We start from the raw sequence: 336,740 nt of genomic DNA, 5'->3' as shown, positions 1-336,740 counted from the left end.
GCAGCGCAATCGCCCTGCCGGACAAGCGCTTCACCATCGGCGGCAATATCGCCACCCATGGCGGTGAGCAGGGCTATACCGCAAGCTTCACCGGTCGTGTCAGCGACAGTTTCGCCATCGGCGCCGGGATCGCAGGCAACACCGGCGATGACCGCGTCACCGCACAAATCGGCTTCGCAATCGGGTTCTGAGGAGGATTCTGGTTGCCTGCATGGCGTGCGTTCTCCAAGGCTTCCTCCGGCTTGGTCTTGAGGGAGAGAAGCGATCGTGCGCGTCGTCAAATGGCTTGGGGTCACTATCTTGGTTCTCGCTGCTTTGTTCCTTGGTTTTGCCGCCTACCAGCTTACTCCGAAGGATGAACCACGCCCGCTTCCGCCCTCCTTGGTGTCTGCCGAAACTTCCGAAGGACAGGCTTTGCTTGCAGGCGCAGAGGCGCTCGATGACCACGAGGAGCTGTCCGCCAATTTCGAACAACAACGCCTAATAAGCTTCTGCGGCCCCGCGAGCAGCGTAGCCGTGCTCAATTCTTTGGGTCGAAATGTTACGCAGACCAGCCTTTTCACCGATCGTGCATCGGAAGTCCGACCGCTTTGGCGCGCCGCCGCCATGGGCATGACAATCGATATGCTGGCGGCCATTCTCGAAGCGCATGATTTGGAAGTGTCCATGAGCCGCGCGAATCTAAGCGGCGTTGATGATTTGCGCGCCGCTATCAAGCGCAATCTTGCGACGGATGACGACTACCTGCTGGTCAACTACCAGCGCGAGGTACTCGGCCAAGATCGCGTGGGACATATTTCCCCATTGGCAGCCTATGACGCGGATACGGACCGAGTGCTGATAATGGATACTGCATCATACAAGTATCCCCATACATGGGTCCCGGTTACCGAACTGCATGCGGCTATGGCCACAATCGACGGTGAGACCGGAAAGTCGCGCGGCTGGATTGAAGTACGCGAGAGGTAGAGATTAGCCTTCCAGCGGTACGCCCGGTTCGTGCTTGGCTGTACGGATCGTCAACGAAGTCTTGACGCTGGCGACGTTGGGCGCCGGGGTCAGCTTGCTCGTGAGGAACTCTTGGAAGCTCTGCAGGTCCTGGCTTACAATCTTGAGGATGAAATCGATCTCGCCATTGAGCATGTGAACTTCACGCACCTCGGGCAATCCACGCATCGCAGCTTCGAACTCGCGCAGCGCGTCTTCGGCCTGGCTCTTGAGGCTGACCATCGCGAATACTGTTATGGCAAATCCCAGTTTCGACGCGTCCAACTCGGCGTGATAGCCCTGGATCACGCCGCTTTCTTCGAGCGCGCGCACACGGCGCAAGCACGGAGGCGCGGTCAATCCGACCCGCTGGGCCAGCTCCACATTGGTCACCCGCCCCTCTGCCTGTAGTTCGGCCAAGAGCTTGCGATCGATCGAATCCAGACTGGCCATCATGCCCCCTTTTATGGAGCCTCGCGCGTGACGAGGCATTACGCCTCACAGGCCTACTCGATTACATTCGGGTAACGAACGCTGCCTGTCTGACGCCAAGATTATAAGAATATTGTTTCTGCCAGCAATTGTCCCGCTTTGCAACGCGTGGATAACTTCCCCAGCTAACCGCGCGGTAGCGTGTTAGGTGGCGTCTGCGGAGCTATATCCTTCGTATAGGGTAATGGTGCCCGAATTGGAGATGGAATGCATTTCGACGACCGCCTCGCAACTGTGCTGCGCCACCGCGCTGCCGGCGAAGCGGCTGCGCGCACGCAGTTCCGGCAGCTGCTGGACCTGCTTGGCGCGCGTAGGGAAGGCAAGGACGAAAGCCTGCGTGCCGCGGCATGGTTAAGACTGGGTGCATTGGGCGAATTAATTCCTGCAAAAGAACGCGCGTCAATGATCGCTGAACGTGGCTGGCGTTTCGAGAATCCCGACATGGCAATGCATCTTGCGGAAGACGAGCCCGAGGTGGCCGCCGCCGCACTTGCTCGCGCCCATCTCACCAGCGAGGAATGGGTCGCCCTCATTCCCACCCTCCCCATCCGTGCGCGCGGCTTCCTCCGCCTGCGCGATGGACTGCCGCCGGACGCCCTGCGGGTACTGGAACAGCTGGGTGTGCAGGATCGCGGCCTGCCCATGCCGCGCATCGACGATCCGCAGACTGACGAGGATCACTCTCCGGATACGGTTGAAGAACCCTTCGAACTCACCGCCGAAAACGAGATCGAAGACGAAACAAGCGAGACCAGCGTTCCGCGTGGCGGCGAGATCAGCGCCCTAGTCAAGCGTATCGAGGCTTTCCAGCGCGCGCGCAGCGAAACGCCCACTGTTAGCGCTCCTCGGCTGCCATTGGGCGAAATCGCCAGCGAACCAGCACGCGCACCGCTGCTTGGCTTCACCTTCTCGACCGACGCGAGCGGCAAGATCGATTGGGCCGAACCGCGCGTCGCCCCGATGGTGATCGGCATGGATGTCACGCAATTCGCAGTGCCGGACAGTGCGACGGCGAAGGCAGGATTTGCGGGCGCATTCCAGAGCCGCCAACCCTTGCGCAATGCGAAAATAACGCTTGAGGGTGCGGACGCAATCACCGGCGAGTGGGTGCTAGACGCGGTTCCCCGCTTCACCCGGCCACCCGGGCGCTTCTATGGCTATGCAGGTAAGCTACGCCGTTTCAGCAAGGCAGAGCAACCAAGCCCGACATCGCGCCAGCAACGCGACGCCGACCGTATTCGCCAACTGCTGCACGAGTTGCGCACGCCGGTAAATGCGATCCAGGGTTTTGCCGAAGTGATCCAGCAGCAACTCTTCGGTGCGACTCCTCACGAGTATCGCGCCCTTGCCGCATCGATTGCGGGCGACAGCGCAAGGATGCTCGCCGGTTTCGACGAGCTGGATCGGCTCGCCAAACTGGAAGCAGGAATAATCGCACTTGAGGACGGGGAAACCGATTTTGGCGATCTCGTCCGCCGTCAGGTCAACCAACTCCAGGCCGTGCTCAAGCCGCGCGTTGCCGGGTTTGAGGCGCGCCTGTCCGATGTGCCGTGCGAAGTATCGATTGCCGAAAGCGATAGCGAGCAGCTCTCCTGGCGGATTCTGGCGTCGATCGCTGGGCTTGTGAGGGGCGGCGAGAGGCTGGGGCTCGAACTGTCATGCGACCGCGAGGAAGTTGTGCTTGCTTGCGAGCTTCCTGCAGCGCTCGTGCCGAAGGATGATCTGTTTGCAACCGACCTGCGCGCGGGAAGCGATTCGGTCAGTTCGGGGATCTTCGGCGCTGGATTTTCGCTGCGGCTGGCCCGTGCCGAAGCCAAGGCGGCGGGCGGTAACCTCGTGCGGATCAAGGACCACCTGGTGCTGACCTTGCCGCTCAAGGGTCGTGATCGTACTCAAGTCGATACCGAAACACCGAGAAATCGCGCAACATCGCGCTGAACCTGCGCTCTTTGCTTGCAAGCAGTGCGCGTGACGGCTAGCGAGCGCGCGTTGTACGACACCGCTAACCCCGGGGGCCTGTAGCTCAGTTGGTTAGAGCTGGCCGCTCATAACGGCTAGGTCGCGGGTTCGAGTCCTGCCGGGCCCACCACCGGGGGCGTGCGACAATGAAATCGGTCGGGGAGTGGCGCAGCCTGGTAGCGCACCTGTTTTGGGTACAGGGGGTCGCTGGTTCGAATCCAGTCTCCCCGACCAGATTTCTCTAGACAATTCCTCCATCGCGAAGCCATTGCGCCCTAACCTCTGGGAGCGCAATTGATCCGCGAGAACACCACTTTCGAATACTCAATCCCGGTCGTTGTGGCGGGCGGCGGCGCGTGCGGCTGCGTTGCGGCCTTAGCGGCTCGCAAGAGAGGAGCCGAAGTACTGTTGATCGAACAGGACGCTCACCCTTACGGTACCACCTCCATGTCACAAGGCCTGATCGCCGCCGCCGGCACCAGGAGCCAGGTGGCAAACGGCATCGAAGACAGCGCCGATACTTTCTTCAATGACATGATGACCAAAACCGATGGTCAGGCGGATCCCGTGATCGCCCGTGCGCTTGCCGATCACTCTGGTCCAACGGTCGATTGGCTGGCTGACGAATGCGATATCCCGATGGAGCTCGATCTCGGCTTTCACCCGTCCTACGGCAACAGCACATATCGCGTTCATGGTTGGCCCGGCCATGGCGGTGAAGACTTGCTGGGACTGTTGCACCGGCGCCTCGTCGACGAGGGTGTGGATGTTATGCTGGGCACCACTCTGCGCGATATTCATACCGACGCAGATGGCTCGATCTCGGGCCTCGCAACCTCCGGTCCAGATGGCAGTGAAGAACAATTGGGATGCGGCGCACTGGTGCTTGCCTGTGGGGGATTTGCCGGCAACCCGGACCTCGTACGCCGCTTCATCCCCGAACTTGCCGAGGTCCGCTACAATGGCCACGAGGGCAGCCATGGTGACGGTATAATGTTGGGGGCACAGATCGGCGGAGCGCTGGCCGATATGGGTTCGTACCAGGGATATGCCATGCTGACCGATCCACAAGGAATCACCGTTCCTCCCGGCCTGCTCGTCGAAGGCGGCATCTTGCTCAATCGCGATGGTGAGCGCTTCGTCGATGAAAGCCGCGACATCGCCGGAATGATGCACCAGGTGATCGAGCAGCCGGAGGGCTTTGTCTGGGTCATTTACGATGCCGAAATCGAAAAACGCTGCCTTTATATCGGCGAGGTCGCTGAGTTGTCGCGGCTGAATGCGCCGCGCTCTGGCGCAACGACCGAAGAACTGGGCGCGAAATTGGGAATCATTCCCGCCATCCTGGATGAGCGAATCGGCGAATTGTTTAATGCCAGAACAAGTGGTGTGTCGGATTCCGTGGGGCGGATGTGGGAAAACGCCCGCGTGCCTTCGCCCAATTACCGCGCGCTCAAAGTAACCGGCGCGCTCTATCACACACAAGGCGGCCTCCAGATCGACGGTGAGGCTCGCGTGGTGCGCGAGGATGGCGATTCCATTCCCAACCTATTTGCAGGCGGCGGCAATGCGCGCAGCGTTTCCGGACCATCGCACTGGGGCTATATCCCCGCCATGGGCCTGTGCACCGCCGTTACACTTGGACGGCTAGCGGGCCAGAACGCGGCTGCGGTGGTGCAATCATAGCCGCAACTTCGCCAACCCTCGATAATCGCGCGATCTGGGCGATTGCGATCCCCGCGATGCTCACCAATGTCGCCACTGCGCTGATCGGCATCGGCGACATGTGGATCGTCGGCCAGCTCGGCAGCGCTCCGACACAGGGTGCGGTCGATGTCGGAGCGCGCGTCTTCGCTTTGCTATTCACCGCAATGAACTTTCTCAAGACTGGCACCACGGGGCTGGTCGCGCAATCAGGCACACGTTCCGGCGCGGGCGAGCAGGCCGCGACGCTGCTGCGCGGGCTGGCGATCGGCATGGCCATTGCCCTCGCGCTGCTGGCATTCAAACCGATCCTGCTTCCCTTCCTGCTCGATGCACTGGGCGCCGAGAATGCGGTGTTGCGCGAAGCGAGGACCTACGCCACGATCCGATACTGGAGCGCGCCGGGCGTCATGCTCAACCTTGCGCTGATCGGCTTCCTGATCGGGCAGCGCCGGATGACGGCGGTGCTGGTGATCGAAGTCGCCTACAACATGCTCAATGTCGGGCTCGGTCTGTGGTTCGTGCTCGGCCTCGGCTGGGGCATCGAGGGCGTCGCCTGGTCGAGCGTGATCGCCGAATTCGCCAAGCTGGCGGTGCTTGCCGTGCTGGTGTTTGCGGGGGAGACCGCGCGCAACCTTTCCAACACGATCCGGCAGGGCGGCCAGCTCTCCTGGAGCAAGCTCGCGCCATTCCTGTCAGTCAATCGCGACCTGTTCCTGCGGACGCTGGTTCTGATGCTGACCCTCGCCGCGCTCACCCGCATCAGCGCGGAACGCGGACCCGAAGTGCTCGCCGCCAATGGCATCATGTACCAGCTCTTCGTGCTTACCGCCCTGCTGCTCGACGGGTTCGAGAATGCGGCGCAGGTGCTCAATGGGGAACGCTTCGGGGCAAAGGACCGCAAGGGTTTCACCGCTTATACGAGAGCAATCCTGTTGCGCGGTATAGGAGCAGCTGCGCTCGTGGCGCTGTTCTTCGCACTCTTCGCCGATCCGGTGCTGGCCAGTTTTGCGGCGACCCCGGGCGTCGCGGCGATAACATTCGATCTTGCGATCTGGCTGGTGATCATTCCCTTCGCAGGTGTGACAAGCTTTGTGTTCGACGGAGTCTTTGTCGGAGCAAGCTGGACCCGCGCGATGCTGCTGTCGATGGCAGGCGCGTCTGCTGTCTTCGCTGTTTCGATCTGGCTGACATGGCATCTCGGAAGCCACGGGCTGTGGCTCAGCTTCGTCATCTTCCTGCTGGTTCGCGCCGGACTGCAGATCGCCCTGCTGCCCCGGCTGATGAACCGCGACTTCGGTTAGGAAACCTGCCCGACCGCGGAGCGCGAATAGTCGGTTGCGGCGATAGTCTCGACCACCTGGTCACGAATAGACTGCGCCGCCGCTGTCGGAACGCCAATGAACCGCAACCGGCCTCCCGGCAGCCCGAATACAAGATCGACATATCCGGCCAGCTTGCCGAGCGGCCCGCGCATGATCTCGACCGACTGGATACGCTGGCGCGGCGCAATCATGACATTGCGTTTGATAACGCCGCTCCTGGCGTAAAGCTGGCGGCTGTCGATCGCGTGACGATACTGCTGCCAGTTCAGCCACTGGCGCAGGACAATCAACGGGATACCAACCGCCGCAATGCTCAGCGCCAATGTGGGCCTGCCCCAGAGATAGGCCATCGCGGCGACGTAAGACGCCACTGCACTCCACAATACCCCGCCGATCAGCCAGCGCCATGGGCTCGGCCGCTGCCAGGGCGTGTCCGCGGTCGGCAATTCCAACGCTGTCACATCGGCAATACGCTCGATCTCGTCCATCTGCGCGAATGGCGCAACATCATGGTTCGACGAACCTGCATCCTGCGCCAGGCTCACGAATTTCAGACCGTGCCAACCCCAACGTTTGCGGATGAGGCCTGTCCCGACAATCGCTGCCTGCACGCGGTGAACCGGCATGACCACGTCGGTGCGCGTGAACAGCCCGCGACGGCGACGGAAACCGCGCTCGCTGCGCGTCAAAAGGAAGCCGTATTCGCGCGCAAAAGTCTTTGCAAAACCAGTCGCCACACCAACCAGTGCGAGGCCCATCACACCAAGGACGGCCCCGAATAGCTGTGTCCATCTTCCCGCATTGGCCAGCGTCCCATATCCGTCGCCGAATTTCTGTTGCCAGTACGACGGATCGAAGAACCCTTCGGGCAACAAGAAATCGAATTGCTGAGCTGCTGCCGCCAAGACTCCGAAGACCACCAGCGAGAATTCGAAGAAGCCAAATAGGGCAATCCGGCCCGATGTCATCGCGAACAATGGCTGCTCTTCCGGCTCGTCGTCGGTCTCTTCGGCGGTTTGGGCCGCACTGACCTCGCGTCGGTCCCGCACGAGCTTTCTCAGGCGCTCGCCCTCCGCGTCGCTGACATAGGCGAGCGAGAGATCATCCTTGCCCCCTGCCCCGGTCTCGAACCGCAGTTGCACCAGCCCGAACAGCCGCGCCAGCAGCGGCTGCTCCTTGCTGACATCCTGGATACGTTCGTAGGGGACCGAGCGCGCCTGGCGGCTGATGATACCGCTTTCGACCCGGATATCCTCCGGTCCGGTAGTGTATGTTGTCCGCCACCAGCTAAGCGCCGATGCACCGGCCACCAGCGCCACTACGGCGAGCATCGCGAGCAGGGTGAAACCGAAACCAAGGTCGGCCGACTGGATCCCGAAATAGGCTGCGATAAGGCCAACCAACGCCTGCCGCACATTGGTCAGCACGAGCGGGATCAGGCCGATCGGGTCTGTCCGCCTCGGAGCATCGAGAGTGGAAATTTCTCCGTCTTCGCTCACGCCAGCTCGCGCTTGATATGGCTGCGGATCGCCTCGCGCATCGCGACCGCCTCGTCATGCTTGAGACCGGGCAGCGAAACCGAGAAATTATGCGTGCCTGCGGTGTGGAGAACCAGCGTGGCGAGGCTCCACGGCCTCTCCAGCGGTGCAGCCAGTACATCAAGGTGCTGGACGCGGCCGAACGGGACCACGGTATCGCGATGAAACAGGAAGCCAGAAACGATCCGCAAGCGGTCTTCGCCCATAGCGAAGGCCTTGCGCCTGAAGCGGCGCTGGGGAACAACCCATGCCCATACGATCGCGGCCAGCGCCAACGGCACAAGAAGCGTTCCGGGCACCCAGTCGGTCATGAATTCGCCGACAAGGCCTATGATCACGAGCAGGCAGGCAAGGACAGCTGCGCGCAAGCGCATCACCTTGAGGTAATCGGGGTGTAGTGGCTTCAGGTCGGCGTTATCCATTAGCCCGATCTAGCAGGCGCGCGCAGTTTGCCAAGCGAGCGTACACTCGCTTGGCAAACCGCACATTCCATCTCTCGCTACCAGTTGAAGCCGACTTCGACGCCCCAGATGCGCGGCTCGTTGACCATCGCCGTGAGGTTGTTGAAGTCGATCCCGCTTACAGCCGAAACATCGTTTGTGATATTCCGCACGAACGCAGCAATCTCGTAGCGATCGGTTTCATAACCGACCCGCACACCGCCTTCGAGCATACGCTTGTCTTGGAACTCCAGCGATTCGTAGAGGAAAAAATTGATCTTCGAACGATAAGCCCAGTCAGTGAACAGGTAGACATCGCCATTCCCGACCGGGAAGTCGTAGCGCGCCGTCCAATTGGCGATCCACTTCGGCGATTGCGGCAGGCTGTTGCCATCAATGCTGACGATCGCAGCGGAGAACGGCGCAGCAGCGGTGACAATCGGATCCTGGATTGTGCAGAGCGAAACATCAGGAAAAGTATCGACCCTTACGCCGCCGCAGGCAGCGCTCGTCAGATTCTCGTCTTGGATTTCGGTGTCGTTGTAACTCAGGCTGGCAGTCAGCAGCAGCTGGCGTGTCGGCGCAAATTGGGCATCCATCTCAAAGCCGTAGCCGCGCACATTGTCAGCATTGATAACACGGTTGGCATTTACGTCGCCGCCCACCGCAGTGAGCTGCGCATCGTTCAGATTGTAGTAGAAGCCCGAAAGATTGAAGCGAGCCTTCCCGTCAAGAAGTGTCGACTTGATGCCAGCCTCGTAGGAAGTGATGGTCTCCGAACCTGCCACAGATACGCCGTCTTCCAGCGGCGTAGCGGTTGCCGGCGGGAACAGGATACGGCCCTGGATGCTGGGCGCGCGGTAGCCTCGCGCGACGCGGGCATAGAGATTGAGGTCATCGCTCGCCGCATAGGTCAGGCTGGCATCCCAGGTCAGCGTGTCATCGCTCACTTCGCGGGTTACGGTACCCAGCGGGTTCTGCAGGAATGTCGGGAACTGCGTATCCTGGCTGCGGACGACTACGAAATCGCGCTTGTCGTCATTGTAGCGCAAGCCGCCGGTCACGCTGAGCTGTTCGGAAAGCTCGTAGGTGATCGAGCCGAACAAGCCAAAGGCTTCGCTTTCCTGCTCCTGCAAGACGACGATGTTCACCCCGCCCGTCGCGTTGAGCGGATCGCCCAAAGTGGAGTAGTTCTCGCTCAGGATCTCGAGCTCTTCATCGAAATAAAAGAACCCGGCCTGATAGCTGAGGGGCCCATCGCCATTGCTGGCAATACGCAGCTCCTGAGTGAACTGGCGCAGATCCGGCACCGTGTCGCGCGTTTCTGCGGTGAAGGGGATAACTCCGGGGCCCGACGGCGGGAAGTCGGCAAGCCCGAAGCCGCCATCGACATCGCCCACTGAAGTGGAATCCGCATTCCATAGGCTGGTGACGGAGATGATCGAGACCGGCCCGACATCCCATGTGATCCGGGCCGTAGCATTGGTAGCGGTTAGCGACTGGTCATTCTGGCCATCAGTGGTGACAACATCGCGATCGAAATTGGCGTTCAGGCCTTCCTCTCCGCGGGTGAAGTTGTTCGCCCGGAAGAGGCGAGCCGTGCCGGTCAGGTCACGCACCTGGCCGGTCAGCAAAACGTCGAGCGTGTCGGTGAGCTGGGCCAGTGCCTGAACACGCAGTGCGAAGTCCTCATATCCGCCGAAAGCATTTTCTTCGGTGCCCGAAGGCAGCACGTTGTCCACATAGTCGGACTGGCGTTGGAAGAGGCCCGAAACGCGTACGCTGAAGCGATCGCCCATCGGAATATTCAAAGCCGCTTCGGCGTTCACATTGTTGAACCGTCCGTAGGAGAGACGGGCATATCCCTCGGCCACATCCTGGGGTTTGACCGAATCGAACTTGACGATCCCGGCCGGCGTATTGCGCCCGAACAGCGTGCCTTGCGGCCCGCGCAGCACTTCGACCTGCTGCATGTCGAACACCGGGAAGCCCTTGAGGATCGGGTTTTCGAGTACAACGTCATCATAGACGAGGCTGACCGGCTGCGAAGCGTTGAAATCGAAGTCGGTATTGCCCAGCCCGCGAATATAGAAGCGCGGGAATGTCCTCCCGAACGAGGATTCGACGATCAGGCTGGGCACCCGGCCCGAAAGCGAACGGATATCCTGCCCGCCGCTGCCGATCGCCGCCAGTGTATCCTGGCTCACGGCAGTAACCGAGATCGGCACATCCTGGATGTTCTCTTCGCGGCGCTGCGCGGTCACGATGATCGTACCGAGGCCGCCATCTTCTTCGCTGGCCTGCGCGTCCTGCGCATGGGCCGGCGCCTGCGCCATCACAGCTGCGAGCGCAAAGCTCCCAGCCGAAACGAGAAATTTGGTTGCGATCTTCATGAATTTGGATCCCTGTCCGGAGCGCTTGCCTGCAACACATTCCTCTCGGAATGCAGGCTGCCTCGTTACCACCGTGCCTGATTGCTCAAGTCGGCTGCAGTGATTGCCGCGAATGCCCGCCACGTCAATTTGAACGCACGCTTGCTCCACAATCGCGTCCTAAGCGTTGCGCGATTACCACCACGCTTGCCCCGCGCGCCCGCACATCCTATCTGCGCGCACAGATTCTCAAAGCATTTCCAGATTCCCGAAGGACCCCTCGATGGCCGCCCAGTACGCATTCGTCATGAAAGGCATGACCAAGAGCTTCCCCGGAGCGCAAAAGCCGGTGCTCTCGAACATCAACCTGCAGTTCTACCAAGGCGCCAAGATCGGCATCGTGGGCCCGAACGGCGTGGGCAAGTCGACGTTAATGAAGATCATGGCCGGGATCGACACCGATTTTTCGGGCGAGGCGTGGCCGGGCGAGAACATCACCGTGGGCTACCTGCCGCAGGAGCCTGAGCTCGATCCGACCAAGACCGTGCTGGAAAACGTCCGCGATGGCGCGCGCGAAACCGCCGAACTGGTCGAGAAATACAATGCTATCGCCGCGCAAATGGCCGAGCCGGACGCTGACTACGAGAAGCTTGGCGACGAGATGGCCGAACTGCAGACCAAGATCGACGCGGTCGATGGTTGGACACTCGACAACCAGCTCGAAATCGCGATGGAAGCGCTGCGCTGTCCGCCGTCCGACATGGGCGTTGAAAGCCTTTCGGGCGGTGAGAAGCGCCGCGTCGCGCTCACCCGCCTGCTCATCCAGAAGCCATCGATCCTGCTGCTGGACGAGCCGACCAACCACCTCGATGCCGAAAGCGTTGAATGGCTGGAAAACCATCTCAAGGAATACGCCGGTGCGGTGCTGATGATCACCCACGATCGCTACTTCCTCGATAATGTCGTCGAATGGATCCTCGAGCTCGATCGCGGATCCTACTATCCGTATGAAGGCAATTACTCGACCTATCTCGAGAAAAAGGCCAAGCGTCTCGATCAGGAAAGCCGCGAGGAGTCGGGCCGCCAGAAAGCGCTCAGCCGCGAGCTGGAGTGGATCCGGCAGACGCCCGCGGCGCGCCAGACCAAGTCCAAGGCCCGTATCCGCAAGTTCGAACAGCTTCAGGAAAACCAGAAAGATCGCAAGCCCGGCAAGGCGCAAATCGTGATTCAGGTGCCCGAGCGGCTCGGCGGCAAGGTGATCGAGGCCAAGAACCTGACCAAGGCCTACGGCGACAAGCTGCTATTCGAGAACCTCTCCTTCATGCTGCCGCCGGGCGGCATCGTTGGCGTCATCGGACCGAACGGCGCGGGCAAGTCGACATTGTTCAAGATCATTACTGGGCAGGAAACGCCCGATAGCGGCACAATCGAAATCGGCGACACCGTGCATCTTGGCTATGTCGACCAGAGCCGCGATGATCTGACGGGCACGAACAATGTGTGGGAGGAAATCTCCGACGGGCTCGATTACATGCAGGTCAACGGCCACGACACCAGCACGCGCGCTTACGTCGGCGCGTTCAACTTCAAAGGCGCCGACCAGCAGAAGAATGTCGGCAAGCTATCGGGCGGCGAACGCAACCGCGTGCACATGGCCAAGATGCTCAAGCAAGGCGGCAATGTGCTGCTGCTGGACGAGCCGACCAACGACCTCGACGTCGAAACGCTCGGCGCGCTGGAAGACGCGATCGAGAATTTCGCCGGCTGCGCGGTTGTGATCTCGCACGATCGCTTCTTCCTCGACCGTCTGGCAACGCATATCCTCGCCTTCGAAGGCAACAGCCATGTCGAATGGTTCGAAGGCAACTTCGAAGCTTACGAGGAGGACAAGCGACGACGGCTCGGCGATGCGGCAGATCGGCCTACGCGGTTGGCGTACAAGAAGCTAACGAGGTGACAGCGCGCAGGGTCGGAAGCTGAATTTCTGCTAACGACCCAATTGCGGACGTTTACAGTGGCCGCCAATTTCCACTCCCGCTGCACCCTTTGCGAACAACGCGCAAGCAAGGTACGGGATGAGGAGATCGGGCCTGACCTGTCTGGGGTTATTGTGCATTTGGCCCCAGCGACAGCGCCGCATACCAGTCCGTGCTTGCGAAATAGAGAGATAAAGGCACAGTTGCGATGTTGAACAAGAGACCAATCCAGTTTGCACAGTGCACTCGGCCATAGCGGATCTTGTCACTTACACACATCGCGACCAGACCCATCACGAGCAGAAAGCTGAGAAACTGGCCTGGTCCGCCCAGCGGAGGGTCGGGAATCTGCCGAACAAAGCGCCCTATCGCTGTACCGACTGGAGCATAGGCGGAGTGGAACATTAGCCGCCAATGCCAGTCCATCCGCTTCCGCATCAAAACACCCGCGACGAAGAACAGTGATAGCGTCGGTAACAGTTGGAAAAGGCGGAAAGCTGCGGGAATGCGGTTTTGGCCGTCTTCGGCAACAGTCGGCCACATCCCAAACTGAACACCCACACCAGTTATGACTGCGCCAAGCACAAACACGCCAAGCACCCAGCCGATGGCCTTATGCCAGCGCCAGTTGCGCTTCAGCACCAGCCAAGGCTGCGCGATAAAAAGTCCCGCGAATGCAAAGCTGATGACAGCATGAGGGTGCATCCAGATATTGGCGGATTCAAACTCGCCGCTAACGAGCGGGATGAAATAGCTCTGCACAAACGCGCCCAGGGTGATCGCAAATAGAATCCAGCCGACGATACGCATGAATCGCGCATCATCATCGATACGAATGGGATATTCTGCCAAGCCTGCTCCCTCATCCTGACTCTGCTGAGCAAGCTAAGGAATTATGGGCGTTCTGTCCAACTAGGTGGAAACGAGCAGAGATAGCTCAAATCGCGGGTTGTCCGCTTCCCACCCACAGCCCGACATCACCACATTCGTCGCCCCGGCCCTTAGGCAGATGCAGGATGATCCGGAGCTCCCCCTACCAAGTAGTCATTCCCGCGAAAGCGGGGAAGCGCAGCTGACCGAAGGTCAATCCAGAATGGCGTCGTGCATGATTGCCGCTGGACCCCCGCCTGCGCGGGGGTGACATCGGCTAGATTAACGCATTGTCATTCCCGCGTAGGCGGGAATCCAGATAGCACAGCGCAATGCCGCGCGAGTTCAAGCCATTCGTTTACATTCTCGCCTCGAAGCGAAACGGCACTTTGCATATCGGCGTGACCTCGGACCTCATCGCTCGTATCTACCAGCACCGGAATGAAACCTTCGAAGGCTTCACCAAACAGCACAGCATCAAACGTCTCGTCTGGTTCGAAGTCCACGAAGACATGGAGGCTGCGATCATTCGCGAGAAGCAACTCAAGAAATGGAACCGTGCGTGGAAGATCAGGCTGATCGAGGAAGGCAATCCTAACTGGCGCGATCTGGCGAAGGACTTGGGATTCGAGTCTTTGGGTTGACTGGATCCCCGCGTTGGCCTTCGGCCTGCTTCGCAACCGCGGGGATGACGAGTATAGGGTGGGGCTGACGGGCGGCTGAAGTTCGTCGAACTATTTTCCTACCTGCGCTCAGGTTGCTATCTCCTTCCGCATGAGCAAGTTGTTCTTTTTGATAGGTATTATCGCAAATTTTCCGGCAATTCAGCGCCACACGTCCACCAGATTTTTCGCCCCATGGACAGTGCTCCATGTGCTCCATCCAGTAGGATTTCGCGCCGAGATCCCGGGTACATTGCGCAGCCTGCGCCTAACCCTCCTCGCCTTCGATCCTGTCCTTCGCCTCGTCTTCCTTGAACTCTTCCATCACCTCGTTCGCTTCTGCCTCGTCCTCTGCACTCGGACCTTCGGTATCCTCGTTACGGCCTTCAGCGGATGCCGGATCGAGGCACAGGCTGGCATGTACGGGCCGGTGATCGGATCCGACCGGGGCCCCCACCCTCATTTCCGAAACGAGAAATTCCTCGGTTACGAAAAGGTGATCGAGCGGCCAGCCAAGCCACACCATGTCGGCGGGGAAGGTGGCAAAGGTTCCGCGGCCGATACGCGGATCAAGGAAACTGCCGATATCTTTGAACAGCTGCGTGGTATCGGACCAGGCAACATCGTTGAAGTCACCCAGCGCAAGTACCGGAAGCTCCATATCGCGCGACTGCCGGGCCGCGACGATAATCTCCGCATCGCGCTCTTCGGTATCCTGGTTTGGCTGCGGTGGGCGCGGATGCAAACCAATCAGGCGAAACAAGCGCTTGCCGGCCGTGAGCGTCGCGAAGACCGAAGGTGTATCTTCCTGGGCAAGATCCTGGATCGAGGAGTCGGCCATCGGCAATCGCGTCGCCAGCATGATGCCGTACGTGTTGTCGAGCGGACGGCGTATCTGTCCGGGATAGTTCTCGAGCACCGGCGCGAGGGCATCGAGCCAGGCCTGGTCGGTCTCCATCAGCAGCACGACGTCGGCATCGGTCTCACGGATCAGCTCGATCGTGCGATCGTACTCGCGGTTGGATTGCAGCACATTGTGCGCCAGCACGCTGAAGCAACCATCGCGGCGGGCTTCTTGGGGCGAAGCCACGCCCACTTCCGGAGATGCCAGTGCGGTGTAGGGATAAACCCGGTAGATTTGCCAGATCGAGAGAGCTGCCAGCACCAGCGGCAACCACGGGCGCCACGGCCGGTCGAACAACCAAAGCGCAGCGGCGATCACAACCATCGCGATAAGGAGCTGGATGCGCGGGAAATCCCAAATCCTGATCCACCACTGGTTGAGATCGGTCGTGCTGAGCAACGTACCTGCCACGAGCACCAGCGCGAGCGCCCGCAGCACCCATCTTCCGACCGTCTTTCCGTTTTGCCCCGTTACTTCGGCCATCAGCATCTTCCTCCGTTAGCTCCTGCTAACCGCCTCACTCGCGCGTGGCCAGTACCTCATCGATATGCGGGCGATCGCAAGAACCATTCTCATCGCCACTTACCGGACCTAACCGGCCCGTCGCCCGTTGGTTTCGAAACTCACGGGGAAAATCATGACCAATCGCATTTGGCCGGGCCTTACCTTTCTCGCAATTTGCGCGATCGGGTCCGGCGCGCGATACGCTATCGGCAGCGTCTACAGCGCGGCAGAAGCGATCCAGTTACTCGAAGCTCTGAGCCGCGCCGGACTTTACCTGGGATCCGCCATCGCGACCGCTTCGGCAACGGTGCTGGCCCTAATGCTGACCCTCATCGGGATGCTGCGCCGGATGGACAAGGATTTCGACGAAGAAGCCTACCGTAATGTCGATCTGGTAGCGAAACTTGCCACTGCATCGCTGATGATGAGCCTCTTGGTGTTGCTCGCTTTCGTCCTCCCGGTAGGCGAGTTCGAAGAGCTCCCGGCGACCTGGTACAAGAACCTCTACGAAATCCTGTTCGCGGGCTGCGTACTGATGACTGCCCTTATCGCGGCAACAGTGGCCATGATCTATCTTACGCTCAGGCGGGTGATGGAGAAGATCACGCCAGGAGAAGATGTCTAGCGGGCAGCGCCCGCCTCTGCCGCCCGCATCACGCGCAGGAAGTTGCCGCCCCAGATCTTGGCGATGTCATCCGCCGAATAGCCGCGCTTGATCAGCTCGGCAGTGACATTGGAGGCCTCGCTCGCATCGGTGAATCCGTCAATCCCGCCGCCGTGATTGAAATCGCTGCCGATGCCAACATGGTCGATCCCGATGCGCTGGGCCACGTAGTCGACATGGTCAACCAGCAGCTCGACCGATCCGGTGCCGATAATGTCGCGCATCGCCATGAGGAACGCGCCGCGCTTTTCGAGATCGTCGATCTCCCAATAGAGCTCGTAGGGATAGGAGTACTCTTCGGGCAAGCCGGTCGCTTGACGCAGGTTGCGGATCGCGCCCAGCAATGCCTCGTCCGAATAGTCGACCAGATAGGCGGCGAAGACCGCGATATTGATCACCCCACCCTTGGCAGCGAGCGCGTCCAGTTCCTCATCGGACAGGTTGCGCGATACGTCCGAAAGGCCCCGCGCATTCGAATGTGTCGCAATCACCGGGGCAGTCGAAAGGTCGATTGCCTGCAAAGTGGTGGCCTTTGAGGACTGCGAGACGTCGATGATACCGCCGAGCGCATTGATCCGCTGGATCGCGGCGAAACCCAAGGCAGAGAGGCCGCCATGTTCTTCGTCGGGCTCATAGGTGAAGGTCTCTCCATCGAACACCGGACGCGAGCTGTCGGCGAATTCATTATGGCCGATGTGATTGAGCCCGAAGACGCGCACGCCAGAGACATAAAACCGGTCGATATTGGCAATCTCGCCTTGCAACGCGCGAGCATTCTGGAAGCCGATGATTACCGCGGTCTGGCCCGAAGCAGCGATGGATTGGACGTCGTCAGCGGTTCGGGCGATTGCCAGCGCATCACTCGAATCGGCAAGATCGAGTATCGTCGCAAGCTTGAGATCGGCTTCGGCGCGCGCGGCGGCATCACCCTCATCGGTGCGCGGTCCCGGCGGTACTGCTACCGCCATCACCACCGCATCGACCTTGCCCGCAGCCAGCTTGCTCGGGTGGATCTTCGAGAGGCCGTCGGGTCCGACATAGGGATTGGGAACACCCGGAATGACAATGTCGGCATGCGCATCGAGTACGAGCGCGCGCTCATGGACCGCTTCGACGCTCGCCGCAGGAGCAGACGCGGCTTGCGGCCTATCGGAGTAGCTGCAGCCAGCCAGCAAGGCGCCAGCTACCAGAGTTGTAATAAGTTGCCGCATATTGTCGTCCCTCTTTCGCCGGACCGCTTACGGCGCGACCCAGCGCCCTTCCCCGTCCTTCGTTATGATCGCCCGGCGATGGCCCGCTTGATCGAGCGAGAACCAGTCGGCCTGTTCTATTTCAACCAACAGTATCGCAAAGTTCTCGCGTGCGGGCTCGAGTTGCTCATCGCTGGGCTTGATACCTTCGAACTGCGGCGGCAGGCCCGAAGTCGGCTCGTCCGACGATTCTCCCGGTGCCTGGCCCAGATAGCAACGACGCGCAAAGTTGTCCGACGAGGCCCATGCCTTGTCGACTATCGGCCCATCTCGCTCAATCCGCCCTGTTCCGGTGCAGCGTATCTGGAGCTTGCCTGGCTGATCGTAAAACAACACGCCCACGGGGGAATCTGCGCCGATCGCCGAAACCTTCGGGGAACGAGAATCGGTATGGAACCGCAAGGTCCAGTTTTCGCGGTCGAAGTTGCGCAAGACCATGACGCGCAGGTTACCATCGCTAGTCGCTACCACCGGCGTATGCATGGGAGAGCGGCGATCATGCGCCGCACGCTCTAGACGCCCTTCCATATCTGCCCTGACCTGATCGAGACGTTCCAGCATCGTTCAGCACAAGCGCTGCAAAGCAAGTTCGTGTCAATCGATTCAGAAAACTTGCACCAAACATGAACGACAGGGTAACCAAGTGGTTCAGTTTCGCGTCAGACCGAATCGTTACAAAGCGATACATCGACAGCGCCGCACTGGTGGGAGCGGCATCAACACCAGGAGCTGCCTCATGCATATGAAGGCTACATTGAAATCCGGCGTCATTTCGGCGCTGGCCGCCGCCATGGCGCTGACTGCCATGCCCGGCGAGCTTGCTGCGCAAGGTCGCGACAAGAATCGGTTTGAACAACGCGAAAGCCGCCAACAAGCGCGATCGCAAAGGATGCAGCAACGCACCGAGCGCAGGGAATCGCGAAGCGAGCAGCGTCAGGAGCGCCGCGGTCAAGAGCGGCGCGCGGAGCGTCCGCAACGTTCGGAGTCTCGCCAGGCCCAAAGGAATGAACGGGTCCGCAGTGAACGGAGAGCAGAGCAGCCCCGTCGCAACACAATGGAGCAAAGCCGTCAGCGGGCTCAAGTCGCCCAGGAACGCGGAAGCCGCGAATGGAGGCGCTCTGATCGTCGCGGTCGAGATTGGAACCGTTCTGATCGCCGCGCTGAAAGGGCGCAAGAACGCAATGGTCGCGATTGGAATCGCTCCGATCGTTCCGAGAACAGGCAGGCGGGAGCACGCACACGCGACGTCCAGAATCCGTATGCCAATCGAGGTGACCGGCGTGCCGATCGCCGCGACGGCCGCAGGGCCGAGCGCGGAGATCGCAACCGCAGCTATTCCGATCGTGAACGCAATCGCACTTACCGTGATGGACGGCGCGATGGTCGCAAGGCAGAGCGCAGGCGTGATCGGCGCGAAGACCGGGTGATCAGCCGCAATGCCTACCGCGATGGATATCGTGACGGCCGGTTCCGCGATGGTCCACGCGCGCACTACCGCGACAAGAGGGATTATCGCCACCGTGACCGCCACTATCGCAGCGATCACAAGCGCTGGGATCGCAAGAGGTGGCGCAACCACCATCGGTATGATTGGCACGGGCACCGCTATTCCAACAGGCATATCTTCCGCCTTGGAAGGTATTATTCGCCCTATCGCCATCACCGCTACAGCCGGATCAGCATCGGGTTCTACCTCGATAACCTGTTCTTCGGCAGCCGGTATTGGATCAGTGATCCGTGGCGCTATCGCCTCCCCCCAGTCTACGGAGACTATCGCTGGGTGCGCTATTACGATGACGTGTTGCTGGTCGATACGTGGTCAGGCGAAGTGGTCGACGTGATCTACGACTTCTTCTGGTAAGCGAACTACAAAGACAGAAATAGGAAACCCCCGTCAGCGCGATGCTGGCGGGGGTTCTCTTTGGTTTCGAGGATTCTTGCTCAGGCCTTTGGCTGGCCGAATGGCAGCATTCGGAAAATGTTGCCGTCCTTATCGAGTAGTGTGTGCTTCAGGGTACCGAGGACATGCAGAGCCACCAGTATCAGCAAGATCATGCCGGCGGTTGCGTGGGACTCGAATATTGCCTTGCCGGCATCCGGATCTACTCCAACCGGCAAGGCAGGCAGGCTGAAAACCCCGAACACGCTTACAGGCGCACCGTATTTTGACATCGCAAACCATCCGGCCATCGGCATAACAAGCAAGAGGATGTAAAATAGTGTGTGGGTCGTCCGGGCGAGAATTCGTTCCCATGGAGCATGACTGGCGGGTCGCCCTGGAGGCGTCCCCGTAATGCGTACGACCAATCGAATGGCGACCAGCGCAAATATGATGATCCCGATCGAGAAATGGTTGGACATGATCGCGCCGCGCGCTTCGTCGGTCGCCGCATGCTCTCCCGCTTCGGCGATCCGCCATTGCACGATAACCAGCACAGCGATCAGCCAGTGAATGGCCATCGCTAGCCCCGAATATTTTTTTCCGATACGCTCGGTCATTCCCCAATTCTCCCTTTTCTCCGCCTCGGATTGTAGCATTTGTTAGCGGGGCAGCAAGCAAGTCATTGAAGCTTGCGCGCTGATTGCTAGGTTTGCGCTTATGGCAACGAAATCCGCGATTCCCGACCAGGACGCGCTGCGCCGCGTTGGTACGAGTGTGCGCAAGCGGCTCGACAAGAATCCAAACGCCTACAAGGTCCCAACCGACAAGGCTGAGATTTTTGCGATTGGCGGCTTCTTCAGCCCGGCCGAATGCTCGCAACTAATCACGATGATCGACGCGGTGGCCCAGCCCAGCGAATTGTTCGATGTCCAAGCCTACAAATCAGGTTTCCGGACAAGCTATTCGGGAAATTTTGACCCAAACGATAGCTTTGTTCGCAGCGTGTCTCGCAGGATCGACGATACTTTGGGCCTCAATCCGAAAACAGGTGAAACGATCCAGGGCCAGCGCTACCTGCCCGGTCAGGAATTCAAGCCACACAACGACTGGTTCTATACCGACCAAGAGTACTGGAAGGGCGAACGTAAGCGCGGAGGCCAACGTTCCTGGACGGCCATGGCCTTTCTCAACGAGGTGGAGGAAGGCGGTGAAACGCAATTCACCGAGGTCGGAATAAAGATCGAGCCAAAGCCGGGCGTGCTGCTGGTGTGGAATAACGCACTACCCGACGGATCACCCAATCACGATACGATGCACGCGGGAACCCCCGTCATCCGCGGGACCAAGTACGTCATCACCAAATGGTATCGCACCCGCAAGTGGATGTAAGCTGATCAGCGCGCCAGCGCTTCCGCGATGAGCTTGCGCGTATTCCCCAGACCGTAAAGGCTGATGAAACTTCCCATCCGGGGACCTTGGGCCGATCCAAGCAACGTTTCGTAAAGCGCCTTGAACCAATCCCGTAGATTCTCGAACCCAAATTCTTCGCGCTTGCCAATCTCGTAGACCATGGTCTGCAGATCTTCGGCCGCGGTACTCTCCGGCAAGCCATCGAGCTTGCTGTCGAGCGCCTTCAAAGCCGCTGCCTCCGTCTCGCTTGGTGCACGCTTACTCAACGTTGGCGCGACGAAATCGCGGTTGTAGGCCACAGCATGTCCAACGAGCGCATCAAGCTCGGGGTGATCCGCCGGATTGGCATTCTCGACATAATTTCCGAGATAAGACCAGACCTGCTCCCGGCTCGCCTCTGCCCCCAGCACACCGACAAGGTTCAGGAGAAGGCTGAAACTGACGGGCAGGCTGTCGCCCGCGCCCGGCGCGTCGCTACCCTCGCCGCCGCCATTGGCGCGCTGGAGATGCCACACCGGATTGCCCAGCTGTTTGTCGAGATCCTGTTCACCAAGCCGTTCGCGGAATTGCCAATAGTCTTCGACCGCGCGCGGGATCACGCCCACATGCAGTTGCTTGGCGCTCTTGGGATTGGGGAAGATATAGAATCCCAAGCTGTCTTCGCTGCCATAGGTCAGCCATTCCTCGATCGTCAGGCCATTACCCTTCGATTTGGAGATCTTCTCGCCGTTCTCGTCGAGGAACATTTCGTAGATTAGGCCTTCAGGCTTGCGGCCACCCAGCACCTTCACGATCCGGCCCGACTGCACGCCGCTATCGGTCAGGTCCTTCCCGTACATCTCGTAATCGACACCGAGCGCGTACCAGCGCATCGCCCAATCGACTTTCCACTGAAGTTTGGCTTGGCCGCCTAACGCCAATTGTTCGACAGCCGTCCCGTCCTCGTCTGTGAAGCGAATTGTGCCAGCCGCAGCATCGATTACTTCGACCGGCACTTGCAAGACCTTCCCAGTCGTTGGGCTGATCGGAAGAATCGGCGAATATGTCTGCCGCCGTTCTTCGCGAAGCGTCGGAAGCATAATGTCGAGGATGTCCTCATTGTGACTCAACACATTGCGCAGCGCATCGTCGAACGCGCCCGAATTGTATCGATCGGAGGCGGAGACGAACTCGTAGTTAAAGCCGAACCGGTCGAGAAATGCACGGAGACGTGCATTATTGTGATGCGCGAAGCTCTCATACTCGTTGCTGAACGGATCGGGGATGCGGCTGAGTGGCTTGTGCAGGTTCGTTTCGAGGATTTCGGAGTTTGGAATATTGTCCGGAACCTTGCGCAAACCGTCCATGTCATCGGAGAATGCCACCAGCCGGGTCTTGCCGTCTTCCGGGCGCGCGCCAATGATCGCCTCATAGGCACGGCGCACGAACGTCGTGCGCAGCACCTCCTGGAAGGTGCCGATATGCGGCAGGCCTGAGGGGCCGTACCCTGTTTCGAACAGCATTGGCGATCCATCCGGCTTCCCGTCCGGATAGCGTTTGACCAGCCGCATCGCCTCCTGGAAGGGCCAGGCCTTGGACGAACGGGCAGTATCGCTCAGAATGCTATCAGTCATAGGGAGCGGGCTTTTGCCCAAGCAGCGGAATGTTGCAAGCGCGAAGACGCATCGAGATTTGCTCAAGGCTAGGTAATTTCCACGGGTTGTCGGTTGCGATGGCGTAAGCCCAAAAACCCTAGCCAGTCGCCAAGGAGACAAGACGATGGGAATTTACCGGGCCAGCATTATCGAACATCCGCTCGATGAGACGCTGGAATCTGCGGAGCGGCGCATCCTTGCCGCGCTACGGCCAATGTATGATACCCAGCGCCAAACCACCTTGAGCGCAGTCGAAGGCGCACTGGCTGCGCCGCACCATACCAACTGGATTGCGCTGGCAAGCGAACTGCATACGTTGGCAGGCACCGCCGCCCATTTCGGTGAGACGGACCTTGGCGATTCCGCCCGCACAGCGGAGAATACAATTCGGTTCGACGAACCCCGCAATCAGCAGCTTATCGCCTTGCGTAACGTCCGCCAAGCCATCGCTCTGGCCAGCTAGAAGGCATATTCAGGGTAGATCAGTCGCTGCCTTGTTTACTTTTCGTTCCGCGATTCTCATAGATGGGCGGTGACCGCCGCGATTGAATTACCTGCCCTTCATGCCAGCCATGCGGGCACATGGCTGCGCGATGCGCGCGGCCAGACTCAAGGGTGCTCGAAGGGCGAAGCGATCATGGCCGCTGCAGACACGCCCGTGCTGCTGCTCAACGCACCATTGGTCGCGAACAGGCTTGGTTATCCCGACCTGTCGGGCCTGGATTTGCTCGAACTTTTCGCTTTCATCCACCCGGCCAAGTTCTGTGTACCGACACCAAAAGGATTGGCACATGCCCTTGATCTGGAGGAGCCAGTTGGCGGCGATGCAGTCCCCGTGTTCCTGCAAACTGCGGCCGCACGTCTCTTGAAGCAATGCGAAGATGACGCCTGGCAGGAACGTGTAGGTGCGTGGTCGGCTCTCCAGTCCCTCGCGAGGCTGCGTTGGCCATGGGCGGCTATCCTGGCGCCGCATATCCGCAAGCCCGAACAGGCGGAGAAATGGCTCTTCTCGCGCCTCCCCGAATGGGAGGAGACTCCAGATCGGCCTCAGCCCGCGCAGGTCCAACTGGAACCGGAAGCGGTTTTTCACCAGCTTGGCAGACTGACCGGAGCCGATGCCGAAAGGCGCGACGGCCAGGTAGCCTACGCGCAATCGGCTAGCTCAATCTTCGCACCAAGGTCTGAGAAGGGCCAGCCGCATTTGATGCTCGCGCAAGCGGGCACAGGAATAGGCAAGACGCTGGGCTATCTCGCACCTGCATCACTCTGGTCAGAAGCATCACGGGGCACCGTGTGGGTCTCGACCTTCACCAAGAACCTCCAGCGACAACTGCGCGATGAATCGCGTCACGCGTGGCCCGAGCGCCGCCCCGATGGCTCACGCCCAGTCGTGGTGCGCAAAGGTAGGGAGAATTATCTCTGTCTGCTCAATCTCGAGGATGCACTTCAAGGCGGATTTGGTGGGCGCGCCGCGATCCTGGCGCACCTGGTCGCCCGTTGGGCCGCATATAGCAGCGATGGCGACATGATCGGGGGTGACCTGCCGGGCTGGCTCGGGACCCTATTCCGCAAGCGCGGGATCACGGCCCTAACCGACCAGCGAGGCGAATGCGTCTATGCTGGATGCCCACACTACCGCAAATGCTTCATCGAGCGGTCTGCGCGGGCCAGCGCGCAGGCCGACCTCGTGATCGCCAACCACGCGCTGGTGATGGTCAATGCCGCGCGCGGCCGCGACCATGCGCTACGCCCGACGCGTGTCATCTTCGACGAGGGGCATCACGTATTCGAAGCAGCGGATTCGACCTTCTCAGCTTCCCTCACCGGACAAGAGGCAATCGAACTGCGCCGCTGGATCATCGGGCCCGAGCGAAATTCACGCGGTCGACGGCGCGGCCTTGCGGCGCGCCTCGCCGATGTCGCGAGCTATGACGAAGCGGGCGGCGAAGCGGTAGAGGCTGCGATAGAAGCGGCACAAGCATTGCCGTCTGAAGGGTGGCTCCAACGGCTGAGCGAGAATGAACCATCTGGTCCAATCGAGACGCTGCTCGCAGCTGTGCGCTCCCTCACTTATGCCCGCGACGAGAGCGGCGGACAGGAGGCCGGCTATGGCATTGAGACCGAGGCCGCGCAGCTGGAGGGCAATTTTGTCGAACTGGCAGGACAGGCGCAGGTAGCGCTAGCGGAGATCCGGTCGCCGCTCGTGAAGCTCGGTGTGCGGCTTGAAGCCATCGCCGCCGATCCGCCGGATTGGATCGACGGCCAAGGCCGCGCGCGGATCGAAGGCGCACGATACTCCTTGGCTTGGCGAGTCGACCTGTTGGTGGCGTGGGAAGCACTGCTCGCGCGGATGGGCGGCCCTGCCGACCCCGAATTCGTCGACTGGCTGGCGGTCGACCGCTCGGAAGCGCGCGAGTTCGATATCGGCATCCATCGGCGCTGGCTCGATCCCATGAAGCCATTCGCCAAGACGGTGCTCGAACCTGCCCACGGCGTGATGCTCACCAGTGCAACCTTGTGCGATCGCAGTCCGGATGGGACCGAGTGGGAGACGGCCATCGTGCGCAGCGGCGCGCCGCATATCGATCTCCAGCCGACTTGCGCCGACGCACAGAGCCCGTTCGACTATGCCAATCGCGCCGAAGTCCTGATTGTCACCGATCTCAAGAAGGGTGACCTCGCCGGGCTTGCAGGAGCCTATGCCCGGTTGATCGAGGCATCGGGCGGCGGACTGCTGGGCCTGTTCACGGCGATCCGCAGGCTTCGAGCAGTCTATGGCCGAATCGCAGACCGGCTTGCGCGTGACGGGTTGCCGCTCTACGCCCAGCATGTCGATCCGATTGATACCGGGACGCTGGTCGATATCTTCCGCGACGATCCTCATGCTTCGCTCCTGGGTACCGATGCGCTGCGTGACGGTGTCGATGTACCCGGAGAATCGCTGCGCTGCGTAGTGCTGGAACAAGTCCCATGGCCGCGCCCCGATATCCTTCACCGCGCCCGGCGCGCGGCAAATGGGGGAAGCGCATACGATGACCGCTTGATCCGCGCCCGTCTGGCCCAGGCGTTCGGGCGACTCATTCGCTCGAAGGAAGACAAGGGGCATTTCGTAGTCTTGTCGGCGGCGTTTCCAAGCCGCCTGCTCAGCGCCTTCCCGATAGGCACACCTGTCATCAGATTGACGCTTGAGGAAGCTTTACAACGCATCGCGGAAGGTGTTTCGCCTGACGAAATGTCGATCTCCGAAGAAAAGGACCAGCCCGCACAGTGAAAATCCTCGGTCTCCTGCGCCACGCCAAGTCCGACTGGGAGGATATGGCCAAACGCGATTTCGATCGCGGGCTGAATGACCGGGGCCGCAGGGGTGCGGAGCTGATCGGCAGTCACATCCTCGACCATGGAATCTCTTGGGACAGGATCGTTGCCAGTCCCGCCGAACGCGTAAAACAGACGCTGGCATCAGCGCTGCCCGATATCGATACGAAGTACGATTCACGGCTCTATCTTGCGAGCGCCGAAACGCTGATAGACGTGTTGCATGAAGGTGCGAGCGAGCAAAAGGCGCTCATGCTCTGTGGGCACAATCCCGGCATGCAGGAACTCCTGTTCGCACTTGTCCCGCCATCGCGAGAGAATGAGCTGTTCGACCAAGCCGCGACGAAATTTCCGACCGCAACTTATGCCGTATTCGAGCTGGATATCGATAATTGGAGCGAGCTTAAGGAAGGCTGCGGGTCGCTGGTCCATTTCGCTCGTCCGCGCGACCTCGATCCGGAGCTGGGGCCGGAACACTAGCTCCCAGGCTCAGTTCAGCACATTACGCGGGCCCGGGCCTTCCGTCCCCTTTTGGTCATCCGGATTGTAGAGGCGGCATTTCTTCAGGCTCAGACAGCCGCAGCCGATGCACCCATCCAGATTGTCGCGAGTGCGTTCGAGCTCGGCGATCCGATCTTCGATCGCGCCGCGGATCGAAACGCTGATCCTGCGCCAATCGCGTGCCGTGGGATTGCGGCCCTGTGGAAGTTTGCCGAGTTCCGCCTCGATTTCGCCCAAAGCCAAGCCAAGTCGCTGGGCGATCAGGATGAAACTGAGCCTACGAATATCGCTGCGTGGGAATCGGCGCTGGTTGCCGGACGTGCGGAAGGCTTCGATCAATCCCTTCTCTTCATAGAAGCGGATAGCCGATACGCTGAGCCCCGTTCGCCGAGCCAATTCCCCAATGCTCAATAAATCACTTGCTTTCATTACCCTTCGCTAGCGCAGAATTCTCTTGACCTCAAGTTAGCTTGAGGTTGCAGAAGTGGCAGCACTGATTCGAAATCGGCGGTGGGTAACCGGATATTCGGCCAAAGCTCCATCGCCCCTACAAGGAGTGCAATCATGCCAAAAGGCCAGATAGAACATGCGAACATCACAGTGACCAATCCTGAACGCAGCGCCAAGCTGTTCGAGGAGATGTGCGATTGGCAGGAGCGCTGGAGGGGCCCTTCGCAAATGGGCGGAGAAACCATCCATGTCGGCGATGATACGACCTACTTGGCCATCTACACCAATGAGAAGGCGAAAGGCGGCTACAGCAAAGGTGTGCCATTGAATCACATCGGACTGTTGGTGGACGATCTCGATGGTGCGGAAGCAATCGTCGTGAAACACGGTCTCGAGCCATTTGGCCATGACGATTACGAACCCGGAAGGCGGTTCTACTTCTTCGATTGGGATGGGATTGAATTTGAGGTGGTCAGCTATGCTTGAACCACTGCCCAGAGAACCAATGTTTAGGCGGCCATTCTTACCGCCTCAACCTCGCCCCGCGCGAAACCCTTCCAGAGCCCCCAGTGGGACTTCATCGAAGCTGCTGAGCCATCTCTTCGCGAGTTTCGCCAGCGGCATGGGGTTGAGATAGTGCCGCTTGCAGCGTCCATCACGCATTGATGCAACCAGTTCGGCGGATTCGAGCACGGCCAGATGCTTCGACACGGCCTGGCGAGTGATTGGCAGTTCTCGGCCGATCTCCGATACCGTCAGTCCGCCGCCATCCTTGAGCCGATCGAGGATCTGGCGGCGGGTCGGATCCGATAAGGCAGCAAAAGTATCGGTCATGCCCTCAGGCTATTCCGACCATTGCGAGTCGCTCAAGTATCGGGGCCTATAACAGCCGCTTTTGTCCACTACCGCCCGACCAGGCCTGGTCTGTTCGGTCGAGGAACAGTTCTCCCGGCCACGATCGGCACAGGCCGAGCGCCTCCTCCGGCGATCCCAGTGTCCAGGCCGAGTGGTCCGATTGCGCAAGCAGGACCGGCATGCGGGTATGCACTTCCGCTGCCGGGCCTTTTGCATCGGTCATGACCATGGAGTACACTGCGCCCCATTCATCGCTCTGCCGCCAGACACCGGCTACGGCGAAGAGATCGGAATCGGGAAGCGAGAGCCAGGTCCGGGTCTTTCCTCCCTTAGGCCCCTCGGCTTCAGCCCACGCGGTCACCGGAATCAGGCAACGCCGCTTCTCGAAACTGGAGCGCCAAAAAAAGCTGTCGAGCTTGTCAGTCCGCGCATTGTTGACGGGCTTGGGCTTCAATGGCTGGCCTTGCTTCCCCTTCATCACCAGCGGGAAGCCCCAGTTCATCTGCTGGACCTTGCCTTCGGCGACGACTACGCCCGGATAGCCGGGAAACACTTCCTCGCCGAAATTCGCACCGCCAAGCGCGTCGATAGCCTCGAACCAGCCAGCCACCTCGTCCTTGCCCTTGGTCATGCGGTAGAGATTGCACATCAGGCGTTCCCGACGATGAAACAGGCCGCGGCGACTAGAGCGCCAGCGACGCGGTTTGAGCGGAACCGCGTGAGAGGGTTATGGCCGTCTTGCGGATCGAGTGTCATGACTTGCCAAACCAGATGCAGCGCCGCGGGCACAAGCGCCAGAACAGCCAGCAAGTCTCCTCGGTATAGCCAGAACGCGAGCGCCCATAGACCGACTGCAGCGGCGTAGAACAGCGCGACGCCGGCTTTCACTTTCGTACCCATGCGCAAGGCAGAGGACCGGATGCCCACAAGTGCATCATCCTCGCGATCCTGTAGCGCGTAGATCGTGTCGAAACCGATCACCCAGCAGACTGCCCCAGCGTACATCGCTGCCAATACGTCCCAGTTGTCCCACCTGAGCTGGCTCCAGCCGACCAGCAGACCCCATGTGAACACCAGCCCAAGCCACGCTTGCGGCCACCATGTGATCCGCTTCATGAATGGATACGCGGCAACCAGCACAAGACTGGAGAGAGCGACCAGTCGTGCTTCCCATCGCAGTTGCAGCAGCACCAGTAGACCGATCGCACAGAGAGCGAAGAGCCAGAGCCACGCCGTCCGTTTGGAAACCCGTCCACTCGCCACCGGACGAAGCGCCGTCCGTTCGACCTTCCGATCAAGGTCAGCATCGACGATATCGTTGTAGACGCAGCCTGCCCCCCGCATCGCTATACTGCCCAGTAGCAGCCATCCGACCAGCACCCATTGCGGCCCGGCCCCCGCCAGCCACACGCCCCATGCGCATGGCCAGAACAGCAGCCACCAGCCGATCGGCCGGTCAAATCGCGCCAGTTGGGCAAGGTCCCGCGGCAATTGCGGCAGACGTGCAATTAATCCCCTGTGCTGGGTGTCCGGGACAATTTCCGCCTCGCTCATTCCTCGCATACCCGCCAACCATGCCAGCATAGGCCCAGCATGATGAAGTTCCCGAAAAAGTCGAGCAACATGACTTCGTTGAGCACAGGCACCACAAAATAGAACCAGTAATTGAAAACAAAGAACGGCAGCAGCGCGAAGCCGTAGGCAGCAAAGGTGCGCCGCGTGAAACGAGCTGTAAAGGCGACCAGCGCAAACAGGCACGCTTGCGCTCCGAAACAGGCCATGGCGAACGTCGCGAGGAAATCTTCGCTATGAAACTCTTGCCGCACTCCGAGATCGATGACCGATTGCGGGGCCAGTAACGCCCAACCGCCCAGTACGGCGAAAACTATGCCGATCAGATATTGTGTCGTGCGCGCGCTCATGGCTTGCTCCCTAACGAGAGGCATGCCACCTGCCTAGCCATGGCTGCAACACCCTCTTGGCCACCGCGTAGCGCGCCCCGTCTGTTTGTCGGACACACGCTTGCCGAAGGCGCCTCGGTCTCGATCAATGGACAGCAGGCGCACTACCTGGCGAAGGTTATGCGAGTGCGCGAAGGCGATGTGGTGATCCTGTGCGACGATCAGACCGGTGAATGGACCTCCACAGTCGAAAACGTCGGCAAGCGTAGCGTGGAGCTTCATGTTGCCAGTAATCTGAGACCGCGAGAAGACGTGCCCGATCTGTGGCTTTGCGCCGCTCTCCTAAAGAAAGATCGCTTCGATCTCGTTATGGAGAAAGCGACGGAACTTGGTGTCGCCAGGATCATGCCCATCGTTACTCGGCGCTGCGTTGCGGACAAACTTAACCTCGAGCGTGCGCAAAACATCGTCACAGAGGCGGCCGAACAATGCGCCCGTACAGCGCTTCCGCTGATCGAAGCACCGATAAAGCTCCAGGCGCTCTTGCACGATTGGCCGCAGGACCGTGCGCTGTACTTTGCCGACGAAATGGGCGGAGATCCGGCGCTGGATGCATTTTCAAGCGATCAGAGAGCGAGCGCGTTGCTCGTCGGCCCCGAAGGCGGATTTGACGAAGCAGAGCGGGCCATGATCCGCGCGCACCCCTCGGCTCGCCCGATCAGTCTCGGCCCGCGCATCCTTCGCGGCGAGACAGCTGCAATCGTCGCACTTGCAGTTTGGATGGCCGCCAAGGGTGATTGGTCGAATTAGCGCTTTTCACCGCAGCTTCGGTTGCCTATCGCAACTTGCATGAGCACGCGCGAGCAATCCGGGGCCGACGATCCAATCATCGAATCCCGCGACCAACTGGTTGCCCCCTTGGTGGGCGGCGAAAAGTCCATCGATGCCTGGCGGATTGGGACGGAGCATGAGAAGCTCGTCTATTGCCGCAAAAAGCTCACTGCCGTTTCTTATGATGAGCCCTGCGGCATCCGTGATATCCTGCTGAATCTAGGCAATTTTGGATGGGAGCCGGTCGAAGAAGGCGGCAAGGTCATCGCGATGCGCGGAAGCGATGGCACGGTCAGCTTGGAACCGGCCGGTCAACTCGAGCTCTCTGGCGCAGCGCTGGAAAACCTCCACGAAACCTGCGCTGAAACCGGGCGACATCTCAAGCAGGTGAAAGAGATCGGCGAAAAATGCGGTGTTGGCTTCCTTGGCATGGGAATGTGGCCCGACAAGACCCGTGAAGAGCTGCCGATCATGCCCAAAGGTCGGTACGATATTATGATGCGGCACATGCCGAGGGTCGGTAATCTCGGCCTCGACATGATGCTACGCACCTGCACCATCCAGGTAAATCTCGATTACTCGAGCGAAGCCGACATGGTGAAGAAATTCCGCGTCGGGCTGGCATTGCAGCCGCTGGCCACCGCTCTGTTCGCCAATTCGCCTTTCACCGAAGGCAAGCCCAACGGCTACCTCTCCTATCGCAGCCATATTTGGTCGGACACCGATCCGCATCGCACCGGAATGCTCCCGTTCGTATTCGAGGAGGGTTTCGGCTACGAACGCTGGGTCGATTACATGCTCGATGTGCCGATGTATTTCGTGTTTCGCGATGGCAAATACATCGATGCCGCTGGCCTGAGCTTCCGTGACTTTCTGGACGGGAACCTGTCTGTGCTCCCTGGTGAGAGACCCACACAGAGCGACTGGTGGGATCACCTTTCCACTGCATTTCCCGAAGTGCGCCTAAAGAGCTTCCTCGAAATGCGGGGTGCCGACGGGGGACCATGGAGCCGCATCTGCGCCCTACCCGCCTTCTGGGTCGGTCTTCTCTACGACCAAGGTGCACTCGACGCAGCCTGGGATCTGGTCAAGGACTGGTCGATGGAAGAGCGCGAGGCTCTGCGCAATGCAGTTCCGAAGCTTGCACTCGACGCGCCGCTGCCCGGAGGGGGAAAACTGCACGATATCGCGAAGGATGTGATGGCGATAGCGCGTCAGGGTCTGACTTCACGCGCCCGCCTCAACGCGAGCGGCGACAATGAGACAGGCTTCCTCGAAACGCTCGACGAGATCGTCGCCAGCGGCAAGGTCCCCGCCCAGCGCATGCTCGACCTCTATCACGGCGAGTGGAACGGCGACATCACCCGTATCTACGAACACAGCTTCTAGCGCTCGGAGGATTTCCAATGATTCAGATTAACGGCACCATAACACTCGCTCCAGGCACAGTCGCGAGCAAGCCGGACGTGGTCGAAGCGCTGGTCACAATGGTCAGGACTTCGCGCGCGGAAGATGGCTGCCTCGATTATACCTTTGCACAGGATTTCGCAGATCCCGATACGCTCATTGTCTTTGAACGCTGGCGCGATGCCGAGGCACTGGCCGCACATGGCAAATCAGCGCACATGGCCGAGTTCCAGAAGGTGATGGCTGCCAACCCGCCGCTTGGCCGCAACCTGCGCCGGTACGAAACCGACGAGGGCACGCCCCTTTAGTCGCAGCCTTTTTTGCTTAGCGGTAGGCGGAAATCTGGCCGCTATCGTCAAGGATATAGAGCGTGCTATTGGCAACAATCGGCGCGAGACTGACGGACTCATCCACATCGGTGAACAGTGCTGCGGAGCCTTCGCCCGTGCTCAGGCGATAAATCTCGCCTTCCGAGCTTGCGACCCATAGCTGGTTTCCAGCCAGCACCGGGCCAGTCCAGAATATCGGGCCCTTTTTATCTTCCTCGTCGCGGAAACGCTGCAACTGGGTGAGCCAGCGGACCTTTCCTGTTGCTCGCTGGATCGCAAGCAGGCGGGCATCGTCTGTCAGCGTGAATATCCACTCGCCCGAAATCGCCGGAGTGGAGATACCAGCCAGGTTGAGTTCCCAGATCCGCTGGCCAGTAGTCAGTTCATAGGCAGCCATGCGGCCGCCTTGGCCGAGCGCATAGACTCGACCATCCTGGATGATCGGATCGGCGTCGATATCGGCTAACGTGCCGACCTGCGTCGAGATCGAAGTGCGTGAAAGCGCGTCCGCCCACAAAACGCGGCCATTTTCATAGCGATAGGCTGCCAGTTCGCCAGACGAATAGCCGGCGATGACCGAACCCTGCGCAGCAGCGGGGGCCGCAACGCCGAACACGCCCGCCTGTGCTGTCGAGCCCGATTCCTGCCACTGCAATGAACCGTCATTCGCATCGAGCGCGAAAATCTGGTTGTCCTGCGTCATCACGTAGACCGAGTTGAAGGCAATCGTAGGCGAGCCGCGCAGCGGCCCAGCAGGCTGGACTTTCCACAGCTCGCTGCCTGTATCCGCATCCAGCGACAGGACTTCGCCAGCCCCGTTGGTTGCAAAGACGCGGCCGTCTGAGAACGAGACGCCCCCGCCGAAAGCGGCGGCGCGCATGTTGCCGTCGAGTTCCGCTTGGCGCGACCACAGACGTGAGCCGCTGGCAGCGTCGAAGGCGTGAACCATACCGTCTGTATCGACCGCGAAAAGCTTGCCGCCACCGACAACCGGCGATGCAGCGAGGCGGCGGCGATCGCTCGAACCGGCAATTTGGGCGGTCCAGATGCGCGTTGGATACTCACCGAGCGTAAGATGGCTCGATGCCTTGGCTGCGCTACCGCCAGCCTGACCCCAACTGTCATTGGTGGTCGGAGCAGGAAGGACAACTGGAGTGCTTACCAGATCCGGATCAACCTTCGCGCCGCTCTCAATCCGCGAGAGAACCGGGATTCGCTCGCCAATAGTGGGAGTATCCTTCTTGTCCCCGCCTCCAAAAAGGCCGCCACCGCATGCCGTGAGCGACAGTGCAAGGAGAGCGGCAATTGCATTGCGTGTGTAGCGCATCATGTGGTCCTTCTGGCCTCGGCCATATTCTTATTGTGCCGCGCTTGCGGCCGTGCTGGCGACATCCTGGTCTGCCAGCAGGTCGTCAACATTATCGACCGCGTCGACGCCGAGCAGGCCAGCCATCCGGCGGCTGCGGTCGCGCAGGGAATCGGGCAGTTCTTCGGATTTGGCGATTTCGGCAAACAAGGTACCCGCCTGCTGATCTTGCCCTTGTCCAAGATACGCCATAGCCACCAATTCACCCGCGCTGCCAAACCATGGGTTGCCCGGCACAGCAAGTGGCTTGAGGCGACTGATCACTTCGGCAGGCGGGGTCTCGTCGAATGAGAGGGCCAGCTCGCGGACCAAGGCGAGGTTGCGAAGCTGTTCGGGCGCATTCTCATCCGCAGCCACCTCGGCAAAAAGAGCCTTGGCTTGAGCGGTATTCCCGCGCTCACTCGACACGCTGGCCTGGAGCAGGCGTGCTACCGCGCTGGCTCCCGGCGAATCCACGTCAGCAACACCTTCGAGCGTCGTAACCCCGGTGTCGAAATTGCCGGCTTCGATCTGGTCGAGCGCGGCGACGATCTGTTCGGAATTGGCCTCAAGCACGGCTTCCTGCTCGCTATCCCAATACAGGTAACCTCCGAATGCCGCGAGGCCGAGCACAATTACACCTAGCAATGGCTTACCGTACTTGTCGGCAAATTCGGAATATTGCCCCTGGCGATAGGCATCATCGACTTCGCGCAGCAGCGCGTCGTCCTGTGCGGCCAGCGCCTTCGCGCGCTTGTCTTCAGGATCGGAGTTGGAGGTAGGTTTCAGAGCCACGAAGGGCAGTTTCCGCTTGTTAGAAATAGAACTGGCGCGTCTTTAGGCATCGTGCCGGATAAGGGCAATGGGCTGCAAATATTGCCCACGTTTGCTGCCGCTCGACGGGTGAACGCGGGCTGAAGAGGTTCGGGCTGAATTATCACGATCAGGCGAGCATCATGGCGCTGGCATAGAGCCGCTTGTAGGTCGCAATCATGACCTTTTCGTCGTGGGCCGCCTTGACCTGATCGCGTCCCTCTTCGGCGAGCGTTTCCCTCAAGCCCTGGTCCGCCGCCAGAGAGGTGAGCGCAATCCCAAGATTATTGCCCTGATCGAAGCGCAAGACGAACTCCTGCCCGCTATCGGGCAGCAGCGGCGCGGCAACACTTTTGGGCTCTGTAATTACGGCTGCACCTCCCGCCATCGCCCGGATCGCAGCGAGCCCGCAATCGGGTGACTCCTCCGGCAGCAAGACAATCTCGAGCAGGCCAATGGACCGTCCCGACGGATCCGGATCGGTGGCGAGATGGACCCGATGACCAATCCCGATCTCGGCAGCCATATCGCGTACAGACTCGCTGTTTTCCACCTCGCCCAAGATGACGAGTTGCCAGTTGTCGGTCAGTTCAGCGAATGCGCGCATCATCGCCGCGAGCATTCCCGCAGGCCAATTTGCAGCCATCATCCCGGCCCATTTTTCCCCGGGACGCTTGACCACCTCTCTCAGCATGTCGCCTGGTGGAGTTTTACGCCAAGGTTTGAGGTCAATCCCTTCGGGAATCAGCTTCACCCGGCCCATCGGCTGCTGCCAGGCAACTAACGCGGCCTCTTCTATACGTTCATCCGGGACGACGAGACCGGCGCATTTGCCAAGCGCCACACGGCGATAGATGTCGGCTTTCAGTCCGCGCTCGGCATCCTCCGGCTCGTGGTGGAGCAATGCCGGGAGCGCAAACGCCTGGCTAAAGGCTGTATGCGCCATGGCTGCATTGATTGCTCCATAGCCATACGTGCACACGAGATCGTAGCCAAGCATCGCCTTGGCAATCTTCTGCAGCTTGCCGAGGGTCGGAACACCCTCGATCTTGGGGAAGCTGCTGACCCGCCTGAACGGGCTACCCGGTGGCCGCCTCGAACCAAACCCTCCGACCACGTGGATCTGGTGCTGGATGCTGGTGCCAAGACCCTGAGCAACAGCGATTGATCGCCTGATGATCGGGCTGCCGTCCCAATCTGAATGGATATGAAGTAGCTTGGGCATGGGAAATCACTGCTGTTCTAGACGACCTTGGCGAGCAGGCGATCGAGCGCAGCAAGCGCTTCGGGCTCAGTTAGTGTTGGCGCATGGCCCACCTGATCGATGGTCACAAGGTCGAGATCAGGCAAGCGACGCTTCATTTCCTCCGCCGTTTTTGCCGTCAACAAGCCCGAAAGTCCGCCGCGGATCAGGACAACAGGTTTGCCCTTCAACGCCTCGAATGCCGGCCAAAGATCGGGCGGCACAGCATTGTCATCGACTTCGTTGAAGGGATCGGCGATCGCCATGTCATAGTCAAAGCCGATGCGGCCGTTCTGCCCCAACACCATCGAATTTTTGGCCATCTTGAGCCAATCCTCAAGCTCGAAAGTGGGATGCGCCACCTGCTGCGTTTCCTGGATTGCACGAGCAGCATGCATCCAGGTCGGAAAGCTGCGCTGGTGGCCGAGATAGCCGCGAATATGCTCGATACCCGCCGGATCGATTACGGGGCCGACATCGTTGAGCAGCGCTCCCGCGATCTTGTCCGGTGTGAATTGCGCCATCAGCATCGTCATCAGACCGCCCATAGATGTACCAACGGAAACGAAGCGGTCTATTTTCTCTTGTTTCAATAACATGCCGACATCGGCGAGATAGGTAGGGATGACATAGGTCATCGAATCTTTGGCGTGTTCGCTCATCCCGCGCCCGCGCATGTCCGGCACAATGACGCGCCATGCGCCTGCATAGCGCTCAGCGAGATCGGAGAAGTCCTTACCGTTGCGTGTCAGGCCGTGCAGGCACAGTAACGGTGGGCGATCGTCTGGACCGTCATAATAGCGGTAATGAAGCGATAGCCCGTCAGCGCTGTGCCACGACCGATCCTCAAAGATTTGCGTCATGAAACGAGTCGATCCTGTCGATTGCCAGTGAGAGATGCGCGGTTGCCAAGCGATCCGCGTATCCCCACTATCGCCAGATGCGCGCCGAACCGCAAGCCGCCGTTTACCGGCCCGATCCGCAAATCCTCAGCCTGTCAGACTGGTTGGGCGATGCTGTCGCGCCAGCCGATTTTCCGAAGACCGAAATCCGGTACCGCAATAGTCGCTGGGACAAGGCGGTTGGCATGGGCAATCTTTCCGACGAAGACTGGGCCAAGCACTTCAGTCGCTTCGTGCCCCTCGATGATAACCTTCCTCAGCCGCTGGCGCTACGGTATCACGGGCATCAGTTTCGGACTTACAACCCGGAAATCGGCGACGGACGGGGATTCTTGTTTGCGCAGCTGCGCGATGGTGATGGCAGATTGTTGGATCTGGGCACCAAGGGATCGGGAACCACGCCCTATAGCCGCACCGCAGATGGACGCCTGACACTCAAGGGCGGAGTGCGCGAGATCCTGGCCACCGAAATGCTCGAAGCGCTGGGTGTCTATACCAGCAAGACCTTCTCGATTGTCGAGACCGGCGAAGAGCTGTGGCGCAATGACGAGCCCTCACCGACCCGCTCGGCAGTGATGACCCGCCTCAGCCACGGGCATATCCGGATCGGCACCTTCCAGCGATTGCTGGCTCTGGAAGAGCGCGATCACATGGAGCAGCTGGTGGATTACTGCCTCACGCAGTTCCCCGGCCCTGCTGCTCCCGAAGGTGCCACTGCGGGTGACGAGCCCGCCGTGATACTGATGCACCAGGTGGTCGAGCGGCTTGCCGATCTTGCAGCCAGCTGGATGGTCGCCGGCTTTGTCCATGGCGTACTCAACACTGACAATATGAATATCACCGGCGAAAGCTTCGATTACGGGCCATGGCGCTGGCTACCGGCTTGGGATTCGGGTTTTACCGCAGCCTATTTCGACCAAACCGGTCTCTACGCTTTTGGGCGCCAACCTGAGGCCTTGCATTGGAATTGCGGCCAATTCGCGGTAGCGTTGCGGCTTCTGGCCGATGCACCGCCCCTGCTTGAAGCGATGGAGCGATTTGGCCCGCTCTACATGGCAGCCATCGGACGGCGATGGTGCTGGCGCATGGGTTTGTCGTCCCGCGGCGAAGAGAAAGATGCGCAATTGGTGTCGGCTGCCGAGAAAACGATGCGCGAAAGCAAGGCCCAGCCCGACCAATTTTTCCACCGCCATCGCTATGGCCGCGGAGCACAAGGCGAGTTCGCCGAGGCCCTCGGCGGCTACGCGCCAATCGAGGAGCCAAATCGATATTGGCAAGAAGAGGCAGTCCAATCGATGTTGGTCGATGAAGTCGAAGCTCTGTGGTCCGCGATTGACCAGCGCGATGATTGGCAACCGCTGGATGATAAGGTCAGCGCGATACGGCGTTTGGGCGCAGCCTTGGGTAATCCGCCCGCTCCCGGCGGACATCTAACCCAATCTACGTAGTATCTCCCGTATTCTAATCGCATTCCACCGACTTTGCTGCTTTGGATTTGGAAAGCGCGCGCGGCTATGGCAAGGGCCGAAACCAAGAGATAGACATGGCACAATCCGACGGCGAAACACCAACTGAAGACACGTCTGAGAATGCGCCTAATGAGGCGCGTGAGGATGTGCAGGCGAACATGATCGTCTCTCTTGAACCGGCTACCGGAGACGAGGTCTGGCGCGGCGAAGCCGGTGATGTCGATATTGCTGTCGGCACCGCACGGGAAGCCTGGTTTGCATGGGCGGCGGAACCTCTTGCCGTGCGCATGGAACTGCTGCGGCGTTTCGCCAATGTGGTACGCAAGCAGGCCGACGCATTTGCCGAACTGATCGCGCGAGAAACAGGCAAGCCACGCTGGGAAGCCTCCACCGAAGTCGAAGCGGTGATTGCCAAGGTCGAAATCTCGATCCAGGCTTATGCCGAGCGGACGGGCATGAAAAAGCTCGACAGCGCGCTCCAGGGCACCGCCGCCGTGCGCCACAAGCCACACGGTGTACTGGCTGTGCTTGGACCATATAACTTCCCTGCACACCTGCCCAACGGTCACATCGTCCCGGCGCTGATCGCGGGCAATACAGTGGTCTTCAAACCAAGCGAAAAGACTCCCGCAACAGGCGTATTCCTGGTGGCTTGCATGCACGAGGCCGGGATCCCGGAAGGAGTGGTCCAGGTCCTCGTCGGCGGCCCCGAAGAAGGCAAGGCGCTGGTCGCGCATGACGATATCGACGGCGTGCTGTTTACCGGATCTGCCCGTGCAGGAATTGCGATCAATCGCAAGCTCGCCAGCAATCCGGGCAAGATTGTTGCGCTAGAAATGGGCGGCAACAATCCGATCGTGGTGATAAAGACGCCCAAGGTCGAAGACGCCGCGATTACGATCATCCAGTCCGCTTTCACGACTGCCGGGCAACGCTGCACGGCTGCACGAAGGTTGATCATCGTCGAAGAGATGTACGACGAGATTGTCGAGGCGGTAAAGAAGCTGGCTGATCGCATCATCGTCGACGAGCCCTTCGCCGAAACGCAGCCGTTCATGGGTCCGGTGATCGATAACCAGACTGCAGAATTGCTGATGGAAAGCTTCCTTGCGCTGCTTTCCCGCGGAGGTAAGGCAATAAAGCATATGACGCGGCCGCACGATAACTTACCGTTTTTGAGCCCTGGCATCATCGACACTACCGATCTGGAAGAACGGCCCGACATCGAGCTTTTCGGCCCGCTTCTGCAGGTCATCAAAGTCCCGGATTTCGATGCCGCCATTGCTGAAGCAAACAACACACGATTCGGGCTTTCAACATCGCTGATTGGTGGCCAGCCAGAAGACTTCGAAAAGTTTTGGGCCGCCGCCCGTGCTGGTATCGTCAACTGGAACCGGCCGACCAACGGCGCTTCTTCCGCACAACCCTTCGGAGGCATCGGTCTATCTGGCAACCATCGCCCCGCGGCCTATTACGCAGCAGATTACTGCGCCTATCCGGTGGCAAGCACAGAAATGACGTCACCGCGCGCCTCGCTCGGCGTGGGCTTCAGCGAGTAATCGTCGCGCCACCTAAAGTTGAAGGCGCCCCCTACTCCAGATGAAGCAAGGGACGCCTTCCGCAGCCCGGTGGAAGCTGCGCTTACGACCACGGGTGGGCGCGGCCGAAGCTCTAGAGATTTTTCAGTTTAGCGGCAGCGTGAATTGCTGCGATCAATCGAACGACCCAGGATTGCGCCGCCTGCGGCGCCAAGTATGGCGCCAAGCGTGCGGTCACCATTGCGGCCGGCAACTTCATGACCGATCAGACCGCCAACCGCTGCACCGATGAGTAGACCGGTAGTGCCGTCTTTCCGGCGACAGTAATAGCGACCATCATCACCGCGCCACACGCGCGTGTCGCGATAGACCGGCTCATCGTAGTAGGCGCGGCGATAATTGCGGCCATCGGAGTAGCGATCATGATGACGGTGGCCGTAGGCCTTGCCGCGTTTCCAGTGCTTGCGCTTGTGATGCTGCAAGACCTGCTCGGCTCGATGTGTTGCAACCTCGGCTTGCGCTGACGCCACCGCGTGGGAAGGTACCGCCGCTTGTGCGGTGATCGGCACAGCCAATGCCAGTACCGGGGCCGCAAATGCGAAGGCTGCGCTTTTCAGAGATGGACCGGTCATTATCGAATTCCTTGATTCACAAAGCGGAGGAATGATTCGCCCGCTTCGATTTGTTCACAATTAGAGATGTTTTCCTGAACAAATCGCAACACGCTGTGCAGCAATTGAAAGTTGCGACGAACCGATGGCATGGCCGCGACGAAACGATTTCTTGCCGTCGCCAAGCACGCTTCCTAAGGCCGATCAATGAGTGAGCAATGTCCTGATTCTGCGCCATCAGGGTTGCCACACGCGCTCGGAGCCTACCTCATCTGGGGCTTCCTTCCGCTATACCTGATTCTGGTTAGCGAGGTCCCGCCTTTCGAATTCGTAGGATGGCGCATCCTGTGGACTGTACCGTTCTGTTTCCTCATCGTCGCGTTGCGCCGGCAATGGTCGGAAATCCGCTTTGCATTCACCGATGGCAAAGCGCTTGTCACTCTCGTCGCCAGCGCTTCGTTGATAGGATTGAACTGGTTCATCTATATCTGGGCAATCCAGAGCGGGCATGTCTACGCCGCCAGCATCGGTTATTATCTGAATCCGCTTCTGAATGTTTTGCTTGGCACGTGGCTGCTAGGAGAGACATTGACGCGGCGCCAATGGCTAGCGGTATCGGTGGCGGCAGCAGGGGTTGCACTTTTGCTGGGCGGTGCGCTGACTAGTCTGTGGATGAGCCTGAGTTTGGCCATCACATTCGGCCTCTACGGCCTTTTGAGAAAACAGGTTTCCGTGGGATCTCTGCCAGGACTCACCGTCGAATCGGTGCTTCTCACCCCCATATCGCTGGCTATTGTGTGGTGGTACGCGCGCCAGCCGCAAGGCTCGTCTTTCGGAAAGGATATGGAGCTGAGCTTCCTGATCGTAATCGGAGGCGTCGTCACAGCGTTTCCACTGCTTCTTTTCGCAATCGCGGCGCGGCGAATGGACTACTCGGTGATCGGTTTCATCCAGTTCCTTGCCCCGACAATCGTTTTCATCCTGGGCCTGACGGTTTTCAAACAGGAGCTTCAGCCGGCACAACTCGGTAGTTTCATCCTGATCTGGATCGCGATCGCGCTATTCATCAGCGACTTGTTTGCACGCAGCCGCGTAGCCTAACCGGCCAGCCGCCAGCCGAGCGTTTCGCCCGCATGGAAAGGTACGATGGCCGTGCCATTGGCGTCGACCTCGCCGCAAACTTCATGCTGAATTTTTTCGAGCGTGATCTTTTCCTCGTTCACGGGCAGGCCATAAAATCGCGGTCCGTTGATCGAGGCAAAGGCCTCAAACTTGTCGAGCGCGCCTTCCTCTTCAAACACGGCTGCATAGGATTCGATAGCGAAAGGTGCGTTGAAAATTCCCGCGCAGCCGCAGGCTGATTCCTTGTCCTCGCGCGCATGCGGCGCGCTGTCGGTACCGAGAAAGTACTTCGCCGAGCCAGAGGTCGCCGCATCGCGAAGAGCCAGGCGGTGCTGTTCGCGCTTGGCAACGGGGAGGCAATAAGCATGCGGCCTGATGCCGCCAACGAGCATGGCATTGCGGTTAATATGCAAGTGCTGCGGCGTGATTGTTGCAGCGACATTTTCGTTTGTGGAGTTAACGAATTCAACCGCTTGAGACGTCGTGATATGCTCGAAAACAACCTTGAGACCGGGCCGCCGCTCGACGAGTGGAGCGAGGATACGCTCGATAAACTCAGCCTCGCGATCGAACACGTCGATGTGATCTTCGGTGACTTCGCCATGCACGAGTAGCGGCATGCCGATCTCGGCCATGCGCTCGAAGATGGGCTCAAGCTTGCGAATATCGGTAACGCCATGGGCGGAATTGGTTGTCGCATTGGCAGGATAGAGTTTGGCGGCGGTCAGCACGCCTTCGGCGTGGCCGCGCACGAGATCCTCCGCATCAGTGCTGTCAGTGAGATATGCCGTCATCAGCGGCGTAAAGCCCCTCCCCTTGGGCACAGCGCCGAGAATACGCTCGCGATACTGAGCTGCCAAAGCCGTTGTCGTCACTGGCGGAGAAAGGTTGGGCATCACGATGGCGCGGGCAAATTGGCGCGCCGTGTAGCCAACCACCCCTTCCATCACCGCGCCATCGCGCAAGTGGACATGCCAGTCGTCGGGGCGGCGGATGGTTAGCACGCCAGTTTGCGGAGCAGATTTCATGCAGCGCTTCTAGCTTGCTCGCGCGGGGGATTACAGCCCCAAGGCCGCGCCTATCACGAGCTTTTCTGCCGCTGGACAAGCCACGCTTCGCCGTCGCGCGCGCCCTGCTTCCAGGTATCGTCAACATCTTCAGGATTCCTAAAGTCGATCTTGCTGGCCGCGACTTCGCTGCGTGGCTGAACATATTCGCGGTCGTCTATAGCCCTGGGAAGATTACGATAGCGGCTCGTCATCAACACCAATGTGCGCCCGCTATCCGTACTGGGAATTGGCGCCTTGTCGAACATGCCGCCATCAATCACTCGCTTGCCGTCCCAGCGCGGAACGTCGAAAATCGGTGGAATTGTTGCAGCGGCACAGATTAGGTCGATCAACTGGTTTTCACGCGCTGCCTGACGGGCATCAACTCTTATTGCTTTGAGCCCGAGCCGGCGCGTCAGGACAAGGTGTGGTGTCGAGCGGACATGCTCGTCGAGCTTGTAGAGAAAGCCAAAGATAACCGTGCTGACCCAGGCCGGAAGCCCGCTCAGGGGTATCGCCAGGCTGATTTCGTATTGCGGTCCTTCTGCAATACGTTCGAGGGAGACATTGTCGAGCGTGCTCTCAACGACCGCCCGATACAGCTCTTGATGAGGAGTAAAATTGCTGGCTTCGCGTTCTACGTTGGAGCTGTTCATTGCGAACGCGTCCTTCATCAACACCCTGAGATCGTCTTCGCAACCCCCGATCCACGCCGCAGCGCTTAAAGCACCGCCCGAGACACCGCTGACGCGGCTGGGCACCAAATCGAGCTGTTGCCCAACTTCGGCCATAAAACCTCCGTGCCAAAAGCAACGGATGCCGCCGCCAGAAAATACAAGTTGTTCGAATCCATCCGCCATCTCTTCCCAATGCGCAAAGGCACCTTATGTTTCACCTATGACCGCAACACTCCTGTTCGATCGCAAGGTTGTCCGCGTTTCACCGCGTGACAGTTCCGAGAATGCCGCCGAGTTCCTGCAGGGCCTGGTGACGAATGACGTATCGAAAGAATTGCCTACCTATGCCGCATTGTTGAGCCCACAGGGCAAGACGCTGTTCGATTTCCTCGTATGGCGCGACGGCAAGGACCTATTGCTCGATTGCGAAACCGCCGTCGCTGGTGATTTGGTGAAGCGGTTGTCGCTTTACCGCCTACGGCGACAGATCGATATCGCTTTGGATGAGAGCTTGGCTGTCCGCTGGAGCAACGATCCGATCGAAGGCGGGTCGTCCGATCCGCGCCTCGCTGCCCTCGGGTATCGCTGGATCGCACCGATATCCGATACCGACGAGCCGGCGGACAAGGCGTGGCGCGCGCATCGCCTTTCACTCGGTGTGCCAGAAGGACAGAGGGAACTGGGAGACGTCCTTTGGCTCGAAACCAATGCGCACGAGCTGAATGGCGTAAGTTTCGAAAAGGGTTGCTATATCGGGCAAGAGAACACCGCGCGGATGAACTGGCGCCAGAAGGTCAACCGGCGCCTGGTGGTCGTTCCGCTGGAACGGTCAGACGAGCAACGCCGGAAGGTCGCATACGATGAACTAGGGTTGGCGGTCGATCACTTGCGGATGGACGATATTGCGCCAGAACTGCTGCCCGTCTGGCTTCGCCTCAAGTCGACTTAGGCCTGCTCGACGCCTTCGTGGCGACCAATCAGGTCCTCAACGATGAACTTTTCGGCCACTTCGCGGGCGGTTTCCTCAGGCAGTTGGAGGGATTTCGCCAGCGGGCTGCCCATCAGAGACTGACCCAGCGCAAGGAGCACCACCGTGTGCGTCACCCGGTGCGCGGCCATTGCATCTTCGTGCCCCTCTTCCTCGGGATTGAGATCGTCGACCATTGAGTGAATCGTCTCAACAAAAGGCTCAATCGCATCCTCATGGCCCGTCGCCAGCATCCAGCTGACCAGCGCACCGCCGCCTTCACGTTCGAAGGCATCGAATGCAATGTCGACAATTTCACGCGGTGAACCGAGACCAGCCCGGCTTGCGCGCACTGCTTCTGCGACGCTCTCGCAGACGGTCTGGGCGAGGTGCGCCGCCAGAGCCCGCTGCAGCTCAGCCGCCGAACCGAAATGGTGCAGCAAATTGGCATGCGTGCGGCCGATCCGGCCTGCCACAGCTTTCAAAGTCACGGCCTGCGGCCCGGCTTCTATCAACAGTCCGCGCGCCGCTTCGAGCGCTGCCGTGCGCGATTCTTCGGGAGACAAGCGTTTGCGTGTGGCCATGGCGGCAGCGTTAACCCATTGGCGCAGCTTTGCGAAGTCATGTTGAAAACTCTTATTGACATAAATGTTAGTAATATTTACTTACACTGATGTAAGTTAAATCCCCGACCATTTCCTGGAGCCAGACGTGAACGCCCTCTCCTCACTCGACAAGACCGCCGCCCGCACCGCCCCCACTCCAGAAGATCTCACCATCACAATCCGTGACGAGCGCTTCAACCGTGACAGCACCCCCAAGCGCTGGTGGGCGGGTGAGCCATTCGGCACCGCCTGGCATAATGCCCTCTCCGCCACATTCCCGCGCGGCGAAGCCTTCTTCATCGAAGCAGTGAAGGCGCACCGTGAAGGCGCCGATCCCAAGCTCGAAGCCGAAATTCGCGCTTTCGTGAAGCAGGAAATCAACCACACACGCGAACATATCGCGTTCAATCGCCTTGCCGAAGATCATGGCTATGACATCAAGGCGATCGACCAGCGCGTTGCTGAGATGCTGGCCCTGACCAAGGATCGCCCGGCAATCGCCAATCTCGCCGTGACCATGGCGCTCGAACATTACACAGCGATGATGGCGGCAGAGTTCCTTGCGAACCCAGCACATTTCGAGAATGCCGATCCCGAGGTGCGCGCGATGTGGCGCTGGCACTCGGCCGAAGAGATCGAGCACAAGGGTGTGGCCTACGACACCTGGAACCATGCGACGCGCGACTGGTCACGATGGAAGGCCTGGAAAGTGCGCAGCCTGGTGATGATCTCGGTCACGGCTCGCTTCTTCAAGAACCGCTGGATCGATTCGCTCAACCTGCTCGAACAGGACGGCATCACCGGCTGGAAAGCAAAATGGGGCCTGTTCAAGTATCTCGCGATCAAGCCCGGGATCGTGCGCCGCATCTTCCCGGCGTGGCTGGCCTATTTCAAGCCCTGTTTCCACCCGTGGGATCACGACGATCGCGAGTTGATTGGGCTTTACGAAGGCGAATTTGAAGACGCCCTTCTCCCGGCTGAATAACCCCTCAACGAATGCGCGCCGCCCAGTTAGGCGGCGCGCTTCATTTCATAGGGCGAGAATTCCTCCGGACCGTCCGCCAGATCTATTGCATAGCGCCGCGACATGACCGTTTCTCCGCGGGCAAGTGAGAACTGCGGCCTCATCTCTCCCGTAAAGCGGAAGCCGGCTTTTTCTAGCACTCGTCCGGATGCCGGGTTATCGACGAAGTGACCGGCGTGGATGCGCGCAAAACCCATGGCCCGCGCCACTTCCAGAACCGCCTTGGCAGCCTCGGTGGCAATGCCCCTACCCCACCATTGGCGCGCGATCCAATAACCAAGCTCAACGCGGTCTTCGTCCTCGTGCAGACCGCACATGCCGACAAGCGGCCCGTCAACTTCGCCCGGCAAGGTGAGCGCAAAACGCGGCAGTTTGCTGCCATCGTCGAGGCGAGAAAGAAATTCGACCGCATTGTCCATGGTGTAGGGCCATGGGGCGCGCGCTAGATTACGTACGATCACTTCTTCGCCGATCCCTTGGGTGACGGCCTTCGCATCCTCAATCCATGCAGGCCGCATGAACAGGTTTTCGCTGCGGTGGAACATCGGTCTTCTCCTCATCTCGCCAGCGCACCGGGCTCCTACTCCGGCTACGTGACAGCTTCATGATGGCAGGCCTTGCGGCCAGCCGGCTTTTACGAGGGAGAAACGACAAGAGGGAGACGGGTCGGCCCCATCTCCCTCTAAGTAGTGCCGGTGGTTAACCCGGCTGGGACCGTCCCGCTTGGACGATCCCCTAATCGAACCGTCCGTTTATTCGGCTGCTTCCGCCATCATGTCTACCGACACGTATTTGCGGCCGAGCTTACCTTTGTGGAATCGCACAATGCCGTCAGTAAGCGCGAACAGCGTGTGATCCTTGCCCATGCCGACATTGGTTGCCGGGTAGAACTTGGTCCCGCGTTGGCGCACAATAATGTTGCCGGCGACGACTGCTTCGCTGCCGAACTTCTTCACACCGAGGCGACGACCGGCTGAATCGCGACCGTTACGCGATGAACCGCCTGCTTTCTTATGTGCCATCGTTCCGGATCCTTACTTCTTGTCAGTCTTCTTGGCCGCTGCCTTCTTGGCAGGAGCCTTCTTCGCAGCAGGCTTCTTGTCCGCTGCCTTCTTGGTAGCCGCGGCCTTCTTCGGCGCGGCCTTCTTGGCCTTGGGAGCCGCCTTCTCTTCAGAAGTGTCCTTCTTGGGAGCAGCCTTGGCTTCTTCCTTCTTCGGCGCAGCCTTCTTTTTGCCTTCGCCGACGTCGGTGATGCGCAGCAGCGTCATCTGCTGACGATGGCCGAGCTTACGGCGATAGTTATGCCGGCGGCGCTTCTTGAAGATAACCACCTTTTCGCCCTTGGCTTGGGCGATAATTTCGGCCGAAACGGTGACCTTGGATGCGTCAGCGATATTATCGCCTTCGCCTGCCAACAGGACATCGCCCAGCGTGATGGTGTCGCCGGCTTCCCCAGCGAGCTTCTCAACCGCAATCTTGTCTCCGGCGGCAACCCGGTACTGCTTGCCGCCCGTACGCACTACAGCGAACATGGTGCTATTCTCTCATTCAATTTGCTGTGCCCATTCCCCATGGAATCGGCGCGCTCAAGCCACCGCCGCGAAGCGGGCGCTTGAAAGATGGGTGCCATTAAGGGGAGCAGGCCAGCAAGTCAACGTCGGATTGCTGCATTTTCTGCCGCTGGATCAGTCTGATCATCATGCTATGGAGCGCAGCGATGTTCCCTTTGTCTCGCCACTATCTGAGTCTCTCCATTGCCGCCACCATCTTGTCTGGCTGCGCGGGCGATCCAGGCCGTTATCCCTCGCTCGATATCCGCCCCGCAGAGCGGATTCAGGGATCAGTCAATCCGGCAGCCCCCTTTCCATTTCCCGAACAGCCTGCAGTAAGCGAACAGACCCTTGCCACCATCACGGAACGAGCTCGCTCTGCTCACGCGGAATTTCTTTCCGCAGCACCGCGCGCGGCGCAATTGGCAAGCAGCGTCTCGGGCCGCGAAGCGGGCAGCAACGAGTGGGCGGCGGCGCAAGTCGCATTAGCCGATCTCGATTCGGCCCGTAGCAGCGCTGCGATTTCGCTCGGCGAACTCGATATACTCTACGTCGACGCAAGGCTATCCAATCAGGCGCTCGCCCCAATCGATTCGGCCCGAGAGGAAGTGCTTGCCATGCTCCGCGAAGAAGACCGCATCCTGGCTGATTTGCGTGCAACGGTCCGCTGAATGAGCTTGGCCTGCGAAACCTGCCCCGTGCGCGAACGTGCGGCGTGCTCCGTACTCGATCCCGAAGAGCGTGAAGCGCTCGCCTCAATAGGCAGAACACGCCTGATCAAACGCGGTGAGATGCTGTTTGCAGCCGGTGATGAGGACGCAGCCTGCGCCACTCTCGTAAGCGGAGCGCTCAAGGTTTCGTCATTCAATGAAGATGGCGATGAGCGCATTCTGGCGCTGATCCATCCAGCCGGATTTGCTGGCGAGCTTTTCCAGCCTTTCACCCACTATGATGTAGTTGCCTTATCGGATTCGCAGCTTTGCACATTCAGCCAGGTCGATATGGAAGCCGCGATCGAGCGTTACCCGGCGCTTGGACTGGCACTACTCCGACGCTCTCAGGAAGACTTGCACGCCGCGCGCGGTCTCCTTTCGATGACGGGAAAGAGCGATGCTGCATCGCGGGTCGCGTCCCTGATACTGGCGCTCGCGCAAGCTGCAAGCGATTCGGCTTGCCATCCCGCGGAAAGGTTTGAGCTTCCATTGTCGCGCGGCGAGATCGCCAACCTCGCAGGATTGACGATCGAAACGGTCAGTCGGCGTCTGACAAAGCTGGAAAAAGAAGGCGCTATCAAACGTGAAGGGGCGCGCGGGATCGCCCTCACAGATCCCGCGCGCCTCAAAGCAATTGCAGCAAAGGCCTAACCGAGTGGAGGCTCAGATCAGGGCAAGTATCACTGCAATTGCCAATCCCCAGAAGAATACCAGCACAGGAAGGATAAGCACCTGCGCCATGGCTTCCCCGGCAGTTACATGACCGGTGTGGGTCAATATGCCTTGCTGCCGGAAACGCCCCCAGCTCAGCGCTTTGCTAGTCTTCTCTGGTTCTAGTCTTGTCCAGATTGTCGGAAGCGAGAATCCGGCCACTATAAAGAAGCTGAAGATCACCATCGGAATGATGAGTTCGGAATTTCCGACTGCGGCGGTCAGGATGGCGAGGAAGCCAAGATAGCTTCCTACCGTCAACGCATAGGCAATCGGCGGGATCTCGAAAGTGCGATCAACTTCGTGTCGCGTATCGGCAGGCATTCTGGAATACACGACAGCTCTGTCGGCGACGAGCTCGCGTTCGAAATGTTTGGACATGAGGGCTTCTCCTTTGCTGAGAAACCTTGTTCCTTCTTTTCGCGAGTCGCACTTTGACCTGGGTCAAATCTGCCAGGATTATTGCGTCCAGCGGTCTCGGTCGGAGAAGTCTCGTTCGCGAGGCTCGATCCATTGCCAGCCATCAGCCCGCTTCTCCCGCTTCCAGAACCAGGCCGCGCTCTTCAAGTGGTCCATGCAGAAATCGACAGCCTCGATGGCATCGCGGCGGTGTCTTGAAGCAGCGGACACACACACGATCGGCTCGCCTGGCTGCAGCAAGCCAATGCGGTGCATAATCAAGAGGCCTTCGAGATTCCAGCGAATCGAAGCTTCATCTGCGAGCGCTTCCATCCCGGCAAGCGTCAACGGATCATAATGGAGCAGCTCAAGCGCTTCTACGCCTTCGCCTGCCCTCACTTTCCCAACAAACGTTGCTACACCCCCGGCATCAGGACAGGCGTGCGAGAGCTTTTCGATTTCCGGGTTCGGATCGAACGGCGATTCTAGCAGCGCGACGCGGCGCATCTCAGCCTCCGCTTACGGGCGGGAGCAACGCAACCTCGTCACCGTCTTGCGCGTTGAGCGCAGTCTTGTCGGCAAGCACCTTGCCGCCACATGCGACATTCACCCGATCATCGCGCAATTGCTCCGCGATTTCGGCTCCGACCGAATCGAGGAGGCCTTTCCAGTCTAGCGGAGCGAGCACCTCGCGCTGATCCTCGCCTGCAAGGTCTCGCAGCGGCCCAAGGAACACGATGGTCGCGGGCATCGCGCTAGCCGCCTGTCACAGACATATGGCGCGGCTGCGCGGGCTCCGCACCACGTTGGGAAATATCGAAAAAATGACGCTCGGGCTTAATTCGCATGGCTTCATCGAGCGCAGCGGACAAATTTTCATCCGGATCGTCAGACCGCAGTGCCGCGCGCAGATCAACCTGCTCGCCGCCGCCCAGGCAGGGGTAAAGCTGGCCAGTCGCCGTCACCCGTATGCGATTGCACCCGGCACAGAAGTTATTGGTGAGTGGCGAAATCACGCCAAGGCGGCCGCCCGTCTCGGTAATGTCAAAATAGCGTGCGGGACCGCCTGTCACATGTCCCGAAGGAGCCATGGTCCACGACTTTTCGAGTCTTTCGATTACCGCGGTCAGGGGCACGAAGTGATCCACCCGGTCGCCATCAACTTCGCCCAGCGGCATGACTTCGATGAGCGTCAGGTCGAAGCCCTCGCCGTGGGCCCATGCGATAAGGGACGCAATTTCGCCCTCGTTGAAGTCTTTCATCGCAACAGTGTTGATCTTGACCCTGAGCCCTGCGGCCTTGGCAGCCTGAAGTCCCTCGAGAACCTGCTCGAGACGGTCCCGCCGTGTCAGCTTGGCGAACTTCTGCTGATCGAGCGAATCGAGCGAAACATTGATCCGCCGGATCCCAGCAGCGGCCAAGTCATCAGCCATCTCGGAAAGCTGAGTGCCATTGGTCGTCAACGTAAGCTCTTCGAGCTCTTGTCCGATGTGACGCCCCAATGTGCGAACGAGGTCGATCACATCACGCCGCACCAGAGGTTCGCCGCCCGTGAGCCTGATCTTGGTAATCCCGCGGGCCATGAAGCCCAGCGCCATTCGGTATACTTCCTCAAGGCTCAGGATTTCTGCTTTGGGCAGAAATTGCATGCGCTCGGGCATGCAGTACTGGCACCGAAGATCGCAGCGATCCGTCACTGAAAGGCGCAAATAGCTGATGTGCCGCTGGTAGCGGTCCACAAGGCCAGTTTGGTGCTTGGCTTCTGTCATCTCAGGGGCATTATGGGCCTTTTGCGGACGGTTATCCATGGGTCTTGAGGTATTGCCCTGTCACACCGGGAGCACCTGCCAGATAGGATAGCGTAGCGGCGATCGCCGCCTCGTCGCTACCCGCGACGACATTCACCCGCTTGGGAGCGTTGGCACGAGCGAGATCCCGCGCTGCCGACCGGCGCCAGTCGTCATGATCGTAGGTTGCGTCCGACATGACGATGACGACTTCATCTGCTGCGCTGAGCGCATCCGCGATCTTGTCGATCCACTCGCTGTGAAAAACCCCCGCAGCTTCGAGAGCGCTATCGGGCAGTTCTGCGATCCGTAGCTCGGCCTGCCCCGCCATTCAGCGTCTCTCGCGACGCATGGTGATGCCGATCTTCTCATTAGCTTCGGCGATCGCCAGTTTGACGATCTTGACCATTACTGCCTGGACCCGCTTGTCCTGCACCAGCAGCGTCTCGCAGATGTGATCGGCGAGCGACTCGATCAGCTTGAAATGCACGCCTTTCGGCAGCGCGTCCGAGGCTGCGAATTTCAAGTCCATGTAATTCTTGCTCTCGGAAAGCGGCGTATCCGGGTCGTAGCGCTCGGCAATCTTCATCTCGGCGGAAACCGAGATGCGGAGCGGCTGCGGCTTGCCGGTCTCCTCGGAGTAAATCCCGGTGAGCACGTCAACTTCAAGATCGGCAACTTCGAGAGTGAGCGAATCGGCCATTGCAGTCCCTTAGCGCGGATTGGACCAGCGCGCGAAGATCGCGGTCGGAAGCAGGCGCGCGCCGTCACCATCCTCACGAACGGCCAGATCACCGTGCTCAATCTCACCGGGCATGTCGGCAAAATGTTCATTGAGCAGCCCAGCAAGCGAAAGGCTACTCATCCGCACCGCGTAGACCGTGAGGAAAAGGAAGCTGCTCTCTTCGTCCAACAGTCGGCGGCAATCGGCAACGAGATCGGGCAAGCCTGCCTCCAAGCGCCAGGTTTCATTCTTTGGTCCGCGTCCGAATTTCGGGGGATCGAGAATAATCCCGTCATAACGGTTTTCGCGCCTTACCTCGCGCGCGGTAAACTTAGACGCATCATCGACCAGCCATCGGATCGGACGATCCTCCATGCCGGACAGCGCTGCATTCTCGCGGGCCTGCGCGACCGATTTCTTGCTCGCATCGACGTGAGTAACCTTGCCGTAACGGCTCAACGCGAGCGATCCGACGCCGGTATATCCGAACAGGTTGAGCGTTTGCGCATTATCTCGTTCGCCCAATTGCGCGCCCATCCAGTCCCATACCGGAGCCATATCTGGGAAGAAGCCAAGATGCCGGAAAGGCGTACACTGTGCGTTGAAGCGGATGCCGTCGCGCCAGTCGAGCGGCCAGCCGTCTTCGGGAACAGGATTGTCGAAGATCCAGCGCCCGCCGCCATCGTCGTCCGAGCCAGGCACGAATTCGCCATCGGCGTTCCATTCGGCAAGGCGCGGCGACCACATCGCCTGTGGCTCGGGACGGATAAAGCGACGGAGCCCGTACTGCTCGAACTTGCGGCCATTGCCGCTGTCGAGCAGGCGATAGCTTTTCCAGCCCTCGCCCGCGAGCAACCGCGCCTGAGTAACCAGCGTCGCCATCAGGCAACCGGCGTGGCGTAGCTCTCGACGAACTTCGCCACCGCATCATAGTCACCGGGCAATTCAGTGTAGCTTTCTTCGCGCGAAAACAGGTCGCCCACGCGCGCAGGTAGCGAGGGACGCAGGCCTGTTGCGCGCTCGACCGCGTCGGGAAACTTGGCAGGATGCGCCGTCGCCAGCGTGATGATCGGGATCGCAGGATCGATCGCGGTACTGCGCGCCGCATGGAGACCGATAGCGGTATGCGGGTCGATAAGCTCGCCGCTCGCCTCGCACGCCCAACGCATCGCCCGTGACATCTCATCCGGATCACAGCGTGTACTGGTGAAGAGGCCCGACGCACCTTCGCGCTGCGCATTGGTGAGCTGCATTGCCTTTGTCTCTTCGAAGCCATGCATCTGCGCCGCCAAAGCCTGTCCATCTCGGCCGCCCACATCAAACAGCAAGCGCTCGAAATTCGAGCTGACCTGTATATCCATCGAAGGCGCGGCAGTGGGCGTGACGGTACCCGCCGAATAGTCACCGCTCGACAACGCGCGGTGGAGGATATCGTTGATATTTGTTGCGACGATCAGCTGTTCGATCGGCAGTCCCATTTTCGCGGCAACATATCCGGCAAAGACATCGCCAAAATTGCCCGTCGGCACGCTGAAGGCGACTTTGCGATGCGGCGCCCCGAGCTGCACCGCCGAAGCGAAGTAATAGACCACTTGCGCCACCAACCGCGCCCAATTGATCGAATTGACCGCACTGATGTGGAAACGGCTGGTCATGGCCACGTCGCGGAACATTCGCTTCACCATCGCCTGCGCATCGTCAAAGCTGCCTTCGATGGCGATGTTGTGCACATTGGGCGCGCGTACTGTGGTCATTTGACGGCGCTGGACATCGCTCACCCGCCCTTTGGGATGGAGCATGAAGATATCGATCTTCTCGCGTCCCGCGACAGCGTCGATGGCAGCCGATCCGGTATCACCACTGGTCGCGCCGACAATCGTCAGGTGATCCTCGCGCCGTGAGAGAAATTTCTCGAATAGCAGGCCGAGCAATTGCAGTGCGACATCCTTGAACGCTAGAGTCGGTCCGTGGAACAATTCCAACAGCCATTGCTGCTCGTCGAGCTGCTTGAGTGGGGTGACTGCAGCGTGCGAGAACCGGCCATAGGCCTGATCGCACAGCGCGCGGACTTCGTTTTCACTGAGGCAATCACCGACGAAAGGCGTGATGACGCGTGTGGCCAGTTCGACATAAGACAGCCCCGCCATCGCTGCGATCTCATCCGCACTGAATTGCGGCCATTCGGACGGCAGGAAAAGGCCGCCATCGGGCGCAAGACCAGCGAGCGTAGCGCCTTCGAAATCGAGCGCCGAACCATTTTCTTGGGCGCTGCCACGGGTCGAGACATATTCCATGATGGGCGGCGGTTAGCCGTGCACGGCGCAAGGAGCAAGCAAGAGCGGCTTTAGCCCTGCGAAGTCCGTCGCCTCCGCCGCAACGCCAGGACGTAGATCACCAGCGCGGTCAATGCGAAAAAGAACCACTGCCCAGCATAGGCCAAGTGGTTGTTGGGGAGGTCGCGCGGATCGGGAAGAGCAGCATCCTTTAGACCGGCGACAGGCGGGCTCGCAACAATCCGCGGGCCAGGCGCAATAATGCCCATGACTTCGCCTCCATCGTAGGAAACCGGTACGGGCCTACGTGACCAGCCAAGCACGACGGTAATCAGGTCACCATCCTTAGTAGTGCATTGTGCCGAATGAAGCCAACCAGTCTCGCCTTCGCGGCTCCGTCCACCTCTTGCATCAATCGCAGCCACACTGGCGCAGACCAGCCGCGTATGGCGATAGAGCGCGCTTTCGACCTCTGCCTCGCCTTTCGGCCACTGCACATCGGAACTCATGGCAAGCGATTGCTCGGCCCGCGCAATCAGCGCTTCCTTCTCCTCGGCCCGGCCCAGTTGCCAGATGCCAAGCGCTATCATGGTCGCCACGGCTGCGGCGACCACGATTGTCGGGATGATTGGAATGCGCGGCATGTCAGCCGACACAGCTTCCTAGATGCTGGGAGCGCCCCAGCCGCCCCAGACATAGATAGCGACGAACAGGAACAGCCACACCACGTCAACGAAGTGCCAGTACCAGGCAGCCGCTTCGAAGCCGAAGTGTTGCTTGGGCGTGAAGTGGCCCTTGTAGGTACGCACGAGGCAGACGATCAGGAAGATTGTGCCGATGAGCACGTGGAAGCCGTGGAAACCAGTCGCCATGTAGAAGGCCGAACCATAGGTATTCTGGCCGAATGGGAATGGTGCGTGGCTGTACTCATAAGCCTGGATGCAGGTGAACAATACGCCCAGCGCGATCGTCAGCCAGAGGCCCTTCTTGAGCCCCTCGCGGTCGCCATGTATCAGCGAATGGTGCGCCCAGGTCACGGTCGTGCCCGAGCACAGCAGGATCAGCGTGTTGAGCAGCGGGAGCTTGAACGCGTCGAGAACCACGATTCCTTGCTGTGGGAACTGACGGGCCGCGGCTTCGCCATCCTGTCCGAAGAGGCTTTGCGTCACCCCGTCGACCACTTCGAGTGGCGCGGGGAACAATGAGAAGTCGAAGAAGGCCCAGAACCAGCCGACGAAAAACATCACTTCCGACGCGATGAACAGGATCATGCCGTAACGCATATGAAGCTGGACAACCGGTGTGTGATCGCCGCCTTCGGCTTCCTTCACGACATTCGAGAACCAGGCAAAGAACGTTGCGATAAGACCCATGATCCCGAGGCCCAGCACGATCGGCCAGCTTGGCATTTCGTGCATCATCAGCACCATGCCGGTGGTGAAAGTCACCGCAGCGGTCGCGCCGATCAGCGGCCAGATGTCTGGTTCGAGAATATGATAATCGTGATTAACGTTGCCGGCCATGAAATCGGATCCCGTTGGTAAGTTTGCGCTGCCCTTAATAGCCCCGGCGCGCGAGGTCCAGAGGGTTACGAGGTTGGAGTATCGCTGCGGTGGAAAGTATAGCTCAGAGTGATCTGCTCCAGATCCTTGGCGTTCTCATCGTCGAGGATCGCCGGATCGACGAAATAGAGCACCGGCATGCGGATTTGCTCGCCCGGCTGCAGCATCTGTTCGGTGAAGCAGAAGCACTGGATCTTGTTGAAATAGCGCCCGGCATACTCCGGCTCGACATTGAATGTCGCGGTCCCGGTGATTGGAATCGAACTGTCGTTGCGTGCGGTATAGAATGCCATATCACGCACGCCGATCTGGACGGTGTCGGTGATTTGAGCGGGCTCGAAGGTCCACGGCACATCGCGCGCGGTGGAAGCATCAAAGCGGATCGAAATCGGACGTGTGCCCGCGCTGGCAGCTATGCTCGCGGCGAGATCCGCCTCGGCACCGCTCGCTTGCTGCGTCGTCCCGCCGAAGCCGGTCACGCGGCAGAAGAGATCGTAGAGCGGCACGGCGGCATAACCGAGCCCGAGCATCGCGAGCGCGCCAAGAAAGGCATAAATTGCGGTGCGGGTATTGCGCTGATCGAGGGTTGCCGTGCTCACCGCGTCAGTCTCCCATCCTCACGATGGTGATCGCGTAGAACAGCACAACAAAAAACAGCAGCACGCCGCCAACCACGAGGTTGCGGCTCTTCTGGCGGCGCTTGAGTTCGGTTTCTTCTTCAGGTGTCATCAGATCAATCCATACTGCGCCATTACCCGGTCGATCACCAGCAACGCAAACAGGGCGAAGAGGTAAAGTATGCTGAAGGCGAACAGCTTCTTCTCCGGTTTCATTATGTCGTCTTCGCCGGCGTCACGCATGGCGACCGGAATTGATAACGCGATGAAAGCAAGCGACAAGATCAGCGCCCCAATGCCATAGACCGCTGCGGTCCCACCGATAAGCCACGGTGCCACGGCAACGGGTGCCAGCAGGATCGCATAGATCAGGATCTGGCGGCGAGTTGAGCGTTCGCCCTTCACCACCGGCATCATCGGTATCCCCACCTTGGCATAATCAGTCTGTACGAACAGTGCGAGCGCCCAGAAATGCGGCGGGGTCCACATGAAAATAATCGCGAACAGCAGAACGGGCATCAGCGTGATTTCGCCCGTCACCGCAATCCAGCCGATCAACGGCGGGAACGCCCCTGCCCCGCCGCCAATGACGATATTCTGCGGCGTGCGCGGTTTCAGCCATATGGTGTAGATAACCGCGTAATAGACGATAGAAAGTGCGAGAATACCGGCTGCCAGCCAGTGAACCGCCAAACCCATGATACCGACCGAGGTCACCGACAAAAGTATGCCGAAATCGCGCGCGTCGGTACGCTGGAGACGGCCAGCGGGGATCGGGCGCTGAGCGGTGCGCTTCATGCCCGCATCGATATCGGCTTCGAACCACTGGTTGAGCGTCGCCGCGCCGCCTGCGCCCAATGCGATGCACAGGATTGCGGTAAAGCCGATCACGGGGTTGATGCTGCCCGGCGCCGCCAGCAATCCGCAAAGTCCGGTGAAGATCACGAGGCTCATCACGCGCGGCTTGGTCAGGGCGAAAAAATCGCGCCAATCGGCGGGAAGAGTTGCGGTGGCGGGCTGGGTCATGGCGTTGGCAGTCATATAGGCCGCTAGAGTCGCATTAGCCAGTCGATAAGCAGGCGGTTGACCTCATCGGGTCGTTCCTGCTGAATCCAGTGGCCGACGCCGTCTAGGACATGTCCTTCGACATTCGTTGCGTGCTGGCGCATCAGAGCCACTGGATCGGGCGCACCGCCAAACAGGAAAGTCGCCGGATCGCGCGAACCGCCGATGAACAGCATCGGGCGCTCGATCTTCTCGTCCTTCCAGCCTTGTAACCACTCGTAGTCGGCGACGTGATTACGATAGCGGTTGAGCGGGCCACGAAAGCCCGATTGCTTGAATTCGCCTTCGTAATAATCAAGGTCTTCTTCACTCAGCCAAGGAACGGGCTGCGGATCGGGCAAACCTTGCAGGAATGTCGCTCCATAGGGTTTCATCCAGTAATCACCTTCCGGCACGTCGCCCGAGATCGAATACATCATGCGGGCAACCCAATCGCGCGGATCGTCCTCGGCTTCGGCCTCGGCGACGCCAGGTTCCTGGAAATATTCCTGATAGAAGAATAGTCCGTTGTCGGTGAAAAGCTCCTTGAAGATGTCTGTAAACGGGCGCTCCGGCACCCCGCTATATGGCACCGACATGCCGCACACGGCCCGGAAATGCTCAGGATTGGTCAGTGTCGAGTTCCAGACAATCGGCGCGCCCCAGTCATGCCCGATCAGCATAGCCGGTTCATCGGGTGACAGCGATTTGCGCAGCCCCACCAGGTCGCCGACGATCTGCTCCATCGCATAGGCTTCGACCGGATGCGGTTTGTCCGAGCCGCCATAGCCGCGCACATCGATCGCGCAGGCGGTGAAACCCGCTTCGGCTATGGGGCCGAGCTGGTGGCGCCAGGAATACCAGCTCTCGGGAAAGCCGTGGACGAGGATGGCCAGAGGACCCTCACCTTCTATGGCGCAGCGCAGGCTGATTTCGCCAACGTCTATCCGGCGCATCTCAGGCATCGTCGACCTCCTCAAAAACAAACGGCCAGCCCTTTTCAGGACCGGCCGGATGTTTGCTTATGACCTGACCGGTCAGTGTGCGGTGGCAGTGCTGCCCGGCAGGTGGTTGTGGTAATCGTGGTGGTCCTCGATAACCGGCAGCGTTTCAAACTGGTGGAACGGCGGCGGGCTGGAAAGGCTCCATTCCAGTGTCGTTGCGCCTTCGCCCCAGTAGTTCGCCGGCGCCTTCTTGCCTGCCAGGAATGCGTAGGCGAGGTTGGCGAAGAACAGCAGCATCGATGCGGCCATGATATAGTAGCCGTAGGAGCTAATCTCGTTCCAATAGCTGTATGCCGGTGTGAAGTCCGGATAGCGTCGCGGCATGCCCTGCATCCCGAGGAAGTGCTGGGGGAAGAAGATCACGTTCACGCCGATGAAGAAGCCCCAGAAATGGAGATGCGCCAGCAGCTCGGAGTGCATCTTGCCGCTCATCTTCGGGAACCAGTAGTAGAACCCGGCGAAGAGCGAGAACACCGCGCCCATCGACAGCACGTAGTGGAAGTGTGCGACCACGTAGTATGTGTCGTGCAGAGCATCGTCGATACCGCCATTGGCCAGCACCACGCCCGTCACACCGCCAACGGTGAACAGGAAGATGAAGCCCAGCGCCCAAACCATCGGTGATTTGAACTCGAGGCTGCCGCCCCACATCGTGGCAATCCAGCTGAAGATTTTCACGCCCGTTGGCACAGCGATCACCATGGTCGCCGCCGTGAAGTACATCTTCGTATTCACGTCGAGGCCAACGGTGTACATGTGGTGCGCCCACACGATGAAGCCGACCACACCGATTGCGACCATGGCATATGCCATGCCGAGATAACCGAATACCGGCTTGCGGCTAAAGGTCGCAACGATCTGGCTGACCATGCCAAAGCCCGGCAAGATCATGATGTAGACTTCGGGGTGACCGAAGAACCAGAACAAGTGCTGGTAGAGAACAGGATCGCCGCCACCCGCAGGATCGAAGAAGGTGGTGCCGAAGTTACGGTCAGTCAGTAGCATGGTGATGGCAGCAGCCAGCACCGGAAGCGCGAGCAACAGCAGGAATGCAGTGACGAGGATCGACCAAACGAACAGCGGCATCTTGTGCAGGGTCATGCCCGGTGCGCGCATGTTGAAGATGGTCGTGATGAAGTTGGTCGCACCCAGGATCGAGCCCGCACCGGCAAGGTGGAGCGAGAAGATCGCGAAGTCGACCGCAGGGCCCGCGGAACCCGAAGTGGAAAGCGGCGCATAGACTGTCCAGCCCACGCCTGCGCCCATGCCCGTTCCGCCAGGGAAAAACATCGAGAGCATCAGCGAAACGAAACCGGCTACGGTGAGCCAGAAAGAGATGTTGTTCATTCGGGGGAACGCCATATCGGGCGCGCCGATCATCAACGGGACGAACCAGTTACCGAAACCGCCAATCATCGCTGGCATGACCATGAAGAAGACCATGATCAGGCCGTGCGCCGTGATCAGCACGTTCCACATGTGCAGGTTGGCATCGAAACTCGCCGCTCCGCCCATGAACTCGACCCAATAGCCCAGCACCTGAATACCCGGCTGAGCGAGTTCCGCGCGCATGATGCCCGAGATGACGCCGCCGATGATCCCCGCGAAAATGGCAAAGATCAGGTACAGCGTACCGATGTCCTTATGGTTGGTGGACATGAACCAGCGGGCGAAAAAGCCCGGCTTGTGATCATGATGATCGTCGTGGGCTTCGCTGTGAGCCTGGAAGTTCTCGGCGGTAGTGGCCATGGCTGTTACTCTACTGTCCTAAATTCTTATCTCAGGCGGCTTCGGCTTCGACGACGGCTTCGCCATCTTCGGTGGTTTCGGCAGCCGCATCGACTTCTGCTTCTTCACCCACTGTGCCGCCTTGCGAACGCACCCACGCTTCCCATTGGTCGATGGGCAGTGCCTCGACCGCAATCGGCATATAGCCGTGCCGTGCACCGCACAATTCTGAACACTGGCCGTAATAGACGCCCGGTTCGTTGATGGTCAGCAGCCGTTCGTTAAGCTTGCCTGGAACCGCGTCAATCTTGAACCACAGCGCCGGAACGGCAAATGCATGGATCACGTCGGCAGCAGTAACCTGCATACGAAGCGGAACACCAGCGGGGACGACCAGACGGTTATCAACCGCCAGCTGAGGCGGCTCACCATTGGCCAGCGCTTCACCTTCCGGCAGCATGTTCGATACGAATTCGCCGACGCCATTGTCGGGATATTCGTAGCCCCAATACCACTGGTAGCCGGTGATCTTGACCGTCACTGCATTGGCGGGCGGCACTTCATATTGCCGCGCCAGAAGCGTGAGCGACGGGAATGCGATCGCGGCGAGAATCAGCGCCGGAATAACGGTCCACACCACTTCGATAAGCGTATTGTGCGTGGTTTTCGAAGGCGTGGGATTCGCCTTGCGCCGGTACTTGACCACCACCCAAAGCAGCAGCGCGAGCACGAACAAGCTGATTAATGTGATGATCGGTAGCAGGATCGCATCGTGCATCCACAACGCATAGGCGCCGTCATCCGAATACTGGTCCTGGAAGCTAAGTCCACGATCGACCGGCATGCCTTTTCCAGGCGTGGGAGCCATCGGGGTGTATGCCGACTCGGTCGCGACATCTTCCACCGGTGCTGCTTCATCCTGAGCAAAAGAAGCCCGTGGCACAAGTGCCAGCATGATGGCTATGGCCAGTGTGGCGAGGAGCGCCACCGCACGGTGTCGCAGGAGGTTTCGTGTTAGACCGAAATTCATCAGATCGACGCTTTCCGCTTTTCAGTTGTCGGGGCCGTTGCATCCGTCAAAAGAACGACATGCGCCGACCGGAAACCCCCTGAGGGAGGTCAGTTTGGGCTGCCCTATAGGCGCGCTTGCCCCATGCCTCAAGCGCTTCTAGGGAGAAAAATGTGCAAGTGCTGATGCAATGCTTGCGACACAGACAAAGGTTCTCACGATTCCAACATGACTGACGATGAAATACTCTCCGAATTCCGTAACTGCGACGCCCTGCTCGAAGGACATTTCAAATTGTCCTCCGGACGACATAGCGGGCACTACCTGCAGTGTGCACGGGTGCTGATGAATCCAGAGCGCGCCGGGCGAATGGCGAGGGCAATCGTGCAGAAAATACCACGAGAGCTGCGAAACGGTATCGATATGGTGGTCTCCCCGGCAATGGGCGGACTGATTATTGGCCACGAAGTCGGCCGCGCACTCAACAAGGATGCGATCTTTCTCGAGCGGCCCGAGGGTACATTCGAGTTGCGGCGGGGATTCGCGCTGGATGAAGGCGCGAAAGTGCTGCTGGTCGAGGACGTGGTGACCACAGGTCTTTCCAGCCGCGAAGCGATGAAGGCAGTTAAAGGCGAAGGTGGCGAAGTGATTGCCATGGCTTCGTTGGTAGACCGCTCCGCAGGCGAGCATGGATTCAAAGTCCCGTTCTATCCGCTAATCGAGATCACCTTCCCGACCTATGCCGAGGACGAGCTGCCTGCTGAACTGGCTGCGATCGAAGTCACCAAGCCGGGAAGCCGCAAGAATTGACAGGGCGACTTCGTCTTGGCGTGAACATCGACCACGTTGCGACTATTCGCAATGCACGGGGGGGCGACCATCCCGATCCAGTCCGCGCGGCTGAGATTGTCGCGAGCGTCGGCGGCGATGGCATCACCGCGCACCTGCGAGAGGACCGTCGCCACATCCGCGATGATGATCTGAGGCGTATCCAAGAGGCAACCGACTTGCCGCTCAATCTTGAGATGGCAGCGACTGAAGAGATGCTGGAGATTGCGCTGCGGCATCGGCCGTACGCTGCCTGTATCGTGCCGGAGAAGCGCGAAGAACGCACGACCGAAGGAGGATTGGACGCTGCTGGATTACATAACCAGCTTGCCCCTATTGTCACCCAACTGGCCGACGAAGGCATTCGAGTCAGCCTCTTTATCGAAGCGAATGAGCGCCAGCTTGATGCCGCACTGCGTCTTGGCGCGCCGGTCGTCGAATTCCACACTGGCGAGTATGCGCACGCGCATCTCGAAGGCGATGGTGAGCGCACCGCGCGCGAATTGAAACGCATTTCGGACATGGCCGCGCTCGCTGCCAAGAACGGGATCGAGCCGCATGCAGGGCACGGCCTGACCTACGAGAATGTCCAGCCAATAGCTGCCATCCCGCAATTGGCCGAACTCAATATCGGACACTATCTGGTTGGCGAGGCGGTGTTTGTGGGACTCGAAAACGCGGTGAGGAAGATGCGCGAATTGATGGACGAGGCGAGATGATAATCGGCCTGGGGTCAGATCTTTGCAATATCGAGCGCATCCAGTCTTCGCTTGATCGCTTCGGCGAGCGCTTCGAAAATCGCGTGTTCACCGAGATCGAGCGCACCAAGGCGCAGCGTCGCCCATTCACCATTGCAGGGACCTACGCCAAACGCTTCGCCGCCAAGGAAGCATTTTCCAAGGCGGTCGGCACAGGCTTCAAGCGCGGCGTGTTCATGAGGGACATCGGTGTGGTCAACGCGAAGTCCGGTGCCCCTACGCTCGCACTGACCGGCGGCGCCGCCAAACGGCTTGCGGAAATCACGCCCGATGGCCATGAGGCCACCATTCATCTCACCCTAACCGACGACCATCCATGGGCGCAGGCTTTCGTGATCATCGAAGCTCACCCCACAGGAAACCCATGAGTAGCCAGACTTTGGTGTCCGACACACACGAAACCGAGAAAGAGAAGGTCAACTGGCTCGCTGAGATTCGCGGGCTGGCTCTGATGCTGCTTGCGGTTCTGGCGTTTCATAGCCTGGTCGCCAAGCCTTTCTACATTCCCAGCCAGTCGATGGTTCCGAACCTGCTAGTGGGCGACCGTCTGGTTGTAAGCAAATATCCTTATGGTTGGAGCTGGGTCTCGGCAAGCTTCCACCTGTTACCGCGCGGAGATTGGCGTGTGTGGGGGGATACGCCAGAATACGGCGACATCGTCATCGCCGTTCCCCCGCATATCGATGAGGATTACATCAAGCGTGTCGTAGCATTACCAGGTGACCGAATCGCGGTTCGCAATGGCCAGATCATCCTCAACGGCAAGCCGGTTCCACAGGAAGTCGAACCCGCTATCGAGATTCCGGTCGATCCGAACGCACGCTGCGAGTCCCACGAATACCCGAGCCTGAAGATCACGAAGCCTTCGGGAGAGCGCGTCTGCGAAATGCCCGCCCTGCGTGAAACCCTTCCCAATGGGGCAACATACCTGGTGGTCGATCACGCGCAGCAAGACCTCGATAACTTCGCCGAGATCACTGTTCCCGAAGGCCAAGTGTTCCTGATGGGAGACAATCGAGACCATTCCGCCGACAGCCGTGCCGAAACCTGGGAGCGCGGATTGGGCGGGCCAGTGCCGCTGGTCAACGTTGGCGGGAGGGCGGAGTTCATTACCTTCTCCCTAGATGGCACGACTTCGCTCAATCCATTAAGCTGGATCACCTCACTGCGTGGAGACCGCGCATGGACGACTTTGCGTCCGCCGATCCGCGCCCAGAGCGAAAACACCGTTGCGGCCGCCGAGTGATGGCCCGCAAGTTCCTCTATTTTATCGCCATTGCAATTATTCTTGTTCTGGCCGGCGCCTTCGCACTCAGCATCTGGACTACAGAGATTACTCGCTTGGCCATGGTCCCGAGCGCCGATTTCGAAGATCAAACACCGCTCGCCTCCAACGCATACCAAGATTCCGCGCTGTGGTATTCTCGCCCTGGAATTGGCTTTGAAGATCCCTCGCGCTGGCAGCCTGCTTATCGCGATAAGCGCGGTACCAGCCGTCTTCTACCAAAACATGCAGACCCAGTTCCGGACTTCGCCGTCTTTTTCGTCCACCCAACTAGCTATTACAATCGCTCGGCCTGGAACGCTCCGATCGGGGACGAGGATGCGGAGAAGAATGCGCGGCTTTTCCTGCGCGGTCTTGCTTCGGCCTTCAACCAGGCCAACGAAGTCTGGGCCCCGAAATACAGGCAGGCAACGGTCGGCGCATTCCTGACCGACGCTCCAGAAGCACAGATGGCATTCGATGCAGCTTACAGCGATGTCGAGCAGGCCTACGATTACTTCCTGGGCTCGATCGATGAGGAAACGCCGATTATTCTGGCCGGGCATAGCCAAGGCGCAATGCACGTAGTGCGCTTGCTAGCAGATAAGGTGGCCGACCAGCCGATCGCCGAACGGATCGCAGCCGCCTATGTAGTCGGCTGGCCTATCTCCATCACGCATGATCTGCCTTCGCTCGGTTTGCCTGCTTGCGCGACCAGCAATCAGGCCGGTTGCATAATGAGCTGGTCGACCTTCGCAGAACCTGCTGACCCGCGCGAGTTGATGAAGGCCTACTCGGGATCGACCGGGCTGGACGGAGAGCTACGCTCCACTAGCCAAATTCTGTGCACGAACCCTCTCTCCGGGACCATCGGCGGCGACGCGACAGCTGAACGGAATTTCGGTACACTTGTCCCAGAAGGTGACCTTAGCAGCGGTGAGCTTTTGGCCGGGTATGCGCCTGCTCGCTGCGACGAGCGCGGCTTGCTGCTCATCGGTCCCGCGCCCGAAATGGGCAATGCCGTGCTTCCGGGAAATAACTACCACGTTTACGATATTCCGCTGTTTTGGCGGAACGTCCAGATCGATAGTGTCGCTCGGGCAGAAGCATGGCATCAAAGCCAGCAATAGTAGAAACTCCCGGCGAGTTCCGCGGGCTTTTACCAGATGGCGGTGCCCTTCTCGCCATCGATCTTGGAACCAAGACGATCGGCATCGCCTTTTGCGACGCTGGTTGGCGGTTCGCCTCACCTGGCAAGACGCTCCAACGTGGGAAATTCAAGAAGGACAGAGAGCTGCTCGCTGGGCAGATCGCAGAGCGAAACATTGCTGCATTGGTGCTGGGTCTACCGCGCAATATGGATGGTACAGAAGGCGCTCGCGCGCAATCGGCCCGCGCCTATGCTCGCAATTTGAGCGAAGCTTTTGGTCTCCCAATCCTGTTGTGGGATGAGCGCTGGTCAAGCGCGAGCGCAGATGCGGCGATGATCGGTCAGGACATGAGCCGGGCCAGGCGTGCCGAGAAGATCGACAGCCATGCTGCCGCCGTTATTCTCCAAGGCGCGATCGATGGCTTGGCTGGAGGCATCCTCTAGGAACCTTCCTCCTTTTCAGGCTCGTTCCAGTTCTAACGCCTTGCGCTGCTGTGTAGCCGCGCGTGCAACTCGCAAGCTGCCGTTGTTTTCGGCCGCCGTCCACAAGGCATCGCGCGCTGCCGCAGTCTCAAGCATCCCCGAGCGGGCCTCGAAACAGGCAAGTCGGATTCGTTCGCTGGGGTGCGTCCTTCCGAAGCGTTCTGCCAAATCGAAAGCTTCTTGCCCGCCCAGTCCTACGGCGATCCTCAGGAATGATTCTGTGGCGTTGGGGTTAATGAGTCCGGTGATTTCACCGGTGTCGAGATCGAAACTGTACTGGTCAAACCATCCAGAGACTTCATCTGCCTGCATGACATTGATCGATACGGACAAACTCTCAGGCGGGATTTGGTCATGGATGTCGAGGTGGGCGCGATACAACTGCATCTTGCCCTCGTGAAGAGCGCTTTCCTCGATGAAGCGAAGTTCTGGCTTTTCACCAATGTTTCCGACGACGCTCGCGTAGTCATACTCATAGTAGCGACTACGATAGCCCGGTCCGAAATATCCCACTGTCAGAAAGCTGAAATTGTGATCGTGGGGAACACCGTAAACAAAGGATTGGCTTCCACTTGCAGCCAAGATGGCATCGCGCTCGGAAGGCCAGATATTGGCTCTGAGAAAATAGCCATTGCCTACACCGGACAAGACCATCGACTGGGGCCCATAGCCAACCCCGCTCTCCTTTGGCTCGGATCGTCCCGAGGCAAGTTGTTCGATCATGAGATTGCCGAGAAACTCGCGATTGTTCGCAAGGCGACGTAGCGCCACCGCAGCGTTAGCTAAGCTGGCATCGTCCCTCGGATCGAACAATTGAGTGTCAAGTTGCTCTATTGCTTCCTGCAGGCTCGCTACGCCAGTATCTCCGCATGTAATCAGACGCGGCATTCTTGGCGCTCCAGTTCGGCGAGTTGAGGATGGGTCTCCAGCAATTGTGCTCGCAGTGTTCCGGCGTGTCCGGCCAACGGATCTTCAGCTTCCGTTGCAATGTCGCAGAGCAAGGAGAAGCCCCTTGCGACATCCAAAGCCAAACACTGACGCACCGCTTCCCATCTCAGATTTTCACTACCGCCGAGTGCGATTTGCTCAATCACGGATGCTGCATCAACACGCCGCATACGGCCTAGAACGGCCATCGTGACCTCCTGACAACTCGCGTGCTTGCCCCCACTCGATTGACCGAGGATTTTTCCGTCCGCCAGTGCAACCTGTTGTATCGGACGCTGCGAAAGGCCGGTTCGAGTGAGGCGCAAAAGTAGGAGCGGGCGTGTTACCTGCTTGAACGCCTTGGCGACTAATCCGTCCATCTGTCTAAAGCTCGAACCTGGCTCCGCTGATACCTCTCTAGTCTCTATTGCAGATCCACTCGAAAACGCCGCTCTCCTCGCGACAAGGACACGCGCTTTGCCGCTGATCACGAGATCATGGGATTCAACGTCACTGAACTGGACCGAGGCGACCTTCGTGCATTGGCTGCCGCGAACATCCTGGCAAACAATTGACAGTTCAGCACGCCCTGCCTGCGCTATCCGCATTGTCGAAGCATTCGCTGATCGCTGATGCGCGTTTTGCGGCTGCGCCAAGGGCTCCTGAGCAATGTGCGCCGCTATTGCTCTGGTCCAACCTCTGCAAAACGACTTTCCTACAGGCAGATTGGAGGTAAGTATCCCCAGCCGTCGACAGGACGCAAGCGAGGCGCCATTGCCGAAGCGCTCGAGTTCTTCGAGTACTTCGGCATTGCCGGGACTGACTCGCCACACTCGCTCAACTTCGCGCGTGCCTTCACGTAGCCTGATATGCTCGGCTCTATTCAAGCGAAACGCATTGAGTTCGTCTGGTTTCAGCATTCTTCTTCATCCCCGGTTGGCATATTCATCGTGCTATCTTCCCTCGCTGTGAGTGCTGTTGTAGACGAAGACCATAACGACGATGACGGTATCGTCAGATGACCCTCCGCCACCACCGCTCATGCTGCCGTACACCCCGGTTTTGGTCGGGAGGCCAGGGATTTCGTCAAGATCGATTTCAGGAAGTTTCATGCTTTTTCTCCAGCTAGGACGAGCAAAGACGCTCGCGGTGGAGAAATTATGACTATGAAGCGAAGTGAGAAGTTAAAATATTGTAATAACAATATTGTGACAAATTACTTGATCATTATGTAAAAAGGGTTCTTAATACAGACTTCCGAGTCCTACTTGAGCCTGTTACCAAGAATTAGTTACTCGGCTTACGATTAGTCATGCTTTCCAAGCTTTTTGAACCTACAATCAACTTGGCCTTCACCTGGTATCGCGTGGCCGCACTTGCAGCCCATCTTCGCCCAGCGTGATGTCAATCGGGACACCTTCGACATCGCCGCTAATAATCACCCCGTCATTCTCAATCCGCAAAGTAGCTCTACCGTCTCCGATGGGAATCTCTCCGAGATCAGGAACATCGAGCGGCTCCACTTCGCCTCCGGGATCGCTTGTTCCGACAGGTTGCGGCCCTGGCGCGGCCACGTCGTTGCCGAGCGCCTGGACCATGAAACTGCGCCAAATGCGAGCCGGAAGCCCGCCTCCGGATATTCCGTCAAGCGGTGAGTTATCGTCATTCCCGATCCAGACCCCAACCACGAGTCCACCCGCATATCCTACAAAAAGAGCATCTCGGTTGTTCTGCGAGGTTCCGGTCTTGCCATAGTTGGGAATGCTGAGCATTGCTGCCCTTCCCGTGCCCTGGTTGACCACGGCTCGAAGCATCTCTTCGATCTGCTCGTGCCGCGCGGTAGAAAGGCTTTGGCGCGAGCTCGTGAGCCATTCAAACCATCCTTCATCCTCCTGTGCGAAGGCATGGGGTTCGACCGGGAAGCGGTTGCCAGCGACCCCGGCGTAGGCGGCAGTTAGGTTGATCAGGCTTACGCTCGCGGAACCCAGCGCGATACTCGGGTCACCCTTCGCCATCTCCGCCTCAATCCCGAAATCGCGCGCTGTTCCGATCACTTTCTCCGACCCGACTTCATTGAAAAGCCTGAGCGTCGCGACATTGCTGGAACGAGCCAAAGCGTCTCGCAGAGTTATCGTTTCGGAATAGCGACCGTTGGCATTGCGTGGACGATAGCTGCCTTCGGTAATCTCGGTGTTGCCAATCGTGTCGTCCGGATTCCACCCGTCACGAAGCGCAGCAAGGTAAACGAATGTCTTGATTGTCGAGCCCGCTTGTCGGCGCGCCTGCACCGCCCGATTGAATGGAGATTTAGCGTAATCCTTGCCGCCAACCATGGCCACGACCTCGCCATTGGGCCGCATCGCTATGAGCGCAACTTGCGCAGAACCCAGAGGTGCGCTTGAAACAACGCGCCCAGCAATCCGCTGCAGCCGCGAATCGAGAGTGGTTGTCAATGTCGTTTGCGCATAACCTGAACCGGTCAGCTTACGCGCTTCGGGAAGAGCCCAGTCTGCGAAATAGGTGCCCGTTGGCAGATTGCCTGAGGGGCGGATGTCCAGGCGGGGACTGCGCACCTGTTCAGCCTCCGTCTCGCTAAGGTATCCCGCGGCCACCATGGCGCCGACAACCAGTCGCATTCGCCGCTCTGCCCGGTCGTAGTGCTTGGCCGGATTGAGCCGCGAAGGAGCCTGGACAAGGCCTGCCAGCATCGCCGATTGCGCCAGCGTGAGGTTTTCCGGCTTCCGATAGAAGTAGTGCAGGCTGGCAGCGCGCAAGCCGTAGACATTGTCACCGAAATAAGTGTTCGAAAGATAGCGTTCGAGGATCTCATCCTTTGTCAGCCACCCCTCCAGCCAGAAGGCAATCAGCATCTCGCGCGCTTTACGCGTCAGCGTGCGTTCGGGCGTGAGGAACGTGAATTTCGCGAGTTGCTGGGTGATGGTCGAGCCACCGCCCACCCCTGTAAAGGCCGCTCTGGCAAGCCCACGCGGGTCGACGCCCAGGTGCGAATAGAAACGTCGATCCTCGATCGCGAGGAAAGCCTCCACCACATGCGGCGGAAGTTCGGCAACTTCGACCGGTTCAGCGACAACTGCTCCATTACGAGCTATAGGCGTACCATCTGCGGCCAGCAGCGTGACCTGAGGCGGGACGATCGGCTCAAGCGATTTCGAAAGCGGCGCGGTAAGTGCCAGCCAAGCGAATAGCGCGAGGGCTATGGCGAGTAGTGCCGCCACGATCCGGACAAACCACCAGCGCTTGCGCCGATTGCGCCAATCGCTGGGCTGCCACCAGCGCGTCTTCGGCCGGATGGCGGCGGCATGGCGATCCGCGCGTTCTAGCCGCCGGTCCCATTCCTCATAGTTGGGTCCATCCCCATGGATATCGTGAAGCGAAAAATATCCGGTGTGCGACTGCCAATCGCCTTCCAGGTCTGTGCCCCGTTTGTCTTTACGTCCGAATATACCCATCACTGAACTGTATTATATAAACAATACAGGAGAGCAAGTGGGTTCGCCGCACCCCGCGTAGCTCAGTTGCCAGCGAGCACACTTTCGGGAAGCTCTTCCCCAAACACGCGCTGGTAGTATTCTGCCACCAGCATTCGCTCCGCTTCGTCGCATTTATTGAGGAAAGAGAGACGGAATGCGAAACCGACATCCTTGAAGATCTCGGCATTCTGAGCCCAGGTGATCACCGTCCGCGGGCTCATGACCGTCGAGATATCGCCGTTCATGAAACCTTGGCGAGTGAGGTCAGCAACCTTGATCATATCCGCGACCACCGTCTTGTCGCTTTCAGGGTTCTTCGATGCAACGATATTCAGCTCGGTATCGGCCGGCAGGTAGTTAAGGCCTACCACGATATTCCAACGGTCCATCTGACCCTGGTTGATTGCCTGTGTGCCATGATACAGCCCACTGGTGTCGCCCAGCCCCACCGTGTTCGCGGTCGCAAACAGGCGGAAGTGCGGATCAGGGCGGATAACTCGATTCTGATCCAAGAGGGTCAGCTTGCCGGCCTGTTCGAGGACCCGCTGGATCACGAACATCACATCCGGGCGACCCGCATCATATTCGTCGAACACAAGCGCGACCGGGTGCTGTAGTGCCCACGGCAAGAGGCCTTCGCGGAATTCGGTCACTTGCAGTCCATCGCGCAGGACGATCGCGTCACGACCGATCAGATCGATACGACTGATATGCGCATCGAGATTGATCCGGATACAGGGCCATTTGAGCCGCGCCGCGACCTGCTCGATATGCGTAGATTTACCTGTTCCGTGATAGCCCTGCACCATCACGCGGCGATTGTGAGCAAAGCCGGCCAGGATCGCGAGCGTCGTTTCCGGATCGAAAACATAACTCTCATCCAGGTCGGGGACGCGCTCGTCCGCTTCGCTGAATGCTGGGACTTTCCAGTCGATATCAATGCCAAAGGTTTCGCGCACATCGACTTTAATGTCGGGCGCGGGCATCACGGTCTTGCTACTGGCTTCGAAGCTCTTGTCGGTCATATCGTTCATTTCGCCAGCACGCCTAGCCTTGCGCATTCCGTGCCGCAAGCAGAGGATGCTTTGGCTAGCACAAATGCAAGTACTCATGCAGAACCGGAAATCGTGCCCGTCGTTGTGGTCTAGCCGGGGATGGTAGTGGAACAAAGATGCCCGCTCTTTAACCAAAGAGCCGCGCCATCTAGACCGGCCTTGGCTTCTACAGAGTCGCCCGGAGGAACACGAAACCAATCCCATCTGCCCAACTCGCAACCATCGACTGCGATTGATCCTTCGAGAACGAATACCTCCGCCCCACAAGGATCCCCGATCAGGTACGATAAGCCTGACTGCCAGCGCTCGAATGAAACAACTTCATCCCCGAACTGATGCAACTGTGCACGATCGATTCCACGATCGCTCTGCTCCATATGATGCGAATAAAGATCGCAATAGATCTGTACCCGATCGGCCGGATCGAACTGCCATAGCTTGACGAATATGACGCAGCCGCGATCCGATCGCGGAACATGCCGTGTTCCGATAGGGTTGCGGACATAGGTGCCAGCCGGATAGTCGCCATGTTCGTCCTGGAACACGCCTTCGAGCACGATGAATTCTTCGCCGCCGCTATGCGTGTGTTCGGAGAATGACGATCCGGGCGCGTATCTTACCAGCGAGGTGGCACGTGCCACCTCGTCGCCGACCCGATCCAGAATTTTCCGCTCAACACCGGGGATTGGAGACGCAATCCATTGGCTCTTGGCGGAGCTCACACGTGCCCGCTCCGTAAAATCAGAATTGAAATCCATAAGCATGCTCGCGGTCCTCAAGCTATCCCACTTGGCGGAATAATTACTTATTCAGATGGATATTCATGGCCTTAAGACAGCCACCTGCCTATTGGTAGGCAACCTATGCACTTGCCATCATCGCGTCAACCTACTAGAAGGTAGAGTAATGAATAACGCCGCGACAGAGAGTACACCAGAGCTACTACTTGATCTGGGTGAATCAGCAATCCGATCCCGGGGCTATGCCGGATTTAGCTATGCCGATATTGCCCGCGAAGCTGGCATTCGCAAGGCTAGCATTCATCATCATTTCCCAACCAAGCTGGTTTTCGGACTGGCGGTACTCGATCGCTATGCAGATCGGCTGGCGCGCGCGCTGAACGATATTGAATCGCGCAATCGGACAGGGGCGATGGCACTTTCGCAGGCAATCGAATTGTACCGGAGCGCGCTCGGAGGGGGTGACCGATTGTGCCTTTGTGTTGCGCTGGCATCTGATCGAGAACTAGTTGGCGAGGAGATCCGACAAGTGCTCAATCGGGCGAATCGCATGGTGATCACATGGCTTGAGCAAATCTTGTTGAAGGGAAGGCGCGATCGTTCGATATCGGTCGGCGGCGACCCTGCCACCGATGCGATTTCGTTGCTGGCGCAGCTTCAGGGAGCGCAGTTGGTCGCGCGGGCGGCTGGCGATCCATCAGTGTTCGAGAATGCTACGACCACGATCTCCGCGCGACTCTCTCGTCACTGATTGGAAAGCTTGGCGCTTTTGCAAGGGAGGCGCTAGGTTCGAGCCATGGCGCCTCCTTCACCTGCAGAATCGATACGAGAGGCGATCGTCTCGAGGGTCCGTGCAACTTTCAACGATGTCGAGGGTGGCCAGCAGCCGGTCCCGCCGTCGGACGAGGCGCTGTTCGGAAGGGACACCCCCATCCGCATGGTTCACGCTGATGTCGTCGGCATGATGGTGGGCGGTATCCGAAGCCTATTGCTGCAAATGCTTCACCCGCACGCTCTGCAAGGCGTGCTCGACCATTCGGACTTTCGCAATGACATGCATGGCCGGCTGAGGCGGACCGCGCGGTTCATTGCGATCACAACTTTTGGACACCGAGACGAAGCGGCCAAGGTGATCGCGAGAGTAAATGCCATTCATTCGAAGGTGGCTGGGACATTGCCCGACGGTTCACCGTACTCGGCGACCGATCCCCGTACACTAGCCTGGGTCCATGTCGCCGAAGCGACCAGCTTCCTTGCAGCTTACAAGCGCTTCGCCAAGCCGATGATGTCCTATGCCGAGCAGGACGAATACTATCGCCAGTTTGCGATCATCGCACGCGGGCTTGGCGCCGATCCCGTGCCTGTGACGACGAACGAAGCCGAGTCGCTATTTCGCGAATTGCGGAGCGATCTCAGTGCCTCCACAGCGGCGAGTGAGATTGCTAGCCTGGTGCTTTCACAGCGCCCTGAAAACGCCCCGGTTGCATTGCAGAAGATGCTAGGAACAAGTGCGGTCGATATGCTCCCGCCATTTGCCCGGGCGATGCTGGGGCTGCGCAAGCCGGGCATGGAAGCGCTCGCAGCACGCGCGGCGACGTTCGGGACGGGCAAGTCTTTGCGCTGGGCATTTCGGCAGAATTGAATTTGAGAAAGGACGACTGATGGCCGAATTCACTTTCTACACCGTGGCAATGAGCCGCGGACAGATCGCGCGCTGGGCGCTTCATGAAGCGAGTGCCGATTATGAACATGTCGTCTTCGACTGGGCGACGCGGCCCGAAAGCTTCAAACAGATCAATCCGATGAACAAGGTCCCCGCACTCGTGCATCATCATGGCGGTCACGACCATGTTATCACGGAGGCGGCGGCGATTTGCCATTACCTGGCAGAAACGCACCCGACTGCCGGCCTGTTGCCCGACGAGCACGAACGCGCCGCCTATTTTCGCTGGCTGTTCTTTGCTGCTGGACCGATGGAGCAGGCGGTCCTGGCCAAGGCAATGGATTGGGATATCCCGCCCGAACGTGCCGCGACGGCAGGCTTCGGCACGCTTGAGCGCACGCTCGATGCCTGCGAAGGCTGGTTATCGGAAAACGACTTTGCCGCAGGCAGCCGCTTCACCATGGCTGATGTTTATTTCGGCAGCCAATTCATCTGGGGCTTGCGCTTCGACTCAATCGAAGAGCGTTCCCCGTTCAAGAATTATGTCGAGCGGATTACCTCTCGCGAGAAGGCAATCGAGGCCGTCGAGGTTGACCAGAAGCTGATCGAAGAGGCGGCGGCAGCAAGCTAATCGAACAGCAGCTCGCTTTTGTTGACGAAGCGCGCCGCACCCGGTTCAGTTGCGGGGATCAGCAATGCTTTTTCGCGCTCATTGCGAAGCGAAACGCTTTGCTCGTTCGATGAGAGTGATAGAGAGCTTGGCAGCGAGATACCGTCCCAGAAGCAAATCCCGGTCGTATCGTCTCGCTGGCCAGCCGGGGTCAGGAGCAATGGGCTACCATTGATCGCGATGGAGATGTCCCCACCCGAATTGTAACACTCCGTTACGACAACTTGCGTAATGGTTTCGGATTCGAGCTCGTCTGTTTGCTCGCTCCCCGACTCCTGCTGGCAGGCGGCGACTAGCAACACTACAGGCAGTCCCATCATCAAACGTAAGTTCATGCAAAAACCCTGCTTTTTCTGAGCAATTGATAGGCTTCGACGACCCGGTTGAGCCGACTTTCATATTTGCGATCACCGCCATTCCTGTCGGGATGGTAGCGGCGGACAAGTTCAGAATAGCGCCGCCGAAGCCTGCGTCGGTCGGTATCGAGACCAAGTCCCATCACTTCGAGCGCTCCCGCCTCTTCGCGGCTGAAGCGACCGTCCATCGCCATCGTAGCCTCGCGCTGTGTCCTGCTCTTGATCCCGTTGGCGCGCGCGGAAATCGCGTCGAGCGGATCGTCGAAATCGGCCCAGCGCGGCATACCATCGACGCCGGCGGTGGGACGGTAAGCTGGCTGCTCGGTCCGCCAGCCCATGCCAGGAGCCTGCGCCTCGAACATCTCCTCAGCGCTCATACCCGCGAACCAATCGTAATCCGAATTGAATTCACGCACATGATCGAGGCAGAACCAGCGCCACTCGCCCGGTCCGTCAAAGCCGTGGCCACGCGTACCGGGCGCACGGAATTCGCCCGGCTCCGAACAGGCAGGATGCTCGCAGACCTGGTCCTCAGTTTCGTATCGCCCATGGAATCGTGTCTGGCGCATTCGCATTAGGATGGGGACGCAAACCGCGTTAGGAAACCCCAAAAGGGAGATTCGCCGCATGGCCGGACCGGTCCAGCAGGAAATGGAACAATTGCTGCGCGAAGCTTTCGCGCCAAGCCGGCTCGATGTCATCAATGACAGCGCGAACCATCACGGCCACGCCGGCGACGATGGATCGGGCGAGTCGCATTTCACTGTGGTGATCGAAGCGGAAGCCTTTGCCGGACAGTCACGCCTCAGTCGCCAGCGGTTGGTCAACAAAACGCTGGGCGATATCCCGGGCGAACGTGTCCACGCGCTCGCCATTCGAGCATTTGCACCGGGAGAAAGCACATGAGCTTGAAGGACAAAACAGTTTGGATAACCGGCGCCTCGTCGGGAATTGGCGCAGCGCTGGCACGCGAATACGTCAGCCGAGGCGCAAAGCTGATCCTATCGGGACGCGACCAAGCGCGGCTTGACGAAGTTGCCGCCGATTGCGGCGAATGCCTCGTACTCCCCTTCGATGTGCGCGACGACGCTGCGCTGGCCGACGCGACCGGGAAAGCCATTGAATGGCAAGGCGATGTCGATGTCGCGATTGCCAATGCCGGGGTTTCGCAGCGGAGCCGCGCACTTAAGACCGATATCCAAGTCTATCGCGATATCATCGATATCGACCTCACTGCCCAGATCGCCTTCGCGCAGGGCCTGATCGGTCACATGGCCGAACGCGGGAGCGGTAGCCTCGCCTTCATCAGCTCCATCGCCGGGAAAGTCGGTGTCCCGATGCGCACTGCCTATTCCGCAGCCAAGTTCGGCCTCGCCGGATATGCCGACGCCTTGCGCGCCGAGCTCTCGATCAACGGCGTACAAGTCCACACCATCTTCCCGGGATCAATCGCGACGGGCGTGAGCCGCAACGCTTTGACCGCCGATGGCTCAAACCGCGGTCGCAGCGATGATGTTATCGACAATGGCATCAAGCCCGACGCGGCGGCAAAAATCATGGTTGACGCCATGGAAGCAGGCGAACGCGAGATCATCGTCGCCGAAGGGGTCGAACAGCAGATGGGCGAGATGCGTCGCACGCCTGAGCAACTACATGAGCAAATGGCCGGGATGGTTGCTGCGGGCTATATGGACAAGATGGAAGCTGAGTAAGTCACGCAGCCTGCCATTCAATCCACGCGCCGTGTGGATGAGCGACGGCGAGGCAATGTTCCTTCTCTCCGCCGGGCCAATACCGAACACGTAACTCGTGGCGATGCGTATCGCGATTGGCCTCAACCGAGACCCAGGCCAGCGGCGCCTCGGAGGTACGACCAGCACCTGCAGCTTCGATCGCACCGGCGATAGCAAGCCGCTGATCTTCTGGTACATATTGCCAGACAACAGAATGCATGATGACCGTCGTTTCGCCCGATAGCGGGGGCGCTGCGAGCACTTGATCTACAAAACTCGCTGCATCCAGTTTCGCGATTTCGGGCTTTTGCTCATGCGCGGCCACAATCGCCCCCTCCATGCGCGCGAACCGTTCAGTCGCTTCGGGCCAGATATAGCCTTTGAGACGCAAGGCCTGCTGCGGATCGGTGAGGTCGACAGGGTGAACATCGCAGCCGCGCGCTGACACGATTTCAAAATCCGCTTGCGGCGGGGCGTCCCCGCGCCACTCGGGAGCGAATGCCAGCGCCGATTTTTCAGGGCCGAAAGTCACGCCGCGAAGATCGTACGAATAGCGATCGAGCATCAGATTGATGCCGGCGCTCGATCCGATCTCGTTGAGGACAAACCGCGGGGGCAAGCCTTGATCTGCCAGCCACAGAAACGCTGCGATGAAATTCGCTGATCGCCCCGCCTCGTTCGTCTGCGGCGGGCCATCAAGCCATGGAAGAAGCCGTGCCTCATGAGCCTCCAGTACATGGGCGACAAGATTAGCGGCATTGCTGACCCGCCGACCTTGATAGATCGGCGCTAGTTCAGGAGCATCCCCAGCCAGGTACAACGTGTGCAATCCGCCCGGTATCCTAAGCGGCAGCGCGTCAGCCAGCGCCGGACCTGCCCATTCGCGGATGCGACACATCACCGCCCCTCCCCGCTCGCCCGGCAAGAGATCGAGCAGCGTCTGGCATACCAACGCAGTGATCTGCGCGCCATTGTCGCGGCAATAGGCGACCTGGTTTTCAAACGAACGAGTCACCGCTTCCGGCCCCTTCGCCTGCGGATCGACAACCCTGTACTCTGCTTTTTCTGTCGCCATTTGCGTTGCCCTTTGCCCGGGCAAGCCCTAGATGCGCCGCGCCATGAGTGCAAAGCAGCTTACCTTTGCCGTCCCCAAGGGACGGATCCTCGACGAGGCCCTCCCGGTGATGGCCCGCGCCGGCGTCGAGCCGGAAGCGGCGTTTCACGACAAGGCCAATCGTTCTCTGACTTTTGCGACCAATCGCGATGACATGCGCCTGATCCGCGTGCGCGCTTTCGACGTGGCGACCTTTGTCGCTCATGGCGCCGCGCAAGTAGGAATTGTCGGATCGGATGTGGTCGAGGAATTCGATTATTCGGATCTCTACGCTCCGGTTGATCTAGATATCGGACACTGCCGTCTGTCCATTGCCGAGCCAACGGGCGTTACCGGAACGGCGAATGGTGCGAGCCACCTGCGCGTCGCCACGAAGTATCCCAACATCACCCGCCGCCACTTTGAAGCGCAGGGTATCCAGGCCGAATGCGTCAAGCTCAACGGGGCGATGGAGATTGCGCCGAGCCTTGGCCTGTCCGGGCGGATTGTCGATTTAGTCTCGACCGGCCAAACGCTGAAAGACAATGGCCTGGTCGAAACCGCAAAGATTATCGACATCACAGCACGACTGATCGTCAATCGCGCCGCCCTCAAGACCGATCGGCGCGTCGGAGAGCTCGTCGATCGCTTCCGCGCCGATGCCGAGAAGCGGAAGGCAGGCTGATGCGCACGCTCAAGGCTAGCGACGAGGGATTTGCTAAAAGCTTCAGGAAGCTCGTCAATTCGCGCCGTGACGGTGATATCGAAGTCAGCCGCGACGTGGCCGATATCATTGCCGATGTTCGTTCGCGCGGCGATGCAGCGCTAGTCGAATATTCGATGCGCTTCGATGACCATAGGCTGGCAGTCGAGGGTGAAGATGGTTGGTCGATCTCGCTCGCAGATTGCAAGGTTGCATACGAGGCCTTGGAGCCTGACTTGCGCGACGCGCTTGATCTCGCCGCGAAGCGTATCCGGGCCTACCACGAAGGGCAGCTTCCCGAAGATCGCGACTACCGCGACGATGATGGAATCAGACTCGGCGCGCGCTGGAGCGCGGTCGATGCGGCAGGGCTCTATGTTCCGGGCGGCCGTGCAGCCTATCCTTCTTCGCTGCTGATGAACGCCATCCCGGCGAAGGTCGCGGGAGTGGAGCGGATTGCCGTGGTCACACCCACACGCAAGGGCGAAGCCAATCCGCTGGTCCTTGCAGCAGCGCACATCGCCGGAGTGGACAAGATCTGGCGTATCGGCGGGGCACAAGCGGTCGCTGCGCTCGCCTACGGTACCGACCGGATCAAGCCGGTCGACGTGGTGACCGGCCCGGGCAATGCTTGGGTCGCAGAAGCCAAGCGCCAGCTTTACGGCGTAGTCGGCATCGATATGGTCGCCGGACCGAGTGAAATTCTCGTAATTGCTGACGCCGACAACGATCCGGACTGGATTGCCGCCGACCTCTTAAGCCAGGCCGAGCATGATCCGACCTCGCAATCGATCCTGATTACCGATGATGGGCAATTCGCTGCCCTCGTAGCCGATGCGATCGACGTGCAATGTACCCAGCTTTCCACTGCGCAAACCGCTCGCGAAAGCGTCGACACGCATGGAGCCATCATTGTGGTCGAGACGCTCGACGATGCGATCCCGCTCGCCAACCGGCTGGCGGCCGAGCATGTCGAACTGGCGGTGGCTGATCCTGGGGCGCTCTTCGCCAAGCTGCGGCACGCCGGAAGCGTTTTCCTTGGACGTATGACGCCTGAAGCCGTGGGCGATTATGTTGCCGGACCTAATCATGTACTGCCAACCGGCCGCCGCGCGCGTTTCTCGAGCGGGCTCTCGGTGCTCGACTTCATGAAGCGGACAAGCTTCATCGGAGTCGACGACGACGGATTGCGGAAAATCGGCCCGGCTGCGGCTGCGCTAGCTCATGCAGAGGGGCTTCCCGCCCACGCACGCTCGATCGAGGAACGTCTCAAGTGAATTCTACTGCATCACCGCGTTCGCAGGCAAGATCTGCCGCTCGCCTGGCGGCAGTCCAGGCTTTGTACCAGCAGAGCATGGAAGGCACCGCGCTTGCCAAGCTTCTCAACGAGTTTCACCAGCATCGGCTCGGCCAAACAATCGAGGACGAACAATACCTCGAGGCCGAAACCGCATTCTTCGACGACATTGTCAGCGGCGTGGATGCGCGGCGTGACGAGTTGGACGAGCTGGTATCTGTCAAGCTCGCAGAAGGCTGGAAACTGTCACGGCTCGACAAGACGATGCTTCAAGTGCTGCGTGCCGGTGCGTTTGAACTCGTCGCGCGTGCCGACGTGCCCGTCGCTACAGTGATCGACGAATATGTCGACGTAGCCAAAGCCTTCTTCGATGATCGCGAAGCAAAATTCGTCAATGGGATACTCGACGCACTCGCCAAAGAGGTGCGCTCTTGATCTGTGGTTCCGGGCCACCCGCTCCCTCCACCCTTCCACCCGGATTATCACTCCGGAGTAGGATCCGGCTGGAAGGGTGGAGGGAGCTGGCGGCCACGGCTCAACATACGAAATGAACGAAGCCGATTTCATCGCAGCCTTGCGCACTTTGCCGCTTCACGCGGGAGCGCGCGAGCTTGAGGATGACTGCGCAGTTCTCGAGATCGGCAGCGAGACGCTAATCATCACGCATGATGCAATGGCCGAAGGCACACATTTCCTACCGGATGCCGATCCCGCCGATGTGGCGTGGAAGCTGGTCGCCGTAAACTTGTCGGATCTGTCAGCCAAGGGCGCCGAGCCGGTCGGAATTTTGCTAGGTCATATGCTGGGAAACTGGGACGAGTGCTTCCTAGAGGGTCTGCGTCAAGTCACAGAATTGCACGACGTTCCTCTGCTGGGTGGCGACACGATCCGCAGCGAGGGGCCTCGCGTACTCGGCCTGACCGCAATAGGTCGTGCGGCGCATACGCCGGTTCCGAGCCGCAGTGGGGCACAAGCAGGAGATGGTATCTATGTGACCGGCGAGCTGGGTCACGCGATGTTGGGCTTTGAGGCGCTCCGCGACGGCACCGAGGCCGATAGCTCAGCCTATCGCCGACCCACACCGCTTCTTGAAGCAGGCAAGGTATTGGCTCCGCATGTCACCGCCATGATGGACATCTCGGACGGGCTGCTGCTTGATTGCTGGCGTATGGCCAAGGCAAGTGACGCCGCGATCGAGCTGGAGAGCACCGCGATTCCCGTCGCCGTTCGTTCACGTTTGGAGGAATGCATTCGTTGGGGTGATGACTATCAACTGCTATTCACCGCTGATTTTAAAGCCGATTTGCCCGTTGAAGCCGCTCGCATCGGGCAAGTAACGGCATCGCAAGGCGGCGCATTGGTGCTCGATGGGGCTCCACTCTCGCCGGAAGATGACCTCGGTTATCAGCACTAGGCATCCCTATGGAAATTGGTGAGAGGGCGGGCACAATGCCGATTCCCCCCTTGTCACCCCGCGATCAATCCTTATAGCGGCGCGCATCTGTGGCCCCGCTCATCCGCGGGGCTATTTCCACGTTCTCAGGAGGGGTATTCCGTGGACCTTATTCTCATTTCAATCGGACTGGGGCTGCTGGCCGTCGTTTACGGCATCGTCACCAGTCGCCAAGTTCTCAGCGCAGGCGCCGGGAACGAAAAGATGCAAGAAATCGCTGGCGCGATCCAAGAAGGCGCGCAGGCCTATCTCAACCGCCAGTACACAACCATCGCGATTGTCGGCGTGGTTGCCGCAGTTGTATTGGGTCTGGCGCTCGGCTGGGTTCCGGCAGTCGGCTTCGTGATCGGTGCAGTCCTGTCGGGCGTCGCGGGCTACATCGGGATGAATATCTCGGTTCGCTCGAACGTCCGTACTGCTGCTGCCGCGCAAAGCGGACTGCAGCAGGGCCTCACTATCGCATTTCGTGCCGGCGCAATCACCGGCATGCTGGTGGCGGGCCTCGCCCTCCTCGCGATTGCGGTGTTCTTCTACATTCTCATCTTCCAGATGGGCCTTTCGCCGAGCGACCGTACCGTCATTGACGGGCTGGTGGGTTTGGCATTCGGCGCCTCGTTGATCTCGATCTTCGCGCGTCTAGGCGGCGGTATCTTCACCAAGGCTGCTGATGTGGGCGCCGATCTCGTCGGCAAGGTCGAAGCCGGTATTCCCGAAGACGATCCCCGCAACCCTGCCACGATCGCCGACAACGTTGGCGACAACGTGGGCGACTGTGCGGGCATGGCAGCCGACCTGTTTGAGACCTATGTCGTCACCGTGGGTGCGACGATGGTCCTTACCGCGCTGTTGCTCACAAGCATTGGCGATCTGCTATTGCCGCTAATGTCATTGCCGCTGTTGATCGGTGGTGCCTGCATCCTCACTAGCATTATCGGCACCTACTTCGTGCGCCTTGGCAAAGGCAGCACCAATGTGATGGGCGCGATGTACAAGGGCTTCCTCGTTTCGGCAGTCCTCGCGATTCCGCTGATCTGGCTCGTTACCGACTACGCCATCGGCATCGACACTGTCATTGGCGAAGGCGAAAGCGCGTTCTCCGGAATGGACTTGTTCTGGTGCTCGCTCCTCGGTCTCATCATTACCGGCCTGATCATCTGGATCACCGAGTACTACACTGGCACGGCTTACCGTCCGGTCCGCTCGATCGCCAAGGCCTCTGAAACCGGCCACGGCACCAATGTGATCCAGGGTCTGGCCATCAGCCTGGAATCGACTGCCCTGCCCACCATCGTCATCGCGGCGGGCATCATCATTGCCTACCAGCTCGCGGGTCTCATGGGTATTGCCTATGCGGCAACAGCCATGCTGGCGCTGGCGGGAATGGTGGTTGCGCTCGACGCATACGGTCCTGTCACCGATAACGCCGGCGGCATTGCGGAAATGGCCGGTCTCGATGAAAGCGTTCGCGAGAAGACCGATCTGCTCGATGCCGTGGGCAACACCACCAAGGCCGTGACCAAGGGCTATGCCATCGGTTCAGCCGGTCTCGGTGCGCTGGTGCTCTTTGCGGCTTATACGACCGACCTCAGGGTGTTCTTTCCGACATTCCTCGATGGCGACCTCACCAATGGTGAAGTTTCCTTCAGTCTTGAGAACCCCTATGTGATCGTCGGTCTCTTCCTCGGCGCACTGCTCCCGTACCTGTTCGGTGCGATGGGAATGACCGCTGTGGGACGTGCAGCTGGTGACGTGGTGATCGACGTGCGCGACCAGTTCGCGAACGATCCTGGCATCATGGCCGGCACCAGCCGTCCGAACTACGCCAGGACAGTCGACCTCGTCACAAAGGCGGCGATCAAAGAAATGATCATTCCGTCGCTGCTACCGGTGCTTTCGCCGATTGCGGTCTACTTCGTGATCACGGCGATCGCAGGCCAGGACAATGGCTTTGCCGCACTCGGCGCCATGCTCCTCGGCGTGATCGTCGGCGGTCTCTTCGTCGCGCTTTCCATGACTGCCGGTGGCGGCGCATGGGACAATGCGAAGAAGTACATCGAAGACGGCAATCACGGCGGCAAGGGCTCTGAAGCCCATAAGGCCGCGGTGACGGGCGACACCGTTGGTGATCCTTACAAGGATACCGCCGGTCCTGCCGTGAACCCGATGATCAAGATCACGAACATCGTGGCCCTGCTGCTGCTGGCAGCACTGGCCCACTGATCCGAGTTGCTCTTCGAGGGCAAAAAACCCCGTCCAGCTCCGGCTGGGCGGGGTTTTCTTTTCGCACGTCCGATCCCGAGATTGACGTGCGCGTAAGCCTGCCGCAAAGCCGGTTTCGATGACAGACTCAATTCCTGATGAGAAGCTGGTTGCCGGCTTCGTAAAGCTGCTCACCGTCGACAAGGCGAGCGAGGACCAGTTCGTCGGCCGGCCGCAGAAGGGCGGGATGGGTCGAATGTTCGGCGGTCAGGTGATCGCCCAGGCCCTCCAGGCCGCTCAGGCCACCGTCGCCGACGGCAAGGCCGCCCATTCACTTCACGCCTATTTTCTGCGCGGTGGTGAAGAAGGTCCGCCGGTCGATTACTCCATTGCGCGCGACTTCGACGGTCGCAGCTTTTCGAACCGCCGTGTCGTGGCGAGCCAGGAAGGCCGCCCGATCCTCAATCTCACTGCCAGCTTCCAGACCCCGGAGGACGGGCTGGAACATGTGGAAGCGCCCATGCCAGAGGTGCCGGGACCCGAAGAGCTGGTTCCCGATATGGATTTACGCCGCAAGATGGTCGAGAAGGCGGGAGACCGGATCAGCGAAGCCCAACGCGCCGCGGTGATGCGCCCTCGCCCCGTTGAATTGCGTTCGGTCGGCCCTCTCCACTGGTCGAATTCCCAGCCGAGTGAACCGCGCGCGCATAGCTGGTTCCGCACGGTTGCTCCGCTGCCGGATGATTCCGCGATCCATCGCGCCATCATTGCCTATGCCAGCGATTTCACGCTGCTTGGCACTTCTGCACTCCCCCACGGGCTATCCTGGATGCGCGGCGATTTGGTCGGCGCGAGCCTCGACCATGCGCTTTGGTTCCACCGCGAAGCCCGTGCAGACGAGTGGCTGCTCTATGCCACTGACAGTCCGTGGAGCGGTGCTGGTCGCGGCTTCAATCGGGGGCAGATATTCAACCAGAACGGAGAACTGGTTGCCAGCGTCGCGCAGGAAGGCATGATGCGCAAGCGCAGGCAAAGCAAATAGCTATGACGCAGCCCAGCGTTTCAGCGGATTCTGTTATTTGTCGAAGGACTCATGAGCCATGAAGCATCTACTCATTGCCGCAATGCCGCTTTCGCTCGCTCTCGCCTCTGTGGCTCAGGCTCAAGCACAGCCGGCGGTCGAGGAAACCGAAGCCGCCCGCCCCCTCCCCGACTTTGCTACCGACATGCAGCGCACCATCCAGGCGTTCGATTCCACGGGCATGGTTGCTGCGGTGATGGTCGATGGCGAGGTGGTGTTCCATGCGGCATCAGGTCTCGCCGAAGAAGGCACAGAGCGCGCGGTGACGCAGGACATGCTGTTTCCCATCGCCAGCATATCCAAGGCTTTCACCACCACTGCGCTCGCGATCCTCGTTGATCGCGGGGAGGTCGAATGGGATGCCCCCATCCGCACCTATGTCCCTGAATTTTCCATGTGGGATCCGTGGGTGAGCGAACGATTCACGGTGCGCGACGCGCTGACGCACCGCTCGGGATTGCCGCTGGGCGCTGGCGACCTGCTGATCTGGCCCGATGGCGATGCCGAACCGAAGGACGTGATCGCCGCCCTGCCCCATTTGCGCCCGACGACCGGATTCCGTGCGGAATACGCTTATGATAACCTGCTCTACATCGTCGCTGGCGAGATCATCGAGCGCGTGTCGGGCAAGAACTGGTCCGACTTTGTGACCAGTGAGATACTCCTTCCTGTCGGGATGGAGGATTGCGCGGCAGATATGAGCCTCATCCCGCCCGGCACTCCGGTGGTCACCGGGCATGAACGCGCTGCGGGCGCCGCAGACGGTGTCCCGATCGACGAACGCCTCAACTTCTCCCCGACATGGAGTGCCGCAGGCGGTATCTGGTGTGACACCGGCGCAATGATGAAATGGGGCCAGTTCTGGCTCGATGGCGGCGTGACAACCGATGGCACCCGGCTCCTCAGCGAAGAACAGGCGCGCGAAGTCTGGAAAGGCGTTACGCCGCAAGGCGTCAGCGGTGCTCTGCGCCGTGCGGGTTCCTCGCATATCTCGAATTACGCGCTGGGGTGGAGCGTGCAGGATTTCGAAGGCACGCTGGCTGTTAGCCACGGCGGCGGCGCGCCCGGTGTGGTCAGTCACTTCCTCATGCTGCCCGACAAGGACATCGTGATCTTTTCGGCGACCAATGACTATCGCGGCGCTGCATCGACTTTCAATTTCCATACCGCAAGCGCGCTACTGGGAGCGCCAGAGAACGACTTCATTGCCGACTGGGGCGCTGCGTTCGCCAAGGCGGAAGCCGAAGGCACGCAGCTGATCGCGGATACCGCCAGCACTGCACCCGCCGATATCGCACCGCCCAGCCTGCCGCTTTCGGCCTATGCCGGAACCTATCGCGACCCGTGGTACGGGGAAGTGCGCATTATCGAGACCGAGGCTGCGGGACTGTTCATCGACATGGGGCGCAGCGAAATCCTCGATGGCGCGCTGACACACGTCGATCGCGACCGTTTCGCCGCCTTCTGGCCCGACAGTTCGCTCAAGGCCGATGCTTTTGTCGATTTCATCACGATCGAAGGCAAGGTTGCAGGGATTCGCATGAAAGCGATCTCCGAATTGACCGACTTCTCATATGACTTCCACGACCTCCAGCTGGAACGGGTGGACGAATAGGCTTTCGCATGGCACGGTTTGGACAGGGGGAACTATGGCGCAGTTGAGTATCACGGTCGGTCGAGTTCTGCTGGGGCTGTATTTCCTGCTGCCCGGGCTGATGAAGGCGGCTGCGCCGGCCCAGACTATCGCCTATATGGAAGTCAATGGGGTCGCTTTCGCTGCTCCCCTGATGTGGTTCGCCACAATCGTGAATATCGTCGGAGGGCTACTCCTCATCACTGGTCGCCATGTGAAACTGGTCGCCTATGGCTTTGTAATTTATATCCTCCTCGTCAATTTCATGCTGCATGACTTCTGGACCATGGAAGAAGCCAGGGTCCAGCATGAGACGCAGAATTTCGTCAAGAACCTGGGTATCATGGCAGGACTGCTGGTGCTTGCTGGCTTCTCAACCGCGCGCTCGCTTTCGTCCAGCGGCTGGTGGCGTAGTGATAAGTCGCTTGCGGGCTGAGACGCTATTCGAGCGCGGCAAAAGCCTCAATTTGATCGATCCGCCCTGACACCACGAGTACATCGCCGGGCATGATGAGCGTGTCCGGCACGGTATGGATGAAGTCTTCCCCTTCGCGCTTCACACCCACGACCGTCACGTGATGCTTCTTGCGGCATTCGCTGGTAACCAGCCGGACCCCGATAATCGGTTCGGGTGCGGAGAGCCGGGCGATCGCAAAGTCGTCCCCGAAGTCGATGAAGTCCAACAAGCGTTCGTTGAGCAAATGCGCCACGCGCTCGCCCATCCGCTCTTCAGGAAATACGACGTGGCTGGCCCCGGTCCGCTCGAGGATGCGCGCATGCTTTTCGTTTGTGGCCTTCGCCCAGATGTTGCCGATACCGAGATCGCTTAGAGCCAGAACCGTCAAGACACTGGCTTCGATATTGCTGCCGATACCAACCACTGCCGCTTCGAAATCGGCGACCCCCAACTGGCGAAGGCAGGTCATATCGGTGCCATCCGCCTCCACAGCCTGAGTCAAGCTGTCGGCAAATTGCTGGACGCGCCCAGGCGAAACATCTGCGCCGAGAACTTCATGCCCCATCCGCTCCAGTGTCCGGGCCACTGACCCTCCGAACCGGCCAAGGCCAACGACTAATACGGGATTGCGATTACTAGCCGACAATAGGATTCTCCTCTGGATAGCGGAATTGTTGAGGGGTTGCTCCCAATGCCAATGCAGTCGCCACCGTGATCGTTCCGACGCGCCCGATAAACATCAACGCGATGATGACGAGCTGGCCGGAGGGTGGAAGCTTAGCCGTTATTCCGGTAGACAGGCCGACGGTCGAAAACGCCGAAATCGCTTCGAAGAGAAGGTCTTCGAAAGCGAGCGGGGTCAGCATCGACAAGAAACAGGTTGCCGAGAATACCAGCGCGCCGGCCAGCGAGACAACGGTCAGCGCCTGTCGCTCGATTGCATGGCTGAACCGCCTCCCGAAGACGCTGGCATCGCGGCGCCTCGCGATTTCCGAAAGGACGATGGCGACGAGGACTGCGAAGGTCGTGATCTTGATCCCGCCAGCAGTGCCTGCGCTACCCCCGCCGATGAACATCAGGAGATAATTCGTCATCAGCGTTTCGTCGGCAAAGGATCCGACATCGAGGCTATTGAAACCTGCTGTACGCGGCATCACCGAATGGAACCCTGCATTGAGCAGCTTAGAGCCCAGCGCCATCGGGCCCAGCGTATCCGGGTTTCCCCATTCCATGATCAGGATTGCGAGGAAGCCAATCGCCAGTAAGATGGCTGTTCCGGCGACCGTGATTTTCGAGTGCAAGCTCCAGCGCGACCAATGCAGCCGATTACTGCGCAAATCCTGCATGACCGGAAAGCCGAGGGCAGTGAGGATGACCGATAGCATGATTGGTATCAGGATGATCCCGTCATGCTGGTAGGACATCACGCTATCCGAATAGCTCGAGAATCCGGCATTGTTGAAAGCGCTAACTGAATGAAAGATGCCATGCCAAAGCGCCTCTCCCAGCGAATGGTCATGCGCAAAATAAAGCCTCGCCGTGAGAATTGATGCGACGATCGCCTCCACGATCACAGTAATGATGAGCACCAGCTTTAGCACCGAGCGCGCGTCGCCGAATTCGAGGCGGCTACGTTCCACTTGCGTTGCCATCCGCTCGCGCAGCCCGAAGCCTCGTCCAGCCATCAGTCCGAATAGCGTGGCGGCGGTCATGATGCCAAAGCCCCCGATCTGGAACAGGAGCAGGATCACCACCTGGCCGAACGGCGACCAGTAGGTCGCGGTATCGACCACGATCAGGCCGGTGACGGCAACCGCAGATGTCGAAGTGAACAGCGCGGTGAGAAACGCGGTCGATTGACCGTCAGCCGTCGCAATTGGCAGGCTCAAGAGCACGGTGCCAATGGCTATAGTTGCCAGGAAAAGCACGGGAATCAGTCGAACGGGATTGTGAAGCGCTTGCACGGCGCGCCGGTATCACGCGCTAACAGGCAAATAAATCCGAATCTTATATTGCATGCCCCTCACCCGCCCGCGTGGTAGAAATCGTAGATCGTTCGGGCCACCGCTTCGCTCACTCCGGGTGCACGCTGCAAATCTTCGAGCGAGGCAGCGCGCACTTTCCCTGCGGTGCCGAAGTGGAGCAACAGCGCGCGTTTACGCGCAGGACCGATACCCGGAATCTCGTCGAGTGGTGAAGCGGTGATCGCGCGGCTGCGCTTCGCCCGGTGTGCGCCGATGACATAGCGGTGGACTTCGTCGCGCAGGTTCTGGAGATAGAACAGCAGCGGCGAATTGGTCGGCAGCGTCTTCTCGCGCTCGTCTGGGAAGTGGAACACCTCGCGTCCTTCGCGGCCATGATCCGGCCCCTTGGCGATGGCGATCAGCGGCACCTCCTCGATTCCCATCTCGGCGAGTGTATCGCGCACGCTGGACATCTGCCCTTTTCCCCCGTCGATCAGTACGAGATCAGGCCAGATCGTCTCGTGACTGTTCTTGCGGCCCTCCTCGCCGTCAGGATTCTCGGCCAGATTGCGGAACCGCCGCTCCATCACTTCGCGCATCATGCCGAAATCATCATTCGTCTGCGCGCTCTTGATATTAAACTTGCGGTACTGGCCCTTCTCGAAGCCCTCGGGCGAGGCGACCACCATCGCGCCGACCGCTTTGGCGCCCTGAATATGGCTGTTGTCGTAGACCTCGATCCGCTGCGGCGGCTCGTCCAGCTCGAGGAATTCGGCCAGATCGCGCATGATCTTCGCCTTGGTTCCCGTTTCCGCCAGCCGCCGCTCGAGCGCTTCGACCGCGTTGCGCTGCGCCTGCTCCATCAGCTTGCGCCGCGCGCCCCGCTGGGGGACGGAGATTTCGACGCCACGATTCGCAGTGGCGGAAAATGCCTCGGAGATCAGCTCCCGCTCGGCCAATTCGCGATCAACCAGGATCGTCTTGGGCGGCGGCACCTCTTCGTAAAATTGCAACAGCACGTCCGCGAGCACTTCGGCTTCGTCGAGCTCCTTTGTGTTGCGCGGGAAGAAGGCGCGGTGGCCCCAGTTCTGCCCGCCTCGGATGAAGAAAGCCTGCACCGCCATCTGACCGCCCTTTTCGGCCAGCGCAAAGACGTCCGCATCGCCCACGCCCTGCGCATTGATAGCCTGCGAGCCCTGGATGAAGGTCGCCGCGCGCAGCCGGTCACGCAGGATCGCGGCGGTCTCGAAATCGAGCGCTTCGGCAGCCTTGGCCATCTTTTTCTCGATGCTCGCCTGCACAGCGGAGGACTTGCCTTCGAGGAACTGCTTCGCTTCGGCGACCAGCGACGCATAGCCCGCTTCGTCGATCCGCTCGACACACGGCGCAGAGCAACGCTTGATCTGGTAAAGCAGGCACGGCCGATCGCGATTGTTGAAGAAGCTGTCGGTACAGCTCCGCAGCAGGAAAAGTTTCTGCAGCGCATTCAGCGTCTTGTTGACCGATCCGGCGCTCGCAAACGGCCCGTAATAGTTTCCCTTGGCTTTCCTTGCGCCACGATGTTTCATGATCCGTGGGAAGTTGTGATCAGCGCGTAGAAGGATGAAGGGAAAGCTTTTGTCGTCACGCAAGTGAACATTGAACGGCGGGCGATAGCGCTTGACCAGCTGAGCTTCGAGCAGCAGCGCCTCGGCCTCCGAATTGGTGGTGACGATTTCCATACGGCGCGTCTGACTGATCATGCGCAGCGTCCGCTGGGTCAGCCCTTTGGTCTGGGTGTAGTTCGCCACCCGCGCTTTCAGGCTGCGAGCCTTACCCACGTAGAGCACATCGCCGCGGGCATCGAGCATGCGGTAGACACCCGGCTTGGGCTTGAGCGTCTTCACCGTCTCGCGGATCGCCGCAATCCCGGCTGCCAGATCGGGCTGGGCGCTGGCAACGGTATAGGTCGCGCGCTCCTCGTTGAAACGTTCATGGCCCCGTGGGTCGGGCGGAGATCCGGCTTTCGTGCGCGACATCGAGCGAGAGATAGGGGGCAAGTCCGGTGGACTCAATCGCAGCGGCCAATAAGACTATGCACAGCGGGCATGGCCTCCCGTCTTGCGGTTGCTTGCGCCTTGCCGCGCGCCAGTGCAAACCGCCCGCGCTAGAGGGGAATCTGCATGCAACAACAGGTCGTGCCGCCGCGCACCGTCGGTCCGGTCGGAACATCGCTGTTCCAGATTAACGGCATGATCGGCTCGGGCATCTTCGCGCTTCCTGCTGTGCTTGTGGCAGCGGTGGGAAGCTTTGCCCCGCTGATGATTGTCTTGGGCTTCCTGCTGATCCTGCCGCTCGGCTTTGTCTTTGCATGGCTGGCGACTCGGTTCGAGAGTACCGGCGGGCCGGTGCTTTATGGCAAGACTGCGTTTGGTAGCTTCGCCGGCTTCCAGGCCGGTTGGGGACGCTACGCCTCGGGCATGATTGCGCTCGCGGCCAATACGCATGTGATGGTGAGCTATTTTGCCGCACTGTTTCCGGTGCTGGATACCCCTGTGATCGCCTCGGCAACGGTGTTTGGCACGATTGTGATCATGACGCTGATCAACCTGTTCAGCATGCGCAGTTCGGTCAATACCCTAGGTATTCTCACGGCACTCAAGCTCGTGCCCCTCGCCGTGCTGGTGCTGGCCGCTGTGTTGGGGACCTATTCCACCCCCGCAATCGTTCTCCCACAATTCAGCGATGCCGAGACAGTGATCCTGCTCACATTCTATGCCTTTATAGGCTTCGAAGGTGTGACCGTCCCGGCCGGCGAGATGAAGAATCCCAAGCGCGATTTGCCCCGCGTCCTGATCGCGACGCTGGCTGGCGTAACCCTGATCTACGTACTGGTTATCTGGGCATATATGACGATCGCGGCCGAGCCGACCGGGAATACCAATGCACTCGCCGGTGCGGCCGACATCGCGCTTGGCCAGATCGGCGCGGTAATGATTGTGCTGGCTGCGGGGTTCTCGATCATGGCCAATAGCTTCAGTGGACTTGTGATCGTACCACGGATGGCCTTCGGCATGGCCGAGCAAAAGATGCTGCCGCGCTGGTTCGAGCGGATCCATCCGCGTTTCCTGACCCCTGCCAACTCGATCATGTTCTACGGCTTCGCCGCCGCAATCCTCAGCTTGACCGGCGGGTTCGCGGCATTGGCCGCAGCCAGCACGTTGACGCGAATCCTCACTTACCTGATCAGCGCTGCCGCCTTACCGATGATCGAAATGCGGGAGGGCGGGATCAATCCGCTACATGGCGTAGTCGCGCTGCTGGCATTCATGTCTTCGATCTGGATTGCCAGCCATGCCGATTCGCAAGCTTGGGCCATGTTTGGCTTGCTGATTGCGGTGGGCACAATCCTATTCATGATTGCCCGGCGCAAGCCATCGACAACGACCGGGTCATGAGTGTCTGACTCTTACGACGCCATAATCCTCGGCGGGGGCGCAGCGGGGCTGTTTTGCGCCGCCCGAGCCGGACAACGCGGCAAGCGCGTGCTGGTGCTGGAGAAGAGCGAGAAGCCGGGCAAGAAGATCCTGATTTCGGGCGGCGGACGCTGCAACTTTACCAATATCGGAGCGGGTCCGGCCAATTATCTCAGCGCCAATCCGCATTTCGCCAAGTCTGCGCTGGCCCGCTACACCCCGCGCGATTTTCTCGAGCTGGTCGAAAGCTACAGCATCGCCTGGCACGAAAAGACGCTCGGCCAATTGTTCTGCGACGGCTCGGCGGAGCAGGTGGTCGATATGCTGCTGGCTGAATGCGCAAAAGGCGATGCGATCGTAAAGTGCGCCGAGGAAATCCAATCGGTCGACAAGGCTGATAGCTTCACAGTCATCACGCAAACCGGCAGCTACTCTGCTCCCGCGCTCATCATGGCTACCGGAGGGCCATCGATCCCCAAAATGGGTGCGACCGGCTTTGCCTATGATCTGGCTCGGCAACTCGGCCTCAAAGTGGTCGAACCACGCCCAGCACTTGTGCCGCTAACCTTGGGCGGAGAAGATGTGCTCTTCCGTGAGCTATCCGGCGTGGCGGCGCCGATTGTGGCGGAAGCGAACAAAACCCGATTTGCCGAGGCGGCTCTCTTCACCCACCGCGGCCTCTCTGGCCCTGCAATCCTGCAGGTCAGCAGCTATTGGCGACACGGCGATCCGGTAGTGATCGACTTCCTGCCCGAAGCGCCGACCGACTGGCTACTCGAAGCCAAGCGCGACACCCCACAGGCTAATGCACGCTCCCTTTTGCGCGAGCACTTGCCGCAGCGACTCGCCGATACGTTGATCCACCGCCTCGCTCTAAGCGGAGATCTGGGCAACACGCCCGACAAAAACCTGAGGGCGGCACAAGACCGCCTGAAACGGTGGAGTTTTCACCCGAATGGCACCGAGGGGTTTGCCAAGGCCGAAGTGACAGCAGGCGGCATCTCCACCGCCGAACTCTCTTCCAAGTCATTGGAGGCCAAAAGAGTGCCCGGACTGTACGTTATCGGAGAAGCGGTCGACGTAACCGGATGGCTTGGCGGATACAATTTCCAATGGGCCTGGGCCAGTGCAGCGGCAGCCGCAGATGCACTTTAGTCGTCTTATCAACGGCTTAAAATCCCGATATACAAATAATTTGTGCAGTGCAGCATAAACGTGCTAGACCATTGCCAATCAGACCCGAAAACGGGCATCATCGTAGCTATCACTAAGCGGTAGGATTGCGTGAATCGCGCCTATTCAGCAACGCGGTAGCGCGAACAGGCAGGAGACGGATATTGCGCCAATTACAGGGAATGGACGCGAGTTTTGTCGCGCTAGAGACGCGAAACTCACCGATGCATATCGGTTCGATCCTGATCTATAATCCCGAAACGGCGCCCGGCGGCTTTGTCCGCTTCAAGGACATACTCAGCTTCTTCGAAAGCCGTATGCAGCTTTCCCGGACGATCCGGCAAAGACTCGTACGCGTCCCGTTCGATCTCGATTATCCTTACTGGATCGAGGATCCGGATTTTGATCTAGAATTCCACGTCCGCCACCTCGCCCTCCCCAAACCTGGCGATTGGCGGCAGCTCTGCATTCAGGCGGCGCGCATTTTCGCACGCCCGTTAGACCTTGAGCGTCCGCCGTGGGAATTCACAGTGGTCGAAGGTCTCGACAATGTAGACGGGGTTGCCAAGGGCAGCTTCGCCATGGTCACCAAAGTCCACCATGCCGCAATCGACGGGATGAGCGGGATTGACTTGATGGAGGCGATGCACACCCTAGCATCGGACGAGCCGCCGCCCTATGAACCCGATACATGGAAACCGGAGAAAGTCCCCAACCCGGTCGAATTGCTCGGCAAGAGTTATTTCAATGCGGTGACCAATCCGCTCAAGCAGCTAGAAGTTGCGGCCAAGGCTGCGCCAGGCATCGCCAACGCCATCAAAGGCTTGGTGAGCAAGGACTTCAACATCTCGGGCGAAATGGTGGCGCCGAAGACGCGCTTCAACCGCGTCATTTCCTCGCATCGCGTGGTCGAAGGCCGCAGTTTGCCGCTGGCTGACATCAAGGAAATTCGCAAGGCAGTCGACGGTGCCAAGGTCAACGACGTCTTTTTGACCATCGTCGGCGGCGCTATGCGCAAGTACTTGCTGGCCAAAGACGACCTGCCCGACAAGACCCTTACCGCGATGGCACCGATTTCGGTCCGCGCGAAAGAGGAAAAGGGCGACATGGGTAACCAAGTGGCTGCAATGATCGCCCCGTTGGGCACCCACATCGATGACCCGATCGAGCGGATGCAATATGTCCACGACCGGACGAACAATTCGAAAGCGATGACCGAAGCTTTGGGCGCGCGTAACATGACTGAGGCGAGCAAAGTGTCCCCGGCACTATGGATGTCGCTCGGCGCACAGCTCTATACACGGCTCGGCCTCGCCAACCGGGGGGTTGGCCCTCCCTTCTCGACCGTCGTCACAAACGTACCCGGCCCGCCTGTTTCAATCTATTCGTCGGGTGCGCGGCTGGAAAGCATGATGGGCCTGCTCTGTCTAAATGACGGACTTGGCCTGGGCCATGTTGTCCAGAGCTATTGTGACGAGGCAACGATCAGCTTCACCGCATGTCGCGAACTGCTGCCCGATCCGGATTTCTACATCCAGTGCATCGAGGAAAGCTTCGAGGAATTGCGCGACGCGGCCGCGAAAGCGGGCAAAAAACCGGCTAAAAAGGCTCCGGCAAAGAAGACAGCGGCAAAAAAGCCGCCTAGCAAAGCCAAGGTATCGGCGAAGAAACCCGCCGCCAAGAAGAAGACCGCCGCGAAGGCTCCCGCCAAGAAGGCCAAGAAGCCCGCGGCGAAGCCCAGAAAAGTGGCAGCAGGGAAGGGAAGCAAGAAATCATGAATGCAGCAACCGTGGATCCGTCCGAGATGAGCAGCGCACGTCCGCCGCACATGGCCTTCGCCCTAACCGAGCCGGCAAGAGCATTCGGCGAAATCGCCAGCTTTTATATGCTCAGGCCTTTTTCAGGCATGCTGCCCAAGGGGGATGGCCATGGCGTGCTCGTCTTGCCCGGATTTCTTGCTTCGGACACCTCTACGGTCCCACTTCGCGGACTACTTTCCGATCTGGGTTACAAGGTCGAAGGGTGGAAGCTGGGTCGCAATCTGACCGTTGATAATGCCCGGATCGAAGCGATGCAGGGCTGTGTCGACGAGCTGTATAAGGCCACCGGCGACAAGATCTCGATCGTCGGCTGGAGCCTTGGCGGCGTATTCGCCCGCGAATTGGCCAAGCTGGCTCCTGAGAAGGTTCGCCAAGTTATCAGCCTCGGCAGCCCGATCAGTGACGATCGCAACCATACCAATGCGCGCCGCCTGTTCGAAATGATCAACGGGGTCGAGCCCGAGCCGATGCAGGGCGGGAATTTCCGCGAGCTTGCTATCGCGCCGCCGGTCCCGACGACCTCGATCTACTCAAGATCCGACGGCGTGGTGCATTGGCGCGGTTCGCTGCAGGCGGAAGACCACCCACAGACCGAGAATATCGAAGTCTATGCCAGCCATATCGGCCTGGGCGTCAATCCCTGGGTGATCTACGCGGTCGCCGACAGGCTTGCTCAGGCAAAGGGTGAGTGGGCGGCCTTCAAGCCGAGCATGATGCACAGCATGTTTTATCCCAGGCCGCAGACGACCTGACCAAGCCGAGACGTTGGTTCTACGGCCTAGAATATCTTGCGGAAATCGATTCCCAGATAGCGGCCGGTCGGATCGATCAGTAATGGTTGGTAGCGTAGCGGCACGTCGCCGCTATCGTCGGTGGCGCGGCGTCGCCCGTCGAAGACATTGTCCGCCCTCAAGCTGACCCGGAAGCCTTTCAGCCAGCCTTCGTTCTTGGAAAGCACCCTCCCGAGATCGGCAAAGATGCGCACATCCAGCGTCGCAAGATCTCCGAATGCCAGATCGCTGCTGCCCGGCAGGCCCGATCCATCGATCCGCGCCTTGCCGGTGTAGCGACCGGACAATCGCAGCCCCATGCCATTGCGGAACATGCCAGCTTCCATGCTGGTTGCGTGCCGCGCCTGGCCGAAGTCATTGAGCGCGTCGCCTTCGAGAAGGTCAAGCAGCGGCCCGCCTTCAGCGATCAGGATCGAATTATCGAGTTCGAGCGTGTGATTGAGACTGAAGAAATACCGGCCCCGTCCATCCCGGCCGAATTGAGTGGCCAGCGGATTACCGCCGCCAGGACCCCTGCCGGCTCCGCGGCGGCCTTGCCCCTCGCCGCTCGGCGGTGCGCCGTCCCGCATTGATGGCTCGCCAAAGCTACCGCGAGTACTCAAACCGAACACCAGACGATTGGCCCGTTTCCGGGCAAAGGTGACAGGTCGTCGATCAAGCGCCAGAAGCTGGCCACTCGCGTCGCGCGTCACCCGATCTGGGAAGGCGGCTTCTATCTCAGGCGTGAGGACCGGAAATGTGCTGGTTACTTCGCTTGAACGATTACGGACATACTCGAGCGACGCGCGGGTGTTATCCCAAAAAGGCAGTTCCCAATTGGCGCTAAATCGCCAGTCCGACTGCGTCTCGGCAACGAGATCCGGGTTGCCGCCCGAAATGATCGTTGCCAGCACGGTCTCACCATTGACGAAATCGAAGATCGGCACGTTGAGGTTGACGATCTCCGGATTGCCGAGCTCACCCAGCGATGGGGCAACCTCGTTGCGCACGTAAGTCACCTGCAAGTCCAGATTGCTCCATGGAGACCAGGTGAGGCCTGTGCTCCAATCGGTGAGTGTGCCGAAGTCCGATAGATGGTTGATTCCTGCCTGCGCGTTCAGCGAGATGCTCCCGATTGCATCGAGGAACCCGTTCCTGCGACTGGTGACGGGCAGCACGAGATTGACCCCCGCTTCCCATTCGCCCCGGGTCAGCCGCGTATCGCCGTCAGAGCGCGTATCGCTGCTTTCGATGCGGTCCCAGTTGTACCCCATATCGAGCGTAGAGGTGAGCTCCCCTGCCGGAAGATCAAGCAAAGTGCCCTGAAGCGTCGTCTTGCTATCGAGCGACCAGATCCGACTTTCTGCCCTATCGAAACCGTTGTCAGCATCGCTCGGCAATGCTGCGCCGAGCGGCAGTACGCCCGCAGCAGCATCGGCCTCCAGTCCGCTGGTATCGAAACGTCGATCAATTCGTGTGTCGCTATCAGTCAGGCTGCCATCGAATGTCGCTGTCAGGCGGAAATCACCCAACGGACGGTTCCATGATCCGGACGTCGAGAAAGTGTTGCTTACCGATTCGCGTTCGAGCGGTGTCCCGCTCGCGAAGGTTCGCAAGGCCGAGGTACCGTCCGGCGCTGTGAGCAAAACCGAATTGAGCCCTGACAGGCTACGGCGGTCGGCCAGCTCGTAGTTGGCGTTCAGGCTCAGCGAGGATCCAGATTCGAGGAAGGCCTTGGCCCAGTTCGCGCTCGCCTCGAATTTGAACGACTTCGGCACCAGACTGCGGAATTGCGCGGGATCGGGGTCGCCCGCCAGATCTGGCAGCGTGCCTTCGGTCTGGATGACATCGCGCTCGGCCTCGGTGAGGAAAGATACCTGGTTCGCTTCGAGATTGAGGTTGAGCCGCCCGCCATTGCTGATGCTGACGAGCGAGAATTCCTGCTCAAGCGCAGTGTAGTCGCCGCGATCCGGACCTTCGAATTCGAACTCGATTTCCTTGCTGGCGTAATTGTCCTTGAGGATCAGGTTCACTACCCGGCGATCGGGCGGAAAGCCGAACCGCTGCGCCACTTCCTCCGGGAGAACCTCGACCCGTGCCAGGGCTTCGGGGGGATAGGATCGCAACTCGCGAAAACTGCCCAACTGTATCCCGCTGACAAGAAAGACCGGCCTGCCGCCGCCCCTCCCTCGCGCGGAGCCCGTTTGCGGGGCGATCGCCGCAATCAGGTCGGTGATCGAGGTTGCGCCAACCGCTTCGATATCGGCCTCATTCAGCTCAAGGATCGGCGCCTGTTCGACATCCAGCTGGCCGCGCAGCCGCTCTCCGAATACGACGATCTGGTCCTGCGCTTCCAACTCATCGAGCACCACAGCGTCATCTTCCACCTCCTGTCCGGAGGCAAGCGCAGCGGCCGGCGCGCAGAACGCAAAGAGGGACGTTCCAAACAATGGGAATGGGCGACCTGACATGGACTGCCCATTCCTCAAATCGGCTGGTCTGGCAACAGCCTGAAATGTATTGCTTTGCACCAGACTCGACGAACACACCTCGGGAGGCGACAAACAGCACCAGCTGCAATGCTCTCGCAAACCTTTCCTTTTCTCCAAAGCGCCGCTAAAGCGCGCGCGCAGATAAACAGATCACAGGATTAAGGACTTACATGGCCAAAGAAGAACTCCTCGAAATGCGCGGCAAGGTAGTGGAACTGCTGCCCAACGCGATGTTCCGGGTGGAGCTTGAGAACGGTCATGAGGTGCTCGGCCACACCGCAGGCAAGATGCGCAAGAACCGCATCCGCGTGCTGGTTGGCGACGAGGTGCTGTGCGAACTCACGCCCTATGACCTGACCAAGGCGCGTATCACCTACCGCTTCATGCCGGGTCGCGGCGGCCCTGGCCAGGGCCCCGGTCCCACATAGACCGGTGCGCTGAATGAGCGCGCCTCATCTCATCCTGGCTTCGGCGAGCCCGCGGCGGCGTGAATTACTCGCGCGTCTGGGGGTCAAGCCCGATCGCGTTTCTCCGGCCGATATTGATGAGGCACCCCACAATGGTGAACTCCCGCGCGACTATACCAAGCGGATGGCGCGCGAGAAGGCGCTGGCTGTCGAGGCAAACGGTCATGTGCTGGCCGGAGATACCGTCGTTGCACTCGGCCGCAGGATCCTGCCCAAAGCCGAAGACGAGACAACCGCCCGCAAGTGCCTCGAACTGATGTCTGGTCGGCGGCACCGCGTATTCTCAGCCATCGCCTTGCGCTCGCCCGATGGCACCTTCCGCGAGCGTCTCAGCGAGACCTCGGTCCGATTTAAGCGGCTCACGCCAAACGAAATCAATTCTTACCTCGCTTCCAGCGAATGGGAAGGCAAGGCAGGCGGCTATGCGATTCAGGGTGCTGCCGAGGGGCTGATCGCGTGGATCGAAGGCAGCCACTCAGGCGTGGTCGGGCTGCCGCTCTATGAAACGCGAGCGCTGCTGAAAGCGGCAGGATTTCCCATTGGCTGAGCGAGGAGCCAAGTGGCTGGTCGAAGACGGGATCGGCGAAACCCGGAGTTTGCTGATCGAGGGCGGACAGGTTCTGGCGGCAAAATTGCATTGGCCTGGCGAATTGCGCGCAGGCGACGTGGTCGAGGCGAAGCTGGTCAGCAAGGCATCCGGCAGCGTGCGTGGCAGCGCTGAAACCGCGAATGGGCAAGAGATCCTCGTAGACAAACTGCCTGCCGGAGTGAGCGAAGGAAAGTCCATCACCGTGCGAGTTACGCGCGCGGCATTGGCAGAGCGCGGTCGCTTTAAACGCGCGCAAGGTCGGATCGTGGATCTCGACGAGACAGTGGGATCGAAGCTGCCGCAAGGGCGGATCGTTCACCGTTTTCCTGCCGGTCTATGGGACGAAGTCTGGCATGCTGCTTCCAGCGGTCAGATCGAATTCGCAGGAGGAACGCTGGTGTTCAACACGACTCCGGCGATGACCGTGATCGACGTTGATGGCGATTTGCCGCCGCGCGAATTGGCGCTCGCAGCAATCCCCGCTCTTGCGCGAGGCTTGCGATGGTTCGATCTCGGCGGCTCGATCGGGATCGATTTTCCAACCCTTTCCGCCAAATCAGATCGCAAGGACGTCGATGCGGCGGTGGAAGAGGCTCTCGCTGATTGGCCCCACGAGCGCACGGCAATTAACGGTTTTGGCTTCGTCCAGATCGTCGCTCGTTTGGAGGGACCGTCCTTGCTCCACCGTTTCCACAGCTCACGAGTGGGAGCAAGTGCGCGCATGGCGCTTCGTCGGGCAGAAATCTTGGATGGCGCAGGCGCCACCTTGCTCACCGTTCACCCCGCACTCAAGGCAAAGCTCAAGCCGGAATGGCTGGAAGAACTTGCGCGCCGGACGGGCCGCGAACTGCGGATAGAGGCCGATCCGGGCCTTGCACTCGAAAGTTCCAACGCTCAAATTGTGGCTCGATGAACAAGACCAGACTCTGCCCGATCTGCAAAAGACCCCGTGTCAAAGATCATGCACCATTTTGCTCGACCCGTTGCAAGGATCGCGATCTGGCCAAGTGGTTCGGCGATGGTTACGCGGTACCGGGGCGCCCCGCCCTGCCCGACGAGATCGCGCAGGAGATCACTGGTGGCGATCACGCGGACGGCGATTGATTCCCCTCTTGCCAAGCGCGCGGCGCTTCGCCATAGGCGCGCTTCCAACCGTTCGCCGGTGCCTTGGCACCGTCGCGGAGTGAATGCCCGGGTAGCTCAGTTGGTAGAGCATACGACTGAAAATCGTAGTGTCGGTGGTTCGATCCCGCCCCCGGGCACCACTATTTCCTAGATAAGCTCGACCATCTCCCTTGCCTCATCGAGCCGTGCGAAATCGCGCGGACGGGTAAGGCGATAGACTGCAGTGGAGCCGACAATCTGGCTGACCAGCGCGGCCTGCTCGGCAGTTCGTCCCATCACGTCGAGCATTTCGGGGCGGTAGCATGTATCGTGCAGGACCGCTCGAACGGCCTCGCCGCCCGATAGCATCTCGATCGACACTTCATCTCCCCACTCCAGTAGGATTATCGCCTTCAAGGGTATAGGATCGTCGCCCGCGATGTGTCCGGCTTCAGTATGGAATTTCTCCTCTCGGAAAAGGTCCTGCGCGATCACCCGATCCTGCAATTCAAACCGGTCGATGGCCGCCTGCCAGAGTTTCAGGCGCGTAGACGATCGGTAGATACGCGCCCTTTCGTCACCACCCGGATCGATTCGTGCCAGATCGTCGCTCACCAGCTTCGCACCATGCGCGAGCATTGCCGCAGCCATGGTCGATTTCCCCTGTTCCTGCACGCCGCCGAAGAGCATGGCACACTCGTCGAGTTGAACCGCGCTGCCGTGCAGCATGGCCAGCCCGCGCTGGTAGCCAATTGCACCCCATGCACTGCCATGCGTGAAGAGTCGTATTGCGCGCGGATCGGCATTTTGTGCTGGTTCAATCGCGATTTCCTGGCCTGTGGAGATGCGCCAACGCCCAAGTCCGCCAACCGAAAATTCGACTGTATTCCGATCTCCGGTAGGAAGACTTTCCTCAATCTCCTCGCTCACGGACTGTCGCAGCTGTATCGTCACATCAGCATCGCCAACTGAGCCCTTCGCCTCAAACGCTTCCCATTCGGGCAATGCCAGTTGCGAACGCACAACGAGGCCCGAATGCCGATAGCAGTGCCATGCGGAAGCATCGTCGCTCATAGCCTTCCGTGTGGAGGACTCGGGTGTCCCGCGCAATTGCTTTCGAATGGCACTTTGGATAAAGCACCATCAAGCCCCGGCACAGCAAGGCATCCGTGCCTCGCGCCCGCCGGGGTTTAGATTTTTTGCGTCCGCTTTTTGCCAGGAAACATCGCCCATGTCGCGTCGCCGCCAGATTTACGAAGGCAAGGCCAAGATTCTCTATGAGGGTCCGGAGCCGGGTACCATCATCCAGTATTTCAAGGACGATGCGACTGCGTTCAATGCCGAGAAAAAGGGCACGATCAATGGCAAAGGCGTAATCAACAATCGCATCAGCGAGTTTGTCTTTACGCGCCTTTCCCATATCGGAATTCCGACACATTTTATCCGGCGGCTCAACATGCGCGAGCAGCTGGTGCGCCAGGTCGAGATCATCCCGATCGAGGTGGTGGTGCGCAATGTCGCAGCTGGTTCGATCTGCAAGCGGCTAGGCCTCACCGAGGGCGACCAGCTGCCGCATACGCTCATCGAATATTGCTACAAGGAAGATTCACTTGGCGATCCGCTGATCGCCGAGGAGCACATCGCGTGCTTCGGATGGGCCAATAACGAGGAAATGCAGGACATCGCCGCGATGGCGATCCGCGTGAACGATTTCCTTTGCGGAATGTTCGCCGGCATCGGCATCCGCCTGATCGACTTCAAGCTCGAGTTCGGGCGGATCTACGACGGCGACTATTCGCGGGTGATCCTGGCCGACGAAATCTCGCCCGATGGCTGCCGGTTGTGGGACATCGAAACAGGCGAGAAGCTGGACAAGGATCGCTTCCGCCGCGACCTCGGCGGCGAAGAAGAAGCGTATCAGGAAGTCGCACGGCGGCTGGGCGTACTCCAGAGCGAAGATGGCAGCCCCGGGGAAGTCTTCGACCTCTCGGCCCATCGCGGCAAATTGCGCGGCAGCAAGAGCAAGAGCTGATCGCGTAGCCAGCCGGATGAAGACAGCCACTCTCGCAGTCCTGCTAAGCCTCGCTCCTTGCGCACTTGCCGCCCAAGAAGTGGCACCGAATTCTTCGCAAACCAATGTTGAAGCGCCCGAGTGGGCCTTCGAAGGCAGCGATATCATTCCCGATCCTGCCTTTCGGTTCGGAAGGCTGGCAAATGGCATGCGCTATGTCATCGCCAGCAATGGGCGTCCCGAAGGTACGGCAATCGTGCGCATGTGGGTCGGATCCGGTTCGCTCTCGGAGCGTGAGAACGAACGCGGGCTAGCACATTTCCTTGAGCATATGGCGTTCAATGGGACGACAAATGTCCCCGAGGGTGAGATGATCCGCATTCTCGAGCGCGAGGGACTAAGATTTGGGGCGGATACCAATGCCTCGACTGGGTTCGAGGACACGACCTACAAGCTCGATTTGCCGCGCAACGATCCCGAACTGCTCGACACAGCCTTGATGCTGATGCGCGAGACGGCGAGCGAGATCCTGATCGAGCCAGATGCGGTCGAGCGCGAACGAGGCATCATTCTGTCCGAACGCCGCGATCGCCAGACTTACAGTTGGCGAAATTTCCTCGACGAGATCGAATTTCGCAATCCCGATGCGCGATATCTCGATCGCATGCCGATCGGGACGCTCGAAGTCCTCGCTAGCGCCGGCGCGCAAGAGATCCGAAACTACTACGAACGTGAATACGTCCCGGCCAACACGGTAGTCGTGGTGGTCGGCGACTTTCAGGCAGATTCAGTCGAAAGAGCGATCGAGAAGCATTTCTCAAGCTGGCAAAGCGCTCCGATGGCGGACGAGCTCGACGCCGGTCCGATTGATACCGCGCGGCAAGGCCTGACCGATATTTTCCTCGATCCCGCGCTTTCCGAACGTGTCACGCTATCGCGGCATCGCGCCTGGGATCGCCAGCCTGATTCAACTGCGACGCGCAGGCAAAATGTGCTCACCGGGATCGGCTACGATATCATCAACCGGCGCCTGCGTGCGCTCGCTCGCGGCGAGGATGCCCCGTTTCGCGGCGCTGGCTACGGAACCGGTGACGTGTTCGAGGTAGCGCAAACAACGAACTTGGTGATCGACACTGCAGATGGCGAATGGCGTGACGGATTGCTGGCTGCGGTCAGAGTGGTTCGTCAGGCGATCCAATACGGTTTCAGCGAGGCGGAAGTTGCGGAACAGGTTGCGCGCCTGCGCACGGCTCAGGAAAATTCGGTGGCCGCCGCCAGTACGCGAACCAATCAATCGCTTACCGCCAGCGCACTTCTGCTGATCGAAGACGGAATAGTGCCCTCCTCACCGCAAGCCAGTCTCGCGCGCTTCGCGAGCTTCGAGCCCTATCTGACCCCCGCCGCGGTACTGGCCGCCTTGCGACAAGATGCGGCAACGCTGGTCAACCCGCTTATCCGCTTCGAGGGTCGCAAAGCTCCCAAGGGAGGCGAAGCAGCTTTGCGCAATGCATGGAACGAGGCAATGGCGCTCCCTATCGCGCGGCCGGAAGTGCGTTCGTCGATGGAATTCGCCTACCAAAGCTTCGGTGAGCCCGGTGAAGTAATGTCGGACTTGCAAAACGAGCGCTTTGGCATGCGGCTTGTGACCTTTGCCAATGGAGTGATGCTGACGCTCAAGAAAACCGATCTTGCGGAGGATCGCATCCGCTACCGCATGTCTCTTGATGGTGGGCGTCTGATCGAAACCAAGGGCGATCCGCTCGCCACCGCCATGGTATCAAGCATTCCCGTTGGGGGCTTGGGTGCCCATTCGCAAGACGAACTGGACACGATCCTTGCCGGGCGTTCGGTGCAATGGTCGATGAGTGCTGACACCGATGCATTCGTGCTGGGCGGTACAACCACCCCGCGCGACCTCGAACTCCAGCTGCAATTGCTTGCCGCCGCGATTACCGATCCGGGTTACCGTAAAGAGGGCGAGCAGCGCTATTCCCAATCGGTCGCCGACTTCTTTGCCAATCTCGACGCGACGCCGCGCCGTGTGCTATCTAACCGGCAGGGAGCAATCCTTTCCGATGGCGACCCGCGCTTTTCGCTGCAGAGCCGCGAGGCCTATGAGGCATTGAGCTATGCGCGCCTGCGTGACGCCATAACCGACCGGTTGACCAATGGAGCAATCGAGATCGCCCTCGTTGGTGATCTGGACGAAGATCGGGCAATCGAGATGGTGGCCCGTACTCTTGGCGCGCTGAACCCACGCGAAACGTCTTTTCAGGCGCGCGAAGCCGCTCGTCTCCGCTCATTCACCAGCCAAAGACGGCGCCATATCGTCACCCACAGCGGCGAGGCAGACCAGGCACTCGTGCATCTGGTCTGGCCAACGCGCGACGACTCCGATCTGGAGGAAGCGGCCGAACTTCGCCTACTGGGCCGTATCGTCCAGATTGCCGTGCAAGAAGAATTGCGCGAGCGGCTCGGTAAGACCTATTCGCCCAATGCCTTCAGTTCTCCTTCCAGCGAATGGACCGGATTCGGCACGTTCTCGATCAGTGCTTCGGTTGACTATGCCGATGTTGAAGAAACGCTCGCGGCCACGCGGCAAACCCTGCTTGCACTGGCCGAAGCGCCAATCGATGCAGATCTGATTGATCGTGCCAGGCAGCCCTTGCTCGAAAGCTTCGACAATCGGCTGAAGTCGCTCGCCAGCTGGATCGCTGTGGCCGACCGGGCACAGAGCAAATCAGACCGGCTCGAGCGGTTTGACGCATGGCCGGCGGCTGTCGAAGCGATCGACGGCGAACGGTTGGCTGCAGCCGCAAAGCGCTGGCTGGTCGATAGCGCGCCGGTCGAAATCCTGGTGGTACCCGAAGGATCTGACCTCGCCGATTGAGCACGCCCTTGGGGATCGCGCGCCGAGAGCGATTGCGCGCGATAATTCTCGCGCTATAGGCTGCCCGCACACACCCAATCCGCAACCCCAAGAACAGGCAGCGAGAATGTCATGAAAGTCCAGGTCCAGGTTCGCTTGAAGCCCGGTGTGCTCGATCCGCAAGGCCGCGCGATCCACCATTCGCTCGAAGGATTGGGATTTTCCGGTGTTGATGATGTCCGCATGGGCAAGCTGATCGAAATAGACCTCGCCGATGAAGTAAGTGACGAGCAGATCCACGAGATGTGCCGAAAGCTCCTCACCAATATGGTCATCGAAGACTACGTGATTTGCAGGATTGCGCAGGAGGAGCCGGCCTGATGCCGTTCAGGGCCGCAGTGATAACCTTCCCTGGGTCAAACTGTGACCGGGACATGGCAGTGGCGATCGAGAAGATTGGCGGCACCTCACCACTGCGCGTGTGGCACGGCGATGCCGACCTGCCCGAAAAGCTGGATTTCATCGCGCTTCCGGGCGGCTTTTCATATGGCGATTATCTGCGCTCTGGCGCCATGGCGGCCAACAGCCCGATCATGCGCTCCGTCATCCGCGCCGCCGAGCGGGGTGTACCGGTCTTGGGAGTTTGTAATGGCTTCCAGGTCCTGACAGAGAGTCAGCTCCTGCCCGGCGCGCTGCTGCGCAACGCCCAGCAGACATTCCTGTGCCGGACCGTCGACCTCACCGTCGAAAACGCGCAATCGCTATTCACCAGTCGCTACGAGCAAGGCGAGACCATTGCTATTCCGGTCGCGCATCATGACGGCAACTATTTCGCCGATAGCGCCACGCTGGACCGACTAGAAGGCGATGGCCGAGTCGCTTTCCGCTATGCGGACGACTGCAACGGATCGCAGCGAAGGATCGCGGGCATTCTCAATGCGGCTGGAAATGTTCTGGGCATGATGCCGCATCCAGAACGGGCAATCGAGAGCGCACATGGCGGCGTGGACGGTCGCCGGTTGTTCGCGAGCGCCATCGAAGCACTCGTCGAGGCCTGACAATCTGAAGGGTCAGGCGAGGCGGCGAACCGACCGCTTGATGATCTGTCCTGCATCATCGGCCGACATTGGCCGACCGTAGTAATACCCCTGAATTTTGGTGCATCCCAGTTCGCGCAGGAGCTTCGCTTCCTGGACAGTCTCGACACCCTCTGCGGTTGTGGTCATTCCAAGGCTGTCCGCCATCGCTACAACCGCGCGGATAATCGCAAGGCTTTCCGCTGAATCCTGCGCCGCGCCCTGGACGAAAGTGCGGTCGATCTTGATTGTCGAGAACTGCAGTTTGCGAAGGTAGCCGAGCGACGAATAGCCGGTTCCGAAATCGTCCAATGCCACGCTGCACCCAAGCGCCATGACCTGTTCCAGTGCGTTGCGAGCGATGCTGGCATCGCGCAGGAATATGCTTTCGGTCACCTCGATCTCGAGCCGTTGCGGCGCCAGTCCGCTCTTGGCGAGCGCGCGGACCACGTCGGACGAGAATTCGGGCTCAAGTAGCTGCTCGGGCGAAACATTAACCGCGATCCGAAGCGCTTCCGGCCATTTATTTGCCTCGATGCAAGCTTGTTCCAGCACCCATTGGCCAATCGGCACGATGAGGCGCGTGTCCTCCGCAATCGGAACGAATTTGGCGGGACTGACGGGTCCATGTTCGCTGCTTTGCCAACGGGCCAAAGCTTCGAAACTGACCAGTTCTTCGTTGTTGGCATCGACTACAGGCTGGAAATGGAGTTCGAATTCATTGTTGGGCAATGCATCACGAAGCGAAACTTCAAGCTTCCGTCGCTCCTCTGCAACAGCGTGCAGCGACGGCATATAGGCGAAGTGGCTACCCCCGCCCTCATCCTTCGCTCGGTAAAGGGCGAGGTCGGCATTGCGCAAGATCTCTTCGACGGTTTCGCCGTCGCGCGGCCCGAGTGCCGAGCCAACGCTGGCCCCGACGTAGAGCGTCTGGTTGTTGACCCGATAAGGCTCCGACAACCGTTCAATGATCTTTTCCGCCTTCGCGGCGACCACACTTGCATCGTTAGCATCGCGCAGCACAACGCCGAATTCGTCGCCACCCAGACGGCCGCACATGTCGTCTTCATCCATCAGCGAACGCAGTCGATCAGAGACTTGCGCCAGCAGTTTGTCGCCCACGAGGTGACCGAGAGAATCGTTAATAGACTTGAACCGGTCGAGGTCGACCATCAGGAACGCGCAGCGCGAACGCCACTTGTCGGATTTGGCCAGGACTGCTCCCAGGGTCTCGTTGAGCATCAGCCGGTTCGGAAGAGATGTGAGCGTATCGTAGCGCGCCAAGTAGGCAATTTTTTCGGAAGACTCGCGCTGCGCGGTGACATCGGATCCCACCCCGCGGAAGCCCAGGAACACACCGCGCTCGTCATGGACCGGGGTACCCGAAAGCTCCCACCACTTGGCCGTGCCGTCGATGAGGACCTTGACCATGAGGTTGGAAAAACTCTCGCGAGCATCGAGATGATCGGACAATTCCCGCAGGCTGGGCGAGAAGTCACCACTTTCCCATTGCGTGCCCGAGATCAGTTCAAGGAGGGTTTTGCCAGCCACATCGTTGGTATCGCGGCCCAGCGCATAAGCGAAGCGCGGCGAGACAGCGCGCAGACGGCGACTGCGATCAATCTCCCACAACCAGTCGGCTTCGTTTTCCTCGTACTCGCGCAGTAGAAGCGAGACCACTTCGGATTTCTCGAGCGCGCGACCCTCGGCAATTCGGGCCGACAGGTAGACTCTAGCGCCATCGATAGTGCGCAGGCTGGCGATGATTGCAAAAGCGAAGATTACCCCAACCATGGGGTAGTGGCCCTGCAAGTAGAACCCTGCGATCCCTGCTACCGAAACGATCGCGGTGAATACAAGCGTTCCAAGCGGAATGGCGGCTCGGCCCAGGATCGATCCCAGCACCAGAAGGCCACACGCGATCCACACCGCCATATGATCACCGACGGTTCCATGAGCCGGGAAAATCACAAGTGCGAAAGCCCATACTAGGGCCAGTGCGATAGGCCCCGCCGTCTGGTGATAAATTGACTCCGCGCGTCGCCCCCTTCCCCGGCCTACATTAATCAGCCGATCGAGACGGATGGTATAGACCAGTGCTGCCGTCAGCGAAAAAACCCAAGCGCTCAGCAGCAGGGGATCGATCTTGTAGAGATATTGACCCACTACCAGGACAGCAGCCAAGGCGCTGAGGGTAAGGCGCACGACCGCGCGCCTTGCAACATTCACATGCTGCAAGCCTCGCAGACCTGCCCAATCGGGATTCTCGGGGCTTTTGAACCCCAGTACGACCGATGTCGGCAAGTGCGGGGTAACTCCGATCAGATCACCATTGTCCTTGCTCACAGCTGTGCGCGTAGGGGTTAAAGGTTATGAGGTAGTAAAATATTGGCGGCGAAATCGGGCGTATCTGCCCAAAATAACTCGATATTAAGCGTTAATCACCAAGCAGATCACGCGATTTCTCCCAATCGCGGCCATTGAAGGGAATATAGTTCACTTCAAGCCCGTGGCCATCGTCGAGGCAACGGAAATTGACACTGAGACAGCCGGGGTGCGATCGGGGCCAGTAGTAGCTCTTGATCCCACATTCGCGACAGAACAGATGTTCGGCAGCTCCGGTCCCGAAGCGGTAGGATGTGAGCCGATCCGCTCCAGAGCTCAACCTGAATTTTGCCTCAGGTACAATCAGGTGCAGGTGCCCAGTCGCGCTGCATATCGAACAGTTACAATCGAGTAGGTCGACTTTTTCGGCAACTTCGATCTCGAAGCGCACCGCTCGGCAATGGCAGCCGCCAGTCGCGATCATTCTACTGTCACCGACTTGGCCAGGTTGCGGGGCTGATCGACGTCCGTGCCTTTGACGCAGGCCGTGTGATAAGCCAGCAACTGCACTGGAACCGCATAGACAAGTGGCGCAATCAGCGGATGGACCTTGGGCATTTCGATCGTTGCCATACAGCCGTCGCCGGCCTCCTCCAAACCCTCTGCGTCGGATATGAGCACGATCTTGCCGCCCCGGGCCTGCACTTCCTGCATATTGGATACAGTTTTTTCGAACAGTGGTCCGGATGGAGCAATGACAATCACAGGGACATGCTCGTCGATCAATGCGATTGGGCCGTGCTTCATCTCACCTGACGCGTAACCTTCGGCATGGATGTAACTGATCTCTTTAAGCTTTAACGCACCTTCGAGCGCCAACGGAAAGTCCGGACCGCGTCCCAGATAGAGCACGTCGCGCGCCGGGGCTATCAGGTGGGCCATCGCAGCAATGTCGTCGTCGTGATCGAGCGCGGCATTGAGCGCCGCGGGTGCTTCCAGCAGGTGCGCCACGACTTCCTGCTCTTCCTCGCGGCTCATTCGACCCTTCTTGACCGCCAGATGCGCCGCCAGCGCTGCCAATACAGCCAGCTGGCAGGCGAATGCCTTGGTCGATGCGACACCGATCTCCGGACCCGCATGCGTGGGCAAAAGCAAATCTGCCTCACGCGCCATCGAACTGGTCGGAACATTCACGACTGCACCGATGATCTGCCCGTTTACTTTGCAATGGCGGAGCGCGGCGAGAGTATCCGCGGTCTCACCGCTCTGCGAGATGAAGAGCGCAAGCCCGCCCTCCTCCAATACCGGTTCACGGTATCTGAACTCGCTTGCCACATCGACGTCGACCGGCACGCGAGCAAATTGTTCGAACCAATATTTGGCGACCATTGCGGCATAAAATGAGGTGCCGCATGCTACGATAGTAATGCGGCCGACCGCAGACAGGTCGATATCGAACTGCGGCATGGCAATGCTATTATCGGACAGACGCAAGTAGGAACTGAGCGTCTGCGCGACTACGGTTGGCTGCTCGAAAATCTCCTTCTGCATGTAGTGGCGATAATTGCCCTTCTCGACCGACGCAGCGGAAGCTCCCGAAGTGGAGATGGATCGATCAACTTCGACATGCTCGGAATCGTAGATCGTCGCGCCATCACACGTAATAACGGCCCAATCGCCTTCTTCGAGATAGGCAATTTCTTGTGTCAAAGGAGCCAGCGCCAGCGCATCGGAGCCAAGGAATGTCTCGCCTTCGCCGTATCCGACTACCAAGGGCGATCCGAGACGCGCGCCGATCAGCAAGTCCGGATGGTCCCGAAAGGCAATTGCGAGAGCGAATGCACCGCGCAGGCGCGGGAGCACGGTCTTCACGGCATCCTGTGGTGATGCACCGTTCTCAATTTCGCGGGACACCAGGTGTGCGACCACCTCGCTATCGGTTTCGCTTTCAAGCCTTCGTCCGTCATCGAGCAGTTCTTTTCGTAACGGCTTGAAGTTCTCGATAATACCATTGTGAACCAGCGCAACATGCTCAGTCGCATGCGGATGGGCATTGGTTGTGGTAGGTGCGCCGTGCGTGGCCCAGCGAGTGTGCGCGATCCCGATATTTCCGCCAGCCGGATCTTGGGAAACCACGTCGACAAGATTGGCGAGTTTACCTTCTGCTCTGCGCCGCACCAGCCGACCATTTGAAATCGTACAGATTCCCGCGCTGTCATAGCCGCGATACTCCATCCGCTTCAGACCATCGATCAGACGATCCGCTACCGGCTCATCACCGACTATTCCGATAATTCCGCACATCGGCGAGGCTTTTCCTTGTTCAGCGACGCAGGCCGCGGAACGCTGCCCTGCTTTCAGTTGAGTTGTGAAGGCCTGTTTAGCTCCATTCGGTGCCAAAGGAACAGGCCAGATGTGATGATTATCGCTACGCCGAGAAATGTTAACGCATCAGGAATGTGATCGAACCACCACCAGCCGAAGAACAGCGTCACGATGATCTGGACATAGGTCATGGGCGCAACGCTCGATGCACCTGCCCGCGTAGTGCCGAGAAAGATCAGTAAATGCGCAGTACTTGCGGTAACCGCAACGAGCGCACAGCGCGCAATGACCGACCAATCGGGTACCAGGGGATCGACCACGGAGAAGTCTGTCCAGTCAAACAAGAAAGCCGCCGCGATCAGGAGCGGCGCTGCCACGGCATTCATGTAGAACTGCATCGAGATGGCACTACCTCGCTTGGCGCTGGCGCGATTGGCAATCACCATCAGGCTGAAAAACAAGGCCGCGCCGATAGGAAACATCGCCACTAGTCCGAAATTCTCGAGATTGGGGCGCAGCACGATCATCACGCCCACCATCGCCATACCCGATGCCCCCCAGACAACCGGTCGCACTCGTTCGCCCAGCAAAGGGCCGCTCAGAAGCGCGGTGAAAATCGGCGTGAGGAATGCCAGAGAGATCGCTTCGGCTAGGGGCATCAGATATACTGCAGAAAAGAAGAGCAGAGACGCAGACGCGAGGCAGAAGCCCCTGAAAAACTGCAAGGCGGGACGGCCGGGCCACAAGCGCCCCAAGCCTTCGCGCCAGGCAACAAGCACGGCGAGCAGCACTGCCCCGATGCTGAACCTGAGGGCAGCCACGGCGACCGGCGGCCATTCTCCGGCCATCGTCTTGACCACAGCATCGCCAGCCGAGAGAACGGCAAATCCTGCCACCGCATAGAGCTGTCCGCTGCGTTCGCTGTGTTGCACTGGAGTTCCTTGTTGCGGCGCGCCGTTGGCCTCTATCCGGTCACGCATCGATACGAAAGTATCATATGAAACTTCTTTGCTGGTAATCTGTGCAGGATCACAATGGCAGGCGCAGGCAGCGCCTTAGGAAAAAAATAAGGTTTCCAAATTATTCACCCCGTTTCGGAAGGCTCTATTCGCCAAGAAAGGTGATGGCGAGCCATGATTGACATCGCGACCTTTTCAGGGGGATGAGGGAATGAGCGCATTTGGACGAAAGAACGGGCCTGCGGGAATCAAGCCCGGTGCACGTCCTGCTTTCGGTGTGGCGAAGCCCATGTCCGGCGGCAGTGGCCGTATCTCGTCCGACGATGCAACCGAAGAAGGCGGCGATCAGTTTCCGCCTCTCCCTGACGGTGAAAGCGAAGTCCCGGCAGCGGCTAGTGAAGCCGGCGGCGCTAATGCCGATGCAATGTCGCGGTTGGCTGACCGGGCCAATGCCGTACACGAGCAACAAGAGGTCGGCGGCTTTGAAGCCAGCGTCCACAAGATCAAGGAACAGGTGCTCCCGCGCCTGCTCGAACGTGTCGACCCCGAAGCTGCGGCAACGCTGACCAAGGATGAATTGTCGGAAGAATTCCGCCCGATCATCATGGAAGTGCTGGCCGAGCTCAAGGTCACGCTCAATCGCCGCGAACAGTTCGCGCTCGAAAAGGTCCTGATTGACGAGCTTCTGGGCTTCGGTCCGCTCGAGGAACTGCTCAACGACCCGGATGTCTCGGACATCATGGTCAACGGGCCGCAGCAAACCTATATTGAAAAAAATGGCAAGCTTACGCTCGCCCCGATCCAGTTTCGCGACGAACAGCACCTCTTCCAGATCGCCCAGCGCATCGTGAACCAGGTCGGCCGCCGTGTCGACCAGACCACGCCGCTCGCTGACGCCCGCTTGAAGGACGGCTCACGTGTGAACGTGATTGTCCCGCCGCTATCGCTGCGCGGCACTGCGATCTCCATTCGTAAATTCTCCGAGAAGCCAATAACGCTCGACATGCTCAAAGACTTCGGTTCGATGAGCGAGAAGATGTGCACCGCGCTCAAGATCGCCGGGGCCTGCCGCATGAACGTCGTGATCTCAGGCGGTACGGGTTCGGGTAAGACGACCATGCTCAACGCCATGTCGAAAATGATCGACCCAGGAGAGCGCGTGCTGACGATCGAGGACGCCGCCGAGCTTCGCTTGCAGCAGCCGCACTGGCTGCCGCTCGAAACGCGTCCGCCGAACCTTGAAGGCCAGGGCGCCATCACCATCGGCGACCTTGTGAAGAACGCCCTGCGTATGCGTCCTGATCGCATCATCCTGGGCGAAATTCGCGGCGCGGAATGTTTCGACCTTCTCGCAGCCATGAACACCGGCCACGATGGTTCGATGTGTACGCTTCACGCCAACAGCCCGCGCGAGTGCCTGGGCCGTATGGAAAACATGATCCTCATGGGTGACATCAAGATTCCGAAGGAAGCCATTTCGCGCCAGATCGCGGAATCGGTCGACTTGATCGTGCAGGTCAAACGCCTGCGCGACGGTTCGCGCCGTACCACCAACATCACCGAAGTGATCGGGATGGAAGGCGACGTGATCGTGACGCAGGAATTATTCAAGTTCGAATATCTCGACGAGAGCGAAGACGGCAAGATCCTCGGCGAGTTCCGCGCGTCAGGTCTGCGCCCTTACACGCTGGAAAAAGCCCGCCAGTACGGCTTTGACCAGGCGTATCTGGAAGCTTGCCTCTAGCCCGCAATAATCGGCGGCAACGCCAGCGCCAGCAGCCCTCCGCCGATCACCATCGCGGCGAGGAAGATCGGCATCCACGGCACCCAGCCGATCCGGTCGATGCGCGAGTGCTTCATGCGTCGCCGCTCGGCGAAATTGGCCACCACCGCCAACGCCAGAAATCCCGCGCCCCATAACGCGAGCAGCTCGGCATCGCTGGCAAAGGTAAGGAATGTCTCAATCGAGGGCATGACGCGCGCGATATGGCCAGTCCTCCCGCCCCTTGCAATGCCCCGTTTGAGGTCAAATTCCGCTGACTACTTTGAACGAATTCGGGGAACCAAGCGGCCTCAAGTCCGTTTGGGGCCTAACGGTGGTAGAGTCCTAACGGGAAAGGAAAGAGCAATGGTTCGTAAACTTCTTCTGGCATTCGGCCTTACGGCGATGACCCTCAGCGCAGCAGCCTGCAATACGGTTCGCGGCGTGGGCGATGATCTCAATTCGGCTGCCGATGCAGTTGACGAGGAGACATAAGTCTCTCGCATCCCGAAAAAAAGCCCGTCGGAATTCCGGCGGGCTTTTTCGTTAGGGCTTGCGATAGATCAGCATAAGGTTGTTGGCAGGCATATCGTGGCGCGCCGCAAGCACAAATCCATGCTGTTCGGCCAGTGCATCTACATCTTCACGTTGCCGCAAGCCAAAACGCTCGTCCCGCTCCTTCAGCGATAACTCGAATTGCGCATTGGAGGAGGCCGTGGGCACATCAAGCTCACGATAGGGTCCATAAAGGATCAAGGGTTCACCCTGCCCAAGGCGATTGCCCGCGCCCGATAGCAATCCTTCGGTGACCTCCCAGGGGCTGATGTGGACCATATTGATGCACAGTACCGCCTGAACCTCGCCGACAGACCACTTTGGCGCGCTAGCGTCGATCACGACAGGGGCGAGCAGGTTCGCAAGACTTGCTTCCTCTCGATAAGCTGCAATCGAATCCAGAACCTCCGCACTGAGGTCGCTCGGCTGCCACGTGAGCTGAGGGAACCGCCGGGCGAAGCGCACCGCATGCTCGCCGGTCCCGCTGGCAATTTCCAGCACGATGCCCTTAGCTGGCAACTCTCTGGCGAGAACATCGCCAATCGCCTCGCCGTTGCGAGCGGTTGCTGGGGCATGACGTTTCACCCGAGAATTGCGCCTAGCTGAAACGCCCGGATTCGCGGGCCCGCTTCTCGCGAATGACCAGCCACAGGAATAGACCTACCGGTCCGGCCATGAAGGTGAAGAACAGGATCGGGGCCTGGAGGATGCGCGAAAAGCCCTTGGCATCGGCATCGCGGGCAATCCAGATCCCCACAAACAGGTCGAACGCCAGATAATGGATCCAGCCCATCGTCAGGCCCCCATCGGTGGATAAGGCCGCTTTGACTCCTTCAATCGAACTGAAGCTAGCCTCGCCGCCATTGCCGGGCCCCGGATCGATCCCTCCCGTCAGGAATCCGATGATCAAGACGGTGTATGCAAGCGAAAGCAACCCAACACCGGCGTAAAGGCAGCCCGCGAGCAAGGCCGGCCATCGCGGCAGGAAGATCAACCCAATCCAGGCGATCATTGCCATAATGTTGGCCGCCGAAAATGCTGTTTCCCAGCTCATAGTGCTTCCTCTCCCTTGTCACTCGAGCGTCGCCAGATAGCGGCGAGCAGGCTTCCTATCACGACGTGATAGACTGCCGAAATCGCGCTGGGAACCGGCGCCAGCGCGGCTTGCATTGGGTTCGCGAACTGGCCCGCGAAGCTCGGGGTCGATGCCAGGCTCGAACCCAAGCCCGAATTCTGCATTCCCACTTCGACGCTGATGGTGCGGCAGGAATCGGTCGCAAAGCCCAGCAGCCTTGTAATCGCATAACCGAGAGAAAACCCGGTTACATGGAGCGCCAAGACGGCGAGCAATAACACGCCCGCGTGTGCCTCGATCAGCGCTTTCGAATTGGCGATGATGCCGCCGACGATCAAAACGACGACTACCACCGAGACAAGCGGCGATATCTCGGCGATGCGCCGTGTCGCCTTGGGGAACAGTGTGTTGAGCGCTACCCCGGCTATCACAGGCACAAGCACGATCGTTATCATCCCGCGAAACAGCGCCCAGCGATCAATCTCGACGAACACACCCGCCAACCATCCGGTCAGCAGCGGCGTCATCATCACCGCTATCAGCGTGGATGCCAATGTCATCGTGACCGAAAGCGCGAGGTTGGCGCGCGCAAGATACGCGATCACATTGGAGGCCGTACCGCCGGGGCAACAGGATACCAGAATCAGGCCGACAGCCAGCCCGGTTTCCAGACCGCTGCCCATCGCAATTGCAAAGCCGGCGAGCGGCATGACGGTAAATTGAAACGCGACGCCTGCAGCAATCGCCTTTGGCAATGCCAGCACCCGCTTGAAGTCATCGAGCGAAAGCGTCAGCCCCATGCCCAGCATGATCACGCCCAACATGAAGCTGACAAGTGATTGGCCAAAAGGCTGAAACCGGCCATCGACGACCCACAGGAAGTGCTTTGGATTCAGCCACGCCCAAAGTGTGCCGAGCACGGTCCACAGCGCAAACAGCCGGGTAAGTTGCTGGATCATCGATTCCCCTTCGGCCGCCTGCCTAAGGCGGACACGCCGACAAGGCTAGTCTGCGTCGATGCGCGGCAAGCTCTTGGCCGCCTGCACAATCGAGTCGTACTCGTGACGGAACTTGCCACCCGCCTTGCGAATGGCGAGCGCCAGACACGCTTCGGCCACGCGCTGCGCTCGGATGGCACGATAGCGGCGCATCCCGCCATGCAGCGCCAGGTTGGCAAGTGGGCTGACAATCTGGCCGATTTGTTCGGCCGGGCGCGTGTCCAACCCGCGGAAACCGCGCAGCAGGCCCGGGCGAAGGATATCCAGTCGGTCGAACTTCATATGCATCAGCTCGCGGTCGGTTTCGCCCTTCACCTTGAGATAGAAGTTGCTCGATAGCGCATCGGCCCCGACCGAGCTGATCGTCACCAAACGCTTCACCCCTGCCCGAAGCGCGGCATGCGCGACCTTGAGCACCAGTTCCTGGTCGACCGCCCGGAACTGCTCCTGATCGCCGCCGGATTTGCGCATGGTGGTCCCCAACGCGCAGATCAGCGAAACTGGCTTCACTGCCTCAAACACTTCGCCCCATTTGTCGGGTTCGGCGACGAACATCTCCATCCGCGCTCCCTTGGGCAGCGGGGCCTCGCGGCGTGAGACCGCGGTCAGGCGCAGATCCTCGCGCCCGACGCAAGTTTCCATCACCTTGCGTCCGATCAACCCGGTCGAACCGACCAACGCGATGCGCGAAACGTCAAACATTGCTCAAACCTTCCGGCGCACTCCCGTAGATCTTCAGGCATTGCTCCATGGCAAATCGATCAGTCATCCCAGCAATGAAATCGGCTATGTGCCGTGCCCTCTCCGGTTCCGCTTCCGGCAAATTGGCCCGCCATTCGACCGGCAGATGTCCTGCATCCTGCGAATAGGCCGCATACAGCCGAGCGACAACATCGCGCGCGCGCTCGGCAGTCGCGATCTGCTCATCATGGTAATAGAGGCGATCATACATGAATCGCTTGAGCTTACGTTCTTCGAGCGCCAACCCGGCGGAGAAGTGCGCCAAGGCGCGCTCGCCCGATCTTACCTCGGCGATATCCCTGACTTTGGAGATTCTCTGTCGGGTTGCAGCAATCACGTCATTGACCATCAATCCGATCTGGCCGCGGATCAGTTCGCGTAGCTGCCGATCGCGCGGTGCGCTAGCAAAGCGTGATTCTACCGAGCGCCATTGATCGGCAATGAAATCGAGCTGCAGCAGGTCTTCGAGGCCTATGAACCCGGCTCGCAGCCCGTCATCAATATCATGATTGTCATAGGCGATATCGTCGGCAACTGCGGCCACCTGCGCTTCGAGCGATGGCCAGTCGCCCAGCGCAAGCGGGAAAGCCTGATCGATATCGGCCAGGGCCCAGTGAGGCGCGGATATCGGACCATTATGCTTGGCTAGGCCTTCAAGCACTTCCCAGCTGAGGTTTAATCCCTCGTGATCGCAGTACGGGCTTTCTAGGCGCGCGAGGGTGCGGATGGTCTGGGCATTGTGATCGAAGCCGCCATGGCGCTGCATCGCGTCTGAGAGCGCCTTCTCGCCCGCATGGCCGAAGGGTGGGTGGCCAATATCATGTGCGAGGCACAGCGCCTCGGTTAGATCCTCGTCCAAACCCAGTTCGCGTGCGATTACCCGGCCAATCTGCGCCACCTCGAGCGAATGCGTCAGCCGGGTTCGATAATGGTCGCCGTCTGGCGCGATGAACACCTGTGTTTTGGAGCGCAGCCGCCGGAAAGCAATCGAATGTATGATCCGGTCACGATCGCGCTGGAACTCGCTGCGCGGGCCGCGAGCGCCATCGCGGTTCTCGGGAAATTCCCGACCGCGAGATTGTGCGGGATCGGCGGCTAGCGGGGAACGCGGCATTATGCTGTCCGCTTAGGTCAGCGACTGCGCCGCGACAACGGGAACACTTGGCGAACTCCGGGGCTTTTGCCCCGGCGATTGAAGGACTGTTCGCGCTTATGGCAGAGCTTGACTACTCTGGTTCATCTTGCAGAAGCCATTCGACCGCAGCATCACAGTGGATCTGCGCTGCGTCGAAAATCGGCAGGACGTTAGCCTTCACGTCGACCACCAATTCCAGTTCCGTACAGGCTAGAATGACCGATTCCGCGCCCGATTGCTCGTAGCGGGTCATAATCGTCTTCAACAGCCGCTCCGCGTCCCGGGTCGCCTTGCCAAGTTTCAGCTCCTCCGAAATGGTCCGATCGAGCTTCTCGAGGTTTTCCATATCTGGGGGCAGCAGGTCGATCCCGTGGGCGACAAGCCTCCTGCGAAAGAAATTCTCGGTCATAACAAGACGCGTACCGAGCAGCGCGGCATTGCTCGCTCCAGCGGCCTGCATGCGCTCGCCTATGCAATCGGCAATATGAAGTACAGGGATGTCTACTGCCGATGCTATCTCGTCATATACGCGGTGCATCACATTCGCGGCGATCAGCAGCCCTTGCGCTCCGGCAGCTTCAAGTCGCCTGGCGGATTCGGACAGGACATTTGCGGCATTGGACCAGGACTCGTCTTCGGCCAAATCGCCCAGCGAACGATAGTCGAGACTTTCGATCAGCAACGGCGCACTTGCGCGGGGAGCTACCCTGCGCTGCACCTGCTGGTTGATCTTCTGGTAATAGGTGCGGGTGGAGATCCAACTCATCCCCCCGATAATGCCGAGCTTGCGCAAACGGAGCCTCCAAACGCTGTCGCGGGCTGGAGTTTATTCGGCCCGGGATTGCTAGTCTATAGCGACGGGAAAATTATTCGTTTTCAAGTTTTTGTTCGTCTTCTCCCAGTCCTTCGAGCCACGCACGCAGATCCGCAGCGCTTTGTTCCGCCGCCTCTTCCTGCGGAAGGTGACCGATGCCCTCATAGACCACCAACTTGCTGTTCTGCAGCCGCTCGGCGAACCAGGTCGCGGCTTCGACCGGGATCAGGGCATCTTCGTCGCCCCACATGACAAGCGTTGGCACTGCGACTTGCCTGATGTCCGCCTCGTCGAAGGGGGTCCATCCAGCAGAGAACCGCTTACGGGTTGCAGCGCGGTTGCCCGGGTATCGTGCCAGCTCCCAATAGCGGTCCACCGTCTCGTCCGTCACGACATCCTTGTTGGAGACACTTTGCGAAAGGCTGCGCTCAACCAGCGCCCGTGGCAGGATCTGGCTGAATGTCGCTCCAACACCCGGGATTCGCGCCAGCGTGAACGCCAGATTGCCGCCGCCTTCGCGCGGGATATCCGCTCCGCCCGCATCCACGAGCACCAGCCCCAAAAGCCTGTCTGGATTCTCCATCGCGTAAGCCATCGAAATGCCGCCGCCCATCGAGTTACCACCAATCACAAATCGGTCCAGTTCGAGCGCGCCAGCAACCGCATCGATGGTCGCGTTGAACTCTTCTGTACCGTACCCACCCGAGACCGATGGTCCCGTGAGCCCATGTCCTATCTGGTCGAAGCGGATAACGCGGTAATCGTCCTTGAGCGCATCGACCCATGGCTGCCAAGTATGCAGGTCGGCGTTTGAGCCATGCAACAGGATGATCGGCAGTCCATCTCGGGGCCCCTCATCGCGAAAATGCACGGTCAGCCCATCATCCATGGTCACGAATCCTGAAGGGGCTTGCCCATACTTGGCGCGCATTTCATCTGGATCTGTGTCCGGCTGACGCAGCACCAGGAACGACAGCACCAGAAATACAGCGAGGCCAAGGACAATTCTGCCAAACAGTTTCATGATCCGATCTCCCTACTCGTAGAAGCACGCGCGGCTTCGAGACCTTTCAACGACAGATATCGTCCGGGCGAGAACGCCAAGGCCTTCTGGAAAGCGCCAGCAGCCTTGGAACTACGTCCAAGCGCGAGCAATTCTTCGCCCAGCATTTCGTAACTGGGCTTTTCGATTGCCGGCGGCCCGAAAACCACAGGCATAGCTGCCTCGGCTTCGGCGGCAGCTTCGAGCAGGGCGAGCCCCACTTCTGAGTTGCCCCCTGCCAATGTCACAATCGCTTCACCCTGCGCGATAATCCGTTCGTTCCAAGATGGAATCGCTGTCTCGTCCGGCATCTCGTCAGGCAAAGCGCGCAGAATCTTGCCATGGATTGCCTTCATCCGATCGAGAGCGGTTGCGGCAGCGACGGGGTCATCGCGCGATTGCAACAACGATGCATAGGCCAAGTTAAACTGAGCTTTGAGAAAACGGTCTTCGGGCCAGCCGACCGGTTCAGCCCAGACACCGCTGGTCACTCCAGCATGGAGTGCAATTGTACCGAAACTGCTGCTGTCGGAGCGGTAGCCGCCGATCTTGCCATAATCCCGCCCGGCAGCCACTTCTGCCACTGCCTCTGCGCGGCAACCCTCAACCATTTCGCTGGCGTCCTTGCCTTGCTGGATCAGGGCATAGGCGAGCCATTCATTGTAATGGCCACAAAAGGTTGGATCGCGGCCTCGCTCGGCGAGCTGTCTGTCGACCACCGCATCGGCATTGATATTGGCAGCTTCGGAGCGCTCCCAGTCGCCCAGCGCATGGAAGATATGGCTCACCATATGCTGCGCATGGCCGGCGTTGGGCGCGACCTTGGCATATCGAGCTGCTGGCCGTTCGCCCAGCGGTGCGTGAACCGGATCGTCGTAAGAGTGGATCATGTAGTGAAGGATGCCCGGATGCATCTCATGCGCCATGAAGCCTTCCTCGAGGATACCCGCTGCTTCCATATAGAGCGGGATCTGCCGCCCGCCGTGTGAGGTGCCAAGTACCGCAAGTCCGGTGAACGCACGCGCGTCGATATCGTCGGGATCGGCCTCCAGCATGGCGCGCATCTTGGCGAGATAGGCGTGGTCGCGCTCTTCCTTCGGCCCGTCCGAATACAGCGTTTCCACCGCATCGAGCCAAAGCCTCTCACGGGAGTTGCGTACTTTGGCAGAGCGCGCTTCGGGCGTGAGCGCAAGCTTGGCGAGCGCGTCGCGCGCCCTTTCGACATCGCGGAATTCCCACAGCGGATGGTTGTACGTCATCGCCTCGCCCCAATAGGCCATGACGAAATCAGGATCGGCCTCCTGTGCCAGGCGGAAAGCTGCCGCGGCGCGCCCGTATTCGAAGTTGTGCAACAGTGCCAGACCGGTGTGGAAGTGCTCCTGCGCGACCTCGTTGGAGCTAGTTTCCATGACCATGAATTCAGCACCGACACCTTTTTCGGCTTGGAGCGGCTGCGACATCCACGCCAATGATACTCCCGCGAGCGCCGCGCTTATTCTGAAAACAGTCACGATTGATCCCCCAAGTCGTCCACCTGAAGGGACCCTAGTCTGCCGGAGGGTGCCGCGGCAAGCGCGCTCGGCCTAGTCGATCGACTTAACGATCTCCTCGACCATTTTCTTCGCATCGGAGAGCAGCATCATGGTTTGGTCCATGTAGAAAACATCATTGTCGACGCCAGCATAGCCCACGCCCCCCATCGAGCGCTTGATGAAAAAGACCTGTTTGGCCTTGTCCACGTCGAACACCGGCATGCCGTAGATCGGCGAAGTTTTGTCGGTCTTGGCCGCGGGATTCACCACATCGTTCGCACCGATGATGAATGCGACATCGGCTTGCGCGAATTCGCTATTGATATCTTCCAACTCGAAGACATTCTCGTAGGGCACCGCCGCCTCGGCCAACAGCACGTTCATATGTCCTGGCATACGGCCCGCAACGGGGTGAATCGCGTATTTGACCTCGACACCCTTCTCCTCGAGCAGATCGGCCATCTCGCGCAAAGCGTGCTGTGCTTGTGCCACCGCCATGCCGTAGCCGGGGATGATGATGACCTTTTCGGCCTGTTCGAGCATGAAAGCGGCATCGGCCGCGCTACCCTGCTTGTAGGGGCGCTGTTCGCGCGCCTCACCGCCCGCCTGCGCGCCATCCTCCGCGCCAAACCCGCCCGCAATCACCGAGATGAAGCTGCGGTTCATTGCGCGGCACATGATGTAGCTGAGGATCGCGCCGGACGAGCCGACCAGCGCGCCGGTGATAATCATCGCGGTGTTGCCAAGCGTGAAGCCCATCGCCGCTGCCGCCCAGCCCGAATAGCTGTTCAGCATTGACACCACGACCGGCATGTCCGCCCCGCCGATGGGGATAATTAGGAGGAAGCCGATCGCGAACGCTGCCACCGTGAGCGCAATGATCAGCGGCATGGTCTCCGCGGGGCCGCTTGCCATGGCAAACATCCCCGTGAGGAAAATGATAGCAGCCAGCGTGCCGAGATTGATGACATGGCGCGCCGGTAGCAGAATCGGCGCACCGCTCATCTTGCCGGAGAGCTTGGCAAAAGCGATCACCGAACCGGAGAAAGTGATGGCGCCGATAGCAATGCCGAGGCCCATCTCGATCTTGCTGACAGCTCCTATGCTGTCGCCCACCAGAAGTCCGAAAGCACCTGGATTGAGATAGGCCGCCCAGCCCACGAGGACTGCTGCTAGGCCCACCAGCGAGTGGAAGGCCGCGACCAGCTCGGGCATCTGCGTCATCGCAATCCGGCGAGCGATGAAGAATCCGATGCTGCCGCCGACGAAGATGGCGACTCCGATCTCAACGATATTGGCAATGTCATGCGTGATCAGCGTCGTCACCACGGCGATCAACATGCCCAGCATGCCGAAGCGATTGCCCATCCGGCTGCTCGAAGGACTGGATAACCCGCGCAGTGCGAGGATGAAGAGCACGCCCGCGGCGAGGTACGCAATGGCGACCCACGGGTTCACTCCTGCGCCTTCGGCACCAGCTGCAAGGAAGGAGAGCATCACTTCTTCTCCTTCTTCTTGTACATCGCCAGCATCCGCTCGGTGACGGCAAAGCCTCCGAAGATGTTCACACTCGCAAGCACCACGCCGAATAGGCCGAGCCACTTGGCAAGGTCACTACCTGCCTCCGCGCTCGCTATCAGCGCGCCGACGATGATCACGGACGAAATCGCATTGGTCACCGCCATCAAAGGCGTATGCAGCGCCGGGGTGACCGACCAAACCACATAGTAGCCGACGAAACACGCCAGCACGAAGATCGAAAGAATGCTGATGAAGTCCATCCGGTACCTTACTCATGTTTAGAATAAATTGCCCGCCCAAAGTCAGTAGAAAACGATTGAAGTGCCCTCCAGCTGACCTGTCCATCGCTTCACCCAAGCAAGCTCAAAGGTCAGGTCTCTATCCGGAAATGAAACCTGTACAAATTCTGCTTGCCCAACTGCACCCTTCGGGGGGCGTTCGACAATGATGTCAGGGTGAAGGCAGCCAAATTTGCTCGAGATGGTATCTTCAATACAATCGCTCACGAACCGCATACCATCGATGTATGTGTCCACCCTAATCCGACCCTCAGCTCTTCCTCTGAAAATAAATGTTACGGGCACGGTTCGATTAGCCGTCGCTCGTTCTGCTCGAATTGCGGCAAAAGGCTCCACAGGAAATCGCTCATTGTCTTCGATATGCTTAATCGCGTACCAAAAAGGATCTGAAAAAAAGTTGCTATGGTACGCTAAATAATAATGATCAAAGAGTCCGTCCCTGTCTTTGTCTTCGAAACAGACACGATTACTATCTGTCACTGATTGGTTCTTCGTTTTATCTTGGCTACATATCGTGGGTACAGCAGCCAGCATTTGGTAAAGCTGCGTTCCAGACTTAATGAGAATTTGGTCTTGATGGTGAATATCAAACTCGACTTCAAGAAGGTTTCTCGGAACGGCTTGGAATCGATACTCGACCTTGCCTCCCTTCGATTCGGACGCTTCTTTTTCGAGTTCACCTTGCGCAACCACCCAGTCGACTTGAATAACATCCGGCCTAGCAGCGGCAGGCGACGATAAGGCAATCAAGAACGAAGAGAATATAAAAAAATAGGCGGATTTTGTATGCTCCCAAGAACAGATCATTCTTCCCCTCCCCTCAGCCTTTCATTGACCACGGCGCCGCCCTGCGTCAGCCGCACAGCATCGCCGATTTCCTCGTCCAGCACGGGCCGGCCCGCTTCTTCATCCCAGAAGGCAGAGAGGAAATTGAACAAGTTGCGCGCGAACAGCGCGGATGCGTCGGCTGCCAAATGGCCCGGCGTATTGGCATAGCCGATGATCTTCACACCATGTTTCACGACGGTCTGATCGGGCTGCGAACCTTCGACATTGCCGCCATGCGCGACGGCCAGATCGTAAATCACGCTGCCTTCCTTCATCGTCGCGATCTGCGCGTCGGAAATGAGGCGCGGCGCGGGCTTGCCTGGGATCAGCGCTGTGGTGATGACGATATCCTGCTTGGCGATATGGCCGGACACCAGCTCGGCCTGAGCCTTCTGGTATTCCTCGCTCATTTCGGTGGCATAGCCGCCCGAACCTTCGCCTTCGATACCTTCAACCTCCTCGACGAAGATCGGCTTGGCTCCCAGCGACTGGATCTGTTCTTTCGTTGCACTCCGGACATCAGTCGCACTTACTTGCGCACCGAGCCGCTTGGCGGTCGCGATGGCCTGTAGGCCCGCAACACCCACACCCATCACGAAGACGCGTGCGGCCTGCACCGTGCCCGCCGCAGTCATCATCATCGGGAAGGCGCGGCCATATTCATCCGCGCTGGCGATCACGGCCTTGTACCCCGCAAGGTTCGACTGGCTGGACAGCACGTCCATGCTCTGCGCGCGAGTGATGCGCGGCATGAATTCCATCGACAGCGCTTCTAGACCCGCCTTGGCATAGGCCTCGACCAGCTCGCCATTGCGGAACGGATCAAATGTCGCGGCGACCCATGCACCTGGATTCCCACCCTGCAGAAGGGCCGGGTCGGGCGCTTGCACGCCGAGCACGATATCAGCGCCCTTGGCCACATCCGCGGCCGAACCGATTGTCGCCCCGGCTTCGCGATATGCTTCGTCCGTAATCGAAGCATTTGCACCTGCGCCAGCTTCGATCGCGACCTCTGCGCCAAGCCCGATGAATTTCTTGACCGTCTCGGGCGTAGCCGCAACCCGGCCCTCGCCTTCGGCGCGCTCCTTCAGTACTGATATCTGCAAGGAAACTGGCTTATTCGGAGATGATCATAATCACCACAAGTGTGATGATTGCAAGGAGTGGCACCATCCATTTGAGCTTTGCGATAAAGCTCGAATAGGTGCCGGAGTGTGCTTTCATATCGTTGCCCGAAGCCATTTATATCCCCTCGATTTTTGGCAATTTGCTATTCGACGCGCGGTCTAACGTGCAACTTTCGCGACCTCAAGCCTTCTGACAGCCTTAATAAGCTCTTTACCCAAGGCGTTTAAAGGAACCCTTCGTACCAAACCGGGACGGATGGGAGGCCATGGCCGAGATAACGCGCCTATTGATGCTGATTGATAGCGAGCCTGCGCAAAGTCGGCTGATCACAGCCGTGGCTGCACGCGAAGGCTGGCGCACGCTTGTCGTCGGCAACGCTCCTGAAGCTATCAGTGCGCTAGATGAGGCCGATGGCAGATCGGTCTCCGCGATCATTCTCGACCAGAGCGTTCCGGGCGAAAGTGCATGCGACCTAATCGCCTCGCTTAAACAAAAACGCCCCGATGCGCCGGTTTTGATGTTGACTGCAAGCGCTTCGCCGCTGCTTGCAGTGGAGGCGATGCGCTCAGGCGCAAACGATTATCTGATCAAGCCAATCGCTCCCGAGCGCCTCATGCAGGCGCTACGCGCTGCGACCGAGCGTGAAGCGCCCAAGCAGGAACTCCAGCCTCTGGCCGAAAAGCTGCAAGGCACGCTCGATTTCGATTCCATGATCGGCACCTCGCCCTCGTTTCGCTCGGCCTTGGCACAGGCTGCCAAGGCGGCGCGCGGCAATGGTTCGGTCCTCATTGAGGGTGAGAGCGGCACCGGCAAGGAAATGCTTCTGCGCGCCATGCATGGTGCAAGCCCGCGTGCCAAAGCACCGCTGCGCATCGTCAATATTGGTACATCCTCTGGCAGCGCGGTTGAATCTTTGCTCTTCGGGCATGAGCCGAACGCCTTCCCTGGAGCCTTCGATCGCCAGGTCGGTGCGATTCAGCATGCCGACACCGGCACGGTGGTGCTCGATGATGTCGACCGGCTCGAGCCGCAAGTACAGGAAAATCTGCTCGCCATGATCGAGAGCGGCATTGTCCGGCCCGTCGGCGCAGAACATGGCTTCCGCGTCGATGTCCGCTTCATGGCCACCAGCAATTTGCCGCTCGAAGACATGGTTTCCGAAGGCCACTTCCGCCCCGAATTACTCAAGGCTATCGGAGCAACGCGGATTGTCCTTCCCCCGCTGCGCGAGCGCTCAGGCGATATCGCTCCGCTCACCCGACATTTCCTTGCCCGTATCGGCGAAGAGCCGGGCCTCAGGCACCTTTCAATCACAGACAGCGCGCTTTCGCTGCTGGCGGCTTTCGACTGGCCAGGTAATGTGCGCCAGTTACAGGCCGTGCTTTTTCGCGCCGCCGTCTTCTGCGATGCCGAAGCTCTGACGCCAGAGAGCTTCCCCGACCTCAACGAGATGCTCGGCGACCGTGAAGACACCGGTGAAGCCAAGCAGTCGCATGACGGCATGGGCGTGCTGCTTTATCAGGACGACGGCAATCTGCGTCCGCTCGAAGAAATCGAGGCAGACGTGATCCGCCTTGCCATCGGCCACTATCGCGGCCGCATGACCGAAGTCGCTCGCCGCCTCGGCATTGGCCGCTCGACACTCTATCGCAAGCTCTCTGACCTCGGCATCGACAACGCCGCTTGAACTGGATCAAACCAACATGACCGATATGTCTCCCGGCGGCTTCCAACAGGCCTGCGATGTGCTGTCCGGCAAGATTGACGCCGAGCAATTCGAACGCTTCCGCTGGTCGCGCGACGAAGCGCCAAAGCTGGCCCGGATGGTCGAGCTGATCAAGAATTCAACAACTGATCGCAGCGATGTCGACATCAATGAAGAAGGCGGAGTGCAGGATAGCAAGCGCTTCCTTCTGAAGGTTCATGGCAAGCGCATCGCCGGTCTCGCCGTGGCGCTCGACAGGGGGCATGCCGTGATGTCGATCGGCCCTGCGGAACGCAGCGAGTACACCGTCTCAGGAGGCGATCCTATTCACACCGAATATGCCAACGTCGACGAGGCATGGATCGGTGAGACGCTTGCCAAACTGATGGAGCGGATTGGCCGTTAACCGCCTGCCTGGTACCGCCAGCACCCATGCTGCCATAGCGGCGAAGTATCTTGCAGACTGGACTTCCAAATCCCAATGCACTGACCGGCTTTCAGGAGAGTTCCGGTAAAGCTGCAGCTTTGATCCATTTCTGATACCGTGTCGTTCCATCGCTGCGGCTTCTGCAAGTTTACTCCCGAGGTTCACTCATGCAAAAATTGAAAGACAAGCGCTGCGTCGTCACTGGCGGCGCGCGCGGGATTGGCAGAGCCATTTGCGAAGCTTTCGCCGACGAAGGCGCGCGCGTTGTGCTTACCGATATCGATACCGAAGAAGGTAGGAAAGCTGCCGATGAGATCGGATGTGAATTCAGCGAACTTGATGTCGCAAGTGAGGCACACTGGAACAAGGTGGCTAAGCAATACCCCGCGATCGAAGTCCTGGTAAACAACGCCGGGATCACCGGTTTCGAGGATGGCCCGGCGAAGCATGACCCTGAACATGTCAGTTTGGCCGAGTGGCACCGGGTCCATGCCGTCAACACGGACGGCACATTCCTGGGTTGTCGCTATGCGATCGGCGCGATGAAAGAGTCTGGCCAAGGTTCGATCATCAACATGTCTTCGAGATCCGGCCTCGTCGGCATCCCGGGAGCTGCTGCCTATGCAGCTTCTAAGGCGGCTATCCGCAACCACTCCAAGTCTGTCGCGCTTTACTGCGCACAGCAGGGATGGGAGATCCGCTGCAATTCGGTTCATCCGGCAGCGATCTTTACACCGATCTGGGAGCCGATGCTGGGCGACGGGCCCGACCGCGATGCCAAGATGGCTGCATTGGTCGCCGACACACCGCTCAAACGTTTCGGCACCGCCAGGGAAGTCGCCGCACTCTGCGTCTACCTTTCAAGTGACGAAAGCGGGTACATGACCGGCGCCGAGCTGACTCTCGACGGCGGACTGCTCGCAGGCTCGGCGGCATCGCCGGGCTAATCCGGTAGCCCGGCAAAATCGGTCAGCGCCGCATCGCGCAATCCGCGCCACACGTTGCGCGCCTGCACAGTCTCCGCGACATCGTGGACGCGCAGCAGCTGAACGCCCGCATTCATCCCCGCAACCGCCAAGGCGATGCTCCCGCCCAGCCGCTCTTCTACCGGCGCCTCGTTCGATAAAGCGCCGATCATGCGCTTGCGGCTCGCACCCAAAAGGAGCGGTTGGCCCAGCGCATGGAACAGAGGCAGCGCGTTGATCAGCGCAAGGTTATCGGCGAGCGACTTGCCGAAGCCGATGCCGGGATCGAGCACGATGTGCTCGCGCGCCACACCCGCTTTCAGGGTCGCATCGCGCCGTTCGCGCAGCCAGTCGAACACGTCGAATACGACATTGCCGTAATTGCCGTCAGCATGCGGATCATCGTCCTTACCCGGCGCATGCATCAAGATCACGGGACAACCACGCGCCGCGACCAGTTCGATCGAGCGTGGATCGAATTGCAGTCCCGATACATCGTTCACGACATGCGCGCCCGCATCGAGCGCCGCTTCCATCACCGCCGCGCGGCGTGTGTCTACGCTGATCGCCGCGCCCATCCCGGCGCAATATTCGACTGCCGGTTTGACGCGTTCGATCTCGTCCCCTTCCCATGTCGCCGGAGCGCCGGGACGCGTGCTCTCGCCGCCAATATCGACCAGCGCCGCACCCGCTTCCAGCATCGCAGCGGCGTGCGCCCTACCCGCTTCCGGATCGTCGAGGAACTGCCCACCGTCGGAGAAACTGTCCGGCGTGACGTTGAGGATGCCCATCACCTGCGGCTGGTCGAGCCTGATCGTGCGGCTGCCCATCTCCAGCGGCGGATGCGCGAGCGTGAGGTTAGACCACTCTGCTTCGCCTTCTGCTGCGACTTCGTCCGGTAGCTGGGCCAGCACCTCGGCAATGGTATCGGGCGTCGCGCGCCAGCGCTCGATCGCCTCACCATCGCGTGCCAGCATCACGGCGAAGCGATGCGCGTAGACCATGCCGCCAGCGAGACGGATACATTCGCCCTCTTCACTCTGCGGGCTGGGTGTGAGCCCGATCGGCTGGATGTAGACGCGGTCAGTCATGAGCGGCTTTCACTGGCAGTTTCCCCTCGGCAAATCCTACTGGATGGAGCACATGGAGCACTGTCCAGGCGAAGGAAAGCGGGGGCGGAATTCTGCCTGTCATTCAACGGCGGCAGACTTCGGCACCACGCGCAATATCTTGCTCTGCGCGCCTTCCTCTTCGGTCAGCAGGTAAAGGAAACCATCTGGGCCAGATCGCACATCTCTGAATCGCACATCAAGTTCACCGAACAGCTCGAGCTGTTTGCCGAGCGAGCCATCCGCGTTCATCTCAATCTGCCTTACATGTTTGAGCGCGAGGGCAGAAACAAACAGATCTCCCTGCCAATCAGGAAATGCATCGCCCGAATATTGCGCAAAGCCTGAAGGCGCGATTGACGGTGTGAAATGGACCAGCGATTGCTCGGTACCATCCAGCGCTTCAAACGGAGAAACCCGCCCACCGGAATAATCGAGCGCGTAGGTCACGGTGGGCCAACCATAGTTGGCTCCGCGCTTGATCTCGTTCACTTCGTCTCCGCCTGCCGGACCATGTTCGTTCTCCAGCACGCGGCCATCAGCAGTGAGGATAATCCCTTGTGGGTTGCGGTGACCGTATGACCATATCTCCGGCAATGCGCCGGGTTCATCCACAAAGGGATTATCAGCCGGGACGGTGCCATCGTCGTTCAAGCGGACGATCTTGCCAAAGTGGTTGTCCAGCGTTTGCGCTTCTTCGCGGAAATGGAAGGCGTCACCCACCGGCATCATCAAGGTGCCATCAGGCAAGAATATGAGGCGCGCGCCGTAGTGATTGCCTTGTATTCTGCTCGGAGACGCAGCAAACAGCTGCTTACCATCGCTCAGTTGCGGCCCTGCATCGCTAGCGGAATAGCTGAACCGCGTGAGCAACAAGGTGTTCGTGCCATCATCCAGTTTGGCGGCGTAGGATATATAGATCTGGCTGTTATCTTCGAATTCTGGATGCAAAACCACGTCGAACAGGCCTGCCTGTATTCCACCCCCGTAGTGAACTTCGGGAAATTCTTCACCGCTGTTAAAGTCGTAGACGGTCTGCTTGGCTCCATCCGTGCCAATCAGCAGAAGCTTACCGGTCCGCTCCGTAACCAGCACCCCTCCATCAGGCAGGAATGCAATTGACCAAGGATGATCCAGCCCGTCGGCGACCGTCTCCAGATCGTAATTCACCTCTCCCGCATCAACTCGCCCGGCAAGCTGGCTGGTCTTGTCGCCGGTCTGCGATGCTCCCTGGTTGGAGCACGCCGCTACAAACAAACCAGTGGCCGCCAAAGCTAGAGTGATTGAAAAAGTCCGCATTGCAGCCCCTCGGGTTCGGAAAGAATTCTTGTTTGCCGGATGGCTATCAGCATTTCACGGCGGCATCCATAGGGCTTGATTGAGCGATGGAAGCAACTAGGCTCACGGGAGCTAGGAGAAACACATGGCCAGGTTTGCCCGCTGGATTGCTGCGCTGCTGATTGCCGCGCTGGGGACATATGTCGTTGGCGTGGTCGTCAACTCGCAGTTCGTCATGAATGCTCACAATGTTCCGATTAGCTTCGGCGATCGCTTGAACATGACCGCGTTCGATGTCTCCAATATGTGGCCCTACCTGGTCATCATCGCGGTGGCCCTGCTGCTAGGCTTTCTGATTGCAACGCTGGTCAAACGCTTCCTGCCCGGCCTATCCAGATTCGCATTTCCTGTCGCTGGCGCTGCTGCAATCGGGGCAACGCTCGGGCTGATGTTTATCATGTTTCAGACGGTACCGATCAGCGGCGCACGTTCGGCGATGGGCTTCCTCTCCCAAGTCTTGGCAGGAGGCGTTGGCGGCTGGATCTTTGCAAAACTCATTGGAGTAGGCAAATCCTCAGGAGCGAATGCGCCGAGCTAGCTTTTCTGAATCGCCATCGCATTCGGCACCATCGCATTCCGCGCTTCGCTAACTCAATCCTCTGTCGCCAGCAGGTACAGCTGTCGTGCGGCGTCGATCGGCTTCACCTCTCCGCAGTTCTCGTAGTGCCAGAAGGTCCAGCCGTTGCAGCTGGGCGCATCCTGCAGCTCCTTGCCGAGCCCGTGGATAGAACCGACTTGTTTGCCAATCGCTAGCGAGCCATCCGCGCGCACGGTTGCGATCCAGCGGCGCTTCTTGTCGAACACCTCGGTGCCCGGCTCGATATAGCCATTCTCGACCAGCGCGCCGAAGGCCACGCGCGGCGCAGACTTCTTGCTCTGCATCGTGGTGAGCGCGCTCTCATCGAGCGGCAGCGCCGCCTCGATCCGCTCCAGCGCGGCTTCGCGGTAGATGCCTTCGCGCTCGCACCCGATCCACTCGCGCCCCAGCCGCTTGGCAACAGCGCCCGTGGTGCCGGTGCCAAAGAACGGATCGAGCACCACGTCGCCTTTCTCGGTCGTCGCCAGCAGCACGCGGTAAAGCAGGCTTTCGGGTTTCTGCGTCGGATGGACTTTCGTTCCGCCCTTCTTGAGCCGCTCGCCGCCCGAACAGATCGGCAGCACCCAGTCGCTGCGCATCTGCAGCTCGTCATTAAGCGTCTTCATGGCGCGGTAGTTGAACTGGTAGCGCGACTTCTCGCCCATGCTCGCCCAGATCAGCGTCTCATGCGCATTGGTGAAGCGCGTACCCTTGAAATTGGGCATCGGATTGGACTTGCGCCAGATCACATCGTTGAGGATCCAGAAGCCCAGATCCTGCAGGATCGCGCCGACGCGAAAGATATTGTGATAGCTGCCGATGACCCATAGCGAGCCATCGGGCTTGAGCACCCGGCGCGCCTCGGTCAGCCAGTCGCGGGTGAAATCGTCATAGATCTTGAAACTGTCGAACTGATCCCAATCATCGGTGACCGCATCGACCGCGCTGCCATCGGGGCGGTTGAGATCGCCGCCCAGCTGGAGGTTGTAAGGCGGATCGGCGAACACCAGGTCTACGCTGGCATCGGGGAGCTTGCGCATCGCCTCGACGCAGTCGCCATCGAGGATCTGCCCGATGGGCAGCTCCAGCGCTGTTTGTTCAGTACTTTTTGGACGCGCCGCACGCGCCCTTACGGTCTCAAGGACCCCCATTTACATTCCCCCATCCGGCCACTCGGGCGTAGTTATCCACAGGGTGAGTCCTCGCGGACTCCGCGTCAAGGGAAACATGATCGCAGACTATGGTTAACGGCCCGCTAACCACCGCTCTCTTGGGAGAGAACATAAAGAGTCCGCAACAAGATGTTGAGTTTGGATGGATTCCGGGGACTCAAGATGATGGGGGTGTGGCGCGAAGGACTCTACCCTTGAGGAAGGTAAGTTTGTGGGTGGGAAGCGGACATCGCCGGTTACCACCATCCTGTGAATACGCGTTCCTTTACACGCCAGCCAGAGTCATTTCGCTCCAAAGCATAATGGCCAAACTCACCACCTGGATTCATGAAAGAGAGAAACGCGTAGTCACCAGAAAAAGTAGGATGGGACAGTGACATAACACAACCATCTGAATTCGGATCGCGCATTCCAATCAGATGCAAGACCTTGGTCTCGCGCTCCATCTTGACCGCTTCATCCAACGAAACAGCAATGCGGCGGGCTGCGTCAACAACTTGCGGGTCTTCAAACTGATTGACGTCCCATCCGCCGTTATTTGGGGCATTATACTCGTCAGGGAATTCCGCGACTAGTCCGCCTTCACTGGTTACTTCCAAACACCAATGGAAGGGTGCCTCGCGACTGACAACAAGGTCAACAATCGCATCCACATTGGGATCACCCGTGTTTGCCGCTGGCGCACACGCAGCAATTGCAAGAACCGCAAATATCGGACCCCCTCGAGCTACTAGCATGGTGCCAGCATACAGTCTGTCGCTACGTCCGCAAATGGGTCGTTAGCGGACGAACGCCGCCCATCCCCTCACAACAGCTCCAGCTGTGCCACCGGTGCAAAACTGCGCCGGTGTAGCGGAGTCGGACCATGTGTTCGCAGCGCCGCCATATGTTCGGCGGTGCCATAGCCCTTGTTGCGTTCCCAGCCGTAGTGCGGGTGGCGCTCGGCAGCTTCCACCATCAGCCGGTCACGATGAACCTTGGCGATGATCGAAGCGGCGGAGATGCACGGCTCGATCCCGTCGCCACCCACGATCGGGCGAGCGGGCCAATGCCAACCTTCCACCTTGCCCTGCGGCGTCATATTGCCATCGATCAGCACTTCGCCCGGATCACATTCCAGCTTCTCGCACAGGGTGGCGACCGCGCGTGTCATCGCGGTCATGGTCGCAGCGAAGATATTGATCCGGTCTATCTCTACCGGCTCGACCACGGACAACGCCCACCGGCATGTCTCGCGGATCTGTTCGTCGAGCGCTTCGCGACGTTTGGCCGAAAGTTTCTTGGAGTCGTCCAGACCTTCGGGGTAGGCCTCGCCCAGTACGACGGCGGCGGCCACTACCGGCCCTGCCAGGGGACCGCGCCCGGCCTCATCGACACCGATTATCACGGGCCCGGAAACCAAATCGCTCTGAGGGGTTTGAAACAGCATGACACAACTCGCGAAACTCGCCGCCACCCTATCCCCGCTCGCCTTTGCGCTCGCAAGCTGCGGCAACATGTCAACGGTGGATAGCGGTTCTGCCATCGCTGCCTCGACAACAGCTCCCGAAAGTTCCTCTGAACCCTTCACGATCGAAGAGACGGGCACATTTGCGCGGCCATGGGCTGCAGCATTCGAGCCCGGAACCGGCAATCTCTTCATCACCGAGAAGGAAGGGTCGATCAAATTCTTCCAGACCGCGAATGGCAAGCTGGGCTTTGTCTCAGGCGTTCCTGAAGTGGATTACGGCGGACAGGGCGGCCTCGGCGATATCGCTTTCGCACCCGATTATGCGACGAGCAAGGCTATCTACCTGAGTTGGGCCGAAGCGGGCGATGGCGACACGCGCGGCGCAGTGGTCGGCCGCGGAACCTTGGTTTGCGAAGATCATGACAGCTGCGACATTCGCGACCTAGAGGTGATTTGGCGTCAGTCTCCCAAGGTCACCGGGCGGGGACACTATTCGCACCGCCTCGAATTCAGCCCGGACGGGCGGTATCTCTATGTCGCCTCGGGCGACCGCCAGAAGCTGACCCCCGCGCAAGACATGTCCAATACGGTCGGTTCGATCGTACGGCTCAATCTCGATGGCACTGCTGCGGCTGGTAATCCCTTCGCCACCTATGACTGCACATGCGAGGAAATCTGGTCCTACGGGCACCGCAACATCCTCGGCATGGCGCATGATCTCGAAGGTCGGCTGTGGGAAGTCGAACACGGCCCTGCTGGCGGAGACGAGCTCAATCTTGTGACCGAGGGTGACAATTACGGCTGGCCCACGCGATCAAACGGTGACCACTACAATGGTGACGACATTCCCGATCACACTGCTGATGATGGCTTTACCAAGCCGCTGGTTCATTGGACCCCGGTCATTGCTCCGGGCGACATGACCTTGGTCAAGGGCGATCTGTTCAGTGCGTGGCGCGGCGATATGCTGATCGCGGGCCTCAGCTCGCAGGCGCTGGTCCATATCGATCTCGACGGTGAGAAGGCACGCGAAGTGGCGCGCTACGAGTTCGACAATCGCATCCGCGCAGTTACCGAAGGGCCGGACGGCGCACTGTGGCTGCTGGAAGACGGCAGCGAAGGCCGCCTGCTCAAACTGACCCCTGCAAACTGACCCCAAGGCGGTTTCACTTAAAACATTTGCTGCCGTTTGCGTTGCGCCCTATCGGCGCGGCGCCCATGGCGACGATCATTCCCCTTACGCAGGTCGAGCCTGCACTAATCGAGCAATTGCTCGATGAAGCCTTCGGGCCGGGGCGCCACGCGCGCACAGCCTATCGTATCCGCGAAGGTGCGGATTGGCTCGAGGCGCTCAGTTTTGCTGTGCTCGACGAGGACGACATGCTGGCGGGCACGATCCAGTGCTGGCCAATTGCCTTGATCGATCCGGAAGGCCGTGCCCATCCGCTGCTGATGGTTGGCCCGGTGGCCGTACTTCCGGGCCTGCAAGGCGAGGGATTTGGCAAGGCGCTGATGGCAGCATCGCTGGGCGCAATCGATGCCGGCTTCGAAAGCGGCGCCCCGCCCCTGCCGCAGGTGCTGATCGGCGATGAGCCCTACTATGGGCGCTGGGGTTTTTCGGCGCAGAACACTGGCAAGTGGCACTGCCCCGGCCCGTTCGACCGCGACCGCCTGCTGGCGAGGACCGGCAACCCTGCGATCTTGCCAGTGGAAGGTATGCTCGTGCCCTGGAACCGTTGATCGCGTGCTGGAAGCACCTCCGTGCTTCCCTAGCGGTACCAGCCCACTCCCCCTCCCAACCACCCGATATCATGCCGGTCACCCTATCGGGTGGTTGGGAGGGGGAGTGGGCCGGTGCCGTCCGAGCCGTTAGGCGAGTACACAGACTCACTTGGCGAGCGAGGGCTGATCTGGCATCGGTCGAGCCGACCATGCCTTACGAACCACCCCCAGAGCTCGCCGGCCTTTCCTTGGCCGAGATTGCCGAGCAGGTTGCCGCACGCAAGTTGCCGCCGGTGGAAGGTTGGGCGCCCGAGCGTTCCGGCGAAAGCCAGATGCGGATCGCCGCCGACGGGACGTGGTATCACGAAGGTTCACCGATCCAGAGGCAGGCCATGGTCCGCGCATTTTCGGGCCTCCTGCGGCGTGAGGAGGATGGTTCCTACTGGCTGGTCACCCCGTTCGAGAAGCTCTCCATCGAAGTCGAGGATGCCTGTTTCGTCGCCACCGATGTGGTCGAAAAGGACGGCGGTCTCGCCTTCCGCCTCAATACCGATGAACTCATTGTCGCAGGCCCCGACAATGCGCTGCGCGCTGCCGGGGACGCGGACAATCCAGCCGTCTACCTGCACGTCAGGCGAGGCTGCGAAGCGCGGCTCAATCGTAGCACCTGGGCGCAGCTAGCAGAGATCGCGATTGCCCAAGGCAGCGACGAGGCGAACGGCTGGGCCGTCTCAAGCCAAGGTGTACGGTTCAGCCTGGTGCCACAATGAGTGCGTTGTTCGACCATCTCACTTCGCTGTTCGAGGATGGGCACCGGGAGGAAATTCCAGATCTCTTGTCCGATGCGCGTTTCGCCAATGCCGAACGGACCGCCGATGCGGCGGTGCTGATCGCGGTCACCGAACGCCGTGAAGAGGAAGGCGGTCCGGGCGTAATCCTGACCAAGCGACCGGCCGATATGCGCGATCACCCCGGGCAAGTTGCCTTTCCTGGCGGTAAACTCGATAAGGGCGAGGACGCGATAACCGCAGCTTTGCGCGAGGCGCATGAGGAACTGGAGTTGCACCCGAGCAAGGTGCGCGTGATTGGAACCACCGACCGCTACCAGACAGGAACAGGTTTCGACGTGACACCGGTGCTGGGCGTGGTTCCGCCGAACTTGCCGCTCAAGCCGAACCCCAGCGAAGTGGAAGATTGGTTCGAAGCGCCGCTGGGCCTGCTCATGGACCACTCGAGCTGGACCGAGCACGAGGTATTCTGGCGCGGCGACATGCGCCGCTACCTCGAGATGAATTACCAGGGATTTCGAATCTGGGGCGTGACCGCAGCGATCATCGCAAATCTCTCGCGCCGCATCGCTTGGCACGGCAATATGGAGCGCCTGCCATGAGTCAGTTGCCTGCGGCACCCTGGACACAGCGCGCGGATCTTGCCGCACTGGTCGCAGCCTTGGGACACGACAAGCTGCGCTGGGTCGGCGGCGCGGTGCGCGATACACTGTTGGGCGCAGACGTGCGCGATGTTGACGCGGCTACCATGCTGACACCGCAAGAGGTTATTGCGGCCTGCACTAAGGCTGGCATCAAGACCGCGCCAACCGGGATCGACCACGGGACCATTACAGCGGTTCTCGACGATGGTCCGGTCGAAGTGACCACGCTGCGCAAGGATGTCGAAACCGATGGACGCCACGCCAAGGTCGAATATTCGACCGAGTGGCAAGAGGATGCCAGTCGCCGCGATTTCACCATCAATGCGCTGTATGCTGATCCGGTATCGCTCATAATCAGCGATTACTTTGGCGGGCTTGAAGATCTCGAAGCGGGCCGTGTTCAGTTTATCGGCGATGCAAGGCAGCGGATCCGTGAGGATTACCTGCGCATCCTACGCTACTTCCGTTTTCAGACGCGGTTTGGCTCCAAGCTTGATCCGCAAGCCGAGGAGGCCTGCTCCGAACTGGCCGAAGGATTGCGCGGTCTTTCGCGTGAGCGGGTTGCCATGGAGCTTTCTTCGCTGCTGGGGCTGCCTGACCCTGCCGAGACTGCCGCGCGCATGCGAGAGTTGGGCGTGCTGGGCGAAGTCCTGCCAGAAGCGACTCCCAAGGAAATTGGTTCTTTAGCCAAGCTTGTCGCGAACGAGCTGGCGAACGGGATCGAACCGGATCCGTTACGACGGCTCGCTGCTTTACTCCCACCAATCCGGGCTGTGGCAGAGAGTGTAGCAGTGCGTCTGCGTCTATCGCGGAAAAAACGCGAGCGACTGGCCTGCGCGTCTGAGCGGTCGCCACACGATAAGGAGAGCCCCCAGGCCCTGGCCTACCGGCATGGGCGCGCATGCGCCATTGACCGCCTTTTGTTGTCTGGCGCTTCAGTTGACACAATCAGTGGGTGGGAGATTCCGCGTTTTCCGCTGAAGGGCGGCGAGATCGTTGCTCGCGGCATTTCTGCCGGGCCCGAAGTCGCCACAATCCTGCGGCAGATCGAGGATCGCTGGGTTGCGGAAGGATTTCCCGATCGCGCGGTAGTTGACCGATTTCTCAACGATGAGATGCTGCATCGCTGATCAAGCCACTGAAACTGAACCGTTCCTTCATCTCGCCTTCATCGACTATCATTAGAAGGGAGGGCACGGGGGTTGCTTCCAGCACTGTAAAATGGAAAAGGGCCCCGGCTGCTTTCCGGCAGTGAACCACGCGCAGCGTTTCCGAAGAAATGCAACTGGCCTGCCACGGTCTGGCGCTAACATTTCCCGCACTTTCGCCTATCGCGCGTTTCGCGTGTGCGAGAGCGCATGACGATTGAAAGAATACGGAGAGATTGAATGAAGCTTGCTAAACTCGCCGCCGCGGCACTGGTTCTGACCGCCTCGCCGGCCATGGCCCAGGATGTCGGCTCGACGGTGATGGGCAATGACGATGCCCCGATCGGCCAGGTCATTGCGAATGATGGCACAACGGTTACTATCGATACCGGCATGCATCAGGTCCCGCTGCCGGCAAATGCTTTCGGCACCGGCGAAGCCGGACCGACGCTGAATATCAGCAAGACACAGCTCGACGAGATGATGACCGCTCAACTGGCGCAACAGGAAGCGGCGATGGCCGAAGCTCAGGCTGCCGCAGAAGCGGAAGCTGCTGCCAAGCTCCAGGCCGCGCTCGTGGTAGGCGCGCCGGTTATCACTGCGGACGAGCAGCCGCTCGGCATGGTTGATGAGTTCATTGGCGACAACGTTATTGTGAAGGCCGAAGACGAAACACTGGTCACACTGCCCCGCAACCTGTTCGGTGTAGACGGTGAAGGCGCGCTGATGGCTCTCGCCAATCATGCCGACATCATGGCAGCGCTGGAAGCAGTGGGCGGCTAAGCTTCTTTCCAGTATCTAGGAATTCGGGCCGGGGGAGCGATTCTTCCGGCCCTTTTTCTATGTTGTCCTAATTTCCGAACTTGTTGTCGCGCGGGAAGCCCTGTGGCGGCAAACGGCCTGCCCCGCCCCGCGCGACTTTCCACTGCCACATTTCCTGCTCGGTGCGCGTGCGGTCGCCCTTCCCGCCCATCGGCCAGCTGAGACCGTCCTCAAGCTTGAAGGTCTTGGCATCGGATAGCCCGCCATCGCGGTAGCGCTGCAAGACGACGCCCTGCCCCCGTCCCAGTTCGGGCACTTCCTCGAGGTTGAAGACAACCAGCTTGCGGTTGTCGCCTACTACCGCAACGTGGTCATGAGCCCCATCGATCGGACGCACCACAATCAGCTTGGCGTCACCTTTCAGGTTGACCACTTGCCGCCCTTTGCGTGTTTCGGCGAGCAGGTCGGCGGTATAGGTTGCAAAGCCCTTGCCATTGCTCGCGGCAAGCAGCACGCGGCTTTTCTCACGATGGAGCACCATGGCTACGATCTGCGCCGCAGCATCGATATCAACAGTATTGCGCAAGGGCTCGCCAAAGCCGCGCGCACCGGGCAGCTTGTCTGCACCTACGGTGAAGAAACGGCCGTCATCAGCAGCCACCAACAGCTTGTCGGTGGTCTGGACATGGAGCGCAAATCCCGGCCCGTCGCCTTCCTTGTATTTGAAGTCGCCGCAGCCATCCTCGCCCAGTTCGACGTGCCCCTTGGCCGCGCGGATCCAGCCCTTTTCCGAAAGGATGACCGTGACCGGCTCCTTCTCGATCATCGCGTCCATGCTGAACTCGACCGCCGGAGCAGCCTCGGCGATAGTTGTGCGCCGCGCGCCGAGCTCGGTATCGAGGCCGTATTCTTTCTGCAGCGCCTTCATATCGCGCTTCAGTCGCGTGCGTTGGCGGGCCGCCGATCCGAGCAATGTCTCGAGCTCTTCCTGCTCTTCCAGCAGCGCGGTCTTCTCATCGCGCAGCTGCATTTCCTCCAGCTTGCGCAAGCTGCGCAGCCGCATGTTGAGGATCGCTTCGGCCTGCCGGTCAGTGAGCTTGAATTCCTCCATCATCACCGGCTTGGGCTCATCCTCAGTGCGGATGATCTCGATCACCCGGTCGAGGTTGAGGAAAGCGATGATATAGCCTTCGACCAGCTCCAGCCGCTTGGCGATTTGCTCAAGCCGATGCCGGGTGCGCCGCTGAAGGATATCGATCTGGCTGCGCACCCAGTTCTCGAGCAGCTCCTTCAGACCCATCACCATCGGAGTGCGGGTTGCATCGAGGACGTTGAGGTTGAGCGAGAAGCGCGTCTCCAGATCGGTCAGCTTGTAGAGCGATTCCTTGAGCAGCTCAGGATCGACATTGCGGCTGCGTGGCACCAGCACGATGCGGACCTGCTCATCGCTTTCGTCGCGGACATCTTCGAGGATTGGCAGCTTTTTGTCGGCAATCGCCTGCGCGATTTGCTCAATCAGCTTACCCTTCTGCACCTGGTAAGGAATTTCGCTGATCACCAGTTGGTAGCCACCGCCCTTCTGGCGCTCGATCCCGGCTTCGCGATCTTCCTTTTTTTCGGCCTCTTCAGAGAAGAACCTGCCACGCACCCGGAACGATCCGCGCCCCGTTTCATAGGCCTGCGTAATACTCTCGGCGCTATCGACGATAAGCCCGCCTGTTGCGAAATCCGGACCCTGGAACAGCTCCATCAGGCGCGGATGCTCGACATGCGGATTGTCGATCAGCTCGAGCGTGGCATCGATCACTTCGCTGACATTGTGGCTCGGAATGCTGGTCGCCATGCCCACCGCGATCCCGCTTGCGCCGTTGGCCAGAAGGTTGGGAAAGAGGCCCGGCATGATGTCCGGTTCATGTTCTTCGCCATTATAGGTCGGGATGAAATCGACAGTGCCTTCATCGAGCCCAGCCATCAGCTGCATCGCGGTGCGCGTCAGCCGCGCTTCAGTGTAGCGGTAGGCCGCCGCGTTATCGCCATCGATATTGCCAAAGTTCCCCTGGCCTTCAACCAGTGGGTAACGCAGCGAAAAATCCTGCGCGAGGCGCACCATTGCGTCGTAAGCCGCCGTATCGCCATGCGGGTGATACTTGCCGATCACCTCGCCCACCACGCGCGCGGATTTTTTAAAGGTATTGGTAGGATCGAGCTTCAATTGCCGCATGGTCCACAGCAGGCGGCGATGGACTGGCTTCAGACCGTCGCGCAGGTCGGGCAGCGAGCGGGCCGTGATCGTCGAAAGCGCATAGACGAGATAGCGCTCTTCCAGCGCGGAATCGAATGGGGCATCGACGATCGCATCGAACGGATCGGATTCGGTATCTTCGGTCACACTGGACATGGCGCTCGCTTAGCAACAGCGCACCCTTATTCGGAAGGGCGCCGTCATAAAGATATTCGGCTCAGCCGCCTTTATCCGCAGGCTTGCGCAATGCGCGCACTTCTTCACGCAGCCCACGCAACTCGATGAGAATTTCCTCGCGCTCACTGTGCGCTTCCTCATCATTCGCTTCAGCCATCGCGTTGACGATCACACCGATGAAAAGGTTGAGGACGATGAAGCTGGTGAGCAGAATGAAGGGGACGAAGAACGCCCACGCATAGGGGAATACTTCCATCACCGGGCGCACGATGCCCATCGACCAGCTTTCGAGCGTCATGATCTGGAATAGCGAGTAAAGCGACTCCCCGAGCGTGCCGAACCATTGCGGGAAGGCTTCGCCGAACAGCTTGGTGGCCATCACGGCGCTGATGTAGAACAATAGCAAGAGCATCACGATTACCGTACCGATGCTCGGAATTGCGCTGAAGAGCCCGACAATAACCTTGCGCATGCTCGGCACGACCGAAACAAGACGCAGCGCTCGCAATACTCTCAGCGCGCGCAGTACTGAGAATTGCTGGCTCGCGGGAACAAGTGCGACGCTGACGATGACAAGGTCGAAAACATTCCAGCCGCTGCGAAAAAATGATCCGCGATAGGCAAACAGCTTGAGCGCCAGCTCGACCACGAAGATCCCAATTGCCAGCCGGTCCAGCGCAATGATGGTTGGGCCGTAATCAGCCATCACCGAAGGCATTGTCTCCAGTCCCAGGCCGATAGCGTTGAGCACGATAATGGCCGTGATGAAATGCTCGAACCGGCGATTTTCCACCCAGCCGGTCACGCGTTCGCGCATAGTCATCGGGGCACTCCTTGATGTGATTTCCGAGTAGCGCGCAAGCGCTCCACGTCTCGCCCTATCACCGCCACGGCTCGCCGGACAAGCCGGAACACCGCGCCTTCCCCACGCATTGAAGGGGTAACATGAAATCAAGGAGTTAGAGATGACACGCGTACTTATCGTTGCGACCGATGGATTCGAGCAGAGCGAGCTGTTCAAGCCGCAGGATAATCTTCGCGAAGCTGGAATGGAAACGGTCATTGCCAGCCTCGAAGATGGTGATATCCAGGGCTGGAATGAGAAGGAGTGGGGAGATACCGCCCCGGTCGACATCACGGTCGAGGAAGTCTCCGCAGGGGATTACGATGCGCTGTTACTCCCAGGTGGTCAGATGAATCCCGATATCCTGCGCATGAACGACACGGTGATTGAGCTGATCCGCGACTTCAACCGGCAGATGAAACCAATCGCGGCGATTTGCCATGCGCCGTGGTTGCTCGCAGAAGCTGACATCATTGGCGGAAAGACCGTGACCAGCTGGCCATCGATCCGGACCGATCTAGAAAATGCGGGCGCAAAAGTGGTAGACCAGGAAGTCGTCGAAGATGGAAACCTGATCACGAGCCGCAATCCGGATGACATTCCCGCATTCTCGCAAGCCTTGATAGCCCGGCTAGGCGTGACCGTGTCGGAAGTCCAACTGGAACCGGCCTGATCATTCCAAACTTGTCGAGAAAGAAAGCTCCGTCGTACCTATGCGACGGGGCCTTTCACACATCCCACGGTTTCTTCTTCTGCGTCAGCAAAGCCCGGTGGGCAGGAAGTTACCCTCTGAATCAAGTCAAATTGAGATTCTGCTAGACAGCGATTGGCGGTCCAAGGCTTCCTCGAATCTTAGCAGGGAGTCGTAGGCGCTCTCGCCAATTTCCCGATCAACCTCCCGAAACACAGCCTGAAGCGCTTGGACAAACTCAATCACCTGCGCTGCTTCCGTCCGGCCGGCATTCGACAGATGAATTGGCTTTCTGCGTGCGTCGCTCGGATCGATTCCGGTCTGTACGAAGCCCAACTCACTCAAAGATCGCACATTCTTCATCGCTGCTACATGCGAAACGCCCATCATCCTACCCAATTCGCTCACCCCTTTTGGTCCGCTTGTTAGGGCGACAATCGTCGACATGCATCGCGCGGGAGTGACGATTCCACTAGCAGCCGCAATTTCCGCACCTTCTTCGACGATCCGTTCAGACAGCCTGGCGGCCACCAAGGCGAAAAAACCAGGTGCAAATTGCTCAACTGGCGAGACCAGCGACTCGTTTTCGCCGTGTTGAGGAATTTTCATTTTCGACATTTCACGGCTTACTCTTGTAACTGATTACGTAACTAGTTATACAGCACTCATTCGCAATTTTAAAGGCGAGAAACAAACTGATGTGGAAATTGGCGCCTCCGAATAGCCTTCAAGATCAAACGATGCGCACAATGGCAGCAGTTGCGCTCGGCCTGACTGGCTGTACAACCGGCTCGGAGAAAGCGAATTTGTCGAACTCCATACGACAGGATCCGGCGTTGTCGGAACCGATTTCCCCCCAAGCTGCCTCAGCAGACCTGAAGGCGTGGATTACCTGGCTCACGCAAACCCACCCCGATTTGGCTTACACAACAGACCTGGCCGTTCTCGAAGAAACGGCGCAGTCGGTTAATGATGAGCTGGCGAAGGCCGAAACCTTGCGTGATGCATGGTCTTCCATGGCCCGCCTCAACCCCGTTTTCGATGATGCCCACACCGGCCTACGCTTGCCACAAAGCCACTTCGACGCCTGGATCGAAAGCGGCGGTTTTGCCTTCCCGGCCGATGTGACGGTGCACAATAGGATGCTCTATCTCGCGGCAAGCGGTGAGGAAATTGCGGCGATCAATCAAGAGGCCCCGGCAGAATTCCTTGATTGGATACTGACGCGGATCCGGGGAGAGGATGCGTCGATCAGGGAACGCGTCATTTCATTGAAGTTCCCACTCGCTTATTGGACATTTGCGGGTGGGGCTGAGGAATATCACCTAAAGCTCAAGACAAGTGAAGGCGTGTCAAGGGAGTTGAACCTGACGGCCCCGAGTCTGCCTGACGATGAGGAAACCGCTGACGAGGAATTTGCTCTAACCATTCTTGGTAATACTGCCGTTCTGCGGATCGATACCTTCGAGATCGGCAGAGCAGAGGAATTTGCCAGTTTTCTGCAACTCGGTTTTGCAAGAATTGCAGAATCAAAAAGCCAGAGACTCGTAATCGACTTACGGAGCAATGGAGGCGGCGCACGGGAGCTCTCAAATTCTCTCATGGAGTATCTGACGCATAAGACTTTCTCCGCTTTCTCTGCTGTTACCGCTCGGATAACTGCCGAGAACCAACGCCTTGTTTCAGGATCAAGCATTGGCGAAGTTGTTCGCATACCATTTACGCAGCCGGTCAAGCCGAAAGAGGAACTGCAAGACCGCTTCGAAGGTGACGTCTGGATCCTGGTAGGGCCGGATACTTACAGCCAGGCCATTGCATTTGCAGCAACGTCCCAGGACGAGAAAGTCGCGCGGATTGCGGGTCTTCCGACAAGCGGCAGGGCGAATCAGACTGGCCAGGTCCAGATGCACCGATTGAGAAACACCGGGTTCAACGTACAGTCGCCGATCTACATCTTCACAAGAAAATCAGGCCATGTTTCCTCCGCACCCCTCATGCCTGATCTCATTCTTGAGAACTCGGAAGATGCGCCGATAACTGACATTCTTGAACAACTCACGTTTGTAGGCACCAGATAGGCCGAGCCGTCTGTGCCAATCTAAAACCGCCGCATATCGTGCGCTTCGGCGGGGACCGAAACCGAAAGCCCGTCGAGATCATCGGTCAGCTCAATCTGGCAGGACAGGCGGCTTGTCCGCCGCACACCTGCCGCCAGGTCGAGCATATCCTCCTCGTCTTCGCTCGCTTCGGAAAGACGGTCGAACCATTCGGGATCGACGATCACGTGGCAGGTCGAACAGGCCATCTGCCCCTCGCAGGTGCCTTCCAGCGGCAGGCCCGCAGCTTGGCCAACTCGCAACAGGTTGTCTCCGGCTTCGCCGCTCGTTTCGATGACCTCGCCGCGCGTGGTGAGGAAACGCACTTTGACCATGGTTAGACCCCTTGCTCGGCCGCTGCGGCGAGGATCTTGCTACAACCTTGTTCGAGTTGTTCTGCGGTCGTGTAACGACCGAAGCCGATCCGGATCGAACTCTTCGCCTGCTCCTGTGTTAGCCCTATAGCCTTAAGAACGTGGCTGGTGCGGCCCGATCCCGAAGCGCAGGCGCTGCCGGCGCTGAACATCACATCGCGCGCATCGGACATCAGCCGAGCGACATCGAGGCCCTCCTTCCGGATATTGAGATTGCCGTGCCAGCGCGCGGTGTCGCTGCCATTCAATTCCCAGCCGTCGAACATACCGCGAGCCTTGTTCCAGAGCTTTTCAATATGCTCAGCATCGCGCTCCATCCGGTCCTTTGCTTCAAGCGCTGCGACACCCATGCCGGCACAAAGAGCTGGACTGAGTGTGCCGGATCGCAGACCATGCTCTTGCCCGCCACCGGTCTGGACCTCGCTGAGATCAAGCCCCTCGCGTACCCAAAGCGCGCCGACGCCCTTGGGGCCGTGAAACTTGTGCGCAGAAATGGCGATCATGTCCGCGCCGGTGACTTCAATCTTGCCATAAGCCTGGACCGCATCGCACAGGTACAGAGCATTGTTTTCCTTGGCCTTGCGATGCCACTCTACGGTGGGTTGGATCGTACCAATTTCGTTATTCACCTGCATCACTGCAATCAGGCGCGTGTCTTGCGGCACATCCTGGTTGACGTTGCATTGGCCGTCAGCCGCGACATTGAGTTCATGATGCTTGCCGAGCGCGCGAGCGGTATCGAGCACCGCTGCATGCTCGATCGCCGATACCGAGATACTGCCCACACCCGCCGTGCCGCGCATCGCCAGATTGATCGCTTCTGTCGCGCCGCTGGTGAAGATGATTTTGCCGCCGGGAGGGAACAGCGCCGCGACGCGGTCGCGGGCCAGCTCGACTGCAGCTGCCGCCTGCCGGCCCATGCGATGCGGCGAATGCGGATTGCCGAAGCCCGTCCCGTCTGGCCCGTCGAGCCAGCGCAGCAGGGCATCGCGCGCTTCGGGCGCGAGCGGAGTGGTGGCTTGGTAGTCAAGATAAATCATTGGCCTGCCAACTCTATCCACTTCTCGCAGAAGCGTTCCACCTCATCGCGCGTCGTACTCCAGCCGAAGCTTACTCGTATCGTGCGCTCGGCAATATCGGGTTCGACCAGCATTGCTTCGAGCACCCGGCTCGTTTTCATCGTGCCGCTTGAACAGGCGCTGCCCTGCGAAACGGCAATTCCTGCCATGTCAAAGCGCATGACTTGCGCGGTTGCGCTCATGCCCGGCATCGCGATCGCGCGAATATAGGGGGTGGGATCGGACAATCGATCCGACAGCCATGTCCCGCCACGCTTGCGGCATTCATCGGCCAGCGCATCAAGGGGTTCCATCACATCCGGCGATACATATGGATCAGAACAGGCCTCCAGTGCTGCCGCCATTCCCATTGCTCCAGCCAAATTCTCTGTCCCGCGCCGATAGCCGCGTTCCTGTCCGCCCGATGGCTTCAGCATCGCATAGTCTTTCACCAGCAGCGCGCCGATCCCGATTGGACCACCGAACTTGTGCGCCGAAATGATCGCCATCTCGCATTCAGGTAAAGCGAATTTCCCTGCGCTTTGTGCGCAATCGACGAACAGCAGACCATCGTTGGTATGCGCGGCTAGGGATATAGGGCCGAGTTCTTGCCGGTTGCCGGTTTCGGAATTCACATGCTGGACCGCCACCAGCGGTCGCTCGCGTTCCACCGCCTCGGCAAACTCGTCCATGCTGACCGATCCATCGGAGCGCACCGGAAGGCGCTCTGCATCGTGCCCTGCCTGCAGGATGCAATCGTGCTCGACCGTGCTGATAAGCCTCGCTCCGGCATTCGCTTGATTCAGCGCTATCTGTGCCGCTTCGCTCGCGCCGCTGGTGAAAATCAGCTCGCCATCCCACCCCAGCGCTGCCTTGATCCGCTCGCGCGCGTTTTCCAAAGCCTCGCGAGCCTTGCGCCCTTCGGCATGCGGGCTCGACGGGTTGGCCCAGATCGCCACACCTTCATCCATTGCCGCGCGCGCTTCGGGGCGCAGCGGCGATGTCGCAGCATGATCAAGGTAGATACGTTCCGGAATGGGCCAGCCCCGTTGTCTTCTTATGTGAAACAATTGCGATTTTCGCGTGGAACCCTATATAGCCCGCGACTTCGCGTGCGCCACCCGGGCCCAGTGATTTGCGAACTAATAGGTAACCGATGCCATCAGTCATTTTTCCCGGCCCAGAAGGCCGTCTTGAAGGTCGCTTCAGCCCAGGCCCGCGTCCGCGCGCGCCCGTGGCGATGATCCTCCACCCTCACCCGCAAGGCGGGGGTACGATGAATGAGCGCATCACCCAGCAGCTCTACAAGACCTTTGTCGATCGCGGCTTTGCCACCTTGCGCTTCAATTTCCGCGGCGTTGGCCGCAGCCAGGGCAGTTTCGACAACGGTATTGGCGAGCTTTCCGATGCAGCATCGGCGCTTGATTGGGTCCAGTCGATCCATGCCGAAGCGCAAACCACCTGGGTCGCCGGCGTCAGTTTTGGCTCTCTGATCGGCATGCAGTTGCTGATGCGGCGTCCGGAAGTGCGCGGCTTTATCTCGATCGCCGCTCCGGCCAATATGTACGACTTCTCGTTTCTTGCCCCCTGCCCCGCTAGCGGCATATTTATCCAGGGTGCGGCGGACACCGTGGTGCAGCCGAGCGCTGTGCAGAAGCTGGTCGACAAGCTGCGTACTCAGAAGCACATCACGATCCACCACGAAGAAATTCCGCGCGCCAACCATTTTTTCGAGAGCGAACTCGGTGACCTGATGGGATCGGTGAACAACTACCTTGACTTCCGTCTCGCACCGGATTGCCCGATCAAGTAAGTTCGGTGGAACAGGACCAGAGATCTAGGGCGGCCCAAGCGGGTCGCCCTTTCTGTTTGAGGTTCCGGCAAATACTTGGGTTGCATCGCGCAACGCGAAAGTTCTTGCAATCTCATGTAACATAATCTCATATAGGTAATGTTGTAACATACAACGAAGGGGAGTCGGTTCGTAACCACCCTTCGGGCCGGCTCCCGCCCAAAAGGAGAGGAGTCGCACATGGCATATGTAGATACAGCCGGCAGCAGGAACCGCAGCGGACCGATCGCGGCGGTCATCGCCATACACGCAGGTTTGGGTTTTGTACTGGTGAGCGGGCTCAGCACCGCCATCATCACGACGATCGAGGAGGATTTCGGCGCTGTGGAGTTTCCCGTCGCTCCGCCACCTGATGTCGATGATCCGCCCCCGCAGCCAGAGAACTCCGCTGTTAAACAGAGTTTCACCGCACCCGAGCCCATGTTCGAACTCAATCGCGAACCATCAATGGAGGTCGAGCCTGCAGTATTGCCCGACTTCGACGATGTAATCCGCGTTCCGATTGATCTGCCAAAGGTCGATTTTACTCCCACAGTCAGTTTCGATCCCATCCCCCCTCGCCCGCGTAACAGCCCCGCCAACTGGGTGACCACACGCGATTACCCCAGCTCTCCGTTGCGCCGGGGTGAAGAGGGTATCACCCGGTTCCGTCTGTCGGTCTCGGCGAATGGAACGATCGAAAGCTGCACCGTTACGCGCTCAAGCGGCGTGACACTGCTCGATCAGGCAACTTGCCGCTACGTGAGCAAGAGGGCGAAATTCCACCCGGGGCGCGATAGCTCTGACAAGCCTGTCGCCGGCCATTACGATAGTTCGGTAAGCTGGGTGATCCCGGACTGATCCTAGTCGGTGACCTGGTCGAGTGGCGCTTCGCCGCTCGCATCAGGCACCGTCCAGATCGCGACATTCGCCAGCATGATCGCTGCCAACAGGATCATCAGGAACACCTGTTTCGACGAACCGCCGCGCCTCCACAGAAAGATCGCGCCCGCGACGAGCGCTACTGCTGCCAGCATGATGATTGAGAGGATCGTATCCATAGTTCCTGCTCGCTAGCCTTCCCGGTTCCGGAATCCTCCCCAGGCTAGCGGCGCAGCATACCGGTTACGAGAGAACCCAAGATGCCTCCCAGATTAGGCTGGGTCTGCGGCTGCGATGGTGCCGCGCCGCCGCCCTGACCCTGCTTGGCCAGATAGCCCACCACTGCCATGGTGAGCAGGGGCAGCATTTTCTTGAGCAGGTTTGCATCCATCCCGCTTGCCCCTGCAGCTTCGGTCGCGACGCTCCGGCTCACATCCTTGCTGCCGAAGATCTGGCCAAGAATATCATTGCCCTGTGACACCGGCGTGGCACCCTGGCCGAGCACAAGATCGAGCAAGCCGCCTGCGCCGCCGCTGGCTCCTGCAAGCCCCCCTAGGATGCTGCCCAATCCGCCCAGTCCCGCATCCGGAGCGCGCGAAGCTGCTGCCCCCACGCTGTCACGCCCCATTCCAGCGACGATAGCAGGCAGCAGTACAGCCGCCCCCGTCTTCGCGGTCTGCGGGTCAATATTGAGTTCGCGTGCGATGCTTTCGATTGCACCAGTCTGATTGAGCATTTGGCCTAGGTTCACATGGAATTCCTTTATCCGAAGTCATTGTTTCATGGGCATTTCGATGAAACTTGCAACTCCTCTTGCATCTTCGCCAAGCCATGGCACCAATGGCAAGCCCAATTTTCTCGAAACCCTACCGTTCCCCACGCGTTAAGAACATAAAGGCGGGAGAATTCTCTCCCCCGAGAGGGAAAGGACACTCAAGATGGGTATTTTCAGCAAGATCAAAGACGCGATCTTCGGCGACAAGGCCAAGGATGCGCCGGAGCCCGCAAAACCCTTTGACCAGGCGAATCCCCGTCCCGATCCCAAGGTCGTCCCGGTTGTAGACGTGGAAAATCGTCTCGACTCGATGCCTGGCGCTGATCGCCTTAATTGGCGCACATCGATCGTCGACCTCATGAAGTTGATCAATGTCGATTCCAGCTACGAGAACCGCAAGGCGCTGGCCCAGGAATTGGGCCGCACTGACTACTCGGGTACGGCGGAAGACAATATCTGGCTGCACAAGGTGACAATGCAGCACCTCGCCCACAACGGCGGAAAGGTCCCCGACCACTTCCTCGACTGATTTAACGAGGGGTTCGTCCAGCAGCCCTTCGTGTTGGCGCAAATAGGCTGCTAGGCAAATCGCATGGAACAGTTTGGCGACGATCTCGAGACGATGCGACGCGTGCCGTTATCCAACGCGCACGTTGATTGCATCCGGGAAATCGCCGCCACTCGCGAGTACGAGGCGGGTGAAATGGTCGTCGAGGTCGGCGATCCGATGGACGCATTCATCTACGTTTTGGACGGCGAGATTGAGGTGGTTGACCCCTATTCCGGCGAGCGCCTGATGGAAAGCGCTCTAGGGCCGTCCCAGTTCATGGGAGAAAGCGGTTTTCTGAACCGCGCCAGTCATTTCTTGCCGATGAGAGCGGCCAAGCCGACGCGCACTCTGGAAGTTGACCGCGAGCCGATGCTGGAGCTTATGTCTCGCATTCCCGAGCTATCCGATCACATCATCACGGTTTTCGCCGCTCGCAGGCAGAGGCAATTCGAACTCAAGAACTCGGCAATCAAGCTGATTGGTGCTGACCGCGACCATGCGGTGCAGCGGGTTGAACAGTTTCTGAGCCGGAACCGTATTCCCTTCCAGAGCTTCGATCTTGACGGAAGCGACGACGAGACTGTCGAAATCTGCAACCTCACTGATCACACGCCCTCAGTGATCGTCGAGAAGGACGAAATCCTCGAAGATCCGACGCCAAGGAAAGTCGCACAACGTCTCAACCTCGATCTGTGTGTTGGTAAGGCCGATCAGCTTGATGTGCTGATCGTTGGTGGTGGCCCCGCCGGTGTCGCAGCTGCTGTCTACTGCGGCGCGGAAGGACTCTCTGCTCTTGTCGTCGAGGATACGGCGATCGGAGGGCAAGCCGGTACCTCCAGCCGCATCGAGAATTACATGGGCTTCCCCACCGGTATTGCGGGAACGGACCTCGTCTATCGCGGGCAGATCCAGGCTCTCAAGTTTGGCGCGCGCTTCGCCATGCCTCGCAGGGTCTCCAACTTGAAGAACAAGGACGACGGGACTTTTTGCGCCACGCTCGAGGACGGGCAGGAACTGTGCGCCCGCGCCATCTTGGTAGCGACCGGCGTGCAATATCGCCGCCTGCCGATCGATCGATTGGAAGAGTTCGAGGGAGCCGGTGTATTCTACGCTGCCACGGAAATGGAATCGCGTTTTTGCCGCAATACCGACGCGGTAATCGTGGGCGGCGGCAATTCTGCCGGACAGGCGGCGATGTATCTCTCCCGAATGGCCCGGCACGTCCACCTCGTGGTTCGTTCTGACAGCTTGTCGTCCACCATGTCCAGCTACCTATCCGAGCGCCTAGAGGCGGATGATCGCATTTCTCTGCATTACGGCACCAAAGTTATCGGATTGCACGGGGACGAACATCTCGAGAGCGTTACTTTGAGCGGTCCCGAAGGCGAGCGCGAGCAGGAGACGCGAGCACTTTTCATCATGATCGGCGCCGCGCCCAATACCGAGTGGTTGACCGGTCTGGCGCAGACGGACGACAAGGGCTTTCTCCTCACCGGCAACGAGGCGGGTCAGCATTCACCCTTCGCCACTTCCACCGATGGGATCTACGCGGTCGGTGACGTTCGCGCGGGCTCGGTGAAACGCGTGGCCAGCGCCGTCGGCGAGGGCTCGGTAGTGGTCTCGGAAATCTGGCGCCACCTCGACGAGCAGTCAGGCGCTTCCTAACGTTCGATCGTTCATTTCGGGACATCTAGGGTCTTGGCTTGCGGCTAATTCGGATGCTAGCCTTCGCCCGCGCGGGCAATCGCAGGTCGGCGCAGGGGGTTGTATCGATGCGGAAGTTCGTGATTGCGCTGCTGTTGCTGGTCTGGCCGACAATGGCTTTTGCCGAGTGGCACAAAGCAGAGAGCGATCACTTTGTGGTCTACGCGGATGACAGGGCGAGCGACGTCCAGAAATTCGCCGAAATGCTTGAAAAGTATCACTCGGCGATGGAGTTTGTGACCAGGCGCAAGGTCGAAAAGCCCAGCCCTTCCAACAGGGTCACGATATACGCTGTCGGCAGCGAGCGGAAAGTGAAGAAGCTTTACGGCGACAAGAAATCACTGGTTGCCGGCTTCTATGTGCCCCGCGCTGGCGGCTCTGTCGCTTTCGTGCCCGATATCAGTACTGGGCGAAGAAGCCTCGACTTCACCTTCATTGTGCTGTTGCACGAGTACGCCCACCACTTTCTCATCTCATCCTATCGGCAAACGATGCCGCGCTGGATGAACGAGGGAGCTGCAGAGTTTTACGCTTCTGCTCATTTCGAGAAAGATGGGTCAGTCTGGGTGGGACGCGCGGCAAATCATCGCGCGGGCGAGATTTTCTATTCGCGCGAAGTGCCGTTGGAACAGCTCTTCGATGACGAGCTTTATCGGGCGCAGAAGAAGTACAAGCACGATTCTTACTATGGCCGAAGTTGGCTTCTCTATCACTACTTGGCTTTCGAGAAATCACGCTCCGGCCAGCTGTCCGAATATCTCAAACGGATAGGGGAAGGTATTCCGTCTCCGCGAGCAGCACTGGACGTATTTGGACCGATCGAGCAACTCGAGAAGGAGTTGGAAGACTACCTGAAGGTCAAAACGATCACTTCCTTCAAACTACCACCGCGATTGTTGTCGCCAAGTGCTGTGACGGTCACCCGATTGGCCGAGGGCGAAGCAGCGATGATGCCCCTCGTGATCGAATCCAAGAGAGGTGTCACAAGAAAAGAAGCGCTTGAGCTCGTTAACGAGGCTCGCCAGCTTGCTGCGCAATATCCCGAGGATGCGGGCGTGTTGGCGGCGCTGGCGGAGGCAGAATTCGATTCCGGTAACAATGATCTTGCGATAGCAGCAGCAGACAAAGCCATCGAAATCGATCCAAGCCGCACGAACGCCTACGTTCAGAAGGGCTACGCCTTATTCGATTTGGCAGCGGACGCAGACGACACCGCGTCCGCCTATCGCGCGGCGTTCAAACCCTTCCAGGATTTGAACGGCCTCGAGAATGACCATCCTTTGCCGCTGATCTACTTGTACCGCCAGTATATTGAGCAAGGAAAAGAACCGTCAGACTTGGCCCGCCGGGCTATAGAGCGCGCGGCAATGCTGGCCCCTTTTGATAAGAGTCTTTGGATGAATGTGGGCATGATGCAAGCAGTCGAAGGCAAGATCGAACTGGCACAATGGAGTTTGCGATCGGTCGCATCCGATCCCCATGGAGGAGGAATGGCCGACATGGCCCAGGCCTATATCGACGCAATGAACAGCGCGCCCGAAGGCGAACCATTCGATCTGTCGAAGGTTCCTCCGCCGCTACCCCAGATCGAGATCCCTGACCCCGAATCCGATTAGCAGTGGAGCGATCTCCTAGGCGGCTGCGGTTTCCTTGACCGGAGCAGCATCGCGCACGCCCTGATCGACATGCTCAGCAAAAGGCGCGAAGTTGTTGATGAACAGACCGACCAGCTTTTGCGCCGTACGGTCATATTCTTCCGGATCTGCCCAAGTTGAACGCGGATCAAGGATCGCGCTGTCGACGCCCGGTACCGCAACCGGGACATCGAAACCAAAATTCTCGTCCTTGCGGAATTCAGCATCGTTGAGCGAGCCATCGAGCGCCGCATTGAGCAGAGCGCGGGTCGCCTTGATTGGCATGCGGTGTCCGACGCCGTATTTGCCGCCGGTCCAGCCGGTGTTGACCAGCCAGCAATCGACCTGTCCCTCGGCGATCCGCTTCTTGAGTAAATTGCCATAGACGCTGGGGTGGCGCGGCATGAAGGGAGCGCCGAAGCAAGTCGAGAAGGTCGCTTCGGGTTCGGTAACTCCGATCTCGGTGCCCGCAACCTTGGCCGTATAGCCCGAAAGGAAGTGATACATCGCCTGGTCCGGCGTCAGCTTCGCAATCGGAGGCAGCACGCCGAATGCATCAGCGGTTAGCATGATTACATTGGAGGGCGGCGGGCCCATATTGTCTTCCGAAGTATTCGGTATCGAGGACAGGGGGTATGCCCCGCGGGTGTTTTCGGCGAGTGAATTGTCGTCGAGATCGATATTGCCCTCGCCGTCCATCACGACGTTCTCGAGGACCGTACCTTCCATCCGCGTGGTCGCGTAGATCTCGGGCTCTGCTTCTTCGGAGAGGCGGATCATCTTGGCATAGCAGCCGCCTTCGAAGTTGAAGACCGCCGTATCCGACCAGCCATGCTCATCATCGCCGATCAGCGTGCGGCTCGCATCGGCGGAAAGCGTGGTCTTGCCGGTACCTGACAGGCCAAAGAACACAGCTGACTTTCCGTCGGGGCCGATATTGGCAGAGCAATGCATCGGCATTACGCCCTTGACCGGCAGCAGGTAGTTGAGGATGCCGAAGACGCTTTTCTTCATCTCGCCAGCATACTTCGTGCCGCCAATCAGGATCAGCTTCTCCGACAAGTTCACCGCGATCACGGTTTCGCTGCGCGTGCCATGACGCTCGGGATCGGCGCGGAAGCTCGGGAGGTCGATGATTGTGTATTCGGGCGTGAAACCCTCGAGTTCTTCGGCCTTAGGCCGCACCAGCATCGTGCGGATGAACTGATTGTGCCATGCGAATTCATTGATGACGCGCACATTGACGCGGTGGTCGGGCTGCGAACCTCCGAACAGGTCAGCGACGTAGAGCGTATCTTTCTCCGCCACGGCTGCCATGAAATCCGCCTTCAGAGCGGCGAAATGTTCGGGTGCGATCGACGCGTTGTTGTCCCACCAGACCGTGTCTTCGGTCTCGCTGTCGCGGACAATGAACTTGTCCTTTGCGCTGCGGCCCGTGTGCTTGCCAGTTTCAACGACCAGCGGGCCACCTTTGGCAAGTCGGCCTTCGCCATTGGCGAGCGCATGTTCGGTTAATTCCGAAGAAGAAAGATTGGCGTGAATCGTGGCATCGGTGGCGATGCCTTGGTCGGAAAGCGAATAGGATAGCGACGCGGTCAAAGCTCTCTCCTGAGGACCGGAAATTGGGGGTGGCTGCACAGGCTTATAGCAGGTGCAAACTTGAGCGGGCACATACTGTTACCGCACTCCTGCGTCAAATTGACCGATGGTAACGTTCTCATTTGTGAATAGCGGGCACAACTCTGACAATCTGCCTCGCGCGTTGTCTCGTGGCGGCTTCCGCGCTAACCCGAGTCGCTACCGTAAGGAACGGGAATCGGAGCTTCGGATTGGCGAGCGAACCAACAGACGAAAAAGGTGAAACTGTCATCGCGCTGGTCGACGATGATCGTAACATTTTGACGACCGTTTCAATCGCTCTGCAGGCCGAGGGATTTGCCACCCGCGTTTATTCCGACGGTGAAACCGCATTGAAGGCGCTGTTGGAAAATCCGCCGGATCTCGGTGTGTTCGATATCAAGATGCCCCGTATGGACGGTATGGAGTTGCTCCGCCGACTGCGCGCGCATTCGCCGCTTCCCGTCATCTTCCTCACCAGCAAGGATGACGAGCAGGACGAGGAAGCCGGGCTGGAAATGGGGGCGGACGATTATATCTCCAAACCCTTCAGCCTGCGCCTGTTGCTTGCACGAATTCGCGCGATTCTGCGACGCCGCGACGTTCCCATCCCGGGTGAAAGTCGCAGCGAGGAGGACAGCGCGGCAAGCGAAGAGCTGGCTCGCGGCCGGCTCATTATGGACCCGGCCCGGCACCGCGTAACCTGGGATGGAAAACCCGTTTCGCTAACGGTGACCGAGTTCCTGATCCTCGAAGCGCTTGCTAGCCGTCCTGGCGTTATCAAGAGCCGCAATCAGCTGATGGACGCGGCATATCCAGATGACGTGTTTGTGGATGATCGGACGGTCGATAGCCATATCAAGCGGATGCGCCGCAAGTTCCGCTCGGTCGCGCCAGAGTTCTCGGCGATCGAAACCCTCTACGGTGCCGGCTACAGCTTCAGCGATGTCTGACGAGATCGCTCCGGAACGCGCGGAAACCAAGCCCGAGTCCTTGAGCTGGAGGCCAAATCTTTCGCTCACTACCAGGATCCTGGCGGTCAACATTCTCCCGCTCCTGCTGCTGGGCGGGGGCACTTTTTACCTCGACACCTACCGCACGCAATTGCTCGACGAGCGCTACAAGCTCGCACGGATCGAAGCGCAAATCACGGCAGAAGCGCTCGCCGGTGCCACCAAGACACGGCAGGAAGCGCTGCTGATCCAGATCGGCAAGGAACAGAACATGCGGCTGCGCATGTACGATGCCGAGGGGAGGCTGTGGGCCGACAGCTTCGAACTGGATCAACCGGCCTTCACTCTGGACGATCCTGAAGAGCTGCCGTGGCAGGAAGATTTCGCCCGAATTCTCGACCGTGCGGTCGACACGGTAGTCGGCGCGGAGCCGATCCCCGATTATATCGAGCCGGTAAGTTTGAACGCGGATGTCTGGCCCGAACTGCGCCGCGCCCGTGAAGAGGGTATCAGCCAGATCCAGTTGCGCGATGCCCCTGACGGAACGCCCGTAATCAATGCCGCAGCACCGGTCGGCATCCTTGGAGCAACCCTGCTCACGACACGCAATGCTACCGATATCACCGACAGTGTTCGCGCCGCGCGTACGACCTTGGGCACGGCAGTCGGATTGGCATTGCTGTTTTCGATCCTGTTATCGCTGTTCATGGCGAGGACGATCGTCCAGCCGCTCCGGACACTGGCCAAGTCAGCAATCCGTGTGCGTCTTGGGCGCGACCGGCAGGTGGTCGTTCCCCGTCTTCCTGAACGCGGCGACGAGATCGGCCTGCTGGCCCGCGCGGTCGCCGATATGACCGATGCACTGCGCAACCGGATCGATGCGGTCGAGAGTTTCGCCGCCGACGTCGCCCACGAAATCAAAAATCCCCTCGCCTCGCTGCGCAGCGCGATGGAATCGCTCTCGCGCGTGGAAGACCCCGAGCTGAGGCGCCAGCTGACCGATATCGCCGCACATGACGTGCGCCGGATCGACCGCCTTGTCTCGGAAATTTCCGATGCCAGCCGGATCGATGCCGAGCTTTCACGGGCGGTCTTCGAACCGGTGAAACTGGGCCTCTTGATCAGCAACATCCTCGGCACGCGGCAGGCCCGTGCCGAAAATGCCGGCCACCCGATCGAGTTTGAGGCGCCTGACTGGTCGAGCCAGGTCCTGGGTGTGCCGGCAAGGCTCGAGCGTGTCATCGAGAATCTGCTCGACAATGCAGTATCATTTTCGCCCGATAATGCGCCCGTAACAGTCGAGCTGAGCCGGGACCAGGATTGGATCGCCGTAACCATTTGCGACCAGGGACCCGGTATTCCGAAAGAAGAGCGCGACAAGGTTTTTCGCCGCTTCCATTCGGTGCGGCCCGATAACGAGGATTTTGGCCAGCATAGCGGCCTAGGCCTCGCTATAGCCCGCACTATCGCTGAAGCGCATGACGGGACGCTTTCCGCCTATCCCCGTGCAGACGGGAAATGCGGCGCTTGCTTGCGCTTCGAACTCCCTGCCGCCCCGCCGCGCACATGAGCGGATCGGAAGTATTTGCCGCCACCGGAGTGGCCATTGGCGGGCGTACGCTCTTGCTTGGAGGACCGTCAGGGTGCGGCAAGAGCACACTGGCAGCCAAGCTGATCGATCGCGGTGCGACATTGATCGGAGACGATGCGGTGACGCTTGAGATCTGCGACGGGATCTTGATCGCCTCTCCGCCGCCGAACATTGCCGGCAAGCTAGAGCTGCGAAATGTCGGACTCGTTGAGTATCCATGCACCAGCGCTCCCATCGCTCTGTTGCTGGAACTTTCAAGCGACGCCCTACGTTTCACCGAGCATGCCGGGCACAGAGAAATTTTCGGGCGCAACATCCCCGTCCTGTCATTCGATCCCTCCATTCCTGCAGCTGCAATCCGGGCAGAAAAGGCGCTCGAGCTTTTTGGCTTGCCTGCCTGATCCCGAAGGCTCATTCATAGCCATACGCCCCGGGTCGCGCTGGGAAGACATTGGCTGACTATGCCGGGTAATAATTCGTCTGAAGTCGAGCCGGAACAACAGGCAATCCTGCTCGTGACTGGCACTTCGGGCGCCGGAAAAACCACTGCCCTGCACACTCTGGAAGATCTCGGATGGGAAGTGATCGACAACTTTCCTGTCCGGCTGCTTGAACGTTTGATCGGCAAGAGCAAGTCGGCCGGTACTCCTCTAGCAATCGGCGTCGACAGCCGCACACGCGGTTTTGACCCAGTGAAGATCAACGATCTGATCGAGCGGTTGTCTCAGCGTGACGAACTGTCGATCGGTACACTGTTCGTCGATTGTGCGAGCAGCGAGCTTGAACGACGCTACAACGAAAACCGGCGACGCCACCCGATGGCACAAGGCCGCCCGGTGCTTGATGGGATTAAGGCAGAACGCGAGCTGCTCGAGCCGCTGCGCAGCGCGGCGGAATTGGTCATCGACACCACCGATTACTCGACCAACCAGTTACAGCAGGTGGTGCGCGACCGCTTCCAGGCCTCGGCGACCGAAGAGATGGTGATCACCGTCACCAGCTTCGGCTTTGCGCGCGGGATGCCGCCGCTCGCCGACCTCGTTTTCGACATGCGTTTCCTCGACAATCCCCATTGGGACGAGGCATTGCGCGAGCAAACCGGGCAGGATGAGGCAGTCGGCGCCTATATCGAGAGAGACGAAGCCTTCGCCCCCGCGTTCGAGCGCATCCGAGACCTGCTGTTGTTCCTGATCCCGCAATACCGCGAGGAAGGGCGCAGCTATCTCAATATTGCCTTCGGCTGTACAGGCGGCAGGCACCGCTCGGTCTTCACGGCTGAGCGCATGGCTCAGGTCTTGCGCGATGAAGGATTTTCGCCCACTGTCCTGCATCGCAATCTGGCCACAAGGGCTGCCGACCAGCTTGAATTGCCGCGCAGGCAGGCAAACAGATAGAGACCCACCCCATGTTCGCAGCTACCAGAATCGCATGATCGGCCTGATTCTCGTCACCCATGGCGATCTCGCCAAGCATTTCGTAGATGCGATGGAGCACGTGGTCGGCGCGCAAGACAAAATCGCGACCATCTGCATCGGTCCCGAAGACGATATGGAGCGCCGCCGCAAGGAGATCGCCCGCGCCATTGTCGACGTCGATTCGGGGGAGGGGGTTATCATCCTCACCGACCTGTTCGGCGGGACGCCATCCAATCTCGCGATTTCGCTGCTCGAAGCGGGGCGCGTTGAGGTTATTGCCGGAATCAACCTGCCGATGCTGATCCGCCTCGGCGGTGCGCGCAAATGCATGGGCGTCACGGAAGCGGTAGAAGCCGGGCGCGATGCCGGGCAAAACTACATCACCATTGCGTCCGAGTTCCTTGGTGAGCGGCCCCGTCCGGAGCGGCGGAAGGCCGAAGCATCGTGAGCGCAGCGCGGCGCGAAGTCACCATCGTCAACCAGCGCGGCCTGCATGCGCGGGCGAGCGCCAAGTTTGTCGGAGCCGTGGCCGAGCTTGATGACAGCGTCTCGGTCAAGGTTGCCAAAGGCGGCAATGAAGCGGTCGGCGGATCGATTCTCGGACTGATGATGCTGGGCGCCGCGAAGGGCGATATAGTCGAGATCATCGTCGAAGGTGAAGACCAAGACACCATCCTCGAGGAATTGTGCAGCATGGTAGAAGACGGCTTCGGCGAAGAGAAATGACGTCGGCACCACGCCGAGAGATTACCGGCTTTTCCAACCCTACCGTCAAGTTCATTCGCAGCCTGCGCGAGAAAAAGCATCGCAAGACCTCGGCAAAATTCCTGGTTGAAGGATTACGGCTCCTGACTGACGCGCGCGAGAGCGGTTATCTTCCTGAAATACTTATTCTTTCAACCGCGCGCGAACCGCATCCACTGCTCGAAAAGCTTGAGATAGACCTAGGGCAGACGGGCGCAGATGTCATCGAGACCTCGCCAGACATCCTGGCCAAGATTACAGGTAAGTCCAATCCGCAAGCAGTTGCGGGGGTATTTGCGGAGTTCGACACTTCGCTGGATACGATCGACCGCAGCTCAGCCTATATCTGGCTGGTGGCGCAGGACTTGCGCGATCCCGGAAATCTCGGGACCATGCTGCGCACCGGCGATGCTGTCGGGGCCGGCGGACTGATCCTGATCGACGATTGTGCCGACCCTTTTTCGGTTGAAGCCGTGCGGGCGAGCATGGGCGCGATTTTCACGCAGAAACTCGCCAAGGCCCGATGGGACGAATTCCTGCCTTGGCTCCGTTCCGGAAAGAACGGTGCCCCGGGCCAACTCGTCGCGGCATCGTTGCGCGATGCGGTGCCCTATCGCGGCGCGCCCTATCAGGCGCCCTGTTTCCTCCTCGTCGGCAACGAATCGCAAGGCCTGCCGGAAGACTATGAGGCCGCCTGCGACTTGCGCGTTACCATGCCGATGAAGGGCCGCGCAGATTCGCTCAATGCGGCAATGGCTGGCGCGGTGCTGGCGTACGAAGTGCTGGCGAGTTTCGATTAGATATCTGGCACCCTAGCCAATTGCAAATTCCTGAAAAACGTACCCGCCCGGATACTCGCGGGTTTCGATGTGCGAGAGTTCCGCAGGGCTCACCGCATGCTCAAGCATTCGGGTGCCGCCTCCCAGGACAATCGGCGCACGCTTCAACCGTAGCCGGTCAATCAACCCAAAGCCGAGCAATGAGGCTGCAAACGCCCCGCCACCCACCAGATAGACCGGCCCATTCGCTTCGTCCCTGATTCTTGCCACGGCCTCGCCGTCGGCATAGCCGCGGGCTTCGACATCGCTGATACCGCCCAACTCTAATGTCTCGGAGAAGACGATGGTCCGCATATGCGGATAGGGGTTCTCGCCGGGCTTCATCCCGAAGCGATAGCCGAATTCATAAGTCGCTTTGCCCATGATTGCAGTGGAGTAACCTGCCAGCCGTTCGAGATAGTCATCGACTACCGGGCCTTCCTGAGGAAAAGAAGAGATGTCCCCATCGGGGCCGGAGATATAGCCGTCGATCGACACGGCAACGTCGTAGATAATCGGATGCATGATGCGCCTCGCAAGAATTATGTATTTGGTCTGGTCTGCGAGACTAGATGATCATCGTTCCGATCCTTCTTTGAACGGGCCATGTGGCTAGCGGCGCCTTGCGGTGACCGCAAGAGCGCGCGCAAGCAGCCGCCTACTCCGCTGCTTCTTCGCCCTTTTCGATCAGCAGGTCTTCGGAAGTGTAGCGCGGCGCGCCTTCGACCAGCGGGACATCCTCGATCTCTCGCTTGCCGATTTCGATTCCCTTCTCCGCCAGCCGCTTGCCTGACGAGAGAACGTTGCGTTCAAAACTGCCGACGAACTTGTTGTAATTGTTGACCGCGCTTTCGAGACCGCCGCCGACGCGCTTGAGGTGTTCGGCCGCAGTCGCCAGACGCTCGTACAGTTCCGCACCCATGCGGCCGATCTCCTGTGCCTCGCGCGCAAGGCCATCCTGCCGCCAGACTTGCGCCACCGTACGCGCGATGGCGACGAGGTTGGTAGGAGTGGCGAGCAATACCCGGCGTTCAAAAGCAAAGTCCCATAGCTGAGGATCGGCGTCCAAGGCGGCAGTGACAAAATGCTCGCCAGGAATGAACATGATGACGTAATCGGGCGCTTCTTCGAACTGGCTCTGGTAGCTTTTCGCGCTCAAGGTCTGGACGTGGTTGCGCATGGATTTGGCGTGCGCTTCCAGCTCGCGCTTGCGCGTGTCGTCGTCATCCGCCTCGAAGGCGGCTTGATAGGCGTTCAACGAAACCTTGGAATCGATCACGAGCTTCTTTTGGCCCGGCACGTTGATGATTGCGTCGGGACGCAATCGGCCCTCCTCGGTCTCAACCGAATGCTCCATCACGAAATCGGTGTGCTGTGCCAGACCACATTGTTCGAGCACGTTCTGCAGCGCCCGCTCGCCCCAGCGCCCGCGCGCCTTGGGCGCATTTGTAAGCGAGTTGCCCAGCCGCTGCGCTTCGCGCCGCACTTCTTCCTGTCCGTCGCGCATCGACTGGATCAGCCCGGCGAGCTGGCCGAAGGCATCGGTGCGCTTCTCTTCAAGATCAGCAACCTGCTTCTCGTATTTCGCCAGTTTCTCACCGACGGGAGTGAGCAGTGCCTTGATTTTGGCCTCGCCCGCATCTTCGGATTGCTTGAAGCGCTCTTCGGCGCGCTTGAGGAACTCTTCCTGGCTGCGCGAGAGAACTTCGCCACCGACCGCCTTGAATTGGGCGAGCATTTCCTCGCGCGCCTCGCGCATCTGCTCGATCTGCTTGTCGAAATTGGCGGCATTGGCCTTGAGCGTGGCAAGCTCGATCCGGGCATCGCCCAATTCGGCAATCGCGGTCTTGAATTCGTCCTCCTTCTCGTCAGCGAAATCTTCCGCACCGGCGAGGCGCAACTCAAGCTCACCAATTCTTCGAGCGGCGAAAAACCACGTCGCCCCTCCACCTAGGCAAAGCCCCAGGACCAGGGCGACCATTGGCAGCAACTGACTGTCCATAATCTTTCTCCGAACCGCTGTGGTGGCGGGACTACACCCGCCACCCTGCGGCTGAATCATTTGGTGGCGTACCACCATTGAAAGTTAGCCTCTGCTTCTTCGGCGGTCGGGAAACCGACCAGCGACTGGCACAAACAGGTCACGCCGTCTGAAGACAACAAGACCCAGTAGCAGAGTTCATCGATCCAGCGCAGCACGTGAGGTGGACAGAACATATCTGTCTCCATGTGCTTGCTGTTGGATTTTACGTGGCGGCCGTCAGTGAAGCTTTGAAACGAAGATCTACGGTTTCGGACCCGCTATGTCTCTGCCTTCTTTCGGGCATTCTGACAGGCAAGGCCTTACTCTCGTCGGTTCGTTCGCGCATGTGAGCGACACGCCAGCAGTTTTGAGTTTATTCGCCCTCGCGGCGTTTCAGGCAATCGTAAAGCACCTCCGACTCAGGTAGAACGGAGTAAAAACGTGCCACATCGTCACTGATTCTCCAACCGAGGCGTTCTCATCACCTTGTGGATACTGGGGATCGGGCAATGACACGCCGCCCAAGCACCCTTAGGAACAATCCCCACTCTCATACGCTGAAGTCTCCAGAAGGAGAAAAAGCCTATGTCGATCAAAGAGATGATCAAGGAACATCCCCAGGTTGGTGCGGACTATACCGTGGAACTGGGCGAAGCGATCCGCCACGCGATGTATTGCGCGGCGATCTGCAACAGCTGCGCCGATGCCTGCAGCGCCGAGCCGATGGACATGTCGGACTGCGTACGCAAATGCATGGACTGCTCAGATATCTGCACCGCCTTCACCCGCATCGCCAGCCGCCGCACCGGAGGCAATGTCACGGTAATCAAGTCGCTGCTCGAAGCCTGCATCATCGCCTGCAAGGTCTGCGCGGAAGAGTGCGCCAAGCACGACAACGCGCACTGCAAGCGCTGCGAGCAGATGTGCCGCGAGTGCTTCGAAGATTGTGTGAAGGCGCGCGATACAATGTTGGAAGCTGCTTGAGATCATGACTCGGGGGCGGCTGCGCCAATGGTCTGCCGAATTGCGGCTCGAAGCATCCGCCCTCACTTTGGCTGCGCGCGATCCGCGTACGCCGCGCGCCGCCAAATGGCTGGCGGCAGGCTCGATTGCCTATGCCCTGTCGCCGATCGACCTGATCCCGGATTTCATTCCGGTGCTGGGCCAACTTGACGACCTCATCCTTGTGCCCGCCGGACTATGGCTGGCGCGGCGGTTGATACCGGAAGACTTGATGGAAGAGTTTCGCGCCGAAGCGAGCGCCAAGCGCTAGGCCGCGCGAAGTTTCTGCAATTTCTTGAGCGCCATTTGCCGCTTAAGCCGGCTCAGGTGGTCGATAAACAGGATACCTTCGAGGTGGTCCATCTCGTGCTGGATGCAGGTGGCCATGAGGCCTTCCATGTCCTCCTCATGAGTCTCCCCATCCAGGTCTTTCCAGCGCACGCGGCAGGTCGCCGGACGATCGACATCGGCGTAGATCTCAGGGACCGACAGGCAGCCCTCCGAATAGGTCGCGAGGTCTTCTGCCGGATCGAGAATCTCCGGATTGATGAAGATGCGCGGCTCTTTCTTGAGCGGATAATGCACGTGCTCATGGCCGTCATGATCGCACGGCTCGGGCTCGGCATCCCGGTCTTCCGGCTGCAAATCGATCACCAGGATGCGCTTGGGCACACCGACCTGGATCGCGGCAAGGCCAATGCCATGCGCGGCGTACATGGTTTCGAACATGTCATCGACCAGCGTCCTCAGCTCATCGTTGAACTCGTCATCGGAAACCGGTTCGGACACGGTCTTTAGCCGGGGATCCGGCACTTCGAGAATTTCGCGTATAGCCATGGGGGGAGTAGATAGTATTCTACGCGCGACGTTTCAATCGTGAGAGTCTTTGTTTCGATGCGGAAAACGCGTCCGCGCTTCCCTCGGCTGTTCCAGCCCTCTCCCCCTCCCAACCACCCATGCCACTATACTGTTTGGGTGGTTGGGAGGGGGAGTCGGGCTGGAACCGGGCGCAGCGACTGACATCGTCAGTCGCGTACGACGCGACTAAACAGGCCGCCTTGCGCGTAACGCCTGCGCCAAAGTCCCCTCGTCGAGGTAGTCCAGCTCGCCGCCCACCGGCAGGCCGTGCGCCAGCTGGGTGATGCGCACCGGATAATCCTCCAACCGCTCAGCGATGTAATGCGCGGTGGTCTGCCCTTCGAGCGTGGCGTTCATTGCCAGCACCACTTCGTCGATCCCGCCCTCGCCCACGCGGGCAAGCAGTGAAGCGATGTTGAGGTCTTCGGGCCGCACGCCGTCGAGCGCGGAAAGCTTGCCGCCCAGCACATGATAGCGCCCGGTAAAGAGCTTGGCACGGTCGAGCGCCCACAGATCAGCGACATCCTCGACCACGCACAGCGACTTGAGATCACGCTTGGTATCGGCGCAAACACCGCAAGGATCGCGCGTATCGACATTGCCGCAGGTCTGGCACTCGACCAGCGTATCGCGCACCGTTGCGAGCGCCTCGACGAGCTGGCTGAGCGAGCTGTCGCGGCGCTTCACAAGCCAAAGCACAGCGCGCCGCGCCGAGCGCGGTCCAAGCCCGGGCAACCGCGCCAGCGCGGATGTCAGCACTTCGATCTCTTGCGATGCCATTTGCTTGCCTTAGACCGTTCGGGCTGAGCTTGTCGACGCGGAGCGGGCCAAAGGCCAACCCCTGCCCTTTCTTTTTCCCTCACTAAAAGTAAGGACGACGCTTCGACAGGCTCAGGGTGAACGGTTTTCTTCCAATGCGCATAATCTTCATGGGAACGCCCGGGTTCGCGGTGCCGACGCTCAAAGCGCTGGTCGAGGCCGCGCACGAAGTCGTGTGCGTCTATACGCAGCCGCCGCGCCCTGGCGGGCGGCGCGGTCGCGAGCTGGTCGAAACCCCAGTGCACCAGGCGGCCCAGCGGTTGGGGATCGAAGTGCGAACGCCGAAGTCGCTCAGGAACGACGAAGCGCAGGAGGAATTTGCCGCGCTGGAGGCGGACCTCGCAGTGGTCGCCGCTTATGGCTTGATCCTGCCGCAACCTATCCTCGATGCGCCGAAGTACGGCTGCCTCAATGTCCATGCTTCGCTGCTCCCGGCCTGGCGCGGTGCGGCGCCGATCCAGCGCGCGATCCTTGCGGGAGATCCCGTCACCGGCATTACCATCATGCAGATGGAAGCAGGGCTCGATACCGGGCCGATGATCGCCACTGCGCGCACGCCGATCGAGGACAAGACCGCAGGCGAGCTAACCGAGGAATTGGCCGAAATCGGCGCGCAGCTGATGGTCGGCACTCTGATCGACCTGCCCGCGCTGCAGGCGATCGAACAGGATCATGCGGGCGCGAGCTATGCGAAGAAGATCGACAAGGCCGAAGCGCGGATCGACTTTTCCAAGGACGCGGAGTTTGTCGAGCGGCAGGTGCGTGCCTTTGCCCCTGTGCCGGGCGCGTGGTTCGAACTGGGCGGCGAACGGGTAAAAGTCTTCGCAGCCGAGATCGTCTCGGGAGAAGGCGCTCCCGGAACGACGCTCGATGACCGGCTCACCATCGCCTGCGGATCAGGCGCAATCCGCCCCACCCGCGTCCAGCGCGCGGGCAAACCGGCAATGGATGTCGCAGACTTCCTGCGCGGTTCGCCGGTCGCGGAAGGGACTCAGCTCGGGTGACCCGTTTCGCACTCACGATCGAATTCGACGGCACGCCGTTCATGGGGCTGCAGCGCCAGCCGCACGGGCCGAGCGTGCAGCAATCGATCGAGGACGCGATGCGGGCGGTGACAGGCGAAGAGGCCGCGCTCTTCTCCGCCGGGCGAACCGATACCGGGGTCCATGCGCTCGCCATGCGCAGCCATGTCGATATCGAGAAAGCGATCGAGCCATTCCGCCTGATGGAAGCACTCAACGCGCATCTCCGGCCCGATCCGATTGCGGTGCTGGCTTGCGAGGTAGTCGGCGAGGATTGGCATGCACGCTTTTCCTGCACCGGACGGCGATATGTCTACAAGATCGCCAATCGCCGCGCTCCACTCACGCTGGAGAAGAACCGCTTGTGGCAAGTCGCCCCTCCCCTCGATGCGGAGGCGATGCACCGCGCCGCGCAGGCGCTGGTCGGGCGGCATGATTTTACCACTTTCCGGTCGGCCCATTGTCAGGCGAAAGACCCGGTCAAGACGCTGGACCGGCTCGATGTCGAGCTGGCCAAAAAAGAATGGGGTGACGAAATCCACATCCACGCCCAGGCGCGCAGCTTCCTGCATCACCAGGTGCGCTCAATGGTCGGTTGTCTCAAGCTGGTCGGGCAAGGGACATGGAGCGAAAAGCAGATCGGCGAAGCGCTGGAAGCGCGCGACCGACACGCGCTGGGTCTCAACGCCCCGCCCCACGGCCTCTATTTTGTCGAGGCGATTTACTAGGGGAGCACAGGCTGGTCCGATATTAAGATGCTGATGTGACGAAAACAGTGGATTTTCGTGAACCGGAGCGCAGCGACCTTCTCGGTCGTGAGCACCGGAAGCGCGGAAATTGACTGTTTGCAGGCCATCAGGGCTGAATGACGCCCAGCCTAGTCCTCCATCGGGCCGCCAAAGGTGGTGCCGAAGAAGTCACCTTTCTTCCATTTGGGCGTCTCGTCCATATTCGCGATACCCTTGACCACCTGCACATTCACCGCGGTGAAACGCGCGAGCTGCGTGTAGTCGATCCGATGCGCTTCATCGGATGGCTTGTGATAATGTTCGCGGACGAACTCCGGCACTGCGACATCGCCGCCATTGCCGAAACCCGTGTCCAGATAGACCGCCGGGATACCCTGCCTCACAAAGCTGTATTGGTCTGAGCGGGTGAAATAACCCTCTTCAGGAAGCGGATCGGGCGTGAGTGTCAGCCCTGCATCCTTCACCGCTTTCTGGACGGCCGGAAGCATTGTTGAGCGCTCTGCGCCAAATGCGACAACGTCTGAAAACTCGTAGGTCAACACAGGCATATCGAGATTGACGTTGGCGACCAGCTTCTGGCCCTCTTCGAGTACCGGATACCGCGCGAAGTAGTCCGAACCGCGTAGACCCTTCTCTTCCGCTGTCAGGGCAAGGAACAGGACGGTGCGGCGCGGTGGCTCTTCTACAAGCAGACGCGCAACTTCCATGATTGCAACCGTGCCGCTGGCATTGTCCATCGCGCCGTTGAATATCTCGTCGTCACCCTCTTCCTCGGTCGGCTGGATCCCGACATGATCGAGGTGCGCAGTGACCACCACCACTTCATGCGCCAGCTTGGGATCGCTGCCGGGCAGCACGCCGATAACATTGGGGCTACTGGTAGTTTCGATCTCGTTGGCGAAGGTGATCCGCGCACGCGCGCCCATTTCGAAACCGGGCAGCGGCAGGCTCGGGTCGGCTTCCGCGGCAACCACCTGTTCCCAGCTCACCGGCTGGCCAGCGAACAGTGCCTCCGAAACCGCAGGGCTTACAATTGCCGAAGCTTTGAGATTGGGCGCGGAGCTGTGCACTGCCCCATCGGGACCGATCCAGGCCATACTGGTCGAATGACTGGACAGGACTTCCTTGGCCGCCTCCCAGGAGAAACGCTCCTCGCGCGCCGGTGACCACAGCGAGATCGCCCCGATCGCGCCGCGTTCGGAAAGCCGCTGACCCTGCGTTGAACCGAAGTGCGCGCTTTCCTCGGTATTCAGGCCCTTTGGCGCGCCTCCCAGCGTGACCGCGATCTTGCCATCAAGATCGACACCGAGGAAGTCATCGCGTTCATAGCCGCTCCCCGCGAAACCGAACCCGACGAACACCAGCTCGCCTTCGATTGCGCCATCTGTCATCCGCGGAGTGCCGGAAGCGGAGTAATCCTCGACTGCCACCAGTCCGCCGATACCCGCAATTCCATCGATATTCAGGGTGTTGGCCTCATCTCCCGCGCTACGATAGCTCGCGAAAGGTATACTTTGGAAATAGGTGCCATTGGCCGAAGTCTGCAGACCGATTGCGGCAAAATGCCCGGCCACATAGCCCGCCGCCACGTCGTACCCTTGCGTTCCCGCTTCCCTGCCCTCCAATGAATCATGGGCAAGAACCTGCATGTCCGCTTCCAGCCGCTCGACCGAAGGCTCGGCCTCGTGAGCCGCGGTCGTCATGGGCGCGAGGAAAAAGGCGGATGCGCAAAGAAGCAAGGTACGTTTCATGGATGCAGTCTCCGATTTCCAAGGCGCGATACGTCAGCCTTCGATAAACGCAAGCCCCCTGCCCACAGACAGTCCTTGATCGCAACCCATCAATCGACCATCAGTCGATTCAACCAGTCGAACGAGGAGAATTTCAATGAGCACCACCGGCAAGCAACTTTTCACCACGCTGACTTCGGATGGGACGCTCACGGTCGAGATCGTCGACAGCGAATTTCCCGACCCCACTGGCAACCAGGTCCTCGTCAAGATGGAGGCGGCACCGATCAACCCGTCCGATCTGGCCATCCTCACTGGGGCGGCCGATTTCGAGAATGCCGAATATTCGCCGGGCAAGGTCGTCGCCAACATGCCTGAACCGTTCAATTCCGCTGCCAAGGCGCGCCATGACCAGCGGCTGCCTGCTGGTAACGAAGGTGCGGGTACAGTGGTTGCGACGGGCGATTCTGACATGGCCAAGGCGCTGATGGGCCAGCGTGTGGCCTGCGTTCCCGGCAATGCTTTCAGCCAATACGCCATTGCGGACGCGGCGATGTGCCTGCCGCTCGGCGACCATTCTTCAGAAGAAGGTGCATCAAGCTTCGTCAATCCGATGACCGCGCTGGGCTTTGCCGAGAACGCACGGATGGATGGTCAGAAGGCTATTCTCCACACCGTCGGCGCATCGAACCTGGGCCAGATGCTGGTCAAGATCTGCCAGGAAGACGATCTCGCGCTGGTCAATATCGTGCGCAAGCAGGACCAAGTCGACTTGCTCAAGGGTCTTGGCGCGGAGCATGTTGTTAACTCATCAGACGATGATTTCATGGACCAGCTCAAGAGCGCGATCGACACGACCGACGCTTTCTACGGCTTTGATCCGATCGGCGGCGGTAAGATGATAGACAGTTGCTTCAAGGCAATGGAGCAAGTCGCGGTTTCGAAGATGACAGAATATTCCCGTTACGGTTCCAACCAGGCGAAGCGCATGTTCATTTACGGCCGCCTCGACTTCGCTCCGACCACGCTGACGCCCTCATATGGCTTTGGCTGGACACTATCGGGCTGGCTGCTGACGCCGTTCCTGCAGCAGGCAGGGATGGAAACGATGATGCGGATGCGCCAGCGCGTGATCGACAACCTGACGACGACCTTTGCCAGCAGCTACAAGACCAAGGTCGACCTCGAAGCGATGCTGACGAAAGACGCGATCCTCGACTATCGCCAGATGAAAACCGGCGAGAAATATCTCGTTACGCCGTGGGGATGAGCCCGGTGGCATCTACTCGCCACTGATTGCACCAGCCGCGGCGCCCGGCACCGGCCCGAAGGACGCGGATCATGGGTCTCAATTAATCGATTGACCATTTGCGGCTGTCTGCGGATGGGATGCTTTGGGCCATGAATTTGAGGTATGTGGCCTCCGGCAGCCGGCAAGATCTGCGCAAACTTGCAAGATGTCGAACAGTAGGAGCGCCTCACAGCGACTCCGGACGAGGCTCTCTCTACCGCTGCTTCGATCCGGGCGCTTAACCTTGTGGTGGCCCCTTGGCTTTGCCCGCGGCCTTACCCTTGCCTTTACCCTTGAAACCGGATTTGGGCTTACCCGATCGGGATTTGCCACCGTCGGGCCGGGATGCGTCTTTCTTCCCACCTTTGGAAGCAAAACGAGGCTTGCCGCCGTTCCCTTTACGGAACGGCTTGGCGCGCACATCTGCTCCGCCATGCTTGCGGTTGTTGCGCGCTTCGATCCGCGGACCTTCAGGCGACTCTTTGATCTCGATCGCGTCCTGTTCGTCCTCGCTGGACGCGGTACGTAGCAGGGTTTCCGCGAACTTGGCTGCAATCGCGCGAGGGACCTGAAACCAGGATTCGTTGGGACCGACGCGAATAGCGCCGATTTCGTTGCGCGTGATATGGCCGCGGCGGCAGATGAGCGGCAAGATCCAGCGTGGTTCGGCGTTCTGGCGGCGGCCAATACCCATCTTGAACCAGACTATGTCCTCAAAACCCGGGCGGTGGCGCTCTGCTTTCGCTCTTTCGCGCGCCTCGGGCGTGTTGGCGAGCAGTTCTTCAGGTTGCGGCATCTTCGCCCGGTGCGCCTGCACAAGCGCCGCGGCTATGTCCTCCGCAGGAAGCCGCTCCATTAGCTCTGTTGCAATGGCGCGGTCATCATCTTCATAGTCGGCCGGTGCCGTGAGCTTTTCCATCAGGCGCGCATGGTCTTTCTTGCGGATCGCCTCGGGCGTCGGTGCGTCGATCCATTTGGCTTCGATCTTCGCGCCGCGCAGCATACTTTCGACGCGCTTGCGGCGATTGTAGGGGACGATAATCGCCGCAGTGCCCTTCTTGCCCGCGCGGCCGGTACGGCCAGAGCGGTGCTGCAGCGTTTCGGCGTCGCGCGGCGTTTCGACATGGATGACCAAGCTTAGCGTCGGCAAGTCGAGGCCGCGTGCGGCGACATCAGTGGCGACGCACACGCGGGCACGCCGATCACGCATGGCTTGCAAAGCCTGATTGCGTTCTTGCTGCGAGTGCTCACCGGACAGCGCGACCACGCCGAAGCCACGATTTTGCAAAGTGGCGTGGAGCCGCCGGACACTGTCGCGAGTGGCGCAGAAACAGATAGCGGATTCGGCCTCATGAAAGCGCAGCAGATTGACGACGGCGTTCTCGATTTCGGACGGACCGACGCTGATTGCCTGGTAGTCGATATCGCCGTGCCCGCGATCATTACCTGCCAGCGAGAGCCGGAGCGCGTTTGACTGGTATCGCTCTGCTAACCGAACGATTGCACGCGGCATGGTGGCAGAAAATAGCAGAGTGCGGCGGGTGTCAGGAGTTGCGTCGAGGATTTCCTCGAGATCGTCGCGAAAGCCCATGTCGAGCATTTCGTCCGCCTCATCCAGGACAACACCTATCAGCCCCGACAAGTCGAGCGCGCCGCGTTCGAGATGGTCTCTCAGCCGGCCTGGCGTGCCGACCACAATGGCCGGCCCCGAGCGCAAGGCGCGCCTTTCCTTGCTGGCATCCATCCCTCCGACGCAGGTCGCGATCTGCATCCCGGCCTTGGCGTAGAGCCAGCCGAGTTCCCGGCTGACTTGCAGGGCCAGTTCACGCGTGGGCGCGATAACGAGAGCAAGCGGTTTTTCGGTTAGCGGCGTCCCGCGGATCTCGCCGAGCAGTTGCTCCGCCAAAGCAATACCAAAGGCAACCGTTTTACCCGATCCGGTCTGCGCCGAGACGATCAGATCACGTCCGGCAGAATCAGGAGCAATTGTAGCCGCTTGAACAGGTGTGGGTTCGGTATAGCCGCGGGCGGCAAGGGCTTCTCCGATAATCGGAGGAAGAGTTTCAAAAGACATGCATTTTCGCTTGAAAAAGAGCGCAAAAAATGGCGCCGGGGAAAGAAGTATGTGAGGATGGTGCAGTTTCTGCACTCAGCTCACTTGGCGGCGAAGGCCTTGGCCGAAAGCGCCTTGACCGCGTCCCATAGCGCCAAAACCGCTGTTTGGCTTGCGTTATATTGCAGGTGCGAAAGAAATGTCGGCGAAGGTAAGAGAGTGGCCTTTGGCAGAAAAAGCGAACTGTTGGGTACGCAACGTCAGAACGGAGGAGCTTCCCGCACCCAACACAAATTTACCGCCGATCAAACTCGGCCTGGATCGCCACACGATCGGCTTTCCCGCTCGCCAGCATGAGCTGTACGAGAATTCGTGCCTTCGCGGGCCGCAATGCACGGACCGCGATAAAGCCCAGCTCGTCGTCAGAAGGGGCGCGATCAACCAGCGCCTCTTCGACGCGGCTGGCACGAACGACGATCATCCCTGCCTTGGCGAGCCCTGCCAGATAGTCGCGGACAGCTTCGGGCATATTGCCCTCTCCCACTCCCGCGACGATGACCGCGCGCGTCTTTCCGGTGATTTGCCGCGCAGCAACGTCCGCCGTAATCCCGGCATAGATGTAAATCAGAGCGACTTCAGGCCACGGATCGGGATAAGCAAAGCGCGCCTCTTCTCCGCTGCGCCAAGGAGCTCCGAACCATTCCAGTTTGCTGGGCCTGACCAGTCCAATCTCGTCGCGCGGATAGCCCGCGAACGCATCGGCGCTGGCCGTGCGCGCCTTGCGGATATCGCGCGCGGCGAAAACCTTGTCTCCCATCACCACCAATACGCCCCTGCCAGCCGCATCGCCGTCGCTCACGACCTGCACCGCATTGGCGAAATTCCGCAGTCCGTCAGATCCGACCGCATCAGCTGGCCGCATCGCGCCGACCATCACCACCGGCTTGTCTGCCGGCAGGGTTTGGTCGAACAGGAATGCGGTTTCCTCGACTGTGTCGGTGCCATGGGTGATGATCACTCCGTTACACGCCGGATCATTGATCGCCGCAAGCGCAGCGCGGTGCAGCTGTGCCCAGATTTGCTCGCCTATGTCCTCCGAACCGATATTGGCGATCTGCTGGCCGCGGAATTGCGAATCGATGCCCAGCGCGCTTACCTGGCCGAGCAATTCATCGATTCCGATCTGGCCCGGGCGATAGTCGTGCCGGGTGGCCGAACCGGCCTTTCCGGCAATGGTTCCCCCTGTGGCCAGGACAGTGATTCTCGGCTGCGTCATGCCCAGCGACCTAGCGGTCGGAAAACTTTCGCGCCATCAGCAATTGATTTTGCAGAATTGGACGCTAGATAGCCCCCACTTGCAAAGCGAGCCGTGGGGCGATTAGCTCAGTTGGTAGAGCATCTCGTTTACACCGAGAGGGTCGGCAGTTCGAGCCTGTCATCGCCCACCACTCCTCGTTTTGCCTAAGTCCCCAAAGCCTCATCGATAGCGGCGCGAGCTTCCTCGCTGCCCCAGTCATAGCCGCCGACCACGCGCCAGATTTCCTGGCCGCTGGCATCGTAGAGAACTGTGGTTGGCAGGACGACATCGCCCAGCGCGAAGCCTAGCCGCGTGTCGGGATCGAGCCACGGTTCGAGAAATTCGAATGATCGCTGGGCGAAAAATGGCTCGACCCGCTCGGCGCCTTGCAAATCCTGGCTCACCGTGACCACGCGCATCCGCCCGTCGTAATCCGCCGCCAGCTCATCCAGCAGCGGCATCTCGGCGATGCACGGCGCGCACCAGGTCGCCCACAGGTTCACAAGCACATGCTGCCCCTGCAAAGCACCGGTGTTGAGGCTCCGGCCCGCCGGATCGGTCAACGCGACCGCCGGCATCAGGTCGCCGGAAAAGCCGCGATCGATCTCGCCAGTCAATTCAGGCTTTGCCGCCCCCAATTGCGGCTGTTGTTGCGAGTCATGCGGCGCTTCCCTATCGCAGCCCGAAAGCAGCAGCATGGCGATCAGAACAGACGTGAGCGGCGAACGGGACACTGACAAGGGCTCCAATCAGATGTGGGGCGGACGCTTTGCCGAAGGGCCGAGCGCGATCATGCGCGAGATAAACGCCTCCATTCCCTTCGACAAGGCGCTGTGGCGGCAGGATATCGCCGCATCGAAGGCGCATGTCGCGATGCTGGGCGCGCAGGGGATCGTGAGCGCGGACGATTCCAAGACGATTTCCGAAGGGCTCGACAAGGTCGCCGCCGAATATGAGCGCGATGGGGTTCCGGAAGACTGGGACCTCGAAGACATTCACATGACGGTCGAGGCACGGCTGGCCGAATTGATCGGCCCGGTGGCAGGCCGTTTGCACACGGCGCGCAGCCGCAACGACCAGGTCGCGACCGATTTCCGGATGTGGGTGCGCGATGCAATGGACCGCGCCGACTACGGTCTAGGCCTAGTGATGGTTTCGCTGGTTGAGCGGGCAGGCGAACATTCTGGCAGCATCATGCCCGGCTTCACCCATTTGCAAACCGCACAGCCGGTGACGCTCGGCCATCACTTAATGGCTTATTTCGAGATGTTTCACCGGGATCGTGACCGCTTTGCAGCGGCGCGCGACAGGATGAACCTCTGCCCGCTTGGCAGCGCGGCGCTGGCCGGGACTGGCTTCCCGATCGATCGCGACGCGACGGCAAAAGAGCTTGGCTTTGCCTTTCCGACGCGCAATTCTCTCGACGCCGTATCGGACCGCGATTTTGCGCTCGATTACCTCCAGGCGGCCAGCCAATGCGCCATCCACCTATCTCGCCTGGCCGAGGAAATGGTGCTGTGGGCAAGCCAGCCATTCGGTTTTATCCGTCTGCCCGACGCACTCAGCACCGGCAGTTCGATCATGCCGCAGAAGAAGAACCCCGATGCGGCGGAACTGGTGCGCGGTCATGCCGGACGGATCATCGGCTGCGCGACCGCGCTTCAAGTAACGATGAAGGGCCTGCCGCTCGCTTATTCGAAAGACATGCAGGACGACAAGCCGCCGGTGTTCGAAGCCGCAGGGCTGCTTGACCTGTGCCTCGCCGCAATGGCCGGAATGGTAGCCGACAGCGCGTTTAACACCGAGCGGATGCGCGAAGCCGCCGAACTCGGCTATGCGACCGCAACGGACCTCGCCGACTGGCTGGTGCGCGAAGCCGACGTGCCATTCCGCGAGGCGCATCATGTTACTGGCGCCGCGGTCAAGCTGGCCGAAAGCAAGGGCGTGGCGCTCGACGCGCTATCGCTTGATGAGCTACGGAAAATCGATGGGCGGATCGACGAGCGCGTGTATGATGCGCTTTCGGTCGAGGCATCGGTCGCTGCCCGGTCATCTTTCGGGGGAACCGCACCCGACCAGGTCCGCGCGCGCGTGGCCGAAGCGAGGAAACTGATGGGAATGGACGACTAATGCGCAGCAAGCTTGCCATCCTCGCCCCTGTTTCGATCCTGGCGCTGGCCGCTTGCGGTCAAAGCCGCGATCTTGAGCCGCAGGCCGGATCGAGCCTGCCGCCCGCACCCTTCGGCGCCGGGGAACGGCCCAATGCGGAAGAGTTGCTCGAAATGGAAACCCTCGCTGCACCCGAGCGCAGCGTCGAATTGCGCCGTCGTTCGGAAGAGCGTGAAGACGATCCTTTCGACCTTCCGCCGGACTAAGCGCGATGGACCATTTCCAGATTCGAGGCGGCGTACTTAACGCCGAAGATGTTCCGCTCCCGCGCATTGCGGAAGAGGTTGGCACCCCGGTCTACGTGTATTCGCGCGCTACGCTCGAGCGGCATGCACGCGTATTTCGCGCAGGCCTCGCGCCTGTTGCCGAGCAATCGGGGCACGAGCCGCTGATCGCTTTCGCGGTGAAGTCCAACCCCAATCTTGCTGTGCTCAAAGTGTTGGCAAATGAGGGCTATGGCGCGGATGTGGTCTCGGGCGGTGAGCTGACCCGCGCACTGGCAGCAGGCATGCCGGCGGAGAAGATCGTTTTTTCTGGTGTCGGTAAGACGCGCGCCGAACTGGAACTCGGTCTTGAGAAGCAGATCGGCCAGTTCAATATCGAATCGCGCGAAGAGGGCTGCGAGCTGGCGGAGCTAGCAGCAAAACTGGGCCGGACAGCGCAGGCGACCTTGCGGATCAATCCCGATGTCGATGCCAAGACGCATGAGAAGATCTCGACCGGCAAGGCCGAGAACAAGTTCGGTATCCCGCTAGTCCACGCACTCGAAGTGTTTGATGAACTTGCGCATCTGGAAGGACTGAACCTGCGCGGCGTGGCAGTCCATATCGGTAGCCAACTGCTCGATCTCGAACCGCTTGAAAGTGCTTTCGCCAAAGTTGGTCAGCTAGTCGCGGACTTGCGCCAGGCCGGACACAAGATCACGCATGTCGATCTGGGCGGCGGCCTGGGAGTGCCTTACAAGGCGGGCGAGAACCCGCCTTCGCCTTCTGACTACGGCTCGATGGTCGCCCGCGCGACGGATGGCTGGGGTGTCCACCTCGCATTCGAACCGGGCCGCGTGATTGCGGGCAATGCCGGGGTGCTGTTGACCCGTGTTATCCGCGTGAAGCGCGGCGGCAACGGGCCACCCTTCGTGATTGTCGATGCGGCAATGAATGATCTCGCCCGCCCGGCGCTCTACGGCGCTTGGCACGATTTCGACGCGGTTGAACCTTCGGGCGAAAGCATGACCGCCAACATCGTCGGCCCGATTTGCGAGACCGGCGATACTTTCGCGCGCGACCGCGAATGCGATGCACTACAATCGGGTGACCTTGCCGTGTTCCGCACCGCCGGGGCTTACGGCGCAACCATGGCGAGTTCTTATAATTCGCGCGGTTTTGTTGCCGAAGTGATGGTGAGCGGGAGTCAATACGCGGTCGTGGCTGACCGCATCGCCGCCGCCGCAATCATGGATGCCGAACGCGTCCCCGACTTCCTGAGCTGATACCGCGATGCGAAGCCTGCCGCTCTTCCACCGGATCGCAGGCCAGCGCGTGGTGCTGGTTGGTGATGGAGCGATGGCGGAGGCCAAGCAGAGGCTGATCGAGCGCGCGGGCGGCACCCGTTGCTCGGAGGCCGAGGCGCATCATGCGAAGCTAGCATTCGTGGCACTGGAAGATGAGAGGGAGGCCCAGGCTGCCGCACGGCGACTCAAGGCGAAGGGCCTGCTGGTGAATGTCGCTGACATGCCCGATCTGTGTGACTTCACTCTCCCCAGCATCCTGGAACGCGATCCGGTGCTGGTTGCCATATCGACCAGCGGCGCTTCGGCGGGGCTCGCCAAGCACTTGCGGCTTCGGCTGGAAGCCCTCCTGCCGCAGACGATCGGCAGGCTGACGCAGGGCCTTTCGGATGCGCGCGACCGGCTGCGCGAGACGTTCACCAATGGCGATGATCGCCGACGGGCACTGGACGAAGCACTGGGGGAAGGCGGAGCGCTCGATGTGTTGGACGGCGCTTCCGCAGAACGGCTAAACGACTGGCTGAAAGGCAACCGCGAGGTTGCGCGATCGCGAACAATCGATATTGTCCTCGACAGTGACGATCCCGAAGATCTTACCCTGCGCCATGCACGCCTGCTCGGCATGGCCGATGTCGTGATGCACGATCCCGGTGTTCCCGAGCCGATCCTGATCCGTGCCCGGGCCGATGCTTTGCGCCGCCCGCTGACGGAAGAGCAGACGCCGATCGAGGGACTGGTAGTCATCCTCCGGAGATCCTAGAGTCGGGGGGCGTCAATAGCGGGAGAGGAGCGTTTCGCATGTTGCCAGGTTTTCCGGTTGCCGATCCCATCGGCGGACTGATCGGCGGTCTTCTAATCGGTCTGTCCGCTACCATAATGCTGCTTGGACTGGGGCGCATCGCCGGAATCTCCGGCATCGCTGCCCGCGCAGTCGGCCTTGCCCCGGCAGGAATGGAGCGATCCGCCGCATGGGCGTTCGTCATCGGGCTTCCGCTGGGCGCGTTGATCATTTTGCTTATCAAAGGCGGTCTTACGGCGAGCTTCGCCAATCCGGTTTTGCTGGGCATAGCCGGCATCATCGTCGGCTTTGGAACGCGCCTCGGTAGCGGATGCACCAGTGGCCACGGCGTTTGCGGAGTCAGCAGGCTGTCGCAACGCTCGCTGGTTGCGACGATCACTTTCATGGCGACTGGAATCGCTACTGTGGCGATCATGAATGCACTGGACATCGAGGTCCTGCCATGAACGCTCGGACCATAGTTTCGCTAGTGTGCGGAACGCTATTCGGTGCCGGTCTGGCTACCGGCGGGATGACCGATCCGGCGCGGGTGCGCGGTTTCCTCGACCTGTTTGGCGATTGGGACCCCACCTTGGCCTTCGTGATGGGCGGAGCGCTCATCGTCATGGCGGTTGCGTGGCAAGTCCAGCGCCGGCTCGCGGGCCCGCTTTTCGAGAGCCAGTTCGCCTTGCCAGATCGAACCGATCTGACACCCAGCCTCATCGGCGGAGCGGCGCTGTTCGGGATCGGCTGGGGGATCGCCGGGCTTTGCCCCGGCCCCGCTGTCGCGGCACTCGTGATCGAACCCATCTCCGCCGCTATTTTCGTGATCGCAATGGTCGCGGGAATGGCCGGCGCGAGAATGCTCGAACGCTAGCGCTGACCTAACCCACCTCGCCGCCAATTTCGGCGAAATAGCGCGCCATGGCATCGGCGGCCCTGTCGGTCAGACCGATGAATGCGCGCCGCTTGTCGGCATCGTCCTCGACCCGCTCGAACAAGCCGCTTTCGACCATTTGCGCGATCCAGCGAAGCGCGGTGGTCGCCGGGACACCTGAGGCAATGCAGAGCGAGGTAACCGAGACCCGGCGATGCTCGACCCGTGCAGCGGTGAGATCGAGCAGCATGTCCCACGCCGGATCGGCAAACAGAGCGCCGTCAAAATAGTCGCGGCGCTTCTGGCGCCTGGAAATTATGGCGCGCACGAGCCGTGGATCGGGCAGCGGAGGCTTGGCAGCCCGGAGCCGGCCTTCCTGCGTACCGTCCTTGCCCTTGAATCCGCTCTTGGGCGACTCGAACCGGAACACGCCATCACCGCCGCGCTCAGGGAACGTATCGAGACGCTTGGCAATCTCCTCGACCTGCTCGGTCAGCCGGATCAGCGTCACCCGCTCATCATCAGAGAACTCGCGCACCCTCATGCTTCGCGTTTTGGCCAAGGCACGCCCCAAGGCCAATACGCGTTCACCCCTAGTCGGATCGACCAGGATTTGCGCATCGGCCTGCGTGAGACAGGCAAAGACATCCTCGAGAGCATCAAACCGGGTCGACACGATCACCTGGCTGTCTGCGCGCGCCGCACGCTTATCGAGCCGTAGCAAGGCCGCCAGCGTGTCGCCGTTCACCGCCGGACAATCGATCAGGATGATTTCACCCAGGGGGCGGACATCGCCAGCCAGCAAGCATTCCAACCCGGCCATTTGCCGCGTCTCCAGGCCGGCCGAAGCCGCATCATCTGCAAGGCGCGCGCGCGCCAGTTCGTCATCGGCGAAAACAGACAGCGTTGTCAGCCCGCCCAAGCCAGCGCGGCTGCTGTCCGGATAAGCGAAATCGGCCTGGGCCATTGCTACGTTCCTTCACGACTCGTGTGGAACATAAGTAGAACAACGGATATTTTTGTCAAGCGTGGGAGAGAGTTACCGAGTCCAGCTGTTAGTCGACAAACGGATCACGCACCAGGATGGTATCCTCGCGCTCGGGGCTGGTCGAAACCAACGCAACGGGCGTTTCGATCAGCTCCTGCACGCGCTGGATATACTTGATCGCCTGCGCCGGAAGATTGGCCCAGCTGCGCGCGCCGGCGGTTGTTTCGCTCCAGCCTTCCATCTCCTCGTAGATCGGTTCGACCCGCGCCTGGTCGGCGGCATGGGCGGGCAGGTAATCGAGGATCTTCCCGTCGAGGCGATAGCCGGTGCAGATCTTCACCGTCTCGAACCCGTCGAGCACGTCCACCTTGGTCAGCGCGATCCCGGTCACCCCGCTGATCGCGCAGCTCTGGCGCACCAGCACCGCATCGAACCAGCCGCAGCGCCGCTGCCGCCCGGTGACAGTGCCGAACTCATGGCCCCGCTCGCCCAGCCGCTGCCCGTCATCATCGTCGAGCTCGGTCGGGAACGGTCCGCTGCCCACACGCGTGGTATAGGCCTTGACGATCCCCAGCACGAAACCGGTCGAGTTGGGCCCGAGGCCGCTTCCCGAAGCAGCCGTCCCGCTCACCGTGTTGGAACTGGTGACGAACGGGTACGTGCCGTGATCGATATCGAGCAGCACGCCCTGCGCGCCTTCGAACAGGATCTTGGCGCCCGCCTTGCGGACCTTGTTCAGCCGTTTCCACACTGGCTGGGCGAAGCGCAGCACGAATGGTGCAATCTCGCGCAAATCGCCCAGCAGGCGCTCCCGATCGATCGGCGGTTCGTCGAACCCGGCGCGAAGCGCGTCATGATGGGCGCAGAGGCGATCAAGCTGCGGCTCGAGCGCGTCGAGATGCGCGAGGTCGCACACACGGATCGCGCGGCGGCCGACCTTGTCTTCGTAAGCCGGGCCGATCCCGCGGCCCGTGGTCCCGATCTTGCCCGATCCGGCAGCCGCTTCGCGCAGGCCATCAAGGTCGCGGTGGATCGGCAGGATCAGCGGGCAATTGTCGGCCACCGCGAAGTTCTCTTCGCTGATGGTGACGCCCTGCCCTTCGAGCTTTTCGACTTCGGCCTTGAGCGCCCACGGATCGAGCACGACGCCATTGCCGATGATCGAGAGCGTGCCGGTGACGATCCCCGATGGCAGCAGGCTGAGCTTGTAAGTGGTGTTGCCGACGACCAGCGTATGTCCGGCATTGTGCCCGCCCTGGAAGCGCACCACAGCATCGGCACGGCTGGCAAGCCAGTCGACGATCTTGCCCTTGCCTTCATCGCCCCACTGGGCGCCGATTACGGTTACGTTGGCCATGCTTGTGCGTCCTCACCTGCCAAGGTGATCCGCGCAGTCCTTCGACAGGACTCGACTACGGGATGTGGATAGAGGGGCAACGTGAGCCCCGAATGCGGTGCGCGGGGTAGAGGGGCCTGCGGGGGTGAGTCAAGCGGCGTGCGGCGGCGTTCCCAAATCCTACTCGATGGAGCACATGGAGCACTGTCCATGGAGCGGAAAGTGGTTGGCGCGGAAACGAAAATTTTGCTTTTCTGTACAGAGTTTTGCAGCGTACTCTTAAACTTGTGCCTAATATCACATGAAATACGCAATGTAGGAAAGGAGCGAATGTCTGCTTACGACCCAATTGCGGACATTGTAGAGTTGGCAAGCTAATCACCTTTCGGATTGCGAACCCTATAACCCTTTAGAAATTTTACGGCGGTGGCCATTCCCATACCAAATCCGAGTGGAAGCCAAACCACTGCTGTGTATGCGAGTACTAGCAACACGTTTTCTTGGGAATAACCAAGTGCTGCGCCGATCAACGCCATTGGAATCCCGACCACCGATCCGGCGATGAGTGAACTGACAATCGAAAAGGCTAACGAAAGTGCGCCGATGGCCCAAAGCACCAATGGATCGCGAATATAGCTCATGGCGATATCCTAGATGGTCAGTATGTTTGTGGCAATTCGATAACAACGTCCGCTAGCGACCCAATCGCTTTCGGCCCTTCTCTCCTCCGGATGGGGGAGAGATACGAAGGCTTGGCGATCCAGAGCTTGTCGAAGGGCGCCTAGCCGAAGTTGAGAGGGGGTTTGTGTTCCAACGGCGTGGGACACCCCTCACCCAACGCTCTCCCCTCAAGGCAAGAGGGCTTTTCTCAGCTTTCCTGCCGCTCGGCTTCGCGCTTGCTCACAACATAGGCATAGGCGAGGCCAACCAGCAGGACCACGCCGCTGCCGCCCGCGACAAACGCCGAATCCGTCAGAACTGCGGCGATGATCAGCACAACCGTGGCAATCAGGATAAACAGGGTAATCTTGGACATTTTGCGCCCCTAACTTACTCAGTTGGTGGCCTCCGCGATCCAGCACTCGGCCTGCGCTGTTAACAACGCCTCACGAGGATCGGTGAATCGCCATTAAGCATGTGCCGCGGATCGGCGTGCGTCACTCCGCCACCGGGATCGTACACGAGGATGCATAACCCAGCCCGCGTTTGAGCGCGGGGAATAGCCGTCCACTGGCGGCGGCGAGCGTCAATTCGGTGCGGATGGGTCGCGAATATTGCGCTTCTAACTGCTCGCCAAGCTCTGCCGCCTGGGCGACATTTCCGCTCGCAATGGCGGAGCCGAAATCATAGGCCAGCGCGTCCACTTCGTTCTCGGGCTTGCCCATCAGCGCGTTCTGCAGGCGGTCCGGATCCATCCGGTCAGCCAGTGCGAAATTGCGCACGATCTCGACGCACGGCCCGCAGTCCTCGGCCCGAGTCGAACCCAGCCGCGCCATATGGATCATGTCCTTCGGCGCATGATAGTAGTGCCCTGAAAGCACCATGCCATGCTGAAACTTCTCGACCGCGAAGCCGCCCGCATCGGACAAGTCGTCAAAATAGGGCTCGGCATCACCCACCATCCGGTTCATCAGGCTGACGAACATGGCTTTGGGCAGCGGCACGGGCGAGACGCGCTGGCGAGCCAACTGGATCATCACGGCGACGATCACGATCAGCGGCGGGCCGAGCACGCCGGGTGCATCGCGCCAGAAGATGTCGGGGCTGCAGATGCCCGCCAGTACTTCGTAGATATGCAAGATACCGTGCGCGCCGAGCCACAAGGTGCCGACCATCGCGCTTCCCCAGCGCAGCGCCGGATTGGCCGCCGCAAATGCCAGCAGCGCGCCCGACACCAGATAGGCGATCCCGATATCGCGGATGAAATGCTGGTTGGCAGGCCCGCTCGCCTTCACCGTCCCGACGAAATCGTACCAGCCGAACGGGTCGGTGAGCATGAACATACCGTTGAACAGGGCAAAAGCCGCTGCCAATGCGATGAGGACTTGCACCAGCCGGTCGAGAGCGTCAGGTTTGCCATACATTATCGGATCTCCTATATCCGGATATTTACTATCCGTTTATTGAGACCGGCGCAATAGGGCTGACGCAGATGAAGATCAACAAAGGTGTCGAATGGGCGGGCCATGCCTGCGCGCTTTTGGTGCCGCTATGGCCGGACAAGGGCCTCTCGCTGTCTGCCCTCGCCGAGTTCCATGAGCTGCCCGAGCCTTATATGGCCAAGCAGATGCAAGCTCTTGCGCGCGCGGGTATTGTCACCGGCGGCCGTGGGAGGAGCGGGTTCTACACACTCGCCAAACCGCCGGGCGAGATCACGCTGCTCGATATATTGCTGGCGGTGGACGGAGAAGAGCCGATGTTCCGCTGCAGCGAGATCCGTCAGCAAGGACCGTGCGCGAGCAAGCCGAAAGACTGCAAAGTCCCATGCAATATTGCTGCGGGGTTCTGGCGCGCTGAAGAGGCCTATCGAGAGAGCTTGCGCCAGATCGATCTCGCCACATTGTCGGGAGCGGTTGCGGCGCAACTCGGCCCGGACAAGGTCGCAAAAGCCGGCGAATGGATGGGCGCCAACGCTCGCAGCCGCACCTAAGCGACTGCCGCGATCACATCGATCTCAACCATCAATTCGGGCAGCGCGAGCGATCGTACTTCGACAATCGTGTCCGCAGGATAAGGCGGCGTGAAATACTGCTTTCGCGCTTCGACGATCTTCGGAAAGTTCGCCATGTCGGTGAGGTAAATCGTCACCTTGACTATCCTCTCCATCTTGCTGCCGCCCGCCTCCAGCACGCGGGCGATATTGGCCATGGTCTGCGCGAGCTGGGCATCGAAATCGCGCTCCCCGACAATCGCGCCTTGCTCGTCGATCGCGGCTTGTCCTGAGAGGTAAAGCATCCCGCCCACCTTCCAACCCGGCGCAATCGCATAGGGCGCGAGCGGATCAGGATCTATCCGGATGACTTGGGGGGCATCAGCCATGCGTCAGTCTCCTCGAGTTTTACCTGCGTGGGCAAAATTGCGCTGCTGTTCGGCCATGTCGCGCGGCCTTTCGGCATAAGTCAGCGGATCCCATTCGCTGTTCTGCGCACCCAGGAAATCGCCGCCATAGATGTGGATCGCCCCGGTTAGCGCGTCGAGCGGATTATGCACCGAATGGATCACGTCCGGGCCAAACGAGCACACTTCGCCCGCCGCAAGCGACTTCGCACCGCTTGCCTCAATGGAGCCTCCTGCGCGTCTCCACAGCATATTGTTCTCACGCCCAGCATAGAGCCCGATGGTGGCCCACATCGAATGCGTGTGCGGCTCGGTAATCAAGCGCGGCGGCCACACGAGGTGCATGATGGTGAGATCTTCGCTCGCATGCATCACATCGAAGCCGCCCGCTTGTGGCTCGCCCATCCAGGGCGGCGGGCCCGACCATGCGTCCAGACACGACTTGAGCGTTTCGGCGGCGCTTTCCTGGGGCTTGGGCGCGCTCAGGCAGCCGGCAATTGCATCGATGAATTCGGCTTCGCTATCCATGTCGGCCAGCTTAGCCAAAATCCACTCACAAAGCGACGGGTTCGCCGCCTTTGAGGATATGAGTGCAACCTAGGGCCTGAGGATCGTCTGCTTCCGAAAGCGCCGCGACAGTCCGCCAGCCGCTTTCGCGCAACCGGCCAGCGGCATCGCTATCATGGCCGAGCGGGAGGAACAGCGTATCGCGCGCTTCGAGCGGGTCCAGCGCGCCTTCGGCGTCGAGTAACGGATCGAGATAGAGCGAGAAGCCTGTCGCCGGTTCATTCGCACCGCCAATGGTGTAGGTCCCGCCCCGCCCCAGCGCGCCCAGCACGCCTTCGGCATAGAGCGTGAAACCGAACCAGCTCTGGTATTCGAAGCCGTGGCGCTCGCTCGGGTCGAGCGTGACGCGGGCCTTGTCGCCAATGCTGGTGGAGATTTCGCGCAGGCCCGCAATCCGGCTGGCAAGCGCCCCGCCCGCATCGATTGCGGCGAGTTTCTCGATCGCATCATCGAATGCGCCGGTCGCGTAGAGCAGCGGAAGATATCCTTCGCCGCCAGCCGCAGCGAGACCCCCGGCATCCTTGGTATCGAGCTCGCGCCGGACAGCCTCGGCCTGCTCGGCATCGAGCGGCAGCGCCTGTTTGGACAAGGTGTCGACTAGGTCAGGCAGAGTGAAATCAACCGAAATGCCCGTCGCGCCAGCCGCCGCCAGCGCCTCAATACCCAGCAGCACGATCTCCGATGCTGCGGCAACGGTATCGCTGCCGATCAGCTCAGCACCCAGTTGCAATTTTTGGCGTGCCGGATCCAGCTGGTCCGCTTTGATCCGAGCCACTTCGCCGCCGTAGCACAGCCGCAATGGGCGCGGGCTTTCCGTCATGCTGGTCGACGCGATCCGCCCCACTTGCACGGTAATATCCGAACGCAGCGCCAAGGTGCGCAGGCTCACCGGATCGACAAAGCGGAACATGCGGCGCGGTTCGATCCCGTCCATGCGGCGAGCCATCGAGCCTTCGAATTCGACCAACGGCGGCCGCACGCGGTCATAGCCGCGCGCATCCATTGCAGCGAGAGCGCCGCGCATCGCGCGGGTCAGCAGCGCAGCATCTTCGGGCAAGCGGTCCTGCAGCCCCTCGGGCAGAAGATCTTCCGGATCGGTCATAGCGGCAGCGCCTCTGCCCCAGATTGCCTCAGAATGAAAGTGCCTTGACGACCTTCACGCCCTCAAGTTCGCACGCCTGTTTCTCTACTTCAGTCGGAATTGGCTGGTCGACCGAAAGCAGCAAAACTGCCTCGCCGCCAGCATCGCGCCGTCCCAGATGGAAGGTGCCGATATTGATCCCGTGGCCGCCCAGGAGCGTCCCGATCCGGCCAATAAAGCCAGGGGCATCTTCGTTCACGATGTAGAGCATATTTCCCGAAAGCTCGGCCTCGATCCCGACACCGAACATCTCAACCAGACGCGGCGCTTCATTGCCGAACAGCGTGCCAGCGACAGAGCGATCCCCCTGGCTGGTCGCCACTGTGACGCGGATCAGCGTGTGATACACGCCTTCGCGATCGTGCCGCACTTCGCGCACATCGAGACCTCGTTCTTTCGCCATGTAAGGTGCGTTGACCATGTTCACGCTGTCCGAATAGCGGCGCATGAACCCCGCCAGCACGGCAGCGGTGATCGGCTTGCCCTGGAGGTCTGCTGCAGCACCCTCGCGCTCGATACTAATCTGCGTGAGATTGCCATGCGCCAGCTGACCTACGAGCGACCCGAGATTTTCCGCGAGCGCCATGTAAGGTTTGAGCTTGGGTGCTTCTTCGGCGCTGAGGCTTGGCATGTTGAGCGCATTGGTCACGCCGCCATTCACGAGATAGTCGGCCATCTGCTCGGCCACCTGCAGCGCCACATTGACCTGCGCTTCGGTAGTCGATGCGCCGAGGTGCGGCGTGCAGATGAAGTTCGGCGCATCGAACAGCGGGCTTTCGGTCGCCGGTTCAGTCTGGAACACGTCAAGCGCGGCGCCGGCAATATGACCGCTCTTCAGCAGATCGGCCAGTGCCAGCTCGTCTATCAACCCGCCGCGAGCGCAATTGACGATGCGCAAACCGGGCTTGGCATTCTCGAGCCGCTCTCGGTTGAGGATGTTCCGTGTCTGGTCGGTGAGCGGCGTATGCAGCGTGAGGAAATCAGCCTTCGCAAGCACTGACTCGAGATCGGCTTTCTGCACGCCCAGCTCGATCGCGCGCTCTTCGGTCAGGAAGGGATCGTAAGCCATCACCTTCATCTTGAGGCCCAGCGCGCGGCTGGCGACGATCGATCCGATATTGCCAGCGCCGATCAGGCCGAGCGTCTTGCCGGTGACTTCGACGCCCATGAAGTCCTTCTTCGGCCATTCACCCGCCTTGGTGCGGGTATTGGCATCGGGGATCTGGCGGGCGAGCGCCATCATCATGGCAATCGCATGTTCGGCGGTGGTGATTGAATTGCCGAATGGGGTGTTCATCACCACCACACCCTTGCCGCTGGCGTAGGGAATATCGACATTGTCGACCCCGATCCCGGCCCGGCCAATCACCTTGAGATTGGTCGCCGCGTCGAGGATTTCCTTGGTCACCTTGGTCGAGCTGCGGATCGCGAGCCCGTCATAATCCCCGATACGGGCTTTCAGTTCTTCGGGTGTTTCGCCTGTGATCACGTCGACATCGCAGCCGCGCTCTTCGAAAATGCGCGCGGCGTTCGGGTCCATCTTGTCTGAGATGAGTACTTTGGGTTTGGTCATGATTCTATCCTTACGCGAGCCCCCCTAGGAAGGGGGCTCATTAGGAATACTGGGAAGGTGAGGCCTGATGTCCCCCTTGCGCGGGGAATCAGCCTAGCCTTTAACTTGTTCGTAGGCCCATTCGATCCAGGGAAGCAGGCGCTTCAGATCTTCCTGTTCGACCGTGCCGCCGCACCATATGCGTAAGCTCGGCGGAGCGTCGCGGTAGCCGTTGAAATCGTATCCGACTCCGCGCTCTTCGAGCATCGAAACGATCTTCTTGGGCACCGCGGCCTGATCGTCGGCCGAGAGGCTTTCGTACCAATCGCCTTGGAAAACCATGCACACGCCGGTGTTGGTGCGCTTGGCCGGATCGGAAACCATATTGCGCATCCATGGCGTCGCCTCGATCCAGTCGGTGACGATCTTGGCGTTGGCATCTGCTCGCTCGAACATCGCCTTGCGGCCGCCCATGGCCTGCGCCCATTCGAGCGCGTCGATATAGTCTTCGGCCGCCAGCATCGATGGCGTGTTGATCGTCGCACCTTCGAAAATGCTGCGGTTGATCTTGTCGCCCTTCTTGAGCCGGAACAGTTTCGGCAGCGGCCATTCGGGGTCGTAGCTTTCGATCCGCTCTACTGCCTTGGGCGAAAGGACCAGCATCCCGTGCTGCGCTTCGCTGCCCATCACTTTCTGCCAGCTGTAGGTCGTGGCATCGAGCTTGCCCCACTCCATCTCCATCGCGAAGACGGCGCTCGTGGCATCGTTGATCGCGACGCCTTCGCGGCCCGGTGCAAGCCAGTCCGTATTCGGGATCTTCGCGCCGGAGGTCGTTCCGTTCCAGGTAAAGACGACGTCGTTATCCTGCGGGATCGATGCCAGATCGGGAATTTCGCCGTAATCGGCGTCGAGCGTTGTCAGCTGCGGGAGCTTGAGCTGCTTGACCGCATCCTGAATCCAGACGTTGCCAAAGCTTTCCCACGCGGCGACTGTGGCTGGGCGATCTGGGCCCAGCATGTTCCACATCGCGCATTCGAGCGCGCCGGTATCGGAAGCGGGCATGATGCCGACGAGATAATCGTCGGGCACGCCGAGCATTTCCTTCGACAGGTCGATGGCATACTTCAGCCGCGACTTGCCGAGCGCGCTGCGATGCGAGCGTCCGAGCGATTCGGTTTTGAGATTGGAAGCGGACCAGCCCTTGCGTTTGGCAGTCGGTCCGGACGAAAAAAACGGGCGCTCAGGTTTGAGCGCGGGTACGTCAGTCATGTATTCTCTCCTTACAGAGAGCACGCGCGGCGTTGGGACCGCGTGGCCCGCTGGCCGCATTAGTGCTGCGCTGCAGCAAGTCAAGCAGGATAGTGGAACGATCGGGGGACCGTGCGGCGATGGCGACGAACAGTTCCCCCCTCGCCTTCTGGTCGGCAAGGCACTATTGGCTTGCGCGGTATGGACATAGCCGACCTCCGGATCGCCCTGTTCAGTGGCAACTACAACATGACAACGGACGGCGCGAACAAGGCGCTGAACCGGCTGATGGAGTATATGTTGCGCCAAGGCGCAGCAGTCCGTGTCTACTCTCCCAAAGTGGCCAATCCATCATTCGAGCCGACTGGAGACCTTGTCGGCGTGCCTTCTATAGCGATCCCGACACGCAGCGAATACCGCGTACCCACCGGGCTATCGAGCGAGAACAAGCACGACCTCGAAAGTTTTGCGCCGAACATAGTCCATGTTGCCTCGCCTGATTTTGCGGCCCGCAAGGCGACGGATTGGGCTCGCGAACGCGACATCCCTGTCATCGCTTCGGTTCACACGCGCTTCGAAACATATCCTCGTTACTACAAGATGGGCTTCTTCGAACCGCTGATCGAAAGCTGGTTGCGCAAGCTCTATCTGCGCTGCGACGCGCTCGTCACGCCGAGCCAGAGCATGGTCGATGTGTTGCGCGACCAGCAGATGAACGACGATATCTCGATCTGGTCTCGCGGCGTGGACCGGACGATCTTTTCGTCCGACCGGCGCGACATGGAGTGGCGCCGCTCCATTGGCCTGTCTGACGACGACATTGCCGTCGCCTTCCTTGGCCGGCTCGTAATGGAAAAAGGTCTCGATGCCTTTGCCGAGACTATCGCCGAACTGCGCAAGCGGGGCACAGCTCACAAGGTCCTGGTGATCGGCGATGGCCCGGCACGCGGCTGGTTCGAGCAGAACTTGCCGGACGGAATTTTCGTAGGTTTCCAGGGCGGTGCCGACCTTGGCCGCGCGACAGCAAGCGGTGATGTGTTCTTCAACCCATCTATTACCGAAACCTTCGGCAATGTGACTCTTGAGGCAATGGCTTGCGGATTGCCCGTTGTAGCCGCCGGCGCGACGGGTAGCTCGAGCCTGGTAATTGATGGAGAAACGGGACGCCTGGTGGGCAATCTCAAGCCCGCCGCGTTCGCCGATGCGATTACGCCTTACCTCATCGACAACACGCTAAGGGCCAAGCACGGAGCGGCGGGCGAAGCGCGCAGCATGGAGTTTGACTGGGATGCAATCAACCAATCGGTCGCCGATACCTACATCCGCCTGATCGAGAAGCGCCGGGGTTAGTTTGGTTTAGCGCAGCACGCCCTGTTTGCGCATTCTCATCGCATACCACAGCGTCAGCAAGGTGATGGCCCAAATCATGATTGGAATACCGATGCCCGCCATATCTGCCGGCAATTCGGTCAGGACACGCTGGTAGACGGTCGTACCGACCAGCCCTACGACCGAGACAAGCAGGGCAGTAACCGCAAAGCGTGAACGCAGAAGAAGCAGGATTGAGCCTGCGAGCGCGCCCCAAACTCCAAGTGCCCACAAACTATCAGCCCAGGCCGGGAAGCTCGTCACGTAGGCGATCGCCTCGTCAGACATGCCAAATCCATCAAGGTTGCCGGTCTGCGTGCTGGTGTAGCTCCAAATGCCAACACCATTCCAAAGCAATGTCAGAATGCCCACCACCCACAGGTGCCAGGGCGCTTTAGCCGTTTCGCTCATTTCCAATTCCCCCTCTCCAATCCGGCACACGTCCGGACCATGGGAGAGAGGCTAATAGTTTTTCGCCGCAGGCGCAATCGGGAGGCTTAGAGCCGCTCGATACGCTTGGCGACCTCATCGATAATGTCGACGATCTCGTCGATGGTGGTCTTGTCGAGCTTTCCCGCCTTGGCGCGGTTCTTGAGCACGGTGGCAAGGTTACCCATCGCGCGGAACAGGTCCGGCGAGCGGACCCGTTGGCGCTTCTCGCCCATGCCCGTCAGGCGCCGCATCAACGCGTCGACTTCATCCGCACGTCCGTCGAGTTCGGCGATCCCATCGGGTGTCGCCTCATAAGGCTTCTTGGAACCTTCGCTTTCGGCTTCCGCGATCATGCCTTCGTCTTCGAGCATCTGCAGCGTCGGATAAACGGCTCCCGGGCTTGGCGCATAGGCACCGCCGGTCAATTCTTCGATCGCCTTGATCAATTCATAGCCGTGGCGCGGCTCGTCACGAATGAGGGCTAGGAGTGCCAGGCGCAGCTCCCCCTGCCCGAATACGCGGCGCTTGCGGCGGCGCGAGCGGCCTTCCCACTCATCGTCATCGTCGTCATCCCATCCTCCGCGCCACCCGCCCTTTTGTGCAGCCATCATGGCAATGAAAGGCCATGCGTCAGAACCCTTATAGCGACGCCCGTATCCGCGCCCTTTGTTCCATGTCATCTTCGAAGCTCCCGATATAATTTGATAGGTCTACGATATATCTTATCTGTTACTTAGCAAGCCCCTTGTGGATTTATCCGACGAACGTCTTACATCAGCCGACCAATGTCAGATCTGTTCGCCGATGACCCGCTTCCCTCTGCCGCGCAGGACGAACCGCGCGCCGATGCACCGCTGGCGGACCGCCTTCGCCCGCGTGCGCTCGACGAGGTTGTCGGGCAGCAGCACCTGACCGGCCCCGAAGGCGCGATCGGGCGCATGGTCGCTTCCGGGCGCCTCTCCAGCATGGTGCTGTGGGGGCCGCCTGGCACAGGAAAGACCTCGATCGCGCGCCTTCTTGCCGATGCCGTCGGCATGCGATTCGAAGCGATCAGCGCGGTCTTCTCGGGCGTGGCCGACCTCAAGAAGGCCTTTGCCGCTGCTGATACTGCCGCCAAAGCGGGCCAGCGGACGCTTCTTTTCGTGGACGAGATCCATCGGTTCAATCGCGCGCAGCAGGACGGCTTCCTGCCTTTCGTCGAACGCGGCACCGTCACGTTGGTCGGCGCGACTACCGAAAACCCCAGCTTCGAGCTCAACGCGGCGCTACTCAGCCGCGCACAGGTGCTGATCCTGCATCGGCTCGATGCAAAAGCGCTCTCCGAACTGCTCGAAAAGGCGGAAGCCCTGGAAGGCCCCCTGCCCTTGACCGATGCTGCACGCGAAGCCCTGGTTGCGAGCGCAGACGGCGATGGACGGTTCCTGCTCAACCAGGCCGAGACGCTCTATGCCGCGCAGGTTCAGGAGCCGCTCGATCCCGAAGGTCTGGGCAAGTTCCTCCAACGCCGCGTCGCGGTCTACGACAAGGACCGCGAAGGGCATTACAACCTCATCAGCGCACTGCACAAATCGGTGCGCGGGTCCGATCCACAGGCCGCGCTGTACTACCTCGCGCGGATGCTGGTCGCGGGCGAAGAGCCACTCTACCTGCTGCGGCGGTTGGTGCGGATGGCAGTAGAGGACATCGGCCTTGCTGATCCGGGTGCGCTGACCCAATGCCTTGCGGCCAAGGATGCGTACGAGTTTCTCGGCTCGCCCGAGGGTGAACTGGCGATCGCACAAGCCTGCATCTACCTCGCCACCGCGCCCAAATCCGTCGCCGCATACAAGGCCCAGAAAGCTGCGTGGAAAAGCGCGCGGGAAACCGGCAGCCTGATGCCTCCGCAAAATATCCTCAACGCCCCGACCAAGCTGATGAAGGACGTCGGCTACGGCAAAGGCTATCAATACGACCCCGACACTGAAGACGGCTTTTCCGGCGCCAGCTATTGGCCCGAAGAGATGGAGCCGCAGACTTACTACGAGCCGGTTGAACGCGGGTTCGAGCGCGAGATCGCGAAGCGGCTCGAATACTGGGACAAGCTGCGGCGCGAGCGAGAAAACCAATGACACCGGGCCGATTTCGCCACTTCCTCGCGATCGACTGGTCGGGTGCAGCGGGCGAGCGGCATAAGGGGATCGCGCTGGCGATTGCCGACGCACAAGGCGGCCCGCCGGTATTGGTCCGGCCGCCGCCGCGCGGATGGTCACGGAGCGAGGTGCTCCACATCTTGCGAGACGAATTGCCGCCCGACACGCTGGTCGGCATGGACCTCGGCATCGCGCTCCCGCACGCCGATTGCGGCGCGTTTTTCCCACACAACGAAGTGCTACTGCCCGATGCCCCGGCATTGTGGGCACTGATCGATGATATTTGCGACAGCGACGATTTTCTCGCCGCGACCAGCTTCACCGAGCATGCGCGATACGCACCATACTTTCGCCGCCACGGCGGCAGGCAGGGCGAGCATTTTGGATGCGACGGCGCGGAGCATGGTCGCGGGCGCTTTCGAGTGACCGAGCACGCGCAAGCGGCAATGGGCTGCAAGCCTTACTCCAATTTCAATCTCGTCGGCGCGGCACAGGTGGGCAAATCCAGCCTCACGGGGATGCGCCTGCTCAATCGACTGCGCGGACATCTGCCTGTCTGGCCGATCGACCCGCTGCCCCAGCAAGGATCGGCGATCGTGGAAATCTATACCACGCTGGCCGCGATGGAAGCGGGTCGCAGCTCCGCTCGCAGCAAGATGCGCAGCGTTGCCGACCTCAACGCGGCGCTCGACGTGCTTGATTCTCCACCAATTGCTGGGGCGGGCGATATCGATGACCATTCTTCCGATGCGCTCGTCACCGCCGCATGGCTGCGACTGGTGGCCGGTGAAAGGGCGAGGTGGCATCCAACGGGTCTGACGAACGAGATTGCCCGCACAGAGGGCTGGACTTTTGGTGCGGTTTGATTGTAGCGGGCCCACGCCCCAAGCAGCGAAGCTGTTGGGCGACAAGAATGGGCCGGCTTAGCTCAGTTGGTAGAGCAGTTGATTTGTAATCATCAGGCCGCGGGTTCGACTCCTGCAGCCGGCACCATTCTCACTACGTGAGATTGGATTCCCCATGCGCTATTGCTGCGCTACTTGAGCGCCCATCCCTCCCTCGCTTCTCCCGCAACTTCTGCTAGATAGCACTCGTTCGGGGTCGATCGACTGATCGCTCCTTGGGGGAGGAAGATATCGTGAAGAAGTTGCTCGCAGTTTCGGCTGCTATGGCGATGGCGCTTACCATCGCGCCGGCGAATGCGCAGTGGACCAACCAGTATCCGAAGCTGGATAGCCATGGACACCAGATCTATCTCGAGCAGGAAAACCTGCCGATCCTTTCCTCGGGTCCGGTATATCCGGCCGCTTCTCCGGACGGCACGACGCTCGCCTTCGCACACCAAGGCTGGCTGTGGTTGCTCGATCTGGAGACGCGCGTCGCCACGCGGCTCACCAACACAAAAGACATCGATGCGCGCCCGCGCTGGTCGCCAGATGGTAGGCAGATCGCGTTCGTGCGCGACAGCGGGACCGATACCGCAATCGTGATCCGATCCATCAGCGACAGCGCCGAATGGACCATCGATACTCCAGCAATCGACATCGATCCCGAATTCACCCGTGACGGTACCGCCCTTCTCTACGCATCGGGCCGCAGCGGCAGGCTGGAGCTGTGGCGCCGCAATCTGCAAACGGGCGAAGATACGCAGCTGACCGAGAAGTCGCGCATGCGGCGCATGCCGCGTTCGCTAGCGGACGGCAGTTTCATCTACTTCCAGGGTGCCTATCCCGGCAACCAGATCCAGCACATCAGCGCCGACGGCGAGACGGACCGCAGGATCTACCAGCAAGGGTGGATCGCGCTTATCGAACCGGACACGCATCCGACGGAAAATGCGGTCGTCTACGGGATAGGCGCCGGCAATCATGTCCGGCTTGCCGTGATGGATATCGAAAAGCCCAGCCTTTCGCGTTGGCTGACACCGCGGGGCGAAAAGGCCTTGTTCGCGACATGGTCGGCTGACGGCAAGACGATCTACTATGTGAAGGGGGACGAGCAGCAGCAGTTTTCGCTCATGCAGATCGGCGCTTCAGGCGGCGAGCCTGCAGAAGTGATGATCGAACGCTGGGACTATGGGCAGGATATTGGCAATCTAACCGTTCACACGCGCGATGAGACCGGACAGGCGGCTCCGGCTCGCCTTTCCATCATACGCGCAGATGGCCATCCGGTGGTCAATCCCGATGGCCCGACATACGTCGATAGCCAGAACGGTCCGGTCTATTTCTACACCGAAGGATCGACCGGATTTTCGCTTCCCGAAGGTGATTATCGTGTCGTTGCCACACGGGGGCATTTTTCCATCCCGGTCGATTCAACTATCAGCGTGCACGCTGGCGAGACCGCACAAACAGCTCTGGTGATTGACGAAATCTGGGATGGGCGAGAGGCGGGTTATGTCTCCGCTGATCACCACATCCACCTTAATGCCAGCGGGGTTAACGACCTCGATCTAGAAGACATCCTGTTGCTGATGCAGGGCGAACAGCTCGATTTCTCCGCTCCTATGGCATGGAATCTATACAACCGATTTGTCGATGCCGGAAAGCTGGGCCAAATGGTCTCGGCGCCCGACGGAACCGCTGCGCTCCTGTCGCAGGAGGTTCGATCGGACTTCCACGGCCATATCGGCCTGATCGGTTCAAAGAACGCCTTCCATCCCTGGTTCTTCGGCCCGCGCGAGCCGGTTTACGGCAACCGCGATCTGCATAACGGACTGGTCATACCCTTCGCGAAATCCGAAAACGCACTGGCGTCTTATGTTCATCCGGTGAGCGGCGAAGCCGATCCTTTTGCCGATCTCGCCGCCAACGAATTGCCACTCGAACTCGTTATCGACGGCATCCTGACCGACGGCATCGCAATCGAATTGGTCTGCCAATGGACCAGCCCGCTTGGCACCGCCGAAGCATGGTATCGTTTTCTCAATCTCGGCAAGCCGATGCCCATCACTTCGGGCACCGACATGTTCACCAATTTCTACCGCACCCCGGCGATCGGCACTGCCAGGTCCTATGTCCCGGCAACCGGATCGGAGGATGAACTGCATGCGGTAATCGAGCAGGTCCGCGATGGCAGAGGCTTCGTCACGACAGGTCCTGCGCTTCTGTTCGAAGTAGATGGCAACGAACCGGGCGATGTGATCGCTTCTGGCTCGCGCACCTGGTCGCTGGAATTGGCCAGTGTCCGGCCGGTCGAGCGGGTCGAGATCGTAGTCAATGGCGAGGTGGTCGAGACCCGTAAAGGCTTCGCCGGCGGGGGTAGCAAAGCCTATTCCGGCATGATTGACCTGCCCGAGGGCGGCTGGATTGCCGCGCGCGCCGTAGGCGGCGAAACCGGATGGCCGATCATGTCATTCGCCCACTTCGCCCATAGCAATCCGCTCTGGATCGGCAGCAAGGGCAGCACCAATCCCGTGGCCGCCCAATCTGCCGCGCGGGATTTGATGAAAGCCCTCGACTACGCCGAGAAGGAATTCGTCGACAATTACGGCGCCAACATCCCCCAAGGCCTGGTGGCCCGGATCAGAGCGGCCCGCGCGAAGCTCGAGCCGATGCTCTGACCCGGCCAGCCTAGAACTTGAACGCCGCTTCGACGAACACTTGCCGTCCGCGATTGAGAGTCACCAGGAGATCGTCAGTTCCGGGGAAGCCGAAAGGCGGCGCGCCCGATGTGTTGACGAAGATCGTATCGAACAGGTTGGTTCCGATCAGCGAGAGCTTCCATGAGTCATCGGGAGCGCCCACCGAGACCGATGCGTCGACCAGGAAATAGCTGTCCTGGACGAAGTCGCCGATACCCGTGGCCGGATCGAGTGCAGTCGGATTGGTCGTCGTGGTGAAGTAATCGTCGGTGTAGCTGACCACCGAATTGAGACCCAGCTCGAGCGAATTGCCGAGCGGGATATCCCAATCCATGGCGACGTTGCCCGACCATTTGGGCGCACGAGCCGCATCGCGACCGTCGAGGTCGGTGCCGTTTACGGATATGAACGTGTCGCTGAATGCCGCATCAAGGTAAGCGATTGCGCCGCTCAGGTTCAGTCCGTCAACCGGCGTCACCCAGCGCCAGTCAATGTCGATCCCCTTCGTGGTGGTTTCACCAGCGTTGAAAGTGGAGAAATTGAAGATGTTGACATCGAAGTTCTGGATCTGCTGATCGTCAAACACGTAGTAGAAGACCGTGGCATTGAGCGTCACAGTCCGGTTAGCAAACTGTGACCTGACACCGATTTCGCCGCCGATCGACGTTTCGGAATCGAACCGCAGCGAATCCGCTGCAGCTTCAGCGACGGCAGGATCGGGATTGTTGAGCAACAATACCGTCCCAGTTGGCAGCGTGTTGTTGTCGACGCCGCCCGATTTGAAGCCGGTCTTGAATGCAGCATAGACATTGAGGTCTTCGTTGGGGGAATATTTCAGGACCACTTCGGGCGAGATATTGCTGTCGCTGAACTTGATCGGGCCAACAAAGAAACCGGAGGAAACCGCACCAAATACCGTGGTAATGAACGAATGGACGTAAGGGAATCCGATCGTCGTGTCCTTGTTCTCATCGGTCCAGCGCACACCGCCGGACAGGTTGAGCGTATCTGAAAGATCGAGCGATCCGCTGGCATAAATCGAAACCGCCTCGGCCGATAGCGGACGATCCGCCAACCAGTCATATGTGAAACCTGTCACAGGGTCAGGTCCAAGAAAAGCCGCTGGCAAGAACGCGTTCTGCGCAGTGATTAAACCACTCTCGCGGCTTTCATAGAAAGCACCCAATTGGAAGTTGAACGGGCCGTCAAAGTCGCTCGCCAGCCGCACCTCTTGTGTGAATTGCTGGAGTGTATTGTGAAACGGCGCCTGGAACCCGGCTGCCGATCCGTCGGGATTCTGCCCGGTTGAGTTGAAGGTGTCGTTATAGACATTATCGAGATCAACATAACCCGACAGCAAGGTAAGCGTCAGATCGTCGGTAATCCCGATGTTGGCTTCCAGGCTCGCCAAGAACAGGTCGGTATCGTTGAAAGACTGTGTCAGATCGCGATCGTCAACCGCAAGGCCAAGCCCAACCGGAGGCGAATCTATCTGCGCCAGGCCATCAGGGCCGGGGAAGCGGTTGTCGCGGATGTTGCAATCATGGGTAGGCGCGAACGCAGCCCCGAAAACGGCAAGGAATGACGGTTCAGCCATGCCGTTTCCGCCGCAGTACATGTCCGTGAACGCGTTGAGCGTTTCGGAGCGCTGGCGGTTGTAATTGAGCTTGAGTTTGGCATTGAACCGGTCGTCCGGCTCGAATGCAAGCGTCAGTCGGCCGACGAAATTCGTCAGGCCCTTATCCGGATCCAGCGCAGGGACATTGTCCTGCAGCTCGACGAACTTCTCGATGTCCTGGTATTCTGCAGCTAGGCGGATGCCCCAGGCATCGGACAGCGGCCCCGAAACATAACCGCCGATCGTGTACCCTTCTTCCTCGAACTCATAGGATGCCTTGCCGGCGATCTCCCAATCCGGCGTAGGGTCGGCACTGCGCAGCGTCAGCACGCCTGCGGATGTCGACTTGCCGAAGAACAGCGGCTGGGGCCCCTTAAGCACTTCGACCTGCGCAACATCAAAAAACGCTGTCTGCAGGATGCGCTGTGTGCTGACAGCGATCCCATCGACATTGATCGCCACCGCGGAATCGAATGCATTCGAGATGTTCGAGGAGTTGATGCCGCGAATGCCGATCTGGGCACCCGCGCCCGAACCGCCGACCTGCACGGAAAGCGCTGGAACCCGGCTCATCAGGTCGGTCGCCTCGTCGATGCGGAAATCGTTGATGGTCTCCTGGCCGACAACCGCGACCGCGACCGGCGCGTCCTGGAGCGATTCTTCCTGCTTACGCGCAGTGACGATTATCTCGTTGGATGCCGTGGAACTCGCCGCCTCCTGGCCAGTCGCGTCCTGTGCTTGGGCCGGTGCTGCCACGGCAAGAAGGGTGACAACTGTGCCAGTCGCGCAAAGTAGGCTTGTCCTGCGGGTGATCTTCCTAGTCGGTACTTGCATGTCTTCCCCTCCCATTTTGACTCAAATTAGTTGCTAACCCAGCTCCCGTGGAAGCCGGCTGGCACGCGCACAGGCAACTCGATGGTTGCCAATGGGGCATCGGCCAGATTGGCCGCATCGAGAATGACGAGGTCGCTGCGATCCTCGCTGGGATCGTAGACAAAGCTCATCAGATAGCCATCGTCTTCGCTTCCACCCTCGCCCGCAACGAAAGCGGCCTCGCTGCCTTGGCGGCCATCCGGCAGGATGTGCGAAGTCTTAGTGCCCGAAGTCATGTCGTATCTGTGAAAAGCGTCAACAGTTGGCGCATCCTGTCCGAACTGTGCAAAGTATCCGTACCGATGATGCTGGCCTACCAGCGCATCGGGCACGCGCGGAAAATCCACGCCCAGATCGTCAATCACCTCTTCGCGGACCGCGCCAGTCCTCATGTTCATCCGCCACCGATGCAGCGTGGGCAGTGGCGGCTTCACCATGTCCTTTGTCATGTAACCGACCAGACGGCAGCCTTCGAGCACGACCTCGTCGCCATCCTCGTAGGAATTGAGCGTGTGATAGACATAGCAAGGATCGATATCGAACCACTTCACATCAGCCGATGTGCCGCAACGCGGCATCACGCCAAGGCGCGCGCCGTAGTCGTCGTCGAAACGGATGCCGAGACCGCCTTGCGCGCGCATCTCGAAATCGAAAATGATCGGGAGGTCCATGAAGATCACGTTGTTCTCGGTGATCGAGAAATCGTGCATCATGGTGGCGCCCTTCACCTCGATCTCCTCGGCCTGGACGATCTCTCCGGCTGCAGAGACGCGATAGTACATCAGAAATGGAGGGCGCATCGAATAGCCGAAAAACAGCATCTCGCCTGTCTTCGGACAGATCTTGGGATGCGCGGTCATGTTGCGCTCAAGCTTGCCGTCAAAGCGGTAGGGTCCGACGGTTTCCAGATTACTATCCATTTCGATCGGCAGGCTGAGTTCCGCCAGAGCAAGGATCTTGCCGGCATGTTCGATCACATGCGTATTGGCGATCGAGTTTTCCGGCTTGGCGCGCGATTCTGCGCTCGGCATTTCTTCGTCGAGCAGGGGCGTCTGGACATAGCGGTTGCGGTACCAGAGCGCCTCGCCATTCTCGATCCTCACCCCGTGGAGCATGCCGCAGCCCAGGAACCAATCCATGCTCATGCCCGAGGGTGGGTTGGCCCCATTTCGCAGGTAAAGACCATTGAGATGGCGCGGAATTTCGCCTCGTACCTTGAGCGAAGTCTCGGTCCTCTCCTCGAAGACCGGAGCGAAATTTCCATCTAACCAGAATGGTTTGGGCCGGGTCTCTGCATCGGGGCTGTTCAAAATTACCTCCTACGAAGCGAGATCTCTGACCGAGTCCTCGCGAGCTTGCAGCCCGTAGACGATATCTTTTCGAAAGCCCGCCGGGCCATCACCACGACTTACAAGGAGGGCGTGGCTCACGGCACTGCCAAATTAGCTATTGGTGGCAATTCTAGTAAGCCGCCCGGCGCGATCCTGCCTTTGGGGTCTGTCGCTCGATCTTCGCATCAATCATTCTGCTGATGCGAAGCAGAGTTCCCTTGCTCATGCGATATGGCGGGCTAAAGTCTCTCGCTTGCGCCAATCACGAGTACGGAAGGCATGTCCCGATCTTGCGAAGTATGCTTCTCGCGTCCTGCATTGCCTTGGCAGTAATGCTGACCACTTCGTGCTCCCGCCCGCCTGATCCAATGAGCTATGCGGAGTTCCTCAAGATTCCACAGCCTTCGGCAAAACGGACAATCTCTTACGGCGGTGACGAGCTCCAGCGTATCGAGCTTTGGCTACCGCAAGGCGAAGGCCCACATCCCGTGGTCTTCATGATCCACGGCGGTTGCTGGCAAACAGCAGTGGCCAAGGCCGACATCATGGGTGCGATGGCTCAGGCATTTACTGAGCGCGGGGCAGCGGTCTGGAATATCGAATATCGCGGTATCGATGTGCCCGGGGGCGGCTATCCGGGCACGTTCCATGACGTTTCGGCTGCTGCGCGTCTGCTGGGCGAGCGGGGCCAAGCCGAGAGCCTCGACCTCGACCGCGTTGTCGCCTTCGGTCATTCAGCCGGCGGGCATCTCGGGCTGTGGCTGGCGGGTCAGCACAAGATTGATGGAACCAGTCCGCTGCAGGGCGCGAAAGCACTTGGCTTCGCGGGCGTAGTCAGTATCGGCGGACTGCCCGATCTCGAAGAAATAAGCAGCGCGAACCCCAACACATGCGGTCAAGGAACGATCGCGCGGCTGACCGGCGCGGCCGACGCTGCCCGGGTGGATGCATTTGGCGATACTTCGCCTGCAGCACTGCTGCCGCTGGGTGTGAAGCAAATACTGATCGCAAGCGCCGCAGACAACATCGCCCCGCCTGCTTACTCTCAAAGCTATGCGGACAAGGCACGGGCGGCCGGCGACACGGCGGAAGCGACCGCTGTCACCGGTCAGGGTCACTTCGAGCTGATCACGCCGGGCACGCCGGCAGGGGATGCGGTGATCGAAGCGACGCTCGATCTGCTTGGCTTCGAAGGCTCCTGAATGGTGGGTCACGTCACGCGCGAAGATGTCTTGGCGATGGACGCGAGTGACCCGCTCTCGGCCTGCCGCGAACGGTTCCACATTCCAGATGGGCTCATCTATCTCGACGGCAATTCGCTTGGGCCTTTGCCGAAACGTACTGTGAAGCACCTTCAAATGGTTGTGACAGACCATTGGGGCGAAAGCCTGATCGGCAGCTGGAACGATCATGACTGGATGACACTTCCGGCGCGTATCGGCGCGGAGATCGCCCTGCTCCTTGGTGCGGGCGCTGATGAGGTCATCGCCTGCGATTCCACATCGATCAACATCTACAAGCTGGTTCATGCAGCGCTCGCTGCGCGGGCGGATCGGAGTACACTTCTGGTCGAAGCAGCAGGATTTCCAACCGATCGCTATCTGGTCGAATCCGTTTGCGAGCAGGCTGGCGGTCAGTCGGTTCGGACCACTGAGCGCAGTAAGATTATAGACCGGATGGACGAGTCCACCGCACTGATTGTTCTGACGCACGTCGATTATCGGACCGGCCACATGCTGGATATGACCGAAGTAAATGCGGCTGCACGATCTGTCGGTGCGCTTGTCCTGTGGGACCTCAGCCATAGCGCAGGTGCGGTGCCGCTCGATCTTGGGGACTGCGGCGCGGATCTCGCCGTAGGATGCGGCTATAAATATCTCAACGGCGGACCGGGCGCGCCCGCGTTTCTGTATGTGCGCAAGGAACTCCAGAACTCGCTCCAGACACCGCTACCCGGCTGGTTCGGCCATGCGCAGCCATTCGCATTCGAGCAGAATTACGTGCCTGCCGCGGGCATCGACCGATTCCTGTGCGGCACGCCGCCAATCCTCGCCATGACCGCGCTGGAAAGCGGCGTCGAGACATTTCAATGTGTGGAACTTCCAGCGCTGTTCGCAAAGAGCCGGGCGCTTTGCGAGCTCTACATCGGGCTGATGGAGCAGCGATGCAGCAAGTTCGGTTTCGCGCTTGCCTCCCCCCGCGAAGCTTGGCAGCGCGGCAGTCAGGTATCATTCGCTCATGAGCATTCCTATGCGATTTGCCAAGCGCTGATCGAGCGCGGCGTGGTCGGCGATTTTCGCGCGCCCGATATCCTGCGGATGGGCTTCGCGCCGCTCTACACCCGCTACATTGATGTATGGGATGCGGTCGAAACGCTGCACGATGTCATGCAAACAACCTTATGGCAGGAGGAACGCTTCCAAACCCGGAAGGCGGTGACGTGACAGCCGGGCCTTCGGCGAGCAGTGGTACGGCGGTTCTTCTCACATCGATTGCTCCCAACTCGGAATCGCGTATGCTCGTGAGTTCGTGTCAAGATAAGAGCTTGGGAGAGGCTGGATGGCGTGGGATTTCGAGACCGACCCTGAGTTCCAGGACAAGCTGGACTGGATGGAAGAGTTCGTCCGCGAGAAGGTCGAGCCGCTCGGCCTGCTCGGCATCCACCCCTACGACGTCAAGAATCCCAAGCGCAATGAACTCGTCCGGCCGCTCCAGCAGGAAGTAAAAGCCAAAGGGCTATGGGCCTGCCATCTGGGCCCGGAGCTTGGCGGACAAGGCTACGGCCAGGTCAAGCTCGGCCTCATGAACGAGATCCTCGGCGGGGCGACGTTCGCTCCGATCGTGTTTGGATGCCAGGCGCCCGACACCGGCAATGCCGAAATCATCGCGCATTACGGCACACCCGAACAGAAGGAACGCTATCTCCAGCCGCTGCTCGAGAACGAGATTGTCTCCGCGTTCTCGATGACTGAGCCGCAGGGCGGCTCCGACCCCACGGCCTTTGTCACTAAGGCCGAGATCGACGGCAATCACTGGAAGATCAACGGCGAGAAATGGTTCTCTACCAATGGCAAGTGGGCCGATTTCCTGATCGTGATGGCGGTGACCGATCCCGATGCCCAGCGGCACAAGAAGATGAGCATGTTCATCGTGCCAGTCGATACGCCGGGCGTGGAGATCATCCGCAATGTCGGCGTATTCGGGCAGGAGGACGGCTCCGAAAGCTACATTCGCTATACCGACGTTCGCGTTCCAGCTGACCACCTGCTGGGCGAACAGGGCAGCGCCTTCGCGATCTCGCAAACCCGGCTCGGCGGCGGGCGCGTACACCACGCGATGCGAACCGTAGGCACTTGCAAGCGGCTGCTCGATGCGATGAGCAGACGCGCCGTCAGCCGCAAGACACGGACCGGCACCATCGCCGATTACCAGGCGGTCCAGATGCAGATTGCCGATAGCTATATCGAACTGGAGCAGTTCAAGCTGCTCGTGCTCAAGACCGCTTGGATGATCGACAAATACCAGGATTATCTCAAGGTTCGCAAAGATATAGCCGCGATCAAGGCGCTCACGCCCAAGGTCTATGGGGACATCGCGATGCGCTGCGTCCATCTCCATGGGTCGCTGGGCGTATCAAACGAGATGCCGTTTGTTGGCAGTGTCATCGGTTCGATGGTGATGGGTATCGCCGATGGGCCGACCGAAGTGCATAAGGTCACGGTCGCCAAGCAGCACCTGCGCGACTACCGCGATGTCGAGGACCCGATGTTCCCCGACTATTCGCTGCTCGAGCGACGCGCCAAGGCGCGCGCGATGTACGATCCGCTCGATGAACTGGCAGAGGCTGCGGCTGCCGCCGAATGAGCGCCACTGCAACAGCACCGGTCGATATCGTCGTTCCGCCGTTAGGGGCTGGAACCAAGGCCGCTTACGGCGCTGGCGCGATGGCCAATGGCATCAAGAGCGCGGCCTTTTCCAGCTACCTTATGCTCTATTTCAACCAGGTTGTCGGTGTTCCGGCAGCCATTGTCGGCACCGCCCTCGCCTGCACCCTGCTCGTTGACGCAATTGTCGATCCATTTCTCGGACGCTGGGCGGATGTGACGCGCTCACGCCTCGGTCGGCGTCACCCCTTCATGTACGCCGCGGCGCTGCCGACCACGGTCTTCTTCTTCCTGACGTGGTTCCCGCCGGATGGCCTGAGCCACATGCAACTGGGCTTCTGGATCTTCGCAATGGCGGCCGCGACGCGGGCCTCGATCAGCGCGTTCGAGATCAATGCCTCCGCACTCGCGCCGGAGCTGACGGAAGTCTACGCGGAGAGAACAAAGCTATTCAGTCTCAGATACTGGTTCGGCTATGCCGGAGCATACGGCTTTACAGCATTCAGCCTCGCCTTCATATTCATTGAGAGCGAAGCCTTCCCCAAGGGGCAGCTCAATCCGGCGAGCTACACCAATTTCGCCACGCTCGGCGCGGTCCTAATCTTTATCGCGATCATCGTCTGCACGCGCGGCACGCAGAACCGGATACCTTACTTGCGCCAAGCTGCAGGCTCTCCCGGTGATGAGAAGATGACGCTACGCGAGCATCTCGCCGAAATGTTCGCCGCGTTTCGCAATCGCGGCTTCCTGGCAATCTTCGGCTTCGGGGTGTTCAAATTCACCGCAATCGGTCTCTACAGTGCGACCACGCTCTACTTCGGCACCTACCTGTTCAAGCTGAACACAGGCCATCTCGCCTTGTTGACGCTGGACAGTTTCGTCGCCGCTACCATCGCTGCTCCGCTCGCACCCTATTTCTCAACGAAGCTCGGGAAGCGCGCGAGTTCGATGATCTTTGCGCTAACCGGGATATCGATTGGGCTCAGCCCGCTGTACCTTAGCTATTTCGACCTCTTCTTCGTCCCGGGCGATCCGCTTCTGGTGCCGACCCTGTTCGTAATAGGCGCAGTCTACATGGCGATGATCACCATTTCGCTCATCAATACCGCCGCTATGCTAGCAGACGTGGTCGAGGACAGCGCGGTCGAAACCGGGACGCATACCGCCGGCACGTTCTTTTCCGCTTCTAGCTTTATGCAGCAATGTTCGAATGCCCTTGGCATATTTGTCGCCGGCCTCGTGCTGTCATGGTCCGCCTTTCCCGAGCAGGCCGATCCCGCGACGATACCGGACAGCGTCATCGACAGCCTGCTGGAGCACTACATTCCGGTGATCATCACGCTTTGGTCTGTCGGCGCGATGATATTACTTTTTTATCCGATCACTCGCGAACGCCACGAACGAAATGTCGAGATCCTGCGCGCGCGGGAGGCGGAGGCACGCGAGCAGCAGATGCGCGATGCCGCGATTGGCGGCCCGGCGCGTTGACAGTGCACGCCGGTAGGCCCGCTTGCCGTAGCGGGTTTGGCGCTTGCCCCTGCGCGGGCTAAGAGAACCATCCAAAGGAGAGACTCATGGCGACTCAGCTAGAACCGGCAGCCCGTAGCGATGACGAGGCCTTCCGCGCGGAAGTCCAGCAGTTCCTCGCACAGAATTTTCCCCAAGAGCTCAAAGGCAAGGGCAATCTCCTGGCCGGAGTCGATGGCCCGACCGAAGAATCCCCCAAGCAGGAGGCATGGCGCAAAGCCGTAGGCGAGCGCGGCTGGGGCACGCCGACTTGGCCCAAGGAATATGGCGGCGGTGGGCTGACCAAGAAACAGGCGCGCATCATCGACCAGGAATTTGCCAAGGTTGGTGCCTACAATCCGATTGGCGGCATGGGCGTGATGATGTTCGGGCCGACGCTGCTCGAGTATGGCAGCGAGGAACAGAAGCACGAGCATATCCCGCCGATCTGCCGCGGGGAAATCCGCTGGTGCCAAGGCTATTCGGAGCCCAATGCCGGTTCTGACCTCGCCAACATCCAGACCTTCGCCGAGGACAAGGGCGATCACTACATCGTCAACGGCCAGAAGACCTGGACCAGCGGCGGGCAATGGGCCGACAAGTGCTTTGCCATCGTGCGCACCGACAAGTCGGACAAACACAACGGCATCAGCTTCATGTTGATGGATATGCAGGATCCCGGCGTGGAAGTCCGCCCGATCACGATGATTTCGGGCACCAGCCCATTCTGCGAGACATTTTTCACCGATGTGAAAGTGCCCAAGGAAAACCGCGTTGGCGAGGAAGGCCAGGGCTGGACCATCGGCAAGCGCCTGCTCCAGCACGAGCGGACTAATATCTCGGGCGGCGGCAGGCTCGCGAGCATGATGGGTGCAAGCCTGGGCGATATCGCCAAGAAGTACGGTGAGCTCGATGCGAAAGGACAGCTGGCCGACAAGGTGCTACGCGACAAGATCGCCGATTTCGAAATCCGCTGGAATTCCTTCCTGCTGACCGCACGGCGCGCGATGGAAGAAAGCAAGGCGCAAGGCGGCGTCTCCGAAATCAGCTCGGTGCTCAAAAAGCTCGGCACCAAGATGAGCCAGGAACGCTCCGAACTGCTGATCGAAATTCGCGGGTTCCAGGGGCTCGGTTGGGAAGGCGACGGTTTCTCCGATGGCGAGTTGCAATCGGTTCGCGCTTGGCTCTTCGGCAAGGCGACCACGATCTACGGCGGCTCGACCGAAATCCAGAACAACATCATCGCCAAGCGTGTCCTTGGCATGCTCGATCACCAGTAAGGGAGGCGCAGACAATGGCAGTTCTCAACGAAGAACAGGAAATGCTGCGCGACATGGCGCGCGAATGGGCGACCAATGAAAGCCCGGTGACCGAGTTCCGCAAGATCCGCGCGAGCGGCCAGCCCGAAGCCTTCAACCGTGATGCCTATGCCGCGATGGCGCAGATGGGCTGGGACGGAGTCATCATTCCGGAAGAACACGGAGGATCGGACTTCGGCTGGTTGTCCGCCGGTCTGGTGGTCGAGGAACTGGGCAAGACGCTCACTGCCAGCCCCCTGGTGATGAATACAGTCGCCGCTTCGGCCATAATCCTCGGCGGAAACGACGAGCAGAAAGCGAAATACCTACCCAAGCTGGCAAGCGGCGAGATCATCGCCACGCTCGCGGTCGATGAAGGCGCAAGCCATGATCCGTCGAGGATCGAAGCGACAGTATCGGACGGGAAACTTAGCGGCACCAAGACCTTCGTACCCGAAGCGCATGGCGCCGACCTGTTTGTCGTCGCGGCGCAGGACGGGCTGTACTTTGTCGAGAAGGGGGATGGCGTCTCGCTCGCAGCGCGCAAGCTCGCCGACCAGCGCAGCCACGCAGAAATCACATTCGACGGGGTTGCCGCAGACAAGCTCGCCGAAGGCGGCGAAAATCTGCTCGATGATGTGCTTGATCGCGCCCGCATCCTGTCCGCCGCCGAAATGCTCGGCATGGCGCAGCAGGTATTCGATGTGACGCTCGATTATCTCAAGCAGCGCGTGCAGTTCAACCAGGTGCTCGCGACCTTCCAGGCGCTGCAGCACCGCATGGCCGACCTCTTCGCGGACCTCGCCCAGATGCGTTCGGCGGTCGAAGGAGGGCTGCAAGCGCTCGACAGCGGTTTCGGGATCGACCGCGCGGCAACCATCGCCAAGACCGAAGCCAACCGCGTACTCCACACGATCAGCAACCAAGGCATCCAGCTCCATGGCGGTATCGGCATGACCGACGAGTACGATATCGGCTTTTACCTCAAGCGCGCGCGCGTGCTCGAGGCGAGTTTCGGTTCGTCGAGCTGGCTCAAGGATCGCTTCGCAACGATGAGTAGTTACTGACCTCTTGGATCCACTCGAGGATCCCGATGGCCTGAATGTTCCGGCGGGTGCGCAGGACCGCGCGTTCGCCGAACATGCGCGTTTCGTCGATGCGAACCTGAAGCGGAACTACCGCGCGAATTTCATCCACGGCGTGCTGGGGATGACCGGCTTTCGCCTGATCTACGCGCCCACGATCATCCCGGCATATATCCTCATGCTGACGGGCAGCGCCGCCGCCGTCGGGCTCGGCGCCGCACTGTTGCAGCTGGGTGCCACGATCAGCCCGATCGCCAGCGGCGCGCGGATCGAACACCGCAGTCATATCCTGCCCTATGCGATCAAGGTTGGTTCGATGATGCGAGTCATGATCCTTGGCCTTGCGCTCGCTGGCTGGTTCCTGACCGGCGACGTGCTGCTATTCGCCACTTTCGCCTGCTTCCTACTGCTGGGCTTCTTTTCCGGGGCGCAGCGGGTCTCGTTCCAGATGCTCATGAGCAAGCTGATACCAATCAACCAGCGCGGAAGGCTGCAGGGCTATCGCAATTTTGCGGGCGGGCTGATCGCAGCGATCCTTGCCTGGTTCGCGGGCAATTACTTCATCGCCGACGAGTGGCTTGGTAATGGCTATGCGACCACCTTCCTGCTCTCGTTCCTGCTGACCAGCGCGGGCCTTGTCGCGCTGCAATTCATGATCCGCGAGCCGCCTGCGCCGATTTCGCGCCCGCAGATGAAGTTCATGGACCGCATCCGGCAATTCCCCGAGTTGCTCGAAGATCGCGATTTCGCGCGCTTCCTCGGAGTCCAGAGCTTGTCCTCGCTGATGCGCGTCGGCGGGCCGTTCTGGACGGTTTACGCCGGATCGATCCTCGGCCTTGACGGCGCGCTCATCGGCGGCCTGAGTTTCGTATTCCTAGGTTCGGATACGATCGCCAACATCCTTTGGGGTCCGATGGGTGACCGCTACGGATTCAAGCGCGTCTTCGCGCTATCGCTGGCCTGCACGCTCGCGGGGATCGCCTTGCTGATCTTTGGCGATACCGCCCCGCCAATCTACGCCGCTTTTGTCCTGCTGGGTGCGGGAACTTCGGGCTGGATGCTCGCATCGACCACCATGGTGCTCGAGTTCGGCAAGCAGGAAGATATCCCGATGCGCCTCGCGCTGATGACCACGGTAGAAGGCGGCATTGCCGCGATTGGGCCAATTGCCATCGGAATTCTGGTCGCAATTTACGGTTTCGTTCCGCTCTTCGCGATTGTCCTGACAGGCATCGTCGCAGCGCTGGCACTGCTGGTATTCGCCGTGCGCGAGCCGCGCCAGTTCACCTAGAACAGGTCTTTCAAGTCCCGCTTGAGGATCTTGCCATTGGCATTTCGCGGCAGCGTGTCCTCGGTGAACACGATCCGCACCGGCACCTTGAATTTAGCCAGCCGCTCGGCAACCCAGGCCTGCAATTCTTCTTCGCTGGTAGACGCTCCGGGCGCGAGATGCACGACGGCAGCGGGTTCCTCGCCCAACTGCAAATGCGGCAAGCCGATGAGCGCCGCATCGGTCACGGCCGGATGATCGTAGAGCACGTTCTCGACTTCAGATGAGTATATGTTCTCCCCGCCGCGAATGATCATGTCTTTCGCCCGGTCGACAATGTAGCAGAAACCTTCCTCGTCCAGCCGCGCGAGATCGCCCGTACGTACCCAGCCATCGACAAAGGTTTCGGCACTGGCTTCGGGCTTGTTCCAATAGCCTGTGACGGTCATCGGTCCTTTGGCCCAGAGCTCACCCACTTCGCCAATTGGTAACTCGCGTTGCCCCTCTTCGTCCATGATCCTGAGATCGGCCACCGCCACAGGCGGGCCGCAGCTGTCCGGCCGATTGAGGTAATCCTCGCTCGAATGGCCGGTCACTGTTGCCATCGTTTCGGTCATACCCCAGCCGTTGCCGGGCAATGCCCCAAAAATCTCATAAATCTTCCGCACGAGTTCGGGTGCAGCGGGCGCGCCGCCATATGCAATCGCCTCGAGGCTCGAGAGATCGAAATTGTCCCGCTCTGGATGTTCGATCAATTGCCACGCAATCGTTGGCACTCCGCCTGTCACATTGACCTTCTCACGTTCGATCAGCTCCATCGCGCGCAGCGGTTCCCACTTGTGCATGAACACCAGCGTGTTTCCGGCGATGATGCTGCCCATCAAGCTGGCCGAACAGGCGGTGACATGGAACAGCGGGATGACCGTGAGGCCAACCTTGGGGACCGGATCGGGCAAGGTCTCCCCTCGCCGCAGCACCGCGCAAGCCGCGCTATAGCCGCTCGACATGATGTTGGTGCACAGGTTACGATGCGTGCCAAGCGCGCCCTTGGGCTGGCCAGTGGTTCCGCTGGTGTAGAATATCGTAGCCTCATCGTCGGGCGCGATGTCAACCTCGGGCAATTCCGCCGGGGGCAGGTCGGCAAAGTCGTTGGGAGAGCCGATCGTGTCCTCGAGGCGCTCGGCCCCGTCCGGATCGGACGTGCAGCGCGACACCATTACGGTCTCGATAGCAGGGCATTCGCCGCGATGCGTGCTAATCCGCTCCCACCGCTCCTCGTCGCACACGAGCAACTTGGTGCCCGAATTGGCGAGGCCATAGGCAAGCTCGGCTCCGGTCCACCACGCATTGAGCGGCACGCAAATCGCCCCGATCGTGGTCGCCGCAAAGAATGCGACGGGCCATTCGGGCAGGTTGCGCATCGCCAGCGCAACACGATCACCTTTCTCGACGCCGCGTGAGCGGAACTCGGCACCGAGCCTCGCAACCGCACGGAACCACGCCTCATACGTTACGCGTTCGTCCTCAAAGACCGTGAACTCGCGCTCGCCATGCATCCGGCCTACCATCGCCACCGCCCGGAGATTGGGAGGAGCGTTCTTCCAGGTCCGCGTAGGAACCCCGCGAATGTCGAGCGTTTCCATCTCGAAGCGCGCACCAGGCGCAGTCAGTATGTCCTTGCAGGCTGCGCGGGAGAGCGCGGGCCAGCCTTCCGGCTTCGTCCAGCCGATAGCGTTTGCAAGATCGTTCATCTCAATTCTTCTCCCTGTCCCGCTCGCAGTCTTGGATGGAGTTGCGACTCCGTGCAAGCCAAAGGGTGGCGCGGGCTCACGAAACGGCTATGCCTTGTGCAGCCACTCTCGGGAGAAGAGGATACCGATGGTCGACCTGACTGATGCCGCCGAACTGGGTTTTGACAAGGGCCGCCTTGGCCGGATCGACGAGCTGATAGCCGAGAGATATGTCGAGCCTGGCCGCCTGCCCTGCGCGCAAATCCTCGTGGCGCGGGACGGAAACCCGGTTCACTTCGCCCAGTTCGGCAAGATGCGCGATGACGGAACGCCCGTGCGCGAAGACACGCTTTTCCGCATTGCCAGCATGACTAAGCCGATTGTTTCGATCGCTTTTATGCAGCTGGTCGAGCGGTGCGAGGTCGCACTGGAAGAGCCCGTCACCAAGGTCATCCCCGAATTCGCCGAGCTAAAGGTCTATGGCGGCGGTGGCGGCGAGATTCCCTTCGCGCCGGGCACTCCGGCTAGGCCAATGCGGTTCGTCGACCTGATGTCGCATATGTCAGGACTTACCTACGGCCTGCAGAACCGCAACAATATCGATGCCGCCTACCGCGAGAACAAGTTTGACTTCGCGCGCGAGCACTTGGCCTCGGACGAATACATCGCCCGGCTCGCACAGCTCCCGCTGGAATTTCACCCGGGAGAGCGCTGGAATTACTCCGTTTCAACCGACGTGCTGGGCATCGCGGTCGAGCGGATATCGGGCCAGCGGCTCGGCGATTATCTCGAGGAACATATCTTCGCACCGCTCGGCATGACCGACACCGCCTTTGGCGCGAAGAACAACGGCGTAGAACGCCTTGCAGATGCCTATGCCTATACGCCGGGCAAATCGCCAAAGCTGATCGATGAAGGCGCAAAAAGCCGGCTCTTGCAATCGGGCAAGTTCGATGGCGGCGGCGGCGGCCTGGTCAGCACGATCGGCGACTATCACCGCTTCACCAAGATGCTAGTGGGCCGCGGCGCATTGGATGGTGCGCGGATCATTGCGCCCAAGACGCTCGATCTCATGACCGCGAATCATTTGCCCGGTGGTGCCGATCTCACCCAGATGAGCCAGAGCCTGTTTTCAGAAGCCAACAATGCCGGAACCGGTTTCGGGCTTGGTTTCGCCACGGTGATCGATCCGGCCCGCACTCTGATGCCCGCCAGCAAGGGCGAATTTTATTGGGGCGGCGCTTATTCGACCGCCTTTTTCGTCGATCCGGTCGAGAAGGTGACAATGGTTTTCATGACGCAGGTCTATCCCTCGTCGACCTACCCGATCCGCCGTCAGCTCAAGACGCTGATCTATTCCGCCCTTACCGACAGCTACGCCTGAAGGAGCCAAGTCCATGTCATCCCCCATTCGCACCGAACGTCACGACAATGTCCTCGTGATTATTTCCGACAACCCGCCGGTCAATGCGCTCGGCCAGGCCGTGCGCCAGGGCCTAAAGAAAGGGATTGAGGAGGCGCTCGGCGACGATGAAATCCAAGCGGTCGTTATCCGCTGCGACGGGCGCACATTCTTTGCCGGGGCCGACATCACAGAGTTCGGCAAGCCGTCACAAGGGCCGAACCTTCCGCAAGCGCTCGACGCAATGGAAGCGAGCGACAAACCGGTAGTCGCTGCGATCCATGGCACGGCACTGGGCGGCGGCTGCGAGGTTGCCCTCGCCTGCCACTACCGCGTCGCCGTGCCCAGCGCGAAGCTGGGCCTGCCGGAAGTCAAGTTAGGCCTGATACCGGGCGCTGCCGGGACGCAGCGGCTGCCGCGTCTTGTCGGCGCTGAGGCCGCGCTGCCGCTGGTTGCAATCGGCAATCCTATCCCGGCCAAGAAGGCCGAAGCTATCGGGCTAGTCGATGCCATCGTTGGCGAAGATTCGCTCGAAGCCGATGCCATTGCTTTCGCCAAATCCAAGATCGGTCAGCCCGTCCCGCGCGCGAGCGAAGGCACTGCCAACCAGGACGGGGTGAAGAACCCGGATATTTTCGACCAGTTCCGCGCCAAAAACGGCCGCAAGATGCGCGGTTTCGATGCGCCCAATGCTGCGATCGAAGCGGTCAAGGCCGCGGGCGAACTGCCCTATGCCGAAGGCGTGAAGAAAGAGCGCGAGCTGTTCATGAACCTCATGACCGGCAGCCAGTCAAAAGCGATGCGGCATTACTTCTTCGCCGAGCGCGCGGCCAACAAGATCGAGGATGTCGCTCCAGATACTCCGCTGATCTCGATCAACAAGGTCGGTATTATCGGCGCGGGCACTATGGGCGGCGGGATCGCGATGAATTTTCTCTCCGCCGGAATCCCGGTCACCATCCTCGAAATGGCGCAGGACGCGCTTGATCGCGGCACAAGCGTAATGCGCAAGAACTACGAGAACACCGCAAAGCGCGGCCGCATGACGATGGAGCAGATCGAAGGAGCGATGGGCATCCTGTCCCCTACGCTCGAATATGGCGATCTCGCCGATTGCGACCTCGTGATCGAGGCGGTCTACGAGAACATGGACGTCAAGAAAGAAGTCTTCGCAAAGCTCGACGAGGTGGTGAAGCAAGGCGCGATCCTGGCTTCGAACACCAGCTATCTCGATGTCAACGAGATCGCCACGGCCACCCAGCGCCCCGGATATGTGCTCGGCCTGCACTTCTTCTCGCCCGCCAACGTCATGAAATTGCTCGAGATCGTGCGCGGGGAGAAGACGCGCGACGACGTGTTAGCTACCTGCATGAAGCTGGCCAAGAAGATCGGTAAGGTCGCCGCCGTATCGGGCGTCTGCCCCGGCTTTATCGGCAACCGCATGCTGTCCAAGCGGCAAGAACAGGCCAACGCGCTCATAATGCAAGGCGCGAACTACTGGGATGTCGACGACGTCCTGCTCGAATTCGGCTTCCCGATGGGACCATTCCAGATGGGCGACCTCGCCGGGATCGACATCGGTTGGCATCGCGACCCTTCGAAAGTCACCACCGTGCGCGAGGCGCTGTGCGCCGCAGGCCGCTTTGGCCAGAAGAACGGCAAGGGTTTCTACGACTATGACGAAGCGCGGCAGCGCACACCTTCGGACGAAGTGAAGCAGATCATCGCCGATTTCGCAGCCAAAGAAGGCCACGAGCAGCGTGAAATCTCCAAAAACGAGATTCGCGAGCGTTTGCTTTATCCGATGGTCAATGAAGGTGCGAAAATCCTCGATGAAGGCATGGCGCAGCGCGCGAGCGACATCGATGTCGTCTGGATCAATGGCTATGGCTGGCCGCTGTATACCGGCGGGCCGATGCACTGGGCCGAGGAAGTCGGGCTCGACAAGATTGTCGACGGACTTGAACGGCACGGCCTGGAAGCCAGCGAAGCATTGAAGGGTTACGCGGCGTTGGAAGGGGGATTTAGAGCACTCAGATGAATTGGTCGGCAGGCCAGATCGCTCCCGTTTGGAGAATCTTGGTTTTGGTTTTTACCTCGGGCCTTGTCGGCCTGAACCGTTGGGGCAGAATACTGGCTGTAATTTTCTGCAGCATAGTTTTCGCGACAATTTCACAAATGTCCTTAGCGCGGCCGCTCCTGATCAAATATCTTGAGCACTTGCCACTTGCATCGGTCTGGCCGCCTGTCACATTGAACGATGGGTCGGATGTCTAAAATGAACCAAGAGACATGATGATTGGTGGCAAAGCAAAGATTGGCCGCATCGTCACACCGTTGATTGCTGGCGGCTGCTCTGCAATTGCGGGCGATCCTCCCAACCTTAGACTCGATCTCGCATCCCGGCACGAAAGTGTGCTCACAATCCGAAGCCCATTTTTCCTTACCTAGAAGAACCACGCTTATGCATTCGCGAAGTGCTTTCAGCTCAACACCAATTGATAACTATTTGGCAGAGGAGCGCTAGTCCCAAATAGTCAATCAAGGCTGCTCGCTTCGGAAAAGTTTCGGGTCGCTAGTGGAAGTCGCGGCGTAGTTTCTCCAAACTACTTGTCCGTTTCGCCTATCCGCTCGATCCAATAGCCGCTTTCATCGTGACAATCAGGCCGTGCAAATCAATGGGAATCGAATTCTCCTCAAAGTGAGGCGATTCACAAATTTGCACCAACGGTACCATTTGCTGGATGATGCCCCAGACAATGATCGTCTTGCAATGATCGCGGTTTCAGGCACAGTTCGAGGAATATGAATTGGTCCATTCTCCTCGCGATACTAAGCGCGCTGTGCTTCGTCCTCTTCGTATACCCCTACGCTATCTACGGGCCGATCCTGGCAGCTTTGCCGCGCCAGGACATTGAGCGCCGCCAACACGATGCCAGCGTATCGTTGCTGTTTTGTGCTTACAATGAAGCGCCCTCACTAGGCGCGAAAATCGAGAATTTGAGGCGACTGAAATCAAGCTATCCTGATTTGGAGATATTGGCGTACGACGACGGTTCTCAAGATGCGACTGCCGCATTGTTGGGCAAAGAAGAACGGCTGCTCACGCTGGTCAAGGGGCCGGGACGCAGAGGCAAGGCGGCAGGCATGAAAAGGCTTGCGGAACTTGCCCGTGGCACAATCCTGATCTTCACCGATGCCAACGTCCTTCTCGATCAGCATGTGATCGCCAATATCTTGCAATATTATGCTGACGAGGAAATCGGAGGGGTGTGCGGCACCCTCAAGTATTCCGACGACGCACGCAGCGAAACCGCCTCTGTCTCATCAAGCTATTGGAGTCTCGACGAGCGTCTCCGAACCCTTGAATCCGCCACGGGCAGCGTGATGGGCGCAGACGGTTCGATCTTCAGCATTCGTCGTTCGCTTTACCCATCTTTCCCTGACAATGTGCTGGACGATCTGACTGTTTCCATGAGCGTGGTCTTCGCCGGGAAAAGGCTGGTCAAGGCGGGCGACGTGATAGCCTATGAAAACAGTGTTGTAGCGCAAGATGAAGAACGCCGCCGCAAGATCCGCATCGGTGCGCGTGCCATGCGCACTCACGTCTACCTGCGTCCAAAACTGCGCAACATGTCGGCAATCGACCGGTTCAAATACACCTCTCGCAAGGTACTGCGCTGGTTCGGAGCAAGCTTCCTGGTCGGCGGCATCTCGTTCGGGACCGCAGCGCTATACCTCGCTAATCCGAGCGCGGCCTTGCTCGCAGCAGTGAGTGTGTGTGCTATCCTAATGCTCGCCCTTGCGCCTGTTAGAAGTGCACGCAAGGTCTGGCGCGCGATCGAGCTCCTTTTCGCCACCCAGTACGGCGTTTTTCAGGGAGCTCTGGGCCGAGATTATGTCACTTGGTCACCGGCCAAGACAAGATGAATCGAGTTCTCGATGAGGAAGGGGTCCAGAAGAGGCTACGCGTCGCTTATCTTTTCACCCAATTCCCCATACCGAGCCAGACCTTCGCTGTTTCGGATATCGAGGGTTTGCGAAACCTTGGGTGCGAAATCACCGTCTATACGCTCAAGCCGTCGCCGAAGAACCTGCAAGAGCTCAACAAAACAGGGGGCATCCCGGTCGATCTGCCGATCGATCGCCCTTCCATAGGCGGAGCAACAGGCTGGATTCGGCATCTTTGGACGCAAAGACGGAGCGCACTGGGGCTGTTTCTTCGTGCTGCTCGAAACCTCCCTTATGCTCCTGCGACAAGCTTGGGCGCAATCCTGTCGATCCCGCGAGTGCTGGAAGTAGCTGAGAAGATCGATCAGTCAGGTGCCGATGTGGCCCACATCTTCTGGTCTCGCCACCAATCGATGGTTCTTGCGGCCTTGGCCGACCGCGAATCAGCGACCGTTCGAAGCGTTTTTGTCGGCGCGTATGATCTGGTGGCCGCGGATTTTCTCGTCGCGACCGGGCTTGAGAACGCGGAAGCCGCATTCACCCATGCTCGCGCAAATCTCCCTTCAATCTCGACGATTCATGAGGCTGCGGAACCTGTCGTCATCCATCGCGGCATCCCGCTCCCTGATTGGCAGCACACGCCTGCGCGTGATCGTGAGCCGCTTTGGTTATCCGCAGGGAGCCTGACGCCGGACAAGAACTTCGAAGCCGTAATCCAGGCCTTTGCGAGAGCCCGCGCTACGCACTCCGGCTTGCGTCTTGAAATTTATGGCGAGGGTCCGCATCGCGCCAAACTCGAAGCACTAGCCGAAAGGCTTGGTTGTCAGGACTCAATCGATTTTTTCGGGCACATCCCGCGAGCTACGCTCATGCGGCGCATGACGCAGGCACGGGCGTTTATCCTCTTATCAACCAAGCTGTCAGAACGGCTGCCGAACGTCGTGAAGGAAGCTCTTTGGGCGGGCTGCGTGGTGATCGTGTCAAAAACACCCGGCATCGAAGAGCTTGTGTCCGGAAATTTCGGCCACATCGTAGACCTAGAAGATCCAGCTTCATTGGATCGCGCCATTGCTGGCGCACTGGACGAAGATTTCGGCGCGGCCGATGCACGGGCCATGGCGGCACGCGAGATGATCGAAAAAGATTTCGCTGCGACTCCCCAGATGAGCCGCTACGTTGATGAGTGGCGGTCGAAGATTCAGCTGCGCAATGGGAGCGGCCGATGAGTAGCTCCAAACTGACCCAACAGGCAATCTCCGGATTGGGCTGGCAAGGGTCGGTCGTCGTTTCCAATATCCTTATCAGAGCCGCCGTTTTCATCATTCTGGCAAGGACTCTGACACCGACAGAATTCGGCATCGTCGCTGCAGCCATGGTTGTCGCCCATATCGTGAAGGAGGTTAGCCAGCTGGGCGTGGCGCGTGCGCTCGTCCAGAGATTAGAACTTAGTAGGGCACACCTGCAAGGCGGCATGGCAATCGCAATCTACACCGGAATTGCCGCGACGCTTGCGGTCTACTTGTCGGCACCAGCGATAGCAGAACTCTTCGAGATCGCTGGGCTGCAGCCGTTTGTTGAGGTTCTTTCGGCAATCCTCCTGTTCAGTAGCCTGGGCGCGGTCCCGGCAGCGATGCTCCAGCGCGAGCGTCGCTTCCGTGAGCTGAGCATCTGTGACTTTGTCAGCTTTGTAATCGGGTTTGCCGGCGTCGCGTTGACCTTGGCCTTTCTGGGCATGGGGGCATGGGCATTGGCGTTAGCGAATGTCGCGCAGGCAGGCGTGCGGATGATCATGCTCTTCTGGATCTACCGGGTGCATCCTTACCTTGAACTTCGATTGCCGATTGCGCGCGATCTGCTGGGTATCGGAGCGGGATTCTCAGTCGGCCAGGCAGGAAATTTCGTCGCCACGCAGGTCGACTATGTTATCGTAGGTAGGGCTCTCGGCGCCGAGGCGCTGGGCTTCTACAATCGCGCCTATCAACTGCTGATGCTACCGGCACAACTGGTAGGCAATGCCGCATCAACCGTGCTCATACCGACTGTCGCCTCAATCCAGGATCAAAGGGACCGCGTTGGCAGAGCATTCCTGCGCGCCATGGGGCTGGTGTCACTGATTGCATGGCCCGTCAGCGGCGTATCGCTGATCGTTGCTCCCGAACTGATCCGAACGTTGCTGGGTGAACGATGGGATCCGATGATCCTGCCATTCCAGATACTGGTGGTGACGCTGCTATTCCGGACGACCCACAAGATCTGTGACGCTGTCGTACAGGCGATGGGTGCAATGTATGCGCGAGCATGGCGGCAATGGCTCTATGCAGCATTGGTTGCGTTGGGTGCATATACGGGGCTGGCTTACGGCATTGCCGGAGTGGCGGCCGGCGTCTCTGTCGCAGTGCTCGTGAACTATCTGCTCATGCTACAACTCGGGTGCAAACTGGGCGGAATCGGTTTGGGAGAGGCAATGCTGGTTCAGATCCGGCACTTGTTGCCTGGCCTTCTGATCGCCCTACCCGCCGGAGCGGCTACGATCGCCGGGCGCATTGGGGCTTGGCCTGAAATGGGAACCCTGTCGCTTGCGTTGGCAGGATCCGCGCTAGCAACGGCCGGATTGATGCGGTTTGCGGCGCCCATGTTCGGACCTGAGCTTGAGTGGCTATTCGAAAGGGCCAAGGAGCGGCTCGCAAAATCGAATGTCGAAAGCCAGTAGCTTTTATGTCGGCCGAAACGGGGAATGACGGGGTGAGCGCCTGAAGTTGTCAGCGCGGCGATCTGCTATTTGCGGGAAGTACCAGGCAAACAGGACGAACAGTGCCATCGTTCCCCCGTTGATCGCGAACTGACCAAAACCATTCTTGAACAGGGTGATCGATTGCATGAAGCCGATTGCAGCAAAGGTGCGCAGCAAGAGTGATGGCGACCGGATCGCATGTTCGGCCAGCCGAAATAGCGCAAAACCAACCAGAAACGCTGCTGGGATGGCGAAGAGCCCGAGAGAGAAATAGAGCTCGCCAAACCAGAAAGCCGAAGGATTCTCCATCAACTGGAACTGTGCTTGCAGGGTCGTATCGATGTCTTCCGGCTTGCCAGGATAGAGCGCACGCGGGATCGGGAGAGCGAGGAGGAAACCTGGCAAATGTAGCGGCTGCTCACCGAACCTCTCCACGTAATCGATGATCAGCACGAAATTGGGAAAGCCTGTTGCCGGACTGCCAAGCAGAAGATCCGGGATAGACCGAATTGCAGTCGGATCGACAGCCTGCCCTTGCGCAGATGTGTTGAAATATACGCGCGAATACCAAAGCACGGGAACAAGCAGCAGACTTGTTCCCAATAACAGCAGACCCACGATCTTGTTTCGGGAGACAGCGGCGGCAATATCTTCGCGTCTTGTCCAAGCCTGCGATACGATCGGTCGAAGGAGGAAGATGAGCGCGATCAGGAACAGCGCCATCGTCACGAAATCCCGCCGCTGACTGCGCGAAAATGCTGCCATAACCGCGATCGCGATCCAGAACAGCGCCCAGCCATTCAAGCGGCCATTCTGCCAGTAAAGCTTTGCGACGATAGCAAGCGGAATGCCGATAAACATGGTCAGCAGGTATCCCGGCTCGCGAAAATCCTCCCTCACGGGCAGGAGGAAACGTCCCAAATCCCAGCCTGACAACTGGAAAAGGAAGACCATCGATGAAAACCAGGCCAGCGCCAGGATCAAAGTAACGTTGGGGCTCGTCGAGCGGAGCGTTGCTTTGCCCAGGGGAACCTCTTTCTGGATCCACAGCGCCAAGCCCGAGCCCACGGTAAAAGCGACCCCGATAGCGACCAATAAGCCCAGAGCCTCGGGCAATCCAGCGCCGTTGGACAAGGGGCCGCCCACGTATTCAAAATTGCGCCAAGAATACGATGGAACCACGGCTGTTTCGACATAGTAGATCGCCGGCATAGCCGCGAAAATCCATGTCAAGGTAGCCACGATCGCCGCAATATTGAACGGAGAGCGGACAAGCAGCCAGATGCTGATGGCCAGCATTGCGGCTGTGGCAGCGATCGAAATTGTGATCATCCAGGGCTCCCCGGAATTCTCGGCTCGGCAATCATGGCAGGATCAGATCAATAGCCGTAATAAGATTTCTCATCATATCTGACGCCTGCCAACCGTGGATCGAACTTGGTCAGGATTCCGGCCACTTGTGGACCCTTCGGCAGCCTCGCGACAGATGCTGCGAGCTGGTCTTCCTCGACCCAGTTCGCCTCGCCAACGAAGAGCACCGCGTCAACAACCTCGGCAAGCAATGGCGCATCTGCCAGACCCAGCACCGGCGGTCCGTCGACAATCACCACGTCAGCAGATGCTTGCAATTCGGTCAGCGTCTCTCGCAACTTATCTGGATTGAGCAGCTGGACCGGATTGGCAGCAACTGCTCCTCCACCGACCACCCTGAAGTTCTCGCCTTCCAGCGTTTCCAGAGCATCGGACGGCTTCGCTTCCCCTTCCAGAACCTCTTTCAAACCGGGGGCTGAGATCCCGGCGAACATGCTCTGGAATGCGGGGCGACGTAAATCGCCATCAACCAAGACAACATTGCGACCAACCAGCGCAAGGCTTCGGGCCAAGCCATATGAAGTCGCTGTTTTACCTTCCTTGGGCACGCTGCTCGTAATTAGAATAGTGTTTGGCAGTCCGCCGAACATCTGCGGGAGAGCAACCGCAATCGAGTTAAGCGCTTCGGATTGCTGCGACGTCGGGTCGCTTAGTGCTTCGGTCATGGAGGACTTTTTTGGAAGCGCAGGAACTGCGCCCAGCGCGGGCAAGCCGGTTGTGCGCTCGAAGTCATCTATCGAGTGAATTTCCTTGCGCGACTGGTCACGCAATAGTCCGGCCATTAGCGCAACAATTGCTGCCAAAATTCCCGAAAGCGCGATATTCTGTCCGACATCGGGTGAGCTCGCTTCCACCTGCGGCTCTGCTCGATCGACCAGCGAGATGTTCGCCGAAGGAGCTCCCGATGCCGACGCGACATCGCGATAACGCTGCAACAAGCCGTCGTAGAATATCTTGTTGGTATCGACCTCCCGTTGCAACGAGTTGAAGCGAACTCCGCGTTCGCGTTCTGCCATCGCCGAGGCGCGCAATCCGGCAACCTCCTGATTTAGCTGCCGCTCCTGCCGCGCCGAGGCTGCGTAGCGCTGGTAAATCGATTGGCGGACATTTTCAGACTGCGTTTCCACGTCGCCATCGATCTGGAGCAACTGCGCCTTCAATTCTCGAACGATTGGGTGGGAATCGGTCCGTCTTTGCTGCTCCTCGGCCAAAGTCGACTGGATTTCAGCCCGGCGAGTCATGAGATCCTGGATCGCACGGTTGCCCTGGACTTCCGCCAAGTGCATCGAATCACTCCCCCGGGCTTGCTGCCACTGTTGTTCGGCAGCAACCCGTTCGGCCGTCGCTGCCGACAAGGCATCGGTAAGCCCGGCAAGGCGCCGCACGCGAAGCGATCCGCCTTGGTCCGGGTCACCGGTTCCGCTTGTTACTGTCCTGGTAAGTCCGGCATTACGCGCATAGGCGAGCATCCGGTTTTCCGAGCTTTCCAGCTTCTCCTTGGCATCGGCCAATTGCTCTTCGAGATAGCGCAGGGCACGCGTGGAGTTCTCAAGCTTGGAGTTTATGTTGAAATCAATCAGCTGGCTCGCGAAGCCATTGGCAATCTGAGCCGATACAACCGGATCGTGACTGGTAAAGGTCACTCGAGCAATCCGGGTATTGAGGCCAAGCTGGGCGTCCATGCGCTCCTGCAAGGCGAGCACGGCATTCTCAGCCAGATTTTCGGAACTTTCCGGATCTATGCCGATGGCTTCGAGCATGCGAGGGTTCCCGGCGATATCCAGTTCTGCGCTGACGATTTCTGCGAGAGCGCGGGACTTGATGAGATCGAGCTGGGTCTGAAGGAAACGGTCGGAATCCTGAATGCTGGGCTGCGGATCCAGATCATCGACTGGAAGAATCCGCGAAGCTTGTTGCTCGATCTGCACGGTCGCCACCGATGTGTATTCGCGCGGCATCAGCAATATGAAGAGCGTCCCCAATATGAAGATCGTCAGGAACACCACCAGCAGCAGCCGTTGCTGACGGTAGAAAATAGCGCGGAGCCGCTGAAAAGGTGTCGACCGCGGGGCTTCGCGGCGAGGATATGACAAATCCAACGCGTCACCGTTCGCCGTTTCCTTGACTAAGTTTCCGTTGTCCATGGTTGGAACCTTACCCCTGCCTGCCACTTAGAAAGCTCTGAAAATATTGAAGAAGGACGTATCGAGATACTCGAGCCAAGCTTCTTTGACCGCCGAGAAGCCCACCACGATACGATCTCCGGGCAAGATCACCGGATCGGGATCGAGCCCCGCCCTAATGCGAGCCAGGTCGAAACGGGCCGCGGCCCTTTGCCCATCGATTTCGCGAAATACGAGAACTTCATCCAAGTCTGCGATCCGCGTGGGGCTACGCGCCAAGGCAATCGATTCGATAAGCGAGGACTTGCCGGGAATCTGGTAGATCCCAGGCTGATTCACACTGCCTTCGACCGCCACAGTCTGTGTCGCTGAACTGACCGATACGGCGACCTTCGGGTCGACCAGGTACTCGGCAAGTTTGCGAGTGATTGTTTCGCTTAGCTGCGGCCCGCTCATTCCAGCAGCGTCAATCGCACCGATCAGAGGGACCACGAGCTGACCGGAAGGATCAACCGGACGCGCTTCAACCGAAAGCTCCGGTTCCCGGTAAATGTCGACGCTGACCAGATCACCGGTGCCGATCATATACTGGCTAGGCGGTGCCGCAGTGGCGGGTATGACAGCATAGGATTGCGCACCAGTGGGCAGGCCGCTTTTCACGCTGGTGCAATTCGCAAGCAGCAAGACTGCACAGCCCACAAGCAAGGCCCTCGTGACTGGCCTCGCACTGCGCCGCGTTTCGATCGGAAGTTCCGGCGAGTATGGAGAAGATGTCAGTCCCATTTTTCAGACCTCAGGATTGCGAAAGGTGTCCGGCAGAGGATCATCAGATCCCGCCACAATGAGAAATTGCGAGCATAATTGGTATCCACCGCGACCCGCTGCCGGTAGGAGAGATTGTTACGTCCGTTCACTTGCCATGGACCCGTGAGCCCAGGCTGCACGGACTTATAAGCCTCGATATACCTGCCAAATCTCCAAGCCTCGGTAGGCAGGATTGGGCGCGGTCCGACCAGGCTCATATCCCCGCGAATTACGTTTAGGAATTGGGGAATTTCATCGATACTGCTTCGCCTCAGGAAGCGCCCCAGTCTTGTCGCGCGAGGATCATTCCTGATCTTTTGCGTGGTGACCCACTCACGGGCGGCCGTTTCATCCTGTGCCAGCACTGCATCGAGGCGCTCTTGTGCATCGATACGCATCGTCCGAAACTTGAGGCAGTTGAACAGCTTCCCGTTCATGCCGATCCGCTCCTGCGAGAAAATGATGGGCTTGCCATCCACCATCCAGATTATGCCGGCGATAACGGCGACGAACGGGAGAAGCGCCAAGGCGAAAATCCCACCCAAGACAATGTCGATTGACCGCTTCACAGACCGCTGAATTGATGACCAATTGGAGCTTGGTTTCGAGCCTGGTCGCTCATGCCCGGCCGCTATTCCGGGGCGCGCAGGAACTCCAAGACCCGAATTCTCGTCCCACGCCTCTTTCGGTAGGATTATCGCCGTCTCGGCCTCGAGCCTTGCAGGGTCGATAGCGCCCCCGCCGTGATCGAGCAGAAAACCATGCGACTCTCCACGAACGCGGAGGCTTGTAATCCGATCTTCCGTGGCATCTTGTTCGGCTTGCTGCTGCCTCATGGCGCAGCTCCACACTGGCAAGATTCAAAGCCTAAACACCCCGCAGATGCAGGGAAAAAAACAGATCGCACGTGTGTTTCCCCCAATAGCAATGAGTTTCTTGCGACTCGGTGCGATCCCGTAGGGAGATCATCGGGGAATCACTTAACAATGCAAGTTAATAATTTTACGAAGGAAATTAACCATATTTTGTTTCAAATTGGGACAGGAAGCTCTTGCGGCCGCAGCTTTCCCAGCGATTTCGAGCGATTCATCAGCCAATGGCAATGTTAGGCTAGAGGGCACGTCGCAGAGCCGCCAAATCCAATGCGTGCGGCAGTATCAGTCCGGCCAGGCGGGTCGGTTGAACACCCGGTAATCCAACGGGTATTCCGATGGGTATTCATGATTGGCGTATTCGGCCACAACGGGTCCTGAGATGCCTCCCGAAAAATAGAGCCCGTAGTTCCAGAAACTGTCTGCTTCGCTGTGCCCAATCGACACATCTCTTTGATCGACAACTTGCTCACCGTTTAGCCAAACCCTCAGACTGCCTGCCGTGGGATCGAGCACTACCGCATAGACAATGTCATGGACCACACCAAACGGCAAAGGAGCCCGATAAATGGTTGATCCATCGAGATTATGCTCGCCGCGCGTCGTTACAACAAAATCACCATTCGCACGCCTGCGAAATGCCAGCGCGGGTGAGCCGCCGACCTTGGAACCCATATGGAGCTGTCCATAGACGCCGCCATAAAGTTGGCTCATTCCCGCCGGATCCTGCCAGGGCTCATGCACGACTGAGAACGCGCCCCAAAGTTCCACTCCATTGGGCAACCTTGTGGGATCTCCATAGAGGCTGCCGCTTATCTCGGACCTTCGCTTGCGGCTGGGGTCGTTCACAGAACGGTCGTTGTCGGTATCCCATATTTCGAAGCGCAGCCGTGTGCCTTTAGGACTGATCATGAGCGAGCGCTCCATGTATGCATTCCATGAAGAACCTGCATTGACGCGATATTGACGACCATCCCAATCGAACGGCGAAGGGGTAAATCCATCGATGAGGGATGATTGATACACCTCAGGATTGTCCTCGGTCCCACCCGAATCGTTAGAATCGTTAGAAGCCGGCTCTTCTTCATCCTGCGTCGCCTGCTTGTTGCGTCCTTTTCCGCCTTCCCAGACTTCGCCATTCTTCCCGATCTTAATGGCCCGCGGTTTCATCTCGGCCGAAGCAAGCCCCGATGCCGCAAGTAAAGCTCCGCTGACGGCGATCGACATTGCGGTTTTAGATCGTTTCATTGGGCGCACTCCTCGTTGCGCTTCCTGCCTGACCAGACTGCGGTTAATTTCACCCAACCGAACAGGCATAACCCAAAATTAGCTGTAATCGAGCTTACCGGCCCTCCAGCTAACATTCACAAATATCATGAAAACTCGACATTGCCTTCAGCGCGTTCCTATAGACATCCTGCTCGGGTGAGCATGAGGCGAGAATTGAACAAAGAAATTCCAGCGCAGAATCCCGTTCTGATCGAATTTTTCGGCCTGCCGGGCAGCGGGAAGAGTACCGCTTGCGCGCATACGAGCAGCAAATCTGCTTCAATTAGCCGGGAGGACTTATCCAATCGCTGGAGAAAGCAGTCTATCCTCCGCCAATTGGGTTGGATGCTGAAAGGTCTGCTGGACTTTCGGCTGGTTCATGCCGGGATTGGGCTGGCAGTCGCTATTGGCGGATGTAATTGGGAGACAGCAAGGCGGCTGCTTCGCCTCGTGATTTTGAGACAGCAGATGAATGCAATTCATCATCCCATCATTCTGGACCAGGGCTCGCTGCAAAACCTCTGGTCGATCTGCATTGCCAGCAATCAGCACGAGCCGAATGTTCGCATGATCTCGAGATTCCTGGCTCACCTTTGGCAAGGGAAGTTGGTTTCCATCATATTCATCCAAGTCCCCGCAGATATCGCCGCCGCGAGAATATCTGGGCGTTTCGAAGGCGACAGCCGGTTTGAGAACCTCATGACGAATGAAATCATCGCGGAGTTGTTGGAATATGAGCCTCTGCCTGCCTTGTTGCTCCAGGCAGCGATCGATGCAGGGGCTCATATCGAAACAATCGATGGCACAATGCCAGTTGAGACAGTCGCGCACGCTAGCAAAGAAGTGGTTGAGCAAATTGCGTCTTGAAGGTCCCCAGCCTGAAGCCCTTGATGTTGTGCGCAAATTGTTCGGCGAAATTGCCGCTCGCAACATCGGATTCGGAGTCTACAAGAATACAGCGCAAATCCCGCAAGCCATGCAAGCCTTGGCTGACTTTGATTTGCTCATCGATCCATCGGACTACGGACCATTCGTAGAGCTTCTGGAGGAGTTTTCCGCGATCAGGGCCCTGCCCCATCCATTGTATGACAACGCAATGGAGGGGCGCGAAGACTGGTTTGTCCCCTTGCAGCACGCGAACTACCTTCACCTTGATGTGGCGAAGGCCATTTTTGTCGGCAAGCGCTTTCGCAAACGGTTCCCGGCCTTGCTGTATTCCGATGTCGGCCAGTGGGAAGAACGCAAATTTGGCGGGATCAGCTTTCAGGTAGTGTCAGCTCGTGACCAAGCGAAGATTGCTTTTTTGCGGGCGATCTTTCGCTCGCCATCGCTCTTGATGGGCCGATCAATTGCCATGGGCAAAGAGCTTGCCGAACCATTCAGCAGAATTACGACCGCCGATGGAAACTCACTTTGTCTGGAATATCTCGTCGGCAAAGACCGCTTTCAGATTGCTGTCCGACGCGATGGGAATACCCTGCACTACGATCGAGCTCAGACCAAGCGGCTCAGGTCCCGGATTCTCCGATCCGCCGGTGCCGATCTCAGCGTACAAGCCGCTGACCAGACCATCCATTCGCTCAGACGATTTGGTTTCGCTCTTGCCAGCCGGCTCACTGCGCAATCTTCTGCGGCGGACGCATACAAGCGAAGGCTTGCGCCACAGGGCGTTATCGTCACATTGATGGGAGTAGATGGGAGCGGAAAATCGACCCAGACTGCCAAATTGGCCGAGGTGCTTGGGCGAAAGTTTCGGGTCCGGATCCTCTATTTGGGATCGAATGATGGCGGGTGGATGCGCGTGCGGCATCGATTCAGACGAAGCGGCGCCAAAAGCGTATCAGAATCAAATTCCACGGGCAGGAGCTCTGTCAAGTCGCGGCTGAAATTGTGGGGCCGATCTGCCTGGCGAATGACGATAGCAATCAGGCGATGGCTGAATGTGCACTACGCGCAGTTCCTCCGGAATAGAGGGGTGATTGTGATCTGCGATCGATGGCCGCAGTCGCTTGAAGCGGGATATCTTGATGGACCGAGCAAATTACCGGCAAGGCCAAGCTGGTTTGTCCGGCTCACTCATGCCTTCGAACTCGATCTTCATCGAAGGATGGCGGCCATCCAGCCTGATCTGACCATACACCTTTTGATCGACTTCGCGACATCGCATGCCCGCAAACCAGGTGATATCGACGAGGGCGATTTTGAGCGACGAAACGCTCTCATGACAAGGATGCGAACAGCAAATCTGAACATTGTGCTCATCGATGCGCGCAGCGAGCCGCATTCGGTTGCAACCGCGATATTCACGGCCGTGTGGAAGGCCATTTTCGATGCGCGTTGAGTGTCAAAGCGACAATCTCTATTGCGCTGCCAGCCTAAGATTTGCTCATCTTCATTTGCCGGGGTGATTCCCGATAGCGCTATCGATCCTATCGTGAAAAGAAGTCTATAAGAGCGCGAAACCTGGAACTGTCAGTCTCGCGTTAGCTCGTCCCCACTTTGCATACTCAGTTCTCCAAGCCATCCCCAAAAGCCAGTTGCTCTAAACGAGCGAGAAACAGTTCCGTGCGCTGGTAGGGGAGGAGCTGTCCCGTATTCTTGACAACCTCCATCGTAAAACGAGAGTTGATATCCTGCAGATTGTGTAAGGCGTCGTCACCTTGGGACAATGTGCTTTCAGGCACCAGCCAATGCGCAGGAAGTTTAAGGCTTGCTAGCCAGTCACTCAAATCAACGTTGGCGACCATGACCTCCTCGCCGATAAAGGCAGTCGATCCTTGGTTGAAAAGGTGGCGGCATCCTGCGCGCAGCAGTGGCTGGACTTCGGCATCGAAAATCGTCTGCCGGTCCACCGCATTCTGGCTGTAGGATTGCCTCAGGAACCAGTCCACGCCCTCGCGCTGCAACAACCGAAAGGCTAGCTCGCACATCAAGGCGAAAACATCAGGCGCTTTCATAGCAAGATCGGCGAAAATCTTGGGAACGAGGGACCTTGCTTCGTCCATTCCCCCAAGGCTCCAAGGAATGCCGACAAACAACAACCTGCTGAACATGTGCGGCTGCGAATAAGCGAGTTTCGAAAGATAATACTGCCCGCGATAAGATGCGCACGCGGGTATCCCCGACAATTCAAGATGTTCGCATAACTCGACTATCGCGTTGCATCCGTCTTCCAATTGCCCATTGCCTACCGCAGGGGCGCTGTTGCCGTTACCTGGAAGTGACGGGCAGATGAGTTTGATCCTGCGTTCGGCCAGTATTTCTCCGCACCTGTCCGACAAGAGGAAATAGGGAATACGGCTATGGAGATAGAGCACGGACCGCCCGTGTTTCGCGCCGATCCATGTGAAAGCAAGATCGCGGCCGTCCTTTCGCCGCAATATCTGCTCATTCCCGTTGGGATCCGACCACCTGAGATTTGTCGCAGGGCGCCGTCGCTCGGAGCGCGCGCACATCAGTGAGAGCAGCCGTATCAGTTGAGTGCGAGAATGGGTTTCGGTCTTGACGAGGATGCGCTTGAGCTGGGTGCGAACGGTTTCGATCTGGACCTTGCGAACGCGCGCCATCTGGGCAAGGTCCACATGCTCGAACAGCAGTTTACATATCTGGGTCTCGGCCTGCGTAAGCCCGAAGGCTTGCTCTAGGCGATCACCGATTTCAAAACCCCATTCGATTTCCAACGAACGTACGACTGTAAACGGCTTTTCATAAGGCTCGACGCTGAGCAAGTAGACCTCCGCCAGCGCTTCGCGTCCCGATGGTTGGGGTACCGCCATTATGGCGTAGTCTTGTGGACCGGAATTTCCGGCCGCGGGCAAACAGCTGAAGAGATCGGTTCGAAACCATGCAAGATCAGCCCGGCGTCCTTGGGTCACACCGAAGTACTCGGATGCTCTGTCACTCAAGGTAACGACGACGCCTTCGGGGGATAGAACCATTGTCGGTGCGCCTACCGCGGTGATCGCATTTTCGAGCGGATCATTCCGCTGCAGATCAAACGAGCCATGCGCGGCGCTTCGTATCGCTTCAAACTGACGCTGAAGCGCGGGGTCCACCAATGTCCGGTTCGGCATTTCGCTCGCCGCCTGTAGCTTCTTGCTCCAAGCAGCTACTAGGTCGCCAAAGGCAGCCGGATCAGAAAGGACCCGCCAGGAGGCTGATATCACCTCTAGGTCAATTTCTCGCTCGCTTGCTTGCGACACGTCCGGCAGCTCCATCAATATTGTTTGCCTTGTACCCCGTTTGGGGAATGACAGCAGAGTCGTTTCCGATCAATAACATAGTCACGCGACTGCTTGGGGGGCGTCAGTGCCAACTTTATTCATGATCCGAGAGATGAATGCGTGGCGCGCAAGCGAGGGAAAGCTTCAAAACGTCCCCGCGGCGGTGCGTGGCTCATCGTCCTTGGCCATGTCGGCGGCATCCTTCCGGTTGGCGGATTTTTCCTATTCGAAGACGCTCGATACAGCCATACATAGAAACTCACAGGTTTGGGATCACTTGAAACTCGAATCTTTGGTTGCGCGACACCCTATGGGTGCCCAACACAATAAAAATAAGCGGTTGCACATCTGTAGTGAGCTGATTGGGGGGTGTGGACCCAATGCCTGAAACCGCTTTTGATCGTCCTGAACTGGGACGCGTACTTCGACGCATAGTCCTCAGACCGGGAACGGCATTTTTCGTGGCTCTGGCATTGGTCCTGGGAGCCGCTGCGGGGTTGGTCGGCCTTTCCAAGGATCCATCAGTCGATGCTTTCGTACCCGATGACCACCCGGCATCGATTGCGCGCGACAAGGCGCGGGATGTGTTCGGGCTCGAAGATCCCATCATAGTTGGTCTCGCTGCACCTTCGGGTGAAAGCGCCTTTACCGTCGACGGACTCTCTGCTCTTCGGGCAATAGACCATGCGGTGCGCCAGATCGACGGCGTCAAGAAAAACGACGTGGTCTCCTTGGCCAGTGAGAATGCCATGCGCGGAGCGAATGGCGATCTGATCGTTGAAACGATCGTCGAAGACGGGCGCGTCACACCCGCGACAGCTGCGGTCGCCTGGCAAAGATTTCGGTCAATGCCGATGCTCTCCGGCCTCTTGGCATCAGAAAACGGCGATTTCCTGACATTGATTGTGCCGGTCGAAGATCCCAACCAAGCCGAAGAAGTCGTGGCGAATGTCGAACGAGCCGCTCAGGCAGCCGCACCGCCGCAAATTGACGTCCATGTTGCAGGCGTAGCCTCCATGAATGCGCGGCTGGCCGAGATAGTGAACGGCGACACGCGGATCTTCGTCCCTGCAGCTGGATTGACCGTCCTGGCAATACTCCTTCTTGCCCTCAGACGACCAAAGGCACTGCTTGGCCCTTTCTTCGTAATCGCTGGTTCTGCCGCAGCTTCCATCGGCCTAATGGGATGGTTCGACGCCAAGTACTATCTTATCACGACCGCACTCCCGGTCGTCATCATGGCAATCGCGGTTGCCGACACGCTGCACATTACGACCCACTTCCTCAAGGCGCGCGCAGAGAACCGCCATTTCACCGCGCAAGATGCTGTATTGGATGCCCTCTCGCGCGTCTGGCTACCGGTAACACTTACCAGCATCACCACAATCGCGGCATTTCTCGGTCTGTCCTTTGGGGCAGCTATGCAGCCCATCAGCGAATTCGGCTATTTCGCTGCAATCGGTTCGGCTGTTGCCTGGGCATTGAGCCTGACCGCCTTGCCAGCCATCCTTATAATGACTGATCTCAAGCCCGCCGACGGCACGAGTTCGATCGCTCACGAGGGGCCGATCGACCGCATGGTCGCGTCAATCACCGAAACTGCGTTTTCCAATCCACGACTCTCGCTTGCTGCAGTTGCCTCGATATTCGTCTTTCTCGGCTTCTTCGCTTTGCGCGCCGAATTCGACTACGAGCGGCAACGCTATTTCGCTGAAGGAGACACTGTCAAGCTTGCCGATCAGGAGATCAATGATCGCCTCGGCGGCGTCAACTTTCTCGACGTTGTCGTCACAGCTCCCGAAGAAGGCGGGCTCATGACACCGCAAGCTATGTCGGCGATTGCCGAGCTTCGCGACGAGATGCAGGACTTGCCTCTGGTCGTGAAGGTGGGCGGTATAGATGAGTACATGGCGCTCATGCACGAAGTCCTTACTGACGCTCCTGCTGGGACCCTGCCGACAGAACCGCGCGCACCAGCCCAATACATGTTTCTCTACGAAACGTCTGGCGCTCCCGAAGATTTCAAGCAGGAGATCGACTATACCTATTCGAGCGCCTTGATCCGGGCGCAAGTTTCAACCGACAGCTACGCCCGAACCCTCCCGACAGTTCACAAGCTGGAGACCATCGCGTCCGCGTGGAGCAGCAAGCACGATCTCTCGGCCGAGATAAGCGGCCGTGTCGCGGTCAACGACGGGTGGATGACCAAGCTATCCGAAAACCATTTCGTCGGGCTCGGCATGGCATTCGCTCTCGTCTTCATGACAACGCTGATGATGTTCAGGTCGTTGGTTTATGCGCTCTTCGCCATGGTGCCGGTCGCCGTGGGCGTCATCAGTGTTTACGCCGCCATGGGTCTTTCGGCGATTAGCATCGCGCCCGCCACATCCATGACTGCAGCAATTGCAACCGGGTTGGGTGTCGATTTCGGGATCCATCTTATCTCGCTCGTCAGGAACCGCCGCGCTGAAGGCGCAACTCTCGAAGAGGCTTTCAGCGGCAGGTACACGGTTGTGGCCAAGGCATGCTTCTACTCAGCAATCGCGCTTGGCTGCGCACTGATGGTCGTCTGTCTCTCATCAGCACCGCCTTTGCGCTGGTTCGGATTGTTGGTCGCTCTCGGAGCCTTCGGATCGCTGATCGGAGCTATTCTGATCGTCCCAGCGTTGTGGGCGTCCATCTTGAAATTCAAACGGAGGACAATGCCAGATGCGTTACCCACTTAAGTCACTCCTGGCCGCAGCTGCCCTCGGTTGCATCGTAGCCCCGGTAGCAGCCCAGAACGATACACCCGGATCCCTGGCTCAACTCGTCGCCAAACGTGCGGCGAATGAAGGGCGCGTCGGGACGATGCATTTCGCGCTCAAGAACAAGGCCGGAAAAACGCGTTCCAGGACCGCAATCATGGTGCATTCGGATCAAGGATCAACCGAAAAGGTGGCGATCTTTTTCACCAAGCCGACCATGATCGCGGACACGGCATTCCTGAGCTATAATCACGTCGCCAAAGACGACCAGAATTGGTTGTTCCTACCCGCTACGAAGCGAGTGCGCCGTCTTCCCGTCTCGGAGCGGGGAGACTACTTCATGGGTACCGATCTGACCTACGGCGATCTCCAGGACAATTTCAAATTCGGCCTCGACGATTGGACCTTCACCGAAGTCAGCAAAGGAAGTATCGGCGGCAAGAGCTACCCGATGCTCAAGGGCAAGGCCCGCAACGCGAAAAAGGCGGCGCAAATGGGCTATTCCAGCTTCAAGGCGCTGATCGACAAGACCACTGGCTTCCCCGTGTATATCGAATTCGCCGACAAGGATGGAGATCCGCTAAAACGCGTTCGGGTCTACGACATCGAGAAGGTCGGCGGAGTCCACACGGCCATGCGCTTCTCGGCTCACAACATTCAAACCGGACACACCACGGAAGTTCACTTCACCGGCATGCGCTATGTCCCCGGCTTGAGGCAAAGCGTTTTCGACCCGAATTCGCTCGCGGACGGGCTGCCCAAGATCAAATAGGTGATGCGCAAGTTGATTTCCGCCATGGCGCTCGTCGCAGCGCCATCTGTCGTCACGGCTCAGGATATCGAAGCCGAGCCGCGGCTTGAAGTCGTCCAGACCTCGGTGATCGGTCTTAGCGAAAAGGATGCCGATCAAACTTCGATAAGGATCTTCCCTGAAGCCCGTATCAGCCTGCCTGGCCAATGGAATGCGAACATTGGACTTCGCGTCGAAGCCATCGACGATGATGCGAGGCTGGGAACCCGCGATACCTTCGCGCCGATGTCGCGTCCTGTCACGCTCGGCTCGAATGCGCGGCTTGAGATAGACGAAGCGGTAATCACTTGGCGCGAAGGCGGTTCGCGCTTGACTTTTGGTAAGCAGGTATTTGCCTGGGGCGTGCTCGACGGCCTTCAAGTGACCGATCGGCTTGATCCTTCTCGCCGACAAGAATCCATATTCATAGAGCAGCGGCCTGATCGAATTTCGCGCTGGGGAGCACGTGCGGAGGCAGACGGGCTCGGCTTGCGCTGGGATGCCGCGCTCATCATCGACGGCACAGCCGACCAGTTGGCACAGTTCGGAGACCCCTTTGCCGTCACCGCGCCCCGATTTCGCGGCGGACTGCCTATGAACGCTCCTTTGCCGTCACTGACCATCGATGCTTCCAAGCAACCCACCTTTGGCCTGCGGATCACGCGGCCCTCTGGTGCAAGCGATCTCACCTTACTGGGTTTTCACGGGCCCGAAACAGAACCGTTGATCGCTCTCGATTCGACAGGAGCAAGACTGATCTATCCGGATCGCAGCCTCCTCGGTCTCAACTGGCAGATGAGTTCGGGTGCTCAAGTCTGGCGTGCCGAACTGGCATGGGTGCCTGATCAGCCAGTCAATTTTCAAGACGGGCTCCTGCGGATCGAACGACGTGACCGTGTACTCGGCGGCGTGGGCCTGGATTGGACACTGCGCGGGGGTATTTTCCTAAACGCACAGATCGGCGTCGATCATATCCGCGGAAGAGATCTCGTTCGCCCTAACACCGATGTGATCTCAACCCTGAGACTGCAGAAAGCCTGGATCAACGATACCCTGCGCGGTTCGGCAGAGCTCATCACATCTCTCGGCGACGGTGACGGAACTTTCCGCCCGAGCCTAACGTGGCAGATGTCGGACGCGCTGCGCGTCGAGGCCGGGCTGGACTACATCTGGGGAAGTAATCGCGGGTTGATTGGCCAATTCGACGCTAACGATCGCGTGTGGCTGCGACTACGATTCTCAGCCTAGCGCAGTGTTCGGGAAATCTGCAGCGAACCGGGCAATAGCCATAGAGATTCCGGGTTGATGCCAGTCAAACGCTAACACGCTTATTTTAGGCGTGTTCCCAAGCCTGCTCGAGCCTCATACTATGGGGTTTCGCCAATCAGCCGGAGCGGCTGACCCCGGGCTATGAGTGGAATGTGCGACACGCGCTGACTGGCTTCTTGGGGCTGGGCATGCTTTCGCCCAACCCTGCGCCACTCTACCGTCATTTAGGCGCGTCTGGTCTGACAGTGTTTCCCATAAGTGAAACCGGACCGGAATCCGGAGTTATTAGAAATCGTAGCCGAACTCGATTCCCCAGCTCACGGGCGCACCGCCAAAAGCCTGCGCGTTAAACGCAGGGCTCAGGATATCTGCGTAATGCTTGTCGAACACGTTACGAGCGAAAGCCGCGAGGCGATATTGCCCGGTTTCGTAGCGCAGGCTTACATCGACGAGCTCATACGCTTCCTGGAAGAAGATTGGCGAATTGTTGACATCGGTCGGGAACCCGCTGCGATACGATAAGCTCGGGCGGAAGGTAAATTCGCCTGGCAAGCCCCCTACCCCGAATTGGAAGTTCGCGGCGATATAGGCTGTGTAGCTGGGGACCCGGTCAAAATCGAGTTCCGCTGCTGCGGCTTCGTCCGCAGGCGAGACGACCCCATCGCCATCAAGATCGAGGCCGGTGAAGGTGTTGAACTCCGGATCGATCCAGGCGAGGCTTCCGTCAATCCAGAAGTTATCGCTGGGCTGGATCGTGAATTCCGCTTCTAGGCCCTTGATCGTCGCGCTCGCTGCATTGCGCAGTCGCTGGACCGGCTGACCGGTCGAACTGGCTTCGTTGGTCACGCGCTGGATCTCATCGTATTCGGTCCAGAATGCAGCCAGGTTCAAGCGCACTGCACCATTGGCGAGATCGCTCTTCAGACCCAATTCGAACTGATCTGCCTGCTCGGGATCTGCCGCAGCGATCGTCTCTAGCGAAGATGCGCGGGCGTTGAAGTTCCCGCTGCGATAGCCTCGTGTCCAGGTAAAATACGTTAACAGGTTGGGATTGGGTTCATACTCAATTCCGGCGCGCGGTGACCAATTGGTCCAGCTATCTTCCAAGAATAACCGCGTGGTCGAACAATTGGTGAAGCCTGGCCCGGCACAGCCCGCAAGAGGCGAAATGTCGAGCTCCTTCTTCTCCCACGAATAGCGGGCGCCGGCCGACAGTGTGATTTCGGGCGTGGGCTTAAAGTTGAAGTTGGCAAAACCGGCAACCGACTCCTGTTCCTGCGTCCAATCGGACTGGATGTAATTGAAATCGGTATGCGCACGCCTTGCCGTAAGGCCACTGAATTCGCGCCTTTCGATGACGTTCATTTCCGATTTCATGTAGAAAAAACCCACCAGAAAATCGAGGCTGTCGGAGATATCCGCTGCATAGCGAAGTTCCTGTGTGAACTGGTCGGCGCCTTCCTCGTTATCCGGGAAATGAATCAGCAGGAACGGTGTGCCGTCGACATCCAGCGAGGAGTCGAAACTAAGGTCGCGAAAAGCGGTTATCGAGGTCAGCACACCAGGGCCGACATCGATATTGCCTTCGCCAATCACGTGCCAACTCTCGGTGCGGCTATCACCGATCAGGTCGTGATTGATTTCATAGGGATCTTCCGGCGGCGTGTATCCAAACTGAGCGACGGTGGTGCCGGGCGCGCCATCGCCGAGGAACATGCGTGATGCCGTGCCGCCGCCATTATCCTTGTAATACTGGCCATAGACAGTGAAATCGAAACCGGCGCCGGAGTCGAAAGTCACGGTCGGCTTGATAAAGATGCTGTCTTGCCCGGGCTGATCAACCATCGGGTTGTCCGGCTGCGTTCCGGAAGGGTTCTGCGGCGCGACGGCAAAGAATCCACCGTTCTTGTCCTTAAAGGCGCCGTCGGAATGCTTGTATTGAACCGCCAGCTTGGCGCTCAACTGGTTGCTGAGCGGACCCTCGACTATGCCTTCGATTCTGTAGGTATCATAGCTGCCGTAGCCAGCACGAAAACTGCCGCCAAAGACATTGCTCGGCTTTCCGGTGCGAAGCAGGACCGCACCGCCTGTGGTATTGCGCCCCTGGAAAACGCCTTGCGGCCCGCGCAGCACTTCGACCGCTTCGACATCGAATAGGTCAAGCACAGCACCGATTTGTGTTGCCAAGACCATACCGTCCTGGACCACGTTGACTGAAGGGTCGAGCGTACGGATGCTGGTGCTGTTGCCGAGCCCACGAATCGAGAAGTTGGCAAAACCGGGGAATGTGCTCACTCCCTGGAGCTGCACATTGGGCGCAATAAAGCCGATGTCGGTCAGGTCGGTCGAAAAGCTGTTGGCGATCGTCTCGGCGGAGACGGCAGTAACGGATACGGGCACATCTTGCACCGATTCCGCCTTTTTCTGTGCGTAGACAATTATTTCACCGCTGCGCGCGGGAGATGCAGTATCGCTGTCGGTTTCTTGTGCCTGGACGCCTTGGACGGCGGCCACCATCGAAAGCGAAACACCTGCTAAGAGACCCGAAACATTGCTTTTCATGATAGTCATTGCTCTCTCCCGTTGTCAGATTTCACGGCGGCCTGTCGTCAAACACTAAGACTAGCCGAATATAGATCGATATCGTTATAATCGATATTGGTGTATATGGCAAAGGCGTGGGCAAGCGCGTCTCCTAATGCTAGTTGCAAAATATATCGATGTCGATATAAACGCGTTGAGGGATTGAGAAGAATGTCACCACAAAACAGCGCTACCTTGATCGAGAACGGTCTGGTTTTTGACGCTACCGGCGCCAGTGCCAGCGTACAGCCGATAGCTTTTGACGGAGAAATTGCTGCGACCGGGCAGGCCGCACTCGACTGGGCTGAGGGTCGAAACGACGTGACCCGTATTGACGTCAGCGGCTGTACTGTGATGCCTGGCCTGATCGACGCGCATTGCCACATAAGCTTTGATGAACCGCATTCGAACGACGAACTCTTCTTCCATCGGCGCGAAGGTCTCTCGGCCATCGTGGCAGCCCACAATGTGCGCAAGATTCTCAGATCCGGCGTCACCAGCCTGTTCGATGCGGACACCATCTTCAGTGTCTCGCTTGATGTGCGCGACGCGATCGAAGGTGGGGTCTGCGAGGGACCGCGCATGACTTGCGGCGGGAACGCACTATTCACCTCGGTGGGCGGGACGGCTGGCATATTGGTCCCAGACGAGGGCTCAATCGGTTATCTCAAGGTCACGCGCACCAAGGACGAAATTGTCACCGAAATCCGCAACCAGGCCAAGCGCGGGGTCGACTGGATCAAGATTCACGTCACCGGCCTGATCCCGCGTCAGCGCGGCGAAGGCGAAATTCAGGTTTGGAATTACGACGAGCTTAAGCTGGCCGTCGATACCGCGCATGAGCTGGGTCTTCCGGTTACCGGCCATTGCCGCAACGCCTCCTCCACCCGCGATGCCGCGCGCGCGGGTTTCGACATGATCCTGCATGCGACCTATATGGACGAAGAGGCGCTTGAGACCGTGATCGAGCACAAGACCCCGATAGTCCCCACGTTGACGTTCCAGGCAGTGCTGGCAGATCACGGAGACAAAATCGGATCAAGCGCTTTCCTGAAAGATCTGTTTGCCAAAGAGATCGAGGAAAGCTCGGTCCAGTTGAGGCGCGCCTATGATGCGGGAGTGCCATTCATGTGCGGTACCGAAAGCGGTTTCTCGATCACACCCTATGGGGAATGGCACTGGCGCGAGCTTCAGGTCTTTGTCGAGAACATGGGCCTGACCCCGGAACAGGCACTGATCTGCGCCACCCGCGAAGGCGCGCGCGCGCTTAAAATGGAGGATCGGCTCGGGACGCTGGAAAAAGGCCGCATTGCCGATGTGATCGTGGTCGAAGGCGACGTCACTACGGATGTAACCCTGCTCGGCCGTCCCGGTGGCATGAAGCATATCTTCAAGGAAGGCCAGAGGATCGACATCGAGACGCCGCTTCCGGAGCGCACCCCGCTCCCCTCATGGAGGGTATCGAATTACTCAACCCTCCCCGCAACCCGTGCAACCACGCTGGGCTGGAAGTGATGTCCGAACACGAAGTCACGACATATGATGGCTGCGTCCACGCATTGAAGCAGCCCGACTTGCGGCAATCGCTCTATGACGCGGCCGCGCTGATGATGAGCGATGTCCTGGTGAACCTCCATGGCAAAGAACACCGCGCGCGTCGGCTGGTTGAAGGTACGATCTTCCGCAAGGACGTGTTCCTCCATTACGAGAAGAATTTCCTGCCACGCACTCTCGATGAAACGATCCGGCCTTTCCTCGAGGCAGGGCGCGGCGACCTGGTCGATATCGGCTACCGCGTGATGATGAACCTTACGGTCGATTTCGCCGGGATCGACCGCCCCGAGCGCAGCCATGAGGAAACCGGCGAACTGCTGCGTTTGCTCAAGGAATTCAGCCTTGCACCCGCCCTCGGGCAATCGCTCGAAGACGATGTCGAGCCGAAGAAGGCACGTATTCGTAAAGCGATGGCGGAGTTCGACGAACGTTTTCTCTTGCCATCACGCCGCCGCCGCGAAGCGCTGCTCGCCGACGTCGAGGCAGGCAAGTCATCGAAGGAAGACCTGCCTGACGATGTGCTGATGGCTCTGATCCTCGGGCAGGAAAAGCTGCAGATGACCGACGAGCAATTCCTGCAAGAAGGCATCTTCTACATGCTCGCTGGCGCGCACACGACGATCCACTCGCTCGCCCATGCAATGCACGAATTGTTCGAATGGCTCGACGCACATCCAGAGGACAAAACGCTGCTCAAGGATGACCCCTTTTTCATCCAGCGCTGCGTATTCGAGAGCTTGCGCCTCCATCCTTCCAGCCCGGTCGCCAAGCGCCGCGCGCTCTGCCCAGTCACGCTGGCGGAAGGTGACGAAGTGCCTCAAGGGGATGAGGTGGTGGTCAATATGCGGCAGGCAAACCGCAATCCCGAGCTCTTCGGCGTTGATCCTGAGAGCTACAACCCGCACCGCGAAGTTTCGGGCGGCAAGACGCCTTACGGCCTTTCCATGGGCTACGGAATGCATGCTTGCATCGGCCGCAATCTTGCCATCGGAGTCGAGCCCCGACCCAATTCCACACCGGAAGGCCATCAATATGGTACGGTCCCTCTCATCGTCGAATCCCTGCTCCGCTACGGCGTGCAGCGTGATCCGGACGGCACTCCCAAAAAGGATGAGACCATAACGCGCATCACATGGTCGGAGTATCCCGTCGTTTTCAAACCCGAAGAGGCGCTGATTTGATGCAGGTCCACCGGCTGTCCGATTACAAGGATTGCGAGGCCGCGCTGCGCAATACCGGCTTGCGGCAGGCGCTCTATGATGCGGGTGAAGTCATAACCGGCGGCACGCTGCTCGTGCTGCACAGCGAAGAACATATCCGCCGGCGGGAGATCGAGATCAGGGTCTTCCGCCGCAATTTCTTCAAATATTACGAGAAAGAGGTTTTCCCTGCCACACTAGCGCAAACTATCGCGCCTTATCTGTCAGCAGGGGGAGGCGATTTGATCGAGCTTGGCTACCGGCTCACAGTCAACCTGACCGCCGATTTCGCCGGAGTCGATCGGCCGGAAAAGACGGCTGAGGAGAGCGAGCAGCTTATCCGGCTTGTCAAGAAAATGAGCGAAGGCGCCACCATGGTGCACTCAACTCGCGATAAGGATGAACTGAATCAGGAAGTACGCGAAGCGCTGTCGGAATTTGACCGCGATTTCCTGCAGGCTTCAATTGCCCGGCGGCAAACACTGATCGATGCCGTCGAATGCGGCGATGCGTCAGAGGATACGCTTCCGCGCGATGTGCTCACTGTCATCTTGCGGGCGCAGGACGAGCTGCAATTCGACGATGCTCAGCGCCTACGCGAGATTGGGTTCTATATGCAGGCGGGATCGCATTCGACCGCCAATTCGGTGGTCCATGCGCTCGACGAGATCCTCGCCTGGGCCGGTGAAAATCCCGCCCGCTGGGAGCGGTTGGAGGATCCGGTCTTCATCCAGCATTGCGTCCATGAAAGCCTGCGCCTTCACCCGGCAAGCCCCGAAGCGTGGCGCAAGACCATGTGCCCGATGCAGGTCTCCGGCGCGGGAGAATTGCCCGAAGGCGACCGGATCGAGCTTGACCTTTTCAAGGCCAATCGGAGCGAGGAAATCTTCGGCTCGGATGCAGGCAGCTTCAATCCCGATCGCGATGTCCCCACTGGCGTCATGCGCTCGGGCCTCGCGTTCGGCATCGGCGTCCACACCTGCCTCGGGCGGGAACTCGACGGTGGCCTGCTGGCCAAGCCGGGAACAGACCCGGAGAAAGCGCAATTCGGCATCGTCCCTTTGATCGTCATTAAGCTTCTCGAGTTGGGAGCCAGCAAGGTACCGGGCGATCCACCGGCCCCCGACACCAAAACCAAGCGACCCAATTGGGGACGCTACCCGATCCAGTTTGCAAAGGAACAAGCATGAGCCGCAGCGCCATAGTGACCGGCAGCGCCAACGGTATTGGTGCCAGCATAGCAGCTCGGCTTGCCGGTGCAGGCTATCGTATCGGCATCCTCGATCGCGACGAAGTAGCTGTTAAGGAGCGCTGCGCGGAGATCGCCGGAGCCACTGCGCTTCCTTGCGATGTATGCGATCCACAAGCTGTCGAAAGCACCTTCGATGCATTCGGTGACGCGCCTGATCTCCTCGTCAATAACGCTGGCATCGTGCGCTTCGGCCAACTTGCAGACCAAAGTGACGAGGACATTCGCACAACCATCGAAATAAACCTGATGGGCGTGTTCTGGGCCACTCGCTCTGCAGTTCGCCGTATGGAAAAACGCGGCAGCGGCCATGTGATTTCGCTGACATCGATCAACGCATATGGCCCGGGTCCAGGCTCGGGCGCTTATCCGGCGAGTAAGGCTGGGGTAAAACAACTAATGCGGCAGTTCTCGCTCGAATATGGCGAGGCGGGAATCCGCTTCAACTCAATCGCACCCGGATTCATCGATGGCGGGATGTCGACACCGATCTATGCCGACCCAAAAGTTCGCGCCGCGCGCAGCAACGGTGTGCCGCTGGGCCGCCTGGGCACACCGGAAGATATCGCCAATGCCGTCGCATTCCTCGATTCTCCCGAGGGCGCATACATCAACGGCCACGATCTGGTGGTGGATGGCGGCGTCACTAACGCCGTTCTCAAGAACCTGCCGCGCGAATAGTGGGCGGCAATGCCCTGATCCTGAGCGGGGGCTACTCGCATCCATTTCGCGAGAGTTCGCCGGCGCTTTGTGAACTGATTGTCGAGGCGGGCTGGGATCCCCTTATCGAGGATGATATCGACGCTGCCGTATCGGCGCTTTCTGGCCCGCCCGACTTGCTCGCTGTCAATTCGCTCCGCTGGAGCATGACCCAGCATGAGAAATACGCCACCGACCGCGCTGAGTATGCCTATCAGCTTCCCGAGAATCACATGGACACGATCGAGAACTATGTCGCAAGCGGCGGGCGGCTGTTTGTCTTGCATGTCTCGACCATCTGTTTCGACACACAGCCACGCTGGCACGATGTGATGGGTGGAGGCTGGACCTGGGGCCGTTCGCACCATCCACCGATGGGCAAGATCAAAGTGCAATTGACCGAGGCGGGCACAAGAATGTCATCGGGTCCAGAGGAGTTTGAACTGATCGATGAAACATACCACAATCTCGATCCGCGAGATGATTGCAAAGTAATCGCTACAAGCGAGATCGAAGAAGGGCCACAACCAGTCGCGTGGGTGCGGAAATTTGGCGAAGGGCGCGTTGCAGTCGATGCGCTGGGGCATGACGCGCGTTCGATAAATGCGAACGGGCACCGCGAGCTGATTGCTGCACAGCTCGAATGGCTGAAGGGGACTGACAATGCGTGAAATCGCAGAACAAGGCGTATTGATCACGGGCGGCGGCTCCGGTTTGGGCGAAGCGACTGCCCGGTATCTAACCGAGCGCGGCGCGAAGGTTACCATAACCGGCCGCCGTGCAGACCGGATCGCCGAAAAGGCCGCGGAGCTCGGCTGCAACGGCATTGCGGGCGATGTGACGGTCGCGGAAAATCGCGCGGCGATGATCGAAGCTGCACTAGATTTCGCGGGTGGTCGGCTCGATTGCCTGTTCAACAACGCCGGAAACATGGTGCGCGGGCCGGTGGAGGAGCTCGATGAGCAGGAACTGCTCGCCATCTTTCACGCCAATGTGGTCGGCGCGATGATGCTGACCGGGCTGGCCACGCCTCACCTCGCGGCGACCAAGGGTCTCGTGCTGTTCGTCGGTTCGGTCCACACCCAGCGCGCCTTTCCCGGCGCATCCCCTTATGCCGCGACAAAGGCGGCGGTGGAAACGCTAGCCAAGGTTTACGCAGCCGAGCTGGGAGATCGCGGCATCCGCGTGAATTGCGTGATCCCCGGCAGCGTGCTGACCGAAATCAATGTCCGGGCGGGACTCGTAAGCGAAGAAGAAGCGAAGGCGCGCTACGAGACACTCAATACGATCCAGACAATCGACCGGCTGGGCGAAGGCGATGACATCGCGCAGGCAGTCGCCTATTTCATGGCAAGCGATTTCACCACCGGCGCGAGCCTCACGGTCGATGGCGGCATGGGCCTCGGCGTTACGCGCGGGATCTGATCACTTCGGTTTGGTTGCCACCCCGGCGGAGGCGCCAAGCCCGATCCCGCCGTCCACTTCCAGCGCCACACCTGTGACCCATTCAGCGCGGATTAGGTACTCAATGCCTTCGGCAAGCTCGCGCGCGGTGCCGATCCGCCCGAGCACATGTTCGCGCGCGATCGCGGCATAACGCTCCTCGATATCCTCGGGCTTCATCACCCCAGCGCTGGTGTTGAGTTCGGTAATGACCGCGCCAGGCAAGATGCAATTGACGCGCACCTGACGGGGGCCAAGCTCCGCCGCCATCACCCGCGTCAGCCCCTCGACCGCAGCCTTGGTGGTGGCATAGGGGCTCGCCCCGGCAAAGGCCCGCCGCGTATGGGTAGAGCCGATAAAGGTGATCGACCCTTCGCTCTTTTCAAGATGCGGCACCGCCATGCTCGACAGCATCATCCCCGAAATGACATTGGTGTCGAAGGCCTGCCGCAAATGCTCTTCGGTGTAGCTGTCGACCGGCTGGCGGAACATTGCCCCGGCATTATTGACCAGCGCCTCCAGCCCGCCGCCATGTTCGAGGGCCGCCGCCAGCATGGCCTCGCGATCCGCCTGCTCGGTGACATCGCCTGCCACTACCCGGCAATTTGGGCCGATCTCCTCGGCCAGCATATCAAGGCGATCTTGCCGCCTCGCAGTCGCGGTCACCCTCGCCCCCTGAGACGCGAGGTAACGCGCGGTTTCTTCGCCGATGCCCGAACTTGCGCCTGTGACTAGAACCGACATTCCCTCGATCGCGCGCATCGCCTTACTCCCTCAGACCCGCTTGCTGCATGAGCGGGAGGATCTCGCTCTCGAGCTGAGCAAGGCCCGCGTCGTAATCGATCCAGCTTAGCGTCAATCCATCGAGGCCCGCGTCAGCGAACTTCACCAGCCCCTCAACAATCTGTTCCTTCGTCCCGACAAGCGGAATCGCGCCGTAACCGGCGATGAGGTTTGAGGCCATTGCTTCCCACCCGTCGCCCAGCGCGCTCTTTGAATTGGGGATCAGCACGTCGAGCAGGTTCCGCACCCCTTCCCAGTCGCCGCGCTTCTCGACCGCCTCGCGGATATAGTCTTGCGCCTCTTTCTCGGTCTCGCGGCAGACCACGTAGGCCTGGCCGAAGACCTGCATCTTGCGTCCGAACTTGTCCTTCGCCAGCGCCCGCCCGCGCGCCGCTATCTCGCCCGCCTTAGAGATATCCTGCGCGACGACGAAATTGACGTCAGTGTGCTGCGCCGCAAACTCCTGGCCCCGCGCGCTGTTACCCGCGCTCATCAGCGCCGGCCAGGGCCGCTGAACTGGCTTGGGCTGCGAATAGAGCTGCGATGATTGTAGATAAGGCCCGTCGTAATCGAACGGCTCATCGCGTGTCCAAAGCGCCTTGCACATCTCGATCCAGTCGTCGGAATAGTCGTAGCGCTCGTCATGTTCGCGCTGCTCCAGCCCGAACATCGCGATCTCCTTGTAGTTCCAGCCCGCCACGATGTTGAGACCGAAGCGGCCGCCGGAAATATGGTCGATCGTCGCAACCTCCTTCGCCGCACGGACCGGGTGGACGGTGGGGACGTGGAAGGTCGCGAAGATGGAGGAATACTCGGTCACCGCAGAAAGTCCCGCTGCCCAGGTGAAGGTCTCGAAATTGCGGTGGTTGAAGTTGACCTTGCCGCCCATCCCCTTCCACCGCGCGACCGGAATGATCGCCTCGAATCCAAGCCGGTCCGCGGTCTGCGCGATGCGCTTGCTTTCGTCCCACGTCACATCGAGAGTGGCGGGATCCTCCACCATGGAACAGCCGTTCGAGACATTGAGTCCGAACAGACCGAGCTTGAGGCGGTTGCTGCTCGACAGGATCGGGTTGCTCTTGCGATTTTCTTTCATGAACTATCCTCTCAGCAATCTCCTGGCATTGTTCGCCAGCGGTACATCCATTGTCGGTACGCGGAATGTTTCCGGTGCATCCCATCCCGCGAAATTGGTGCCGTATACGAGCCGGTCGATCCCGACCCGCTCGACCAACAGCTCAACCGCGCGGTCATCATGCATGTGAATGTCGTACCACAGCCGCCCAAGCTGTTCGGCAAAGGCACCGTCCTGCTTCAGGTGGTCAGGGCCCCAGGTCCGCTTGTGGGCGGCATGTTCGAGCCGACCCCACACTAACGCCACCGCCCCGCCGCCATGGCTGATGCAGATGTCGAGCGTGGGATGGCGATGCAGCACCCCGCCAAACAGCAGCGTCGCCACCGCAATCGATTCCTGCATCGTAAAGCCGAGCATGATGTCGAGCTCGTATTTCGAGAGCGCCGGACTGGCGGCTGGCCCATCGATCCCAGCTGGCGCAGGGTGGATGAATAAGGGCACATCGAGCTCGCACACGGTCTCGTAGAAGGCATCCAAGCACGGATCATCGAGGCCATGCGGCATGTCGGTACCGATATAAGCAGCTTTGAGCCCCAGCTCGGCCACCGCCCGGCGCAATTCGGCGATGGCGGCGGGCACGTCTTGCATTGGGAGCGCGGCCGCACCGCCAAAACGATCCGGACGCGACGCCACAAGCTCGGCCATGGTGTCGTTGTGCCTACGACAGAAATCAGTCGCCTCGGCCGGTGGAATGTAATGGAAATAGGTCAGCGGATTAGGCGAAAGCAGTTGCCAGTCGATCCCGGCACGATCCATCGCGGCGACGCGCAATTCGGGGTCCATGAAGGCACTGCCGCGATACTTCACGCCTCGTAATTTGTAGGAGCCGATGCGGAAGACCGGAACTCCCTCCTCATCGGTCAATTCGGGACCGAACTCGCCCGCTGTGCCGAATGTTTCCTCCAGCACAGCGTGGGCATGGATGTCGATAACCTTAGCGTCAGACAGGCTCATCGGCGGTTCCTCATTCAGGTCATCTGGCTGCGATACATGGCGAGATCGAAATAGTCGCGCCATTCGCGGATGAGCCCGCCTGAAACCTGGAAGATTCCCATCAGCGGCAATGCGATCCGTTTCCCCCCAACGACCATTCGGTCAACACGCTCCGTCAGCACATATTCGCCCGAGGAAGCGATGTGTCGCAACTCCCATTCGCTTTCCTCGAACGGGCCCGCTGTTCGCAAGTAGGCCTCGACCGCAGGCTTACCGGACAGCGGTTCCATCGGTATGTTGTGGTAGTGAATGTCCTCGCCAAGCAGCGCGCAAACCCGGTCGAGATCGGGACCAGTCCACGCGTCGATAAAGGCGCGAACGACAGTTTCCCGCGTCTCCTCACCCTGATGTTGTGTCACTGCCCATCCCCTTCCGGCACCTGTCCTTATTGACATCAAACGCTGCCGGGGTGAAGTATCGATTTCGATATAAAGGGATTGGCACTTGCGACCGCCTTCGAGCACACCGGACAGACAATACTTCGTTCAGAACGCCTATCACGTGGCCGATGTTGATGAGGCGATGCCGCGATTTGCCAAGCTTTTGGGTGTCGGACCATTCCTCATAAGGCGGCATATTGGTTTAACTCCAGTCACTTATCGCGGCGCTTCGACATCGCTCGACATCAGCGCTGCACATGTCCAGGCAGGGCCGATACAGATCGAACTGGTGATGCAGCATTGCGACAACCCCTCCGCCTTTCGCGACATGTATTCGCCGGAAAAAGAAGGGCTTCATCACGTTGCGATTTTCCCAAGCGATTACAATGCAATGATCGATCATTACCGCCAACAGGGCCACCAGGTCGCGACCGAGCTGGTCACCCCAGAAAAGCGCGGTGCAGCCTATATCGATACCGTCGCCACGCTCGGCCATATGGTCGAGATTTACCGTGTAAACGAATCGCTCTACGAATTTTATCAAGCAGTTACCGATGCCGCGAAGCATTGGGACGGGCAACAGCTCGCGATCGAGATCTAGGGAGATGGAGGTGAAATACCGCCAGATAACCGCCAAATTGCGCGAAGCCTGGGCAGATCGGCAGCCGATACCGGGAGAAAGCGAGTTGGCCGCATCTCCCGATGTCGATCAAGGGAAAGCGATACAACTTTCGCTACATGAAGCCTTCGTCACCGGGGGCCGCAAGCCGATCGGCTGGAAGCTTGGCCTCACATCACAGCCCGCGATGGACCTGTTCGGCGCCGACGAGCCGATGGTCGGTGTGATCTATGCCGATAGCTTGCTGTATGATTGCGCTACGCTGTCATCTCAAGATACAATCAGCCCGCGGATCGAGGGCGAAATGCTGCTTGAAATTGGCACGGTTCCACAGCCCGGTGCAAACGATGACGAACTGATCGCTTCGCTCGCTTCGGTCAGCGCGGCTTTCGAAGTGGCCGACTCCCGCTTTCATGGATGGCCGCGCGCCATCGGTGGAGCGATAGCCGACAACGCCTGCTGCGGCTGGGTGATGCGCTCGCAGCAATCTATCGCTCCAAGCGAGGCCGACTTTGAGGATACCGCGATGGTGCTGACTCGCGATGGCGAGAGTATCAGCGAGGGTCGAGCCTCCGCTTGCCTTGGCAGCGTGCTCGAAGTCTACCGATGGTTCATCGAGAGTTCGCACCGGTGCGGACGGCAGCTCAAGCCGGGCGAGATCATCCTCACCGGCGCGATGGGCCCTGCAATTCCGATGGAAACTCCGGCAACCTACCACCTCTCCTGTCCAGGCCTTGGCGAAGCAACGCTTCGTTTCGGTGATACTCCTTGAGTAGTGCGGCAGGCTGGCAGGAACTACGCGGCGGCTGGCGGCTGTTGGTCGCTTGCGCCGTGGGCGTTGGCCTTAGCGCTATTGCCCTGCCGTTCTATACTATCGGCCCGCTCACTCGCCCGATCGAGGCTGATCTGGGGTGGAGCCGGGCCGACATCCAGTTGGCGATCCTGTTCAGTTCGGGTCTCGGCGCACTCACAGCGCCTATAACCGGTTGGATGATCGATCGATGGGGCGCGCGAATTGTCGCGATTCCCTCGATTTTCGGTGTCTCGCTGGGACTTTTCATCGCCTCTACGGCACACACGGTTGAGGTTTTCTATGCCGGCTATGCTTTGAGCGCGATACTTGGAGCGGGGACCAATCCCGTGCTCTGGTCACGAGTGGTTTCCGGCAATTTCGAGAAGGCACGAGGCGCGGCGCTTGGGCTTGCTCTGGTCGGCACAGCACTGGTTGCGCTACTCCTTCCCAGCTTCATCGTCGCGCTGGTCGAGATCGGCGATTGGAGACTGGCCCTGCGCGCTGCTGCGCTCCTGCCCATTATTATTGCCCTGCCGCTGGTATATCTTTGGCTTCATCCGGATCCGTCTAGGTCCGCTGGCGGCAGCGGCGCCTCAAACCTTTACGGTTCGACCGTCGGGGAAGCTCTCCGCAACTTCAGGTTCTGGGTGCTGGCCCTGTCCATCCTGTTGGGATACCTGGCGATTTCGGGAACTTTGACCAACCTTGTTCCGGCCCTGATCGATCGCGGGATCGAGGCCCAGGCAGCTGCGGCCTTCGCCGGCGCGATCGGGATCACCATGATTCCCGGCAGGGTGCTTGTGGGATTCATCGTCGACCGCATCTGGGCTCCCGGTGTAGCAATGGTTGTCCTCCTGCTGCCCGCGCTCGCATGTCTTGTCTTGCGGGACGCGACAGATCCGGTGGTGATCATTGTCACCTGCGCGCTGCTTGGTCTGGCAGCTGGTGCCGAACTGGACTTGCTCGCATTTCTCACGGCGCGCTATTTCGGGCTGGCGCATTATTCCAAGATATACGCCCTCGCCTATGCAGCGCTGGCAACGGGCAGCGCGACAGCGCCATTTCTTTTTGCTTCGGTTTACGACCGTACCGGCAGTTACGATGCGAGCTTTATGGTCGCAGCGGTATTCTTCGCTGTTGCAGCGTTGCTAATGCCACTATTGGGTCGCTATCCGGATTTGGGCAAAATTGAGAATAACAGGGCAGGATAACTTGATGACCGAAACCGATGCCAGAATCGCATTGCCGCCGCTGATGGATCGCATTTCCTTCCTGACCCATCGGTTGAACGCGCAGATGGCGCGGGTCTGCAATCCCTATTTCCAGACCTGGGGTGTTGATCTTATCATGTCGCGCATGATGGTGGTTGTGCTGGAGCATGGCCCGATGCCGGCAGGGGAGATCGTAAAGCTGATGGCGCTGCCGCAATCGACCATTTCGCACCAGATCAAGCGGCTCGAGAAGCTGGGCTATGTCGAGCGCGAACAAGGCAGGCAGGATTCACGTGTGCGCATGGTTTCCCTGTCCAACGCAGGACGCGAGGTCGCATTGCAGGCCAATAAGCTCAGCGAACAGGTCGTGGCGTTGCTAGTGGATTCGATTGGTGACGAGAATATTGAAACCGTCCGCGCCGCGCTCAAACGCGCAGACCGAGCGCTGCAGAGCTTCAAGCTCTCTGTCGACTGAACTGCGCTCCGATCTCGGCGTTGTAGCTGTCAACAACCTCCACCAGCGCCGAAAGCGCGAGCGTTTCGGGATCGCGAGAAGAGGGGATCAGCCCTATCGGCGCGGCAATCCGGGCAATTGCGCTCTCCGAAACGCCCACAGTGCGCAATAACTCCATGCGCTTCTCATGCGTAGCAAGGCTTCCCATTGCGCCGACATAGAAACAGGGGGAAGCGAGTGCTTCTGCCATCAGGTCCGTCTCCCAATCATGGTCATGGAAGAAGAATGCCGCCGCCATCCACGCGTCGCATTCTATGCCGAGAGGCTCGCCCAACCGCGAAAGCAGGCGGGCCTGCGCATTGGTCGGCTCCAGCGCGGCGATGATATCCGGATCGGGCGAAACGACTTGGCAGGCAATGCCGAGGGCGCCGGCTTGCCGCACCAATGCCTCCACCGTTCCCCCATGCCCGGCGACAAGTAACCGCAAAGGCGGGTGATGACGCACCATAAAGTTTTCGTCCTCCCAACCCGTTTCGCCGCTTTCGCGCAATTGCGGCGCAGCCGCGTTGCTCGGCAATGCGAGAACAGCGAGTTGACGGCTTTCGAGCCGCTCAAATAGAGCGTCGATGATTTGCGCTTCGGTGAGCGGCGTAAACAACAGATCGACCCGCCCGCCACAGGGTAGCCTTATGTCGATGATGGGCGTTCCAGCGCCATAGGCGATCCGGTGGGGCGCGCCCGCTGCGATGGCCTTGAGCGCTTCTCCCACTACTGCCTTCTCGATACATCCGCCCGATAGCGATCCGCACGATATGCCGTCTTCGCTGACGCCCATGTGCGCCCCGGGATTGCGCACCGATGCGCCGGTGACGTCGGTGACCGTGACGAGGCAAGCGCGCCGTCCCCGCTTCAGAGAGTCCTGCAGGAAGGAAAGGATGCGCAGTGTGTCGAACACGGGCGCGCTTGTGTCACGCCAGCCAGTAGATGGCCAGCACCACGATAAGCAGCGCAACCAGTATAAGCCAGACGCGCTTTGTGTTTGCCTCGGTCACTGGCGTCGCTTGCGCGTTACCGGCCGCAAGTTCTTCGGGTGCGGGCATTGCACTCGCAGCTTCGCCGCCCTGTTCCGCACCAAGTGCAGCAGAAAACTTGCCGAAGAAATCTTCCGCCATCGAACGCGCGGTCCCTTCGACCAGGCGCGCGCCCATCTGCGCCAGTTTACCCCCGATCTTGGCATCGGCAACGTAGGACAGCTGCGTCCCGCCATCAGCGTCATCCAGCTTTACATCGGCCGAACCCTTGGCAAATCCCGCGACACCACCCTGCCCTTCGAACACCATGGTGCATCGATTGGGCGCTTCGACATCGGTTTGTGTGAGCGAACCGCTGAAACGCGCATTAACCGGGCCAACCTTGGCCTGGACAGTGCCTTCGAAACGGTCATCCGCAGTCTTTTCCAGCCGCTCGCAGCCCTTGAGACAGCTCTTGAGCAGTTCAGGATCATTGAGCGCTTCCCACGCGCGCTGCGGGTCGCAGGGAAGATGGTATGAACCCTTGATTTCCATGATGAATTTCGGTCCTTTTTAGCCGATGGTCGCGAGCGCGCGCTGCGCCATCACGCGTGTGAGATGCATCCGGTACTCGACGCTGGCGTGGAGATCGCCAGTGAAGTGTGCCTCGTCGAGGACTCCAGAGGCGAGATCCCCGCCAGTATCGGCTGCCTGTTCGCCCTTGTGCCAGCGGAACACGCCGGTTCCGCCGCCGGTGACAGCGAGCCGAGTCTGGCCGCCCAGCCTCGCGGCGAAGACCGCGATCAGTGCAAAGCGCGAGGCGGGGTTGGGAAACTTCTCGTAATGCGCATTGCGGCACTTCGGGAAGCTGACGGCTGTGACAAGTTCACCCGGCTCAAGCGCAGTCTCGAACATGCTGGTAAAGAAATCGCGCGCATCAATGTTGCGCCGATCGGTACGAATCTCGGCATCGAGAGCGAGGCACGCGCTGGGATAGCAGGCCGCCGGATCATTGTTGGCGACCGAGCCGCCAATAGTGCCGCGATGGCGGACTTGCGGATCGCCGATCCCGCCTGCAAGCGCGGCAAGCGCCGGGCAATGCTCGCGCACCAACGGATTGCTCGCCACTTCCGCATGGGTGGTCGCGCCGAGGATGACAACTCGATCGCCTTCAAGGCTAACGCCCTTGAGCTCTTCGAGACGGGTCAAGTCGACCAGAGTGCTCGGCATCGCAAGCCGTGCACGCAACACTGGCATCAGCGTCTGTCCGCCCGACAGCGCCTGTCCATCCTCCTCGGCAATCAACCTTTTTGCTTCTTCGAGCGAGGGGGGGCGGCGGTAGGTGAACTCGTACATCAGCTCGCCTCCCTTTCTTGGCAGAGTCGCCAAATCTTCTCCGGCGTCGCGGGCATATCGACATGGCGTACGCCGAGCGCATTGCAGACGGCGTTGATGATCGCGGGCGGCGATCCGATCGCTCCCGCCTCGCCGCAGCCTTTCATGCCAAGCGGATTGCTCGGCGAAGGGACGCCGCTGAAGACCAGCTTGTAATCGGGGACACCGCCTGCGCGCGGCATGCCGTAGTCCATGAAGCTGGCCGACATCAGCTGGCCGGTGTCGGAATCGTAAAGCGCATTCTCCCACAAAGCCTGGCCGATCCCCTGCGTCACCCCGCCGTGGACCTGCCCTTCGACGATCATCGGGTTCGCGACATTGCCGAAGTCATCGGCGGCGCAAAAGCTGGCGACTTCGACTGTTCCGGTGTCGGGATCAATCTCGACTTCGCACACGTAAACGCCTGCCGGATAAGTGAATTCGGGCGGGTCGAAGAAGCTTGTCGCGACCAGTCCCGGCTCGATCTCGTCGGTCGGGAAGCCCGATGCTGCATGTGCGGCAAAGGCCATCTCGGCGAACGCGATAGTAACATTGCTGTCCTTGCTCGAGAACAACCCGTCCTCGAACTCGACCGCATCATAATCGACATCCATCAGATGCGCGGCGATCTTCTTGCCCTTGTCGATGATCTGGTTGCAGGCGCGCAATGTCGCCGACATGCCGACCGAAGCGCGCGAGCCATAGGTGCCAGTCCCCGCCTGAATCCGCGCAGTGTCGCCCTGGACCACCGAGACATTCTCGATCGGCACGCCGAAGCGGTCTGACACCACTTGCGCGAAAGTCGTCGCGTGACCCTGCCCGTGCGAATGCGCGCCGGTGAGCACCTCGACGGTCCCGACCGGATGCACGCGCACTTCGGCCGATTCCCACATGCCCGCTCCGCCGCCGAGCTTGGCGAGCTTGCCCGAAGGCCCGATCCCGCAGGCTTCTACATACGCGGCCACACCGATCCCGCGCAGCTTTCCTCGCGCCTCGCTCTCTGCCTTGCGCGCTGCAAAACCGCCGTAATCGGCCAGTTCCAACGCGGCATCGAGCGTCTTCTCGTAATCGCCCGAATCGTATTCGTAGACCACCGGCGTTTGGTACGGGAACTCGCGGATGAAATTGCGCCGCCTGATCTCCGCCGGATCGATGCCCAGCTCGCGAGCGGCAACGTCGACGATCCGCTCAATCACATAGGCAGCTTCGGGCCGTCCCGCTCCGCGATAGGCATCGACCGGGCAGGTGTTGGAATAGACCGCCCGTACCCGGGCATGGATCGCCGGGATCGCATACTGGCCCGAGAGCATGGTCGCATACATGTAAGTCGGGACCAGCGAGCCCGAGCTCGACAGATAGGCCCCGATATTGGCCTGCGTATCGGCGCGCAGCGCCAGGAACCGCCCCTCGGCATCCATCGCCAGTTCGACATCGGTCAGATGATCGCGGCCATGCGCATCGGTAAGGAAGGCCTCGCTACGGTCGGCAGTCCATTTGACCGGACCATCGACCAATTTGGCAGCAAAAGTCACCGCCACTTCCTCAGGGTAGTTGTGCGCCTTGGAGCCGAAGCCGCCGCCGACATCGGGCGACACCATCCTTAGCTTGTGCTCCGATGCCAGCCCAAATGCGGCGGCATAGAACATGCGCATACCGATCGGATTCTGGTGCGTCATGTAGACGGTCAATTCTTCGGCAGATCGGTCCCATTGCGCGTTGATCGCACGCGGTTCGATCGCATTGGGAACAAGCCGGTTGTTGCGCAGCGTCAGCGCAATCCGGTGCGTCGCTCCGGCGAAAGCCGTCTCAGTCGCGGCCTCATCGCCCAGTTCCCAGTCAAAGGCGAGATTGCCCGCGATCTCATCATGAATCAGTTTCGCGTCATCCGCAGTGGCATCGAGCACGTCGACCGATGCGGGCAGGTCATCGTAATCGACCATTACCGCCTCAGCTGCGTCGCGGGCTTGCGATTGTGTTTCGGCGACGACAAGCGCGACAGGCTCACCAACATAGCGCACCCGGTCGACCGACAAGGCATGACGCACGCCGACTTTCATCGGTTCGCCATCGCGCGAAGTGATCGCCCAGCCGCACGGCAGTTCAGGCAGCCCTGCATCAACCAATTCCTGACCGGTCAGAATGCGCTTCACTCCAGGCATGGCGGCGGCGCTCTCCAGGTCCAGCCCTGTGATCCGCGCATGCGCCATGGGCGAGCGTACGAAGGCGGCATAAAGCTGGCCTGGCAGAATCATGTCGTCGACATATTTGCCTTTGCCGCGCAAGAAGCGGCCATCTTCCTGCCGCTTGACCGATTGGCCGAATTTCACACCTGTCGCTGCGATATTCATGGCTGGGTCTCCATCTTGCCCGCCCCTTCGACAATCGATGCGACGATGTTCTGGTAACCGGTGCAGCGGCACAGATTTCCTTCGAGTTCCTCGCGCACGGTGGCCGGATCGAGAGTGTCGTGGCGCCTAGCGATATCGATTCCCACCATTACCATGCCCGGCGTGCAGAAGCCGCATTGCAGCCCGTGATTATCATGGAAGGCCTGCTGCATCGGGTGCAGCGGCTCGCCTTCCTCTGCCAGCCCTTCGATTGTGGTGACGCTGCGCCCCTCGGCTTGCACCGCCAGCATGGCGCAGCTCTTTACCGCATTGCCATCCACATGGACCGTGCAGGCACCGCACTGGCTGGTGTCGCATCCCAGGTGTGCGCCGGTCAGCCGCAGATGATCGCGCAAAGCATGGATCAGCAGCGTGTTATCGGGAACATCGAGCGTCGCCGGCTTGCCGTTCACTTCAAGCGAAATCGTGCCCATCGCGAGGCTCTCCCTTTTTCCCTGCTCGTGTTACTCGCAAACCTATGGCATGTCCGCAAGAATGCCAAGACCTATCGATATCGATATATTCACGAACATGCGGGCAAGCACAAGGTGATTGCTGCCGATCGCGTGGGATTGATCCTGCTAGCGGCTGGTCGGTCCGAACGGTTTGGCACATCGGACAAGCTGGCAGAGCAATGGCGCGGCAAGCCCTTGGCGCAGCATGCGGCGCAAACGCTTTCCGCCCTACCCTTCGCGGCACATCTCGTGGTCACGAGCGCTGGAAACGCTTCGCTATTCGCGCATCCATTTGCCGTGATCGAAAATCATGGACCTGAGCGCGGCCAATCACACTCCATTGCGCTTGGAGTCGGCGCGCTAAAGGATCGCGACATCGATGCCTGCCTGATTGCTCTGGCCGATATGCCGCTGGTCCCGAGCAGGCATTACTCCGCGATGCTCAATGCTTTCGATTCCGGGGTCGGAGCAGTCATTGCCACTGCAAATCAAGGTCGGCTTCAGGTTCCTGCGCTGTTTGCTCGACAGTACTTTGATGCTCTCCTGAACCTAGCAGGCGACGCTGGCGCACGCGCTTTGCTCCAAGGCTCCGAAAGCATCGCATGCGATGCGGCGCTGCTTGCCGATTTCGACCGGCCGGAGGATTTCGCGAGCTGAGTTACCGCGTCAGCGCTTCGGCGCGAACACGAGCAGCACGTTCCCGGCCTCATGGCTGTAGAGCCCGTAACCGGAATTGATTACGACATAGCCGTCACCAACTGCCGCTCCCGGCCCAGACATACTGCCACCGCGGCCGGGCATATTGTTGACCGTCTCGAACGGTTTCGCGCTGTCGAATTCCCACAAGCGCTTGCCGTTCTTGCGATCATATGCCCTGATCCAGCCGTCCATATGGCCTGCAATCACGGCTCCGGGGATCGCTGTTACTGCTGCGGACACGCCCGGATCGCAGAACGGACGCTCATCGCCGCAGACATCCTTCTGCACCTGGCTCCACAGCTTCTTGCCAGTCCGCGCATCGACCGCATGCATACCCGGGCGCGCTTTCTTCGGATCGAGCGGCTCACCATTGCGCGTGTTGTTCATATCGTTGATCGGGACGTAAACGGTGGTGCCTTCGGCAGCCATACCCCAGTGCACCCCGCCCTGGATGCTGCCGCGGCCGATCTTCGTCTCCCACAGCAACTTGCCGTTCGCATCGGGATCGAGCCCGTAGACCATCCCGTTCTTATGTCCCACCGCGAGTACCTGCTTGCCGCCGCCGATATCGATCAGCAGCGGTGACGAAGAATGGTCAAAATCCGGACCACGTTCCGGTGGGCAGTTGGGATTGTCCTCCATCATGCAGGCGACATTCCACGCATCACCCGAAATGGTCTGTCGATGCCAGGCGCGCCGCCCGGTATTGAGATCGATCGCAAAGATGGAGTCGCTATTCCCGTCGGCAGGCGAGGAATAGTTCTCTCCTGTACCTGCGTAGAGAACGCCGCGCTCCGCATCGATAGTCGGGCTGGTCCACATCGGCGCGCCAGAAGGAGCATAGCTGGCCTTGCCGTCTTTCTCGGTTCGCTTGGGCTCCTCCGGGATGGCCCAGAACTGCCACTTCACCTCGCCAGTCTTCGCATCGATCGCATCGAGATGGCCGCGGAAGGTGCAGCATTCGTAGTTCGGGTTTGCCGCAGGCACCACTTCGAGCGAGGAGACCGGCACAAACAGCGTTCCTTCATGGAAAGCCGGCGTCCCTGTAAGCGTGGCGCTGGGATGGTCGTCCATGCGGCGCGACCATTGTTCTTCGCCGGTCAGTGCGTTCACAGCGTAAAGCTTGCTTGTGAGGTCACCGAAGTAGAGCATCGGTGTTGTGCCATCGGCCAGCACGATACCCGTTCGGACCTCTGCAGAAGCCTTGAAGGTCCAGCGCGCGCAGCCGCTTTCCAGATCGAAGGCATAGACCGTCCCGTCGTCGCTACCCACGAACGCCGCGCCATAGCCGATCGCGGGCTGCGAGCGCGCCTTGGTGGCGTTGGGGAACGCGTAGGCCCATCTCAGCTCGAGGTCGCGGATATCGCCGACCTCGAGCCCGCCCAGTGATGCCGGGACGAAGCGGCGCGTATCATGCCCCCATCCGGTGGCAATAGCAGGCTTGGCGCGATCAAAGCGAGCCGCCGGGCCCTCGCACTTTGCTGCATAACGAACTTCGGGCAGGCCATCCGAGAGGTCGACGCGCGTGATGTACTCGGCCACGCGCAGTTTGTCGTCTTCGGAGAGCATGGCGCCCTGTTCGGCCATCACGCCATTGGTCAGGGCTGCGACGATAGAAGCGGGAGACATCATTTCGAGCCACTGGAAATGCGGCGCCTTGGGTACGCTGCCATCGTGGCAGGAAGCGCAGTTTTCTGCATAAAGCTTCGCACCGGGCAGGCTGTCGCGATCGGCGATCAAGCCTTCGCCCGTCGCGAACTCGTCGGTCGAACCGAGGGTATCCGTGCCGACCAGACCGTCCGAAGAATCACAAGAAGCCAGCACAAGCCCTGCGGCAACCAATCCCATGAAGCGCACACCAAGTTTGGGCATTTCCCTCTCCCCCAAAACGACCACAGCCCTGTTGCAATTTTACCCCACATTGAGCGAATTGGACAACTTGACTTATATCGATGTCGATATAAAGCGTGTTCTTGTATCGATTTCAATGTAAATCGACCATGGCCAACGTGCCTTTCGTGGGAGGAAAGAATGACACAACGGACGGTTTCAAAGTATCTTGGCTCAATCAGCGGCTTGGCGCTGCTCGCGGCCAACGCTCCGGCGATAGCGCAGGAAGCGCAAAGCGATGACCAGCAAGCAGAGAGCTCTGGCGGCTTTGGCGAGATTATCGTCACCGCGAACCGCCGTGCCGAGAATGTGCAGGACGTGGCCATCGCGGTCACAGCGCTCAACGAAGAGCTCATCGAACAAAAGTTCAGCCGTGACCTGCTCGACCTTGGCAGCATCGCGCCGAACCTGATTGTCGATCCGATCCTCGGTAATGGCACCGCGGCCATCTCTATCCGCGGTATCCAGTTGAACGACGTGGAGAAGAGCTTCGATCCGCCAGTCGGCGTGTTCCTTGACGGCGTCTATCTCGCCTCAACGACAGGTGCACTACTCAATGTCTTCGATGCAGAGACGATCGAAGTCTTGCGCGGCCCGCAAGGTACGCTGTTCGGGCGCAACACCATCGGCGGGCTTATCCATGTGCGACGCAACAGCCCTACGGGCGAACTCGGCGGCAAACTGAGCGTCACTTATGGTCGCTTCGACCAGTTTGATATCAAGGGCGTACTCAACCTGCCAGCAATGGCCGGCGGTGCGATCAAGGCCAAGATTGCTGCGGTACGACTCGATGGAGGGGGGTACTTCCAGAATATCACCCGCAATGAGCGCGAAGGCGACAACGATCTGCTGATGATCAGCCCGATGGTTGAATTCGAGCTTGGCGACCGGGGCGAACTGACAGTCGTTTATGACTATATCCGCGATCGCACTCCAACGCGGCCAGTCACTTCGCTGACCGATGTCAACCAACTCTTCGGCTTTCCGCCGGGCAGCCCGGGGCTGGGTGCACCAGCGAGCGACGCAGATTTCCACCGGCGCCCGACCACGTCCCTGGATCAGGAGGCCAGCCTCGATACACACGCGATCACGGCCAACGCGCGCTATGAACTCGCTGACGGTCATGAACTCTACGCCGTATTCAACTACCGCGATACGGATGAGACTGCGATCCAGGAATTTGACGCTGCGGCGCCTGTCCTGTTCAACACAATCAGGCCACAGCAGATCGACCAAATGTCTGCTGAGTTGCGCTATCAGGCCGATCTGGGCGCTGCCCAGCTGGTTGCCGGACTTTACTATTTCGACAGTGATTACAACAATAACCAGCAAACATTCTTCTTCGGCGGCGAAGTTGGCGGCACCGACTACCAGCAGGCTTCCGAGAGCTATGCAGCCTTCGCCCAGTTGGATTGGGAGGTGGTTGAAAACCTCACCGTCACGCTCGGTGGTCGCTACCTTGTCGACAAGAAAAGCGCCTGCGGCGGACTCGGTCAAGGCTTGCCGGATGCACGCACCTATCTCGTGTCTTATGGCGACTGCAGCGATGAACGCCGTGCCGACCCTTCGTTTAGCAACGATATTCCCGGCGGCGGCACAGCGACCGGCAAAGAGACCTGGAAGAAGTTCACTCCGAAGATCGGCTTGAGCTATGATTTCGGCGACAAGCTGATCTACGCGTCGTACTCGGAAGGTTTCCGTTCGGGCGGCTTCAACGGCCGCGGCAACGACATCCTGACGCTTGGCCCATACAATCCGGAAACGGTTGAGAACTGGGAAGTCGGCTTCAAGAGTGAATGGCTTGATCGCCGTTTGATCTTCAATGGCTCGTTCTTCCACACCAAGTACAAGGACAAGCAGGAAGACGTGGTCTTCCCCGATCCGCGCGGTGCGACGGTCACGATTGTCCAGAATGCTGCAGCAGCCACGCTGAAGGGCTTCGAACTGGAATCTCGCATCATGCCGACCCAGGGCCTGACCTTCGGGCTGGCTGTCGGTTATCTCGATGCCAGCTATGACGAATGGTTCGACCAGGCACCTTTGCTTTCCGGCCCCAACGCCGGAGAGCTGGCACTGATCGACAAGTCCGACTTCGAACTGCGCCGCGCCCCAAGCTGGACTGTGCAGGCCGACGTCAATTACGAGCATGAGCTAAACAACGGCAATGCGCTGATCTTGGCTGCGGACTATTCGCTGAAGGACGACTATTACATCGTCGCCAACACGCTCAACACGCACACGGCACTGCCAGGCGGTGTCAATCCGGGGCTGATCGACAGCTTCGGGCTGCTGAATGCGTCGGTCTCCTACAAGGCCGACAACTTCAAGGTGTCGGTGTTCGGCCGCAACCTTACCGGTGCAGATTACTTCCAGCACGTGCTGGACGTGGGCACTACCTTTGGTGTCCAGCCGGGCAGCACTACGCCGGTACCGACTTTCGCCCTGTGGAGTTTCGGCACGATCAATGCGCCGACGACCTATGGCGCGGAAGTAACGATCGAGTTCTGATTGCTACCGCGCTAGCCAAGCGCGGTGACCATTCTTAACCAGCGGGGGCTCGGCCGAAAGCCGGGCCCCTTTGCTATTTGAGCCGTCAATTCAACACATTCGGGATGGCTCGGCGTGTGAATTTGGATCAGAAACGGAGTACCGAGGGAGGAGTATGCGATGACAATTGCGCTCAATGATGTGGTCGCTGTCGTGACCGGAGCCAATGGCGGCATCGGCAGGGCTACCGTGCATGCAATGAAGGCTGCGGGCGCGCAAGTCGTTGCGACGGATCTAGGCGAAAGCTGCGAAATCGCCGAATGCGATCACTACATGCGCCATGACGTGACCAGTCAGGAAGACTGGGCGACCCTCGCCGATCTGGTCTCACGTGAATACGGGCGGCTCGATGCGCTGGTGAACAATGCCGGAATCTCGATCGTTACCAAGTTCGAGGAAACCCCGCTCGAACAGTTTCACCGCGTCAACGCGGTCAATGTCGACAGCGTTATCCTGGGTACGCAAGCGCTGATGGACTTGTTCCACAAGGGCGGCGAAGCGCGCAAGAGCGGGGCATCGATCGTCAATGTGTCGAGTATCGGCGGTTTGCGGGGAGCGGCCTTCAACGCCGCCTATTGCACCAGCAAGGCTGCCGTTGCGATGCTGACCAAGTGCATGGGCGCGGAGTTTTCCGCGCTCGGCTATAACATCCGTGTCAACAGCGTGCACCCCGGCGGCGTCGATACAGGCCTGCTCAATTCGATCTTCGAGCGCTACGTTGAACTCGGCTTTGCGCCCGACGCCGAGACCGCTGCCGCAGGTTCGCGCCAACGCCACGCGATCGGCCGCATGGGCACGCCCGACGAAATCGCCGGCGGGATCGTGTTTCTGTGCTCGGATGCAGCCAGCTTCATGACCTGCGACGAACTGGTGATCGACGGAGGATACAGTTCGGTCTGAAGCGACACTGGTGATGCTGAACTTCAGAAATCAGGTGGAGACAGTCGGACGCTAACTCGTCTCCAGCTGGCCAAGCTTGATACCCCAGCGCGCCAACAGGTAACGGGGTTTTGCTATTCAGATGGGGCGACAGAAAGGTTCGCTTTACAAGTCTACGTATCGATTAGACAGCGATCTGAATGGACGTGGCCGTAGACATCGCGTGGATAGAGGCGAAATCCTCCAATGACTTGACCGAGTTGCTACCACCAGGCGCGGATTCCACCGGGACAAGAGTCGGGTTATCTAAACGGATTCTTAGACTTGCTCATCCGCGTCGGCGAGCAATCGCCTCGTGAGGTCCCTATTCTTTTGACGAGACCGCCAGCCGTAATCAGGCTGGCGTCCGCATTTGAGTTGATATTGCCGTGAGGCTGGGTGCGCCGATTGAGCAATCCGCGAAAATGGGGTCTTTACGGAATGGTTGGAGATGATCCTGCGTCGTAACATTTCGCCACACAGCGCGGAAGGTAACGCTAATGGCTCCTTTTCAAACCGCCGCGAGCAACATGGCGCGGATAGTCATTGGCTATTTCGTCGCCAGTCTGGCCGCTTCTGTCGGTCTGTTCGTGGTTGGGGCGCTGGTATCAATTGGTGACCCGCAGATTGAAGGCCGGACAGCTATAGGGGATCTGGCGAACCAGGCCGGATACATTCCCATGTTCGCGGCCTTTGCCGCAGTCTTTGCGGCGCCCGTCGCCTTGCTGGCGATTATTGCTTCGGAGATCGCAAAGATCGACAAGCTCTGGTACTTCCTGCTTGCAGGTGCGCTTGCCGCGATCCCGGTATTGTTTGCCGGGAAAGAGCGCAGCACTGCGGAAATGCTGGAAGGATTTGTCATGTTTGCACCAATCGGCGCGCTAGCTAGCGGTGCATTCTGGCTCATCCGCCACCGCAAATGGCCGGTCTAGACGCATGGTGCGTCCGAGTTCAGGTTGGCGCTATCGGCTGCGGGCGATCGGCTCTTCAATGGCGCTTGCGGCGCTCTGCCTGACGGGGTTTGCGAACGCGGCAAGCGCGCAATCGCAGCGCGAATATATCCAGACTATCTATTTGAGCGGTTTCAAATGCACCAGCATCCAACGCGATAGTATCATTAGTCCGTCGAACGAGGTCTTCTTCGTTGTTGTAACCAACGCGCCGGAAAGCTCCGATGTGCAAGGGCAGAGTATTGGCACATTCAAAGGCGTCAAAGCAGGCTTCGGCCGTAAGGCCAGAAACTCCGTTTGGAGCGGCGTGCAACAGCCACTTTCTTTGCGGGTTCTCATGTTTGAGCGCGATGCGGGCGGCGAAACAGGTGCCTCTGCAGCGCGTACCATGGTCAAGCTGGTGGTAGCCTATGCTGGTCGATCCGGCGAAGTTCCCAACCGAGACGGTTCCGTGTTGAGAAAGGATGAACAGGCGGAACCTGGCATTGTCGGACAATTCGGCAGAGGCATAAGCAAGGCCTTGGGTCTAACCCACGATTCAATGGGTTACGATCGCCAGGTATTCGGTCGCGGCGACTGGTCCAGCAAGCCAACCTATCAGGAACGCGACATTCGTTACCATTTCCACACGACGCACCGGCAAGGCGGAGCAAATTGTCGTGCCTATTTCCTGATCGAGCGCGGACAGGAAGTGAAACAGCCAGAGAGACCGCCTCCGCCTGAGGAAATCCAGTCGCCTGCCCCAGGCCGCGACTATTACGAACCACAGCCCGATCCGTATAACGACCCTTATGGCGATCCGGCCGGCCCGCCGCCTTATGACGAGCTGCCACCTCCGCCGCCCGATTACGATCTACCACCGCCGCCCCCGCCTCCAGAGCCGGACTGGTTCAGGGTGCGCTTCAAGAACTTGTGCGACGTCCCGATTTCATTGAGCTATGCCTACAAGAACCCTTCACGCGGCTGGGTGAAGCGCGGCTGGGCCAACTTCGATGCCGGCGAAGCGATCGGGATGGAAGGCAATACGCTGACGCCGGAGATCTATATCTACAGCTCGAGCGGGCGTGTTTCCGGTTCGTTCGACCCGGAGGTGATCGAGCTGGCTGTGCGCAAGAATGGTTTCGACGTCGATCGCTCGACCAGTTTCCAGGGCGACCAAGGGGCACGCTTGGTGCCGTACAGCCTGCACGTGCTGAGCGATGTCTCAGGTACGGAACTCATTGCCATTCGCGATTGTGACGACTGGATGGCTGGCGAGCTGAGTAGCACACAAGAACCGCAGCGCGTTCCTGCCGTGCTGCCATATACTCTGGGCGAGACTCACAATGGGCTCAAGGCCCCTCACACAGCGGAACCTGAACCAGTCACGCCTAAGACGGATGTCGCGCAGCCCAACCCGCCTCAGGAGCCGGTCGACCTGAGTGGCCTCGACGAGAGGTGCCGCCGGCTGGTGGCTGCCGGCATGGCAAGAGCCGAGGATTGCGCGCCTCCAAACTAAACGGAGGATGAACCGCGAGCACTGCAAAATGGTGCTTTCACAGTATTTAGGCCGAACCCCAGCCCGAGTAGTCTGATCGCATCAGCAGGATATTTCCTGTTCGTGGAATCATCTCTCGGGAGGAGTTCATGCGCCGATTGACCGTCATCAAGTTTGCCAGCCTTGCTGCTCTCGCCGCCACCATGCTGAGTGTTCCGGCCACGCATGGTCCCACCGCCGCGCCAGCGTTAGCCAAAGGCAAATGCGGCGGCCACAATCAGTCCGCCTGCACATGGATCGAACGGCCTTTCAAACCCTGTAACAAGGGGCTGCTCCATGTGCGGCCCAACAACAAGACCCCCGGAACCTGCAAGCGCCCGATGGGCCCAGGTGACAATGCGACCGCTTACCAGCCTCCCGTGGTCCACGATGACGGGTTTTATAACGATCATGGCGGAAGGACTGCGATCCGCCTCTGCAACAAGTCAGATACTCGCGAGATCTATGCTGCGATCGGCTATTACGACTACGGAATTTACGGCGATGATGAAAACTGGAGCAGTGCTGGCTGGTGGGCTTTGCGCCGGGGTGAATGCCGGGATATCCGCCTGATCGACGACATCGAATATGGCAATCCGTACAAGGGTTCTGTCTATCTCATGGCGGTCGGGGGCGGCCTGGCCTGGGAAGGCAATAGCGCTGCATTCTGCGTAGACCGCGACCGCGAATTTCGTATCAAGAATGCCGATCTGGTGCGTTGTAGTGACGACAACACGCTCTACGGCGTCGAATTTCCGGTGACGCCAGGGAAACTCAACTTTTTCGATTTTGACGGCTGAGCGAGCACCCGCTCGCGGCTGAGGAGACTATCACATGCAACGGAAACTATTCACCACGGCCAGCTTTGCGCTGATCCTCAGCACGCTTCCCGCACCCGCCATGGCCGAGGAAGATCAACCGGAGGCGCCCACAATCTACGGGTGCGCCAACGGCATGATCCTTGGCGTTTCATATCTCACTGTACGCGGGCATGGCGTGATCGAGATCGAGTTCCCCACCGGCCGAGACCTTGGGATCAAGACCAAGCGTCTGCTGCCTGAAACGCAGACCGGCAGCGGGGTGCGCTACGCGTCTGACATTACCGAATTTCATGTGAAGGGTGACACCGCTCGCTTTTCTACGGCGGTTTCCGCAAAATCAGAAGCGATACCGAGCGTTGAGTGCACACGGGTACTATCCGAGGAAGAACGCGGTCCCGTCACGCAGGAGGCAAGGGCCGGCCGCTACTTCATAGATTCCGGCCACGCCCTCGCATACGCCCAGGCTGAAGCTATCTGTTTCGGGCCCGATGCGAGCGGCTATTTCGGCATCAATCGAGCGAGCGGGATAGACCGGGTAATCACCTATAATGGCAGAGGAGCCAAACAAGCGCGGGTTGGACCGGTCGACGCGGGCGCAAGTCAGCGCCGGTATACGCTTACCTCGCTCAAGAATCCGCAAGAACAGGTGACGCTGCAATTCATCGCACAGGGATCGCGCGAGATGGATCAACCCAGCGCGACAGCCGGATTTAGCTCCATCAGCCAGAAAGGCGATAAAGTCGATTGTGTTGATAACGACCGGATCGTCTACGTTGGTATCAGCCCTCCCCTTGGCTTGGCGATCACAGCGGGAGACGATGGCTTAGCGCTGAGAAGCTTCGGCGACGACAAGGATCCTGCGTGGCAGGACATGCGGCAAGGGTATGTGTCGATCGACGAGGATGAGACGGTTTTCCATTTCTTCGAGCGTGACACATACATTCGAGTGGAAACAAACCACGATGGTATGCCGGGCCTCGATGAAAATGACATGCAAGTCCCCAGGCGATGGAGCCTGGACTCCCCAATCGCGCAACGGGTCGATGTTCCCGTCGCATATTTCCTGGCTGACAGGAGTGTGCTGAAAGGCCGCGCACCCTCACTGAGCGCGACAACATCCCGATTGCTGAAATCACTATCGATCTGCAATCACCTCGCCGGTGAGGTCAGTGACGATCGCGAGCGCAACGCGCAGCTAAGCCAGTCCATTGAGAAGGCGAAATGCGATGCCGTCCCCCGTCTCTATTCCGAGGCATTGGAGGGAGTCGCTGAAGGATCAACGCTTCACGAATACCTGAAAGGCAATGCTCCCAACTGGATCTAGCCCGCTGCGCAGCCCTGTAGGCTAAGATTGGGGTTGAGGTGTGGCGCGGCCCGCAGGACTCGCCAGATAGAATGACTGGCCCTATCGTCGCTCTGGCATTGCTATGCTGCGGTGCCGGTTGGGGCGAGGTGCTTGCAGGTTTGAGTGTCAGAATCATCATTGCCGATGACCATCCTTTCTTGCGGCGGGGGCTGAAATCTCTGCTCGCAGACGAACCTCGTTTCGAAGTCGTTGGTGAAGCAGCCGACGGGCTGGAATTGATCGCAATGATGAAACAGTTGCACCCAGATCTGGTGATAACGGACATCGCCATGCCGCATTTGAGCGGGCTCGAAGCGGTGGTCGAGATTGAGCGGTGGTGTCCGGAATGCCGGATCATCGTCGTGACCGGATTGACGGGGCGTGGGTTGATGTCCCAGATTGATCAGACCGGCGTCGCGGGAATCTTCCTGAAATCGGATCCCGTCGAGCAAGTCAGAACCGCGATCGATCCAATCATGGAAGGCAAAGCAGTAAGGTCAGGCTCCGTGCTCGCCATCCTTGAAGAAGAAGACACGTCGAACACGCTGACCGGGCGCGAGATTCAAGTCTTGATGGGTATCGCACGAGGCAAAAACAACGCACGCATCGCAGACCGTCTGGGCATCAGCGCCAGCACGGTGGACAAGCACCGCACCAACATGATGCGCAAGCTTGACGTTCACTCTGCTGCAGGACTGCTGGCAATCGCCGTGCGCGACGGTCTGCTCGACACTTCGAAAACAACCTAGCGATCTTGCCGGCATCTCGGCCGTCTGGGCTCATCTACTCCAGATCTCAATGTGCTGCAGGTACCAGCAGCGAGGCTCTCGTACCTTTGCCTGGCGCAGTCTCAAGCCGCCATTTCCCGCCCAACTTCTCCGCCAACTCAGCTACAATCGACAAACCCAACCCTTTGCCCTCCGGGTTCTGTTCGCCCGCCTCGGCGCCGCGCTGCTTGCGCGCTGAAAACGATCCAACCTGTGCCTCGTCCATGCCGCGGCCATCGTCCGTAACTTCAAAGGCGAGGCCATCTGGACCTTCCTTCGCGGCAATCGTGATTGTCTTGGCACCGGAATAGGCAATCGCATTGCTGACGAAGTTGCTGAGTACACGCAGGACTTCCGCAGTTCCATCACCAAGCGTCGCCTCAGATGGGATAGTGTGCAGCGCGATTCCAGCCGCTCTCGCATCCTCCGCGAAAATCGTCGACACGGTATCAAGCACGCGCTGAGCGGGTGTGCGCGCTTCCTGCGGTACGGGGCTGGTTGTGCCTTCCATCGCTTGCAGCAGGTTTTTCTCAACCAGCGATTCCATGTAGGCGAGCGAAGCTTCAACCTGGTTGAGCTCACCCGCATCCGGCTTCGGATTGGAGGCCATCTTCAATACCGACGAGCGCAAGGCAAATAGCGGCTGGCGCAGGTCATGCGTCGTGTTGGCCACCAGCTTGCTGGAATTCTCTGCCGCAATCTGCGCGGATGCAAAGCGCTGTTCAACCAGGTCCAAACGGCTGCGCAAGGATGCGTTTCTCTCGGCAGCCGCGATCCGGTCCTGCATCAGTTTCTCGCGCTCACGCCGCCACTCCATCACCACCGTAAAGCACGCAATTCCCATCATTACAGCGTCGAAGACCATCGCCGTGCGCATCGTGTCTAACGTAGCAGCACGCGTGACTTCGAGATCGATCCAATGGGCGATGAATGTGATGGCAGACGCTGCCACAATTCCGCTCCAACCCAGCACGAAGGCCAGAACAGACACACCCTTTTTCGCCAGCCCGAGGAGGCCCGCGCAAAGGAATATCATCGCGCTAATGGGGATCGAGACGGTCATCATCTGCTTGATCGGTTCGCCGTCGAGCGGCACCGATGCAGCGATGGTTGCCGCCTGGAAAAGGATCACTGCCAGCAGCACCTTGTCGAGCCGCTGCATGTTCTCGCGCGTGCCGAGATAGGCGCGGGTGAACTGCGCCGCAAAGATCGTCAGCATGCCGGCGAGAGGCAGCGAGGCGTAGCTGTTCCACAAGCCGAAATCGCGCCAGAACAGCTGGAAGGCATAGCCGTCACGATGAAAGATGTAGAATGTGACGAAGCCCGAATAGAGCAGGTACCACAGGAAGATTTCGGCTCGGGTGATGACCAGTGCGAGCAAGCTCGCGAATATCAAGACTACCATCACGCCGTAAAAGGCGAAATTCCGCGCCATCTCGCGGCTCGATAGCGTGGTGAAACTCATATTCGTTTCGACGGCGATCGGCATCGCGGTGATGCCTGTCGTGCGATAACGGATCCAAACCGTGCTAGTCGTCTTAGGCTCGAGCTGCAGTATCGTCGCCAAGTGATGGTAGTCGATCGGGCGGGTAGAAAAAGGGCTGGCGAGCTCCTGTTCAAGCACTTCCGTGACCATGCCGGATTGCTCATGCCACACGTTGACCTCGGAGACGAAGTTCGTCCGCATTAGAAGAATGCGCTCCAACCGTGAAGCTTCCGCGTTTTTGAGCTCCAGCTTGAGCCAGATCGGAGACTTCTCGAACCCAAAATTGGGCTCAGATCTCCCAACCGGTGCAAAATCAGTATCGGTGCGGTTCTCGATCATATCATCGATATTCAGCTGATCCTGTCGATCAATGAAGTAGCTGACATAGGGCGTAGCGTTGCCGACCCTGTCCTGCTGTCCCAGTGCCAAGGTCTGGGCGGCGGACGTTTCCTGACTTTCGTCCGCCAAGGCAGGAGAGATGGCCGCGGCCTGAAGCGCGCAAAACAGCACGGCTAGTAAGATCCTGAAGGGCCCAAACCGCATTGGTGTGTCTGCTGCTCCTGATGCGCCATGACCCGATGAACGTCAATCGCCGGGACCTACGTCATTTTTGGCCTTGGCAACATGGAGTCATCACACACTCTATTGCACAACCGGAGCCGTCCACACATGACAGCACCACTCGCGTCGATGCAGTTAACCTGACAGTCCAACCAGGTACACTTAGTCCGAAAGTACACGTTACACTTTGTTCTAGCGTGGCTCGGTGTGACTATGCCAAGAGCCATTTTCGTTGAAATGTAGTTGGGACAGGCGATTGCCACGCATACTAATCTGCGATGATCATGAGATTGTGCGTCAGGGTCTGATCGAGTCTATCGGCTCGGTAGAGGGCTGGGAAGTCGTCGGTGAGGCCGCCAACGGGCTGGAATCGATTGGTAAAGCCAAGCAGCTAAAGCCAGATCTCATAATCCTCGATTCGGCAATGCCATTTGCCCGCGGCATAGAAGTCTTCACCGAAGTCAAACGGTGGCTCCCTAATCTAAAGGTTGCCGTACTCACGGGCTTCACCTCGGCACGGCTCTTGGCGGACTGGCTCGATGTCGGCATTGACGGATTGTTTCTCAAAAGCGGCCCATCGGGAGAATTGATAGGAGGGCTCCGGACCATTCTGGCTGGCGGCAAATTCATCTCCAGACAGGCGGCGGAGATAGTTGCCACGGCAACATCTACTCCCAACCTCACCGCGCGTGAGCGTGAAGTCCTGTCCTTAGTCTGTGACGGGAATAGCAACGCCGCGATTGCCGAGCGGCTCGCCATAAGCGCCAAAACGGTCGAGAAGCACCGAGCCAGCCTTATGAGCAAGCTTGGTGTTCATTCGATCTCAGATTTGATGACATATGCGCTGCGCGAAGGCCTGCTCGACGAGCATCGGCAACTCTAGGTGCAATTGGGTAGCGCACCCCATTCAACAGGACATGCCAGACAGCTAAGGTCCTCAGGATGAGCGCGCCATCGGCCTCGAGTATTCGCTCGCCGCAGCCCGGCGATTGGCATCTGGCGCAGTTCGGGCAAGCAGTACTTGCATTCGTCTTGGCTATCGCCTGGATTGCCAGCATCGGTGCCGCCTACGCGCAAACGTCTGCGTCAGGCTTTGATCAGGCCCGGCAAGACATCCCTGTCATCGAGCTGCGAGCCGGTGAATTCATGATCATGCCAGCCCGAGGCGAGGCCGGGTTCTTGCTCGACTACCAGCGAAATCTCACAGCACACGATTTGTTAGGCCGCCTGGATCAGTTCACGACGGTGACAACGCCCAATCTCGGTTACGACGCGATCGAATCAGGTAGGCCGAATATCTGGTTTCATTTTCGCGTCAGGAATGCCGCGAATGTGCCGGGCGAGTGGGTCGTCAACTTCAATCGACCCAAAGGCACCATCGAAGTCAAGGCTTACTACCTCAAAGCGGATGGATCGGCCGCCTCTTTGTTCAGGTGCCTTCCGGGCGAATGTACCGCTGTTTCGGGTAGTCCCTTTATCTCTGGCCTACTTCAGCTTGGCGCGGGAGAGACCACTGACGTACTCATCTGGCAACCGCATCGGTTCAGTTCGCAATCTCCGGTAACTTTTGCCACTCCTCAAACCTTTGCCTTGGATCTAGCGGCGCGGGACAATCGCATCTGGGCCATGAATGGCATCTGGATTGCGATTGTGGCGGTTGCGCTTCTGATGGGACAAGTCATCGGTTGGCGGCTTGCACTGGCCTATTCTGCCTACAGTGCTGCAGCGCTATTGCTGTTTGGTCTTGCCGAAGGAACACTGCCGCTGATCCCCGAAAGGGTTGTGATTCCGTTTGCCGAGGATTTCCTGCTGCAAGCAGGGCTGATCTTCCTGGCAATGTTCATCCGGCAGTTCTTCCGTCTATCGAAGAACTTCCCACGTCTCGACCTCGCTTCACGCGCCGTGATTTGGCTATCCATCGTCAATCTAGTCCCGATAGCCTTGGGCCTTGGGACCTGGGCTCGCGTGTTTACGCAGGTCCTGATCTTCTCGACGCATCTGATCCAGTCGATTGCGGCCATCAAGGCAGCGCGTGCGGGCTGGCATGGAGCAAAACCGGTCTTGATTGGCGCAATCGTAATCTTTGCAAGCGCGATCATGGACGTATCGAATAAGGTTGTACCTGGACTATTTCAACGCAGCGAAGTCTTGGAGATAGGCCACGCGGCGTTCCTTGCTGAGGCACTCCTGTTTGCGGTTGCAATCCTTCTGATGGTACTGGCTCTTCAGCGCGAGAGAGATCGGGCTCTTCGCGAGCAATTGAGCACAGCTGAAGAGAAGGTTCGGCTAGACCGGGAACTGGAAGCCAGCAAGGCCCGGTTTGAAAAGGCCCGGAAAGACGCAGAAAACTCGAGGCAAGAGATCGAGGCAATCGGACATGATTTAATGCAGCCACTCGGCGCATTGCGCCAAGCTCTCTCACGACGTTCCTCTTCCTCGGTTTCCGATAGAGAAAAACTGGAATCGGCACTGGGGCTCATCGAAAGTATAGCACGACGCGAAGGTGCGGAATCGCTTTCCCCGACCGGAATAGCAGGCACCGAAGCCGACCAACGGGACGAGACATTCCATATCGGCCTGGTAATCGAGAACATTCACCGGATGTTCTGCGATGATGCCGCAAGCAAGGGCACGCAGATCAGGATCGTACCCTGTTCGGCGAAGGTACGGTGCGACCCCGTCGCCCTCATGCGAATTGTAAGCAACCTTGTGTCGAACGCCTTAGAACATGCACAGCCCGACAAAATCTTGATCGGTTGCCGCTCACGGCCGGGCGGTTTCCGCCTGGAAGTTCATGATGACGGTATTGGCATGTTGTCGCGCCAGCTCGAGAAGACTTTGGCGAACGGGGAACGGGCGGAGGCCGGCGCTGGTCAGGGGATGGGCTTGGCGATTGTCCAGTCCCTTTGCGCCAGCAACGGATTGGATTTCTCAGCCCACTCTGCCTCTGGCAAGGGTACGTCCTTCCTTATCACGGTACCCCGCGCCTGATCCTTGGTTTGATGTAACCTTATGCCGTTCCGTCCGTGCCTAACCAGCTCAGAACGGATAGCTCAGACGGACCGTGATGACTTCGCCGTCACGATCGCTTGCTGACCCTAGTCGGTAGGATGCTCCGAAAGACATGCCCCTGCTGTTGAAGAACTCCACCCCGGCTTCACCCGAAAGCTCCGCTCTACCAAGTGGCGCAACGGCAAGGAACGGATCCGCACCGCTATCATCCGCTGCAAATCGCGCGCTTACCTCCGCCTGGGGATCAGTCAGATGGTAACGCAGCGTTGCGTTCGCGAAAGGTCGCAGGCTCCAGCTATCCGAAATCGCGGCAGTGTAAGCAAGCCCCAGCCCCGGCATCGCCCAGGCGTGGGTTCCACCGGCAGATTCGATCGCCAAAGCGTTAACCCTCGAGCTATCTTCCATGCTGCCGCCTTTGCTTAGACTCGTTGCGCCAAGTGCGAGCGATGGCACGGCACTGAACCCGCCTCTGCCGAGCTCGTACGAACCCGTGACCTGCCCGGTGAACGCCAGGACATCACGGCTGCCTTGGGCATCGCCGCCGAAACCGGGCAACAGCCGCATTGTATCGTAGGAATGGCTGCCGATCGAAGCGTATGCTCCAACCTGAGCGCGGCCCATATCATAGCGTACGCCCAAAGCGCCTTGCATAGCTTCGCCCTTGGCAATCCATCGATCACCATATCCCATCAGGTCGTGATCGGAATAATTGAGCGCCGCTGCCAGGCTCCAGTTACCTTTAAGTTGCCGGATCAGCCCGGCAGACAGGCGCACCGCCTCGCTGTCGATGCCTGGCATACCTTCTTGCGGGTCGAGACTGCCATCAGCGAGGTCAAGCTCGCCCCATACGCAAGTTTTGGCATCTTGGCCCCACTTGCCTTCAAACTGCGATCCGCAATGAATCATCCTGCTGATGAAATGTTGCGCACTGCTAAGGGCATGGGCGTTCTGCTCGGCGTAGAACTCGCTGCCCAATTGGGTCAGCAAGTCGACATATTCTGCCGCATCCTGGACGTTAAACAGCTGTGTGTACGTTGGCTGTAACGCCGCCGGAACACCATTTGTCTGAACGCGATTGAGATATTCGCCAAGAGTCGCCCGATTGCCGATTGCCTCTTGTGGCGCGTAAGTGAGGTCATAGTTGACCACGACTGCATTACCTTCCTGAGCGATCCCCAGGAGGTTGAACACCACAGACGAATCGGCCCGCAAGTCGACATCGCCCAACGTCGCTCCTCCGTCGCCAGTAAATATCTGCGCAGTCAGCATGCCGGGCGTAAACTGCGTCGGATTGAGAAGGCGTACATCAACGAAACCGTTGACCTCGACCATTCCCGTAGCGTCGATCGCGTCGAATTCGCCAGTGGCCAGATCCAGCTCAATAAAGGTCGAGCCGGTGCTGGTCTGAAGAAAACTGCCGCTCAGCGATGTCTGCGCAATCGTATCGAGATCTCCAGGAGCAAGCCAGCCGGAACTGGTGAAAGTATTGCCCGGCGAGCCTAGATTCAGGGTTTGCGACGATACGAATTGCCCGATCTTTGAATTGGTGAGCGCGTTGGCACCGCCGCCCAGATCGATATTGCCCAGCAGGACACCGTTGTTGATGATGCTGTCGTTGCCATCCGTGCCCAGAACGGGTGTGCCGATCATGCCATCAAGCGTGGTCAGCATACCGTTGTTGGTGAGAACGTTGTTTGCGCCGCCGATCAGCGCCACTGCGTTGCCGCCAGCCCCTCCCACAGCCATACCTTCGGACTCTATTGAAATGGCGATATTGCCACCCCCGTTGGTCCCGACGCTTTGTGCGAAGATTGCTGATGCACCGTCGCCTAAAGCCATGGCATCGCCATCGACCGCAATTTCGATCGCGCCGCCCGCTCCGGCTCCTCCAGCGGAATCTATGACGCGTCCTGCGACAATACCGCCGCCGCCGCCGAGGCTTTGAGCGACAATCGCATGCGCCCCGTCGCTGAGTGTCGCGATGTCTCCATTCAGGACCAGGGAAACAGCTCCGCCGTCTCCACTACTGGAGGCCGGATCCGTGCTAGTTTGATTACTGCCTGCGCCGGCCACGAATCCGCCACCGCCACCAATCGACTGGAGTACGATGCCATATGCGTCCGCTCCTTCCGATTTAAGTGAGCCATTCATAGTCAGCGAAACATTGCCACCATCACCTTGCGCACCACCCGCGCCGCCGAGTGTGATGGCCACTCCATCCAAACCTCCGATATCGGCATAACCGCCGCCAGCACCGATAGATTGGATAAGCAGTCCACTTGACTGGAAACCAGTGGCCAGGATGTCACCTGTCTGGACCAGAGCAACGTCACCGCCCGAAAGGCCGCTTCCGCCATCCGCACCCATGGTAAGTGTGCCATTCACTGGCGTTGGTGCGCCAAGCATCAATGCGCGACGGCCGTTAGAAATTTCCTGCGTCGTCTGGACTGTACCCTCCGCTTCGAAACCGACGGCCATCAGACCGCCTCCGCCGCCGATACTTTGCACCAAGGCAGCTGGAGCGCCATCACCTCCGCTGAAGATCGAGCCGGTTTGCGCATGATTGATCGAACCGCCAGCCGAATTGCTCTGGCCGGTTCCGCCCAGCGCCAAGGAGAGCTCGCCCAAACGTTGGGCAGGTCCTGTGAAGATCAAGCTGGTTCGACCGCCGCCGCCACCTATAGACTGCAGGAAGAGGCCATTGGTGCGCAGACCCGTAACTACAATATCGCCGACGTGCAGACTCTCAATCTCGCCACCGTTGTTGGCCATGCCATCGATGCCGCCGAGTGTGGATTCAACGGCGAGAGGATCTCCGTCGGCCGCATCCATCGCGGCAAAACCGATCCTCGCGACTATTCGGCCACCGCCTCCGCCAACACTTTGCTGGTTAATCGCCGCGCCATTGTCGCCGGTGGCTGTGATATTACCCGTGAGATTCAGAGTGACCTTGTCGGCATTGGCATCGCCTTGCCCGGCAGCGCCTCCGAAAATCGTCAGCGCAGGGATGTCCGCAACTGCATCGGGATCGAGCACACCCGGAGGCAATACACCTGCGGCCAATCCTACAACGCCATCGATATCAAAGGACAGGCCACCACCGCCGCCATTGATGCTTTCTGCAACGACGCCATAGGAACCTTCACCTGTGACTGTAATGTCGCCCGAATGGTTGACGATAACCTCACCGCCTAAGCCGCCCTCGCCGGGCCGGCCACCCAAGGCCAGGCCAACAGTGTTTGCGATATAATTGAAGGCCTTGTTTTGGCTGAGCGAGATACCAACACTCATATTGCCGCCGCCGCCGCCAAGGCTTTGCGCTACGATACCATGGGCTTCCTTGCCTGAAGTGAAGACCGTACCAGCATTGTTGACGGTCACCGTGCCAGCATCATTGCCCAGTCCACCGTTTCCACCGAGGGCGATTATCGCCTGGTTTGGCAATAATCCAGCGGCAGAAGTCAGGCTGCCGACGAGTGACAGGCCGCCATTGCCGCCACCACCGCCAATCGATTGCGCGAACACACCGTGAGCGCTTTCTCCACCGGTCTGGATTGCACCGAAGTTATCGACCGTAACCGCTCCGCCAGCACCACCGGTTTCGCCGTCTCCGCCGATCGACAGACCCAGCTGAACATTGTTGGTGCCAGATGCGTAGTTTCCGGACAGCGTCATGCCGCCGTTACCGCCACCACCACCGATCGATTGGGCGAAAATGCCGTGAGAGCGCCCGCCCAGTGTTAAGATGGTGGCAGTTGCATCGTCGATCGAACCGTTTGCGACAGTCACATTGCCGGCAGCGCCGCCGATCCCGCCTTTTCCGCCGATGTTGTAGATCAGCAGGACCGAAGTGTTGCCTTCGTCCGCATTTGCTATGTTGATGTTGCCAGCAAGCCCGCCGTTGCCGCCGCCTCCGCCAATCGACTGCGCATGGATTGCCGAAGCCATTTCGCCTTGCGTTTCCAATTGGCCAAGGTTCGTGACAGTGACATTGCCACCCAGCGCACCCGTTCCGCCATCGCCGCCAGAGCTCACTTCAAGCCCGTAGCTGTCGTCTTTACCCGGCGCAGCGAGGTTAAATACCGCCCCGCCTTCGCCGCCGCCGCCGCCAATCGACTGCGCTTTGATCGCGTTGGCACCGCTGCCCAAGGTCACGATGATGCCATTGTTTGTGACATCGACCGAGCCGCCTTCCGCGCCCGTTCCGCCCTTACCGCCTGCTTGGTATGCCAGCGAGATGCCTGTTTTTTTGCTATCATCAGAATCGCCAGGCTCGAAAGATTCAAGAACCTCCTGGCGCGTATCGATCAAAGCTGCACCGCCGGCACCGCCACCGCCGCCGATCGATTGGGCGAAAATGCCATGCGCATCGAGACCCTCGGTCATGATGGTTGCACTGTTCGTGACGGTCACGCCGCTCGCGCGCGAGCCCACGCCGCCCTCAAGCCCCAATGCGAATTCGAGATTCAGACTGGACTTGGTTTTTTCCTTATCTGCGGCCGATTGTTTCTCGCGGTCAGCGGACACGTTGAGGGAAGTTGTGGAGCTGGTGCCGCCGCCGCCGCCAATGCTTTGCGCATGAATGCCGTGGCTGGTGTCGCCAGATGTATGGATCATACCAGCAGCGGTGACATTCACCTCGCCGCCAACCCCACCTGTTCCGCCAACCCGGCCGAAAGTGAGGCTGATGGCGCTGTCATCGTTCCAGTTTTGCGAGAATGCGGTTCCCGCATTGCCGCCGCCTCCGCCGATCGACTGTGCAAGCAGGGCGGTTGAAAAGCCACCCGTCGTGGTCAGAATTCCATTGTGGTCGACCAGCACTAGCCCGCCGTCACTTCCTTCGCCGGGACCGCCGCCGATAACCAGGTCCAGAGCCTTTGTGCCTGCAGCCTGACCATCGCTATTCTTGCGATTTCCGACGAGCGAGACATTGACATTGTAGCCGGCATTGCCGCCACCGCCGCCGACCGATTGCGCCATCAATGCGTTCGAAAATTCACCTTCGACGTTGATATCGCCGATATGCGTGACGGTGACGTTTCCGCCATCGCCGCCGGTACCACCCGCGCCGCCAATCCCGATCTGCGCATCAAACTTCGCGCGCAGGCTGGCGTTCATAAGCAGATTACCGTTGGCATTGCCGCCGCCGCCGCCCAGCGATTGTGCCAGCAGCCCGGTCGAATAGTCACCCAAAACATGGATCAGACTTGCGTCGGCAAGCCCGCGTTCGACCAGTACATCGCCGCCCTTGCCGCCGTTATCGCCGCGCCCGCCGATAGCCAATGATACCGGAGCGCCCTGGTTCGTGCCCGCTCCCGCTACGTTGAACCCCGCGTTGCCGCCGCCGCCGCCGACGCTTTGCGCCAGCAGGCCAATTCCCGAGCCGCTGTCAAAGCTGGCAACGTCCGGAACACCCGTTTCTGCCAACGCATCGACCATGATCATGCCATCGCTGGTTACAGTAACAGCGCCGCCATCAGCGCCCGCTCCGCCGCTGCCGCCAAGCGCAATCCCAAGGTTGAAATTGCGCGCTGTGCCAACCGCTGCGGCAACGTTGAGAGCGCCGTTGCCCCCGCCGCCGCCGACCGATTGGGCGATGACACCGCGACTGCGCGCACCTTCGACCGTCACGTTCCCGGTTACTTCTGCGGTAACAGCGCCGGAGCGGCTACCTGTTCCACCGGAACCGCCGATACCAAATGCCACAGCGGGGAACTTACCAGCTCCGCCCGCAGAGATACCGCCGGTAATATTGATGCCGCCATTGCCGCCGCCGCCGCCAATGCTTTGCGCAAGCAAGCCGGATGCACTTGTTCCTGCCGCATTTAAATCGCTGTTGACCATAGCGACAACGGTACCGCCCGTACCGCCGTCACCGCCATCTCCGCCCACACCGACGGCAATGGTTCCATCGACGGAGATCCCGCCCGCGATGTTGAATCCGCCGTCGCCACCACCACCGCCGACGCTTTGTACAAGCGCAGCCGATTTATAGTCGCCAATACCTGAAATCAGCCCGTTGTCGGTGAGAAGCGTTGCGCTCGAGCCAATACCGCCCCCGCCTCCGAAGCCGCCCACGCCAATGCCGAGGGATTTCGCGCCGGCGCTGCTTCCTCCGACACTGACTCCACCGGAAATGTTGGTGCCCCCGTTGCCGCCACCGCCGCCGACGCTTTGCACGAGAATGCCATGAGAACCGCCTGAACGAAGGCGCAGGCCCAAGCCGTCACTGAAGGCGATCAACGTATCGAGCGCCAATCCTGAGGCGATGACATTCCCCGAGATGCTCGCGAAGGCCGAGCCGCCATCCCCGCCTCCTCCGCCGAACCCGCCGAGTCCGACTGACGCACCGATCGACGCACCGCTTCCAGTTATCGAAACGCCGCCTGCAATGTTCAACGCGCCTTGGCCACCGCCGCCACCGACCGATTGCACAACGATAGCGTCGGATTCCGCACCGCTCGTAAACGTATCTCCGATACGGAAAAGCTGGGCTGTATTGCTCCTTTGTCCGCTGCCGCCGAACCCGCCCAGGCCAAATGCGCCGCCGAATGAGCTGGTGGTCGAAAACGCTACGCTGCCAGTAATGTTGGTACCACCTGCACCGCCGCCGCCGCCGACGCTTTGCACGAGAATACCGTTCGATTCCTTGCCGGTGGTCGATACTGTTCCTGCCACACCAGCAGTCGCGATGCCGCCGATCCCACCGCTACCGCCGAATCCGCCTAAGCCGATCCCGAGTGTGCCCGTGCCCCCGCTCGACGCGGAGATCGATCCGGTTACGTTGAGCGCGCCATTGCCGCCACCGCCGCCGATGCTTTGCGAGATAACCGCTGTGGAATTATCGCCTTTGGTGTAAGTGTCGCCATTCAAGGTCAATGTGGAAAGCTCTGCGCCTCCGCCCTTGCCGCCAAAACCGCCCACTCCCACGCCGATCGTCCCCGATGCGCCGGTGCTGAGAGTCACGCCGCCTGTAACATTTACGCCGCCGTTGCCGCCGCCGCCACCGAGACTCTGCGAGATTACCGCCGTCGCGTCATCGCCCATGGTGACAGTGTTGCCAATGCGGACCAGTTGCGACTTCTTTGAAGCGCCGCCTTCACCGCCAGCGCCCCCGACACCGATACCGATCGTCCCGCCCGCGCTGCTTGCTGTAATGCCCGCCGAGACATTGAGCGCGCCATTGCCGCCACCGCCGCCAAGCGATTGCGCCAGCACAGCCTGTGAGCCGTCACCAAAAGTCGTGACATCGCCGCTTACGGTTGCTTCAACAATTCCGCCAGCGCCGCCCTTGCCGCCAGCACCGCCGATTCCGACCGAGATGCCAACCGCACCGCTTGAAGCAGCAGAGATTGTTCCCGACACGTTAAGGCCGCCATTGCCGCCCCCGCCACCGATCGATTGGGCGATGAATCCGTTGGAAAACGCACCCAGCGTCGTGATGTCGCCATCGATTGACGCAGTGACCATCTTTCCCGTACCAGCACCTCCGCCAGATCCACCCACGCCCACAGCCAAGGCACCGCTGGCCCCGCCCGAGAGGGCAACGCCGCCCGAAACATTGTAAGCACCATTGCCGCCCGAACCGCCAACCGATTGCGCCAGGTAGGCGTTTGAAAATGCCCCTTCGGTAACGATGTTGCCGACGAGTGCGGAATTCACGATCCCACCATCGCCGCCGCCGCCACCTGTGCCGCCGACACCGATGGCAACGCCGCCAGCGCCGCCGCCAGCGCCTGCTACACCAACAGAGACATTGAATCCGCCATTGCCTCCGCCGCCACCAACGCTTTGCGTCAGCAGACCATGCGAAAATGATCCGGAAGTGCGAATGTCGCCCGCGAAATCAGAGTCAATTTCGTCACCATCGCCGCCAAACCCACCTGAGCCGCCCACGCCAACCGGAATCGAAACCGCAACACCATCACTTACGGCCAAAGCAGCGCTGACCGAAAAGCCACCGTTACCGCCGCCGCCGCCCACGCTCTGTGCGAATAGGCCGTGGGAGAAATCGCCCGTCGTACCAATAAACCCGCCGGAATCGATATTGACCAAACCGCCATCTCCACCGGAGCCGCCGCTGCCGCCAACACCCACGGAAACGCTTGCCGATCCACCAGCGCCCAATGAACCGGAGATAGAAACCGCATTGCCGCCATTGCCGCCGCCGCCGCCAACGCTTTGCGCGAAGAGGCCGTGTGAGAATGCGCCATCGGTCAGGATGATACCTTCATCGAGGATGTTGACAGTGCCGCCCTTGCCGCCGCTGCCGCCGCTGCCGCCTACAGCAACCGAGACCGAACCAAACAGGCCCAGCGTCGTCTGGATCGCTGCCCCACCATTGCCGCCGCCGCCACCTACGCTTTGCGCGAAGACGCCGGTCGAGAAATTTCCTGTGGTATGGACTACGGGCAGGAGCGTGCGGGTAACCCCGTCAATCACTCTGTCTTGCGTGGCATGGGTCACGGTAACAATTCCGCCGTCGCCGCCGCCGCCACCCTTTCCGCCAACTGCCACACCGACAAATGCAGACGCACCTGCGGCAAGGCCACCGTTACCGCCACCGCCACCCACGCTCTGTGCAACGATCCCGGTCGAAAAGTCCCCGGTGGTCAGGATCGTCCCACCTTGCGTTATGTTTACCGCGCCGCCCCGGCCCCCGCCCGAGCTGGAACCGCCGATCGCAATCAATCCGGCCGACGCAGCACCGTTGCCGCCGCCGCCGCCGATTGACTGCGCAAGGACACCAAATGCGCCGAGGCCGCTGGTCTCAACCAACCCTGTATTGACGTATGTCACAGTGCTGGCACGACCGCCGGACGAGCCACTGCCGCCCACCGAAATCGCGCCGCCGGTAATCCCGGCATTGCCGCCGCCGCCGCCGATGGACTGGACGAGCGCGCCATGTGCTCCATCGCCGCTGGTCTGGACAGTTCCGGTATTGTCGACCCGGCTGGTCCCGCCATTGCCGGCTTTAGAACCGCTACCTCCGACCGCAACAAACCCCGCCGAACTCGCACCGGTCCCGCCGCCGCCGCCGACGGATTGCGCAACCATGGCATGCGAACCGTCACCCGATGTGACGATCAGGCCGTCATTCTGCGCGCGAGCAGCCTTGCCAATACCACCGGATCCGCCCGAGCCTCCAATCGCCACCAGACCGCCGGAAAGGCCTGCCGATCCGCCGCCGCCGCCCACGCTTTGCGCAATCATTCCGAAGCTGCGTTCGCCTTCCGTGACGATCGTTCCGTCCGCAAAGTTTCGGACCGTTACCGTGCCGCCTTCTTTGCCCGAGCCAGCACTGTTGCCGAGAGCGACCAGGCCGGATGCAGAGCCGGCAGCACCGCCGCCGCCGCCAATCGATTGCGCCAGGATACCATGCGCGTCGTTTCCGCCCGTGTAGATGAATCCGCCGGCTTCATTATCAAGGACGACCGATCCGCCTCTGCCGCCAGCGCTACCTGCGCCTGAGCCACCGATGATACCACTCGCGTCACCGCCGCTTCCGCCTGTACCGCCAAGTGATTGGCCGACAATTCCGTGTGCAGAATTGCCAAAGGTATGGATCTTGCCGAAGTTGTTGATCCGGACCGAACCACCATTTCCAGCTGAACCTGCCGAACCGGCGACCGAGGAGAATGCAGGGTCAGCCGAACCGCCATCTCCGCCCTGCCCGCCAATGCTGCGCGCATAAAGGCCAAAAGCATTATTGAGAAAAGTCGTGACGTTGCCGGTAGCCCGGTTATTGATTGTCACTGTGCCGCCATTACCGCCGTCGCCTCCATCGCCTCCATTGGAGATCGAAACGCTAGCTTTGCCATCACCGCCATCGCCGCCGTTTCCGCCGATACTTCTCGCGTAGATGCCATAGAGTCCGTTGAAGCTACCGGTAGAGACGGTGCCGTCATTGTTGACCGTGATTTGGGTGCCGTTGCCGCCATCGCCACCTTCGCGCCCGTTGAACGATGCAACGACTACGGAGAGGCCATCACCGCCCGAACCTCCATTGCCGCCCCGCCCGCTCACGAAAATGCCGGTGCGATTAGAGAAATTGAGCGCGACCTCTATCTCGCGATCATATGTGAATGTGCCGGCAGATCGCGTGGTACCATTGCCGCCGGGTTCGGGTGCATTTGGTGGAAGTGCGATCAGGACCCCATCGGCCCCCGCACTTCCGTTCGACCCATTGCGGGTGGTGGATACCTGATTCTTGGTCTCGTCGGGAGGTGCCAACGGCGAGAAGGCAGCTAGCGGATCGGCAGAGCTTTGCAGGTAGAGCTGATCGCTCACATCGCGGACAACATCGATTGTGCGCCCATCGCTCAGCGTGACCTGCTCGACGAGTCCGGTTCCCGCGTTGGTGTTCACCGCTGTCACTTCGACGAAGACTGACCCATTGTTTGGATCGGGGACCATTGCGCCGACGCTGGGATCGGTGAGCACGAGCATGCCATCCGCTGTGAGAATCGCTCCTTCGAAGACCGTTCGAACGATCAGGGTATCGCCGTTGGTCGGATCCGTAATTCGGTCTCCCACCTCGTACTCGTCAACCGCTTGCGCCAGCGCCACAGTCGGCGCGGTCAAGGCCAGCAACGGAACCGCTGCCACCGTTGAGCGAAAAGCCATCGCGCTGGCGCTGGTGAGCAGACGCCAGCCCCTCCTCTTCCGATTTTCGATCGAATCGTGAACTTGCCGATTTGTCCGAGTTACCGAGTCCGACTGGCCCATGTGTAGTTCTCACCCCTTGCTGCCATCAGCGCGGTTCGCAGAACTCCTGAACTTCAAGGAGGAGCGAGAGCACAGACGGCCAAGCTATCAAAGATGTGGAATACTAGTCGGCGCAGCAGTGCTCGCTATGGGGTAAACTCCCCAATTTCGGGAACTGGCAAATTCAGTGTTGTAGACCACACAATCGATTGCATTCATCTGCCGCGACTGACTTCACATACATCGCTTTATCATTCTGGCTTCCCAAAGCGAAAGCTCGACTGACAGCGGTTTCCCGAGCGATTCCAGCATATTCCATTGGACGGTGCTTTCAGTCTAACGCTAACCACTCTCCCCTTGAAGGAGCTTAACCTAACCACGCCAGGCCTTAGGCCAGTAGAGTTGCCCACTGCCAATGCGGCTGAACGGTTTTCCTTGTATGTCTGGCGGTCGGTTGGGTGGCGGTCCGAGTTGAAGTGATTGTGGACGTTGGCGTGGACTGAAGCGAACTCCTGTAAGCTCTTCATCTGCCGGAACCTAAGCATTGCTCGTTCCCTTCGTCGGAATGGAAGGTGGCTGTTCTCCGCTCGGTTGTTCAGCCAACTGCCCACTTCTCTTCGTTCCAGGTTGCCGAGATCGCGCATCGCTGCTGGGTAAGATTGGAGACCGTCTGTAACGATCGCCTCGACCCTTCCGTGCCGCCTCAACGTCTTCTTGAAGAAGCCCATAGCGGCTGATTTATCCCGTTTCTTTGTAACGTAGCTCTCGAGCACTTCGCCTTCGTGATCCGCTACGCGCCACAGATAGTGGGTCTCTCTGCTGATCTTCACAAAGACTTAATCGACGTGCCAGCGCCAGTTGCGAAACCCACGCATACGGCTGACCCGTTGTCGCTTGATGTTGGCCGCAAACACTGGGCCAAACCTGTTCCACCAGAACCGAACCGTCTCGGGGCAAATATCAATGCCGCGTTCGGCCAGAAGATCTTCAAAATTCCGCAAGCTCAACGGAAAGCGAGCATAGATCATCACCACAAGGCGGATGACTTCTGGTAATGAGTTAAAGCGCTTGACTGGACCGGGCTGCTTGGCTCTCGACTTGCGGCTCATCCGAGCCAGCTAGCAGCCCTCGCCTGCGGTTACCACGTTAGTCTGACAGCACCCACGCCTCGATCTCCAACCACTTCAACTCCGAACGCCATCTCATCGACAGACAGACCTACAAGGCCCGCTGCTCTGCCGCCCTCGCAGAGTGGCAATCACTCATGGCCTGTAGCGAAACGCCGGTAGGGCGAGCTCTGCCAACTGGATAGCGGTTAGCGTGCGACTGACAGCGCCCCCCGCCTCGCCGAGGAAATTTAATGATCCGCTATCCGACTGTCTGCAGTTTCATGATGCGCGCCATTTTCTCCCGATCAATCGCAAGAACATCGCCTCCTGCCTTGTGAAAGCGGCGCCACGAAACGGCGATTTCATTCTGGTCGGTAGTTGCCAACGGGTGATTGCGCGGATGATAGCCAGAAGAAAAAACCGGCAGCACGTTCCAAGCCATCTTGGCTACCATTGAAACGAAGAAACTCACTGCCTTCAGGGCACGTAGTGGATTGCGCCAATGACCCTCGATTCTGCACATGTGTCCGTATGCGATTGCTGTCTCGCTCAAGATCAACCAAGCAGCTTTCACAACCATTCGACGACGATACGATTCATCCTTTTGAAAGAAGTGCTTGTAGACATCGAAAGCCACGGCCCCATGCTCGACTTCTTCGACCTGGTGCCAGACCCACATCGCTTTCACTGCGGGATCTGAGTTCGAAAACCACTCTTCATATTTTTCGAGAAATATCATTCCAGCCAGAAAGGTGAATGTCTCATAGCCTGCTGTAAAGCCGACCATCTCTTTGAAACTGTCATCTTTCTCGTGCGCTTTAAAAAAAGCCTTCGCTTCGCTTTCAAGCCGCTTTGCCTGCGGATACCGTCTCGCCAACACTCTATTGAATGCTTTGAACGAATGAGCGTGGTGGGCTTCTTGCCCGATGATGGCTTTCGCGTCGGCTACTAGGGCTGGATCGTCCATTCTCTTGATTGCGCGGACTATCGTCCGGACCAGATACTGCTCGAAGTACGGAACGTGCAAGTTGAACGCATTTGCGAAAATCGCGAAAAGTTCCGAGTTATCGCTCCAGACCGCTTCTTCAGGCCGCATATCTTCGAATGCAAACTTGAACGGGCGCACTTCTATATTGTCCATCGGATGGGTGTCGTGCGTATGCTCGTCTGTTGACGCCTTCATGACGCTTCGTCCTTCGAAGCCGTGGTGGCGCAACGCAGAAAAATAATGATCACGGCAAACAACGCGAATGCTGCGACCATTCCCGAAGTGAAAGAAATTACTCCGGCCAGGTTTCCCGCGCCTAAGGCGTTCCCGTCCATACTAAGGCCCCGGTTCGGCGCCATGAGCGCAAAAATGTAGAACGAGGCATTTCCCCAGACTGTTGTAACGGTGCCCCATTTAATCCAGGCCGCTTGGCGGGTAGTCGGAGCAAACCGATCCGCAACCGCGGCGAAAGCCACCGCCATGATTCCGTTAAGCAGGCATCCTACGTGGACTGCACGCCAACGATCGGGATTGCCTGGAAAACTGTCCGCCAGAGCGCTGGGAATTGGCCATAGCTTGACTTCATCAATCAGGGCGAACGCGAATGCGAAACCACCGATCATGCCCACCAGCATCACCATGAAACCGTGCCGGGCTATCGTTATCGCGTAGCTTTTCGATGTATCAGCCATATGCATGTACCTCCATATCGCTCTGGCAGGGGCCTAGAAACGGACCGCAGCGGTCAAGCCGTAGGTGCGTGGCGGCGCCAAACTGCCGAGGCCGAATTGGCCTGAAACGGCGCCGTTATAAACAGCGTTGGTCACGACTTCTTCGTCTGTGATATTGTCGATGAAAGCAGTCAGAGACCATGTCTCGGCCGGATCATCGAAGCGAAGAGCTGCTTTCAGCCAATGGTAACCGTCTTGGGTGATTGGCTCGACCGGTAAATCGGCGTAGCCGGTGTCATTGAACTGATTGAAGAAAATATCGTCCTGATATGACCAGTCCCCGCGCAAAGTGATCAAGGCACCGCTTTGCATGGCAATTTCGTATTGGGCCCCGATGCGGAACTGCCAATTGGGTGCCTTGGGTAGGCGGTTGCCAACAATATTGAAGGCCCCTGTTGTCGGAATGGTCGATGCATCCTCGATGACATTGATGAGGGTTGGATCGGATGGTACGCTTAGGCGGGTCGGATCGATCGCGGCTTCGATGTCGATGTCGGTGATCTCCGTTTCCAGCCATGTCCCTGCAAAATCAATCCGGAACCCGTCGAATGGCAACACCGCGCCCTCGATTTCCACCCCATAGACTTCCGCACCGGCCGCGTTGTTGACAACGATAGAATTGTTTACGACCGTCTGCACCTGCAGATCCGAAATATCGTAATAAAAGCCCGTTGCATTGAAGCGGAAAACCCCGTCGGCCAATTCCGTACGAGCGCCTACCTCGTAAGACCAGGTTAGCTCTTGATCGAACGGTTCATTTTGCAAGCTGCCGATATTGAAACCGCCGGACTTGAAGCCGCGCTGGACGGCAGCATACAGAAAAATGTCATCTGTGGCCTGGAAATCTAGCCCGAACTTTGGCGTGAACGCATCAAAGCTAGTATCCGCAAATGGCGCCACATTGGTGAAGGGTGGTCCCAACAACACGGGATTGTTTAGCGCGAGCTCGGTCGCGAGCTGGTTCTCGCCGCTGCGCTCCTCTTTCGAATAGCGAATGCCGGCACGCGCGGTTAGGCGATCGGTCAACTCGTAGGAGCCATCAAGAAACACCGCATATGCCTCTGTTTCGAGCCGGCCATTGAGTTCGAATACGCAGCAGCCGGCGCCCTGAGGTAAGCGTGCAACTTCGGGGAACAGGCCCAACCCATCAATAGCGAAATCAAACAAATCAGGAAGCGAGCTGATCAGGTATTCATTTCGGATATCATTGCGTTCGATGAAGAGCGATCCGCCAAGTATGAACTGAAAACGGTTGGCCTCTGGCGAGCTCAATTGGATATCTTGCCAGAATTGTGTCTGATCTTCAGCGCGGAATTGTGTCTGCTGCCCCACCGGGGAGTCTGACAGGTCAAAATCCACGAAATTGCGCGGTTTCGTCTCGCGATAAGCTGTGACAGTCCGCAAATTGTATTCGCCAATATTCCAATCGATGCGTCCACTTACGCCCCAGATTTCTGGCTTGTTGAAGGCATCGATATCTGAGAATTGATCCTCGCGTGTACGCTCTGCACTGATATTCCCAGCGCTCTGGCCGAGTAGCGTGAAGACGTTGATGCCGAAATTTCCGGCAGGGATACCAAAGGTATTTATCGCCGGACCCGTGGGATTGAATGGCGGCTGTGAATATCCGAAGCTGTTGTCGATCAAGAAAAACGTGTTGGCCCGATCGTCAGCGGAATAGTAATCCCCAGTGATAGAAACTGTGAGATCAACTGTTGGTCGGAATTCCACGACCCCGCGGAGAAACCATTCGTCCTGGTTCTCCAAATCGTAAGTGCGCCCCGAAAACAAGTCGCGGCTTTCCGTGTATCCATCCCTGTTAGTCTTCTTGGCAGCCAAGCGGATTAATACTGTGTCATCGACTACAGGTCCGCTTATCGCTCCCTCCAGCTCGATCCGGTCGTAATTGCCGAATGTCGCACGCGCAGAACCGCTCCAATCAGTAGTCGGCTGGTTTGATGTAATCAGAACCGAACCAGCAGTGGCGTTCCGGCCGTAGAGTGTGCCTTGTGGACCCTTAAGGATTTCGACGCGCTGTACGTCGAAAAAGCCGGGAATACCGGCCGCCGCCCGAGATAGAAATTCGCCATCCCGATAGAGCGCGGTAGCGCTGTCAGTGCCACCAATGGTGATTGGCGTTCCGACGCCGCGGAGGAACACTTGGGCCTCTCCCTGATAGAAGGCGACCTGTGCGCTTGGCGCTATCGCTCCGAGATCTTCGATGGTGTCGAGCTGTTGGATCTCAAGAGCTTTTTCGTCATAAGCGGAAATCGATGCCGAGACTTGCTGTAGGTCCGCCTCCCGCCGCGTCGCTGTAACGACGATTACATTCTGATCCGTTGCCAATGCACCTATAGGTGACTGGTCACTAGGCGCCAGCTCATCCTGTGTTGCTTGCGTTTGCGCGTTCGCCGGAGTCGAAATGGCCGCCATGACTGTCAATGCAGACGCACTGAGCAAGAATTTTCTCTGAATCATCTTTGTTCCTCCCAATGATCGGCCGGCGACTGTAAGTCGCGTTGTTGTTGACCAATCAATTTGCTTGTTCGAGGACGGTTACGACCGCCGCTCCATTCAATCCGACGTTGTGCTGAACCCCAATGCGCGCGCCATCGACCTGGCGCGCTCCGGCCTGCCCACGGAGCTGTGTGACCAGCTCGGTAAGCTGCGCGGGACCCGTTGCACCAAGCGGATGACCTTTTGCCAACAAGCCGCCAGAGGGGTTCGTCACCACCTGGCCGCCGTAGGTGTTGTCGCCATCCATGATCATGCGCTCGGCCTCGCCGCCTGGCACGAGCCGTAGGGCTTCGTAGGACAGCGCTTCATTTACAGTGAAGCAGTCGTGCAATTCGACGACATCGATATCTGATGGGTCTATATTGGCCTCGGCGTAAGCCTTATCTGCAGCACTGCGGGCAATGTCGCTGCCTACCATGGCTATAGCGCTGCCTTCGAAAGCGCTTGGAGTATCTGTGGTCAGCGCCATGCCGCGGATTGCAGGAGCTGCATTCAAGCCCCTCGTGCGTGCGAAAGAATCGGAGGCGAGCACAACGGCTGCTGCTCCACTGGTCGGCGGACAGCACTGAAGCTTGGTCAAGGGAGCGATGATCTCTCTGCTCTCGAGGACCTCTTCAACCGTGATTGGTTCGCGGAAAACAGCCTTGGGGTTGCTCGCTGCGTGAGCGCGCGCCTTTACCGCAATTCGCGCGTAAGCCTCGGCTGATATACCATCTCGCTGCATATGTTCTCGACCTGCTGCGGCGAAAACTTTTGGCGTCAGTGGATGATCGGAAGGGCCAAGGATCGCATCGGATACGGCCACATGGCGATCGAGAACCCCCGCTCGGTCCTCAAAGAAAAGCGAAAGTGCGCCAGCTGGCATTTGCTCGAAGCCAAGCGCCAGTACGCAGTCGGCAGAGCCTCCCAGAATTGCTTGGCGTGCGAGAAATGCAGCGCTTGAACCAGATGCGCAGGCATTGTTGACATTAAAGATTGGCACCCCAGTCATGCCGAGGCCGAGCAACGCCCGCTGTGCACTCGTGGTATCTCCATAAGCCCATCCGGCGTAGATCTGATCAAGATCCGAATATGAGACACCCGCGTCCGCCAAAGCCTGAAGTACAGCTTCTTCAGCGAGCTCTTCGTATCGCGCGCCCTCACTGGGCCTGCGAAAACGGGTCATGCCTACACCAACGATGCGAACAATCCCGTCCGGCATTCCGATTCTCCTCTCGGTAATTCCGAAAGGATTAGCTTACCAGTAACGGTAACGCAAGATAGTTTATATTACCGCTTCAGCAACCCAAACCGTATCAGTCGGGACAGTTCCGAGAGCCCGTCTGCAAAAGTGAGGCCTGATCGTGCCAGAAACTCAGGGCTTCGTATCCTGCGCACAGCCTGAATCATGACTTCGGCGACCAATTGCGAATGGAATCCGTCAAATTGGCCGTCGGAGATTCCTTCGTCCACAAGGGCTTTGAGGCCGTCGATCCGTTCCGCCTGAAATTCGTCGAACAGGATACGGCCTGCCTCGAAACCAGCGATATCTTCGTTAAACTCTGGTCCCGCGCGGAGCGCGGCTTCGATCCCGACACGCAAATAGTCGCGTATCCGATCCGTCAACGGCGAATCAGTGGCAGCGCGGCGCCAGCCTTCTTTCTTAACGCGTGAAAAGAAGCGAGCGATAATCGTCAGGAAAAGCGCCTCTTTGCTCGGCGCAATCGCATAGAGCCTGCGATAGGAGCAACCTAACTCACTCGCCATTTCCTTGAGGCTGAGATTGCGGAATCCGCGGGCCAGAAATAGCTGCTCTAACGCTTGGGACAATTCCTCATCCGACAAACGACTTGACATTTGCGTGCGATTCGCGCCTTTCTGCGGTAATGTAGGAGCCATAGTATTACCGTTCGATCTGTTGTTGTCGGCTCGGTGATAGACGTTTGAGGGGAGGTGGCGCAATGCGCTTCGACCAATTGATCTTGCGGGATCATATTGAACGGGCATTTGCCCGCTATTCGACTCGACCAGCTGTCCAAGCGGTCGACGGGGCGCTGACTTACGGCGAACTTGAAAGGCGAGCGTTGCAACTGGCCGAGATACTTGTCGATGGCGGGGTCGGGCCGGGAGAAAAGGTCGTATTGTTACTTCGCAATAGTACAGATTACGTGGTTGCGGACATGGCCATTGTCCTCGCTGGCGCGTGCAAGGTGCCGCTCAACGATATGCTTGCCGCCAATGATGTCGCATATATGATCGATCATTCAGGCGCATCAGCAATAATCGCCCACTCGAGCTTCGTCGGCACGATAGATCAGATTGCTGATACTGCTGCAAAAGTCTCTGTACGTGTAGAACTGCTGGACGATGGCGAACCGGCTCTGACTGACTTTAATGTCCACGCGCACTCTGACGAAGGAGCAGTTCCCGACTCATCGGATTGGCCCCGTGCCGCTGCTGAAGATCCAGGGCTTATAATCTATACGGGTGGTACAACGGGCAGGCCAAAGGGTGTCTTTCACACGCAGCAGGCGCTTGCCGTAAATTTCTTCAGTCATCTGATAAATGCGGAAATCGCAGAGGATGAGCGCCTCTTGATCTGCTCTCCGCTTCCACACTCAGCACAACAGTTTGTCATGGCTGCGCTACTTCGCGGAGCTCACGTTACTATCGAAAGGAGCTTTGAGGCGGAACGCGTCTTGCAGCTAATCGAGGAGCGCGCGCTGACTTGGATGTTCATGGTGCCGACTATGATCTACCGCGTGCTCGATGCGCAATTGGCAAAATCGCGCGATTGCTCGTCGCTGCGCACGATTGTGTATGGCGCTTCCCCGATCACTGCCGCGCGCTTGAGGCAAGGCCTCTCTACTTTTGGCCCCGTGTTTTTGCAAATATACGGGCAAACCGAGATACCTAACCTGGTCACCACGCTATCAAAAAGCGATCACGGTACGGAAGAGCTGCTGACGTCCTGCGGGCAGCCGGTGATTTTTTGCGATGTTGCGATCCGTGATGAGGCGGGCGACGAAGTCGCGCCGGGCGAAGTCGGCGAGATCACCGTCCGGGGGTTCTATACGCTCGAACGTTATCACGAAAATCCCGAGAAAACCGACGCGGCATATACTGGGCATTATCTGCGCACCGGCGATGTCGGATACCAGAACGAGACCGGGCACATCTTCTTGGTCGACCGAGCCAAGGACATGATCATTTCCGGCGGGATGAACGTCTATTCAACCGAAGTTGAAAACGTGATCCAAGAGGTGACCGGCGTCGGACAGGTGGTCGTCATAGGCATTCCCGACGATGATTGGGGGGAGGCGGTCACAGCTTTCGTTATACCCGCGAATGATGACTTCGACCCGGCCGCGGTGACCGAAAAATGCCGCGAGCGGCTGGCCCGGTATAAGGTTCCCAAACGAGTGGAGACGGTCAGAGAGATACCACTTACACCCTACGGAAAGCCCGACAAAAAAGCCCTGCGTGCGTCTTTTTGGGGCGACAATATCAGGCAGGTCAACTGAGGAGAGGCCCCATGAGAGAATTGAAAACCGAATATATCTTTTCGATGCAAGGGACACTTGGCGATCCACTTGCGGTTGGGGCCGGACCCGAAGGGTTTCGGCAGATTTTGCCCGTTTCGAGCGGCATCGTCGAAGGTCCGAGGTTAAATGGAAAACTGGCCACAGCGGCAGGCGCCGATTGGGCTCGAATTCGGTCAGATGGCAGCTTTGCCTTAGATGTGCGCATCGTGATCGAAGCAGAGAACGGCGATCTCATCTATGTCACTTACGGTGGACGGATTGTTGCTCCGAACGAGGAGGCGCAGGCGATCGCACTCGACTTCGCCAAGCCTGACCCGGAGTTAGGGGCCGACCGTTACTACTTCCGCATCAATCCCCTCTTTGAAACGGCGAGCGAGAAGTATGGTTGGCTCAATGGCATCGTGGCCGTGGGGCGTGGAATGAGCGGCGCCGACGGCGTGCGTTACGATATCTTCCAGGTGAAATAGGAGCTATTACTATGTCCAGCGAGTTTCCCGTCGTGATCTACGGCGCCAGCGGCTATACCGGACGCCTCGTCGCCGAATATCTTCGCGAATATAACGTGCCCTTCATCGCCGCCGGCCGCGGCAAGGAGCGCATAGAGGAAGCCATGGCAAAGGTGCCGGGCATCGAGACTGCGAAATACGAGATCGCCACCGCCGATATGGAGGTCGAGGCTCTGACGAACCTGTTCAGGGGAGCCAAGGTAGTCTGCAACGTTACTGGGCCCTTTGTGGATTATGGCGACATTGTAACTGAAGCAGCGCTAAATGCCGGTGCGCATTATATCGACACCACAGGGGAGCAGCCTTGGGTCAAGCGATGCGCCGACCATTGGGACGCCAAGTTCAAGGAAGCGGGCCTCGTTTGTGCCCCATCTACAGCCTACATGTACGCGACAAGCGAAATAGCTGCCCAGTACGCGTTGGAAACCCCGGGAATCGATACGCTTGATGTATTGGTCCTGTTCAAAGGCATTCCCACCTATGCTTCCACCCAAAGTTTCTATTCGGTCTTGCAACATGAAGCTCTGTATCTTGAGCTAGGTGATCTCAAGCCGTGGACCCCCGGTACAAGCTTCGAAGTGCCGATCCCGTCCGAGGTTATGACTGCGCTTGCTTTGCCTTGGGGTGGAATGAGCCATCCGATCTGGTTCCAAAGGGATCATCGAGTCTCCTCAGTCCGGGCCATTGGAGGCAATCACAGCCGCGAACTTATGCAATTCGTCCTGTCCGCCACCGAGGAATTCGAAAAGGATATCAAACCGCTGCCAGCTGATGAACAGAAGCGTATTCTGTCAGAGAAGGCTGACGCGATGCAGGGCGGTATGCCACCCCGTGAGAACAGACGCGAGCATCGCACTATCGACATTGTACGTGGGCGCGGCAGCATCGCCCGTAGTGATGTGACAATCCATGGCACCTGTGCATATTTGCAAACTGGTTTGCTACAGGCCGCCGCCGCATTTCACCTCGTTAACGCACCCCCGTTCAAAACTGGTTTTGCATCACCCTGCGAAGCGTTCGGTCACCGCGAACTCTACGGCGCGCTAAGCGAATTTGGCTTCGTCAACATGGAGATCTCGTAATGGCAGGCATGGCCGAGGGAAAGGCAGCGGTCATTACGGGTGCCGCAAGAGGCATCGGGCGTGCTGCTGCGGTTCTATTCGCGAAGGAGGGAGCCGATGTGCTGGTTTCCGACATTCTTGGCGAGGAAGGCGAGGAGACTGCAGAACTGGTCCGCGCAGAAGGTCGCAAGGGGCATTTTATTGCTTGCGACACGTCGGATGAAGATCAGGTCATCGCCTTGATGGCTGGGGCAGCTGAGAATTTCGGCCGACTCGATTGTCTTGTTAATAACGCCGGAGTCGAGGGCCATATTGCACCTATAGTGGATAGCGATACCGAACAGTTCGATCGACTCGTCTCCATAAATTTGCGCGGTGTCTGGCTGTGCATCAAGCATGCAGTGCCGCATATGCGCCACTTCGGAAACGGGGGATCCATAGTTAATCTCTCTTCGCTTGCCGGGAATGTGGGTTACGCAGGTCTGGCACCATACGTCATGTCGAAGCATGGCGTGAACGGGATAACCAAGGCTTCGGCGATCGAGTATTCGGCAGAAGGAATTCGGACCAATTCCGTTTCCCCTGGTTGCATTCAGACTGACATGATCGATAAGCTCGCCGATGCGCTAGGAGCTCCCTCTGCAGCAGAGGCGCTTGCCCCGCTACACCCTATTGGTCGGCTGGGCACAAGTGAGGAGGTCGCAGAGGCCATCGTGTGGCTTTGCTCCAATCGGGCATCGAATGTGACAGGTACACAGCTTCGAGTGGATGGCGGGTTCACCGCGCAGTAGGGTCATTGGGCGTTGATTGGTTAACTTCCTGAGGGCGACTTGGTGCGCACGGCGGTGCTGTCAGTCTAACACTAACGTGTCTCCACTATGGAGAATTTCGTTGCTAAACAGAGGGCTATGGAGCCCATTTCGTTCAAGCGTCATCGCTTTCATCCTGACATTATCCGCCAGGCCGTGTGGCTCTATTTTCGCTTCACACTTAGCTTGCGAGACGTCGAGGATCTGCTCGCCGAACGTGGGATCGATGTCACCTATGAGACCATTCGATGTTGGTCAGACAAGTTCGGTCCAGCCATCGCAGCAAACATCCGCAAGCGGCGTAGACCGGCAGATTGTGTCTGGCATCTGGACGAGATGGTTGTCCGGATTGGCGGCAAGCGGATGTTCATGTGGCGAGCCGTCGATAAGGAAGGCGAGGTCCTTGATGTCTTGGTTCAGAAACATCGCAACAAGGCGGCTGCGCTGAAATTACTCAGAAAATTATTGAAGCGGCAGGGCTTCGTTCCTGATGCCATCGTGACGGATGGCTTAGCTTCCTACAAGGCAGCGCTCCGTGACCTTGGCGCTTTGAAGCGGCATCAACCTGGAAGGCTGCGCGAAAACAATCGTGCAGAGAATTCACACCTTCCCGTGCGAAGACGGGAACGAAAAATGCAGTTGTTCAAGTCACAGGGCCAGGCACAGCGTTTCGTTTCCACCCACTCAGCGATCTACAATACATTCAATACCGAGCGTCACCTCGTCTCAAGAAAGACAATGCGAAAATATCGAGACCGCGCTTTTGCCGAGTGGCAAGCCGTGTCCGCATCAGTTGGCTGAGTTTTCGCGATCGCGCATCATCGCGGCTAGCGATAGTTAACCTGACAGTCCCGTTGGCGGAGAGACAGGGATTCGAACCCTGGGTACGCGTGAGCGCACAGTAGTTTTCGAGACTACCCCGTTCGACCACTCCGGCATCTCTCCGCACAAAGAAAGCGACAGCATTTCAGCATCTCGCCACCGGTCATCGGGACCAGCGCCGTTAGCCCAAGGCCCCGCGCTTGCCAAGGGTCATTTGCCTCAGATCGGGGATCAAATCACCCACCCGCTTGTTTTGCCTCGGCGAAAGGCCATATGATGGCGATCATGGATCGCGCGCAATTCTATTCCCCCCAGGCAGGCCGGACCATCGATGTGCCGCGCAATTCCTCCGCACGCTTCGGCATCGGGGACGTGGTGCGCCACAAAATGTTCGACTTCCGCGGGGTGATTTTCGATATCGATCCGGTCTTCGCCAATAGCGAGGAATGGTACCAGTCGATCCCCGAACAGATCCGCCCGCACCGCGACCAGCCGTACTACCACCTCCTCGCGGAAAACGAGGAAAGCTCCTATGTCGCTTATGTCAGCCAGCAGAACCTGCTGCCCGATGGCGAGAGCGGCCCGGTCGGCCATCCCGATGTCCCGGAGATGTTCGAGGACTTCGCCAATAATCGCTACCGCGTGCGGCGCAAACTTACCCACTAGGCATCCTTCGCAAGATTAACGCTCGCGCAGCGATGCTGTGCTAGATCGTGCGTATGGACCGAATGACCTACGTTCCTTCGAAGACCGGCTCGACAGAACTTTTTGGCGCGTTGGAGCGCGAGCTGAGGGATCGCGAGCGGATCCTGTGGCAAGGTGAACAGATAGCGCGGATCGCAATCAAGGGGTTCGCACTCTACTTTTTCGCGATCCCGTGGACCGCTTTCGCGGTATTCTGGACCGCGATGGCATCGCTGGGTGCCAGGGAAATGCAAGACGAGGCGAGCTGGCTCGCATGGGCCTTTCCCGCATTCGGCATTCCCTTCATCCTGGTCGGGATCGGCATGCTCGGAGCGCCGTTCCTGCCCGCATTGCAGAAGGGCAAGGTCTTGTATGCAGTGACCAATCAACGGGTTCTGCGGATCAAGGCCGGCCGGTCGTTCAGCGTCAAATCCGTCCCTGCACGCCGTATCGGCATGGTCGAACGGAGCGAAAAGGCTGACGGATCGGGCTCGCTGAAAATCGCGATTGGCATCGGCACGGACAGCGACGGCGACAGAACTACCGAGTATTTCGAGCTCGGCGAAGTCGAGAACGTACGTTCCGCTCACGATCAGATTGCCACCATGAGCAGGGCGGCAAGTTAGACCTTCAGCTCTTGATCTTCCATCCGGACTTGAGCAGCCGGTATGTCACGAAGCCCAGTAGCAGGTTGAACAGGCCCAGCACTATGGCAGCCTGGACGATTGCGCCTTCGCCTGAGCCAATATCGCTTTCGCCGAGGAAGCCATAGCGAAAGCCTGAAATCACGTAGAAAAACGGGTTCAGGCGGCTGACAGTTTGGAATGCCGGGGCGAGGTTGTCGAGGACGTAGAATGTGCCTGACAGCAGCGACAGGGGCGCGATGACGAAGTTCGTGATCGCGGCGTTGTGATCGAATTTCTCCGACCAGATCGACGTCAACAGGCCGAGGAAGGAGAGCATTGCCGCCCCCATCAGTCCGAACCAGATGATAGCCCAGATGTGCGGCGCGGCAAGCGTCACTCCGGGCCACAGAAACATGGCCGCGGCTACGGTGCACCCGACCATCACTGCGCGCGTGATTGCCGCAGCGATTATTCCGGTCATGAGTTCGCCGACCGATAGCGGCGGCATCAGCAGGTCGATGATCGTCCCCTGGATCTTGCCGGACAGCAGCGAGAAGGACGAATTGGCAAAGGCATTCTGCATCATACCCATCACGATCAGGCCCGGCGCAACAAAGCTCGCGAATGGAACGCCGAGCACTTCACGGCCTGAGCGGCCCAAGGCGACGGTGAAGATCACCAGGAACAGCAAGGTGGTGACGGCCGGAGCCCAGATTGTCTGCGTCTGCACCTTGAGAAACCGGCGCACCTCCTTCATATAGAGGCTCCAAAGACCGATCCGGTTGATCCCCTGGATGACGGGCACACCTCTTGGCGGGAAACTGCCTCCGCTTGACGCCTGATCGGGCGCCGGCGAAGACGCGGAGCGATGAGGGGTTGTCGTATGGGTTTGATCCACCATATCGGCGCGACTAGGGGCTTGGCGCTGCAAGGGCAAGCGGGCCGAAAGAAATTGAACGAACAGGAATTGCATGAGCTGGACTGACGAACGTATCGCCACATTGAAGAAGATGTGGGAAGGCGGCTCCACTGCCAGCCAGATTGCCGACGAACTGGGCGGCGTGAGCCGTAACGCCGTGATCGGCAAGGCACATCGCCTCGGCCTGAAATCGCGTCCATCGCCCGTCAAGGCCAACGAAAAGAAGAAGGCGGCACCCAAAAAGCCCGCGGCGAAGGCACCTGCCAAGAAGCCGGTCGCAAAACCGGCGGCGAAGCAGAACGCCAAACCGGCATCACAACAGGATCAGGCCGCCGGCCCGACTCAGGCCCATAGCGCAATTCCGAGCCAGCCGCTGCCCAACCGCCAACCCGATTTGCCCAAGATTGTTTCGGTCGGCCCCGGCGGCTTCCTGCGCCAAGGCCCAGGTGACCAGCAACCACCGATCCCGCCGGCTCCGCCGCGGCGCCTCGTCCCGGCCAAACCCAGCCCGGAGATTGCCGACAAGACCAGCCTGCTCGACTTGTCCGACAAGGTCTGCCGCTGGCCGATGGGCCATCCCGGTGAGCCCGATTTCCACTTCTGCGGCGAAGCGGTAAACCCGGGTTTTCCCTATTGCGTCGAACATTGCGGCAGAGCGTATCAGGCACAGTTGCCCCGCGGCGCACGGCGCCCCCCTCCCCCGCTTCCCTTCGGCGGACCGCGGGTCCGCTAGAACGTGAAATTGCGCCCGGTGGTCCCCAAGGATCACCGGGCTTTTTTATCGGAGATCCAAGATGGCCCTTACGCTCTACGATGCATTCGTACCCACCTGCCAACAAATCCTCGGCGCACTGAACGGCGTGCTCGACAAGGGACAGGCGTATGCCGCCGAACACGGCATCTCCGATGACGAAATGCTCGGTGCGCGGCTGGCGGAAGACATGTGGAACCTGCCGTGGCATCCGCGCAGCTGCTGGATGCACTCAGCCTACGCGATCGCACAGGTAAAGACTGGCGAATTCACTCCCAATTTCGAGACCATACCCGACAGCTGGGATGGCATGCGTGCACAGGTCCAGACCGCTCTCGACGATCTCGAAAAGGTCAGCGCCGACGAGCTTGAGGCAATCGCCGATAACTCGGTACATTTCGTGCTTGGTGGCAAGCGTCTGATGGAATTCACCGTGCAGGACTTCCTGCTGAGTTTCTCGATCCCCAACGTCATGTTCCATGCAACGACGGCTTACGACATTCTGCGCATGAAAGGCGTGCCTTTGAGCAAGCGCGATTTCATGGGCGCTCCACGGACTAAATAGCCGCCCACCGACGAAAATTCTTAACTTTCTAACTTATTGTTTTTAAAAACATAAGTTGAATAGTTGCGATCTCATTCCTTAGGGTTTTCCTAACCTTCCCGCTCTAGAAGGGTTCACATGCCGCCGTCCGAAAGTGACGGCGCCGGTGTGGGTACAGGGAGTGGGACAGCGATGGATTGGTCCAGCGCAGCATTTGGCGCATTCATGTGCCTGTGCATGCTCATCTTCCTTTATGACGTGGCGCTATTCGCCATACTGCGAAAGCAATTCCTGCTGTGGCACGCTGCGCGCACCGTGGTTATCGCGGTCCTTGCAGCCTCGACAACTGAAGCCGGGCTCACAGCCTTGCTCGGCAAAGAGTCGCTCAGAACTTTGGTACAGGGTGCCTCGGCAGACTTGAGCGTCGCACTGCTCGCACCGTTCGTCTATTTCTTCCTCGAGCGGGAACATGCCAATGGATTCCGCCGAACGGCGCTGTTTGCAGCCGGTGCGCTTGCGCTTTGCAGTCTTGCGATCCTGCCATCAAACAATACCGCGCCGCTCTTCAATCCCTTACACTACGCCCTGATGTCGGCGAGCCTGATCGCACTCACTGCGGCGATCGTTTCCGCGCTGATCAGGGGCAGCCGCGCAGCCAAGTTCCTCAGCTTTGCCTTGGGAACAGGTATTGTCCTTGGCGGGTCGACATTGGTATTCGCCATGATCAACGGCGCCGTGCTGCCAAACTGGCTTGCGCTTATCCTAGGTGCACTGACGCTCGAATTTGTCATTACCGCTGCAGCAGTCGGCGACCGCCTGATCTCGGTGACTAGGGAAGCTGAGTCCGCGCGGGAGGAGGCTCGCAAGGCACAGAAGGCCAACCGCACCGATCCTCTGACAGGCTTGCCCAATCGCAGGGCGCTGGAGCGCATGTTCGAAGGCAAGGGCAGCAAGGTTCCGGACGGGATCGCGATCGTCGACCTTGACCGCTTCAAGGATATCAATGACCGCTTCGGCCATGCCATCGGCGATGATGTGCTGGTAGCCGCCGGACAAGCTCTGGGCCTGGATGGCGTATTCGCTGCCCGGTTGGGGGGCGAGGAGTTCATCCTTGTACTGTTTGGCAAGGATTGGGCCAAGCAGGCCGAGCGGGCGCGCCGCAGCATTCGCACCCACGTCCAGCGAGAAGTTCCCAACATGATGCTGCCCGTGACTGCCAGCGCCGGGCTGGCCAGCTTCAGGCAAGGAGACACCCTGTCCGAGACGATGAAGCGCGCCGACCTAGCGCTCTATGCAGCAAAGCAGGCCGGACGCGATCGTTCGCTCGCGCTGACCTTCTTCGAGGATCACCAGCCCGAATGGCCCTCTCTCTCCAGCCGCTCCGCTGCCTGATCGCCCACGGGGGATCGCCGCTCCATTGCGTGCGCAGTTCACCCATCGCGCCTAGAAGGGGAAACATAGTCACGGGTTGACGTTGAACCGTGATGAGCGAACCGTTCTTCAGTTTTTCGCCTTATCACATCCTGCTGGCGGGATGCGGTGCGACTATCGTCTTCGCTTATTGGCTGCCGCGCTGGTTTTCTGGCCGCGAGCCCGCCGCATCGGGTTTCCTTATCCTGGGCGGATTGCTTGCCTTCGGCCTAGTCCCCGGTATCCCCGATGCGATCAGCCCGATCGATAGGCCGCTGTTTTGGGAGTTTGCCACAGAGATAGCCGTTATCGCCGCGTTGTTCGGAACCGGGATCCGGATCGACCAGCTTTCCGAGACAGGCAAATGGAGCCCCACTGTACGGCTACTGCTTGTCGCTATGCCGCTGTGCATACTAGCAGTCGCGCTGGGCGGGTTGATGGTGGGAATGACGCTCGCGGGCGCTGTGCTTCTCGCGGCTGTCCTCGCCCCCACAGACCCGGTGCTGGCCGCCGACGTGCAGGTCGGACCGCCGCTTGAAGGCGGAGAACACCCGGTCCGCTTTGCCCTCACAACCGAAGCCGGGCTAAACGACGGGCTCGCTTTCCCGTTTGTCTACTTCGGGATTTTCCTGGTCGCTGCTGCAGGCAACTCGGGAAACTGGATAGGCGAGTGGTTTGGTCTTTATGTCGCATACAAGATCATCGTAGGCGTGTTGGCAGGCGTGGCGGCGGGATGGCTGCTCGGCAAGTTCCTCTTCGCGATGCCGCGCGTAAATCCTCTCGCCAACACCAGCTCGGGCGTGATCGCGCTGGCAGGGGTATTGCTGACATACGGTGCGACCGAGCTGGTGGAGGGATATGGCTTCATCGCCGCGTTCGTAATGGGCCTGATGCTGCGCCGGGTCGAATCCGATCACGAGTATCATGCCAAGCTGCACAATTTCACCGAAGCACTCGAACATGCGATCACCGCGATATTGCTGGTCCTACTTGGAGGAGCCCTGCCTGCACTCCTGCCATACCTCACGTGGGGCTATGCGGCGCTGGGATTGGCACTGATCTTCGTGATCCGGCCGGCGACAGGCATGCTCGCGCTCATAGGCACAAATCTGTCGCTCAGGCAGCGCGGCGTTGTCGCATTTTACGGCGTACGCGGTCTCGGATCGATCTACTATCTCGCTTATGCCGGCGGCCAGCTCGACCTCGTCAACGAAGGCGAACTTTGGGCGACAATCGGCTTCACGATCCTCGTATCGACACTGGTGCATGGCCTCAGTGCGGGAGCGGTGGTGGATGCAGCGACCCACGAGCGGCAACCGGCAAAGAGCTAGGGCGCCTGAGCCCGCAAGAAAAAGCCCGCCGGGATCGCTCCCGGCGGGCTCTTCAATTGTCGGTTGAAGGGATTTAGTCCTTCAGGAAGTCCGGCACATGGGCCTCGCCCCCGCCGTCTTCCTTGCCGCCGCGTTCGTTATCGCGGCGTCCGCTACGGCCTCGGCCGCGATCACGGTCACCGCGAGGTCCGCGGCGATCACCGCGGTCACCGCGCGGCTTGTTCTCGCGCGGGGGGCGGGTGTCTTCCAGCTCTTCGCCGGTTTCCTGGTCAACCACACGCATCGACAAGCGAACCTTGCCGCGCTGGTCGATCTCGAGGACCTTGACCTTTACTTCCTGGCCTTCGCTGACGACGTCAGTCGGCTTCTCGACACGCTCGTTCTTCATTTCGGAAACGTGGACGAGACCGTCCTTGCCGCCCATGAAGTTCACGAACGCACCGAAATCGACGATGTTGACGACCTTGCCGGTGTAGATCTTGCCGACTTCGGCTTCCTCGACAATGCCTTCGATCCACGCGCGTGCTGCGGCGATTTCATCGGCATTCGAAGAGCTGATCTTGATCACGCCTTCGTCGTCGATGTCGACCTTGGCACCGGTTTCAGCAACGATCTCGCGGATCACCTTGCCGCCCGTTCCGATAACGTCACGGATCTTAGACTTGTCGATCTGCATCGTTTCGATGCGCGGTGCGTGCTTGGAGACCTCACCGCGCGCGGTACCCAGTGCCTTCTGCATTTCACCCAGGATGTGCGAACGGCCGGCTTTCGCCTGCTCAAGCGCAGTCTGCATGATTTCCTGCGTGATCCCGGCAACCTTGATGTCCATCTGAAGCGAGGTGATGCCCTTTTCGGAACCGGCTACCTTGAAGTCCATGTCGCCCAGGTGATCTTCGTCACCCAGGATATCGGACAGCACGGCAAACTCGTCGCCTTCAAGGATCAGGCCCATGGCGATGCCAGAGACCGGACGTTCGATCGGAACGCCGGCATCCATCATCGACAGACAGCCGCCGCAGACCGTTGCCATCGAGCTCGAGCCGTTCGACTCGGTGATGTCTGACAGGATCCGGATGGTGTAAGGGAAGTCCTCATGGTCGGGCAGCACCGGGTGCAATGCGCGCCATGCGAGCTTGCCGTGACCGGTTTCGCGGCGGCTGGTGAAGCCGAAACGGCCCACTTCACCGACCGAGTAGGGCGGGAAGTTATAGTGCAACATGAAGTGGTTGTAGGAGAGACCCTCCAGACCATCGATCATCTGCTCGGCATCCTTGGTGCCCAGCGTAACGGTACAGATCGCCTGCGTTTCGCCGCGGGTGAACAGCGCCGAACCATGCGTACGCGGAAGCAGACCAACCATAGCTTCGATCGGGCGAACCTGGTCGAGCTTGCGGCCATCAATACGCTGGCCGTCCTTGAGGATAGCTCCGCGAACGATTTCCGCTTCGAGCTTCTTGACCGCCTTGTTGGCGACCATCTGCGTCTGCGGCTCTTCTTCGGCGAAGGCTTCCTTGGCCTTGTCGCGGGCGGCGTTAAGCGCGTCCGAACGGGCCGACTTGTCGGTCAGCTTGTAAGCGACTGCGATGTCATCGCCGACGATACCGCGCAGCTGTTCCTTGATCGCCGAAGTGTCGTCCGAAGTATCGACGACCCACGGATCCTTGGCGGCCTGTTCAGCGAGATCGATGATCGCGCCAATGACCTTGCGGCTTTCCTCGTGCGCGAACATGACAGCGCCGAGCATTTCCTCTTCGGTCAGCTCCTTGGCTTCGGATTCGACCATCATCACGGCATCCTGAGTTGCAGCGACGACGAGGTCGAGACGACCTTCTTCGAAGATCGTGTTGACGGCCGGGTTGAGGACGTATTCGCCATCAACAAAGCCAACGCGCGCTGCGCCGATCGGGCCCATGAAAGGCACGCCCGAAATGGTCAGTGCAGCCGAAGCGGCAACCATCGCAACGATATCGGGCTCGGTCTCGCCATCATAGGACAGGACCTGGCAGATTACGTTGATTTCATTGTAGAAACCTTCCGGGAAGAGCGGCCGCACGGGGCGGTCGATCAAGCGGGAAGTGAGAGTTTCCTTCTCTGTCGCGCGACCTTCGCGCTTGAAGAAGCCGCCCGGGATACGGCCCGCAGCGGAGAATTTTTCCTGGTAGTGCACGGTGAGCGGGAAGAAGTCCTGCCCCTCGCGAACGCTCTTGGCGGCGGTCACGGCGCACAGCACCACGGTTTCGCCATAGGTGGCCAGTACGGCGCCGTCTGCCTGACGGGCGATCTGACCGGTTTCGAGGGTGAGGGTTTTTCCGCCCCAATCCAGCGATACGGTTTTCTTGTCGAACATGTATTTTCCTTGATGACCCGCACGGCCTTATTGCGGTGCGGGGCCTACTATTTCCGGGTAATCCGTCCCGGTCCGGTGCGGGGCGTTTGTCTGCCCCAAGGCTGGCGGCCGGATGCCGCCATACCCCATATGCGAGAAAGGCGACTCACTGGGAGCCGCCTTCCACGAAACTCTTATTTACGAAGACCCAGCTTCTGGATCAGGGCGTTGTAACGCTCGACGTCTTTCTTCTTGAGATAGGCGAGCAGGCTACGACGCTTGTTGACCATCTGCAGGAGACCACGGCGTGAGTGGTTGTCCTTGTGGTGGCCTTTGAAATGCTCGGTGAGGTTGCGAATACGCTCGGTGAGGATCGCTACCTGGACTTCCGGGCTGCCCGTGTCGTTCTTGTCGCGGGCGTTGTCCTTGATAATCTTCTTTTTTGCTTCGGCAGATACCGACATGTTTGTTCTCTCTTACTCTGCGACATCGGGTAAGTTAAATCCCCTGACGACCTTGGCCGTCCCACCATTGAGTTCCATCAGCGCTACCGGGACATTGCCCAGCTTCGCGAAATAGAGCCCGTCGGTTTGGGGCAGTTCTGACAAGACCCGGCCCTGGCGGACCGCCTGCGCGCTGTCAGAATCGAGAATAAGAGCCGGGATGTCGTCCAGCCCCGCCTCGAGCGGCAGGAGGAGGTCTTCAAGTGGCGCGCCTCTAGCGATTTGCTCAAGTTTGTCCAGCGAAATCGCCTGATTTTCGAGGAACGGGCCTGCCTTGGTCCGCCTGAGATAGGTCACATGTCCCAGGGTTCCAAGCGCTCGTGCGATATCCCGTGCCAGAGAGCGGATATAGGTGCCTTTCGAGACATGCGCGGTGAGGGTGACGGTATCGGACAATTCGAGCGGCGCGCCAGGATCGTAAGGGTCCGGACGGCCGGAAGTGGCGGCGAAGGCCGAGTCCAGCTGATCGTCCAGTCTCTCGCCGCTGAAGCGGAGCGAATGGATCGTCACGTGCCGCGGTTTGGTTTCCACCGCTTCGCCTGCCCTCGCCCGGTCATACGCGCGCTTACCGTCTATCTTCACTGCCGAATAAGCTGGCGGAACTTGCTCGATCTCGCCGGTAAAATGTTCCAGCACCGCGGCGATGGCCGCCATGGGCGGCCGACGATCCGAGCGTGCAATAACTTCGCCTTCGGTGTCGAGCGTGTCGGTTTCCTCGCCGAACTGGATGGTGAATTCGTAGATCTTGCTGGCATCGAGCATCCGTCCGGCGAGCTTAGTCGCCTCGCCCAACGCAATCGGCAGGACGCCCTCAGCCAGCGGATCGAGCGTGCCGCCATGGCCGACCTTGGTTTTGGGATGACCGCCGGTGCGAAGCACGCGCTTCACAGCGCCGACCGCCTGCGTCGAGCCGAGACCGCGCGGCTTGTCGAGGATCAGCCAGCCCGACGGAGGGACAGAGTCAGCCACCTGAGACAACGGCGGCAAGTCCAAGGTATTTCTCAAGCGCCCAGTTGACCGGCGGTCCGATGGTGTTTTCCAGCACGCCCCACTCGGGCGCAATCCAAGTGACGGCTACCAACCCAAGGAACAGGATCATGCCGAAGGGCCGCAGTTTCTCGTAGATGTGGACGTATTTGCGCGGCAGTGCGCCCTCGACGATGTGCGAGCCGTCGAACGGCGGGATTGGCAGCAGGTTGAAGATCGCGAGGAAGATATTGATCAGGATGAAGTAAAACAGGCCCTGCGCCAGGAGGCCCGGGTCCTGCCCAGCTTCGGGCGTCAGCTGCGTCGCGAACAAGCCCAGCAGGATCGCGCCGATGGCAGCCAGGATGAAGTTCGTCCCCGGCCCTGCGGCTGCGACTGCCATCATGCCAAAGCGGGGATTGTCGAGGCGGTGTTTCAACACAGGAACCGGCTTGGCCCAGCCGAAAATCGGTCCGCCCACCACCGCGAGAAAGCCCGGCACCAGCAAGGTCCCAACCGGATCGACATGGCGGATCGGATTGAGGCTGAGCCGGTTCTGTTCCTTGGCAGTCGGATCACCCAGCATCAGCGCCACCCAACCATGCGCGACCTCGTGAAACACGATCGCGATGATCAGTGCCGGGACGAGAACGATGATGAGCGTGAGGGTGTCTGTCATTGAGGGAAGATAGGGAGCCGGACCCGCTTCAACCAGCCCATTCGTCTTCCAGCAGGCCGAAAACGGCGGTGTCCCGGACATAACCGGTCCAGGTAATGCGGTTCTTGCGCAACACGCCTTCCTGCATTGCACCAAGCTTCAGCACCGCCGCCATCGAACGGGTGTTGCGCGTATCGACCCGGAATTCGATTCTCCGATAGCCGCAGGCAAAGGCATTCTCGATCATCAGCTTCTTCATAGCGCGGTTAAAGTTTGTGCCGCGCACTGAGGGAGCGATGTAGGTACCGCCGATCTCGACGACGCCCCACGGATCGGGATTGATGTAGTTCGTCATCCCGACGACTTCGCCGGAAGATTGCTCCAGCACAGCGAAACGCACCCAACTGGTTAACTCATGGAACCGTGCCATCGCCTGGTCGAAACCGTCGCCCAGCATATTGACCGGATAGATCTCCCAGATTTCCCGATCCAGCGCACAAGCTGCACGCAGGGGCTCCGCATGGCGATCCTCCAGTGGCTCCAGCCTCACCGGCCCGAGTTCGAGCTCGCGTTCGAGATTATCCACCCAGCGCCTCGCTGAAATGCTTGCGGCACAGCGCAACGTAGCGGTCATTCCCGCCGATTTCGGTCTGTGCGCCCTGTTTCACTGCCGCGCCGCTGGCATCGACACGCAGGTTCATGGTCGACTTGCTACCGCAGTGGCAGATTGCCTTGAGCTCGACCAAGGCGTCGGCGATTCCCAGCAGCGCGGCCGATCCGGGGAAGAGCTCGCCTTGGAAATCGGTCCTGAGGCCATAGCAAAGTACGGGAATTCGCCCTTCGTCCGCAATCCGCGCGCATTGCCAGACTTGTTCGTTGGTCAGGAACTGCGCCTCGTCGATCAGCACGCAATGGAGAGGCTCGACCTTGTGCGACGCCATGACGTCACCCCACAAATCGGTGTCCGGCGAAAAGCGGTGCGCATCCGCGCCGAGCCCGATGCGGCTTTCAATGGCCTTTTCGTCGCCCCGATCATCAAGCGCGGCAGTCCACAGCATGGTCTGCATCCCGCGTTCGCGATAATTGAAATCAGCCTGCAGCAGCGTGGTCGATTTTCCCGCGTTCATACTGGCGTAGTAGAAGTAGAGCTTGGCCATGCGGCATGGCTAGCGCCGCGCGGTGAACAGCGCGAGTCTAGCCTGCCAAGTCATCAACAGGGCGAGACATTCCCTTTCCCATTTGCTAGCTCCCCGCGAAATCGGAATTGTGAGAGGGTTTGCAATGGCGGAAGCGGCAGCAGCACAGACGGGTATTCTTGGCTGGGTTGAGCGGACTGGCAACAGGCTGCCCGATCCGGTTTTCATCTTCTTTTACCTTATCATCGCGCTGGTCGTCATTTCGGTCATTTGTGCAGTCGCCGGGGTTGGCGCTTTCCATCCAACCCAGATTGATGAAGCCACCGGACAATCGCTCCGTATCGAGGCTGTAAGCCTGCTGGCACCGGACAATATTCGGCTGCTGTGGACCGAAATGCCCAAGACTTTCACGCACTTCCACCCGCTGGGTTACGTGCTGGTGGTGATGCTGGGCGCAGGCGTTGCCGAACGCTCTGGCTTCTTTGCCGCAGGGATGGCCAAGGCAGTCAAGAGCGCGCCGACTTCGCTGCTGACCCCGGTCGTGGCGCTGGTCGCCATGCTCGGCAACCACGCCGCCGATGCCGGTTACGTGGTCCTCATCCCGCTCGCCGGCATCCTGTTCGCCGCTGCAGGCCGTCACCCGCTGGCCGGTATTGCAGCTGCCTTTGCCGGGGTCTCGGGCGGCTTTTCCGCCAATATCTCACCTGGCCAGCTCGATGCGCTGCTCTTCGGGATTACTGAGGAAGCAGTCGGCGCAAGCGCGCTCGATCCGACATGGAGCGCCAATATCGCGGGCAACTGGTACTTCATCTCCGCGATGACGGTGATCTACCTGCCGATTATCTGGTGGGTCACCGATCGGGTCATCGAACCGCGCCTGGGCGCATGGAGCGGCGGTGCGTCTGCAGGCGCGGACGCCGACGGCCTGAGCCCCGATCCGAGCGCCGAAGATGGCGAACTTGCCAGCAAGGGGCTGCGCGCAGCGGGCCTTGCGGCGCTATTTGTCGTTGCCCTGTGGCTGGCGATGGTATTCGCGCCGGGCACCCCGCTTGTCGATGAAGCAGCCTGCGACGGCATCGCCGCAGCAGATTGCTCGATCCACACCGAGTTACGCCCGCTCTATACCTCGCTCGTTGCCGGCTTCTTCCTGCTCTTCTTGTTGACCGGCTGGGCCTATGGCCGTGCGACGGGCAAGATCAAGAACCACCGCGATCTCGTCGACATGATGACCGAATCGATGAAGGACATGGGCTATTACTTGGTGCTGGCCTTCGCCGCCGCGCACTTCGTGGCGATGTTCGGCTGGTCGAATCTCGGCCTCATCACCGCGGTGCACGGCGCAGCGGGCATCCAGTCGACCGGGTTGCCGCTACCGATCGTACTCGGCCTGATGGTCCTCTTTGCAGGTTTGCTTAATCTCTTCGTCGGCTCGGCCAGTGCGAAATGGGCGCTGCTGGCGCCGATTCTCGTGCCGATGCTGATGCTGTTAGGGATCAGCCCCGAAGGCGCAACAGCGGCCTACCGTGTGGGCGACAGTGCGACCAACATCATCACCCCGCTGATGGTCTACTTCCCGCTGATACTCGTCTTTGCGCAGCGCTGGCAGAAGGACTTCGGTCTTGGTAGCCTCACCGCGATGATGCTGCCCTATGCGGTCTGGTTGCTGCTTTCGGGCGTGCTGCTGATCGTGGCTTGGTTCTATATCGGCTTGCCGCTCGGTCCGGATGCACCGGTCAGCTATGTGCTGCCCGGCACTGGAGGGTAGTGGGACGAGTTTGCCGAGCAACTCTGCGTAACCTCGCGCCAATCGAGGACGAATACGAATACAGGGAGTCTAGCCGGGGGCGGATAGGAAGGTGGCCATGCGCGCTACTGCAATAGTGCTGACGCTTCTGGCAACGCCGGCGCTCGCGGCGTCAACCGCGACCAATTACCGTCTAGATCCCGTCAATAGCGACGTGACTGCAAAGGTGGCGTTCCTCGGCCTCGCCAGCAAAACGGCACGGTTTCCCGGCATGTCGGGTTCGGTCAGACTCGATCCGGACAGCCGGACCGTGTCGAAGATCGATGTCGTGATCGATGCAAACAGGCTGGAAGCGCCCGACGAGGTAACCTTGCAGCGCCTGCGCGGCGAGAAGTTCTTCTGGGTCGAGCGGTACCCGCAAGTGCGATTCTCGGGCGATGCGATTACGATGAAGGATGAATTGAGCGGCACAGTGGCAGGCAACCTCACCGCACGCGGCGTGACCAACCCTGCAGTGCTCGATGTCTCTTTCAGTATCCCGCCGACCACGGCAGAGCCGGACCAGCCCATCAGGATCACCGGGGAGACGATCATCGACCGCCGCGACTACGGCATGAGATCCTATCGCTTGATAGTGGGAACGAAGGTCAACATTCGCATAAAGGCGACGATGCGGCCAAACTAGTCCTGCGGGTCATCAAGGTCTCGCGCAACTTTTGGATCGCTCAGCAACTTCTCGATCCGGTCGGCTTCGTCATAGCTTTCGTCGGGGCGGAACTGGAGCTTGGGCGCGAACTTCAGTCCCAGCCGCTTGGCAACCTCGCGCTGGAGGAAAGCCGTATTCTGCCGCAGCGCGGTGACAATCTCGCCTTCCTGCTTGCCCAGCAGCGGCTTCACATAGGCCACTGCATTCCTGAGGTCGGGCGACATGCGCACTTCGGTGACGGCGATATTCGCCGCGCTGACCGTTTCGTCATGCACTTCCTGCCGCGCGAGTAGCTCGCTGAGGATGTGTCGCACGCGTTCACCGACCTTGAGGACGCGAACCGATTGCTGTTCGGCGGTAAAGGGATCGCGGCGGGCCATTAGCCAGGCATCCCTGTCTGCTCGGGCGATGGCCGAGGCGTTGGGAGCGCGGTCGAGGTTGCGCGGGCGAGGATCTTCCCCTCCTCGTCGAACAGCTCGCCTTCGAGGAAGACGACCTTGCGGCCGGCTTTCACCACCCTGCCCTTGCCGGTGATCGTGGCGCCTTCGGGGACAAGCCGGATCATCGTCATGGCAAGATCGAGGTTCAGCGGGGCCTGTTCATACTCGGTCGACATGACATAGGCATAACCCATCACATCATCGAGATAGCCCGCGACAAGGCCGCCTTGGACGCCCCCGCGCCACGTGCACATCTCGCGCCTGACCGTGAACCGCATGGTCGCGGTCGCGGTCTCGGCGTCGAAATCGACAACCTCGGAGCCCAGCAGCGCGCTATGCGGCGAGTGTTCTTCGCCCGCTGCAGAGAATGCGTCGCTCACAACGTCCGCTCTTGCTCCTCGATCTCGAAGACTTCGAGCTGGTCTCCCGGCTGGATATCGTTTGTATCTTCCAGCACGACGCCGCATTCGAGGCCAGAGCGCACTTCGTCGACATCGTCCTTGAAGCGCCGCAGCGAGGCAATAGTAGTCGCCGAAACGATAACGTCCTCGCGCGTAAGGCGCGCGTGGAGACCCTTGCGGATCGCCCCGTCGACCACCAGCAGACCGGCGGCCTTGTCCTTCTTGCCCGACTTGAAGACTTCCTTGACCTCGGCACGGCCGACCACGTTCTCGACCTTGAGCGGGCCGAGCTCGCCGACCATTTCGGCGGTAATCTCGTCGGTCAGATTGTAGATCACGTCGTGATACATCATCCGCACCCCGTCACGCTTGACGAGCTCGCGCGCCTTGGGATTGGGGCGCACATTGAAGCCGACAATCGGCGCGTTCGAAGCCGCCGCCAGTGTAACGTCGCTTTCGGTGATCGCGCCAACGCCTGCGTGCAGCACGCGAACCTTGATATCGTCATTCGAGAGATTGTGGAGCGCGGTGACAATCGCTTCGACACTGCCCTGCACATCTGCCTTGATCACCACCGGCCACTCGACGACATCGGTCGCGAGATTGTTAAACATGGTATCGAAGCTGGTCGGGGCGAGTGCGGTACGCTGCTCGGTCGCCTTCTCTTGGCGGTACTGCGCCACTTCGCGGGCGCGCTGCTCGTTTTCGACGACAGTCAACTGGTCGCCTGCCGCCGGAACTCCGCCCAGGCCGAGGACCTCGACTGGAACCGATGGCCCCGCTTCCTTAACCTGCTTGCCCTTGTCGTCGATCAGCGCACGCACGCGTCCGCTTTCGGTACCGACCACGAATGTATCGCCGCGCTTGAGCGTTCCGCGTGTCACCAGCACAGTTGCGACCGGGCCGCGGCCCTTGTCGAGCTGCGCTTCGATCACTGTGGCTTCCGCTGCACGGTCAGGACGTGCTTTCAGTTCGAGCAATTCGGCCTGGAGATTGATCTTCTCCACCAGCTCGTCGAGCCCGGTCTTCTTGGTGGCCGAAACTTCGACATCCTGCACATCGCCCGAAAGCTCTTCCACGATCACTTCGTGCTCGAGCAGACGGTTGCGGATGTTCTGGGCATCGGCTTCAGGCTTGTCGATCTTGTTGATCGCCACGATCATGGGAACACCGGCAGCCTTGGTGTGATTGATCGCCTCAATCGTCTGCGGCATGATTCCATCATCGGCCGCGACGACCAGCACCACGATATCGGTCACATTCGCGCCGCGCTGGCGCATTTCGGTGAACGCGGCGTGGCCCGGCGTATCGAGGAAGGTTATCTTCGCCTTGTCTTTCGTAGTGATCTGGTAGCTGCCGATATGCTGGGTAATCCCGCCGGCTTCGCCTTTCACCACATCGGTCCCGCGCAGCGCATCGAGCAGCGAAGTCTTGCCGTGATCGACATGGCCCATAATTGTTACCACGGGCGGTCGCGGCTGCTTGGTTTCTTCCGGATCTTCATCGACCGACGTATCGATATCGACATCTGCCTCGGAGACCTTCTGGATATTGTGGCCGAACTGCTCGACCAGCAGCTCTGCGGTATCCTGGTCGATCGTCTGGTTGACGGTGACCATCATATCGAGATTGAAGAGTTCCTTCACGAGGTCAGCGCCCTTCTCGCCCATCCGCTTGGCGAGTTCGCCCACGGTAATGGCTTCGGGCACGACCACGTCGCGGACCTGCTTCTCGCGCGGCTTGTCCGAGCCTCCGCCCTGCAGGCGGCGCTCTTTCTCTCGCGCGCGCTTGAGCGCGGCGAGCGAACGCGCACGGCGCCCCTCGTCCTCGTTGAGCGCCTTGGTAACAGTGAGCTTGCCTGAACGGCGCTTGTCCTTGCCGCCTCCGCCGCCGCGCTTGGGTTTTTCCTCGCGCTTCTTCTCGGGGCGCTTGATTTCGGGCTTGGCCACCGGCGTGAACTTGCGCGGAGCGGGCTTGTCCGGATCGGGCTGGACCGAAGCGTCCGCAGCAGCTTCGGCAGCAGCAGTCGCATCTTCGGCTTCCTGCTCGGCTGTCTCGACAGCTTCCTTCTCGGCCTGCTGTTCGGCTTTGCGATTCTCTTCGGCGCGCTGCTTTTCTTCTTCCTCACGCTGGCGAGCCCGCTCCTCATCGCGCTTGCGGCCTTCTTCTGTCAGGCGCAGGCGCTCTTCCTCGGCTTCGCGCTGCAGCCGGGCGACCCGCTCCTGCGGGGTTTCCTTGGCCGCAGCAGGCTTCTTTGGAGCAGCCTTCTTGGGCGGTTCCTCTTTTGCAACCGGCGCGGGTGTGGGTTCGGGCGCAACTTCGGGCGGAGGCGCTTCACCGGGCTTGACGAGCTTGCGGCGACGCTTGACCTCGACCGCAACCTTGTTGGTGCGTCCGTGGCTGAAGGTCTGTTTGACCTCGCCAGCATCCACCGACCGCTTCAGTCCAAGCGGTTTGCGGGTACGGGCAGGTTTATCACTATCGCTCATAAAACTCGTATTTCCTTCAAACGTTTATTTCGTCACCTGCAGGATCCTGCAGCGGCAAGGCCGCGTCGGATTCTGCTTCCAGCGCGGGAAGATCGCTCCCGCGAAAATGAATCAAGCGCCGAAGCACTCCCATGATCCGGTCAGCCGCCGGGGCATTGCCCAGCGCCAGGTGGACGACATTGTCGCGGCCCAATGCCACAGACAAAGCCGCCCGGTCCAGTGGCAAGGAAATTCCCCGCTCGCCTGTGCCTTCCGCATCACGGCCCACTCGCCAGGCCTGATCAAGCTTCTTGCTCCCATCCTCGCTGGCATCGCTGGCATGGAGCAACAGCGCAATTGCGCCCATTCGCGCCGCCTGCGCGATCTTCTCGGAGCCAAGCAAGACATTGCCGGCCCGCATTTCCAGGCCCAGCCGATCAAGCAAGGTCCTCGTCAGGGCCTGATCGATAATCTCGGGCAGGTCGGTCGGTATCGTCAGGCTGCCATCCTTGAAGGCGCGGGCCAGCGCTCCCTTCAACTTGCCGTTCGCAACCGCCGTTTCGAGCTCCTGTCGCGTAGAACCGAGCCACGCTCCGCGTCCCGGAGCCTTCGCTGCAGGGTCGGGTAGCACCAGCCCCTCCGGGCTGATTGCCAGCCGCACGAGGCTGTCTCTCGGCGCAATCGCACCCGACAGGATGCACTTGCGCTCAGGACGCGTTTGTTCGGGCTCCGCTTTACGGGGCCGCGATACGTCAGCGATGTCGGACGTCAGGCGCTCATTGGGTGGAGTCCGCATCGGCGGCCTCCTGTGAATCGGCTGCCTCGGCAGCGGGTGCCGGCTCTTCGTCTTCGAACCAGTGCGCACGGGCCGCCATGATGATCTCGTTGCCCTGCTCTTCGGTCAGGCCATACTCGCCCAGCACACCGCCCTTGTCCTGTTCACGTACACTGGGGCGGCGCATCGGCGGGCCATCAGGCGCCTGGCGACGACGCGGGGCCTCGCGCTTCTTCTGGATCAGCTCGTCGGTGGCGAGATCTGCGAGGTCGTCGAGCGTCTTGATCCCGCCTTTGCCCAGGGTCACCAGCATCTGTTCGGTCAGGTGCGGGATTTCGGCCAGCGCATCTTCGACACCCAGCTCGCGGCGCTCGGTCCGTGCAGCTTCTTCCTGCCGCTCGAGCGCTTCCTTGGCACGGTTTTGCAGCTCTTCAGCCAGATCTTCGTCGAAACCTTCGATCGAGGCCAGTTCGTCCATTTCAACGTAGGCAACTTCCTCGAGTTCCTGGAAGCCTTCGGCAACCAGCAGCTGTGAAAGTGTCTCATCGACGTCGAGCTCTTCCTCGAACATCTTGGACCGCTCGGCGAATTCCTTCTGCCGCTTCACGCTCGCTTCTTCATCAGTCATGATATCGATCTGGTGACTGGTGAGCTGGCTGGCGAGACGCACGTTCTGGCCGCGGCGACCGATTGCCAGCGAAAGCTGGTCATCCGGCACCACGACTTCGATACGGCCTTCTTCCTCGTCGAGCACGACGCGGCTGACTGTGGCTGGCTGGAGCGCGTTCACGACGAAAGTCGCGATGTCTTCGCTCCAGGGAATGATATCGATCTTCTCGCCCTGCAGTTCCTGCACGACGGCCTGCACACGGCTACCCTTCATGCCGACACAGGCGCCGACCGGATCGATCGAGCTGTCGTGGCTGATCACGCCGATCTTGGCGCGGCTGCCCGGATCGCGGGCTGCGGCCTTGATTTCGATGATGCCGTCGTAAATCTCGGGCACTTCCTGCGCGAACAGCTTGCGCATGAAATCGGGATGCGCACGGCTGAGGAAGATCTGCTGGCCGCGATTGTTACGCTCGACCTTGGTGATCAGCGCGCGGACACGCTCGCCGACACGAGCAGCCTCACGCGGGATCTGCTGATCGCGGCGGATCACGCCTTCGGCGCGGCCCAGATTGACGATCACATGACCAAATTCGACCGACTTGATCACGCCGGTGATCACTTCGTTCGCGCGGTCCTTGAACTCTTCATACTGACGCTCACGCTCGGCATCGCGGACCTTCTGGAAGATCACCTGCTTGGCGCTCTGTGCGTCGATGCGGCCCAGATCGACTGGCGGCAGCGGATCGACGATGAAGTCGCCGATAGCGGCGCCTTCCTGAAGCTTCTGACCCTGCTTGAGATCGACCTGCTTGAAGTAGTCTTCGACTTCTTCAACCACCTCGACGACGCGCCACAGTCGCAGATCGCCAGTATTGGGATCGAGCTTGGCACGAATATCGTTTTCCGCGCCATAGCGGTTACGCGCGCTCTTCTGGATTGCCTCTTCCATCGCTTCGATAACGATCGCTTCTTCGATCATCTTTTCCGAAGCGACTGATTTCGCAATCGCAAGCAGCTCTGCCTTATTGGCGGAAATTGCACTGGCCATCTGGTTTAAGCCTTCTCTTCTTCGTCTTCTAATAACTCTTCGGCACCACTGGTGTCGAGCGGTCGGGTTGCAGCGATCAATTTGTCGGTTAGGACAAGCTTGGCCGTATGAATGGATTCGAAGGGAACCGTAGATTCCCCTGTCTTGACGTCATCGATTGTAACGGAGCCGTTCTCGATGCCCTTGAGTTCGCCCTTAAGCACGCGCTGATTGCCAGTATCTTGGGCCCAGCTTTTCATCATCACTATGCGTATCTCGTGCCCTGCCCAGTCGGAGAAATCCTTCGGTCGCGTCAGCGGGCGATCAATGCCGGGCGAGCTCACTTCGAGATGATAGGCCCCCGGGATCAGTTCCTGGCCGCGTTCTTCGAATTCGTCGAACCGTTCCGAGATGCGGCGCGAAAGCGCGGCGCACTGATCAATGATGAGCTGCCCCGTCGCGGGGTCTTCCGCCATGATCTGCAATGCCTGCCCGCCATCTCCGGCTTCGGAAGGCATCATCTTCACGCGCACGAGATCGAATCCGAGCGCTTCCGCTTCGGGTTCGATAATCTCAACAAGGCGCGCGATATCCGTCATCAATTCTCCGTTCAGCAACACATTGCAAACACAGGCTTTTGGGGCCGGCCCCTTGCGGCGCCAGCATCTCAACCTTGTATCGACAATGTCGGGATGGGTGGTCAGATAGGACGAGGTGAGTAGGAAAGCAATATGCGATTTGGCGCTATCGCGATTCTGACAGGCCCACTCGCGTTTACGGGCTGCGATCAAGCAGAGACGGAGCAGGGAAACTTATCACCGCCGCCCGAGCTCTTGCCGCCCGAAGCTGGCGCACCGCCGCCCGTAGTCCCACCGCCAAAGGTGCCACTGTGCCCACCCTTCCCGCCCGGGTTCGAGCCGCCGGAGGACGCGCCAAGCCAAGCCGAATGCGACGCCTGGAAGGCGAGACAGGAAGCAGAGGCGAAAGTCGCGCAAATGCGCATGCTGTCCGAGGCAAGGCGTGATGGCGACTTAGAGCCCTTCGATCAGCGCACCGATCCGTTTCCCGACAGGGGAAGCTGGATCCAGCAACTCGCGCCGACTCGCACCGGGGTCTGCCGCTTCACCGAGAAGTCGCGCAGTGAGCGACCCGAGCGGCTGATCGTTCAGGCGCACAGCGGCAACATGGACCTGCTTGCTGACGGCATCGTTCTCGGCCACGATCATGCAATCGGCTTCGTTGAAGCGATTTGGATGGAAGACAAGCCGGTTATTGCCGTGCGTAAGGGGCTACCCGACCTATGGATCAAGCCGGTCGGTGACAGGTCGAAAATTGTCCTTCGGATCGGCGCGGACGAATTTACTTGCGTGCGCTGGGGCGAAGATCAGCAGTATGTCTCGACAGCGATTTCAGCGCGGCGCAGCGCATCTTCCATCGATTCCGGACTGCCCTTCTCGATCGAGCGCTCCCACAGCTTGTCGAAATTTTCCTGGTGCTGAAGGCACCGTTCTTCTCCGACTTTCACGACATGGTCCTTGAGGCCGGATTCAACGACCATTTTCTCGGACACGATCTCAGATCCTTCGACAACAGCCGGCCCGCTCACGGCATAGGCTACAATGGCCGCGATCCACACGCAGGCGATTATTCCGAAAAATGCTTTGATCAGGCTCATTTCGCACCCCTAGCTTCGAATGGTGCAGTTCTAACGGGAAATTCTCAAAGCCTCGTTAATCGCTCTTTTCTTCCATCAAGCCATGCTTCTTGATGCAATGGCGCAGCTGGTCGTAGCTGAGCCCCAAAGCCTTGGCTGTCTGGCGCTGGTTCCAGCGATGCTTGCCCAAAGCCTGCTCCACGATCGCCCGCTCATGCGCTTCGACAGCGCCGCGCAGGTCGTCTACATCATCGAGCCGCTGATCCGGCAAGGTCTGGGGGGTATCTCGCGAGGTCTGGGGTGGGTCTATTCGCGGCGTAGAGGCCGGCTTCCAAGGGGAATCAAAGGGATCGAACTGGATATGGCCGATCGGCGCGCGCCAGTCCTCCCAGCGATAGACTGCGCGTTCGACCACGTTGCGCAGCTCACGAACGTTACCAGGCCAGGGGTGATCTTCCATCTGCCTGGCGACATGCTCTGCATATCCCGGCCAGTCCTCCCAACCGATTTCCGCTGCCATGCGCCGCCCGAAGTAGTCCGCAAGGACCTCGATATCGCCTTCGCGCACGCGTAAAGGCGGCAAGGTGATCACTTCGAAACTCAGCCGGTCCAGCAGGTCGGCGCGGAACCTGCCCTGCTCTGCCAGCTTGGGCAGATCCTCATTCGTTGCCGCCACAATTCGGACGTCGACATTGAGCGGGCGCGAAGAGCCGATCCGCGTCACCTCACCATACTCGACCGCGCGCAGCAGCCGTTCCTGTGCTGCCATTGAAAGCGTGCCGAGCTCGTCAAGAAACAGCGTGCCACGATCGGCTTCCTCGAACCGCCCTGCCCGCGCCTGCGTAGCACCGGTGAAGGCGCCTGCCTCATGCCCGAACAGCTCCGCCTCGATCAGCGTTTCCGGAAGCGCTGCGCAGTTCATGGTTATCAACGGTTCGCCCCAGCGCTCGGACAGACGGTGAAGGCGTTCGGCGATCAGTTCCTTGCCCGTTCCGCGCTCACCGACTACCAATACCGGGCGACGCATCGGAGCCGCGCGGCTGGCGCGTTCGACGGAATCGAGAAAGGCACCCGACTGCCCAATAAATTGATTCTCGCGCTCCATCACCAACATATAGTGAATTTCACCAATAGATGGCAACAAGCGCCAAGCTAAAATCGTGTAAATCCTCCTATGATATTGTATTTTCAGAACTATTCAGGTTTGGCACACTCCTTGCTATTAGGTGAATGAAACCAATCGGGAGGAAATAATGTTCGATCGCCGCTTTTTGAAAACCCGCCTCGGAAAGGCAGCGGTTCTCAGCGTTGCGATGATGGCGACCTTTGTCGCCCTGAGCAGCCAGATGCACGCGACACCGGCATTCGCCGCCACATCTTTCGGCATGGTTGAGCTGGCGTGAGCGATCCTTCCACCCCCCTAGGGTCGGGTTTTCCGATTTCTGGCAGTCCCCCTCAGTCCGATGGCGACATCGGCAAGGAGAACCCGGCCCGCCCCCGCCTCTCGCGTTTCGACGAGGAAGTCGAACGTCTGCGGCGGAGCCCAACCCCTACCCAGACACGGCCCGAACCGGCCCGTGCGATCAATGGAGTGCCCTTGATGGGAATATTCAGCCGTACCCGTGATATCATCGCCGCGAACTTCAACGACATGCTCGACAAGGCGGATGACCCGTCCAAAATGATCCGCATGATCATCCTCGAGATGGAGGAGACGCTGGTCGAGGTACGGGCGAGCGCGGCGCGGACGATTGCAGACCAGAAGGAAATGCATCGCCACACTGTCAAACTGGATAAACTCCAGGCTGATTGGGGTGAGAAGGCGCAGCTCGCACTTTCGAAAGATCGTGAAGACCTCGCGCGCGCCGCTCTGATCGAGCGGAAGAAAGCGTCCGACATGTCCGATCAGCTCAAGCAGGAAATCGCTGTGCTCGACGATGCATTGCGCGCCTACGAAAAAGACATCGAGAAGTTGCAGAACCGCCTGCGCGAAGCGCGCAGCCGCCAGACCGCAATCTCCGCGCGTCTCGAAAGTGCCGAAAATCGCGTCAAGCTACGCACTGTGATGAGCACCGAGCGGACCGACGATGCGCTATCCCGCTTCGACCAGCTCGAACGGCGGGTCGACTATGCCGAGGGCCGCGCCGAAGCACTGTCGATCGCTGATGGTACCGGCAAGCCAACGCTGGCCGACGAGATCGCTGCGCTAGAAGGCGCGGATGCAATTGACGACGAACTTGCAGAAATGAAACGCGCGCTGGGAATGGACAGCGCCACAGACAAGAACACGCAGGAGGACTAAACCGTGGATTGGGATCTCGTAATTATTATGCCGACACTCGTGATCGGGCTTCCGTGGCTGATCCTGCACTACATTACGAAGTGGAAGACTGCCGGTACAATCACGAACGATGACGAACAGCTACTCGATGAGCTGTATCATCTCGCCAAGAGGCTGGACGACCGGATGGATACCGTCGAACGACTGGTCGCCAGCGATCACCCGGATTTCAAGCATGCCCGACTGGTTCACGACCAGGAGATCGACAACCAACAGCTCGAAGAACTCAATCGCCTCATCGCCGAAAAGAAGGGAGCCGCCAAGTGAACAGCCCACGTACCACCCTCTATCGGGACAAGCAGAATGCCAAGCTGATGGGCGTCTGCTCGGGCATCGCGGACTACACTGGGGTCAACGCATTCTGGGTCCGGTTGGCTGCCATTGGCCTGACTTTCATGTCAGGCGGCGGCACCATCCCCTTCTACTTCATTGCGGGCCTACTGCTGAACAAGAAGCCCGACTACCTCTATGTCGAGCCGGAAGAGCAGAAATATTGGCAGCGCGTACGCCAGAGCCCGCAGCGCACAGCGCGCGAGATCCGCGCCCGCTTCCGCGATGTCGATCGCCGGCTCGCTGAAGTGGAAACCTACTACGTTACGAGCAATCCGCGCCTTTCCGCCGAAATCGAGCGCCTGCGCTAAGAAAAGAAGACAAAAAGGGGACAATCCATGGAAGGCGAAATTGCTCTTCTCATTCCGATCTTGGCCTTATGCATCCCGTTCTTTGCGATCTGGACCAAGCACAAGGAGAAGGTTGCGAGGCTACAGGTCGATGCAACGGCGGAACACACCGCTGAGAAAGCGGCCCAATACGCGAGCCATATCAAGGAGCTCGAAGACCGCGTCCGCGTCCTGGAACGGATCGTAACCGATCGCGGCTACGATGTCGCGACCCAGATCGAAGCACTGCGTGACCAGCGCCGCGTCGAATCACCTGATAGCGGAGTACCCTTGGGCCTCGAGCGTAAGGAGACCGCCTGATGGACTGGGGTGGACCAGGGTTTGTCCTGACAATCATCGGCCTCGCGATGATCTCCTGGCTGATCAACAACTGGATCCGCGCCAAGCATGGCTACGCGCTGGAAGACGAATGGGGCGGAAAGACTCTCCCTTCTGAAAGCAAGGCGGCGAAGAGGCTCGAGGCCGAAAACCGAGCATTGCATGAAAAGCTCGATGCGATGCAGGACCGGATGGTGGTGCTGGAGAAAATCGTCACCGACCGCGGGTACTCGCTGGCAGATGAAATCGAAGGGCTTCGTTCGCAGCATGATAGCGGCGCGCCTCTGGGGACAGCCAAGGAGAATTCACCAGTATGAGTTGGGCCACCGCAGTTGTTCTGATTGTCCTGATCGCCGCCGCTGCCCGTGTCCTGCGAGCGCGATATCAGTCGTCCGGGTCGGCCCGGATCGGCGAAAAAGATAACGAAGAGGATTCCAGCGCGCGCGAATTGGAGCTCCAGCAAGAAGTCGAACAATTGCGCGAGCGCATTCATGTGCTCGAACGGATTGCCACTGACGGCCGCCAAGCGAAGGCGATCGCCGAAGAAATCGAAAGTCTGAGAGACAAATAACAATGTCGTCCCGCCCCAACAGCATACGCTGCAAGGCCAAGGTTCAGGGAGAACTGCAGTGAGTACACAAGTCATGATTATCGCTGCCGCATCGCTGGTGGGGATCAGCATCGTGGCGTTCGCATTGTTGCGTGCCTGGAACGAATGGCTGCTCCTCAAGCGTGAGGAGCTCGATCATCGGCCGCGCTTTCCCGATCCGGACGCACAGGGCGGATCAAGCGTGGGTGCTGCGCGCATCGAGATCGCAGACCTGAAGGAACGTATCCGCAAGCTCGAAGCTATCGCCAGCGGGGTGGATTTGTGATCCGAAGTGCCTAGATGGCACTGATCATGAGATCGATTGACGACATTGCCGAAGAATACGAGTTTCTCGAGGGAGACGAGCGCTATCGCCTGCTCATCGAATTAGGCCGCGAACTCGACGAGATGCCTGACGCACTCAAGACCGATGCCACATTGGTTCGCGGATGCTCGGCCAGCGTATGGGTCTATCCGACCGAGCACGATGGCAACCTCCATTTTCTCGCCGACAGCAATGCCGCGATTACCAAGGGAATCGTCGCGCTCGTGATCTCCGCAGTGCAGCACCGGCCCGCTCGAGAAGTCGCGACCATGGATGTCACTGCCGCTCTTGCGCCTTTCGACCTCAAGAACCAGCTATCTTCCAACCGTACACAGGGCGTGCCGAACATGATCGCGCTTGTACAGGAGCACGCTGCGAGGCTTGCCGCCGGCTGAGATGAGACGACAGCTTTACTTTCTGGGCGGTCTGATTTCGCTGGGCCTCGCCGGGCTGGGTGCAGTCTTGCCGATCATGCCGACGGTCCCGTTCCTGCTGGTCGCCGTGTTCTGTTTCGCCCGCAGCAGCCCGAAGCTGCAGCAGAAAATTCTCGATCATCCGCATTGGGGGCCGCAAGTGCGCGACTGGAATGAGCGCCGCGCGATCTCCCGGCCGGCAAAAATCATGGCAATTGGAGCCATGGCAATCGGCGTAGGCTTCACATTCTTTACGCTGGGCCACCCCTTCTATCTGATTTCAATCGCGATCCTGCTGATTGCGGGGACCTGGATCGCGACGCGCAACGAGTAATCAGGCGGCCTTGCTGTCCCTTATCACCGCGACTCCGGCCTCACTCTGCGCCGCAAGCTCCGCTTTCAGCTTGGCGGGATCGCGCGCGAAGACAAAACCAAAGCTCACTCCGCCTTCTTTGCCGATCGTCGCATGGTGAAGCTTATGCGCCTGCACCAGTCGCTTGGCATAGCCGCGCTTGGGCACCCAGCGAAAATAGCGCTGATGTACGAGCCCGTCGTGCACGAGCGTGTAGATGATCCCGTAGCCAAGAATGCCGATGCCGATCCATGTTGCGGGCGGCCATGCTGCCTCTCCCAGAACCCACCGGCTACCCAGCGCAAACATCGAAATACTCATCGCCGCCCCAACGAGCGCGAATAGGTCGTTCTTCTCGAGTATCTTATCATGCGGTTCGTGATGATCCCGATGCCATGCCCAACCAAACCCATGCATGATGTACTTGTGGCTCGCCCACGCGACACCCTCCATCGCCAAGATGGTCACAAGAACAATAGAAAAGGGCAGTAACCAGGACATGGCGCTATTGTAGGGCTCGCGGATCGATCTGCAAAGGCGCGATCAACCGGATTTGATGGTTCCCCCTTCGATTGTGATCACCCGATCCGTCTTCACCAACGCGGTGCTGCGATGGGAAACCAGCAAGATTGTCATTTGCGAGCCCATTGCCGCAAGGCGCCCCAGTATCCGTGTCTCGGTGGATTCGTCGAGCGCGGCAGTAGCCTCGTCGAGGATCAGCAAGCGCGGCTTCCTGAGCAATGCACGTGCCAGGCAAAGCCTCTGGCGCTCACCAGCTGAAAGCGCTCCGCCGCGCGGTCCGACCGAGGAATCGAGCCCATTATCAAGCCTGCGAACAAGATCTTCCGCTTCAGCGATTTCAAGCGCTTCGACCATTGCTGCTTCGGTCGGAGGATTTGCGAGGCCAAAAGCCAGATTGTCGCGTACGCTGGCACTGAACAGGAATGGCTCTTGCGGCAGGCAGGCAATCCCCTGGCGCCAGGCTTGCCGAGCACGTGAACTTTCGAGAGCAATGCCATCTGCAAAGACTTGGCCTGCTAACGGTGTGAGAAGACCGCAAGCAAGCTCCACCAGGGTTGTCTTGCCTGAGCCTGACGGGCCGGAAAGCCCCACCATCTCGCCGCGTCCGATTGAAATATCGATTTGCGCTAGGACGGGGCGGCCGCCATCGTAGGAAAACTCCACATCACTGAAATCGAGTGCGGCAGGGCCTTGTCCCAGCTCGGATGCACTCAAAGCTTCCTGCATCCCAGGAGCGTTTGCAAGCCGAGCCGACAGCGATCGCAGTTCATCGAATGCGGGTAGCATGTAGGCGACTGATTGCCCCGCCTGCACCAGCGTCTGAACGGGTCCGATCAAGCGCGCCAACACGATCACAGCCAGAGCAAGCACGGCAACGGGAGTTTTGAAATAGAGGAAGCTGGCCAACGCGGCCACCGCAACCAGGCTTCCTGCGGTCCATTGCAGCCAGCCCCGCGCAGCAGCTTGCGCGCCAACATAGGCCAGTTCCTGCTGGCGTGTCTCGGCAAGCGCCTGCGCATAGCGAACATGGAAGTCCGCTTGCGCGTTGGCCAGTCGCGCAGTCTTCTGCCCATCGATCACGTCGTCGAGGACATCGAAGACGCTTCGGCCTGCATCGGTAAGCTGCGCGCCCATCCGTCCGGCGCGGCGGAGCAAGGGAAGGCATATTGCAGCTCCCAACGCCATCAGGCCCATGGTTACTCCGAGCAGCGGCGGGGATAGCCCGCCAAGGATGACCAACTGCACTGCAATCAGCATCGAGCTCACCACTGCCACAAGAATCCGATCAGTACCCGAGGCAAGGCGATCGATATCCTCTGTCAGCGCATGTTCAAGCGTACTACGCCTGATTGCGCTCACGACCTGCCAGCGGGCGTTCGATATGGTGTCCAGCGTCTTGAGGCGCCATTCGTCGACGAAGCCGCGCCCGAGGTGATGCATGAACGTATCGCGCAGCCACCCAGCGGCGCTGCGCGCGGCCAGCATCGCAATAAAGGCCGCAACGAGAAACAGCCCGCGCTGCTCCGGGCTTTCGATCCCGATCGCCGCGAGTCCATCAAGGATGGCGCGGGCGAAACCCTCGCCCGCCTCCCCGGTTGCAATCGCCAGAAGCGGCAGCAGGAGAACGATACCAACACCTTCGAGCAGCGCCGATACCAGCGCCAGAACACCACCCGCAATCAGGCGTGCGCCGGCATGCTCCCGCAAGGCCGCAGAATAGGCAAGAAGGCTGGCAACCATGTCGCGCGGTTTGCCAGAACGCGCAATCGAGTGGAAACTGCAGTCTAGTCTTTGTCGGGGAAGAACTTCGCTGCGATTTCCGAACCAATGCGGGCAGGCCGCAAGGTCTCAGCATCAATGCAGCACCAGCTCGACTGGACTTCGGCCAATACTTCCTCGCCGCGCATGATGATCGTCTTGTAGAATGCCCGCGCGCCGGCGACTTTCTCCAGCAGGACCTGAGCAATCACATCGTCTTCGAGGAAAGCGGGGCGCCGATAGGAAATCTCATGCTTGAGCGCGACCCATGCCAGCCGCGAGATAGCCTCTCCCGGTGCAAAGTTCCGCCAATGTGCCAGCACTGCGTCCTGCACCCATGAGAGGTACCGCGCATTGTTCACGTGCCCCATGAAGTCGATATCATCGGGCAAAATCTTGATCGGAAAGGAGTATTGAAGCGCTGACATCGCTGTAAGTTAGCTGACAAAACCTTTCCATTCCATGACAAGGTTTTTCTAAGTCCGAGTTTTCTTGCCACTGTTGCCAGCCTGCCGCTAATCCAGCTGTATGAGCAGCGCCCCACTCACCCTGTATGAGAAGATCTGGAACGCCCACATCGTGGAAACCCGTGATGACGGCACCAGCCTGATCTACATCGATCGTCACCTCGTCCACGAAGTCACCAGCCCGCAGGCATTTGAATCGCTGCGGCAACAAGGCCGGCCGGTTAGACGACCGGATCTGACACTGGCGGTACCGGACCACAATCTGCCGACCACCGCTCGGCTTGATTCCGCAGGCAATCGGCTACCCATTGAAGATCCGATGAGTGCAGCGCAGCTCGCCGCACTGGAATCCAACGCTCCGGCTTTCGGTGTGCGCTATTTCGATGCAACAGCGGAAGAACAAGGTATCGTACATGTCGTGGGGCCGGAGCAGGGCTTCTCGCTGCCTGGCACCACGATCGTCTGCGGTGACAGCCATACCGCAGCACATGGCGGTATCGGCGCGCTGGCTTTCGGTATCGGAACCAGCGAAGTCGAGCATGTCCTGGCGACTCAAACGCTTCTGCTCAAAAGATCCAAGACGCTGGCCGTTGAGGTCACTGGTCAATTGGGCCCCGGCGTCACGCCGAAGGACCTCATTCTTCATATCATCGGCAAGCTGGGCGCCGCTGGCGGAACTGGCCACGTGGTCGAGTACCGCGGCGAGGTTTTCGAGCAGATGAGCATCGAAGGACGCCTCACCGTTTGCAACATGAGTATCGAAGCCGGTGCGCGCGCTGGCCTGATCGCACCCGACGCGATGACGTTCGAATATCTAGAAGGCCGCCCGATGGCACCCAAAGGTGCGGATTGGGACAGGGCAGTCGCCTACTGGAAAACCTTGCACACCGATGCCGGGGCCAAGTTCGACAATGTATTGCACATCGATGCAAACGCGGTCGAGCCGACCGTGACGTGGGGAACCAGCCCAGAAGATGTCATCCCGATTGGCGGCACAATCCCCGCCCCGGAAGATTTCGCTGATCCCTCCAAGCAGGAAGCCGCTCGCAAGAGTCTCGATTACATGGGGCTCAAACCCGGCCAGAAGATTGCCGAAGTCGAGGTCGAGAACATTTTCATCGGCAGCTGCACCAATAGCCGGATCGAAGACCTGCGCGCCGCTGCAGACATCATCCGCGGCCGGAAGAAGGCCGAGAACGTGAAGTGGGCCATCATCGTGCCCGGCTCCGGGCTGGTGAAGCGCCAGGCCGAGGAAGAAGGTCTCGACAAGATTTTTATCAACGCGGGTCTTGAGTGGCGCGAGCCGGGTTGCTCCGCCTGCCTTGGCATGAACCCGGACAAGGTCCCGCCGGGGGAGCGCTGCGCTTCAACGAGCAATCGTAATTTCGTCGGCCGTCAGGGGCCCGGCGCGCGAACGCATCTCGTCTCTCCGGCAATGGCTGCAGCCGCCGCAGTCACTGGGCGCCTCGCCGATGTGCGAGAACTTGAGCCACTCGCGGGCTGAATGCCATTGAATCGCTTGCAAGCGCGCGCTTGCTTTCCCAAGGTAGGATCATGACCAAGAAAATCACTGGAAAAGCCGCCATTGCCGCCGGAGCCATCGGTTCTGCGGCCATCGCCGCAGCATTGCTTTATGCAGGCAAGCGCAAGAAGAAAAACGAACCAAAACAGCCGGGCCCAATCCCCTCCGGTGAAAAGCCCGAGACGGATTGATGGAGCCAGTCTCGAGGATTGAGGGCCGCGCCTATCCCTTTGGCGCCAAGAACGTCGATACCGATGTCATAATACCAGCGCATTGGCTCAAGACCATTAGCCGCGAGGGACTTGGCAAGGGCGCGTTCGAAGCCATTCGCTCCGAGCCGGGGAACCTTTTCGATGATCCGGATTATTCGGGCTCGCCCTTATTGATTGCGGGCGATAACTTCGGTTGTGGTTCAAGCCGTGAGCATGCTGCCTGGGCGCTGCTCGATATGGGCGTGAAAGCTGTCATCGCGCCAAGCTTCTCTGACATTTTCTCGAGTAACGCTTTCAAAAACGGCGTTCTGACGGTGGTTCTACCGCAGGAACAGGTCGACCGGCTGATGGAAGTGGCCAAGTCCGATCCGATCTCGATCGATCTTGAAAGTCAGACAGTCACCACGCCATTCCAGGATCGCTTCGAATTCGAGATCGATCCGTTCCGCAAGCATTGTCTGATCGAAGGACTCGACGAAGTTGGTCTGACAATGACCCGCGATGAAGCCATTTCGACATATGAAGAGAAGCAATCCGGCCAGTTTCCCTGGTTGGCCAATCCAACGGAGATCGCCGCATGAGAGCCCTGAGAACACATGAGACGGGCGGGCCCGAAACGCTTAAGCTCGACGAGATCGATGCCCCCACCCCTAGCAAGGGACAGGTACTGGTCGACGTGAAAGCATGCGCGATCAACTACCCCGACACGTTGATGATCCGCGATCTCTACCAGTTCCGCCCGGAACGTCCCTATTCGCCCGGCGGTGAAATCTCCGGCGTCGTCGAAGCGGTTGGCGAAGGCGTCGATGGTTTTGAAGTTGGCGACAGGGTCATGGCCGGGATCGGCAATGGCGGCTTGTGCGAGAAAGTCTGTGTCGATGCGGGCCGGATGTTCAAGGTCCCCGATGGCGTATCGTTCGAAAAAGCGGCCTCGCTGCTTATGACATACGGTACAACGATCCATGGCCTGAAGGACCGCGGCCACATCAAGGAAGGCGATACTGTGCTCGTGCTCGGCGCGGCTGGCGGCGTAGGTCTCTCCGCGGTGGAACTGTCAAAGGCATTCGGCGCGCGGGTTGTCGCTGCGGTTTCCTCGGAAGAAAAAGGCGAGGTTGCACGCCAGGCTGGTGCGGATGAGGTCGTAATCTATCCCAAGGAGGATATGGATAAGGCGGCTTCTAAGGAGCTTGCCAATGCCTTCAAGGCAGCATGCGCACCTGATGGCGCCAACATCGTCTATGACATTGTTGGTGGGCAATATTCTGAACCCGCACTTCGCTCGATCGCGTGGGAAGGCCGCTTTCTGGTGGTGGGATTCCCTGCTGGCATCGCCAAAATGCCGCTCAATCTGACGCTGCTGAAGAGCTGCGACATCGCAGGCGTTTTCTGGGGCGCGTTTACCGCCCGTGAGCCGGTCAAATTCCATGCGCAGGTAAACGAACTTTTCGACCTGCTCCAAGCCGGCAAGATTGATCCGCTTGTCTCGGAGACTTTCCCGCTGGAACGCGGCGGCGATGCCATCGCCAAGCTGGAAAATCGCCAGGCCGTCGGCAAGATTGTCGTGACAATGGATTGAACCGCTTGCCGAGCACGTTCCTGCTCCCTATCTCAAGCGGTATCAAACGGAGCATTTCATGACTGATTTTCAGGATCGCAAGCGCGGTGAAGAAGCCAAGTTCGCCATGGACGAGGAAACTGCGTTCAAAGTTGCTGCGCGGCGCAATCGACTGCTGGGCGAATGGGCAGCTGGACTGATGGGCCTCACGGAAGAAGAGACCGATGCCTACAAAAAGGCGGTGGTCCAGGCCGATTTCGAGGAAGCGGGCGATGAAGACGTCATCCGCAAAGTGCTCGGCGATCTTACGGCTGCAGAGTGCGATGTGAGCGAGGCTGATATCAGAGCCAAACTCGAGGAATGCTCAATCGAGGCCCGTCGCCAATTCATGAGCGATTCCTGAGGCCACAACCATGGCCATGACTGCCGAAGAAATCGAGAGCATGATCAAGGAAGCGCTGCCCGGCGCCGAAGTTGAGATGCGTGATCTTGCCGGAGACAATGATCATTGGGCGGCGATGGTTACCGCACCGCAGTTCGCAGGCAAGAACCGGGTCCAGCAACACCGCATGGTCTATGATGCACTCGGCGGCCGGATGGGCGGCGTACTCCACGCCTTGCAACTGACGACGGCAGTTCCCACTTCATAGCCAATCAGAGAAGGGATTACCGAGGCTATCATGTCCGAAACCAATGAGCGCATTTCCGAGATTGTCACAAAGAGCGATGTCGTCCTGTTCATGAAGGGCACGCCGCTGTTCCCGCAGTGCGGCTTTTCGAGCCGCGCGGTCGCGATTCTCGATCATTGCGGTGTGGGTTATGAAAGCGTCGACGTGCTGCAGGACATGGAAATTCGCCAAGGCATCAAGAGCTTCTCCGATTGGCCCACTATTCCGCAGCTTTATGTCAAAGGCGAGTTCGTCGGTGGCAGCGATATCATGATGGAAATGTACGAAGCCGGCGAACTTCAACAACTTATGACCGAAAAGCAGGTTGCACCGGCCGAGAGCTGAGATCTTTGCCATAGCAGAAGCACAGAAGCCGCCCATTGGGCGGCTTTTTTGTGGGAAAGTTCGGGGAGGCGGGACCAGGAGACCAGGGTTGGTCCCGCCTCTATATGAAGACCCAGTGGGTACGCACTACGATGCAGACAGCGTGCCAGTTTTGAATGCGCCAGCATTCCTGCGCGATACGATGGTTAACGCCAAATTTTCCTTCGCTGGGTTGTAAACTCTACCGACAATTTTCCAGCCGCTCTTGGCAAGCGCGACGATTGCCCGCAAGGTGATCGCATATGAGTAATCCATCCGAACCCTCGCCCGAGGGCATTCCCGCCGCAACCGTCATAATCTTCCGCAACGGACCCGACGATGGCCCACCGGAGATCCTGATGACGATCCGCTCGCGCGAGATGGTTTTCGCCGGCGGCATGGCTGTGTTTCCGGGAGGCCGCGTCGATCCGGCTGATTTTGACCTAGGCGCCGCTATCGGAGGACCGCTCGATCCGGACGAGGCCGCACACCAGATCGCCGTTGTCCGCGAGACGCTTGAAGAAACAGGATTGGTCATCGGGCTTCGCGGCGACATCGATGCCGAGAAAGCGCGCGATGCGCGCGAATACCTCCTGCAAACCGGCGAGCTTGCTCCGGTGCTCGAACATTTCAATTGGGAATTGGATCTTGACCAGTTGACGCCATTTGCTCGCTGGTATCCCAAGAACGAACGCATTCCGCGCGTCTATGATACCCGCTTCTACCTGGCCGACCTTGGCACCGGCGCGGTCGATATCGAGGAAGATGGCTCGGAAAATACGCATCTGTTCTGGACCAGTGCCCAAGGCGCGCTGGATCTCGCTGAGACGGGTGACATCAAGGTCATCTTCCCCACGCGCCGCAATCTCGAACGGTTGGCGCTGTTCGCCAGCTTCGAAGATGCACGCGCGCAGGCAGAGGCCATACCGGTGCGGACTATCACGCCGTTCATGGCCGAGGCGGAAGGCAAGACCTGGCTCAATATCGGCGAAGACTTGGGTTATCCGGTGACGGGTGAACCACTCGATTCCGTGATGCGCGGCTGAAGTTAGAAACTGGCGCGCCCGGCAGGACTCGAACCTGCTACCTCAAGATTAGAAGTCTCGCGCTCTATCCAGATGAGCTACGGGCGCGCGCTGCTGCGGCCCATAGCGCGCTTTGCGCGAGCCGCAAATCACGATAGGCATGCGCGCCATGGAAAATTCGCCCCATACCGCGCCGACCGCTCGAGGATCAGGGCACCGCTTTCGCTACTATGACCTCGTGATGGCGGCCTTCGTCGCGATCCTGCTGCTCTCTAACTTGATCGGGGCGGCAAAGCTCTCGGTGGTGTCAGTCGGCTGGTGGCCTGCGGGCTGGTGGCCAGCCGAAGACGGGCTATTCATCTTCGGTGCGGGCATCCTCTTTTTCCCGGTTAGCTACGTCATCGGGGACGTGCTGACCGAGGTCTATGGCTATGCCCGCGCCCGCCGGGTGATCTGGACCGGCTTTGCCGCTCTTATCTTCATGGCGGTGATGAGCTTTGTGGTCGTGCGGCTGCCTGCATTTGATGGCTGGGCCTGCGTGGGTAGCGATACCCTGCAAATGGCGGCAGGTGACGACCCATCCACCGGATCGATCTGTCAGCAAACCTACGAATCCGTGTTCGGCAGCACTTGGCGGATCGTTATCGCTTCGATGCTGGCTTTCTGGGCCGGTGAATTCGTCAATTCCTATGTCATGGCCAAGATGAAGATCTGGACCAAGGGCAAGGCGCTGTGGAGCCGGACGATCGGTTCAACGGTGGTTGGGCAAGGGATCGACAGCCTGATCTTCTATCCGGTCGCATTCCTGGGGATATGGACGACCGAGGCGGTGCTGATCGTGATGGTCACCAACTGGCTGCTCAAGGTGCTGTGGGAGGCTGTGCTGACGCCTGTGACCTACATGGTAGTCGGGTGGCTCAAGCGGCGCGAAGGCGTCGATATATTCGATGAGGGAACGGACTTTTCGCCCTTCGCGAAATCGAACACCTGACTACCTACGCGTTCCAAAAGAAAAGGCCGGGCGCTGGGCCCGGCCTTCTCGTGCATTCTCTTGCGAGAACTTGGGTCTAGAATTTCACACCCACCGCAACGCCGTATCGACGCGGGTCGAGCGTGAAGATGTTCGAGAACAAGCCTGACGAAGCGTCAGTGACGTAAAGGCCGGTCACTGAGTCGCTATCGAAGATGTTCTGAACAAATGCCCGGGCAAACCAGCGCTCGTCGGCCGAATTCAGCTGGATCTGAGCATTCGCCTGAACGAACGGTGCAATCCGGTTGACGCGGCCGTTGAATACGTTGCCGTATTGCTCACCCGTGAAAGCAACGTCGACGCGCGGGACCAGTGTCATGCCACTATCGAACTCGGCAGTGTATTGGACACCAACCGACGCCTTCATGTTTGGAGCCTGAGGCAGCTTGTTGCCCTTCAGATTCTGTTCGATGCCGGGGCTGTCTACCTGGATTCCAGGAACCGCAGCCGCCGCAAGTGAATCACAGATGCTGAATGCGCCCCAGGATGCGATTCCACCGTCAGCAGGAAATTGAGTTGCATCTTGAAGTGAAGTGCCAGTGAGCCCATTCGTAATTGCGTTGAAGAAATTGACGAAGCCCACGGCGCTGGTCGGCCCGGTCGAGGACACGGCGCAAAGCGCACCATTCGTAATATCCTTGATGATCACTGCGTCAGGGTCACCGGCGCCTGGATCACGCGGATTGCTGAAGAATTGATCACCAGCAACCTCTGCATTGAGGTAACTGAAGTTCATATTGATCAGCCAGTTGGGATCCGGCCGGATGAGCGATTCAAGCTCAAGACCCCATATATTCGCGTCGATCGTATCGTTTACCGAGGTTCGTGCGATAATCCGGCTTAGCTGCAAACCCTTGTACTTGTAATAGAAGGCTGTCGCATTGAGCTGCAAAGCACCATTGGCAAAGGTATTCTTGCTGCCGATCTCGAATGCGTCGATTTGCTCCGGACCAAAGCTATCCGAGACCTCGAAGATCGGTTGCAGCGGCGGGTTGATACCGCCCGACTTGTAGCCGCGGGAATAGGATAGATACAGGTGATTGTCGGGAGAAATCTCGTAGTCTAGAACGGCGCGCCCGGTAACCTCGCTGAAGGAGACACTCCGAATGGCCAGATCCTGCCGACCATCAAGTGTGGGGTCAGCATCAAAGAGACCGCCAAACGGATTGATCGGATAGAGCGGGTTGTTGGTGGCGTCGAAGGGATCGCCCGTATTTGTATAAGGCACGAAGAAGCTCGCGAGTGTAGAGCGTGCCTCTGTCGACTTCTTGTCATCATTGTATCTCAGGCCACCGGTGAACTTCAAACGGTCACTGATGTCGTAATACACTTCGCCGAAAATACCGTAGCTCTTGAGGCGCGCATCCTGCGTGTTGTTCCGGAAGAATGAGGTGCCTGCGTAAGCAGGAGCCAATCCTCCCCCGAGGCTCAACAAGGAACCGAGAACGCCGCTCACATAGTCAATGGCGAAGGCGTTCACGAAGTAGCTGTTTTCCGTGAGGTGCGAATCTGCATAGATTCCGCCCAGCAGGAAGTTGAATGGTCCGTCGAGATCAGACGACAAGATTGTTTCAACCGACCAGGCGCGGTTATCCGAATTGGATCGGTCGAATTGCGTGCCGTTGGGCGTGCAGACAGAAAAGCCTTCGAATGCGCCGAGATTGTCGAGACGGGTTTCCGAGGTACACAGGTTTCCACTGGCGTCGAAAAGCGCAGCGGCGACTGGCGCGAAGTATGCTTGCACGCCGGGACCTGCTGCCCCTGCCGCATAGGCCTGAAGGGTACCAAACGCGAGTGCAGCGTTAGGAATCCCGCCGACACCGTTGTTGTAGTCTTGCCGGGAATCGACGGAGGTCTCTTGGTAGGTGCCAGTTACACCCAACTGCATATTGCCAAAGTTGTGCTCAAAGTGGGCCTGCAACTGTAGTTCATCGGTGTAGTATTCCGGGGTGAATTCCGTGCGCACCTGGCGAACGTCATTTGGTTCGTCGAAGTTGGCATAAGCATCGGGACCATAAAGGTCATTTAGTCCCAGCCCTGCAGTCAGGGCACCGAGCGGAGTTGCAGCGAATACAAGGTCGATAAACTGTTGCGAACCGAGCGTACCAGTGAATGTCGAGTTGGCATTGATCTTGTCGAAATCGCGCCGATTGTTGAGGCAGCCCAAGACGCCCGTAGGATCGCGCTGGCACTGCTGCTTCTGGATGCGCATCCGGTTGTCGTCTTCTTCGAAGTAGTATGCCATCAGATCGATGGTCGTATCGGGACCCGGTTCGAAACGGAGCGAACCACGGATCGCAAACATGTCGCGATCATCAATGTCGCTGCCATCCGTCAGATTGGTCGTGTAGCCATCACGCTTAAGGTAGAAACCCGCCACGCGTGCAGCAATCGATTCGCCGATAGGGAGATTGATCATCCCCTTGGCTTTCATCGAATCGTAATTGCCGTATTCGAACTCGGCAGCGGCTCCAAAGCCGGACAGGTCAGGTTTGGCCGTCACCACGTTGACCACACCCGAAGTCGCGTTACGGCCAAACAGTGTTCCCTGCGGGCCGCGAAGGACTTCAATTCGCTCGAGATCAAAATACTCGGTTTCGAACAGGCGCGTCCCAAAGAGAGGCGCGGAATTTAGGTGGATAGCGGTTGCACTATCGCAGCTCACGCCAACGCAAAGGTCACCAATACCGCGAATCGTAAAGCTCGATGCGGTAAAGTTGCTTTTCGTGAATGAGACGTTCGGCAGCGTTAGCTGAAGATCGCTGGCGTTTTCGATTTGCTGCGCTTCGAGTGCTTCTGCATCAAATGCACTAACGGCAATCGGAACTTCTTGCAGGCTTTGCGCCTGACGTTGTGCGGTAACGATAATAACATTGCTATCGATCGCGGGATCTTCTGCATCCTGTGCATCTTGTGCATGGGCAGGGATGGCGACGGCGCCGGCACAGATTCCGGCCAGCAGGGTGGCTTTGACCCTCATAATCCTCTCCTCAGTATCCACGCCGCTTTCTTGCGGCTTATGGAATGCACAAGCTAAGCCATCTCCTACACCTCTGGCAAGGGGCAGTTTTTCGCAATATTCCGCGGTGTTGCGCACAATCCGCACAATAAAATTGCGGCCACAATCGCATCGCGAATTTACGCTACGGAACGCTTCACTGGCTGCCCATGGTCTGCGAGAGACAAGCCAAGACCTAAGATGCCTTTACACTCACGTTAAACTGCGGATCAGCGGTCGTGACGACGCCCGCGACGGGTTTTGGCCTGTAAGGAGCCTCGAGCAGGGCAACTTCTTCAACGCTGAGATCAAGATCGAGCGCCGCAACCGCATCCGCGATGTGTTGCTCTTTAGTCGCCCCGATAATCGGTGCGGTGATGTCCGGCTTGGAAAAATGCCAGGCGAGTCCCACGGTGGCGCGAGAAACATCGCGAGCTTCCGCGATCTTCCCCACCGCGTCGATCACCGCACGATCGGCATCATCGCCTTCGCCGTAGAGCATCTTCCCGAAGCCGTCGGTCTCGCTGCGTACGGTAGTCTCTTCAGGCGGGCGGGCCAGCTTGCCGCGCGCCAGCGGGCTCCATGGGATAATCCCGACTCCCTGGTCGCGGCATAACGGGATCATCTCGCGCTCTTCCTCGCGGTAAAGCAGGTTCACATGGTTCTGCATCGAGATGAACTCGGTCCAGCTATTTGCGCGCGCAACTTCCTGCGCCTTAGCAAACTGCCATGCGAACATACTCGATGCACCGATATAACGTGCCTTGCCCGCCTTCACGATGTCATGCAGCGCCGCCATTGTTTCCTCGATCGGAGTATGCTCGTCCCAGCGGTGGATCTGGTAGAGATCGACATAGTCCATACCCAGCCGCGAGAGGCTGTCGTCGATCGCCTGCATCAGGCTTTTGCGCGAAAGTCCGGACGTGTTGGGAGCCCCGCGCCACGGCAGGAAAGCCTTCGTTGCAACCACGATTTCGTCGCGCCGGGACAGTTCGTTGAGCAGCCTGCCGGTCACTTCTTCGGATGTCCCACCGGCATAGCCGTTCGCGGTATCGAAGAAGTTGATCCCGGCCTCGAGCGCCTGGCGAAAGAACGGGCGCGCGTCATCTTCGTTCAGCACCCAGTCGCCGTGCCAGCCCTTGGTCGTGTCACCATAGCTCATGCAACCGAGGCACAGACGGGAGACAGTCAGGCCGGATCGGCCAAGTCGGGCATATTGCATTGTATTTCTCCGTAAGGTCGCGCGCTCAAATTGCCCAATCAAATTGACCGGCTGATGACCTCTTTCATGATCTCGTTCGTCCCGCCAAAAATACGCGTCACGCGCGCATCGCGCCACAGCCGGGCAATGGCATACTCATTCATATAGCCTGCCCCGCCGTGAAGCTGGAGCGCGACATCGCAAGCCTTCCATTGCAGCTCGGTGTGCCACAACTTGGCGGCGCTCGCCTCGTCGGTGGTCAGTTCTTTCTTGAAATGCCGCAGCAGCGCCCAGTCAAGATGGGCCCAGCCTACTTGCAAGTCAGCCTTGAGGTCTGCCAACGAGAATTTCGTGTTCTGGAACTCGAACACTGTCTTGCCGAACGCCTTGCGATCCTTGGTGAATTTGACAGCTTCGTCGAATGCGCGCTGGGCCCCGGCTTGCGCCGCCACAGCAATGCCGAGCCGTTCTTGCGGTAGCTCCTCCATCAAATGGATGAAGCCCCTGCCCTCGCTGCCGAGGATATTGGTCTTGGGCACGCGGCAATCGTTGAAAAAGAGTTCGGAGGTATCGGCAGAATGCTGCCCAATCTTGTCGAGATTTCGCCCGCGCTCGAACCCCGGCGTGCCAGCATCGACCAGCACCAGCGAAGTGCCCTTGGCACCCTGGCTCGGATCGGTCTTGGCGACGACGATCACGACATCGGCGTTCTGGCCATTGGTGATGTAGGTCTTCGAGCCATTGATCACGAGATGGTTACCGTCCTCGATTGCAGTGGTGCGAATACCTTGCAAGTCGCTGCCCGCGCCGGGTTCGGTCATCGCAATGGCGGTGATCACATCGCCCGAAATCATGCCGGGAAGATACTTCTGCTTCTGCTCTTCAGAGCCAAGGCGCTCGAAGTAGTTGGCAGTGATATCGTTCTGCAGCGTGAACCCTGCGGCGGAGCCGAGATAGGACATCTCCTCGCCCACGATCGCGCAATAGCCGAAATCGAGTCCCAGCCCGCCATATTCCTCGCTCACGGTCGGGCACAGCAGGCCTGCCTCACCCACCGCCTTCCACACCTCGCGCGGAACGATGCCCTTCTCTTCGTGGTCATCAAGATTGGGTTCGAGATGCTGTGCGAAGACCTTGCGCACCGTATCACGGAACATCTCGTGCTCTTCGGTGTATGCAAAGCGGCGGGAGGTATCGAGCATGGTTTGTCCTTTTGGGGCTTGTTCTTTTCGGTAGGGGCATTGCCCCAAGAGGTTGCCTAACACGCTTGCGATTGGCAGCGACATTGTAAAGCTAGCATTTTGCAGGTGAGAGCCACGAAGGAGCACCGATGAACCAGGATCCCGAACGTACGCCGGTGATAGTCGGGGTTGGCCAGATCAACGACCGACCTGACGATCCGCTCAAGGGCTTGGATTCTGGCGGGTTGATGGTGGCTGCGCTCAAGCAAGCCGATGAAGATGCGGGCGGCGGTTGGCTGGCCGACGCGGATTCGCTGGCGATCGTTTCGCAATTGTCCTTCCCCCACCTCAACCCCTTGCTCGAAAGCGTGGCACAAGGAACGGGGATGTCGCCCGAGCATGCATTCCAGACGGCTATGCCTAATGGCGACAGTCCGATCCTCCTGCTCAACCAGGCAGCCAACCGCATTGGAGCGGGCGAGGGCACAATCTGCTGTGTGGTGGGCGCGGAAGCACTCCGGACCGCCGGAGCGCTCGCGAAAGCAGCCGCAGCCAAAGCGGGTTCGGACAAGCCGCACAACGCGCTTCGTGATGCGGCCCACCGTGTGAAAAAGGGCTATCGCCAAACATACGGGCTGACAGTGCCGGTCGACGTCTATCCGCTCTATGAGAATGCCGGCCGTGCCAGTTACGGGCAGACAGTTTCCGAAGCGCAAGCCGAAAGCGGGGCTATCTGGTCAGGCTTCTCGAAAGTCGCGGCGGACAATCCGGCGGCCTGGATCCACCAGTCGCGCACTGCGGAAGAGATCGTGACTCCGGACGGGAACAACCGTCCAATCGCGTACCCATACACCAAGCTGCAAGTCGCCAATTCGTCAGTTAACCAGGGTGCGGGTTTCATCGTCACGAGCCTTGCCGAGGCGAGGCGGCGGGGTCTCTCCGATGACCGGATCATATATGTCGGCATGGGTGCGGCAGCGCACGAATCCGATGATTTCCTCGAGCGGGATACCTTCGCAGCGTCGCCGAGCATGGAAGTATCGATCAAGCGAGCGATGAAACTGAACAATGTCCAGACCAGCGATCTCGATCACGTCGAGCTTTATAGCTGCTTCCCTTGTGTTCCCAAGATGGCGCGCCGCATCATCGACTGGCCACTCGAAAAACCCGCGACCGTATTCGGCGGGCTGACCTTTGGCGGCGGGCCGATCGGGAACTATATGAGCCATGCCGTCGCCAGCATGGTAGAGAAACTGCGCGCGACCGGCGGCCAGGGATTGCTTTTCGCCAATGGCGGATATGCGACGCACAATCACACCATCCTTGTTTCCTCCGATCCGATCGAGGCAGCTTCATTCCCGCAAGATTACGACTTCCAAGCTGAAGCCAACTCCGCTCGTGGACCGGTCCCCGAGTTGGACAAGAGCTATTCCGGCCCTGCCGAGATTGAGACCTACACAGTTCACTATCGGCGCGATGGCACGCCGCGCATGGGGACAATTGTCGCGCGCACGCCGCAAGGAAAGCGTACGCTGGCGATGGTGCCTCCTGACGACATTAAAACGATCGCATTCCTGACCAATGGCGAGGCTGAACCAGTCGGCACCAATGGCTCTGTCGTGATGGGCAGCGATGAAATTGCTGTATGGGAGCGCGCGGCATGACCCCTGACCCGTTATTCGATTTCACTGGCAAGATTGCGCTCGTCACCGGGGGTAGCCGCGGATTGGGGCGCGAGATGGTTCTGGCTCTGGCCGAACGCGGCGCGGATTGCATCATCGCCAGCCGCAAGATCGAGGCTTGCGAGACGGTGGCCGAAGAAGTCCGCGCACTGGGCCGCAAGGCCATGGCTTACGGCGTACATTGCGGGCGCTGGGACGAGATCGATGGCT

326 protein-coding genes, 7 tRNA genes and 2 pseudogenes (1 of these 335 only partly in view) are annotated in these 336,740 nt (G+C 59.4%); 174 read left to right on the top strand and 161 right to left on the bottom strand.

The genetic code is table 11. From position 1 onward, the window contains the following. Positions 1-191, top strand: a 191-nt coding sequence (locus ACEWMW_RS09200) for a hypothetical protein (RefSeq protein WP_409413584.1), incomplete at its 5' end; no start/stop codon positions are given. Positions 192-267: 76 nt separating this feature from the next. Next, the gene (locus tag ACEWMW_RS09195) at positions 268-969 is read left to right on the top strand and encodes a phytochelatin synthase family protein (protein ID WP_409413583.1); all 702 of its coding nucleotides are present in this window, start codon (positions 268-270) and stop codon (positions 967-969) included. Positions 970-972: 3 nt separating this feature from the next. On the opposite strand, the gene ACEWMW_RS09190 is transcribed toward ACEWMW_RS09195, so the two are convergent. Beyond that, complete coding sequence (locus tag ACEWMW_RS09190; RefSeq protein WP_409413634.1) at positions 973-1,440, bottom strand: Lrp/AsnC family transcriptional regulator; 468 nt, start codon at positions 1,438-1,440, stop codon at positions 973-975. Positions 1,441-1,686: 246 nt separating this feature from the next. On the opposite strand from ACEWMW_RS09190, the gene ACEWMW_RS09185 reads away from it, so the two are divergent. The 5 genes from ACEWMW_RS09185 to ACEWMW_RS09165 all read left to right on the top strand — a co-directional run bounded on the left by ACEWMW_RS09185 (position 1,687) and on the right by ACEWMW_RS09165 (position 6,446). After that, positions 1,687-3,417, top strand: a complete 1,731-nt coding sequence (locus ACEWMW_RS09185) for a histidine kinase dimerization/phospho-acceptor domain-containing protein (RefSeq protein ID WP_409413582.1) — start codon at positions 1,687-1,689, stop codon at positions 3,415-3,417. Positions 3,418-3,491: 74 nt separating this feature from the next. After that, a tRNA-Ile gene (locus tag ACEWMW_RS09180) sits at positions 3,492-3,568 on the top strand. Between the two features lie 27 nt (positions 3,569-3,595). Further along, positions 3,596-3,672: transfer RNA gene (locus ACEWMW_RS09175), tRNA-Pro, on the top strand. Positions 3,673-3,732: 60 nt separating this feature from the next. After that, on the top strand, positions 3,733-5,124 hold the full coding sequence (locus tag ACEWMW_RS09170) for an FAD-dependent oxidoreductase (RefSeq protein ID WP_409413581.1): 1,392 nt from the start codon (positions 3,733-3,735) through the stop codon (positions 5,122-5,124). A gap of 56 nt (positions 5,125-5,180) precedes the next feature. Next, positions 5,181-6,446 carry an MATE family efflux transporter gene (locus tag ACEWMW_RS09165; protein WP_409413580.1) on the top strand — a complete coding sequence of 422 codons (1,266 nt, stop codon included), beginning with the start codon at positions 5,181-5,183 and terminating at the stop codon, positions 6,444-6,446. Here ACEWMW_RS09165 and ACEWMW_RS09160 read toward each other — a convergent pair. The 3 genes from ACEWMW_RS09160 to ACEWMW_RS09150 form a co-directional block, all read right to left on the bottom strand. Beyond that, positions 6,443-7,966 (bottom strand): PH domain-containing protein, encoded by a 1,524-nt coding sequence (locus tag ACEWMW_RS09160; RefSeq protein WP_409413579.1) that lies wholly within the window; start codon positions 7,964-7,966, stop codon positions 6,443-6,445. The genes ACEWMW_RS09165 and ACEWMW_RS09160 overlap by 4 nt on opposite strands. Then, on the bottom strand, positions 7,963-8,427 hold the full coding sequence (locus ACEWMW_RS09155; protein WP_409413578.1) for a PH domain-containing protein: 465 nt from the start codon (positions 8,425-8,427) through the stop codon (positions 7,963-7,965). The genes ACEWMW_RS09160 and ACEWMW_RS09155 overlap by 4 nt, the downstream gene beginning before the upstream one ends. A 77-nt stretch (positions 8,428-8,504) precedes the next feature. Beyond that, a complete protein-coding gene (locus tag ACEWMW_RS09150) occupies positions 8,505-10,838 on the bottom strand; it encodes a TonB-dependent receptor (RefSeq protein WP_409413577.1) in 2,334 nt (777 codons plus the stop codon). A gap of 262 nt (positions 10,839-11,100) precedes the next feature. Between ACEWMW_RS09150 and ettA the strand changes: the two genes are divergently transcribed. After that, complete coding sequence (ettA, locus tag ACEWMW_RS09145) at positions 11,101-12,774, top strand: energy-dependent translational throttle protein EttA (RefSeq protein WP_409413576.1); 1,674 nt, start codon at positions 11,101-11,103, stop codon at positions 12,772-12,774. A 148-nt stretch (positions 12,775-12,922) separates the two neighbouring features. On the opposite strand, the gene ACEWMW_RS09140 is transcribed toward ettA, so the two are convergent. Then, positions 12,923-13,603 carry a hypothetical protein gene (locus ACEWMW_RS09140; RefSeq protein ID WP_409413575.1) on the bottom strand — a complete coding sequence of 227 codons (681 nt, stop codon included), beginning with the start codon at positions 13,601-13,603 and terminating at the stop codon, positions 12,923-12,925. Between the two features lie 392 nt (positions 13,604-13,995). On the opposite strand from ACEWMW_RS09140, the gene ACEWMW_RS09135 reads away from it, so the two are divergent. Beyond that, positions 13,996-14,307 (top strand): GIY-YIG nuclease family protein, encoded by a 312-nt coding sequence (locus tag ACEWMW_RS09135; protein ID WP_409413574.1) that lies wholly within the window; start codon positions 13,996-13,998, stop codon positions 14,305-14,307. A 286-nt stretch (positions 14,308-14,593) separates the two neighbouring features. Here ACEWMW_RS09135 and ACEWMW_RS09130 read toward each other — a convergent pair whose 3' ends face one another. Then, positions 14,594-15,712 carry an endonuclease/exonuclease/phosphatase family protein gene (locus tag ACEWMW_RS09130; protein WP_409413573.1) on the bottom strand — a complete coding sequence of 373 codons (1,119 nt, stop codon included), beginning with the start codon at positions 15,710-15,712 and terminating at the stop codon, positions 14,594-14,596. Positions 15,713-15,866: 154 nt separating this feature from the next. Here ACEWMW_RS09130 and ACEWMW_RS09125 point away from each other — a divergent pair, with 154 nt between their 5' ends. Beyond that, positions 15,867-16,358 (top strand): hypothetical protein, encoded by a 492-nt coding sequence (locus tag ACEWMW_RS09125; protein ID WP_409413572.1) that lies wholly within the window; start codon positions 15,867-15,869, stop codon positions 16,356-16,358. On the opposite strand, the gene ACEWMW_RS09120 is transcribed toward ACEWMW_RS09125, so the two are convergent. After that, positions 16,355-17,608 (bottom strand): dipeptidase, encoded by a 1,254-nt coding sequence (locus ACEWMW_RS09120; protein WP_409413571.1) that lies wholly within the window; start codon positions 17,606-17,608, stop codon positions 16,355-16,357. The two genes, ACEWMW_RS09125 and ACEWMW_RS09120, sit on opposite strands and share 4 nt — an antisense overlap. Positions 17,609-17,635: 27 nt before the next feature. Beyond that, entirely contained in the window at positions 17,636-18,208 is a 573-nt protein-coding gene (locus ACEWMW_RS09115; protein WP_409413570.1) for a pyridoxamine 5'-phosphate oxidase family protein, read from the bottom strand. A 443-nt stretch (positions 18,209-18,651) separates the two neighbouring features. On the opposite strand from ACEWMW_RS09115, the gene ACEWMW_RS09110 reads away from it, so the two are divergent. Together ACEWMW_RS09110 and ACEWMW_RS09105 are read left to right on the top strand one after the other, a co-directional pair. Beyond that, on the top strand, positions 18,652-19,074 hold the full coding sequence (locus ACEWMW_RS09110; protein ID WP_409413569.1) for a hypothetical protein: 423 nt from the start codon (positions 18,652-18,654) through the stop codon (positions 19,072-19,074). Beyond that, entirely contained in the window at positions 19,071-19,508 is a 438-nt protein-coding gene (locus ACEWMW_RS09105) for an RcnB family protein (protein WP_409413568.1), read from the top strand. Before ACEWMW_RS09110 ends, ACEWMW_RS09105 begins: the two co-directional genes overlap by 4 nt. Positions 19,509-19,588: 80 nt before the next feature. On the opposite strand, the gene ACEWMW_RS09100 is transcribed toward ACEWMW_RS09105, so the two are convergent. Continuing rightward, positions 19,589-20,146, bottom strand: a complete 558-nt coding sequence (locus ACEWMW_RS09100) for a cytochrome b (protein ID WP_409413567.1) — start codon at positions 20,144-20,146, stop codon at positions 19,589-19,591. Positions 20,147-20,246: 100 nt separating this feature from the next. Here ACEWMW_RS09100 and ACEWMW_RS09095 point away from each other — a divergent pair, with 100 nt between their 5' ends. Continuing rightward, positions 20,247-20,918, top strand: a complete 672-nt coding sequence (locus ACEWMW_RS09095; RefSeq protein ID WP_409413566.1) for a prolyl hydroxylase family protein — start codon at positions 20,247-20,249, stop codon at positions 20,916-20,918. Positions 20,919-20,923: 5 nt separating this feature from the next. On the opposite strand, the gene ACEWMW_RS09090 is transcribed toward ACEWMW_RS09095, so the two are convergent. Then, the gene (locus ACEWMW_RS09090) at positions 20,924-22,552 is read right to left on the bottom strand and encodes a lysine--tRNA ligase (RefSeq protein WP_409413565.1); all 1,629 of its coding nucleotides are present in this window, start codon (positions 22,550-22,552) and stop codon (positions 20,924-20,926) included. A gap of 145 nt (positions 22,553-22,697) precedes the next feature. On the opposite strand from ACEWMW_RS09090, the gene ACEWMW_RS09085 reads away from it, so the two are divergent. From ACEWMW_RS09085 to ACEWMW_RS09075, 3 genes are all read left to right on the top strand, one after another. After that, on the top strand, positions 22,698-23,036 hold the full coding sequence (locus ACEWMW_RS09085) for an Hpt domain-containing protein (protein WP_409413564.1): 339 nt from the start codon (positions 22,698-22,700) through the stop codon (positions 23,034-23,036). Positions 23,037-23,210: 174 nt separating this feature from the next. Further along, positions 23,211-25,844: an ATP-dependent DNA helicase gene (locus ACEWMW_RS09080; protein ID WP_409413633.1), complete on the top strand. Its 2,634-nt coding sequence runs from the start codon at positions 23,211-23,213 to the stop codon at positions 25,842-25,844. Beyond that, a complete protein-coding gene (locus ACEWMW_RS09075; RefSeq protein WP_409413563.1) occupies positions 25,841-26,368 on the top strand; it encodes a SixA phosphatase family protein in 528 nt (175 codons plus the stop codon). Before ACEWMW_RS09080 ends, ACEWMW_RS09075 begins: the two co-directional genes overlap by 4 nt. 9 nt (positions 26,369-26,377) lie before the next feature. Here the strand turns inward: ACEWMW_RS09075 and soxR are convergent, their stop codons facing one another. Beyond that, a complete protein-coding gene (gene soxR, locus ACEWMW_RS09070) occupies positions 26,378-26,818 on the bottom strand; it encodes a redox-sensitive transcriptional activator SoxR (protein ID WP_409413562.1) in 441 nt (146 codons plus the stop codon). A gap of 135 nt (positions 26,819-26,953) precedes the next feature. Here soxR and ACEWMW_RS09065 point away from each other — a divergent pair, with 135 nt between their 5' ends. Then, a complete protein-coding gene (locus ACEWMW_RS09065) occupies positions 26,954-27,325 on the top strand; it encodes a VOC family protein (protein WP_409413561.1) in 372 nt (123 codons plus the stop codon). A gap of 45 nt (positions 27,326-27,370) precedes the next feature. Here ACEWMW_RS09065 and ACEWMW_RS09060 read toward each other — a convergent pair whose 3' ends face one another. Genes ACEWMW_RS09060 through ACEWMW_RS09045 form a run of 4 tightly spaced genes read right to left on the bottom strand, consistent with a single transcriptional unit; the run spans position 27,371 to position 29,616 of the window. Beyond that, positions 27,371-27,673 (bottom strand): ArsR/SmtB family transcription factor, encoded by a 303-nt coding sequence (locus tag ACEWMW_RS09060; RefSeq protein ID WP_409413560.1) that lies wholly within the window; start codon positions 27,671-27,673, stop codon positions 27,371-27,373. Positions 27,674-27,719: 46 nt separating this feature from the next. Beyond that, positions 27,720-28,343 (bottom strand): SOS response-associated peptidase, encoded by a 624-nt coding sequence (locus tag ACEWMW_RS09055; RefSeq protein ID WP_409413559.1) that lies wholly within the window; start codon positions 28,341-28,343, stop codon positions 27,720-27,722. Then, complete coding sequence (gene ubiA / locus ACEWMW_RS09050; protein ID WP_409413558.1) at positions 28,343-29,248, bottom strand: 4-hydroxybenzoate octaprenyltransferase; 906 nt, start codon at positions 29,246-29,248, stop codon at positions 28,343-28,345. Before ubiA ends, ACEWMW_RS09055 begins: the two co-directional genes overlap by 1 nt. Beyond that, a complete protein-coding gene (locus ACEWMW_RS09045) occupies positions 29,245-29,616 on the bottom strand; it encodes a hypothetical protein (protein ID WP_409413557.1) in 372 nt (123 codons plus the stop codon). Before ACEWMW_RS09045 ends, ubiA begins: the two co-directional genes overlap by 4 nt. Positions 29,617-29,655: 39 nt before the next feature. On the opposite strand from ACEWMW_RS09045, the gene ACEWMW_RS09040 reads away from it, so the two are divergent. The 3 genes from ACEWMW_RS09040 to ACEWMW_RS09030 are packed head-to-tail and all read left to right on the top strand — an operon-like array spanning position 29,656 to position 32,141. Then, positions 29,656-30,405 (top strand): 16S rRNA (uracil(1498)-N(3))-methyltransferase, encoded by a 750-nt coding sequence (locus tag ACEWMW_RS09040; RefSeq protein WP_409413556.1) that lies wholly within the window; start codon positions 29,656-29,658, stop codon positions 30,403-30,405. A 39-nt stretch (positions 30,406-30,444) separates the two neighbouring features. Beyond that, positions 30,445-31,815, top strand: a complete 1,371-nt coding sequence (locus ACEWMW_RS09035; RefSeq protein ID WP_409413555.1) for a glutamate--cysteine ligase — start codon at positions 30,445-30,447, stop codon at positions 31,813-31,815. 17 nt (positions 31,816-31,832) lie between these two features. Beyond that, positions 31,833-32,141, top strand: coding sequence for a putative quinol monooxygenase (locus ACEWMW_RS09030; protein ID WP_409413554.1), 309 nt, complete (start codon positions 31,833-31,835; stop codon positions 32,139-32,141). Between the two features lie 16 nt (positions 32,142-32,157). On the opposite strand, the gene ACEWMW_RS09025 is transcribed toward ACEWMW_RS09030, so the two are convergent. From ACEWMW_RS09025 to ACEWMW_RS09010, 4 genes are all read right to left on the bottom strand, one after another. Continuing rightward, positions 32,158-33,492, bottom strand: a complete 1,335-nt coding sequence (locus ACEWMW_RS09025; protein ID WP_409413553.1) for an outer membrane protein assembly factor BamB family protein — start codon at positions 33,490-33,492, stop codon at positions 32,158-32,160. Between the two features lie 27 nt (positions 33,493-33,519). Further along, on the bottom strand, positions 33,520-34,302 hold the full coding sequence (locus ACEWMW_RS09020; RefSeq protein ID WP_409413552.1) for a tetratricopeptide repeat protein: 783 nt from the start codon (positions 34,300-34,302) through the stop codon (positions 33,520-33,522). Positions 34,303-34,450: 148 nt separating this feature from the next. Beyond that, entirely contained in the window at positions 34,451-35,545 is a 1,095-nt protein-coding gene (locus tag ACEWMW_RS09015) for a glycosyltransferase family protein (protein WP_409413551.1), read from the bottom strand. Positions 35,546-35,562: 17 nt separating this feature from the next. Then, positions 35,563-36,426, bottom strand: a complete 864-nt coding sequence (locus tag ACEWMW_RS09010) for an alpha/beta fold hydrolase (RefSeq protein ID WP_409413550.1) — start codon at positions 36,424-36,426, stop codon at positions 35,563-35,565. 77 nt (positions 36,427-36,503) lie between these two features. On the opposite strand from ACEWMW_RS09010, the gene ACEWMW_RS09005 reads away from it, so the two are divergent. Both ACEWMW_RS09005 and astD read left to right on the top strand, forming a co-directional pair. Beyond that, positions 36,504-37,913 carry a protein adenylyltransferase SelO family protein gene (locus ACEWMW_RS09005; protein ID WP_409413549.1) on the top strand — a complete coding sequence of 470 codons (1,410 nt, stop codon included), beginning with the start codon at positions 36,504-36,506 and terminating at the stop codon, positions 37,911-37,913. A gap of 179 nt (positions 37,914-38,092) precedes the next feature. Further along, positions 38,093-39,493, top strand: coding sequence for a succinylglutamate-semialdehyde dehydrogenase (gene astD, locus ACEWMW_RS09000; protein ID WP_409413632.1), 1,401 nt, complete (start codon positions 38,093-38,095; stop codon positions 39,491-39,493). A gap of 128 nt (positions 39,494-39,621) precedes the next feature. Here astD and ACEWMW_RS08995 read toward each other — a convergent pair whose 3' ends face one another. After that, a complete protein-coding gene (locus ACEWMW_RS08995) occupies positions 39,622-40,104 on the bottom strand; it encodes a glycine zipper 2TM domain-containing protein (protein WP_409413548.1) in 483 nt (160 codons plus the stop codon). Between the two features lie 186 nt (positions 40,105-40,290). Here ACEWMW_RS08995 and rarD point away from each other — a divergent pair, with 186 nt between their 5' ends. Further along, positions 40,291-41,184 (top strand): EamA family transporter RarD, encoded by an 894-nt coding sequence (gene rarD, locus ACEWMW_RS08990; protein WP_409413547.1) that lies wholly within the window; start codon positions 40,291-40,293, stop codon positions 41,182-41,184. On the opposite strand, the gene pyrC is transcribed toward rarD, so the two are convergent. After that, positions 41,181-42,233: a dihydroorotase gene (pyrC, locus tag ACEWMW_RS08985; RefSeq protein WP_409413546.1), complete on the bottom strand. Its 1,053-nt coding sequence runs from the start codon at positions 42,231-42,233 to the stop codon at positions 41,181-41,183. The genes rarD and pyrC overlap by 4 nt on opposite strands. A gap of 53 nt (positions 42,234-42,286) precedes the next feature. Further along, positions 42,287-43,114 (bottom strand): patatin-like phospholipase family protein, encoded by an 828-nt coding sequence (locus tag ACEWMW_RS08980; RefSeq protein WP_409413545.1) that lies wholly within the window; start codon positions 43,112-43,114, stop codon positions 42,287-42,289. A 37-nt stretch (positions 43,115-43,151) separates the two neighbouring features. On the opposite strand from ACEWMW_RS08980, the gene ygfZ reads away from it, so the two are divergent. Continuing rightward, a complete protein-coding gene (gene ygfZ, locus ACEWMW_RS08975) occupies positions 43,152-43,880 on the top strand; it encodes a CAF17-like 4Fe-4S cluster assembly/insertion protein YgfZ (RefSeq protein ID WP_409413544.1) in 729 nt (242 codons plus the stop codon). On the opposite strand, the gene ACEWMW_RS08970 is transcribed toward ygfZ, so the two are convergent. Continuing rightward, the gene (locus ACEWMW_RS08970; RefSeq protein WP_409413543.1) at positions 43,877-44,482 is read right to left on the bottom strand and encodes a TetR/AcrR family transcriptional regulator; all 606 of its coding nucleotides are present in this window, start codon (positions 44,480-44,482) and stop codon (positions 43,877-43,879) included. The two genes, ygfZ and ACEWMW_RS08970, sit on opposite strands and share 4 nt — an antisense overlap. A gap of 127 nt (positions 44,483-44,609) precedes the next feature. Here ACEWMW_RS08970 and ACEWMW_RS08965 point away from each other — a divergent pair, with 127 nt between their 5' ends. Continuing rightward, positions 44,610-45,488, top strand: a complete 879-nt coding sequence (locus tag ACEWMW_RS08965; RefSeq protein ID WP_409413542.1) for a metal-dependent hydrolase — start codon at positions 44,610-44,612, stop codon at positions 45,486-45,488. 26 nt (positions 45,489-45,514) lie between these two features. Here the strand turns inward: ACEWMW_RS08965 and ACEWMW_RS08960 are convergent, their stop codons facing one another. The 3 genes from ACEWMW_RS08960 to rplU all read right to left on the bottom strand — a co-directional run bounded on the left by ACEWMW_RS08960 (position 45,515) and on the right by rplU (position 47,059). Beyond that, positions 45,515-46,072: a GNAT family N-acetyltransferase gene (locus ACEWMW_RS08960; RefSeq protein ID WP_409413541.1), complete on the bottom strand. Its 558-nt coding sequence runs from the start codon at positions 46,070-46,072 to the stop codon at positions 45,515-45,517. A 207-nt stretch (positions 46,073-46,279) separates the two neighbouring features. Then, a complete protein-coding gene (gene rpmA / locus ACEWMW_RS08955) occupies positions 46,280-46,549 on the bottom strand; it encodes a 50S ribosomal protein L27 (protein ID WP_409413540.1) in 270 nt (89 codons plus the stop codon). A gap of 12 nt (positions 46,550-46,561) precedes the next feature. Beyond that, positions 46,562-47,059 carry a 50S ribosomal protein L21 gene (gene rplU, locus ACEWMW_RS08950; protein ID WP_409413539.1) on the bottom strand — a complete coding sequence of 166 codons (498 nt, stop codon included), beginning with the start codon at positions 47,057-47,059 and terminating at the stop codon, positions 46,562-46,564. A 185-nt stretch (positions 47,060-47,244) separates the two neighbouring features. Here rplU and ACEWMW_RS08945 point away from each other — a divergent pair, with 185 nt between their 5' ends. Beyond that, positions 47,245-47,748 (top strand): hypothetical protein, encoded by a 504-nt coding sequence (locus ACEWMW_RS08945; RefSeq protein WP_409413538.1) that lies wholly within the window; start codon positions 47,245-47,247, stop codon positions 47,746-47,748. After that, positions 47,749-48,441: a Crp/Fnr family transcriptional regulator gene (locus tag ACEWMW_RS08940; RefSeq protein ID WP_409413537.1), complete on the top strand. Its 693-nt coding sequence runs from the start codon at positions 47,749-47,751 to the stop codon at positions 48,439-48,441. Positions 48,442-48,453: 12 nt separating this feature from the next. Here the strand turns inward: ACEWMW_RS08940 and ACEWMW_RS08935 are convergent, their stop codons facing one another. From ACEWMW_RS08935 to coxB, 16 genes are all read right to left on the bottom strand, one after another. Further along, positions 48,454-48,882 (bottom strand): hypothetical protein, encoded by a 429-nt coding sequence (locus tag ACEWMW_RS08935; RefSeq protein WP_409413536.1) that lies wholly within the window; start codon positions 48,880-48,882, stop codon positions 48,454-48,456. Positions 48,883-48,960: 78 nt separating this feature from the next. Next, a complete protein-coding gene (locus ACEWMW_RS08930; protein WP_409413535.1) occupies positions 48,961-49,407 on the bottom strand; it encodes a molybdenum cofactor biosynthesis protein MoaE in 447 nt (148 codons plus the stop codon). 1 nt (position 49,408) lies between these two features. Then, positions 49,409-49,651 (bottom strand): MoaD/ThiS family protein, encoded by a 243-nt coding sequence (locus ACEWMW_RS08925; protein WP_409413534.1) that lies wholly within the window; start codon positions 49,649-49,651, stop codon positions 49,409-49,411. Between the two features lie 4 nt (positions 49,652-49,655). Beyond that, positions 49,656-50,669, bottom strand: coding sequence for a GTP 3',8-cyclase MoaA (moaA, locus tag ACEWMW_RS08920; RefSeq protein ID WP_409413533.1), 1,014 nt, complete (start codon positions 50,667-50,669; stop codon positions 49,656-49,658). Positions 50,670-50,700: 31 nt separating this feature from the next. Then, positions 50,701-51,018 (bottom strand): Rossmann fold domain-containing protein, encoded by a 318-nt coding sequence (locus ACEWMW_RS08915; protein ID WP_409413532.1) that lies wholly within the window; start codon positions 51,016-51,018, stop codon positions 50,701-50,703. After that, positions 51,019-51,390: a dihydroneopterin aldolase gene (locus ACEWMW_RS08910; RefSeq protein ID WP_409413531.1), complete on the bottom strand. Its 372-nt coding sequence runs from the start codon at positions 51,388-51,390 to the stop codon at positions 51,019-51,021. It abuts the gene before it with no gap. Between the two features lie 9 nt (positions 51,391-51,399). After that, positions 51,400-52,293: a class I SAM-dependent methyltransferase gene (locus ACEWMW_RS08905; protein ID WP_409413530.1), complete on the bottom strand. Its 894-nt coding sequence runs from the start codon at positions 52,291-52,293 to the stop codon at positions 51,400-51,402. Then, positions 52,293-53,705 carry a threonine synthase gene (gene thrC, locus ACEWMW_RS08900; protein WP_409413529.1) on the bottom strand — a complete coding sequence of 471 codons (1,413 nt, stop codon included), beginning with the start codon at positions 53,703-53,705 and terminating at the stop codon, positions 52,293-52,295. The genes ACEWMW_RS08905 and thrC overlap by 1 nt, the downstream gene beginning before the upstream one ends. 50 nt (positions 53,706-53,755) lie before the next feature. Next, positions 53,756-54,328: an SURF1 family protein gene (locus ACEWMW_RS08895; RefSeq protein ID WP_409413528.1), complete on the bottom strand. Its 573-nt coding sequence runs from the start codon at positions 54,326-54,328 to the stop codon at positions 53,756-53,758. An 18-nt stretch (positions 54,329-54,346) separates the two neighbouring features. After that, positions 54,347-55,207, bottom strand: a complete 861-nt coding sequence (locus ACEWMW_RS08890) for a cytochrome c oxidase subunit 3 (protein WP_409413527.1) — start codon at positions 55,205-55,207, stop codon at positions 54,347-54,349. Positions 55,208-55,272: 65 nt separating this feature from the next. Continuing rightward, positions 55,273-55,845 (bottom strand): cytochrome c oxidase assembly protein, encoded by a 573-nt coding sequence (locus ACEWMW_RS08885; protein ID WP_409413526.1) that lies wholly within the window; start codon positions 55,843-55,845, stop codon positions 55,273-55,275. Positions 55,846-55,849: 4 nt separating this feature from the next. Continuing rightward, on the bottom strand, positions 55,850-55,975 hold the full coding sequence (locus ACEWMW_RS08880; RefSeq protein WP_409413525.1) for a hypothetical protein: 126 nt from the start codon (positions 55,973-55,975) through the stop codon (positions 55,850-55,852). After that, a complete protein-coding gene (locus ACEWMW_RS08875) occupies positions 55,975-56,904 on the bottom strand; it encodes a heme o synthase (RefSeq protein ID WP_409413524.1) in 930 nt (309 codons plus the stop codon). The genes ACEWMW_RS08880 and ACEWMW_RS08875 overlap by 1 nt, the downstream gene beginning before the upstream one ends. An 8-nt stretch (positions 56,905-56,912) precedes the next feature. Then, entirely contained in the window at positions 56,913-57,872 is a 960-nt protein-coding gene (locus ACEWMW_RS08870; protein ID WP_409413523.1) for an alpha/beta fold hydrolase, read from the bottom strand. Positions 57,873-57,944: 72 nt separating this feature from the next. Continuing rightward, positions 57,945-59,660 carry a cytochrome c oxidase subunit I gene (gene ctaD, locus ACEWMW_RS08865; RefSeq protein WP_409413522.1) on the bottom strand — a complete coding sequence of 572 codons (1,716 nt, stop codon included), beginning with the start codon at positions 59,658-59,660 and terminating at the stop codon, positions 57,945-57,947. Positions 59,661-59,691: 31 nt separating this feature from the next. Next, positions 59,692-60,594, bottom strand: coding sequence for a cytochrome c oxidase subunit II (gene coxB, locus ACEWMW_RS08860; protein WP_409413631.1), 903 nt, complete (start codon positions 60,592-60,594; stop codon positions 59,692-59,694). A gap of 282 nt (positions 60,595-60,876) precedes the next feature. Here coxB and pyrE point away from each other — a divergent pair, with 282 nt between their 5' ends. Genes pyrE through ruvX form a run of 6 tightly spaced genes read left to right on the top strand, consistent with a single transcriptional unit; the run spans position 60,877 to position 65,092 of the window. Further along, positions 60,877-61,458, top strand: a complete 582-nt coding sequence (pyrE, locus tag ACEWMW_RS08855; RefSeq protein ID WP_409413521.1) for an orotate phosphoribosyltransferase — start codon at positions 60,877-60,879, stop codon at positions 61,456-61,458. Then, entirely contained in the window at positions 61,455-62,195 is a 741-nt protein-coding gene (locus tag ACEWMW_RS08850; RefSeq protein ID WP_409413520.1) for a pyridoxine 5'-phosphate synthase, read from the top strand. Before pyrE ends, ACEWMW_RS08850 begins: the two co-directional genes overlap by 4 nt. After that, a complete protein-coding gene (acpS, locus tag ACEWMW_RS08845) occupies positions 62,192-62,602 on the top strand; it encodes a holo-ACP synthase (protein ID WP_409413519.1) in 411 nt (136 codons plus the stop codon). The genes ACEWMW_RS08850 and acpS overlap by 4 nt, the downstream gene beginning before the upstream one ends. Next, positions 62,599-63,480, top strand: coding sequence for a signal peptidase I (gene lepB, locus ACEWMW_RS08840; protein ID WP_409413518.1), 882 nt, complete (start codon positions 62,599-62,601; stop codon positions 63,478-63,480). The genes acpS and lepB overlap by 4 nt, the downstream gene beginning before the upstream one ends. Continuing rightward, on the top strand, positions 63,480-64,628 hold the full coding sequence (locus ACEWMW_RS08835; RefSeq protein WP_409413517.1) for a DUF3089 domain-containing protein: 1,149 nt from the start codon (positions 63,480-63,482) through the stop codon (positions 64,626-64,628). Before lepB ends, ACEWMW_RS08835 begins: the two co-directional genes overlap by 1 nt. Continuing rightward, entirely contained in the window at positions 64,607-65,092 is a 486-nt protein-coding gene (gene ruvX / locus ACEWMW_RS08830) for a Holliday junction resolvase RuvX (RefSeq protein WP_409413516.1), read from the top strand. The genes ACEWMW_RS08835 and ruvX overlap by 22 nt, the downstream gene beginning before the upstream one ends. A 15-nt stretch (positions 65,093-65,107) precedes the next feature. On the opposite strand, the gene ACEWMW_RS08825 is transcribed toward ruvX, so the two are convergent. The 6 genes from ACEWMW_RS08825 to ACEWMW_RS08800 form a co-directional block, all read right to left on the bottom strand. Next, complete coding sequence (locus ACEWMW_RS08825) at positions 65,108-66,019, bottom strand: transposase (protein ID WP_409413515.1); 912 nt, start codon at positions 66,017-66,019, stop codon at positions 65,108-65,110. After that, positions 66,007-66,978, bottom strand: a complete 972-nt coding sequence (locus ACEWMW_RS08820; protein ID WP_409413514.1) for a hypothetical protein — start codon at positions 66,976-66,978, stop codon at positions 66,007-66,009. The genes ACEWMW_RS08825 and ACEWMW_RS08820 overlap by 13 nt, the downstream gene beginning before the upstream one ends. Positions 66,979-67,011: 33 nt before the next feature. Then, positions 67,012-67,170 (bottom strand): hypothetical protein, encoded by a 159-nt coding sequence (locus tag ACEWMW_RS08815; protein WP_409413513.1) that lies wholly within the window; start codon positions 67,168-67,170, stop codon positions 67,012-67,014. 240 nt (positions 67,171-67,410) lie between these two features. Further along, positions 67,411-69,528, bottom strand: coding sequence for a transglycosylase domain-containing protein (locus tag ACEWMW_RS08810; RefSeq protein ID WP_409413512.1), 2,118 nt, complete (start codon positions 69,526-69,528; stop codon positions 67,411-67,413). A gap of 62 nt (positions 69,529-69,590) precedes the next feature. Further along, a complete protein-coding gene (gene cobS / locus ACEWMW_RS08805; protein ID WP_409413511.1) occupies positions 69,591-70,583 on the bottom strand; it encodes a cobaltochelatase subunit CobS in 993 nt (330 codons plus the stop codon). A gap of 110 nt (positions 70,584-70,693) precedes the next feature. After that, a complete protein-coding gene (locus ACEWMW_RS08800; RefSeq protein ID WP_409413510.1) occupies positions 70,694-71,326 on the bottom strand; it encodes a cupin domain-containing protein in 633 nt (210 codons plus the stop codon). Between the two features lie 184 nt (positions 71,327-71,510). On the opposite strand from ACEWMW_RS08800, the gene ACEWMW_RS08795 reads away from it, so the two are divergent. The 3 genes from ACEWMW_RS08795 to ACEWMW_RS08785 are packed head-to-tail and all read left to right on the top strand — an operon-like array spanning position 71,511 to position 73,638. Continuing rightward, entirely contained in the window at positions 71,511-72,095 is a 585-nt protein-coding gene (locus ACEWMW_RS08795; RefSeq protein WP_409413509.1) for a TetR/AcrR family transcriptional regulator, read from the top strand. Between the two features lie 45 nt (positions 72,096-72,140). Then, complete coding sequence (locus ACEWMW_RS08790) at positions 72,141-72,986, top strand: oxygenase MpaB family protein (protein WP_409413508.1); 846 nt, start codon at positions 72,141-72,143, stop codon at positions 72,984-72,986. A gap of 19 nt (positions 72,987-73,005) precedes the next feature. Beyond that, positions 73,006-73,638: a glutathione S-transferase family protein gene (locus ACEWMW_RS08785; protein ID WP_409413507.1), complete on the top strand. Its 633-nt coding sequence runs from the start codon at positions 73,006-73,008 to the stop codon at positions 73,636-73,638. Here the strand turns inward: ACEWMW_RS08785 and ACEWMW_RS08780 are convergent. Continuing rightward, complete coding sequence (locus ACEWMW_RS08780) at positions 73,635-74,012, bottom strand: hypothetical protein (RefSeq protein WP_409413506.1); 378 nt, start codon at positions 74,010-74,012, stop codon at positions 73,635-73,637. The two genes, ACEWMW_RS08785 and ACEWMW_RS08780, sit on opposite strands and share 4 nt — an antisense overlap. Further along, positions 74,009-74,602 (bottom strand): DnaJ domain-containing protein, encoded by a 594-nt coding sequence (locus ACEWMW_RS08775; RefSeq protein ID WP_409413505.1) that lies wholly within the window; start codon positions 74,600-74,602, stop codon positions 74,009-74,011. The genes ACEWMW_RS08780 and ACEWMW_RS08775 overlap by 4 nt, the downstream gene beginning before the upstream one ends. A gap of 58 nt (positions 74,603-74,660) precedes the next feature. Here ACEWMW_RS08775 and ACEWMW_RS08770 point away from each other — a divergent pair, with 58 nt between their 5' ends. Next, entirely contained in the window at positions 74,661-74,939 is a 279-nt protein-coding gene (locus ACEWMW_RS08770; protein ID WP_409413504.1) for a BolA family protein, read from the top strand. Next, entirely contained in the window at positions 74,936-75,745 is an 810-nt protein-coding gene (locus ACEWMW_RS08765) for an SDR family NAD(P)-dependent oxidoreductase (RefSeq protein ID WP_409413503.1), read from the top strand. Before ACEWMW_RS08770 ends, ACEWMW_RS08765 begins: the two co-directional genes overlap by 4 nt. A gap of 1 nt (position 75,746) precedes the next feature. Here the strand turns inward: ACEWMW_RS08765 and ACEWMW_RS08760 are convergent, their stop codons facing one another. Next, entirely contained in the window at positions 75,747-76,841 is a 1,095-nt protein-coding gene (locus ACEWMW_RS08760) for a DUF2332 domain-containing protein (protein WP_409413502.1), read from the bottom strand. A gap of 43 nt (positions 76,842-76,884) precedes the next feature. On the opposite strand from ACEWMW_RS08760, the gene hisG reads away from it, so the two are divergent. From hisG to ACEWMW_RS08720, 8 genes are all read left to right on the top strand, one after another. Beyond that, positions 76,885-77,544: an ATP phosphoribosyltransferase gene (gene hisG, locus ACEWMW_RS08755; protein ID WP_409413501.1), complete on the top strand. Its 660-nt coding sequence runs from the start codon at positions 76,885-76,887 to the stop codon at positions 77,542-77,544. Further along, a complete protein-coding gene (hisD, locus tag ACEWMW_RS08750) occupies positions 77,544-78,839 on the top strand; it encodes a histidinol dehydrogenase (protein WP_409413500.1) in 1,296 nt (431 codons plus the stop codon). The genes hisG and hisD overlap by 1 nt, the downstream gene beginning before the upstream one ends. Then, entirely contained in the window at positions 78,836-79,294 is a 459-nt protein-coding gene (nusB, locus tag ACEWMW_RS08745; RefSeq protein ID WP_409413499.1) for a transcription antitermination factor NusB, read from the top strand. Before hisD ends, nusB begins: the two co-directional genes overlap by 4 nt. Before the next feature lie 112 nt (positions 79,295-79,406). Then, the gene (gene thiL / locus ACEWMW_RS08740; RefSeq protein ID WP_409413498.1) at positions 79,407-80,273 is read left to right on the top strand and encodes a thiamine-phosphate kinase; all 867 of its coding nucleotides are present in this window, start codon (positions 79,407-79,409) and stop codon (positions 80,271-80,273) included. A 141-nt stretch (positions 80,274-80,414) separates the two neighbouring features. After that, a complete protein-coding gene (locus ACEWMW_RS08735; RefSeq protein ID WP_409413497.1) occupies positions 80,415-82,532 on the top strand; it encodes a sodium-translocating pyrophosphatase in 2,118 nt (705 codons plus the stop codon). Positions 82,533-82,650: 118 nt separating this feature from the next. After that, entirely contained in the window at positions 82,651-83,553 is a 903-nt protein-coding gene (locus ACEWMW_RS08730) for an acyl-CoA thioesterase (protein WP_409413496.1), read from the top strand. 58 nt (positions 83,554-83,611) lie between these two features. Then, positions 83,612-85,207: a serine hydrolase gene (locus ACEWMW_RS08725; RefSeq protein WP_409413495.1), complete on the top strand. Its 1,596-nt coding sequence runs from the start codon at positions 83,612-83,614 to the stop codon at positions 85,205-85,207. Positions 85,208-85,241: 34 nt separating this feature from the next. Beyond that, complete coding sequence (locus ACEWMW_RS08720; RefSeq protein ID WP_409413494.1) at positions 85,242-85,661, top strand: DoxX family protein; 420 nt, start codon at positions 85,242-85,244, stop codon at positions 85,659-85,661. 4 nt (positions 85,662-85,665) lie between these two features. On the opposite strand, the gene ACEWMW_RS08715 is transcribed toward ACEWMW_RS08720, so the two are convergent. The 3 genes from ACEWMW_RS08715 to uvrC all read right to left on the bottom strand — a co-directional run bounded on the left by ACEWMW_RS08715 (position 85,666) and on the right by uvrC (position 89,664). Next, entirely contained in the window at positions 85,666-86,328 is a 663-nt protein-coding gene (locus ACEWMW_RS08715) for a potassium channel family protein (RefSeq protein ID WP_409413493.1), read from the bottom strand. After that, positions 86,318-87,610: a TrkH family potassium uptake protein gene (locus ACEWMW_RS08710; RefSeq protein WP_409413492.1), complete on the bottom strand. Its 1,293-nt coding sequence runs from the start codon at positions 87,608-87,610 to the stop codon at positions 86,318-86,320. The genes ACEWMW_RS08715 and ACEWMW_RS08710 overlap by 11 nt, the downstream gene beginning before the upstream one ends. 95 nt (positions 87,611-87,705) lie before the next feature. Beyond that, positions 87,706-89,664 (bottom strand): excinuclease ABC subunit UvrC, encoded by a 1,959-nt coding sequence (gene uvrC, locus ACEWMW_RS08705; RefSeq protein WP_409413491.1) that lies wholly within the window; start codon positions 89,662-89,664, stop codon positions 87,706-87,708. Between the two features lie 144 nt (positions 89,665-89,808). On the opposite strand from uvrC, the gene ACEWMW_RS08700 reads away from it, so the two are divergent. The 4 genes from ACEWMW_RS08700 (at position 89,809) to ACEWMW_RS08685 (ending at position 94,846) form a co-directional block, all read left to right on the top strand. Then, positions 89,809-91,083 (top strand): APC family permease, encoded by a 1,275-nt coding sequence (locus ACEWMW_RS08700; RefSeq protein ID WP_409413490.1) that lies wholly within the window; start codon positions 89,809-89,811, stop codon positions 91,081-91,083. Next, positions 91,084-92,256 (top strand): BaiN/RdsA family NAD(P)/FAD-dependent oxidoreductase, encoded by a 1,173-nt coding sequence (locus ACEWMW_RS08695; RefSeq protein WP_409413489.1) that lies wholly within the window; start codon positions 91,084-91,086, stop codon positions 92,254-92,256. Positions 92,257-92,438: 182 nt separating this feature from the next. Then, positions 92,439-94,052 (top strand): WS/DGAT/MGAT family O-acyltransferase, encoded by a 1,614-nt coding sequence (locus ACEWMW_RS08690; protein WP_409413488.1) that lies wholly within the window; start codon positions 92,439-92,441, stop codon positions 94,050-94,052. Continuing rightward, positions 94,049-94,846, top strand: a complete 798-nt coding sequence (locus ACEWMW_RS08685) for an esterase/lipase family protein (protein ID WP_409413487.1) — start codon at positions 94,049-94,051, stop codon at positions 94,844-94,846. The genes ACEWMW_RS08690 and ACEWMW_RS08685 overlap by 4 nt, the downstream gene beginning before the upstream one ends. Positions 94,847-94,872: 26 nt before the next feature. On the opposite strand, the gene ACEWMW_RS08680 is transcribed toward ACEWMW_RS08685, so the two are convergent. Beyond that, positions 94,873-97,335, bottom strand: coding sequence for a TonB-dependent receptor (locus ACEWMW_RS08680; protein ID WP_409413486.1), 2,463 nt, complete (start codon positions 97,333-97,335; stop codon positions 94,873-94,875). A gap of 191 nt (positions 97,336-97,526) precedes the next feature. Between ACEWMW_RS08680 and infA the strand changes: the two genes are divergently transcribed. The 5 genes from infA to ACEWMW_RS08655 all read left to right on the top strand — a co-directional run bounded on the left by infA (position 97,527) and on the right by ACEWMW_RS08655 (position 99,677). Beyond that, a complete protein-coding gene (gene infA / locus ACEWMW_RS08675) occupies positions 97,527-97,784 on the top strand; it encodes a translation initiation factor IF-1 (RefSeq protein ID WP_409413485.1) in 258 nt (85 codons plus the stop codon). Between the two features lie 13 nt (positions 97,785-97,797). After that, a complete protein-coding gene (locus tag ACEWMW_RS08670) occupies positions 97,798-98,370 on the top strand; it encodes a Maf family protein (RefSeq protein ID WP_409413484.1) in 573 nt (190 codons plus the stop codon). Continuing rightward, a complete protein-coding gene (locus tag ACEWMW_RS08665) occupies positions 98,363-99,325 on the top strand; it encodes a ribonuclease E/G (protein WP_409413483.1) in 963 nt (320 codons plus the stop codon). Before ACEWMW_RS08670 ends, ACEWMW_RS08665 begins: the two co-directional genes overlap by 8 nt. Continuing rightward, the gene (locus ACEWMW_RS08660) at positions 99,322-99,516 is read left to right on the top strand and encodes a DNA gyrase inhibitor YacG (RefSeq protein WP_409413482.1); all 195 of its coding nucleotides are present in this window, start codon (positions 99,322-99,324) and stop codon (positions 99,514-99,516) included. The genes ACEWMW_RS08665 and ACEWMW_RS08660 overlap by 4 nt, the downstream gene beginning before the upstream one ends. 85 nt (positions 99,517-99,601) lie before the next feature. Further along, positions 99,602-99,677, top strand: a tRNA-Phe gene (locus ACEWMW_RS08655). A gap of 7 nt (positions 99,678-99,684) precedes the next feature. On the opposite strand, the gene ACEWMW_RS08650 is transcribed toward ACEWMW_RS08655, so the two are convergent. Continuing rightward, positions 99,685-100,590 carry a hypothetical protein gene (locus tag ACEWMW_RS08650; protein WP_409413481.1) on the bottom strand — a complete coding sequence of 302 codons (906 nt, stop codon included), beginning with the start codon at positions 100,588-100,590 and terminating at the stop codon, positions 99,685-99,687. A 157-nt stretch (positions 100,591-100,747) separates the two neighbouring features. Here ACEWMW_RS08650 and purC point away from each other — a divergent pair, with 157 nt between their 5' ends. From purC to purQ, 4 genes are all read left to right on the top strand, one after another. Then, positions 100,748-101,548 carry a phosphoribosylaminoimidazolesuccinocarboxamide synthase gene (gene purC, locus ACEWMW_RS08645; protein WP_409413480.1) on the top strand — a complete coding sequence of 267 codons (801 nt, stop codon included), beginning with the start codon at positions 100,748-100,750 and terminating at the stop codon, positions 101,546-101,548. Positions 101,549-101,564: 16 nt separating this feature from the next. Further along, positions 101,565-104,417, top strand: coding sequence for a M16 family metallopeptidase (locus ACEWMW_RS08640; RefSeq protein ID WP_409413479.1), 2,853 nt, complete (start codon positions 101,565-101,567; stop codon positions 104,415-104,417). A 111-nt stretch (positions 104,418-104,528) separates the two neighbouring features. Next, positions 104,529-104,777: a phosphoribosylformylglycinamidine synthase subunit PurS gene (gene purS, locus ACEWMW_RS08635; RefSeq protein ID WP_409413478.1), complete on the top strand. Its 249-nt coding sequence runs from the start codon at positions 104,529-104,531 to the stop codon at positions 104,775-104,777. After that, the gene (purQ, locus tag ACEWMW_RS08630; RefSeq protein ID WP_409413477.1) at positions 104,777-105,454 is read left to right on the top strand and encodes a phosphoribosylformylglycinamidine synthase subunit PurQ; all 678 of its coding nucleotides are present in this window, start codon (positions 104,777-104,779) and stop codon (positions 105,452-105,454) included. Before purS ends, purQ begins: the two co-directional genes overlap by 1 nt. A gap of 12 nt (positions 105,455-105,466) precedes the next feature. On the opposite strand, the gene ACEWMW_RS08625 is transcribed toward purQ, so the two are convergent. From ACEWMW_RS08625 to ACEWMW_RS08610, 4 genes are all read right to left on the bottom strand, one after another. Continuing rightward, the gene (locus ACEWMW_RS08625; RefSeq protein WP_409413476.1) at positions 105,467-107,818 is read right to left on the bottom strand and encodes a putative bifunctional diguanylate cyclase/phosphodiesterase; all 2,352 of its coding nucleotides are present in this window, start codon (positions 107,816-107,818) and stop codon (positions 105,467-105,469) included. Positions 107,819-107,909: 91 nt separating this feature from the next. Further along, complete coding sequence (locus ACEWMW_RS08620; protein WP_409413475.1) at positions 107,910-108,281, bottom strand: GFA family protein; 372 nt, start codon at positions 108,279-108,281, stop codon at positions 107,910-107,912. After that, entirely contained in the window at positions 108,278-110,101 is a 1,824-nt protein-coding gene (gene glmS / locus ACEWMW_RS08615; protein WP_409413474.1) for a glutamine--fructose-6-phosphate transaminase (isomerizing), read from the bottom strand. Before glmS ends, ACEWMW_RS08620 begins: the two co-directional genes overlap by 4 nt. Before the next feature lie 53 nt (positions 110,102-110,154). Then, complete coding sequence (locus ACEWMW_RS08610) at positions 110,155-111,054, bottom strand: DMT family transporter (RefSeq protein WP_409413473.1); 900 nt, start codon at positions 111,052-111,054, stop codon at positions 110,155-110,157. Positions 111,055-111,292: 238 nt separating this feature from the next. Between ACEWMW_RS08610 and ACEWMW_RS08605 the strand changes: the two genes are divergently transcribed. Next, the gene (locus tag ACEWMW_RS08605; protein WP_409413472.1) at positions 111,293-112,825 is read left to right on the top strand and encodes a CpaF family protein; all 1,533 of its coding nucleotides are present in this window, start codon (positions 111,293-111,295) and stop codon (positions 112,823-112,825) included. Here ACEWMW_RS08605 and ACEWMW_RS08600 read toward each other — a convergent pair. Next, positions 112,822-113,055, bottom strand: coding sequence for a hypothetical protein (locus ACEWMW_RS08600; protein ID WP_409413471.1), 234 nt, complete (start codon positions 113,053-113,055; stop codon positions 112,822-112,824). The two genes, ACEWMW_RS08605 and ACEWMW_RS08600, sit on opposite strands and share 4 nt — an antisense overlap. A gap of 154 nt (positions 113,056-113,209) precedes the next feature. Between ACEWMW_RS08600 and ACEWMW_RS08595 the strand changes: the two genes are divergently transcribed. Next, positions 113,210-113,338: a hypothetical protein gene (locus ACEWMW_RS08595; RefSeq protein WP_409413470.1), complete on the top strand. Its 129-nt coding sequence runs from the start codon at positions 113,210-113,212 to the stop codon at positions 113,336-113,338. Between the two features lie 51 nt (positions 113,339-113,389). Here ACEWMW_RS08595 and ACEWMW_RS08590 read toward each other — a convergent pair whose 3' ends face one another. The 13 genes from ACEWMW_RS08590 to ACEWMW_RS08530 all read right to left on the bottom strand — a co-directional run bounded on the left by ACEWMW_RS08590 (position 113,390) and on the right by ACEWMW_RS08530 (position 124,625). Continuing rightward, positions 113,390-113,983 carry a DUF938 domain-containing protein gene (locus ACEWMW_RS08590; RefSeq protein WP_409413469.1) on the bottom strand — a complete coding sequence of 198 codons (594 nt, stop codon included), beginning with the start codon at positions 113,981-113,983 and terminating at the stop codon, positions 113,390-113,392. A gap of 13 nt (positions 113,984-113,996) precedes the next feature. Then, entirely contained in the window at positions 113,997-114,452 is a 456-nt protein-coding gene (locus tag ACEWMW_RS08585; RefSeq protein WP_409413468.1) for an ABA4-like family protein, read from the bottom strand. Then, positions 114,449-115,432, bottom strand: a complete 984-nt coding sequence (locus ACEWMW_RS08580) for a bile acid:sodium symporter family protein (RefSeq protein ID WP_409413467.1) — start codon at positions 115,430-115,432, stop codon at positions 114,449-114,451. The genes ACEWMW_RS08585 and ACEWMW_RS08580 overlap by 4 nt, the downstream gene beginning before the upstream one ends. 45 nt (positions 115,433-115,477) lie before the next feature. Continuing rightward, positions 115,478-116,173, bottom strand: a complete 696-nt coding sequence (locus tag ACEWMW_RS08575) for an NAD(P)H-binding protein (protein ID WP_409413466.1) — start codon at positions 116,171-116,173, stop codon at positions 115,478-115,480. Continuing rightward, positions 116,166-117,326, bottom strand: coding sequence for a deoxyguanosinetriphosphate triphosphohydrolase (locus ACEWMW_RS08570; protein ID WP_409413465.1), 1,161 nt, complete (start codon positions 117,324-117,326; stop codon positions 116,166-116,168). The genes ACEWMW_RS08575 and ACEWMW_RS08570 overlap by 8 nt, the downstream gene beginning before the upstream one ends. Before the next feature lie 112 nt (positions 117,327-117,438). Beyond that, positions 117,439-118,140, bottom strand: a complete 702-nt coding sequence (locus tag ACEWMW_RS08565) for an aspartate/glutamate racemase family protein (protein ID WP_409413464.1) — start codon at positions 118,138-118,140, stop codon at positions 117,439-117,441. A 73-nt stretch (positions 118,141-118,213) separates the two neighbouring features. Continuing rightward, the gene (locus ACEWMW_RS08560) at positions 118,214-119,185 is read right to left on the bottom strand and encodes an alpha/beta fold hydrolase (RefSeq protein ID WP_409413463.1); all 972 of its coding nucleotides are present in this window, start codon (positions 119,183-119,185) and stop codon (positions 118,214-118,216) included. After that, positions 119,182-120,663 carry a tetratricopeptide repeat protein gene (locus ACEWMW_RS08555; protein ID WP_409413462.1) on the bottom strand — a complete coding sequence of 494 codons (1,482 nt, stop codon included), beginning with the start codon at positions 120,661-120,663 and terminating at the stop codon, positions 119,182-119,184. The genes ACEWMW_RS08560 and ACEWMW_RS08555 overlap by 4 nt, the downstream gene beginning before the upstream one ends. Positions 120,664-120,786: 123 nt before the next feature. Further along, a complete protein-coding gene (locus ACEWMW_RS08550) occupies positions 120,787-122,232 on the bottom strand; it encodes an NAD(P)(+) transhydrogenase (Re/Si-specific) subunit beta (RefSeq protein WP_409413461.1) in 1,446 nt (481 codons plus the stop codon). Beyond that, positions 122,232-122,516, bottom strand: coding sequence for an NAD(P) transhydrogenase subunit alpha part 2 (locus ACEWMW_RS08545; protein ID WP_409413460.1), 285 nt, complete (start codon positions 122,514-122,516; stop codon positions 122,232-122,234). The genes ACEWMW_RS08550 and ACEWMW_RS08545 overlap by 1 nt, the downstream gene beginning before the upstream one ends. Before the next feature lie 42 nt (positions 122,517-122,558). After that, positions 122,559-123,362, bottom strand: coding sequence for a hypothetical protein (locus tag ACEWMW_RS08540; protein ID WP_409413459.1), 804 nt, complete (start codon positions 123,360-123,362; stop codon positions 122,559-122,561). Next, positions 123,359-124,489 carry a Re/Si-specific NAD(P)(+) transhydrogenase subunit alpha gene (locus ACEWMW_RS08535; protein WP_409413458.1) on the bottom strand — a complete coding sequence of 377 codons (1,131 nt, stop codon included), beginning with the start codon at positions 124,487-124,489 and terminating at the stop codon, positions 123,359-123,361. The genes ACEWMW_RS08540 and ACEWMW_RS08535 overlap by 4 nt, the downstream gene beginning before the upstream one ends. 10 nt (positions 124,490-124,499) lie before the next feature. Then, on the bottom strand, positions 124,500-124,625 hold the full coding sequence (locus ACEWMW_RS08530) for an aa3-type cytochrome c oxidase subunit IV (protein WP_409413457.1): 126 nt from the start codon (positions 124,623-124,625) through the stop codon (positions 124,500-124,502). Positions 124,626-124,776: 151 nt separating this feature from the next. Here ACEWMW_RS08530 and ACEWMW_RS08525 point away from each other — a divergent pair, with 151 nt between their 5' ends. The 3 genes from ACEWMW_RS08525 to ACEWMW_RS08515 all read left to right on the top strand — a co-directional run bounded on the left by ACEWMW_RS08525 (position 124,777) and on the right by ACEWMW_RS08515 (position 127,590). Continuing rightward, positions 124,777-126,198: a sigma-54-dependent transcriptional regulator gene (locus ACEWMW_RS08525; protein ID WP_409413456.1), complete on the top strand. Its 1,422-nt coding sequence runs from the start codon at positions 124,777-124,779 to the stop codon at positions 126,196-126,198. A 16-nt stretch (positions 126,199-126,214) separates the two neighbouring features. Continuing rightward, positions 126,215-126,622 carry a hypothetical protein gene (locus tag ACEWMW_RS08520; protein WP_409413455.1) on the top strand — a complete coding sequence of 136 codons (408 nt, stop codon included), beginning with the start codon at positions 126,215-126,217 and terminating at the stop codon, positions 126,620-126,622. 188 nt (positions 126,623-126,810) lie between these two features. Continuing rightward, positions 126,811-127,590, top strand: a complete 780-nt coding sequence (locus ACEWMW_RS08515) for an SDR family oxidoreductase (RefSeq protein WP_409413454.1) — start codon at positions 126,811-126,813, stop codon at positions 127,588-127,590. Here ACEWMW_RS08515 and folP read toward each other — a convergent pair. After that, the gene (folP, locus tag ACEWMW_RS08510) at positions 127,587-128,699 is read right to left on the bottom strand and encodes a dihydropteroate synthase (RefSeq protein ID WP_409413453.1); all 1,113 of its coding nucleotides are present in this window, start codon (positions 128,697-128,699) and stop codon (positions 127,587-127,589) included. The genes ACEWMW_RS08515 and folP overlap by 4 nt on opposite strands. A gap of 99 nt (positions 128,700-128,798) precedes the next feature. Further along, positions 128,799-130,016, bottom strand: a complete 1,218-nt coding sequence (locus tag ACEWMW_RS08505; RefSeq protein WP_409413452.1) for a PQQ-dependent sugar dehydrogenase — start codon at positions 130,014-130,016, stop codon at positions 128,799-128,801. A gap of 124 nt (positions 130,017-130,140) precedes the next feature. On the opposite strand from ACEWMW_RS08505, the gene ACEWMW_RS08500 reads away from it, so the two are divergent. Next, a complete protein-coding gene (locus ACEWMW_RS08500; protein ID WP_409413451.1) occupies positions 130,141-130,593 on the top strand; it encodes a hypothetical protein in 453 nt (150 codons plus the stop codon). Between the two features lie 53 nt (positions 130,594-130,646). Here ACEWMW_RS08500 and ACEWMW_RS08495 read toward each other — a convergent pair whose 3' ends face one another. From ACEWMW_RS08495 to ACEWMW_RS08485, 3 genes are all read right to left on the bottom strand, one after another. After that, positions 130,647-131,783: a site-specific DNA-methyltransferase gene (locus ACEWMW_RS08495; RefSeq protein ID WP_409413450.1), complete on the bottom strand. Its 1,137-nt coding sequence runs from the start codon at positions 131,781-131,783 to the stop codon at positions 130,647-130,649. Between the two features lie 257 nt (positions 131,784-132,040). Further along, positions 132,041-132,457 carry a hypothetical protein gene (locus ACEWMW_RS08490; protein ID WP_409413449.1) on the bottom strand — a complete coding sequence of 139 codons (417 nt, stop codon included), beginning with the start codon at positions 132,455-132,457 and terminating at the stop codon, positions 132,041-132,043. 152 nt (positions 132,458-132,609) lie between these two features. Then, complete coding sequence (locus ACEWMW_RS08485; protein WP_409413448.1) at positions 132,610-133,233, bottom strand: ribonuclease HII; 624 nt, start codon at positions 133,231-133,233, stop codon at positions 132,610-132,612. Between ACEWMW_RS08485 and ACEWMW_RS08480 the strand changes: the two genes are divergently transcribed. The 6 genes from ACEWMW_RS08480 (at position 133,232) to ACEWMW_RS08455 (ending at position 138,339) form a co-directional block, all read left to right on the top strand. Then, entirely contained in the window at positions 133,232-134,407 is a 1,176-nt protein-coding gene (locus ACEWMW_RS08480; protein WP_409413447.1) for a PQQ-dependent sugar dehydrogenase, read from the top strand. The genes ACEWMW_RS08485 and ACEWMW_RS08480 overlap by 2 nt on opposite strands. 65 nt (positions 134,408-134,472) lie before the next feature. After that, positions 134,473-134,994 carry a GNAT family N-acetyltransferase gene (locus ACEWMW_RS08475; protein ID WP_409413446.1) on the top strand — a complete coding sequence of 174 codons (522 nt, stop codon included), beginning with the start codon at positions 134,473-134,475 and terminating at the stop codon, positions 134,992-134,994. A 191-nt stretch (positions 134,995-135,185) separates the two neighbouring features. After that, entirely contained in the window at positions 135,186-135,746 is a 561-nt protein-coding gene (locus ACEWMW_RS08470; RefSeq protein WP_409413445.1) for a DUF1285 domain-containing protein, read from the top strand. Next, on the top strand, positions 135,743-136,366 hold the full coding sequence (locus ACEWMW_RS08465; protein WP_409413444.1) for a CoA pyrophosphatase: 624 nt from the start codon (positions 135,743-135,745) through the stop codon (positions 136,364-136,366). The genes ACEWMW_RS08470 and ACEWMW_RS08465 overlap by 4 nt, the downstream gene beginning before the upstream one ends. Then, complete coding sequence (locus ACEWMW_RS08460) at positions 136,363-137,538, top strand: CCA tRNA nucleotidyltransferase (protein ID WP_409413443.1); 1,176 nt, start codon at positions 136,363-136,365, stop codon at positions 137,536-137,538. Before ACEWMW_RS08465 ends, ACEWMW_RS08460 begins: the two co-directional genes overlap by 4 nt. A 258-nt stretch (positions 137,539-137,796) precedes the next feature. After that, complete coding sequence (locus ACEWMW_RS08455; protein ID WP_409413442.1) at positions 137,797-138,339, top strand: hypothetical protein; 543 nt, start codon at positions 137,797-137,799, stop codon at positions 138,337-138,339. A gap of 67 nt (positions 138,340-138,406) precedes the next feature. Here the strand turns inward: ACEWMW_RS08455 and parC are convergent, their stop codons facing one another. After that, positions 138,407-140,716 (bottom strand): DNA topoisomerase IV subunit A, encoded by a 2,310-nt coding sequence (parC, locus tag ACEWMW_RS08450; RefSeq protein ID WP_409413441.1) that lies wholly within the window; start codon positions 140,714-140,716, stop codon positions 138,407-138,409. A 61-nt stretch (positions 140,717-140,777) separates the two neighbouring features. Continuing rightward, complete coding sequence (locus ACEWMW_RS08445; protein WP_409413440.1) at positions 140,778-141,560, bottom strand: ion transporter; 783 nt, start codon at positions 141,558-141,560, stop codon at positions 140,778-140,780. Positions 141,561-141,702: 142 nt separating this feature from the next. Between ACEWMW_RS08445 and ACEWMW_RS08440 the strand changes: the two genes are divergently transcribed. After that, positions 141,703-142,254 (top strand): type 1 glutamine amidotransferase domain-containing protein, encoded by a 552-nt coding sequence (locus tag ACEWMW_RS08440; protein WP_409413439.1) that lies wholly within the window; start codon positions 141,703-141,705, stop codon positions 142,252-142,254. Positions 142,255-142,380: 126 nt separating this feature from the next. On the opposite strand, the gene ACEWMW_RS08435 is transcribed toward ACEWMW_RS08440, so the two are convergent. Beyond that, on the bottom strand, positions 142,381-142,890 hold the full coding sequence (locus tag ACEWMW_RS08435) for a MarR family winged helix-turn-helix transcriptional regulator (RefSeq protein ID WP_409413438.1): 510 nt from the start codon (positions 142,888-142,890) through the stop codon (positions 142,381-142,383). Between the two features lie 131 nt (positions 142,891-143,021). Between ACEWMW_RS08435 and ACEWMW_RS08430 the strand changes: the two genes are divergently transcribed. Next, entirely contained in the window at positions 143,022-144,350 is a 1,329-nt protein-coding gene (locus ACEWMW_RS08430) for a S41 family peptidase (protein ID WP_409413437.1), read from the top strand. A 20-nt stretch (positions 144,351-144,370) separates the two neighbouring features. Here ACEWMW_RS08430 and ACEWMW_RS08425 read toward each other — a convergent pair whose 3' ends face one another. From ACEWMW_RS08425 to ACEWMW_RS08415, 3 genes are read right to left on the bottom strand one after another with little or no spacing between them, the layout of a single operon-like run. Continuing rightward, positions 144,371-144,703 carry a 2Fe-2S iron-sulfur cluster-binding protein gene (locus ACEWMW_RS08425; RefSeq protein WP_409413436.1) on the bottom strand — a complete coding sequence of 111 codons (333 nt, stop codon included), beginning with the start codon at positions 144,701-144,703 and terminating at the stop codon, positions 144,371-144,373. A 2-nt stretch (positions 144,704-144,705) separates the two neighbouring features. Then, positions 144,706-145,782 (bottom strand): cysteine desulfurase family protein, encoded by a 1,077-nt coding sequence (locus ACEWMW_RS08420; RefSeq protein ID WP_409413435.1) that lies wholly within the window; start codon positions 145,780-145,782, stop codon positions 144,706-144,708. Continuing rightward, on the bottom strand, positions 145,779-146,870 hold the full coding sequence (locus ACEWMW_RS08415) for a cysteine desulfurase family protein (RefSeq protein WP_409413434.1): 1,092 nt from the start codon (positions 146,868-146,870) through the stop codon (positions 145,779-145,781). The genes ACEWMW_RS08420 and ACEWMW_RS08415 overlap by 4 nt, the downstream gene beginning before the upstream one ends. An 86-nt stretch (positions 146,871-146,956) precedes the next feature. Here ACEWMW_RS08415 and ACEWMW_RS08410 point away from each other — a divergent pair, with 86 nt between their 5' ends. Next, entirely contained in the window at positions 146,957-147,613 is a 657-nt protein-coding gene (locus ACEWMW_RS08410; protein WP_409413433.1) for an alpha/beta hydrolase, read from the top strand. Positions 147,614-147,832: 219 nt separating this feature from the next. Continuing rightward, positions 147,833-148,492, top strand: a complete 660-nt coding sequence (locus ACEWMW_RS08405; protein WP_409413432.1) for an energy transducer TonB — start codon at positions 147,833-147,835, stop codon at positions 148,490-148,492. Positions 148,493-148,494: 2 nt separating this feature from the next. Here the strand turns inward: ACEWMW_RS08405 and ACEWMW_RS08400 are convergent, their stop codons facing one another. Beyond that, complete coding sequence (locus tag ACEWMW_RS08400; protein ID WP_409413431.1) at positions 148,495-148,692, bottom strand: hypothetical protein; 198 nt, start codon at positions 148,690-148,692, stop codon at positions 148,495-148,497. 44 nt (positions 148,693-148,736) lie between these two features. Then, entirely contained in the window at positions 148,737-149,264 is a 528-nt protein-coding gene (locus ACEWMW_RS08395; RefSeq protein WP_409413430.1) for a DUF937 domain-containing protein, read from the bottom strand. Between the two features lie 187 nt (positions 149,265-149,451). Here ACEWMW_RS08395 and ACEWMW_RS08390 point away from each other — a divergent pair, with 187 nt between their 5' ends. The 3 genes from ACEWMW_RS08390 to ACEWMW_RS08380 all read left to right on the top strand — a co-directional run bounded on the left by ACEWMW_RS08390 (position 149,452) and on the right by ACEWMW_RS08380 (position 153,158). After that, positions 149,452-149,817, top strand: a complete 366-nt coding sequence (locus tag ACEWMW_RS08390) for a DUF3597 domain-containing protein (RefSeq protein WP_409413429.1) — start codon at positions 149,452-149,454, stop codon at positions 149,815-149,817. Positions 149,818-149,880: 63 nt separating this feature from the next. Next, a complete protein-coding gene (locus ACEWMW_RS08385) occupies positions 149,881-151,503 on the top strand; it encodes an FAD-dependent oxidoreductase (RefSeq protein WP_409413428.1) in 1,623 nt (540 codons plus the stop codon). Between the two features lie 107 nt (positions 151,504-151,610). Continuing rightward, positions 151,611-153,158 carry a tetratricopeptide repeat protein gene (locus ACEWMW_RS08380; protein ID WP_409413427.1) on the top strand — a complete coding sequence of 516 codons (1,548 nt, stop codon included), beginning with the start codon at positions 151,611-151,613 and terminating at the stop codon, positions 153,156-153,158. Positions 153,159-153,173: 15 nt separating this feature from the next. On the opposite strand, the gene ACEWMW_RS08375 is transcribed toward ACEWMW_RS08380, so the two are convergent. Further along, positions 153,174-154,775 (bottom strand): phosphoenolpyruvate carboxykinase, encoded by a 1,602-nt coding sequence (locus tag ACEWMW_RS08375; RefSeq protein ID WP_409413426.1) that lies wholly within the window; start codon positions 154,773-154,775, stop codon positions 153,174-153,176. Positions 154,776-155,005: 230 nt separating this feature from the next. On the opposite strand from ACEWMW_RS08375, the gene ACEWMW_RS08370 reads away from it, so the two are divergent. From ACEWMW_RS08370 to ACEWMW_RS08340, 7 genes are read left to right on the top strand one after another with little or no spacing between them, the layout of a single operon-like run. After that, the gene (locus tag ACEWMW_RS08370; RefSeq protein WP_409413425.1) at positions 155,006-155,746 is read left to right on the top strand and encodes a response regulator transcription factor; all 741 of its coding nucleotides are present in this window, start codon (positions 155,006-155,008) and stop codon (positions 155,744-155,746) included. Then, positions 155,739-157,316 (top strand): sensor histidine kinase, encoded by a 1,578-nt coding sequence (locus tag ACEWMW_RS08365; protein ID WP_409413424.1) that lies wholly within the window; start codon positions 155,739-155,741, stop codon positions 157,314-157,316. The genes ACEWMW_RS08370 and ACEWMW_RS08365 overlap by 8 nt, the downstream gene beginning before the upstream one ends. Next, positions 157,313-157,738, top strand: a complete 426-nt coding sequence (locus ACEWMW_RS08360) for an HPr kinase/phosphorylase (protein ID WP_409413423.1) — start codon at positions 157,313-157,315, stop codon at positions 157,736-157,738. Before ACEWMW_RS08365 ends, ACEWMW_RS08360 begins: the two co-directional genes overlap by 4 nt. A 60-nt stretch (positions 157,739-157,798) precedes the next feature. Further along, positions 157,799-158,731: an RNase adapter RapZ gene (gene rapZ / locus ACEWMW_RS08355; RefSeq protein ID WP_409413422.1), complete on the top strand. Its 933-nt coding sequence runs from the start codon at positions 157,799-157,801 to the stop codon at positions 158,729-158,731. A gap of 34 nt (positions 158,732-158,765) precedes the next feature. After that, a complete protein-coding gene (locus ACEWMW_RS08350; protein ID WP_409413421.1) occupies positions 158,766-159,200 on the top strand; it encodes a PTS sugar transporter subunit IIA in 435 nt (144 codons plus the stop codon). After that, positions 159,197-159,478, top strand: coding sequence for an HPr family phosphocarrier protein (locus ACEWMW_RS08345; protein WP_409413420.1), 282 nt, complete (start codon positions 159,197-159,199; stop codon positions 159,476-159,478). Before ACEWMW_RS08350 ends, ACEWMW_RS08345 begins: the two co-directional genes overlap by 4 nt. Further along, positions 159,475-160,296, top strand: a complete 822-nt coding sequence (locus tag ACEWMW_RS08340) for a TrmH family RNA methyltransferase (protein ID WP_409413419.1) — start codon at positions 159,475-159,477, stop codon at positions 160,294-160,296. Before ACEWMW_RS08345 ends, ACEWMW_RS08340 begins: the two co-directional genes overlap by 4 nt. Positions 160,297-160,308: 12 nt before the next feature. Here ACEWMW_RS08340 and ACEWMW_RS08335 read toward each other — a convergent pair whose 3' ends face one another. From ACEWMW_RS08335 to ACEWMW_RS08325, 3 genes are all read right to left on the bottom strand, one after another. Beyond that, a complete protein-coding gene (locus ACEWMW_RS08335; RefSeq protein ID WP_409413418.1) occupies positions 160,309-160,839 on the bottom strand; it encodes a dihydrofolate reductase family protein in 531 nt (176 codons plus the stop codon). A gap of 133 nt (positions 160,840-160,972) precedes the next feature. Then, positions 160,973-162,316, bottom strand: coding sequence for a DNA recombination protein RmuC (locus ACEWMW_RS08330; protein WP_409413417.1), 1,344 nt, complete (start codon positions 162,314-162,316; stop codon positions 160,973-160,975). A 56-nt stretch (positions 162,317-162,372) separates the two neighbouring features. After that, positions 162,373-162,531 (bottom strand): hypothetical protein, encoded by a 159-nt coding sequence (locus ACEWMW_RS08325; protein WP_409413416.1) that lies wholly within the window; start codon positions 162,529-162,531, stop codon positions 162,373-162,375. Between the two features lie 391 nt (positions 162,532-162,922). Between ACEWMW_RS08325 and ACEWMW_RS08320 the strand changes: the two genes are divergently transcribed. After that, positions 162,923-163,321: a four-helix bundle copper-binding protein gene (locus tag ACEWMW_RS08320; RefSeq protein ID WP_409413415.1), complete on the top strand. Its 399-nt coding sequence runs from the start codon at positions 162,923-162,925 to the stop codon at positions 163,319-163,321. Positions 163,322-163,337: 16 nt separating this feature from the next. After that, positions 163,338-163,601, top strand: a pseudogene (locus ACEWMW_RS08315) (YkvA family protein); the annotation flags it as partial. Between the two features lie 5 nt (positions 163,602-163,606). On the opposite strand, the gene ACEWMW_RS08310 reads toward ACEWMW_RS08315, so the two are convergent. Beyond that, positions 163,607-164,176 (bottom strand): peptide deformylase, encoded by a 570-nt coding sequence (locus tag ACEWMW_RS08310; RefSeq protein ID WP_409413414.1) that lies wholly within the window; start codon positions 164,174-164,176, stop codon positions 163,607-163,609. Positions 164,177-164,383: 207 nt separating this feature from the next. Next, on the bottom strand, positions 164,384-164,977 hold the full coding sequence (recR, locus tag ACEWMW_RS08305; protein WP_409413413.1) for a recombination mediator RecR: 594 nt from the start codon (positions 164,975-164,977) through the stop codon (positions 164,384-164,386). 134 nt (positions 164,978-165,111) lie between these two features. Here recR and fmt point away from each other — a divergent pair, with 134 nt between their 5' ends. Beyond that, positions 165,112-166,020 carry a methionyl-tRNA formyltransferase gene (gene fmt, locus ACEWMW_RS08300; protein WP_409413412.1) on the top strand — a complete coding sequence of 303 codons (909 nt, stop codon included), beginning with the start codon at positions 165,112-165,114 and terminating at the stop codon, positions 166,018-166,020. Next, complete coding sequence (truA, locus tag ACEWMW_RS08295; protein ID WP_409413411.1) at positions 166,017-166,766, top strand: tRNA pseudouridine(38-40) synthase TruA; 750 nt, start codon at positions 166,017-166,019, stop codon at positions 166,764-166,766. The genes fmt and truA overlap by 4 nt, the downstream gene beginning before the upstream one ends. A 149-nt stretch (positions 166,767-166,915) precedes the next feature. Here the strand turns inward: truA and ACEWMW_RS08290 are convergent, their stop codons facing one another. After that, positions 166,916-168,490 carry a M20/M25/M40 family metallo-hydrolase gene (locus tag ACEWMW_RS08290; protein WP_409413410.1) on the bottom strand — a complete coding sequence of 525 codons (1,575 nt, stop codon included), beginning with the start codon at positions 168,488-168,490 and terminating at the stop codon, positions 166,916-166,918. 184 nt (positions 168,491-168,674) lie between these two features. Here ACEWMW_RS08290 and ACEWMW_RS08285 point away from each other — a divergent pair, with 184 nt between their 5' ends. Continuing rightward, a complete protein-coding gene (locus ACEWMW_RS08285; protein ID WP_409413409.1) occupies positions 168,675-169,787 on the top strand; it encodes a zinc-binding dehydrogenase in 1,113 nt (370 codons plus the stop codon). Between the two features lie 259 nt (positions 169,788-170,046). On the opposite strand, the gene ACEWMW_RS08280 is transcribed toward ACEWMW_RS08285, so the two are convergent. Next, complete coding sequence (locus ACEWMW_RS08280; RefSeq protein WP_409413408.1) at positions 170,047-171,882, bottom strand: DEAD/DEAH box helicase; 1,836 nt, start codon at positions 171,880-171,882, stop codon at positions 170,047-170,049. Between the two features lie 274 nt (positions 171,883-172,156). Beyond that, positions 172,157-173,137 carry an asparaginase gene (locus ACEWMW_RS08275; RefSeq protein ID WP_409413407.1) on the bottom strand — a complete coding sequence of 327 codons (981 nt, stop codon included), beginning with the start codon at positions 173,135-173,137 and terminating at the stop codon, positions 172,157-172,159. A gap of 96 nt (positions 173,138-173,233) precedes the next feature. Between ACEWMW_RS08275 and ACEWMW_RS08270 the strand changes: the two genes are divergently transcribed. Next, a tRNA-Val gene (locus ACEWMW_RS08270) sits at positions 173,234-173,309 on the top strand. 13 nt (positions 173,310-173,322) lie between these two features. On the opposite strand, the gene ACEWMW_RS08265 is transcribed toward ACEWMW_RS08270, so the two are convergent. Then, a complete protein-coding gene (locus ACEWMW_RS08265; protein WP_409413406.1) occupies positions 173,323-173,856 on the bottom strand; it encodes a TlpA family protein disulfide reductase in 534 nt (177 codons plus the stop codon). A 55-nt stretch (positions 173,857-173,911) separates the two neighbouring features. Here ACEWMW_RS08265 and argH point away from each other — a divergent pair, with 55 nt between their 5' ends. The 6 genes from argH to ACEWMW_RS08235 are packed head-to-tail and all read left to right on the top strand — an operon-like array spanning position 173,912 to position 178,489. After that, on the top strand, positions 173,912-175,288 hold the full coding sequence (gene argH, locus ACEWMW_RS08260; protein WP_409413630.1) for an argininosuccinate lyase: 1,377 nt from the start codon (positions 173,912-173,914) through the stop codon (positions 175,286-175,288). Then, a complete protein-coding gene (locus ACEWMW_RS08255; RefSeq protein ID WP_409413405.1) occupies positions 175,288-175,533 on the top strand; it encodes a hypothetical protein in 246 nt (81 codons plus the stop codon). The genes argH and ACEWMW_RS08255 overlap by 1 nt, the downstream gene beginning before the upstream one ends. Before the next feature lie 5 nt (positions 175,534-175,538). Continuing rightward, the gene (lysA, locus tag ACEWMW_RS08250) at positions 175,539-176,816 is read left to right on the top strand and encodes a diaminopimelate decarboxylase (protein ID WP_409413404.1); all 1,278 of its coding nucleotides are present in this window, start codon (positions 175,539-175,541) and stop codon (positions 176,814-176,816) included. 7 nt (positions 176,817-176,823) lie between these two features. Then, positions 176,824-177,594 (top strand): precorrin-2 dehydrogenase/sirohydrochlorin ferrochelatase family protein, encoded by a 771-nt coding sequence (locus tag ACEWMW_RS08245; protein WP_409413403.1) that lies wholly within the window; start codon positions 176,824-176,826, stop codon positions 177,592-177,594. A 38-nt stretch (positions 177,595-177,632) separates the two neighbouring features. Then, positions 177,633-178,079: a YeeE/YedE family protein gene (locus ACEWMW_RS08240; protein ID WP_409413402.1), complete on the top strand. Its 447-nt coding sequence runs from the start codon at positions 177,633-177,635 to the stop codon at positions 178,077-178,079. Beyond that, on the top strand, positions 178,076-178,489 hold the full coding sequence (locus tag ACEWMW_RS08235) for a DUF6691 family protein (RefSeq protein WP_409413401.1): 414 nt from the start codon (positions 178,076-178,078) through the stop codon (positions 178,487-178,489). The genes ACEWMW_RS08240 and ACEWMW_RS08235 overlap by 4 nt, the downstream gene beginning before the upstream one ends. 7 nt (positions 178,490-178,496) lie before the next feature. Here the strand turns inward: ACEWMW_RS08235 and ACEWMW_RS08230 are convergent, their stop codons facing one another. From ACEWMW_RS08230 to ACEWMW_RS08210, 5 genes are all read right to left on the bottom strand, one after another. Further along, positions 178,497-179,456, bottom strand: coding sequence for a winged helix DNA-binding protein (locus ACEWMW_RS08230; RefSeq protein ID WP_409413400.1), 960 nt, complete (start codon positions 179,454-179,456; stop codon positions 178,497-178,499). A gap of 88 nt (positions 179,457-179,544) precedes the next feature. Continuing rightward, on the bottom strand, positions 179,545-180,834 hold the full coding sequence (locus tag ACEWMW_RS08225) for an adenylosuccinate synthase (protein WP_409413399.1): 1,290 nt from the start codon (positions 180,832-180,834) through the stop codon (positions 179,545-179,547). A gap of 353 nt (positions 180,835-181,187) precedes the next feature. Next, complete coding sequence (locus tag ACEWMW_RS08220; protein ID WP_409413398.1) at positions 181,188-181,454, bottom strand: hypothetical protein; 267 nt, start codon at positions 181,452-181,454, stop codon at positions 181,188-181,190. Positions 181,455-181,681: 227 nt separating this feature from the next. Next, the gene (locus ACEWMW_RS08215; RefSeq protein ID WP_409413397.1) at positions 181,682-181,849 is read right to left on the bottom strand and encodes a hypothetical protein; all 168 of its coding nucleotides are present in this window, start codon (positions 181,847-181,849) and stop codon (positions 181,682-181,684) included. A 121-nt stretch (positions 181,850-181,970) separates the two neighbouring features. Then, positions 181,971-182,897: a hypothetical protein gene (locus tag ACEWMW_RS08210; protein WP_409413396.1), complete on the bottom strand. Its 927-nt coding sequence runs from the start codon at positions 182,895-182,897 to the stop codon at positions 181,971-181,973. A 68-nt stretch (positions 182,898-182,965) separates the two neighbouring features. Here ACEWMW_RS08210 and ACEWMW_RS08205 point away from each other — a divergent pair, with 68 nt between their 5' ends. Continuing rightward, on the top strand, positions 182,966-183,463 hold the full coding sequence (locus tag ACEWMW_RS08205) for an RrF2 family transcriptional regulator (RefSeq protein ID WP_409413395.1): 498 nt from the start codon (positions 182,966-182,968) through the stop codon (positions 183,461-183,463). On the opposite strand, the gene ACEWMW_RS08200 is transcribed toward ACEWMW_RS08205, so the two are convergent. The 5 genes from ACEWMW_RS08200 to ACEWMW_RS08180 form a co-directional block, all read right to left on the bottom strand. Next, positions 183,460-183,852, bottom strand: a complete 393-nt coding sequence (locus tag ACEWMW_RS08200) for a RidA family protein (protein ID WP_409413394.1) — start codon at positions 183,850-183,852, stop codon at positions 183,460-183,462. The genes ACEWMW_RS08205 and ACEWMW_RS08200 overlap by 4 nt on opposite strands. A 3-nt stretch (positions 183,853-183,855) precedes the next feature. Beyond that, the gene (locus tag ACEWMW_RS08195; RefSeq protein WP_409413393.1) at positions 183,856-184,398 is read right to left on the bottom strand and encodes a hypothetical protein; all 543 of its coding nucleotides are present in this window, start codon (positions 184,396-184,398) and stop codon (positions 183,856-183,858) included. A 25-nt stretch (positions 184,399-184,423) separates the two neighbouring features. Next, positions 184,424-185,539, bottom strand: coding sequence for an ATP phosphoribosyltransferase regulatory subunit (locus ACEWMW_RS08190; RefSeq protein ID WP_409413392.1), 1,116 nt, complete (start codon positions 185,537-185,539; stop codon positions 184,424-184,426). A gap of 28 nt (positions 185,540-185,567) precedes the next feature. Continuing rightward, positions 185,568-187,151: a phosphoglycerate dehydrogenase gene (serA, locus tag ACEWMW_RS08185; RefSeq protein WP_409413391.1), complete on the bottom strand. Its 1,584-nt coding sequence runs from the start codon at positions 187,149-187,151 to the stop codon at positions 185,568-185,570. Between the two features lie 93 nt (positions 187,152-187,244). Beyond that, on the bottom strand, positions 187,245-188,399 hold the full coding sequence (locus ACEWMW_RS08180; protein WP_409413390.1) for a phosphoserine transaminase: 1,155 nt from the start codon (positions 188,397-188,399) through the stop codon (positions 187,245-187,247). 180 nt (positions 188,400-188,579) lie between these two features. On the opposite strand from ACEWMW_RS08180, the gene ACEWMW_RS08175 reads away from it, so the two are divergent. Next, on the top strand, positions 188,580-189,728 hold the full coding sequence (locus ACEWMW_RS08175; protein ID WP_409413389.1) for a glycosyltransferase family 4 protein: 1,149 nt from the start codon (positions 188,580-188,582) through the stop codon (positions 189,726-189,728). A gap of 6 nt (positions 189,729-189,734) precedes the next feature. On the opposite strand, the gene ACEWMW_RS08170 is transcribed toward ACEWMW_RS08175, so the two are convergent. Next, on the bottom strand, positions 189,735-190,157 hold the full coding sequence (locus ACEWMW_RS08170) for a hypothetical protein (RefSeq protein ID WP_409413388.1): 423 nt from the start codon (positions 190,155-190,157) through the stop codon (positions 189,735-189,737). 86 nt (positions 190,158-190,243) lie between these two features. Next, positions 190,244-190,858, bottom strand: coding sequence for a PadR family transcriptional regulator (locus ACEWMW_RS08165; RefSeq protein ID WP_409413387.1), 615 nt, complete (start codon positions 190,856-190,858; stop codon positions 190,244-190,246). 105 nt (positions 190,859-190,963) lie between these two features. Between ACEWMW_RS08165 and ACEWMW_RS08160 the strand changes: the two genes are divergently transcribed. The 4 genes from ACEWMW_RS08160 to ACEWMW_RS08145 all read left to right on the top strand — a co-directional run bounded on the left by ACEWMW_RS08160 (position 190,964) and on the right by ACEWMW_RS08145 (position 195,872). Next, a complete protein-coding gene (locus tag ACEWMW_RS08160) occupies positions 190,964-192,286 on the top strand; it encodes a replication-associated recombination protein A (RefSeq protein ID WP_409413386.1) in 1,323 nt (440 codons plus the stop codon). Further along, complete coding sequence (locus ACEWMW_RS08155) at positions 192,283-193,173, top strand: hypothetical protein (protein WP_409413385.1); 891 nt, start codon at positions 192,283-192,285, stop codon at positions 193,171-193,173. The genes ACEWMW_RS08160 and ACEWMW_RS08155 overlap by 4 nt, the downstream gene beginning before the upstream one ends. 51 nt (positions 193,174-193,224) lie before the next feature. Further along, positions 193,225-193,300: transfer RNA gene (locus ACEWMW_RS08150), tRNA-Thr, on the top strand. 145 nt (positions 193,301-193,445) lie between these two features. Next, on the top strand, positions 193,446-195,872 hold the full coding sequence (locus tag ACEWMW_RS08145; RefSeq protein ID WP_409413384.1) for a CehA/McbA family metallohydrolase: 2,427 nt from the start codon (positions 193,446-193,448) through the stop codon (positions 195,870-195,872). 10 nt (positions 195,873-195,882) lie between these two features. Here ACEWMW_RS08145 and ACEWMW_RS08140 read toward each other — a convergent pair whose 3' ends face one another. Together ACEWMW_RS08140 and ACEWMW_RS08135 are read right to left on the bottom strand one after the other, a co-directional pair. After that, positions 195,883-198,345, bottom strand: coding sequence for a TonB-dependent receptor (locus ACEWMW_RS08140; protein WP_409413383.1), 2,463 nt, complete (start codon positions 198,343-198,345; stop codon positions 195,883-195,885). A 26-nt stretch (positions 198,346-198,371) separates the two neighbouring features. Beyond that, positions 198,372-199,694 carry a carotenoid oxygenase family protein gene (locus ACEWMW_RS08135; RefSeq protein ID WP_409413382.1) on the bottom strand — a complete coding sequence of 441 codons (1,323 nt, stop codon included), beginning with the start codon at positions 199,692-199,694 and terminating at the stop codon, positions 198,372-198,374. A 389-nt stretch (positions 199,695-200,083) separates the two neighbouring features. Between ACEWMW_RS08135 and ACEWMW_RS08130 the strand changes: the two genes are divergently transcribed. The 7 genes from ACEWMW_RS08130 to ACEWMW_RS08100 all read left to right on the top strand — a co-directional run bounded on the left by ACEWMW_RS08130 (position 200,084) and on the right by ACEWMW_RS08100 (position 208,779). Then, complete coding sequence (locus tag ACEWMW_RS08130; protein WP_409413381.1) at positions 200,084-200,917, top strand: alpha/beta hydrolase family protein; 834 nt, start codon at positions 200,084-200,086, stop codon at positions 200,915-200,917. Then, on the top strand, positions 200,918-202,159 hold the full coding sequence (gene kynU, locus ACEWMW_RS08125) for a kynureninase (RefSeq protein WP_409413380.1): 1,242 nt from the start codon (positions 200,918-200,920) through the stop codon (positions 202,157-202,159). A 115-nt stretch (positions 202,160-202,274) separates the two neighbouring features. Next, a complete protein-coding gene (locus ACEWMW_RS08120) occupies positions 202,275-203,579 on the top strand; it encodes an acyl-CoA dehydrogenase family protein (protein ID WP_409413379.1) in 1,305 nt (434 codons plus the stop codon). Beyond that, positions 203,576-205,087, top strand: coding sequence for an MFS transporter (locus tag ACEWMW_RS08115; RefSeq protein WP_409413378.1), 1,512 nt, complete (start codon positions 203,576-203,578; stop codon positions 205,085-205,087). The genes ACEWMW_RS08120 and ACEWMW_RS08115 overlap by 4 nt, the downstream gene beginning before the upstream one ends. 86 nt (positions 205,088-205,173) lie before the next feature. Then, positions 205,174-206,385, top strand: a complete 1,212-nt coding sequence (locus ACEWMW_RS08110) for an acyl-CoA dehydrogenase family protein (protein WP_409413377.1) — start codon at positions 205,174-205,176, stop codon at positions 206,383-206,385. A 14-nt stretch (positions 206,386-206,399) separates the two neighbouring features. Continuing rightward, positions 206,400-207,470: an acyl-CoA dehydrogenase family protein gene (locus tag ACEWMW_RS08105; RefSeq protein ID WP_409413376.1), complete on the top strand. Its 1,071-nt coding sequence runs from the start codon at positions 206,400-206,402 to the stop codon at positions 207,468-207,470. Between the two features lie 4 nt (positions 207,471-207,474). Beyond that, a complete protein-coding gene (locus ACEWMW_RS08100; protein WP_409413375.1) occupies positions 207,475-208,779 on the top strand; it encodes an MFS transporter in 1,305 nt (434 codons plus the stop codon). On the opposite strand, the gene ACEWMW_RS08095 is transcribed toward ACEWMW_RS08100, so the two are convergent. Continuing rightward, positions 208,776-210,509, bottom strand: a complete 1,734-nt coding sequence (locus ACEWMW_RS08095) for a class I adenylate-forming enzyme family protein (protein ID WP_409413374.1) — start codon at positions 210,507-210,509, stop codon at positions 208,776-208,778. The genes ACEWMW_RS08100 and ACEWMW_RS08095 overlap by 4 nt on opposite strands. Before the next feature lie 127 nt (positions 210,510-210,636). Between ACEWMW_RS08095 and ACEWMW_RS08090 the strand changes: the two genes are divergently transcribed. The 5 genes from ACEWMW_RS08090 to ACEWMW_RS08070 all read left to right on the top strand — a co-directional run bounded on the left by ACEWMW_RS08090 (position 210,637) and on the right by ACEWMW_RS08070 (position 218,551). Beyond that, a complete protein-coding gene (locus ACEWMW_RS08090; protein WP_409413373.1) occupies positions 210,637-211,872 on the top strand; it encodes a serine hydrolase domain-containing protein in 1,236 nt (411 codons plus the stop codon). A gap of 13 nt (positions 211,873-211,885) precedes the next feature. Beyond that, positions 211,886-213,931 carry a 3-hydroxyacyl-CoA dehydrogenase NAD-binding domain-containing protein gene (locus ACEWMW_RS08085; protein ID WP_409413372.1) on the top strand — a complete coding sequence of 682 codons (2,046 nt, stop codon included), beginning with the start codon at positions 211,886-211,888 and terminating at the stop codon, positions 213,929-213,931. Between the two features lie 764 nt (positions 213,932-214,695). Beyond that, positions 214,696-215,820, top strand: a complete 1,125-nt coding sequence (locus ACEWMW_RS08080) for a glycosyltransferase (RefSeq protein WP_409413371.1) — start codon at positions 214,696-214,698, stop codon at positions 215,818-215,820. Beyond that, a complete protein-coding gene (locus ACEWMW_RS08075; protein ID WP_409413370.1) occupies positions 215,817-217,067 on the top strand; it encodes a glycosyltransferase family 4 protein in 1,251 nt (416 codons plus the stop codon). Before ACEWMW_RS08080 ends, ACEWMW_RS08075 begins: the two co-directional genes overlap by 4 nt. Next, positions 217,064-218,551, top strand: a complete 1,488-nt coding sequence (locus ACEWMW_RS08070; RefSeq protein ID WP_409413369.1) for a lipopolysaccharide biosynthesis protein — start codon at positions 217,064-217,066, stop codon at positions 218,549-218,551. The genes ACEWMW_RS08075 and ACEWMW_RS08070 overlap by 4 nt, the downstream gene beginning before the upstream one ends. A gap of 3 nt (positions 218,552-218,554) precedes the next feature. Here the strand turns inward: ACEWMW_RS08070 and ACEWMW_RS08065 are convergent, their stop codons facing one another. The 5 genes from ACEWMW_RS08065 to ACEWMW_RS08045 form a co-directional block, all read right to left on the bottom strand. Continuing rightward, on the bottom strand, positions 218,555-219,904 hold the full coding sequence (locus tag ACEWMW_RS08065; RefSeq protein ID WP_409413368.1) for a hypothetical protein: 1,350 nt from the start codon (positions 219,902-219,904) through the stop codon (positions 218,555-218,557). Positions 219,905-219,951: 47 nt separating this feature from the next. After that, positions 219,952-222,087 carry a GumC family protein gene (locus ACEWMW_RS08060; protein ID WP_409413367.1) on the bottom strand — a complete coding sequence of 712 codons (2,136 nt, stop codon included), beginning with the start codon at positions 222,085-222,087 and terminating at the stop codon, positions 219,952-219,954. A gap of 27 nt (positions 222,088-222,114) precedes the next feature. After that, entirely contained in the window at positions 222,115-222,726 is a 612-nt protein-coding gene (locus ACEWMW_RS08055) for a polysaccharide biosynthesis/export family protein (RefSeq protein WP_409413366.1), read from the bottom strand. Positions 222,727-222,839: 113 nt separating this feature from the next. Further along, complete coding sequence (locus ACEWMW_RS08050) at positions 222,840-223,706, bottom strand: sugar transferase (protein WP_409413365.1); 867 nt, start codon at positions 223,704-223,706, stop codon at positions 222,840-222,842. Between the two features lie 321 nt (positions 223,707-224,027). Next, positions 224,028-224,990 carry a heparin lyase I family protein gene (locus ACEWMW_RS08045; protein ID WP_409413364.1) on the bottom strand — a complete coding sequence of 321 codons (963 nt, stop codon included), beginning with the start codon at positions 224,988-224,990 and terminating at the stop codon, positions 224,028-224,030. A 15-nt stretch (positions 224,991-225,005) separates the two neighbouring features. On the opposite strand from ACEWMW_RS08045, the gene ACEWMW_RS08040 reads away from it, so the two are divergent. Then, entirely contained in the window at positions 225,006-225,878 is an 873-nt protein-coding gene (locus ACEWMW_RS08040; protein WP_409413363.1) for a hypothetical protein, read from the top strand. Positions 225,879-225,906: 28 nt separating this feature from the next. Then, the gene (locus ACEWMW_RS08035) at positions 225,907-227,352 is read left to right on the top strand and encodes a hypothetical protein (RefSeq protein ID WP_409413362.1); all 1,446 of its coding nucleotides are present in this window, start codon (positions 225,907-225,909) and stop codon (positions 227,350-227,352) included. A gap of 166 nt (positions 227,353-227,518) precedes the next feature. Here the strand turns inward: ACEWMW_RS08035 and ACEWMW_RS08030 are convergent, their stop codons facing one another. Then, positions 227,519-229,231, bottom strand: a complete 1,713-nt coding sequence (locus tag ACEWMW_RS08030; protein ID WP_409413361.1) for a bifunctional helix-turn-helix transcriptional regulator/alpha/beta hydrolase — start codon at positions 229,229-229,231, stop codon at positions 227,519-227,521. A 383-nt stretch (positions 229,232-229,614) separates the two neighbouring features. Here ACEWMW_RS08030 and ACEWMW_RS08025 point away from each other — a divergent pair, with 383 nt between their 5' ends. From ACEWMW_RS08025 to ACEWMW_RS08015, 3 genes are read left to right on the top strand one after another with little or no spacing between them, the layout of a single operon-like run. Continuing rightward, entirely contained in the window at positions 229,615-231,960 is a 2,346-nt protein-coding gene (locus tag ACEWMW_RS08025; RefSeq protein ID WP_409413360.1) for an efflux RND transporter permease subunit, read from the top strand. Further along, complete coding sequence (locus ACEWMW_RS08020) at positions 231,944-232,753, top strand: outer membrane lipoprotein-sorting protein (RefSeq protein WP_409413359.1); 810 nt, start codon at positions 231,944-231,946, stop codon at positions 232,751-232,753. Before ACEWMW_RS08025 ends, ACEWMW_RS08020 begins: the two co-directional genes overlap by 17 nt. Positions 232,754-232,756: 3 nt before the next feature. After that, entirely contained in the window at positions 232,757-234,019 is a 1,263-nt protein-coding gene (locus ACEWMW_RS08015; RefSeq protein ID WP_409413358.1) for a hypothetical protein, read from the top strand. Between the two features lie 306 nt (positions 234,020-234,325). Here the strand turns inward: ACEWMW_RS08015 and ACEWMW_RS08010 are convergent, their stop codons facing one another. Next, positions 234,326-236,611, bottom strand: a complete 2,286-nt coding sequence (locus ACEWMW_RS08010; protein ID WP_409413357.1) for a TonB-dependent receptor — start codon at positions 236,609-236,611, stop codon at positions 234,326-234,328. 183 nt (positions 236,612-236,794) lie between these two features. Here ACEWMW_RS08010 and ACEWMW_RS08005 point away from each other — a divergent pair, with 183 nt between their 5' ends. Genes ACEWMW_RS08005 through ACEWMW_RS07980 form a run of 6 tightly spaced genes read left to right on the top strand, consistent with a single transcriptional unit; the run spans position 236,795 to position 242,749 of the window. Continuing rightward, positions 236,795-238,138 (top strand): metal-dependent hydrolase family protein, encoded by a 1,344-nt coding sequence (locus ACEWMW_RS08005; protein ID WP_409413356.1) that lies wholly within the window; start codon positions 236,795-236,797, stop codon positions 238,136-238,138. Then, entirely contained in the window at positions 238,138-239,358 is a 1,221-nt protein-coding gene (locus tag ACEWMW_RS08000; RefSeq protein WP_409413355.1) for a cytochrome P450, read from the top strand. Before ACEWMW_RS08005 ends, ACEWMW_RS08000 begins: the two co-directional genes overlap by 1 nt. Further along, positions 239,358-240,566 (top strand): cytochrome P450, encoded by a 1,209-nt coding sequence (locus ACEWMW_RS07995; RefSeq protein WP_409413354.1) that lies wholly within the window; start codon positions 239,358-239,360, stop codon positions 240,564-240,566. Before ACEWMW_RS08000 ends, ACEWMW_RS07995 begins: the two co-directional genes overlap by 1 nt. Then, positions 240,563-241,306: an SDR family NAD(P)-dependent oxidoreductase gene (locus ACEWMW_RS07990; protein ID WP_409413353.1), complete on the top strand. Its 744-nt coding sequence runs from the start codon at positions 240,563-240,565 to the stop codon at positions 241,304-241,306. The genes ACEWMW_RS07995 and ACEWMW_RS07990 overlap by 4 nt, the downstream gene beginning before the upstream one ends. Further along, entirely contained in the window at positions 241,306-241,995 is a 690-nt protein-coding gene (locus ACEWMW_RS07985; protein WP_409413352.1) for a ThuA domain-containing protein, read from the top strand. Before ACEWMW_RS07990 ends, ACEWMW_RS07985 begins: the two co-directional genes overlap by 1 nt. Next, positions 241,988-242,749, top strand: a complete 762-nt coding sequence (locus tag ACEWMW_RS07980; RefSeq protein ID WP_409413351.1) for an SDR family NAD(P)-dependent oxidoreductase — start codon at positions 241,988-241,990, stop codon at positions 242,747-242,749. Before ACEWMW_RS07985 ends, ACEWMW_RS07980 begins: the two co-directional genes overlap by 8 nt. Here ACEWMW_RS07980 and ACEWMW_RS07975 read toward each other — a convergent pair whose 3' ends face one another. Genes ACEWMW_RS07975 through ACEWMW_RS07960 form a run of 4 tightly spaced genes read right to left on the bottom strand, consistent with a single transcriptional unit; the run spans position 242,750 to position 246,037 of the window. Continuing rightward, entirely contained in the window at positions 242,750-243,529 is a 780-nt protein-coding gene (locus ACEWMW_RS07975; RefSeq protein WP_409413350.1) for an SDR family NAD(P)-dependent oxidoreductase, read from the bottom strand. It lies immediately after the preceding gene. Between the two features lie 4 nt (positions 243,530-243,533). Beyond that, complete coding sequence (locus ACEWMW_RS07970; protein ID WP_409413349.1) at positions 243,534-244,646, bottom strand: LLM class flavin-dependent oxidoreductase; 1,113 nt, start codon at positions 244,644-244,646, stop codon at positions 243,534-243,536. 3 nt (positions 244,647-244,649) lie between these two features. After that, positions 244,650-245,639: an amidohydrolase family protein gene (locus tag ACEWMW_RS07965; RefSeq protein WP_409413348.1), complete on the bottom strand. Its 990-nt coding sequence runs from the start codon at positions 245,637-245,639 to the stop codon at positions 244,650-244,652. Between the two features lie 14 nt (positions 245,640-245,653). Beyond that, positions 245,654-246,037: a limonene-1,2-epoxide hydrolase family protein gene (locus ACEWMW_RS07960; protein WP_409413347.1), complete on the bottom strand. Its 384-nt coding sequence runs from the start codon at positions 246,035-246,037 to the stop codon at positions 245,654-245,656. An 85-nt stretch (positions 246,038-246,122) separates the two neighbouring features. Here ACEWMW_RS07960 and ACEWMW_RS07955 point away from each other — a divergent pair, with 85 nt between their 5' ends. From ACEWMW_RS07955 to ACEWMW_RS07940, 4 genes are read left to right on the top strand one after another with little or no spacing between them, the layout of a single operon-like run. Then, positions 246,123-246,659 carry a VOC family protein gene (locus ACEWMW_RS07955; protein ID WP_409413346.1) on the top strand — a complete coding sequence of 179 codons (537 nt, stop codon included), beginning with the start codon at positions 246,123-246,125 and terminating at the stop codon, positions 246,657-246,659. Positions 246,660-246,669: 10 nt separating this feature from the next. Next, positions 246,670-247,449, top strand: a complete 780-nt coding sequence (locus tag ACEWMW_RS07950; RefSeq protein WP_409413345.1) for a 2-keto-4-pentenoate hydratase — start codon at positions 246,670-246,672, stop codon at positions 247,447-247,449. After that, complete coding sequence (locus ACEWMW_RS07945; protein ID WP_409413344.1) at positions 247,446-248,681, top strand: MFS transporter; 1,236 nt, start codon at positions 247,446-247,448, stop codon at positions 248,679-248,681. Before ACEWMW_RS07950 ends, ACEWMW_RS07945 begins: the two co-directional genes overlap by 4 nt. 4 nt (positions 248,682-248,685) lie before the next feature. Next, complete coding sequence (locus ACEWMW_RS07940) at positions 248,686-249,156, top strand: MarR family winged helix-turn-helix transcriptional regulator (RefSeq protein WP_409413343.1); 471 nt, start codon at positions 248,686-248,688, stop codon at positions 249,154-249,156. On the opposite strand, the gene ACEWMW_RS07935 is transcribed toward ACEWMW_RS07940, so the two are convergent. The 5 genes from ACEWMW_RS07935 to ACEWMW_RS07915 are packed head-to-tail and all read right to left on the bottom strand — an operon-like array spanning position 249,137 to position 254,340. Then, the gene (locus tag ACEWMW_RS07935; RefSeq protein WP_409413342.1) at positions 249,137-250,090 is read right to left on the bottom strand and encodes an XdhC family protein; all 954 of its coding nucleotides are present in this window, start codon (positions 250,088-250,090) and stop codon (positions 249,137-249,139) included. The genes ACEWMW_RS07940 and ACEWMW_RS07935 overlap by 20 nt on opposite strands. Before the next feature lie 13 nt (positions 250,091-250,103). Further along, the gene (locus tag ACEWMW_RS07930; RefSeq protein ID WP_409413341.1) at positions 250,104-250,700 is read right to left on the bottom strand and encodes a CoxG family protein; all 597 of its coding nucleotides are present in this window, start codon (positions 250,698-250,700) and stop codon (positions 250,104-250,106) included. Between the two features lie 18 nt (positions 250,701-250,718). Further along, positions 250,719-251,501 (bottom strand): FAD binding domain-containing protein, encoded by a 783-nt coding sequence (locus ACEWMW_RS07925; RefSeq protein ID WP_409413340.1) that lies wholly within the window; start codon positions 251,499-251,501, stop codon positions 250,719-250,721. After that, positions 251,501-253,867 (bottom strand): xanthine dehydrogenase family protein molybdopterin-binding subunit, encoded by a 2,367-nt coding sequence (locus ACEWMW_RS07920; RefSeq protein ID WP_409413339.1) that lies wholly within the window; start codon positions 253,865-253,867, stop codon positions 251,501-251,503. Before ACEWMW_RS07920 ends, ACEWMW_RS07925 begins: the two co-directional genes overlap by 1 nt. Then, the gene (locus tag ACEWMW_RS07915) at positions 253,864-254,340 is read right to left on the bottom strand and encodes a (2Fe-2S)-binding protein (RefSeq protein ID WP_409413338.1); all 477 of its coding nucleotides are present in this window, start codon (positions 254,338-254,340) and stop codon (positions 253,864-253,866) included. The genes ACEWMW_RS07920 and ACEWMW_RS07915 overlap by 4 nt, the downstream gene beginning before the upstream one ends. A gap of 27 nt (positions 254,341-254,367) precedes the next feature. On the opposite strand from ACEWMW_RS07915, the gene ACEWMW_RS07910 reads away from it, so the two are divergent. After that, positions 254,368-255,018 carry a nucleotidyltransferase family protein gene (locus tag ACEWMW_RS07910; RefSeq protein ID WP_409413337.1) on the top strand — a complete coding sequence of 217 codons (651 nt, stop codon included), beginning with the start codon at positions 254,368-254,370 and terminating at the stop codon, positions 255,016-255,018. A 9-nt stretch (positions 255,019-255,027) separates the two neighbouring features. Here the strand turns inward: ACEWMW_RS07910 and ACEWMW_RS07905 are convergent, their stop codons facing one another. Next, positions 255,028-256,932: an outer membrane protein assembly factor BamB family protein gene (locus ACEWMW_RS07905; protein WP_409413336.1), complete on the bottom strand. Its 1,905-nt coding sequence runs from the start codon at positions 256,930-256,932 to the stop codon at positions 255,028-255,030. Positions 256,933-257,091: 159 nt separating this feature from the next. Here ACEWMW_RS07905 and ACEWMW_RS07900 point away from each other — a divergent pair, with 159 nt between their 5' ends. The 7 genes from ACEWMW_RS07900 (at position 257,092) to ACEWMW_RS07870 (ending at position 265,796) form a co-directional block, all read left to right on the top strand. Further along, positions 257,092-259,458, top strand: coding sequence for a TonB-dependent receptor (locus tag ACEWMW_RS07900; protein WP_409413335.1), 2,367 nt, complete (start codon positions 257,092-257,094; stop codon positions 259,456-259,458). Positions 259,459-259,617: 159 nt separating this feature from the next. Continuing rightward, positions 259,618-260,397, top strand: a complete 780-nt coding sequence (locus tag ACEWMW_RS07895; protein WP_409413334.1) for an SDR family NAD(P)-dependent oxidoreductase — start codon at positions 259,618-259,620, stop codon at positions 260,395-260,397. Positions 260,398-260,915: 518 nt separating this feature from the next. Further along, positions 260,916-261,347 (top strand): hypothetical protein, encoded by a 432-nt coding sequence (locus tag ACEWMW_RS07890; RefSeq protein ID WP_409413333.1) that lies wholly within the window; start codon positions 260,916-260,918, stop codon positions 261,345-261,347. Positions 261,348-261,351: 4 nt separating this feature from the next. Next, positions 261,352-262,863 carry a hypothetical protein gene (locus tag ACEWMW_RS07885; protein WP_409413332.1) on the top strand — a complete coding sequence of 504 codons (1,512 nt, stop codon included), beginning with the start codon at positions 261,352-261,354 and terminating at the stop codon, positions 262,861-262,863. Between the two features lie 128 nt (positions 262,864-262,991). Continuing rightward, complete coding sequence (locus tag ACEWMW_RS07880) at positions 262,992-263,681, top strand: DUF1036 domain-containing protein (protein WP_409413331.1); 690 nt, start codon at positions 262,992-262,994, stop codon at positions 263,679-263,681. A 34-nt stretch (positions 263,682-263,715) separates the two neighbouring features. Then, positions 263,716-265,026 (top strand): hypothetical protein, encoded by a 1,311-nt coding sequence (locus ACEWMW_RS07875; RefSeq protein WP_409413330.1) that lies wholly within the window; start codon positions 263,716-263,718, stop codon positions 265,024-265,026. Positions 265,027-265,097: 71 nt separating this feature from the next. Continuing rightward, a complete protein-coding gene (locus ACEWMW_RS07870) occupies positions 265,098-265,796 on the top strand; it encodes a response regulator (RefSeq protein WP_409413329.1) in 699 nt (232 codons plus the stop codon). Between the two features lie 46 nt (positions 265,797-265,842). On the opposite strand, the gene ACEWMW_RS07865 is transcribed toward ACEWMW_RS07870, so the two are convergent. Then, entirely contained in the window at positions 265,843-267,768 is a 1,926-nt protein-coding gene (locus ACEWMW_RS07865; RefSeq protein ID WP_409413328.1) for a sensor histidine kinase, read from the bottom strand. A gap of 349 nt (positions 267,769-268,117) precedes the next feature. On the opposite strand from ACEWMW_RS07865, the gene ACEWMW_RS07860 reads away from it, so the two are divergent. Both ACEWMW_RS07860 and ACEWMW_RS07855 read left to right on the top strand, forming a co-directional pair. Then, positions 268,118-268,744 (top strand): LuxR C-terminal-related transcriptional regulator, encoded by a 627-nt coding sequence (locus ACEWMW_RS07860; RefSeq protein ID WP_409413327.1) that lies wholly within the window; start codon positions 268,118-268,120, stop codon positions 268,742-268,744. 59 nt (positions 268,745-268,803) lie between these two features. Further along, positions 268,804-270,852, top strand: a complete 2,049-nt coding sequence (locus tag ACEWMW_RS07855; protein WP_409413326.1) for a sensor histidine kinase — start codon at positions 268,804-268,806, stop codon at positions 270,850-270,852. Positions 270,853-270,900: 48 nt separating this feature from the next. Here ACEWMW_RS07855 and ACEWMW_RS07850 read toward each other — a convergent pair whose 3' ends face one another. From ACEWMW_RS07850 to ACEWMW_RS07815, 7 genes and pseudogenes are all read right to left on the bottom strand, one after another. Then, the gene (locus tag ACEWMW_RS07850) at positions 270,901-281,481 is read right to left on the bottom strand and encodes a hypothetical protein (protein WP_409413325.1); all 10,581 of its coding nucleotides are present in this window, start codon (positions 281,479-281,481) and stop codon (positions 270,901-270,903) included. Between the two features lie 487 nt (positions 281,482-281,968). After that, a pseudogene (locus ACEWMW_RS14555) lies at positions 281,969-282,689 on the bottom strand (IS6 family transposase). Between the two features lie 259 nt (positions 282,690-282,948). Further along, entirely contained in the window at positions 282,949-283,872 is a 924-nt protein-coding gene (locus ACEWMW_RS07835; protein ID WP_409413322.1) for a metal-dependent hydrolase, read from the bottom strand. Further along, a complete protein-coding gene (locus ACEWMW_RS07830; protein ID WP_409413321.1) occupies positions 283,869-284,369 on the bottom strand; it encodes a hypothetical protein in 501 nt (166 codons plus the stop codon). Before ACEWMW_RS07830 ends, ACEWMW_RS07835 begins: the two co-directional genes overlap by 4 nt. 33 nt (positions 284,370-284,402) lie before the next feature. After that, positions 284,403-286,886: a TonB-dependent receptor gene (locus ACEWMW_RS07825; RefSeq protein ID WP_409413320.1), complete on the bottom strand. Its 2,484-nt coding sequence runs from the start codon at positions 286,884-286,886 to the stop codon at positions 284,403-284,405. Between the two features lie 55 nt (positions 286,887-286,941). Then, complete coding sequence (locus ACEWMW_RS07820; RefSeq protein ID WP_409413319.1) at positions 286,942-288,126, bottom strand: thiolase C-terminal domain-containing protein; 1,185 nt, start codon at positions 288,124-288,126, stop codon at positions 286,942-286,944. 68 nt (positions 288,127-288,194) lie between these two features. Further along, complete coding sequence (locus tag ACEWMW_RS07815) at positions 288,195-288,761, bottom strand: TetR/AcrR family transcriptional regulator (protein WP_409413318.1); 567 nt, start codon at positions 288,759-288,761, stop codon at positions 288,195-288,197. A 104-nt stretch (positions 288,762-288,865) separates the two neighbouring features. Here ACEWMW_RS07815 and ACEWMW_RS07810 point away from each other — a divergent pair, with 104 nt between their 5' ends. From ACEWMW_RS07810 to ACEWMW_RS07790, 5 genes are all read left to right on the top strand, one after another. Next, entirely contained in the window at positions 288,866-290,428 is a 1,563-nt protein-coding gene (locus tag ACEWMW_RS07810; RefSeq protein WP_409413317.1) for an AMP-binding protein, read from the top strand. Positions 290,429-290,439: 11 nt separating this feature from the next. Next, entirely contained in the window at positions 290,440-290,916 is a 477-nt protein-coding gene (locus tag ACEWMW_RS07805) for a DUF3237 domain-containing protein (RefSeq protein ID WP_409413316.1), read from the top strand. An 11-nt stretch (positions 290,917-290,927) separates the two neighbouring features. Continuing rightward, complete coding sequence (locus ACEWMW_RS07800) at positions 290,928-292,037, top strand: DUF5938 domain-containing protein (RefSeq protein WP_409413315.1); 1,110 nt, start codon at positions 290,928-290,930, stop codon at positions 292,035-292,037. After that, positions 292,037-292,807: a glucose 1-dehydrogenase gene (locus ACEWMW_RS07795; RefSeq protein ID WP_409413314.1), complete on the top strand. Its 771-nt coding sequence runs from the start codon at positions 292,037-292,039 to the stop codon at positions 292,805-292,807. Before ACEWMW_RS07800 ends, ACEWMW_RS07795 begins: the two co-directional genes overlap by 1 nt. Positions 292,808-292,924: 117 nt before the next feature. Beyond that, complete coding sequence (locus ACEWMW_RS07790; RefSeq protein WP_409413629.1) at positions 292,925-293,626, top strand: IS6 family transposase; 702 nt, start codon at positions 292,925-292,927, stop codon at positions 293,624-293,626. 54 nt (positions 293,627-293,680) lie between these two features. On the opposite strand, the gene ACEWMW_RS07785 is transcribed toward ACEWMW_RS07790, so the two are convergent. Continuing rightward, a tRNA-Ser gene (locus ACEWMW_RS07785) sits at positions 293,681-293,770 on the bottom strand. Between the two features lie 162 nt (positions 293,771-293,932). On the opposite strand from ACEWMW_RS07785, the gene hspQ reads away from it, so the two are divergent. After that, a complete protein-coding gene (gene hspQ, locus ACEWMW_RS07780) occupies positions 293,933-294,313 on the top strand; it encodes a heat shock protein HspQ (protein ID WP_409413628.1) in 381 nt (126 codons plus the stop codon). A 62-nt stretch (positions 294,314-294,375) separates the two neighbouring features. Further along, positions 294,376-294,957: a hypothetical protein gene (locus tag ACEWMW_RS07775; RefSeq protein ID WP_409413313.1), complete on the top strand. Its 582-nt coding sequence runs from the start codon at positions 294,376-294,378 to the stop codon at positions 294,955-294,957. A gap of 4 nt (positions 294,958-294,961) precedes the next feature. Here the strand turns inward: ACEWMW_RS07775 and ACEWMW_RS07770 are convergent, their stop codons facing one another. Continuing rightward, positions 294,962-295,858 (bottom strand): ABC transporter permease, encoded by an 897-nt coding sequence (locus ACEWMW_RS07770; RefSeq protein WP_409413312.1) that lies wholly within the window; start codon positions 295,856-295,858, stop codon positions 294,962-294,964. A 70-nt stretch (positions 295,859-295,928) separates the two neighbouring features. On the opposite strand from ACEWMW_RS07770, the gene ACEWMW_RS07765 reads away from it, so the two are divergent. From ACEWMW_RS07765 to ACEWMW_RS07750, 4 genes are all read left to right on the top strand, one after another. Beyond that, the gene (locus ACEWMW_RS07765) at positions 295,929-296,609 is read left to right on the top strand and encodes a GcrA family cell cycle regulator (protein WP_409413311.1); all 681 of its coding nucleotides are present in this window, start codon (positions 295,929-295,931) and stop codon (positions 296,607-296,609) included. 61 nt (positions 296,610-296,670) lie between these two features. Beyond that, positions 296,671-297,192, top strand: a complete 522-nt coding sequence (locus tag ACEWMW_RS07760; RefSeq protein ID WP_409413310.1) for a DUF1993 domain-containing protein — start codon at positions 296,671-296,673, stop codon at positions 297,190-297,192. Positions 297,193-297,363: 171 nt separating this feature from the next. Further along, positions 297,364-298,563, top strand: a complete 1,200-nt coding sequence (locus tag ACEWMW_RS07755; protein WP_409413309.1) for a GGDEF domain-containing protein — start codon at positions 297,364-297,366, stop codon at positions 298,561-298,563. Positions 298,564-298,655: 92 nt separating this feature from the next. Further along, a complete protein-coding gene (locus tag ACEWMW_RS07750) occupies positions 298,656-299,912 on the top strand; it encodes a cation:proton antiporter (protein WP_409413308.1) in 1,257 nt (418 codons plus the stop codon). Positions 299,913-299,985: 73 nt separating this feature from the next. Here ACEWMW_RS07750 and pnp read toward each other — a convergent pair whose 3' ends face one another. From pnp to ACEWMW_RS07720, 6 genes are all read right to left on the bottom strand, one after another. Continuing rightward, complete coding sequence (gene pnp / locus ACEWMW_RS07745) at positions 299,986-302,259, bottom strand: polyribonucleotide nucleotidyltransferase (RefSeq protein ID WP_409413307.1); 2,274 nt, start codon at positions 302,257-302,259, stop codon at positions 299,986-299,988. 173 nt (positions 302,260-302,432) lie between these two features. Continuing rightward, positions 302,433-302,702 carry a 30S ribosomal protein S15 gene (gene rpsO / locus ACEWMW_RS07740; protein WP_409413306.1) on the bottom strand — a complete coding sequence of 90 codons (270 nt, stop codon included), beginning with the start codon at positions 302,700-302,702 and terminating at the stop codon, positions 302,433-302,435. 12 nt (positions 302,703-302,714) lie between these two features. Then, the gene (truB, locus tag ACEWMW_RS07735; protein WP_409413305.1) at positions 302,715-303,710 is read right to left on the bottom strand and encodes a tRNA pseudouridine(55) synthase TruB; all 996 of its coding nucleotides are present in this window, start codon (positions 303,708-303,710) and stop codon (positions 302,715-302,717) included. Then, positions 303,703-304,386 carry a site-2 protease family protein gene (locus tag ACEWMW_RS07730; protein WP_409413304.1) on the bottom strand — a complete coding sequence of 228 codons (684 nt, stop codon included), beginning with the start codon at positions 304,384-304,386 and terminating at the stop codon, positions 303,703-303,705. The genes truB and ACEWMW_RS07730 overlap by 8 nt, the downstream gene beginning before the upstream one ends. A 28-nt stretch (positions 304,387-304,414) precedes the next feature. Next, positions 304,415-304,951, bottom strand: a complete 537-nt coding sequence (locus tag ACEWMW_RS07725) for a GNAT family N-acetyltransferase (protein WP_409413303.1) — start codon at positions 304,949-304,951, stop codon at positions 304,415-304,417. Next, positions 304,944-305,522 (bottom strand): thymidine kinase, encoded by a 579-nt coding sequence (locus tag ACEWMW_RS07720; protein WP_409413302.1) that lies wholly within the window; start codon positions 305,520-305,522, stop codon positions 304,944-304,946. The genes ACEWMW_RS07725 and ACEWMW_RS07720 overlap by 8 nt, the downstream gene beginning before the upstream one ends. A gap of 109 nt (positions 305,523-305,631) precedes the next feature. Between ACEWMW_RS07720 and ACEWMW_RS07715 the strand changes: the two genes are divergently transcribed. Next, the gene (locus tag ACEWMW_RS07715; RefSeq protein WP_409413301.1) at positions 305,632-307,266 is read left to right on the top strand and encodes an AbgT family transporter; all 1,635 of its coding nucleotides are present in this window, start codon (positions 305,632-305,634) and stop codon (positions 307,264-307,266) included. A 97-nt stretch (positions 307,267-307,363) separates the two neighbouring features. Continuing rightward, on the top strand, positions 307,364-307,930 hold the full coding sequence (locus ACEWMW_RS07710; RefSeq protein ID WP_409413300.1) for a YceI family protein: 567 nt from the start codon (positions 307,364-307,366) through the stop codon (positions 307,928-307,930). On the opposite strand, the gene rbfA is transcribed toward ACEWMW_RS07710, so the two are convergent. From rbfA to pspF, 9 genes are all read right to left on the bottom strand, one after another. After that, on the bottom strand, positions 307,927-308,331 hold the full coding sequence (gene rbfA, locus ACEWMW_RS07705) for a 30S ribosome-binding factor RbfA (RefSeq protein WP_409413299.1): 405 nt from the start codon (positions 308,329-308,331) through the stop codon (positions 307,927-307,929). The two genes, ACEWMW_RS07710 and rbfA, sit on opposite strands and share 4 nt — an antisense overlap. After that, complete coding sequence (locus ACEWMW_RS07700; protein WP_409413298.1) at positions 308,331-308,771, bottom strand: PaaI family thioesterase; 441 nt, start codon at positions 308,769-308,771, stop codon at positions 308,331-308,333. The genes rbfA and ACEWMW_RS07700 overlap by 1 nt, the downstream gene beginning before the upstream one ends. Further along, the gene (gene infB / locus ACEWMW_RS07695) at positions 308,768-311,281 is read right to left on the bottom strand and encodes a translation initiation factor IF-2 (protein WP_409413297.1); all 2,514 of its coding nucleotides are present in this window, start codon (positions 311,279-311,281) and stop codon (positions 308,768-308,770) included. Before infB ends, ACEWMW_RS07700 begins: the two co-directional genes overlap by 4 nt. Before the next feature lie 16 nt (positions 311,282-311,297). Further along, positions 311,298-312,056 (bottom strand): DUF448 domain-containing protein, encoded by a 759-nt coding sequence (locus tag ACEWMW_RS07690; protein WP_409413296.1) that lies wholly within the window; start codon positions 312,054-312,056, stop codon positions 311,298-311,300. Continuing rightward, positions 312,037-313,695 (bottom strand): transcription termination factor NusA, encoded by a 1,659-nt coding sequence (nusA, locus tag ACEWMW_RS07685; RefSeq protein WP_409413295.1) that lies wholly within the window; start codon positions 313,693-313,695, stop codon positions 312,037-312,039. Before nusA ends, ACEWMW_RS07690 begins: the two co-directional genes overlap by 20 nt. 5 nt (positions 313,696-313,700) lie before the next feature. After that, positions 313,701-314,273, bottom strand: coding sequence for a ribosome maturation protein RimP (rimP, locus tag ACEWMW_RS07680; RefSeq protein WP_409413294.1), 573 nt, complete (start codon positions 314,271-314,273; stop codon positions 313,701-313,703). Between the two features lie 432 nt (positions 314,274-314,705). Next, positions 314,706-314,900 (bottom strand): hypothetical protein, encoded by a 195-nt coding sequence (locus ACEWMW_RS07675; RefSeq protein WP_409413293.1) that lies wholly within the window; start codon positions 314,898-314,900, stop codon positions 314,706-314,708. Positions 314,901-315,058: 158 nt separating this feature from the next. Next, the gene (locus ACEWMW_RS07670) at positions 315,059-315,349 is read right to left on the bottom strand and encodes a hypothetical protein (RefSeq protein ID WP_409413292.1); all 291 of its coding nucleotides are present in this window, start codon (positions 315,347-315,349) and stop codon (positions 315,059-315,061) included. A 55-nt stretch (positions 315,350-315,404) separates the two neighbouring features. After that, positions 315,405-316,433 (bottom strand): phage shock protein operon transcriptional activator, encoded by a 1,029-nt coding sequence (pspF, locus tag ACEWMW_RS07665; protein ID WP_409413291.1) that lies wholly within the window; start codon positions 316,431-316,433, stop codon positions 315,405-315,407. Positions 316,434-316,581: 148 nt separating this feature from the next. On the opposite strand from pspF, the gene ACEWMW_RS07660 reads away from it, so the two are divergent. The 10 genes from ACEWMW_RS07660 to ACEWMW_RS07615 all read left to right on the top strand — a co-directional run bounded on the left by ACEWMW_RS07660 (position 316,582) and on the right by ACEWMW_RS07615 (position 320,328). After that, entirely contained in the window at positions 316,582-316,731 is a 150-nt protein-coding gene (locus ACEWMW_RS07660) for a hypothetical protein (RefSeq protein ID WP_409413290.1), read from the top strand. A 128-nt stretch (positions 316,732-316,859) separates the two neighbouring features. Then, positions 316,860-317,630, top strand: coding sequence for a phage shock protein PspA (gene pspA / locus ACEWMW_RS07655; RefSeq protein WP_409413627.1), 771 nt, complete (start codon positions 316,860-316,862; stop codon positions 317,628-317,630). 27 nt (positions 317,631-317,657) lie between these two features. Beyond that, positions 317,658-317,936 (top strand): envelope stress response membrane protein PspB, encoded by a 279-nt coding sequence (gene pspB / locus ACEWMW_RS07650; protein ID WP_409413626.1) that lies wholly within the window; start codon positions 317,658-317,660, stop codon positions 317,934-317,936. Continuing rightward, the gene (gene pspC, locus ACEWMW_RS07645; protein ID WP_409413289.1) at positions 317,933-318,310 is read left to right on the top strand and encodes an envelope stress response membrane protein PspC; all 378 of its coding nucleotides are present in this window, start codon (positions 317,933-317,935) and stop codon (positions 318,308-318,310) included. The genes pspB and pspC overlap by 4 nt, the downstream gene beginning before the upstream one ends. Before the next feature lie 27 nt (positions 318,311-318,337). Beyond that, a complete protein-coding gene (locus tag ACEWMW_RS07640; protein ID WP_409413288.1) occupies positions 318,338-318,649 on the top strand; it encodes a hypothetical protein in 312 nt (103 codons plus the stop codon). After that, positions 318,649-318,984: a hypothetical protein gene (locus ACEWMW_RS07635; RefSeq protein WP_409413287.1), complete on the top strand. Its 336-nt coding sequence runs from the start codon at positions 318,649-318,651 to the stop codon at positions 318,982-318,984. Before ACEWMW_RS07640 ends, ACEWMW_RS07635 begins: the two co-directional genes overlap by 1 nt. Beyond that, a complete protein-coding gene (locus ACEWMW_RS07630) occupies positions 318,981-319,238 on the top strand; it encodes a hypothetical protein (protein ID WP_409413286.1) in 258 nt (85 codons plus the stop codon). The genes ACEWMW_RS07635 and ACEWMW_RS07630 overlap by 4 nt, the downstream gene beginning before the upstream one ends. A gap of 73 nt (positions 319,239-319,311) precedes the next feature. After that, the gene (locus ACEWMW_RS07625) at positions 319,312-319,542 is read left to right on the top strand and encodes a hypothetical protein (RefSeq protein WP_409413625.1); all 231 of its coding nucleotides are present in this window, start codon (positions 319,312-319,314) and stop codon (positions 319,540-319,542) included. Between the two features lie 26 nt (positions 319,543-319,568). Further along, positions 319,569-319,976: a SufE family protein gene (locus ACEWMW_RS07620; RefSeq protein ID WP_409413285.1), complete on the top strand. Its 408-nt coding sequence runs from the start codon at positions 319,569-319,571 to the stop codon at positions 319,974-319,976. A 1-nt stretch (position 319,977) separates the two neighbouring features. Continuing rightward, positions 319,978-320,328, top strand: coding sequence for a YbaN family protein (locus ACEWMW_RS07615; protein WP_409413284.1), 351 nt, complete (start codon positions 319,978-319,980; stop codon positions 320,326-320,328). On the opposite strand, the gene ACEWMW_RS07610 is transcribed toward ACEWMW_RS07615, so the two are convergent. From ACEWMW_RS07610 to ACEWMW_RS07600, 3 genes are read right to left on the bottom strand one after another with little or no spacing between them, the layout of a single operon-like run. Further along, the gene (locus tag ACEWMW_RS07610) at positions 320,329-320,847 is read right to left on the bottom strand and encodes a sterol desaturase family protein (RefSeq protein ID WP_409413283.1); all 519 of its coding nucleotides are present in this window, start codon (positions 320,845-320,847) and stop codon (positions 320,329-320,331) included. It lies immediately after the preceding gene. Positions 320,848-320,889: 42 nt separating this feature from the next. Next, the gene (locus tag ACEWMW_RS07605; protein WP_409413282.1) at positions 320,890-322,608 is read right to left on the bottom strand and encodes an ABC transporter ATP-binding protein; all 1,719 of its coding nucleotides are present in this window, start codon (positions 322,606-322,608) and stop codon (positions 320,890-320,892) included. A 44-nt stretch (positions 322,609-322,652) separates the two neighbouring features. Further along, a complete protein-coding gene (locus ACEWMW_RS07600; RefSeq protein ID WP_409413281.1) occupies positions 322,653-323,054 on the bottom strand; it encodes an acyl-CoA thioesterase in 402 nt (133 codons plus the stop codon). A 100-nt stretch (positions 323,055-323,154) separates the two neighbouring features. On the opposite strand from ACEWMW_RS07600, the gene leuC reads away from it, so the two are divergent. The 8 genes from leuC (at position 323,155) to ACEWMW_RS07560 (ending at position 328,459) form a co-directional block, all read left to right on the top strand. Continuing rightward, positions 323,155-324,597 (top strand): 3-isopropylmalate dehydratase large subunit, encoded by a 1,443-nt coding sequence (gene leuC / locus ACEWMW_RS07595; RefSeq protein WP_409413280.1) that lies wholly within the window; start codon positions 323,155-323,157, stop codon positions 324,595-324,597. A 50-nt stretch (positions 324,598-324,647) separates the two neighbouring features. Continuing rightward, complete coding sequence (locus ACEWMW_RS07590) at positions 324,648-324,806, top strand: LPXTG cell wall anchor domain-containing protein (protein ID WP_409413279.1); 159 nt, start codon at positions 324,648-324,650, stop codon at positions 324,804-324,806. Next, entirely contained in the window at positions 324,806-325,408 is a 603-nt protein-coding gene (gene leuD / locus ACEWMW_RS07585; protein WP_409413278.1) for a 3-isopropylmalate dehydratase small subunit, read from the top strand. The genes ACEWMW_RS07590 and leuD overlap by 1 nt, the downstream gene beginning before the upstream one ends. Then, positions 325,405-326,403 (top strand): NADPH:quinone oxidoreductase family protein, encoded by a 999-nt coding sequence (locus ACEWMW_RS07580; RefSeq protein WP_409413277.1) that lies wholly within the window; start codon positions 325,405-325,407, stop codon positions 326,401-326,403. The genes leuD and ACEWMW_RS07580 overlap by 4 nt, the downstream gene beginning before the upstream one ends. Before the next feature lie 58 nt (positions 326,404-326,461). Then, the gene (locus ACEWMW_RS07575) at positions 326,462-326,785 is read left to right on the top strand and encodes a DUF1476 domain-containing protein (RefSeq protein WP_409413276.1); all 324 of its coding nucleotides are present in this window, start codon (positions 326,462-326,464) and stop codon (positions 326,783-326,785) included. Between the two features lie 10 nt (positions 326,786-326,795). Further along, the gene (locus ACEWMW_RS07570) at positions 326,796-327,032 is read left to right on the top strand and encodes a BolA family protein (RefSeq protein ID WP_409413275.1); all 237 of its coding nucleotides are present in this window, start codon (positions 326,796-326,798) and stop codon (positions 327,030-327,032) included. Positions 327,033-327,062: 30 nt separating this feature from the next. Next, positions 327,063-327,395, top strand: a complete 333-nt coding sequence (gene grxD / locus ACEWMW_RS07565) for a Grx4 family monothiol glutaredoxin (RefSeq protein ID WP_409413274.1) — start codon at positions 327,063-327,065, stop codon at positions 327,393-327,395. Positions 327,396-327,676: 281 nt separating this feature from the next. Then, on the top strand, positions 327,677-328,459 hold the full coding sequence (locus ACEWMW_RS07560) for an NUDIX hydrolase (RefSeq protein WP_409413273.1): 783 nt from the start codon (positions 327,677-327,679) through the stop codon (positions 328,457-328,459). Positions 328,460-328,469: 10 nt separating this feature from the next. Here ACEWMW_RS07560 and ACEWMW_RS07555 read toward each other — a convergent pair. Beyond that, positions 328,470-328,546 (bottom strand) — tRNA-Arg (locus ACEWMW_RS07555). Between the two features lie 52 nt (positions 328,547-328,598). On the opposite strand from ACEWMW_RS07555, the gene ACEWMW_RS07550 reads away from it, so the two are divergent. Continuing rightward, a complete protein-coding gene (locus tag ACEWMW_RS07550; RefSeq protein WP_409413272.1) occupies positions 328,599-329,429 on the top strand; it encodes a queuosine precursor transporter in 831 nt (276 codons plus the stop codon). A 76-nt stretch (positions 329,430-329,505) separates the two neighbouring features. Here the strand turns inward: ACEWMW_RS07550 and ACEWMW_RS07545 are convergent, their stop codons facing one another. The 3 genes from ACEWMW_RS07545 to ACEWMW_RS07535 form a co-directional block, all read right to left on the bottom strand. Beyond that, positions 329,506-332,448: a TonB-dependent receptor gene (locus ACEWMW_RS07545; protein ID WP_409413271.1), complete on the bottom strand. Its 2,943-nt coding sequence runs from the start codon at positions 332,446-332,448 to the stop codon at positions 329,506-329,508. 214 nt (positions 332,449-332,662) lie between these two features. Then, complete coding sequence (locus tag ACEWMW_RS07540) at positions 332,663-333,688, bottom strand: aldo/keto reductase (RefSeq protein WP_409413270.1); 1,026 nt, start codon at positions 333,686-333,688, stop codon at positions 332,663-332,665. A 38-nt stretch (positions 333,689-333,726) separates the two neighbouring features. Next, positions 333,727-334,869 carry an acyl-CoA dehydrogenase family protein gene (locus tag ACEWMW_RS07535; protein ID WP_409413269.1) on the bottom strand — a complete coding sequence of 381 codons (1,143 nt, stop codon included), beginning with the start codon at positions 334,867-334,869 and terminating at the stop codon, positions 333,727-333,729. A gap of 128 nt (positions 334,870-334,997) precedes the next feature. On the opposite strand from ACEWMW_RS07535, the gene ACEWMW_RS07530 reads away from it, so the two are divergent. After that, a complete protein-coding gene (locus tag ACEWMW_RS07530) occupies positions 334,998-336,512 on the top strand; it encodes an acetyl-CoA acetyltransferase (RefSeq protein WP_409413268.1) in 1,515 nt (504 codons plus the stop codon). Further along, positions 336,509-336,740 carry the 5' portion of an SDR family NAD(P)-dependent oxidoreductase gene (locus ACEWMW_RS07525; protein WP_409413267.1) on the top strand. Its footprint extends 515 nt past the window's final position, so the window shows 232 of its 747 coding nt (coding positions 1-232); it begins with the start codon at positions 336,509-336,511; its stop codon lies off the right edge, out of view. Before ACEWMW_RS07530 ends, ACEWMW_RS07525 begins: the two co-directional genes overlap by 4 nt.

The sequence above is a fragment of the Litorerythrobacter xanthomarinus genome (genome assembly GCF_046254955.1).
Classification (GTDB): domain Bacteria; phylum Pseudomonadota; class Alphaproteobacteria; order Sphingomonadales; family Sphingomonadaceae; genus Qipengyuania_C.
The sequence above is the reverse complement of the archived record's forward strand: the minus strand, read 5'-3'. Positions and strand labels throughout refer to the sequence as shown.

Coding starts and splice junctions, on each gene's coding strand:
- ACEWMW_RS07620 (WP_409413285.1), top strand. CDS start 319,569: ATGAGATCGATTGACGACATTGCCGAAGAATACGAGTTTCTCGAGGGA.
- pnp (WP_409413307.1), bottom strand. CDS start 302,259: ATGTTCGACAAGAAAACCGTATCGCTGGATTGGGGCGGAAAAACCCTC.
- ACEWMW_RS07930 (WP_409413341.1), bottom strand. CDS start 250,700: ATGGAAATCAAGGGTTCATACCATCTTCCCTGCGACCCGCAGCGCGCG.
- ACEWMW_RS08205 (WP_409413395.1), top strand. CDS start 182,966: ATGAAGATCAACAAAGGTGTCGAATGGGCGGGCCATGCCTGCGCGCTT.
- infB (WP_409413297.1), bottom strand. CDS start 311,281: ATGAGCGATAGTGATAAACCTGCCCGTACCCGCAAACCGCTTGGACTG.
- ACEWMW_RS07760 (WP_409413310.1), top strand. CDS start 296,671: ATGGCCCTTACGCTCTACGATGCATTCGTACCCACCTGCCAACAAATC.
- ACEWMW_RS08200 (WP_409413394.1), bottom strand. CDS start 183,852: ATGGCTGATGCCCCCCAAGTCATCCGGATAGATCCTGATCCGCTCGCG.
- serA (WP_409413391.1), bottom strand. CDS start 187,151: ATGACCAAACCCAAAGTACTCATCTCAGACAAGATGGACCCGAACGCC.
- ACEWMW_RS08405 (WP_409413432.1), top strand. CDS start 147,833: ATGGCATATGTAGATACAGCCGGCAGCAGGAACCGCAGCGGACCGATC.
- ACEWMW_RS07880 (WP_409413331.1), top strand. CDS start 262,992: ATGCGCCGATTGACCGTCATCAAGTTTGCCAGCCTTGCTGCTCTCGCC.
- ACEWMW_RS07635 (WP_409413287.1), top strand. CDS start 318,649: ATGGACTGGGGTGGACCAGGGTTTGTCCTGACAATCATCGGCCTCGCG.
- ACEWMW_RS07755 (WP_409413309.1), top strand. CDS start 297,364: ATGGATTGGTCCAGCGCAGCATTTGGCGCATTCATGTGCCTGTGCATG.
- ACEWMW_RS08725 (WP_409413495.1), top strand. CDS start 83,612: ATGAAGCATCTACTCATTGCCGCAATGCCGCTTTCGCTCGCTCTCGCC.
- ACEWMW_RS07970 (WP_409413349.1), bottom strand. CDS start 244,646: ATGAAAGAAAATCGCAAGAGCAACCCGATCCTGTCGAGCAGCAACCGC.
- ACEWMW_RS08330 (WP_409413417.1), bottom strand. CDS start 162,316: ATGGACAGTCAGTTGCTGCCAATGGTCGCCCTGGTCCTGGGGCTTTGC.
- ACEWMW_RS08160 (WP_409413386.1), top strand. CDS start 190,964: ATGTCAGATCTGTTCGCCGATGACCCGCTTCCCTCTGCCGCGCAGGAC.
- cobS (WP_409413511.1), bottom strand. CDS start 70,583: ATGAACGATATGACCGACAAGAGCTTCGAAGCCAGTAGCAAGACCGTG.
- ACEWMW_RS07980 (WP_409413351.1), top strand. CDS start 241,988: ATGCGTGAAATCGCAGAACAAGGCGTATTGATCACGGGCGGCGGCTCC.
- ACEWMW_RS08385 (WP_409413428.1), top strand. CDS start 149,881: ATGGAACAGTTTGGCGACGATCTCGAGACGATGCGACGCGTGCCGTTA.
- ACEWMW_RS08560 (WP_409413463.1), bottom strand. CDS start 119,185: ATGAAACTGTTTGGCAGAATTGTCCTTGGCCTCGCTGTATTTCTGGTG.
- ACEWMW_RS08700 (WP_409413490.1), top strand. CDS start 89,809: ATGCAACAACAGGTCGTGCCGCCGCGCACCGTCGGTCCGGTCGGAACA.
- ACEWMW_RS08435 (WP_409413438.1), bottom strand. CDS start 142,890: ATGTCGAAAATGAAAATTCCTCAACACGGCGAAAACGAGTCGCTGGTC.
- ACEWMW_RS08080 (WP_409413371.1), top strand. CDS start 214,696: ATGAATTGGTCCATTCTCCTCGCGATACTAAGCGCGCTGTGCTTCGTC.
- ACEWMW_RS08005 (WP_409413356.1), top strand. CDS start 236,795: ATGTCACCACAAAACAGCGCTACCTTGATCGAGAACGGTCTGGTTTTT.
- ACEWMW_RS08110 (WP_409413377.1), top strand. CDS start 205,174: ATGGCGACTCAGCTAGAACCGGCAGCCCGTAGCGATGACGAGGCCTTC.
- ACEWMW_RS07890 (WP_409413333.1), top strand. CDS start 260,916: ATGGCTCCTTTTCAAACCGCCGCGAGCAACATGGCGCGGATAGTCATT.
- ACEWMW_RS09035 (WP_409413555.1), top strand. CDS start 30,445: ATGAGCACGCGCGAGCAATCCGGGGCCGACGATCCAATCATCGAATCC.
- ACEWMW_RS08685 (WP_409413487.1), top strand. CDS start 94,049: ATGAATGCAGCAACCGTGGATCCGTCCGAGATGAGCAGCGCACGTCCG.
- ACEWMW_RS07855 (WP_409413326.1), top strand. CDS start 268,804: ATGAGCGCGCCATCGGCCTCGAGTATTCGCTCGCCGCAGCCCGGCGAT.
- ACEWMW_RS08465 (WP_409413444.1), top strand. CDS start 135,743: ATGAGTGCGTTGTTCGACCATCTCACTTCGCTGTTCGAGGATGGGCAC.
- ACEWMW_RS09060 (WP_409413560.1), bottom strand. CDS start 27,673: ATGACCGATACTTTTGCTGCCTTATCGGATCCGACCCGCCGCCAGATC.
- ACEWMW_RS09125 (WP_409413572.1), top strand. CDS start 15,867: ATGACCAATCGCATTTGGCCGGGCCTTACCTTTCTCGCAATTTGCGCG.
- argH (WP_409413630.1), top strand. CDS start 173,912: ATGTGGGGCGGACGCTTTGCCGAAGGGCCGAGCGCGATCATGCGCGAG.
- ACEWMW_RS08170 (WP_409413388.1), bottom strand. CDS start 190,157: ATGAGCGAAACGGCTAAAGCGCCCTGGCACCTGTGGGTGGTGGGCATT.
- ACEWMW_RS08425 (WP_409413436.1), bottom strand. CDS start 144,703: ATGGTCAAAGTGCGTTTCCTCACCACGCGCGGCGAGGTCATCGAAACG.
- ACEWMW_RS09090 (WP_409413565.1), bottom strand. CDS start 22,552: ATGACTGATAGCATTCTGAGCGATACTGCCCGTTCGTCCAAGGCCTGG.
- ACEWMW_RS08760 (WP_409413502.1), bottom strand. CDS start 76,841: ATGGCGACAGAAAAAGCAGAGTACAGGGTTGTCGATCCGCAGGCGAAG.
- ACEWMW_RS08765 (WP_409413503.1), top strand. CDS start 74,936: ATGAGCTTGAAGGACAAAACAGTTTGGATAACCGGCGCCTCGTCGGGA.
- ACEWMW_RS08730 (WP_409413496.1), top strand. CDS start 82,651: ATGACAGACTCAATTCCTGATGAGAAGCTGGTTGCCGGCTTCGTAAAG.
- ACEWMW_RS09185 (WP_409413582.1), top strand. CDS start 1,687: ATGCATTTCGACGACCGCCTCGCAACTGTGCTGCGCCACCGCGCTGCC.
- grxD (WP_409413274.1), top strand. CDS start 327,063: ATGTCCGAAACCAATGAGCGCATTTCCGAGATTGTCACAAAGAGCGAT.
- infA (WP_409413485.1), top strand. CDS start 97,527: ATGGCCAAAGAAGAACTCCTCGAAATGCGCGGCAAGGTAGTGGAACTG.
- ACEWMW_RS08780 (WP_409413506.1), bottom strand. CDS start 74,012: ATGAACTTACGTTTGATGATGGGACTGCCTGTAGTGTTGCTAGTCGCC.
- pspF (WP_409413291.1), bottom strand. CDS start 316,433: ATGGAGCGCGAGAATCAATTTATTGGGCAGTCGGGTGCCTTTCTCGAT.
- ACEWMW_RS08785 (WP_409413507.1), top strand. CDS start 73,006: ATGGCCGAATTCACTTTCTACACCGTGGCAATGAGCCGCGGACAGATC.
- lepB (WP_409413518.1), top strand. CDS start 62,599: ATGAGTAGCCAGACTTTGGTGTCCGACACACACGAAACCGAGAAAGAG.
- acpS (WP_409413519.1), top strand. CDS start 62,192: ATGATAATCGGCCTGGGGTCAGATCTTTGCAATATCGAGCGCATCCAG.
- ubiA (WP_409413558.1), bottom strand. CDS start 29,248: ATGAGCGAGGCGGAAATTGTCCCGGACACCCAGCACAGGGGATTAATT.
- ACEWMW_RS08485 (WP_409413448.1), bottom strand. CDS start 133,233: ATGCTGTTTCAAACCCCTCAGAGCGATTTGGTTTCCGGGCCCGTGATA.
- ACEWMW_RS08835 (WP_409413517.1), top strand. CDS start 63,480: ATGGCCCGCAAGTTCCTCTATTTTATCGCCATTGCAATTATTCTTGTT.
- ACEWMW_RS08215 (WP_409413397.1), bottom strand. CDS start 181,849: ATGTCCAAGATTACCCTGTTTATCCTGATTGCCACGGTTGTGCTGATC.
- pyrE (WP_409413521.1), top strand. CDS start 60,877: ATGACTGACGATGAAATACTCTCCGAATTCCGTAACTGCGACGCCCTG.
- hisG (WP_409413501.1), top strand. CDS start 76,885: ATGAGTGCAAAGCAGCTTACCTTTGCCGTCCCCAAGGGACGGATCCTC.
- ACEWMW_RS07875 (WP_409413330.1), top strand. CDS start 263,716: ATGCAACGGAAACTATTCACCACGGCCAGCTTTGCGCTGATCCTCAGC.
- pyrC (WP_409413546.1), bottom strand. CDS start 42,233: ATGAAATCTGCTCCGCAAACTGGCGTGCTAACCATCCGCCGCCCCGAC.
- ACEWMW_RS08235 (WP_409413401.1), top strand. CDS start 178,076: ATGAACGCTCGGACCATAGTTTCGCTAGTGTGCGGAACGCTATTCGGT.
- ACEWMW_RS09065 (WP_409413561.1), top strand. CDS start 26,954: ATGCCAAAAGGCCAGATAGAACATGCGAACATCACAGTGACCAATCCT.
- ACEWMW_RS08775 (WP_409413505.1), bottom strand. CDS start 74,602: ATGCGCCAGACACGATTCCATGGGCGATACGAAACTGAGGACCAGGTC.
- ACEWMW_RS08045 (WP_409413364.1), bottom strand. CDS start 224,990: ATGAAACGATCTAAAACCGCAATGTCGATCGCCGTCAGCGGAGCTTTA.
- ACEWMW_RS08310 (WP_409413414.1), bottom strand. CDS start 164,176: ATGGCTATACGCGAAATTCTCGAAGTGCCGGATCCCCGGCTAAAGACC.
- rplU (WP_409413539.1), bottom strand. CDS start 47,059: ATGTTCGCTGTAGTGCGTACGGGCGGCAAGCAGTACCGGGTTGCCGCC.
- ACEWMW_RS08380 (WP_409413427.1), top strand. CDS start 151,611: ATGCGGAAGTTCGTGATTGCGCTGCTGTTGCTGGTCTGGCCGACAATG.
- rpsO (WP_409413306.1), bottom strand. CDS start 302,702: ATGTCGGTATCTGCCGAAGCAAAAAAGAAGATTATCAAGGACAACGCC.
- ACEWMW_RS08650 (WP_409413481.1), bottom strand. CDS start 100,590: ATGAGCGACGATGCTTCCGCATGGCACTGCTATCGGCATTCGGGCCTC.
- ACEWMW_RS08585 (WP_409413468.1), bottom strand. CDS start 114,452: ATGAGCTGGGAAACAGCATTTTCGGCGGCCAACATTATGGCAATGATC.
- ACEWMW_RS08195 (WP_409413393.1), bottom strand. CDS start 184,398: ATGGATAGCGAAGCCGAATTCATCGATGCAATTGCCGGCTGCCTGAGC.
- ACEWMW_RS08090 (WP_409413373.1), top strand. CDS start 210,637: ATGGTCGACCTGACTGATGCCGCCGAACTGGGTTTTGACAAGGGCCGC.
- ACEWMW_RS08580 (WP_409413467.1), bottom strand. CDS start 115,432: ATGATCCAGCAACTTACCCGGCTGTTTGCGCTGTGGACCGTGCTCGGC.
- ACEWMW_RS08050 (WP_409413365.1), bottom strand. CDS start 223,706: ATGAGGCAGCAGCAAGCCGAACAAGATGCCACGGAAGATCGGATTACA.
- ACEWMW_RS08605 (WP_409413472.1), top strand. CDS start 111,293: ATGAGCGCATTTGGACGAAAGAACGGGCCTGCGGGAATCAAGCCCGGT.
- ACEWMW_RS07805 (WP_409413316.1), top strand. CDS start 290,440: ATGAGAGAATTGAAAACCGAATATATCTTTTCGATGCAAGGGACACTT.
- ACEWMW_RS07820 (WP_409413319.1), bottom strand. CDS start 288,126: ATGCCGGACGGGATTGTTCGCATCGTTGGTGTAGGCATGACCCGTTTT.
- ACEWMW_RS08455 (WP_409413442.1), top strand. CDS start 137,797: ATGAAGCTTGCTAAACTCGCCGCCGCGGCACTGGTTCTGACCGCCTCG.
- ACEWMW_RS08180 (WP_409413390.1), bottom strand. CDS start 188,399: ATGACTGACGTACCCGCGCTCAAACCTGAGCGCCCGTTTTTTTCGTCC.
- rimP (WP_409413294.1), bottom strand. CDS start 314,273: ATGACGGATATCGCGCGCCTTGTTGAGATTATCGAACCCGAAGCGGAA.
- nusA (WP_409413295.1), bottom strand. CDS start 313,695: ATGGCCAGTGCAATTTCCGCCAATAAGGCAGAGCTGCTTGCGATTGCG.
- ACEWMW_RS08575 (WP_409413466.1), bottom strand. CDS start 116,173: ATGTTTGACGTTTCGCGCATCGCGTTGGTCGGTTCGACCGGGTTGATC.
- ACEWMW_RS08890 (WP_409413527.1), bottom strand. CDS start 55,207: ATGGCCGGCAACGTTAATCACGATTATCATATTCTCGAACCAGACATC.
- ACEWMW_RS08620 (WP_409413475.1), bottom strand. CDS start 108,281: ATGATCGCGACTGGCGGCTGCCATTGCCGAGCGGTGCGCTTCGAGATC.
- ACEWMW_RS08065 (WP_409413368.1), bottom strand. CDS start 219,904: ATGATCACAATTTCGATCGCTGCCACAGCCGCAATGCTGGCCATCAGC.
- ACEWMW_RS08245 (WP_409413403.1), top strand. CDS start 176,824: ATGCGAAGCCTGCCGCTCTTCCACCGGATCGCAGGCCAGCGCGTGGTG.
- ACEWMW_RS08120 (WP_409413379.1), top strand. CDS start 202,275: ATGGCGTGGGATTTCGAGACCGACCCTGAGTTCCAGGACAAGCTGGAC.
- ACEWMW_RS07920 (WP_409413339.1), bottom strand. CDS start 253,867: ATGAATATCGCAGCGACAGGTGTGAAATTCGGCCAATCGGTCAAGCGG.
- ACEWMW_RS09120 (WP_409413571.1), bottom strand. CDS start 17,608: ATGCGGCAACTTATTACAACTCTGGTAGCTGGCGCCTTGCTGGCTGGC.
- ACEWMW_RS08430 (WP_409413437.1), top strand. CDS start 143,022: ATGGCAGCAGTTGCGCTCGGCCTGACTGGCTGTACAACCGGCTCGGAG.
- ACEWMW_RS09110 (WP_409413569.1), top strand. CDS start 18,652: ATGAACGGGTCCGCAGTGAACGGAGAGCAGAGCAGCCCCGTCGCAACA.
- kynU (WP_409413380.1), top strand. CDS start 200,918: ATGGTGGGTCACGTCACGCGCGAAGATGTCTTGGCGATGGACGCGAGT.
- ACEWMW_RS07690 (WP_409413296.1), bottom strand. CDS start 312,056: ATGCGGACTCCACCCAATGAGCGCCTGACGTCCGACATCGCTGACGTA.
- lysA (WP_409413404.1), top strand. CDS start 175,539: ATGGACCATTTCCAGATTCGAGGCGGCGTACTTAACGCCGAAGATGTT.
- ACEWMW_RS08240 (WP_409413402.1), top strand. CDS start 177,633: ATGTTGCCAGGTTTTCCGGTTGCCGATCCCATCGGCGGACTGATCGGC.
- ACEWMW_RS07625 (WP_409413625.1), top strand. CDS start 319,312: ATGATTATCGCTGCCGCATCGCTGGTGGGGATCAGCATCGTGGCGTTC.
- ACEWMW_RS09130 (WP_409413573.1), bottom strand. CDS start 15,712: ATGGCCGAAGTAACGGGGCAAAACGGAAAGACGGTCGGAAGATGGGTG.
- ACEWMW_RS09040 (WP_409413556.1), top strand. CDS start 29,656: ATGGCTGCAACACCCTCTTGGCCACCGCGTAGCGCGCCCCGTCTGTTT.
- ACEWMW_RS08265 (WP_409413406.1), bottom strand. CDS start 173,856: ATGCTGCTGCTTTCGGGCTGCGATAGGGAAGCGCCGCATGACTCGCAA.
- ACEWMW_RS07590 (WP_409413279.1), top strand. CDS start 324,648: ATGACCAAGAAAATCACTGGAAAAGCCGCCATTGCCGCCGGAGCCATC.
- ACEWMW_RS07540 (WP_409413270.1), bottom strand. CDS start 333,688: ATGCAATATGCCCGACTTGGCCGATCCGGCCTGACTGTCTCCCGTCTG.
- ACEWMW_RS08470 (WP_409413445.1), top strand. CDS start 135,186: ATGCCTTACGAACCACCCCCAGAGCTCGCCGGCCTTTCCTTGGCCGAG.
- ACEWMW_RS07605 (WP_409413282.1), bottom strand. CDS start 322,608: ATGGTTGCCAGCCTTCTTGCCTATTCTGCGGCCTTGCGGGAGCATGCC.
- ACEWMW_RS09015 (WP_409413551.1), bottom strand. CDS start 35,545: ATGCCCAAGCTACTTCATATCCATTCAGATTGGGACGGCAGCCCGATC.
- ACEWMW_RS07795 (WP_409413314.1), top strand. CDS start 292,037: ATGGCAGGCATGGCCGAGGGAAAGGCAGCGGTCATTACGGGTGCCGCA.
- ACEWMW_RS07835 (WP_409413322.1), bottom strand. CDS start 283,872: ATGAAGGCGTCAACAGACGAGCATACGCACGACACCCATCCGATGGAC.
- ACEWMW_RS08935 (WP_409413536.1), bottom strand. CDS start 48,882: ATGTCCAAACATTTCGAACGCGAGCTCGTCGCCGACAGAGCTGTCGTG.
- ACEWMW_RS08010 (WP_409413357.1), bottom strand. CDS start 236,611: ATGACTATCATGAAAAGCAATGTTTCGGGTCTCTTAGCAGGTGTTTCG.
- ACEWMW_RS07995 (WP_409413354.1), top strand. CDS start 239,358: ATGCAGGTCCACCGGCTGTCCGATTACAAGGATTGCGAGGCCGCGCTG.
- ACEWMW_RS08190 (WP_409413392.1), bottom strand. CDS start 185,539: ATGACCGATCCGGAAGATCTTCTGCCCGAGGGGCTGCAGGACCGCTTG.
- ACEWMW_RS08440 (WP_409413439.1), top strand. CDS start 141,703: ATGACACGCGTACTTATCGTTGCGACCGATGGATTCGAGCAGAGCGAG.
- ACEWMW_RS08525 (WP_409413456.1), top strand. CDS start 124,777: ATGGCCGAGATAACGCGCCTATTGATGCTGATTGATAGCGAGCCTGCG.
- fmt (WP_409413412.1), top strand. CDS start 165,112: ATGCGCATAATCTTCATGGGAACGCCCGGGTTCGCGGTGCCGACGCTC.
- purC (WP_409413480.1), top strand. CDS start 100,748: ATGTCGCGTCGCCGCCAGATTTACGAAGGCAAGGCCAAGATTCTCTAT.
- ACEWMW_RS08670 (WP_409413484.1), top strand. CDS start 97,798: ATGAGCGCGCCTCATCTCATCCTGGCTTCGGCGAGCCCGCGGCGGCGT.
- rarD (WP_409413547.1), top strand. CDS start 40,291: ATGAGTGAGCAATGTCCTGATTCTGCGCCATCAGGGTTGCCACACGCG.
- ACEWMW_RS08505 (WP_409413452.1), bottom strand. CDS start 130,016: ATGCGGACTTTTTCAATCACTCTAGCTTTGGCGGCCACTGGTTTGTTT.
- leuC (WP_409413280.1), top strand. CDS start 323,155: ATGAGCAGCGCCCCACTCACCCTGTATGAGAAGATCTGGAACGCCCAC.
- ACEWMW_RS08970 (WP_409413543.1), bottom strand. CDS start 44,482: ATGGCCACACGCAAACGCTTGTCTCCCGAAGAATCGCGCACGGCAGCG.
- ACEWMW_RS09100 (WP_409413567.1), bottom strand. CDS start 20,146: ATGACCGAGCGTATCGGAAAAAAATATTCGGGGCTAGCGATGGCCATT.
- ACEWMW_RS08320 (WP_409413415.1), top strand. CDS start 162,923: ATGTCGATCAAAGAGATGATCAAGGAACATCCCCAGGTTGGTGCGGAC.
- ACEWMW_RS08720 (WP_409413494.1), top strand. CDS start 85,242: ATGGCGCAGTTGAGTATCACGGTCGGTCGAGTTCTGCTGGGGCTGTAT.
- ACEWMW_RS08070 (WP_409413369.1), top strand. CDS start 217,064: ATGAGTAGCTCCAAACTGACCCAACAGGCAATCTCCGGATTGGGCTGG.
- ACEWMW_RS08325 (WP_409413416.1), bottom strand. CDS start 162,531: ATGTTCTGTCCACCTCACGTGCTGCGCTGGATCGATGAACTCTGCTAC.
- ACEWMW_RS07580 (WP_409413277.1), top strand. CDS start 325,405: ATGAGAGCCCTGAGAACACATGAGACGGGCGGGCCCGAAACGCTTAAG.
- astD (WP_409413632.1), top strand. CDS start 38,093: ATGATCGTCTCTCTTGAACCGGCTACCGGAGACGAGGTCTGGCGCGGC.
- ACEWMW_RS07940 (WP_409413343.1), top strand. CDS start 248,686: ATGACCGAAACCGATGCCAGAATCGCATTGCCGCCGCTGATGGATCGC.
- ACEWMW_RS09080 (WP_409413633.1), top strand. CDS start 23,211: ATGGCCGCTGCAGACACGCCCGTGCTGCTGCTCAACGCACCATTGGTC.
- ACEWMW_RS07670 (WP_409413292.1), bottom strand. CDS start 315,349: ATGAGCCTGATCAAAGCATTTTTCGGAATAATCGCCTGCGTGTGGATC.
- ACEWMW_RS07660 (WP_409413290.1), top strand. CDS start 316,582: ATGTTCGATCGCCGCTTTTTGAAAACCCGCCTCGGAAAGGCAGCGGTT.
- ACEWMW_RS09055 (WP_409413559.1), bottom strand. CDS start 28,343: ATGTGCAATCTCTACCGCATGACCAAGGGCAAGGACGAGGTGGCTGGC.
- ACEWMW_RS07750 (WP_409413308.1), top strand. CDS start 298,656: ATGAGCGAACCGTTCTTCAGTTTTTCGCCTTATCACATCCTGCTGGCG.
- ACEWMW_RS07965 (WP_409413348.1), bottom strand. CDS start 245,639: ATGAGCCTGTCTGACGCTAAGGTTATCGACATCCATGCCCACGCTGTG.
- ACEWMW_RS08210 (WP_409413396.1), bottom strand. CDS start 182,897: ATGTATGGCAAACCTGACGCTCTCGACCGGCTGGTGCAAGTCCTCATC.
- ACEWMW_RS08945 (WP_409413538.1), top strand. CDS start 47,245: ATGTTCCCTTTGTCTCGCCACTATCTGAGTCTCTCCATTGCCGCCACC.
- ACEWMW_RS08500 (WP_409413451.1), top strand. CDS start 130,141: ATGGCCAGGTTTGCCCGCTGGATTGCTGCGCTGCTGATTGCCGCGCTG.
- ACEWMW_RS08175 (WP_409413389.1), top strand. CDS start 188,580: ATGGACATAGCCGACCTCCGGATCGCCCTGTTCAGTGGCAACTACAAC.
- ACEWMW_RS08095 (WP_409413374.1), bottom strand. CDS start 210,509: ATGAACGATCTTGCAAACGCTATCGGCTGGACGAAGCCGGAAGGCTGG.
- hspQ (WP_409413628.1), top strand. CDS start 293,933: ATGGATCGCGCGCAATTCTATTCCCCCCAGGCAGGCCGGACCATCGAT.
- ACEWMW_RS09095 (WP_409413566.1), top strand. CDS start 20,247: ATGGCAACGAAATCCGCGATTCCCGACCAGGACGCGCTGCGCCGCGTT.
- ACEWMW_RS08020 (WP_409413359.1), top strand. CDS start 231,944: ATGCGTTACCCACTTAAGTCACTCCTGGCCGCAGCTGCCCTCGGTTGC.
- ACEWMW_RS09030 (WP_409413554.1), top strand. CDS start 31,833: ATGATTCAGATTAACGGCACCATAACACTCGCTCCAGGCACAGTCGCG.
- ACEWMW_RS07905 (WP_409413336.1), bottom strand. CDS start 256,932: ATGCCCAAACTTGGTGTGCGCTTCATGGGATTGGTTGCCGCAGGGCTT.
- ACEWMW_RS08410 (WP_409413433.1), top strand. CDS start 146,957: ATGCCATCAGTCATTTTTCCCGGCCCAGAAGGCCGTCTTGAAGGTCGC.
- recR (WP_409413413.1), bottom strand. CDS start 164,977: ATGGCATCGCAAGAGATCGAAGTGCTGACATCCGCGCTGGCGCGGTTG.
- purQ (WP_409413477.1), top strand. CDS start 104,777: ATGCCGTTCAGGGCCGCAGTGATAACCTTCCCTGGGTCAAACTGTGAC.
- ACEWMW_RS08995 (WP_409413548.1), bottom strand. CDS start 40,104: ATGACCGGTCCATCTCTGAAAAGCGCAGCCTTCGCATTTGCGGCCCCG.
- rbfA (WP_409413299.1), bottom strand. CDS start 308,331: ATGGCCCGCCGCGATCCCTTTACCGCCGAACAGCAATCGGTTCGCGTC.
- ACEWMW_RS08895 (WP_409413528.1), bottom strand. CDS start 54,328: ATGCCGCGCATTCCAATCATCCCGACAATCGTGGTCGCCGCAGCCGTG.
- ACEWMW_RS08285 (WP_409413409.1), top strand. CDS start 168,675: ATGAGCACCACCGGCAAGCAACTTTTCACCACGCTGACTTCGGATGGG.
- ACEWMW_RS07730 (WP_409413304.1), bottom strand. CDS start 304,386: ATGACAGACACCCTCACGCTCATCATCGTTCTCGTCCCGGCACTGATC.
- ACEWMW_RS08530 (WP_409413457.1), bottom strand. CDS start 124,625: ATGGCTTCGGGCAACGATATGAAAGCACACTCCGGCACCTATTCGAGC.
- ACEWMW_RS07550 (WP_409413272.1), top strand. CDS start 328,599: ATGCGCGCCATGGAAAATTCGCCCCATACCGCGCCGACCGCTCGAGGA.
- ACEWMW_RS07990 (WP_409413353.1), top strand. CDS start 240,563: ATGAGCCGCAGCGCCATAGTGACCGGCAGCGCCAACGGTATTGGTGCC.
- ACEWMW_RS08290 (WP_409413410.1), bottom strand. CDS start 168,490: ATGACGACCGCGGCTCACGAGGCCGAGCCTTCGGTCGAGCGGCTGGAA.
- ACEWMW_RS08025 (WP_409413360.1), top strand. CDS start 229,615: ATGCCTGAAACCGCTTTTGATCGTCCTGAACTGGGACGCGTACTTCGA.
- ACEWMW_RS07825 (WP_409413320.1), bottom strand. CDS start 286,886: ATGATTCAGAGAAAATTCTTGCTCAGTGCGTCTGCATTGACAGTCATG.
- ACEWMW_RS08825 (WP_409413515.1), bottom strand. CDS start 66,019: ATGCCGCGTCTGATTACATGCGGAGATACTGGCGTAGCGAGCCTGCAG.
- glmS (WP_409413474.1), bottom strand. CDS start 110,101: ATGTGCGGAATTATCGGAATAGTCGGTGATGAGCCGGTAGCGGATCGT.
- ACEWMW_RS08495 (WP_409413450.1), bottom strand. CDS start 131,783: ATGGGGGTCCTTGAGACCGTAAGGGCGCGTGCGGCGCGTCCAAAAAGT.
- ACEWMW_RS09025 (WP_409413553.1), bottom strand. CDS start 33,492: ATGATGCGCTACACACGCAATGCAATTGCCGCTCTCCTTGCACTGTCG.
- folP (WP_409413453.1), bottom strand. CDS start 128,699: ATGACTGACCGCGTCTACATCCAGCCGATCGGGCTCACACCCAGCCCG.
- ACEWMW_RS07830 (WP_409413321.1), bottom strand. CDS start 284,369: ATGGCTGATACATCGAAAAGCTACGCGATAACGATAGCCCGGCACGGT.
- ACEWMW_RS07815 (WP_409413318.1), bottom strand. CDS start 288,761: ATGTCAAGTCGTTTGTCGGATGAGGAATTGTCCCAAGCGTTAGAGCAG.
- ACEWMW_RS08165 (WP_409413387.1), bottom strand. CDS start 190,858: ATGACATGGAACAAAGGGCGCGGATACGGGCGTCGCTATAAGGGTTCT.
- ACEWMW_RS08230 (WP_409413400.1), bottom strand. CDS start 179,456: ATGGCCCAGGCCGATTTCGCTTATCCGGACAGCAGCCGCGCTGGCTTG.
- uvrC (WP_409413491.1), bottom strand. CDS start 89,664: ATGTCGCGCACGAAAGCCGGATCTCCGCCCGACCCACGGGGCCATGAA.
- ACEWMW_RS08520 (WP_409413455.1), top strand. CDS start 126,215: ATGACCGATATGTCTCCCGGCGGCTTCCAACAGGCCTGCGATGTGCTG.
- ACEWMW_RS08810 (WP_409413512.1), bottom strand. CDS start 69,528: ATGGGTATATTCGGACGTAAAGACAAACGGGGCACAGACCTGGAAGGC.
- leuD (WP_409413278.1), top strand. CDS start 324,806: ATGGAGCCAGTCTCGAGGATTGAGGGCCGCGCCTATCCCTTTGGCGCC.
- ACEWMW_RS07790 (WP_409413629.1), top strand. CDS start 292,925: ATGGAGCCCATTTCGTTCAAGCGTCATCGCTTTCATCCTGACATTATC.
- thrC (WP_409413529.1), bottom strand. CDS start 53,705: ATGGAATATGTCTCGACCCGTGGCAGCGCCCAAGAAAATGGTTCGGCG.
- soxR (WP_409413562.1), bottom strand. CDS start 26,818: ATGAAAGCAAGTGATTTATTGAGCATTGGGGAATTGGCTCGGCGAACG.
- ACEWMW_RS07975 (WP_409413350.1), bottom strand. CDS start 243,529: ATGCGCGCGATCGAGGGAATGTCGGTTCTAGTCACAGGCGCAAGTTCG.
- ACEWMW_RS08790 (WP_409413508.1), top strand. CDS start 72,141: ATGGCGCCTCCTTCACCTGCAGAATCGATACGAGAGGCGATCGTCTCG.
- ACEWMW_RS07895 (WP_409413334.1), top strand. CDS start 259,618: ATGACAATTGCGCTCAATGATGTGGTCGCTGTCGTGACCGGAGCCAAT.
- ctaD (WP_409413522.1), bottom strand. CDS start 59,660: ATGGCCACTACCGCCGAGAACTTCCAGGCTCACAGCGAAGCCCACGAC.
- hisD (WP_409413500.1), top strand. CDS start 77,544: ATGCGCACGCTCAAGGCTAGCGACGAGGGATTTGCTAAAAGCTTCAGG.
- ACEWMW_RS08460 (WP_409413443.1), top strand. CDS start 136,363: ATGAGTCAGTTGCCTGCGGCACCCTGGACACAGCGCGCGGATCTTGCC.
- rapZ (WP_409413422.1), top strand. CDS start 157,799: ATGCCGGGTAATAATTCGTCTGAAGTCGAGCCGGAACAACAGGCAATC.
- ACEWMW_RS08545 (WP_409413460.1), bottom strand. CDS start 122,516: ATGGACTTCATCAGCATTCTTTCGATCTTCGTGCTGGCGTGTTTCGTC.
- ACEWMW_RS08475 (WP_409413446.1), top strand. CDS start 134,473: ATGGCGACGATCATTCCCCTTACGCAGGTCGAGCCTGCACTAATCGAG.
- ACEWMW_RS09190 (WP_409413634.1), bottom strand. CDS start 1,440: ATGGCCAGTCTGGATTCGATCGATCGCAAGCTCTTGGCCGAACTACAG.
- pspB (WP_409413626.1), top strand. CDS start 317,658: ATGCCGACACTCGTGATCGGGCTTCCGTGGCTGATCCTGCACTACATT.
- ACEWMW_RS09140 (WP_409413575.1), bottom strand. CDS start 13,603: ATGCGTATCGTCGGCTGGATTCTATTTGCGATCACCCTGGGCGCGTTT.
- ACEWMW_RS07570 (WP_409413275.1), top strand. CDS start 326,796: ATGGCCATGACTGCCGAAGAAATCGAGAGCATGATCAAGGAAGCGCTG.
- ACEWMW_RS09085 (WP_409413564.1), top strand. CDS start 22,698: ATGGGAATTTACCGGGCCAGCATTATCGAACATCCGCTCGATGAGACG.
- ACEWMW_RS08870 (WP_409413523.1), bottom strand. CDS start 57,872: ATGCCTGAGATGCGCCGGATAGACGTTGGCGAAATCAGCCTGCGCTGC.
- thiL (WP_409413498.1), top strand. CDS start 79,407: ATGAACGAAGCCGATTTCATCGCAGCCTTGCGCACTTTGCCGCTTCAC.
- ACEWMW_RS07900 (WP_409413335.1), top strand. CDS start 257,092: ATGACACAACGGACGGTTTCAAAGTATCTTGGCTCAATCAGCGGCTTG.
- ACEWMW_RS08155 (WP_409413385.1), top strand. CDS start 192,283: ATGACACCGGGCCGATTTCGCCACTTCCTCGCGATCGACTGGTCGGGT.
- ACEWMW_RS08515 (WP_409413454.1), top strand. CDS start 126,811: ATGCAAAAATTGAAAGACAAGCGCTGCGTCGTCACTGGCGGCGCGCGC.
- ACEWMW_RS07575 (WP_409413276.1), top strand. CDS start 326,462: ATGACTGATTTTCAGGATCGCAAGCGCGGTGAAGAAGCCAAGTTCGCC.
- ACEWMW_RS08000 (WP_409413355.1), top strand. CDS start 238,138: ATGTCCGAACACGAAGTCACGACATATGATGGCTGCGTCCACGCATTG.
- ACEWMW_RS08400 (WP_409413431.1), bottom strand. CDS start 148,692: ATGGATACGATCCTCTCAATCATCATGCTGGCAGCAGTAGCGCTCGTC.
- ACEWMW_RS07600 (WP_409413281.1), bottom strand. CDS start 323,054: ATGTCAGCGCTTCAATACTCCTTTCCGATCAAGATTTTGCCCGATGAT.
- ACEWMW_RS08660 (WP_409413482.1), top strand. CDS start 99,322: ATGAACAAGACCAGACTCTGCCCGATCTGCAAAAGACCCCGTGTCAAA.
- ACEWMW_RS07800 (WP_409413315.1), top strand. CDS start 290,928: ATGTCCAGCGAGTTTCCCGTCGTGATCTACGGCGCCAGCGGCTATACC.
- ACEWMW_RS08255 (WP_409413405.1), top strand. CDS start 175,288: ATGCGCAGCAAGCTTGCCATCCTCGCCCCTGTTTCGATCCTGGCGCTG.
- ACEWMW_RS08225 (WP_409413399.1), bottom strand. CDS start 180,834: ATGGCCAACGTAACCGTAATCGGCGCCCAGTGGGGCGATGAAGGCAAG.
- ACEWMW_RS09165 (WP_409413580.1), top strand. CDS start 5,181: ATGCTCACCAATGTCGCCACTGCGCTGATCGGCATCGGCGACATGTGG.
- ACEWMW_RS08930 (WP_409413535.1), bottom strand. CDS start 49,407: ATGCGCCGCGTCGCGCTGCTAGAATCGCCGTTCGATCCGAACCCGGAA.
- ACEWMW_RS08350 (WP_409413421.1), top strand. CDS start 158,766: ATGATCGGCCTGATTCTCGTCACCCATGGCGATCTCGCCAAGCATTTC.
- ACEWMW_RS07630 (WP_409413286.1), top strand. CDS start 318,981: ATGAGTTGGGCCACCGCAGTTGTTCTGATTGTCCTGATCGCCGCCGCT.
- ACEWMW_RS07870 (WP_409413329.1), top strand. CDS start 265,098: ATGACTGGCCCTATCGTCGCTCTGGCATTGCTATGCTGCGGTGCCGGT.
- ACEWMW_RS08910 (WP_409413531.1), bottom strand. CDS start 51,390: ATGGCCGATTCGCTCACTCTCGAAGTTGCCGATCTTGAAGTTGACGTG.
- ACEWMW_RS07915 (WP_409413338.1), bottom strand. CDS start 254,340: ATGGGCACGATTTCGCTTGAAGTGAACGGCAAGCCGGCGACGCTCGAT.
- ACEWMW_RS08480 (WP_409413447.1), top strand. CDS start 133,232: ATGACACAACTCGCGAAACTCGCCGCCACCCTATCCCCGCTCGCCTTT.
- ACEWMW_RS07675 (WP_409413293.1), bottom strand. CDS start 314,900: ATGATCGTGGCCGAGAACGATGCCGTCAGCAAGCAGGTCCATGTTGCC.
- ACEWMW_RS08770 (WP_409413504.1), top strand. CDS start 74,661: ATGGCCGGACCGGTCCAGCAGGAAATGGAACAATTGCTGCGCGAAGCT.
- ACEWMW_RS07925 (WP_409413340.1), bottom strand. CDS start 251,501: ATGTACGAGTTCACCTACCGCCGCCCCCCCTCGCTCGAAGAAGCAAAA.
- rpmA (WP_409413540.1), bottom strand. CDS start 46,549: ATGGCACATAAGAAAGCAGGCGGTTCATCGCGTAACGGTCGCGATTCA.
- ACEWMW_RS08680 (WP_409413486.1), bottom strand. CDS start 97,335: ATGTCAGGTCGCCCATTCCCATTGTTTGGAACGTCCCTCTTTGCGTTC.
- ACEWMW_RS08880 (WP_409413525.1), bottom strand. CDS start 55,975: ATGACACCTGAAGAAGAAACCGAACTCAAGCGCCGCCAGAAGAGCCGC.
- ACEWMW_RS09155 (WP_409413578.1), bottom strand. CDS start 8,427: ATGGATAACGCCGACCTGAAGCCACTACACCCCGATTACCTCAAGGTG.
- ACEWMW_RS08555 (WP_409413462.1), bottom strand. CDS start 120,663: ATGTCGCAGCCGCTCCAAGCCGAAAAAGGTGTCGGTGCTGAATTCATG.
- ACEWMW_RS08280 (WP_409413408.1), bottom strand. CDS start 171,882: ATGTCTTTTGAAACTCTTCCTCCGATTATCGGAGAAGCCCTTGCCGCC.
- ACEWMW_RS08815 (WP_409413513.1), bottom strand. CDS start 67,170: ATGAAACTTCCTGAAATCGATCTTGACGAAATCCCTGGCCTCCCGACC.
- ACEWMW_RS07615 (WP_409413284.1), top strand. CDS start 319,978: ATGAGACGACAGCTTTACTTTCTGGGCGGTCTGATTTCGCTGGGCCTC.
- ACEWMW_RS08340 (WP_409413419.1), top strand. CDS start 159,475: ATGACGTCGGCACCACGCCGAGAGATTACCGGCTTTTCCAACCCTACC.
- ACEWMW_RS08915 (WP_409413532.1), bottom strand. CDS start 51,018: ATGGCGGGGCAGGCCGAGCTACGGATCGCAGAACTGCCCGATAGCGCT.
- ACEWMW_RS08925 (WP_409413534.1), bottom strand. CDS start 49,651: ATGCCCGCGACCATCGTGTTCCTTGGGCCGCTGCGAGACCTTGCAGGC.
- ACEWMW_RS07775 (WP_409413313.1), top strand. CDS start 294,376: ATGACCTACGTTCCTTCGAAGACCGGCTCGACAGAACTTTTTGGCGCG.
- ACEWMW_RS08075 (WP_409413370.1), top strand. CDS start 215,817: ATGAATCGAGTTCTCGATGAGGAAGGGGTCCAGAAGAGGCTACGCGTC.
- ACEWMW_RS07710 (WP_409413300.1), top strand. CDS start 307,364: ATGCGCGCTACTGCAATAGTGCTGACGCTTCTGGCAACGCCGGCGCTC.
- ACEWMW_RS08420 (WP_409413435.1), bottom strand. CDS start 145,782: ATGATTTATCTTGACTACCAAGCCACCACTCCGCTCGCGCCCGAAGCG.
- ACEWMW_RS09115 (WP_409413570.1), bottom strand. CDS start 18,208: ATGCTGGAACGTCTCGATCAGGTCAGGGCAGATATGGAAGGGCGTCTA.
- ettA (WP_409413576.1), top strand. CDS start 11,101: ATGGCCGCCCAGTACGCATTCGTCATGAAAGGCATGACCAAGAGCTTC.
- coxB (WP_409413631.1), bottom strand. CDS start 60,594: ATGCTGGCACTTGTGCCACGGGCTTCTTTTGCTCAGGATGAAGCAGCA.
- ACEWMW_RS07560 (WP_409413273.1), top strand. CDS start 327,677: ATGAGTAATCCATCCGAACCCTCGCCCGAGGGCATTCCCGCCGCAACC.
- ACEWMW_RS08940 (WP_409413537.1), top strand. CDS start 47,749: ATGAGCTTGGCCTGCGAAACCTGCCCCGTGCGCGAACGTGCGGCGTGC.
- ACEWMW_RS08570 (WP_409413465.1), bottom strand. CDS start 117,326: ATGCCGCGTTCCCCGCTAGCCGCCGATCCCGCACAATCTCGCGGTCGG.
- ACEWMW_RS07765 (WP_409413311.1), top strand. CDS start 295,929: ATGAGCTGGACTGACGAACGTATCGCCACATTGAAGAAGATGTGGGAA.
- moaA (WP_409413533.1), bottom strand. CDS start 50,669: ATGACAGAAGCCAAGCACCAAACTGGCCTTGTGGACCGCTACCAGCGG.
- ACEWMW_RS07720 (WP_409413302.1), bottom strand. CDS start 305,522: ATGGCCAAGCTCTACTTCTACTACGCCAGTATGAACGCGGGAAAATCG.
- ACEWMW_RS08540 (WP_409413459.1), bottom strand. CDS start 123,362: ATGATCTGTTCTTGGGAGCATACAAAATCCGCCTATTTTTTTATATTC.
- ACEWMW_RS07810 (WP_409413317.1), top strand. CDS start 288,866: ATGCGCTTCGACCAATTGATCTTGCGGGATCATATTGAACGGGCATTT.
- ACEWMW_RS07610 (WP_409413283.1), bottom strand. CDS start 320,847: ATGTCCTGGTTACTGCCCTTTTCTATTGTTCTTGTGACCATCTTGGCG.
- ACEWMW_RS08015 (WP_409413358.1), top strand. CDS start 232,757: ATGCGCAAGTTGATTTCCGCCATGGCGCTCGTCGCAGCGCCATCTGTC.
- ACEWMW_RS09135 (WP_409413574.1), top strand. CDS start 13,996: ATGCCGCGCGAGTTCAAGCCATTCGTTTACATTCTCGCCTCGAAGCGA.
- ACEWMW_RS07640 (WP_409413288.1), top strand. CDS start 318,338: ATGGAAGGCGAAATTGCTCTTCTCATTCCGATCTTGGCCTTATGCATC.
- ACEWMW_RS08390 (WP_409413429.1), top strand. CDS start 149,452: ATGGGTATTTTCAGCAAGATCAAAGACGCGATCTTCGGCGACAAGGCC.
- ygfZ (WP_409413544.1), top strand. CDS start 43,152: ATGACCGCAACACTCCTGTTCGATCGCAAGGTTGTCCGCGTTTCACCG.
- ACEWMW_RS08960 (WP_409413541.1), bottom strand. CDS start 46,072: ATGTTCCACCGCAGCGAAAACCTGTTCATGCGGCCTGCATGGATTGAG.
- ruvX (WP_409413516.1), top strand. CDS start 64,607: ATGGCATCAAAGCCAGCAATAGTAGAAACTCCCGGCGAGTTCCGCGGG.
- ACEWMW_RS08365 (WP_409413424.1), top strand. CDS start 155,739: ATGTCTGACGAGATCGCTCCGGAACGCGCGGAAACCAAGCCCGAGTCC.
- ACEWMW_RS09045 (WP_409413557.1), bottom strand. CDS start 29,616: ATGAGCGCGCGCACGACACAATATCTGATCGGCATAGTTTTCGCCGTA.
- ACEWMW_RS08085 (WP_409413372.1), top strand. CDS start 211,886: ATGTCATCCCCCATTCGCACCGAACGTCACGACAATGTCCTCGTGATT.
- ACEWMW_RS08600 (WP_409413471.1), bottom strand. CDS start 113,055: ATGCCCTCGATTGAGACATTCCTTACCTTTGCCAGCGATGCCGAGCTG.
- ACEWMW_RS08795 (WP_409413509.1), top strand. CDS start 71,511: ATGAATAACGCCGCGACAGAGAGTACACCAGAGCTACTACTTGATCTG.
- ACEWMW_RS08980 (WP_409413545.1), bottom strand. CDS start 43,114: ATGGCGGATGGATTCGAACAACTTGTATTTTCTGGCGGCGGCATCCGT.
- purS (WP_409413478.1), top strand. CDS start 104,529: ATGAAAGTCCAGGTCCAGGTTCGCTTGAAGCCCGGTGTGCTCGATCCG.
- ACEWMW_RS08140 (WP_409413383.1), bottom strand. CDS start 198,345: ATGCAAGTACCGACTAGGAAGATCACCCGCAGGACAAGCCTACTTTGC.
- ACEWMW_RS08115 (WP_409413378.1), top strand. CDS start 203,576: ATGAGCGCCACTGCAACAGCACCGGTCGATATCGTCGTTCCGCCGTTA.
- ACEWMW_RS08595 (WP_409413470.1), top strand. CDS start 113,210: ATGGTTCGTAAACTTCTTCTGGCATTCGGCCTTACGGCGATGACCCTC.
- ACEWMW_RS08905 (WP_409413530.1), bottom strand. CDS start 52,293: ATGGCGACGCTGGTTACTCAGGCGCGGTTGCTCGCGGGCGAGGGCTGG.
- ACEWMW_RS08105 (WP_409413376.1), top strand. CDS start 206,400: ATGGCAGTTCTCAACGAAGAACAGGAAATGCTGCGCGACATGGCGCGC.
- ACEWMW_RS07545 (WP_409413271.1), bottom strand. CDS start 332,448: ATGAGGGTCAAAGCCACCCTGCTGGCCGGAATCTGTGCCGGCGCCGTC.
- ACEWMW_RS09005 (WP_409413549.1), top strand. CDS start 36,504: ATGCGCGCCGAACCGCAAGCCGCCGTTTACCGGCCCGATCCGCAAATC.
- ACEWMW_RS09150 (WP_409413577.1), bottom strand. CDS start 10,838: ATGAAGATCGCAACCAAATTTCTCGTTTCGGCTGGGAGCTTTGCGCTC.
- ACEWMW_RS08875 (WP_409413524.1), bottom strand. CDS start 56,904: ATGACTGCCAACGCCATGACCCAGCCCGCCACCGCAACTCTTCCCGCC.
- ACEWMW_RS08130 (WP_409413381.1), top strand. CDS start 200,084: ATGAGCTATGCGGAGTTCCTCAAGATTCCACAGCCTTCGGCAAAACGG.
- ACEWMW_RS08820 (WP_409413514.1), bottom strand. CDS start 66,978: ATGCTGAAACCAGACGAACTCAATGCGTTTCGCTTGAATAGAGCCGAG.
- ACEWMW_RS08275 (WP_409413407.1), bottom strand. CDS start 173,137: ATGACGCAGCCGAGAATCACTGTCCTGGCCACAGGGGGAACCATTGCC.
- ACEWMW_RS08640 (WP_409413479.1), top strand. CDS start 101,565: ATGAAGACAGCCACTCTCGCAGTCCTGCTAAGCCTCGCTCCTTGCGCA.
- ACEWMW_RS07530 (WP_409413268.1), top strand. CDS start 334,998: ATGAACCAGGATCCCGAACGTACGCCGGTGATAGTCGGGGTTGGCCAG.
- parC (WP_409413441.1), bottom strand. CDS start 140,716: ATGTCCAGTGTGACCGAAGATACCGAATCCGATCCGTTCGATGCGATC.
- ACEWMW_RS07535 (WP_409413269.1), bottom strand. CDS start 334,869: ATGCTCGATACCTCCCGCCGCTTTGCATACACCGAAGAGCACGAGATG.
- ACEWMW_RS08060 (WP_409413367.1), bottom strand. CDS start 222,087: ATGGACAACGGAAACTTAGTCAAGGAAACGGCGAACGGTGACGCGTTG.
- ACEWMW_RS09010 (WP_409413550.1), bottom strand. CDS start 36,426: ATGACGCAAATCTTTGAGGATCGGTCGTGGCACAGCGCTGACGGGCTA.
- ACEWMW_RS08360 (WP_409413423.1), top strand. CDS start 157,313: ATGAGCGGATCGGAAGTATTTGCCGCCACCGGAGTGGCCATTGGCGGG.
- ACEWMW_RS08445 (WP_409413440.1), bottom strand. CDS start 141,560: ATGACTATGCGCGAACGCGTGACCGGCTGGGTGGAAAATCGCCGGTTC.
- ACEWMW_RS07885 (WP_409413332.1), top strand. CDS start 261,352: ATGGTGCGTCCGAGTTCAGGTTGGCGCTATCGGCTGCGGGCGATCGGC.
- ACEWMW_RS08220 (WP_409413398.1), bottom strand. CDS start 181,454: ATGAGCTATATTCGCGATCCATTGGTGCTTTGGGCCATCGGCGCACTT.
- ACEWMW_RS08550 (WP_409413461.1), bottom strand. CDS start 122,232: ATGCTCTCCTTCCTTGCAGCTGGTGCCGAAGGCGCAGGAGTGAACCCG.
- ACEWMW_RS07770 (WP_409413312.1), bottom strand. CDS start 295,858: ATGGTGGATCAAACCCATACGACAACCCCTCATCGCTCCGCGTCTTCG.
- ACEWMW_RS08335 (WP_409413418.1), bottom strand. CDS start 160,839: ATGCATCCGATTATCTACGACGTTGCCGTGTCGATCGACGGCTATATC.